The sequence below is a fragment of the Bradyrhizobium sp. B097 genome (assembly GCF_038957035.1).
In the GTDB taxonomy this organism is placed as follows: Bacteria; Pseudomonadota; Alphaproteobacteria; order Rhizobiales; family Xanthobacteraceae; genus Bradyrhizobium.
Map to the genome: position 1 here is coordinate 8,480,667 of NZ_CP152412.1, position 455,599 is coordinate 8,936,265.

410 protein-coding genes, 2 tRNA genes, 3 pseudogenes and 1 riboswitch (2 of these 416 only partly in view) are annotated in these 455,599 nt (G+C 64.9%); of the genes and pseudogenes, 191 read left to right on the top strand and 224 right to left on the bottom strand.

Features of this window, described 5'->3' with window-relative positions; translation table 11 throughout:
- From AAFG07_RS39045 to AAFG07_RS39060, 4 genes are all read left to right on the top strand, one after another.
- Positions 1–1,759, top strand: partial view of an ATP-dependent DNA ligase gene (locus AAFG07_RS39045; protein WP_342724898.1) — the 3' portion only. It extends 164 nt beyond the left edge of the window; 1,759 of the gene's 1,923 nt are visible here — the last part of the coding sequence; the start codon falls outside the window, past its left edge; the stop codon is at positions 1,757–1,759.
- Positions 1,760–1,856: 97 nt separating this feature from the next.
- Positions 1,857–2,168, top strand: coding sequence for a DUF6460 domain-containing protein (locus AAFG07_RS39050; protein WP_342724899.1), 312 nt, complete (start codon positions 1,857–1,859; stop codon positions 2,166–2,168).
- A 22-nt stretch (positions 2,169–2,190) separates the two neighbouring features.
- Positions 2,191–2,925: an MBL fold metallo-hydrolase gene (locus tag AAFG07_RS39055; protein ID WP_342724900.1), complete on the top strand. Its 735-nt coding sequence runs from the start codon at positions 2,191–2,193 to the stop codon at positions 2,923–2,925.
- Between the two features lie 114 nt (positions 2,926–3,039).
- Positions 3,040–4,362, top strand: a complete 1,323-nt coding sequence (locus AAFG07_RS39060; RefSeq protein WP_342724901.1) for an MATE family efflux transporter — start codon at positions 3,040–3,042, stop codon at positions 4,360–4,362.
- A 269-nt stretch (positions 4,363–4,631) separates the two neighbouring features.
- Here the strand turns inward: AAFG07_RS39060 and AAFG07_RS39065 are convergent, their stop codons facing one another.
- Entirely contained in the window at positions 4,632–5,729 is a 1,098-nt protein-coding gene (locus AAFG07_RS39065) for a quinone-dependent dihydroorotate dehydrogenase (RefSeq protein ID WP_342724902.1), read from the bottom strand.
- Positions 5,726–6,070 (bottom strand): DUF952 domain-containing protein, encoded by a 345-nt coding sequence (locus AAFG07_RS39070; RefSeq protein WP_168470963.1) that lies wholly within the window; start codon positions 6,068–6,070, stop codon positions 5,726–5,728. The genes AAFG07_RS39065 and AAFG07_RS39070 overlap by 4 nt, the downstream gene beginning before the upstream one ends.
- Before the next feature lie 200 nt (positions 6,071–6,270).
- Between AAFG07_RS39070 and AAFG07_RS39075 the strand changes: the two genes are divergently transcribed.
- Positions 6,271–6,924, top strand: a complete 654-nt coding sequence (locus tag AAFG07_RS39075) for a helix-turn-helix transcriptional regulator (RefSeq protein WP_342724903.1) — start codon at positions 6,271–6,273, stop codon at positions 6,922–6,924.
- Between the two features lie 181 nt (positions 6,925–7,105).
- Here the strand turns inward: AAFG07_RS39075 and AAFG07_RS39080 are convergent, their stop codons facing one another.
- The 6 genes from AAFG07_RS39080 to AAFG07_RS39105 all read right to left on the bottom strand — a co-directional run bounded on the left by AAFG07_RS39080 (position 7,106) and on the right by AAFG07_RS39105 (position 12,519).
- A complete protein-coding gene (locus AAFG07_RS39080) occupies positions 7,106–7,891 on the bottom strand; it encodes a class II aldolase/adducin family protein (protein ID WP_342724904.1) in 786 nt (261 codons plus the stop codon).
- A gap of 245 nt (positions 7,892–8,136) precedes the next feature.
- The gene (locus AAFG07_RS39085; protein ID WP_342724905.1) at positions 8,137–9,777 is read right to left on the bottom strand and encodes a lysine--tRNA ligase; all 1,641 of its coding nucleotides are present in this window, start codon (positions 9,775–9,777) and stop codon (positions 8,137–8,139) included.
- A 223-nt stretch (positions 9,778–10,000) separates the two neighbouring features.
- Positions 10,001–11,032 (bottom strand): transporter substrate-binding domain-containing protein, encoded by a 1,032-nt coding sequence (locus AAFG07_RS39090; protein ID WP_342724906.1) that lies wholly within the window; start codon positions 11,030–11,032, stop codon positions 10,001–10,003.
- A 91-nt stretch (positions 11,033–11,123) separates the two neighbouring features.
- Positions 11,124–11,714, bottom strand: coding sequence for an SCO family protein (locus tag AAFG07_RS39095; RefSeq protein WP_342709080.1), 591 nt, complete (start codon positions 11,712–11,714; stop codon positions 11,124–11,126).
- 18 nt (positions 11,715–11,732) lie between these two features.
- Positions 11,733–11,969: a hypothetical protein gene (locus AAFG07_RS39100; RefSeq protein ID WP_224924176.1), complete on the bottom strand. Its 237-nt coding sequence runs from the start codon at positions 11,967–11,969 to the stop codon at positions 11,733–11,735.
- 70 nt (positions 11,970–12,039) lie between these two features.
- Entirely contained in the window at positions 12,040–12,519 is a 480-nt protein-coding gene (locus AAFG07_RS39105; protein ID WP_342724907.1) for a hypothetical protein, read from the bottom strand.
- 277 nt (positions 12,520–12,796) lie between these two features.
- On the opposite strand from AAFG07_RS39105, the gene AAFG07_RS39110 reads away from it, so the two are divergent.
- Positions 12,797–14,455 carry an FAD-binding dehydrogenase gene (locus AAFG07_RS39110; protein WP_342724908.1) on the top strand — a complete coding sequence of 553 codons (1,659 nt, stop codon included), beginning with the start codon at positions 12,797–12,799 and terminating at the stop codon, positions 14,453–14,455.
- A gap of 88 nt (positions 14,456–14,543) precedes the next feature.
- Here AAFG07_RS39110 and AAFG07_RS39115 read toward each other — a convergent pair whose 3' ends face one another.
- The 4 genes from AAFG07_RS39115 to AAFG07_RS39130 form a co-directional block, all read right to left on the bottom strand.
- Positions 14,544–14,903, bottom strand: a complete 360-nt coding sequence (locus AAFG07_RS39115; RefSeq protein WP_342724909.1) for a hypothetical protein — start codon at positions 14,901–14,903, stop codon at positions 14,544–14,546.
- A gap of 312 nt (positions 14,904–15,215) precedes the next feature.
- Positions 15,216–19,562, bottom strand: a complete 4,347-nt coding sequence (locus AAFG07_RS39120; protein WP_342724910.1) for a translocation/assembly module TamB domain-containing protein — start codon at positions 19,560–19,562, stop codon at positions 15,216–15,218.
- Positions 19,562–21,550: a BamA/TamA family outer membrane protein gene (locus tag AAFG07_RS39125; protein ID WP_342724911.1), complete on the bottom strand. Its 1,989-nt coding sequence runs from the start codon at positions 21,548–21,550 to the stop codon at positions 19,562–19,564. Before AAFG07_RS39125 ends, AAFG07_RS39120 begins: the two co-directional genes overlap by 1 nt.
- A gap of 507 nt (positions 21,551–22,057) precedes the next feature.
- Positions 22,058–22,405 carry a helix-turn-helix domain-containing protein gene (locus AAFG07_RS39130; protein ID WP_342724912.1) on the bottom strand — a complete coding sequence of 116 codons (348 nt, stop codon included), beginning with the start codon at positions 22,403–22,405 and terminating at the stop codon, positions 22,058–22,060.
- 104 nt (positions 22,406–22,509) lie between these two features.
- On the opposite strand from AAFG07_RS39130, the gene AAFG07_RS39135 reads away from it, so the two are divergent.
- Together AAFG07_RS39135 and AAFG07_RS39140 are read left to right on the top strand one after the other, a co-directional pair.
- Positions 22,510–23,961 carry a CDGSH iron-sulfur domain-containing protein gene (locus tag AAFG07_RS39135; RefSeq protein ID WP_342724913.1) on the top strand — a complete coding sequence of 484 codons (1,452 nt, stop codon included), beginning with the start codon at positions 22,510–22,512 and terminating at the stop codon, positions 23,959–23,961.
- Between the two features lie 221 nt (positions 23,962–24,182).
- Positions 24,183–24,533 carry a RidA family protein gene (locus tag AAFG07_RS39140; RefSeq protein WP_194458126.1) on the top strand — a complete coding sequence of 117 codons (351 nt, stop codon included), beginning with the start codon at positions 24,183–24,185 and terminating at the stop codon, positions 24,531–24,533.
- Between the two features lie 76 nt (positions 24,534–24,609).
- Here the strand turns inward: AAFG07_RS39140 and AAFG07_RS39145 are convergent, their stop codons facing one another.
- Both AAFG07_RS39145 and AAFG07_RS39150 read right to left on the bottom strand, forming a co-directional pair.
- Entirely contained in the window at positions 24,610–25,605 is a 996-nt protein-coding gene (locus AAFG07_RS39145) for an alpha/beta fold hydrolase (protein WP_342729376.1), read from the bottom strand.
- Positions 25,606–25,953: 348 nt separating this feature from the next.
- Positions 25,954–27,018: an aromatic ring-hydroxylating dioxygenase subunit alpha gene (locus AAFG07_RS39150; RefSeq protein ID WP_342724914.1), complete on the bottom strand. Its 1,065-nt coding sequence runs from the start codon at positions 27,016–27,018 to the stop codon at positions 25,954–25,956.
- 67 nt (positions 27,019–27,085) lie between these two features.
- Between AAFG07_RS39150 and AAFG07_RS39155 the strand changes: the two genes are divergently transcribed.
- The 7 genes from AAFG07_RS39155 to AAFG07_RS39185 all read left to right on the top strand — a co-directional run bounded on the left by AAFG07_RS39155 (position 27,086) and on the right by AAFG07_RS39185 (position 32,522).
- Positions 27,086–28,033 (top strand): LysR family transcriptional regulator, encoded by a 948-nt coding sequence (locus AAFG07_RS39155; protein ID WP_342724915.1) that lies wholly within the window; start codon positions 27,086–27,088, stop codon positions 28,031–28,033.
- Between the two features lie 103 nt (positions 28,034–28,136).
- On the top strand, positions 28,137–28,826 hold the full coding sequence (locus AAFG07_RS39160; RefSeq protein ID WP_342724916.1) for an RNA polymerase sigma factor: 690 nt from the start codon (positions 28,137–28,139) through the stop codon (positions 28,824–28,826).
- Between the two features lie 94 nt (positions 28,827–28,920).
- Positions 28,921–29,442 (top strand): DUF4142 domain-containing protein, encoded by a 522-nt coding sequence (locus AAFG07_RS39165; RefSeq protein ID WP_342724917.1) that lies wholly within the window; start codon positions 28,921–28,923, stop codon positions 29,440–29,442.
- Positions 29,443–29,453: 11 nt separating this feature from the next.
- Positions 29,454–29,774 (top strand): cupredoxin domain-containing protein, encoded by a 321-nt coding sequence (locus AAFG07_RS39170; protein ID WP_342724918.1) that lies wholly within the window; start codon positions 29,454–29,456, stop codon positions 29,772–29,774.
- 93 nt (positions 29,775–29,867) lie between these two features.
- Positions 29,868–30,230: a nuclear transport factor 2 family protein gene (locus AAFG07_RS39175; RefSeq protein ID WP_342724919.1), complete on the top strand. Its 363-nt coding sequence runs from the start codon at positions 29,868–29,870 to the stop codon at positions 30,228–30,230.
- A 217-nt stretch (positions 30,231–30,447) separates the two neighbouring features.
- On the top strand, positions 30,448–31,245 hold the full coding sequence (locus AAFG07_RS39180) for a helix-turn-helix transcriptional regulator (protein ID WP_342724920.1): 798 nt from the start codon (positions 30,448–30,450) through the stop codon (positions 31,243–31,245).
- Between the two features lie 107 nt (positions 31,246–31,352).
- Positions 31,353–32,522, top strand: a complete 1,170-nt coding sequence (locus AAFG07_RS39185) for a cytochrome P450 (RefSeq protein WP_342724921.1) — start codon at positions 31,353–31,355, stop codon at positions 32,520–32,522.
- 7 nt (positions 32,523–32,529) lie between these two features.
- Here AAFG07_RS39185 and AAFG07_RS39190 read toward each other — a convergent pair whose 3' ends face one another.
- From AAFG07_RS39190 to AAFG07_RS39200, 3 genes are read right to left on the bottom strand one after another with little or no spacing between them, the layout of a single operon-like run.
- Positions 32,530–33,459, bottom strand: a complete 930-nt coding sequence (locus AAFG07_RS39190) for a dihydrodipicolinate synthase family protein (RefSeq protein WP_342724922.1) — start codon at positions 33,457–33,459, stop codon at positions 32,530–32,532.
- 38 nt (positions 33,460–33,497) lie between these two features.
- Positions 33,498–34,664 (bottom strand): NADH:flavin oxidoreductase/NADH oxidase, encoded by a 1,167-nt coding sequence (locus AAFG07_RS39195; protein ID WP_342724923.1) that lies wholly within the window; start codon positions 34,662–34,664, stop codon positions 33,498–33,500.
- A 44-nt stretch (positions 34,665–34,708) separates the two neighbouring features.
- Positions 34,709–34,894: a hypothetical protein gene (locus AAFG07_RS39200; protein ID WP_342724924.1), complete on the bottom strand. Its 186-nt coding sequence runs from the start codon at positions 34,892–34,894 to the stop codon at positions 34,709–34,711.
- 15 nt (positions 34,895–34,909) lie between these two features.
- On the opposite strand from AAFG07_RS39200, the gene AAFG07_RS39205 reads away from it, so the two are divergent.
- Positions 34,910–35,929, top strand: coding sequence for an LLM class flavin-dependent oxidoreductase (locus tag AAFG07_RS39205; protein ID WP_342724925.1), 1,020 nt, complete (start codon positions 34,910–34,912; stop codon positions 35,927–35,929).
- A 211-nt stretch (positions 35,930–36,140) separates the two neighbouring features.
- Here the strand turns inward: AAFG07_RS39205 and AAFG07_RS39210 are convergent, their stop codons facing one another.
- The 4 genes from AAFG07_RS39210 to AAFG07_RS39225 form a co-directional block, all read right to left on the bottom strand.
- Positions 36,141–36,311 carry a hypothetical protein gene (locus tag AAFG07_RS39210; protein WP_342724926.1) on the bottom strand — a complete coding sequence of 57 codons (171 nt, stop codon included), beginning with the start codon at positions 36,309–36,311 and terminating at the stop codon, positions 36,141–36,143.
- A 43-nt stretch (positions 36,312–36,354) separates the two neighbouring features.
- A complete protein-coding gene (locus tag AAFG07_RS39215) occupies positions 36,355–36,606 on the bottom strand; it encodes a DUF3551 domain-containing protein (protein WP_342724927.1) in 252 nt (83 codons plus the stop codon).
- A gap of 87 nt (positions 36,607–36,693) precedes the next feature.
- Positions 36,694–36,767, bottom strand: a tRNA-Gly gene (locus tag AAFG07_RS39220).
- Between the two features lie 107 nt (positions 36,768–36,874).
- Entirely contained in the window at positions 36,875–38,425 is a 1,551-nt protein-coding gene (locus tag AAFG07_RS39225) for a 4-amino-4-deoxy-L-arabinose transferase (RefSeq protein ID WP_342724928.1), read from the bottom strand.
- Between the two features lie 170 nt (positions 38,426–38,595).
- Here AAFG07_RS39225 and AAFG07_RS39230 point away from each other — a divergent pair.
- The 4 genes and pseudogenes from AAFG07_RS39230 (at position 38,596) to AAFG07_RS39245 (ending at position 41,018) form a co-directional block, all read left to right on the top strand.
- Positions 38,596–39,173, top strand: a pseudogene (locus AAFG07_RS39230) (methylated-DNA--[protein]-cysteine S-methyltransferase).
- A 9-nt stretch (positions 39,174–39,182) separates the two neighbouring features.
- Positions 39,183–40,022: an AraC family transcriptional regulator gene (locus AAFG07_RS39235; RefSeq protein ID WP_342724929.1), complete on the top strand. Its 840-nt coding sequence runs from the start codon at positions 39,183–39,185 to the stop codon at positions 40,020–40,022.
- A 55-nt stretch (positions 40,023–40,077) separates the two neighbouring features.
- Positions 40,078–40,437: a VOC family protein gene (locus tag AAFG07_RS39240; protein ID WP_342724930.1), complete on the top strand. Its 360-nt coding sequence runs from the start codon at positions 40,078–40,080 to the stop codon at positions 40,435–40,437.
- Positions 40,438–40,601: 164 nt separating this feature from the next.
- Positions 40,602–41,018, top strand: a complete 417-nt coding sequence (locus tag AAFG07_RS39245) for an SRPBCC family protein (protein WP_342724931.1) — start codon at positions 40,602–40,604, stop codon at positions 41,016–41,018.
- Positions 41,019–41,180: 162 nt separating this feature from the next.
- On the opposite strand, the gene AAFG07_RS39250 is transcribed toward AAFG07_RS39245, so the two are convergent.
- From AAFG07_RS39250 to AAFG07_RS39260, 3 genes are all read right to left on the bottom strand, one after another.
- On the bottom strand, positions 41,181–42,623 hold the full coding sequence (locus AAFG07_RS39250) for an MATE family efflux transporter (protein WP_342724932.1): 1,443 nt from the start codon (positions 42,621–42,623) through the stop codon (positions 41,181–41,183).
- 119 nt (positions 42,624–42,742) lie between these two features.
- The gene (locus AAFG07_RS39255; RefSeq protein WP_342724933.1) at positions 42,743–43,792 is read right to left on the bottom strand and encodes a hypothetical protein; all 1,050 of its coding nucleotides are present in this window, start codon (positions 43,790–43,792) and stop codon (positions 42,743–42,745) included.
- A gap of 270 nt (positions 43,793–44,062) precedes the next feature.
- The gene (locus AAFG07_RS39260) at positions 44,063–45,169 is read right to left on the bottom strand and encodes a 2'-deoxycytidine 5'-triphosphate deaminase (protein ID WP_171947862.1); all 1,107 of its coding nucleotides are present in this window, start codon (positions 45,167–45,169) and stop codon (positions 44,063–44,065) included.
- A 133-nt stretch (positions 45,170–45,302) separates the two neighbouring features.
- A riboswitch (SAM riboswitch) is annotated at positions 45,303–45,382 on the top strand.
- Between the two features lie 76 nt (positions 45,383–45,458).
- On the opposite strand from AAFG07_RS39260, the gene AAFG07_RS39265 reads away from it, so the two are divergent.
- Positions 45,459–46,667: an O-succinylhomoserine sulfhydrylase gene (locus tag AAFG07_RS39265; RefSeq protein ID WP_342724934.1), complete on the top strand. Its 1,209-nt coding sequence runs from the start codon at positions 45,459–45,461 to the stop codon at positions 46,665–46,667.
- Between the two features lie 164 nt (positions 46,668–46,831).
- Here the strand turns inward: AAFG07_RS39265 and AAFG07_RS39270 are convergent, their stop codons facing one another.
- The 5 genes from AAFG07_RS39270 to AAFG07_RS39290 form a co-directional block, all read right to left on the bottom strand.
- Complete coding sequence (locus tag AAFG07_RS39270) at positions 46,832–47,605, bottom strand: SDR family oxidoreductase (RefSeq protein WP_342724935.1); 774 nt, start codon at positions 47,603–47,605, stop codon at positions 46,832–46,834.
- A 121-nt stretch (positions 47,606–47,726) separates the two neighbouring features.
- Positions 47,727–48,872, bottom strand: a complete 1,146-nt coding sequence (gene pimD, locus AAFG07_RS39275) for a pimeloyl-CoA dehydrogenase small subunit (RefSeq protein WP_342724936.1) — start codon at positions 48,870–48,872, stop codon at positions 47,727–47,729.
- Positions 48,873–49,060: 188 nt separating this feature from the next.
- Positions 49,061–50,251: a pimeloyl-CoA dehydrogenase large subunit gene (gene pimC / locus AAFG07_RS39280; protein WP_342724937.1), complete on the bottom strand. Its 1,191-nt coding sequence runs from the start codon at positions 50,249–50,251 to the stop codon at positions 49,061–49,063.
- A 180-nt stretch (positions 50,252–50,431) separates the two neighbouring features.
- Positions 50,432–52,120, bottom strand: coding sequence for a dicarboxylate--CoA ligase PimA (gene pimA, locus AAFG07_RS39285; RefSeq protein WP_342724938.1), 1,689 nt, complete (start codon positions 52,118–52,120; stop codon positions 50,432–50,434).
- 176 nt (positions 52,121–52,296) lie between these two features.
- Positions 52,297–54,393, bottom strand: coding sequence for a 3-hydroxyacyl-CoA dehydrogenase NAD-binding domain-containing protein (locus AAFG07_RS39290; RefSeq protein ID WP_342724939.1), 2,097 nt, complete (start codon positions 54,391–54,393; stop codon positions 52,297–52,299).
- A 170-nt stretch (positions 54,394–54,563) separates the two neighbouring features.
- On the opposite strand from AAFG07_RS39290, the gene AAFG07_RS39295 reads away from it, so the two are divergent.
- The 11 genes from AAFG07_RS39295 (at position 54,564) to AAFG07_RS39345 (ending at position 67,291) form a co-directional block, all read left to right on the top strand.
- Complete coding sequence (locus AAFG07_RS39295; protein ID WP_097676740.1) at positions 54,564–55,430, top strand: IclR family transcriptional regulator; 867 nt, start codon at positions 54,564–54,566, stop codon at positions 55,428–55,430.
- A 69-nt stretch (positions 55,431–55,499) separates the two neighbouring features.
- Positions 55,500–56,297: an ABC transporter ATP-binding protein gene (locus AAFG07_RS39300; protein ID WP_050406254.1), complete on the top strand. Its 798-nt coding sequence runs from the start codon at positions 55,500–55,502 to the stop codon at positions 56,295–56,297.
- Positions 56,294–57,007 (top strand): ABC transporter ATP-binding protein, encoded by a 714-nt coding sequence (locus AAFG07_RS39305; protein ID WP_097676739.1) that lies wholly within the window; start codon positions 56,294–56,296, stop codon positions 57,005–57,007. Before AAFG07_RS39300 ends, AAFG07_RS39305 begins: the two co-directional genes overlap by 4 nt.
- A gap of 12 nt (positions 57,008–57,019) precedes the next feature.
- On the top strand, positions 57,020–57,898 hold the full coding sequence (locus tag AAFG07_RS39310; protein WP_163160471.1) for a branched-chain amino acid ABC transporter permease: 879 nt from the start codon (positions 57,020–57,022) through the stop codon (positions 57,896–57,898).
- Between the two features lie 2 nt (positions 57,899–57,900).
- The gene (locus tag AAFG07_RS39315) at positions 57,901–58,917 is read left to right on the top strand and encodes a branched-chain amino acid ABC transporter permease (RefSeq protein WP_342724940.1); all 1,017 of its coding nucleotides are present in this window, start codon (positions 57,901–57,903) and stop codon (positions 58,915–58,917) included.
- Positions 58,918–58,946: 29 nt separating this feature from the next.
- Positions 58,947–60,176 (top strand): ABC transporter substrate-binding protein, encoded by a 1,230-nt coding sequence (locus AAFG07_RS39320; protein ID WP_092119463.1) that lies wholly within the window; start codon positions 58,947–58,949, stop codon positions 60,174–60,176.
- A 118-nt stretch (positions 60,177–60,294) separates the two neighbouring features.
- Positions 60,295–61,521 carry an ABC transporter substrate-binding protein gene (locus tag AAFG07_RS39325; RefSeq protein ID WP_342724941.1) on the top strand — a complete coding sequence of 409 codons (1,227 nt, stop codon included), beginning with the start codon at positions 60,295–60,297 and terminating at the stop codon, positions 61,519–61,521.
- Between the two features lie 227 nt (positions 61,522–61,748).
- Positions 61,749–62,978 (top strand): ABC transporter substrate-binding protein, encoded by a 1,230-nt coding sequence (locus tag AAFG07_RS39330; RefSeq protein ID WP_342724942.1) that lies wholly within the window; start codon positions 61,749–61,751, stop codon positions 62,976–62,978.
- 160 nt (positions 62,979–63,138) lie between these two features.
- The gene (locus AAFG07_RS39335; RefSeq protein WP_342724943.1) at positions 63,139–64,365 is read left to right on the top strand and encodes an ABC transporter substrate-binding protein; all 1,227 of its coding nucleotides are present in this window, start codon (positions 63,139–63,141) and stop codon (positions 64,363–64,365) included.
- 190 nt (positions 64,366–64,555) lie between these two features.
- Positions 64,556–65,788 carry an ABC transporter substrate-binding protein gene (locus tag AAFG07_RS39340; protein ID WP_342724944.1) on the top strand — a complete coding sequence of 411 codons (1,233 nt, stop codon included), beginning with the start codon at positions 64,556–64,558 and terminating at the stop codon, positions 65,786–65,788.
- A 219-nt stretch (positions 65,789–66,007) separates the two neighbouring features.
- Positions 66,008–67,291 (top strand): glycerate kinase, encoded by a 1,284-nt coding sequence (locus AAFG07_RS39345; protein ID WP_342724945.1) that lies wholly within the window; start codon positions 66,008–66,010, stop codon positions 67,289–67,291.
- Positions 67,292–67,429: 138 nt separating this feature from the next.
- Here the strand turns inward: AAFG07_RS39345 and AAFG07_RS39350 are convergent, their stop codons facing one another.
- Positions 67,430–67,948: a MarR family transcriptional regulator gene (locus AAFG07_RS39350; RefSeq protein ID WP_097676731.1), complete on the bottom strand. Its 519-nt coding sequence runs from the start codon at positions 67,946–67,948 to the stop codon at positions 67,430–67,432.
- Between the two features lie 180 nt (positions 67,949–68,128).
- Between AAFG07_RS39350 and AAFG07_RS39355 the strand changes: the two genes are divergently transcribed.
- The 3 genes from AAFG07_RS39355 to AAFG07_RS39365 are packed head-to-tail and all read left to right on the top strand — an operon-like array spanning position 68,129 to position 71,672.
- Positions 68,129–69,169 (top strand): branched-chain amino acid ABC transporter permease, encoded by a 1,041-nt coding sequence (locus AAFG07_RS39355; protein WP_342724946.1) that lies wholly within the window; start codon positions 68,129–68,131, stop codon positions 69,167–69,169.
- A 5-nt stretch (positions 69,170–69,174) separates the two neighbouring features.
- Positions 69,175–70,944, top strand: coding sequence for a branched-chain amino acid ABC transporter ATP-binding protein/permease (locus AAFG07_RS39360; RefSeq protein ID WP_342724947.1), 1,770 nt, complete (start codon positions 69,175–69,177; stop codon positions 70,942–70,944).
- Complete coding sequence (locus AAFG07_RS39365; protein ID WP_342724948.1) at positions 70,941–71,672, top strand: ABC transporter ATP-binding protein; 732 nt, start codon at positions 70,941–70,943, stop codon at positions 71,670–71,672. Before AAFG07_RS39360 ends, AAFG07_RS39365 begins: the two co-directional genes overlap by 4 nt.
- Before the next feature lie 413 nt (positions 71,673–72,085).
- Here the strand turns inward: AAFG07_RS39365 and AAFG07_RS39370 are convergent, their stop codons facing one another.
- The 9 genes from AAFG07_RS39370 to AAFG07_RS39410 form a co-directional block, all read right to left on the bottom strand.
- A complete protein-coding gene (locus AAFG07_RS39370) occupies positions 72,086–73,237 on the bottom strand; it encodes an ABC transporter substrate-binding protein (protein WP_342724949.1) in 1,152 nt (383 codons plus the stop codon).
- An 88-nt stretch (positions 73,238–73,325) separates the two neighbouring features.
- Complete coding sequence (locus AAFG07_RS39375) at positions 73,326–73,745, bottom strand: thioesterase family protein (RefSeq protein WP_342724950.1); 420 nt, start codon at positions 73,743–73,745, stop codon at positions 73,326–73,328.
- 63 nt (positions 73,746–73,808) lie between these two features.
- Positions 73,809–74,570: an SDR family NAD(P)-dependent oxidoreductase gene (locus AAFG07_RS39380; protein ID WP_342724951.1), complete on the bottom strand. Its 762-nt coding sequence runs from the start codon at positions 74,568–74,570 to the stop codon at positions 73,809–73,811.
- Between the two features lie 20 nt (positions 74,571–74,590).
- Positions 74,591–76,462, bottom strand: a complete 1,872-nt coding sequence (locus AAFG07_RS39385; RefSeq protein ID WP_342724952.1) for a feruloyl-CoA synthase — start codon at positions 76,460–76,462, stop codon at positions 74,591–74,593.
- On the bottom strand, positions 76,459–77,271 hold the full coding sequence (locus AAFG07_RS39390) for a crotonase/enoyl-CoA hydratase family protein (protein ID WP_342724953.1): 813 nt from the start codon (positions 77,269–77,271) through the stop codon (positions 76,459–76,461). The genes AAFG07_RS39385 and AAFG07_RS39390 overlap by 4 nt, the downstream gene beginning before the upstream one ends.
- Positions 77,272–77,680: 409 nt before the next feature.
- Positions 77,681–78,142 carry a DUF3237 domain-containing protein gene (locus tag AAFG07_RS39395; RefSeq protein WP_342724954.1) on the bottom strand — a complete coding sequence of 154 codons (462 nt, stop codon included), beginning with the start codon at positions 78,140–78,142 and terminating at the stop codon, positions 77,681–77,683.
- A gap of 66 nt (positions 78,143–78,208) precedes the next feature.
- Positions 78,209–79,513 carry a TRAP transporter permease gene (locus tag AAFG07_RS39400; RefSeq protein ID WP_342729377.1) on the bottom strand — a complete coding sequence of 435 codons (1,305 nt, stop codon included), beginning with the start codon at positions 79,511–79,513 and terminating at the stop codon, positions 78,209–78,211.
- An 18-nt stretch (positions 79,514–79,531) separates the two neighbouring features.
- A complete protein-coding gene (locus AAFG07_RS39405; protein ID WP_092126276.1) occupies positions 79,532–80,041 on the bottom strand; it encodes a TRAP transporter small permease in 510 nt (169 codons plus the stop codon).
- Between the two features lie 230 nt (positions 80,042–80,271).
- Positions 80,272–81,297 (bottom strand): TRAP transporter substrate-binding protein, encoded by a 1,026-nt coding sequence (locus AAFG07_RS39410; protein WP_342724955.1) that lies wholly within the window; start codon positions 81,295–81,297, stop codon positions 80,272–80,274.
- 269 nt (positions 81,298–81,566) lie between these two features.
- On the opposite strand from AAFG07_RS39410, the gene pobA reads away from it, so the two are divergent.
- Positions 81,567–82,736, top strand: coding sequence for a 4-hydroxybenzoate 3-monooxygenase (pobA, locus tag AAFG07_RS39415; protein ID WP_342729378.1), 1,170 nt, complete (start codon positions 81,567–81,569; stop codon positions 82,734–82,736).
- A gap of 287 nt (positions 82,737–83,023) precedes the next feature.
- Positions 83,024–83,479 (top strand): PaaI family thioesterase, encoded by a 456-nt coding sequence (locus tag AAFG07_RS39420; protein ID WP_342724956.1) that lies wholly within the window; start codon positions 83,024–83,026, stop codon positions 83,477–83,479.
- Between the two features lie 16 nt (positions 83,480–83,495).
- Here the strand turns inward: AAFG07_RS39420 and AAFG07_RS39425 are convergent, their stop codons facing one another.
- A complete protein-coding gene (locus AAFG07_RS39425) occupies positions 83,496–84,389 on the bottom strand; it encodes a LysR family transcriptional regulator (RefSeq protein WP_342724957.1) in 894 nt (297 codons plus the stop codon).
- Between the two features lie 118 nt (positions 84,390–84,507).
- Here AAFG07_RS39425 and AAFG07_RS39430 point away from each other — a divergent pair, with 118 nt between their 5' ends.
- Positions 84,508–85,143: a pyridoxamine 5'-phosphate oxidase family protein gene (locus AAFG07_RS39430; RefSeq protein ID WP_342724958.1), complete on the top strand. Its 636-nt coding sequence runs from the start codon at positions 84,508–84,510 to the stop codon at positions 85,141–85,143.
- On the opposite strand, the gene AAFG07_RS39435 is transcribed toward AAFG07_RS39430, so the two are convergent.
- A complete protein-coding gene (locus AAFG07_RS39435; protein WP_342724959.1) occupies positions 85,140–85,871 on the bottom strand; it encodes a glutathione S-transferase family protein in 732 nt (243 codons plus the stop codon). The two genes, AAFG07_RS39430 and AAFG07_RS39435, sit on opposite strands and share 4 nt — an antisense overlap.
- Before the next feature lie 64 nt (positions 85,872–85,935).
- Entirely contained in the window at positions 85,936–86,169 is a 234-nt protein-coding gene (locus AAFG07_RS39440) for a hypothetical protein (protein ID WP_342724960.1), read from the bottom strand.
- A 193-nt stretch (positions 86,170–86,362) separates the two neighbouring features.
- Here AAFG07_RS39440 and AAFG07_RS39445 point away from each other — a divergent pair, with 193 nt between their 5' ends.
- Both AAFG07_RS39445 and AAFG07_RS39450 read left to right on the top strand, forming a co-directional pair.
- On the top strand, positions 86,363–87,061 hold the full coding sequence (locus AAFG07_RS39445; RefSeq protein ID WP_092119525.1) for a YafY family protein: 699 nt from the start codon (positions 86,363–86,365) through the stop codon (positions 87,059–87,061).
- Positions 87,061–87,396: a YkgJ family cysteine cluster protein gene (locus tag AAFG07_RS39450; protein WP_342724961.1), complete on the top strand. Its 336-nt coding sequence runs from the start codon at positions 87,061–87,063 to the stop codon at positions 87,394–87,396. Before AAFG07_RS39445 ends, AAFG07_RS39450 begins: the two co-directional genes overlap by 1 nt.
- Before the next feature lie 91 nt (positions 87,397–87,487).
- Here AAFG07_RS39450 and AAFG07_RS39455 read toward each other — a convergent pair whose 3' ends face one another.
- Together AAFG07_RS39455 and AAFG07_RS39460 are read right to left on the bottom strand one after the other, a co-directional pair.
- Complete coding sequence (locus AAFG07_RS39455) at positions 87,488–87,895, bottom strand: hypothetical protein (RefSeq protein ID WP_342724962.1); 408 nt, start codon at positions 87,893–87,895, stop codon at positions 87,488–87,490.
- A gap of 270 nt (positions 87,896–88,165) precedes the next feature.
- Positions 88,166–88,519: a DUF3307 domain-containing protein gene (locus tag AAFG07_RS39460; protein ID WP_083991990.1), complete on the bottom strand. Its 354-nt coding sequence runs from the start codon at positions 88,517–88,519 to the stop codon at positions 88,166–88,168.
- Positions 88,520–88,926: 407 nt separating this feature from the next.
- Here AAFG07_RS39460 and AAFG07_RS39465 point away from each other — a divergent pair, with 407 nt between their 5' ends.
- Complete coding sequence (locus AAFG07_RS39465; protein ID WP_342724963.1) at positions 88,927–90,327, top strand: TAXI family TRAP transporter solute-binding subunit; 1,401 nt, start codon at positions 88,927–88,929, stop codon at positions 90,325–90,327.
- 269 nt (positions 90,328–90,596) lie between these two features.
- Here AAFG07_RS39465 and AAFG07_RS39470 read toward each other — a convergent pair whose 3' ends face one another.
- Both AAFG07_RS39470 and AAFG07_RS39475 read right to left on the bottom strand, forming a co-directional pair.
- Entirely contained in the window at positions 90,597–91,463 is an 867-nt protein-coding gene (locus AAFG07_RS39470) for a DUF6537 domain-containing protein (protein WP_342724964.1), read from the bottom strand.
- A gap of 29 nt (positions 91,464–91,492) precedes the next feature.
- Entirely contained in the window at positions 91,493–92,161 is a 669-nt protein-coding gene (locus AAFG07_RS39475) for a Crp/Fnr family transcriptional regulator (RefSeq protein WP_176528717.1), read from the bottom strand.
- 318 nt (positions 92,162–92,479) lie between these two features.
- Between AAFG07_RS39475 and AAFG07_RS39480 the strand changes: the two genes are divergently transcribed.
- Complete coding sequence (locus AAFG07_RS39480; protein ID WP_342724965.1) at positions 92,480–93,592, top strand: cyclic nucleotide-gated ion channel; 1,113 nt, start codon at positions 92,480–92,482, stop codon at positions 93,590–93,592.
- 11 nt (positions 93,593–93,603) lie between these two features.
- On the top strand, positions 93,604–94,389 hold the full coding sequence (locus AAFG07_RS39485; RefSeq protein WP_342724966.1) for an enoyl-CoA hydratase/isomerase family protein: 786 nt from the start codon (positions 93,604–93,606) through the stop codon (positions 94,387–94,389).
- A 354-nt stretch (positions 94,390–94,743) separates the two neighbouring features.
- On the opposite strand, the gene AAFG07_RS39490 is transcribed toward AAFG07_RS39485, so the two are convergent.
- Positions 94,744–95,178, bottom strand: coding sequence for a DUF6157 family protein (locus AAFG07_RS39490; RefSeq protein WP_342724967.1), 435 nt, complete (start codon positions 95,176–95,178; stop codon positions 94,744–94,746).
- A 14-nt stretch (positions 95,179–95,192) separates the two neighbouring features.
- Positions 95,193–95,846 (bottom strand): glutathione S-transferase family protein, encoded by a 654-nt coding sequence (locus AAFG07_RS39495; protein WP_342724968.1) that lies wholly within the window; start codon positions 95,844–95,846, stop codon positions 95,193–95,195.
- 84 nt (positions 95,847–95,930) lie between these two features.
- Here AAFG07_RS39495 and AAFG07_RS39500 point away from each other — a divergent pair, with 84 nt between their 5' ends.
- Positions 95,931–96,935, top strand: a complete 1,005-nt coding sequence (locus tag AAFG07_RS39500) for a YafY family protein (RefSeq protein ID WP_342724969.1) — start codon at positions 95,931–95,933, stop codon at positions 96,933–96,935.
- A 233-nt stretch (positions 96,936–97,168) separates the two neighbouring features.
- Here AAFG07_RS39500 and AAFG07_RS39505 read toward each other — a convergent pair whose 3' ends face one another.
- The 9 genes from AAFG07_RS39505 to AAFG07_RS39545 all read right to left on the bottom strand — a co-directional run bounded on the left by AAFG07_RS39505 (position 97,169) and on the right by AAFG07_RS39545 (position 106,750).
- A complete protein-coding gene (locus tag AAFG07_RS39505) occupies positions 97,169–97,579 on the bottom strand; it encodes a hypothetical protein (RefSeq protein WP_342724970.1) in 411 nt (136 codons plus the stop codon).
- Between the two features lie 78 nt (positions 97,580–97,657).
- Positions 97,658–98,368 (bottom strand): nitroreductase, encoded by a 711-nt coding sequence (locus tag AAFG07_RS39510; RefSeq protein ID WP_342724971.1) that lies wholly within the window; start codon positions 98,366–98,368, stop codon positions 97,658–97,660.
- A gap of 2 nt (positions 98,369–98,370) precedes the next feature.
- On the bottom strand, positions 98,371–99,615 hold the full coding sequence (locus AAFG07_RS39515; RefSeq protein WP_342724972.1) for an acyl-CoA dehydrogenase: 1,245 nt from the start codon (positions 99,613–99,615) through the stop codon (positions 98,371–98,373).
- Between the two features lie 29 nt (positions 99,616–99,644).
- Positions 99,645–100,892 (bottom strand): acyl-CoA dehydrogenase, encoded by a 1,248-nt coding sequence (locus AAFG07_RS39520; protein WP_342724973.1) that lies wholly within the window; start codon positions 100,890–100,892, stop codon positions 99,645–99,647.
- 118 nt (positions 100,893–101,010) lie between these two features.
- Positions 101,011–102,138: an acyl-CoA dehydrogenase family protein gene (locus tag AAFG07_RS39525; protein WP_342724974.1), complete on the bottom strand. Its 1,128-nt coding sequence runs from the start codon at positions 102,136–102,138 to the stop codon at positions 101,011–101,013.
- Positions 102,139–102,320: 182 nt separating this feature from the next.
- Positions 102,321–104,186: an AMP-binding protein gene (locus AAFG07_RS39530; protein ID WP_342724975.1), complete on the bottom strand. Its 1,866-nt coding sequence runs from the start codon at positions 104,184–104,186 to the stop codon at positions 102,321–102,323.
- Positions 104,187–104,227: 41 nt separating this feature from the next.
- Positions 104,228–105,034: an enoyl-CoA hydratase/isomerase family protein gene (locus AAFG07_RS39535; protein WP_342724976.1), complete on the bottom strand. Its 807-nt coding sequence runs from the start codon at positions 105,032–105,034 to the stop codon at positions 104,228–104,230.
- 204 nt (positions 105,035–105,238) lie between these two features.
- The gene (locus AAFG07_RS39540) at positions 105,239–105,997 is read right to left on the bottom strand and encodes an SDR family NAD(P)-dependent oxidoreductase (RefSeq protein WP_029077953.1); all 759 of its coding nucleotides are present in this window, start codon (positions 105,995–105,997) and stop codon (positions 105,239–105,241) included.
- A 90-nt stretch (positions 105,998–106,087) separates the two neighbouring features.
- Positions 106,088–106,750 carry a TetR family transcriptional regulator gene (locus AAFG07_RS39545; RefSeq protein WP_342724977.1) on the bottom strand — a complete coding sequence of 221 codons (663 nt, stop codon included), beginning with the start codon at positions 106,748–106,750 and terminating at the stop codon, positions 106,088–106,090.
- A 196-nt stretch (positions 106,751–106,946) separates the two neighbouring features.
- Between AAFG07_RS39545 and AAFG07_RS39550 the strand changes: the two genes are divergently transcribed.
- Positions 106,947–108,119 (top strand): acetyl-CoA C-acetyltransferase, encoded by a 1,173-nt coding sequence (locus AAFG07_RS39550; RefSeq protein ID WP_342724978.1) that lies wholly within the window; start codon positions 106,947–106,949, stop codon positions 108,117–108,119.
- Between the two features lie 184 nt (positions 108,120–108,303).
- Complete coding sequence (locus AAFG07_RS39555) at positions 108,304–109,848, top strand: acyl-CoA synthetase (protein ID WP_342724979.1); 1,545 nt, start codon at positions 108,304–108,306, stop codon at positions 109,846–109,848.
- A gap of 230 nt (positions 109,849–110,078) precedes the next feature.
- On the opposite strand, the gene AAFG07_RS39560 is transcribed toward AAFG07_RS39555, so the two are convergent.
- Positions 110,079–110,459, bottom strand: a complete 381-nt coding sequence (locus tag AAFG07_RS39560; protein WP_342724980.1) for a hypothetical protein — start codon at positions 110,457–110,459, stop codon at positions 110,079–110,081.
- Positions 110,460–110,687: 228 nt separating this feature from the next.
- Here AAFG07_RS39560 and AAFG07_RS39565 point away from each other — a divergent pair, with 228 nt between their 5' ends.
- The gene (locus AAFG07_RS39565) at positions 110,688–111,833 is read left to right on the top strand and encodes an alpha/beta hydrolase (RefSeq protein WP_342729379.1); all 1,146 of its coding nucleotides are present in this window, start codon (positions 110,688–110,690) and stop codon (positions 111,831–111,833) included.
- Positions 111,834–112,044: 211 nt separating this feature from the next.
- Complete coding sequence (locus AAFG07_RS39570; protein WP_342724981.1) at positions 112,045–112,413, top strand: hypothetical protein; 369 nt, start codon at positions 112,045–112,047, stop codon at positions 112,411–112,413.
- Between the two features lie 78 nt (positions 112,414–112,491).
- On the opposite strand, the gene AAFG07_RS39575 is transcribed toward AAFG07_RS39570, so the two are convergent.
- A complete protein-coding gene (locus AAFG07_RS39575; protein ID WP_342724983.1) occupies positions 112,492–113,214 on the bottom strand; it encodes a hypothetical protein in 723 nt (240 codons plus the stop codon).
- Positions 113,215–113,381: 167 nt separating this feature from the next.
- On the opposite strand from AAFG07_RS39575, the gene mbfA reads away from it, so the two are divergent.
- From mbfA to AAFG07_RS39595, 4 genes are all read left to right on the top strand, one after another.
- Positions 113,382–114,353, top strand: coding sequence for an iron exporter MbfA (gene mbfA, locus AAFG07_RS39580; protein ID WP_097677166.1), 972 nt, complete (start codon positions 113,382–113,384; stop codon positions 114,351–114,353).
- Between the two features lie 44 nt (positions 114,354–114,397).
- Positions 114,398–115,237 (top strand): hypothetical protein, encoded by an 840-nt coding sequence (locus tag AAFG07_RS39585; RefSeq protein ID WP_342724984.1) that lies wholly within the window; start codon positions 114,398–114,400, stop codon positions 115,235–115,237.
- Positions 115,238–115,396: 159 nt separating this feature from the next.
- The gene (locus AAFG07_RS39590) at positions 115,397–116,869 is read left to right on the top strand and encodes an amidase (protein ID WP_342724986.1); all 1,473 of its coding nucleotides are present in this window, start codon (positions 115,397–115,399) and stop codon (positions 116,867–116,869) included.
- 237 nt (positions 116,870–117,106) lie between these two features.
- Complete coding sequence (locus tag AAFG07_RS39595; protein ID WP_342724987.1) at positions 117,107–117,460, top strand: nuclear transport factor 2 family protein; 354 nt, start codon at positions 117,107–117,109, stop codon at positions 117,458–117,460.
- Positions 117,461–117,599: 139 nt separating this feature from the next.
- Here the strand turns inward: AAFG07_RS39595 and AAFG07_RS39600 are convergent, their stop codons facing one another.
- Together AAFG07_RS39600 and AAFG07_RS39605 are read right to left on the bottom strand one after the other, a co-directional pair.
- On the bottom strand, positions 117,600–118,688 hold the full coding sequence (locus tag AAFG07_RS39600; protein ID WP_342724988.1) for a Zn-dependent alcohol dehydrogenase: 1,089 nt from the start codon (positions 118,686–118,688) through the stop codon (positions 117,600–117,602).
- Between the two features lie 54 nt (positions 118,689–118,742).
- Positions 118,743–120,524, bottom strand: coding sequence for an acyl-CoA dehydrogenase family protein (locus tag AAFG07_RS39605; RefSeq protein ID WP_342729380.1), 1,782 nt, complete (start codon positions 120,522–120,524; stop codon positions 118,743–118,745).
- 71 nt (positions 120,525–120,595) lie between these two features.
- Here AAFG07_RS39605 and AAFG07_RS39610 point away from each other — a divergent pair, with 71 nt between their 5' ends.
- Complete coding sequence (locus AAFG07_RS39610) at positions 120,596–121,297, top strand: SDR family NAD(P)-dependent oxidoreductase (RefSeq protein WP_342724989.1); 702 nt, start codon at positions 120,596–120,598, stop codon at positions 121,295–121,297.
- Positions 121,298–121,459: 162 nt separating this feature from the next.
- Positions 121,460–122,290: an enoyl-CoA hydratase gene (locus AAFG07_RS39615; RefSeq protein WP_092126296.1), complete on the top strand. Its 831-nt coding sequence runs from the start codon at positions 121,460–121,462 to the stop codon at positions 122,288–122,290.
- 347 nt (positions 122,291–122,637) lie between these two features.
- Here AAFG07_RS39615 and AAFG07_RS39620 read toward each other — a convergent pair whose 3' ends face one another.
- The gene (locus tag AAFG07_RS39620) at positions 122,638–123,261 is read right to left on the bottom strand and encodes a GNAT family N-acetyltransferase (RefSeq protein WP_342724990.1); all 624 of its coding nucleotides are present in this window, start codon (positions 123,259–123,261) and stop codon (positions 122,638–122,640) included.
- Positions 123,262–123,331: 70 nt separating this feature from the next.
- Positions 123,332–123,550 carry a DUF1127 domain-containing protein gene (locus AAFG07_RS39625; protein ID WP_198964904.1) on the bottom strand — a complete coding sequence of 73 codons (219 nt, stop codon included), beginning with the start codon at positions 123,548–123,550 and terminating at the stop codon, positions 123,332–123,334.
- Between the two features lie 118 nt (positions 123,551–123,668).
- Between AAFG07_RS39625 and AAFG07_RS39630 the strand changes: the two genes are divergently transcribed.
- From AAFG07_RS39630 to tcuB, 4 genes are all read left to right on the top strand, one after another.
- Positions 123,669–124,568: a transcriptional regulator GcvA gene (locus AAFG07_RS39630; protein ID WP_342724991.1), complete on the top strand. Its 900-nt coding sequence runs from the start codon at positions 123,669–123,671 to the stop codon at positions 124,566–124,568.
- 240 nt (positions 124,569–124,808) lie between these two features.
- Positions 124,809–126,119, top strand: a complete 1,311-nt coding sequence (locus tag AAFG07_RS39635; RefSeq protein ID WP_342724992.1) for an MFS transporter — start codon at positions 124,809–124,811, stop codon at positions 126,117–126,119.
- Between the two features lie 142 nt (positions 126,120–126,261).
- Positions 126,262–127,653: an FAD-dependent tricarballylate dehydrogenase TcuA gene (gene tcuA, locus AAFG07_RS39640; RefSeq protein WP_342729382.1), complete on the top strand. Its 1,392-nt coding sequence runs from the start codon at positions 126,262–126,264 to the stop codon at positions 127,651–127,653.
- 16 nt (positions 127,654–127,669) lie between these two features.
- Positions 127,670–128,773, top strand: a complete 1,104-nt coding sequence (tcuB, locus tag AAFG07_RS39645; RefSeq protein ID WP_342729383.1) for a tricarballylate utilization 4Fe-4S protein TcuB — start codon at positions 127,670–127,672, stop codon at positions 128,771–128,773.
- Positions 128,774–128,870: 97 nt separating this feature from the next.
- On the opposite strand, the gene AAFG07_RS39650 is transcribed toward tcuB, so the two are convergent.
- From AAFG07_RS39650 to AAFG07_RS39660, 3 genes are read right to left on the bottom strand one after another with little or no spacing between them, the layout of a single operon-like run.
- Complete coding sequence (locus AAFG07_RS39650; protein ID WP_016846808.1) at positions 128,871–129,284, bottom strand: Rieske (2Fe-2S) protein; 414 nt, start codon at positions 129,282–129,284, stop codon at positions 128,871–128,873.
- On the bottom strand, positions 129,285–130,394 hold the full coding sequence (locus AAFG07_RS39655) for an amidohydrolase family protein (RefSeq protein ID WP_342724993.1): 1,110 nt from the start codon (positions 130,392–130,394) through the stop codon (positions 129,285–129,287). It lies immediately after the preceding gene.
- Positions 130,391–131,467, bottom strand: a complete 1,077-nt coding sequence (locus AAFG07_RS39660) for an amidohydrolase family protein (RefSeq protein ID WP_342724995.1) — start codon at positions 131,465–131,467, stop codon at positions 130,391–130,393. Before AAFG07_RS39660 ends, AAFG07_RS39655 begins: the two co-directional genes overlap by 4 nt.
- Positions 131,468–131,664: 197 nt before the next feature.
- On the opposite strand from AAFG07_RS39660, the gene AAFG07_RS39665 reads away from it, so the two are divergent.
- The gene (locus tag AAFG07_RS39665; RefSeq protein ID WP_342724996.1) at positions 131,665–132,147 is read left to right on the top strand and encodes a CinA family protein; all 483 of its coding nucleotides are present in this window, start codon (positions 131,665–131,667) and stop codon (positions 132,145–132,147) included.
- Positions 132,148–132,462: 315 nt separating this feature from the next.
- Here AAFG07_RS39665 and AAFG07_RS39670 read toward each other — a convergent pair whose 3' ends face one another.
- The 3 genes from AAFG07_RS39670 to AAFG07_RS39680 all read right to left on the bottom strand — a co-directional run bounded on the left by AAFG07_RS39670 (position 132,463) and on the right by AAFG07_RS39680 (position 136,477).
- Positions 132,463–133,785, bottom strand: coding sequence for an HlyD family type I secretion periplasmic adaptor subunit (locus tag AAFG07_RS39670; RefSeq protein WP_342724998.1), 1,323 nt, complete (start codon positions 133,783–133,785; stop codon positions 132,463–132,465).
- Complete coding sequence (locus AAFG07_RS39675) at positions 133,782–135,533, bottom strand: type I secretion system permease/ATPase (protein WP_342724999.1); 1,752 nt, start codon at positions 135,531–135,533, stop codon at positions 133,782–133,784. Before AAFG07_RS39675 ends, AAFG07_RS39670 begins: the two co-directional genes overlap by 4 nt.
- A gap of 149 nt (positions 135,534–135,682) precedes the next feature.
- Complete coding sequence (locus AAFG07_RS39680; RefSeq protein WP_342725000.1) at positions 135,683–136,477, bottom strand: acyl-CoA thioesterase domain-containing protein; 795 nt, start codon at positions 136,475–136,477, stop codon at positions 135,683–135,685.
- Positions 136,478–136,589: 112 nt separating this feature from the next.
- Here AAFG07_RS39680 and AAFG07_RS39685 point away from each other — a divergent pair, with 112 nt between their 5' ends.
- Entirely contained in the window at positions 136,590–137,498 is a 909-nt protein-coding gene (locus AAFG07_RS39685; protein WP_342725001.1) for a LysR substrate-binding domain-containing protein, read from the top strand.
- 209 nt (positions 137,499–137,707) lie between these two features.
- Here the strand turns inward: AAFG07_RS39685 and AAFG07_RS39690 are convergent, their stop codons facing one another.
- The 7 genes from AAFG07_RS39690 to AAFG07_RS39720 all read right to left on the bottom strand — a co-directional run bounded on the left by AAFG07_RS39690 (position 137,708) and on the right by AAFG07_RS39720 (position 145,016).
- Complete coding sequence (locus AAFG07_RS39690) at positions 137,708–138,685, bottom strand: ABC transporter ATP-binding protein (RefSeq protein ID WP_342725002.1); 978 nt, start codon at positions 138,683–138,685, stop codon at positions 137,708–137,710.
- Positions 138,682–140,094, bottom strand: a complete 1,413-nt coding sequence (locus AAFG07_RS39695; protein ID WP_342725003.1) for an amidase — start codon at positions 140,092–140,094, stop codon at positions 138,682–138,684. Before AAFG07_RS39695 ends, AAFG07_RS39690 begins: the two co-directional genes overlap by 4 nt.
- The gene (locus AAFG07_RS39700) at positions 140,091–140,282 is read right to left on the bottom strand and encodes a hypothetical protein (RefSeq protein ID WP_229164996.1); all 192 of its coding nucleotides are present in this window, start codon (positions 140,280–140,282) and stop codon (positions 140,091–140,093) included. Before AAFG07_RS39700 ends, AAFG07_RS39695 begins: the two co-directional genes overlap by 4 nt.
- Positions 140,279–141,352 (bottom strand): oligopeptide/dipeptide ABC transporter ATP-binding protein, encoded by a 1,074-nt coding sequence (locus AAFG07_RS39705; RefSeq protein WP_342725004.1) that lies wholly within the window; start codon positions 141,350–141,352, stop codon positions 140,279–140,281. Before AAFG07_RS39705 ends, AAFG07_RS39700 begins: the two co-directional genes overlap by 4 nt.
- Before the next feature lie 3 nt (positions 141,353–141,355).
- The gene (locus tag AAFG07_RS39710) at positions 141,356–142,243 is read right to left on the bottom strand and encodes an ABC transporter permease (RefSeq protein WP_342725005.1); all 888 of its coding nucleotides are present in this window, start codon (positions 142,241–142,243) and stop codon (positions 141,356–141,358) included.
- A 2-nt stretch (positions 142,244–142,245) separates the two neighbouring features.
- Positions 142,246–143,199: an ABC transporter permease gene (locus AAFG07_RS39715; protein WP_176528672.1), complete on the bottom strand. Its 954-nt coding sequence runs from the start codon at positions 143,197–143,199 to the stop codon at positions 142,246–142,248.
- A 197-nt stretch (positions 143,200–143,396) separates the two neighbouring features.
- A complete protein-coding gene (locus AAFG07_RS39720; RefSeq protein ID WP_342729384.1) occupies positions 143,397–145,016 on the bottom strand; it encodes an ABC transporter substrate-binding protein in 1,620 nt (539 codons plus the stop codon).
- A gap of 243 nt (positions 145,017–145,259) precedes the next feature.
- On the opposite strand from AAFG07_RS39720, the gene AAFG07_RS39725 reads away from it, so the two are divergent.
- Positions 145,260–146,867: an ABC transporter substrate-binding protein gene (locus tag AAFG07_RS39725; RefSeq protein ID WP_342725006.1), complete on the top strand. Its 1,608-nt coding sequence runs from the start codon at positions 145,260–145,262 to the stop codon at positions 146,865–146,867.
- Positions 146,868–147,043: 176 nt separating this feature from the next.
- On the opposite strand, the gene AAFG07_RS39730 is transcribed toward AAFG07_RS39725, so the two are convergent.
- Together AAFG07_RS39730 and AAFG07_RS39735 are read right to left on the bottom strand one after the other, a co-directional pair.
- On the bottom strand, positions 147,044–149,278 hold the full coding sequence (locus tag AAFG07_RS39730; protein WP_342725007.1) for an adenylate/guanylate cyclase domain-containing protein: 2,235 nt from the start codon (positions 149,276–149,278) through the stop codon (positions 147,044–147,046).
- Between the two features lie 93 nt (positions 149,279–149,371).
- Complete coding sequence (locus tag AAFG07_RS39735; protein WP_342725008.1) at positions 149,372–153,535, bottom strand: VCBS domain-containing protein; 4,164 nt, start codon at positions 153,533–153,535, stop codon at positions 149,372–149,374.
- A 594-nt stretch (positions 153,536–154,129) separates the two neighbouring features.
- Between AAFG07_RS39735 and AAFG07_RS39740 the strand changes: the two genes are divergently transcribed.
- Entirely contained in the window at positions 154,130–154,882 is a 753-nt protein-coding gene (locus AAFG07_RS39740) for a transglutaminase-like cysteine peptidase (protein WP_342725009.1), read from the top strand.
- 124 nt (positions 154,883–155,006) lie between these two features.
- Here the strand turns inward: AAFG07_RS39740 and AAFG07_RS39745 are convergent, their stop codons facing one another.
- The 6 genes from AAFG07_RS39745 to AAFG07_RS39770 form a co-directional block, all read right to left on the bottom strand.
- Positions 155,007–156,206, bottom strand: coding sequence for an ABC transporter substrate-binding protein (locus AAFG07_RS39745; RefSeq protein ID WP_342725010.1), 1,200 nt, complete (start codon positions 156,204–156,206; stop codon positions 155,007–155,009).
- A gap of 134 nt (positions 156,207–156,340) precedes the next feature.
- Positions 156,341–158,179, bottom strand: a complete 1,839-nt coding sequence (locus AAFG07_RS39750; RefSeq protein ID WP_342725011.1) for an AMP-binding protein — start codon at positions 158,177–158,179, stop codon at positions 156,341–156,343.
- A gap of 154 nt (positions 158,180–158,333) precedes the next feature.
- Positions 158,334–159,113: an ABC transporter ATP-binding protein gene (locus AAFG07_RS39755; RefSeq protein ID WP_342725012.1), complete on the bottom strand. Its 780-nt coding sequence runs from the start codon at positions 159,111–159,113 to the stop codon at positions 158,334–158,336.
- A 10-nt stretch (positions 159,114–159,123) separates the two neighbouring features.
- Positions 159,124–159,882 (bottom strand): ABC transporter ATP-binding protein, encoded by a 759-nt coding sequence (locus AAFG07_RS39760; RefSeq protein WP_342725013.1) that lies wholly within the window; start codon positions 159,880–159,882, stop codon positions 159,124–159,126.
- Positions 159,879–161,030 carry a branched-chain amino acid ABC transporter permease gene (locus AAFG07_RS39765; protein ID WP_342725014.1) on the bottom strand — a complete coding sequence of 384 codons (1,152 nt, stop codon included), beginning with the start codon at positions 161,028–161,030 and terminating at the stop codon, positions 159,879–159,881. Before AAFG07_RS39765 ends, AAFG07_RS39760 begins: the two co-directional genes overlap by 4 nt.
- A 10-nt stretch (positions 161,031–161,040) precedes the next feature.
- Positions 161,041–161,916 carry a branched-chain amino acid ABC transporter permease gene (locus AAFG07_RS39770; RefSeq protein WP_028336612.1) on the bottom strand — a complete coding sequence of 292 codons (876 nt, stop codon included), beginning with the start codon at positions 161,914–161,916 and terminating at the stop codon, positions 161,041–161,043.
- A 293-nt stretch (positions 161,917–162,209) separates the two neighbouring features.
- Between AAFG07_RS39770 and AAFG07_RS39775 the strand changes: the two genes are divergently transcribed.
- Both AAFG07_RS39775 and AAFG07_RS39780 read left to right on the top strand, forming a co-directional pair.
- Complete coding sequence (locus tag AAFG07_RS39775) at positions 162,210–162,962, top strand: ABC transporter ATP-binding protein (RefSeq protein ID WP_092119695.1); 753 nt, start codon at positions 162,210–162,212, stop codon at positions 162,960–162,962.
- Positions 162,959–164,659, top strand: a complete 1,701-nt coding sequence (locus AAFG07_RS39780; protein ID WP_342725015.1) for a permease — start codon at positions 162,959–162,961, stop codon at positions 164,657–164,659. The genes AAFG07_RS39775 and AAFG07_RS39780 overlap by 4 nt, the downstream gene beginning before the upstream one ends.
- Here the strand turns inward: AAFG07_RS39780 and AAFG07_RS39785 are convergent.
- Positions 164,571–165,299: pseudogene (locus tag AAFG07_RS39785) on the bottom strand (alpha/beta hydrolase); the annotation flags it as partial. The gene AAFG07_RS39780 and the pseudogene AAFG07_RS39785 overlap by 89 nt on opposite strands.
- Before the next feature lie 300 nt (positions 165,300–165,599).
- On the opposite strand from AAFG07_RS39785, the gene AAFG07_RS39790 reads away from it, so the two are divergent.
- The 6 genes from AAFG07_RS39790 (at position 165,600) to AAFG07_RS39815 (ending at position 171,479) form a co-directional block, all read left to right on the top strand.
- Entirely contained in the window at positions 165,600–166,415 is an 816-nt protein-coding gene (locus AAFG07_RS39790) for an MBL fold metallo-hydrolase (protein ID WP_342725016.1), read from the top strand.
- Between the two features lie 120 nt (positions 166,416–166,535).
- Positions 166,536–167,531 (top strand): aldo/keto reductase, encoded by a 996-nt coding sequence (locus tag AAFG07_RS39795; protein ID WP_342725017.1) that lies wholly within the window; start codon positions 166,536–166,538, stop codon positions 167,529–167,531.
- Complete coding sequence (locus AAFG07_RS39800) at positions 167,531–167,992, top strand: MerR family transcriptional regulator (RefSeq protein ID WP_342725018.1); 462 nt, start codon at positions 167,531–167,533, stop codon at positions 167,990–167,992. Before AAFG07_RS39795 ends, AAFG07_RS39800 begins: the two co-directional genes overlap by 1 nt.
- Before the next feature lie 24 nt (positions 167,993–168,016).
- The gene (locus AAFG07_RS39805; RefSeq protein ID WP_342725019.1) at positions 168,017–169,405 is read left to right on the top strand and encodes an MFS transporter; all 1,389 of its coding nucleotides are present in this window, start codon (positions 168,017–168,019) and stop codon (positions 169,403–169,405) included.
- A gap of 83 nt (positions 169,406–169,488) precedes the next feature.
- Positions 169,489–170,538, top strand: a complete 1,050-nt coding sequence (locus AAFG07_RS39810; RefSeq protein ID WP_342725020.1) for an amidohydrolase family protein — start codon at positions 169,489–169,491, stop codon at positions 170,536–170,538.
- 11 nt (positions 170,539–170,549) lie between these two features.
- Entirely contained in the window at positions 170,550–171,479 is a 930-nt protein-coding gene (locus tag AAFG07_RS39815) for a GNAT family N-acetyltransferase (protein WP_342725021.1), read from the top strand.
- Between the two features lie 202 nt (positions 171,480–171,681).
- Here AAFG07_RS39815 and AAFG07_RS39820 read toward each other — a convergent pair whose 3' ends face one another.
- The 3 genes from AAFG07_RS39820 to AAFG07_RS39830 form a co-directional block, all read right to left on the bottom strand.
- Positions 171,682–172,938 (bottom strand): aminopeptidase, encoded by a 1,257-nt coding sequence (locus tag AAFG07_RS39820; RefSeq protein WP_342725022.1) that lies wholly within the window; start codon positions 172,936–172,938, stop codon positions 171,682–171,684.
- A gap of 118 nt (positions 172,939–173,056) precedes the next feature.
- Positions 173,057–174,418 carry a 3-carboxy-cis,cis-muconate cycloisomerase gene (gene pcaB / locus AAFG07_RS39825; protein WP_342725023.1) on the bottom strand — a complete coding sequence of 454 codons (1,362 nt, stop codon included), beginning with the start codon at positions 174,416–174,418 and terminating at the stop codon, positions 173,057–173,059.
- 71 nt (positions 174,419–174,489) lie between these two features.
- Entirely contained in the window at positions 174,490–174,879 is a 390-nt protein-coding gene (locus AAFG07_RS39830; protein WP_092119719.1) for a carboxymuconolactone decarboxylase family protein, read from the bottom strand.
- 137 nt (positions 174,880–175,016) lie between these two features.
- Here AAFG07_RS39830 and AAFG07_RS39835 point away from each other — a divergent pair, with 137 nt between their 5' ends.
- From AAFG07_RS39835 to AAFG07_RS39850, 4 genes are read left to right on the top strand one after another with little or no spacing between them, the layout of a single operon-like run.
- Positions 175,017–175,976 (top strand): tripartite tricarboxylate transporter substrate-binding protein, encoded by a 960-nt coding sequence (locus AAFG07_RS39835; RefSeq protein WP_342725024.1) that lies wholly within the window; start codon positions 175,017–175,019, stop codon positions 175,974–175,976.
- 19 nt (positions 175,977–175,995) lie between these two features.
- Positions 175,996–176,883, top strand: coding sequence for an NAD(P)-dependent oxidoreductase (locus AAFG07_RS39840; protein WP_342725025.1), 888 nt, complete (start codon positions 175,996–175,998; stop codon positions 176,881–176,883).
- The gene (locus tag AAFG07_RS39845) at positions 176,880–177,860 is read left to right on the top strand and encodes a Gfo/Idh/MocA family oxidoreductase (RefSeq protein ID WP_342725026.1); all 981 of its coding nucleotides are present in this window, start codon (positions 176,880–176,882) and stop codon (positions 177,858–177,860) included. Before AAFG07_RS39840 ends, AAFG07_RS39845 begins: the two co-directional genes overlap by 4 nt.
- A gap of 6 nt (positions 177,861–177,866) precedes the next feature.
- A complete protein-coding gene (locus tag AAFG07_RS39850) occupies positions 177,867–178,622 on the top strand; it encodes a GntR family transcriptional regulator (RefSeq protein WP_342725027.1) in 756 nt (251 codons plus the stop codon).
- Positions 178,623–178,743: 121 nt separating this feature from the next.
- On the opposite strand, the gene AAFG07_RS39855 is transcribed toward AAFG07_RS39850, so the two are convergent.
- Complete coding sequence (locus AAFG07_RS39855; protein ID WP_275948933.1) at positions 178,744–178,875, bottom strand: hypothetical protein; 132 nt, start codon at positions 178,873–178,875, stop codon at positions 178,744–178,746.
- 357 nt (positions 178,876–179,232) lie between these two features.
- Here AAFG07_RS39855 and AAFG07_RS39860 point away from each other — a divergent pair, with 357 nt between their 5' ends.
- Complete coding sequence (locus tag AAFG07_RS39860) at positions 179,233–179,409, top strand: hypothetical protein (RefSeq protein ID WP_342725028.1); 177 nt, start codon at positions 179,233–179,235, stop codon at positions 179,407–179,409.
- Positions 179,410–179,872: 463 nt separating this feature from the next.
- Here the strand turns inward: AAFG07_RS39860 and AAFG07_RS39865 are convergent, their stop codons facing one another.
- Positions 179,873–181,429: a serine hydrolase gene (locus tag AAFG07_RS39865; protein ID WP_342725029.1), complete on the bottom strand. Its 1,557-nt coding sequence runs from the start codon at positions 181,427–181,429 to the stop codon at positions 179,873–179,875.
- A gap of 105 nt (positions 181,430–181,534) precedes the next feature.
- Between AAFG07_RS39865 and AAFG07_RS39870 the strand changes: the two genes are divergently transcribed.
- Entirely contained in the window at positions 181,535–182,161 is a 627-nt protein-coding gene (locus AAFG07_RS39870; protein WP_342725030.1) for a cyclic nucleotide-binding domain-containing protein, read from the top strand.
- 366 nt (positions 182,162–182,527) lie between these two features.
- Positions 182,528–182,800 (top strand): hypothetical protein, encoded by a 273-nt coding sequence (locus tag AAFG07_RS39875; protein ID WP_342725031.1) that lies wholly within the window; start codon positions 182,528–182,530, stop codon positions 182,798–182,800.
- Between the two features lie 10 nt (positions 182,801–182,810).
- On the opposite strand, the gene AAFG07_RS39880 is transcribed toward AAFG07_RS39875, so the two are convergent.
- On the bottom strand, positions 182,811–183,845 hold the full coding sequence (locus AAFG07_RS39880) for an ATP-grasp domain-containing protein (RefSeq protein ID WP_342725032.1): 1,035 nt from the start codon (positions 183,843–183,845) through the stop codon (positions 182,811–182,813).
- Complete coding sequence (locus AAFG07_RS39885; protein ID WP_342725033.1) at positions 183,842–184,870, bottom strand: putative zinc-binding metallopeptidase; 1,029 nt, start codon at positions 184,868–184,870, stop codon at positions 183,842–183,844. The genes AAFG07_RS39880 and AAFG07_RS39885 overlap by 4 nt, the downstream gene beginning before the upstream one ends.
- A 243-nt stretch (positions 184,871–185,113) precedes the next feature.
- On the opposite strand from AAFG07_RS39885, the gene AAFG07_RS39890 reads away from it, so the two are divergent.
- Positions 185,114–185,551: a hydrogenase gene (locus AAFG07_RS39890; RefSeq protein ID WP_342725034.1), complete on the top strand. Its 438-nt coding sequence runs from the start codon at positions 185,114–185,116 to the stop codon at positions 185,549–185,551.
- 17 nt (positions 185,552–185,568) lie between these two features.
- Here AAFG07_RS39890 and AAFG07_RS39895 read toward each other — a convergent pair whose 3' ends face one another.
- The 8 genes from AAFG07_RS39895 to AAFG07_RS39930 form a co-directional block, all read right to left on the bottom strand.
- Positions 185,569–186,852 carry a sigma-70 family RNA polymerase sigma factor gene (locus AAFG07_RS39895; RefSeq protein WP_342725035.1) on the bottom strand — a complete coding sequence of 428 codons (1,284 nt, stop codon included), beginning with the start codon at positions 186,850–186,852 and terminating at the stop codon, positions 185,569–185,571.
- Positions 186,853–186,883: 31 nt separating this feature from the next.
- A complete protein-coding gene (locus AAFG07_RS39900; RefSeq protein WP_342725036.1) occupies positions 186,884–187,234 on the bottom strand; it encodes a hypothetical protein in 351 nt (116 codons plus the stop codon).
- An 18-nt stretch (positions 187,235–187,252) separates the two neighbouring features.
- Positions 187,253–187,624, bottom strand: coding sequence for a YciI family protein (locus AAFG07_RS39905; RefSeq protein WP_176528645.1), 372 nt, complete (start codon positions 187,622–187,624; stop codon positions 187,253–187,255).
- A gap of 392 nt (positions 187,625–188,016) precedes the next feature.
- Complete coding sequence (locus tag AAFG07_RS39910) at positions 188,017–188,712, bottom strand: AprI/Inh family metalloprotease inhibitor (RefSeq protein WP_342725037.1); 696 nt, start codon at positions 188,710–188,712, stop codon at positions 188,017–188,019.
- Positions 188,712–189,695, bottom strand: coding sequence for a 2-hydroxyacid dehydrogenase (locus AAFG07_RS39915; protein WP_342725038.1), 984 nt, complete (start codon positions 189,693–189,695; stop codon positions 188,712–188,714). The genes AAFG07_RS39910 and AAFG07_RS39915 overlap by 1 nt, the downstream gene beginning before the upstream one ends.
- Positions 189,695–190,483 (bottom strand): ABC transporter permease, encoded by a 789-nt coding sequence (locus AAFG07_RS39920; RefSeq protein ID WP_342725039.1) that lies wholly within the window; start codon positions 190,481–190,483, stop codon positions 189,695–189,697. Before AAFG07_RS39920 ends, AAFG07_RS39915 begins: the two co-directional genes overlap by 1 nt.
- Positions 190,480–191,283, bottom strand: a complete 804-nt coding sequence (locus AAFG07_RS39925; protein ID WP_342725040.1) for an ABC transporter ATP-binding protein — start codon at positions 191,281–191,283, stop codon at positions 190,480–190,482. Before AAFG07_RS39925 ends, AAFG07_RS39920 begins: the two co-directional genes overlap by 4 nt.
- 15 nt (positions 191,284–191,298) lie before the next feature.
- Positions 191,299–192,330 (bottom strand): ABC transporter substrate-binding protein, encoded by a 1,032-nt coding sequence (locus tag AAFG07_RS39930; RefSeq protein ID WP_342725041.1) that lies wholly within the window; start codon positions 192,328–192,330, stop codon positions 191,299–191,301.
- Between the two features lie 145 nt (positions 192,331–192,475).
- On the opposite strand from AAFG07_RS39930, the gene AAFG07_RS39935 reads away from it, so the two are divergent.
- Entirely contained in the window at positions 192,476–193,282 is an 807-nt protein-coding gene (locus AAFG07_RS39935) for a creatininase family protein (RefSeq protein ID WP_342725042.1), read from the top strand.
- A 355-nt stretch (positions 193,283–193,637) separates the two neighbouring features.
- Positions 193,638–193,901 (top strand): hypothetical protein, encoded by a 264-nt coding sequence (locus AAFG07_RS39940; RefSeq protein WP_342725043.1) that lies wholly within the window; start codon positions 193,638–193,640, stop codon positions 193,899–193,901.
- A gap of 210 nt (positions 193,902–194,111) precedes the next feature.
- Here the strand turns inward: AAFG07_RS39940 and AAFG07_RS39945 are convergent, their stop codons facing one another.
- Entirely contained in the window at positions 194,112–194,381 is a 270-nt protein-coding gene (locus AAFG07_RS39945) for a metal-sensing transcriptional repressor (RefSeq protein ID WP_050403822.1), read from the bottom strand.
- 337 nt (positions 194,382–194,718) lie between these two features.
- On the opposite strand from AAFG07_RS39945, the gene AAFG07_RS39950 reads away from it, so the two are divergent.
- The 5 genes from AAFG07_RS39950 to AAFG07_RS39970 all read left to right on the top strand — a co-directional run bounded on the left by AAFG07_RS39950 (position 194,719) and on the right by AAFG07_RS39970 (position 201,045).
- Positions 194,719–195,018: a hypothetical protein gene (locus AAFG07_RS39950; RefSeq protein WP_342725044.1), complete on the top strand. Its 300-nt coding sequence runs from the start codon at positions 194,719–194,721 to the stop codon at positions 195,016–195,018.
- Positions 195,019–195,195: 177 nt separating this feature from the next.
- Positions 195,196–196,839 (top strand): NRAMP family divalent metal transporter, encoded by a 1,644-nt coding sequence (locus AAFG07_RS39955; RefSeq protein WP_342725045.1) that lies wholly within the window; start codon positions 195,196–195,198, stop codon positions 196,837–196,839.
- Positions 196,836–197,075: a hypothetical protein gene (locus AAFG07_RS39960; RefSeq protein WP_342725046.1), complete on the top strand. Its 240-nt coding sequence runs from the start codon at positions 196,836–196,838 to the stop codon at positions 197,073–197,075. The genes AAFG07_RS39955 and AAFG07_RS39960 overlap by 4 nt, the downstream gene beginning before the upstream one ends.
- A 307-nt stretch (positions 197,076–197,382) precedes the next feature.
- The gene (locus AAFG07_RS39965; RefSeq protein WP_342725047.1) at positions 197,383–199,377 is read left to right on the top strand and encodes a carbohydrate porin; all 1,995 of its coding nucleotides are present in this window, start codon (positions 197,383–197,385) and stop codon (positions 199,375–199,377) included.
- Between the two features lie 198 nt (positions 199,378–199,575).
- Complete coding sequence (locus tag AAFG07_RS39970; protein WP_342725048.1) at positions 199,576–201,045, top strand: FAD-dependent monooxygenase; 1,470 nt, start codon at positions 199,576–199,578, stop codon at positions 201,043–201,045.
- A gap of 113 nt (positions 201,046–201,158) precedes the next feature.
- On the opposite strand, the gene AAFG07_RS39975 is transcribed toward AAFG07_RS39970, so the two are convergent.
- The 3 genes from AAFG07_RS39975 to AAFG07_RS39985 all read right to left on the bottom strand — a co-directional run bounded on the left by AAFG07_RS39975 (position 201,159) and on the right by AAFG07_RS39985 (position 205,323).
- The gene (locus tag AAFG07_RS39975) at positions 201,159–202,784 is read right to left on the bottom strand and encodes an FMN-binding glutamate synthase family protein (protein ID WP_342725049.1); all 1,626 of its coding nucleotides are present in this window, start codon (positions 202,782–202,784) and stop codon (positions 201,159–201,161) included.
- 674 nt (positions 202,785–203,458) lie between these two features.
- Positions 203,459–204,328, bottom strand: coding sequence for a patatin-like phospholipase family protein (locus tag AAFG07_RS39980; protein WP_342725050.1), 870 nt, complete (start codon positions 204,326–204,328; stop codon positions 203,459–203,461).
- Positions 204,329–204,549: 221 nt separating this feature from the next.
- The gene (locus tag AAFG07_RS39985) at positions 204,550–205,323 is read right to left on the bottom strand and encodes a ferredoxin--NADP reductase (RefSeq protein WP_342725051.1); all 774 of its coding nucleotides are present in this window, start codon (positions 205,321–205,323) and stop codon (positions 204,550–204,552) included.
- A gap of 297 nt (positions 205,324–205,620) precedes the next feature.
- Here AAFG07_RS39985 and AAFG07_RS39990 point away from each other — a divergent pair, with 297 nt between their 5' ends.
- Positions 205,621–206,556, top strand: a complete 936-nt coding sequence (locus AAFG07_RS39990) for a RimK-like protein (protein WP_342725052.1) — start codon at positions 205,621–205,623, stop codon at positions 206,554–206,556.
- 26 nt (positions 206,557–206,582) lie between these two features.
- Here the strand turns inward: AAFG07_RS39990 and AAFG07_RS39995 are convergent, their stop codons facing one another.
- Together AAFG07_RS39995 and AAFG07_RS40000 are read right to left on the bottom strand one after the other, a co-directional pair.
- Positions 206,583–206,783 (bottom strand): hypothetical protein, encoded by a 201-nt coding sequence (locus AAFG07_RS39995; protein ID WP_342725053.1) that lies wholly within the window; start codon positions 206,781–206,783, stop codon positions 206,583–206,585.
- 26 nt (positions 206,784–206,809) lie between these two features.
- Positions 206,810–207,166: a response regulator gene (locus tag AAFG07_RS40000; RefSeq protein ID WP_342725054.1), complete on the bottom strand. Its 357-nt coding sequence runs from the start codon at positions 207,164–207,166 to the stop codon at positions 206,810–206,812.
- A gap of 201 nt (positions 207,167–207,367) precedes the next feature.
- On the opposite strand from AAFG07_RS40000, the gene AAFG07_RS40005 reads away from it, so the two are divergent.
- The 3 genes from AAFG07_RS40005 (at position 207,368) to AAFG07_RS40015 (ending at position 208,196) form a co-directional block, all read left to right on the top strand.
- The gene (locus tag AAFG07_RS40005) at positions 207,368–207,634 is read left to right on the top strand and encodes a hypothetical protein (RefSeq protein WP_342725055.1); all 267 of its coding nucleotides are present in this window, start codon (positions 207,368–207,370) and stop codon (positions 207,632–207,634) included.
- A 116-nt stretch (positions 207,635–207,750) separates the two neighbouring features.
- Entirely contained in the window at positions 207,751–207,897 is a 147-nt protein-coding gene (locus tag AAFG07_RS40010) for a hypothetical protein (RefSeq protein ID WP_342725057.1), read from the top strand.
- Positions 207,898–207,968: 71 nt separating this feature from the next.
- Positions 207,969–208,196 carry a hypothetical protein gene (locus AAFG07_RS40015; RefSeq protein ID WP_342725058.1) on the top strand — a complete coding sequence of 76 codons (228 nt, stop codon included), beginning with the start codon at positions 207,969–207,971 and terminating at the stop codon, positions 208,194–208,196.
- Positions 208,197–208,379: 183 nt separating this feature from the next.
- On the opposite strand, the gene AAFG07_RS40020 is transcribed toward AAFG07_RS40015, so the two are convergent.
- Positions 208,380–209,336, bottom strand: coding sequence for an amino acid ABC transporter substrate-binding protein (locus tag AAFG07_RS40020; RefSeq protein ID WP_342725059.1), 957 nt, complete (start codon positions 209,334–209,336; stop codon positions 208,380–208,382).
- Positions 209,337–209,348: 12 nt separating this feature from the next.
- A complete protein-coding gene (locus tag AAFG07_RS40025) occupies positions 209,349–210,638 on the bottom strand; it encodes a dicarboxylate/amino acid:cation symporter (protein ID WP_342725060.1) in 1,290 nt (429 codons plus the stop codon).
- Positions 210,639–210,868: 230 nt separating this feature from the next.
- Here AAFG07_RS40025 and AAFG07_RS40030 point away from each other — a divergent pair, with 230 nt between their 5' ends.
- The gene (locus tag AAFG07_RS40030; RefSeq protein ID WP_342725061.1) at positions 210,869–211,870 is read left to right on the top strand and encodes an NADP-dependent oxidoreductase; all 1,002 of its coding nucleotides are present in this window, start codon (positions 210,869–210,871) and stop codon (positions 211,868–211,870) included.
- Positions 211,871–212,203: 333 nt separating this feature from the next.
- Here the strand turns inward: AAFG07_RS40030 and AAFG07_RS40035 are convergent, their stop codons facing one another.
- Positions 212,204–215,374 (bottom strand): multidrug efflux RND transporter permease subunit, encoded by a 3,171-nt coding sequence (locus AAFG07_RS40035; RefSeq protein WP_342725062.1) that lies wholly within the window; start codon positions 215,372–215,374, stop codon positions 212,204–212,206.
- Between the two features lie 10 nt (positions 215,375–215,384).
- The gene (locus AAFG07_RS40040; protein ID WP_342725063.1) at positions 215,385–216,542 is read right to left on the bottom strand and encodes an efflux RND transporter periplasmic adaptor subunit; all 1,158 of its coding nucleotides are present in this window, start codon (positions 216,540–216,542) and stop codon (positions 215,385–215,387) included.
- Positions 216,543–216,791: 249 nt separating this feature from the next.
- Here AAFG07_RS40040 and AAFG07_RS40045 point away from each other — a divergent pair, with 249 nt between their 5' ends.
- The 5 genes from AAFG07_RS40045 (at position 216,792) to AAFG07_RS40065 (ending at position 221,172) form a co-directional block, all read left to right on the top strand.
- Complete coding sequence (locus AAFG07_RS40045) at positions 216,792–217,565, top strand: cysteine rich repeat-containing protein (RefSeq protein ID WP_342725064.1); 774 nt, start codon at positions 216,792–216,794, stop codon at positions 217,563–217,565.
- 40 nt (positions 217,566–217,605) lie between these two features.
- Positions 217,606–217,827, top strand: a complete 222-nt coding sequence (locus tag AAFG07_RS40050) for a cysteine rich repeat-containing protein (RefSeq protein ID WP_092119845.1) — start codon at positions 217,606–217,608, stop codon at positions 217,825–217,827.
- A gap of 109 nt (positions 217,828–217,936) precedes the next feature.
- Complete coding sequence (locus AAFG07_RS40055) at positions 217,937–218,149, top strand: hypothetical protein (RefSeq protein WP_097671005.1); 213 nt, start codon at positions 217,937–217,939, stop codon at positions 218,147–218,149.
- A gap of 285 nt (positions 218,150–218,434) precedes the next feature.
- On the top strand, positions 218,435–219,565 hold the full coding sequence (locus tag AAFG07_RS40060) for an FAD-dependent monooxygenase (RefSeq protein ID WP_342725065.1): 1,131 nt from the start codon (positions 218,435–218,437) through the stop codon (positions 219,563–219,565).
- On the top strand, positions 219,562–221,172 hold the full coding sequence (locus AAFG07_RS40065; protein ID WP_342725066.1) for a benzoate-CoA ligase family protein: 1,611 nt from the start codon (positions 219,562–219,564) through the stop codon (positions 221,170–221,172). Before AAFG07_RS40060 ends, AAFG07_RS40065 begins: the two co-directional genes overlap by 4 nt.
- A 613-nt stretch (positions 221,173–221,785) precedes the next feature.
- On the opposite strand, the gene AAFG07_RS40070 is transcribed toward AAFG07_RS40065, so the two are convergent.
- The 3 genes from AAFG07_RS40070 to maiA are packed head-to-tail and all read right to left on the bottom strand — an operon-like array spanning position 221,786 to position 224,104.
- Positions 221,786–222,970, bottom strand: a complete 1,185-nt coding sequence (locus AAFG07_RS40070; protein ID WP_342725067.1) for a 3-hydroxybenzoate 6-monooxygenase — start codon at positions 222,968–222,970, stop codon at positions 221,786–221,788.
- Positions 222,970–223,482 carry a MarR family transcriptional regulator gene (locus AAFG07_RS40075; protein WP_342708967.1) on the bottom strand — a complete coding sequence of 171 codons (513 nt, stop codon included), beginning with the start codon at positions 223,480–223,482 and terminating at the stop codon, positions 222,970–222,972. Before AAFG07_RS40075 ends, AAFG07_RS40070 begins: the two co-directional genes overlap by 1 nt.
- Complete coding sequence (gene maiA / locus AAFG07_RS40080) at positions 223,472–224,104, bottom strand: maleylacetoacetate isomerase (RefSeq protein WP_342725068.1); 633 nt, start codon at positions 224,102–224,104, stop codon at positions 223,472–223,474. The genes AAFG07_RS40075 and maiA overlap by 11 nt, the downstream gene beginning before the upstream one ends.
- A gap of 160 nt (positions 224,105–224,264) precedes the next feature.
- Between maiA and gtdA the strand changes: the two genes are divergently transcribed.
- Positions 224,265–225,305: a gentisate 1,2-dioxygenase gene (gene gtdA / locus AAFG07_RS40085; protein WP_342725069.1), complete on the top strand. Its 1,041-nt coding sequence runs from the start codon at positions 224,265–224,267 to the stop codon at positions 225,303–225,305.
- A gap of 182 nt (positions 225,306–225,487) precedes the next feature.
- Here the strand turns inward: gtdA and AAFG07_RS40090 are convergent, their stop codons facing one another.
- The 4 genes from AAFG07_RS40090 to AAFG07_RS40105 all read right to left on the bottom strand — a co-directional run bounded on the left by AAFG07_RS40090 (position 225,488) and on the right by AAFG07_RS40105 (position 229,621).
- A complete protein-coding gene (locus tag AAFG07_RS40090) occupies positions 225,488–226,315 on the bottom strand; it encodes an ABC transporter permease (protein ID WP_342725070.1) in 828 nt (275 codons plus the stop codon).
- Positions 226,308–227,081, bottom strand: coding sequence for an ABC transporter ATP-binding protein (locus AAFG07_RS40095; protein WP_342725071.1), 774 nt, complete (start codon positions 227,079–227,081; stop codon positions 226,308–226,310). The genes AAFG07_RS40090 and AAFG07_RS40095 overlap by 8 nt, the downstream gene beginning before the upstream one ends.
- 160 nt (positions 227,082–227,241) lie before the next feature.
- On the bottom strand, positions 227,242–228,246 hold the full coding sequence (locus tag AAFG07_RS40100; protein ID WP_342725072.1) for an ABC transporter substrate-binding protein: 1,005 nt from the start codon (positions 228,244–228,246) through the stop codon (positions 227,242–227,244).
- Between the two features lie 13 nt (positions 228,247–228,259).
- Positions 228,260–229,621: an FAD-dependent oxidoreductase gene (locus AAFG07_RS40105; protein ID WP_342725073.1), complete on the bottom strand. Its 1,362-nt coding sequence runs from the start codon at positions 229,619–229,621 to the stop codon at positions 228,260–228,262.
- 123 nt (positions 229,622–229,744) lie between these two features.
- Here AAFG07_RS40105 and AAFG07_RS40110 point away from each other — a divergent pair, with 123 nt between their 5' ends.
- Together AAFG07_RS40110 and AAFG07_RS40115 are read left to right on the top strand one after the other, a co-directional pair.
- The gene (locus AAFG07_RS40110; RefSeq protein WP_342725074.1) at positions 229,745–230,629 is read left to right on the top strand and encodes a LysR family transcriptional regulator; all 885 of its coding nucleotides are present in this window, start codon (positions 229,745–229,747) and stop codon (positions 230,627–230,629) included.
- A gap of 75 nt (positions 230,630–230,704) precedes the next feature.
- Positions 230,705–230,956: a hypothetical protein gene (locus tag AAFG07_RS40115; protein WP_342725075.1), complete on the top strand. Its 252-nt coding sequence runs from the start codon at positions 230,705–230,707 to the stop codon at positions 230,954–230,956.
- Between the two features lie 20 nt (positions 230,957–230,976).
- Here AAFG07_RS40115 and AAFG07_RS40120 read toward each other — a convergent pair whose 3' ends face one another.
- Positions 230,977–231,777, bottom strand: coding sequence for an enoyl-CoA hydratase-related protein (locus AAFG07_RS40120; RefSeq protein ID WP_342725076.1), 801 nt, complete (start codon positions 231,775–231,777; stop codon positions 230,977–230,979).
- Between the two features lie 168 nt (positions 231,778–231,945).
- Here AAFG07_RS40120 and AAFG07_RS40125 point away from each other — a divergent pair, with 168 nt between their 5' ends.
- Together AAFG07_RS40125 and AAFG07_RS40130 are read left to right on the top strand one after the other, a co-directional pair.
- Entirely contained in the window at positions 231,946–232,920 is a 975-nt protein-coding gene (locus AAFG07_RS40125) for a ketopantoate reductase family protein (protein WP_342725077.1), read from the top strand.
- Between the two features lie 40 nt (positions 232,921–232,960).
- Positions 232,961–233,743, top strand: coding sequence for an SDR family oxidoreductase (locus AAFG07_RS40130; protein WP_342725078.1), 783 nt, complete (start codon positions 232,961–232,963; stop codon positions 233,741–233,743).
- Between the two features lie 95 nt (positions 233,744–233,838).
- On the opposite strand, the gene AAFG07_RS40135 is transcribed toward AAFG07_RS40130, so the two are convergent.
- Positions 233,839–234,573, bottom strand: coding sequence for an aspartate/glutamate racemase family protein (locus tag AAFG07_RS40135; RefSeq protein ID WP_342725079.1), 735 nt, complete (start codon positions 234,571–234,573; stop codon positions 233,839–233,841).
- A gap of 120 nt (positions 234,574–234,693) precedes the next feature.
- Positions 234,694–235,374, bottom strand: coding sequence for an alpha/beta family hydrolase (locus tag AAFG07_RS40140; RefSeq protein WP_342725080.1), 681 nt, complete (start codon positions 235,372–235,374; stop codon positions 234,694–234,696).
- 260 nt (positions 235,375–235,634) lie between these two features.
- Between AAFG07_RS40140 and AAFG07_RS40145 the strand changes: the two genes are divergently transcribed.
- Positions 235,635–237,470 (top strand): cytochrome c, encoded by a 1,836-nt coding sequence (locus AAFG07_RS40145; protein ID WP_342725081.1) that lies wholly within the window; start codon positions 235,635–235,637, stop codon positions 237,468–237,470.
- Between the two features lie 15 nt (positions 237,471–237,485).
- On the opposite strand, the gene AAFG07_RS40150 is transcribed toward AAFG07_RS40145, so the two are convergent.
- From AAFG07_RS40150 to AAFG07_RS40160, 3 genes are all read right to left on the bottom strand, one after another.
- Positions 237,486–238,952: an FAD-binding oxidoreductase gene (locus tag AAFG07_RS40150; protein ID WP_342725082.1), complete on the bottom strand. Its 1,467-nt coding sequence runs from the start codon at positions 238,950–238,952 to the stop codon at positions 237,486–237,488.
- Positions 238,953–238,961: 9 nt separating this feature from the next.
- Positions 238,962–240,050 carry an FAD-dependent oxidoreductase gene (locus AAFG07_RS40155; RefSeq protein ID WP_342725083.1) on the bottom strand — a complete coding sequence of 363 codons (1,089 nt, stop codon included), beginning with the start codon at positions 240,048–240,050 and terminating at the stop codon, positions 238,962–238,964.
- A gap of 197 nt (positions 240,051–240,247) precedes the next feature.
- Positions 240,248–241,792: an aspartate ammonia-lyase gene (locus AAFG07_RS40160; RefSeq protein ID WP_342725084.1), complete on the bottom strand. Its 1,545-nt coding sequence runs from the start codon at positions 241,790–241,792 to the stop codon at positions 240,248–240,250.
- Between the two features lie 321 nt (positions 241,793–242,113).
- On the opposite strand from AAFG07_RS40160, the gene AAFG07_RS40165 reads away from it, so the two are divergent.
- Complete coding sequence (locus AAFG07_RS40165) at positions 242,114–242,827, top strand: hypothetical protein (protein ID WP_342725085.1); 714 nt, start codon at positions 242,114–242,116, stop codon at positions 242,825–242,827.
- 540 nt (positions 242,828–243,367) lie between these two features.
- Here the strand turns inward: AAFG07_RS40165 and AAFG07_RS40170 are convergent.
- The 3 genes from AAFG07_RS40170 to AAFG07_RS40180 all read right to left on the bottom strand — a co-directional run bounded on the left by AAFG07_RS40170 (position 243,368) and on the right by AAFG07_RS40180 (position 246,221).
- Complete coding sequence (locus AAFG07_RS40170; protein WP_342729385.1) at positions 243,368–244,126, bottom strand: tetratricopeptide repeat protein; 759 nt, start codon at positions 244,124–244,126, stop codon at positions 243,368–243,370.
- A 296-nt stretch (positions 244,127–244,422) separates the two neighbouring features.
- Positions 244,423–244,499, bottom strand: a tRNA-Arg gene (locus tag AAFG07_RS40175).
- A gap of 216 nt (positions 244,500–244,715) precedes the next feature.
- The gene (locus AAFG07_RS40180) at positions 244,716–246,221 is read right to left on the bottom strand and encodes an NAD(P)/FAD-dependent oxidoreductase (RefSeq protein WP_342725086.1); all 1,506 of its coding nucleotides are present in this window, start codon (positions 246,219–246,221) and stop codon (positions 244,716–244,718) included.
- An 84-nt stretch (positions 246,222–246,305) separates the two neighbouring features.
- Here AAFG07_RS40180 and AAFG07_RS40185 point away from each other — a divergent pair, with 84 nt between their 5' ends.
- From AAFG07_RS40185 to AAFG07_RS40195, 3 genes are all read left to right on the top strand, one after another.
- Entirely contained in the window at positions 246,306–246,956 is a 651-nt protein-coding gene (locus AAFG07_RS40185; protein ID WP_342725087.1) for a TetR/AcrR family transcriptional regulator, read from the top strand.
- A 221-nt stretch (positions 246,957–247,177) separates the two neighbouring features.
- Positions 247,178–248,248 (top strand): hypothetical protein, encoded by a 1,071-nt coding sequence (locus AAFG07_RS40190; RefSeq protein WP_342725088.1) that lies wholly within the window; start codon positions 247,178–247,180, stop codon positions 248,246–248,248.
- A gap of 215 nt (positions 248,249–248,463) precedes the next feature.
- Positions 248,464–249,132, top strand: coding sequence for a hypothetical protein (locus AAFG07_RS40195; RefSeq protein ID WP_342729386.1), 669 nt, complete (start codon positions 248,464–248,466; stop codon positions 249,130–249,132).
- Here AAFG07_RS40195 and AAFG07_RS40200 read toward each other — a convergent pair.
- Genes AAFG07_RS40200 through AAFG07_RS40210 form a run of 3 tightly spaced genes read right to left on the bottom strand, consistent with a single transcriptional unit; the run spans position 249,122 to position 250,837 of the window.
- Positions 249,122–249,544, bottom strand: coding sequence for a CAP domain-containing protein (locus AAFG07_RS40200; protein ID WP_342725089.1), 423 nt, complete (start codon positions 249,542–249,544; stop codon positions 249,122–249,124). The two genes, AAFG07_RS40195 and AAFG07_RS40200, sit on opposite strands and share 11 nt — an antisense overlap.
- 22 nt (positions 249,545–249,566) lie before the next feature.
- On the bottom strand, positions 249,567–249,773 hold the full coding sequence (locus AAFG07_RS40205) for a hypothetical protein (RefSeq protein WP_342725090.1): 207 nt from the start codon (positions 249,771–249,773) through the stop codon (positions 249,567–249,569).
- A gap of 56 nt (positions 249,774–249,829) precedes the next feature.
- Positions 249,830–250,837 carry a 2-dehydropantoate 2-reductase gene (locus AAFG07_RS40210; protein WP_342725091.1) on the bottom strand — a complete coding sequence of 336 codons (1,008 nt, stop codon included), beginning with the start codon at positions 250,835–250,837 and terminating at the stop codon, positions 249,830–249,832.
- Between the two features lie 176 nt (positions 250,838–251,013).
- Here AAFG07_RS40210 and AAFG07_RS40215 point away from each other — a divergent pair, with 176 nt between their 5' ends.
- Both AAFG07_RS40215 and AAFG07_RS40220 read left to right on the top strand, forming a co-directional pair.
- Positions 251,014–251,622, top strand: a complete 609-nt coding sequence (locus AAFG07_RS40215; protein ID WP_342725092.1) for a YidB family protein — start codon at positions 251,014–251,016, stop codon at positions 251,620–251,622.
- Positions 251,623–251,658: 36 nt separating this feature from the next.
- Positions 251,659–251,937 (top strand): GlsB/YeaQ/YmgE family stress response membrane protein, encoded by a 279-nt coding sequence (locus AAFG07_RS40220; RefSeq protein ID WP_229171179.1) that lies wholly within the window; start codon positions 251,659–251,661, stop codon positions 251,935–251,937.
- 77 nt (positions 251,938–252,014) lie between these two features.
- Here the strand turns inward: AAFG07_RS40220 and AAFG07_RS40225 are convergent, their stop codons facing one another.
- Together AAFG07_RS40225 and AAFG07_RS40230 are read right to left on the bottom strand one after the other, a co-directional pair.
- The gene (locus AAFG07_RS40225; protein ID WP_342725093.1) at positions 252,015–252,797 is read right to left on the bottom strand and encodes an SDR family oxidoreductase; all 783 of its coding nucleotides are present in this window, start codon (positions 252,795–252,797) and stop codon (positions 252,015–252,017) included.
- 104 nt (positions 252,798–252,901) lie between these two features.
- The gene (locus AAFG07_RS40230; RefSeq protein ID WP_342725094.1) at positions 252,902–253,663 is read right to left on the bottom strand and encodes an N-acyl homoserine lactonase family protein; all 762 of its coding nucleotides are present in this window, start codon (positions 253,661–253,663) and stop codon (positions 252,902–252,904) included.
- A 194-nt stretch (positions 253,664–253,857) separates the two neighbouring features.
- Between AAFG07_RS40230 and AAFG07_RS40235 the strand changes: the two genes are divergently transcribed.
- The 7 genes from AAFG07_RS40235 (at position 253,858) to AAFG07_RS40265 (ending at position 262,059) form a co-directional block, all read left to right on the top strand.
- The gene (locus AAFG07_RS40235) at positions 253,858–255,486 is read left to right on the top strand and encodes an AMP-binding protein (protein ID WP_342725095.1); all 1,629 of its coding nucleotides are present in this window, start codon (positions 253,858–253,860) and stop codon (positions 255,484–255,486) included.
- A 15-nt stretch (positions 255,487–255,501) separates the two neighbouring features.
- Complete coding sequence (locus AAFG07_RS40240) at positions 255,502–256,719, top strand: ABC transporter substrate-binding protein (RefSeq protein WP_342725096.1); 1,218 nt, start codon at positions 255,502–255,504, stop codon at positions 256,717–256,719.
- A 44-nt stretch (positions 256,720–256,763) separates the two neighbouring features.
- The gene (locus AAFG07_RS40245) at positions 256,764–257,897 is read left to right on the top strand and encodes an NADH:flavin oxidoreductase/NADH oxidase (protein ID WP_342725097.1); all 1,134 of its coding nucleotides are present in this window, start codon (positions 256,764–256,766) and stop codon (positions 257,895–257,897) included.
- A 2-nt stretch (positions 257,898–257,899) separates the two neighbouring features.
- On the top strand, positions 257,900–258,751 hold the full coding sequence (locus AAFG07_RS40250) for a helix-turn-helix domain-containing protein (RefSeq protein ID WP_342725098.1): 852 nt from the start codon (positions 257,900–257,902) through the stop codon (positions 258,749–258,751).
- A 231-nt stretch (positions 258,752–258,982) separates the two neighbouring features.
- Positions 258,983–260,050, top strand: a complete 1,068-nt coding sequence (locus tag AAFG07_RS40255; protein WP_342725099.1) for an acyl-CoA dehydrogenase family protein — start codon at positions 258,983–258,985, stop codon at positions 260,048–260,050.
- A 30-nt stretch (positions 260,051–260,080) separates the two neighbouring features.
- Entirely contained in the window at positions 260,081–261,241 is a 1,161-nt protein-coding gene (locus AAFG07_RS40260; protein WP_342725100.1) for an acyl-CoA dehydrogenase family protein, read from the top strand.
- Positions 261,242–261,258: 17 nt separating this feature from the next.
- A complete protein-coding gene (locus AAFG07_RS40265) occupies positions 261,259–262,059 on the top strand; it encodes an enoyl-CoA hydratase/isomerase family protein (RefSeq protein WP_342725101.1) in 801 nt (266 codons plus the stop codon).
- A 159-nt stretch (positions 262,060–262,218) separates the two neighbouring features.
- Here the strand turns inward: AAFG07_RS40265 and AAFG07_RS40270 are convergent, their stop codons facing one another.
- The 4 genes from AAFG07_RS40270 to AAFG07_RS40285 all read right to left on the bottom strand — a co-directional run bounded on the left by AAFG07_RS40270 (position 262,219) and on the right by AAFG07_RS40285 (position 267,559).
- The gene (locus AAFG07_RS40270; RefSeq protein ID WP_342725102.1) at positions 262,219–264,333 is read right to left on the bottom strand and encodes an acetate--CoA ligase family protein; all 2,115 of its coding nucleotides are present in this window, start codon (positions 264,331–264,333) and stop codon (positions 262,219–262,221) included.
- Positions 264,334–264,650: 317 nt separating this feature from the next.
- Entirely contained in the window at positions 264,651–265,406 is a 756-nt protein-coding gene (locus tag AAFG07_RS40275; protein ID WP_342729387.1) for a hypothetical protein, read from the bottom strand.
- Positions 265,407–265,421: 15 nt separating this feature from the next.
- On the bottom strand, positions 265,422–266,216 hold the full coding sequence (locus AAFG07_RS40280; RefSeq protein ID WP_279709981.1) for an enoyl-CoA hydratase: 795 nt from the start codon (positions 266,214–266,216) through the stop codon (positions 265,422–265,424).
- A gap of 137 nt (positions 266,217–266,353) precedes the next feature.
- Positions 266,354–267,559, bottom strand: coding sequence for an ABC transporter substrate-binding protein (locus tag AAFG07_RS40285; protein ID WP_342725103.1), 1,206 nt, complete (start codon positions 267,557–267,559; stop codon positions 266,354–266,356).
- 147 nt (positions 267,560–267,706) lie between these two features.
- Between AAFG07_RS40285 and AAFG07_RS40290 the strand changes: the two genes are divergently transcribed.
- The gene (locus AAFG07_RS40290; protein WP_342725104.1) at positions 267,707–268,492 is read left to right on the top strand and encodes a thermonuclease family protein; all 786 of its coding nucleotides are present in this window, start codon (positions 267,707–267,709) and stop codon (positions 268,490–268,492) included.
- Between the two features lie 53 nt (positions 268,493–268,545).
- A complete protein-coding gene (locus tag AAFG07_RS40295) occupies positions 268,546–270,039 on the top strand; it encodes a M48 family metalloprotease (RefSeq protein ID WP_342725105.1) in 1,494 nt (497 codons plus the stop codon).
- A 115-nt stretch (positions 270,040–270,154) separates the two neighbouring features.
- On the opposite strand, the gene AAFG07_RS40300 is transcribed toward AAFG07_RS40295, so the two are convergent.
- Positions 270,155–270,556 carry a c-type cytochrome gene (locus AAFG07_RS40300; RefSeq protein ID WP_212311892.1) on the bottom strand — a complete coding sequence of 134 codons (402 nt, stop codon included), beginning with the start codon at positions 270,554–270,556 and terminating at the stop codon, positions 270,155–270,157.
- A gap of 226 nt (positions 270,557–270,782) precedes the next feature.
- Here AAFG07_RS40300 and AAFG07_RS40305 point away from each other — a divergent pair, with 226 nt between their 5' ends.
- Positions 270,783–271,592 carry a transporter gene (locus AAFG07_RS40305; protein ID WP_342725106.1) on the top strand — a complete coding sequence of 270 codons (810 nt, stop codon included), beginning with the start codon at positions 270,783–270,785 and terminating at the stop codon, positions 271,590–271,592.
- Between the two features lie 129 nt (positions 271,593–271,721).
- Here AAFG07_RS40305 and AAFG07_RS40310 read toward each other — a convergent pair whose 3' ends face one another.
- On the bottom strand, positions 271,722–273,014 hold the full coding sequence (locus AAFG07_RS40310) for an MFS transporter (protein WP_342725107.1): 1,293 nt from the start codon (positions 273,012–273,014) through the stop codon (positions 271,722–271,724).
- Positions 273,015–273,258: 244 nt separating this feature from the next.
- On the opposite strand from AAFG07_RS40310, the gene cyoA reads away from it, so the two are divergent.
- From cyoA to AAFG07_RS40345, 7 genes are all read left to right on the top strand, one after another.
- The gene (gene cyoA, locus AAFG07_RS40315) at positions 273,259–274,425 is read left to right on the top strand and encodes a ubiquinol oxidase subunit II (protein ID WP_342725108.1); all 1,167 of its coding nucleotides are present in this window, start codon (positions 273,259–273,261) and stop codon (positions 274,423–274,425) included.
- A 10-nt stretch (positions 274,426–274,435) separates the two neighbouring features.
- Positions 274,436–276,439, top strand: a complete 2,004-nt coding sequence (cyoB, locus tag AAFG07_RS40320; protein ID WP_342725109.1) for a cytochrome o ubiquinol oxidase subunit I — start codon at positions 274,436–274,438, stop codon at positions 276,437–276,439.
- Positions 276,436–277,065 carry a cytochrome o ubiquinol oxidase subunit III gene (cyoC, locus tag AAFG07_RS40325; RefSeq protein WP_342725110.1) on the top strand — a complete coding sequence of 210 codons (630 nt, stop codon included), beginning with the start codon at positions 276,436–276,438 and terminating at the stop codon, positions 277,063–277,065. The genes cyoB and cyoC overlap by 4 nt, the downstream gene beginning before the upstream one ends.
- Positions 277,062–277,463: a cytochrome o ubiquinol oxidase subunit IV gene (gene cyoD, locus AAFG07_RS40330; protein ID WP_342725111.1), complete on the top strand. Its 402-nt coding sequence runs from the start codon at positions 277,062–277,064 to the stop codon at positions 277,461–277,463. The genes cyoC and cyoD overlap by 4 nt, the downstream gene beginning before the upstream one ends.
- Before the next feature lie 269 nt (positions 277,464–277,732).
- Positions 277,733–278,521 (top strand): SURF1 family protein, encoded by a 789-nt coding sequence (locus tag AAFG07_RS40335; protein ID WP_342729388.1) that lies wholly within the window; start codon positions 277,733–277,735, stop codon positions 278,519–278,521.
- Positions 278,493–279,866, top strand: a complete 1,374-nt coding sequence (locus AAFG07_RS40340; RefSeq protein ID WP_342725112.1) for an ATP-binding protein — start codon at positions 278,493–278,495, stop codon at positions 279,864–279,866. Before AAFG07_RS40335 ends, AAFG07_RS40340 begins: the two co-directional genes overlap by 29 nt.
- Complete coding sequence (locus AAFG07_RS40345; RefSeq protein ID WP_173640164.1) at positions 279,856–280,392, top strand: response regulator transcription factor; 537 nt, start codon at positions 279,856–279,858, stop codon at positions 280,390–280,392. Before AAFG07_RS40340 ends, AAFG07_RS40345 begins: the two co-directional genes overlap by 11 nt.
- A 328-nt stretch (positions 280,393–280,720) precedes the next feature.
- On the opposite strand, the gene AAFG07_RS40350 is transcribed toward AAFG07_RS40345, so the two are convergent.
- The 6 genes from AAFG07_RS40350 to AAFG07_RS40375 all read right to left on the bottom strand — a co-directional run bounded on the left by AAFG07_RS40350 (position 280,721) and on the right by AAFG07_RS40375 (position 289,164).
- The gene (locus AAFG07_RS40350) at positions 280,721–281,941 is read right to left on the bottom strand and encodes an MFS transporter (protein WP_342725114.1); all 1,221 of its coding nucleotides are present in this window, start codon (positions 281,939–281,941) and stop codon (positions 280,721–280,723) included.
- Positions 281,942–282,130: 189 nt separating this feature from the next.
- A complete protein-coding gene (locus tag AAFG07_RS40355; RefSeq protein WP_342725115.1) occupies positions 282,131–283,072 on the bottom strand; it encodes a CarD family transcriptional regulator in 942 nt (313 codons plus the stop codon).
- 276 nt (positions 283,073–283,348) lie between these two features.
- Positions 283,349–283,687: a ferredoxin FdxA gene (gene fdxA, locus AAFG07_RS40360; protein WP_092120017.1), complete on the bottom strand. Its 339-nt coding sequence runs from the start codon at positions 283,685–283,687 to the stop codon at positions 283,349–283,351.
- Positions 283,688–283,824: 137 nt separating this feature from the next.
- On the bottom strand, positions 283,825–284,109 hold the full coding sequence (locus AAFG07_RS40365; RefSeq protein ID WP_342725116.1) for an RNA-binding S4 domain-containing protein: 285 nt from the start codon (positions 284,107–284,109) through the stop codon (positions 283,825–283,827).
- A 21-nt stretch (positions 284,110–284,130) separates the two neighbouring features.
- Positions 284,131–287,646 carry a helicase-related protein gene (locus tag AAFG07_RS40370; RefSeq protein ID WP_342725117.1) on the bottom strand — a complete coding sequence of 1,172 codons (3,516 nt, stop codon included), beginning with the start codon at positions 287,644–287,646 and terminating at the stop codon, positions 284,131–284,133.
- A gap of 708 nt (positions 287,647–288,354) precedes the next feature.
- A complete protein-coding gene (locus AAFG07_RS40375; protein WP_342729389.1) occupies positions 288,355–289,164 on the bottom strand; it encodes a DUF3108 domain-containing protein in 810 nt (269 codons plus the stop codon).
- 373 nt (positions 289,165–289,537) lie between these two features.
- On the opposite strand from AAFG07_RS40375, the gene rpmB reads away from it, so the two are divergent.
- The 3 genes from rpmB to AAFG07_RS40390 all read left to right on the top strand — a co-directional run bounded on the left by rpmB (position 289,538) and on the right by AAFG07_RS40390 (position 292,387).
- Positions 289,538–289,846, top strand: a complete 309-nt coding sequence (rpmB, locus tag AAFG07_RS40380) for a 50S ribosomal protein L28 (protein WP_212311906.1) — start codon at positions 289,538–289,540, stop codon at positions 289,844–289,846.
- An 837-nt stretch (positions 289,847–290,683) separates the two neighbouring features.
- On the top strand, positions 290,684–290,911 hold the full coding sequence (locus AAFG07_RS40385) for a hypothetical protein (RefSeq protein WP_212311911.1): 228 nt from the start codon (positions 290,684–290,686) through the stop codon (positions 290,909–290,911).
- Between the two features lie 270 nt (positions 290,912–291,181).
- Complete coding sequence (locus AAFG07_RS40390; RefSeq protein WP_342725118.1) at positions 291,182–292,387, top strand: ABC transporter substrate-binding protein; 1,206 nt, start codon at positions 291,182–291,184, stop codon at positions 292,385–292,387.
- A gap of 223 nt (positions 292,388–292,610) precedes the next feature.
- Here the strand turns inward: AAFG07_RS40390 and AAFG07_RS40395 are convergent, their stop codons facing one another.
- The 4 genes from AAFG07_RS40395 to AAFG07_RS40410 all read right to left on the bottom strand — a co-directional run bounded on the left by AAFG07_RS40395 (position 292,611) and on the right by AAFG07_RS40410 (position 299,468).
- Positions 292,611–293,573 (bottom strand): alpha/beta hydrolase, encoded by a 963-nt coding sequence (locus tag AAFG07_RS40395; RefSeq protein WP_342725119.1) that lies wholly within the window; start codon positions 293,571–293,573, stop codon positions 292,611–292,613.
- Positions 293,574–293,617: 44 nt separating this feature from the next.
- Complete coding sequence (locus tag AAFG07_RS40400) at positions 293,618–295,384, bottom strand: NAD(P)/FAD-dependent oxidoreductase (RefSeq protein ID WP_342725120.1); 1,767 nt, start codon at positions 295,382–295,384, stop codon at positions 293,618–293,620.
- Between the two features lie 75 nt (positions 295,385–295,459).
- Positions 295,460–298,924: an acyl-[ACP]--phospholipid O-acyltransferase gene (locus tag AAFG07_RS40405; RefSeq protein WP_342725121.1), complete on the bottom strand. Its 3,465-nt coding sequence runs from the start codon at positions 298,922–298,924 to the stop codon at positions 295,460–295,462.
- 286 nt (positions 298,925–299,210) lie between these two features.
- Positions 299,211–299,468 carry a hypothetical protein gene (locus AAFG07_RS40410; RefSeq protein ID WP_342725122.1) on the bottom strand — a complete coding sequence of 86 codons (258 nt, stop codon included), beginning with the start codon at positions 299,466–299,468 and terminating at the stop codon, positions 299,211–299,213.
- 52 nt (positions 299,469–299,520) lie between these two features.
- Between AAFG07_RS40410 and AAFG07_RS40415 the strand changes: the two genes are divergently transcribed.
- Positions 299,521–300,147, top strand: coding sequence for a TetR/AcrR family transcriptional regulator (locus AAFG07_RS40415; RefSeq protein WP_342729390.1), 627 nt, complete (start codon positions 299,521–299,523; stop codon positions 300,145–300,147).
- On the opposite strand, the gene AAFG07_RS40420 is transcribed toward AAFG07_RS40415, so the two are convergent.
- The gene (locus tag AAFG07_RS40420; protein WP_342725123.1) at positions 300,138–301,094 is read right to left on the bottom strand and encodes a winged helix-turn-helix domain-containing protein; all 957 of its coding nucleotides are present in this window, start codon (positions 301,092–301,094) and stop codon (positions 300,138–300,140) included. The genes AAFG07_RS40415 and AAFG07_RS40420 overlap by 10 nt on opposite strands.
- Before the next feature lie 202 nt (positions 301,095–301,296).
- Here AAFG07_RS40420 and AAFG07_RS40425 point away from each other — a divergent pair, with 202 nt between their 5' ends.
- A complete protein-coding gene (locus AAFG07_RS40425) occupies positions 301,297–302,466 on the top strand; it encodes an ABC transporter substrate-binding protein (RefSeq protein WP_342729391.1) in 1,170 nt (389 codons plus the stop codon).
- A 43-nt stretch (positions 302,467–302,509) separates the two neighbouring features.
- Here AAFG07_RS40425 and AAFG07_RS40430 read toward each other — a convergent pair whose 3' ends face one another.
- Complete coding sequence (locus AAFG07_RS40430; protein ID WP_342725124.1) at positions 302,510–302,929, bottom strand: hypothetical protein; 420 nt, start codon at positions 302,927–302,929, stop codon at positions 302,510–302,512.
- A 222-nt stretch (positions 302,930–303,151) separates the two neighbouring features.
- Here AAFG07_RS40430 and AAFG07_RS40435 point away from each other — a divergent pair, with 222 nt between their 5' ends.
- Together AAFG07_RS40435 and AAFG07_RS40440 are read left to right on the top strand one after the other, a co-directional pair.
- On the top strand, positions 303,152–305,419 hold the full coding sequence (locus AAFG07_RS40435; protein WP_342725125.1) for a DUF2235 domain-containing protein: 2,268 nt from the start codon (positions 303,152–303,154) through the stop codon (positions 305,417–305,419).
- A gap of 215 nt (positions 305,420–305,634) precedes the next feature.
- Entirely contained in the window at positions 305,635–307,317 is a 1,683-nt protein-coding gene (locus tag AAFG07_RS40440; RefSeq protein WP_342725126.1) for a phospholipase D-like domain-containing protein, read from the top strand.
- A 64-nt stretch (positions 307,318–307,381) separates the two neighbouring features.
- Here the strand turns inward: AAFG07_RS40440 and AAFG07_RS40445 are convergent, their stop codons facing one another.
- Together AAFG07_RS40445 and AAFG07_RS40450 are read right to left on the bottom strand one after the other, a co-directional pair.
- Complete coding sequence (locus AAFG07_RS40445) at positions 307,382–308,482, bottom strand: LLM class flavin-dependent oxidoreductase (protein WP_342725127.1); 1,101 nt, start codon at positions 308,480–308,482, stop codon at positions 307,382–307,384.
- A gap of 106 nt (positions 308,483–308,588) precedes the next feature.
- Positions 308,589–309,227, bottom strand: coding sequence for a TetR family transcriptional regulator (locus AAFG07_RS40450; protein ID WP_342725128.1), 639 nt, complete (start codon positions 309,225–309,227; stop codon positions 308,589–308,591).
- 55 nt (positions 309,228–309,282) lie between these two features.
- Here AAFG07_RS40450 and AAFG07_RS40455 point away from each other — a divergent pair, with 55 nt between their 5' ends.
- Positions 309,283–310,842: an FAD-dependent monooxygenase gene (locus AAFG07_RS40455; RefSeq protein WP_342725129.1), complete on the top strand. Its 1,560-nt coding sequence runs from the start codon at positions 309,283–309,285 to the stop codon at positions 310,840–310,842.
- Positions 310,843–310,945: 103 nt separating this feature from the next.
- On the opposite strand, the gene AAFG07_RS40460 is transcribed toward AAFG07_RS40455, so the two are convergent.
- The 5 genes from AAFG07_RS40460 to cobS all read right to left on the bottom strand — a co-directional run bounded on the left by AAFG07_RS40460 (position 310,946) and on the right by cobS (position 316,610).
- Positions 310,946–312,058 (bottom strand): NADH:flavin oxidoreductase/NADH oxidase, encoded by a 1,113-nt coding sequence (locus tag AAFG07_RS40460; RefSeq protein ID WP_342725130.1) that lies wholly within the window; start codon positions 312,056–312,058, stop codon positions 310,946–310,948.
- Between the two features lie 134 nt (positions 312,059–312,192).
- A complete protein-coding gene (locus AAFG07_RS40465) occupies positions 312,193–313,299 on the bottom strand; it encodes an esterase-like activity of phytase family protein (RefSeq protein WP_342725131.1) in 1,107 nt (368 codons plus the stop codon).
- 3 nt (positions 313,300–313,302) lie between these two features.
- Complete coding sequence (gene cobT, locus AAFG07_RS40470) at positions 313,303–315,201, bottom strand: cobaltochelatase subunit CobT (protein ID WP_229170842.1); 1,899 nt, start codon at positions 315,199–315,201, stop codon at positions 313,303–313,305.
- Entirely contained in the window at positions 315,198–315,608 is a 411-nt protein-coding gene (locus tag AAFG07_RS40475) for a GNAT family N-acetyltransferase (protein WP_095731654.1), read from the bottom strand. Before AAFG07_RS40475 ends, cobT begins: the two co-directional genes overlap by 4 nt.
- A gap of 3 nt (positions 315,609–315,611) precedes the next feature.
- Positions 315,612–316,610 carry a cobaltochelatase subunit CobS gene (gene cobS / locus AAFG07_RS40480; RefSeq protein WP_342725132.1) on the bottom strand — a complete coding sequence of 333 codons (999 nt, stop codon included), beginning with the start codon at positions 316,608–316,610 and terminating at the stop codon, positions 315,612–315,614.
- Positions 316,611–316,902: 292 nt separating this feature from the next.
- Here cobS and AAFG07_RS40485 point away from each other — a divergent pair, with 292 nt between their 5' ends.
- On the top strand, positions 316,903–317,565 hold the full coding sequence (locus AAFG07_RS40485; RefSeq protein ID WP_342725133.1) for a DedA family protein: 663 nt from the start codon (positions 316,903–316,905) through the stop codon (positions 317,563–317,565).
- Between the two features lie 57 nt (positions 317,566–317,622).
- Here the strand turns inward: AAFG07_RS40485 and AAFG07_RS40490 are convergent, their stop codons facing one another.
- A complete protein-coding gene (locus AAFG07_RS40490) occupies positions 317,623–318,846 on the bottom strand; it encodes a citrate synthase family protein (RefSeq protein ID WP_342725134.1) in 1,224 nt (407 codons plus the stop codon).
- A 76-nt stretch (positions 318,847–318,922) separates the two neighbouring features.
- On the opposite strand from AAFG07_RS40490, the gene AAFG07_RS40495 reads away from it, so the two are divergent.
- Positions 318,923–320,017, top strand: a complete 1,095-nt coding sequence (locus AAFG07_RS40495; protein ID WP_342725136.1) for a citrate synthase/methylcitrate synthase — start codon at positions 318,923–318,925, stop codon at positions 320,015–320,017.
- Positions 320,018–320,332: 315 nt separating this feature from the next.
- Here AAFG07_RS40495 and AAFG07_RS40500 read toward each other — a convergent pair whose 3' ends face one another.
- Positions 320,333–320,968 (bottom strand): DnaJ domain-containing protein, encoded by a 636-nt coding sequence (locus tag AAFG07_RS40500; RefSeq protein ID WP_092120102.1) that lies wholly within the window; start codon positions 320,966–320,968, stop codon positions 320,333–320,335.
- A 109-nt stretch (positions 320,969–321,077) separates the two neighbouring features.
- Here AAFG07_RS40500 and AAFG07_RS40505 point away from each other — a divergent pair, with 109 nt between their 5' ends.
- Together AAFG07_RS40505 and AAFG07_RS40510 are read left to right on the top strand one after the other, a co-directional pair.
- Positions 321,078–321,353, top strand: coding sequence for a BolA family protein (locus tag AAFG07_RS40505; protein WP_028338206.1), 276 nt, complete (start codon positions 321,078–321,080; stop codon positions 321,351–321,353).
- A gap of 88 nt (positions 321,354–321,441) precedes the next feature.
- Positions 321,442–321,930, top strand: coding sequence for a hypothetical protein (locus AAFG07_RS40510; protein ID WP_342725137.1), 489 nt, complete (start codon positions 321,442–321,444; stop codon positions 321,928–321,930).
- Positions 321,931–322,107: 177 nt separating this feature from the next.
- Here the strand turns inward: AAFG07_RS40510 and AAFG07_RS40515 are convergent, their stop codons facing one another.
- From AAFG07_RS40515 to AAFG07_RS40525, 3 genes are all read right to left on the bottom strand, one after another.
- Positions 322,108–323,412 carry an HlyC/CorC family transporter gene (locus AAFG07_RS40515; RefSeq protein ID WP_342725138.1) on the bottom strand — a complete coding sequence of 435 codons (1,305 nt, stop codon included), beginning with the start codon at positions 323,410–323,412 and terminating at the stop codon, positions 322,108–322,110.
- Between the two features lie 117 nt (positions 323,413–323,529).
- A complete protein-coding gene (gene aroB / locus AAFG07_RS40520; RefSeq protein ID WP_342725139.1) occupies positions 323,530–324,672 on the bottom strand; it encodes a 3-dehydroquinate synthase in 1,143 nt (380 codons plus the stop codon).
- Positions 324,669–325,301: a shikimate kinase gene (locus AAFG07_RS40525; RefSeq protein ID WP_342725140.1), complete on the bottom strand. Its 633-nt coding sequence runs from the start codon at positions 325,299–325,301 to the stop codon at positions 324,669–324,671. The genes aroB and AAFG07_RS40525 overlap by 4 nt, the downstream gene beginning before the upstream one ends.
- 145 nt (positions 325,302–325,446) lie before the next feature.
- Between AAFG07_RS40525 and AAFG07_RS40530 the strand changes: the two genes are divergently transcribed.
- The 7 genes from AAFG07_RS40530 to AAFG07_RS40560 all read left to right on the top strand — a co-directional run bounded on the left by AAFG07_RS40530 (position 325,447) and on the right by AAFG07_RS40560 (position 332,592).
- On the top strand, positions 325,447–325,593 hold the full coding sequence (locus AAFG07_RS40530; protein ID WP_050405944.1) for a hypothetical protein: 147 nt from the start codon (positions 325,447–325,449) through the stop codon (positions 325,591–325,593).
- 16 nt (positions 325,594–325,609) lie between these two features.
- The gene (xerD, locus tag AAFG07_RS40535) at positions 325,610–326,587 is read left to right on the top strand and encodes a site-specific tyrosine recombinase XerD (RefSeq protein WP_342725141.1); all 978 of its coding nucleotides are present in this window, start codon (positions 325,610–325,612) and stop codon (positions 326,585–326,587) included.
- A gap of 265 nt (positions 326,588–326,852) precedes the next feature.
- On the top strand, positions 326,853–327,815 hold the full coding sequence (locus AAFG07_RS40540) for an acetyl-CoA carboxylase carboxyltransferase subunit alpha (protein WP_092120116.1): 963 nt from the start codon (positions 326,853–326,855) through the stop codon (positions 327,813–327,815).
- A 229-nt stretch (positions 327,816–328,044) separates the two neighbouring features.
- Positions 328,045–329,493, top strand: coding sequence for a murein L,D-transpeptidase family protein (locus tag AAFG07_RS40545; RefSeq protein WP_342725142.1), 1,449 nt, complete (start codon positions 328,045–328,047; stop codon positions 329,491–329,493).
- Positions 329,494–329,830: 337 nt separating this feature from the next.
- Positions 329,831–330,208, top strand: a complete 378-nt coding sequence (locus AAFG07_RS40550; RefSeq protein ID WP_342725145.1) for a nuclear transport factor 2 family protein — start codon at positions 329,831–329,833, stop codon at positions 330,206–330,208.
- Positions 330,209–330,521: 313 nt separating this feature from the next.
- A complete protein-coding gene (locus tag AAFG07_RS40555) occupies positions 330,522–332,117 on the top strand; it encodes a flavin monoamine oxidase family protein (protein WP_342725146.1) in 1,596 nt (531 codons plus the stop codon).
- A gap of 1 nt (position 332,118) precedes the next feature.
- Positions 332,119–332,592, top strand: a complete 474-nt coding sequence (locus AAFG07_RS40560) for a cytochrome c (RefSeq protein WP_342725147.1) — start codon at positions 332,119–332,121, stop codon at positions 332,590–332,592.
- A gap of 66 nt (positions 332,593–332,658) precedes the next feature.
- Here the strand turns inward: AAFG07_RS40560 and AAFG07_RS40565 are convergent, their stop codons facing one another.
- A complete protein-coding gene (locus tag AAFG07_RS40565) occupies positions 332,659–332,889 on the bottom strand; it encodes a hypothetical protein (RefSeq protein ID WP_342725148.1) in 231 nt (76 codons plus the stop codon).
- Positions 332,890–333,125: 236 nt separating this feature from the next.
- On the opposite strand from AAFG07_RS40565, the gene AAFG07_RS40570 reads away from it, so the two are divergent.
- Positions 333,126–333,968, top strand: a complete 843-nt coding sequence (locus AAFG07_RS40570) for an AraC family transcriptional regulator (RefSeq protein ID WP_342725149.1) — start codon at positions 333,126–333,128, stop codon at positions 333,966–333,968.
- 44 nt (positions 333,969–334,012) lie between these two features.
- Positions 334,013–334,585 (top strand): cupin domain-containing protein, encoded by a 573-nt coding sequence (locus tag AAFG07_RS40575; RefSeq protein ID WP_342725150.1) that lies wholly within the window; start codon positions 334,013–334,015, stop codon positions 334,583–334,585.
- Between the two features lie 11 nt (positions 334,586–334,596).
- Here AAFG07_RS40575 and AAFG07_RS40580 read toward each other — a convergent pair whose 3' ends face one another.
- From AAFG07_RS40580 to AAFG07_RS40615, 8 genes are all read right to left on the bottom strand, one after another.
- The gene (locus AAFG07_RS40580; protein ID WP_342725151.1) at positions 334,597–335,298 is read right to left on the bottom strand and encodes an ABC transporter ATP-binding protein; all 702 of its coding nucleotides are present in this window, start codon (positions 335,296–335,298) and stop codon (positions 334,597–334,599) included.
- Positions 335,291–336,025: an ABC transporter ATP-binding protein gene (locus tag AAFG07_RS40585; RefSeq protein ID WP_342725152.1), complete on the bottom strand. Its 735-nt coding sequence runs from the start codon at positions 336,023–336,025 to the stop codon at positions 335,291–335,293. Before AAFG07_RS40585 ends, AAFG07_RS40580 begins: the two co-directional genes overlap by 8 nt.
- Positions 336,012–337,127: a branched-chain amino acid ABC transporter permease gene (locus AAFG07_RS40590; RefSeq protein WP_342725153.1), complete on the bottom strand. Its 1,116-nt coding sequence runs from the start codon at positions 337,125–337,127 to the stop codon at positions 336,012–336,014. The genes AAFG07_RS40585 and AAFG07_RS40590 overlap by 14 nt, the downstream gene beginning before the upstream one ends.
- 7 nt (positions 337,128–337,134) lie before the next feature.
- A complete protein-coding gene (locus tag AAFG07_RS40595) occupies positions 337,135–338,355 on the bottom strand; it encodes a substrate-binding protein (RefSeq protein ID WP_212311940.1) in 1,221 nt (406 codons plus the stop codon).
- A 5-nt stretch (positions 338,356–338,360) separates the two neighbouring features.
- Entirely contained in the window at positions 338,361–339,218 is an 858-nt protein-coding gene (locus tag AAFG07_RS40600) for a branched-chain amino acid ABC transporter permease (protein ID WP_092120142.1), read from the bottom strand.
- A gap of 42 nt (positions 339,219–339,260) precedes the next feature.
- Positions 339,261–340,775 (bottom strand): amidase, encoded by a 1,515-nt coding sequence (locus AAFG07_RS40605; protein ID WP_342725154.1) that lies wholly within the window; start codon positions 340,773–340,775, stop codon positions 339,261–339,263.
- A gap of 293 nt (positions 340,776–341,068) precedes the next feature.
- Positions 341,069–342,232, bottom strand: coding sequence for a substrate-binding domain-containing protein (locus AAFG07_RS40610; RefSeq protein ID WP_342725155.1), 1,164 nt, complete (start codon positions 342,230–342,232; stop codon positions 341,069–341,071).
- 85 nt (positions 342,233–342,317) lie between these two features.
- Positions 342,318–343,499, bottom strand: a complete 1,182-nt coding sequence (locus tag AAFG07_RS40615; protein ID WP_342725156.1) for a substrate-binding domain-containing protein — start codon at positions 343,497–343,499, stop codon at positions 342,318–342,320.
- Between the two features lie 178 nt (positions 343,500–343,677).
- On the opposite strand from AAFG07_RS40615, the gene AAFG07_RS40620 reads away from it, so the two are divergent.
- Complete coding sequence (locus AAFG07_RS40620; RefSeq protein ID WP_038387042.1) at positions 343,678–344,121, top strand: MarR family transcriptional regulator; 444 nt, start codon at positions 343,678–343,680, stop codon at positions 344,119–344,121.
- A 14-nt stretch (positions 344,122–344,135) separates the two neighbouring features.
- Here the strand turns inward: AAFG07_RS40620 and AAFG07_RS40625 are convergent, their stop codons facing one another.
- Complete coding sequence (locus tag AAFG07_RS40625) at positions 344,136–346,571, bottom strand: hypothetical protein (protein WP_342725157.1); 2,436 nt, start codon at positions 346,569–346,571, stop codon at positions 344,136–344,138.
- Positions 346,572–346,919: 348 nt separating this feature from the next.
- Between AAFG07_RS40625 and AAFG07_RS40630 the strand changes: the two genes are divergently transcribed.
- Entirely contained in the window at positions 346,920–347,354 is a 435-nt protein-coding gene (locus AAFG07_RS40630) for a VOC family protein (RefSeq protein ID WP_173640120.1), read from the top strand.
- A gap of 57 nt (positions 347,355–347,411) precedes the next feature.
- Here AAFG07_RS40630 and secA read toward each other — a convergent pair whose 3' ends face one another.
- Positions 347,412–350,276: a preprotein translocase subunit SecA gene (gene secA / locus AAFG07_RS40635; protein WP_342725158.1), complete on the bottom strand. Its 2,865-nt coding sequence runs from the start codon at positions 350,274–350,276 to the stop codon at positions 347,412–347,414.
- Positions 350,277–350,681: 405 nt separating this feature from the next.
- On the opposite strand from secA, the gene AAFG07_RS40640 reads away from it, so the two are divergent.
- Both AAFG07_RS40640 and argJ read left to right on the top strand, forming a co-directional pair.
- Positions 350,682–351,620: a peptidylprolyl isomerase gene (locus AAFG07_RS40640; protein WP_212311945.1), complete on the top strand. Its 939-nt coding sequence runs from the start codon at positions 350,682–350,684 to the stop codon at positions 351,618–351,620.
- A gap of 263 nt (positions 351,621–351,883) precedes the next feature.
- Positions 351,884–353,125, top strand: coding sequence for a bifunctional glutamate N-acetyltransferase/amino-acid acetyltransferase ArgJ (gene argJ, locus AAFG07_RS40645; protein WP_342725159.1), 1,242 nt, complete (start codon positions 351,884–351,886; stop codon positions 353,123–353,125).
- Positions 353,126–353,366: 241 nt separating this feature from the next.
- On the opposite strand, the gene AAFG07_RS40650 is transcribed toward argJ, so the two are convergent.
- Positions 353,367–354,695 carry a pilus assembly protein TadG-related protein gene (locus AAFG07_RS40650; protein WP_342725160.1) on the bottom strand — a complete coding sequence of 443 codons (1,329 nt, stop codon included), beginning with the start codon at positions 354,693–354,695 and terminating at the stop codon, positions 353,367–353,369.
- A gap of 174 nt (positions 354,696–354,869) precedes the next feature.
- Between AAFG07_RS40650 and AAFG07_RS40655 the strand changes: the two genes are divergently transcribed.
- Positions 354,870–355,280, top strand: a complete 411-nt coding sequence (locus AAFG07_RS40655; RefSeq protein ID WP_176528513.1) for a (deoxy)nucleoside triphosphate pyrophosphohydrolase — start codon at positions 354,870–354,872, stop codon at positions 355,278–355,280.
- A 350-nt stretch (positions 355,281–355,630) separates the two neighbouring features.
- Here AAFG07_RS40655 and AAFG07_RS40660 read toward each other — a convergent pair whose 3' ends face one another.
- A complete protein-coding gene (locus AAFG07_RS40660) occupies positions 355,631–356,473 on the bottom strand; it encodes a methyltransferase domain-containing protein (RefSeq protein WP_342725161.1) in 843 nt (280 codons plus the stop codon).
- A 78-nt stretch (positions 356,474–356,551) separates the two neighbouring features.
- On the opposite strand from AAFG07_RS40660, the gene AAFG07_RS40665 reads away from it, so the two are divergent.
- The 5 genes from AAFG07_RS40665 to AAFG07_RS40685 are packed head-to-tail and all read left to right on the top strand — an operon-like array spanning position 356,552 to position 359,434.
- Positions 356,552–357,361: a ComF family protein gene (locus AAFG07_RS40665; protein WP_342725162.1), complete on the top strand. Its 810-nt coding sequence runs from the start codon at positions 356,552–356,554 to the stop codon at positions 357,359–357,361.
- A gap of 30 nt (positions 357,362–357,391) precedes the next feature.
- Positions 357,392–357,664, top strand: coding sequence for a glutaredoxin 3 (grxC, locus tag AAFG07_RS40670; protein WP_342725163.1), 273 nt, complete (start codon positions 357,392–357,394; stop codon positions 357,662–357,664).
- Positions 357,664–358,542 carry a carbon-nitrogen hydrolase family protein gene (locus tag AAFG07_RS40675; protein WP_342725164.1) on the top strand — a complete coding sequence of 293 codons (879 nt, stop codon included), beginning with the start codon at positions 357,664–357,666 and terminating at the stop codon, positions 358,540–358,542. The genes grxC and AAFG07_RS40675 overlap by 1 nt, the downstream gene beginning before the upstream one ends.
- On the top strand, positions 358,539–359,009 hold the full coding sequence (locus AAFG07_RS40680; RefSeq protein WP_342725165.1) for a DUF1178 family protein: 471 nt from the start codon (positions 358,539–358,541) through the stop codon (positions 359,007–359,009). The genes AAFG07_RS40675 and AAFG07_RS40680 overlap by 4 nt, the downstream gene beginning before the upstream one ends.
- Positions 359,006–359,434 (top strand): EamA family transporter, encoded by a 429-nt coding sequence (locus tag AAFG07_RS40685; RefSeq protein ID WP_342725166.1) that lies wholly within the window; start codon positions 359,006–359,008, stop codon positions 359,432–359,434. The genes AAFG07_RS40680 and AAFG07_RS40685 overlap by 4 nt, the downstream gene beginning before the upstream one ends.
- Here the strand turns inward: AAFG07_RS40685 and AAFG07_RS40690 are convergent, their stop codons facing one another.
- The 4 genes and pseudogenes from AAFG07_RS40690 to AAFG07_RS40705 form a co-directional block, all read right to left on the bottom strand.
- On the bottom strand, positions 359,435–360,334 hold the full coding sequence (locus AAFG07_RS40690) for a DMT family transporter (protein ID WP_342725167.1): 900 nt from the start codon (positions 360,332–360,334) through the stop codon (positions 359,435–359,437).
- A gap of 667 nt (positions 360,335–361,001) precedes the next feature.
- Positions 361,002–361,284 (bottom strand): annotated as a pseudogene (locus tag AAFG07_RS40695) (GIY-YIG nuclease family protein).
- A gap of 325 nt (positions 361,285–361,609) precedes the next feature.
- On the bottom strand, positions 361,610–362,362 hold the full coding sequence (gene ubiG / locus AAFG07_RS40700) for a bifunctional 2-polyprenyl-6-hydroxyphenol methylase/3-demethylubiquinol 3-O-methyltransferase UbiG (RefSeq protein ID WP_342725168.1): 753 nt from the start codon (positions 362,360–362,362) through the stop codon (positions 361,610–361,612).
- A 14-nt stretch (positions 362,363–362,376) separates the two neighbouring features.
- Positions 362,377–362,844, bottom strand: a complete 468-nt coding sequence (locus tag AAFG07_RS40705) for a PH domain-containing protein (protein ID WP_342725169.1) — start codon at positions 362,842–362,844, stop codon at positions 362,377–362,379.
- A 210-nt stretch (positions 362,845–363,054) separates the two neighbouring features.
- Between AAFG07_RS40705 and AAFG07_RS40710 the strand changes: the two genes are divergently transcribed.
- The 5 genes from AAFG07_RS40710 to AAFG07_RS40730 all read left to right on the top strand — a co-directional run bounded on the left by AAFG07_RS40710 (position 363,055) and on the right by AAFG07_RS40730 (position 370,446).
- Positions 363,055–364,311: an aspartate kinase gene (locus tag AAFG07_RS40710; protein ID WP_342725170.1), complete on the top strand. Its 1,257-nt coding sequence runs from the start codon at positions 363,055–363,057 to the stop codon at positions 364,309–364,311.
- Between the two features lie 359 nt (positions 364,312–364,670).
- Positions 364,671–366,938: a phosphoenolpyruvate--protein phosphotransferase gene (ptsP, locus tag AAFG07_RS40715; protein WP_342725171.1), complete on the top strand. Its 2,268-nt coding sequence runs from the start codon at positions 364,671–364,673 to the stop codon at positions 366,936–366,938.
- A gap of 57 nt (positions 366,939–366,995) precedes the next feature.
- On the top strand, positions 366,996–368,075 hold the full coding sequence (prfA, locus tag AAFG07_RS40720; protein WP_342725172.1) for a peptide chain release factor 1: 1,080 nt from the start codon (positions 366,996–366,998) through the stop codon (positions 368,073–368,075).
- A gap of 202 nt (positions 368,076–368,277) precedes the next feature.
- On the top strand, positions 368,278–369,159 hold the full coding sequence (gene prmC / locus AAFG07_RS40725; RefSeq protein WP_342725173.1) for a peptide chain release factor N(5)-glutamine methyltransferase: 882 nt from the start codon (positions 368,278–368,280) through the stop codon (positions 369,157–369,159).
- Between the two features lie 513 nt (positions 369,160–369,672).
- Positions 369,673–370,446 (top strand): DUF4167 domain-containing protein, encoded by a 774-nt coding sequence (locus AAFG07_RS40730; protein WP_342725174.1) that lies wholly within the window; start codon positions 369,673–369,675, stop codon positions 370,444–370,446.
- 47 nt (positions 370,447–370,493) lie between these two features.
- Here AAFG07_RS40730 and AAFG07_RS40735 read toward each other — a convergent pair whose 3' ends face one another.
- The gene (locus tag AAFG07_RS40735) at positions 370,494–371,243 is read right to left on the bottom strand and encodes a class I SAM-dependent methyltransferase (protein ID WP_342725175.1); all 750 of its coding nucleotides are present in this window, start codon (positions 371,241–371,243) and stop codon (positions 370,494–370,496) included.
- Between the two features lie 183 nt (positions 371,244–371,426).
- On the opposite strand from AAFG07_RS40735, the gene gloB reads away from it, so the two are divergent.
- Entirely contained in the window at positions 371,427–372,194 is a 768-nt protein-coding gene (gene gloB / locus AAFG07_RS40740) for a hydroxyacylglutathione hydrolase (RefSeq protein ID WP_342725176.1), read from the top strand.
- Positions 372,194–372,643, top strand: a complete 450-nt coding sequence (locus AAFG07_RS40745; RefSeq protein WP_342725177.1) for a cupin domain-containing protein — start codon at positions 372,194–372,196, stop codon at positions 372,641–372,643. Before gloB ends, AAFG07_RS40745 begins: the two co-directional genes overlap by 1 nt.
- A gap of 199 nt (positions 372,644–372,842) precedes the next feature.
- Here AAFG07_RS40745 and AAFG07_RS40750 read toward each other — a convergent pair whose 3' ends face one another.
- The 3 genes from AAFG07_RS40750 to AAFG07_RS40760 form a co-directional block, all read right to left on the bottom strand.
- Complete coding sequence (locus AAFG07_RS40750; protein ID WP_342725178.1) at positions 372,843–373,715, bottom strand: EamA family transporter; 873 nt, start codon at positions 373,713–373,715, stop codon at positions 372,843–372,845.
- A 143-nt stretch (positions 373,716–373,858) separates the two neighbouring features.
- The gene (phbB, locus tag AAFG07_RS40755; protein ID WP_342725179.1) at positions 373,859–374,584 is read right to left on the bottom strand and encodes an acetoacetyl-CoA reductase; all 726 of its coding nucleotides are present in this window, start codon (positions 374,582–374,584) and stop codon (positions 373,859–373,861) included.
- Positions 374,585–374,852: 268 nt separating this feature from the next.
- The gene (locus tag AAFG07_RS40760; RefSeq protein WP_342725180.1) at positions 374,853–376,031 is read right to left on the bottom strand and encodes an acetyl-CoA C-acetyltransferase; all 1,179 of its coding nucleotides are present in this window, start codon (positions 376,029–376,031) and stop codon (positions 374,853–374,855) included.
- Positions 376,032–376,344: 313 nt separating this feature from the next.
- On the opposite strand from AAFG07_RS40760, the gene phaR reads away from it, so the two are divergent.
- Positions 376,345–376,935, top strand: coding sequence for a polyhydroxyalkanoate synthesis repressor PhaR (gene phaR / locus AAFG07_RS40765; protein WP_097671126.1), 591 nt, complete (start codon positions 376,345–376,347; stop codon positions 376,933–376,935).
- A gap of 195 nt (positions 376,936–377,130) precedes the next feature.
- On the opposite strand, the gene AAFG07_RS40770 is transcribed toward phaR, so the two are convergent.
- Positions 377,131–379,488, bottom strand: coding sequence for an acetamidase/formamidase family protein (locus tag AAFG07_RS40770; protein WP_342725181.1), 2,358 nt, complete (start codon positions 379,486–379,488; stop codon positions 377,131–377,133).
- 383 nt (positions 379,489–379,871) lie between these two features.
- Between AAFG07_RS40770 and AAFG07_RS40775 the strand changes: the two genes are divergently transcribed.
- Entirely contained in the window at positions 379,872–381,326 is a 1,455-nt protein-coding gene (locus tag AAFG07_RS40775; protein ID WP_342725183.1) for an acetamidase/formamidase family protein, read from the top strand.
- A 189-nt stretch (positions 381,327–381,515) separates the two neighbouring features.
- Here the strand turns inward: AAFG07_RS40775 and AAFG07_RS40780 are convergent, their stop codons facing one another.
- The gene (locus AAFG07_RS40780) at positions 381,516–383,207 is read right to left on the bottom strand and encodes a bifunctional diguanylate cyclase/phosphodiesterase (RefSeq protein ID WP_342725184.1); all 1,692 of its coding nucleotides are present in this window, start codon (positions 383,205–383,207) and stop codon (positions 381,516–381,518) included.
- A gap of 220 nt (positions 383,208–383,427) precedes the next feature.
- Between AAFG07_RS40780 and AAFG07_RS40785 the strand changes: the two genes are divergently transcribed.
- Entirely contained in the window at positions 383,428–383,724 is a 297-nt protein-coding gene (locus AAFG07_RS40785; RefSeq protein ID WP_342725185.1) for a hypothetical protein, read from the top strand.
- A gap of 80 nt (positions 383,725–383,804) precedes the next feature.
- Here AAFG07_RS40785 and AAFG07_RS40790 read toward each other — a convergent pair whose 3' ends face one another.
- The 4 genes from AAFG07_RS40790 to mtgA form a co-directional block, all read right to left on the bottom strand.
- Complete coding sequence (locus AAFG07_RS40790) at positions 383,805–384,275, bottom strand: nuclear transport factor 2 family protein (RefSeq protein ID WP_342725186.1); 471 nt, start codon at positions 384,273–384,275, stop codon at positions 383,805–383,807.
- Between the two features lie 19 nt (positions 384,276–384,294).
- Positions 384,295–384,927: a hypothetical protein gene (locus AAFG07_RS40795; protein WP_342725187.1), complete on the bottom strand. Its 633-nt coding sequence runs from the start codon at positions 384,925–384,927 to the stop codon at positions 384,295–384,297.
- Between the two features lie 222 nt (positions 384,928–385,149).
- Positions 385,150–385,335, bottom strand: coding sequence for a 50S ribosomal protein L32 (gene rpmF / locus AAFG07_RS40800; protein WP_021077536.1), 186 nt, complete (start codon positions 385,333–385,335; stop codon positions 385,150–385,152).
- Between the two features lie 157 nt (positions 385,336–385,492).
- Positions 385,493–386,164 (bottom strand): monofunctional biosynthetic peptidoglycan transglycosylase, encoded by a 672-nt coding sequence (gene mtgA, locus AAFG07_RS40805; protein WP_342725188.1) that lies wholly within the window; start codon positions 386,162–386,164, stop codon positions 385,493–385,495.
- 201 nt (positions 386,165–386,365) lie between these two features.
- On the opposite strand from mtgA, the gene AAFG07_RS40810 reads away from it, so the two are divergent.
- Positions 386,366–387,286 carry a polyprenyl synthetase family protein gene (locus AAFG07_RS40810; protein ID WP_342725189.1) on the top strand — a complete coding sequence of 307 codons (921 nt, stop codon included), beginning with the start codon at positions 386,366–386,368 and terminating at the stop codon, positions 387,284–387,286.
- A 111-nt stretch (positions 387,287–387,397) separates the two neighbouring features.
- The gene (locus AAFG07_RS40815) at positions 387,398–388,078 is read left to right on the top strand and encodes a DUF1345 domain-containing protein (RefSeq protein ID WP_342725190.1); all 681 of its coding nucleotides are present in this window, start codon (positions 387,398–387,400) and stop codon (positions 388,076–388,078) included.
- Positions 388,079–388,250: 172 nt separating this feature from the next.
- Here AAFG07_RS40815 and AAFG07_RS40820 read toward each other — a convergent pair whose 3' ends face one another.
- Positions 388,251–390,137: a caspase family protein gene (locus AAFG07_RS40820; RefSeq protein ID WP_342725191.1), complete on the bottom strand. Its 1,887-nt coding sequence runs from the start codon at positions 390,135–390,137 to the stop codon at positions 388,251–388,253.
- 303 nt (positions 390,138–390,440) lie between these two features.
- On the opposite strand from AAFG07_RS40820, the gene AAFG07_RS40825 reads away from it, so the two are divergent.
- Positions 390,441–390,857 carry a hypothetical protein gene (locus tag AAFG07_RS40825; RefSeq protein WP_342725192.1) on the top strand — a complete coding sequence of 139 codons (417 nt, stop codon included), beginning with the start codon at positions 390,441–390,443 and terminating at the stop codon, positions 390,855–390,857.
- A gap of 6 nt (positions 390,858–390,863) precedes the next feature.
- Here the strand turns inward: AAFG07_RS40825 and AAFG07_RS40830 are convergent, their stop codons facing one another.
- The gene (locus tag AAFG07_RS40830) at positions 390,864–391,298 is read right to left on the bottom strand and encodes a GFA family protein (RefSeq protein WP_342725193.1); all 435 of its coding nucleotides are present in this window, start codon (positions 391,296–391,298) and stop codon (positions 390,864–390,866) included.
- Positions 391,299–391,501: 203 nt separating this feature from the next.
- Here AAFG07_RS40830 and AAFG07_RS40835 point away from each other — a divergent pair, with 203 nt between their 5' ends.
- The gene (locus tag AAFG07_RS40835; RefSeq protein WP_212311980.1) at positions 391,502–391,876 is read left to right on the top strand and encodes a nuclear transport factor 2 family protein; all 375 of its coding nucleotides are present in this window, start codon (positions 391,502–391,504) and stop codon (positions 391,874–391,876) included.
- A 108-nt stretch (positions 391,877–391,984) separates the two neighbouring features.
- Complete coding sequence (locus AAFG07_RS40840; RefSeq protein WP_342725194.1) at positions 391,985–393,592, top strand: Na+/H+ antiporter; 1,608 nt, start codon at positions 391,985–391,987, stop codon at positions 393,590–393,592.
- Between the two features lie 146 nt (positions 393,593–393,738).
- Here AAFG07_RS40840 and AAFG07_RS40845 read toward each other — a convergent pair whose 3' ends face one another.
- The 7 genes from AAFG07_RS40845 to ispG form a co-directional block, all read right to left on the bottom strand.
- Positions 393,739–395,079: a Rieske 2Fe-2S domain-containing protein gene (locus AAFG07_RS40845; RefSeq protein WP_342725195.1), complete on the bottom strand. Its 1,341-nt coding sequence runs from the start codon at positions 395,077–395,079 to the stop codon at positions 393,739–393,741.
- 181 nt (positions 395,080–395,260) lie between these two features.
- Complete coding sequence (locus tag AAFG07_RS40850; RefSeq protein WP_342725196.1) at positions 395,261–395,860, bottom strand: hypothetical protein; 600 nt, start codon at positions 395,858–395,860, stop codon at positions 395,261–395,263.
- Between the two features lie 38 nt (positions 395,861–395,898).
- Complete coding sequence (locus AAFG07_RS40855; protein WP_342725197.1) at positions 395,899–396,522, bottom strand: hypothetical protein; 624 nt, start codon at positions 396,520–396,522, stop codon at positions 395,899–395,901.
- Positions 396,519–397,559, bottom strand: a complete 1,041-nt coding sequence (locus AAFG07_RS40860) for a TAXI family TRAP transporter solute-binding subunit (protein ID WP_342725198.1) — start codon at positions 397,557–397,559, stop codon at positions 396,519–396,521. Before AAFG07_RS40860 ends, AAFG07_RS40855 begins: the two co-directional genes overlap by 4 nt.
- Before the next feature lie 62 nt (positions 397,560–397,621).
- The gene (locus AAFG07_RS40865) at positions 397,622–400,219 is read right to left on the bottom strand and encodes a hypothetical protein (protein WP_342725199.1); all 2,598 of its coding nucleotides are present in this window, start codon (positions 400,217–400,219) and stop codon (positions 397,622–397,624) included.
- 142 nt (positions 400,220–400,361) lie between these two features.
- Entirely contained in the window at positions 400,362–401,255 is an 894-nt protein-coding gene (locus tag AAFG07_RS40870; RefSeq protein ID WP_092120270.1) for a TauD/TfdA family dioxygenase, read from the bottom strand.
- A 252-nt stretch (positions 401,256–401,507) separates the two neighbouring features.
- The gene (gene ispG / locus AAFG07_RS40875) at positions 401,508–402,800 is read right to left on the bottom strand and encodes a flavodoxin-dependent (E)-4-hydroxy-3-methylbut-2-enyl-diphosphate synthase (RefSeq protein ID WP_342725200.1); all 1,293 of its coding nucleotides are present in this window, start codon (positions 402,798–402,800) and stop codon (positions 401,508–401,510) included.
- 318 nt (positions 402,801–403,118) lie between these two features.
- On the opposite strand from ispG, the gene AAFG07_RS40880 reads away from it, so the two are divergent.
- The gene (locus AAFG07_RS40880; RefSeq protein ID WP_342725201.1) at positions 403,119–403,994 is read left to right on the top strand and encodes a sulfurtransferase; all 876 of its coding nucleotides are present in this window, start codon (positions 403,119–403,121) and stop codon (positions 403,992–403,994) included.
- 199 nt (positions 403,995–404,193) lie between these two features.
- Here the strand turns inward: AAFG07_RS40880 and AAFG07_RS40885 are convergent, their stop codons facing one another.
- Together AAFG07_RS40885 and AAFG07_RS40890 are read right to left on the bottom strand one after the other, a co-directional pair.
- On the bottom strand, positions 404,194–405,150 hold the full coding sequence (locus tag AAFG07_RS40885) for a DMT family transporter (protein WP_342725202.1): 957 nt from the start codon (positions 405,148–405,150) through the stop codon (positions 404,194–404,196).
- 245 nt (positions 405,151–405,395) lie between these two features.
- Positions 405,396–405,884, bottom strand: coding sequence for a transcriptional repressor (locus AAFG07_RS40890; RefSeq protein ID WP_026191999.1), 489 nt, complete (start codon positions 405,882–405,884; stop codon positions 405,396–405,398).
- Between the two features lie 187 nt (positions 405,885–406,071).
- On the opposite strand from AAFG07_RS40890, the gene AAFG07_RS40895 reads away from it, so the two are divergent.
- From AAFG07_RS40895 to AAFG07_RS40910, 4 genes are all read left to right on the top strand, one after another.
- Positions 406,072–406,554 carry a MarR family transcriptional regulator gene (locus AAFG07_RS40895; protein WP_212312011.1) on the top strand — a complete coding sequence of 161 codons (483 nt, stop codon included), beginning with the start codon at positions 406,072–406,074 and terminating at the stop codon, positions 406,552–406,554.
- Positions 406,547–407,722, top strand: a complete 1,176-nt coding sequence (locus AAFG07_RS40900; RefSeq protein WP_342725203.1) for an HlyD family secretion protein — start codon at positions 406,547–406,549, stop codon at positions 407,720–407,722. Before AAFG07_RS40895 ends, AAFG07_RS40900 begins: the two co-directional genes overlap by 8 nt.
- 198 nt (positions 407,723–407,920) lie before the next feature.
- Complete coding sequence (locus AAFG07_RS40905; protein ID WP_342725204.1) at positions 407,921–409,477, top strand: MDR family MFS transporter; 1,557 nt, start codon at positions 407,921–407,923, stop codon at positions 409,475–409,477.
- A gap of 288 nt (positions 409,478–409,765) precedes the next feature.
- The gene (locus AAFG07_RS40910) at positions 409,766–411,076 is read left to right on the top strand and encodes an ABC transporter substrate-binding protein (protein WP_342725205.1); all 1,311 of its coding nucleotides are present in this window, start codon (positions 409,766–409,768) and stop codon (positions 411,074–411,076) included.
- 192 nt (positions 411,077–411,268) lie between these two features.
- Here the strand turns inward: AAFG07_RS40910 and AAFG07_RS40915 are convergent, their stop codons facing one another.
- From AAFG07_RS40915 to AAFG07_RS40930, 4 genes are all read right to left on the bottom strand, one after another.
- On the bottom strand, positions 411,269–412,438 hold the full coding sequence (locus tag AAFG07_RS40915; protein WP_342725206.1) for a Gfo/Idh/MocA family oxidoreductase: 1,170 nt from the start codon (positions 412,436–412,438) through the stop codon (positions 411,269–411,271).
- 101 nt (positions 412,439–412,539) lie between these two features.
- On the bottom strand, positions 412,540–413,073 hold the full coding sequence (locus AAFG07_RS40920) for an ester cyclase (RefSeq protein WP_342725207.1): 534 nt from the start codon (positions 413,071–413,073) through the stop codon (positions 412,540–412,542).
- Positions 413,066–413,455, bottom strand: a complete 390-nt coding sequence (locus AAFG07_RS40925) for a VOC family protein (protein ID WP_342725208.1) — start codon at positions 413,453–413,455, stop codon at positions 413,066–413,068. Before AAFG07_RS40925 ends, AAFG07_RS40920 begins: the two co-directional genes overlap by 8 nt.
- A gap of 15 nt (positions 413,456–413,470) precedes the next feature.
- The gene (locus AAFG07_RS40930) at positions 413,471–414,493 is read right to left on the bottom strand and encodes a polysaccharide deacetylase family protein (protein WP_342725209.1); all 1,023 of its coding nucleotides are present in this window, start codon (positions 414,491–414,493) and stop codon (positions 413,471–413,473) included.
- A 99-nt stretch (positions 414,494–414,592) separates the two neighbouring features.
- On the opposite strand from AAFG07_RS40930, the gene AAFG07_RS40935 reads away from it, so the two are divergent.
- Positions 414,593–415,501, top strand: a complete 909-nt coding sequence (locus tag AAFG07_RS40935) for a LysR family transcriptional regulator (RefSeq protein ID WP_342725210.1) — start codon at positions 414,593–414,595, stop codon at positions 415,499–415,501.
- On the opposite strand, the gene AAFG07_RS40940 is transcribed toward AAFG07_RS40935, so the two are convergent.
- From AAFG07_RS40940 to pcaF, 6 genes are all read right to left on the bottom strand, one after another.
- Positions 415,480–416,334: a shikimate dehydrogenase gene (locus tag AAFG07_RS40940; RefSeq protein ID WP_342725211.1), complete on the bottom strand. Its 855-nt coding sequence runs from the start codon at positions 416,332–416,334 to the stop codon at positions 415,480–415,482. The genes AAFG07_RS40935 and AAFG07_RS40940 overlap by 22 nt on opposite strands.
- Positions 416,335–416,354: 20 nt before the next feature.
- Positions 416,355–416,819 carry an SRPBCC domain-containing protein gene (locus AAFG07_RS40945; RefSeq protein WP_342725212.1) on the bottom strand — a complete coding sequence of 155 codons (465 nt, stop codon included), beginning with the start codon at positions 416,817–416,819 and terminating at the stop codon, positions 416,355–416,357.
- Positions 416,820–416,829: 10 nt separating this feature from the next.
- Positions 416,830–417,153, bottom strand: coding sequence for a metalloregulator ArsR/SmtB family transcription factor (locus AAFG07_RS40950; RefSeq protein WP_173640060.1), 324 nt, complete (start codon positions 417,151–417,153; stop codon positions 416,830–416,832).
- Between the two features lie 145 nt (positions 417,154–417,298).
- Positions 417,299–417,901 (bottom strand): protocatechuate 3,4-dioxygenase subunit alpha, encoded by a 603-nt coding sequence (gene pcaG / locus AAFG07_RS40955; RefSeq protein ID WP_342725213.1) that lies wholly within the window; start codon positions 417,899–417,901, stop codon positions 417,299–417,301.
- A complete protein-coding gene (gene pcaH / locus AAFG07_RS40960) occupies positions 417,902–418,603 on the bottom strand; it encodes a protocatechuate 3,4-dioxygenase subunit beta (RefSeq protein ID WP_342725214.1) in 702 nt (233 codons plus the stop codon).
- 105 nt (positions 418,604–418,708) lie between these two features.
- Positions 418,709–419,917 (bottom strand): 3-oxoadipyl-CoA thiolase, encoded by a 1,209-nt coding sequence (gene pcaF / locus AAFG07_RS40965; RefSeq protein ID WP_342725215.1) that lies wholly within the window; start codon positions 419,915–419,917, stop codon positions 418,709–418,711.
- 212 nt (positions 419,918–420,129) lie between these two features.
- Here pcaF and mutS point away from each other — a divergent pair, with 212 nt between their 5' ends.
- Complete coding sequence (gene mutS, locus AAFG07_RS40970; RefSeq protein ID WP_342729392.1) at positions 420,130–422,856, top strand: DNA mismatch repair protein MutS; 2,727 nt, start codon at positions 420,130–420,132, stop codon at positions 422,854–422,856.
- A gap of 132 nt (positions 422,857–422,988) precedes the next feature.
- Complete coding sequence (locus tag AAFG07_RS40975) at positions 422,989–423,990, top strand: hypothetical protein (RefSeq protein ID WP_342725216.1); 1,002 nt, start codon at positions 422,989–422,991, stop codon at positions 423,988–423,990.
- A gap of 3 nt (positions 423,991–423,993) precedes the next feature.
- Here AAFG07_RS40975 and AAFG07_RS40980 read toward each other — a convergent pair whose 3' ends face one another.
- The 5 genes from AAFG07_RS40980 to AAFG07_RS41000 form a co-directional block, all read right to left on the bottom strand.
- Positions 423,994–424,794 (bottom strand): hypothetical protein, encoded by an 801-nt coding sequence (locus AAFG07_RS40980; RefSeq protein WP_342725217.1) that lies wholly within the window; start codon positions 424,792–424,794, stop codon positions 423,994–423,996.
- Between the two features lie 140 nt (positions 424,795–424,934).
- Positions 424,935–425,444 (bottom strand): OsmC family protein, encoded by a 510-nt coding sequence (locus AAFG07_RS40985; protein ID WP_342725218.1) that lies wholly within the window; start codon positions 425,442–425,444, stop codon positions 424,935–424,937.
- A gap of 56 nt (positions 425,445–425,500) precedes the next feature.
- Entirely contained in the window at positions 425,501–426,286 is a 786-nt protein-coding gene (locus AAFG07_RS40990) for an ABC transporter ATP-binding protein (protein ID WP_342725219.1), read from the bottom strand.
- The gene (locus AAFG07_RS40995; RefSeq protein ID WP_342729393.1) at positions 426,286–427,119 is read right to left on the bottom strand and encodes an ABC transporter permease; all 834 of its coding nucleotides are present in this window, start codon (positions 427,117–427,119) and stop codon (positions 426,286–426,288) included. Before AAFG07_RS40995 ends, AAFG07_RS40990 begins: the two co-directional genes overlap by 1 nt.
- 228 nt (positions 427,120–427,347) lie before the next feature.
- Positions 427,348–428,322, bottom strand: coding sequence for an aliphatic sulfonate ABC transporter substrate-binding protein (locus AAFG07_RS41000; RefSeq protein WP_342725220.1), 975 nt, complete (start codon positions 428,320–428,322; stop codon positions 427,348–427,350).
- Between the two features lie 197 nt (positions 428,323–428,519).
- On the opposite strand from AAFG07_RS41000, the gene AAFG07_RS41005 reads away from it, so the two are divergent.
- Positions 428,520–431,312 (top strand): [protein-PII] uridylyltransferase, encoded by a 2,793-nt coding sequence (locus AAFG07_RS41005; RefSeq protein WP_342725221.1) that lies wholly within the window; start codon positions 428,520–428,522, stop codon positions 431,310–431,312.
- 151 nt (positions 431,313–431,463) lie between these two features.
- On the opposite strand, the gene AAFG07_RS41010 is transcribed toward AAFG07_RS41005, so the two are convergent.
- From AAFG07_RS41010 to AAFG07_RS41020, 3 genes are all read right to left on the bottom strand, one after another.
- The gene (locus AAFG07_RS41010) at positions 431,464–433,410 is read right to left on the bottom strand and encodes a glycosyltransferase (protein WP_342725222.1); all 1,947 of its coding nucleotides are present in this window, start codon (positions 433,408–433,410) and stop codon (positions 431,464–431,466) included.
- Positions 433,407–434,777 carry an HlyD family efflux transporter periplasmic adaptor subunit gene (locus AAFG07_RS41015; protein WP_342725223.1) on the bottom strand — a complete coding sequence of 457 codons (1,371 nt, stop codon included), beginning with the start codon at positions 434,775–434,777 and terminating at the stop codon, positions 433,407–433,409. Before AAFG07_RS41015 ends, AAFG07_RS41010 begins: the two co-directional genes overlap by 4 nt.
- 322 nt (positions 434,778–435,099) lie before the next feature.
- Complete coding sequence (locus AAFG07_RS41020; RefSeq protein ID WP_342725224.1) at positions 435,100–435,366, bottom strand: hypothetical protein; 267 nt, start codon at positions 435,364–435,366, stop codon at positions 435,100–435,102.
- 575 nt (positions 435,367–435,941) lie between these two features.
- Between AAFG07_RS41020 and AAFG07_RS41025 the strand changes: the two genes are divergently transcribed.
- The 4 genes from AAFG07_RS41025 to AAFG07_RS41040 all read left to right on the top strand — a co-directional run bounded on the left by AAFG07_RS41025 (position 435,942) and on the right by AAFG07_RS41040 (position 439,184).
- Complete coding sequence (locus AAFG07_RS41025; RefSeq protein ID WP_342729394.1) at positions 435,942–437,519, top strand: PAS domain S-box protein; 1,578 nt, start codon at positions 435,942–435,944, stop codon at positions 437,517–437,519.
- Positions 437,513–438,187, top strand: coding sequence for a response regulator transcription factor (locus AAFG07_RS41030; RefSeq protein WP_342725225.1), 675 nt, complete (start codon positions 437,513–437,515; stop codon positions 438,185–438,187). The genes AAFG07_RS41025 and AAFG07_RS41030 overlap by 7 nt, the downstream gene beginning before the upstream one ends.
- A 102-nt stretch (positions 438,188–438,289) precedes the next feature.
- Positions 438,290–438,664 carry a response regulator gene (locus AAFG07_RS41035; RefSeq protein ID WP_342729395.1) on the top strand — a complete coding sequence of 125 codons (375 nt, stop codon included), beginning with the start codon at positions 438,290–438,292 and terminating at the stop codon, positions 438,662–438,664.
- 328 nt (positions 438,665–438,992) lie between these two features.
- A complete protein-coding gene (locus AAFG07_RS41040) occupies positions 438,993–439,184 on the top strand; it encodes a hypothetical protein (protein ID WP_342725226.1) in 192 nt (63 codons plus the stop codon).
- A 228-nt stretch (positions 439,185–439,412) separates the two neighbouring features.
- On the opposite strand, the gene AAFG07_RS41045 is transcribed toward AAFG07_RS41040, so the two are convergent.
- A complete protein-coding gene (locus tag AAFG07_RS41045) occupies positions 439,413–439,937 on the bottom strand; it encodes a methylated-DNA--[protein]-cysteine S-methyltransferase (protein WP_342725227.1) in 525 nt (174 codons plus the stop codon).
- A gap of 229 nt (positions 439,938–440,166) precedes the next feature.
- Between AAFG07_RS41045 and AAFG07_RS41050 the strand changes: the two genes are divergently transcribed.
- From AAFG07_RS41050 to AAFG07_RS41065, 4 genes are all read left to right on the top strand, one after another.
- Positions 440,167–440,529 carry a DUF1304 domain-containing protein gene (locus tag AAFG07_RS41050; protein ID WP_342725228.1) on the top strand — a complete coding sequence of 121 codons (363 nt, stop codon included), beginning with the start codon at positions 440,167–440,169 and terminating at the stop codon, positions 440,527–440,529.
- Positions 440,530–440,735: 206 nt separating this feature from the next.
- Entirely contained in the window at positions 440,736–441,956 is a 1,221-nt protein-coding gene (locus AAFG07_RS41055; protein ID WP_342725229.1) for an ABC transporter substrate-binding protein, read from the top strand.
- A 373-nt stretch (positions 441,957–442,329) separates the two neighbouring features.
- Positions 442,330–443,556, top strand: coding sequence for an ABC transporter substrate-binding protein (locus AAFG07_RS41060; protein WP_342725230.1), 1,227 nt, complete (start codon positions 442,330–442,332; stop codon positions 443,554–443,556).
- 356 nt (positions 443,557–443,912) lie between these two features.
- Entirely contained in the window at positions 443,913–444,737 is an 825-nt protein-coding gene (locus AAFG07_RS41065; protein ID WP_342722065.1) for an IS5 family transposase, read from the top strand.
- A 64-nt stretch (positions 444,738–444,801) separates the two neighbouring features.
- Here AAFG07_RS41065 and AAFG07_RS41070 read toward each other — a convergent pair whose 3' ends face one another.
- Positions 444,802–445,227 (bottom strand): DUF1330 domain-containing protein, encoded by a 426-nt coding sequence (locus tag AAFG07_RS41070; RefSeq protein WP_342725231.1) that lies wholly within the window; start codon positions 445,225–445,227, stop codon positions 444,802–444,804.
- 139 nt (positions 445,228–445,366) lie between these two features.
- On the opposite strand from AAFG07_RS41070, the gene AAFG07_RS41075 reads away from it, so the two are divergent.
- Positions 445,367–447,613 (top strand): penicillin-binding protein 1A, encoded by a 2,247-nt coding sequence (locus tag AAFG07_RS41075; protein WP_342725232.1) that lies wholly within the window; start codon positions 445,367–445,369, stop codon positions 447,611–447,613.
- 263 nt (positions 447,614–447,876) lie between these two features.
- Here the strand turns inward: AAFG07_RS41075 and AAFG07_RS41080 are convergent, their stop codons facing one another.
- From AAFG07_RS41080 to AAFG07_RS41095, 4 genes are all read right to left on the bottom strand, one after another.
- A complete protein-coding gene (locus tag AAFG07_RS41080) occupies positions 447,877–448,716 on the bottom strand; it encodes a SprT family zinc-dependent metalloprotease (RefSeq protein ID WP_097671176.1) in 840 nt (279 codons plus the stop codon).
- Between the two features lie 198 nt (positions 448,717–448,914).
- On the bottom strand, positions 448,915–450,243 hold the full coding sequence (gene phaZ / locus AAFG07_RS41085; RefSeq protein ID WP_342725233.1) for a polyhydroxyalkanoate depolymerase: 1,329 nt from the start codon (positions 450,241–450,243) through the stop codon (positions 448,915–448,917).
- Between the two features lie 128 nt (positions 450,244–450,371).
- Positions 450,372–451,196 (bottom strand): ABC transporter permease, encoded by an 825-nt coding sequence (locus AAFG07_RS41090; protein WP_342725234.1) that lies wholly within the window; start codon positions 451,194–451,196, stop codon positions 450,372–450,374.
- On the bottom strand, positions 451,193–452,029 hold the full coding sequence (locus AAFG07_RS41095) for an ABC transporter ATP-binding protein (protein WP_342725235.1): 837 nt from the start codon (positions 452,027–452,029) through the stop codon (positions 451,193–451,195). Before AAFG07_RS41095 ends, AAFG07_RS41090 begins: the two co-directional genes overlap by 4 nt.
- A gap of 105 nt (positions 452,030–452,134) precedes the next feature.
- Between AAFG07_RS41095 and AAFG07_RS41100 the strand changes: the two genes are divergently transcribed.
- Together AAFG07_RS41100 and AAFG07_RS41105 are read left to right on the top strand one after the other, a co-directional pair.
- Positions 452,135–453,454: an ActS/PrrB/RegB family redox-sensitive histidine kinase gene (locus AAFG07_RS41100; protein ID WP_342725236.1), complete on the top strand. Its 1,320-nt coding sequence runs from the start codon at positions 452,135–452,137 to the stop codon at positions 453,452–453,454.
- A gap of 134 nt (positions 453,455–453,588) precedes the next feature.
- On the top strand, positions 453,589–454,143 hold the full coding sequence (locus tag AAFG07_RS41105) for an ActR/PrrA/RegA family redox response regulator transcription factor (RefSeq protein ID WP_016845514.1): 555 nt from the start codon (positions 453,589–453,591) through the stop codon (positions 454,141–454,143).
- Positions 454,144–454,435: 292 nt separating this feature from the next.
- Here AAFG07_RS41105 and AAFG07_RS41110 read toward each other — a convergent pair whose 3' ends face one another.
- A complete protein-coding gene (locus AAFG07_RS41110; protein WP_342725237.1) occupies positions 454,436–454,918 on the bottom strand; it encodes an MmcB family DNA repair protein in 483 nt (160 codons plus the stop codon).
- A gap of 148 nt (positions 454,919–455,066) precedes the next feature.
- Here AAFG07_RS41110 and AAFG07_RS41115 point away from each other — a divergent pair, with 148 nt between their 5' ends.
- Positions 455,067–455,599, top strand: partial view of a vWA domain-containing protein gene (locus tag AAFG07_RS41115; protein ID WP_342725238.1) — the start only. It continues 586 nt past the right edge of the window; the window shows 533 of its 1,119 coding nt (coding positions 1–533); the start codon lies at positions 455,067–455,069; the stop codon falls past the right edge of the window.

Below are 455,599 nucleotides of genomic sequence, written 5' to 3' on the forward strand. Positions count from 1 at the left end.
CTTGATCCGCGACCTGATCACCGAACGCACCGACCCGGTGCTGTTCGGCTACTCCTATGACTACGTCGGCGATCTCTCCGAAACCGTCGCGCTGATGTGGCCGAAGGCTGGAGCAAATTACGTCGAGTCTTTCCTGGGCCACCCCTCTCCCCAACCCTCCCCCACAAGGGGGGAGGGAGCCCAACCGTCGTGCTCACCTCACAGCGATGTTGAAGGAATTGATGTCAGTAAGGGACGTGTCACTGGACAGGCTCCCTCCCCCCTTGCGGGGGAGGGCTGGGGAGAGGGGTACCGCGGGCGAGGTGTCGGTGAGATCACTCGCACCCACAACAACCCGCCTCCGCCCACCCTCACCGACGTCGTCACCACGCTGCGCACGCTCGGCAAGGCCGAGTTGCCGGCGCAGCTGGCGCGCTGGCTGGACGAGCTCGACGAGACCGGGCGCTGGGCGCTGTTAAAACTCGTCACCGGCGCGATGCGGATCGGAATCTCGGCGCGGCTGGCGAAGACCGCGGCGGCGGCGCTCGGCGATAAGGATCCACACGAGATCGAGCTGATGTGGCCCGGCCTGTCGCCGCCCTATCCCGAATTGTTCGCCTGGCTCGAAGGCCGCGGCGACAAGCCGGTCAACCTCGATCCAACGCCGTTCCGCCCGGTGATGCTGGCGCATGCAATCGAGGATGCCGATTTCGCCAATCTCGACGCGGCCGATTTCAGCGCGGAATGGAAGTGGGACGGCATCCGTGTGCAGGCTGTCGCCGGCCGCGATGCGTGCGGTCACATCCGGGCGCGGCTCTATTCACGCACCGGCGAGGACATCACCGGCAGCTTCCCCGACCTCGTGCCGTCGCTGCATCTCCAAGATACTCTAGATTTGAAGCATGATGACTCCCGAAAACCGCTTCACACTTTTCGGCATCATGCTTCATTCGCGATCGACGGCGAATTGCTGGTGCTGCGCGACGGCCGCGTGCAGACCTTCAACGTGTTGCAGCAGCGGCTGAACCGCAAGGTTGTCTCGCCGAAGCTGATCAAGGAGTTTCCGATCCACTTGCGCGCCTACGACCTGCTCGGCGACGGCGAAAACGATTTGCGCGAGCTGCCCTTCACCGAGCGCCGCGCGCATCTCGAAGCCTTCGTCGCGAAGCTGAACGATCCGCGCATTGATCTGTCGCCGACAGTCCCGTTCGCGAGCTGGGAAGAACTGGCCGCGGCGCGGGCCGATCCGAAGAGCGCCGGCGCCGGCGACGATGCCGACGCGGTCGAGGGCGTGATGCTGAAGCGGCGCGACGCGCCCTACCTGCCCGGACGGCCGAAGGGCCCGTGGTGGAAGTGGAAGCGCGATCCGCACATCATCGACGCCGTGCTGATGTATGCCCAGCGCGGCCACGGCAAGCGCTCGTCCTATTACTCCGACTACACGTTCGGGGTCTGGACCCGTGGCGATGCTGGCGACGAGCTGGTGCCGGTCGGCAAGGCCTATTTCGGCTTCACCGACGAGGAACTGTTGCAGATCGATCGCTTCGTCCGCCGCAACACCACCGAGAAGTTCGGCCCGGTGCGGCATGTCGTGCACGAGCCGGATCAGGGGCTGGTGCTGGAAGTCGCCTTCGAGGGCCTGCAACGCTCGCCGCGTCACAAATCCGGCATCGCGATGCGCTTTCCCCGGATCAGCCGCCTGCGCTGGGACAAGCCGCCGCGCGAGGCCGACCGGCTGGAGACACTTGAACGGATGTTAATCTCCATGACAGGAAGTTAAACCCGCAAGCCGCATGGCAGCCATTGATCGCGGCTCGCGGGTTTCCCATGTGCTGCGCCGTGACCTATAATGCGGGCGATTCCGCCAGGAGAGAACGATGCCGAACGACGTCAGGGACTTGCCGGCCGGCCAGAGCCAGAGTGACGGCCTGTACCGCTTTCTCGGCGGATCGCCGCTCTCGGTAGCGTTCCGGCTGATCCTGCTCTCGATCCTGGTCGGCGTCGTGCTTGCCGCGATCGGCCTCGACCCATGGAATATCCTCAACAGCGTCCGCCGGCTGTTCCAGACCATCTGGGATTTCGGCTTCGACGCGATCAACTGGGCCTGGCGCTACTTCCTGCTCGGCGCCGTGATCGTGATCCCGATCTGGCTGTTGTCGCGGCTGTTCGGCACGCCGCGCGGCCGCTGATCCAGAGGAGCACTCGCAGCCGATGCAATTGCAATTTGTCGGCTGCGGCGATGCGTTCGGCTCCGGGGGCCGCTTCAACACCTGCTTCCATGTCACCGGCGCGCGCGTCAATTTCCTGATCGATTGCGGTGCGTCCTCGCTGCCGGCACTGAAGCGGCTCGAGATCGATCGCGACGCAATCGACCTGATCCTGATCACGCACTTTCACGGCGATCATTTTGCCGGCCTGCCGTTCTTCCTGCTCGACGCGCAATTCTCCCGCCGCACCCGGCCGCTCGTGATCGCCGGACCCGAAGGCATCGAAACGAAATTGCCTGAGGTGATGGAGGTGATGTTCGAACATTCCTCCAAAACCAAACAGCGCTTCGATCTGTCCGTCGTCACGCTCGCACCGCAGGAACAGCGCAGCTTCGGCGAGGTGAGCGTGACGCCCTATCCTGTGGTGCATGGCGAATCCGGCGGGCCATTCCTCGCCTATCGCATCGAGGCGGAAGGCCGCGTCGTCAGCTACAGCGCCGACACCGAATGGACCGACGCGCTGATCCCGGCCGCGCAAAACGCTGACCTCTTCATCACTGAGGCCTATACCTACGACAGGATGGTCAAGAACCATCTCAGCCTGAAAACGCTGGAAGCGCATTTGCCGGCCATCAACGCCAGGCGCGTGATGCTGACCCATATGAGCGACGATATGCTCGGCCGCGTCGACGACCTGCCCTACACGGCGGCGAGCGACGGCATGGTCGTGGTGTTCTGACCATGCCATGCCTTGTCGGCTGCCCCTCCGCCACCGCATTGCTCTGAGTACAATTCCGACATGGTCGCGCGACGGATGTCGCGATAGAAACGCCTATTCCTTGCAACTGTAGCCATGCACGCCCCCACCCACCCAAAGATCACGACCCGCCAGGTGTTCGCCATCGCCGGTCCCGCGATGGTCGCCAACCTGACCACGCCGCTGATCGGCATCGTCTCGACCACCGCGATCGGCCGGCTCGACGATGCCGCGCTGCTCGGCGGGGTGGCGATGGCCTCGGTGATCTTCGACTGCCTGTTCTGGCTGTTCGCCTTCCTGCGCATGAGCACGCTGGCCTTCACCGCGCAGGCGCAGGGCGCGGGCGAGCCGCAGGAATATGCCGCGATCCTGGTGCGCGGCTTCATCGTCGCCGGCCTGATCGGCGCTGCGCTGATCGCGTTGCAGGTGCCGCTCGCCGCGATCACATTCCAGCTGATGGGCGGCAGCGAAGGCGTCACACGTGCGGCCAAGAGCTATTTCATGATCCGGATCTGGTCGGCGCCGCTGGCGCTCGCCAATTACGTCATCCTGGGCTGGCTGGTCGGCCAGGCGCGCGCCAATCTGGCGCTGGCGCTGCAGATCGTGATCAATTTGATCAACATGGCCGCAACCGTGCTGCTGGTGCAGGTCTACGGCGCCGGCATCGCCGGTGCCGCGATCGCCGCCGTGCTTGCCGAGACGACCGGCTTCGCTGCCGGCATCGTCGTGGCGTGGCGGATCTCGCAAGGCGGCTTCGCTGTTCCAGCGGCCACGCTGTTCGACCGCGCCAAGCTGATGCGCATGCTGGCCGTCAACCGCGACATCATGGTCCGCACCGCGGCGCTGATCGTCGTGTTCCTGTTCTTCACCGCCAAGGGCGCGCGCGAAGGCGACGTCACGCTGGCGGCGAACTCGGTGCTGAACAATTTCCTGCTGGTGAGCGCCTTCTTCCTCGACGGCCTCGCCAACGCTGCCCAGCAGCTCTGCGGCCGCGCCTTCGGCGCCCGCGACGCACGCGGCTTCGCCGATTCGACCCGGCTGGTGCTGCTGTGGGGTGTCGGCTTCGCGCTGGTCGTCTCGGTGCTGTTCGCGCTGTTCGGACCCGCGCTGATCAACCTGATGACGACAAGCGACGACGTGCGCCGCTATGCGCGCGAGTTCCTGGTGTTCGTGATCCTGGCGCCGTTACCCGGCGTGTTCGCGTTCGGCTTCGACGGCATCTATGTCGGCGCGACCTGGGCGCGCGAGATGCGCAATTTGATGCTGGCCTCGCTCGCGATCTTCCTCGCCGCGTGGTGGGCGCTCAGCGGATTTGGCAACACCGGGCTGTGGATCGCGCTGCTCGGCTTCTACGTCGCGCGCGGCGGTCTGCAAGGCCTGCGCTATCCGGCGCTGCTGAGGAAGTCGTTCAAATCGTAGTTGCGTAGCCCGGATGGAGCGAAGCGAAATCCGGGGTCTGCATCCGCGGCGAGACTGTCCCGGATTGCGCTGCGCTCCATCCGGGCTACGAAGTTCTCTTCCCCTTCCCCCTGAAAGGGGGAAGGTTGGGATGGGGGTCAGCCGCAGGCGACGCAGCTCATGGAGAGAGCTGACCCCCACCCGCTTTGCTCTGGCGAGCAAAGCAACCTCCCCTTTTCAAGGGGAGGTTGGGGCGCAGCCGGATTTCGCTTCATCCGGGCTACGAGCACCTACCGCACCGGCCAATCCTCGGCCGTGATGGTCGCGGCATCGGCGCCGACGATTTCCGACAGCGAGTCGCGGCCGGTGCGCAGCAAGGTCGAGGACAGATCGCGCTTGATGTCGTCGACCAGGCCGATGCCCTTGTAGACCAGCGAGGAATAGAGCTGGATCAGGCTGGCCCCGGCGCGGATCTTGGTCAGCGCGGCGCCGCCGCTATCGATGCCGCCGACGCCGATCAACGGAAACGCGCCTTCGACGCGGACATAGGTCTCGGCGACCATCCGGGTTGAGAGGCGGAACAGCGGACGGCCCGACAGGCCACCCTGCTCGCTGGCACGGTTCTCCTCGCGCAAGGTCGAAGGACGCGCCAGCGTGGTGTTGGCGACAATCATGCCGTCGACGCGCCGCGAGCGCGCGATATGAACGACATCGTCGAGCTCGGCGAGGCTCAGATCCGGCGCGATCTTCAGCAGCACCGGCGAATCGCCGGCGTTCTTGCGCACGCGCTCGCGGGTATCGATCACCCGCGCCAGCAAATCGTCGAGCGCCGCCGATTGCTGCAGATTGCGCAGGCCCGGCGTATTCGGCGAGGAGACGTTGACGGTGAAATAGCTCGCGACCGGGGCAAACGTTTCGATCAGCTTCACATAGTCGGCGACGCGGTCGGTCGAATCCTTGTTGGCCCCGACATTGACCCCGATGATGCCGCCGCCACTGGCGCGCGCGGCGAGCCGGCGCAGCACCGCTTCCGCGCCGTCATTGTTGAAGCCCATGCGGTTGATGACGGCTTCGTCGCGCTCCAGGCGAAACAGCCGCGGCCGCGGGTTGCCGGCTTGCGGCTTCGGCGTCACCGAGCCGATCTCGACAAAGCCGAAACCAAGCCGCAGCAGCGCGTCGGGCACCTCGGCGCTCTTGTCGAAACCCGCCGCCATGCCGATCGGGTTCGGAAAGTTCAGCCCGAAGGCACGCACCGCGAGCTTGGGATCATCCGGCCGCTGCCGGATCGGCGGCAGCAGCTTCAAGCCCTGGATCGCCATGCGATGGGCATCTTCAGGATCGAACCAGCGCAGCAGCGGCAGCGAGAAGGCGTCGAAGGCTCGGATCACGGCTTGAGCTCCGGAACGTCGTGTCCGCCGTCGGAGCGCGCGCGAAGGCTGAGGATTTCGGTGACCGCGCCGAGGTCGAGTTCGCCATAGAGATGCGGGAACAATTCGTCATTGCGCGAGCGTTCCCAGCGCAAGGCGTCGCCGAGCGCATCGGCATCGACCGCGACCAGGAACAGGCCGGTTTGCCCGTGGTAGTGCTTGCGCGCGGTCTCGGCCACCTGGGAGGCGGTGGAAAAATGGATGAAGCCGTCGCGATTGTCGTCCGCACTGCCCCGGTAGACGCCCTGCCGCTCGGCCTCGCGCCAAGCCGAAGCGGGAGTGATTTTGTAGATCATGGGCACGGCCCGGCCTTCCCTTTTGTCCTTGAGTCTCTTGGGGTTTTATCCGGATTTGAGGGGAAATGCCCCAGACGCCATATGGCGAGCGAGGGACCGTATCGGCGGCAGCGGCGCAACTCAAGCGGTGGGCGGACACATCCGACGGCAGATTTGCGGAAACTCCCGGTTTCAGGTAATAATTCCTACCATCCGGGGTGTCCTCGATGGCCAAACAGTCCAAAGCCGCCCGACCGCTGACCCACGCGCAGGTCTGGGCCGCGCTCGACCGGCTCGCCGAACGCGCCGGCCTGTCGCCATCAGGCCTTGCCAAGCAGTCCGGTCTCGACCCCACCACCTTCAACAAGTCCAAGCGCGTGACCGGCGACGGACGCGAGCGCTGGCCGTCGACCGAATCGCTCTCCAAGGCGCTGGCCGCGAGCAATGCCAGCATGGAGACCTTCGTGCAGTTGCTCGGCGATGGTCCGCGCGCCGGCCAGTCGGTGCCGTTGCTCGGCTTCGCGCAGGCCGGCGCCGGCGGCTATTTCGACGACTCTGGCTTTCCCGCCGGCAAGGGCTGGGATGAAGTGGCACTGCCGGCGACCACTGACGAGCACGCCTATGCGCTGGAGATCGAGGGCGACTCGATGAAGCCGGCCTATCGCGAAGGTGACATCATCGTAGTGTCACCCGCGACCGCGATCCGCCGCGGCGACCGCGTCGTGGTGCGCACGACCGGCGGCGAGGTGATGTTGAAGGAACTGAGGCGACGCACCGGCAAGGTGCTGGAACTCGCATCGCTCAATCCGGAGCATCCCGACCGCATGCTCGAGGCCGAGGAGGTCGCGTGGATCGCACGCGTGGTGTGGGCGAGCCAGTAAGCTGTGGCGATTCAGTCGCCACAAAAACCAGTGTCGTCCCGGGCAAGCGAAGCGCGACCCGGGACCCATAACCACCACTCATTTTGTTTGAGTAAGCTGGGGCCACAGCCTGCTCTAACAACCAACCCCTGTGGTTATGGGTCCCTGCTTTCGCAGGGACGACGGTGGAGTTTGACGCGAATTACGTCGCGTAGTCCGGCTCCTTGCGGTCCAGCATCCGCTTCAGTGCATCGAAATGCCGCTGCGACGGGGACGGGCCGGTGTAGAGGTGGTCGTCGCGGAAATCGCGCTTGGTCTTCTCGACCACATGCTGCGGCAATTGCTTGAGCGGCTGCTGGGTCCACATCGCATAGATCTGCACCTGCGCGGCGCGCTCGATGTAATAGAGCCGGTCATAGGCGTCGGCGACGGTCTCGCCGACGGTCGAGATACCGTGATTGGCCATGAACAGGATGGTCTTGTTGCCGATCACCTTGGCGAGCCGCGCGCCTTCCTCGGGATCCAGCGCAGGGCCGGCGTAGAGATCGTCATAGGCGATCGCCTCCGACAGCCCGACCTCGGTCTGGCCGATCTCCTTGATGCGCGGATCCTCGAGCCGCGTCAGCGCGCTTGCATACGGCATATGGGTGTGGAACACCGCCTTGGCCTGCGGCAGCGCCTTGTGGATCGGCGCATGGATGCAATAGCAGGAGCGCTCGACCTCACCCTCGCCGCGCTTCACCTCGGCATCGTCGATACCGACCTCCATGAAGGACGACGCGGTGACCTCCGACCAGTGCATGCCGAACGGGATCTGATAGTAGCGATCGCTGCGGCCGGGCACCACGAAGGTGAGATGGTTGAAGATGCCTTCCGAAAAGCCGTGGTTGTAGGCGAGCCGATGCGCCGCCGCGAGGTCGACCCGCGCCTGCCATTCCTCGGCGCTCGAACTGTCCTGCAGCGATGTCGGCGAAACCCTGAACTGCATGCGCATGCTCCCATCTGTGCCGGCCTCTCGACGGAGGCCGTGCTGATTTTGTGGAGCGAGTGTAGCGCAATCCGGCGGCAACCCCGGCTGAAATTGCCGGGGATCAGCCATCCGGATTTTGCGGCGCTACGCCGCAGCCGTGGTGCCGTAGCCCGGAAGGAGCGCAGCGCAATCCGGGGCACCTGGGCAGCTGGGAACGCTTCCCGGATTTCGCTGCGCTCCATCCGGGCTACACGTTCCTCAAACTACGACGACCGCGCCAGCGCGCCGTCGATCATGTTCACCGCGTTCTGCACGCCGTAGACCGCGACGAAGGAGCCGAAGCGCGGACCCTTCTCCTGGCCGAGCAGCACCTGATAGAGCATGTTGAACCAGTCGAGCGAGACGCCGGGACGGCCATCCTTGCCCTTCTTGACGGTGTCGAGGAACGGCTCGCGGCGGCCGATCTCGTAGACCACGTTCTGGATGTCTTCCGCGGTCGCGTCAGCCGGCATGTTGGCGAGCGCATCGCGCAAATCCTGCAACGCAGCCCGTTCGCGGTCGGTCGGTTCGCGGAACTGCTTGGTCGGCGCCACGAAGTCGCGATAGTAGTTGATGGCATAGCCGACCATCGCATCGAGCTTCGGATGGGTCTGCGGCGTCACGCCCGGACGATAGCGGCCGATGAAGCCCCACAGCGTCTCGGCGTTCTCCGCATTCGACGACGACACCAGCGTCAGCAACAGCTGGAAGGTGACGGGCATGTCGGCCTGCGACGGCTTGCCGGAATGGATGTGCCAGACCGGATTCTGCAGCTGCTGCCGCGCCTCCTGCCGCGTGAAGCCGTCGAGGAACTGCTGGTAGTCGTCGACATTGCGCGGGATGACGTCGAAATAGAGCCGCTTCGCCGCCTTGGGCTCGCGATACATGAACAGCGACAGCGATTCCGGCGAGGCGTAGCGCAGCCATTCGTCGATCGTCAGGCCATTGCCCTTCGACTTCGAGATCTTCTGGCCCTTCTCGTCAAGGAACAGCTCGTAGTTGAAGCCCTCCGGCGGCGTGCCGCCGAGCGCCGAACAGATCTTGGCAGACAGCTTCACCGAATCGATCAGGTCCTTGCCGGCCATTTCATAGTCGACGCCGAGCGCGTACCAGCGCATCGCCCAATCCGGCTTCCATTGCAGCTTGCAGCGGCCGCCGGTGACGGGAACGGTGACGCTCTCCTTGGTATCGGGATCTTCGTAGGAGATCGTGCCGGCCTGGGCGTCGTGGGCCGTCACCGGCACATAAAGCACGAGGCCGGTGCGCGGACAGATCGGCAGGAACGGCGAGTAGCTCGCCGCGCGCTCCTCGCGCAGCGACGGCAGCATGATCGCCATCACCTTCTCGATCCGCTCCAGCATGCGCAGCAACGCCGCATCGAACCGGCCGGAGGTGTAATACTCGGTCGAGCTGGCGAATTCGTAGTCGAAGCCGAACTGATCGAGGAAGGCGCGCAGCCGCGCATTGTTGTGCTGGCCGAAGCTCGGATGGGTGCCGAACGGATCGGGGACCTTGGTCAGCGGCTTGCCGAGATGCTGCGCCAGCATCTCCTTGTTCGGCACGTTGTCCGGCACCTTGCGCAGGCCATCCATGTCGTCCGAGAAGGCGAGCAGGCGCGTCTTGATCTTGTCCTCGGTGAGCACGCGAAAGGCGTGGCGCACCATCGTGGTGCGCGCGACTTCGCCGAAGGTGCCGATATGCGGCAGGCCCGAGGGGCCATAGCCGGTCTCGAACAGCACCTCGTCCTTCGGATTTTTCTTCAGCCGCGCCACAATCGCTTTCGCCTGCTCGAACGGCCAGGCGTTGGATTGTTCGGCGAGCGCCCGCAGGTCGCTCGGACTGGCAGCAAGATCAATCACGGACATTCTTCAGGCTCTCTCCAAAAAGGCCGCGAAAACTAACGCTTTCGCGGAAAAATGCAAAACGGCGCTCCCTCGCCCCGCCCTTGCGGGGAGAGGGTTGGGGTGAGGGGCTCTATCCGCGTAACCGGCAAGAGAGGAATTCGCGGAGGCCCCCCTCACCCGGAATTCAAGCTGCGCTTGAATTCCGACCTCTCCCCGCAAGCGGGGCGAGGTGAAGATCACCGCATCAGAACGGGCTGATCGAGAAATAGCGCAGCCACAGATCGGTGAAGCGGCCTTTTTCCCAGATCCGGAACAGCGCCCAGTTCAGCGATTGCCGCAGCAGATCGTTGCCCTTGCGCACGGCGATGCCGACACCCTCGCCGAAATAGCGGCTCTCGACAAAGGGGCCGCCGGAAAACGCGCAGCATTCGGCGGAATCGGTGCCGTTGATCCAGAACGCGAGCGAGATCGCATCGCCAAAGATGAAGTCGACCTCGCCGCGGCGCAGCGCAGCGCGCAGCGCGTCGTTGTCCGGATAGGAATGGATCTCGGCGTCGGTGAACATCGCCTTGAGATAGGCCTCGTGCGAGGTGCCGGCGATGACGCCGACCTTCTTGCCCTCGAGATATTCCGGGCGGATTTCCGGCATCACATTGTCGCGGCGCGACGCGAAGCGCGCCGGCGCGCGATAATAGGGATCGGTGAAATCGACCTTGGCGCGCAGCTGCGGCGTCACCGCCATCGACGCGATGATGGCATCGCCCCGGTTGGTCGCCAGCGCATCGATCAGGGTCTCGAAGCGGCGCATCTGGATGGTGCAGGTGACCTTGATCTCGTCGCAAAGCGCGCGCGCCAGGTCGACATTGAAGCCGGCGGGATTGCCGTCGGGTCCGGTGAAGTTGAACGGCGGATAGTCGGTCTCGGTCAGGAAGCGGATCACGGTGAGGCGCGACAGGTCCGGCCGATCCGGCCGCCGCCGCGGGTCCCAGAAGCCCGGCACCGCCTGCGGCGCCGCCTCGGCAGCCTTGGGCGGCTGATTCGGAGGCGACGGGGCGGCAGCTGCCGGCGGCGTTGCTACCGGGGGCGTCGCTGGTGCCGCTTGTGCAGGGGCAGGCCTGGCGGGCTGGGCCGGTGCCGCCGCCTTGGGCGCCGCCGATGCCGGGGGCGTCTGTGCGCCCGCGGACCCTGCCATCACCAGCACGACGGCCGCCATTGCCGCGGCCAGGCGAAACTGGCGCGGGCGGACGGAAAAAGGCTGGGCAGTCGGATTTGGCATAACCGGCAATATCAGGAAATTGAACGGCTTATAGACCATCCGGCGCGTGATGCGAGCGCCGAATGGGTTAATTCTGAGCCGGAAAAAGGGGTCAAAGATAGCGTTTGAGATCGGTCGCCGCCTCTTCCGGCGTCCGTTTCAGATTGAACGGCGCGACGAAATGGCCGTCGCGGTCCATCAGATAGATCAGCGCGGTGTGATCCATCGTGTAGTCGCCATCCTTCAGCGGCACTTTCTTGGCGTAGACCCGATAGCTCGACAGCACCTTGGCGATCGCGGCGGGATCGCCGGTCAGGCCCTTGAGGTGCGGATCGAAGCTCGAAAGGTAATCCTTCATCGCCGTGGCGGTGTCGCGTTCCGGGTCGACCGAGACGAAATAGGCATTCACGCGGTCGGCGTCCTTGCCCATCGCCTTCAGGACCTCGGAGATCTCGAACAGCGAGGTTGGGCAGATGTCCGGGCAATGGGTGAAGCCGAAGAAGATCAGCGTCGGCTTGCCCTGGAGGTTCTTGTCGGTGACGGTCTGGCCGGACTGGTCGGTGAGCTGGAACGGCCCGCCGATCGCGGCCGGCGCCGCGACGGTGCGCAAGCCGCCGACCGCCCACAACATGAGGAACAGGCCGACCGCCAGACTGCCCGCGAAGGCTGCAAAGATCACCAATGGGCGCGTGGTCCGGGGCATGATGCGAGGGCGTCCTTGTCAGAAGCAGGCAGCGATGCCGGCCGTGATCATTTCGAAAAACACCGCGGTCCCGTAGTGGAACCAGAGCGCGGCAGCGGCGAGCAAGGCCAATCCGCCGATCCCGGCAGCACCCCACAGGATCGCAGATGCCACCCGGCCCTGCGGAGCCGTCACGAGCTCGGATCGGGTGGAGATCGGCTGAACCATGCGGTTGAGATAAGCCGGGTTCCGGCAGGCAGCAAGCGCAATGGCCATCTCAGGCCGTCAAATGATAGCGAGGCGATGCCCGGCGCTCACCTCGTCATGCCGCTCGCCGAGATCGGGCTCAGCGCGCCGGCTCGGCGGCGGGTTTGGGCGCCGAGGCCTGGGCGTTGAGGTAACACGGCTTGTACAGCGCCTGCAGTTGCTTGCCGCGCAGGAAGATCATGTGCCGGGTCAGGCCACCGCGGTCCGCGATCCATCTGCGTACCGCCGGCGGGTACATCAGGTACAGCATATGGGTGGCTTCGGGATTGGGGACCGGGCGGCCGTTGTCGCCGTAATCCCAGGCGGCATGGAAGCCGAGACTGGCGTGTGAGGTCACACAGATCCGGTCATGAGGGACCTTGCCGAGCACGATGGTGCAGGCCGAGGCGCACAGCCCGTCGATGATCACGGTTTCGCCCGATGTGCGCAGGTCCTGGTACCTGTCGACATAGATGCCGATCTTGCCGCCGCGATCGTCGGCGATCCTGACCACTGCCTGAGACGCCCCCATTCCCGCCAGCAGGAGAACCGCAGCGAGCAACCCCGTCATCAACTTCATTTTGGCCAGCCCCAGTCGAAACCGAATCTGTTTGGTCTGTGATGCAAGACAATCGTGAGCGTGTTGCGGCCGCGGATTTTTGTCCAGACGAGCGAAGCCGGTCAAAACAAATTCAAATTGGGTGTTGCGCGGGCGCTGCAGTGGCGTGTGGAAAAGGTCCCAAACTGGAACAACTTGCCGCAATCATTTGGTGCCTCGCCGCCACAGGCAAGGTCCATTTGGCGTTGACCGCGCACAACGACGCGGTCTTGAATTCCGGCGGGACCGGGGAAATCAAATGGCTGACGATGCAGATGTGATCGTGATCGGCGCCGGACTTGCCGGTCTGGTCGCCGCAACCGAGATCGCCGACGCCGGCAAGCGCGTCATCGTGCTCGACCAGGAAGGGGAACAGAGCATCGGCGGCCAGGCCTTCTGGTCGTTTGGCGGATTGTTCCTGGTCGATTCGCCGGAACAGCGCCGGCTCGGCATCAAGGATTCCGCCGAACTCGCGTTGCAGGACTGGATGGGCACCGCCGGTTTCGATCGCGAGGAGGATCATTGGCCGCGCAAATGGGCCGAAGCCTATGTCGCGTTCGCCGCGGGCGAGAAGCGCGACTGGTTGCGCGCGATGGGCCACCGCATTTTCCCGGTGGTCGGCTGGGCCGAGCGCGGCGGTTACGACGCCATGGGCCATGGCAATTCGGTGCCGCGCTTCCATGTCACCTGGGGCACCGGCCCCGGCATCGTCGAGCCGTTCGAGCGCCGCGCGCGCGAGGCCGCGAAGAACGGACAGCTGGTGTTCAAGTTCCGCCATCGTGTCGATGCGCTCAGCATCAGCAACGGCACGGTCGATGGCGTGAGCGGCGCGATCCTGGAACCATCTGATGTCGAGCGCGGCAAGAGCTCCTCGCGCAACGTCGTCGGTGATTTTTCGCTGCGCGCGCAGGCAGTGATCGTCGCCTCCGGCGGCATCGGCGGCAATCATGATCTGGTGCGGCAGAACTGGCCGAAGCGGCTCGGTGAACCGCCAAAGTTCATGATCTCCGGCGTGCCCGAACATGTCGACGGCCGCATGATCGGCATCACCGAGGCGGCGGGCGGCCGGCTGATCAATCGCGACCGGATGTGGCACTACGTCGAGGGCATCCAGAACTGGAGCCCGATCTGGCCGCGTCATGGCATCCGGATTCTGCCGGGACCGTCGTCGCTGTGGTTCGACGCCACGGGCAAGCGGCTTCCGGCGCCGCTGTTCCCGGGCTCCGACACGCTCGGGCAACTGCACTACATCATGGGCACCGGCTACGATTATTCGTGGTTCATCCTGACCCAGAGCATCATCAAGAAGGAGTTCGCGCTGTCGGGCTCCGAACAGAACCCCGACCTCACCGGCAAAAGCTGGCGCATGACGATCAAGCGCGCCACCAACAAGGGTGCGCCGGCGCCGGTGGAAGCCTTCAAGCAGCACGGCGCCGACTTCATCGTGCGCGACAATCTCGCTGAGCTAGTCGGCGCCATGAACAAGCTCGCCGGCAACGACCTCTTGCAGTTTGATGCCATCAAGACGCAGATCGAGGCGCGCGACCGCGAGATCACCAATCCCTACGTCAAGGACGCGCAGGTGATGAACCTGCACAATGCGCGGCGCTATATCGGCGACAGGCTGATCCGGACCGCCAAGCCGCACCGGATCCTCGATCCCGAACACGGCCCGCTGATCGCGGTGAAGCTCAACATCCTCACCCGCAAGACGCTTGGCGGTTTCGAGACTGATCTCGATTCGCGCGTGTTCGGTAACGATCACCAGATCATCCGCGGGCTCTATGCGGCCGGCGAAGCCGCCGGCTTCGGCGGCGGCGGCGTACACGGCTATCGCTCGCTGGAGGGCACGTTCCTGGGCGGCTGCCTGTTCTCGGGCCGAAACGCGGGACGCGCAGCGGCGAAGGCGGTGAACTAGCGCGCTGTTTCGAGATGCAGGAGGCCCGCCGGCTGGAACCGGCGGGCCTTTGTGGTTCAGTCCGGATGTCTTCAGGCTGCGAACTTCGTCAGGCCGTCTTGGTGAACAGCGTTAGGATGCCGTTGCTGAGATTGACCGCGACAACCTGCGCCGAGCTCAGTCCCTTCGCCTTCAACGCGGAGACTGCTTCCCGGGACGCGTCGATGGAACCGCGCAGGTTCTTCAGGTCGTCCTCGCTTGCCTTTGCGACGACAGCCTCGACCCTCGACCGGACCTCGGGCTTGAGTTCCTTGATGTCGACCACCTGTATGGTCCGGATGGCGGTGGATTCCTCAGATTGAGCCTGCGGCGGCGTCTTCGGTTGCGTTCCCTGCGTTTGCGCCCAGGCAGGTGTTCCAAGCGAGAGCGCCGCAGCGATGACGGATGCCGTAGAGATGCGCATGAGCATTCCTTGTGTTGATTGCCCCCAACACCCCGCGTGAACGACCTTTCCTTGCTTAAGGTTCCGGCCGGAAATCCGTTCGTCGCAAGGGGCGCTGCCAAAATATCGAAAACAACCCCATGCAAAGTAGCCGGCGGTGGCCGGCGTTCGACCAGGCAACTTGACACATCGGGCAACTCAGGGGTATTCTTCTAATATTCCGAAATTGCGCAGTGTCCCTCGCCCAAGACTGGGACATATGGCATTTGCGGGCTTCTGCGCTGCCACGTCGCAGGCGGGAGAGGAAACGCGCCTCAATCCGCGGCCAGTGTTCTCAACTCACCATTCAAAGCGCGTGCCGACCCCGACCGACGTTGCACCGGTTGCATCGACGTCGGATTCCACGCGGATATGACGCGTGACGTCCACATTGGCGGACACGCCGGACTGACTGGCGCTAGCGCCCGTCCGTACCCCGACGCTCAACCTGTCGCCGATCGCGCGCGACGCGCCTACCATCGGACTTCCGCCCGCTCCAACGCCGACATCAAGGCTGTCGACGCCGAGCGAGCGGCGCATACGGTCCATTGTGCCTTCACCACCGCTTGCGAACTGTGCCGCCACCTCCGCGAGCTGCAGGGCCTGCGACGTCGACAGGCTGCCTGACGCCTTCTGGAACAGGATGCGCGACAGAATCTCGTCCTGCGGCAATTGGGGCTGCGAGGTGAAGGCAAAGACCGGCGCGGATGCGGGCCCGGAGATGCCGACCTGCGCGGTGATGTCGGAGGCCGAGATCTCCGCCGCAAAGTCGAGCTCGGGGGCAAGATCGCCGTTGAAGGAGAGATTGCCCTTGGTGAAGGTCAACGTCTTTCCGAGCGCCACGAGCTTGCCTTGATAGAGCGAGAAGGCCCCCTTCGGGACCGGAGCGTTGGTCGTGCCGCCCACTTGCACGGAGCCGCCGAGTTCCGCAGTCACCCCGCGGCCGTGAATGAAAACGTGGTTCGGTGCCGACACCGTAACGTCGAGCGCAGCATTGAACAGCGCCGCGCGCCCCTTGCTGCCCCTCAGGGCTTCGGCCGTGCGTTCCGCCGCGAGGCGTGCAGCGGCCTGCCCCGACGCATTCACGTGGTTGATGCCGTCGATCGGCTTCAGCGTCGACGGCAGACGATCGGGAATATCGATGGCGACGTGGGTCAGGTCGATCCGGCCGTTGATCCGGGGATCGCGCGCCAGTGCACCGCTGACGTCGATCGCGAGATTGGCCTGCGCGGTCGCGAGCGCACTGGCCGCCAGCGTCGCCTGTTGTCCGCGAATCGAGACCGTGCCGGGGAAGCCTGCATCCGGGGCGACCCGCACCTGGCCGGTACCAGACAATGTGCCACCGTTCGGCGTCGCGGCGGTCAGGCGCTCCACGACGATACGATCTCCGTCGGCGGTGACTTTCGCCTCGATATTGTCGAAGCGTGTGCCGAGCAGGCTGTCGCGGAATGTACCGCCACTCAAGCTGGCGGCACCGCCGATCTGGGGCTTGGCGCGTGTGCCGCCTAACCGCGCATCGAGCACGATGCTGCCGGACACGGTGCGGCCGGACGCCGAGAGCGCGGCGTTCGCGACGGCGGCATCGAGACGGCCCTTCGCGGTCAGCGCGATTGGTCCGGCCGCATCGAGCGGTACCGTGCCCGAGGCGGAGATCGTGCCGGCTTTTCCGGCGGCGATCGTGGTGGCGATGCTCGCGCGGCTTCCGTCGAGGCGCCCATCTGCCGAGACGTCGATCGGCGGCAGGCCCGCGCTGCGGCTCTGCGGCGCGGTCAGCTGCTTGACGGTGACCTTGTACTGACCCGTCGGAGCGCTCGTCGAGCCGGCAATCGTCGCCGAGGCGTCGAGCGTCCCGGCAAGGCCCAGGCCCGGCATCACGACATCGGCCTCGCCGAGCGGGATCGCGCTTGCGAGCGCCTTGACGTTGAGCGTCTTGCCGGCACTGCCGTCAACCGTGAAGCGACCATTGCCGATGCCGAGAGCCAGATGCTCGATCAGCACGCTCCCCTCGTCGAGCGTGAAACTCGCTGGCCCCTGCAACGCGATCGCCCTGGCGCCGCGTCGCGCGGTGAAGCGGTTGAGATCGAACCGCGTGCGATCTTTGGCGGTGAGCACGCCTGCGGCATCGAGATCGAAGCCGGCCGCCTTGGCCGACAGGCCAAGGGTGCTGGTGCCGGCGTTCCCACGCGCGGTCAGCGCAATGCTCGAGACAGTCTGGCCGGCGATCTCGGCGCCGGTGACCTTGGCGTCGGCGTTGAGGAGCGGATGGCGGTAGAGATCGGTCGCATCGGCGCGTAGATCGAAGCTGCGGATCGCTGCACCGGCTGCGCGGATCCCCGCGCCCTTGCCGGCGAGACGGACGGATTGCTGGCCGTCATCGACCGATGCGGCAAGATCGAGCGATGCCGAACCGACGAGGTCCATCAGGGCGACCGGTGCGACGTCGGCGAGCGAGCCGGCGGCGAAATGGATCTGCCCGCGTGCGAGACTTTGCGCGTCGATCGTGCCCGCCCCCTTCAAGGATACTGAACCGATCGCGACGTCGACCGTCTTGGCGTCCCATCCGGCGAAAGCGGGAGCAGGTGTGTCGCCCGATTGACGGCTCGCTTGCACGATCCCGCGCGCCGGCTTGCCGTCGATCGAGCCATCGAGCCTGGCGTCGATGACACACGGTCCTTTGACGTCATTGACGGTCGCGGCGAGCTCCAGATGCGGAATCGGGCGCCGCATTGCGGTGGCGCGATCGACCGAGGCCGAGAATGACACGCCGGGATGCGCGAGCCCTCCGGTGAGGCCGACGTCGACGGCTGCCACACCGGTGAGGCGAGCATCGGCCGCGGCAAGATCGGGCAGACTGACACGCGCCGACAGATCGCTCGTTTCGCGGGTCACCGTTCCCTTGGCGCGAACCGCGACATGGGCGCCGTCGAGCGAAACGTCGCGGACCGTATAGGTGTCGCTGCCGCTATCTGCGCCGACATCGGCGGCAAGCGTGACGCGCGGTCCTGTGAGCCCATCCAGCGCCGCGAGCCCGGTCGCGATCCCCTCGCCAGTGCCGGACAATTTGGCGTCGACGCGGCCGTGCTCGCGATCGGCGTCGAGATCGAGGCCGAGAGCCACCGCGCCCTTGAGCTTCAACCCGGCGAGATCGCTGAAGCGGCCGAGGTCAGGCATGGCTCCGGTCGCACGGCCATGCAGCCGATCGGGACTGACGTCACCGGCATAGGTGGCCTGAACGGTCGGCGTGCCGATCTCCAGCCGCTCGATGGTGGCGTGGCCACCGAGATCAGTGCTGCCGTGGAGCACGAGCGAAGCACTGTTGCCGATTGCTGCCGCGAGACCGGGATCGCGCGGCGCGATGCCCGAGGCCCGCAAATTTGCATCCAGCACGATATGCGTTGCGAGGTCGCTGGGCTCGGCGCGAGGGACTGCCGTCAGCGAGGCGTCGAGCGCGTCGAGATTTCCATTCGGCAGGTGGGCGCCTGACATTGCGAGCTTGGCCGTGAGCGTCGGCGCCTTGATCGGTCCGTTGACCCTGCTGTCGAACACCAGGCTGCGGATCGACCCTTGATCCGTTTCCGTGACGTCGCCATTGCTGGGTAGGGCGCGGATGGAGGCCCTGAAATCCATCACTCTGTCGGCGCCAAGCAGGCCCTTCACGTCGAGCCGCGCGAGGCGGCTCGTGAGCGTCAGCCGGTCCAGCGCGACGCTGCCGTCGTCGCCGAAATGCGTCGTGCTGTCGAGATTGGTCTCGCCGGCAAAGACGGGCGCGGCAACCGACGGCAGCAGCGGTCCGAGATGACTCGTGAGACGGGTTGCAAGGACGCGGCCCGCCCCGTTGCGGTCAAGCGTGATCGCACCGGTCGCATCAATGGTAGGGCCGGCCTGAAACTTCAGCGCGCCGCGGAAGCTGTCGAGCGTGCCCTTGCCGCCCAGCGCGAAGGTCACGGGCGGCTCGCCCGGCAAATGACCGATCTTGGACATCAGTCCGCGGGACGGTTCGTCGAGCGTGACATCGAGGGTCAACGCGTTGCCTTGCGGTACGAAGGCGAGTGCGGCCTTGAAATGGCCCGGGAAATCAGTGCGGATCGCATCGAGGTTGAAAACGAGGCCCTCCGAGGGTGAGCCCAGCTCGGCATTGCCGGTCGCCTTGACGCTCAGGGCCTCGCCGAGAATGGGCTGGCCCAGCACCAGGGCACGCAGGTCGAAAGCCTTCACCTGTACTTTCACGGGAAGGTCCGGCAGGGTCGGCTGGCCGGACTCCGCGGCGGGCTGGTCGGACGGCAGCGGCTTTCGCTTGATATCGAGCGTGCCGATCTCGAGCCGATCGATCTCCAGCCGCCCCATTAGCAACGCAGTGCGCCGCCAGACGAGACGGGCCTTGTCGAGGGTCAGCCAAACTCCGTCCCTGTCGGTGATGCTGACATCGTGCACCGTCGCATCCGACGAGAGGACGCCGTCGACGGCGCCGATATGAACCTGGGTCGCGGGCGTCGAGAGCGTTCGCGAGACGAGGCCGGCGAGCATGTCCTGCTGATTTTCGCCGCTTCCGCCTACCATTCCATGGAAGACGACGCCGAGCACAGCAACAGAGACGACGCCAAGCGCCGCTATGGCAGAACCGACAATGAAGGCCCGTCGCACGCGCATCAGAAGGCCTGCCCGATGCTGACATAGATGGCGTAGCGACTGTCGCCGGGCCGCGGGTTCAGCGGTGTCGCGACGTCGAGCCGGATCGGGCCCACCGGCGTGAGATAACGCAGGCCGAGCCCGGCCCCGTAGCCGACATAATCGCTGAAGCCCGGCAGCGACGAACGGGACACCGAACCGAAGTCCACGAACGGCACGAGGCCGATGGTAGGTGTGATCCTGACGCGCACTTCAGCGGAGCCTTCGATCAGGCTGCTGCCACCGGTGATCTGACCGAACATCATCGGCGAGATGGTGTTGAAGCCGTAGCCGCGCACGGATCCGCCGCCGCCCGCGAAGAAACGGTGCGAATCCGGAATGTCAGCCAGCGGCGCTCCCGCGAGCGAGCCCGCAGCCAGCCGGCCCGCCAGCACGTAGTCGGCCTGCTCGTCGAGCGCGTAATAGGCCGAACCTGAGACGCGGCCCTCGAAGAGGTCGATCGTGGAGCCCATCAGCTTCGAATAGGCATTGACGGTCGCAGCAAGGCGCACACCGCGCGTGGGATCGAGCGGATTGTCCGTGGTGTCGTAGCGGCCGGTCGCGGTGAAGCCGACGAGTGTCGCATCGACCCGGCCCAGCACGTCCTGCGATCTCGACTGCTCGACTTGAATGCCGCCTTGCAGCGAAGCGGTCTCCGAAAAACGATGGACCACGCCGAGGGTGCCGCGCACCGTGTCGTCGGTATAGCCGCCTAGCACATTGTTGCCGACGCGCTCGCGGAAGGCGGTGGCTTCGATCAAGAGGTCGTTCGGGGTGCCGAACAAGCCCGGCTTGACGAAGGTTCCGGTGAATCGCGCACCAAAATCTGACGCGTGGAGATTATTGAACCCGCTGGAGGACGTTCCATCGATCCGTTGCAACAGGGAAGCGGACGCTTCAAGCCGCAGACGCTCGCCGCCGCCGAATATGTTCCGGTCCTCGTAGTAGCCCGAAATGCCGGGACCATCGACGGTAGAATATTTTGCCGACAGGCCCACCGCGTGCCTGGGTCGATCCGTCACATCGATGAAGACCGGCAGGTTGCCGTTGGCGTCCAGCTTGTCGGCCTCACGAATGCGAATGCCGCCGATCGCCGGAATTCTTGCGATCGAGGTCTTGGTCAGCGCCAGTCGCTCGGGAGAATAGGGCTCGCCTTCCTTCAGATAAACATGGGTCGCCACCACCCGCGGGTCGACGGCCCCGTCGCCCGAGATAGTGACGGCGCCGATACCGGCCTTCGGGCCTGGTTCGACCCGCAGGTGGAAATCCATCGCGCCCGCCGCGTGATCCACTGTTGCCTTGACGTCCGCGATTTTCGCCAACGGATGTCCATGACTGCGGAACCAGTCGACGAGTTTCAGCTGCGCGGCGCGCAGGTTGGCGGACACAGCCGGATCGCCTGGCTTCAGAGCAAAGGCGCGAATTGGCAGTCCCTGCGGCGCTTGGTCGCGAGGATAATCGACATCGACAGTCCGCAATGTGAACGTCGGGCCGAGCCGAGCGATGATCGCAATGGGAATGATCGAGCGGTTGCGAAACTTGTCTGCACGCTGCGCGGCGAGGGCCAGTCCGGCCTCGTCGAATGAGACGGGAACTCCGTCTATCGTGATATCGATCTCTGCGTTGTAGTGGCCCAGTCCCCAAAGTGCATCCAGGAGCGGATTGACGTCGGCCTGAAGTCGGCGCGCAAGACCTTCTCCATCCGGCGGCGGTTCTTGCCGGAGACGATATGTCCCGGAAGCGTCGCGCAATGCTTGCTCGGCGTCGCTATCATTCTTGCCTTCGGTTGTCTTGGTTTCGATCGTGAGGCGGTATGACAACGTCGTGGCGCCAACTGGTGGCGGATCGTCGGAACCGAGCAGGCCGAAGAAGTCGAAGGCGTGAGCCGACTCGCACAGCAACCAACTGACTGCCGCAACGACTGCACAACCCGTGCGCAGAATCTTCCGTCCCATGGAAGAATAATTCACTTGCCTCGCCCGCCTCGGTGCAGGGGGGCGGCAAGGTGGCACCACTATCTCCCGGATGGTTCCGCTCCCGAACGCGTCGACTGACTTAGACCCGAGGCCTGTGGCGCTCAGATCTGACGATTCTCCTGCCTCTTTATTTCAACAGGCGCCACACGCACAAGTGATAGAGATCATGATGGATAATGTGGGGCAGCAGTCGGGACGCCATTGAGAGTGGCGTTAATCGAACAGATGTCGCGACGTTTGAGAAAGCTGCGTGATTACAGACGGCTCTCCATAATAACTCGTCGTGCTCGAACCACAGCGCTCTTAACCACTGTGGTGATAGGGTGACGGTTCAGGACGAAATTCTTTTGGAACTGCGATTGCTCATAGATGGGCGCCGTGAAGAAGCGCGAGGATATGGGAATGACTTGCGGTTAAGTCCCACGCAAGAGGTGCGGCTGCGCAGAAGCTCGCCTGCCGAGAACGTATCGGTCAGGTCAATTTTTCCTCGCGAGGCTCTACCTAGTCCGCCTCCGCACTGAGAAAGCGGACACCGAACGTGTCGGCGTTGGCCTCGCCCCAATCGTACAGCGCCTGCAGCATCGGCTTCAGCATCTCGCCGCGCTTGGTCAGGCAATAGCGCGAGGATCCGCCGCCGCGCTCCTGCTTGACGAAGCCTGAATTGCAGAGATCGCGCAGGCGCTCGGTCAACACCTTGTCGCTGAGCTGCGGGATGTCGTGGCGCAATTCGCCATAGCGCATCGGCCGGAGCTTCAGCCGGCTCAGGATCACGGTCTTCCATTTGCCGCTGAGCTGATCGATCGAGAACTCGACCGGGCAACCATATTTCCGCTTGGTCTTGCGGATCATCGCAACCTCCCGCGGCACTTTCCATCTGGTTCGTTGAGAGCCGCCGTCGATCCATCTAAGCACGCTTTGCACGGGTTGGGCGAGTTCAGGGATCATTGCAAGGCATGACAGAGGACAGTTCCGCCCGAGGCTCGAGCGACCAGCAACATCAGCGCAAGCGCATCATCGTCAGACGCAACGGGCCCTACGAACCCGACCCCGGCATCCCGATCGTCGATCATCTCGGCGTGCCGATCGCCGCCGAGGCGCCGGTGCGGCTCTGCCGCTGCGGACAATCGCAGACCAAGCCGTTCTGCGACGACAGCCATGTCGCGCGCGGCTTCGCCGACGCCAGGGATCCACGGCGCGTGCCCGACAAGCTCGACGTCTATGCGGGGCAGCAGGCGTTCGTGTTCGACAATCGCGGCACCTGCGCGCATTCCGGCTTCTGCACCGACCGGCTCAACTCGGTGTTTCATCTCGGCGAGGAGCCTTTCATCGCGCCGAGCGGGGCGCGCTTCGACGACCTCATCAATGCGGTGCGCAGATGCCCATCGGGCGCGCTCGGCATCGGCATCGGCCCCGCGCGGGACGCCAACCTGTCCGACGTCGACCGGCCGCCACAGATCGAAGTGTCGAAGGACGGCCCCTATCGCGTCGCCGGCCATGTCGAACTGGTCGACGAGGACGGCGCGCCGATCGCAGGGAATGCGGGCGCATCACAGGAGCATGTCAGCCTGTGCCGCTGCGGCTCGTCGCTGAACAAGCCGTTCTGCAGCGGCATGCACTGGAATGTCGATTTTCACGATCCGGTTCCGGATCCGCTGCGCGAGCCGACGCTGTTCGAATGGGCCGGCGGCTATCCGGCGCTGCTCGACATGACGCGCATCTTCTACAGCCGCTACGTGCCGGAAGATCCGCTGCTTTCCCCGCTGTTTGCCGAGATGTCGCCGGATCATCCCGAGCGGGTGGCGGCCTGGCTCAGCGAGGTGTTCGGCGGCCCGCGCTTCTACACCGAACGCTATGGCGGCTATCGGCGGATGGTGTCGCAGCACATCGGCAAGGAGATCCGGCCGGAGCAGCGCGCGCTGTGGGCCACCTACATGGTGCAGAGCGCCGACGATGCCGGGCTGCCGTCCGATCCGGAATTCCGCGCGGCATTCGTCGCCTATATCGAATGGGGCTCGCGGATCGCGGTGGAGAATTCCGGCACCGGCGCAAAACCGCCGCCGAACATGCCGGTGCCGCGCTGGTGGTGGGTCTGCAACGCAACGCCCGCCGCGCGGCCGCCCGCAATCGCAACCGATGCGCAGGCGGCGAACGGAGTCAGCGTCGCGCTTCCCGGCCCCGACGAGGCCGTGCAATTCGAGCAACACATCCGGCCGCTGTTCCGGCCGATGGACCGCAACTCGATGCTGTTCGCCTTCGATCTCTGGAAGGAGGCGGACGTCGCCAGGCACTGCCGGCAGATCCTGGCGCGCCTCGAGGCCGGCACCATGCCGTGCGACGGCGCCTGGCCGGCCGAACAGGTGGCGCTGTTCGCGCGCTGGGCGAATGGGCAGAATCCGCCGACCTGATTGCGCTGAGGCGATCTCGGAGCAATTTCGAGCGATTTCGGTGAACGGTGCTGCAAATTGTGCAGTGGCGGCGCTCGCTCTGGCAGGTTAGAGGTCTGGTTCTGATCAAATCAGAACCAACCCTGTCGATCTCTTGTCTTGACGCGTTTTCTTTACGCGAACCGGTAGCTACTTCGCTTGAAAACGCTATAGACATGCCCGCCATTCAAGTGGAGACCCAAATGAGCATTCAGCGTTTCGAAACCGGCCCGCGCATGAGCCAGGCCGTCGTGCACGGCAACACCGTCTATCTCGCCGGCGTCGTCGCCGGCAAAGCGGCGGGCGGCAGCGTCACCGACCAGACCAAGGACATCCTGTCGATCATCGACGGCCACCTCGCCAAGGCCGGCACCGACAAGTCGAAGCTGCTCAGCGCGACCATCTACATCACCGACATGAAGACGTTCCCCGAGATGAACGCGGCGTGGGACTCGTGGGTCTCGGAGGGTAACACCCCGGCCCGCGCCACCGTCGAGGCCAAGCTCGCGGCGCCGCAGTACAATGTCGAGATCATGGTCGTCGCGGCGAAGTAGACGCGACGCGGATCATCGCAATGGAGTCCGATGCCCCGGATTGCAAAATTGCAGTTCGGGGCATTTCATTTGGCACTCAGGCGCTGATCTGCAATCGCTCGCCCGCGGCCTCGCCGAGGTCGGACTGAAGCCAACGGGCAATCCGACGCCACGAACCGGCCAGAGCCTTGCAGCCGATGAACAGGCCGAGGTGATCACACGGCTCGGTGTCGCATTGCAGCCACGCGGGCGGCGTGCCCAACAGTCGCAACGTCGCAAATGCCTGGTCGCGCGGAACAACAATGTCGTTCTCGGCTGCGAGCAGGAAAACGGGCAGCTTCACCGCAGCAAGATCGATCTTGCAGCCAAGCGCGACAAAGTCTCCCGTCGCGATCCGGTTCCTTCGAAATATCCAGTCAGTCACTTCGAGATAGTAGGTGCCCGGTAAATCAAGCGTCTCTCGGTTCCAGCGTGTGAAGCAATCGAGCAGCGCCCGTGCATCCTCCGACTTGTCGTCGAGCCGCTGCTGCAGCGCCGCTTCCACGTCAAGCGTACTGAGCGGGACACTCCAGACCTGCAGCATCTGCCTGCCACTGACGATTCCATTCCCCTGGCGCACCAGTGCCTCAAAACCTTGCTGCGGAAGCGAGGCGACCATCCTGGAAAGCTCTGACGGCACAGAGACGTCGACCGGGCTGCCCGCTAGCACGAGCCGCCGCACCTTGCCGGGAAAGCGCGCGGCATAGAGCAGCGACAGCCAGCCGCCCTGACAGAGACCTGCAAGGTCGACGGGCGGCCCAATCGTGTCGACCGCCACGTTGAGATCGGACAGATAGGTGTCGATCGAGAAATATCGCATCTCCGGTGCCGCCGAGAGCCAATCCGTGAGATAGAGACGTGCTATGCCCGCTCCCTGTAACGCCTCCATCAGGCTGTGGCCGGGCGCAAGATCGGCTATCTTCGCGCGGTGCAGCGCATAGGGTGCGCAGACCAGCAGCGGCTGGCCTTCGCCAGCTCTCGAGAAGTCCAGCAGACGCATCGACGGCAGTTGCAGCTCCACCGAATTGGCCGTCGTCCAGGGCAGCGCCGCCACTTCGTCCGCCGCATCTGTCGGTTCGGGCGCGCGACTGGGGTACCACTGCGAGTAGATATCGAGCGCCAATCGCGTGGCTTCAAACGGCCATAGCCAAGCGTGCTGCACCCAGTCGGCGCTGGCACTTCGTTCCGATGGGTCCGCCTTGTCGTGCAAGCTCATTCACCGATTGATCGCCACCGGAACAGTCCGACCGGCACGGATCGAAGCCTTGACCCTGATCAAGAACCGACGAATTCACGTTGGTCACTCTACGCCAAACCCGCCGGGACGGCAGCCACGCCGGGACGTCACGATTTCGCGATCCCGGCACGCCTTGGAGCCAAGCGCGGACACCCGCTTCGGCGGCTATGCGGCGCGTGCCGCGCCCTTCTCCGCATCGAGCCTGCGTGCGAACAACCAGCGGAAATAGGTCAGCGGCGCATCGGCGCCGATCGCAAGCAGCTGATAATCCGGGTCGACGTCGAGCACCTTCTGCTGCGCTTCGATGAAATCCTTGTCCTCGTTGAAGGCCTCCTCGAGGGAATGCCGCAGCGATAGCGAAATGTTCGGATTGTCGATGTCGAAATCGTGCAAGTAGTTCCAGAAGAAGTGCGTCGAGGAGCGCGTCTCCGGCGTCATGAACTGCGCATTGCGATATGACCGCGTGCCCGGAACCTGAACGCCCTTCTCCGCGCCCTGTCCCGCCGGCGCAAACGTCGTGTCGAGCGTGAAGATGCCTGGAACGATCATGCGGCCGATATTGCGGCGATCGACCTGGTCGTCGCGGTTGGAGATCACCTTCTTGTGGTAGGGCGGCGCATCGGCGCCCATGTGCCAGCGCTCGACACGGAAGCCGTCGTCCAGCTTCTCGATCGCCACCGGCTTGGTCTTGTAGGCATATTCCTCGGAACCGCCGAGCGTGTTGGTGTGCACGAAGGCCAGATGCGCGAAATCGCTGAGGTTGTCGACGATCAGGAGCCAATTGGCCTTGTAGTGCATGTAGCCCGGCAGGCCGCGCCATTTGGGATCCTCGAGCGGCGGATAGTCGAGGATCAGCTTCGGATCGGCCTTCTCGGCATCGCCGGTCCAGATGAAGATCATGTTGTAGCGCTCGACCACCGGATAGCTGCGCACGCCGAGCTTGGCCGGGATCGCGTCCTGGCCGGGGATCTGGATGCACTTGCCGTCGGCCGCAAACTTCATGCCGTGATACATGCATCTGATATCGTCACCCTCGACGCGCCCCATCGAGAGCGGCGCCGCGCGATGGCAGCAACGGTCGTCGAGTGCGACCACCTTTCCGCTGGCGCCGCGATAGATCACGATCGGCCGCTCCAGGATGGTGCGCGCCAGCTTCTTGCCGTCGATCAGTTCGTGGTTCAGCGCCGCCACGTACCAGGCGTTGCGCAGGAAAATTCCGTCATCGGCCATGTCACCCTCCCAATGCAAAATTGCTTGCAATGAGGTTAGGTGATCCCGGTCATCGGGATAATCCGATTTGGCTGGACACACTGTACCGCTGGATGGACAATCGGCCATGGAGTGGCGCGACTGGGAGCTGTTTTGCGAGGTTGTCGAGCATGGCGGCTTCACCGCGGCCGCGCGCGTGCTCGGGCATCCCAAATCGAGCCTCAGTGCCGCGGTGCAGCGTCTCGAGGCCAATCTCGGGCTGCGGCTGATCGAGCGGACCACGCGGCATCTGCGGCTGACCGATTCCGGCGAGACCATCTATCGCAAGGTGCGCCCGCTGTTCGCCGCGCTGCACGATACCCACAGCGAGGCGCTGGCGATGTCCAGCGCGGTCGCAGGCACCTTGCGCATCAAGGCGCCGTACGAATTCGGCGCGCATCACGCGGGGCCGGTCGCCTGCGCCGTGATGGGCCGTTATCCCGAGCTCGCGATCCGGATCGATGTCGAACACGACATCGTTAGTCCGATCGCCGAGAATTACGACATCGTGTTCGCGATGCTGGAGGCGCCGCTGCCGTCGGCCGGCATCGTGATCCGCCGCGTCTTCACCCTGGAGCGCGGCCTGTTCGCGGCACCGGCGCTCTTGGAGAAGTTCGGCGAGCCGCGCACGCTGGATGAATTGAGGAAGCTGCCGCTGTTGACCGGTCCCAGCGATCCGCCATGGGCGATCACCGCACCCGGCGGGGTGGTCGAGCATCTCGCGGTGGATCGCGCGCGGCTCACCAGCTCGAATGCCCATGTCCGCCTGCAGGCGGCGCTCGCCGGCCATGGCGTGCTGCGGGTCACCGCGAGCTACACCCGCGCCGCGGCCGCGGCCGGTGAATTGAAGCGGCTGCTGCCGGACCATGCCTGCGAGCCGCTCAACGTGCACGCGCTGTTGCCGGCGCGGCAATTCGTCCCGGCCAAGGTGCGCTGCTTCCTCGATGCGATGGAGGCGCACGCGCGCGGTGATCCGGAGGCTTACATCAGGCCGTAGCCGCTGGCCGGGTCTTTTTGGCTGATCGCCATTTTCTCGGGAACCTGTCCGGCCGGTTGGCATCCAATGGTAATATACCGCCAACAGTGAGGGCGAGCCCGCCATGCGCCAGGCCCATGTAACGTCACCACCGCCGATCCGCTCAGGCGATGCCGAGCTCGTGCAGCGCGCGCTCGCCCGCGACGAGGCTGCGATCCGCGCCATCATGCAGGCGAACAATCGCCGGCTGTTCCGGCTGGCGCGCGGCATCCTCCGCAACGACCACGAGGCCGAGGATGTCGTTCAGGACGCCTATGTGCGCGCCTTCACCCATCTGGACCAGTTCCGCGGCGACTCCAGCCTCTCGACCTGGCTGTCGCGGATCGCGATCAACGAGGCGCTCGGCCGCCTGCGCAGCAAACACGCAAGCGTGGAGTGGTCCGAGCTGCCGAAGGGCGCCGTAGAAGCCCAAATCATCCCGTTCCCGCTGTCGTCAGCGGACGATCCGGAAAAATCCATGGCCCAGCGCGAAATCCAGCATGTCGTCGAGCACGCGATCGATGAGCTGCCCGAGGCGTTCCGCCTCGTCTTCATCACCCGTGTGATCGAGGGCATGAATGTCGAGGAGACCGCTGATATCCTCGGTCTCAAGCCGGAGACCGTGAAAACCCGCCTGCACCGCGCCCGGACCATGCTGCGCGACAATGTCGAGCGGAAGATCGGCCCTATCGTGATGGAGGCCTTTCCCTTCGCGGGCCGACGCTGCGAGCGATTGACCGAGGCGGTCCTGAAACGGCTCGGCGTCACAGCATAGATTTTTGGGAACCTCCGGCTATCAGCACCATCCAACTCCTGTGCAAGCAACGACGTGCCGTGCCCTACGCCCGGCTCAACAGGAGTGTCAAACCATGTTCGTTCGATTGAGCATCGCGGTCGCCGCGCTCAGCGTTCTTACCGGCGCTGCGCTGGCCCAGGGCGCAAAGCTGACCGATCCGCAGATCGCGCACATCGCCTACACGGCAGGTGTGATTGACATCAACGCCGCCAAGCAGGCGGAGACCAAAGCTTCCAACAAGGACGTCAAGGCGTTCGCCAAGGACATGGCGCGCGACCATGAGGCGGTGAACAAGCAGGCGCTCGACCTCGTCAAGAAGCTGAAGGTGACGCCGGAGGACAACGACACCAGCAAGGCGCTGTCGAAACAGGCGGCCGACAAGCTCGCCGAACTCGGCAAGCTGAAGGGCTCAGCCTACGACAAGGCCTATATCGACAACGAGGTCGCCTACCACAAGACCGTCAACGCCGCGCTGGAGACGCAGCTGATCCCGTCGGCGAGCAATCCCGAGCTGAAGAGCCTGCTGCAGACCGGCCTGAAGATCTTCCAAGGCCACGAGCAACATGCCGAACATGTTGCGGCGAGCATGAAGTAGGGAGACGCGTGATGTCGACCGGACGCTATCTCGCAACGCTGGCTTTGCTCGCGCTCGGCGCGATGGCTGTCCCGGCGCATGCAGCCACCATCCAGATCGTGATGGAGAATTTGGTGATCTCGCCGGCCGAGGTATCGGCCAAGGTCGGCGACACCATCGAATGGGTCAACAAGGACGTATTGGCGCACACCGCCACGGCGAAGAACGGCGACTTCGACGTGACGATTGCACCGAAGAAGACGGTCAGGTCGGTTCTGAGCAAAGCCGGTACCGTCGACTATTACTGCCGCTTCCACCCCAACATGAAGGCGGTGCTGACCATCGCGCCATAGCTCGCGCGATGACCTGCAAGGTAATCGATCGGCGCAGGCGAACCTCCGATAGTCCGGACAGCCGCACAGTCCGGCCATCAGAAGGAGAGCACCATGACCGACCACACGACCATCGTCCGCCGCTATATCGAGCTCTGGAACGAGCGGATGCCGAGCCGGCGCCGCGAGATGCTGAGCGAGAACTGGACCGCCGATGCGCGTTATGTCGATCCCATGATGAGCGGCGACGGCCATGACGGCGTCGATGCGCTGATCGCGGGGGTGCAGCAGAAGTTTCCGGATTTCAACTTCAAGCTGATCGGCGAGCCGAACGGCTTCGGCGACCATGTCCGCTTCTCCTGGGGCCTCGGGCCCGACGGCGCCGACAGCCCGATCAAGGGCACCGACTTCGCCATGCTGAAGGACGGCCGGATCCGGAGCATCACCGGCTTCCTCGACCAGGTGCCGGGCGCCTGAGGCGATTTCCTCACCGGATAGCTCCCATGGTCGTCATTCCGGGGCGACGCGCAGCGTCGAGCCCGGAATCCATTTAGCCGCGACACCTGCGGCCCGATGGATTCCGGGCTCTCGCTTCGCGAGCCCTCAGGTGCGCAATTGCGCACCGGGGAATGACGAGGGAACTTCCACCCCCGCGATGTCGCTGCTAGTCTTCCCGAAACACAGGGAGGACGCCATGAAGGCAGATTTCGCCTTCAAGACTTCTGTCGTCAGCGACATCACGCCGGCGCTGCTGGCGATCGGCCGCGACAGCTTTCCGCAGGCCCTGATCGGCGCGCTGCGCCGCGTCGCCGGGGTCGGTCACTGCATGGTGTTCTCGTTCGCAGGCCCGCGCTCCGCCGCGTGCCTGCTCGATGTCGGCAACATCCCGACCGGGCGCGACCTCGGGATCGCCTATTCGGAACATTTCCATCAGGCCGACCCGAACCGCGACGCGGTGTTCGAGGGCAAGGCGCAGGCCGTGCCGATCGTACTGCCGACCTTTGCGCGCCGGATGTACAGCGACGGCTACCGCAAGATTTTCTTCGACGATTCCGACATCGTCGACAAGTTCGCCTCGGCGATCTGGACTGGCGACACCTGCTTCTACGTCAATTTCTACCAGATCACCGCGCAAGGCCGCTTCAGCCGCGAGCAGATCGCGCGCCTCGCCGCGGTCGCGCCCGCGTTGACCGCAGCGGTGGCGCGGCACTTCCAGCGCGACCCGGCAACGGATGCCGATCCGATGGCGCGGCTGAAGACCGTGTTTGCGACCGCCGAACCGCTCGCCAGACTGACCGGCCGTGAGAAGGAGGTCTGCCTCGGCATCCTTTCGGGTCTCAGCTCGGAAGCGATCGCGGCCGAGCTCGGCATCGGGCTGCACTCCGCCCTCACCTATCGCAAGCGCGCCTATGACAAGCTCGGCATCTCCTCGCAGAACGAGCTGTTCGCGATCGCACTGCGCCTGATGGCATCGGCAGACCAGCTGAACTGAAGAGGCTGAGCGGCCACCTCCCTCTGTCCCCAACGGTGGGGACAGACCGGTCGCGTCTGCCGGCCTATGCTCGGTTCGAAACCTTAAGGCCAACCCGAGAACACGTCGTGAGCACTGCGCCCCATTTCGACATCGACGTCCCCGCCTTCTGGCAGGATCCCTATCCGACGCTGGCGCGCATGCGCAAGGAGGCGCCGATCGCCTTCGTGCCGCAGCTCGGCAGCACACTGCTGTGCAACCGCGACGATATCTTCGTCTCCGAGAAGCAGATCGACGTGTTCTCGTCGCACCAGCCCGAGGGGCTGATGAACAGGCTGATGGGCCACAACATGATGCGCAAGGACGGCGACGCGCACATGAACGAGCGCAAGGCGATCTTCCCGGCGGTCTCGCCGAAGACCGTCAGATCGCACTGGACCGCACAATTCGCCGGACACGCGAACCGCATCCTCGATGAGTTGACGCCGGACGGCGTGGTGGATTTCGTGCAGGCCTTCGCGCTGCCGTTCTCGGCCGAATGCCTGAAATCGATCACCGGCCTCACCAACATGCGCTTCCAGGACATGAACGCCTGGTCGCAGGGCATGATCGACGGCATCGCCAACTACACCGGCGATCCCGCGATCGAGGCGCGCTGCCATGCAGCGACCTCCGGCATCGACGCCGCGATCGACGACATGGTCCCCAGGCTGCGCAAGACGCCCGACCTCAGCCTGCTCGGCGTGCTGCTCCAGACCGACATGTCGATGGAGAGCGTGCGCGCCAACATCAAGCTCGCGATCTCGGGGGGCCAGAACGAGCCGCGCGACGCGATCGCCGGCACGGTGTGGGCGCTGCTGACCCATCCGGATCAGCTGGCGCTGGCTGTAAGCGGCGCGATCCCGTGGCTACAGGTGTTCGAGGAATATGCGCGCTGGATCTCGCCGATCGGGATGTCGCCGCGGCGGATCGCAAAGCCCTGGACGATCAGGGACGTCGCATTCGAGACCAACGAGCGCGTGTTCCTGATGTTCGGCTCGGCCAACCGCGACGAAAAGCATTTCGACAGGCCCGATGCATTCGATGTGCGCCGCGACGCCAGCAAGAGCATCGCGTTCGGCGCCGGTCCACATTTCTGCGCCGGCGCCTGGGCCTCGCGCGCCATGGTCGCCGACGTCGCGCTGCCGGCGATCTTCGACAGGCTCAGGAATCTGCGGCTGATCGCGGACAGGCCGCCGCGGATCGGCGGCTGGGCATTCCGCGGTCTCTTGGATTTGCCGGTGACGTGGGACGCTTAAGGCGCGCTCAGCGCCCCCAGCGCAGCACGACCGGATCGAGCGTGCGCGCGATCTCGATCAGGCCTGCGCGCGTCGCCGGATGCAGCGGCTGCAACGGGTGCCGCACCGTGTCCGACTTGATGATGCCGCCCTCGCGCATCAGCACCTTGCAGGCCTGCAGCCCGCATTGGCGGTTCTCATAATTGATCAACGGCAGCCAGCGCGCATAGGCCTGCACGGCCTCTTCGCGGCGGCCGGCGAAGAACGGATCCATGATCTGGCGGATGCCGTCGGGATAGCCGCCGCCGGTCATCGCACCGGTGGCGCCGGCATCGAGATCGGCCATCAGCGTGATCGCCTCCTCGCCGTCCCACGGTCCCTCGATCACGCTGCCGCCCTTCTCGATCAGGCCGCGCAGCTTGGCCGCGGCCATCGGCACCTCGATCTTGAAGTACCTGACATTGGCGAGCTCCTTCGCCATCCGCGCCAGGAAGTCCACCGAGAGCGGCGTGCCCGCGACCGGCGCATCCTGAATCATGATCGGAATGTTGATGGCATCCGACACCACCCGATAGAATTCGTAGATGCCCGGCTCGCCAACGCGGAAGGTCGCGCCGTGATAGGGCGGCATGATCATCACCATCGCGGCGCCGGCGGCCTCCGCCTCGCGACTGCGCGCGGCACACACCGCCGAGGAGAAATGCGTGGTGGTGACGATCACGGGAATGCGGCCCGCGACGTGCTCGAGCACGGCGTGCATCACGGTCTCGCGCTCGGCATCGGTCAGCACGAACTGCTCGGAGAAGTTGGCGAGGATGCAGATGCCGTGCGAGCCGGCATCGATCATGAAATCGATGCAGCGCCGCTGTCCGTCGAGGTCGAGATTGCCGCCGGCGTCGAAGATGGTCGGCGCCACCGGAAAGACGCCGCGATAGGGACGCTGTGCCGAAATCGTCATGTCAAATCCTCCCTCGTGAACTGTCGCAGCTTGATCCGTCACACCTTGCGGAACGGCAGCGGCGGACCTTCGAGCCTGCGCAAGCCCGGCTCGCGCCGCTCCAGCCACCAACCATACTGCTTCGGCCAGGACGCGAACACCTCGCCGCCTCCGCCGCCAAGCGCAAGCTCGGCATGCAGCGGCCAGTTCGGATCGAACAGCGCCTCGCGGCCAATCGCGACCAGGTCGGCCTGGCCGCCCGCCAGGACATCTTCCGCCTGCTGCGGATGCAGGATCAGGCCGACCGCGATGGTGGCGACCTCGGCGGCGCGACGGATTTCTTCCGCATACGGCACCTGGAAGCCATAGCCGCGCGGAATCCGCGCCGCGGTTGCCGAGCCGAGCAGGCCACCCGACGAGCAATCGATCAGGTCGACACCGCGCGCCTTGGCTTCGCGCGCGAATGCGATCTGATCCTCGAGCGTCAGGCCGCCTTCGACACCATCGACCGAGGAGATGCGCACCGCTAGCGGCCGCTCCGCGGGCCAGGCGGCGCGCACGGTCTCGATGATCTCGAGCGGATAGCGCATCCGCCCGGCGCGGTCGCCGCCATAGGCGTCGCTGCGGCGGTTCGACAATGGCGAGAGGAATTCGTGCAGGAGATAGCCATGCGCGCAATGCACCTCGACGAATTCGAAGCCGGCCTCCACTGCGCGCAAGGTGGCGCGCCGCCATTGCTCGCGCAGTGCGGCGAGCTCGGCCATTTCGAGCGCGTGCGGCATCAGCCAGCCTTCCTCCATCGGGATCGCGCTCGGCGCAACCGTGCGCCACGGCAGATCGCCGCGGGCGCGGTCGGCTTCGTCGAGTGCGGCATTGCCGTACCAGGGGCGCTGCATGCTGGCCTTGCGGCCGGCATGCGCGAGCTGGATCGAGGGCACCGCGCCATTGTCCTTCAGGAAGGCCGCGATGCGTTCGAGCGGCGCGATCTGCTCGTCGTTCCAGATGCCGACATCGCCATGGGTGATGCGCCCCTCGGCGGTGACCGCCGCGGCCTCGACCATCACGAGCCCGGCGCCGCCTTGGGCGAACTTGCCGAGATGCACGAGGTGCCAGTCATTGGCGAGGCCGTCGGTCGCCGAATACTGGCACATCGGCGAAATCAGGATGCGGTTTCGGGAGGTCACGCCGCGAAGCGTGATCGGCTGAAACAGAAACGGCTGCGACATCGGGTCCTGCGGGAACGTGGTGGTGGGAAAATGGCGGCCGAAAGCTAGGCGGCGCGCGAGCTGATCGCAAGCCGCGCTGTAGCGCAGGCGGCAAGACCAGCGCGCATGCGGCGCATCCACAGCGGCGCGATCCGCAAACCCGCAACGCCTGCTGCACAAATTTTTGCCGGTTGGTAAACATTTTCCGTCATCGCCGGGTCACGCCACGGATCGCAATTCGTGCCGGACATGCCTACATTGCCGACATGAAAAAAATCGGCTTCCTCTCGTTCGGGCACTGGACGCCCTCCCCGCAATCCCAGGCCCGCTCCGCCGCGGATGTGCTGCTGCAATCGATCGACCTCGCGGTCGCCGCCGAAGAGCTCGGCGCGGATGGCGCGTATTTTCGCGTCCATCACTTCGCCCGCCAGCTGGCTTCGCCCTTCCCGCTGCTGGCGGCGGTCGGCGCCAAGACCAGCCGGATCGAAATCGGCACCGCCGTGATCGACATGCGCTACGAAAATCCGCTCTACATGATCGAGGACGCCGGCGCGGCCGATCTGATCGCGCGGGGACGTTTGCAACTCGGCATCAGCCGCGGCTCGCCCGAGCAGGTGATCGATGGCTGGCGCTATTTCGGCTATCAGCCGGGCGAAGGCGAGACCGACGCCGACATGGGCCGGCGTCATGCCGAGATCTTCCTCGATATGCTGCGCGGACAAGGTTTTGCGCAGCCGAATCCGCGGCCGATGTTTCCCAACCCGCCCGGCCTGCTGCGGCTCGAACCGCTCTCGGAAGGCTTGCGCGAGCGCATCTGGTGGGGCGCCGGTTCGAACGCCACCGCGGTCTGGGCGGCGAAGCTCGGGATGAACCTGCAGAGCTCGACGCTGAAGAGCGACGAGACCGGAGAGGCCTTCCACATCCAGCAGGCCGCCCAGATCCGGGCCTACCGCGCCGCATGGAAGGAGGCCGGCCACACCCGCGAGCCGCGGGTCTCGGTCAGCCGCAGCATCTTCGCGCTGGTCGACGACCGCGACCGCGCCTATTTCGGCAACGGGCAGGAGGAAGACCAGATCGGCTTCATCGACGAGCGGACGCGCGCGATCTTCGGCCGCGGCTACGCCGCCGAGCCGGAGAAGCTGATCGAGCAGCTCAAGACCGACGAGGCGATCGCGGAGGCCGACACCCTGCTGCTGACCGTCCCCAATCAACTCGGCGTCGCCTACAACGCGCATGTGATCGAGAGCATCTTGACTCACGTCGCGCCCGCCATGGGATGGCGCTGATCACGAACGAAGGATGATGCAACCTCGACCGCTTGCCGGCCACTCCCGAGTTCCGGCGGAACTCCGTTCTCAAACGCGGAGAACTACGGAAACATAACTGCGCGTTGTGAGAAGAACAGGTCGAGTACAGTGCGTTAGGCGCGCACGTTGCGTGAACAGATCGCCGTAATATCCCGGGATCATCCTGCGAGGCTTTGTGGATTTGCCCAGGTCAGGAATCTCGATCGCGATTGCGGCGCGTGAGATCGAGACGATCGACACGCTCGTCAATCCGCCGGTTCAGTTCCTCATCCTCGCTGGAATTCCTGCCGCGACGGGCGCGAACGACAAATACGCATCCGATCACAACAATCGCAAACAGCGCGTAGTACCACCATTCCATGCATTGATCTCAAATGGACGCTCGCGGATACAAGCGGAAAAGGTCATCGTTCAGGCCTGCCGGGACGCACCGGTCTTGGCGCATAAAAGGGGTTAACCAGGCAGGTTGCCGGATTCCCCGCAGCGCTGGCCTGGCACTCCTTCATCGACATGAAGATACAATCCATTCGATCGCCGACCAGTTCCCCGTAAACACGCATGCAGACCGGATAGCGAGGATCGTACATTTGTGCCGATGCCGGCTTGGTCGTGCAAAGCGCGCCCAGCGCGAACAGCAGCGCTCCAAGCAGCCACACGTCTAGTCTCCTGCTATTGCCGTGAAACACATTGTCTTGCCGACAGGACTATCCCGCGCAAGTTAGCCTTGGGGCTGACCTTGGGGCTGGAGCGGGCGAAGGGAATCGAACCCTCGTATGCAGCTTGGGAAGCTGCCGTTCTACCATTGAACTACGCCCGCGATCTCAATTGCTTGAGGTCGCCCCGTGGGTGCGACCGCCGGACCATAGCCCGGGCCGAGGCGGCGGATCAAGCGTGCATTGACACCGGTCGCCGCGCCGCCAGCCGCTACCAGCCCATCCTCACAAGCACGTCATTGATGACAAAGGGCGCAGCGGCGGATGCGTCGCAGCTTCCGCCGCGCGCATAGATGCAGGCATCGCTGAAGCCGACGCGCGCACAGCTTTGCCGTGAAAAATCCGCCGGCAGATCGCCTGCGGCCTCGGGCCGCGCAAGGATGCGGTTGAAGGCCGGCTTGGTCGCCCGCAGCAGCAGCGGCGGCAGGATCAGCTCGGCGAGCGGATCGGCGGATTGCAGCGCATAGAGCGGCACCGGGCCGACCAATCGCTCCCGCCCCGGCAACTGCTGGAAGCGAACGTCGTAAAGCGCAAGGCCGCACATCTGCGGATCGCTGCGCAGTTCGGCCGCGAGCCGCGCAGCGCCGACGCCGCGCGTCCAGTACTCGCGCATATCTTCGCAGGCGCCGGCCAGCGCCATTGACAGCAGCGCCCAGCCGCCGAGGACGATCGGCAATGCCCAGCGGCGCCACATGTCTTTCGTACGCAGCCATTGCACCCAATCGGCTGATCCCAGCGCCGCGACGATGGTGAACAGCACCACGGACAGGAAGATGAAGCGGTATTCCTTGTGTGCGATCAGGCTGTGGAAGACGAGGTTGACCAGCGCCACCGTCGCGAGCAGCGGTGCGTGCCGCCAGCCGCGCCAGATCGCAGCGAGCGGGAGCAGGATCGCCACCGACCACACGGTCAGGAAGTCGATGAGATAGGCCGACGGCGGCGACACGCCGAATTCGATGGCGCGATCGTGGACGAGGTTTTCCCTGATATTGGCGATCAGCCAGGCGAACGGCACGCTGCCATGCGCCAGGTCGATCGCGGCGGCGAGCAGCAGCGCAACGAGCCCGCCGGCAACCAGCGGAACCAGGTTTCGCCAGCGTGTCCAGCACGCCCCGAGGGCCAGCATGGCGATCGCCGGCGCAAACTGGAAGCGGCAGACAAAGGCGAAGGCGAGCAAGGCACCGCCGATCGCGAGACGCCGCTGTGACGGACGATCAGTGACCAGCAGCGCCGCCGGGACGACGAGCGCTGTCGCGTACGTCTCGCCCAATGTGTGTGGCGCGAGCATGATCAATTCGAACCAGACCGCGGCCGCGAAGGCCGTGACGACGGCATGGGTTCGCGAGACCCGCGCGCCAAGCAGCCAGGCGCTGACCACGATCGACAGCGATGCGCATGCGGGGATCAGACGCGGCACCAGGAACGCACCTGCGCCACCAGGCGCAATCGCATCACCGATGGCAACCGGCCCGGCCATCAATGTCGGCAGCAACCAGCCGCGAATGCCGTCGCGCCATTCCCACGTCAAGATGCCGTCATGGCCGAGCATCCGCCACGCCGGCTCGAGATACTGATAGGTCTCGTCGGGATAGATCACGTTGGGCCAGACGGCGGCGGCAAGGCGCAAAACCAGCGCCAGCAGCAGCAGCGCGAAGAGCGGGTGAACACGCCCGCTCGCGCGCGCGGCCATGCCTGCGCTGCCGGGCGCGGCTTCGGCGCTCGTGCTGGTCATCGTTCCGCCGATCGTCTTTTGCAGCAGCATGCAGGCGACCAGATAGCGGGCAAAGCCTTTAAGATGCGTGACCGGAGGATGCGTGACTGAACGTTGGCGAGGTCGCACAGAGCGGTCGCGACATGCTTAACCAATCGTCAAGATTCCGGATGCGCCGGACCGCGACGATGCTATGCTCGCATGTGGGGGTTGGTGGCGTCATGGCGGGGCGTGGGTACACCATTTTCGACACGGCAATCGGCCGATGCGGCATCGCATGGGGCGAAGCCGGCGTCGCCGGGTCCAGCTTCCCGAGCTCCGCGAAATCGAAACCCGCAAACGGCTGTTCCAGCACTATCCCGACGCGCGCGAGCTGCGGCCTTCCGAGGAGATCGAGGTCGCGATCGAGGGCATTGCAGCGATCTTGCGCGGCGGCAATGCCGATCTCACGGGCGTCGCGCTCGACATGAGCGGCATCCCGGCCTTCAGCCAGCGCGTCTACCAGACCGTCCGCCGCATTCCCCGCGGCGAGACCCGGACCTATGACGAGGTGGCGGGCGCCCTGCGCACGTCCGGCGCGGTCTATTCGGTGGCGCAGGCGCTCGGCTGCAATCCCTTCATGATCATCGTGCCCTGCCACCGCGTGCTCGAGGCGGGCCACTATGCCGACCGGATCTCGCAAAACGGCGGCAGCGTCTCCAAGCGGCGGCTGCTCTCGATCGAAGGCGCCCAGCCGACCATCAGCAAGACGCTGTTCGATGTGCTGCTGCCCGTTGCACGACCCCGGCCGCAAGCCTAGATCTGGGGTATGACCCGGACCACACTGTTGCAGCACGATCGCATCACGGTGAACGAGTTTCGCTGCACGGCGGAGCCCGGCGACAAGCCGTTCGTCGAACAGTTCGCCTGCCACTCGGTGTCCTATGTGCGCAGCGGCAGCTTCGGCTGCCATTGCCGCGGCCGCTTCCATGAGCTGGTGGCAGGCTCGATCCTGGTCGGCCATCCCGGCGACGAATACACCTGCACGCACGACCATGTGGTCGGTGACGAATGCCTGTCGTTCTTCCTCGACCCGGAGCTGGTCGAGACGATCGGCGACCGCACCTCGGTCTGGCAGGTCGGCTCGGTACCGCCGCTGCCCGAATTGATGGTGATCGGGGAGCTCGCCCAAACGGCGGCAGCTGGCAACAGCGACGTCGGGCTCGACGAGATCGGCCATCTCCTCGCCAGCCGCCTTGTCGAGCTGGTGTCCGATCGCAAGGCCAAGCCCCTGACCGCCGGCCTGCGCGACCGCCGCCGCGCCGTCGAAGCGGCGCTGTGGATCGACGCCAATTCACACCATCAGATCGACCTCGACGATGCCGCGGAGCAGGCCGGGCTAAGCACCTTCCATTTCCTGCGGCTGTTCTCCGCGGTGCTCGGCGTGACCCCGCATCAATATCTCGTGCGCTCGCGGCTGCGCCATGCGGCGCGGCGGCTGGTGGATGACGACAGCCCGGTCACCGACATCGCCTATGACGTCGGCTTCGGCGATCTCTCCAATTTCGTGCGCAGCTTCCACCGCGCCGCCGGTGCCTCGCCGCTGAAGTTCCGCCAGGCCTCCCGCGGCGACCGCAAGATTCTCCAAGAACGCCTTGCGCTGCAATAGCAGGGTTGCTCCGGTCCGCGCGTCCATCGACGCGCTCAACGACTGGAGCCCCATCATGTACGACCATATCGGATTGCGCGTCGCCGACCTCGACGCCAGCGTGCGCTTCTACACCGCGGTGCTGGCGCCGCTCGGCTTCGTGCTCTGCTCGCGCGACGACAGCGGCGCAGGCTTCGGCCCGAAGGGCGAGCCCGCGCTCTGGCTGCATCTGCACAAGGGCAAGACCCAGGGCGGCGCGCACATCGCGTTCCGCGCGGCGAGCCATGACGCGATCAAGAAATTCCACACCGAAGGCCTGAAGGCCGGCGGCAAGGACAACGGTGAGGCCGGCCATCGCAAAGACTACAGCCCGACCTACTACGCGGCGTTCCTGCTCGACCCCGACGGCAATAATGTCGAGGCCGTGTCCACGTAAGTAACGCCACGAACTCCGCTGTCATTGCGAGCGGAGCGAAGCAATCCACATCGCCGCATATGACGAGCGTGGATTGCTTCGTCGCTTCTGCGCAAAATTGCTTCGCAATTTTGTCGCGAGCTCCTCGCAATGACGCCAAACCCAAACTCAAAGAGGACCTAACGATGGCTTCAATTCACAAGGACATCCCGATCGACGCGCCGGCCGATCATGTCTGGGACGCACTGCGCGATTTCGGCGCGCTGCATACCCGGCTGGTGCCGGGCTTCGTCACCGACACCAACCTTGACGGCGACGTCCGCACCGTCAGCTTCGCCAACGGCACCGTGGCGCGCGAAACGCTGGTCGATTGCGACGACAAGCGACGACGGCTGGTCTATGCGATCACCAGCGAGCGGTTGAAGCAGCATTCCGCCTCGGTGCAGGTGTTTGCCGAGGGCGATGCGCGCTGCCGGGTGGTGTGGATCGCCGATGTGCTGCCGCACGAGGTCGCGCCCTATATGGACGCGCAGATGGACCTCGGCGCGGCCGCGATGCAGGCCGCACAGGCCCGGTCGGCCAGGGAGAAGAACGCGGCGTGACCAACCCCATCACCGTCACCCTGAGGTGCTCGCGAAGCGAGCCTCGAAGGGCGACGGCCCAGCTGGATCCGCGAGCGCTGTGACCGCATGCCCTGACGCATCCGCGCCGTGCATCCTTCGAGGCTCGCTTCGCTCGCACCTCAGGATGACGGGTTTATTAGCTCAAGACAACGCCGGTTGCGCCTCGGCGGCTGGTGCAGATCGGCCCCAGCGCGTCAGGATCACGCTGAGGCAGGAGAGCACGCCGAGCACGCCCATCGATGCCGCGGCGAGTGTAAAGAAATCTTGCGCACTCGCCTCATGCGTGGACAGCCACCAGCCGCCGGCGCCGATGAAGATCAGCCGCGCGGTCTGCGCCAGCACCGGACCCAGCACTTTCGCAGCGCCCTGCGAGGAGAAGTACATCGACATTGCGAGGCCGATGAAGGCGTACATCGGCGCGGCGGTCGACAGGTACTGATGGCTGGTCGCCCGGACATGCGGATCGTTGGTGAAGAGGTTGACCCAGAGATCGGGGAAGACGGCGATGAAGCTGCCGACCACGCCGACCGCGAGGAACGACAGCGTGCCCGCGGTCCAGGCAATCCGCCGCGCCCGCGCGACGCGCTCGGCGCCGACGGCCATGCCGATCATCGGCACCGAGGCGATACCGACCGCGAACGCCACCGACGTCAGCATGAATTCGAGCCGCGCGCCGATGCCGTAACCGGCGAGCACCGCGGTACCGAACTGCGCCAGCATGTGGGTGAAGATCGAGATCGTCAAAACCGATTGCAGCGGCGAGAAGCAGGAGACCGCGCCGACCCTGAGGATGTCGATGAACATCGCCCATTGCACGCGCAGCCCCTTGAGCTTTGGTTTCACGCGGGCGCGGCCCGAGAACAGATACCAACCCATCACGCTGATGCTGATCGAATAGGCGATCAGCGAACCCGCCGCGACGCCGCGCATGCCGAATTGCGGCACCGGCCCGAGGCCGAGCCCGAGCGTGCCGCCGAGAATGATCTGGCACACCGCCGAGGACAGGATCATGGTCGACGGCAGCTTCATGTTGCCGGTGCCGCGCAGGATGCCCGCCATCGTGTTCATCAGCCAGGGCAGGATCGCACCGCCGAAGAACACTTGCGAATAGGCGATCGCATTCGCCAGCACGTTGCCGCGGCCGCCGAGCAATTCGAGCAGGCGCGGGCCGAAGATCAGCATGCCCAGCATGAAGGTGGCACCGAACGTCAATCCGATCAGCAGCGCATGCATTGCAAGCGTCGAGGCGCGCTCGATCTCGCCGGCGCCGAGCGCGCGCGCGATCGCGGATGCGACGCCGCCGCCCATCGCGCCACCGGACATCGTCATGGTCAGGATCACGCAGGGAAACACCAGCGCCATCGCCGCCAGCGACTCGACGCCGAGCCGGCCGATATAGGAGGTTTCCGCGATCACCACGCAGGTGCCGGCGGAAAGCGCGATCACGTTCGGCCATGCCAGCCACAGCAGCGTGCGCAAAATCGGCCCGTCGAGCAGCGCATTGCGCGCCGGCCTGGTTACCGGCGGCGGCAGCGGCCGTTCTTGTTCGTCGACAGGTATTTCGGCGAGGCCGAGGTCGGACATTTCTACTCCCACGCGCGATCTGGGGAGCCGCGCCATGGTGTTTCCCTACCATGGCGAACGCGGATTCCACGTGCGCGGGACGCAAGGGGGGCCTGCGCGATTGCAGGTGAACCTCTGGTCTAGCCGATCGACCAAACGAACGGCGCGCCGGCGGCGCCATTCGGCTTCAGATGCACCGGAATATGCCGTCCGCAGCCGGCCGCCAGCCCTTCGAACAGGCCTGTCAGGACGCTGGCGCAGGCCGGATGATAATCGGCCACGTCGGCCATCAGCTTCCAGCCCTGCTGGCGGATCTCGAACTGACCCTCGGACTCGCTGATGTCAGCGATGTCATCCTGCGACTCGAGGAGCACGCGCAGGAATGCGGCAAATTCCGTGGCACGGCCACGGCGGCCGCCGAGCGCCTGCGCGACCTCGTCGAAATACTGCATGCCAATCAGTCTGCCGGTGAGATGCAGCAGATAGCTCGCATCCTCTGGGCCAAACACCTGCACGATGACGGGCGCGGCCGTCTTCACATATTCCATCGCGTAGTTGCGATACGCCTTTTCCAGCCGCGGCTTCGGCCAGCTGTCGACCGGCAATGCCGGCGCGGTTCTGGAATCGAACAGCGGCGCCTCGAGATGGCGCGCGAACACCAGGCGCTGGTCGAGTTCGAGCGGGTGATCGTATTCGCAGTAATAGCCCTCGAGCCCGTCCTGGCCGTCGACGCTTTGCTTGGTGCAGACGAAGCCGAGCCTGAGATCGCCGAGCGCGACACCGTTGTTGGCGTGCCAGCCGCGCAGCATCGCGCGCGAGACCTCGCCGGGTACGCCGCAGATCGCCGTGCCCTTCCAGATCCAGCGCGGCGGCGGATAGCGGATCCAGGCCTTGCGGTCGGTCTCGTACATGTATTCGACATGCACGCCGCCGATCCAGTTGGAGAGATAGTGATATTGCGCGGCCGCGACCGCGGGCGGCAGGCCGTCGAGGCCGAGCTTCTTCAAGCCGGGCAGGAAGCGCTCCTGCTGCTGGCGGCGAAACACGCGGAAGACGAACTCGGCGGCGTCGGCGGTGCCGCGGCGCGTGACCACGGTGAGGATCAGCCCGGTGAAGAAGGCGTGATAGAGATCGGCGACGCTGCGCCACTTCCGCCACTGCGCTTCTTGTGGGCTTTCACTTGCAGTCATCTTCGCTCCCGAGCTCTTGTTGGCGAGGTCGAGCTCGCATGCGCGATCGTAGCCCGGATGCAGCGAAGCGCAATCCGGGACAGCTCAATCCGCATATGCACCGTCCCGGATTTCGCTTCGCTTCATCCGGGCTACGGAATTACGCACGCGCGGTGTCATCGCCCGACTTGATCGGGCGATCCAGTATTCCAGAGACAGTTGTGATCGATCGAGAAGCCGGGGCGTACTGGATTCCCCGCGTTCGCGGGGCATGACAGCGGAGGAATTCCGCTACACGCGAAAATGCTTGGAGAGCTTCAGGCCCTGCGCCTGGTAGTTCGAGCCGATGCGCTGGCCGTAGAGCGCGTCGGGGCGCTCGAGCATGCGTTCATAGACGAGGCGGCCGACGATCTGGCCATGCTCGAGAATGAACGGCACCTCGCGCGAGCGAACTTCCAGCACGGCGCGCGCGCCCTTGCCGCCGGCGCCGGCATAGCCGAAGCCGGGATCGAAGAAGCCGGCATAGTGGACACGGAATTCGCCGACCAGCGGATCGAACGGCACCATCTCCGCGGCGTAATCCGGCGGCACCTGCACCGCCTCTTTCGAAGCCAGGATGTAGAATTCGCCGGGATCGAGGATGAGGCTGCCGTCGGGCCGCGCCTTGATCGGCTCCCAGAATTCCTCGACCGAATAGCCGCCGCGGCGATCGACATCGACCACGCCGGTGTGGCGCTTGGCGCGATAGCCGACGAAGCCGCCCGAGTTCTCGCCGGACAGATCGACCGAAAGCGCGACGCCATGGGTGAGATCGGCATTGTCGGCATCGACGAGCCGCTCGGCGGCATGCAGCGCGTCGAGCTCGTCGGCGGTCAAGGTCGCCTCGCCGATCCGGAAACGGACCTGGCTGAGCCGCGAGCCCTCGCGCAGCAGCACGGGGAACGTCTTCGGGCTGATCTCGGCATAGAGCGGGCCGTGATAGCCGGCGCCGATCATGTCGAAGCGACGGGTGCCGTCGGCGATCACGCGGGTGAAGACGTCGAGCCGTCCGGTCGAGCTCTTCGGGTTGGCCGCGGCCACGATCTCCGGCGGCAGCGCGAGGCTTTCCAGCAGCGGCACGATGTAGACGCAATTGGTCTCCAGCACCGCGCCGTCGGAGAGATCGATCTCGTGCAGCTTGAGCTGGTCGATCCGCTCGGCGACGGTGGCATCGGGCCCCGGCAGGAAGCTGGCGCGGACGCGGTAGGCGATGTCGCCGAGGCGCAGGTCGAGGCTCGCCGGCTGGATCTGGCTCTCGACGAAGTCGTAGGCGGGCAGAATGAGGCCAGCCTCCGCCATCTCCGCGATCATGCGGTCGGGCAGGATTCCGTTGGATTCATCTTCCAGCGTGAACGACACGGTACGGTCCCTCGGCGATCCCTCGAGATGGCCCAAAATCAACCTCTGCGCGGCCATCAGGCCCCCAAATATAGGCTTTTACGGGTTATCCGATGACCGTCTTGACGGAAAGGGCGCGAGGGAATATCAGCTCCACTTATCCCGTGGTGATTTGAGCCGGCCGGCTTGCAGCCACGTTAAATAAGTCGCTAAACAGGCCGGGGACAGTGTGATCCCGGCTTGTGGAGGTTTCTCCAGGCCGGTTTTTTTGTGGCCAGTTTCCGAGGGAAATGGCCACTTCGGAGGTCACATGTCTGAGTCCAAGTCTTCTGAACCCAAGTCTACCGCCCACCTTCGTCCTGAAACCCGCCTCGTCCATGGCGGCACGCTCCGCTCGCAATTCGGGGAGACGTCGGAGGGGCTGTTTCTCACCCAGGGCTACGTCTACGACACCGCTGAGCAATGCGAGGCGCGCTTCAGGGGCCAGGATCCCGGCTTCATCTATTCGCGCTACTCCAATCCAACCATTGCGATGTTCGAGCGCCGCATGATCGAGCTCGAGGGCGCCGAAGCCGCGCGCTCGACCGCGACCGGCATGGCCGCGGTGACGACCGCGATCCTCGCGCCGTTGAAGGCCGGCGATCATTTGGTGGCGTCGAAGGCGCTGTTCGGCTCCTGCCTCTATGTCGTGCAAGACCTGCTGCCGCGCTACGGCATCGAGACGACGCTGGTCGACGGGCTCGACCTCGACCAGTGGCAGCGCGCCTTGCGGCCGAACACCAAGACCTTCTTCCTGGAGAGCCCGACCAATCCGACGCTCGACGTGCTCGACATCGGCGCGATCGCAGAGATCGCGCATAGCGGCGGCGCACGGCTGATCGTCGACAACGTGTTCGCGACGCCGATCTGGCAGAGCCCGCTGTCGCTCGGCGCCGACGTCGTGGTCTATTCCGCGACCAAGCATATCGACGGCCAGGGCCGCTGTCTCGGTGGCGTCATCCTGTCGTCGGAAGCCTTCATCGCCGAACACATCCATAATTTCATGCGCCAGACCGGCCCGTCGCTGTCGCCGTTCAACGCCTGGGTGCTGTTGAAGGGGCTGGAGACGCTCGGCATCCGGGTCCGCGCGCAGACCGAGAACGCGGCGAAGATCGCCGAGGCGCTGGCGAACCATCCGAAGATCACACGGCTGGTGTATCCCGGCCGCCCCGATCATCCGCAGGCCGAGACGGTGAAGAAGCAGATGGGCGCCGGCTCGACATTGGTCGGCTTCGAGGTCAAGGACGGCAAGGCCGGCGCCTTCCGCTGCCTCAACGCGCTGAAGATCTCGCGCATCTCCAACAATCTCGGCGATGCCAAGAGCCTAGTTACGCATCCCGCGACCACGACGCATCAGCGCCTGGCGCCGGAGGCCCGCGCCGAGCTCGGCATCAGCGAGGGTTTCATTCGCTTCTCGGCCGGACTCGAGCATCCCGACGACCTGATCGAGGATTTTGAACGGGCGCTGGAGCAGGTTTGAGGTCTGGGTAGAAGAACCAACGGGACTGCGCCCCTCTCCCGCTAGCGGGGGAGGGCTGGGGTGGGGGCTCTCTCCACGAGTCACATCGTGGAGAGAGCCCCCACCCGCCACGCTTCGCGTGTCGGCCTCCCCCGCAAGCGGGAGAGGCGAAGAAGCAAGCCGCTTTACGTCGCCGCGGTCGTCACGCCGCCATCGACCACGATGGTCTGGCCGGTCATAAAGGTCGAGGCGTCGGAGGCGAGATAGGCTACCGCGCCCGCGATCTCGTCGGGCTCGCCGATGCGGCGGAGCGGCGTCGACGCGGTGCGGCGCTTCAGATTGTCCGGGTCCTCCCACAGCGCGCGGGCGAAATCGGTCTTCACCAGGCCGGGCGCCACGCAATTGACGCGCACGCCCTTCGGGCCCCATTCGCCGGCGAGGCTGCGGCACAGCGCAAAGTCCGCCGCCTTGGAGATGCCGTAGGCGCCGATCACCGTAGAACCCCGAAGTCCGCCGATCGAGGAGATGATGACCACCGAGCCCTTGCCGCGTTCGGCCATCTGCGGGATCGCCAGCGCGGAAAGCCAGATGTTGCTCTTGACGTTGGAGCCCATGATCTTGTCGAAGGCCTCGTCCGAGATGTCGAGCAGCGGGCCGTAATAGGGATTGACCGCGGCGTTGCAGACCAGGATGTCGATCTTGCCGTAGTGCTTGATCGTGCCGGAGATCAGACCCTCGACCTCCGCGCGGCGCGCGATGTTGCAGGGGATGACGAGCGCATCGCCGCCCGCCTGCTTGATGCCGTCGGCGACTTCCTGGCAGGCATCCGCCTTGCGCGAGGAGATCACGACCTTGGCGCCGAGTTTTGCGAGCAGCTCCGCCGAGGAGCGGCCGATGCCGCGGCTCGAGCCGGTGACGACCGCAACCTGGCCGGTGAGATCGAACGGGGTGTTCTTCATTGTTGTTTTCTCCCTGTTTGTTTCGAACGTCATTGCGAGGAGCGTAAGCGACGAAGCAATCCATCTTTCCCGACGCGGTGAGATGGATTGCTTCGCTGCGCTCGCAATGACGATAGTGTGCTTACGCCAACAGCCCGCCGCCCTCGCTGACGCGACGGAGGTGGTAGTCGGTATCGCCGAGCGTGTTCTCGATCATGGTCAGCCGCTTGAAGTAGTGGCCGATCTTGGCTTCCATGGTCATGCCGATGCCGCCATGAAGCTGGATCGACTGCTGGCCGACGAACTTCAAGGACTTGCCGACCTGCACCTTGGCGGCCGCGACCGCGGACGAACGCTCCTTGGCATCGCTGAAATCCGACGCCATGGTCGCGAACATCGACATGCTGCGGGCCTGCTCCAGCGCCACGAACATGTCGGCGGCGCGGTGCTGCAGGCTCTGGAACGAGCCGATCGCAACGCCGAACTGCTTGCGGGTCTTGATGTACTCGACGGTCTCCTTCAGCGACTCGTCCATCGCGCCGACGGCTTCCGCGCACAGCGCAATGCGGGCTTCGTCCGCGACGCGCTCGATCAAGGGCAGGCCGTTTTCGGGATCGCCGATCGCGGCATCCGCACCGACCTCGACATTGGTGAAGGTGATGTCGGCCGCGTGCAGACCGTCCTGGGTCGGATAGCCCTTCTTGGTGACGCCCTTGGCGTCGGCCGGAACCAGGAACACGCCGATGCCGGTCTTGTCGCGCTGACCGCCCTTGATGCGCGCGGTCACGATCAGCGTGTTGGCGTTCTCGCCGTTGAGCACGACGAACTTCTCACCGTCGATCACCCAGCCACTGCCCTTCTTCTTGGCCGTGGTCACGACGTCAAACAGGTCGTAGCGCGAGTTCTTCTCGAGCTGCGCGAAGCCGAAGGTCTTGCTGCCGTCGATGATGCCGGGGATGTACTTGGCCTTCTGCTCGGCCGAGCCGCCATGGCGCAGGAAGCCGCCGGCGACCACGACGGTGGCGAGATAGGGCTCGACCACCAGCGCCTTGCCGAGCGCTTCCATCACGATCATAGTCTCGACCGCGCCGGCGCCGAAGCCGCCATCGGTCTCCGCGAAGGGCAGACCAAGCAGGCCCTGCTCGGCGAGCTTGCCCCAGAGCGCTTGGCTCCAGCCGCCCTTCTCCTTCATGTACTTCTTGCGCGCATCGAAGTCGTAGGCATCCGCCAGCAACCCGTCGACGCTTTCCTTGAGAAGCCGCTGCTCCTCGGACAGATCAAAATCCATGTTCGTTCCTTTAATTCGAAGACGCTTCACGCCCAATCGGTCGATTCGTCATTCCCCGGTGCGCAATTGCGCACCTGTGGATGGCCCGAAGGGCCAGACCCGGAATCCATTCGACCACACACCTTGCGGGAAGATGGATTCCGGGCTCTTCGCTACGCGAAGCCCCGGAATGACGATAATGGTGAGACTTAGAGCCCCAGCACCGCCTTGCTGATGATGTTGCGCTGGATCTCGTTGGAGCCGCCGTAGATCGAAACCTTGCGGTTGTTGAAGTAGCTTGGCGCGATCTGTGCGGTCCAATCCATGCTCTCGTTCGAGCCGGCATCGCCGTGCTCGTCGTAGGGCGCGGCGAACGGACCGATGATCTCCATCAGAAGCTCGGTGGTGGTCTGCTGGATTTCCGAGCCCTTGATCTTGAGCACCGAGGAGGCCGGATTGGGCTTACCCTTGCCGTGCTTGCCTTCGTCGGCGACGACGCGGAGCTGGGTGAGCTCGAGCGCCTTCAGCTCGATCTCGCAGGCCGTGAGCTTTTCGCGGAACGCCGGATCCTCGATGACCGGACGGCCGCCCGCTTCGACCTTGGAGGCCAGCGCGCGGATGCGGCGCAGCCGCTCCTTCGACACGCCGACCCGGGCGATGCCGGTGCGCTCATTGCCGAGCAGGAATTTTGCGTAATCCCAGCCCTTGTTCTCTTCGCCGATCAGGTTCTCGACAGGCACTTCGACGTCGTCGAAGAACACCTCGTTGACCTCGTGGCCGCCGTCGATGGTCTGGATCGGGCGCACGGTGACGCCCTTCGACTTCATGTTGAACACGATGAAGGAGATGCCCATCTGCTTCTTCGCGTTGTTGTCGGTGCGGCAGAGGCAGAAGATCATGTCGGCATGCTGGGCGAGCGTGGTCCAGGTCTTCTGGCCGTTGATGATCCACTTGTCGCCACGGCGCTCGGCCTTGGTCTTCAACGAGGCAAGGTCCGAACCCGAGCCCGGCTCCGAGAAGCCTTGGCACCACCAGTCGTCGACATTGGCGATGCGCGGCAGATATTCCTTCTTCTGCTTCTCGTTGCCGAAGGTGTAGATGACAGGGCCGACCATGCTGACGCCGAAGGCCAGCGGCTGCGGCGCGGGGTAAGACTGCAGCTCTTCGTTGAAGATGTAGTGCTGCACGGTGGTCCAGCCGGTGCCGCCATATTCCTTCGGCCAGTGGGTGACGCCCCAGCCCTTCTTGTTGAGGATGCGCCACCAGGTGACCATCTCGTCCTTTGACAGATGGCGGCCTTCCTGCAGCTTGCGCCTTGTATCCGGCGGCACGTTGTTCTTGAAGAACTCCCGTACCTCCTCGCGAAACGCTATCTCTTCCTTGGTGAAAGCGAGATCCATCGGATCCTCCTTTTAAAAGTTCAACTGCTTCTTTCCCGGTCGTCCCGGCGAATGCCGGGACCCATAACCACCGGCCATCGCAATTGGCAAAGCCGGCTGCCGCATGTGCCCAAAGCGAAGCCGCGGCGTATGGGTCCAGGCCTTCGCCGGGACGACGGATTCATTGCACCATATCGTCCATCATGAGCGCGATCCTGATGCGGTTTGTTGCGACTTGGTTGGAGATGTCTTGGGCTGCTGCTGACGCAATTCGTGACGCGACAGCTTGCCGACCGGGGTGCGCGGCAGCTCGTCGACGAACTCAACCGCGGCCGGCAATTCATGCTTGCCGACCTTGCCGGTGAGGAATGTGCGCAGCTCGTCGATCGAGAACACTTTCTCGCCGTCGCGCAGCTTGATGAAGGCCTTTGCCGACTCGCCGCGGTAATCGTCGGGGATGCCGATCACGATCACCTCCTGCACGGCGGGATGCGTGTAGATCGCCTGCTCGATCATCTGCGGATAGACGTTGAAGCCGCCGGAGATGATCATGTCCTTCTTGCGGTCGACCAGATAGAAATAGCCGTCGGCGTCCATGTAGCCGATGTCGCCGGTCAGGAAGCGGTCGCCGACGAAGGCCTCCGCGGTCTCCGCCGGCCTGTTCCAGTAGCCTTTGGTGACGTTCGGGCCGCGGATGCGGATTTCGCCGACCTCGCCGACCGGCATCACCCTGGTGGAATCCTCCAGCGACACCACGTCCATCTCGATGCCGGGCAGCATCAGCCCGATCGAGCCCGGCTTCTCCGGCCCTTCCTTGGGATGGCCGGTGCCGGGCGAGCAGGTCTCGGTCATGCCCCAGCCGCTCTTCAGCTTCATGCCGACGCGGCGCTCGAAGATCTTGGCGACCTCGACCGGCAGCGGCGCGCCGCCGGAGCCGGCGACCACGAGCGAAGACAGATCGCGCTTGTCGAGGTCGGGCAGCGAGGCGATCGCGATCCACATCGTCGGCACGCCGGGAAACACCGTCGCGCGCTTGACCTCGATGTCGCGCATCACGGCCTCGACGTCGAAGCGCTGATGCAGCGAGATCAGATGGCCGCGCCGGATCACCGACAGCAGCACGACGGTCAGCGCATAGATATGAAACAGCGGCAGCACGCAGATCACGCGCTCGATCGCGTTGCGTTCGAGCCGCCCCGGCTTGCCCCAGACGTCATAGATCGACACCGCCGCGGTGAGATTGCCGTGGCTGAGCATCGCACCCTTGGGCAGGCCGGTGGTGCCGCCGGTATATTGCAGCAGCGCGACGTCCTCGACGTCGACGGCGGGCCATTGCGACGGCTTGACTGCGCCGTCGATGAACTGGCGGTGCGTGATGATCGCGGGATTGTCGGGCAGCGCGGCTTGCGGTGTGCCGACCTTGCCCCAATGGTCGTCCTCGCAGACGATCAGGCGGTCGAGCAGCCCCTTGGCGAGGAATTTCAGCGCGGTCGGCAACAGCGCCGACAGGTTGCTGGTGACCAGCACGCGTGCGCCTGAATCGGAGAGCTTGTGCGACAGCGCGATCTCGCCGTCGAGCGGCGACAGATGCACGACGCGGGCGCCGGCCTTCAGCGCACCGAAGAAGTTGATCGGATGGTCCGGCGAGTTGCCAAGAAACAGCGCGACCGAGGTGCCCTTGCCGTAACCGGCCCGCATGAACGCCGCGGCGGCGGTCTCGACCAGCGCCTGGAGTTCGCTGTAGCTGATCTGCCGATCGCGGAATTCGAGCACCGGACGCGCGCCGAACTCGGCGGCGGCATTCGAGAGCAGGTCCGGCAGCGTGCCGCGCGTGATCTCGTCGCTCCACTGCACGCCCTTGGGATAATATTGTTCGCCGGGATAGGTCATGGAAACGTTCAACACCTGTCAGGTGAGCATCGGCGTGTGGGCTCCCCTCCCCCTTGTGGGGAGGGGTTGGGGAAGGGGGTTCACGCGGGCAGTGCCGATGCGGCCACCCCTCTCCCTAACCCTCTCCCACAAGGGGAGAGGGAACCCGAACACCGAGCCAGTGGCGCCAAGAAAGATCACGCCGCCTTCGACGCCGCGGCGAGCGAGGCGAAGGTCTTGCCTTCGTCGGCGAGCTTCTTGAGCAGCGGCGCCGGCTCGAGCGAGGGATCGTTGGTCTCCTTGGCGTAGAAGGCCAGGCGATCGGCGATGTGCTTGAGGCCCACGGTGTCGGCCCAGAACATCGGGCCGCCGCGATAGATCGGCCAGCCATAGCCATAGAGCCAGACCACGTCGATATCCGACGGCCGCGCCGCGATGCCCTCGGCGAGGATCTTCGCGCCTTCGTTGATCATCGGGTACATCATGCGCTCGAGGATCTCGTCGTCGCTGACGACGCGCTTCTTGCGGCCGAGGCGCGCCAGCGTCTCGTCGATCAGCTTCTCGACCTCCGGATCGGGCAGCGCCGCGCGCGAGCCCTGCTCGTACTTGTAGTAGCCCTTGCCGGTCTTCTGGCCGAAGCGGCCGGCTTCGCACAGCGCGTCCGCGATCTCCGACTTGATGCCGCGATCCTTGCGCGAGCGCCAGCCGATATCGAGACCGGCGAGATCGCCCATCGCGAACGGGCCCATCGGCATGCCGAACTTGGTGACAACCGCGTCGACCTGCTGCGGCAGTGCGCCTTCGAACAACAGCTTCTCGGATTGCTTGCCGCGCTGCGCCAGCATGCGGTTGCCGACAAAGCCGTCGCAGACGCCGACCACGGCCGGCACCTTGGCGATCTTGCGCGCGATCGACACGGCGGTGACCAGCGCATCGGGCGCGGTCTTGTCGGCGCGCACGATCTCGCACAACTTCATGACGTTGGCCGGCGAGAAGAAGTGCATGCCGAGCACGTCCTGCGGACGCTTGGTCGACTGCGCGATCTCGTCGATGTTGAGGTAGGAGGTGTTGGAGGCCAGCACCGCACCCGGCTTGGCGTACTGATCGAGCTTGCCGAACACTTCCTTCTTGACCGCCATGGTCTCGAACACCGCCTCGATCACCAGATCGGCGTCGCCGATGTTCTCGATGCCGACGACGCCGTTGATCAGCGCCATGCGCTTGGCGGGCGCGTCCGCCGGGATGCCGCCGCGCGCGGCGGTCGCCTCGTAGTTCTTCTGCATGATGCCCAAGCCGCGCTTGAGCTGCTCCTCGCCGGTCTCGATCAGGGTGACCGGGATGCCGGCATTGGCGAACGACATCGCGATGCCGCCGCCCATGGTGCCGGCGCCGAGGATGGCGACGCGCGCCACGTTGCGGCCCTTGGTGCCTTCGGGAACGCCGGAGATCTTGGCGGCCTCGCGCTCGGCGAAGAACGCGTAACGCTGCGCCTTGGACTGCTCGCCGTTCATCAGCTTGAGGAAGCCCTCGCGCTCCTTCTTCAGGCCCTCATCGAACGGCAGGTCGATCGCGGCGCCGACGGCGTCGGCGGCTGCGAACGGCGCCTCGAGGCCGCGCGACTTCTTGGTCAGCGCGGCGACGGCATTGGTGAAGATCGAACGGTCGGCCTTGGCCGCGGCGAGCTTAGAGTCGTCATCGCGCAGCTTGCGCAGCGGACGCTTCTCGGCGACCACCTTGCGCGCAAATGCCTCACCGCCCGACGCCGGCCCCTCGACGATCTCATCGATCAGACCGGCCTTCAGCGCGGCGTCCGCACCGATCGGATCGCCGCCGACGATCATCTTGACCGCGAGTTCGGGACCGACCGCGCGCGGCAGGCGCTGGGTGCCGCCGGCGCCCGGCAGCAGGCCGAGCTTCACCTCGGGCAGACCGAGCTTGGCGTCCTTGGTGGCGACGCGATAGTGGCAGGCCAGCGCGACCTCGAGGCCGCCGCCGAGCGCGGTGCCGTGGATCGCGGCAACGATCGGCTTCGGCGAGCTCTCCATCAGGCTCAGCACTTCGGCGAGGCCGGGCGGCTTCGGCGGCTTGCCGAATTCGGTGATGTCGGCGCCGGCGATGAAGGTGCGGCCGGCGCAGGTCAGCACGATCCCCTGAACCTGCGCGTCATCGATCGCACTCTTGATGCAATCGAAGATGCCGCCGCGCACGGCAGCGCTCAGCGCGTTGACAGGCGGACTGTTAACCGTGACGACGGCAATATTGTCATGACGTTCGAGCTTGACGACTTCACTCACCGGGACTCTCCCTGGATGCTTGTTCTTGAACTTGCGTTGAGTAGCTGCACGACTTGCGTCGAGCGGCTAGGATTAGACCAATTTCGCACTGCGAAATTTAATTCCACATCTTGACACGGAGGGTTATTTTGAAGCACGAGCCTTGTCAACGAGCATGACAAGGGCAGGGAATGAAGCGCGCCAGCAAGAAAGCAGCGACCGATCGCAATTTCGTCGTCGCGCTTTCCCGTGGACTGGATGTCCTGCGTGCATTTCAACCCAATGACGGGCTGCTCGGCAATCAGGAGATTGCAGCCCGCACCAAGTTACCGAAGCCAACCATTTCCCGGCTGACCTACACGCTGACCAAGCTGGGATACCTTACACCTGTACCGAAATTCGAAAAGTATCAGCTCGCACCGTCGGCGATGGCGCTCGGCTACGCCGCGCTCGCCAATCTCGGCGTTCGGCATTTGTCCGAGCCGTATCGAGAAGAAGTGATGCGCGCGACCGGCGGCGCCGTCGCAGTCGGCGGCCGCGACCGTCACAGCATGATCTATTTCGGCCAGAGCCGGAACGGCCTGGCGCTCGGCGTGCAGCTCGACGTCGGCTCGCGGGTGCCGATCGCAACCACCGCGATGGGCCGTGCCTATATTTGGGCATTGCCACCCGAAGAACGTGCCGCTCTACTGCGTGAGCTGCGGGATCACTATGGCAGCCGCTGGGCCAAGATCCGCGACGGCATCGAGCGCTCCGGCGAGACGGTGGCGAAGCACGGCTTCACCCTGTCGACCGGCGACTGGCAGAACGACGTCGCCGCAGCCGGCGTTGCGTTGAAATTGAACGACGGAACCGGTCCTTACGCCTTCAATTGCGGCGCGCCGGCATTCCGCTTCACGGAAGATAGATTACTCAACGACATTGGACCTCGCCTTGTCGCGATGGTAAGGAACATCGAGCAGGCGCTCGGTGGAATAGCGCCGCAATCCAAAAAAGAACAAAGCAAAAAGTCTAGAGTAGGAGGGAAAGTTGCACGTTTGGCCGAGGGGATCAGATAGCCTCCATCGCGTCCGGCGAAATCCATCGCAGGGCCGCTCGCACCGCTCAGAGATGGCGGGCGAGACGAGATGACGCAGGCACAGCTCGCGCAGGGGAATGATCCCCTGCTCGCGGTTCGCGACGTCAGCGTCGTGTTCGGCGGCATCATCGCACTGAATGGCGTGTCGTTCGACATGCGCCATGGGCAGATCCTCGGCCTGATCGGACCGAACGGCGCCGGCAAGACGACGCTGTTCAATTGCCTGTCGCGGCTCTACCAGCCGTCGTCCGGCGATATCCTGATGGAAGGCAAGAGCATCCTGTCGCGGCCGCCGCACCGGATTGCCGAGATCGGCATCGGCCGCACCTTCCAGAACGTCGCGCTGTTTCCCAATCTCTCCGTGATCGACAATGTCCGCGTCGGCGCGCATGCCCGCACCTCCAGCGACATCGTCAGCGACTCGCTGCGTCTCGCCTGGGTTCGCCGCGGCGAGAGCGACATGAACAAGAAGGTGCACGACATCCTCGGCTATCTCGATCTCGAGGACGTCGCCCACACCGTGGTCTCGGGACTTCCGTTCGGCACCCAGAAGCGCGTCGAGCTGGCGCGTGCCCTGGCCGCGGATCCGAAGATCCTGCTGCTCGACGAGCCGGCCGGCGGCCTCAATCACGAGGAAGTCTATGTGCTCGGCGATTTGATCCGCAAAATCCGCGATGACCGGAAAATTACGGTGTTGCTGGTCGAGCATCACATGGGTCTCGTGATGTCGATCGCCGACCACGTCGTCGCGCTCAATTTCGGCCGCAAGCTGGCCGAAGGCACGCCGGCCCAGGTCCAGGCCGACCCCGACGTCATCAAGGCCTATCTGGGGAGCAAGGACCAATGACCGCGATGCTCAACGTCAAGGACCTGCGCGCCTATTACGGTCAGGTCCAGGCCCTGCACGGCCTCAGCTTCTCGCTCAACGAGGGTTCGCTGACCACCCTGCTCGGCGCCAACGGCGCCGGCAAGACCACCACGCTGCGGGCGATCTGCAACATGGTGCGCTCGACCGGCGCGATCGAGTTCGAGGGCAAGCCGATCGGCACCCGTTCCACTGAAAACGTGGTCCGCCTCGGCATCGCCCATGTGCCGCAGGGCCGCGGCACCTTCACCAACATGACGGTGGAGGAAAACCTGCAGCTCGGGGCCATCAGCCGTTCCGACAAGAACGCCATCGGCTCCGATATCGAGCGGATGTACGAGCATTTCCCGGTGCTGAAGCAGCGCTACACCCAGCAGGCCGGCACGCTGTCGGGCGGCGAGCAGCAGATGCTCGCGGTGGCGCGCGCGCTGATGCTGCGGCCGCGCCTGATGCTGCTCGACGAGCCGTCATTCGGCCTCGCGCCGCTGATCGTGCGCGACCTGTTCCGCATCCTGGGCAAGATCAATCGCGAGGAAAAGGTGACCATCCTGGTGGTCGAGCAGAACGCGCAGCTCGCGCTCGAGCTCGCCGACCAGGCCTATGTGATCGAAACCGGACGGATCGTGATGTCGGGCAATGCCAAGGACATCGCGAACAACGAAGACGTCCGCAAATCCTATCTCGGCTACTGAGGAGCTGGCACAATGGAGCTTTTTGCCAACCAGGTCCTGGCCGGCATCGCCACGGGCGCGATCTATGCCTGCATGGCGCTCGCGGTCGTGATGATCTACCAGGCCATCGACCATCTGAATTTCGCCCAGGGCGAAATGGCGATGTTCTCGACCTTCGTGTCGTGGCAGCTGATGCAATGGGGTGTGCCATATTGGGGCGCCTTCGTGCTCACCGTCGCGTTTTCGTTTGCCGCCGGCATCGTCATCGAGCGGCTGCTGTTCAAGCCGCTGGCCAAGGCGCCGATCCTGACCAATGTCGCCGGCTTCATCGCGCTGTATGCGATCATCAACAGCGTCGCCGGCCTGATCTGGGACTTCACCATCAAGCAATATCCGACGCCGTTCGGCTCCTCGCCGTTCCTCGGCAGCCAGCTGATCTCGACCCACCAGGCCGGCATGATCGGCATCACGCTGCTGATGCTGGCCCTGCTGTTCTTCTTCTTCCGCTTCACCCGGGTCGGCCTTGCGATGCGGGCGGCCGCCTCGCTGCCTGAATCGGCCCGGCTGGTCGGCATCAACACCTCCTGGATGATCGCGCTGGGCTGGGGCATGGCGTCCGCGATCGGCTCGATCGCCGGCATGATGATCGCCCCTGTGGTGTTCCTCGAGCCGAACATGATGCTCGGCGTGCTGATCTACGGATTTGCCGCAGCCGTGCTCGGCGGCCTGACCTCACCGTTCGGCGCCGTGATGGGCGGCTTCCTGGTCGGCATCTTCGAGAACCTCGTCGGCACCTACATCCCCGGCGTCGGCAATGAGCTGAAACTTCCGATCGCGCTCGCGCTGATCATCGTCGTCCTGGTCGTTAAACCGGCAGGCCTGTTCGGCCGCGCCATCGTCAAGCGAGTTTGATCATGAGCGCCGCTGAAGACATCGTCACAGAAGCCCCCGCCGTCGAGGCTGTGCCCAAGCGTGCCATGACGCTGGGCTACGGCACCTCGCTGGTCGTGCTTGCCGCGCTGATCCTGATCCCGCTGTTCGTGAAGAACTTCATCATCTTCCAGATGACGATGCTTCTGATCTACGCCCTTGCGGTGATGGCGCTCAACATCCTGACCGGCGGAAGCGGCCAGTTCTCGCTCGGCCAGAGCGCGTTCTATGCCGTCGGCGCCTATACGTCGGCGATCCTGATGGAGCATGCGGGCATGAACTATGCCCTGACGCTGCCGGTCGCCGGCATCGTCTGCTTCGGCTTCGGCTTCCTGTTCGGCCAGCCGGCGCTGCGGCTATCCGGCGTCTATCTGGCGCTCGCGACCTTCGCGCTCGCCACCGCAATGCCGCAGCTGCTCAAGCTCGGCTATTTCGAGCACTGGACCGGCGGCGTGCAGGGCCTCGTCGTCACCAAGCCGGATGCCCCGTTCGGGCTGCCGATGGGGCAGGACATGTGGCTCTACTACTTCACCCTGGCGGTCTCGATCGGAATTTACGTCGCCTCGGTGAACCTGCTGCGCTCGCGCTCGGGCCGCGCCTTCATGGCGATCCGCGACAACGAAATCGCGGCTTCCGCGATGGGTGTCGACGTCGCGCTGTACAAGACGCTGGCGTTCGGCGTCTCGGCCGGCATCACCGGCGTTGCCGGCGGTCTCGGCGCCATCGCGGTGCAGTTCGTGGCGCCCGACGGCTACACCATCCAGCTCGCGATCTCACTGTTCCTCGGCATGGTGGTCGGCGGCGTCGGCTGGCTGCCCGGCTCGATCGTCGGAAGCGCCTTCATCATCTTTGTGCCCAACATGGCGGAGAGCATTTCCAAGGGCCTTTCCGGCGCTGTGTTCGGCGTGTTGCTGTTCCTCGTCATCTTCCTCGTGCCGCACGGCGCCAGGCAGGTTGCGATCGTTGCCCAGCAACTGGCCACAAAGTTCAAGAAAAACTAAGAATCTTTAGAACCAAACCAGGAGACATTATGCTTTCTACCGTTCGGATCGCCGCGATTTCCGCGGCGATCGTCGCTGTTGCCGCGACGTCCACTGCCGCATTCGCCCAAAAGAAATACGACACCGGCGCAAGCGATACCGAGATCAAGGTCGGCAACATCATCCCCTATTCGGGACCGGCCTCCGCCTACGGCGTGATCGGCAAGACCGAAGAAGCCTACTTCAAGATGATCAACGACCGCGGCGGCATCAACGGCCGCAAGGTCAATTTCGTCAGCTATGACGACGCCTACTCGCCGCCGAAGGCGGTCGAGCAGGTGCGCAAGCTGGTCGAGAGCGACGAAGTGCTGCTGGTCTTCAACCCGCTCGGCACACCGTCCAACACCGCGATCCAGAAATACCTGAATTCCAAGAAGATCCCGCAGTTGTTCGTCGCCACCGGCGCCACCAAGTGGAACGATCCGAAGAACTTCCCGTGGACCATGGGCTGGCAGCCGAGCTACCAGAGCGAAGCGCAGATCTATGCCAAGTGGTTGATGAAGGAGAAGCCCGACGCCAAGGTCGCGATCCTCTATCAGAACGACGATTTCGGCAAAGACTACCTCAAGGGCACCAAGGACGGTTTTGGCGCCAAGGCGGCCTCCAGCATCATCATGGAGGAGAGCTATGAGGTATCGGAGCCGTCGATCGACGGCCACATCGTCAAGATCAAGGCCGCCAATCCCGACGTGCTGCTGATCTACACCACGCCGAAGTTCGGCGCGCAGACCATCAAGAAGACCGCCGAGCTCGGCTGGAAGCCGCTGCAGATCATCACCAACGTGTCGGCCTCGGTCGGCAGCGTGATGCAGCCTGCCGGCTTCGACAACGCCCAGGGCGTGCTGTCGGCGGCCTACGCCAAGGACGGCGCCGACTCGCAGTGGAACAACGACCCCGGCATGAAGAAGTGGTCCGAGTTTCTCGACAAGTACATGCCGGGCGCCGACAAGACCGACGGCGGCTATGTCTACGGCTATGGCGCCGCGCAGACGCTCGCCAAGGTGCTGGAAATGTGCGGCGACGATCTGACCCGCGCCAATGTCATGAAGCAGGCGGCGAGCCTGAAGGACTTTACGCCGGACACCCTGCTGCCCGGCGTCAAGATCAACACCTCGGCCACCGACTTCGCCCCGATCGCCCAGCTGCAGATGCAGCGCTTCAAGGGTCAGAAGTGGGAACTGTTCGGTGACATCATTTCCGGCGACGTCCCCTCTGAGTGACGTTGCACTGCGGGAATAAAACAACAGCCTCCGCGATCACAGTCGCGGGGGCTTTTTGTTGACGCCCCGCGCCGATGGTATTGAATACTGCAAACTAAGAACTCGAGGTGGGGAAACCATGACTGCCGCACGTCCGTCCCTGACGGCGCTCCTGTCCGCATTGGCTCTGATCCTGACGAGCTGCAATGTCGCGCTGGCGCAGAAGAAATACGACACCGGGGCCAGCGACACCGAGATCAAGATCGGCAACACCGCGCCCTACAGCGGCCCCGCCTCGGCCTATGGCGTGATCGGCAGGACCGAGGCGGCCTACTTCAAGATGATCAACGAGTCCGGCGGCATCCACGGCCGCAAGATCACGTTCATCTCCTATGACGACAGCTACTCGCCGGCCAAGACGGTGGAGCAAACCCGCAAGCTGGTCGAGGACGACGAGGTCCTGCTGGTGTTCGGCTCGGTTGGTACAGCAACCAACGCTTCGATCCGGAAGTACATGAACGAGAAGCAGGTGCCCCAACTGTTCGTCGGTTCCGGCGGCTCCAAGTGGAACGACCCCAAGAACTATCCCTGGACCATGGGCTGGCAGCCGTCCTACCAGGACGAGGCGCGGGTCTACGCAAAATACATCATGAAGCACAAACCCGATGCCAAGGTTGCGCTGCTTTACCAGAACGACGATTTCGGCAAGGACTACCTCAAGGGCCTGAAGGATGCCTTCGGCGACAGGGCCTCGATGATCGTCGCCGAAGAAGCTTACGAGACGTCGGAGCCTGCGATCGACAATCACATCGTCAAGCTGAAAGCCGCCGGCGCCGACACCTTCATCAGTGTCACGTCACCGAAATTCGCGGCGCAGGCAATCAAGAAGGCCGCCGAGATCGCGTGGACGCCGTTGCAGTTCGTCGCCAATGTCTCAGCCTCGGTCGGCGGCGTCATGCAGCCGGCCGGCTTCGAGAATTCGCAGGGTATCCTGTCGGCGTCCTACCTCAAGGACGGCGCCGATCCGCAATGGGACAAGGATCCGGGCATGGAGAAATTCCTTGCCTTCCTCAAGAAGGACTATCCCGACGCCAACAAGCTCGACGGCGCCACCTCCTACGGTTACGCCGCCGCGCAGACCATGGCGCAGGTGCTGGAGATGTGCGGTGACGATCTCACCCGCGCCAACATCATGAAGCAGGCCGCGAGCCTGCAGGATTATGTCCCCGGCACGCTGCTGCCGGGCATCAGCATCAACACCTCGGCCACCGACTTCGCGCCGATCAAGCAGTTGCAGCTGATGCGCTTCAAGGGCGAGAAGTGGGAGCTGTTCGGCGACATCATCTCGAGCGGGCTCAGCAACTAGGACGACGCACCACCTCCATCGCAAACGCTTCGCGTGTGTCGCGAAGCGCTTGTGCGGCACCGGCTTTCCTCGCAACACGTTCGACTAAATGACGCCTTCCGCGGCAGCGCCGCGGGGGGCTTTCTGTTGCTGGCACCTGACGAAAGGTATTCAATGCCGAAAGGAGCCGCAAAGTGCTCCCACTCCAAAAATCGTGACACATTCACCGTGATCCAAGGGAGATCAAAATGCCTGCTATCCGTTTGCGGTTGGGGGCCTTTTCGGCTGCCCTCGCATTGCTCGCGGCGACCGCGAGCCCCTCAGCCGCGCAGAAGAAATACGACATCGGTGCCTCCGACAGCGAAATCAAGATCGGCAACATCATGCCCTACAGCGGAGCGGCGTCCGCCTATGGCGTGATCGGCAAGACCGAGGAGGCCTATTTCCGTAAGATCAACGCCGAGGGCGGCATCAACGGCCGCAAGATCACCTTCATCAGCTATGACGACGCCTACACGCCACCGAAAACCGTCGAGCAGGCGCGCAAGCTCGTCGAGAGCGACGAGGTGCTGCTGATCTTCAATTCGCTCGGCACGCCGCCGAACTCGGCGATCCAGAAATACATGAACCAGAAGAAGGTGCCGCAGCTGTTCGTCGCCACCGGCGCCACCAAGTGGAACGACCCGAGGGAATTTCCCTGGACGATGGGCTGGCAGCCCAACTACCAGAGCGAGTCCATCATCTACGCAAAGTACATCCTGAAGAACAAGCCCGACGCCAAGATCGCGGTGCTCTACCAGAACGACGATTACGGCAAGGACTATCTGAAGGGCTTCAAGGACGGGCTCGGCGCCAAGGCAGCGTCGATGATCGTCGCCGAGGACAGCTACGAGGTGACGGAGCCGACCATCGACTCCCACATCGTCAGGCTCAAGGCCACCGGCGCCGACGTGTTCTTCAACATCACAACGCCGAAATTCGCGGCGCAGGCGATCAAGAAGAACGCCGAACTCAACTGGCATCCGCTGCATTTCCTCAACAACGTCTCCGGATCGATCGGCAGTGTGATCAAGCCCGCGGGCTTCGAGAACGCCCAGGACATCATCTCGTCGCAATATTTCAAGGACCCGACCGACCCACAGTGGAAGACCGACAAGGCAATGATCGCCTGGAACGAGTTCCTCGATAAATACTATCCGGAAGCGAACCGCGCCGATGCCTCCGTGATGTACGCCTACATCGTCTCGCAGGGCCTGGCGCATGTGCTCAAGGCGTGCGGCGACGACCTGACCCGCGCGAACGTCATGAAGCAGGCGGCCAGCATTCGCGATTACGAACCCGGCGGCCTGTTGCCGGGTATCAAGGTCAACACCTCGGCGACCGATTTCGCGCCGCTCTCGCAACTGCAATTGATCCGCTTCAAGGGCCAGACCTGGGAGCGCTTTGGCGACATTTTGAGCGGCGACGTCGGCGGCTAACCCGGAATTGTCGACTAAAGACGAGAGCCCCTGCGGCGTTGTCGCAGGGGCTTTCCATTGAGGCGGGCCGCCTGAAATGCTAGTCATTGCAGCCAAATAACAGAGCCCTCGAAACAAGAGGGCCGCGACACATCGTCTGACAACAGGGAGAGAGACATAGATGTCCGCCACCAGAAGACTTGCGGTCCTCGGCGCCGCGCTCGCGCTCATCGCGACATCCAGCAGCGCTGCGCTTGCCCAGAAGAAATACGACACCGGCGCCAGCGACACCGAGATCAAGATCGGCAACATCATGCCCTACAGCGGACCCGCCTCCGCCTACGGCATCATCGGCCGCACCGAGGCCGCCTATTTCAAGAAGATCAACGATGCCGGCGGCATCAACGGCCGCAAGATCAACTTCATCTCCTATGATGACGCCTACTCGCCACCGAAAGCCGTGGAGCAGGCCCGCAAGCTGGTGGAAAGCGACGAGGTGCTGCTGATCTTCAACTCGCTCGGCACGCCGTCGAACTCGGCGATCCAGAAATACATGAACTCCAAGAAGGTGCCGCAGCTGTTCGTCGCCACCGGCGCCACCAAGTGGAACGATCCGAAGGACTTTCCCTGGACCATGGGCTGGCAGCCCAACTACCAGAGCGAGACCCAGATCTACGCAAAGTACATCCTGAAGAACATGCCGAACGCCAAGATCGCGGTGCTGTTCCAGAATGACGATTACGGCAAGGACTATCTGAAGGGTCTGAAGGACGGCCTCGGCCAGAAGGCCGCCAGCATGATCGTCGCCGAAGAGAGCTTCGAGACTTCCCAGCCGACCATCGACAGCAACATCGTCAAGCTGAAGTCCAGCAACGCCGACGTCTTCATCGACATCGCGACGCCGAAATTCGCCGCGCAGGCGATCAAGAAGGTCGCCGAGATCGGCTGGAAGCCGACCCACTTCCTCAACAACGTGTCGGCCTCGGTCGGCAGCGTGATCAAACCGGCCGGCTTCGAGAATGCGCAGGACATCATCTCCGCCGCCTACCTGAAGGACGCTTCCGACAAGCAATGGGACAATGATCCCGGCATGAAGGAATTCTACGCTTTCATGGCCAAGGACTTCCCCGAGGGCGACAAGCTCGACGGCGGCACCGTGGTCGGCTTCGGCGTGGCGCAGACGCTGGTCCAGGTGCTCAAGCAGTGCGGCGACAACCTCACCCGCGAAAACATCATGAAGCAGGCGGCGAGCCTGCAGGACTTCCGCACCGAAGTGCTGCTGCCCGGCATCAAGATCAACACCGCCGCGAATGATTTCGCCCCGATCAGCCAGTTGCAGCTGATGAAGTTCAAGGGCGAGAAATGGGAACTGTTCGGCGACGTCATCAGCGCCGACGTCGGCGGCTGATTTCCTGCCGACAATCGACTGACATTGGCCCCCTGCGATACCGTCGCAGGGGGCTTTTCATTCACCATGGGCCGACCGGCCCGGGCGATGCCTGCTTACACTTTGCCCGGCAATGCGCTAGGAAAACCGGCAAGAACCGAAGAGAACCCGGCGCCCTCGCGCGCCGGCAACAACAAGGAGTTTTCGGGAAATGCCGAAGCCGATCCGCCACCTTATTGCAACCGCCCTGCTCGGCCTCGCCGTCGCCGCCGTGACCGGCAATGCCGCGTGGGCGCAGAAGAAATACGACACCGGTGCGACCGATACCGAGATCAAGATCGGCAACATCGTGCCCTATAGCGGCCCGGCGTCGGCCTATGGCGTGGTCGGCAAGGCGATGACCGCGGTGTTCAAGAAGGTCAACGACGATGGCGGCATCAACGGCCGCAAGATCAATTTCATCTCCTATGACGACGCCTATTCGCCGCCGAAGGCGGTCGAGCAGGCCCGCAAGCTGGTCGAGAGCGACGAGGTGCTGTTCCTGTTCGGCACGCTCGGCACCGCCTCCAACACCGCGATCCAGAAATATCTCAACGCCAAGAAGGTGCCGCAGCTGTTCGTCGCCACCGGCGCCACCAAGTGGAACGATCCGAAGGCGTTCCCATGGACCATGGGCTGGCTGCCGAGCTACCAGAGCGAGTCGCGGATCTACGCAAAATATCTGCTCAAGGAGAAGCCCGCCGCCAAGGTCGCGGTGCTCTACCAGAACGACGACATGGGCAAGGACTACCTGAAGGGCCTGGAAGACGGCTTCGCCAGCGATCCGGCGCGGATCGCCGCCAAGGAGAGCTACGAGGTTGCCGAGCCCACCATCGATTCCCATGTGGTGCGGCTGAAATCCGCCAATCCCGACGTCATCATCTTCTTCACCACGCCGAAATTCGGCGCCCAGGCAATCAAGAAGCTCGGCGAGATGAACTGGAAGCCGGTGACGATCGTCTCCAACGTCTCGGCCTCCACCGCGACGGTGATGCGCCCCGCGGGCCTCGACAACGCGCAGGGCGTGATCTCGGCGGCCTACGCCAAGGACGCCAGCGATCCGCAGTGGAAGGACGACGCCGGCATGAAGGCGTTCGACGACCTGCTCGCCAAGTACATGCCCGACACCAACCGCGCCGATGCCTCGGCGATGACCGGCTACAACATGGCAACCACCATGGTCGAGGTGCTGCGCCGCTGCGGCGACGACCTCACCCGCGCCAATGTGATGAAGCAGGCGGCAAGCCTGAAGCAGTTTGCGCAGGGCGGCCTGCTGCCAGGCGTGACGCTGTCGACCGGGCCTGCCGACTTCCAGCCGATCGAGCAATTGCAGCTGATGCAGTTCAAGGGCGAGCGCTGGCAGTTGTTCGGCGACGTCATCAGCGGCGAAGTCGGCGGAAACTAAAGCCGGGACGGGTATTGCTTCGATCGAAGCGGTCGCGATCTTCCCTTACCTCTCCCGCTTGCGGGGGAGGTCGGATCGCATCAAAGATGCGATCCGGGTGGGGGCTTTCTCCGCAATACGACTCGTGGCAGCACCCCCACCCTAACCCTCCCCCGCAAGCGGGAGAGGGAACAGAGCATGCCAGCCTACCCACGTTCCGGCTCTCGCGAAGGTATAGCCATGACCGACCGTCGTCCCTTCCTGCGTTCGATCTTCGATGCCGCGGTGGCGGCTGCGCATCCCGATGTCGTGCTGGCATCGCGGCTGCGGCCGGCGCCGAAGGGACGCGTGATCTGCCTCGCTGCCGGCAAGGGCGCTGGCGCCATGGCCGCGGCGGCGGAACGGCACTATCTCGACACGCTCGGCCTCGTACCGTCGCGGCTGGTCGGCATCGCCACCACGCGCCACGGCCATGGCGTGCCGACCCGTCGCATCAAGGTGGTCGAGGCCGGCCACCCGGTGCCCGATGAAGCCGGCTTGCGCGCGGCCGACGATACGCTGCGGCTGGCGGCGGAAGCCACGCCCGACGATCTCCTGCTGGTGCTGCTGACCGGCGGCGGCTCGGCGAACTGGATCGCACCCGTCGAGGGCGTGAGCTTTGCCCAGAAGCAGCAGGTCAACCGCGCGCTGCTGCGCTCCGGCGCGCCGATCGGCGAGATGAACATCGTCCGCAAGCATCTGTCGCGCATCAAAGGGGGGCGGCTGGCACGTGCCGGCCAGCACGCCGCCGAGATCGTCACGCTGGCGATATCAGACGTGCCGCATGACGATCCCTCCGCGATCGCCTCGGGGCCGACGGTGCCGGATCCGACCACGCTCGCGGATGCCCGCGCGCTGGTCGCGAAGTACAACCTCTTCGTCGATGACGCGGTCCGCCGCGCGCTCGACGATCCCAGGAATGAGAGCTGCAAGCCGGGCGATCCCGCCTTTGCGCGCGCGACGTTCGAGCTGCTGGCAAAGCCCAAGGCCTCGATCGACGCCGCGGTGAAGGTCGCGCAGGACGCCGGCTACGAGACCATCGCGCTCGGTGCCGATCTCGAAGGCGAAGCCCGCGACGTCGCGGCCGGGCACGCGCGGCTCGCACTGAAGGCCCGCAGCGAGGGCAAGCGCGTCGCGATCATCTCCGGCGGCGAGCTCACGGTGACGGTGCGCGGCAACGGCCGCGGCGGCCCCAACCAGGAATACGCGCTGGCGCTGGCCGACCTGCTCAAGGACACGCCCGACATCTCGGCGCTCGCCGCCGACACCGACGGTGCCGATGGCGGCGCCGGCAGCGCGACCGACCCCGCCGGGGCCGTGATCGATCAGGCGACATTCGCGAAGATGAAGTCGCTCGGCCTCGATCCCGGGGCCTATCTTGAGAACAATGACGCCACGGGCTTCTTCGCGCAGACCGGGGATTTGCTACTGACGGGACCGACGCTGACCAACGTCAACGATGTGCGCGTGATTTTGGTGGATTGATCCACGCGTCATTCCGGGGCAGCCCGAAGGGCTGAGCCCGGAATCCATTCAGCCGCGAAGCTTGCGGCGCAATGGATTCCGGGCTCTCGCTTCGCGAGCCCTCAGGTGCGCGATTGCGCACCGGGGAATGACGACGTATCAAAACTCCTGCGCGAGCTTCGCCAGCATCTCCAGCAACGCGGCGTGGTTGGCCGGGCCGAGCACCTCGATCAGCCGCGCCTCGTGCTTGTTGGCAACCAGCTTCTTGGCGCGCGCCAGCACGGCACGGCCCTTGTCGGTCAGGACGAGGATGTGGGAGCGCCGGTCATTGGTGGAACGCATCCGCGCGCAAAGGTCGCGGCTCTCCAGCGCGTCGAGCATGGCGACGAAATTCGGCCTGAGGATGCCGAGCGTGTTGGCGATCTCGGTCTGGTTGCGGCCTGGATTCTTGTCGAGCAGCAGCAGCACCGAAAACTGCGCCGGCGTCAGCTGCAGCGGCGCGACGCAGCGCAGGAAGTCCTCGAACACCTTGAGCTGCGCACGCTTCAACGAATAGCCGAGCAGTCCGGACAGTTCGCCCAGTTGCAGCATGCTGTCGTCACCGGCAGGATCGACCGGTTCCCTGCGCAGGGCCCGCGACGATCTGACGGCATCGGAGGCGGTTTTGGAAACAGTCATCGCTCCAGGCTCGCAATCCCGGTACAAAAAACCCCGCGGGACGCTCGGGGACCTTGAGATTATATCTAATAATCGTTATGCACCATATCAAATATCGACGGCTATCAACAGCCGATATCGGCCGACCCGACCGGCACAGCCGGCTGCGGCGGTCCGACGCTTGAGGGGGAGCGCTCGGCCTTGAACACAACGATCATGCTGTTCCTGCTGCAGGACGGCATCACCAATGGCGCGATCTACGCACTGCTCGGGCTGGCCCTGGTGCTGGTGTTCGCGGTGACGCGGGTGATCCTGATCCCGCAGGGCGAATTCGTCACCTATGGCGCGTTGAGCTACGCCATGCTGGCGACCGGCCATGTGCCCGGCACCGTGCGCCTTGCCGTCGCGATGGGCCTTGTCGCGTTCGCGCTCGATCTGTTCTTCGCCCGCAAGGCGCTGCATGCCCGGCTGGTGCTGCGCTCGGTCGCGCTCAATATCGTCTTTCCCGCAGCGCTGCTCGGCCTCGTCTATGCGCTGGTTGGTCCCCATACGCCAATTGCCGTCAACATTGCGCTGGCCCTCTTGATCGTGGCGGCGATCGGGCTGTTTCTCTACCGCATCGCCTTCCAGCCGATCGCGCACACCTCCGTGCTGGTGCTCCTGATCGCCTCGGTCGGCTGCCATCTGGCGCTGCAAGGCTTAGGCTTGGTGTTCTTCGGCGCCGAAGGCCTGCGCGCCCCGGCGCTGTCGAGCGCCGCGGTGACCGTGGGTCCGCTGCGCTTCACCGGCCAGAGCCTTGCTGTGTATGCCCTGACGGTCGGCTTCATCGTGGGGCTGTGGCTGTTCTTCGGCTACACCAAGACCGGCAAGGCGCTGCGCGCCACCGCGGTCAATCGCCTCGGCGCCCGTCTGGTCGGCATCCGCACCACGCTGTCGGGCCAGATCGCATTCCTGCTCGCCTCTTTGATCGGCGCGATTTCCGGCATCCTGATCGTGCCGATCACGACGCTCTATTACGACACCGGCTTTTTGATCGGCCTGAAGGGTTTTATCGCTGCCATCATCGGCGGCCTGGTCAGCTATCCCCTGACCGCGGTCGCGGCCATCGTGGTCGGCATCGTCGAGGCCTTCTCGTCGTTCTACGCCAGTAATTTCAAGGAAGTCATCGTGTTCACGCTGATCCTTCCCGTCCTGGTGCTGCGCTCGCTCGCAGCGCCCCAGGTTGAGGAAGAGAAGGATTGAGCGCGATGACGCAGCGGCTCCCTCTCATCATCTTCGCGTTCGTGATGGCGGTAATCCCGCTGCTGCCGGGCATTCCGCCGTTCTGGATCGTGCTGCTCGACAATATCGGCCTCGCCGCGCTGGTCGCGATGGGGCTGGTGCTGCTCACCGGCGTCGGCGGCCTCACCTCGTTCGGACAGGCCGCGTTCTGCGGCTTCGGCGCCTACACCACGGCGGTGTTGACCACCGCCTACGGCGTCTCGCCGTGGCTGACGCTGCCGGCTTCGCTCGTGGTCAGCGGCATTGCCGCGGTGCTGCTCGGCATCGTCACGGTGCGGCTGTCTGGCCATTACCTGCCGCTCGGCACCATCGCCTGGGGCATCGGCCTGTTCTACCTGTTCAGCAAGCTGGAATTCCTCGGCCGCAACGACGGCATTTCGGGCATTCCGCCGCTCTCGATCGGCTCGTTCAAGATGCTGAGCCCGGACACGATCTATTACGCGATCTGGGTCGCAGTGCTGCTCTCCGCGCTCCTGACCATGAACCTCTTGGATTCCCGCACCGGGCGCGCCATCCGCGCGTTGCGGCGTGGCCATATCGCGGCCGAGGCGTTCGGCGTGCAGACGCCGCGCGCCAAGCTGCTGGTGTTCATCTATGCCGCGGTGCTGGCCGGCCTGTCCGGCTGGCTCTACGCGCACTTCCAGCGCGCCGCCAACCCGACGCCGTTCGGCGCACAGGCCGGCATCGAATATCTGTTCATCGCCGTCGTCGGCGGCGCCGGTTACGTCTGGGGCGGTGTGCTCGGCGCCGGCATCGTCGTGATCCTGAAAGAGGTGCTGCAAAGCTACCTGCCCTACATCTTCGGCGGCCAGAGCCAGCTCGAGACCATCGTGTTCGGCATCATGCTGGTGCTGCTGTTGCAGCTCGCGCCGCAGGGCGTTTGGCCCTGGCTGATGTCGCACCTGCCGTTCAAGCCGACCCGCAAGACGCCCGACACGTCGGTCAAGCTGGAGCACCGCGAGCGGGCGGCGGGGACGTCTCCGGTCCTGCTGCACATCGACAAGGCGCGCAAGCAGTTCGGCGGCGTGCTTGCGGTGAACGATGTCTCGTTCGACGTCAACGCCCGCGAGATCGTCGCGCTGATCGGCCCGAATGGCGCCGGCAAGAGCACGACCTTCAACCTGATCACCGGCGTCCTGGGCGCAACCGGCGGCAAGATCTTCGTGCAGGGCAAGGAGGTCGAGAACGCGCCGCCCCAGGAGGTGGTCAAGCTCGGCGTCGCCCGCACGTTCCAGCACGTCAAGCTGGTGCCGGACATGACCGTGCTGGAGAACGTCGCGATCGGCGCGCATCTGCGCGGCAATTCCGGGGCGATCTCCAGCATGCTGCGGCTCGACCGCGCTGACGAGGCGAGGTTGCTGGCCGAAGCCGCGCGGCAGATCGAACGCGTCGGCCTGTCCGAGCAGATCGACCAGCTCGCGGGCTCGCTGTCGCTCGGGCAGCAGCGCATCGTCGAGATCGCGCGTGCGCTGTGCGTCGATCCGATGCTGCTGTTGCTGGACGAGCCGGCGGCCGGGTTGCGCCACATGGAGAAGCAGCGGCTGGCCGCGCTGCTCCGGCAATTGCGCGACGGCGGCATGTCGGTGCTGCTGGTCGAGCACGACATGGGGTTCGTGATGGATCTCGCCGACCGCATCGTGGTGCTGGATTTCGGCACCAAGATCGCCGAGGGCACGCCGGCCGCGATCAAGCGTAACCCCGACGTGATCAAGGCCTATCTCGGAGCCGCCGCATGAGTGCGCTGCTGACGGTTGCCGACGTCCATATCGCCTACGGCAAGGTCGAGGCCGTGCGCGGCGTCTCGCTCGACGTTGCAGAGAACGAGATCGTCACCATCATCGGCGCCAACGGCGCCGGCAAGACCACGCTGCTCAACGCCATCATGGGCGTGCTGCCGCTGCGGGGCCGCACCACCTTCGCCGGCGTCGACATGGCGCCGCTCGACATCGAGGACCGCGTCGCCACGGGCCTGAGCCTGGTGCCCGAGCATCGCGAATTGTTCGGCACCATGAATGTCGAGGACAATCTCGAGCTCGGCGCCTTCCGGATCGCGAAGGCAACCGCGGCAACCTCGCTGGAGCGGGTCTACACGCTGTTTCCGCGGCTCAAGGAGCGGCGCAAGCAACTCGCCGGCACGCTGTCCGGCGGCGAGCAGCAGATGCTGGCGATGGGCCGCGCGCTGATGGGCGCGCCGAAATTGCTGATGCTGGACGAGCCGAGCCTCGGTCTCGCCCCGATCATCGTCGCCGACATCTTCCGCATCGTCGGCGAGCTCCGCGCAGCCGGCGTCTCGGTGCTGCTGGTCGAGCAGAACGCCCAGGCCGCGCTGCAGATCGCCGACCGCGCCTATGTGATGGAGCTCGGCGAGTTCGTGCTTAGCGGCTCGGCCAGGGACATCGCCGCCAACAAGGGCGTCGCCGCGAGCTATCTCGGCTTCCAGCTCGAAGGCGAGAGCGCGATCTAGGGCAGATGGTACGTACGCGGATGGATCGCCAACCGGGTCAATGTGAGGGAATCACCGGCTGTAGGGTTCCCTCCCCCCTTGCGGGGGAGGGTTAGGGAGAGGGGTACCACACGGCATGCTCTCGCAGTTGCGTTTCAACTACGCGCGAACGAGATTGCGATAGCGACGATCCCGTCGATCATCCTGCCCGGGGCTTACCCCTCTCCCCACCCCTCCCCCATCGCAAGTCGGGCCTGCCCGACTTGCGCAAATCAACTATGCGCAACCGGGGTAGACCCCGGTTGCGTGGGAGGGAGCCCGCGCAACGTGCCCACCTTACGCAATTTCAGATGAGATGACTCTCGAGGGGAGGGTCAAGAAAAAGCCGGCCCCTCATCGGGACCGGCTCTTCGTTTCCGCAGATCGCGACCAGCTCACATCGCCGGGACGTATTTGCCGTCCTTGACCGTGAGCAGGATGCGCGAGCGGTCGTCGAGGCCGTAGCGGTCCTTTTCGGTCCAGTTGTAGACGCCCTGGCTTGCGACGATCTCCTTCTCGGAGATGAACGCCTGGCGGATCGCCTCGCGGAATTCCGGCGTGCCGGGCTTGGCGGTCTTCAGCGCCGTCGGGATGATGCGCTTCAGCACCTCGAAGGCGTCGAAGGAATGGCCGGCGAACTGGCTGCGGCTGTTGGCGCCGTACTTGGCTTCATAGGCCGCGTTCAGCGTCAGGCCCGGCTTCTTGGTCAACGCGCTGTCGGCTTGGGTTTCCGGCGACATCACCGGGCCCGCCGACATGATGACGCCTTCCGCGGATGCGCCCGCGATGCGGATGAAGTCCATCGTGGCGGCACCGTGGGTCTGGTAGATCAGGCCCTTATAGCCGCGCTCGCGCAGCGCGGTCTGCGGCAGCGCCGCGGCGGTGCCGGAGGCGCCGACCAGGATGGCGTCGGGATTGGCGGCGACGAGCTTCAGCACCTGGCCCGCGACCGACGTATCCGGACGCGCGAAGCGCTCCTCATCGGTCATGGTCAGGCCCATCGGCACGGCCTGGGCCTTGAAGTCGTTGACCCAGAGATCGCCGTAGGAATCCGAATAGCCGATATAGCCGACGGTCTTGATGTTGTGCGCCTTCATGTGCTCGTAGAGCACCTTGCCCATGATCGGAATCGACTGCGGCAGGTCGACCGACCACTTTGCGCGGGCCTCATTGATCGGGAACGGCGCGAGGCCGAGATGCGGGATGCCGGCCTCGTTGGCGACCGTCGACACTGCGATCGTCGTCGGCGTGATGCAGGAGCCCATGATGATGTCGGCCTTGGACTCGGTGACGAAGCGCCGCGTGTTGGTGGTCGCAGCCGTCGGATCGCCGGCGTCGTCGAGCACGATCAGCTTCAGCGGCACGCCGCCGATCTCCTTCGGCACGAAATCGAGCGCGTTGCGCTCGGGAATGCCGAGCGCCGCGGCGGGGCCGGTGGTCGAGATCGAGATGCCGATGGTGATTTCATTGGTCTGCGCCTGCGCGGACGCGCCCGGCAGCGCGAAAACAGCTGCGAGCGCTGCTGCGGCGAGAGTGGCCTTCCTCATTCATTCCTCCCTGCGGATATGTTTTTTGGGTTTAAACCAGTTTTGCGGGCCAATTCAGCCCCTTCTTTAGGTCATGAGGGGCTGCAAGTCAGCCCTTCAGGAAGCGGTCGATGACCTCCTGCGGAAATGGCGCCGATTTCAGCCTGGCGGGATCGTCCGGGTGGCGGCCGACCAGCACCCTTGTCTCGAATGCCTCGATCGCCAATGCCTCGCCCTTGAACACGCGGTGCACCACCTCGAAGCTCGAGCGCTTGATGCTCTCGATCCGGCTCTCGATGGTGATCCAGTCGCCATGGGTCGACGGGATGTGGAATTTCGCGCGCGTGTCGACCATGGGAATGCCGACCAGGCCGTATTTGTGGACGAGGTCCTGTTTCGAGCAACCGGCCGCTTCGAACATGATCGAGGTCGAGTCGTCGAACATCGCGAAGTAGCGCGGGTAGTAGACGATGTTAGCGGGGTCGCAATCGCCCCACTGGATCTGCACGTCGCGCCGATTGACGAACATGGTCTATCCTCGATTGACCGGGGTCGATCCGGAAGGACGTTTTGCGCTCTTCCGGATCATGCTTCAGCGTGGCGCCATCCGGAGCGCGGCATCGAGCCGCACCACTTCGCCGTTCAGATAGGGATTGTCGATCATGTGCAGCGCCAGCGAGGCGAACTCGTCGGCCTGCCCGAGCCGGCGCGGGAACGGGATCGCGGCAGCGAGCGAGTCCTGCGCCTCCTGCGGCAGGCCGGCCAGCAAGGGCGTCATGAACAGGCCGGGCGCGATGGTCAGCACGCGGATGCCGAATTGCGCAAGCTCGCGCGCGATCGGCAAGGTCATCGCGACGATGCCGCCCTTGGAGGCCGAATAGGCCGCCTGCCCGATCTGGCCGTCATAGGCCGCAACCGACGCCGTCGAGATCACGACGCCGCGCTCGCCGGTCGCGAGCGGCTCGAGCTTCGCCATATCTGCTGTCGCCAGCCGCAGCATGTTGAAGGAGCCGATCAGATTGACCTTGATCACCTTGTCGAAGTCGGCCAGCGCCATCGGCCCCTCGCGGCCGATCACGCGCTTGGCCACTCCGATGCCGGCACAGTTCACCAGCACGCGGGCCGGACCGTGCGCCTTGGCGGCAGCAGCGACCGCGGCTTCGGCAGCGGCCGCATCGGCAACGTCGCAGACCACCGGAATGCCGCCGATCTCGGCGGCGACGCTCTCGGCGAGCTTGGCGTTGAGGTCGCAGACCGCGACCTTGGCGCCCTGCGCAGCCAGCTGGCGCGCGGTCGCCGCGCCCAATCCCGATGCGCCGCCGGTGACGATGGCGGCCTGGTCCTTCAACTGCATGGCATTCTCTCCTTGAATGGTCAGACGAGTTTGATCACCGATGCCGGCGGCACCGGCGCATAGAGCGCTTCGATGATGTCAGTGCGATGCTCCAGCACCGCGCGCTGGTTGATCGAGCCCTTGTCGGTGACCTCGCCGCGATCGATCGACAGCGGCGTGTCGAGCAGGATCGCCCGCGCGATCCGGTTCGACGAACCGGTGGCGCTCGCAAGGACCCGCGCGAAACGTTCGCGGAAGGCAGCACGCATCAGCGGGTCATTGGCCGCAGCCGCGATGTCGCCAGAGGCAAGCTGTGGATTGATCAGGCGGCAGCCATCGAGATCGAGGATCACGATCGCCGCCAGCTCGTCGCGGTTGAGCCCCGCGATCACGACGTCGCGCACCAGCGGCGCGCAGGTGCCGACGAAGCGGGCCCTTAAGGGTCCGACGCTGACCCAGGTGCCGCTCGCCAGCTTGAAATCCTCCGCGATGCGGCCATCGAAATCGAAGCCGGCAGCGAGATCACCAGCGTTGGCCGGCTTCAGCGCATCGCCGAACTTGTAAAAGCCTTCCTCGTCGAACGCCTTGGCGGTGAGCTCGGGCTGCCGCCAGTAGCCGGGCGTCACGTTGGGACCTTTGGCGCGCACCTCGAGCTTGCCGTTGTTCGGGACCAGCTTCGCATCATTGCCCGACACCGGAAGCCCGACATGGCCGGAGCGGCTGGTATCGGGCCGCACCGACATGAAGAACGGCGAGGTCTCGGTAGCGCCGAGCCCGGTCAGCATGGGTACGCGGTAGCCCGTCTCCTGCACCGCGAGCGCATCGAGGCTGTTCCAGATGAACGGCGACAACGCCGCACCCGAGAAGAACATGGCATGCAGCCGGTGGAAGAATTTTGCCCGCAGACCTGCGTCGTCGCGCAGATAGGGCAGCAGCGATTCATAGCCTTTGGGCACGTTGAAATAGACCGTCGGCGAGATCTCGCGCAGGTTACGCACGGTCTCCTCGATGCCGCCAGGCATCGGCTTGCCCTCATCGAGATACATCGAACCGCCGTTATAGAGCGTCAGCCCGACATTGTGGTTGCCGCCAAACGTGTGATTCCACGGCAGCCAGTCGACGATGACAGGCGGCTCATCCTTCAGGAACGCCAATGTCTCCCGCAGCATCACCTGGTTGGCGCAGATCATGCGCTGGGTGTTGATGACGGCCTTGGGATTGCCGGTCGAGCCCGACGTCAGCAGGAATTTTGCAATGGTATCCGGGCCGATCGCGGCATGGGTCGCGTCGAGGCGCGGATCTTCCGGCGTTGGCACGAGATCGGCGAGCCGCGTCACCTCGCGGCCGGGCACGGTCCCGCGGCTTGCCGCGATCTCGACGTCGGGGCCGATATTGACGCGCAGGGCGTCGGCGAATTTGTCGGCATCGTCGACGAAGACGAGGCCCGGCGTCAAAAGCTTGATGACGAAGCTGAGCTTGCCGTAGTCGCGCGACACCAGCGAGTAGGCCGGCGACACCGGACAGAACGGAATGCCGGCATAGAGTGCGCCGAGTGCAATCAGCGCGTGATCGATCGAATTGCCTGACAGGATCACGATCGGTCGCTCGGCCGACAGCCCGCGCGCGATCAGCGCGGACGCGATGCGTCGGGTCGTCTCCAACAACTGCGCGTAGCTGATCTGCCGCCAGCCTCCGCCGGCTGCACGTTCGGCCATGAACACCCGGCTCGGCTCGGCTTTCGCCCAGTGATGCAGCCGGTCGGTGAGGCGAACGGGATAGTCGGCGAGATTGAGCTTGGGGCGGAGGTAGATCGTGCCGTCGTCGCCGCGCTCGACGGTGACATCAGGGTTGCCGAACGAAATCGGGCGCAGCGGATGCGCACTCGCAGCGGACGCAGACGGCGTGGCGTTCATGTCGGCTTCACCTTGGCGGTCTTGCGATCCAGGAAGGCGCGGATGCGCTTCTTGGCTTCCTTGTCGCTCTGCGCCACCGTCGCCATCAGCGATTCCATCAAGAGGCCGGTCTGCGGATTGGCCTCGGCGATCATCGGCAGCGCCTGCAGCACGGCGAAATTGGTCAGCGGCGCATTGGCGGCGACGCGCTCGGCCAGCTCCAGCGCCTTGGGCAACGCGCCGTCGGCTTCGGTGAGATATTGCGAGAAGCCGTAGGCCGCGCCCTCGGTCGCCGAATAGACCCGGCCGGTCAGCATCATGTCCGCCATCCGGGGCACGCCGATCAGGCGCGGCAGCCGCACCGATCCGCCGCCGCCGACGAAGATGCCGCGCTGGCCCTCGGGCAGCGCGAAGTAGGCCGACGGCTCGGCGACCCGGATATGCGCCGCGCAGGCAAGCTCCAGTCCGCCGCCGATCACCGCGCCCTTCAGCGCGGCGATCACCGGCACGCGGCAATACTGGATGCGGTCGAACACGCGGTGCCACATCTGGGAATGCACCAGACCCTCGGTGGCGTCACGCTCGGTCAGTTCGGAGAGATCGAGGCCGGACGAGAAGTGATCGCCGACACCATGGATGACGACGGCGCCGACCGTGTCGGGAATCGCTGAAAAGCAATCCCGCAGCGCCAGGATGATGCCGTCGTTCAGCGCATTGCGCTTGGCGGGCCGGTTGAGCCCGATGGTCAGCACCGCCCCTCGCATCTCGATCCTGAGCAGCGAGGCATCACCCGCGTCGGCAGCGTTTCCCATGGCGTTATTGTTTCCCATTCAGAATAGTTATGTTTTATAACGATTGGCGCCGGAGTCAATATGGGACAATGGAAGGACTGACTGAACCGGCCGTCATTGCACGCGGCCCAATTCCATTCGCGGTGTCATCACCCGCGAAAGCGGGTGATCCAGTATTCCAGAGACGCCAGTGCTTGAATCGAGAAGCCGCGGCGTACTGGATCGCCCGGTCAAGTGTGCGATGACGGTGGGGTGCCTCACAACGATCGTCGTCCTGGCGAAAGCCAGGACCCATAGCCACCGAATTTGCTTGTGAACGGGAACGCGGCCCCGGTGTCGCACGACAACTGACATTTGGGGTAATGGGTCCTGGCTTTCGCCAGGACGACACCGAATGTGTTGCGCCAGTTGTGAATCTCGGCGGATGGGACGAACAAGTGGGCGAAAGCTATAACACCTGATGCACGTCGATCACGACGCGGTCGGCGTGGCGGGCGGCGGAGCCGATGAAGATGTGCTCCATCAGCCAGCGGTACTTTTCGGCGCCGGTTTCGAATTTCGGCACGGTGCGGAAGTAGATCAGCTTCGGGTCGACCGGTTCGCCGCGCTTGAGCTTCTCGAGCAGATCGACCGGCCCGAAGCGGATGCCCTTGTTCTCGACATAGACGACGGCGCCGTCGTCGGTCTCGAAGGCATATTTTGCCTCCAGCTCGATCAGCTCGCTGGGCCGGATGATCTGGAAGTCGGCGCCGAACGGCAGCACCTTGCCGTTGACGGTCGCGCCCGTCACCTCGCCGCCGATGATCGGAATGATGCGGCGGACGCCGGTGCCGATGTCGCCGGCGGAGGTCACCTCCGCGATCTTGGCGGTGATGGTGAAGACGTACCTGGTCTGAAGTTCGGGCACCATGGATAACCTATATTTTTAGGCATGATCCTTTTCGGAAAACCGGGTCCCACTTTTCCGGGATCATGCCTAACCTATCATGCGCTGCGGCAGCCAGGTCGCCAGCAGCGGGAACAGGATCAGGATCACCAGCCGGATCAAATCGGTGATCACAAACGGCAGTACGCCGACGAAGATCGTCGACATGTTGACGTCCTTGATCACGCTCTTGATCACGAACACGTTCATGCCGACCGGCGGGTGGATCAGGCCGAGCTCCACCGTCATGACGATGATGATGCCGAACCAGATCGGGTCGAAGCCGAGCGCGGTCACCACCGGAAACACGATCGGCACGGTGAGGATCACCATCGCCATCGCGTCCATCAGGCAGCCGAGCACCAGATACATCATCAGGATCAGCGCCAGCACGCCGTAAGGACCGATGCCGAGCCCGGTGAGGAATTCGGTGACGTTCTGCGGCGTCTGGGTGATGGTGAGGAAATAGCCGAAGCAGAGCGCGCCGATCAGCACGGTGAACACCGCCGCCGCGGTGCGCGTTGCCTGCAGCAGCGATTGCAGGATGCCGTCCTTGGTCAGCTTGCCCCTGAGGATGCCGATGATGAAGGCACCGACCGCGCCGACCGCGCCCGCTTCGGTCGGGACGAAGAAGCCGCCATAGAGGCCGCCGATCACGAACAGGAACAGCAGCAGCGGCGACCAGACGTCGCGCATAGCCATGGCGCGCTCATGCCACGACGCCTTCTTGCCTGCCGGCAGGAAGCCCGGCCGCGTCACGCCGATGATGCCGATCGTGATCATGTGCATCAGGATCGCGAGCAGGCCCGGCACCACACCCGCGATGAACAGCTTGCCGATATCCTGCTGGGTGATGATGCCGTACACCGCAAGCACCGTGGATGGCGGCAGCATCGCCCCGAGCGTGCCGCCGACCGCGATCACGCCGGTCGAGAAGGATTGCGGATAGCCGAAGCGGCGCATTTCGGGATAGGCCACCGCCGAGAAGGTCGCGGCGGTCGCGACCGACGAGCCCGAGATCGCGGCAAAACCGCCGCAGGCCGCGATGGTCGCAATGCCGAGGCCGCCCTTCCAGTGGCCGACGAAGGTGTTGGCGGCGCGGAACAGCTCACGGCTGATGCCCGAAACCGACACGAAGGCGCCCATCAAGAGGAACATCGGGATCACGCCGAAGGAATAATCCGTCACCGTGCGCATCGTGGTCTGGCCGACCAGCTTCAGCGCCGGGGCGAAGCCGGTGAGATAGCCAAAGCCGGTGATGCCGACGAGGCCCATCGCCATGCCGACGGGCACACGCAACAGCATCAGCGCGAACAGGCAGACGAAGCCGATGACGGCGACGGCCTCTGGACTCAAATCGAGACTCATGGCCGTCTACTCCGCGGTCTTGATCTTGGCATCATGGATATCTTCCGGATGGAAGATCAGGCGGTAGGTCCGGATCGCGATCAGCAGCACCGCGGAGACGTCGCCGAGCCACGACACCAGGAAGAACGGCCAGACCGGAACGCCGAGATCCATGGTGACGATGTGGCTGTTCCGGGTGTCGATCACCTTGTCGACCAGCGTGTAGGTCTGCACCGTCACCACGAACAGCAGCACCAGCGTCGCGAAGATATCGATCCAGCGCTGATAACGCGGCGAGGCATTGGCCCAGACCAGATCCACGGTGATGTGGGTGCCGCGATAGCTCGTCGCTGCGATGCCCCAGAAGATCAGGATGCCGAGCAGGAACTGGCCGAAATTGTAGTAGTCGGGGATCGTCACCGAGAAGAACTTGCGCATGAACACCGCGGTGAAGGTGTTGAGCGCGACGACGCCGACGAAGAAGGCCGCCACCCATTCGATCGAATCGATGAAGCGGTCCATGAAATTCTTGCGCACCGGCTCGGGTGGACCGGTGATCGCGCCGTCCTGGGAAACTTCGGCAGATTGCGTCATGCGTTGCTTCGATGAGCTCCCTCGCCCCGCTCTTGCGGGGAGAGGGTTGGGGTGAGGGGCTACTTCCACGAGTCGTGAATGCGGTGAGACCTATACCCCCTCACCCGGATCGCATCCGACGATGCGATCCGACCTCTCCCCGCACGCGGGGAGAGGTGAAGGGGTAGCGCAAATCAGATCCCCGCCTCGTACTTCTTCAGCGTAGCCTGCAGATCGGCCTCGATCTTCTCCGCATCGCCGCCGGCCTTCTTCACGGCCTCGGCCCAGCTGTCGCGCAGCGGCTTGACCGCCTTCTTCCACTCGGCGAGCTGATCCGGGCTCAGCGGATAGACCTCATGGCCTTGCAGCGCCTTCATCTTGGTGCGGCCATTGGCCTCGAACTCGGTCCAGGGGTCGGTGACCTTGGAGGCCCATTCCGGCGTGCAGTGGTCGTCGATCACCTTTTTCTGGGCATCCGACATCGCATTATATTTGGCGAGGTTGATGTTGTAGGTGAACACCGTCGTGTAGAGCGGCACGTCCATGTGGTACTTCACCACCTTGTCGATGCCGAACAGGAAGATCGATCCCCAGGGGAAGGTGATCTCGTCGGCGACGCCGCGCTCGATCGCATCGCGCGATTCCGGCGCGGAGGCCTGCACATTGGTGCCGCCGAACATCTTCACCATCTCGCCGATGGTGCTCTGCGCGGGGCGCACCTTCACGCCGCTAAGGTCGCTCGGCAGCACGATCTTCTTCTTGCCGTGCAGCGCGCCCGGATCGTGGATGAAGGCGAAGCAGAGCTTGGTGTCCTTCATCTCGGTCGGCGCGTATTTGTGGTACCACTCGTTGAGCGCCAGCGTGCCCTTCTTGCCGTCCGAGAACACGAACGGAAGCTGGCCCGCGGCCGCGATCGGGAACCGGCCGGGCTGATAGCCGGGATTGACATAGGTGACGTCGGCGATGCCGTCGCGCGCCATGTCGTAATGGTCGAACGCCTTGCCGAGCTGCTCGGACGGAAACACGGTGACCTTGATGGTGCCACCCGATGCCTTCTCGATATCGGCGGCCCAGGCCTGCGTCGCCGGCACCAGCGGATGCGCCGGCGGCACCCAGAGCGACACTTTGAGATTGACGGTCTTGTCCTGCGCCTGCGAAGGACCTGCGGCCGGCACGATGGCGGCGGCTGCCATCAGCAGCGCCAACAAACTCTTCCTCATCACCTCTCCTCCTCTCCAGGACGGGCTTCGTGCCCGGTCTCATTACTTAACATGTTATCTAATTCGCACGGATATTCAAGACGAAATCCGCCAGCCGGGACGCCTCGTCGCACCCGGCCCTTCCGGCATCTTGCGCTGCGGCGAACGCAGGTCCCGCGCAAATCCGCCTTGCCAAAACTGTTATATGATATAGTTGCCTTGGCAAGTTGATGGCGACCGCCCCGGCGCGGGCGCCTGCTGAAAGCCTATCCGATCGGGAGGAACAGGTGTTGCGGACAAAAGTAGCAATCATAGGCGCAGGTCCGGCCGGACTGTTGCTTGGGCAACTACTTCATACTTTCGGCGTAGACAACGTCATTCTCGAGCGGCAGACCCCGGATTATGTGCTGGGGCGGATCCGCGCCGGCCTGCTCGAGGAAGGCACCGTGTCGTTGCTCGACAGCGTCGGCGCCGGCGCCCGGCTGCACCAGGAAGGCCTGGTTCATCACGGCGTCGAGCTGGCGTTCGGCGGGGCGCGGCACCGCATCGACATGCATGCGGCCACCGGCAAGACCGTGACCATCTACGGCCAGACCGAGGTCACGCTCGATCTGATGAACGCCCGCAAGGCGGCCGGCCTGACAACGGTCTACTCCGCCGCCGATGTCAAACCGCATGATTTCGACACCGACCACCCGCGCGTCACCTACGTCAAGGACGGCGTCAGCCACGAGATCGCCTGCGATTTCATCGCCGGCTGCGACGGCTTCCACGGCGTCAGCCGCGCCAGCGTGCCGGCGTCGGCGATCACCAGCTATGAACGGGTATATCCGTTCGGCTGGCTCGGCATCCTCTCGGAGACGCCGCCGGTCTCGCCGGAGCTGATCTACAACAACCACGCGCGCGGCTTTGCGCTCTGCACGATGCGCTCGACCCATCGCAGCCGCTATTACGTGCAGTGCCCGCTCGACGATCACATCGATCAATGGTCGGACGAGCGGTTCTGGGATGAATTGAAGCGGCGCCTCGACCAGAAGGCCGCCGACGAGATCATCACCGGCCCGTCGATCGAAAAAAGCATCGCGCCGCTGCGCAGCTTCGTCGCCGAACCGATGCGGTTCGGCCGCATGTTCCTCGCCGGCGACGCCTCGCACATCGTGCCGCCGACCGGCGCCAAGGGGCTGAACCTTGCGGCCAGCGACGTGCATTATCTGTCACAGGCGCTGCGCGAATATTATGACGAGAAATCCTCTGATGGCCTCGACGGCTATTCGGGACGCGCGCTGGCGCGGGTCTGGAAGGCGGTGCGGTTCTCGTGGTGGATGACCTCGATGCTGCACAAATTCCCCGACGAGGGCGAATTCGCCGCGCGCATCCAGATCGCCGAGCTCGACTACCTCGTCAGTTCGAAGGCGGCGTCGACCTCGCTGTCGGAGAACTATGTGGGGCTGCCGTTCTAGGGCAGGTCGCTGTTTCCTTCGTCGAGCACCCTCGCCCATACACCCTCAGCCGTCATACCCCGCGCATGCGGGGTATCCAGTACGCTGCGGCTTCTCGATTCATGCCGTACGGTCTCTGGAATACTGGATCGCCCGGTCAAGCCGGGCGATGACAGCGGGAGATGTGGCGACAGGCCGGAGCCACATTCAAACACCTGCGCAAATCCCGTTTAAAACTTTGTAGGCGGTGAAACCGCGGTCGACATCGCGTTCAATGGCGTCAACGCAACGCCATGCACGAGATTCAGATGACCCCTGATACGCAAGTCGCCCCCGACATTCCTCAAGACGTCCCCGAAGGCTTCGAGCCGCTGTTCCGCAAGAGCCCGCTCACCGAGCCCTGGGAGCCGCTTTATGCGAAGAAGACCGAGCGGTCCGTCATTATCGGCCTGCGGCTGGCGAGGCCGCACACCAACGGCCGCGGCCTGATCCATGGCGGGCTGATCGCGGCACTCTCCGACAACGCGATGGGCTATAGTTGCGGCCAGGCGACCGGCTGGACCACCTCGTATGTGACGATCTCGCTCACGGTCGATTTCGTCGGCTCCGCCAATGTCGGGCAGTGGCTCGCGATCGAGAGCGATGTGATCAAGACCGGCAGCACGATCTGCTTCGCGCAGAGCCTGATCAAGGCCGACGGCGCGACGATCGCGCGCGCCAGCGGCACGTTCCGCGTGGTGCCGAAGAAGGCGCCCGTGAGCTGATCGCTCTCGCGAGAAGCTAGCCGAAGTGCCAGTCGGTGATCTCGGTGATGAGATCGATGAAGGTCCGCACCTTGGCCGACAGCAGCCGGGATGTCGGGTAGACGACATGGATCGGCACCGGCGGCTGCTCGAATTCGGCGAGCACGATTCGGAGCCGCCGCGCCTTGAGCGATTCGGCGGCCTGGTAGGCCATCACCCGGGTCAGCCCGCCGTCCTGCTCGGCGTACTGGATGGCGGCATCCGAGCTGTTGCTGGTGAAGCGCGGCGTCGGCGTGATGCGAATCTCCTGCCCGTCCTCCATGAAGCGCCAATCCGGCGTCGCGGTCATCGCGCCGAACTGAATCGTGTCATGGGCGGTGAGGTCCGCCGGCCGCTTCGGCTCGCCGCGAAGCTTGAGATAGCCGGCCGAGGCCACCACGATGCGGCGCATCTGGCCGACATGCCGCGCCACCAGCGTCGAATCCGGCAGGTGTCCGAGCCTGACCGCGAGGTCGACGCCATCCTCGACCAGGTTGATCCGGCGATCCGACAGCCGCAGGTCGACGCCGACATCGGGATAGCGTTTGAGGTAGGCGGTCACGACCGGGCTGACATGGAGCCGCCCGAATCCGAACGGCGCCGAGATCACCAAGCGGCCTTCGGGGCGGGTGCGCTCGCTCTCGACCGCGTCCTCGGCCTCCTCGACGTCGGCAAGGATCCGCCGCGCCCGCTCGAGGTAGCGGGAGCCGGCGTCGGTCAGCGTCACCTGCCGCGTGGTCCGCTGCAGCAGCCGCGCGCCGAGCCGCTCCTCCAGCGCCGCGATCAGCCGCGTGATGGCGGACGGAGACAGGCCGAGCTTGCGGGCGGCGGGGGCAAACCCCTCGAGGTCCGCCACCGCGACGAAGGCCTGCATGGCGTCGATCCGGTCCATGGCACTATTGCATAATCGGCAACAGTGAAGTGTCAATGCACCAGATTGCCTACGATCCGGAAATGCCCATGTTAGAGGCCGAGAACGGCCGCTTTGTCGCCCGCGGCGGGAGACTGAGATGTCAGAGGTTCGCAGCTATTCGAGCGATGTCGGGTTCACCCCGGCGGTGAAAGAAATTCAGACCCGCAAGGGGTCGCGCGCGACCTATGCCGAGGTCGAGGCCCATGGCGGCTGGCAAACCGAGGTCGACGAGAACCTCGCCGCTTTCCTTGCCAACACCAACAGCTTCTATCTCGCCACCGCCTCGGCCGGCGGTCAGCCCTATATCCAGCACCGCGGCGGGCCGAAGGGCTTCATCAAGGTGCTCGACAAGCACACCATCGCGTTCGCCGATTACAGCGGCAACCGGCAGTTCATCACCCAGGGCAATCTCTCCGAGAACCCGAAGGCGTACATCTTCGTGATGAATTACGCGTACCGGCAGCGCGTGAAGATCTGGGGCGAGGCGCGGGTGGTTGAAGACGATCCGGCGCTGACCCGTTCGCTGATGCCGCAGGGCTATCGCGCGCGGCCCGAGCAGGTGATCCTGTTCAAGGTCGCGGCGTGGGACACCAACTGCCCGCAGCACATCCCGCAGAAGTTCGACGCGGCCGATGTGGCTAGCGCGCTCGCCTCGCGCGACCAGCGCATCGCCGAGCTCGAGGCGGAGCTCGCCGCGTTGAAGGGCGAGCCCGCTCCTGTCCCAGCCGGTTAGGCCGCCTGCTGCTGCAACGGCGCCCAAGCGAACTCCGGATAATATTGCTGCATCATCCGGCCGACATAGGCGGTGAGATTGTCGAACTTCTCGGTGCGCTCGCGCAGCGGCGAATCGAAGAACGGCGTCAGGATTCCCGCCAGCGCGCCGAACGCGGTGGCGTCGGTGCCGCACGGCGCGTTGCCCATCAGGTAGGGCTTGTCGCCGAGCTGCACCGACAGCGCAAACAGCGAGCGCAGCGCGAGATCGACATCCTCGTCGGGGCCGTGGCGGCCAAGCCCGCTCAACAGATAGTTCTCTGCGACGCGGAACTGGGCGTCCTCACGCAGCTTGTCGCGCAGGTGATCGGGCGCGCCGTCGAAGAAATGCGCGGGCCCTTTGGCGAAATTGGTGTCGTCGACCCACCGCGCGCCGACCAGTGCCCAGTAGACGTGATGCTCGATCATGCGCTCGAAGGCCCAGGCCTGCGCGCGCGCTTGCAGGCTCAGCGGCGCGTCGAAATCGAAACCGTATTTGCCCTCGATATGGGCGCGGATGAAGGTCGAATCGGCGATCGTTTCGCCGTCATCGGCGATGAAGGGCAATTGCCCCTTGGGCGAGGCCGGCGGCACCGCCTTCTCCTTGCGATAGTCGAGCCCGGCCATCTTGAGCTGGACCTCGGTTTTGGTCACGAAGGGGCTGATTTCCGGCAAGCCGAAGCCCGTGCCAAAGCCAAAAAGCGTAATCATATGAAGCTCCCGATCGCCTGTGGTCGTGAATTGAAGCTAGCCGCCCCCTGCTGCCAGCATGGTGTCAGCAGTAGTGGCATTCACTGTCGAGCGGGCCGACGGGCGCGAGGCGGCGAACCGCCTCGCGAACGCACTTGACCAGCCGTGCCCGCCCGTAGGACCAGGCTGCGCTGATGGACTGAGCGACCAGCGCGACCAGGGCCCAGCGCAGGTCACCGGAGGTGGAGTAGACCGTGACCAATTGTTCCAGCGCGAAGCTCTGCGCCTGCCGGAAACCGAGTTCATCAAGATTCGTCATGGACAAATTCCCTTCACTTGAGGTGTTGTCCTGATATAGCCCCCACCTGCTGCCAACATGCTGTCAGCAGCAGTGACAGGGGGCGCGAAAAGCCGACCCGCCGAGACACTGCGAGACCCGTCAAGACACTCGTCAAGACAGCTGCCAAAACACTGCCAAGACACCCGCCAAGAGAGCGACCAAGAGAATTGCCATGAGACGCGCCGACCGGCTGTTTCAGATCATCCAGGTGCTCCGCCGCACCCGTAAGCCTTTGACCGCGGATGCGATCGCAGCCGAACTCGAGACATCGAAGCGGACCATCTATCGCGACATCGCCAGCCTGATCGAGCAGCGGGTGCCGATCCGCGGCGAGGCCGGCATGGGCTATATCCTGGAGAAGGGCTTTGACCTGCCGCCCTTGATGCTGACACCCGACGAAATCGAGGCCTGCGTGCTCGGCGCGCAATGGGTGGTCGGTCATGCCGATCCGGCATTGGCGCGCGCGGCCGAGGACCTGATGGCCAAGATCGCCGAGACCGTGCCCGACCGGCTGCGGCCGTTCGTGCTGGAGCCGGCGAGCCGCGCCCGCTCGGCCTGGAACCGGGAGCCGGACCGTATCGACATGGTCAGGACCCGCAGCCAGATCCACGAAGGCAAGAAGATCACGCTCAACTATCGCGACGAGCATGGCCGCGATAGCGAGCGCACCATCTGGCCGATCGCGGTCGGCTATCACGAGGCGGTACGGCTGCTCGCCGCCTGGTGCGAGCTGCGCAAGGATTTCCGCAGCTTCCGCACCGACCGCGTGGTCACCGCGATCTATCATGACGAGAAATATCCGGAACGGCGCGACCTGCTCAGGGCGCGCTGGCGGCGCAGCCTGGTGTGGGAAGCACCGAGGGACACCTGATGACCGGCAACGCGATCGACGCGGCGGACGCGAGCCCCTGCCAGTCCTGCGGCGCCTGCTGCAGCTATTCGGAGAACTGGCCGCGCTTCACCGTGGAGGACGACGCGCAGCTCGATCTGATCCCGCCGCAATTCGTCAACGCGCGGCAATCAGGGATGCGCTGCGAGGGCGACCGCTGCTCGGCGCTGTCAGGCCGGGTGGGCGAAGCAACGCGCTGCGAGGTCTATGCGGTGCGGCCAGAGGTGTGCCGAACCTGTCTGCCGGGCGACGCGGAATGCGCGATGGCGCGGCGCCGGCACGGGCTGCCGCTCATCCCGAGCACGCAGCCGGATTGAGCACGGCTCTTTTATTTGCGCATGATCTCCGCGCAAACGCGTTCCGCGTTTGTCGCGAGGGAAAACCGGTTTCCACTTTTCCGGATCATGCTTAAGCCGTCACAGTCACCGTCTCGCTGACGTCCTCGTCGTCGAGCTCGTCGTCGACAACAGGCGCGAAGCTCGACAGCGGCTTGGTCGACAGCGTGATCGGCTTACGGCCGCCATGCGACACGGTCGCAGCACGGGCCGGCTCACGCGACAATGCGTACAGCGTCGATCCGACGCGGCCGCCGGAATTGACCAGCTCCCATTCGCTGCAGCTCGACGCAATCGCGAGTGCGAGTGCATGCAGATGGCTGCGGCGATAGCAGAACAGCGCGAGCATCGCCCTGACGTCGGGCGCGACATTGGCAACCAGCAGCGTAAGCCCGTTCGGATTGGCGCGGTACATCTGGCCGAGCAGGTCGTCCGCAACTGGGCAGGCATCGTTCTCGAACGCGTCGCGGCTTGAAAACATTTGCAAATCCCCCTCGATCGGGAAGATGCCGCGCAATCCTCTAACGAAAGGTTAACCACGGCCTCCGGTCGCCTCCGGGGCCCCTTGCCCGTTGCACGCGAATCACATCCGCCCGCCGCTGGAGCGTTTCCAAGCGAAGCGGATGCCGGTCGCGTGAGGAGAGCGCGTCAAAACAAGAATCCAGAGCTCTGTTCCGATTCCATCGGAATGGAAGCGGCTCTGGCGGCCCGATCATGTTCTGAAATGTAGGAAGCGGCGTCCGCGCGCCGCTTAGTTCGCGGCCATGTAGATCGACAGCGCGAATCCGGTGAGGTGGTGCAGCGCCTGGTCGACCCCGATCAGGGTCCAGAACCAGGGATGGCCGGACTCCAGCGTCACGCCGAAATGCGAGGCGCAGATGCCCTTGCAGCGATCGACGATGATGTGGATCACGAAGTCGACGAAGGCGACGTACCAGAAGCGCGGCGCCACCACCAAGATCAGCGCCAGCGCGACCGCGAGATGGACCAGGCAATGCGCGAGCAGCGGCATGGCCCAGCCGGTCTTCTGATCCTTGCCGATCGCCATCCAGGCGTTCTGCAGCATGAAGTCAGCGATGATGTGCTTTGCGGTGAGAAGCAACATCCATCCCACCAGGGCACCAACCGACACCGACGATGACATGGAAGGAAACAACAAGCTGACGCCCTTTTACTTCGATGAATGTGATTGCAAGAAATCCGGGTCAGGCCGTCAGCACAATTCCGCAAAGCGGAGCTTGTGTCATTTATGACATCTCCGGCGGCGGAATGCACCTGCGGTCCCCCGAAAATCACATCTGGGTTCTGGCGTCGATAGTGGCGATGGTCATGTGGCATCGCGGCGCAGACGAACCGGGATTAAGGTTACGGCGGGTGGCCGGTTTGCATTCCCGCCGGGGAGGTATATCGTCGGCGGCACAGGAAATTTTCTTTCTTTTATAGTCATTTACGGATTTGCCGGGCAGCGCCGCGCCGTTGCGGCAACGGGCCGTCCCGGACGGGTGATCAGCCATGAGTGCCGAAGCCCCCGCGCCTCCGCCGGTGCTGCCGCGACCACGCCCTCCGGTCGCCAAGAGCAACCGCGCGCAGATCATCATCTTCACCATGCTGACGCTGTTCTTGAGCGCCATCACCGTGATCGGCGGCCGGGTCTGGCTGCGCAATTCGGAAACGCTGGTGTTTGCGGTCGGCGATGCCAACGGCCCGGAGGCCAAGTTCGCCGCCCGCCTCGCTACCGTGCTGAAGACCAATTCGTCGCGGCTGCGGCTCAAGATCGCGCCGAACCCCGACAACGCCAAGGCGCTGGTGCAGTTCGATCGCCGCGCCGCAACGCTTGCGATCCTGCGCACCGATGCAAAGGTGCCGCCGCGCGCCCGCGCCATCGCGATCCTCGAGCATGATTTGGTGCTGGTGCTGAGCCCCGGCGGCAAGAAGATCAAGTCGCTGACCGAACTGAAGAGGAAGAAGATCGCAGTCGTCGGCGACGGCGAGAACAGCGTCAATTTCGTCCGCAGCGCGCTGGAGATTTCCGACAGCCCGGATGCGGCGCAGCGGGTGCAGCAGGCGCCGCCGAACACGCCGTTCGACAAACTGTTCGCTTCGGGCTTCGCCGCCGTGGTCGTGATCGAGCATGCCTCGAAGATCATCAAGGACAAGACCTACGAGCAATATGCCAAGCGCGCCGGCGGCTTCACCTTGAACGCGATCGACGAGGCCAAGGCGCTGGCACGCAAATATCCGGCGATCTCGGAGGAGACGGTCTCGACCGGCATGCTGTCGTCCTCGCCGGCGATCCCCGACGACGACGCCGACACCATCGGGCTGGAATGGCTGCTGGTCGCGCAATCCTCGATGTCCACGACCACGGCGGCCGAACTCGCGCGCATCGTCTATGAGAACAAGTCCGAGCTCGCGCTCGACGACGGCTTCGCCTCCAAGATCGAGCCGGCGGCGACCGACAAGGACGCCTTCATCGTCGCCCATCAGGGTGCGGCCGAATACATCAATGACGATACCAAATCGTTCATGGATCGCTACAGCGACGTGATGTATCTCGGCGTTGCCGCGCTCAGCATCATCGGCTCGATCTTCGCTGCGATCTACACCAAGATCACCCGCGTCGCGCCGGAGAAGGCCAGCGAACTGGCGAGCCGGATCCTCGACATCGGCGAGCGCGTCGAGCACACCACCTGCGCCGAACATCTCGACGAATTGCAGGACGAGCTCGAGGCGATCCTGCGCGGCGCGGTGATTGGCTTGCGCGACGGCACCGTTTCCGGCGACGGCCTCGACACCTTCAAGCTCGGCTACGAGCTGGTCCGAGACGAGATCGCGCTGCGCCGCGACCATCTCAAGCGCCACCCGCCGGCAGTCGATGACAATCTCGTGGTGGTGAAGACCGCGAACGGGTGAAGGCAGTTGCATCGCATACACGCTGCCATTAGCCCCGTCATCCTGAGGTGGCCGCTTCTTCAGCGGCCCTCGAAGGATCGACGGCCACCGGCCGGTGGCCGTGCATCCTTCGAGGCTCGCAAGAGCTCGCACCTCAGGATGACGGGAAGCAACTTGTGCAGGGCTATTTCCACCGTCATTGCGAGGAGCGTTAGCGACGAAGCAATCCATGCCTCCGCGCATGGAGACGGATGGATTGCTTCGCTGCGCTCGCAATGACGTGGGCAGGCCTACGCCGCCGGCACCCGGGCGCGAATCTCGGCGATCTTGCGCTTCAGCGACGCCTGCCGCGGATCGGGCATGATGGCGGCGCGGGCCTCGGTGATGGCGGCGGCAAGATCGGGGAGCGCGAGCACGCCGTCGAAGGTCGGCTTGACCAGTCCGTCGATGATCACGTGCCAGTCCGCGATGCCCTGGCGATAGGGATCGCCGTAGCCCTGGATCATGGTCGCGGTCTGCACAATCGCCGAGGCCGCGCCCGGCTGCTTGGTCAGGCTGCGGTCGATCATGTGCAGCCAGCGCTCGACCCAGATCCGTTCCTTGGCGTAGCGCCCCGAGAACAGCCGCCAGCGCTTCAGGCCGGCCTCGATCCGGAGCCGGCGAACGCTGAAGCGGGTGTTGGCGCTGAAGCGGATCGAGACCCGGCGGCGCCGCCAGCCGAGCTGGTCGAGCACGGCGAGGATCGGATCGGCGACCATCGCAGGCAGGGCGTCGATCAACTCGTCGAAGCGGAGCTTCTTGACGTCGTCGGCCGAGCGCGCCGCAAGGCCGCCCGCCGCGTTGACTTCGCCGAGCTTGAGCTGCGCGATGCGGATCGCGTCCTCATAGGCCATGCGCTCGGCCATCAGCCGCGCGATCTCGGCAAGCAGGGCGTCGTCAACGACGCGGCGGCCGACGAAGCGCTTGAGCCGGTCGATGTAGAGCTGGGCGTAGCTCGTGCTCTGATAGGCGATCAACAGCTGGATGGCATCGGTGACCGCGGGCCCGAGGTGGTCCGGGCAGGCGTCGGGCAACACCGGCGGCCCCTCGTCCTCATCGCCGATGATATCGGCAAACAGGTAACGAAGCGAAGCCAGCAGACTGTCGTCATCCGGCACTGCGGCGCCTCCAGAACTCGTCGCGGGGCTCATGCAGGTTTTGGCTCCGCGACCTGTGGGGTGGCGTGCTGCGCGAGCCGCTGCTCGAGCGTCGAGATATTCTCGAACAGGCGGGCGCTGAACAGACGCAGGAGGTAGAAGCCGAACGCCGGGTTCTGAACGTAAAGCTGCTCGACCTGGTCATAGGTCACCGACAGCACCATGCCGGTTTCGACGCACTCCAGCGTCTGGGTGCGGGTGTTCGACGGCGACAGCATGCCGAACTCGCCGACGAGGGCGCCGACCGGCAGCTCGATGCCGGATTCGACCAGGCGGAAGCGGCCGCTGACAATGTAGAACATGCTGTCGGCCTTCTCGTCCTTGTAGAACAGGACTTCGCCCGCGGTGCATTTGCGCTCGGTCGTGAACGGCCTCAGCCAGTCCATCGACAGATCGCTGTTGACCGATTTCTTCACGTTGCGGACCAGCTGCAGCATCTGGTGCAGCCGATAGGTGTTCACCGGCAACAGCACGGCATGCAGGATCAGCGTCGCGTAATTATGGGTCGGGACGGCGGTCGCGATCAGGATGATGTTGGTCAGGATGGCGAAGACGCGCAACGGGATCATGGTCCGCATCGACAGCGTGGCGACCACGAAGATCGATGCAAAGAAACTGCCGGCGGCGCCGGCGTGCTCCGCGAGATGTGAGGTATCCATCGGAAACCAACCAATTTCTCAAGAAGTGAACAAGATCGCCCTATTAGTCGCTTCATTCCGGCCGAGGTCGCATCGTTGACCAGCATCCCTGATATACGGTGAAAAAGCGACGATTTGTCTGATTTCTCACATTCGCGGGCGCAAAAACGGGCCAACATGGTTAGGCCATTCGTCCAACATTTGGGACTTTCGCCGCGACCATCCCGCCACCGCCTGCGCGTTGACGGCCTCAACCGGGAGAGGCACGTTGTGACACAGGCTCCGCCATTCGCAGGGGCCTCAATTCCAGCAGTTCAGCGACAGGCAAGCTCCGTTCCGATGTCCAAGCCGATCGTCCTTCCGGCCTTGACGCGCTTCATTTCCGCCACCGCCGGCCGCAACATGACCACGGCGGCCTATGTCGCGGTCGCGGTCGGTGTCGCCATGATGACGCTGCTGACGGTCGCGCCGGCCTATGACGCGGTCCCGCACTGGGTCGATGCGCTGCTGTGGGCCTGCCTTGCCTATTTCGTGTTCGAATGGCTGGTGCGGCTGCGGCACATGCGGCGGCAGGACAAGCTCTGGTTCTACGCGCTATCAAGCGCAGGCGTCGTCGATGCGGTCGGCGCGCTGGCGGTGCCGCTGGCCCTGCTCGCCGGCACCGAGCCGAAAACCGCATGGCTGCTCGGCGTGCTCTGGGTGCTCAAGGTGGTGCCGGGCATTCCCGGCCTGCGCCAGCTCCGGCGCGTGCTCGTCGTGGAATCCGGCCCGCTGCTCAGCGTGCTGGTGATCTTCCTGATGGTGGTGTTCCTGGCCTCGGTCGCGGAATACTTCCTGGAGCGGGATGTCCAGCCGCAGACCTTCGGCAGCGTGCCGGCGGCGCTGTGGTGGGCGGTGGTGACGCTGACCACGACAGGCTATGGCGACGTGGTGCCGATCACCCCGCTCGGCCGCATGGTCGCCGCCATGGTGATGATCTCGGGCCTCGGCGTGTTTGGGCTGTGGACCGGTATTCTGGCGACCGGCTTTGCCGCGGAAACCCGTCGCGACAATTTTCTGAGAACCTGGGAAACCGTGAGCAAGGTGCCGTTCTTCGCGCATCTCGGCCCGGCCGCGATCGCGGACGTCACCCAGGTGCTGCGGACCATGGACCTGCCGCCGCGCACCATGATCATCCGCAAGGACACCAATGGCGATTGCATGTATTTCGTCGCTGCCGGCGAGGTGGAGGTCGACCTGCCCGGACGCAAGGTGAAGCTCGGCGAAGGCGCGTTCTTCGGCGAGATGGCGCTGCTCGGCAACGCCAAGCGGGGCGCCAGCGTCTCGACCAGCAAGGTGACCCGGCTGTTGGTGCTTGACCTCGTCGATTTCCGCCTGTTGATGGCAAGGCATCCCGATCTCGCCGAGACCATTGACGCCGAGGCGAAGCGGCGCGAACTCGAGAATCAATGATGGAGACTGATATGGCCGAGTTGGCCGACACCGCCAGCGGACCCGTGCTCGAAATCGCCGGCGCCCGCGCCACGATCCGCCTCAACCGGCCGAAGCATCTCAACCGCCTGCAGGCCGAGGATCTCGGCGAGCTCGTCAGGCTGTTCGACCGGATCGAGGCCGATCCCGCGATCCGCGTGCTGGTGCTGACCGGAACCGGCCGCGCGTTCTCCGCCGGCTACGACCTCAACTCGGTCGCCGAGCGCGCGGTGAGCGAGAGCGAGCAGCAGAGTGCGGGCTCGGCGTTCGAGGTCGTGGTCAACCGGCTCGAGGATCTCTGCGTGCCGACGATCTGCCGGCTCAATGGCGGCGTCTATGGCGGCTCGACCGACCTCGCGCTCGCCTGCGATTTCCGCATCGGCGTCGATACTGCCGAGATGTTCATGCCGGCGGCGCGGCTCGGGCTGCACTATTACAAGAGCGGCATCCGGCGCTACGTCACGAGGCTCGGGGTCGACAACGCCAGGATGCTGTTCCTGACCGCGCAGAAGATCACGGCGCCGGAGATGTTGCGGATCGGCTACCTCACCGCCATGGTGTCGCTCGACCTGCTCGACGAGGAAGTCGACAAGCTTGCCACGATCCTGGCCGGCAATGCGCCCAAGGCGATGGCCGGCATGAAGCGCGCGATCAACGAATTCGCTCGCGGCGCGCTGGATGAGGCCGCCGCCGACCAGCGCCACCGCGACAGCATGCGCGGCGACGAGATTAAGGAAGGCATCAAGGCGTTCGCCGAGAAGCGGCCACCGAGGTTTTAGAGGCAGCACGCCAAGCCATTGGTACCGTCACCCTGAGGAGCGCGGAACGCACGTCTCGAAGGGTCGACGGCCCGGCTGGTGGCCGATTCATCCTTCGAGGCTCGCTGCGCTCGCACCTCCAGCGACAAAGGTTTCGCCTTTGCGCGGGGATGACGGGACTGGGAGGATGCACCGATGCTTCACCCTCCCCTGGAGGGGGAGGGTCGTTGCGCATGTAGCAAAGCGGAATGCGCAGCGGGGTGGGGTGATCTCTCAACACGAGCGGTGCCGAGTGGAGAGAGATCACCCCACCTCGCCGCTCATTTCATTCGCGTCGATCCTCCCCCTCCAGGGGAGGATGAGAGCAGCGTCCCCTCACGTCCGCTTCGACCGCATCGCGCGCGTCTGCGCGATGTCAGGGTCGCGGGCCAGCACCTGGTAGCGCTTGCTGTCGACGGCGTAGATCGCGATGCGGCCCTCGGCGTCGGCGTGAACGCCCCAGCCGAAACGCTTGCCGAGCGGCGAGGCGCGCATGCAGGCCTGGCCGCGCGAGAAGAACGTCTCGCGGGCGAGGCTGCGCGCCTTCTTCGCCGCCTTCGCATCGAGCGCGCGGCCGGCCGACGAGGTGGCGAACACCACGTCGTCGGAGGTGTATTTGTAGGGCGCTTCGGCGATCATCCGGTATTGCAGCACGGCAACCGTCGGCTGGCCGCCACGCAGCTGCGGCTCCTCGCCGCGCTGCGCCGGGCAATCCTCGGCGACGCGGATCAGGGTGTTGAAGCAGTTGGTGCTGTACAGCGGTTTCGCCATCGGCACGATCCGTATCACACTCCGGCGGCGGCTGCATGCTGCGCCGCCATCTCGTCGTCGGCCTTCGATATCCGGATGAAGGCCGGGCGCGCGGCGATGCGTTCGGAATAGCGGACGAAGACGTCCCTTTTCGGCACGATGCCGAACATCATGGTCCAGCTGAGCGCGATGCCCCAGAGGATGTCGGCCGCCGTGATCTCTTCGCCGAGCAGATAGGGCCCCTTTGCCAGCTGCGCCTCGAGCGCGCCCAGCATGGTGTCGTAATCGGCGTAGGGCGACTGCGTGATCGGCGCCGGCTCGCGCTTCATGAAATGGTCGATCACGGCCGGCTCGAACGACGAGCCGTAATAGGCGATCCAGCGCAGATACGGGCCGCGGCGCGGATCGTTGAGTGCGGGCGTGAGACCGGCCTGCGGAAACAGATCGGCGAGATAGATGAAGATCGCGACCTGCTCGGTCACCAGCGCGTCGCCATGGCGGATTGCCGGCACCTTGCCGAGCGGATTGATCGCGAGATAGGCGTCCTTGCGCTGCTCGGCCGCCTTCATGTTGAGGATGTGTAGATCATAGGGCGCGCCGAGTTCCTCCAGCAGCACACGCGCGCCGGTGGCGCGGCTCTGCGGCGAGTAATACAGCGTGACGCGGTCGGTGGGGGCAGCGGTGGTCATCAGCGGATCTCCTTGCGCCGTCAGGGCGCATGACCTCCTTATGTCCGCCTATACCTGACATCTTGTGTCAGGTATAATTTGGCCATGCGCGCGAGCCGGCTGTTTTCCATCCTCACCACCCTGCAGGCTCGGGGACAGGTCACCGCGCCCGAACTGGCCGAGGCCTGCGAGGTCTCGGTGCGCACGATCTATCGCGACATCGATGCGCTCTCGGCTGCCGGCGTGCCCGTCTATGCCGACCGCGGCGCCGAGGGCGGCTATCGGCTGCTCGACGGCTACCGCGTGCGGCTCAACGGGCTATCGCAGGGCGAGGCCGAGGCGCTGTTCATGGCCGGCCTGCCCGGCCCTGCCGCCGCGCTCGGCCTCGATGTCGCGATGGCGGCGGCGCAGACCAAGCTGATGGCGGCGCTGCCGGAGAATCTTCGCCCCAACGCGCGGGGCATGCAGCAGCGCTTCCATCTCGACGCGCCGGGCTGGTTCGGCGAGACCGAGGAGCCGAAGCATCTGCGCGCCATCGCAAGCGCCGTGCTGCGCGAAACCCTGATCGAGATCCGCTACCAGAGCTGGAAGGCCGAGAAGCGCCGGCGCCTGGCGCCGCTCGGCCTCGTGCTGAAGGGTGGCAGCTGGTACCTCGCCGGCTTGGTCGACGGCAATGTGCGCACCTACCGCGTCGCCCGCGTGCTGGATTGCACCGCGCTGGAGACACCGTTCGCGCGGCCGGCGGAGTTCGATCTCGCCACCTACTGGCGCGCCTCGATCGCGCGGCTCGAGGCCGAGCTGCATCCAAACGAGGCCACGGTGCGGCTGTCGCCGTTGGGGCTGCAGCTGTTCGATGCGCTGGCCCACCCTTACGTGAAGGCGCGGATGCAGCTTACCGATGGCCCTGAGCCCGACGGCTGGCGCGTCGCCACCATGCCGGTCGGCAAGACGGTGTGGCACGCCGCCTCCGAGCTGCTGCGCCTCGGCGCCGAGGCCGAGGTGATTGAACCGCAGGAACTGCGCGAGAAGATGGCGGAGCTAGCGGGCGCGATGGCCGCGCGCTATGCGGCCCCGCCCGCGCGGCGCGCGGTGGCGAGACGCAAGGGTTGAGGCGCGAGACGCCAAGGCGCGATGAGCTTGGATTGAATGGTAGTCGCAGGGACGGTGCGCCCCCTCTCCCGCTTGCGGGGGAGGGCTGGGGTGGGGGCTCTCTCCGCGAGTCGCATTGCGGAGAGAGCCCCCACCCGTATCGCATCTGCGATGCGATACGACCTCCCCCGCAAGCGGGAGAGGTGAAGGAGTCTGCCGCGAGATCGATTCAACCTAGCCCCATCAAGCCCTGGTCAGTACCGGCTGTCGGAGCTGATGACGAAGCGGTCGAGAAAGTTGACGGGCAGGATCTCGAACCGGCCGAGCGTGAGCGTAATCCCGGTCACGAAGTCGACGCCCTTGATCGTGCCCTCGAGATCGATCCGCCGGCCGCGGCGCAGGCCGCGTGTTTCCGGATGTTGCTCGATGTCGATGTAGGCATAGATCGGGTTGTCGAGCCGGGAATGGCGATGCCAGCCGCGTTGCAGAAAGCTGAATTGCAGCACGGAGCCCGCGCCCCAATCGATCGCGTCGAAGAAGCGGGTCTGCCAGGCAACGGGCTGTCCTAAATAATGCGCGGCGATGAACGCGTCGCGCTCAAGCGCAGGCAGACGGTGCAGTTGCCAGCTGATCTCCGCCGGCGTCAGGGAGGCGTTATTCGCCATTGTTGTTCTAGTCGTTCTTCTTGTCGTTTCTTCTTGTCCTCGGCGGGAGGGCGAACCGACCTTCCCGCCTTGAGGAAGTTATACATCCACAAATGTGACAGTATCCGCAACAGTTGCGCGCGACGTGCGGTAGCTGTTCACCTTGTGCGCATGATCGGCATAGCCGAACGAGATACCGCAGACAACCCGGCGGTCGTCGGCCAGGTTGAAATGGCGGCGGATCAGGCCGGAATGGCGCGCGATCGCGGCCTGCGGAATGGTGCCGAGCCCGAGCGCCTGCGCGGCCAGCATGAAGGTCGAGACATAGCCGCCGCAGTCGATCGCACCATAGATGCCGAGCGGCTCGTTGGTGTGGATCACGGCAATGTGCGGCGCGCCGAAGAAATTATAGTTCTCCAGCGCCTGCTTAGCGTAGGCCGCCCTGTCGCCGCGCGCGATGCCGAGCGTGTTGTAGAGCTGGAACCCGCTTTCGCGGCGGCGCTCCAGATAGACCCCGACATATTCGCGCGGCGGCGTGAAGTCGTAATCCTCGCCGAGGCCGCGCGAGGCCTCGGCATAGATCGCCTTGCGAAACCGCTCCTTGGCCTCGCCGGAGACGATCAGGACCTCCCAGGGCTGACTGTTGCACCACGACGCGGTGCGCTGCGCGGTGGCGAGGATATGCTCGATGACGTCGCGCGGCACCTCGCGCGGCTGGAACGCGCGAACCGAGTAGCGCTCGTTGAGCAACTCCTCGAGCGCGCCGATGCGGTCTTCGGCCGCGAAACGCGGCTTGGTGGTGGCATCCATGCTCAACGGCCCTTGGTCGGGATCTTGTTGTAGGGCACGTCCTTGTCGACGCGGATGTCGCCCGGCAGGCCGAGCACACGCTCGGCGATGATGTTGCGCAGGATCTCGTCGGTGCCGCCGGCGATACGCATCGAGGGCGACGACAGCAGCATCTGCTGGAACTGGCCGTTGGCCTGCTCCTCATCGGTGCCGGTGAGGCTGCCCGCCGCGCCCTCGAGGTCCATCGCATAGGTCGCGATGTCCTGCAGCATCAGGCCGGAGACGAGCTTGCCGATGGAATTTTCCGGACCCGGCCGCTCGCCCTTCGACAGCGCCGAGATCGCGCGGTAGCTGGTGTATTTCAGCCCGCTCGCCTTCACCGCCCAGCTCGCAAGCTTCGAACGCACTGCCGGATCGTCGATCGCGAGGCCATCCTCGAGCATCAGGTTGGAGCAGAACTCGAACATCTCCGGCACGCCGGTCGCGAGCCGCGAGCCGATCGACATGCGCTCGTTCATCAGCGTGGTCAGCGACACGCTCCAGCCCTCGCCGACCGCGCCGAGGCGCTGGCTGTCCGGGATCACGACGTCGGTGAAATAGACCTCGTTGAACTCCTGCATGCCGTTGGCCTGCTTGATCGGCCTGACCTCGACGCCCGGGCTCTTCATGTCGAGGAAGAACATGGTGAGGCCCTTGTGCTTGGGCACATTCGGATCGGTGCGCGCGATCAACAGGCCGTAGTCGGAGTAATGCGCGCCGGAGGTCCAGATCTTCTGGCCGTTGACGACCCAGTTGTCGCCCTTCTTCTCGGCGCGGGTACGCAGGCCGGCGACGTCGGAGCCGGCCGACGGCTCGGAGAACAGCTGGCACCATATCTCCTCGCCGGAAGCGAGCTTCGGCAGATAACGGCGCTTGGCGTCTTCGGAGCCCCAAGCCATCACGGTCGGGCCGCACATGCCCTCGCCGATCTGGAACGGTTGCGTCAACTTGCCGTAGACGCCCTCCTCCTGCTGCCAGATCACGCGCTCGATCGGGGTGGCGCCGCGGCCGCCATATTCCTTCGGCCAGTGCAGGCAAGCCCAGCCGCCCTCCGCCTTCTTCTTCTGCCAGGCCTTGCCGACCTCGACCATGTCGTGCTTGGCAAGCCTGATGCGGCCGAGCGAGGATTTTGACAACTCCTCCTCGAACTCCTTCGGCGCTTTGGCGGCGATCCAGGTGCGCGCAACCTTACGGAATTCGGCTTCCTGCGGCGTGTCATCGAAATTCATGGCGAACCTCTCTCGTTGTTCCGACGCCGTTACGCGCGGCCCTTGGTCGGGATCTTGTTGAAGGGAACGTCCTTGTCGACCCTGATGTCGCCGGGCAGACCCAGCACGCGCTCGGCGATGATGTTGCGCATGATCTCGTCGGTGCCGCCCTCGACGCGGGTACCCGGCGCGCGCAGCAGCATCGCCTGGAACTTGCCGGCGACCTCGGCATCCTCGGGCCCGTTGAGCGCACCCGCGGCGCCCTGCAAATCGAGCGCGTAGCTCGCGACGTCCTGGATCATCGAACCGGCGACCAGCTTGCCGATCGAGTTCTCCGGCCCCGGGCGTTCACCACGGGAGAGCGCGGAGATTGCCCGCATGCTGGTGTATTTCAGCCCGCTCGCCTTCACCGCCCAGTTCGCGAGCTTCGAACGCACCGCGCGGTTCTCGATCGCCGGGCCATCTTCCAGCATCAGGCTGTTGCAGAAGTCGAACAACTCGGGGAAGCCGGTCGAGACGCCGGCGCCGATCGACATCCGCTCGTTCATCAGCGTCGTCAGCGACACATTCCAGCCGTCATTGACATTGCCGAGCCGCTGCGAGTCCGGAATGCGCACGTCGGTGAAATAGACCTCGTTGAAGTCGGAGGCGCCGCTCGCCTGCTTGATCGGCCTGACCTCAACGCCCGGGCTCTTCATGTCCAGGAAGAACATGGTGAGGCCCTTGTGCTTTGCGACATTGGGATCGCTGCGGGTCAACAGGATGCCGTAGTCGGAATAATGCGCGCCGGAGGTCCAGATCTTCTGGCCGTTGATCACCCACTCGTCGCCCTGCTTCTCGGCGCGGGTGCGCAGGCCAGCGACGTCGGAGCCGCCGGCGGGCTCGGAGAACAGTTGGCACCAGATCTTCTCGCCGGAGGCCAGCGGCGGCAGATATTTGCGCTTCTGCTCCTCTCCGGCGAACGCCATCATGGTCGGGCCACACATGCCGTGGCCGATGATGAACATCGAGCTGAGGCGGCCGAACGGGCCCTCCTCCTGCTGCCAGATCACGCGCTCGATCGGCGAAGCGCCGCGGCCGCCGTACTCCTTCGGCCAGTGCAGGCAGGCCCAGCCGGCATCGGCCTTCTTCTTCTGCCAGGCCTTTGCGACCTCGAGAATGTTGGCGCCCTTGAGCTGCACGCGGCCGAGCGAGGCCTTGCGCAGCTCCTCCTCATATTGCTTCGGCGCATTGGCCGCGATCCAGGCTTTCGCCTCGGCGCGGAATGCGGCCTCCTGCGGGGTGTCGTCGAAATTCATGGTCTGTCATCCTTCGCCGGTGCCGTAGGATGGGTAGAGCGAAGCGAAACCCATCTTTGGACCACCCGCGTCATGATGGGTTTCGCTGCGCTCTACCCATCCTACGAGTTGCCAATCGTTACGCCGCGTTCTTCTTGCGCATGCGGTCGATCAGCGCGTCCTCCCAATAAGACAGGCTGCCGAGGCCGAGCGCCACCGCATTGGCGCGGCGGTAGTACATGTGGCAGTCGAACTCCCAGGTGAAACCCATGCCGCCATGGACCTGGATGTTGTTCTTGGCGCAGTGCTGGAACGCCTGCGTCGCGCTGATGCGCGCGGCCGCGGCCGCTTCCGGCAGTTCGCCGGCATTGGTCGAGAGCGCCCAGGCGCCGTAGTAGCAGTTCGAGCGCGCCAGGGTCGCCGAGACATACATGTCGGCCAGCATGTGCTTGACCGCCTGGAACGAGCCGATCGGACGGCCGAACGCGATGCGGTCGAGCGCATAGTCGCGGCCCATCTCGAGCGCGCGGTCGGCGCCGCCGACCTGCTCGAACGCCATCAACACGGCCGCACGATCCAGCACCTGGGTGATCACGCTCCAGCCCTCGCCGGCCGCGCCGAGCGGCTCGGCTTTGGCGTCCTTGAAGGTGATCTCGGCCTGGCCGCGGGTCAGGTCGATGTTGGTCAGCGACTTGACCTCGACGCCGCCGGCCTTGAGATCAACGATGAAAAGGGAAATGTCGGACTCACGTCCGCTCGAACCGGTGCGCGCGGCCACCACGGCGAAATCGGCGATCGCACCATCAGCGACCGGCTTCTTGACGCCGTTGAGCGCGCCGCCACTGGCCGTGACGTTGATCGCCTTCGGCGACGGATTGCCCTTGCCTTCGAACAGCGCCAGCGTGCCGATGGCATCGCCGGAGGCGATCTTCGGCAGCCATTTCTGCTTCTGCGCGTCACTGCCTGCGATCAGGATCGCCTCGGCAGCAAGATAGACGGTGGAGGAGAACGGCACCGGCGCCAGCGCGCGGCCCATTTCTTCCGCGATCACGCAGAGCTCGAGATGGCCGGCACCCGCGCCGCCGAACTGCTCCGGAATCGCGACGCCGAGAAAGCCCATCTCGGCGAGGCCCTTCCATAGCGCCTTGTCGTATGGCGCCTTGCCGTCGAGCACCTCGCGCACCGCCTTCGGCGGGCACTGCTCGGCGAGGTACTTCCGCGCCTCGTCGCGCATCTGCTTCTGTTCGTCGGAGAAATCGAAATTCATGGCGCTTACCCTTTTCTTGCTGTCACTTGTTCTTCGTCATTCCCCAATGCGCAATTGCGCATCTGAGGGCGCGACGAAGTCGCGAGCCCGGAATCCATCGAGCTCCGGACTCGCTGCAAAATGGATTCCGGGTTCGCGCTGCGCGCGCCCCGGAATGACGTGTTGAGAGAGCGTCGGCTTCATCACAGCACGATCACCTCGTCGCCGGGCTTGCCGGCGTAGAGCTTCTCGACCAGCGCGGCGCGGCGTTCGAGGCCGGCGCGCTGGTTGATGTAGCCCTTGTCGGTGAGCTCGTTGCCGTCGATCGACGGCGGCTCGACCATCAGCATCGCACGCGCGATGCGCATGCTGCTGCCGGTGCAAGATGCATTGTGCGCCTGCAAGCCTTTCCTGAGACAGGCGACCACCTCGGGATGCCGGATCACATCCTCATAGGTTGCGTCCGCATTGCCGACGAGCTGACGGCAGGCGTGCAGGTTCGGCCAGCACAACAGGCCGATGAACTCACGATCCTGCCCCGCCACCAGTGCGTCATGCACGACCGGCGTCGCGGCAGCGATCGCATCGGTCCGCAGCGAGCCGACATGGACGAAGGTGCCTGTCGTCAGCTTGAAATCCTCTACCACGCGCCCGGCGAAGATGATGCCCTGCAGCGGGTCCGCAGGATCCACGAACACGCCGGCATCGCCGATGCAGTAGAAGCCTTCCTCGTCGAACATCTTCGCGGTGAGGTCGGGCTGGCCGAAATAGCCCGGCGTGACGTTGACGCCGCGCAGCCGCAATTCGTATTTCGAGCCGCACGGCACCATCTTCAGCTCGACCCCGGGGAACGGCAGCCCGATCAGGCCGACGCGCTCGGTGTCCCAATAGGTCCCGGTCGAGGTCGGCGCGGTCTCGGTCGAGCCCCAACCGGTGTAGAATACGATGCGCTCGCCTGATGTCTTCACCGCCAGCGCCTGCATGCGGTCATAAAGATCGTCGGGCAGCCGGGCGCCGCCATAGGCCATGATCGAGAGGTTCTTGAAGAAGCTCGCGCACAACGCCTCGTCCTTCTCCATCGCGGATGCGAGCGCGGCGTAGCCGGCCGGCACGTTGGCGTAATAGGTCGGCGACACCTCGCGCAGGTTCCTGATGGTCTCCTCGAGCTGGCCCGGCATCGGCCGGCCGTCGTCGATGTAGAGCGTGCCGCCGTCGACCAGCACCGGGTTGAACGCAGCATTGCCGCCCATGGTGTGATTCCACGGCATCCAGTCGAGCACGGTCGGGATCGGCCCGGCCGTTTCACGCGGCCGCACCTGCATCATCATTGCCGCATTGGCGCACATCATCTGCTGGGTGTTGATGACTGCCTTGGGCATGCCGGTCGAGCCCGAGGTGAACAGCAGCTTGCCGACCGTGTCGGGCACGATCTTCGCAATCGACGCGCTGACATCGGCGGTCACCGGCGTTGCCGCGAGCTCGGCAAAGGCTGTGCTCTTGATCCCCTCGCAGGGACGCAGGACGTGAACGACCGTGATGCCGGTGAGATCGATCGCCTTCAGCGCCTTCTCGAAGGTCGGGCCGTCCTGCACCATCACGACGGCGGGCTTGATCAGATTGAAGAGATATTTGAGCTTGAGGTGATCCTGGCTCATCAGCGAATAGGCCGGCGACACCGGCGCGGCCGGCAACCGTGCCTGCATCGCGGCCTGCGTCATCAGCGCGTGCTCGATCGAATTGCCTGAGAGGATCGCGACGGGCCGGCCGTCGCCAATGCCGAGATCGAGCAGGCCTTGCGTCAGCGCATCGACGGTGCGCTTGGCTTCACCATAGGAGACCTTGCGCCACTGCCGGTCGGGGCCGCCGCGTTGCGCCAGCCAGATCCGCTCCGGCGCCTGCGCCGCCCATTTGGCGAGATAGGCCGGGATATGCGTTTCGTAGGCCTGCAGCGGAATCCGCGACCTCAGGATGACGGTGCCATCGCCGCGCCGCTCGACCGCGATGTCACGCGCGAGCCAATCCACCTTGCGAAAGGCAGGCTTCGTCAGCATCGCCGCGTCTCCATCCATTTTGCGTCTCCCGGAATTCTCGTCCTTTTGAGGATCTGTTCTCAGCGCCTGATATAGACAGGCTTTCGTTTCTCGAGAAAGGCCCTGATGCCCTCCTCGAAATCTTCCGAGCGACTGCACAGCACCTGATTGCGATCCTCCATCGCGATCACGGCCTCGATCGAGCCGGCATCGACGCTCATGTTGATGCATTCCTTCGAGAGCCGGAGGCCGACCGGCGAAGCCGTCATCATCGCCTCGACATAGGGATTGGCTGCTGCGTCGAGATCGGCGGCCTCGACCACCTCGGACACCAGGCCGACCGCAAGCGCGCGGTCGGCATGGATGAAGCGCCCGGTTAGGATCAATTCGGAGGCGACCGACACGCCGACGAGGCGCGGCAGGAAGTAGCTGGTGCCGATGTCGCAGCCGCCAAGGCCGAGCTTGATGAAGGCGCAGTTCATCCGCGCGTTCTTCGCCGCGATGCGGATGTCGGCGGCAAGCGCCAGTGCGAAGCCGCCGCCGGCGGCCGCGCCCTGCACCAGCGCGATGATCGGCTGCGGACAGCGCCGCATCAGCATCACGATGTCGGCAATGCGGCGCTGCGAGTCCAGCGACTCGGTGACGCCGGGTAGCTCGGTCTGGCCGCCGCGCCGCGCCATCGCATGCTTGAGGTCGAGCCCGGCGCAGAAATTCGCGCCGGCGCCCTTCAGCACCACGACGCGGGTGTCGCGATTGCGCTGCAGGCCCTGGAAGTAGGTGTTGAGCGCGTCGATCATCGCCGGATCGAGCGCGTTCAGGCTCTCGGGACGATTGAGCGTGACCCAATCGACTCCATCGTGATGTTCGATCAGCAGTGGCTGAGACACGCGAAAGCTCCTCCCGACCGTTCAGCGAACGCGACGCTCGTTACTGCGCCCTCTCCCCCTGTGGGAGAGGGCATGTTCGCTACTGCCTTGCATTCGATTGGGCGAGGGGTCTGTCTCCGCGGAAAGAACCCCTCATCCGTCGCGGACTGCGTCCGCGCCACCTTCTCCCACAAGGGGAGAAGGGAAGTACGGCGGAATTCGCCGCTAGCGCGGGGCCATGCGGATGGCGCCGTCGAGGCGGATCGTTTCGCCGTTGAGCATCGGGTTCTCGACGATGTGGACGGCGAGGTTGCCGTACTCCGAAGCATCGCCGAGGCGGGCCGGATGCGGCACCTGGGCGCCAAGGCTCTTGCGCGCTTCCTCGTTGAGGCCCATCAGCAGCGGCGTCAGGAACAGGCCGGGCGCGATGGTGTTGACACGGATCTTCAAGCTGGCGAGGTCGCGCGCGGCCGGCAGCGTGAGGCCGACGACGCCGCCCTTCGAGGCCGAATAGGCGATCTGGCCGATCTGGCCTTCATAGGCCGCCACCGACGCGGTGTTGATCGCAACGCCGCGCTCTTCGCCGATCGGAGCTTCGGTGGCGAGGCGCTCGGCGAACAGGCGCAGCACGTTGAAGGTGCCGATCAGATTGACGTTGATGATGCGGACGAACTTCGCCAGCGGATAGACGCCGTCCTTGCCGACGATGCGCTGCGAGCCGCCGATGCCGGCGCAGTTCATCAGCACGCGCGCGATGCCGTGCGCGGCCTCGGCCTTGGCGATCGCCGCCTTGATCGCTTCCTCGTCGGTGACGTCGGCGTGCAGGGCGACGCCCTTCACTTCGGCGGCCACCTTCTCGGCATTTTCCTTGTTCTGGTCGATCACGCCGATCCTGGCGCCCTTGGCGGCCATGGCGCGCGCGGTCGCAGCGCCGAGGCCGGAGCCACCGCCGGTGATGAGAACGGCAACGTCTTTCAACTGCATGGGAACAACCTTTCCTTGGGCGTTTCTTCTCTAGACTTGTTAATGGTGCGCAGCGAATAGCGAATGGAAGAGATGACCTCTCCCAATCCGCTACTCGCTATTCGCCATTCGCGATTCCTTCGCTTCCAGCACGCCGCCGAAGATCAAGGCTTCCATGTGCCTGATGTATTCGCGGCAGACCTCGTCGGTGACCGGACCGACGCCGACCGCGCGCGACATCGCGTGGCGGCCGAAGAACAGGTGATCGCAGGCGCCGATCAGGCTGGTGTAGAACAGCACCGGATCGATCTTGCGGAATTCGCCGGCCTTGATGCCCTCGGCCAGCAGCCGGCGGTGGAAATCCAAAAGCGGCGCGACGAAGAATTTCGACACCTCGTTCGCGGCAGCAGTCGAGCTCTCGTGCAGGAGATAATGAATCAGCCGGTTCATATAGGGGAACTGGTGATAGGCGCGGATGATGCCGCCGATATGCAGGCGCAGTTTCGCCGACGGCGTGATCGGCTGGCTGATGAGATATTCGAGTTGCGAGATCTCGGTGGCGGCGTCGCGCGCGAGCAGCGCCAGCAACAGCCCGTCCTTGTTGCCGAAATGATATTTCACGAGCGCGGCGTTGACGCCCGACTTCTGCGCGATATCGGACAGCGAGACCTCAATCGAGGCGCGCTCGATCATCAGCTCGCTGGCTGCGACCAATAGCTTGTCGGCAGTGGCATTTTTGCCGGCCGGAAGTTTCGTCGGTACGCTGGTATTCAACTGCGCTCTGGTCCCGCTCTGTGTCCCCGGCTGTTCCTAGCTGTTTCTTGGCTCGCCGGTAAATCGAGGCTGCACATAAGCCCATGGCGGGGCTGCACTCAAGAGTTAATTGATTGATTGACTAAATGCTGAGCCGCCCCTTAAATCCGGCCCAACTTTGAAACCGCCCAATCCAGAAACATCAGGGAGATCAGACATGGCCGAGGCATATATCGTCGCCGCCGCCCGCACCGCCGGCGGCCGCAAGGGAGGGCGTCTTTCCGGTTGGCATCCGGCCGATCTGGCCGCGACCGTGCTCAATGCGCTGGTCGAACGATCAGGCGCCGACCCGGCGCAGGTCGAGGACGTGATCATGGGCTGCGTGATGCAGGCCGGCGAGCAGTCCAACAACGTCGCGCGCAACGCGGTGATGGCCTCGAAGCTGCCCGAGAGCGTGCCCGCGACCTCGATCGACCGCCAGTGCGGCTCCTCGCAGCAGGCGCTGCACTTCGCGGCGCAGGCCGTGATGAGCGGCACCATGGACTGCGTGATCGCGGCCGGCGTGGAATCGATGACTCGCGTGCCGATGGGCCTCGCCTCCTCGCTGCCCGCCAAGAACGGCTTCGGCCACTACAAGAGCCCGGGCATCGAGGCGAAGTATCCCAACATCGTCTTCAGCCAGTTCACCGGCGCGGAGATGATGGCCGAGAAGTACGGCCTGTCGAAGGACGAGCTCGACGAATATTCCTACAACAGCCATCAGCGCGCGATCGCTGCCACGCAAGCCGGCCACTTCAAGGACGAGATCGTGCCGGTGACAATCACCCGGGCCGACGGCTCGACCGACACCCACCATATCGACGAAGGCATCCGCTTCGACGCCAGCCTCGACGGCATCAAGGGCGTCAAGCTGATCGCCGAGAACGGCAAGCTGACCGCGGCGAGCGCCAGCCAGATCTGCGACGGCGCCTCCGGCGTCATGGTCGTCAACGAGAAGGGCCTCAAGGCGCTCGGCGTCAAGCCGATGGCGCGCATCCATCACCTCACCATGATGGGCGGCGACCCCGTGATCATGCTGGAAGCGCCGCTGCCGGCAACCCAGCGCGCGCTGCAGAAGGCCGGCATGACAATCGACGACATCGACCTGTTCGAGGTCAACGAAGCGTTCGCCTCGGTACCGACCGCGTGGCTGAAGACCACCGGCGCCGATCCGGCCAGGCTCAACGTCAATGGCGGCGCGATCGCGCTCGGCCATCCGCTCGGCGGAAGCGGCACCAAGCTGATGACGACGCTGCTGCATGCCCTGAAGCAGCGCAACAAGCGCTACGGCCTGCAGACCATGTGCGAAGGCGGCGGCATGGCGAACGTCACGATCGTCGAGCGGCTGTAAGAAGCGTTCGATTAGGTCCGAAGGGCCTCCACATAAAAAGGTGTCGTCCCGGCGCAGGCCGGGACCCATAACCACAGGTGCTTGTGGTTATGCCGGGCTGCGGCCCCAACTCATTTCAACAACATAGAACGGTGGTTATGGGTCCCGGCTTTCGCCGGGACGACGCATGCCCTGAGGAAACACAATGACCCACCCCTCCATCCACGCGCGCAACCATCCGAACAAGATCGCCTACCAGATGGCGGGCAGCGGAAAGGCGATCACCTATCGCGAGCTCGACGAACTCTCGAACCAGGGCGCGCATCTGTTCCGCTCGCTCGGCCTCAAACCCGGCGACCACATCGCGCTGCTGATGGAAAACCGCCTCGCCTTCATGGAGATCTGCTGGGCCGCGCAGCGCTCGGGGCTTTATTACACCGCGATCAGCCGCTACCTGACCGAAGAGGAGATCGCCTACATCATCAAAGACTGCGGAGCGCGGGTGTTCATCACGACGCCGCAATGCGCCGACAAGGTGAAGGGCCTGATCAAGGGCGAGCCGGGCGAGCCGCTGTTCTACATGATGGACGAGCCGGCCCTTGGCTTCCGTTCCTACGACAAGGAGGCCGGCGCGCAGCCGACCACGCCGGTTGCCGACGAGGTTGCCGGCTACGACATGCTGTATTCCTCCGGCACCACCGGCCGGCCCAAGGGCATCAAGAGGGAGTTCGAGGGCAACCGGATCGACGTGCCGAACCCGTTCCTGCGCATTCTCACCGCCGACATGTGCGGCATGAACGCCGACTCGATCTATTTGTCGCCGGCGCCGCTCTATCACGCGGCCCCCCTGCGCTTCAACATGATGGCAACGGTGCTGGGCGGCACCTCCGTCATCATGGAGCATTTCGACGCCGAGGAATTTCTGAAGCAAGTCGAGAAGCACAAGGTGACGCAGTCGCAGCTGGTGCCGACCATGTTCGTGCGCATGCTGAAGCTGCCCGACGAGGTGCGCGCCCGCTACAAGGTCTCATCGCTGAGGGGCGCGATCCACGCCGCGGCGCCCTGCCCGGTCGACGTCAAGGCGAGGATGATCGGATGGTGGGGACCGATCCTGATCGAGTATTACGCCGGCTCCGAGGGCAACGGCGTCACGGTCTCGACCTCGCAGCAATGGCTGACACATCGCGGCACGGTCGGCCGCGCCGTGGTCGGCAAGGTCAAGATCCTGGACGAGAACGACGAGGAGGCGCCGACCGGCCAGATCGGCCAGGTCTATTTCGCCGACGCGCCCGCGTTCACCTATCACAACGATCCCGAGAAGACGAAGAAGGCCTACAACGCCAAGGGCTGGTCGACGCTCGGCGACGTCGGCTACCTCGACGAAGAGGGCTTCCTCTATCTCACCGACCGCAAGAGCTACATGATCATCTCCGGCGGCGTGAACATCTATCCGCAGGAGACCGAGGACGTGCTGATCACGCATCCCGCGGTCTCCGACGTCGCGGTGTTCGGCGTGCCGAACGAGGAGATGGGCGAAGAGGTCAAGGCCGTGGTGCAGCCGCACGACATCACCAGGGCCGGCAAGGAGCTCGAGGCCGAGCTGATCGCGTTCTGCCGCCAGCATCTGTCGCCGATCAAATGCCCGAAGAGCATCGACTTCGAGCAAGAGTTGCCGCGGACGCCGACCGGGAAGCTGGTGAAGCGGCATCTGCGGGACAGGTACTGGCCGAAGGCTCCCGCCAAGGCGTAGCCGCGCTTCACCCTCCCCTGGAGGGGGAGGGTCGGCTCACAACGAGCGAAGCGAGATGCGATACGGGGTGGGGTGATCTCTCAACACGAGCAGTGCCCGATACGAGGGACCTGCACCCCACCTCGGTTCGCATTGCATGCGAACCGATCCTCCCCCTCCAGGGGAGGATGAAGACAGACCGCGTGTCAGAGACGCGCCAAACTCCGCCACATCGCGGGTCGTATGCGGCGTTACAAATCCTCCGCCGGTCCGCATGCCACCGACGCCGCGGCACGCAAATGCAGTTGGCCGTGCTTGCCTGATGCCGTGCTGGTCCATTGCGCGTCGATCTGCTGAAGATCTTCCGACAGCTTGCCACGATGGCTGCCGTCGGTCTCGAACGCTCCATTGCCATCGGGCGACCGTTCAAAGATCTCGACCTCGAGATCGGACAGCCGGATGAACATCTGCACGCCGATCCTGGTCACGTGACGGCCGACCTCATATGAACCGCAGCCACGCGCTTCCGCGTTTTGCTCGTTCAGGGCCTGCACCTTGTCGAAGGTGATGACGACGTTCTGCACCGTGTTGTCGCCGTCCCAGAGGAATTCGCCGATATAGGCGCGCGGCAATTTTTCGGTGAGCTCCTTGATGTCGGCCGCGCGCGGCCGACATCAACACCAGGCCGGCGGCCACAAGCGTCACACCGAGACGCGACATCCAGCCGAGCAGCTCTGCAATCCTCGCGTGGCGCATGCAGTATGCATCCCGTGGCCAAAGTTGCTATCGTGAATCAATGGCCGCCAGCATACAGCAAAATGCGCTGGTTCTGCGGCGATGCCCAACAGGTGATCTGCACGATGGAAACGCTCCCCGACGTCCCGCTCCCCGCCACCATCCGCTCGCGTTATGTCGACGGGATCAACGGCCTGCGGATGCATGTGCTGGAGGCGGGCTTCGAGACAGCCGGCCGGCCCTGCCTGTTGCTGCTGCACGGCTTTCCGGAGCTGGCGTTTTCCTGGCGCAAGGTGATGCCGAAGCTTGCCGCGGCCGGCTATCACGTGATCGCGCCGGACCAGCGCGGCTATGGCCGCACCACAGGCTGGAGCGCGGATTATGACGGCGACCTCACATCATTTCGCCTGCCCAATCTGGTGCGCGATGCGCTCGGGCTGGTCGCAGCGTTCGGCTACACGCACGTCGACGCCGTGATCGGGCACGATTTCGGCTCGTCGGTCGCGGCATGGTGCGCGCTGATCCGCCCCGACGTGTTCCGCGCCGTCGTCATGATGAGCGCGCCGTTCGGAGGAACGCCGTCGCTGCCGTTCAACACCGCAAGTGAGCCCGCGAAACCCGCGAGCGAAGACCCCGTGCATCGCGAGCTGGCGGCGCTGCCGCGTCCGCGCAAGCATTACCAATGGTACTATTCGACGCGCCCGGCCAATGCCGACATGCATCGCGCGCCGCAGGGCGTGCACGACTTCCTGCGCGCCTACTACCATCACAAGAGCGCGGACTGGAAAGGCAACAAGCCTTATCCGCTGCAATCCTGGTCGGCGGGGGAGCTGGCCAAACTGCCGACCTACTATGTGATGGACCTCGCCAAGGACATGGCCGCGACGGTGGCCGAGGAGATGCCGTCGCGCGAGGCGATCGCCGCCAACGCATGGCTGCCCGACCGCGAGTTGACCTTTTACAGCGCGGAGTATCAGCGCACGGGATTCCAGGGCGGGCTGCAATGGTATCGCTGCGGGACGTCAGGCGCGTTCACTCCGGAATTGCAAACCTGGAGCGGCCGCAGCATCGACCAGCCGTCCGCGTTCATCTCGGGCAAGCAGGATTGGGGCAACTATCAGCGGCCCGGCGTGTTCGAGACGATGCAGACCAGGGCTTGTACCAAAATGATCGGCTGCCATCTGGTCGACGGCGCCGGTCACTGGGTGCAGCAGGAGCAGCCGGACGAAGTGAGCCGGCTGCTGCTGCAGTTCCTCGCGCGTGCAAGCTAGAGCCACTTCGGTTCTGATCGAATCAGTCGCTCTAGATTCTTGTCTTTCCAGGTCTTCTTCGCGCGAACCGGCATCCGTCCCGCATCAGATGCGCATGCCTGCCGCCACGATCCCGTCACAGGGCGTTAATGCGCGGTTCACGAAGCATTGGGCAATGATTGGCGTTGCTAGAAACCGGCGCTCGGTCCGGCGACTTTTTGAGGAGAGCAAGATGGATAGGAAAATCGCTGGACTTCTGGGAGCAGTAGCCGCGTTCGGCGCGGTCGGTGCCGCCGAAGCTGCGCCTGGGCCGAACCCGGCCGACGTTCTGCAGGCGAACTCATACGCGGATCTGCTGGAGCCGATCTCGAACGCCTCCGCAAAGCTGCAGGCGCTCGACGAGGCTGCGCCCGCTCCGGTCCGCGAGAACGTGCAGCTTGCACAGTACTACTACCACCACCATCACCACCACCATCATCACGGCTACTATCGCCGCGACTACTACGACCGCCCGGTCATCGTGGTGCCGCGCTATCGGCGCTACCACCATCACCATCATCACCACCACCATCATCACAGCTTCTACCGTCGCGATTACTGAGCGATGGCGGCCGATCGGCGATACCACAACGGGGCCCGCGGGCCCCGTTGTTTTGTCAACTGTGATGCGGCATCTCGCTCAATCGTTGCGCGCCTTCTCCTTTGCGGCGCGGTGCAGATGGCGATATGTGCCGTCGAACACCGTGTCCGATGACGACGTCCATTCCGTTCCGGCGGCCAGTTTGGGCCGATTGTTGTAGATGCGGCGCGCCTGCAACTCGCGTTCGGCGGCCTCCTCCTCGCCCATCTGCTCGAGCTGAAAGTTCGCTTCCTCGGGAATCACGATGATCTGGGCGAACGGCTCGTTCGGCCGGAAAATGTGAGTGCGCCCTTCCGCCGGCGCCTTGAACACGGTGAAGAACATCATCGGCCACCAATTGCGCACCAGCGCCGGAACGGCGATCGGCACGGTGTCGGAGCGATCGGTGTAGAAGCGCGGATGCGGTTCGGTACGGATCGCCATGCCCTTCTCGACCTTAAGATCGAGCAATATCTGATAGGTGTAGAACGCGTCGCCGAAATTCCGGAACGGCGGCCACTGCACGCCGCTGTCCGGCGGCTCACCCCAATCGGCGTCGAGTTGTAACCTTCCGTCCTTCGTGGTGACGTGCAGCTCGAAATCATAGGGATAGAACAGCTCGATCCCGTATTGCGCGCCTTCCGAGAACGGCACGCAATGCCAGACCTGCTCGCGCGAACCATCGCTGCGCGGCTCACGGTTGCCGGCCCAGCCCGGAATCTCGAGTTTCGTGCGCCGCGGCGCCAGGCGCGCGTCGTTCAGCCGATATTTGACCCTGTCCATACAATCCCCCTCGTGAGCCGCAGGAACCCGAACGGGCACAGGACCGGCCCGGTTCCCTTCATCGTGATCACGAACAGGGCCATAGCGCGGCTTAGTAGATTGACCCCAGCACCGCCTACACATATTAGAATTATTCTAATTCTAAACTCCGTAAGCAAGGCGTTGCCGTGAAGAATTTCGCCGATTTGACCGAGCGCGAGGTGCTGGCGGTCGCGATTGCCTCCGAGGAGGAGGACAGCCGCATCTACATGTCCTTCGCCGAGGACCTCACCGAACGCTATCCGGATACCGCAAAGATCTTCGAGGAGATGGCGGAGGAAGAGCGCGGCCATCGCCACCGTCTGCTGGAAACCTACGAGCAGCGCTTCGGCCCGCATCTGCCGCCGATCCGGCGCGAGGACGTCAAAGGCTTTCTGCGCCGACGCCCGATCTGGCTGACCAAGAACCTGCCGCTCGACACCATCCGCAAGGAAGTCGAGACCATGGAGCTGGAGGCCGAGCGCTTCTATGCCCGGGCCGCCGAGAAGGCCGAGGATGTCGGCGTGCGCCGGCTGCTCGGCGATCTCGCCGAGGAGGAGAAGGGCCACGAGAAGCTCGCGGTCCGCCTGACCGGCGAGATCCTCAAGCCCGATGTGCGCGCGGAGGAAGACCGCACGCGGCGGCGGATGTTCGTGCTGCAATATGTGCAGCCGGGCCTCGCCGGACTGATGGACGGCTCGGTCTCGACGCTGGCGCCGCTGTTCGCCGCCGCCTTCGCCACCCATCACAACTGGCAGACGTTTCTGGTCGGCCTTGCCGCCTCGATCGGCGCCGGCATCAGCATGGGCTTTGCCGAAGCGCTGTCCGACGACGGCTCGCTGACCGGCCGCGGCTCGCCCTGGCTGCGTGGCATCACCTGCGGATTGATGACGACGCTCGGCGGTCTCGGCCACACCATTCCCTATCTGGTGCCCGACGCCTGGCCGAACGCATTCTGGATCGCCACCGCGATCGCCGGGATCGTGGTGTTCTTCGAGTTGTGGGCGATCGCCTTCATCCGCTCGCGCTACATGGACACGCCGTTCCTGCAGGCGGTGTTCCAGATCGTGCTCGGCGGCGCGATCGTGCTCGCGGTCGGCATCCTGATCGGCGCGGCGTAGGACGGCTAGGTCTCCCGATGCGATCCCGGCGCCGATGTCGAGATATGGCCCGCACAACGCTGATTGCGCTCGCCGCGGTCGGATACAGCAGCCGTGCGCAGGCGACCGACGAGATCCAGGTCTACAATGCCGGCATCGCGGCGGTCGGCCAGTTCACCATTCAGCAGCATCTCAACTATGTCGGCATCGGCCAGAAGGATCCGCCATTCCCCGGCGGCTTTCCGTCCAACGGCAGCCTCAACGGCACGCCGGAATTTGCCTATGGCATGACGGACTGGTGGGAGCTCGGGCTCTATCTGCCGTTCGCCGTACAGGACCGGCAATTCCTGTCCGACGCATTCAAGCTGCGTACGCTGTTCGTGTCGCCCAACGCCGACAAGCGCAATTTGTTCTACGGCATTAATTTCGAGCTGAGCCATGAGATGCCGAAATTCGCACAGACCCGCTGGGGCCTGGAGATCCGGCCGATCATCGGCGTGCGCAACGCGGACTATGAATTCATCGTCAACCCGATCGTCGATGTCGGCTTCGGCAAATCTGGCGAGGCGGATTTCGCCCCCGCCGCGCGCGTGGCGCGCAAGCTGAAGGACGATGTGTATGTCGGCCTCGAATACTATGCCGATTTCGGCAAGATCGGCGCCTTCAGCCCGCTCGCCGAGCAGCAGCACACATTGTTCGCGGTGACCGACTTCAAGGTGGGCGACGTCGACATCGACTTCGGCGTCGGCTACGGCCTGACGCGGGCATCCGACCGGCTCGTGGTCAAGACGATCATCGGATACGCCTTCCCGGTGCCCGGGACCAAGGAGAGCAGCGAGCGCGCCAGCGCAAGCGGCCCCATCAATCCCATGGCGCATCTGTCGGCGCGCAGCACGCCTTACTAGGCGCGCGTTGGCCTCCCCGGCATCAGGCAGAGCCCGATGATCACGATCGCGTTAGGCGATGTGTGACGTCGAGGTTGCGCGAGCGCAATTGCGATCAAGCCGGCCTTGCCCGTCCGCTCCATTCTGCGCATGATCGCCGCCAAAATCAGGGAGCACGCCGTGGCCAAATCGCAATACAGTTTCAAGACCGCCGTCGAACTGTCGAAGGCGCTGCGCAACAAGCAGGTCTCGGCCATCGAGCTCGCGGAAGACGCGATCGGCCGCATCGAACGCCATGACGGCAAGGTCAACGCGGTTTGCGTGCGCGATTTCGAGCGCGGCCTCGCTGCTGCCCGCGCTGCCGATGCCGCGATCGCGCGCGGCGAGCACAGGCCGTTGCTCGGCATTCCCATGACGGTGAAGGAATCCTTCAACGTCGCCGGATTGCCGACGACCTGGGGCTTCCCGCCGCAAAAGGATTTCGTGCCGGCGGAAGACGCGCTCTCGATCACGCGGGTGAAGGACGCCGGCGGCGTCATCCTCGGCAAGACCAACGTGCCGGTCGCCCTCGCCGACTGGCAGAGCTACAACGAGATCTACGGCACCACCAACAACCCCTACGACCTCGGCCGCACGCCGGGCGGCTCCTCCGGCGGATCGTCGGCGGCGCTTGCCGCAGGCTACGGCGCATTGTCGCTCGGCTCCGATATCGGCGGTTCGCTGCGCGTGCCGGGATTCCACTGTGGAATCTATGCGCACAAGCCGACCTTCGCGCTGCTGCCGTCGCGCGGCCACACCCCGCCGCCGCTGCCGCCACTGCCGTTCGATCGCGATCTGTCCGTGATCGGCCCGATGGCGCGCGGCGCGGCCGACCTCGCGCTCGTGCTCGACGTGATGGCCGGCCCCGATCCGCTCGAAGCGGGCAAGGCCTACCGGCTGGAGCTGCCGGCGGCGCGCCACACCGCCTTGAAGGATTTCCGCATCCTCGTGATCGACAGCGATCCGGTAATGCCGACCGACAAGGTGATCCGCGGAAGCATCGACAAACTCGCGAGCAATCTCGACAAGGCCGGCGCGAAGGTGTCTCGCGCGAGCCCACTGTTGCCGGACTTCGCCGCGTCCTCGCGGCTTTACATGCGGATCCTGCTGTCGTTCCTGGCGGCGACCTTCCCGCCGGAGGTCTATGCCGGCGCCTGCGCGGCGGCAGCTGCGCTGCCGGCCAGCGACACCAGCCTGCAAGCCGAGCGGCTGCGCGGCATCGCGCTCAGCCATCGCGACTGGGTGATCGCCGACGGCGGCCGCGCGCGGCTGCGCGCGCAATGGCGCGAGCTGTTCAAATCGTTCGACGCCGTGATCTGCCCGATCATGTCGACACCGGCCTATCCGCACGATCATTCGCCCGACCAGGAGCAACGGCGGATTCTGATCGACGGCGAGCCGCACGTCTACACCGACCAGCTCGCCTGGCCCGGCATCGCGACCCTGCCCGGCCTGCCTTCGACCGCGATCCCAACCGGCTTTGCGCCCGACGGACTGCCGGTCGGCGTGCAGATCGTCGGCCCCTGGCTTGAGGACCGCACGCCGCTCAAGCTCGCCGAGCTGATCGAGCGCGAGTTCGGCGGCTTCGTGCCGCCGAAGATGTTCAACGATTGAGTTAGAGCGTCGTTGTAAAGCAATGACGCGTATCCAACTCTATCACCGTCACCCCCGCGCAACGGCTTTGCCGTTGTCGCTGGAGGAGGCCGCGAAGCGGCCGTCTCGAAGGGTCGACGGCCCAACTGTGGCCGTGCATCCTTCGAGGCTCGCAAGAGCTCGCACCTCAGGATGACGGTATCGAAAGCGCCGCTGCTCGCACCGCAATGACGAGCAACAGCAACAGGGAGAAAGCCAATGAGCAATGACCTGGAAGAGCTAACGAAGCTCAACAAGGATTACGTCGATTCCGTTCAGAACTGCGACGTCAAGCGTTTCGATGAAATCCTGGCGCAGGACTTCTACTGCACCAATCCCGACAAGAGCCTGGTCGACCGCGCCGCCTTCCTGAAGCAGACGGCGATCCCCGTGAAGATCAAGGGGTTGAAGGCCGAGGACGTCAAGATCCGCATCCTCGGCGATTTCGCCATCATCCACGCCCAGACCAGCTACACCGGCGCGGACGGCCAGCCTACGCACGGCCGCTACACCGATTGCTGGGCGCGGCAGAACGGCAAATGGCTCGCGGTGTCTGCGCACGTCGCGCGGTGAGGACAACGTTCGCAGCGTCACCCTCCGCTGTCATGCCCCGCTTTAAGCGGGGCATCCAGTACTCCGCGGCTTCTCGGCTCAAGCACAACTGCCTCTGGAATACTGGGTCGCCCGGTCAAGCCGGGCGACGACGACTGGGCTAGCCGTCGAACATGATCACGCTGCGCAGCGTCTTTCCGGCTTTCATGTTGGCAAAACCCTCGTTGATCTCGCTGAGCTTCAGCTTGGCCGAGATCCAGTCCTCGAGATGCAGCTTGCCGCGCATGTAGAAGTCGACGAGGCGCGGCATGTCGACGCGGAAGTGGTTGGAGCCCATCGACGAACCTTGAATGCGGCGCTCGCGCAGGAAGTCAAAACCGTGCAGCTCGATCTTCTGGCCGAACGGGATCATGCCGACGATGGTCGCGGTGCCGCCTGCCGCCAGCATGGCGAAGGCCTGCTCGGCGGTCTCCTTGCGGCCGAGCACCTCGAAGGAGTGATGCACGCCGCCGCCGGTGAGCTCACGTACCTGCTGGACCACGTCGCCGCGCGCGGGATCAACGATGTCGGTGGCCCCTAACTTGGTCGCAAGTTGCAGCTTGGCCGGATTGGTGTCGATCGCGATAATGCGGCCGGCGCCGGCGATCTGCGCGCCGTTGATCGCGGCCATGCCGACGCCGCCGCAACCGATCACAGCCACGGTCTCGCCCGCGGTGACCTTCGCGGTGTTCACCACGGCGCCGTAGCCGGTGATGACGCCGCAGCCGATCAGCGCCGCGAGATCGAGCGGCATCTCCTTCTTGATCTTCACGATCGCGTTCTCGTGCACCAGCATCTGCTCGGCGAAGGACGACAGATTGAGGAACTGGTTGAGCTTCTCCTTCCGGCCCCACGACAGGCGGTTGGAGGCGCCGGGCAGCATCTTCACCGTGGTATCGGTGCACAGCACGGTGCGGCCGGTGGTGCAATTGTCGCAGGTGCCGCAGAATACCGAGAGACAAGTGACGACGTGATCGCCCGGCTTCACGTAATTGACGTCTGAGCCAACCTTCTCGACCACACCGGCCGATTCATGGCCGAGCACCGCCGGCAGCGGATGCGGATAAAGCCCTTCCATGAAGTGCAGGTCGGAATGGCAGAGACCCGCGACCGCGGTGCGGATCAGGACCTCGCGCGGCCCCGGATTGGGTACGCTGACATCCTCGATCACCAGCGGCTGATTGACTTCATGCAGGACGGCGGCCTTCATCGGGGTCTCCCTTGGCGTTTCTGTTTTGATTAGGCGTTGAGTTCGCGCGGCAGACTACGCTGCTGATAGCAATTCGCCAACCTCGGCCATGCCGACGGCGCGATCGCCGAGCAGGTGCTCGGTCATCCTGCGCTGAACGGTATTTTCCGTAAGCCGGAACGGATCGCCCGGCGTCACGCGGTGATCGATCACCATCCGCGATAGCAATAGCCGGCGCGCGTCGCCGCGCATCTCGTGGATACGTCCGCCCTCCCATGCCAGCGCCACGGCGCTCGCGACGTGATAGAGCAGGCTGGTGGCGCGCCGCGCATCGCCCTCATTGTCGATACGGCCTGCGACTTCGCGGGCAAACCCGATCGCACGATCGCTGAGATCGCGCAGCCGGTTGCGCCAGGCTTGCGGCACGTTCGGGCTGTCATCGAGCCGCGCATGCAGATCAGCGGCGAGCGCATTGTCGGCACCATGACGTCCGACCGCGCGCTTCAGCGCATCGATCGCGACGATGTTGCCGGTGCCCTCCCAGATCGAGCCGAGATGCGCATCGCGCAGCAGCCGCGGCGTGACGAATTCCTCGATGTAGCCGATGCCGCCGCGCATCTCCATCGCGTCGCCGCAGACCTTGCGGGCGTCGCGAGTGGCGCGGAACTTCAGCGTCGGCGTCAGGATGCGGAGCAATGCTGCGGCATCCTGGCTGCCGGCCTCGGCGCGGTCGAGCGCATCGGCGGTGAGGAAGCTCATCGACAGCGCCTGCTCGGTCGGCAGCATGATCTTCATCAACTGGCGCCGCGCCAGCGGCAGATCGATGATCCGCTGGCCGAACACCACGCGGCCCCTCGCAACCGTGATCGCGTCGTGCCAGGCGCGGCGCATCAGCGCGGTCGACTTCACGCCGTTGGACAGACGCGACGAGTTCACCATCTCGGCCATCTGCACGAAGCCGCGGTCGAGCTTGCCGACGGCATACGCGATCGCACCATCGAGCTTGATCTCGCCCGAGGCCATCGAGCGGGTGCCGAGCTTGTCCTTCAGGCGCACGATCCGGTAGTGGTTCTGCGAACCGTCATCGAGGAAACGCGGCATCAGGAACAGGCCGACGCCTTTGGTGCCCGGCCCCGCGCCTTCGGGGCGCGCCAGCAGCATCACCACCTTGGCATCGGCATTCGAGCAGAACCACTTCTCGCCATAGAGCCGCCAGTGGTCGCCCTCCTGCACCGCGCGCGTGGTCAGGGTGCCGACGTCGGAGCCGCCTTCCTTCTCGGTCATGAACTGGCCGCCCTGCGTCAGCTTGCTCATGTCGGTCTGGGTCAGGCCGTCGAGGTATTTCGCCTTCAACGCCTCGCTGCCGAAATTCGCCAGCAGCTTGGCGCAACCATCGGTGACGTTGATCGGGCAGCCCATGCCGAATTCGGCCTGGTTGAACAGGAAGGTAAAGGCGTGCTTGGCCACCACAGGATATTTGTCGGGCCAGCCCATGATGCCCTTGCGGATCGACAGCGCGTGAATGCCGAACTCGCCGAACGCGACCTTCTCGATCTCGCGATAGGCCGGATGATATTCGATTGTTTGCACGTCGCGGCCGAACTTGTCGCGCTGGTGCAGCACCGGCGTATGCCGGTCGGCAAGCCGCGCGCATTCGTCAAGATAGCCGCCGGCCAATCCGCCGAGCCCGTCGAGATGCGGCTCGATGTGGCGGAACAACGCCTCGGGCAGATGCAGTTTCAGAAGATCGGTCAACGCGGGATCGGCCCGGTAGAAATTCATTCCCGTCGTATCGGGCGCCAACAGGCCCGGTTGGCTGGCGGACGACGTTTTCAGATCCTGCTTGTGCGGCTGCATTGAATTCCCGGCTGCGGTGCTCATTTGTTTGGGCACGACTATCCTCCTCCGGCCGAGCAAAGGAAAGCCCAATGGATATTCCGAAGTACAAGATCGCCCTGATCGTCGGCGCCGGCGAGGGCCTCAGCGCCTCGCTGACGCGGCTATTTTCGCGGGAGGGAATTCGCGTGGCGCTGGGCGCGCGCAGCATCGAGAAACTTGGTGCGTTGTGCAACGAGACCGGCGCGCGCGCCTATGCCTGCGACGCCACCAAGGCCGAGGATGTCGAACGTCTGTTCGGCCTGGTCGAACGCGAGATCGGAACACCCGACCTCGTGGTCTATAACGCGTCCGGCCGCTCGCGCGGTCCGTTCGTTGAACTCGTCCCTTCCGAGGTCGAGCAGGCGATCGCGGTCTCGGCGTTCGGCGGTTTCCTGGTGGCGCAGGAGGCGGCGAAGCGGATGCTGCCCAACAAGAAGGGCGCGATCCTGTTCACCGGCGCCTCCGCCAGCGTCAAGGGCTATGCGCAATCGGCGCCGTTCGCGATGGGCAAGTTCGCATTGCGTGGGCTGGCGCAGAGCATGGCGCGCGAATTGTCGCCGCAAGGCATCCATGTCGCGCATTTCGTGATCGATGGCGGCATCCGCAGCGCCGCGCGCGCCGAACCCGCTGACAAGCCGGATTCGATGCTCGATCCCGACGCCATCGCGTTGAGCTACTGGAACGTGCTGCAACAGCCGCGCAGCGCCTGGACCTGGGAGCTGGAATTGCGGCCCTGGGTTGAGAAGTTTTGAGATGACGGAGATCATGCAAGCGGCGTAGGCTCTATGCCAACCGCCGCGACGTTCGTCATTGCGAGGCGCGAAGCGACGAAGCAATCCATCTCTCCACGCGCGGCAACATGGATTGCTTCGCTGCGCTCGCAATGACGACAACAATCGACTTCCGGGGAAACCATGACCGCTGAAATCAAGATCGAGACCGGCACCGACGAACTGCTCTGCGTGATCCGCGACCGCGTCGCCGTCATCACGCTGAACCGCCCGGACGCCCGCAACTCGCTGTCGGACACGCTGACGCCGGCGCTGCGCACGATGATCCGGACCTGTGGCGAGAACCCCGAGGTCGGCGTGCTGCTCGTCACCGGCGCCGGCAAGGCGTTCTGCGCCGGCGGCAACGTCAAGGGTATGGGCGCCAATCGCGACCCGAAGAAACTCGAAATGTCCTATGAGGACAAGGTCGCCGACCTCCAAGAGCGCCAGCGTCTGCTCACCGGCGCACTCGCCTCGGTGCGCAAGCCGACCATTGCCGCGCTGCCCGGCCCGGCGGTCGGCGCCGGCCTTGCGATCGCGATGGCCTGCGACATCCGGATCGCGGCGCAATCCGCCTTCATCTCGACCGGTTATCTGCGCGTGGCGCTGAGCGGCGACTACGGCATGGCCTGGCTGTTGACGCGCCTGGTCGGCACCTCGCGCGCCCGCGAGCTGATGTTCACGTCGGAAAAGGTCGATGCCGCAAGATGCGAGCAGATCGGTCTCGTCAACCGCGTGGTACCGGACGAGACGCTGCAAGACGAGGCGTTCGCGCTGGCGAAGTCGATGGCCGAAGGCCCGACCCTGGCGCTGCGCTACATGAAGGACAATCTCGACGAGGCGCTGCAATTCGACTTCGCCACCGCGCGCGACCACGAGGCCGAGCGGCTGATCCGCCTGACCACGACGGCCGATCACAAGGAGGCAGTGCAGGCCTTCATCGAGAAGCGCAAGCCGGTGTTTAGGGGTAATTAGGCGCGTAGCGCCCTTCAAGTCACCTCTCCCCTTGTGGAAGAGGTCGGATTGCATCGGAAGATGCAATCCGGGTGAGGGGTTCGGGTCTCTCTGTGAGGGCGAGTCTGCTGAGAGACCGCCCCCTCACCCGCACCGCATTCCGCTTCGCTGCATGCGCTGCGGCCTCTCCCACAGGGGGAGAGGCGAAGCAAGTGCGTAGCCCGGATGGAGCGAAGCGTAATCCGGGGCAGGCTATCCGCGGCGAAAGCTGATCCCGGATTGCGCTTCGCTTCATCCGGGCTACGGGATCGGAACAATCAAAAAGAAAAGGGCCCGGTTCTGGAGGGGCCAGAACCGGGCCTAGTCAGTCAAACCGCAAGCGAGGACATCGTGGCCGAGCGGGAAGTGGCGGCAAGCCGCCAGCTGGCACAGGGAATGTCTTGTGGTTCGACGTAGATCTCTTTCGCAAAGCGCACCAGCTTCCAATCGCCGGGGCTCGCAGTGAAGGCATAGCCGGACTTGCGGGCGAGACCGATCATCGTGGCGTTGGACCGCAGCGTGTCGCCGAAGATGCGCTCGGCTCCGAAAGACGCCGCGCGGCATTCGAGATTCTTCAACAGCGCTTTGCCAATGCCGTGGCCCTGCCACCGGTCATCGATCGACAGGCCGAACTCGACGCTCGACGTATCGGCATGGAAGGCATAGCGGGCTTCGCCGACGATGGTCTCAAAACCATCGACCACCATCGTCGCGACCACCGTGAACCGGTCAGCCTCGCCGACGTGAATAAAACGCTCGAGCTCCATCTTCGGCAGCTCGCTCAGTGCACCCAGGAAGCGGTTGTAACGGGACCCGGCGGAGAGCGAGCGGATGTAAGCCTGCAGCTCTTCACGATCGCGCGGCTCGACGAAGCGCACCTTGATCTCGCTGCCGTTCTTGGCGCGCAGCACATCAGAGTATTGCTTGAGATCGTCGAGATGCAGCGCAGTCATGACACGCTCCTCGGGTGAAGGAATTGGCCGGCGCCCCTCGATCGAGGCGGCGCCGGCGACGGCGTCCTCTTCAGGCCCGCCAGAACGGCTTGTCGGTCTCGAAAACGATGTCGCTGCGGGACATGCCGATGTCGTGTAGGTCGCGCTCGGTCCACTGCGACAGCTCGCGGCGGCGCTCGTAGCGATCCCACCAGACGTGCAGGGTCTCGCCGACCTGGTTCAACAGCCCCGATGCATGATGATCTGGCGTATGATGATTTGTCATCGATTCATGGGTAAAAATGGACATCTGCGGCTCCTATCGGTAACCTGTTGGCGGCAATATCGGAGCTATTCGGCCTGTTCACAAACGACACTTTGTACCGCTTCGCATGAATTAAAGTCATGCATTTGGAGACTATCCTGAGATGACCAGCCGCCTGCCTTCGTTGAACGGCCTAAGGGCGTTCGAGGCCGCAGCGCGGCACATGAGCTTCACGGTCGCGGCGTCCGAATTGAACGTGACGCAGACCGCGATCAGCCATCAGATCCGGCGCCTCGAGGAAGAGCTCGGCGTTCGTCTGTTCGTCCGCCAGAACCGCTCGTTGAGCCTGACGCCGGAGGCCGCCGAATACCTTCCCGGCGTTCGCGCCGCCTTCAACGACCTCAGGCTCGCGACCGACCGCCTGCTGCGCCGGGACGACGATCACGTGTTGACCGTCTCGACGCTGGCATCGCTCGCCGCCAAATGGCTGCTGCCACGGCTGTCGGCGTTCCAGGAGACGCATTCCGGCATCGATGTCCGCATCACCACCTCGACCAGCCTGGTCGACTTCCAGCGCGACAAGGTCGACGCGGCGATCCGCTACGGCCGCGGCCAATGGGCGGGCCTGCGCGCGGACTGGCTGATGGCCGACGAGCTGTTTCCCGTGTGCAGCCCGTCGCTGCTGGATGGAACCAGGCCACTCGAATGCCCCGAAGACCTCAGGGACCATGTGCTGCTGCACACCAGCAACGCCAACAGCGACGATTGGCGGCTGTGGCTGACCGCAGCCGGACTTCCGACAGACATCTCCAAGCAGCCGGGGGTTACCTTCGACCTGCTGTTCGTGACGATCCAGGCTGCGATCGACGGCATCGGCATCGCGATGGGCCGCACCTCCTATGTGCAGGACGACATCGCCAAGGGCCGTCTCGTGGTTCCCTTCAAGATCGCGCTGCCGGCCGATGCCGGCTTCTATCTGGTCACGCCGCAGGGACGCGCCGATTCACCAAAGCTCACTGCGTTCCGCTCCTGGCTCGGCGCTGCGGCACATACGACGACTTGATGCGGCGCACGCCGCACGGGACTATTGTTCTGACGCGTTTTCTTCACGCGAACCGGTGTCCACTTCGCTCGAGAACGCTCTCATCAAAGTCCCACCTACGGCTTTTTTCCCATAGCGCCGGAGCGATTTCGGGTTGGTCGCGCCGGACAGCCGTGCCAAATTGCCGCATATGGCAGTTAACTGCCTTGGCCGGCGACACAATTTGCGCCGGCCGTTTTGTCACGGGGAGGAAAGGGCGTTATGTCGCAGTCGAGTCCATCGCAAGTCCCGCAGATCAAGTCGCGTCTCGGCGCCATCCTGCGCGCGACCAGCGGCAATTTCCTCGAGCAATTCGACTTCTTCCTGTTCGGCTTCTATGCGCCCTTGATCGCCAAGGCCTTCTTCCCCTCCGAGAACGAGACCGCGGCGCTGCTCAACGCTTTCGGCGTCTTCTGGCTCGGCGCCCTGATGCGCCCGGTCGGCGCCATCGTGCTCGGCGCCTACATCGACAAGATCGGCCGCCGCAAGGGCCTGATCGTGACGCTGGCGATCATGGCGGTCGGCACCGTGGTGATCGCGATCTGCCCGACCTATGCGACGATCGGCATCGCGGCGCCGATCATCGTGCTGATCGCTCGCCTGCTGCAAGGATTCTCCGCCGGTGTCGAGCTCGGCGGCGTCTCGGTCTATCTCGCGGAGATCGCCACGCCCGGCAATCGCGGCTTCTACACCTCGTTCCAGTCGGCGAGCCAGCAGGTGGCGATCTTCGTCGCCTCGATCCTCGGCTTCATCCTGAGCGAGAGCATGCCGGCCGCGACCGTCGCGAACTGGGGCTGGCGCATCCCGTTCTTCGTCGGCTGCTTGATCATTCCGGTGATCTTCTTCCTGCGCCGCACGCTGGAGGAAACTCCGGCGTTCCTGGCGATGAAGAAGCATCCGACCGCGCGCGAGGTGTTTGCCTCGGCGCTCGCCAACTGGCGCATCGTCATCCTCGGCATGATGATCGCGGTGCTGACCACCACGACCTTCTATTTCGTCACCGTCTACACGCCGACGTTCGGCAAGGCCGTGCTGAAGCTCTCGAGCCAGGACGCGCTGCTGGTGACGCTGCTGGTCGCGGTGACCAACTTCATCTGGAATCCGGTCGGCGGCGCGCTGTCCGACCGGATCGGCCGCAAGCCGGTGCTGCTCGCGATCGCCTGCCTGTCGCTGGCGACGGCCTATCCGGCGCTGCACTGGCTGGTCGCCGATCCCTCATTCGGCAAGATGCTGGCGGTCGAGATGATGTTCTCGTTCTATTTCGGCGTCTACAGCGGCACCATGCTGGGCTGCCTGGTCGAGATCGTGCCGGCGCATGTCCGCACCACCTGCTTCTCGCTGGCCTTTGCGCTGGCGGCCGGGCTGTTCGGCACCTTTACGCCGTTCGCCTCGACCTGGCTGATCCAGCAAACCGGCGACAAGGCCTCGCCTGGCTACTGGCTGATGTGCGCCGCGGTGCTCGGCATCGTCGCTACGCTGATCGTCTATCGCGGCGGCCAGACCATCGAGCAGCGTGAGACGGTCGCGGCGTGATCTTTGCGCATGCAATTGGGGCAGACTCTTTGATTTGAGCATGATCTTTCGGAAAACCGCTACACACTTTTCCGGATCATGCTCATTCGCCTGCCCCTGTTGCTTTCCATGCCAACAACGATAACAAGAGCGCATGGTTGATCTGACGCGCAGGTTCGACGTGCTGGTGATCGGCGGCGGCAACGCCGCGCTCTGCGCTGCGATCAGCGCACGGCGCGCCGGCGCCTCCGTGCTGGTGCTGGAGGGCGCCCCGAAATTCTACCGCGGCGGTAACACCCGCCACACCCGCAACATGCGCTGCGCCCATGACGCGGCGACCGAGATCCTCACCGGTCCCTACACCGAGGAGGAGTTCTGGAAGGATTTGCTGCTGGTGACCGGCGGCCAGACCGACGAGGAACTGGCCCGCTTCATGATCCACGAGTCCAAGGACATATTAAACTGGATCGTCGAACAGGGCGTGCGCTGGCAGCCCTCGCTCGGCGGCACACTCAGCCTTGGCCGCACCAACTCGTTCTTCCTCGGCGGCGGCCGCGCAATGCTGAACGCGCTCTATCGCACCGCCGAGGCGCTCGGCGTCGACGTCCTCTACAACGCCGAGGTGATCGATCTCAAGATCGAGGACGGCATGTTCCTCTCGGCACAGCTGAAGCAGCCGATCGGCGGCAAGACCGAGGTGCGCGCCTCGACGCTGGTCGCGGCGGCCGGCGGCTTCGAGGCCAATATCGAATGGCTGAAGCAATATTGGGGCGAGGCCGCCGACAATTTCCTGATCCGCGGTACGCCCTATAACCGCGGCGCGATCCTGAAGTTGCTGCTCGCGAAGGGCGTGCAGGAGATCGGCGATCCCACGCAGTGCCATGCGGTGGCGATCGACGCGCGTGCGCCGAAATTCGACGGCGGCATCATCACCCGCCACGACTCGGTCGTGTTCGGCATCGTCGTCAACAAGCACGCCGAGCGGTTCTACGACGAGGGCGAGGACATCTGGCCGAAGCGCTATGCGATCTGGGGCCGTCTGGTCGCCGCCCAGCCGGACCAGATCGCCTACATCATCTTCGATTCCACCGTCGTGACGAGCTTCATGCCGACGCTGTTTCCGCCGATCGCGGGCGCAACGATCGCAGAGCTCGCCGGCAAGCTCGAGCTCGACGCGTCAGCGCTGGAAAAGACCATCACCGATTTCAACGCCGCGGTGCAGCCCGGCACGTTCGACCACACCATCCTCGACGACTGCGCTACCCAAGGCATCACGCCGCCGAAGACGCATTGGGCGCGCAAGATCGAGACGCCGCCCTATCTCGCCTATCCGGTGCGGCCCGGCATCACCTTCACCTATCTCGGCACCCGCGTGAACAAGCAGTCACGGATGCTGATGAAGAACGGTAAGCCGTCGGCCAACATGTTCGCCGCCGGCGAGATCATGGCCGGCAACGTGCTCGGCAAGGGCTACGCCGCCGGCATCGGCATGACCATCGGCAGCGTGTTCGGCCGTGTCGCCGGGCGGGAAGCCGCGAAGAATGCGCGGAACTGAGGACAAGGCTGGCGCGATGCACGGGACGAGGATATTGCAGGAAGCCGACCGTCTGATGACGGTGTGCAATTCCTGCCGCTATTGCGAGGGCCTGTGCGCGGTGTTTCCCGCGATGGAGATGCGCCGTGCCTTCTCCGACGGCGACCTCAACTATCTCGCCAATCTGTGCCATGCCTGCGGCGCCTGCTACACCGACTGCCAGTTCTCGCCGCCGCACGAATTCAACGTCAATGTCCCGAAGACGCTGGCGGTGGCGCGCGCCGAGTCCTATGCCGCTTATGCCTGGCCGCGCGCCTTTGCCGGCGCGTTCGCGCGCAACGGCCTCGTCATCAGCCTGATCGCGGCGCTCAGCGTCGCCGCGTTCATCTTCGGCTTCGCCGCGATCAACGACCGCGGCGTGCTCACTGGCATCCACACCGGCCCCGGCGCGTTCTACAAGCTGATGCCGCATAATGCGATGGCGCTGCTGTTCGGCGCCGCCCTGCTCTACGCGATCCTCGCGCTGGCGATGGGCGTGCGCGCATTCTGGCGCGCGATCGGCGAACCCGTCGGCATGAAAACGGACACGAAGTCGCTGCTGCAGGCGGTCCGCGACGCCGGCGAGCTGCGCTACCTCGACGGTGGCGGTGTCGGCTGCTTCAACGAGGACGACCACCCGACCGACCGCCGCAAGCTGTATCACCACTTCACCTTCTACGGCTTCGTGCTGTGCTTCGCCGCGACCTGTGTCGGCACGCTGTACCATTACCTCTTGGCGCGCGAAGCGCCCTATGCGTGGTGGGACCTGCCGGTCGTGCTCGGCACGCTCGGCGGCATCGGCCTGGTGGTCGGCCCGATCGGGCTCTTGTCGGAGAAATGGATGCGCGACCGCGTGCTGGTCGACGAGCAGCAGATGGGCATGGACACCGCGTTCATCCTGATGCTGTTCCTGACCAGCGTCACCGGCCTTGCCTTGCTGCTATGGCGCGAGAGCGCCGCGATGGGTCCGCTGCTGGCGCTGCATCTCGGCGTGGTGTTCGCGCTGTTCATCACCATGCCCTACGGAAAGTTCGTGCACGGCATCTACCGCTTCGTCGCGCTGGTGCGCTACGCGCGCGAACGGCAGATGATGGTGGAATAAGCGGATTGACAGTCGTTCCGGGGCGATGCGCAGCATCGAACCCGGAACCTCGAGATTCCGGGTTCGCGTCTTCGACGCGCCCCGGAATGACATGCCGCTACAGATCCACCACCACGTAGTCGCTTTCCACAGCGACCTTGATGGTCTCGGCGACATACGGCCCCTTCACCACATTGGTGCCCGGCTCGACACTGACGGGATAGGCGCGCACGCGGAAGCGGCGCGGGTCGCAATAGGACTGGCCGGTGCGGATATCGAACTCCCAGCCGTGCCAGGGACAGCGCAGGATCTCACCGAGCTTGGTGTATTCGATCTCGCCGGGGTCCGACGACGAGGCAAGCCCGATCAGCGGCCCCTCGCACAGCGCCGCGCCCTGATGCGGGCAGCGGTTCAGCAGGCCGAAGAACTCGCCCTTGACGTTGAAGACGGCGATCGGCCGCCCGTCGATCTCGAGGAACTTTCGCGACCCCGGCGGCAGCTCGTCCACCGGGGCGATCACATGACGCGCCATCTATGCGATACCGTACAGCTGCTTCGCATTGTCGAGATAGAATGCCTGGCGGTTGGCATCGCTGACGCCGGCCGGCAGCACGCGCGACGGCTCGTCATAGTCCCAGTGCGGGTAGTCGGTCGCGAACAGCAGCTTGTCCCAGCCGATCCACTCGATGGTCTGGAACAGATGGTCGCGGCTCTCCGGATCCTCCATCGGCTGCGTCGTCCACCAGATGTGATCGCGGATATACTCCGACGGCTTGCGCTTCAGATGCGGCACCTCGGCGTGCAGCCGCGCAAACACCTTGTCGAGCCGCCACGCCAGCGACGGCGCCCAGCCGAACCCGGCCTCGACCATCACCATCTTCAGTTTCGGGAAGCGCTCGAACACGCCCTCGAGCACGAGGCTCGCCAGCGCGGTCTGCTGGCATTGCGAGTGGCCGACCATCTCCTCGATGTAATAGCTCGGCCAGCCCGACGCGGTGATCGGGTTGCCGCCGAAGCCGAAGGCGTGCACGCCGATCGGAAGGCCGGCCTCCTGCGCCGCCTCGTAGATCGGCCAGTAACGGCGCTGGCCGAGCGGTTCGACATTGCGGCTCAGCAGCAGCACCTGGACGAAATTCGTATCGCCCGCGCGCCTGCGGATTTCGGCCGCGGCCGACACGCCGTCCTCATTGGCGACGACGACCGAGCCCTTCAGGCGCGAGTCCTTGCTGGTCCATTTCTCGATCTGCCAGTCGTTGATCGCAGAGCAGATCGCGGCGGCGAGGTCCTGGTTGCGGATGCCCTGCCCGGTGTTGAGCGGGTTGAGCACGCCGAGCGCGACATTGTTGGGATCGAGATGCTGCTTCTGCATGAAGGACAGCGACGAGCCCTGCGGGCCGCCTTCCGGCGGATAGGCATCGCGGCGCGAGGCATTGGGCTGCGCCTTCGGATAGGGCGGGCCTTCCATCATACCCTGATAGGGATGGACGCCGAAGGTCTCGAGATGGGTGTGCCAGCGCTTGGCCAGATAAGGATGCAGTTCGTCCTTGGTCGCGCGTGCGGGATGGATGTCGCAATCGGCGATCGCGGTCTTGATGCCAGCTGACGCAGCCGCGTCGGGACGTTCCCGAATCTGGATGTTCATCGCACCGTCTCCTTCACCTGCAAGCGCGGATAGGTCGCATGCGGATTGTCGACCATGATCTTGCGGACCAGATCCGGCGACAACCCCTTCGGCAGCACCTCGTCGCCATCGAACTGCCAATGCGGGTAGTCGGTCGAGAATAGGATCAATTCGTCCGACTGCATATGGTCGAACAGCCGGTTCAGGGTGTCGCCGTCCGGCGGCGCGTCGACCGGCTGCAGCGAGAAACGGATGTTGCTGCGCACAATCTCCAGCGGCGCGCGGTCGACCCACGGTGTTTCCATGCGCACACCGCGCCAGAACTTGTGCAGCCGCCACAGGAACGGAGGCAGCCAGGTGAAACCGGACTCCAGCATCACCATTTTGAGGTTCGGATGGCGCGCGAACACGCCCTCGACGATCAGGCTGGTGAGCTGGGTCTGGAACGCCTGCGCCTGCGCGACATAGTCCTCGATGTGGTAGGACCCCCAGCCGACCGAGGTCGGCGGGTTGTGATAGGCGCTGCCGGCATGGATGCCGATCGGCAGGCCCAGCCGTTCGGCCGCGGCGTAGATCGGCCAATAGTGACGCTTGCCGAGCGGCGTGTCGCCCATCACGAGCATCAGCACCTGCACGAAGCGCTTGTCCTGCGCACAGCGCTCGATTTCGGCGACCGCCTTCTCGATGCTCTGCACGGGGATCACGATCGAGCCGCGCAGACGATCGTCCTTGTCGAGCCATTCCTTGACCAGCCAATCGTTCAGCGCGCGGCAGAACGCATCGGCCATGTCCTCGGAGAACACCATCTGCACGCCATAGAGCGGATTGCAGATGCCGGTGGCGGTGCCGAACCGGTCGAGCGCCTGGTGCTGCATGTCGGCAAGGCTCGAACCGGGCTTGCCCTGGGCGGGACGCCAGTCCGGCCGCGAGGCGATCGGCGAATTGGTCGGATAGGATTGCGAGATCAGATCGGTCATGCCGCGCGTCGTCACCTGGTCGCGCCAGTAGTCGTTCATGTACGGCAGCAGGCTGGTGAGGTGAGGCACGGCGGGATGCAGATCGCAATCCACGCCACCCGCGATCGGCAACGTCATGGTGTTTCCTCCGGCGCACGCTCTCACAACAACTTGTCGGGCGCCGCCTGGTTCTTGTCCGATATTCAATCAGGCCGGGCTGCGGTCCGCAACTCGGCAGAGGCCGGTGTGGTGTGCTAGGAAGGCAGAACGCCCCACGGGATTTTCATGGCAGTTTTCATGGCAGTTTTCATGGCAAGCAACGAGAAAGAGCGCCGATGAACGCACTCATATCCATCGCCGAGCAGGTCGCCGCGAAGCTGATCGCGAACAAGCAGACGGTTGCGGTCGCGGAATCCTCCACCGGCGGCCTGATCTCGGCATCGCTGCTCGCCGTGCCGGGCGCGTCGGCCTATTTCCTCGGCGGCGGCGTGATCTACACACGCGATGCACGGCGCGCCTTGATGGACATTCCCGACGACGCCATGCGCGGCCTCCGCTCGTCGTCGGAACCCTACGCGCAACTGCTGGCACGCCAGATCCGCGAGCGCCTCTCGACCGATTGGGGATTGTCGGAGACCGGCGCCGCCGGCCCGACCGGCAACCGCTACGGCGATGCCGCCGGCCATAGCTGCATGGCGGTCGCAGGTCCCCGGCAACAGGTGATCACGCTGGAAACCGCGAGCTGCGACCGGCAGGCCAACATGCAGGCGTTCGCAAAGGCAGCGCTGGAGCTGTTGTTGAAGAATCTGCAGCGGTAAATTTCCGCGTCGTCCCGGGCAAGCGAAGCGCGACCCGGGACCCATAACCACCGATGGCAATTGCGATGCTCCGCTGGAGCTACAGCCTGCCCCAACAACTCGATCCAGTGGTTATGGGTCCCTGCTTTCGCAGGGACGACGTGGGGAAAGAGCCCGCTCTGGGTTAAGCGGCCGTAGCCCGGATGAAGCGAAGCGCAATCCGGGGCAGCTGCATTCGCCGCGCGACCGTTCTCGGATTTCGCGGAGCCTGTCATCGGGCCCGCGTTCGCGCGACCCGTTGGCTTCATCCGGGCTACGAGAGCTTCTGCGAAAAACTCACTTCTCGCGGAACGAGCGCATGAACTGGTCGCTCAGCGGCTTCATCAGGTACGACATCATGGTGCGGTCGCCGGTCTGGACGAAGGCTTCCACCGGCATGCCGGGGATGATCTTCACCTCGCTGCCGAGGCGCGCGACTTCTTCGGGCGGCATCGAGACGCGGATCGTGTAGTAGCTCTGCCCGGTGCGCTGGTCGGTGTTGACGTCGGCAGAGACGCGGGCGACGACGCCGTTCAGCTCCGGCGTGGTGCGCTGGTTGAAGGCGGAGAGCCGCAGCACGGTCTTCTGTCCGACCTGGAGCTTGTCGATGTCCTGTGGGTTGACCTTGGCTTCGACCGACAGGTCGTCGGCCCTGGGCACGATCATCATGATGGCATCGCCCGCGGTGACGACGCCGCCGACCGTGTGGACGGTCGATTGCAGCACCACGCCGTCCTGCGGGGCGCGGATATCGATGCGGCGGAGCTGGTCCTCGGCGGTCACCTTGCGCTCGACGAATTCGCCGATCTTGTCGTTGGCCTCGCGCAGGTCCTTCGAGACCTCCGAGAGCATGTCCTTGTCGACCTGGATGATCTGCAGCTCGGTCTCGGTGATCTTGCCCTTGGCCTGGGCGCGCGAGGCAATGTACTGCGCACGCTCGCCGGAGAGCCGCGCCGCGTCGCGCTCCAGCGTGGTGAGGCGGGTGAGCTGCACCAGATGCTGCTCATAGAGCTGGCGGACGCCGACCAGCTCCTGCTGCACCAACGCGATCTCCTTGTCCTTGGAGGTTTCCTGCGCCTGCAGGCCGGCGATTTCCTCGTTGAGCTGGGTGACGCGTTCGCGCAGCTGCGCCTTCTGGCCGGCGCGGCCGTTGACCCGGACCTCGAACAGCTTGGTTTCGTTCGCCATGATATCGCGGACGTCGGGATCCCGCGCCTGCTCGGTGAGCTGCGGCGGATACGCGATCTTGTCGAGGCCCTGCTGCTCGGCCTGGAGCCGGGCTGCACGCGCATAGAGACCGTTCAGCGTCTTGACCACGATCGCAAGGCTCGCCTTCACGACGGTCTCGTCGAGACGCACGACGACGTCGCCCGCCTTGACCGTGTCGCCGTCGCGCGCCAGGATTTCGCCGACGACGCCGCCGGTCGGATGCTGCACCTTCTTGACGTTGGTATCGACAACCACCGAGCCCGGCGCGATCAGCGCGCCCGAGATCGGCACCGTCGCGGCCCAGCCGCCGACGCCGCCGCCCAGAACCAGGACCACGACGAGGCCGACCACGAGGTGCTTTCTGATCGAAGCATGTGCGTTGCGCGGCTGATCGGTCATGCGGTCGCTCATGACTTGGTCGCCCCCGCATCGGCGACGATCTTGATCGGCGTGGGCGCCGGCGGCGCGACGCGCTGCAGCACCTGCGCGAGCACGGTCTCCTTCGGCCCGAAGGTCTGCATGCGGCCGTCCTTGAGCACCAGCAACTGGTCGACGCCCTCGATGCCGATCGGCCGGTGTGCGACCACGACGACGACGGCACCGCGCTCGCGGGCGCCACGCACCGCGCGGGTCAGCGCCTCGTCGCCTTCGCTGTCGAGATTGGAGTTCGGCTCGTCCAGCACGATCAGGAACGGATTGCCGTAGAGCGCGCGCGCCAGCGCGACGCGCTGCGCCTGGCCGGCGGAAAGCGCAGTGCCCTGCTCGCCGACCTGGGTGTCGTAGCCCTCGCGCATCTTGATGATCATCTCATGCACGCCGGCCTCCTTGGCCGCCGCGATGATACCGTCGGACTTGGCGTCGGGGTCGAACCGGCAGATGTTCTGCGCGACCGTGCCGGCGAACAGTTCGACGTCCTGCGGCAAATAGCCGACATGGCGTCCGAGTTGATCCGACGACCACTGATCCAGCGCGGCACCGTCGAGCCGTACCTTGCCGCGCGCCGGCACCCATACGCCGACCAGCGCCCGGATCAGCGACGATTTGCCGGAACCGCTCGGGCCGATCACACCGACGCCGCTGCCGGCTTCGACGGCGAAGGTGACATCCTGCACGATCGGGCGCTGGTCGCCCGGCGCAACCATGGTCACCGCCTCGACCGAGAGTTTCTTCTGCGGCGCCTGCAGCAGCGTCTGCTCCGGCCGCGCCGGAATCTGCTGCAGCAGGCGGTTGAGGCGCTGCCAGCTCTGCCGCGCGGCGACGAAGCTCTTCCAATGCGCGATCGCGAGATCGACCGGCGCCAGCGCCCGCGCGCTCAGGATCGAGCCGGCGATGATGATGCCGCCGGTGGCCTCCTGGTGGATCACGAGATAGGCACCGACCGCGAGCACCGCCGACTGCAGCATCATGCGCAGCACCTTGGCGACCGCACCGAGCCCGCCGCTCACGTCGCTCGCACGCTGGTTGCCGGATAGATATTCCTCGTTGGCTTCGTTCCAGCGCTTGTTCATCCGCCCGGCCATGCCCATCGCCACGAGCACTTCGGCGTTGCGGCGGCTGGAAGCGGCGAGATCGTTGCGCCGCGCCGCGAGCGACATCGCTTCCCTGGCCGGCGTGCGCGACATGTATTCGGTGATCAGCGTCAGCGTCACCAGGATGACAGCGCCGACCAGCGCCGTGACGCCGAGCAGCCAATGGAACGCGAAGCAGATCAGCATGTAGAACGGCAGCCAGGGCAGGTCGAAGAACGCGCCGGGACCCATGCTGCCGAGGAAGGAACGCACATTGTCGAGGTCGCGCAGCGGCTGCAGGCCCTCGCTGCGATTGCCGGCCATCAGCGGCAGCCGCACGATGGTGTCGAACACCCGCGCATTGAGCGCTTCGTCGAGCGAGGTGCCGACGCGGCCGAGGATCCGTCCGCGCAACAGATCGAGCACGCCCTGGGCCATGTAGAGGACCGCGGCGATGACGACGAGGCCGACCAGGGTCGGAACACTGCGGCTCGGCAGCACGCGGTCGTAGACCTGCAGCATGAACATCGAGCCTGTCAGATACAACAGGTTGATCATGCAACTGATGAGGCCGACGCCGATGAAGGCACTGCGGCATGCGCGCAGCGCCTCAGCCAGTTCGGAACGCCGGACAGCGGGCGCGGCTGCCATAAAAACCGATCTCTGCAAAACAAAAGAGTTACGTGATCGCCACGTTGTACAGACGTTTGCGACCACCGTCCATTTCAAGTCGCGCCAACCAAAGCATGGTTCGCGGCCTATTTTTGTGATCCCACAGACAGTTGACGGAATAATTAGGGTTAACCGGCCGCGGAACCCGGACCCGCAGCGGGTGCGCTTCTCGGAAAGGGCACGAGAATGACCGACATCGAGACCCGGCCGATCTCGCCTTCCACGTCGAGCAATACCCCGCTGCCGACGCCAAGCCCGGCCTCCGGGCGCCAGCGGGCCTCGGCGCGAATACCGATCCACGCGCCCCGCGGCGGCCTGAACAGCTGCACCGCAAGGTTCGGATTGGGGTCGGCCACCACGTTCTGCACCGGACGCGCGATGCCGTGGGTCCAGTCGGCCGGACCGAGCACGCGCGCCAGCGGGCCGGCATCCGCGATCACGCTGTGACGCATGCGAAACCAGGCGACGTCGTCGCCGGCGCGGGCTTCCATCGCGTCCATGAACCAGCTGCGGCCATGGACCGCGTGCGGGCTGCGCAACGGAAAGACCGTGGGATCCACCGGGTCGGCTGCGCTGCCGTGAAAGCCGGGGACATCGACCGCACGTTCGCGCGACAGCGTCACGCGCACCGTCGCACAGGGCTGCTCCTCGCCGGCCGGCCACAGCGTGTTGTCGACGACGCTGACCCGGCCGCCCTCGGTCACGACTGCGACTTGCGTGCGCAATTCCGCCATCGGCGCCGGCCGCAGGAACCAGGCGCACGCCGATATCGCGGTGCCCCAGTTGCGCGGACCTGCCATCGCCTCGACCTCGGCGGTCAGGAGGCTTGCGACCGCTCCGCCCTGGAGGCCTGCGAACGGCCCCGCCGCCAGCGCAGCGGGCTTCCAGTGATGCGGCGTGGCGAGCGGTTCGAAAATGGCCAAGGCGGATGAGATCTTCTGAGGTGAGCAGAATTGAGCGTGGGAGCAATCTGATCCAAGAATGGCGACCATGACAAAAGGCCATTCATCACTTCAGGTGAACAGGATTCACCCATTGGACGCCCCGGATCCGCGGGCCATCCCGCCGCTGACCGCGCTGCTCGCCTTCGAGCGCGCGGCAACCCAGCTCAGCTTCCGCCGCGCCGCGCACGACCTGTCGCTGAGCCCGTCGGCGATCAGCCATCAGATCCGCGGACTGGAGCAGCAGTTCGGCACCAAGCTGTTCGTCCGCGGCGCGCGCTCAGTGCGGCTGACCGCGGACGGCGAACGTTACCTGGCAAAGGTGTCGGCCGCGCTGGCGACGTTGCAGGAGGCGAGCCGCGACATGCTGCGGCAACGCGGCGAGGCCAGCGGCGAGCTGTGGATCAGCTCTTTGCCGTTCTTCACCAGCGCCGTGCTGCTGCCGGCGCTGCCGGAGTTCAAGCGGCGTCATCCGCAACTGACGCTGCGGATCGAGGCCACCCACCAATATGCCGACTTCAACGGCTCGCGCGTCGATGTCGCGATCCGCTACGGGCGGGAACATGCCGCCGGGCTGAAGGTCGAGCCGTTGGTCCAGGTCAGGGGATTGCCGGTCTGCATACCGGCGATGGTCAAGGCGGGGCTTCGGAGCCCTGCAGACCTGTCCCGCGAGGTGCTGATCCATGTCACGACGCAACCGCGGGCGTGGCCGACCTGGCTGAAGGAGGCCGGCTTGCCGCATCTCGCCCCGCGCGGGCATCTGTGGCTCGACAGCGTGCCGGCGATGCTGGAGGCTGCGGAACACGGGCTCGGCGTGGCGCTCGCAATGGCGCCCCTGATCAAGGCGCGGCCGGGCTTCGGCAAGCGGCTGGTGGCGCCGTTTGCATTCGAGGCCGCGCATCACGAGACGATCTACCTGGTCTCCCGCACCGAGCTGGCACGAGACCGGCGGATCGCGGCGGTGCGGCGCTGGATCGCCGACGCGGTGGCGCGGGCGAGCTAAAGTGTGATGAAGCCAGGTCGAACCTGCGACCGCAAAGACGTTGCGCTGCCTCTCCCGCTTGCGGGGGAGGGCTGGGGTGGGGGTCTATCCGCGAGCCATATCGTGGAGAGAACCCCCACCCGCCGCGCTACGCGCGTCGGCCTCCCCCGCAAGCGGGAGAGGCGAAACGAGTCTGCGGTCCGACTGATTCAGCCAAAAGGCTACGCGTTTTAGACCGCGGCGACCGCCGGTTCTGCCAGAACACAGCGCGCCAGATGCCCGGGCGCGGTTTGCACGCTGGGCGGCAATTGTTCACTGCAGCGCGGCTCGGCGAACTTGCAGCGCGGTGCAAACGAGCAGCTGGCCGGCGCGTGATCGAGCGAGGGCGGCGTGCCCGGAATGGTCTCGAGCCGCTGACCGCGCATCGCGCCGTGAATGGTCGAGGCCAGCAGGCCCTTCGCATAGGGATGAACCGGCGTGCGCACGATATCGCGCAAGGCGCCCTGCTCCACGATCTGGCCGGCATACATCACCGCGACCCGGTCGCAGATCTCGATGGCGACGCCGATATCGTGGGTGACGAAGATGACGGACATTCCGAATTCGCGCTGCAGCTCGCGCAGCAGCAGCAGGATCTGGATCTGCACGGTGGCATCGAGCGCGGTGGTCGGCTCGTCCGCGAGCAGGATCTTCGGCTTGCAGGCCAGCGCCAACGCGATCATCGCACGTTGGCGCATGCCGCCCGACATCTCGTGCGGATAGGAGTCGAGCCTTCGTTTCGCGGAGGGGATCCGCACCACCTCGAGCATCTCGAGCGCGCGCGCGGTGGCGTCGCGCTCGCTCTTGCCCTCGTGGCGCATCACCGTTTCCGCGATCTGGCGGCCGATCGTGTAGACCGGATCGAGCGCCAGCGCCGGCTCCTGGAAGATCATCGAGACGGTCTGGCCGCGGAATGCGGACAGCGCCTCGTCATCCATCGCCAGCACGTCCCGGCCAAGCACATTGACGCTGCCGGAGATCTGCGTGCGTTTCTTCGGTAGCAGCCGCATCAGCGCGCGCAGCGTCACGCTCTTGCCCGAGCCGGACTCGCCGAGCAGCCCCAACACCTCGCCCTCGCCGAGCTGTAGGCTGAGATCGTTCACGGCATGGACCGTGCGATCTCCGGTGAAGCGGATGTTGAGGTTGTTGATCTCGACGAGACTGGTCATGCGAGCTTGGGGACCCTGGCGTGGAAGTCGGTCGCGCGCTGGAAGGCGGCGCCGATCCGGAGCAACACCGCTTCCTCGAAGGAGCGGCCGATCAGCTGCATGCCGACCGGCAGACCCGCCTTGGTGAAGCCCGAGGGGATCGAGAGCGACGGCAGGCCGAGATAGTTGACCGGGCGGGTGAACCTCGTCAGCCGCTGGATCACCGCTTCCGCGCCCGGACCGTTGCCGACATCGCTCTCGGCGATCGTCGGCGCCGGCACCGGGGCCGACGGCGCGATCACCGCATCGACGCCACTGACCGCCGCGTTGTGCGCGGCGAGCGCGGGTCCGCGCCAGCGCATCGCCTCGAGGTAGGTGACCGCGGGAATGGTGAGGCCATTCTGCAGCCGCATCAGGACCTGCGCGCCGTAATCCTGCGGCCGCTCGATCATCCAGCGCTTGTGATAGGCCGCGGCCTCGGCCGCGAGCACGAGTTGCGACGCGGCGCTGAGCTGGCGCTGATCGGGCAGCTCGACCTTGACGATCTCGGCGCCTTCCTTCTTCAAGGTGGCCACCGTCTCGTCGAGGATGCGCGCGACCTCGCCATCGAGGTCGTCGACATAGAACGCCGTCGGGACGCCGATCTTGAGACCCTTCAGCGATTGTCTGGTCGCGGCCAGATAGTCGGGCACCGGTTGCGTCGACGCCGTCAGGTCCTCGGAATCGGCGCCGGCCATCAGGCCGAGCAGCAGCGCGCAATCCTCCGCGGTCTGCGCCAGCGGACCGACGGTGTCGAGCGACTGCGACAACGGCATCGCGCCCGCGCGGCTGACGCGGCCGACCGTCGTCTTGAGGCCGGTGACGCCGCAGAAATGCGCGGGCATGCGCACCGAGCCGCCGGTGTCGGAACCCAGCGCGGCAAAGGTCAAGCGCGCGGCGACCGCCGAGCCCGAGCCCGACGACGAGCCTCCGGTGATGTGCTGGACATTCCAGGGATTGCGCACCGCGCCGTAATGCACATTGTGGCCGGTCGGCCCATAGGCGAACTCGACCATCTGCAGCGAGCCGAGCCGAACCTGCCCGGCATCCTTCAGCCGCTGCAATGCCGTCGCGGTCGTCTTCGGCACGAAGTCGCGGCGGATCAGCGAGCCGCAGGTCACGACCTTGCCGGCCTCGTAATACATGTCCTTGTGCGCCAGCGGCACGCCGTGCAGCGCGCCCCGGCTGTTGCCCTTGGCGAGCGCGGCGTCAGCTTCGGTGGCGGCCGCAAGCGCCTGTTCGGATTCGATCGCCATATAGGCGTTGAGGCGCGGCTGCCATTCCGCGATGCGATGCAGTACGGCGCGCGTCACCTCATGCGAGGAGACTTTCTTGTCGGCAATCGCCTTGGCGACCGCGGTCAGCGTCATCAGGGCCGGTTCGGTGCTCATTTCGACACCTTCTGCGCCAGCAGGAAGCTCGCGGGTTCGAGATCGAACGGCAGCGTGCCGGAGATCGGCGCGAAGCCGTCGAATGCCGGTCCGATCGAGTTGGCGATGCGGGCGGCGACATCGTCATCGGCGGGCACGTCGGCGACGTGCGCGATCACCTTGACGTCCTTGGGAGTTGGTCTGGTCATGCCGCGTTTTCTCCTTTTGCTTTTGCCGGCGCGCGGCTGTGCCCCGAGCCAGCAATGGCCATGTAGCACGCCGCTTGATGGCCCATTGTATCGAGATCGCTGAGTTTTGGCGTGTCGTTTGCGCAGAGCGGCTCCGCAAATGGACAACGGGTGTGAAACCGGCAGCCGGCCGGCGGATCGATCGGATTGGGCGGATCGCCCGAGATCGGCGGTACCTCCGTGCGCCTGTCGGGATCGGATGACGGCATCGCCGCCAGCAGCGCGCGGGTATAGGGATGCGCCGGCGCGTCCCAGACCGCGTCGACCGGGCCGAGCTCGACGACCTCGCCGAGATACATCACCAGCACGCGATCGGAGATGTAGCGGACCACGTTGAGATCGTGGCTGATGAACAGATAGGTCAGGCCGAATTCGCGCTTCAGGTCGGCGAGCAGATTGAGCACCTGCGCCTCGACCGATTTGTCGAGCGCGGAAACCGCCTCGTCGAGGATCACGAGCCGCGGCGACAGCGCGAGCGCGCGGGCGATATTGACGCGCTGGCGCTGGCCGCCGGACACTTCATGCGGATAGCGGTTGGCGAAAATCTCCGGCCGCAAGCCCACCTTGCCGAGCAGCTCGCGCGCCAGCGTCCGCGCCGTGTCGTCGGCCATGCCGTGGACTTTTGGTCCGAACGCGATCGATTCCTCGATGGTGAGGCGCGGGTTGAGCGAGGCGTAGCTGTCCTGGAACACCATCTGCACGCCGCGCCGCAAATCGCGCAGCGAGAGCGCCGGGCCGACCTGCCGGCCGTCAAAGATGATGTCGCCGGCATCGCGCGCCATCAGATGCATCAACAGCCGCGCGGTGGTCGACTTGCCGCAGCCGGATTCGCCGACAATGCCGACGGTCTCACCCTTCATGACCGCGAACGAGACATCGTCGACGGCACGCACGGTCTTGCGCGGGCTGAACAGCCCGCCGCGCACCGGGAAGTGCTTGGTCAATCCATTGACCTGCAGCAGCGGCTGCGCGGCGCCGCCGATATCGGCGACCGGCTCCAGCATATCGACGGAGAGATTGGCCTCGCTCATGCTCTAGTTCCTGATGTCCATGGCGCTGCGCATGCCGTCGCTGAGCAGATTGAAGCAGATCGAGACCGCGAAGATCATCGCGCCCGGCAGCGCCGCGACCCACGGATTGACATAGATCGCGGTACGCAGCGTGTTCAGCATCAAGCCCCATTCCGGCTCCGGCGGCTTGGTGCCGAGCCCGAGGAACGAGAGGCCCGCGGCGAGGATCATCGACACCGAGATCAGGCCGGTGGCGTAGACGAAGATCGGGCCCAGCACATTGCCGAGCATGTGCACGCGCATGATGGTGAAAGGACCGGCGCCGGACGCGCGCGCCGCCTCGACGAAATCCATGTTGCGGACACCGGTGGTGACGCTTTCGGCGACGCGGGTGATCTGCGGCACGAACACGATGGTCAGCGATACGATCGAGTTGGTGATGCCGGCACCGAGCGCCCCCGAGATCGCGATCGCCAGCAACACCGACGGGAAGGCGTAGAACACGTCGACGGTGCGCATGATCGCGGTGTTGAGCTTGCCGCCGACATAGCCTGCGACGAGGCCGAGCGAGGTGCCGATCATGAAGGCGAGGATCACCGGCAGGATGCCGATCAGCAGCGACAGCCGTCCGCCGTAGATCAGCCGCGCCAGCATGTCGCGGCCGAGCTCGTCGGTACCGAGCGGATAGCCCGGCGTGCCGATGTGGCGGAGACGACGGATCATCGAGCCCTGATAGGGATCGGCGAGATGCAGCCATGGCGCCAGCAGCGCAGAGGCGAAGATCAGCACCAGGATGATGGCGCAGGCCATGCTGACCTTGTCGCGCCTGATGCGGCGCCCAACCGTCGCCCAGTAGCCGCGCGCCTTGGTCGCGGGCGCGGCCTGCAATGCAGTATCTGACATCGCACTCATGGCTAGCTCCGCTTGATGCGCGGATCGATCGCGGCCTGCGCGATATCGACCAGGAGATTGAGCAGCACGAAGAACAGCGCCAGCACCAGGATCGTGCCCTGCAACAGCGGAAGATCGCGCTGGAAGATCGCCGAGTTCAGCAGGAGCCCCGAGCCCGGCCAGGAGAACACGGTCTCGATCAGGATCGAGCCGCCGAGCATGTAGCCGAGTTGCAGACCCATCACCGCAAGCGCGGTCGGCGCCGCGTTCTTGATGACGTGGCGGAACACGCCGGTCTCGCGCAGGCCCTTGGCGCGCAGCGCCTCGACAAAATCCTGGCTCAGGATGTCGCCGGTCAGCGCGCGCACCGTTCGGGTGACGATGCCCATCGGGATCACCGAGGTGGTGATCGCCGGCAGCACCAGATAGCGCAGATGCTCCCAGTCCCACGCCCAGGCGCCGGAGCCGCCCGGGCCTGCACCGACCGCGGGCAGCCAGTTGAGCTGCACCGAGAAGATGATGACCAGCACCATGCCGAGCCAGTAATGCGGCAGCGAGACACCGGCGATGGCAACCGACGTCGCGACCTTGTCGACCCAGGTGTCGCGGAAATAGCCGGCGATCAGCCCGAACAGCAGGCCGAGCGTGAAGCCGATCATCGCGGCCGCAATCGCCAGCATCACGGTGTTGCCGACCGCGCGCATCACCTCCGACAGCACAGGCCGCCCGGTCGCAATCGAATTGCCGAGATCGCCATGGATCGCGCGCCACAGCCACAGGCCAAACTGCACCGGCAATGGGCGATCGAAGCCGTAGGCGCTGCGCAACTGCGCGGCGAGCTCCTGCGAGGCATCGGCCGGCAGCACCGCGACCAGCGGATCGCCGGGCGTGATGTGCACCAACAGGAAGCACACGAGCGCAACGCTGAGCACGATCGGAATGACGTAGACGATCCGTCTGGACGTATAGGCGAGCACGTTGGGTTCTTTCTTCCTTCTCCCCTTGTGGGAGAAGGTGGCGCGCAGAGCGCGCCGGATGAGGGGTTCTATCCGCGGATCCAGTCATTTTATTTCAGCGAGGAGTGTCCGCGGAGACACCCCCTCACCCGGCTTCGCTCTCGCGAAGCCACCCTCTCCCACAAGGGGAGAGGGGACCTAGAGCGCCGCGCGTTAACTCACGGCACGACCGAGACCGGCGAAAAGTCGACGAACCAGCTCTTCGGCTGCACAAAGCCCTTGACCTTCGGGCTCATCGCGCGCGGCGCAACGTCGTGAGCGACGTACAGGAACGCCGCATCGTCGACCGAGGCGGCGTGCAGTTCGGCAAGCGCGGCGTCGCGCGCCGCCGGTTCGAAGGTCTGGCGGGCCTTCTTCACCAGCTCATCGAACTTCGGATTGTTGATGAAGCCCCAATTGTTCGAGACAGGCGGCGCCATACCCGATTGCAGGAAGCGCACCAGCGCGAAGAACGGATCCATCGCCGCATAGGTGACGTTGGTCGCGTTCGATCCATTGGCCGACGGATCCTTGGCGCCGCGCCGCCAGTTGGTGAACAGCGTATTCCACTCGATGACGTCGAGCTGCACATCGAAGTAGCACTCGGCCAAAGCCTGCTGCAGATACTCGTTCATGGGCAGCGGCAGCATCTGGCCCGAGCCCGACGCCGAGGTCTGGATCTTGACCGTCAGCTTCTTGTTCGGACCGAAGCCGGCCTCCTGCATCAGCTTCTGCGCGGCCGGCTTGTCATACTTGATCTGGAAGGTCGGGTTGCCGCGCCAGGGATGGCCGGGCTCGAACGTGCCGGTTGCCGGCACCATCAGCCCCGCAAGCAGGCCGTCGCGCAGCCCTTCGCGATCGATGCAGAGATTGGCGGCCTTGCGGACGCGGATGTCATTCCACGGCGAGCCCTCGACGCGGGAGAACTGCCACGGCCAGACATGCGGCTCCTCGTTGGAATAGAGATTGAAGCCACGCTGCTTGATTTCGGGCAGCGCGTCGGGCGCCGGCGCCTCGATCCAGTTCACCTGCCCCGACAGCAGCGCCGCAGTGCGCGCGTTGGCCTCGGGCATCGGCAACAGCACCATCTTGTCGGTCTTCGGCACGCGGGCCTTGTCCCAGTAGTTCTCGTTCTTCACCAGTTCGAGCCGCTCGCGCGGGGTGAAGCTCGACATCTTCCACGGGCCGGTGCCCGAAGCGTCCTTGGCGAACGCGGCCCATGCGGCCTGCGACTTCGCCTTGGCGTCGGCACCTTCGGCCTTGTCGTAGAATTGCTGCCACTTGGCCGGGCTTGCCATGAACAGATTGGTGAGGTTGATCGGCAGGAAGCTGTCCGGCTCCTTGGTGGTCAACTCCACCGTCATGTCGTCGATCTTGCGCGCCGAGACCAAGGTCGGCATGCGCGAGGCGGTGACACCGACCTGGCTCGCATCGTATTGCGGCGCGTCCTGCTTCAGCACCTTGTCGACGTTCCAGACCACCGCATCGGCATTGAACGGCGAGCCGTCGTGAAAGCTGACGCCGGGACGCAGCTTGAAGACCCACTTCGTCTTGTCGGCTTCGTCGACCTTCCACTCGGTGGCAAGGCCCGGAATCAGCGCGCTCGCCTTGTCCGACGAGGACAGGTCCCACATCGTCAGCGCGTCATACATCGTGAGCCCGGTGAAGCGATTGCCCTCAAAACCCTGGTCGGGCTGCCCGAGCGTGCGCGGAATATCGGCAGCCGTCATGCCAATGCGCAGCACGGACTCAGCGCTGGCGATCGCCGGCACACAATTGGCGATCGCAAGCGCCAGCATGATCGCCGTCGCATTGGTCTTCCTGTTACGCATCTGAGCAACCCCTTCGAAGTCTGGTGACGTTTTAGTGATTATTTCTTGGGCAAGCGTATGCAATGCCTGTGCCAAGGGGAATAGTTCTTCAGCAAATAACCGCCGGGCGCGTCATTTCTTCCCACCTCGCGCCTGAACCGTGCGAAGATGCCTATTCTGGCATCATGCTTGCAGGATTTGGCCCCGACTTCCCACCAACGGAGCCTCCATATGCGCGCGCGCAATTCGATCCTGACGGCGGCAATGGCGCTCGCCCTGACCGCGGGCTGGCCGGCCACCTCAGCGCGAGCAGAGTCCATTGTGCGCTACGGCATTTCGATGGCCGACATTCCGCTGACGACCGGCCAGCCCGATCGCGGCGCCGGCGCCTATCAGTTCACGGCCTACACGATCTACGATCCGCTGGTGGCCTGGGAGATGGACGTTGCCGACCGGCCGGGCAAACTGGTGCCCGGGCTCGCGACCGAATGGAAGGTCGACGACAACGACAAGACCAAGTGGCGCTTCACGTTGCGCAAGGGCGTCAAATTCCACGACGGCAGCGACTTCAACGCCGACGCGGTGATCTGGAATCTCGACAAGGTGCTGAACGACAAGGCACCGCAATTCGACAAGCGGCAGAGCGCCCAGGTCAAGACCCGGCTGCCCTCGGTCGCGAGCTACGCCAAGATCGACGACCAGACCGTCGAGATCACCACCAAGACGGTCGACTCCTTCTTCCCCTACCAGATGCTCTGGTTCCTGGTCTCGAGCCCCGCGCAATATGAGAAGCTCGGCAAGGACTGGGACAAGTTCGCCAGCCAGCCCTCCGGCACCGGCCCGTTCAAGCTGACCAAGCTGGTGCCGCGCGAGCTCGCCGAGCTGACCAAGAACCCGGACTATTGGGACAAGAAGCGGCTTGCGAAGGTCGACAAGATGATCCTGATCCCGATGCCGGAGGCGCTGACCCGCACCAACGCGCTGCTGGCCGGTCAGGTCGACCTGATCGAAACCCCGGCGCCCGACGCCGTGCCGCAGCTCAAGGCCGCCGGCATGAGGATCGTCGACAACGTGACGCCGCATGTCTGGAATTATCACTTGAGCGTGCTGCCGGGTTCGCCCTGGACCGACATCCGCCTGCGCAAGGCGCTCAACCTCGCAATCGACCGCGATGCGGTGGTTGGCCTCATGAATGGCCTGGCCAAGCCCGCCAAGGGCCAGGTCGACCCGTCGAGCCCGTGGTTCGGCAAGCCGACCTTCGAACTGAAATACGACCTCGCGGCCGCGAAGAAGCTGGTTGAGGAAGCCGGCTATTCCAAGGACAAACCGCTGAAGACCACCTTCATCATCGCCCAGGGCGGCACCGGGCAGATGCTGTCGCTGCCGATGAACGAATTCCTGCAGCAGAGCTTCAAGGAGATCGGCATCGACATCGACTTCAAGGTGGTCGAGCTCGAGACACTCTATTCGCACTGGCGCAAGGGCGCGGCCGACGAGATGAACGCCGGCATCACCGCCAACAACATCGCCTATGTCACCTCGGATCCGCTCTACGCCATCGTGCGGTTCTTCCATTCCGGCCAGGTGGCGCCGACCGGCGTCAACTGGGGCGGCTACAAGAATCCGAAGGTCGACGCGCTGATCGACGAGGCCAAACAGACCTTCGACAGTGCGAAACAGGATGCGCTGCTGGCGCAGGCGCACGCGCTGATCGTCGACGATGCCGCGCTGGTGTGGGTGGTGCACGACACCAATCCGCACGCGCTGTCGCCGAAGGTGAAAACCTTCGTGCAGGCGCAGCACTGGTTCCAGGATCTGACGCAGATCGGACTGGAGTAGGTGTCGTCCCGGCGAAGGCCGGGACCCATACGCCGCGGCCGGCGCAATAGGCAAGCGGCCAGACAGCTTTCTAACGACACCCATTTGTGGTTATGGGTCCCGGCCTTCGCCGGGACGACACCGGGTTTGTGGCGTCTATTTCGTCGTCAGCCGGGACGACAGCCGATTTGCGGCGCTTATTTCGTCGTCAATGCGAAGGCGCCATCCCAATCGTCCGGCGGCGGCTCCTTCTGGAAGGCGCGGATGCGCGCCTCATAGAGGCGGTAGAGATATTGCAGCGTCTGCGCCTCGTCGGTCTTGCGACCGCGCTCGATCGCGGCGAGCGCGCCGTCCCAGTCGCGGCTGCGGTAACAGGCGAGCATCTCGATGGTCAGGTTGCGCAGCCGCTGGAAGCGGCCGGAACCAGCCACGTCCTCGCGGCCGGCGATCGCGTAGATCACCTCGGGCTCCTTCTTGCCCTTCACCATGATGAAGTCGAGTTCGAGGATCGCGAACTTTTCCTTCACCGCGAGCGCGGTCTTCGATCCCACGATGATCGGGAAGCCGTATTCCTTGGACTGCCCCTCGAGCCGCGCCGCCAGATTGACGCTGTCGCCGAGCACCGAATAATTGAACTTGAGATCGGACCCCATATTGCCGACCACGCAGGTGCCGGTGTTGAGGCCGACGCCCATGTTGAGCGGCACATAGACGTGGCCACCGTCCTGCGCTTCCTGTTCGCGCTTGCGGTTGAGGTCGCCGACGTGCCCCAGCATGTCAAGCGCGGCGTCGCAGGCGTTGAGCTGGTGCTGCTTGTCGTCGAGCGGCGCATTCCAGAATGCCATGATGGCGTCGCCCATATATTTGTCGATATAGCCTTTGCGTGCGAGGATCGCGTTGGTGAGCGGCGTGAGGAAACGGTTCATCAGCGCCGTGAGGCCTTGCGGATCGCGCTTGTAGGTTTCCGAGATCGAGGTGAAGCCGCGCATGTCCGAGAACATGATGGTCATCTCGCGCTCCTCGCCGCCGAGCACGAGCCGCTCCGGCGATTGCGCCAGCTGCTCGACCAGCGCGGGCGACATGTACTGCACGAATTGCGACCTGATCTGCCGGCGCTGCTGCTGTTCGCGCACGAAGGCGGAGAAGATCAGCGTGAGATAGATCGCCGTGGTCGACATCAGCGGATAGGTGAAATCGATCAGGAGCCGGTGCTGGGAATAGAAATACCAGGACGTGCCGGTCAGCACCGAGGCGAACATCCCGCCGACAACCACCAGCGTGATCGGACCGAACTTCGGCGCGAAGGCGATGACCAGGAGCCCCATGATCAGCGCGGCGAAGAACTCGATGCCGATGCCGTAGTTCGGTTGCGAAACCACGTCACCGGTCAGCGCGCTCTCCAGCACCTGGGCGTGAACCTCGACCCCGGGCATCGCCGGCGTCACCGGCGTGGTCTTGATGTCGTTCAGCCCGACCGCCGAGGTGCCGATCACGATCAGCTTGCCGGCGATCCTGTCCGGCGGCACGCGCCCGTCCAGCACGTCGACGGCCGAGACATAGATCGAGGGATCGCGGCGGGCGTAGTGGATCCAAAGCTGGCCGTGGAGATCGGTCGGGATCGCAAAGCCCTTGAGGCCCAGGCTCTTGATACCGGCCTTGTCGGCCTTGATCAGGATGGTGCCCGAGCCGCTCGCCACCCGAAGCATCTCGAAAGTCAGCGACGGCATGGTGATGCCCTGCGCGACCATCATCATCGGCACCCGCCTGACGATGCCGTCGCGTTCCGGCCTGATCGTGAACAGGCCGCGCCCGGCGGCCGCCTCCTCCAGCACCGGCACATTGCGCAGCAACCCCGGAAACATGAACATGAAGGGCTGCGGCTCTTCGCCGAGCATCGCTAGCCCGGTGACCGGGAGCTTTTCGTTGAGGTCGGCGCGCACGTTGGGCCCGCCCGATTCGCCGAGCACCACACGCGAGTTCTTGATGGCGTCGGCCAGGATGCTGTCGTTGCTCGGCAGCTGCCGCAGCCTGGCGCGCATCTCCTCATCGAGGCTGCTGAACGTATCGGCCGCGATATCGGGGTTGAGGCGGTCGGGCTCGGAGAACACCGCGTCGAACGCGATCACCACGGCGCCGAGCCGGGTGAGGTTGATGACGATGTCGGCAAGCCGAGTCCGCGGCCACGGCCATTGCCCGAGCCGGGGGTCAGCGAGGCTCTTCTCGTCGATATCGACGATGGTGACGGGCCGCGCGGTCTTCTGGCGCGGTTCGAGCACCTGGAACGTGTCAAACGTCCTGACGCGAAGCTCCTGCACCGGAGCCGGATCCGCGATCCGCAGCGCGGCAAAGCCGATCAACAGCGCCACGCAGGCCAACCGCGCATAGCCGAAGCGCCGTCCGAACCACCTTCGTATCGCCTTCAGCCGTTTCATACCGTCTGGATATCACGCGCGGAGAATTGTTCCAATCGAACAGACGTTGCGCAATGCAGGATCCAGCCGGCCTTTTCAGGAGGCCGACGCCCATCACGTATAATGAATGATGAAGTCGTTCTGGGACAAGCTTGCCTTCGAGACATTGTGCAACGTGATCGTGTCTGCACTGTCGATCGTGATCAGCGTATCCGCCGAATTGGTCGGCGACGTCGTCACATGCTGATCGAACCAGCCGCTGAAGGTGCTTGTCGAGACGACTGTGGACAGGTCGATCTGGTCCTGGCCCGACGTGAAGTTCAGGATCGTGTCGTGATTGAAGTTCGGCGCAAACACGAACTTGTCCTGATAGCCCGATCCGAAGAACACGTCCTTGTCGCTGGTCCCCGTCAGCGTCACCGGCTGAGACGGATTTTGCTGGACGCTGAAGATCAGGTTGACCGTATCGCTCGCGCCATGGCCGTCGGTCACGGAGAGCGCGATCTTGTCGGTCGCCGGCGGCGTCTGGCCCGGGTTGTAGACGAGGCCCGGCGACCCGAGCGCGGTGTTGATATCCGGGAGATGGCCGAGCAGCACTGACGGCGCGACGCTGCTGCCCGAACCGGGGTTCGTCGCGGCCGCCAAGGTGAAGTTCTCGTTGGCGCCGGCATCAACATCCGTGACCGTCAGGCCGGAGATCGTTTCGGTCCCGTTGGGATTGTCGGTGATGCTGATGTTGTCGGTATGGATCACCGGCGCGTCGTTGGCGCCGACGACATCGACCGTCAGCGTCGCAGTCCCGGTCGCGCCATGGGCATCGATGGTCTCGACGGTAAACGTGTCGGCATAGGTGCCCTTGGCCAGCGCGTTGATCGCGGCGGCGTCGGGAACGTAGCTGTAGGTGCCGTCGGCGTTGACCGTAAGCGAGCCGTAGAGGCCCGCGATCGAGGAGTTGACCGCGACGTGGTCCGAGTTGAGCGCGGCATAGGTCAGCGTCGCCGTCTCGCCATCGTCGACGTCATGGCCGTGCAGCGCGCCGGTGAGCGGGCTGAACGTGTCGTCGGCAGCGGTATCGGTGAGCGTGCCGGCGTTGACGTCAGCCAGTGTCGGCGCGTCGTTGGCCCCGTTGATCGTGATCGTCACGGGCTGGGTGATGACGCCGCCATGTTGGTCGTCGATCTGGATCGAGTAGGTCAACGTCAGCGACTCGCCGGCGGCCAGATAGTCGAAATTCTGATCCGCGGCCGAGAAGGTCCAGGTCTGCGATCCGTTCACATGGCCGGTCGAATCCGTCAGCGTCCCCAGCGAAAGCCAGTTCAGGATCGTGGACTGGTCCTCGGGCAGGCCCGCGGTCGCGCCGGATTCCGCCACGCCGGTGATCGTCATGACGTGGGTGTCGCTGAGATCCACATCGGTGAACGCCACGGTGCCCGATGCGCTGTCCGCCTTCAACGAACCCATCGTGTCGGGCTGCTCGGGAATAATGGCGGTCTGCGGCGCCGACGTGACGGTGGGCGCGTCATTGCTGCCGGCGATCGTGATCGTCACCGGTTGGCTGATCACGCCGCCATGATGATCGTCGATCTTGACCGTGTAGGTCAGCGTCAGCGTCTCGCCGACGGCGAGATAGTCGAAATTGTTGTCCGCGGCCGAGAAGGTCCAGGCCTGCGATCCGTTCACATGGCCGGTCGAATCCGTCAGCGTCCCCAGCGAGAGCCAGTTCAGGACCGTGGACTCGTCCACAGCCAGGCCCGTGGTCGTGCCGGATTCCGCGACGCCGGTGATCGACACGGTATGGGTGTCGCTGAGATCGACGTCGGCAAACGCCACCACGCCTTGGGCGACGTCCGGCTTGATCGAGCCGGTCTCGCCGATCGCCTCGGGGACCGAGGTGGTCGACGGTTCCGATGTGAAGGTCGGGATGTCGTTGGTGCCGGTGATGGTGATCGTGACGGGCTGGGTGACGACGCCGCCATGGTGGTCGTCGACCTGGATCAGGTAGGTCAGCGTCAGCTTCTCGCCGGCCGCCAGATAGTCGAAATTCTTGTCGGCGGCCGAGAACGTCCAGGCATTGGATCCGGCGACGCCGCCGGTCGTATCCTTCAGCGTACCGAGCGACAGCCAGCTCAGGATCGTCGCCTGATCGGGCAGCCCGGTGGTCACGCCGGTTTCGGTGACACCGGCCACCGTGACGCTGTGGGTGTCGCTGAGATCGACATCGGTAAAGGTCACCGTGCCGGACGCGGTATCCGGATTCACCGAACCGGTCACGCCCGCGGCCTCGGTGATGGCCGCCGCCTGGGTCGGCGAGGTGATCACCGGCTTGTCGTCGGTGCCGACGATCGTGATCGTGACCGGGACCGTGACGACGCCGCCATGATGGTCGTCGATCTGGACCGTGTAGATCAGCGTCAGCGTCTCGCCGACGGCGAGATAGTCGAAACTCTTGTCGGCGGCCGAGAACGTCCAGGAGCGCGATCCCGTCACGCCGTCGGTCGAATCGGTCAGTGTTCCCAGCGACAGCCAGCTCAGCATGGTGGCCTGGCTGGGGATTCCGCCGATGAAGCCGGTCGCGGTGACGCCGGTGATGGCGACCGTGTGTGTGTCGGTCAAATCGGCATCGGTAAACGTCACCGTGCCATGCGCCGTATCGGGCGTCGCCGAATTCGTCGTCCACGGCAGTTCGGTGATCGAACCGGTCTGCGCCGAGGACGTCACGACCGGCGTGTCGTTGGTGCCGGTGATCGTGATGGTGATGGTCTTGAATGCGGTCTCGTTGCTCAGCGGGTAGTTGTTATCGACGCGCACCATGTAGGTCAGCGTCAGCGTTTCGCCGGCGGCGAGGAAGTCGAAGGCGCCGTCGGCAAGGCTGTAGGTCCAGGTCGCCGAGCCGATGTTGCTGTTCAGCGGATTGGGGTCGAGCTGCACCGGAATCTCGACCGCTGCGATCGCCGCCTGTTCGGCCGCCGTCAGCGACGAGGTGACGTCGTTGCCGCTGGCGTCGTGGTAGCTGAACGTGCTGAAGTTGATGGTTGCAGTCGGCTTGTCGCCGAGATTGACGTCCACCCAGGTGATCTGGCCGCTCACGGTGTCGGGCAGCGTGCTATGGGTCTGCCCGGCCTGTTCGGTGATCGCTCCATTCTGGGTCACGACATGCGGCGGCCCGGCGATGTGGTCGGACTGGGGGGCAGCGGCCTGCGATCCGGGATTGCTGGTCAACCCGAGCAGAAAGTTGATCGGCACGAAGGCGTCACCGGTCGCGAGCTTCAGGCCGATCGTGACCGGGACGACGCTGTCCGTGAAGTTCGTCGTGAGCTTGGTGTTGGGATTCGAATTGTCGGTGAACTTCAGCGCGAAGACGTCGGAGATCAGCTTCTGCGCATCGGTCGACAGTTGCGCCGACGAGACGAAGCTGACGCTGCCCTGGCCGTTGACGATGGTCTGGGTGCCGGCCTGATCGACCGTCGCGATCGGATTGAGCGTCGTTTTGTCGAACAGGATGTAGGAGCCGGTGGTGCCGTCGGGCTCGACCAGCACCTGGAATTTGGCCGGCGGCACGCCACCCGTGCCCTGGACGTCGAAATCGATCTCGACCAGCACCGCGGTGCCGCGGATGCCCATGGTCGCAACCGGCGTATCGACCTTCATGTCGCCATGCTTGGCGGTCGCGCCGGCAACGAATGAGATCGTGCCCGAGACGAGGCTCATCAGCGACGAATTGCTCGACCCGTTCGGGTCGTAGATCATCTCGTTCAGCACCATCTTGGCGTTCGGTCCGAGACCGAACACGGTGCCGTCGATGAAGGTGATGCCGAGCGTCGAGTCGCTGCCGGACTGCACCACGTCACCCTTGTTGACGTTGTCGCCCTGGTTCAGGACGATCGCGACACCGTTGCGGATCGCGGTGGCGTTGCCCGCCAGCTTGGTGACGTGGCCGATGACCTTCGCCGGTTCCACCGCGCCGCCGGCCTGGGCATATTGGGTGTGGCCAGTGAGTGCGTTGACGAGGTCGCCGGTGAGATGCGCGCCTTCAGGCGACGCCAGGGCCGCGTGTTTCTCGCCCTTGAAGTAGTCGTGCAGGACGAGTTCCCGGTCGTCCTTCGAGATGACGAGATCGAGCCCGGTCCGCTTGAAGTCGCCGGTGAACAGCAATTGCCCGTCGTCGACGGTGATCGCGCCGGGCGGAGCGTGCGTGGAAACACTGTCGACATGCACCGATCCACGGGCATAAGCGTCCGTGTTCGGCAAATAGCCGTCGAATTTCTCGACAAAGTTCACTGCGGATCACCGCACGAAGGTTAATATTGGTAGAATATCCGAATGATTACGCCTGCATATCATCGGATAAAGCTTCGCGAAACCATCCTGTGCTTTCGCAAGGTGCTCTGATTGCGCGGTTTGACTGGGTGTGACTTGGCTCACTCTCAGATGAGTCGTGTAGTCCGGACTTACCTGACGGTACCATGAGATGGGATTTAAGCCAAGATGGGTACTGAGCCACGTATTCGTGGTATTAACTTGCATTTCTCTACTTGCCTTTATTTCCCCGCAGCCCCGAGAGGGCATTTGACTCCATTTTTCCGGCTAAAGCTGTGACCTGGCTTACAAATCGCAGCTATCCCGTGCGCGGACCGGCCGGGTTAACCAGAAGGCAAGGATGAGGCGTTTCGCGGTGGAAAAAGGTTCGCCGGTTCGTTTCACAAACCGGTAAAGTTTTCGGGACCCGGACCACAGGCCCTTTAGTCTCCTGCCCGGTTTCCCCACATCTTAAGTCGATTCGAAGGGATCGTTGGCCATGCTGTCGGCATGAAACGATCCGGTCGCGTGCGCGGTGCAGTATCCACCCGTCGATGAGCGGACAGGGGGTGTCACATGGGTAACTCGCTTCGCTCGTTTGCGCTGCGCGCCGTCATGCTGGGCTTCGGCCTGGCCTTGGCCGCGCCGATTGCCGAGCTGAATGCCGCCTCGCTGCTTTCGCCCGGCCCGGCGACACTACTCAGAAAGTCGACCGAGCCGTTCGGCCTGTCGACCAGCCTGCTTGCTGGCGGCGGCCTGCGCGACAAATGGCTCGGCGTGCAACGCCAGCTTGCCGACGAATTGGTGCAGCTCGCAGCCTGCGAGAGCGACCGCGCGGGGTGTGCGTCCCCGGAGGCGCTGCGGTTCCTGGCGATCGTCGACGCCGGACGCGCGCGCACCGGTCGCGCCCGTCTCGGCGAGATCAACCGCGCGATCAATCTGGCGATCCGCCCCGGCAGCGATCTCGCGACTTATGGCGAGCCCGACGTCTGGGCCACGCCGCTCGCCACCTTTGCCCGCGGCAGCGGCGATTGCGAGGACTATGCGATCGCGAAATTCGTGGCGCTCGGCAAGGCCGGCGTCGCGCCGGAAGATTTGCGCATCGTCGTGATGCATGACCTGCTCGGCGGCGAGGACCACGCCGTGGTCGCGGCGCGGCTCGACGGCCACTGGCTGACGCTCGACAACCGCCGCATGGCGATGATCGAGGATGCCGATATCAGGCGTTTTCGGCCGACCTTCGTGATCGACCAGAACGGCGTCAGCCGTTACCTCGATGCGCCGCTCGTCACCGAAGCCGCGTGGCGGCCGCCGGCGGGGGTGAATTGACTGGGTCATTCCGGGGCGATGCAGAGCATCGAACCCGGAATCTCGAGGTCCCCGGTGCGCGACTGCGCACCTGTGGTCTGGTGCTGAAGCACCATCCCGGAACGACGGTCCCGAGGAATGCCGCTCAGAACATCAAATTGTCCTTCACCAGCACCCAGCGGCCGCCCTTGACCTGCTGCACCTGGGTGATGGTGTTGGCGAGATGATCGGTCTTGGAGAACTTGGTCGGCGGCGAGCTGAAGATGTCGAGGAACTTGTCGCCTGACTCCAGCGCGTCGAGCATCTTCTGGCCGGTGAGATCCTTGCCCGCCTTCTGCGCGTAGAACGCGAAGGTCATCACCGCGTTGTAGCCGATGATCGCCTGCGTGTTGGCCTCGCTGTTGAACATCTTCTTGTAGTTGACCAGCCAGTCCTTCACCTTGCCCTTGGCCGTGTCCTCGTAGGGAATCTCGAAGCCCGACGCGGCATAGAGGCCCTCGACGGCTTCCTTGCCGAGCGCCGGCACTTCGAGCACGTTGGTCGGCGTGGCCCCGAGGAAGGTGACGTCCCAGCCGAGCTTCTTCGCCTCGTTCATCGCGCCGATCGTCTCGCGGATCACGGTGCCGAGCACGACGAGATCGCAGCCGTCGGACTTCATCTTGGCGACCTGCGCCGAGAAGTCGGAAGCGCCGCGCTTGTAGCTGGTGACCGATGCCGGCTGCACCTTCATCGCGCCGAGCTGCTGGGTGAAGCCGTCGAGCACGTTCTTACCGTACTCGTCGTCCTGGTGCATGATGCAGGGCTTCTTGAAGTTCTTCCACTCCATCATGTATTTGATCGCGGCGCGCGTGCTCTCGACATAGGGCAGCAGGTTGTTGAACTTCAGCCGCTCCTGCGGCTTGGCGGGATCGAACTTGAAGGTGAATTCGGCGGCGGTCAGTGGGAACAGCTGCAGCACGCCGGCATCGAACAGGATGTCCTGCGCGGCGAGCACGGTCGGCGATCCCATCGGGCCGATCATCGCGAAGACCTTGTCGCGCTCGACCATCTTCTGCGAGGCCAGCACGGCCTTCTTCGGGTCGTAGCCGTTGTCCTCCAGGATCATCTTGATCTTGCGGCCGTTGATGCCGCCGCTGGCGTTGATTTCCTCGACCGCCATCTTCATGCCGTTGGACACCGGGACGCCCCAGACCTTGATCGGGCCGGACAAATCCTGATGCGTTCCGATCACGATCTCGGTTGGCGAGATGCCTTCATTGGTGACCTTGGTCTGGGCTGCGGCCGGCACACAGGTCAGCGCCAGCGCGCTCACCGCAAGGCCCAGCGCCTTCAGCGATTTCGACATTGCAGTCTCCTCCTTACATGGCCCATGTTGAGCGAAGGGTCGGGCCTGCTCGCTCCCTCGCCGCGTCCGTCGTCGTCTCTCTCCTTGAGCATGACCTATTCGGAAAACCGCTTCACACTTTTCCGGATCATGCTCTACGCAACCGCCCGCGCGCCATACATGGCGTCGATCTCGGCGGCGTAGCGCTTGTTCACAAAGCTGCGCTTCAGCTTCATGGTCGGCGTCAGCTCCTCGTCCTCGGGCGTGAGCTGGCGCTCGATCAGGTAGAATCTCTTGATGGTCTCGACGCGCGCGAACTTGGCGTTGACCGCCTCAATCTCGCGCTGGATCAGGTCCTGGATCTCGCGGGCACGGCACAGGCTCGCGTAGTTGGTGAAGGGGATATCCTGGTCCTGGGCGTATTTCTCGACATTCTCCTGGTCGATCATGATCAGGCAGGTGAGATACGGCCGCTTGTCGCCGATCACGACCGCATCGGAGACGTAAGGCGAGAATTTGAGCTGGTTCTCGATCTCGGACGGCGTGATGTTCTTGCCGCCGGAGGTGATGATGATGTCCTTCATCCGGTCGGTGATCTTCACATAGCCTTCATTGTCGATCGCACCGACGTCGCCGGTGTGCAGCCAGCCTCTCGCGTCGATCGTTTCGGCGGTCTTCTCCGGCTGGTTGAGATAGCCCATGAACAGGAAGTCGCCCTTGATCAGGATCTCGCCCTTCGGGCAGATCATCACCTCGCCCCAGGGCGCGGCCTTGCCGACCGAGCCGAGCTTGATGCGGTCCGCCGGCATCATGGTCGCGACGCCGCAATTCTCGGTCTGGCCGTAAACCTCGCGCATGTCGATGCCGAGCGCGAGATACCAGCGGATCAGATCCGGCGAGATCGGCGCCGCGCCGGTCAATGCGATCCGGCAGCGGTCGAGCCCGAGCATGCGGCGGATGTTGCGGAACACCAGCCAGTAGGCCGCGCGGTTGGCGAGCCGCAGCGACAGCGGCGGCGTCTCGCCCTCCAGCCGGCACTCGGTCATCCGGTTGCCGATCGCAAGCGCCCGGGCATACATCCAGTTCTGGAACGGGGTCGCGTCCTTCAGCGCGATGGTGATGCCGGAATAGAACTTCTCCCAGATCCTGGGCACCGCGAGGAATGCAGTCGGCTGCACCTCGCGCAGATTGTCCGGCACCGTCTCCGGGCTCTCAGCAAAGTTCATCACCGAACCCAGCGCGAGCGAGATGTAGTAGCCGCCGACCCGCTCGGCGACATGGCAGAGCGGCAGGAACACCAGCCGCTCCTCGCTGTCGGTCGAAGGGTAGAGATCGTTGGCGTGGCGCATCTGGTGCGTCACGCTGCGGTTGGAATGCATCGCGCCCTTGGGTGGGCCCGTCGTGCCCGAGGTATAGACCAGGATCGCGAGATCGGAGGCGGTGCGGCTGCCCGTCATTTCATCCCACAAGGCATCATTGCCCTGCGCATGATTGCGGCCGAGCGCGGTGAATTCGGCGAGCGACAGCACCATCGGATCGGAGAAGCCGGAGAGGCCCTCCATGTCGAACACGACGATCCTTTCCAGCGTCGGACAGCGCGACCGGCAGGTCAGCACCTTGTCGAGCTGCTCCTCGTCCTCGACGAACATCACCCGCGTGCGGGAATCATTGACGAGGTATTCGACCTGCGCCGCCGAATCGGTCGGATAGATGCCGGAGGACACGCCGCCGGCGCACAGGATGCCCATGTCGGCATAGACCCATTCCGGCACCGCGTTGGCGATGATCGAGGCGACGTCGCCGGGACGGAAGCCGGTCGCATGCAGGCCGAAGGCGATGTCCTTGGATATCTGCAGCCATTCGCGCCAGCTGGTCGGCTGCCAGATGCCGAACTTCTTTTCGCGGATCGCGGGCCTGTCGCCACGCGTTTGCACCGCGAGCAGAAAGCTCCTCGCGATCGTGTCGGCAACCGTCAGCACCGCTGGTCCTGCCATGCGCGCTCCCTCCTCTGCCGCTTGCCTCACCCGCCGGCCCGAATGCCGGTCTTGTTCGCGAAGCAGGCCCGAAATCTAGCTCCAACTCGCTCTCGGCGCCAAACCTTCCTCGGCCAACTTTAGTCGACGCCAACCTTCGTCAGCGCCGACCTTCTCAACGCCACGTCTTCTTCTTTTTCCAGCGCCGCTCGCCCCGCGCGCCCGCTTCCTTGGCGCCGAGGTAGAACTCCTGGATATCGGGCGAATTCAACAGCCGCTCGCAGGTGTCGTTCATGACGACGCGGCCGATCTCCAGCACATAGCCGTAATGCGCCGTCTCCAGCGCGATCTTGGCATTCTGCTCGACCAGCAGGATCGACATGCCCTGCTCCTCATTGACGCGGCGGATGATGGTGAAGATCTCCTTCACCAGGATCGGCGACAGCCCGAGCGACGGCTCGTCCAGCAGCAGCAAGGTCGGCCGGTTCATCAGCGCCCGCCCGATCGCAAGCATCTGCTGCTCGCCGCCCGACAGCTGCCCGGCCGGCTGGCCGAGCCGCTCCTTCAGCCGTGGAAAATAGCCGTAGACGCGTTCGAGGTCCTGCGCCACACCGTCGCGATCCTTGCGCAGATAGGCGCCCATCATCAGGTTCTCGCGCACCGACAGGAACGGAAACACCTCGCGCCCTTCCGGCACATGGCTGAGGCCGAGCCGCACGATCCGGTCGGCCTCCATGCGCTGGATCGGCTTGCCCAGGAATTCGATCGTGCCCTTCTGCGGATCGAGGATGCCGGAGATCGTCTTCAAGACCGTGGTCTTGCCGGCGCCGTTGGCGCCGAGCAGCGTCACGATCCGGCCGCGCGGCACCTCGAGGCTGATGCCGCGGATCGCCATGATCGGCCCGTAATAGCTCTCGATGTTGGAGAGCTTCAGGATGATGTCCGCTGCGCTCATGGCATCATCCTCATGCACCGAGATACGCTGCGACGACGTCGGGATGGTGCTGCACCTCGGACGGCGAGCCCATCGCCAGCACGCGGCCGTAGTTCAGCGCGATCACGCGGTCGGAGACCCGGTTGACCAGCGTCATGTCGTGCTCGACCATCAGCACCGTGATGCCAAGCTCACTCTTCATGTCGCGGATCCAGAACGACATGTCGTCGGTCTCCTCGACGTTGAGGCCGGACGACGGCTCGTCGAGCAGGATCAGCTTCGGCTCCGAGCACAGCGCACGCGCCAGCTCGATCACCTTGCGTACGCCGTAGGGCAACCCCGAGATCAGCTTGTCGCGGTACGGCTCGAGATCGAGGAATTCGATCACCTGCTCGACCCGGCGGCGATGCGCCTTCTCGCCGGCCCGGACACTCGGCAGGAACAGCAGCTCCTGCCAGAGCTGGGTGGTGGAATGGCGATGGCGGCCGACCAGGAGATTGCTCAGCATGGTCGCATTCTCGAACAGCTCGATGTTCTGGAAGGTGCGCGCGATGCCGAGCCTGGCGATGTCGTAGGCCGGCTCCTGGGTGATGTCCTGATCCTCGAAGAAGATCCTGCCCGAGGTCGGCGGATAGATCCGCGAGATCAGGTTGAAGATCGAGCTCTTGCCGGCGCCATTGGGCCCGATGATCGAGAGGATCTCGCCCTTCTCGACCGCGAAGCTGACCGCATCGACGGCCTTGAGGCCGCCGAAATGCAGGGACAGGTTCTCGGCGCGGAAATAGCTCATCGGTTCCGCTCCGACTTCACGTAGATCTTCTGCCGCTTGAAGGTCGCGCGCTTGTACAGCGGGAACAGCTGGAAGAAGAGCTTGATCTTGAGCCAGCGGCCATAGAGCCCGAGTGGCTCGAACAACACGAACACCACGATGATGATGCCGTAGATCGCGCCCTTCAGCCCGTTGGCGGACGCGAAGGCCGCGACCGCATCCTGGATGTGGCCTGCGCGTTCCGTACCGGCGCCCAGAGTGGCCGCGACGCCACTGATCACGCCGGGCATGTCGTCCTTCAGGTAGGTCAGGAACGGATCGATCATAACCAGGAAGATCGCGCCGAGCACTGCGCCGTGCAGGCTGAACGTGCCGCCGATCAGGATCACAATGATGAACTCGATCGAGAGCTGCAAAGTGAACATCTCGGGCGAGATGAAGGACAGCTTGTGGGCGAACAGCACGCCGGCAAAGCCGGTGATCGCCGCCGAGATCGCGAACGACTTCACCTTGTAGAGCGCGACGTTGATGCCCATGCTGCGCGCCGCGGTCTCGCTGTCGCGGATCGCGACAAAGGCGCGCCCGGTCGGCGAGCGCAGCAGATTGAGCGTGCCGACGATGGTCAGCACCAGCACCGCAAGGCAGAGATAATAGAAGGTCGGGCCGTCGCGCGACACCGTGGTGCCGAGCAGCTCAATGGTCTTGACCCGCATGCCCTCATTGCCGTGGGTCACGCTTTCCCAGCGCGCCAGGATTTCCTCGACGATGAAGGCAAACGAGATCGTCGCGATCACCAGATAGATGCCCTGCAGCCGCAGCGCCGGAAATCCGACCAGCGCGCCGACCACGCCGGTCAACAGCCCCGCGGCGAGGAAGTAGACCGGAAACGGCACGTTGAATTGCTGCAGATAGGCTGCCGTGTAGGCGCCGATCGCCAGAAATGCGGCATGGCCGAGCGAGGCCTGACCGGTGAAGCCGGTCAGGATCAACAGCCCGACGCCGACGGTCGCATAGATGCAGACGAAGACGACCTGGCTCATCAGATAGCTTGAGAGCACGTAGGGCGCGATCAGCAGCACCGCCAGCAGCAGGCCGTAGGAATAGATATAGCCGGAATGCGGGAACAGCCTGATGTCGTCTTCATAGTCGGTCTTGAAGAGAAACCGCATGCGTTACCCCTCAAACCTTTTTTCGGACATGAAGGCCGAACAGGCCCTCGGGCTTGAGCAGCAGCACTGCGAGCAGCACGATGTAGGGCGCGACGTCCTTCCAGCCCTGCGGCAGATAGAAGCCGGCCATGCTCTCGATCACGCCGATCAGGACGCCGCCGACCACGGCGCCGGGGATCGAGCCGAAGCCGCCGAGCACGGCGGCCGGAAACGCCTTCAGCCCCAGCACCAGGCCGACATTGGAATGGATGAAGGTGATCGGCGCCAGCAGCACGCCGGCGCAGGTCGCCACCGCCGCCGAGATCGCCCAGACGATCGAGACCACGCGCTTGACCGGGATGCCCATGTAATAGGCAGCGAGCATGTTCTCGGAGCTGGCGCGCATCGCGGTGCCGAGCGTGGTGCGGTTGAAGAACAGATAGAGCAGCGCGCACAGGATGATGGTCGCCGCGATCACCGACAATTTGTCATAGGCGAGCACCAGGCTGCCGATCCTCAGGACACCCTGGCTGAACGGTGTTTCGATCTTGAAGTCGTCGGTGCCCCAGATCATGCCGGAGACCGAGCGCAGGAAATAGCCGAGCCCGATCGTCGCCATGATGATGGAGAATTGCGGATAGCCGAGGATCGGCCGCACCACGAGCCGCTCGGCCAGCATGCCGAACAGCGCCATGCAGATCACCGCGCCGGCGAAGCCGACCCAGTAATTCAGCCCGAGCATGCCGATGAAGGTGAAGGCGAAAAAGCCGCCCAGCATCATCAAATCGCCTTGCGCGAAATTGACGACCTCGGTTGCCTTGTAGACCAGCACGAAGCCGAGCGCGATCAGGCCGTAAACGCAGCCGAGCGCGATGCCGCTGACGAGCTGCTGAACAAAGTCCAGCATCGTTCCCTCCCCGATGCCCGGCGATTCTTCCCGATCGCTCGTTGCATCCCGCCTTCACGCCCTTGTGTCGGAAGCGCTGAAAGCTGCCTATGTCCGCCCCGATTGAGCCAAAAGGCCCGATCCCTGTCAACAAACCGCTGATCCGGCTGTATCATCACATTTGCGGAGATATGCCGCAGCACGGACTAATACGGATATCGCGTTCGATTTGCCCCGTGCGATTCACTGCACCGAAACGGTTTTTGTCCAAGCTTACGCAACCGACGAGCGAACTCCCGGATCGCCAACGCACCATGACTTCGGAACTGTCCGCACTCGCCGTGCGAGGGTTAACCAAGCGTTTTGACCGCCCGGCGGTCGACGCGCTCGATCTCACCGTCCGTGTCGGTGAATTCTATGCGCTGCTCGGGCCGAACGGCGCCGGCAAGACCACGACGCTGCGCATGGTGGCGGGGCTATTGCGGCCCGATGCCGGCTCGGTGTCGATCCTCGGCATCGATGCGCTGGCCGACCCGGTCTCAGCCAAGCAGATCATGGCCTGGGTGTCCGACGAGCCGATGATCTACGACAAGCTGACGCCGCTCGAATATCTCGAATTCGTCGCCGGCCTGTGGGGCATCGATCCCCGCACGTCGGAGAAGTCCGCGCGCAATCTCCTGGTGTCGCTCGGGCTCGAGCCGCATCTCAACGCGCGCTGCGAAGGCTTCTCCAAGGGCATGCGCCAGAAGGTAGCGCTCGCCGGTGCGCTGGTGCACGATCCCCGCCTGATCATTCTCGATGAACCGCTGACCGGCCTCGACGCGCTGTCGGCGCGTCACGTCAAGGGGCTGCTGCAGGAGCGCGTCCGCGCCGGCTGCACCGTGATCATGACCACTCACATTCTCGAGGTCGCCGAGCGCATGGCCGACCGGATCGGCGTGATCGCGGCCGGCAGGCTGATCGCCGAGGGCACGCTGGCCGAGCTGCGCGAGCAGAACGGCCGCAACGACACCACCCTCGAGGACATGTTCATCGCGCTGGTCGATACCGAGGCGGCCGCCGCGTGAGCTCGACAGCCCATCTCACCTGGTTCGCCCGCCACGAATTCCGCCTGGCGTGGCGCGAGTGGCTGGCGATGATGACCGGCGGCCGGCGCCGGCGCAATCGCGCCGTGATCGGCCTGCTGCTCTTCGCGGCGATCCTGCATCTGCCGGCCTATGCCGTTGTCGCCCGCTATGTCGACCTGCGGTTTCCGCTCGATCCCTCCTCGCTGATCGTGCTGACCGCGACGATCTTCCTGTCCTGGGCGCTGATGCTCTCGCAGGCGATCGAGTCGGTGACGCGGGTGTTCTACGCCCGCGCCGATCTCGACCTGATCATGTCGTCGCCGGCAAAACTCACCAACATCTTCTCGATCCGGATCGCCGCGATCGCGCTGACGGTGAGCAGCATGGCACTCTTGCTGTCGACGCCGTTCATCGACGTACTGGTGTATCTCGGCGGTGCACGCTGGCTTGCCGGCTTCGGCGTCGTCCTTGCGATCGGGCTGTCGGCGGCGGCCGCGGCGATCGCCGTCACCGCGTTGCTGTTTCGCCTGATCGGACCGGGCCGGACGCGGCTGGTGGCACAGATCGTCTCAGCCGTCATCGGCGCCGGCTTCGTCATCGCGTTGCAGGTCGTCGCCGTGCTGTCCTACGGCACGCTGTCGCGCTTTGCCTTTCTGACCTCGGAGACCGCGGCACGAATTGCCCCGGCCCCCGACAGCCTGCTCTGGTGGCCGGCGCGCGCATCGCTCGGCGATTTCGACATCATGATGCTGCTGCTCGCCACCGCGCTCGTGTTGCTCGGCGGCGTGATGGCGGTGTTCGCGCCGCGGTTTGCCGACACCGTCGCCCGCGTCGCCGCCAATCCGGCGACGGTCACGCAAGGACGCGCCCGCGCGTTCCGGACCGGCTCGCGGCAGCAGGCGCTGCGCCGCAAGGAATTCCTGCTGCTGCGCCGCGATCCGTGGCTGCTGTCGCAGAGCCTGATGCAGATGCTCTATCTGCTGCCGCCGGCGCTGATGTTGTGGCGAAGCTTCTCCGGCACGTCGACCGCGATCGTGCTGATCACGCCCGTCATCGTGATGGCCGCAGGCCAGCTCGCCGGCGGACTGGCGTGGCTGACCATCTCGGGCGAGGACGCGCCCGATCTGGTGGCAACCGCACCGCTGCCGCCGTCGCGCGTGACCCGCGCCAAGGTCGAGGTCGTCCTGATCGCGATCGCCGCGGTTTTCGCGCCGCTGGTGGCCGCGCTGGCGTTCGCCTCGCCGGGGCAGGCCGCGGTGACGGCGATCGCGATCGTCATCGCGACCGCATCCGCCGCCGCGGTCCAGCTCTGGTTCCGCGCGCAGGCCAAGCGCAGCCAGTTTCGCCGGCGCCAGACCTCCTCCCGCATCGCCACCTTCGCGGAAGCCTTCTCCTCGATCGGCTGGGCCGCAACCGCCGCCCTGGCCCTGACGATCCCGATGGCCGCGCTCATCAGCGGCATTCTGACGCTGTTGACGCTCGCCATTGCCTGGAAGATCAGCCCGCGGCGCGCGCAGGACAACGCTAGCCCTTCACCAGCTCCATCACCGCCGCGGCGAACGCCTCCGGTGCTTCCTGCGGCAGATTGTGTCCGGCACGCGGGATCACGCGATATGCGCGGCGGGCAGTGTATTTTGCCGCGCTGGCGCTGCCGTCGCGCGCGGGCGTCACGCCGTCGTCGGCGCCATCGAGCGTGATGGTGGGGACCGTAATCACCGGCAGCGCGTCCAGCCGCCGCTGCAAATCCGCATATTGCCGATCCCCGGCGACAACGCCGTAGCGATGCCGGTAGCTGTGGATCACGACGTCGACATAATCGGGATTGTCGAATGCGACCGCGGTCCGCTCGAAACACGCATCGTCGAACGCCCAGCTCGGCGACCATTGCGACCACAATATCCGTGCAATGCCGCGCCGGTTGGCGGCAAGCCCGGCGCGTCCGCGCTCGAGCTGGAAGTAGTACTGATACCACAGCGGCACCTCGCGCTCGGGGCGCGCCGGCACCATCGCATGCGCGATGTCCTGGATCATGTAGCCATTGGTGCAGACGAGCCCGATGCAGCGTTCCGGCCACAGCGCCGCACCGATCGAGGCGGCGCGGCCGCCCCAGTCATAGCCGGCGAACACCGCGCGCGTGATGTCGAGCGCGTCGATCAGCGCGATCAGGTCGGCGCCGACCGCCGCCTGCTCGCCCGAGCGCGGCGTCGCCTTGTCGCGGAACACCGTCGGGCCGTAGCCACGCAGATAGGGCACGATGACCCGGCAACCCTGCGCCGCCAACAGTGGAGCGACGTCCACATAGGAGTGGATGTCGTAGGGAAAGCCGTGCATCAGCATGACGGCGGGACCGTCGGCCGGGCCAGCCTCATAATAGGCGATGTCGAGCACGCCCGCGTCGACATGGCGCAATGGCTCGAGCCGTTTGGTGGATGATGCGCGCGGCGCGGAGCTATTATCAGTCACGCAGAACTCCCTGATCGCTGTGATCTGCGCCGCATGATAGCGCCTGCCAACGCAATAATCGCCCGGATCGTATTGCAGCCTACGCCATGGAGCGATGCGCCGGCGTCATCATGACGGCACGCCAATTGCGCGATAGTCTGACGCCGGCGGATATCGCCGAAGGCGGAACAGGTCATGCTGAGATTGCTCGCCGCGCTCGTCTTGCTGGGAACGTTCACCAGCCACGCCCTGGCGCAGGATGCCCAGCGCAGCGAATGCCTGGCGATGGCCAATGCGCCGCCGCGCGCCGTCCCGGTGAACTACCGGCGCATCGCGGCCAAAGCCGACGAGGTCGCGATCACCTATGCTGGCCATTCGACCTATTACATCGACACGCCCGGCGGCATCAGGATCGCGACCGACTACAACGGCGTCTATCAGACCGGGCGGCTGCCCGACGTCGCGACCATGAACCGGGCCCACGCGACGCATTACACGCTGTTTCCCGACCCCGGGATTCCGCACGTGCTGCATGGTTGGGGCGAGAACGGCCAGGCCGCGCATTACGCGATGCGGATCGGCGACGTCTATATCCGCAACGTCACCACCGACATCCGCCGCTATTGGGGCGAAGATTCCGGCGGCGAGATGATCAAGGACGGCAACTCGATCTTCATCTTCGAGGTCGCCGGCCTCTGCATCGGCCATCTCGGCCACCTCCACGTCAAGCTCGACGACAGCCATTTCGCGGCGATCGGCCGGCTCGACATCGTGATGGTGCCGATCGACGGCACCTATACGATGTCGCTCGACGGCATCTCCGAGATCACCAAGCGATTGCGCGCCGCCGTCGTGCTGCCGATGCACCGCTTTGCCACCCCGCTCGACGAGTTCATGCGCCTGATCGGCCAGCAATTCGAGATCGACCGCCGCGGCGGCGAGCGCACCTTGCGGATTTCGCGCGACACGCTGCCGTCAACGCCGACGGTGATCATCCTCGACGGCGTATAAGTCGCCCGACTGCCCCTGACACGATTTCGTGCACCGGCACTTTTCGCGCTTGACCTAGAGTATACTCTAGCTTGTTCACTCGGGATCGTCCGGCAACACCCGGCCACGAGGACCAACCGCATGACACCTTCAAGCAAGCTCCCGCACCGCAGGCTCGGCATTGACGGCCCGCAGGTTTCCGCCGTCGGGCTCGGCTGCATGTCACTGTCCGGCATCTACGGCGCCAATGACGATACGGCGACGCCCGACTTCATCCGCTACGCCATCGACCGGGGCATCGACTTCCTCGACAGCGCCGATCTCTATGGCTGGGGCCACAACGAGGAATTGCTGGGCCGCGCGCTGAAGGGCCTGCGCGACAGGGTCGTGATCGCGACCAAATTCGGTCAGGTGAAGACCGCGACCGGACAGGGCGTGGACGGACGGCCCGCCTACGTCCAAGAAGCCTGCGAGGCGAGCCTGAAGCGGCTCAACATCGAAACCATCGATCTCTACTACCAGCACCGCATCGATCCGAACGTTCCGATCGAGGATACGGTCGGCGCGATGGCGCGCCTCGTCGAGCAAGGCAAGGTTCGCCATCTCGGCCTGTGCGAGGCGCGCCCCGAAACCATTCGCCGCGCGCACAAGGTGCACAGACTGGCCGCGGTGCAAACCGAATATTCCCTGCTCTACCGCAGCGAGGCCGAGGAGACCCTGCAGACGACGCGGGCGCTCGGCATCGCCTTCGTCGCCTATTCGCCGCTCGGCCGCGGCTTCCTGACCGGCCAGATCCAGTCGCAGGCCGACATCGCGGGCGATCGCCGCGGCGACCATCCGCGCTTCGCCGGCGATAATTTTGCCCGCAACCGCGATCTCGTCAGCGGCATCGTGACGATCGCACGCGAGAAGAATTGCACACCGGCTCAGCTCGTGCTCGCCTGGCTGCTGGCGCAGGGACGGGACATCGTACCGATTCCCGGCACCAAGCAGCGCAGCCGGCTGGACGAGAACATCGACGCCCTCGACGTGGTGCTCTCGCCGGACGAGCTGGCACGGATTTCAGCGGCCATCCCGGCCGGCGCCGCGGCAGGTGAGCGCTATCCGGCCGGCGCGATGAAAGCGGTCTATCTGTGATGGACGCCCGGACATCCGATTTGCAGGCGACGCCGAACGCACTCTACATCGGCGACATCGCGCGGCGCTCCGGCCGAAGCGTGCATACCATCCGCTGGTATGAAGCGCAGGGCCTGATGCCCGGCGTCGTCAGGGACCGCGGCCGGCGCCGCGTCTACAACGACTATCACATCGGCTGGCTCGATCTGATGGAGCGGCTGCGCTTGACCGGGATGTCGATCAAGCAGCTTCGCGACTATACCACGCTCGTGAAGCAGGGCAGCGCGACCTTGCGCAAGCGCCGCGCGCTGCTCGCCGAGCACCAGCTCCGCGTCCGGGCCATGATCGCCAAATGGACCGAAGCGCTCGCGCTGGTCGACGCCAAGATCGAGTTCTACGACGAGTGGGTCGCGGCAGGCACGCGGCCCAAGGTCTCGCCACAGCAGCGCGCCCGCGCCAAGCGGTCCGCCACCAGGGCCTGAACGCATCGAATAGCAGGATACGCGATGGACGATATGCTTCGGCGTAAACCCTTTGCCATGCGCGCATCGCAGCGGCTGACGCTGCTGACGCTGTGTCTGGCGGTTACGATCGCGCATATCGATACGTTCATCGTCAATCTCGGCGCGCGCGCGATCGGCGATCATTTCGGTGCGGGTGTCGATGAGTTGCAATGGATCGTCGACAGCTACAATCTGGTCTACGCGGTCTCGCTGCTGACCGGCGGGATGCTCGCGGACAGATATGGCAGGCGTCGCATCCTGATCTGCGGCGCTCTGATCTTCACTTTCGCGTCGCTGCTATGCGCGGCCGCGCCATCCGCGCTGGTGCTGATCGGCGGACGTGCCCTCACGGGCGCCGGCGGCGCGCTGATGATTCCGGCCTCGCTTGCGATCATCCGGGTGGTCTGGGACCGGCCGGAGGAGCGCGCCCGCGCGCTTGGTATCTGGGCCGCCTGCAACGGCGTCGCCATGGCGCTGGGACCGAGCCTTGGCGGGCTGCTGATCCCGTGGCTCGGCTGGCGCAGCATCTTCCTGGTAATCGTGCCGTTCGGCCTGCTCGTCGTGCTGATGGCTGGGTCGACGATCCCGGAATCGGTGAACCCGCAGCGGCGCGCGGTCGACATTCCGGCCCAGTTCTGCGGTGCATTGGCGCTTGGAAGCCTGACCTATGCCGCCATCGGCGCACAATCGGCGCCGGGCGCGATGACCGCCGCCCTGGTCATCGCTTCGCTTTCAGTAGCCCTGCTGATCGCCGTCGAAAGAAGGCGAGGGGCCGGGGCGCTGCTGTCGCCGGAGATTTTCGGCGCACGCCGGTTCCGCGCTGCCATGATCGCCACCACGGGCATGACATTCGGCGGGTACGGCATGGTCTTCGTGCTGCCGCTGGCGTGGCAGTCGAGCGGACGGCTCGATGCCGCGGCAAGCGCCGCCGCGCTGCTGCCGATGTCGCTGGTGTTCGTGATGGTCTCACCGTTCTCCGGCATGCTGTCGGAAAAGCTCGGGCTGCGCGCGGCCAGCTCGGGCGGCGTGACGCTGATGGGTGTCGGCCTCCTGATGATTGGCCTCGGTGGCCTGCGACCGGACATCGCCCTGGCCGAGTTCGGACTGGCGATCACCGGGCTCGGGCTCGGCCTCGCCGCGGGGCCGCTCTCGGCGATGGCCGTCGGCGACGTCGCCGCTGCGCGGGCCGGTACGGCTGCGGCGCTGATCAACGTGGCCCGGATCAGCGGTGCGACGATCGGCGTTGCGGTGCTCGGCGCGTGCTACGCGGCAACCGGCGGCGGCAGCCACGGCCTGCTGCTCGCGATGATCGCCGGAAGCCTCGTCCAGTTCGCCGGCGCCGGCGTGGCGTGGATGGTGACAGGGCGCGAGGCGCCACGGCTGCGCATTTGACCTGCTCGCGCGCGGCTCGTTATCCTTCGCACAGCCGACACCGGATCGGCGGCCGACAAGAGCAAGAACAGGGAGCATCATCCATGGCCAGCACTCTGCCCGCCTCTGCAAGCGGGCTCTATGCCAATCCGCGCGAAGACTGGCTCGCCCAATATACCGAGGAGATCATCGATCCCAACAGGCCGATCGTCGATCCGCACCATCATCTCTGGGATCGCGGCGGCTTGCGCTACCTGATCGAGGAGATGCGCGACGACATCGCCTCGGGCCACAACATCGTGGCGACCGTCTATGTCGATTGCCGGTCGATGTATCGCGCCGACGGGCCGGAGGCGTTCCGCCCGGTCGGCGAGGTCGAGTTCGCCAACGGCGTCGCGGCGATGGCGGCGAGCGGCGGCTATGGCAAGGCGGCGATCTGCGCCGGCATCGTCAGCCACGTTAACCTTCTGATCGGCGACCAAGCCAAGGAGGTGCTGGAGGCGGAAATCGCCGCCGGCAACGGCCGGTTCCGCGGCATCCGCCACTCCTCGGCCTGGGACGAGGACCCCAATGTCGCCCACATGTACGCCAACCGCCCGAAGGGGATCTTGCTGGATGCCACCTTTCGGAGGGGGTTCGCCTGCCTGGCGCCGCTCGGCCTCAGCTTCGATGCCTGGCTGTTCCACCCGCAGATCGGCGAGCTCACCGACCTCGCCCGCGCCTTTCCCGACACAAGGATCGTGCTCGACCATTGCGGCGGACCGGTCGGCACCGGCCGCTTCGCCGGCAAGCGCGAGGAGACCTTTCCGGTCTGGAAGGCGTCGATCGAGGAGATCGCCAAATGCCCGAACGTCGTGGTCAAGCTCGGCGGGCTGGCGATGTGCCTGCTCGGCTACGACTTCCACCTGCGCCCCAGGCCGCCCTCGTCGGAGGAACTCGCCGCCGCCTGGCGGCCCTATGTGGAGACCTGCATCGAGGCGTTCGGCCCGAGCCGTTGCATGTTCGAGAGCAACTTCCCACCTGATAAGGGACAGTGCAGCTATCAGGTGATCTTCAACACCTTTAAACGGCTTGCATCACAATATAGCGAAGCCGAGAAGACGGCGTTGTTCTTGCAGACGGCAAAGGATGTCTATCGGCTCGATATCGGGTAAACTTGCGACTCATGGATGACAGCATCACCATCCGGCCGCTTCGTGAGGCTGATGCAGAAGCGGTGGTCGAACTCTACGCAAAGGCGGCTGCGGTGGAACCGCGGCTGGGCCCTGTCACGCTGCCGCAGTGGGACCAGTTCCTGAAACTGCCGCAGAACCGTGGCGGCCGCGACTTCCGCATTGCCGAGCGGAACGGCCGACTCCTTGGCCTCGCTGAGTCATCATTGCGCGATCAGGGCGCGCATCATTCCCGGTTCCTCAAGATCGTCGTCGCGCCCGAGGTCCGGCGCCGCCGGATTGGCCTCGCGCTGTTCGACGACGTGCTTGCGATCGACACCGATCCCGATCTCACCGTCCAGACGCTGGTGAGCAGCGATTGGCCGGCGGGAATGGCCTTCGTGGCCGCCTTCGGCTTTGTTCATGTCGAGTCCGAAATCGGGATGAAATGCGTCGAGCCATTGCAGCCGGCACGCACGCTCGCGGCGGCCCGCGCCACCATCGAGCAGGTCAGCGACGTCACCGCCTGCGCCGGCGAGGTGGCGCGCCTCCACAACGCCGCCTATGCCTCGGACTCCGCGTTCCGCCGGTATTCGCCGGAGGAGATGGCGCAGGTCCTGACCGAGAGCGAAGTCTGGATCGCGTCGGAGGAAGGCCAGATGTCGGGCTTCTGCCTGACCGAGCCGGAGCGGAACTCGATGTGGATCGAGTCGGTCGCGGTCGATCCGGCGCGGCAGGGACGCGGGCTCGGCCAGCTGCTGGTCTATCGCGTGCTGGCCGCACACGACGTGTCGGTCGAGCATCCCTGCTGGCTCAACGTCTCGAGCCGCAACGCGCCCGCGCTGAAGATCTACCGCCGGCTCGGCTTCAAGCCGCAGCACGAGACCTGCCGCTTCAGCGCACCGCGAGGCGAACTGCTCGCGGCGCGTGGGCGGCGGTTTTAATAGCCAGCCTTTTGGAATGGTCCGAGAACACTAATTTATCCCCGTCACCCTGAGGTGCGAGCGAAGCGAGCCTCGAAGGGCGAACGGCCGGGCTCTCTCCCTCGCCGCCGATACCCGGGGCCGTCCATCCTTCGAGGCGCGCAAGAGCGCGCACCTCAGGATGACGGAACTAGGCTCCAGAGGACGGGATTAAGCGGGCCGTCTACGCCCACTCGCCCTTGCGGAACACCGGCACGCTGCGGCCGTCGGCGTGGATGCCGTCGATGTCGGTGTGGGCGGAGCCGATCATCCAGTCGATATGGATCAGGCTCTTGTTGCCGCCCTGCTCGGCGATCTGCTGCGGCGTCAGCTTGTCGCCGTTGACGAAGCATTTCGAGTAGCACTGGCCGAGCGCGATGTGCGAGGCGGCGTTCTCGTCGAACAGCGTGTTGAAGAACAACAGCCCGCTCTTCGAGATCGGCGATGAGTGCGGCACCAGCGCGACCTCGCCGAGGCGGCGCGCGCCCTCGTCGGTGTCGAGCACCTTGTTCAACACTTCCTCGCCGCGCGAGGCCTTGGCCTCGACGATGCGGCCTTCCTCGAACTTGACCGAGATATTGTCGATCAGCGTACCCTGATAGGACAGCGGCTTGGAGCTGACGACGTGGCCGCTGACGCGGCGGCAGTGCGGCGTGGTGAAGACCTCCTCGGTCGGAATGTTGGCATTGCAGACAATGCCGTTCTTGGCGGTCGACGCGCCGCCTTCCCATTCATGACCGTCGGCGAGCCCGATGGTGAGGTCCATGTCGGGACCGGAATATTTCAATGCGTGGAAGCGCTGGCCGTTCAGCCATTCGGTACGCTCGCGCAGCCTGGCATTGTGCTGTTCCCAGTTGGCGACGGCGCCGTCCTGATCGACCCGGGACGCGGAGAAGATCGCGTCCGCGAGTTTCGCCACCGCGACATCCTCGGCATCGTCCGGAAACACCTGCTTCGCCCAGGACGTGCTGGGATAGGCAATGATGTTCCAGTTGGTGTCGAAATTGACGATCTTCTCCAGCGCCGGCTGGTAGGCGATCGAATTCGCCTTGCTGGCGCGCGCCACCTTGGTCGGGTCTTCGCCCGACAGCAGCATCGGATTGTCGCCGACGATCGCAAGCCGCGCGGTGTTGGCGCCGAACGCCTTCGCCATGCCCTCGTAGAGCCAACCCGCGGCGCGATCGAAGCTCGCATCGTTGGCGTAGCGGTAGCGCGCCAGCGTGAGCTCCTCGTCCGAGAAGAACGGGGTCACGAGACCCGCGCCGGCCTTGTAGGCATGTTCCACCACCCGCCGCACCAGCGGCATCGCCGCCGCAGGCGCCGTCAGCAGCAGATCCTGCCCCGGCTGCAGCTGCAGGCCGACCTTGATCGCGACTTCGGCGAGCCGATCGAGTTTTACAGGATCGATCGAGGCGGAAAGGTTGCGTTGATGTGCGGTCATGAAGTGTCCGGCCGTGTCGTTTGAGGGCTTTGAGGATTCGTAGTCCAATTCGATCCGCATCCGCAAGGTTCCCGCCCGCCGCACCCGATCACGCGACGGCGAGCAATTGCCGCGAATTTTACCGCTTCACTGACGTCAGCACCCGGTCGACCATCTCGGGCGCGAGGCCGAGATAGTTTTTCGGCGCGGTGAGGCGGTCAATCGTCGCCCGATCGATCCGGCTCGCGACGCGATCATCCGCTGCCAGCGCCTCGGCCAGCGTCAGACCTCTGTCGTTGGCGACACGGCAGGCGTCGTAGACCACATCATGGGCCTCCTGCCGGCCGATCGCGGGCGCAAGGCCCATCATCACGGCTTCGGCAACGATCAACCCGCGGCTGATGTCGAGATTGCCGGCCATCCGCTTCTCGTCGACGATCAGGCCGCCAAGTGCGAACCTGGCCTGGCGCAGCGCGCCTGCGGTCAGGACGAAACTTTCCGGGATCGCCATCCATTCGGCGTGCCACGGGCCGGTGGCGCGTTCGAAATCCTGCACCATCGCGTCCAGCATCAAACCGGCATGCTGGCGCACCGCCTTGGAAGCGGCGAGCATCAGCTCCGACGAAATCGGGTTGCGCTTCTGCGGCATGGTCGAGGAGGCACCGCGTCCCTTCACGAAGGGTTCGTAGACCTCACCGAACTCGGTCGACGCCATGATCATGATGTCGAGCGCGATCTTGCCGAGCGTTCCCGTGACCAGCGCGAGGAAGTTCACCGCTTCCGCCAACCCGTCGCGCGCGACATGCCAGGTCGAGACGGGAACGCCGAGCCCGAGCTCCTCGCACAGCGCCTTCTGGACCTCGAAGCCCTTGTCACCCAGCGAGGCCAGCGTGCCGGCGGCGCCGGCGAACTGGCCGACCAGCACGCGCGGCTTCAGCTCGGCCAGCCGCGCGGCGTGGCGATCGAAGGCGGCGAGCCAGATCGCGGTCTTGTAGCCGAAGGTCACCGGCAGCGCCTGCTGCAGATGGGTGCGGCCGGCCATCGGCGTGTCGCGGTATCGTTTCGAGAGATCGGCAAGAATGCCGCGCAGCGCGGCGATGTCATCCTCGATGATCGCAAGGCCGTCGCGCAGCTGCAGCACCACGGCGGTGTCCATGATGTCCTGCGTGGTGGCGCCCCAGTGGACGTAGCGGCCGGCCTCGCCGCACTGCTTGGCCATCTGGTGCACCAGCGGCAGGATCGGGTAGCCGACGATGTCGGTTTCTTGCCGCAGCAGGTCGAAATCGAACGCGGCGACATCGGTGCGCCTTGCGATCTCCTCGGCCGCTTCCGCAGGGATCACGCCGCAGCGCGCTTCGGCCTTGGCGAGCGCAACTTCGACCTCGGCATAGCGTTGCAGCAGCCGCAGGTCGGAAAACACCTCGCGCATCGCGCTTGTGCCGAAGGCATCGCGAAACAGCACGGAATCGAGCACGGTGGTCGAGGTCGGGAAGGCGGACATGGCAGATCCTTGGGCACATCCTGTTGCCGGTCGCGGTCGGCAACGTCCCTATCACGGCACAGGCCCGTACCCTACCCCTCCGCGGGCGCCTCGCCGAACACCTCGGCTGCGATCTTGCTGGTCTCGATCGCGGCCGGAATGCCGCAATACATCGCGACCAGCAGCAGCACGTCCTGCACCTGCGCGGCGGTGCAGCCATTGGCCAGCGCGCCCTTGGCATGGACGCGGAACTCGGTCGGCTTGCTGCTCGCCGCGGTGATGCCGAGCATCACGAGGCTGCGAATCTGGTCGGACAGCCCGCTGCGCTCCCAGACGTCCCCATAGACATAAGCATTGATGATGTTTTGCAGCGGCGTGCCAAAATCGCCCGCAGCCGCCATCCGCTTGGCGACATCGACCTCGCCGAACATCTTCTGGCGCCGGCGCAGCCCGCGGGCATGGAGATCGCTGATGTCCACCATCGTCGTCTGGCTCCCCTGTATGGGCTATTTATACGGATAAATATGTCGCACCTCAATATTTCGATGGGCTTGCTGCTTGCCTTTCTGATCTATTTGTCCGTATAAATTGGTCAAAAGCAGAGGCGGAGGGGACCGGGATGAAGTTACGGCTGGGGCTGCTCGTCGTCCTGCTCGCGGCGCTTCCGACCCTGCCGGCTTTCGCGGCGGACGATTTCCCGCAACGGCCGATCAAGATCATCGTGCCGTTTCCGGCCGGCGCCGGCCCCGACAATGTCGCGCGGCTGGTCGGCCAGCATCTGCAGGACGCGTTCGGCCAGACCGTGCTGATCGAGAACCGCGCCGGCGCGCTCGGCAGCATCGGTGCCCAGGAAGTCGCCCGCAGCGCGCCCGACGGCTACACGCTGTTGATGGGCACCAACACCACCCATGCCAGCAATGTCGCAACGCTCAAGAGCCTGCCCTACGACCCGGTGAAGGATTTCGCGCCGGTGATCCGCACCACCACCACGGCGATGGTGCTGCTGGTCAACCCCAAGCTTGCGGTCAAGGACCTGCCGCAGTTCCTCTCCTACGCCAAAGCCACCCCCAATCTGACCGCGGGCTACGGCTCCGGCGCATCGCAGATCTCGATCGCGCAGCTGCAGTCGCGCGGCGGCCTGTCGCTGATCGCGGCGTCCTACCGCGGCGTGCCGCAGGCGATGACCGACGTGATGGCCGGCGTCATCGACCTGACCTTCGGCGATTTCTCGGTCGCGATCCCGCAGATGCAGGGCGGCACCTTGCGCGGGATCGCCGTGACATCGGCGACCCGCAACGAACTGACGCCCAGCCTGCCTGCGCTCTCGGAAGCGATGCCCGGCTTCGAGGCCACCATCTGGTACGGGCTGTTCGCACCCGCCGGCACGCCGGAACCGGTGGTCAACAAGATCTACGCCGAGTGCGCCAAATACCTCGCGATGCCGGAGACCAGGAAGAAGCTCGCCGATGTCGGCGTGATGGTGGCGCCGCTGACGCCGGCCGAGTTCGGCGCCTTCGTCAAGAGCGAGGTCGTGCGCTGGTCGGCGGAGGTGAAGGCGGCCGGCATCCAGCCGCAATAGCGCGAAGCGGCGTCGCACCATGGCTCGCCAAGCACCTGTCGGCATGATTGGCCTGGGGCTGATGGGATCAGCGCTTTCCGCGCGGCTGATCGATGCCGGAATCGGGGTGATCGGCTTCGACGTCGACGCGGCGAAGACGGATGGGCTGCGGGCCAGCGGCGCCGAGTTCGCGGCCTTCGCCGCCGACGTGGCGGCGCGGTGCCGGACCATCGTCATTGCCGTGTACGACGCGGCCCAGGTCACGGGCTTGCTGCCGGACCTCGCGAACGCCGCGCCGCCGCCGCTCGTCATCTGCACCACGACCTGCGCGCCGGACGAGATCACGGCGATCGCCGAATTCGCCGCGCGCTCGCGCCTCTCCTTGATCGAAGCGCCGATCTCGGGCACCAGCGCCGAGGTGCGCGCGGGCACGGCCACTGCGCTGGTCGCCGGCGATCGCGACGTGATCGCAGCCGCCGCCGCGACGCTCGACATCCTCTGCCCGCAGCGCATCCATGTCGGCGCGATCGGCCATGCCAGCCGCACCAAGCTCGCCATCAACCTGATCCTGCAGAACAACCGCGCCGCGCTCGCCGAAGGCATCGCGTTTGCTGAGAGCCTCGACCTCGACGGCGCGACGTTTCTTGCGACGGCACGGCAATCGGCGGCATATTCCGCCGTGATGGACAGCAAGGGACCGAAGATGCTGGCGCGGGATTTCGCGCCGCAATCGCATATCGTGCAGACCTTGAAGGACGCCGAGCTGATCCTGCAGGAGGCCGGCCGGCACGGCCTGCCTCTGCCGCTGACCTCAGCGCAGGCCGAGCTGCTGCGCAAGGCGATCGCGCTGCAAGGCCCGGACAGCGACAGCGCCGCGGTCATCGAGGCGATCCGTGCCGGACGCGACCAGGACAGGGACCACTCATGATCAATTGTGCGATCGCGGGCCTCGGCCGCTGGGGCCGCGCGCTGGTCGAGGCTGCGCAGAGCGAGCCGCGGCTGAGGATCGTCAGCGCGGTGGAACCCGACATGAGCGCCGCCGCGAGCTTTTGCGCGGCACATGGCCTGTCCCCCGCGGCCAGCCTCGAGGCCGTGCTGGCCGACCCCGCCATCGATGCCGTGCTGCTGGCAACACCGCATTCGCTGCACAGGAGCCAGGTGATCGCGGCCGCCGCGGCTGGTAAGCAGGTGTTTTGCGAGAAACCGCTGGCGCTGAGGCGCAGCGATGCGGCCGAGATGTTCGCGGCCTGCCGCAACGCCGACGTGCTGCTCGCGGTCGGGCATAACCGCCGGTTCTGGCCGTCGATGCAGGCACTCCGCGCGATTGTCGCCGGCGGCGAGCTCGGTACGATCCTGCATGTCGAGGGCCACAACAGCAACGAGAACTCGCAAGGCATCACGCAGGGCTGGCGGCTGTCGCCCGAGGAGTCGCCGGGCGGCGGGCTGACCGGCGCGGGGCTGCATGTGCTCGACGGCTTCGTCAGCCTCCTTGGTCCTGCCCGTCAGGTCTATGCCCGGTTGAGTGAACGCGCGGCCGGGCCGCCGCCGCTCGACACTGCAACTTTAGCGATTGAATTTGTGAATGGCGTGAGTGCAACCCTTGCTACGGTCCGCGCAACACCGTTCTATTGGCGCGTGCATGTGTTCGGGACGAAGGGATCCGCAGAGGTGCTCGACGAGGAGACGATGGTGCTACGGAAACCCGGCGAGGCGCCCGCGACGACGCGCTATCCGACGGTCAACACGCTCACCGCGGAACTTTCGGCCTTTGCCGACGCGGTCGAACGCAGGCAGCCGTTCCCGGTGCCCGAAACAGATGTGCTGGCAACGCTCGCCGCGTTCGAAGCCGCGTTGCAGTCGATGCAGTCTGGACATCCGGTTGCCTGCCATATGGCATACCAGTGATCCGCCATGTCTGAACAACCGGAGAGGGCGAGATCGTCCCGCTACCGCGACATCGCCACCGGGCTGCAGAAGGACATCCGTCTCGGCACCTACGCGGTCGGCAATCTGCTGCCGACCGAAACCGAGTTGATGGCGAGCTATCAGGCAAGCCGCCAGACCGTGCGCGAGGCGCTGCGCATCCTGATCGACCAGGGCCTTATCGTACGCCGCGCCGGCCTCGGTTCGGTGGTGATCGCCTCCGAGCCGCCGGTGCTGTTCACCCACAGCGTCAAGTCGCTCGGCGAGTGGCTGCGCTATTCCAACGAGACCTATCGCGACGTGGTTGGCAACAGCGACATCGTCGCCGACCGCAAGCTCGCTGCGCTCCTGAAATGCGAGCCCGGCAAGAGCTGGTTCCTGATCGAGGCCGTGCGCCGCTCCGACCAGTTCGCCGCGCCGCTCGGCTGGACCGAGATCTACGTGCTGCGCCGGTTCGCCGATGTCGTGACCCGCAGCGACCACGGCCGCACCCCGGTGCATGAGCAGATCGCCAAGATGTACGGCCAGGTCACCGAGCGCGCGCAGATGGAAATCTTCGTGCGGGGCATGCCGGCGCCGATCGCCAAGGCACTCGGCGTCAAGACCGGATCGCCGGCGCTCACCGTGGTACGCCGCTACTACGGCCTGCGCGAGGAACTGTTCGAGGTCACCATCACCACGCACCCGGAAGGGCGCTACACCTACACGATGGATATGCAGCGCTCGCTGCGGCCGAAACTCTAGATTCTAGTTTTGACGCGTTTTCTTCACGCGAACCGGTGTCCACTTCGCTCGAAAACGCTCTGGCTTTTGTGGAGACGCGTTGTCTTGACGCGAGCCGGAAGCCACCTCGCTTGAAATCGCGCTAGCGCGCCCGAGCCAGATGCGTGCTGCTGGCAGAGGTATGTGCCATCTGCGGGGTTCCGCTCACGCCCCAGATGACGACCGCGATCAGCGCGGCCGCCCAGACATATGGCACAGCATTCGGCTTCTTCATTTCCGAGATCATCCCCAACGTCTCAGGAGCACCGATGAATCTTACAACCGCAATCGTCAGCGTCTCACCAGGCACCCGTCCTCACAACGCTACTAAGGTTAGACCTTGTCGGTTTCGGGACGTCTTCGTGCGAATCCGGAAATGATTTCGTCGGAACCGGGCCGTCTCATCCGAATTGATGAGACCGCGGGTTGACGGCTTCGGCGTTCGCGACAAGGCCGGAGAATTTCGTGCTTAAATTTGAGTCAGATGCACAACAAACGTTCCAAAGGCCGCCCGCTGAATTCTTTTTGATTGTCCGCCGGACTCCGGCCGTGGCATCAGGGCCTGTGACACTGCGATGACAGGAATTCCCCCGTGACTGCCCAATCGGCCAAACCGCACGGCGGCTCCCGCCGCCACTCCAAGGAAATGCAGGACGAGGTCGCACGGTCGCTGGAACGGGAGCTGCAGTTCCTGACCGAGGAGCGCCAGGAGCGTGCCCTTCGGCTCGGCCTCGACTTCGCAGCCAAGACACCGAAGACCGACCACTAGGCGCGCCGCTTGCTTCGCGGACGCTGCACCGGCGCGGCCGCAAATTCCGATTCAGCTGTCAAGCAGCTTGTCCGGTGTCATCACCCGCGCATACGAGTGATCAAGTGTGTGAGGCACCGCTCCACCACGTCGTCCTGGCGAAAGCTAGGACCCATAACCACCGCATTCCGTGATGAACGGGATCGCGGCCCCAGCATCGCACAACAATTGGCATTTGGGGTAATGGGTCCTGGCCTTCGCCAGGACGACACCGATTGTGTGGCACGGCTGCATCCACAATCGTCGTCCCTGCGAAAGTCGGGACACCGAGTTTGTTGCGCCGTCGGTGAGCCACACGTTCTGCTGACGAATGGATTCCGGGCTCGCGCCAAGAGGCGCGCCCTCAGGTGCGCAATTGCGCACCGGGGAATGACGAAGCAGGCGATCAGGCCTTCCCGAAGAACAGGCAAGCAGTCTTGCCGGGTTATTGCGCGCCCTGCGCTTCCGCATCGACTTGCACATCGTGGCCGAAGCGATCCTTGCCGCTGAGCCTGGCCTTGCCGCCGTCGAACGTGAGCAGCCATCTGCGGTCGGTATCGCCGCCGACCAGACGCAGGTCGATCGCAAACGTCTCACCGGTCTGCCACGTCCCCTTCAGCGCCATCACGCCGAGCGGCGTTGGCTGGCCGAGACGATAGGTGCCGTCGAGCCCGATCGGTCCGGCCAATTTGACCACCGGCCTCGCCGCATCCGGCGTCGCTGTTTCCAGCTCGTAGCGCGGCGACGGATCGGTCAGATACAGCGTCAGCGCCCGTAGATTGAGACCGTTGGCCGGGAAGCGCCAGGTCTTGCCCGAGATGGCCGCCGCGGTCTCGGACACGGGACCGACCGCCGACGGCTTTTCCGTCGCGCTATCGCGCAGCGCCGCGGCAAGCTGATTGCCGCCGGCGGAGTTCACCGGCAGCGCCGTGTCGGACTTGACGGCGCCGGAAATGTCGTCGGCCATCCTGCCGAATGAGCAGTAGTCGCGCGCGGTCACGACCGTGACGATGTCGAGCGCGGGAAAGATCATGATCAGCTGGCAGCGGTCGCCGACCGCCATGAAGGCCTGCTGCTTCGGCATCACCCAGAAGAAATTGGCGTAGTGCAGGGACGGATCGAACGAGGCGTGCATCTCTGTCGTCGCGTGCCTGATGCGATCGACCCAGCCGGACGGCAGCAGCCGCTGCCCCTCCCATTCGCCGTCATGCAGATAGAGCAGCCCGATCTTGGCGGCGTCGCGCGGCGCGAGCAGAAGCCCGCCGCCGCCTTGCGTCAGCCCCGGCCCGATGCTGTGCCAGTACGGCGCGGCAATCCCGAGCGGACGAAACAGTTTCGTCACGGCATAGTCACGTGCGCTCACGCCGGTGAGCTTGTTGACGATCGCGGCCAGCAGTTGCGGATTGCCGGTGTTGTAGTAGAACGCCTCGCCCGGCGCCTTCGCCATCGGACGGTCCAGGATGAACTGGATCGCATCGGGGCTGCGCCCCCATTCGATCAGCGAGTCCGGCCTGCCGCCTTCGACGCCCTCCGTCCAGGCCATCCCCGAGGTCATGTCGAGCATGGTCTGGATCGTGATCGCCCGCTTGCGGTCATCCAGATCGGCGATGGTGCGCTCGGCAAAGAAATCCACCATGCGGTGGTCGAGGCTGTCGAGCAAATTGTCCCTGAGCAGCATCGCGACCAGCGTGCCGGTCACCGCTTTGGTGACGGAATTCATCAGATGCGGGATCTCCGGCGTGTACGGCGCATAGTAAGCGTCGAGCACGATCCGGCCATGACGCGCGGTCAAGAGGCTATCGAAACTGTGAGCCGCGCCAAAGTTGACGAGCCGCGCCAGCGCGGCGGAATCCATCCCCTGCTCTTCCGGCGTCGTCGTCTGCCACTGCCGGGTGAGCCACACCGGATCGGCGGCCCCTTCTGCGCGGGCTGCGCCTGACAAAGCCGTGGCTACGAGCAGCACTCCGCTCAGGATCGATACGGCCAGTCGTTTGAGATGCATGGAAGCTCGGCCTCATTTCCGCCCAAGAGAATAAGCGCACTGGTATATGTTTCCAGTCGTTTTCAGAGCGCATTTCTTGCAATTCATTTCCGATGAGGCGCTGTCATGACGCTGATTGATGGCTTGGGTTACCTGGCGTCGGCTCTTGTGTTGCTGACGTTCTGCATGAGCACGATGTTGAGCCTGCGCGCCGTCGCGATATTCAGCAATCTGGCGTTCATCAGCTATGGATTGGGCGACCGGATCTACCCGGTGCTCATCCTGCACATCATCCTGCTGCCGCTGAACGTGGTATTGCTGTTCCAGATGGTTCGGCTGCTTCGCAAGGCCAGGCGCGCTGCCGCGACGGACCTCTCTCCGAGCTGGCTGCAACCGTTCATGCGGCCGAAACACGTCAAGGCGGGAGAAACGATCTTCAGGAAAGGCGACGACGCTGACCTGCTCTACATGGTCGTATCGGGCGATGTCAGGTTTCCCGAGATCGATCGCGGGGTTTCGGCGGGCGAATTGTTCGGAGAGATTGGGCTGTTCTCACTCGAACGGCGCCGCACGCAGACGGCGCTGGCAGCAACCGATGTGGATTTGCTGTGGATCAGCGACGGCGCACTGCGAAAGCTGTGCGAACGCAATCCGGGACTGTCGCTGTATTTCCTGCGGCTGACGGCGACCCGGATGACGGAAAATGCAGCGCGCGCAATCAGGGTTGCCGCGGCGACGCCCAATCCGGCGTAAAGCGCCGGGCCACTGCGTCGCGTGCCGGTGCTACGGCGCGGACGACGCCGCAAGGCTCGGCAGCGGCGCGAACTGCATCTCTGCAACGGCCGAGCCGGCGTAGGCGCTGGCGATCAGGATCATGACTCGAATGGCGACGAACATGGTGCCTCCTCAGTCTTCTTGTTGGTCCCTTGATGCCAGAGACTTCTTTCCCGCCGGTGAGGAAAGCTGGTTGCCGCAACCTTGAAGGCATTGGTAAGCGAGCCGTTTACGCAAGCTTCCGTTCATGAGTTGGGAACCGTATCGGCCGATCGGCCGGCGCGCTAAACGCGCGGTTCACCCTGACCGGGCATTGTTCGCCTCAATCAAGAAGGCGCAATCACAATGCCGATTTTCAGGACGATCCTTGTTGTCGTATCGATTTTTCTTGCCGGTTTGTACGTCTACGATGCCTGCCGCAGCGACGGCTTGCTGAGGGCGGCTCCCGTGAGCGACGTGATTGCACGGCGCTGGCCGGAACCGGATGCGTTTCGTCCGGAGGCGGCACCCGCTCCCACAGCCACGGCCACCACGACGCCGGCGGCGCGCGTTAGGGAAACGTTTGCGATGTTCATCCCCAAGGACGCGCGGCGCCACTTGCTGCAGCGGAGCCTTTAACTGCCTCGATTCAGCCCAGAGATACGCCGGCCTTGGCGCGGCTGATTCCGAGCGTCAGAATGCGATTCAACAGAACCGGATAGTCCAGTCCGTCATGCCCGGCGGCTGTCGCGAACTCCTGGCTCTTGGCGATTTCGGGATTGGGATTGGCTTCAATGAAATACGGAACGCCATTGGTGGACAGGCGGAAGTCGATGCGCGCGTAGCCATCGAGCCCCAAGGTCCGGTAGATGCGTTTCGCCAGCCGTTGAATATGGGCGGATAGTTCCGGCGTCAGATCTTCGGCCGGCCCATCCGCAATTCCGATGCGCTCCTGATAGCTGGTATCGTGCTTGACCTTTTCGGTGGCGATCTGGCGCGCGGCGGGGCCGCCCATGCTGCCGAACTTCAATTCCCAAACCGGCAGGACGCGCAGCCTGTTGTTGCCGATCACGCCGACATAGAGCTCGCGTCCCTCGATGAACTGCTCGGCGATCGCGGCCGTTCCGATCCGCTCATGGATGAAGGCGACACGCTCCGCGAGCTTCTCGTCGGTATCGACGATCGACGCCTGCGAGATGCCGAGCGATCCATCGCTGCTCAGGCTCTTGACGATCAGCGGCAGCGCAAGCCGCGGCGGCCGCTTGACCTTGCGGCGCATCGGGAACACGGCGAAAGCCGGCACCGGGATGCGGCGGTGATGCACCAGCGTCTTGGACAGATCCTTGCCGCGCGCCAGGATCAGGCCGCGCGGATTGCACCCGGTATAGGGGATCTTCATCAGCTCGAGATAGCTCGCGATGTGCTGGTCATACACGACGTCGTAGTGAAACTCCTCCAGCAGCGTGAACACCACGTGCGGCTTGAAGCCCTCGATCTCGTCGCGCACCGGCTTGATTTCCTCCTGCACGCCGAGCGGACGAACCTCATGGCCGGCGGCGCGCAGGGTACTCACCACGTCGTATTCGGTTTTCCACTCGTTGATTTCCCGCGCGGAGTACCCGTCGCTGGAGTCCGGCGGCACACAGTCCGGGTGCATCAGCACCAGAATGCGAAAGTGTTTCATAGCGCGATCCATTTCCGGCGCGACGGGCCGAACAGCGCGTGCATGGTCTTGGCAGTCAGCAGGATGGTGAAGTTGGTCACCAGCTTCTGCTCGGGGCCGACGGCACGCAGATTGAGCTCGCGGCAGCGCATGATCATGTCGTCGAGCACGGCATCGAGCGTCAGCTGGTTCTCGCCCGTCCACCGTGCGACCAGTTGCCTGATCTGGGCGCGGTGCCGCCTGATGAAGACCGCGGCCGGCGGCTGCCGCCGATGCCGCGGATCGGCGGAAAACAGCTTGGACAGATCGCGGTCGTAGGTCTTCGGCGGCGTGAAGGCGTAGAACGCCTGCTTCTTCTTGTAGTGTTCGCCCAGCGTCTGCTTCAGCGTATGCAGCGGATCGACCCGCTCCCGCGTCGTGAGCAACGGCCGGTTGCCCGCGATCTCGCCCATCAGCTCGTCGACATATTCGAGCTTCTTCAGCGCCGGCCATCCGGCATACCGCGTCCGCCAGTTCGAGCGCGGCCGCAACCACACCGCGAAGGTCTCGGCGAAATCCTCGTCCGGATGGCTCTGCGCGTACCAGAGCCTGAGATGCTGGACATAGTTGCGGCTGGCCGGATTGGGCCGATAGTAGCGCGGATAGTGTTGCGACGACGGACCGAACAGCTGCTGCCAGCGCCGGCGGCGTTGCAGCTGGTAGCCGTGCTGGATGGCGTGCCCCGCCTCGTGGCGGAGAATGGCCATGCACTCGGACCACGAGGCGCCCTCGACGTCGAGCATCATCTTCTTCTCGAGCTTCATCAGGCGGGGATGGGCGAGATAGAACGGAATGGCGATGCCGGGCACATCGGCCGGGCTGAACCATTCGCTCGAGATCCATGCGTGCGGCCGCAGCCGGATCCCCCGCTCTTCGAGCTCTTCGTAGAGCGTGCTGACACAATCCGCGAGCCAGGTACCTTCGACCGCAACCCTCAGACTGCTGAGGCGTTGCTCGAGCAACTGCGCATCCGTGAGCTTCTCCCAGGCAAATTTACGACGCGGCATAGGCTTCCAAAAACCAAAAACAAACCGGAATCGGGATGGTGTCATAGGTTGCCGCCGGCAACAACCGCCGGGCCTTCGCGGATGGCGGCCCCCCGTCCCGTGCCGGCTCAGGTCCGGGTCGGGCGCGCGCCCGCCCATGCTTCGGCCGGCAGCCGCTGCGGCAAACCCTTGTCGCGCGTGGGCGCCTTCGCGCTTTCTGCTATCGTCGGCGGGTATTCACACAAGCGATTTGCAGGGGCGAAAATGGATGATCGGCGGCGGCTGCTTTTTCACGGCATGGCCCTGTTCCTGATCGGGCTGTTGACCGGCCTCATCGAGCAGCACTTCACCAATGTGCGGATGGCGCTCGCGGCGCATCTCGAAGGCGTGATGAACGGCACGTTCCTGCTTGCGGTCGGCGCGATCTGGAGCGAGGTCAGGCTGCCGCCCCGCGCGAGCGCCGCAGCCTACTGGGCGCTGCTGTGCGGAACGTACGGCAACTGGGCCGTGACGACGCTCGCCGCGGTTCTCGGAACCGGCGCGTTGTCGCCGATCACTGCGGCCGGGCGTGGCGCCGCGCCGTGGCAGGAAACGCTGGTGACCACTGGATTCGTCTCGATCGGCCTCGCGATCATCGCAGCATCGATCCTGCTGTTGTGGGGGCTGCGCGGCAAGGCTGCCCTTGCCCATGACGCGAGATAGCTTCAGCTGGTCTCCGGTCAATGCTGGCCGTGATCCTGCGCGGCGCGTGCCGCCACTGCGGCGCGCCGCCGCAGCAACTCGCGCTCGCGCGCGTTGCCGGCCAATGCGGCGGCGGCCTCGAACGCGGTGTGCGCCTCCGCGAAGCGGCTCAGCCGGTGCAGCAGGTCGCCGCGCACGCTCGGCAGCAGATGATAGGATTTCAGCGCCGGCTCGTCGGCGAGACCGTCGACGATCGCAAGCGCGGCCAGCGGCCCTTCGGCCATGCCGATTGCGACCGCGCGGTTGAGCGCGATGACAGGCGAATCCAGCAGCGCGGCGAGATCGCCGTACAGCGCGGCGATGCGGCGCCAGTCGGTCGCATCAGGCGTGTCGGCCTCGGCATGGCAGGCGGCGATCGCAGCCTGCAGCGCGTAGAAGCCGCCGGCGCCGCCGAGCTCGCGGGCACGCGCCAGCGCCAGTTGCCCGCGGCGGATCTGCAGGCGATCCCACAGCGCGCGGTTCTGGTCCATCAACAGGATCGGCTCGCCGGCTGCGTCGGTGCGCGCCGCCATCCGCGAAGCGTTGAATTCCATCAGCGCCAGCAATCCGTGCGCCTCCGGCTCTTGCGGCGCGATCGATCTCAGCACGCGGCCGATCCGCAGCGCCTCGTTGCAGAGCTGCGGCCGCAGCCATTCGTCGCCGCTTGCCGCGGTATAGCCCTCGTTGAAGATCAGGTAGGCGACCTCGAGCACGGAGGCGAGCCGCTCCGACAGCGCCTCGCCGCGCGGCGTCTCGTAGACCAGACCGGATTCCGACAGCGTGCGCTTGGCGCGCACGATGCGCTGGGCGATGGTCGCCTCCGCCTGCAGGAAGGCGCGCGCGATCTCCTCGGTGGTGAGGCCGCAGATCATCCGAAGCGCTAGAGCGGCGCGGGCCTCGCGCGACAGCAGCGGGTGGCAAGCGGTGAAGATCAGCCGCAGCAATTCGTCGCCGATATCGTCGTCGAGCGCGGAATCGAAATCGGGCATGGTCTCCTGCTCCCGCACCAGATCATGCGCCAGCATGCCGTGCTTCTCGGTCAGCATGCGGTTGCGCCTGATATGATCGAGCGCACGCCGCTTGGCGGTCGCCATCAGCCAGGCCCCTGGCTTCTCCGGCACGCCACTGAGCGGCCAGTGCTCGAGCGCCGCGATCAGCGCTTCCTGGGTCAGATCCTCGGCGAGCGGCACGTCGCGCAGCATCCGCGACAGGCTGGTGATCAGCCGCGGCTGCTCGATGCGCCACACACCGAGGATGGTGCGCTTGACCTCGTCCTCCGTCACGCCGGCCACCGGCCTGCGACCGAGGCGACCGTCAGCAGTCGATGAAGGGGCGAACCTCGCATGACAGTTCCCAATCCGGCATATGGTCAAGATGAAGCTGCATGAATTCGACGGCGCGCGCCACGGCCTCCTCCTTGCCCTTCAGCTCGAACACAGCGTAGCCGCCGACCACCTCCTTGGCCTCCATGAAGGGGCCGTCGGTGACGGTGAGCTTGCGATCCTTGATCTTCACCTCCGCGCCCGCCGTGCGCGGCAACAGCGCGCCGGTATCGAGCATGCGGCCCGCCGCGATCTCGCGTTCGGCGAGCTTGCCGATCGCCTCCCTCAATGGTGGGTTCGGCAGCATCGGCTTCTCGGCCACCAGGACATACATGAAGCGCATCGGCTGTCCTCCTCCGGCTCACTCGGGACACTGTCCGGCAAAACCTGCGAAGGCGCGGACCTCGCAGGTGCCTTGCCAGCCGGGCATGTGATCCTTGTGGAGCTGCATGAACTCGACCGCGAGCGCCACCGCCTCTTCCTTGCTACCCAGCTCGAAGATCGCGTAACCGCCGATCACTTCCTTGGCCTCGACGAACGGACCATCGACGACGCTGAGATGGCCGTCGACAATGCGGACCTGCGCGCCGGTCGCGAGCGGCATCAGCCCGCCGGTATCAACCATGCGGCCGGCCTTGATCTCGCGGTCGGCGAGCTTGTGCATGGCGTCCAGCAGCGCCGGGGTCGGCTGTGCCGGCGGCTGGGGCGAGGTGACGATCGACATAAAGCGCATGAAATGCTCCTGTTTGCGGCAAGCCACGGGATTATCGCGGTGAAATCGGCTCGCTATGGGGAACGACGATCCGGGGCGGCCCGGATCGACAGGGGCTGGGGATTTATTTTGCCATCAGGAAACAGATCGCCACCCACCGTCGTCCCTGCGAAAGCAGGGACCCATAACCACAGGGTTGAGTTGTAGAGACGAGCAGTGGCCACAGCCGCGCAAAATCAACTGACATCGTGGCTATGGGTCCCTGCTTTCGCAGGGACGACACCGAGTTTGCGGCAGAGCCGCTCCTGCTGCCCCCAGCAGTCCCGTAGCCCGGGTGAGCGAAGCGATACCCGGGACGCTGCGCGAGATACCCGCATGTCGCTGACGCTCATGCGGGCTACAGGGAGGTGCCCTCACTGCTCCCGCAGCATGATCAGCGGGTCGGCGCTGTCGGGGATGCGGCGCCACTGGGCGTTGTCGTCGGCCTCGAACTGCCAGGTCTCGCCCTTGGGCGACATCAGGACCATCTGGCCGTGGTCGAGCCGCCACAGCGTCGGGTTGAAGGCGACGACCGCGGGATCGCATTTGCCTTTCAGGAACAGCTGGAAATTGTCGTTGCCGGCGTCGGTGTTGGTCAGCACCAGGGCGCAGATCGCCTGGCCGTTGCCGCGGACCATCGACCAGTCGCCGATCATCTGGTCCATCGACTTGGCGAGCGCGCGGGCAGCGGCGAGGTTTTGCAGGATGTAGACGCCCTCATTGGTGCGCATGCCCTCGAAGATGCCGGTCTCGACCTCGGTGAAATCGATCACGGCCTCGCCGGCCGCATTCTGCAGCCGCACGATGTCGCCGAGGCCCTTGATGCTCCAGCCCGTGATGTCCTTGGTGAAAGGCAGTGCTGCGGCGCAGGCCGGCTCGAGCTCGAGCTTGAAGCCTTGCGGCGTCGCATCGCTCTTCAGCGTCACGACGCAAGTCTTGCTGCGCTCGGTGGTGGCGAGCTCCCACTGACCGATCATGTTCTTTTTCAACGTCGAGACGTCCTGCGCGGCTGCCGGACCGCACGCGGCCAGCAGCACAAGCAGCACGACGCTGAAGCGGGACGGGGACATCAGCGCCCCTTCACCGGCGTTTCGGCAACCGGCGTCAGCGGCGGCTTGCCGGCGAACCAGTTTGTGATGTTGTCCACCACGAGCTGGTCCATCGCGTTGCGCGTCACCACCGAAGCCGAGCCGATATGCGGCAGCAGCACGACGTTCTGCATCGCCTTCAATTCGTCCGGCACGTTCGGCTCGGCCGCGAACACGTCGAGACCAGCGGCCAGGATGGTGCCGGATTTCAGCGCCGCGACCAGCGCCGGCTCGTCGACCACGGAGCCGCGCGCGACATTGATCAGCACGCCGCGCGGGCCGAGCGCCTTCAGCACGTCGGCGTTGATCATCTTCGCGGTCGAGGCGCCGCCCGGCACGATGACGATCAAGGTGTCGACCGCCTTCGCCATCTCGATCAGATCGGGATAGTGCTTGTAGGCGACGTCCTTGGACGGATTGCGCGAATGATAGGACACCGGCACGCGCGAGGCCTCGAGCCTGCGCCCGATCGCCTGGCCGATCCGGCCCATGCCGACGATGCCGATCTTGCGATCGCGCAACGAGCCGACGCTGAGCGGATAATTCTGGGTCTGCCACAACCCGGAGCGCACATAGCGGTCGGCCTTGACGAATTCGCGCAGCGTCGCGATCAACAGGCCCATCGCGACGTCGGCGACCTCCTCCGTCAGCACGTCGGGCGTATTGGTGACCACAATATTGTGATCCCGCGCATAGGTGGAATCGACGTGGTCGTAGCCGACGCCGAAGCTGCCGACGATCTCGAGCTTCGGAAACATCGCCATCGCGGTCTTGTCGGTCGCCATCGTGTGATAGGTGACGGCAATGCCGCGGATCTTGGCCATCGTGTCGGGCGTCAGCCGCTCGAGGTCGCCGCGGCTCTCGGCCCGGTGCAGCACGTATTGATCGGAGAAGCCGTTTTCGAGGATTGGCCGGATCGGTCCATAAACCAACAGATCGATCTTTTCGGAAGAAATCGGGGCCATCAATTGTCCTTTCCTAACGCGCTCTCATGCCAACGCCGCAACAGAAGGTGCGAAACTAACGCCAGCACCCCATAGATGACAATCCCGGCCAGCGATAGCAGCAGAAGTGCTGCGAACATGCGGGGAATATTCAGCCGGTAGCCCGATTCAGCGATCCGGAAGGCAAGGCCAGAGCCGGCGCCGGCGCTGCCCGCCGCGATCTCCGCGACCACAGCGCCGATCAGCGACAGGCCGCCGGCGATGCGCAGACCGCCGAGGATATAGGGCAGCGCCGCGGGCAGCTTCAGCAACAGCAGCGTCTGCAGCCGTGATGCGCCATAAAGTTGAAACAATCCGGCGAGGTTGCGATCGACCGAGTTGAGGCCGAGCGTGGTGTTCGACAGCACCGGAAAGAACGCCACGATCCAGGCGCAGACGATCACCGCGGTCTGCTGCTGCAGATAGATCAGGAGCAGCGGCGCGATTGCGATCACCGGCGTGACCTGCAGCACCACCGCGTAAGGGAACAGCGAATATTCCAGCCATTTCGACTGGTTGAACAATAGCGCCAGCACGACGCCGCCGATCGCCGCGGCAACGAAGCCTTCGAGCGTGGTCAGCAGCGTGACGCCGAGCGATTGCGCCAGCACCGGCCAATCCGCAACCAGCGTCTTCAGCACCAATAGCGGGCTCGGCAGCACATAGGGCTGGATGCCATAGCCGCGGACGATCGCCTCCCAGAGCACGAGGCCCGCGGCAAACACCGCAAGCGGCAGCAGAGAGCGGACGAGATCGTGCGGAGACTTCATGCGCCCGCCTGCCCTGCATAAGACGGCGCCAGCGCGCCCGAGACCTCACGGCAGAACGCGGCATATTCGGCCGAGGTGCGGAACTCCTCGCCGCGCGGCTCGGGCGAGGTGATGCGAAACGCGGCGCCGATCCGGCCCGGGCGCGCCGTCATCACGATCACGCGCTGCGAGAGATAGACCGACTCGAACACCGAGTGCGTCACGAAGATGATGGTTTTGTGCAAATTGCGCCATAGCGACAGCAGGTCGTTGTTGAGGCGAAAGCGCGTGATCTCGTCGAGCGCCGCGAACGGCTCGTCCATCAGCAGAATATCGGGATCGGTGACCAGCGCGCGCGCAAGCGACACCCGCATCTTCATGCCGCCGGACAATTCGCGCGGATAGGCGGCCGCAAACTCCGCGAGCCCGACCTGATCGAGCGCCGCCTCGATGCGCGCATCGGCGTCTGTCGCCGGCGCGCGGGCAAGCTTCAACGGCAGGCGGACATTGTCGCGCACATTGGCCCACGGCATCAGCGTGGGCTCCTGAAACACGAAGCCGATCCTGTGGCTGCCGCGCGGCTCAACGCCGTGATGGGCAAGCTCGACCGTGCCGGCGCTTGGGGTAGCGAGGCCGGCGATGAGACGCAGCGCGGTGGACTTGCCGCAGCCGGAGGGCCCGAGCAGCGAGACGAACTCGCCGTGTCTCACGTCGAGGTCGAGCGGCCCGAGCGCCATCACCCCGCTGTCATAGGTCTTGGTGACGCCGCGCAGGCGCACGGCCCATCCGGCATCAGGTCCAGACAACGCAGGCTCCGCCATCGCGCGTCCGCACCCTCAGTTCTTCGGCCTGAGCTCGACGCCGACCGCCTTGTTGACGAAGCGCAGCGTGTAGCCCTGGCGATAGTCGATGGTGCTCTTGACCACACCGGCGCGCACCATCTTGTCGAAGAAGCTCGCCATCCGCTCGTCGGTCATGGCGCCGATGCCGTTCTTGACGGAATCGCCGGAATCGACGATGCCGTGCTCGCGCATCTTGGCGACGCAATAGGCCAGCAGCTCGTCGTTCATCTCCGGATTGAGCTTCTTGATCATCGCATTGCCGGCGGAGTTGTCGCCATAGACGTAAGTGTACCAGCCGACAACGGAAGCATCGACGAAGCGCTGCACCAGGTCCGGCTTCTTGTCGACCAGGTCGCGGCGGGTCTCGATCAAGGTCGAATAGGAGTTGAAGCCGTAGTCGGCGAGCAACAGCACGTTTGGCTTGAAGCCGGCGGCCTTCTCCACCGCAAAGGGCTCCGAGGTGACATAGCCCTGCATCGCGGTCTGCTTGTTCACGATGAAGGGCTGCGGGTTGAAGGTGTAGGGCTTCACCTTGTTCTCGTCGAAGCCGTATTCGGATTTCAGCCACTGGAAATAGCTGGTGATGCCTTCCTTCGAAATCAGCAGCGTCAGCGGTTTCAGATCCTCGATCTTGCCGACCTTGACCTCGGGATGGGTCAGGAAGACCTGCGGGTCCTTCTGGAACATCGCGGCGACCGCGACCAGCGGCACATTGTTGGTGACGGCGTCGAAGGTCTGCAGCGAGTTCGCGCTCATGAAGAAGTCGAGCTTGCCCGCGATCAAGAGCATGCGGTTGTTCTCGTTGGGACCGCCGGGCACGATTGACACGTCGAGGCCGTATTTCTTGTAGGTACCGTCGGCGAGCGCCTGGAAGAACCCGCCATGCTCGCCCTCGGCGACCCAGTTGGTGCCGAACGAGACCTTGTCCAGAGTCTGCGCCCGCGCCGGGACGAGGCCTGCGGAAACGCCGAGGGTGGCCGCCAGAAAGGCCGTGGTTAACGCTCGCGACAAAAAGGCCGGGATCATGGTTGGACTCCGTCGATCATTATGGCCCATGATGGAAGGCGGGAAGACGTGGACCGCGCCCGGAGACGCGAATGCCTCGCTGATGTTAAACAAACTAGCCCGCAAATCCATCCCATGAAACGCTTGTATTGAAACGACCGGCTTGATGACTTCTCAGCTTCCGCCCCGTGACTGGACCGCCATCCACTGGCCTGACCTCGCCGAGGGTGCGGCCGCGCGCTGGATCGCGGTGTTGCCGCTGGCCGCGACCGAGCAGCACGGGCCGCATCTTCCGCTGGGAACCGACGTCATGATTGGCGAGGCGTATCTGGCGCGGGTTCAGGAGCTGCTGCCGGCGGCCATCCCGGCCACGTTCCTGCCCCTGCAGCCGGTCGGCATCTCCACTGAGCACATCGATTTTCCGGGCACGCTGACGCTGCCGACCAAGGTGGCGCTGAACAGCTGGATGGCGCTCGGCGAGAGCGTGGCGCGCGCCGGGATCAAGAAGCTCGTGATGGTGACGAGCCATGGCGGCAATTCCGCCGCGATGCAGCTCGTGGCGCAGGACCTGCGCGCGCAACACAAGATGCTGGTGGTGACCACGAGCTGGTCGCGCTTCGGCACGCCCGACGGGCTGTTCGATGCCGACGAATTGCGTCACGGGATCCATGGCGGTGCGGTCGAGACCTCGATCATGCTGGCGAAGTATCCGCAACATGTGCGCAAGGATGCGATCGCGGATTTCAAGCCCGCGAGCGTGCAGATCGAGAAGGACCACCGCTTCCTGTCGACCCAGCGGCCGGCGCCGTTCGCCTGGCAGGCGCAGGACCTCAATCCGAACGGTGCGATCGGCGATGCGACCAAGGCCTCGGCCGAGAAAGGCGAGCAGCTGATCGAGCACGGCGCGCGGGCGTTCTGCGAGCTGCTGGCCGACGTCGACCGGTTCGATCCGGGCGTATTTCGCGGCAACTGACCGGGACCGCTTTGTCGTGCTGACGCATGAGATACGGTTGAGCTGGAAACGGCGTCGAAGGTTCACCTCTCCCTTGGGAGAGGTCGATTTGCGCAGCAAATCGGGTGAGGGGTTACGGTCTATCGAGAGGGCAAGAGCCCTCACCCGGATTGCTTCGCAATCCGACCTCTCCCCGACGGGGAGAGGTGCACCGCGCTCGCGGCCGATTCAGCCCAACCCCGTTGCGCTTTCGCCGCGACGAAACAATCCACGAAACCATATTTCCGGAACAGCCTTCGAACCGGAACCGAAAAGCCTCCGTCCAACGGGCATGCGGACCACACCGGCGCCGCGCTCAAACAGGATGGAGTGTCCCATGTCGATCAAGACCAAGTTTGCCGCCCTCGCCCTCACCGCGCTCGCCGTGACCGGCACCATCGCGTCCACCACGTCGCAGGCTAACGCCAAGCCGTATGGCTGGGGCTGGGGCGTTGGCGCGGGCCTCGTCGGCGCCGCTATCGTCGGCAGCGCGATCGCGGCCAGTGACGGCTATTACGACGGCGGCTATCGCCGCTGCGTCTGGGTGCGCCAGTTCGACGCCTACGGCAACTACATCGGCCGCGTGCGCTCCTGCTATTGATCGACAGGATTTTCATAGTGTTTTCGAGCGAAGTGGGCACCGGTTCGCGTGAAGAAAACACGTCAAATAAGAATCTAGAGCCGAATAGGCTCTAGGGCTGCGGATCCTGCGTTCGGCACGGGTCCTCATCCACCCCGTGTCGCGCACGACCCGTCCGGTCATCCCCCCGGGCGGGTCAACCGTTGCGAGCTCGCGACATGCGGGCTCGGATCACAGATATTTTGCGATCAGCCGGAAGTCGCGCAGCACGTTGCGGCCCTTCGGGCCCGATGCCTTCAGCGTCTCTTCCAGGCTGTGGCCGATGTGATCGTGGATCAGCGCCTTCTTGGCGCTCTCGATCGCGCTCTCCACCGCCTGCAATTGCTGGGCGATCTGCGCACAGGGCCGGCCCTGCTCGATCATCTCGACAATGGTCTCGAGGTGGCCGTTGGCGCGCTTCAGGCGCCGGGCGATTGCAGCGTGCGGATGGTCGTCTGACATTCGATTCTCCTATCCTCCCTGGAGGATAATCATGATCCTCCCCGGAGGATAGCAGAATCGGCTTGACAGGCCATTGTGGCAGGCGTAGTGCCCGATGATCGGAACATGCGTTCCGCACCGGGGTCTGACCCCGGACATCAACCCGACCACGAGCCAACACAGAAGGCACATGGGCAGTAGCAACTCAGGCGACAGTAGACCCCTGACGGGACTATTGACGCCGCAACACAGCAAGACTGATCGCGCAGATTTCGCCTGCGTGGATGGGTGGTCGCGCCTCGCGTAATCGCCTGCTCCTCACCGGCCTGCCGCGCGACAGCGGAAGTGGAGGTGAGCGATGTTCGAAAAGCTCGCAAAATTCCGGCAAGCAAGCCCGCGGCGCGTTGTCGAGCCGCGGCAGATCCCGCCGCGGGCGGCCACCTATTCCAATGACAACCTGCCGGGTTTTCGCCGCCCGGCGGATCGCCGGCGTCCAACCCCGGCCTGTCATTGGATCCTGATCGACGGCCGCCTGGAGTGCCGGTGGGCCATCGACGACACCGGCGGTGATCTCGACCGTCAGCGGCGCGCGGGCCGGCTTTTCGGCCCGCGCGTGATGACTGCGCGCGCCGCACTGAAGACCGCGGCCTGCGCTTAGGAGACGACCATGGACGAAGGACCTAGTTGCCCCGTTGCGCGGCACTCAGGCGCAGCAACGGGATTCTCAAACTGCATGACATCTGGAAATGCCGCTGCTCACGGCAGCGGAGACGTGCGCGCCTGACCGCGCCGCGTCCCTCTCGCCGTGCCCGAAAGGCGGCGAGAGGGACGCGATATGACTGACACCAACACCACCCAAACCGCCATTCTCGACACCGCGCATGTCGGCGACATCCACGGCGCGCTCGGCACTATCGCGCGGGACGACACCGCGCCGCGCGCGACCTTGCTCGCCCGGTTGAAGACGCTGCTCGCGATCGTCGGCCCCGGCCTGATCGTGATGGTCGGCGACAACGATGCCGGCGCGTTCGGCACCTATACCCAGGCCGGACAGAATTACGGCACCACGCTGCTGTGGACGCTGCTGCTCTTGATCCCCGTGCTCTACGTCAACCAGGAGATGGTGGTGCGGCTCGGCGCCGTCACCGGCGTCGGCCATGCGCGGCTGATCTTCGAACGCTTCGGCAAGTTCTGGGGCGCCTTCAGCGTGATCGATCTGCTGGTGCTGAACGCGCTGACCATCGTCACCGAATTCATCGGCATCACCTTCGCGCTGCATTTTCTTGGCGTATCGCAGTTCTGGGGCGTGCTGGCCTCGGCTGTGATCGTGATGCTGGCGGTCTCGACCGGCGACTTCCGCCGCTTCGAACGCTTCGGCATCGTGCTGGTCGCTGGCAGCCTGCTGCTGGTGCCCGTGATCCTGATGGTGCATCCGCCGGTCGGGCAGATCGCGGCTGATTTCTTCGTGCCGAAGATGCCCAAGGACGCCAAGCTCAGCGAGGTGATGCTTTTGATCGTCGCGATCGTCGGCACCACGGTGGCGCCGTGGCAATTGTTCTTCCAGCAGAGCTACATCGTCGACAAGCGGATCACGCCGCGCTTCATCCGCTATGAGCGGATGGATCTGTGCATCGGCATCGTGCTGGTCGTGGTCGGCGCCGTCGCGATGATCTCGTTCTGCGCCGAAGTGTTCGCCGGAAAGCCCGAATTCGGCAATTACACCGACGCGCTGGGGACCGCGGTCGGGCTTGAGAAATATGCCGGCCGGCTGCCGGCGGTGCTGTTTGCCCTCGCACTGCTGGATGCCTGCATCATCGGCGCGGCCGCGGTCTCCCTCTCGACGGCCTATGCGATCGGTGACGTGTTCGCGGTCAAGCACTCGCTGCACCGCAAGCCGTGGGACGCGAAAGGCTTCTACGGCGTCTATTGCGGGCTGATCGTGCTCGCCGCCGTGCTGGTGCTGACGCCGGGCACGCCGCTCGGACTGCTCACCAACGCGGTGCAGACGCTGGCCGGCGTGCTGCTGCCGAGCGCGACCGTGTTCCTGCTGTTGCTGTGCAACGACCGCCACATCCTCGGGCCGTGGGTCAATTCTGTCAGGCTGAACCTGTTCACCGGCGCGGTGGTCGCGGGCCTCGTGATGCTGTCAGTGATCCTGACTGCCGCGGTGCTGTTCCCGGATCTCAGCGAGCAATGGATCATCGGCATCCTGGCTGGTGGCAGCCTGCTCGCGCTCGCGGTCACCGCGGCCGTCAAGCTGTACGAGATGCTGTCACACGGTCGCGCGTCCTCCCGCCTCAAGCACAAGCCGCCGCTGTTCGACCGCGACACCTGGCGGATGCCGCCGCTCGACCGGCTGCCGCCGGCACGGCTCAGCCCGCTGAGCCGGATCTGGATGCTGGTGCTGCGCGGCTACCTCGTCGTCGCTGCCGGCCTCGTGCTGCTGCGGATCGTCGAGCTCGCCACGGTGGGGGCGTGACGACACTCGGCCGCGGCCGACGATGGGGCGCGATCGTGTTGTTCAGGCTGGCAAGCGCCATCCTGCGCAGCGCAACCGCGCTCTATCAGCGGCGTGTGATTTCAGGCGCCGACCTGCGGACGGCGCTGTCGATGGCGCAATGCGTCGAACGAGCCGGCGCGAGGGTCGTGCTGGGCAGCACCTCGCAGGCGGCATTCATCAGGACAAGGGACGAAGACAATGGTGGCCTCGATTGAACGGTCGGTTCTCGACCGATTTGCCACAGAGGCGCGGTCGATCGCAGCGGATGAGGCTCACAGCCTCCGGGCGTTACGCGACTGTCATAGTGGCGTGCAAATCGGAGAGGTATCCCGCGCGCCTCAGTTGCTATTGCGAATTACTTGCAACAAGCCGCGGAGGATGGTAGGTGCTGATCTGGCTTTGGATGGGACGACACGGATCGGACCGGGGACGGCGGGCGATGAATTCAAATCTCGGGTGGCAAGTGGCCGCCAAATCTGCAATGCCGGGCGAAACCGCCAACCGTTCGCGGAAAGCCGCGTCATGACCTGCGTCCGTCTCTTCCGGGTTCGGATCGCCGCCGGCGCAGCGCTCGGTGCGGCGGCATTCGGCACACCGGCCTCCGCGGCCGACCTGCCCCTCAAGTCTCCCGCCGCCAGGGCGGTCTACAGCTGGACCGGATTCTATGTCGGCGCACATGTCGGCTATGGCGACGGCACGCTGGGTCCGGGCACCAATCCGATCCTGGAACAGGGCGTGTTCTTTCCGCCCACGATCACCGGCGGGATCGGCGGCTTCCAGGCCGGATACAACAAGGAATTCGCCAACCGCTTCGTGCTCGGCGTCGAGGCGGATGCGACCTTCACCGGCCCGACCGATCAGCCGCGGCGCGTGCCGGGGCCCTTTAATTCGTCGATCGACTATGTCGGCACGCTGCGCGGCCGCGCCGGTTACAGCTTCGGCACCTGGATGCCCTATGTGACCGGCGGCTTCGCCTGGGGACACACCGAGGTCAGAGTCAATGATGCCGGCGACAATGTGATCTCGCAGCCCGGCCAGTACCAGACCGGCTGGACCGTCGGCGCCGGTGCCGAATTCGCGGTGAGCGGCAATTGGACGGCCAAGGTCGAGTACGACTACATCGATCTGTCGCGGCGCACGCTCGGTCTCAACGATTTCGGCATGCCCGGCGTCAGCATCGACCCGCGCATTCACCTGCTGAAATTCGGCCTCAACTACCAGCTCGGCGACTCGCCCTGGTCGGCGACGCCGACGCGCGCCGCGCTGCCGGACTCGAGCGACTGGAGCGTGCACGGACAGACGACGCTGCTCGCGCAAGGCTATCCGTCGTTCCGCGCGCCCTATTCCGGCACCAACAGCCTTCCGGGCGCGGGGCAAGTGCAGGAGACCTGGACCACGACAGCGTTTCTCGGCGTGCGGCTCTGGGAAGGCGGCGAGTTCTATTTCAATCCGGAGACGGCGCAGGGCTTTGGCCTCAACGGCACGCTCGGCCTCGCCGGCTTCTCGAACGGCGAGGCGCAGAAGGCCGGCGCCGCGTTCCCGAAGATCCGGCCGCAGCGCTATTACTTCAAGCAGACCTTTGGCTTCGGCGGCGAGCAGGAGGACGTCCCCGACGGCCCCAACCAGATCGCAGGCAAGCGCGACATCGACCGCCTCACGATCGTGGTCGGCCGCTTTGCGGTGGGCGATTTCTTCGACGGCAATTCCTACGCCAAGGATCCGCGCGCCGACTTCATGAACTGGGCGATGTGGGCTTCCGCCGCCTACGACTTCCCGGCCGATCTGCCAGGGTACACCCGCGGCGCGGTGGTCGAGCTCAACCGCAAGGACTGGGCGGTGCGCGCCGGCGTGTTCCAGGTGCCCAATGCACCGAACAGCGACGTGCTGGTCTTCAACGCCAACAATGGCGGCGCGGTGGTGGAATTCGAAGGCCGCTACTCGATCTTCGATCAACCCGGCAAGCTGCGCGTCGGCGTGTTCGGCAATCGCGGCAACACCGGCAATTATCGCCAGGCGCTCGCGATCGAGGACGCCAACCCCGGGCTCGACATCAACGACGTGATGGCCGGTATCCGCAAGGACAACACCAAGTACGGCTTCTACTTGAACGGCGAGCAGCAGATCGCAACCGATGTCGGCCTGTTCGGCCGCCTGAGTTGGAACGACGGCCAGAACGAGATCCTGTCGTTCACCGACGTCGACCGCAGCGTCTCCGGCGGCGTGTCGATCAAGGGCAGCTATTGGGGCCGGGCGAACGACACGATCGGCATCGGCGGCGCGGTCAACGGACTGTCGTCAGCGCATCGCGACTACCTCGCCGCCGGCGGCCTGGGTCTTTTGATCGGCGACGGCGCGCTGAACTACAGCCCGGAGCGGATCTTCGAAACCTACTATGCCTACCAGGTGAACAAGAGCCTGACGCTGACCGCGGACTATCAGTTCATCACCAACCCCGCCTACAACGCCGATCGCGGCCCGGTGCACATCTTCTCCGGCCGCATCCACGGCGAGTTTTGAGGCGCGCCAACTTCGTCGTCCCGGCGAAAGCCGGGACGACGGCGAATTTGCCGCGCCGCTCTTCGCAATGATGTCTCGGGACTGGTTCGATGGAGCAAAAGCCCTCTCCCCACTCAGATATATGTAGACCCCCCGGGCTTGCCGCAAGCCCGGGGTCATCCCGTAGAACGCGCGCCCAATCGAACGGAGGAGTGCGGGATGCGGGAACATGCGGTGGTGATTGCCGGCGGAGGGCCGACCGGGCTGATGCTGGCGTGCGAGCTGGCGCTGGCCGGTGTCGATGTTGCGATTGTCGAGCGGCGCGAGAATCCGGACCTGATCGGCGCGCGGGCCGGCGGTCTGCACGCGCGCACCATTGAGGTGCTCGATCAGCGCGGCATCGGCGACCGCTTCGTCGCGCTGGGGACGCGCCATCCGGCGGTGCTGTTCCACTCGCATCTGGTTCCGCTCGAGATCGCCGACTTCCCGACCCGGCGCAATTTCACGCTGGGGCTGCGGCAGAACCATATCGAGCGCCTGCTCGGCGAATGGGCCGAACAACTGGCGATGCCGATCGATCGCGGGCGCGAGGTGACCGGCTTCACGCAGGACGACGATGGCGTCGATGTCGCGCTGTCGGATGGCCAGTTGCTCCGCGCACAGTATCTGGTCGGCTGCGACGGTGGCCGCAGCATCGTCCGCAAGGCGGCCGGCATCGAATTCGCCGGATGGGATCCGACCAGGAGCTGGCTGATCGCCGAGGCCGAGATATCGGACGAACCGGAATGGGGCTTTCGCGAGGACGACGCCGGCATCTATGCCATCGGCAAGGTGGAAGACGGTGAACGGGTGCGGCTCGTGCTGACCGAGCTGCAACTCGGCACCGACAGAGAGCCGACCCTGGGTGACGTCAGCGAGCGGCTGGTCGCCGTGTACGGCACCGATTTCGGCATCCACAGCCCGGTCTGGATATCACGCTTCACCGACATGACCCGGCAGGCCGTGACCTATCGCAAGCAGCGCGTGCTGCTGGCCGGCGATGCCGCCCATGTGCATCCGCCGATGGGCGGACAGGGTCTCAATATCGGCGTGCAGGACGCGGTGAACCTGGGCTGGAAGCTCGCCCAGCTGGTCAAGCTGACATCGCCTGACGGCCTGCTCGACACCTATCAGGCCGAACGGCATCCCGTGGCGGCCCGCGTGCTACGCAACACCATGGCGCATGTCGCGCTCAGCCGGACCGACGCGCGCAGCAAGGCGCTGCACGAGATCGTCTCCGAACTGCTGCGCATGGACGAGCCGCGCCGAAAATTCGCCGCGATGATGTCGGGCCTCGACCTGCACTACGATCTCGGCGACGGCCATCCGCTGCTCGGACGCCGCATGCCCGATCTCGATCTGGTGACGACGAGCGGCCCGCTGCCGGTCTTCGCGCTGCTGCACGGCGCGCGGCCGGTGCTGCTCAACTTTGGCGAACCCGGCGGCTTCGACATCACGGGATGGGCTGACCGGGTTCGGCTGGTCGACGCCGATTACGCCGGCACGTGGGAGCTTCCCGCGCTCGGAACGGTTGCGGCGCCCCGCGCGGTGCTGGTCCGGCCCGACGGCTACGTGGCGTGGGTCGGAGACCGGAGTCAGTCGGGCCTCGCCGAGGCGCTGACCAAATGGTTCGGCGCGCCATCAGCTTGACGAACATGCGTAGCCCGGATGGAGCGAAGCGTAATCCGGGATCGGTCGATCCGGAGAGAGCGGCCCCGGATTTCGCCACGCTTCATCCGGGCTACGAAGCGACGCTTTCGTCCCTACCCCGCCGGCTGGAACGAATCCGCGCGCGCCATCGCCCAGGCGTCGCGGTAGCGGGGATCCTGGGTGCCTTCGAGCAGCTCGCCCGGGCGCAGCGCCGGATAAAGCTGTGCGAAGGTGCGGACGTCGGTGGTCGAGCTCCGCTGCGAGAAGTGGATCGGCCGCAGATCCTTGGTGTGCTCGAGGCCGGCGGCCGCGAGCAGCTCGGTCAGCGCGTGCAGGGTCGAGTGGTGGTAGTTGTACACGCGCTCGATCTTGTCCGGCACGTAGAGCGCGCGGTTGCGGATCGGGTCCTGCGAGGTGACGCCGGTCGGGCAGCGATCGGTGTGGCAGCTCAGGGACTGGATGCAGCCGAGCGCGAACATGAAGCCGCGCGCCGAATTGCACCAGTCGGCCCCGATCGCCATCGCGCGCGCCAAGTCGAAGGCGGTCGCGATCTTGCCGGAGGCGCCGATCTTGATGCGATCGCGCGCACCGATGCCGATCAGCGCGTTGTGGACGAAACTGACGCCCTCGCGCATCGGCATGCCCAGATGGTCCATGAACTCGAGCGGCGCAGCGCCTGTGCCGCCTTCATTGCCGTCGACCACGATGAAATCGGGATAGAGCCCGCTCTCCTTCATCGCCTTGCAGATCGCGAGGAATTCCCAGGGATGGCCGATGCACATCTTGAAGCCGGCCGGCTTGCCGCCGGACAGCTTGCGCATCTCGGCGACGAATTCCATCATCTGCAGCGGCGTCGAGAACGCCTTGTGATAGGCCGGCGAGATGCAGTCCTCGCCCATCGGCACGCCCCGGATCTTGGAAATCTCCTCGGAGACCTTCGCGGCCGGCAGCACGCCGCCATGGCCGGGCTTGGCGCCCTGGCTGATCTTGAGCTCGACCATCTTGATCTGGTCGTCGTCGGCAACGCTTGCGAACAGCTCCGGATTGAAGGTGCCGTCGCGGTTGCGGCAGCCGAAATAGCCGGAGCCGACCTCCCAGATGATGTCGCCGCCCATCTCGCGGTGATAGGGGCTGACGCCGCCCTCGCCGGTGTCATGGGCGAAGCCGCCCTTCTTGGCGCCGGCATTCAGCGCCCGCACCGCGTTCGGGCTGAGCGCGCCGAAGCTCATCGCCGAGATGTTGAAGACCGAGGCCGAATACGGCTTGGTGCAGTCGGGGCCACCGATGGTGATGCGGAATTTCTGGTCGGCTTTCGGCTTCGGCGCCACCGAATGGTGCATCCACTCATAGCCCTCGCGATAGACGTCCTCCTGGGTGCCGAACGGCCGCTTGTCGAGCACCATCTTGGCGCGCTGATAGACCACCGCGCGGGTGTCGCGGGAGAACGGCATACCGTCCTTCTCGCTCTCGAAGAAATACTGCCGCATCTCCGGGCGGATTTCCTCGAGCAGGAAGCGGACATGCGCCGAAATCGGGTAGTTGCGCAGCACCGCATGGTTCTTCTGCGTCAGGTCGCGGATGCCGAGCAATGTCAGCGCGCCGAAGATCGCCAGCGGGATCACAACGATCTTGAAGACCTTGTGGTCGAAAATCCCGACCAGCAGCAGGAGCGCGGTGACGACGGCGCAGATTGTCAGCACGATGAAGCGCGGCGAGAACGGAAGCAGCATCGTATCCATCAAATCCCTCCGGTCTGCCTTGAATACCCCGTCGGCCGTAAGCTAATCCAACTCGCGGAACAAGTGCACTACGGTTATACGGCCGAGCAGTCACAGATGTGACAACCGCCCGGATGGGCGGGTGCGGCTGCCGCAACCGGCCAAATTGATTTGAAATCGACTTTTGCAATGCAGCGCAGTGGGGCTCCACAATGGCGCCCCGTCAAAATATCGAAAACAACCCCATGCACAGTAGCCGGCAACTACCGGCGTTCGACAGCGCAACTTGACATGTCGGGCAACTCACCGGCATTATTCCATTATTCCGAAATCGTAGAGACGAACGTCCTCACTCTGCGGCGATCGCCGTGGCGCTTGCGGGGGGCCATCGTGTATGGGGAAAACCCTGGCGCGGTACTTCCCTGCGGCCATCCGTCGAGACGCCCGCCGTTGTGTCCGCGGCCCCTCCAGGACGTCGTCCCTGCGAAAGCAGGGACCCATAACCACAACTGCCAATTGTTGGGCGATCCTGGAACGACGAGTCCCTGCAACAAGATCCGCCGCGGCGTATGGGTCCCTGCTTTCGCAGGGACGACGATGAGGATGGTTCGCGATTCAAGGCATCAGACCACGCGGTGTGATCATCCGCGCATGCGGGTGCGCTTGCGGAGAGATGAGGAGAGAGCACCGTTCGCCTAATGGTCGTGCGGCCGCATTTCGTGGGGGATATGCCCCGCCTTCAGGCCGTCGCTGTCGAGCCACGCATTGGTGGTGTCGAGGGCACGGGCGATGTGATCGGATGTCCGGGAGAAATCGTAGGGCGAGCCGACCAGCGGGCACAGCGGCGGCACCACGAAATACTCGACGTCGGGACCGATGTTCTCGAGCTCGTTGACGAGCTGCCGCGCGATCAGGAGCGTCAGCGCATGCAGCGCATTGGCGAGCGCGCCGACCGGCGGCGCCTGGTTGGCGCAGGCATGTCCGGTGGGCAGCACGATCAGGCGCTTTGCTCCCTGCTTCACGGCGACGCGGACCGGCGTGTTGCTGGAGATCGCGCCGTCGGCGAGGTAACGATCGCGGTAGTGCACCGGCGTGAACGCGCCGGGGATCGCGGTCGACGCGACGATCGCTTCGGCCGCCGAGCCTTCCGACAGCACCACGCTGTCGCCGCTGATGATGTCCGTCGTGACGATGTGGATCGGCAGCCGCGCGTCCTCGAGATTGCGGAACGGGATGTAATCGTCGATCAGCTTGCGAACGCCGTCATGCGAGATCAGGAAGTCGCGCCGCCACAGGAAGCCCACCAGCGTCCGCCAGCTCACCGGAAACACATCCTGCCGGTTCAGGCCGCGCCAGATCTCGGCGAGCCGCGCCACGCCCGAGACCGTCGGGTCGCCGGCATAGAACGCGCCGTTCAAGGCCCCGACGCTGGAGCCGACCACCATGTCGGCGGCCACGCCATGCGCGGCCAGCGCCTGTAGCATGCCGACCTGGACCGCGCCAAAGCTGCCGCCGCCGGCGAACACAAAGGCGGTCTTCGGGGCATCCGGATCGGTGATGGACAAGGCGCTGCTCCCTGGATCGCCGCGTTCGGGAAACGGCTGCGCGGCGTTGAGGGCGTTATAGCAGCGAGGGAACGGACGGCGCCACATACACGGGCGTCGTCCTGGCGAAAGCCAGGACCCATAACCACAAATGCAAAAGGCTGGAGCCCGGTGGGGCCCCAGCCTTAGTCAAATGAGCAGTGGTGGTAATGGGTCCTGGCCTACGCCAGGACGACAATTCGTTAGCGCTCGACGAACGCCTTCTCGATCACGAAGTGACCGGGGGTGTTGCCGCTGCCTTCCTTGAAGCCGCGGGTCTCGAACAGCTGCTTCAGCTCGTCCAGCATCGCCGGGCTGCCGCACATCATGATGCGGTCGGTCTCGATGTCGAGCGGACCCTGATGCAGGTCGGCGAACAGCTGGTTGGAGGTGATCAGGTCAGTGATGCGGCCGCGGTTGCGGAACGGCTCGCGCGTCACGGTCGGATAGTAGGAGAGCTTCTCGGAGAGCAGCGGCCCGAACAGCTCGTCGTCGCGCAGCTTGGCGACCAGCTCCTCGCCATAGGCGAGCTCGGAGACCTGGCGGCAGCCATGCACCAGCAGGATCTGATCGTAGCGATCATAGACCTCGGGGTCCTTGATCAGGCTCGCGAACGGCGCAAGGCCGGTGCCGGTCGACAGCAGCATCAGCCGCTTGCCGGGGATCAGATTGTCGGTGATCAGCGTGCCGGTCGCCTTGCGGCCGACCAGGATGGTGTCGCCCTCGCGGATCTTCTGCAGCTTGGAGGTGAGCGGGCCGTCCTGCACCTTGATCGAGAAGAACTCGAGCTCTTCCTCGTGATTGGCGCTCGCCATCGAATAGGCGCGCAGCAGCGGCCGGCCCTCGACCTCGAGGCCGATCATGGCAAACTGGCCATTCTGGAAGCGGAAACCGGAATCGCGGGTGGCCCGGAAGCTGAAAAGCGTATCGGTCCAGTGCTGGACAGAAAGAACTTTCTCTCGATAGAACGCGCTCATGGGATTTCGTTTTCTCGACTGATCAGATTTAGAATGGTTTGATTTCTAGACTGCTCGCGACGGCGCTGAAGTGGCCGAAATCATTGAAGATCTCGCGTGTCCATTGCGCCAATGCATGAGATAGTCAAGATCAACTGGCGTGCAATTGCGATCTCAGAATGGCAGTCGTTCGATTTCGCGCAGAGGTTCAACCGCGACATCGTTAACACGTGGTGCTGCAGGTAATTTACTTGCTGAGATCGGCGCCGATCTGGCAATTAATTGCTACGAAAACCGCGATGAAGGGAAAATGATCTCGTGGTCCTGATCAGCCAGCGAATCTTCCTGGAAACCATCAAAAAATATTGTTTGGCGCGCTCCATTGCCGTCGAGGTGCGGTCCGGCGGCTGGCTGGTCATCATGACCAAGGGCGACACGCGGCGGCTTGCGATCGGCTACGACATCGGGCTGAACAGCGCGGTCGCGCATCAGGTCGCCAACGACAAATCGGCCTGCGCCGAAGTGTTGGCATCGGCCGGCATATCCGCCATTCCGCACAGCCTGTTTCTCGGCAGCAAGCTCAGCAAGCACATCCCCGGATCGGACTCGCTGGATGCGATGTTGCTTCTGCTCGCGCAACATCCGCACGGCCTCGTCGTCAAACCCAACGAGGGGACCTCCGGCGAGCTCGTCTTCCGCGTGACGACACCAACGCAGCTGGAGACGGCGGTCGCCCGCATCCTCGCCGCGCATCCGAGCCTTGCGATCTCGCCTTACGTCGAGATCAAGGACGAGGTGCGCGTCGTGCTACTCGATGATCGGGCGCTGATCGTCTACCGCAAGACACGGCCGTCGGTGATTGGCGACGGCGTCCGCTCGCTGCGCGCGCTGGCGCAGGCGACCGCGACGGCCGAACAGCTGAAGGCCCTCTGCGAGGATTTCGATGCCGCCGCGCTCGACGCCATTCCTGCGGCCGGCGAACGGCTTCTCCTCAACTGGCGGCACAACCTCGATGCCGGTGCCGAGCCGGTGCTGCTCACGGATGATGCGACGCGCGAGGCCTGCGTCGCGCTCGCGATCGAGGCCGCACAGGCGGTCGGCATCCGCTTCGCCTCCATCGACGTCGTGCACGTTGATGGCGCGTGGCAGGTGCTCGAGGTGAATTCAGGCGTGAAGATGGAAGCGCTGGGCCGGCGGCATCCGGCGCTGGTCGAGGCCGCATATTCGGCGGCGCTAGACGCCGTGTTCGCCTAAGCGACGCGCTTGCCTCGAGTGCCCGATCATTCTCGCGGGTGCTCTTTCTCATAACCGGCGACGATCAGTTCCGATTGCTCGACCTGTGCGATGAGACGGTCGATCTCGGCTTGCGTCTCCGGAAACACGTCAGCGCCTGCCGCATTTCCGGATTGCAACTCCGCGAGCAGTTCACGATTCCTCGTGATCTGCTCGCGGTGCCAATCGATTTCGGGATCGTCTTGCATGGGTCTGCGTCTCGATCGGCCGGGAATTACGACGCCAGCTCGCGCAGCAGAGTGGATGGATAAACCGGTTTGGCAAAAAACTTGACGCCGTCAGGCAGATCGCTGGGCGGCGCCAGGCCCGAGATCACGAGCACGCGCACTCCCGGGTCGCAATCCAGCGCCCATTGTGCGAGTTCGATGCCGTTCATTCTGCCCGTGAGCTTGATGTCGGTGACCAGCAGTGACGGGTGACGCATCTTGATGGCCAGCGCAGCCGTCTCGCCGTCCTCGCATTGGATAACGTCGAAATGGCCCTCTTTCAACAACAGCGCAATCATGTCGCGCTGGATCGTGTCGTCTTCGACCACAATTGCGGTTTGGTGAATTGACCTCGTGTAGCCCATGGCAACCTCCAAACGGTCAACCCCAGTGTTCAATGACTGAGGACGCTTAAAGTTCTGGTTCCGGACTCGATAACCGGCGGGTTCCGGCGGACGTTTGCAAGTTCCGAGCGGAACAACATCCGAGGTTGCCGCGTCATTGATGAGAGACGAGCCGGATGGTTCGGGCCTGGGGACAGGAAGTCGTGCCAGGAGGCAAAGCTGATGAAGAACGCTGTACGCTCGGATCAGGATTTTTCTGAACCCTACAAAGCCGACGCGGCGGCCGGCGCGCCCGGCTATCTATCCTCTCGACGACGGGTCGAAGACCCGGTCCCGAATGCCAATGACATGCGGCATCAGGCGATGGAGCGAGAGACGACCGGTTCGCTCGGTGATCCCTTTGGTGCTCGCCTGCCGCGCGATATCGTTTCCGAGATGGAAGCGGAGCTCAAGCAGCAGGTCGATCGGCTTGTCGCGGAGCGACACTAGCTGGTGAAGCGACGAGTTCGCAGACTTCAACAGCGGAATCTCGCCTGCCGATGATGCTCCAGAGATCGCGGCGCGGAAACTCGAAGCAAGATCCCCGCCGGATCAATGGAGTTTTGATGGGAGCGATCCTTGGACGCGCGATCTTCCAGGTCATGGTTGTTCTGGCGGCGGTCGGCATCGTTGCCCTCGCTTCCATGGCGGTCCACGGCGGCTACGCGCGTGCGGCAGTCCAGCTTGCCGCAAAATTCTCGCCGCCATTTTGATCCATTCAGCGGCTTGCTCATCCGGCTCAAGGGAGTACGCTGATCCGCATTAATCGATCCGGATACAGATCATGCGCAAACTTGTTTTGAGCTTCCTCGCAGTCACGGCGTTCGCCGCTGCCTTCAATCCACCGGCCGCTAACGCCGTATTCTGGCGCGGCGTCACCGCCCCGACGAACATCGACATCCACGGATATCCGATCATCAAGGAGCCGCCGCCGAGCACATGCCAGTTGATCCATGTGAACGGCTACTGGGTCCGGCAGTGCCTGGATTTGTCGCATCGCTATTGGCGATGAACGAAATCGCGGTTCGTCGGCACAGTTCAGGATCGCTTGGAAAGCCCGCGCGCGTTGCGCAAGACCCCTCACCCGGATTGCACTGGACGATGCTTCGCATCGCCGAGAGCAATCCGACCTCTCCCCGACGGGGAGAGGTTAACCGAAAGCGCGGCGGGCCGATTCAACCAAACTCATTCCGCGCTAGTTCGCTCCGCCCGCAGAATCGTCGAGCGCCTTGAAGGCGTCTTCGAGCTGCGGTGACAGCGCGACGTTGAGCTTCTCGCCGGTCGGCAGGCGGGCGACGAACCACTTGTTGTAGAGCGGGATGATGTCGCGGTTCGAGGCGAGCTTGCGGAAGGCGCGCTCGACCACGTCCTTCATCTGCGGCTCGCCCTTGCGGTACATGATGCCGTAGGGATCGTAGGACAGATAGTCGCCGGTGACGCGGAACTTGTCCTGCGACTTATGCCGCGCGATCAGGCCGTAGAGCAGGATGTCGTCGGTCGCGAACGCATCCGCCTTGCCGTCCACCAGCATCTGGTAGGACAGCTCATGGTCGGGCGCGGTCACGATGTTGAGGCCGAGCTGTTGCTTGGCGTCGACATTGTGCATCGCCTGCTCGTTGGTGGTGCCCTTGGTCACCACCACCGTCTTGCCCTTCAAGCCGGCGACCTGGTTGACGCCGGAGGCCTTGGGCACCATCAGCTTGGTACCGGCCACGAACATCAGCGGCGAGAATGCGACCTGCTTGCCGCGCTCGGCATTCGCGGTGGTCGATCCGCATTCGAGATCGATCTTCTTGTCGACGACCGCCTGAATGCGGTCGTCGGAGGTGACCTTGACGTAGTCGATCTTGAGGTTGGCGTCGTCGACCTCGACCGCGATCTCGTCGACGATCGCATCGCACAGCTCGAGGCTGTAGCCGATCGGCCGGTTGGAGTGGTCGAGGAACGAGAACGGCGGCGAGCTTTCGCGATAGCCGATCCGCACCGCGTGCGTGGCCTTGATGTTGGCGAGCGTGGGGCTGAGCCCCTCGCCCGCCGGCTGTGCGGACACCGGTCCGATCAGCAGGCTCGCCGCCAGCAGACATGCTGACAGCAGGCATGTCGACAGTAAGGGCGCCTCAGCCCGTATCGGCTTCCAGCGGGCGCGATGCATGCATCCCTCCCGTCAATGACCGGCCATCACGGCGCCGGGCACCGCATCCTGCGGCACCGCGTCGTCGGGCCCGAGCTCGTGCTCGGCCTTCAGCTCGCCTTCCCACTTCGCGACCACGGCGGTGGCCAGCGAGTTGCCGATCACGTTGGTGGCGCTGCGGCCCATGTCGAGGAAGGTGTCGATGCCCATGATCATCAGCAGGCCGGCCTCCGGGATGCCGAACTGCGACAGCGTCGAGGCGATCACCACCAGCGACGCGCGCGGCACGCCGGCCACGCCCTTCGAGGTGATCATCAACGTCGCCAGCATGGCGAACTGCGTGCCGAGCGACATCTCGATGTGGTAGGTCTGCGCGATGAAGATGCTCGCGAAGGTGCAGTACATCATCGTGCCGTCGAGGTTGAAGGAATAACCGAGCGGCAGCACGAAGGCCGAGATCCGCGAGGAGGCGCCGAACCTGTTCAGCCCTTCCAGCGTCTTCGGATAGGCCGCCTCCGAGGAGGCGGTCGAGAACGCGATCATCAGCGGCTCGCGGATCAGCCGCAGCAGATGGCTGTAACGCGGCCCGATCACCACGAAGCCGACCGCGACCAGAATGCCCCACAGGATCAGCAGCGACAGGTAGAAGCCGCCCATGAAGACGATCAGCTTCCAGAGCACGCCGAGGCCGTTCTTCGAGACGGTCGCCATGATGGCGGCCCACACCGCGATCGGTGCAAACAGCATCACATAGCTGGTGACCTTGAGCATGATGTGGGCGAGATCGTCGATCAGGCTCATGATCGGCTTGGCGCGCTCAGGCATGGCGCCGAGCGCCACCGCGAAGAACACCGCGAACACCACGATCTGCAGGATCTCGTTCTGCGCCATCGCATCCGCGATCGAGGTCGGGATCAGATGGGTCAGGAATTTCTCGATCGAGAAGGCCGAGACCGGCAGGCCGGTGGACTGGGCCTTGTCGGGCAGCGTGCCGGGGAAATTGGCGCCGGGCTGCAACAAATTGACCATCACGAGGCCGAGCAGCAGCGAAACGAACGAGGCGGAGACGAACCAGCCCATGGTCTTGGCGAAGATGCGCCCAAGCTTGGCGCCGCTTCCCATATGGGCGATGCCACCGACGAGGGTCGCGAACACCAGCGGCGCGATGATCATCTTGATGAGGCGCAGGAACAGCATTGCGATCAGGTTGACGTCGGCTGCGATCTCGGCACGGCTGTCAGGAAAGTAGTTGAAGACAATCGTTCCCATTGCGATGCCAAGGACCATCGCAAGCAGGATGTACTGCGTAAACCTGTTCGACATTCTCTTACCCCCGTAAGTTCCCGGCGAAGGGCAAGTGTGGCAGATTTACGCAGCTACGCAACACGCTTCGCGCCGCGCGGGACTGTGCCGATCTGTTCCCGTTGTGGAATGCCAGCGCGGGGATTAGCGTTCACGCAGCGCACAATCTGTGCAGCACGCTGCGCGCGCCGCAGTCAAACTGCATGTGAAACGACCAACGCCAAGGGAAGCCAAGAGGGGAGACACCGCCAATGAACGACACCGTCAATCGCCAGATCCTGCTTGTTGAAAAGCCGACCGGCAAGCTCGGCCCCGAGCATTTTCGCCTGACCAAGGGCACGGTCCCCGCGCCGAAGGACGGCGAGGCGCTGGTGCGGACGCGCTACATCTCGCTCGACGCCGCCAACCGCGCCTGGATGCACGGCGCCACCTACCGCGCTGCGGTGGAGGCCAACACCGTGATGGCCGGCGGCGGCATCGCCGAAGTGGTGTCGTCGAATGACCCCGGCCTGAAGCCGGGCGATATCGTGTTCGGCGACACTGGCTGGCAGGACTATGCCGCCGTGCCCGCCAAGCACCTGGCCAAAATGCCGAAGCTCGAGCCGATGACGCATCTGCTTAGCGTCTATGGTATCGCCGGCCTGACCGCCTATTTCGGCCTGCTCCACGTCGGCAAGCCGAAGGAGGGCGAGACCGTGGTGGTGTCGGCAGCCGCCGGCTCGGTCGGCTCGATCGTCGGCCAGATCGCCAAGATCAAGGGCTGCCGCGTGGTCGGCATCGCCGGCGGCAAGGACAAGTGCCACTGGCTGACCTCGGAGCTCGGCTTCGATGCCGCGGTCGATTACAAGGACGGCGCCACCTACAAGGCGCTGCGCGCAGCGGCCCCGAAGGGGATCGACGTCTATTTCGACAATGTCGGCGGCGACATCCTGGAGGCCTGTCTGGCGCAGATGAACAACCGCGGCCGGATCGCCTGTTGCGGCGCGATCTCGCAGTATGACGGCGTGCCCTCCGCCCACGGCCCGCGCGGCGTGCCCGGCCTGATCGTGGTGAAGCGGCTGGTCATGCAGGGCTTCATCGTGATGGACTACATGGACCAGCGCGATGCCGCGCTCGCCGACCTGCAATCCTGGGTCTCCTCGGGCAAGCTCAAGGTCCAGGAGGACGTCATCGACGGCATCGAGAACACCCCGCAGGCGCTGATCGGGCTCTTGGCCGGCGAGAACCGCGGCAAGCGCATGGTGAAGGTGTGAGGTTTTCGCTCGTTAGCCCGTCATCCCCGCGCAAAGGCTTCGCCTTTGTCGCTGGAGGTGCGAGCGGAGCGAGCCTCGAAGGATGCACGGCCCGGCCGTCGACCCTTCGAGGGAAAAAGCGGCCACCTCAGGGTGACGGTGTGAGAGTTGCAGCGAGTGGCCTCCCCACGCCGTCGTCCTGGCGAAAGCCAGGACCCATAACCACCGAATTCGATTGAGAGTGCGATAGTGGCCCCAGCGTCACACAACAACAAGCAGTTGGGGTAATGGGTCCTGGCTTTCGCCAGGACGACGGTGAATACGGAGAGAGATTCGATTGCGCGGCACGGGCCCCTAATGCACCGTGCCCGACGCCTGCGGTGCGGCTTGCGGGGCGGGCGCCTTGCCCTTCTTCGCCTTGCGCCAGTTCTCGAAATTCTGCACCACGACGAAGAACGCCGGCACGAACAGCACCGCGAGGCAGGTCGAGGCGATCATGCCCGAGAACACGGTGATGCCGATCGATTTGCGGGCGCTGGCGCCGGCGCCGGTCGCGAGCACCAGCGGCAGCACGCCGAGGATGAAGGCTAACGACGTCATCAGGATCGGCCGGAACCGGGCGCGCGCCGCGTCGATCGCCGACTCCAGCACCGGCTTGCCGTCGCGCACATGGTGCTCGAGCGCGACCTCCACGATCAGGATCGCGTTCTTGGCCGACAGCGCGATCAGCAGGATGGTGCCGATCTGGGTGTAGAGATTGTTCTCGATCCGAAGCGACGTCAGCACCAGCATGGGCCCGAGCAGCGACAGCGGCACCGCCAGGATCACCGAGATCGGTGCGTACCAGCTCTCATATTGTCCGGCGAGCACGAGATAGACCAGCAGCAGCGCCAGCGCGAACACGAGGTAGATCTGGCTGCCGACCTCCTTCTCCTGGTACGACATCGCCGTCCACTCATAGCCGGTCCCCGCCGGCAGCGTCTTCGCGGCTATCTCCTCCATCAGCGTCATCGACTGGCCGGAGCTGTAGCCCTGCGACGGCAGGCCGATGATGGTCGCGGACGGATAGAGGTTGTAGAGACTGATCAGCGACGGTCCGACCGACGGCGTGATCTTCGCCACGGTGCCGAGCGGGACCATGTCGCCATTGCTGTTGCGCACCATCATGTTCTCGATGTCGCGCAGCGTCAGGCGGTATTGCGCATCGGCCTGGGTGTAGACCTGGAAGGTGCGGCCGAACTTGGTGAACTGGTTGACGTAGCTCGCGCCGAGATAGGACGACAGCGTCGAGAAGATCTGGTCGGTGGTGACATGCAGCGTCTCGGTCTTGACGCGGTCGACCTGGACGTCGAACTGCGGCACCATCGAGCGGAACGACGACTGCACCCGCTGCAGCGCGCTTTGGGTCTGCGCATTGCCGACGACGGCGCCGGTGACCGCCTGCAGCTTGCCGTAATCGGCGTTGCCGTCACGGAGCTGCACCTGCATGGCAAAGCCGGCGGCATTGCCGATGCCCTGGATCGGCGGCGGCGGGATCACCAGGATCCGCGCTTCCGGAATCACCGCAAGCTTGTCGTTGAGGCCGTAGACCAGCGAGCGCAGGTCCTCGCCGGGGCCGCGCGCGCCCCAATCCTTCAGGATCACATAGGCGACGCCGGCATTGGCGAGGCTCGACGAGTTGTCGAGCGCGGAGATGCCGGCGATCGCGACCACCTGCTCGACGCCCGGTGTCTTGCGGGCGATCTCGGTGACCTGATCGAGCACCCGCTGGGTGCGATCGATCGCGGCGCCGTCGGGCAACTGCACCGCGGCCAGCAGGTAGCCCTGGTCCTCGATCGGAATGAAGCCGGTCGGCACCCGCGACAGCCCGTAGCCGGCAATTCCGATCAGGACCAGCGCGACGAGGACCGAGGTCTTGGCGTGGCCGGCAATGCCGCCGATCATCCGGGTGTAGCCGCGCTCTACCCGGTCATAGACCGCGTTGAAGCCGCGATAGAAGAAGTTTCGCTGCGCCAGTGGCACCGGCGGGCGCAGCCATAGCGCGCATTGCGTCGGCTTCAAGGTCGCGGCATTGACGGCGCTGAGCAGCGCGGTCGCCGCGATCACCAGGGCGAATTGCGCGTACATCCGGCCGGTCAGCCCCGGCAGGAAGGCCGCCGGCAGGAACACCGAGATCAGTACCAGCGTGATGCCGACGATCGGCGCGAACAATTCGTCCATCGCCTTGATCGCGGCATCGTGCCCGGACATGCCGCGCTCGATATTGTGCGCGGCGCCTTCGACCACCACGATGGCGTCGTCGACCACGATGCCGATCGCCAGCACGATCGCAAACAGCGTCGACAGATTGATGGTGAAGCCGAGCGCGGCCATCGCCGCGAACGCACCGATGATGGTGACCGGCACCGTGGTCGCAGGCACCAGCATCGCCCGCCAGTCCTGCAGGAACACCAGGATCACGACCAGCACCAGCAGGCCGGCCTCGATCAGCGTCCGATAGACCTCGTCGATCGAGGCCTGGACGAATTTGGTGGTGTCGAACGGCGTGTCGTATTTGATGTCCTGCGGGAACTGCCTGGCGAGCTGCGCCACCTTCTTCTGCACTTCCTTCTCGACCTGCAGCGCGTTGGCGCCGGGCGACAGGAATACGCCGATGCCGGTGGCCGGCTTCTGGTTGAGCGAGAACACCTGGCTGTAGGTCTGCGCGCCGAGCTCGACCGAGCCGAGATCGCGGACGCGGATGACGTCGCCGACATTGCCGGTCTTGACGATGATGTTCTCGAACTGGCTCGCATCGTCGAGCCGGCCATTGACGTTCAGCGTGTACTGGAACGCCTGCCCCTGCGGCGCGGGCGGCGCGCCGACCTGGCCCGCGGTGACCTGCTGGCTCTGCTGCTGGATCGCCTGGATGACGTCCTGCGGCATCAGCCCGCGCGCCTGCAGCTTGTTCGGATCGAGCCACACCCGCATCGAATACTGCCCGGCGCCGAACACCGTGACGTTGCCGACACCCGGCAGGCGCGACAGCTCGTCGCGAATGTTGATGGTGGCATAGTTCGACAGGAACAGGCTGTCGTAGGTCTTGTTCGGCGAGGTCAGCGTCACGAACAGCAGGATCGAGGTCGACCGCTTCTGCACCGTGACGCCCTGGTTCTGCACCGCGGTCGGCAGCTGCGACAGTGCCGAGGAGACGCGGTTCTGCACCAGCACCTGCGCGAAGTTGAGGTCGGTGCCGATCTTGAAGGTCACCGTCAGCGTGTAGGTGCCGTCGGCGCCGCTGTAGGACTGCATGTAGAGCATGTCCTCGACGCCGTTGACCTGCTGCTCGATCGGCAGCGCCACGGTGTCGATCACGGTTTTTGCCGACGCGCCGGGATAGCGTGTCGTCACCTGGACCGTCGGCGGCACCACATCGGGATATTGCGCGACCGCAAGATTGAACAGTGCGACGCCGCCGATCAGGATCATCAGGATCGCGATGACGTTGGAAAGGACCGGCCGCTCGATGAAGAATTTCGAGATCATGGCGCGCCCCTCACTTGGCCGGCGCCGGCGTCGCGTCGCCCTTCTGCATCTGCGGATCGACCTTCTGCCCCGGGATCGCGCGCAACAATCCGGCGGTCACGACGCGGTCGTCGGCCTTCAGCCCGCTCTCGATGACGCGCAGCCCCTCGTCGAGCTGACCGGTCGTCACCTTGCGCTGCTCGACCACATTGTCGGCATTGACCACCAGCACGTAGCGGCCGGCCTGGTCGCTGCCGATCGCAACGTCAGGCACCAGCAGCGCATTGTCCTGCTTGTCGATCGGCACGCGAACGCGGACATAGAAGCCGGGCAGCAGTACGCGATCCGGATTGGGCACCAGGCCGCGGACGGCAAGCGTTCCGGTCGACTGATTGACGGTCGGCGAGATGTAATCAAGCTTGCCCTTGTGCGGAAAGCCGGTTTCGGTCTGCAAACCGACCTCGACCGGCAACTGCCTGAGCTCGTTGACCGTCATGCCGCGACGGCGCGCTTCATCCCGCACCCGCTGCACGTCCTGTTCGTTGACGTTGAAATTCACATAGATCGGGTCGAGCTGCACGATGGTCGCAAGCTGGGTGGGCGAGGCCACGCCGACCAGTTCACCGACCGAGACCAGATGATTGCTGACGATGCCGTCGAACGGTGCGGCCACATTTGTGTAGCCGTAATTGACCGCGGCGATCTTGGTGTTGACCTGGGCCTGCTGCAGGCTGGCCTGGGCGTTGTCCCGCGCCGAGGTCGAGCTATCCAGCGTCGACTGCGAGACCGCCTGGCGCTGCACCAGATCGGTTTGCCGCTTGAAGTCGGCCTCGGCCTGCTTCAGCGTCGCCTGCGAACCGACCTCCGCGGCCTGCGCCTGCTCCAGCTTCAGCTTGTAGGTCTCGGGCTCGATCGTGAACAGGGTGGTCCCCTGCTTCACCGGCGAGCCGTCCTGATAGTTGATCGCCTGCAGAAAGCCCTGCACGCGCGCGACCAGATCGACGGTCTTGATCGGCGCGGTGTTTCCGGTGGCGTCCAGATAGCGCGTGATGGCGCGCTGCACCGGCGGCGCGACCTCAACCTTGGGCGGCGGCGGCGCAACAAAACTGTTTTGCTCGCAGGCACTTAAACTGACAAAGGCCGCTACGACGAAGGCGATACGCACAAGCGGCGCATTTCGCAGCCGCACAAAATCGCTCTGACTGAAATGTGCCGACGCGCGCGCATGCCTCATTTCCGAGCCTCAATCCAAATGACTTAAGTCAAAGATGTCGAAGCGAGCAAAAAAATCAGCCGGCCTCTTCCATAGCAACAATCCGCTTGCGGCGGAACTCGAAAGCGAAAATGATGCCGCTCGCGAAGGTTGTTAGAGCAAAACTTTTTCAGACTCCGTTCAGTTGAGCCGGAGGCTTCCGGCGCGACGAGAGGATTTATTCAAATGATCAACGCGTTGACACGTGCAACGAGGCTCTCCGCATGGCTCGCGCTTGCGGCACTGATGAGCACCGCACCAGCCTTGTCGCAGGCGCCGACCCAGGCGCAGCGCGACGCCATCAAGTCGCAATGCCGCAACGATTACATCGCACACTGCTCCAGCGTTGCGCCCGGCGGCGAAGCGTCACTGCAATGCCTGCAGAAGAACATGGCGAGCCTTGCGCCCGGCTGCGCCAGCGCCGTGAAGGCCGTGGAAGCACCGGCCGCCGCGCCCGCAGCAGCCAAGACCGACGCGGCTCCGGCGGCGACGGCGGCCAAGCCCGCGGAGACGGCGGCACCGAAGGCCGCGGCAGCAAAGCCAAGCAGCGCACAGATCTCCGCGATCCGCAGCGCGTGCCGCGCCGATTATCCCAAGGTCTGCGCGGGCGTGCCGACCGGCGGTGCGCCGGCGCTGCAGTGCCTCGAGAAGAACAAGGAGAAGCTTTCGCCGGCCTGCGAGAAGGCCGTGGCGGCCGCCGGCGGCGGTGGCGCCGCGGGTGCCACGACAACGGCAGCACCGGCCGCGGCTCCGGCGGCAGCGCCGTCGGTAATCGCGTTGCGGCCGTTGCGGCCGCGCGAGGAGATTTTCGTGCTGCGTTCGGCCTGCGGCGCCGACGTCCGCTCGATCTGCGGCGGTGTGCAGCCGGGCGGCGGGCGGATCGTGCAATGCCTGGCGACCAATGCCGGCTCGCTGTCGCCGGCGTGCCGCGACGTGCTGGCGCCGTTCGCGGCGCGGTGATCCCTGTTGTCACACGACTGATCGGAAAAGGGAGCGACCGATGCTGCGTCTCGTCCTGACCGCCGTTCTGCTTTGCGGCTCAACCGCCGTCTACGCCCAGGAGCTGACATCGGCGCAACGCGACGCCTGCATGGGCGACTATCAGAAGTTCTGCAAAAGCGTGACGCCCGGCGGCGGGCGCATCATCGCCTGTCTTGCCAAGGAGAGCGACAAGCTGACGCCCGCCTGCAAGAAAGTGTTGGCGGCAGCGGAAAAGAAATAGCCGCGCAGGCGGTGAGACGACAGGTGCCCGGCGATTTGCCGGGCACGGAGCCGCAGCACCTTGTTGTCACCGACAGGCCAACCAACCTCACTCCGGGAGAGGGAATATCATGCGCTCATTATTGCTGATCGCTGCGGCCCTGCTGTCCTTTGCCGCGACCATGACCTTCGAGTCCTCCGATGCCAACGCCGTGGTGTGCGGGCGCGGCCCCTATCGTGCCGGATGCGCGAGCACGCGCGGCGCGGTGGTCGTCCGCAAGCCCGTGGTCGCCGGCTGCCGCTGGGTTTGGGTCGGCGGGGTCAAGGTCCGCCGCTGCTACTGAGGTTAGATCGGACGTGACCGCGAGCAGGCTGCGCCCCCTCTCCCGCTTGCGGGGGAGGGTTGGGGTGGGGGTATCGCAGCGAACGGCTCTGTTCATTGTGTGGAGAGAGCCCCCACCCGCCGCAAGCGGGAGAGGTGCAGCTTGCCCTGTCGCGACACCGCTTCGATCCGGCTCGCTGAGCTACTAGAGCCAGCACTCGGACGCATTTTCCCTCTGGCGTTCCCGCCAGAGGGCGATTAGGCTGGACCCAAATTGTAAGTACACTGTCAATCTGGGAGGCAGACGTTGCGGATCGCCGTGATTGGCGGAGGGCCCGGCGGGCTCTATTTCGCCTATCTCTGGAAAAAGCGTCATCCCGACGCCGAGATCGATCTGTTCGAGCAGAACGCCGCCGACGCCACCTGGGGCTTCGGCGTGGTGTTCTCCGAACAGGCGCTGGAGTTCCTGCGCGCCGACGACCCCGAGACGGTCGACGCCATCGCGCCGCGGATGGAGAGCTGGAAGAACATCACGCTCAATCTGCGCGGCGAGAGCGTCGAGATCGACGGCGTCGGGTTCTCCTCGATCGGCCGGCTGGCGCTGCTGACGATCCTGCAGCAGCGCGTGCGCAGCACTGGCGTCACGCCGCGCTTCGACACCGTGGTGCAATCGGTCGACCAACTGAGGGGTTACGACCTGATCGTCGCCGCTGACGGGCTGAACTCGATGGTCCGCCGCGATTTTGAGGCCGCATTCGGCGCGTCGGTCTCGCATTCGACCAACAAATTCGCCTGGTACGGCACCACCAAGACCTTCGCGACACTGTCGCAGACCTTCGTGGCGACCGACGTGGGCTGCTTCAACGCCCATCACTATCGCTATGCAAAGGACATGAGCACCTTCCTGGTCGAGTGCGACGCGGCGACCTGGGCGGCTTATGGCTTTGCCGACAAGACGATCGAGGAATCGCAGGTGATCTGCGAACAGGTGTTCGCCGCGACCTTGGATGGTCACAAGCTGATCTCGAACAAATCGGTGTGGCGCAATTTCCCGTGGATCTGGAACGAGCGCTGGTCGCACGGCAACATGGTGCTGATCGGCGACGCGCTGCATTCGGCGCATTTTTCGATCGGCTCCGGCACCCGGCTGGCAATCGAGGATGCGATCGCGCTGACCAAGGCGCTGGAGTCCGAAAGCAGCATCGCCGCTGCGCTTGCCCGCTATGAGAGCGAGCGCAAGCCGATCGTGAAGAAGCTCGTCACCGCGGCGCGGACCAGCGCCGACTGGTACGAGCATTTCCCCGCGCACATGAAGCACGACCTGATGGATTTCGCCTACAGCTACATCACCCGCTCCGGCCGGATCGACGACGCGCGGCTGCGCGCCATGTCGCCGGCCTTCATGGCCCGCTTTGAGGCCGCAAAGGGACGCTCATGACTGGGATCGCCGACCTGGTTCCGCAGGACAATCCCGGTGCGCGCGAGATCGGCTTTGCGATCCCCGAGCGCTACAATGCGAGCCGCATCCTGTTCGACAATCTCGGCAACGGCAATGCAGACCGCCTGGCGCTGACCGGCCCCGCCGGCACGCGAACCTATCGCGAGCTCTGCAATGATGCCGCACGCTGGGGCCACGCCTTCCATTCGCTTGGACTGAAACGCGGCGATCGCGTGTTGCTGTTCCTCGACGACACCCCGGCCTATCCGGCGGCATTCTTCGGCGCGGTGCGCGCCGGTTTCGTACCGCTGCTCATCAATACGCTGACGACGCCGGAGCTCCTGCAATTCTATCTGTCTGATGCCGGCGCGCAGGTCGCCGTCACCGACGCCGAATTCTGTTCGCGCTTCAACGCCGAGGCCTGCAAGGACACGCCGCTGCGCACGCTGGTCGTGGTCAATGGCACGGGCACCGGGCATGCCGTCGCGGAAACGCGCAACGCCGGCGACTGGCTGCATGCGTTTCCGACCGAGCTCGACTCGGCCGATACCCACCGCAACGAGATGGCGTTCTGGATGTATTCGTCCGGATCGACCGGCCGTCCCAAGGGCATCGTGCATCTGCAGCACGACATGGCCTATAGCGAGCTCGCCTTTGCCCGCAACGTGCTGAAGCTTCAGCCCGGCGACATCTGCTTCTCGGTGCCGAAGATCTTCTTCGCCTATGGTTTCGGCAATTCGATCACGTTTCCCTTTTCGGTCGGCGCCGCGACGCTGCTGCTGCCGGGCCAGCCGAAGCCCGCCGCGATCTTCGCGGCCATCGCGCAGTACCGGCCGACCGTGTTCTTCGGCCTGCCGACACTCTACATCACCCTGACCAAGGCCGAGGGCGCCGAGCAAGCCGATTTCTCCTCGCTGCGGATGGCGGTCTCGGCCGCCGAGGTGCTGTCGGCCGATGTGTTCAACGGCTGGAAGCGGCTCACCGGGCTCGAGATCATCGAAGGGCTCGGCTCGACCGAGGTGCTGCACGTCTATCTCAGCAACCGCGCGGAGCAGAAGAAGCTCGGCGCCGCGGGCCTGCGCGTGCCCGGCTACGAGATCATGCTGCGCGACAGCGACGGCCGCGAGGTCGGCGACAATGAGGAAGGCATTTTGTGGGTGCGCGGCGATTCCGCGACGCCGCTGTACTGGAACCGGCCGGACAAGACCGCCGAGACCGTGCGCGAGGACGGCTGGATCTACACCGGCGACCGCTTCATGCGCGACAGCGACGGCTTTCACTTCTTCCGCGGCCGCGCCGACGATCTGATCAAGATCTCCGGCCAGTGGGTCTATCCGCTGGAGGTCGAGCTGTGCCTTGCCGATCATCCCGATGTCCGCGAATGCGCCGTCTACGCCGCCGCATTGCCTGATCGACGCATGACGCTGCGGGCCGTGGTGGTGATGAACAAGGCCGGCTTCGACACCGATGAAGCGACGCGGCGGCTTCAGGATTACGTCAAGACAAAGCTGTTGCCGTACAAGTATCCGCGCGAGGTAAAATTCATCGACGAGCTGCCGAAGACCGGCACCGGCAAGATCGATCGCCAGGCGGTGATGCGGATGTGACAGCCACACACTCGCCGTCGTCCCTGCGAAAGCAGGGACCCATAACCACGAATGTCTGTGGCGCGAAGGCTGGGGCCCCAGCCTGCCATCACAACAGCCATCGGTGGTTATGGGTCCCGGATCGCGCTCGCTCCGCTTGCTTGTCCGGGACGACGATAGTTAGCTGTCCCGCCATCCAGCCATGCTTTCGCTGTCGTCCCTGCGAAAGCAGGGACCCATAACCACGAATGTCTGTGGCGCGAAGGCTGGGGTCCCAGCCTGCCATAACAACAGCCATCGGTGGTTATGGGTCCCGGATCGCGCTCGCTCCGCTTGCTTGTCCGGGACGAAGAGTAGTTAGCTGTCCCGCCATCAGCCATACATTCGGTGTCGTCCCGGCGAAGGCCGGACGTGCCCCTGCAATCGTCTCGCCCGGGGCTTTCCCCTCTCCCCACCCTCCCCCGCAAGGCGGGAGGGAGCCTAACCTGCGTGCTCACCTCACTTGCTTGCATTTGCGATCGTGAATGCGTGCCAACGCGGCGTAAGGTAGGCACTCGCGGAAGGGTTCCCTCCCCCCTTGCGGGGGAGGGTTAGGGAGAGGGGTATCGCACGGGTGGTATCTCCAATGTGCGGACTAACCGCCCAGCCCCGTCCCGCCATACAGCCACGCGATATCGTCGCACCACTCGGCTTGCGACTTCGCGCTCATGATCGCGTTGCGGATGCGGGCGTGGTCGCCGGCGGGATGGTAGACGTGCTCGCCGATCGCGCGTGACATCAATTGCACGCGCGCGGTGCGCGGGAAGCGTTGCGCGCGGTAGGCTTCCAGCGCAGCCGCATGATCGTCGTGATTGGCCAGCATGTGCGACAGGCACACCGCGTCCTCCATCGCCTGGCAGGCGCCTTGCGCGAAATATTGCAGCATCGGGTGCGCGGCGTCGCCGAGCAGCACCGCGCGGCCGTCGATCCAGCGCTCGGTGGGGTCGCGGTCGCACAGCACCCAAAGCTTCCAGTTGGTGCCGTGGCGGATGATGGTCTGTGCCCGCTCATGGACGTGGGTGAAGCCCCTCATCACCTCGTCCTCGGAGACCGGCTTGCCGGCGACCGGCTCCGGCGCATCGTTGTGATAGGTGACGACGAGGTTGAACACCTTCCAGCCCGAGAGCGGATAATGCACGATGTGGCATTTCGGGCCGGCCCACAGCGTGGCCGCGTTCCAACGCAGATCTTCCGGCATCTGCTCAGTGGGAATCACGGAACGATAAGTAGTGTGGCCGGAGACGCGCGGCGGGCCATCCGCCGTCACCTGCTTGCGGATGTTGGACCACAACCCGTCGGCGCCGATCAGCAGGCGTCCGGTGATGCGCTCGCCACTGGCGAGCTTTGCGGTCACCGACGAACCATCCTGCTCATAACCTGTCACTTCGCTGGACACACGCAGTTCGATCAGCTCATGGCTCTGGCAGGCGCGCAGGAACACGCCGTGCAGGTCGCCGCGATGCACCACCGCATAGGGATTGCCGAACCGCGCGCGAAAGGCGTCGCCGAGATCGATATGGGTGATCTCATCGGCGGTCAGCGCATCCATCAGCCGGAGCTGATCGATATAGACCGCCATGTTGCGCGCGGCTTCGCCGACGCCGAGATAGTCGAAGGCGTGGAACGCGTTCGGCCCAAGCTGGATGCCGGCGCCGATCTCGCCGAGCGCGGAGGCCTTTTCCAGCAGGATCGAGCGAATGCCCTTCTGCGCGAGGCCAAGCGCCACGGCGAGACCGCCGATGCCGCCGCCCGCGATCAGGACCGGCTTGCCCTCCGCCATCAGCCGGACCTCCCCAGATGTTCGAGCGCATCCTCGGCGCGCAGCGGCACGCGCGACGCCTCGTTGTTGAGGTCGACAAGTTGGGTCAAGAGCGCCAGCAGCGTCTTGCGGTCGGCCGGCTTCAGCGGCTGCAGCATCCGCGCCTGCGCCTTGTCGACCGAGGGCATGATGTCGTTGAGGACCGCGGCGCCGGCCTTGGTGAGGTAGAGCAGCTTGACGCGCTTGTCCTCCGGCGCCGGCTTGCGGACGATGTATTCCTTGGCCTGCAAGCGCTCGATCACATTGCCGAGCGTGGAGCGGTCGAACGCGATCACCGCCGAAAGCCGGGTGGCATCGATGCCAGGATGGGTGGAGATCGTGACCAGCGCGGCGTATTGCACCGGCGTCAGGTCGAACGCCTTGCACTCCTCGATGAACAGCGCGACCGCGATCTGCTGCATCCGGCGGAACAGATAGCCGGGCGCGGTGTAGACCGCGTCCATGGTGACGGGCGTCGGCTTGCTACTCGGCATCGGGCTGCTTGTCCGGGGCGGCGTCGGCGAACGCCTTGACTTGTTTGGCCGTGGCCTCGGCCTTGAGCAGGCGCGGATAGGCCGACACGTCGACGCCGAAGCGCCGTGCATTGGCGAGCTGCGGCACCAGGCAGAGATCGGCGAGCGTCGGCACATCGCCGAAGCAGAATGGCCCGGCCTCCCCGGCGATCAAGGTCTCGCAGGCCGCCAGGCCCTCGCGATTGGCCCAGGCCGCCCATTCGGTCACCTGCTCCTCGGGCAGGCCGAGCTTGCGCAGCCGCGCCAGCACTTTCAAATTCTGTACCGGGTGGGTGTCGCAGGCGATCGCCTGCGCGAACGCGCGCACCTTGGCGCGCCGCAGCGGATCCTTCGGCAGCAGCGGCGGATTGGGATGGGTCTCGTCGAGCCATTCGATGATCGCGAGCGACTGGGTGAGGATCGCGCCGGCATCGCTCTCCAGGGTCGGCACCAGCCCCTGCGGATTGATCGCGAGATAGGCCGGCGCGCATTGCTCGCCCTTGCGCAGATGATGCGGCAGATGCTCTGAGGTCAGCCCCTTCAGATTGAGGGCGATCCGGACCCGGTAGGACGCGCTGCTCCGGAAATAGCCATGCAGCTTCATCGGAACCTCCCTTGCATCATTCTGGTTTTGACGCGGTTCTTCACACAAACCGGCATCCACTTCGCTCGAAAACGCTATGGCTTGATTGATTGACGCTAGCCATATTGTGAGTATACTGTCAAATAATTGAACCGACAAGAATGATGATGGGAGGCTTGCCATGGAAGCCGTGCAGAAGACCCCCGAGCGCGAGGCGTTCTACAAGAAGATCGACGGCCAAAACCTGTCGGCGCTGTGGAACGTGATGAACGATCTGATCACGCCGGAGCCGAAGAGCGCCTGCCGTCCGCATCTGTGGAAGTTCGACCAGATCCGCGATTACATGAACGAGGCCGGCAGGCTGATCACGGCCAAGGAAGCCGAGCGCCGCGTGCTGGTGCTGGAAAATCCCGGCCTCCGCGGCCAGTCCAAGATCACGACCTCGCTGTTCGCCGGCGTGCAGATGGTGGTGCCAGGCGACATCGCGCCCGCCCATCGCCACGCCCAGTCCGCGCTGCGCTTCGTGCTCGAGGGCAAGGGCGCCTTCACCGCCGTCGACGGCGAGCGCACCGCGATGGCGCCGGGCGATTTCGTCATCACGCCGTCGATGACCTGGCACGACCATTCCAACGAAACCAGTGAGCCGATGTTCTGGCTCGACGGGCTCGACATCCCGATGGTGCAGTTCTTCGACTGCTCGTTTGCCGAAGGCGCCAAGGAGGATCAGCAGTCGATCTCGAAGCCAGCCGGCGCCAGCTTCGCGCGCTACGGCCACAACCTGCTGCCGATCGACCAGAAGCGGACCTCGAAGACCTCGCCGATCTTCAACTACCCCTATGAATACACCCGCGAGGCGCTGGAGAAGGCCCGGGCCGGCAACGAATGGGATGCCTGCCACGGCCTCAAGCTGAAATTCTCCAATCCCGAGACCGGCGATTTCGCGATGCCTACCATCGGCACCTTCATCCAGCTGCTGCCGAAGGGTTTCAAGACCGCGCGCTATCGGTCAACCGATGCGACCGTGTTCGCCGCGATCGAGGGCAAGGGCCGCACCCGGGTCGGCGACCAGATTTTCGAGTGGGGACCGCGCGACCTGTTCGTGGTGCCGAGCTGGCACTGGGTCACCCATGAGGCCGATGCCGACTCCGTGCTGTTCTCGTTCTCCGACCGCCCGGTGCAACAGAAGCTCGACCTGTTCCGCGAGGACAGGGGGAACGCGTAACAGGCACTGCAAGGTGTAATGCTGTCGTCCCGGGCAAGCGAAGCGCGACCCGGGACCCATAACCACAGGGTTTTGTCGTTCGAGGTGCTGGAGCCCCAGCCTCTTCTAACAACGACATCCTGTGGTTATGGGTCCCTGCTTTCGCAGGGACGACACCGAGTGTGTGGTGAACAGCGTGGCCTTCACCGCCAGTGCAGCAGCCGCGTCTCCAGCAGGTTGATCAGTCTCCCCACCGCGAGCCCGAACAGCGACAGGATCACGACGCCGGCGAGCAGCTGATCGGTCTGCATCAGATTGCCGGCCTGCAGCACGAAGGCGCCGATGCCGTATTGCGCGCCGATCATCTCGGCGCTGACGACGAGCAATAGTGCGACCGACGCGGTGATGCGGAAGCCGGCGAGGATCGAGGGCAACGCGCCCGGCCAGATCACGCGGCGCACGATGGCGTGGAACGGCACGTTGAAGCTCTGCGCCATCCGGATCAGATTGCGCGGCACCGCATCGACGCCGCTATAGACCGAGATCGCGGTCGAGAAGAACACCCCGAGCGCAATGGTCGCGATCTTCGGCTCCTCGCCGATCCCGAGCCACAGGATGAGCAGCGGCAGCAGCGCGATCTTCGGAATCGGGAACAGCGCCGAGATGAAGGTGATGCCGACGCCGCGCGCCATGGTCGACAGCCCGATCGCGAAGCCGACAACGACGCCCGCTGCCGTGCCGATGATCCAGCCGGTGCCGATCCGCATGATCGACCACGACAAATGCTGCCACAGCGCCCCCGATATCGCGAGTTTATAGATCGCAACCGCGATCGCCGACGGCGCCGGCAGGAACAGCGGATTGACCAACCCTGCGCTGCCGGCAAGCTGCCAGACCGCGATGACCAGCGCGAGCGCGATCCAGCCGGCATAGCGGCTGCCGCCGGGCGTGAAGCCGGCGCCGCGAAACGCGACCGGCCGCGTCGCTTCCGCCGATTGGTCGTTCGTCTCCTGCGGGGAGCGGTCAAGCATGCTGGACCTCGCGCTCGGCATCGATCGCTTCTTTCCGAATGAGCGACCACAATTCGCCCTGCAAGGCGGCCAACTGCGCGCGGGCATCCGGTGCGCCGCGCTCGGCGCGCGTCATCGGGATGGTCACGATCTCCCTGATGCGGCCGGGGCGGCGCGACAGCACCACGACGCGGTCGGCGAGCCGCACCGCTTCCTCGAGATTATGCGTGACATAGACCGCGCCCATCGCGCCGTCGGCGAGCAGGCCGACGAAATCCTCCATCAGGAGCTCGCGGGTCTGCGAATCCAGCGCCGACAGCGGCTCGTCCATCAGCAGGATCGCCGGGCGAACCGCCAGCGCACGCGCGATGCCGACGCGCTGGCGCATGCCGCCGGATAGCTGCTTCGGGTAGGCCGCGCGAAAGTCCGACAACCCGGTGCGGCGCAGCGCGTCGTCGATCACGGCGCGGCGCTCGCCGGCGCTCAAGGCCGCGTGCAGCAGCGGAAACGCGACGTTCTCCTCGACCGTATTCCACGGCAGCAACGCAAAATCCTGGAACACGAAAGTCAACGGATTGAGGCTGCCGGCCGGCGGCATCCCGCGCAGCTCGGCCGCGCCCGCGGTTGGCCGCAGCAGACCGCCGAGGATCGACAGCAGCGTGCTCTTGCCGCAGCCGGACGGCCCGACGATGGCGACGATCTCGCCGGCCGAGACCTGGAAGGAGACATCGTCGAGCACGTCGAGTGCACCGAAGCGATGGCTGATACGGTCGGCGATCAGGTCCATGTTGTTACAGCCTCACTGCCAAACCCGTCACCCTGAGGAGCCGCGCAGCGGCGTCTCGAAGGGTCGACGGCCCGGATGTATCTCGGCCGTCCACCCTTCGAGGCTCGCTGCGCTCGCACCTCAGGATGACGGGTCGGAAGTGATGCGCGGCGCTGCATGATCAATCCGCCTTCACATAATCCTTGGCGATGATCGTGCCGGCGTCGAAGCCCTTGTCCACAAAACCCTGCCCTTGCAGCCATTTGATCTGGTTGTCGACATTCTTCACGTCGAGCTTGCCGTCGGGATCGACATAGGCGCAGTTACCCACCACCTGCTCGACCGGCAGATTGGTGAATTTGGCGATGATCTCGAGCAGCGGTTTTGTTTTCTCGTTGATCGGCACCACGCCATCCTTGATCGCGGTCAGAATCACGTCGTGATATTCGTGGTCGGCGCGGGTGAGCGCGGTGAGCAGCCTGGTCACCAACGCGGCGTTGGTCAGCGTCTTCGGCGAGGCGAAGATCGCCCCCAACTGCCACGGCGTCTCGTCGCCGACCCAGCCGAGGAATTTCGCGCCGTTGGAATCCATCAGCGTCCGCGCGGTCGAGACCGGCAACAGCGCGGCATCGACGGTTTCGCCCTTCAGCGCGGCGGCGGCGTTCGACAGCGATTGCAGCGGCACAATCTTCACGTCGGACAGCTTGAAGCCGTATTTGTCGGCGAGCAGGCCGAGCGAATAGTGGAAGCTGGAGCCGACCTGGGTCACCGCGACGCGCTTGCCGGCCAGATCCTTCGGGGTCTTGAGGCCGGCCGCATAGGCATTGTTGCTGGCGAAATAGCCGATCAGCGGATAGCCGGCCTTCTCGCGGCTCATGCCGCCGATCACCTTGAGAGTGCCCTTGCCGGCGAGATTGTAGAGCCCGGCGGTGAAAGCCGTGATGCCGAAATCGACATCGCCCGACGTGGTCGCAACCGCGATCGGCTGCGCCGCGTCAAAGAACTTCAGCTCGACATCGAGCCCGGCGTCGCGGAAATAGCCCTTGTCCTGCGCGATGAACACCGGCGCAGAGGACGACAGACGCAACACACCAACCTTCGCCTTCAGGAGATCATCGGCCCGCGCGATGCCGCTCGCGGCCCACACCAGGAGACCCGCGAGTGCGAGCCGCGCCCAACCCTTCATTGCCGTCCTCCGCTTACAATCCCTCAGGCACGGCCTGATCGCGCCCGATGAACGCGCCCTGCGCCGCGAGCTGTTGTTGCAACTTTTCGACGGAAATGTCGCGCGGAATCGTATTGCCGGACAGCGCCAGCGCGGCCGCGGTTCCCGCCGCCTCGCCCATCACAAAGCAGGCACCGGAGACGCGCGCCGCCGATTGCCCTTCATGGGTCATCGAGGCGCAGCGACCGGCGACCAGGAGATTATCGACGCCATCAGGCACCAGCATGCGATACGGCAACTCGTTGTAGCCGCGGCTTTGCGGGATCGGCGGAAACTCGAAGATCACATCGCCCGGCACGTGGGATTCCTTCGGCCAGCCATTGACGCCGATCGAGTCGTCGAACGAGGCGCAGCCCAGCACATCCTCGCCGGACAGCATGTAGCCGCCGATCACGCGCCGCGTCTCGCGGATGCCGAGCTGCGGCGGCAGATCGACGATGTAGGAATTCTCGAAGCCGGGCACCGTGCGCAGGAACTTGAACGCCTCGACCGCCTGGCGGCGGCCCTCGATCTCACCGCGCGTCATGTCGTCGGGATCGATGCCGGAGATGGCGCCGCCATCGCTTCGCGTCACCTGGGTGAAATTCACCCGCCATTCGATCTGCGATTTCTGCGGCCGCACGATCGCGGACTTGCGCGGGAATTTGTGCGTGCCGGCGGCCTCGGCCTCCGCCATCAGCGCCGGGATCGTGCGCCACGCATCGCCGGCTTTCGCCGGATCGATGCCGTTGAGGCGGAACATCATCGAGGGATAGAGCATGCCGCCTTGGTTGTCGCCGACCTCATAGGGCGCGCCGGCCCATACCGCGAGGTCGCCGTCCCCGGAGCAGTCGATGAAGATGCCGGCCCGCACGGCTTGCCGGCCGGCCTTGGTCTCCACCATCAGCGCGCGGATGTGCGCGCCGTCCATGACGACGCCGGCGCCGAGCGCGTGGAACAGGATATCGACCTTGTGATGCGCCAAGAGATCGTCCGCCGCGATCTTGTACGCCGCGGTGTCATAGGCCTGCGCAAGGATCTTGCCGAGGATCAGATGCGGCGCGTTCAAGCCGCCGAGCCGGTCGATCCGCGCCAAGAGGTCGGAGGCGATGCCCTGCACCACCCGGTGCATCTCGCCGAAGATGTTGGCGTGCAGCCCGCAGAAATTCGTGACGCCCGCCGCGGTGCCCATGCCGCCGAGAAAGCCGTAGCGCTCGATCAGCAGGGTCCGCCGTCCGGCGCGCGCCGCGCCGACGGCTGCCGCGATGCCGGCCGGACCGCCGCCAAGCACCACCACGTCATATTCGCCATAGACCGGGACCTGCCGCGCAGGCTCTTCGATCGTGCTCATCAGCATCATTTCCGCCCTGAACAAAGTTGATTGGGCGAACTATGAATTGATGCGGATTGCAGTACAATCCACCAAATTATGTAATCAGCTTTCGCGAATCGAGAAAGGCAAGGGAGGAGAAAAGAGCGGATGGACACGCTGGTCAACCTCGAAGCCTTCCTCGCCACCGCCGACGCCGGCGGCTTCTCCGCCGCGGCACGCAAGCTCAACGTCGCAACGTCGGTCGTTGCCAAGCGCGTCACCCAGCTCGAGGAACGGATCGGCACCGCGCTGTTCCACCGCTCGACCCGCCAATTACGGCTGACCGAGGCCGGGCAGCAATATGTCCACCGCGCCCGCGGCGTCGTTGCCGATGTCGGCGATCTCTTGTCGCGGATGGGCGAGAAGCAGCGCGATCTCACCGATCATCTGCGCGTCAAGGCGCCGACCTCGCTGACGGTGGCGCGGCTCGCCGATGCCTTCACGGTGTTCCAGAAGCAGAACCGAAGCGTGAAGCTCGAGATCGTGATGATCGACCGCCCGGTCGATCCGGTGACCGAAGGCTTTGACATCGCGATCGGCGCCTTCCCGCATTCCTTTGGCGGTGTCGTCGACGAGCCGCTGTGCCGGCTGCCGCGGCTGTTGTGCGCCTCGTCAGCGTATCTGAAGAAGCACGGCACGCCGAAGCATCCACGCGACCTGGTCGATCATCGCTGCCTCAGCTTCCTGCCGACCGGACCGGAATGGCCGTTCGAGGGACCGCGCGGCCGCATCAATGTCCAGGTGCGCCCGATTCTCTCGTCGAACGAGGGCCGCGTGCTGACGCAAAGCGCGATCGCCGGCAACGGCATCGCGCTGCTGTCGCACTATCTGGTCGCGGATGCGCTGCGCGACGGTGCGTTGCAGCCGATCCTCGCCGAGTTTCCGATCCCGGAACTATGGGTGAAGGCCGCCGTTCCCGAGCGCCGCATCAATGCCGCCGCGGTGCAGGCACTGCTGAAGACATTGAAAAAGTCGCTGTCGCAATCGCTTTGACACGGCGGCAGTCTTGCCCCCTGCACGCCGACCTGAGACAAGGACGGATAAGGATCGCCCGCTTTGAAACTCCTGATGTCAGTGTCGCTTGGCCTGATCCTCGCCGCTGGGCCCGCGGCGGCGATCGAGACCTGCCGGTTCATCGAGGCCAAGCCGGAACGCGAGGCCTGCTACCATCGCCAGGAGCAGGAGCTGGCGGCCAAGCGCAAGCCCGAGCCGCCGATCACCCAGTCGAGCGAATCCAGGACATTCGATTCGCTGCAGCAGATGCGCCGCGACGACGAAGAGGTCTATCGCAGCATGCACGGCATCTGCCGCGGTTGTTGAGCAGCACGGCGAAGCGAGGCCTATGCTCCGCCGCCACCCCAGCGGCCCGCGCGCTTCTCGGCAAAGGATGCGAGCCCTTCGGCCGCCTCGGCAGTCTGCCGCTTCGCCGAGTGCAGATGGACGAGGCGCTTGTAGGCCTCATCGTCGACGGCCATGCCGCCGAACGAGCTCTCCATCGCCAGCTTCTTGGTCTCGGCCATCGCATCCGGCGCATTGCCGAGTAACTGCTCCACGACCTTGGCGCCGGCGCTTTCGAGATCGGCCAGCGGCACCACCTCGTGCACGAGGCCGATGCGGCGGGCGTCCTCGGCACCGAAACGCTCGCCGGTCAGCGCGTAGCGGCGCACCTGGCGGACGCCGATCGCATCGCAAAGCTGCGGGATGATGATCGCGGCGGTCAGGCCCCAGCGCACCTCGGTGATCGAGAACAGCGCGTTATCGGCCGCGATCACGATATCGCAGGCCGAGATCACGCCGGTGCCGCCGCCGAAACAGCCGCCCTGCACCAGCGCCACCGTCGGGACCGGCAGTGTGTTGAAACGCTGCACCGCCTCGAAGGTGGCGCGCGACGCCGCCTCGTTCTCCTCCAAAGATTTCGGCCGCACGCCGTTGATCCATTTCAGGTCGGCGCCGGCCTGAAAATGCTTGCCGTTGCCGTTCAACACGACGACGCGCACCGGCTTGGTCGAGAGATCGTCGATCGCGGCCAGCACGCCCGCAATCAGCGCGCCGTCATAGGCGTTGTTGACCTCGGGGCGATTCAGCGTGACGGTCGCGACCCCGCGCGCATCGAGGCTCCACAGGACTGGGCTGGCCGACATGACGTTCTCCCTCGTTCGGCATTGCTCTTGTCCGGCCACTATGGCGAGAGGAGCTGGCTTGATCCATCACTTTCGAGCAGGCGCGGCCGCGCCGCATGCATGGCGGGTTGCGCAATGCCCTGCGCTTGTGGAAACTGACGCGGCACGTTGCAAGGACTTGTTCCACCCATGCGTATTTGCATTTTCGGCGCGGGCGCCGTCGGCAGCCATTTTGCCGTCCGGCTGGCACGCGCCGGCCACGATGTGTCCTGCGTGATGCGCGGGCCGCATCTCGACGCGGTCAAATCCGGAGGCTTGACGCTGAAGGTCGGCGACAGCAGCGTCACCGCGCAGGTGAAGGCGTCGGCCGATCCGACCGATCTGGGGCCGCAGCACGTCGTCATCAGCACGCTGAAGGCCACCGGCGTCGGCGCGCTCGCAACCGGGCTCTTGCCGCTGCTTGAACGCGACACCGCAATCGTGTTCGCGCAAAACGGCATTCCCTGGTGGTACGATCTCGGCCTGCCGCCGCGGCATCCCGCGATTCCCGATCTTGGCTTCCTCGATCCCGGCGGACGGCTGCGCGACGCCATCCCGAAAGAACGGATCATCGGCGGCGTGATCTTCTCCTCCAATGAAGTGATCGCGCCCGGGGTAGTGGCGAACCTGTCGCCGGACCGCAACCGCCTCTTGATCGGCGAATGCGACGATCGCCGCAGCGAGCGCATCGCCACTCTGCGTGCGGCGCTCAATGACGCCGCGATCGAATCGCCCGAGGTCACGGAGATCCGCGAGACGATCTGGTCGAAGCTATTGACCAACATGTCGATGTCGGTGCTCTGCCTGTTGACGGGCCTGACCGCGCGCGGCGTCCGCGACGATCCCGACATGCAGGACGTGATCCCGCGCCTGCTCGACGAGGCCAATGCGGTGGCGACGCACTACATTGCCGCGGTCAAGCGCGTCACTCGCAGCGGCCCGGCGCCCGACCACAAGCCGTCGATCCTGCAGGACTACGAGCTCGGCCGCGCCATGGAGATCGACGTGCTGGTGCGCGCACCGGCGGCGTTTGCGCGCGCGGCCGGCCTTCCGACCCCGATGCTCGACCTGATAGCCGCGCTCGCGATCCAGAAGGCACGTGACAAGGGGCTCTATCAGAGCTGACAATCCGCCCCACGACGCTAACAAGCAGGGATATCGAACCATGCAAGTCAAGGACAAGGTCTGCATCGTCACCGGCGGCGCGAGCGGGATCGGCGAGGCGGTGGCGCGGGCCTATGCCGACGCCGGCGCCCGCGGCGTCGTGGTCGCCGATCTCAAGACCTCGCGCGACCGGCTCGCGAGCGTCGCCGGCGACATCGACGGGCTTGCGGTCACCGCCGATGTCGGGCTCGAGGAGGACGTCAAGGCGTTGATCGCCGCGGCCGAGGACAAATATGGCCCGGTCGACGTGTTCTTCTCCAATGCCGGGCTGTCGCGCAAGGGACAGGAATCCGCGTCCGATGCCGACTGGGATGTGAGCTGGCGCGTGCATGTGATGAGTCACGTATTCGCGGCGCGCGCGCTGGTGCCCGGCATGCTCGCGCGCGGCTCCGGCTATCTGCTCAATACGGCGTCCGCGGCGGGGCTATTGGCCTCGCTGAACTCGATGCCTTATGGCGTGACCAAGAACGCCGCGGTTGCGCTCGCCGAACATCTCGCCATCCAGTATGGCGATCGCGGCATCCGCGTCTCCGTGCTCTGCCCGCAATCGGTGCAGACGGGGATGACCACGCCGGGCCCGAGCGCGGCGCGCGTCGACGGCGTGCTGCAGCCCGGCGAAGTGGCACGGATGGTGATCGAGGCGATGGCCGAGGAACGCTTCCTGATACTCTCGCATCCCCAGGTGCAGGAATACATGCAGCGCAAGGCCACCAATCGCGAGCGCTGGCTGGCCGGCATGCGCCGCCTGCGCGACCGGATCTATGGCGGCGCGGCGTCGCAGTGAAATTGCGGTCATTGCGAGGAGCGATAGCGACGAAGCAATCGATGTCTCGGCATGCGGCGCCATGGATTGCTTCGCTTCGCTCGCAATGACGGGACTTACTCCTTTGAGGCTGGCGCGAATCCCTCGAGCAACCCCGTGTACTTTTTCGCCGCAGGCGAAGCGTAGGCGCCGCGGCGTGAGGTCGTGAGCTTGAGGCCGGCGAGCGCTTCCGCCTGCTTCACCGCGGCGGCCACGCCGTCCACGACAGGCACGCCGAATTGCGCCGATAGCTCATGGGCGAGATCGGCCATGCCGGCGCAGCCGAGCACGATGGCGTCGGCGCCCTTCTCCAGCGCGCGGGCGATCTCCGCCTCCAGCTTCTCCCTCGCACCTGAACCCGGTTTCTCCAGATCGAGCACAGCGACGTCGCAGGCGGTGACCGTGGCGCGGTCGGCAAAGCCGTAGCGGCGGACCAGTTCCTCGAGCGGCACGATCGAACGCGGCAGCGTGGTGACGATGCCGATGCGCTTGGCGATCTGCCCGGCCGTGACCAGCGCCGCCTCGCAGATGCCGACCACCGGATAGCGCGCCACCGACCGCGCGGCATCGAGCCCGGTGTCGTCGAAGCAGGCGATGATGCCGGCATCGGCGTCGGGCGTCTTCAGCAATGCGTCGATCAGCCCGGGAACGGCGAACGCTTCGTCGTAGAAGCCCTCGATCGAGGCGGGTCCCATCGACGATGTGACGGCCACGATCTCGGTGCCATCAGCGGCGGCCGCCCGGGCCGCAGTGGCGATGGTCGCCGTCATCGACGCGGTGGTATTGGGATTGACGATCAGGATTCTGGTCATGGGTCGAGATTAGTAGCCCGGATGCAGCGGAGCGCAATCCGGGACGGTGTCACAGGCGGAAAGGCCGGCCCCGGATTTCGCTTCGCTTCATCCGGGCTACAAGGCAAAGACTTCGCCTGCTTACGAATGCTTCACGACCCAGGCCGCGAAGCCATCGAGCACCTCGGCCATCACCTCGCTGTCGTTGCGGCCGGAGCGTTTCAGGACATGGAAGGAGTGATCCGCCTCCTGCACCAACTGCAACGTCGCACGCGCGCCGAGCCCCTTTACCACCGGTTCGAGCAGATCGAGCTCCGCCAGCGCGTCGCGCGTGCCCTGCAGGAACAGCAAGGGGATCTTGACCTCGGCGAGATGCTTGGCGCGCTCGCTCGACGGCTGGCCGGCGGGGTGCAGGGGAAAGCCGAGGAACACCAGCCCGCGCACGCCGGCGAGTGGCGCTTTGGCCTGCGCCTGCGAGGTCATGCGGCCGCCGAACGACTTGCCGCCGGCGAACAGCGGCAGTTCGCCGCAACGGCGCGCGGCCTCCGCCACCGCGGCGCGCACCGTCGCCTGCGCGACGGCGGGCGGATCGGGCCGCTTGCTGCCCTTCTCCATGTAGGGAAATTGATAGCGCAAGGTCGCGATGCCGCGCTCGGCGAGGCCGACCGCAATCGTCTCCATCGAGGCATGGGTCATGCCGGCGCCGGCGCCATGCGCGAACACATAGGCGCTACGGGCCTGCGCCGGGCGCAGCAGCAGTGCGGACACCGCGTGATCGTCCGAGACCGTGATGGTGAGCGGCTGTGCACTTGGCGCGTTCAAGATGACATCTCGAAGAATTGTTGCTCCGTCATTTCTAGCCGCCGCGGTCCATGCGCGCAAATGACGCCGGGGAGAACACGCCGCAAGTGAACTGGCTCACAGCCAATCGAGATTTCCTTTGCAACATTTCCGTTGGTAGACCCAGCGCCGCCACTGTAGGATGGCGCACAGCACATCACACGCTTAACGCGAACCTGTTTCGGCGATTTTTAATATCTCATCAATATGACGCGCGGGTACCGCGAATTGGGGAATGGGGCATGCCTCGCAAGACGATCTTCTTCATCGGGCTGCTGATTGTCGCCGGCGTCCTCTACCTCAAGGACGATATCGAGACCGTGGCGAGCGGCTTCCGTGTCAAGGTCGTCGACTACCAGCCGCCGGCAAAGACGGTGTGGCTGGATCAGAATGTCAGCGCCGAGCGGCTGCGCTGGTTCTACCACGCCGACCAGGGCACGCGGACTTTCGGCATTCCCCTTGAGTGGTTCATGGCGCTGGAGCAGCCGACGGTCTGGCCGGTGCTCACCGCGGCACCGCGGCTCAGCGAGACCAATTATCTCGGCCGCTTCGGCTTTATTCCCGACACCGTGATTCCAGGTAGCCCCGATGCGCTGCCGATCGGATTTGCGCCGAGCGGCCCGATGGCTGACGCCAACGGCGCGCCCTGGCGCAACCCGCATAGCAAGGCCGACATGAACGGGGTCGGGCTGACTTGCTCCGCCTGCCACACCGGAAGCTTCAGCTATCGCGGCACCGAGATCGTGATCGACGGCGGGCCGGCCAACACCAATTTGTTCGAGTTCCAGAAGAGCGTCGGCGTTTCGCTGCTGTTGACCCGGTTCTGGCCGGGCCGCTTCTCGCGCTTCGCCGAGGAGATCCTCGGCAAGGATGCCAGCCTCGACGAGCGCATGGCCCTGCGCGGCCAGCTCGATCTCGTGCTGAAGCAATACGCCAACATCAATTCGCTGGAGACCAAGGTCGCCGCCAACAGCGTCGAGGAAGGCTATGCGCGGCTCGACGCGCTCAACCGGATCGGCAACCAGGTGTTCTCGATCGATCTGAACAACCCGAACAACTACGCCGCGCATTCGGCGCCGGTGCATTTCCCGCGGATCTGGAACGCGCCGTGGTTCAGCTGGGTGCAGTATGACGGCTCGATCATGCAGCCGATGGTGCGCAATGCCGGCGAGGCGCTCGGCGTCAGCGCCGAGCTCAATCTGCTCGATGAATCCAGGGGCCTGTTCAAGTCGAGCGCGCGGATCGACGTGCTGCACGAGATGGAGCGGATGATCGCCGGCGAGCCACCCAGCGAGGACAAGGGCTTTGGCGGCCTGGCGTCGCCGAAATGGCCGGAGAGCATCCTGGGGCAGATCAACATGGATCTCGCGAAGAAGGGCGGCGAACTCTACAAGACGCATTGCCAAGGCTGCCACGGCCCGGCGATCGACAGCAAGGCGCTGCCCGCCAGCGAAGCCTTTGCGCTGTTCAAGGACAAGAAGCGCTGGATCAAGAACGACGCCGGCCAGCCGCTGCTCGACGTCGAGATGATTCCGATCAGCCATATCGGTACCGACAGCGCGCAGGCCGAAGGCCTTGCGAGCCGCACCGTCGAGACGCCGGCCAATCTGAAGATCAAGGACGGCGGTTTCGGACCGGCGCTCGGCGAATTGGTCGAGAAGACCGTCGACTACTGGTACGACCAGAACAAGACCCCGCCGGAGGACCGCAAGCGCATCAACGGCTACCGGCCGAACGAGATTCAGGCGCCGCTCGCCTACAAGGTCCGGCCGCTCAACGGCATCTGGGCGACCCCGCCCTACCTGCACAACGGATCGGTGCCGTCCATCTACGCGCTGCTGTCGCCGGTGAAGGATCGTCCCCCGACCTTCTATCTTGGCAACCGGGAGTATGACCCCAAGGATCTCGGCCATGTCTGGAAGGACAACATCAAGAACGCCTTCGTGCTCGACACCAGCAAGCGCGGCAACAGCAATTCCGGGCACGAATTCTCGAACGAGAAGCGCCTCGGCGTGATCGGGCCGGAGCTGAAGGAAGACGAGCGCCGCGCCTTGATCGAGTTCATCAAGACGCTTTGAGCTTCGGCCTGCTCCTCATGCCGTCGGGACGCTGAGCGGCACGCTTTGGGCGTGGTGAAACAAATCATCGGGATCATATTGCTGCTTCACCGCGACCAGGCGGGCGAGGTTGTCGCCCCAATAGGCTGACGCATAGTCGTCGAGGTCGAGGTCGCAATAATTGACATAGGACGCGCCCGGCATGAAAGGGCGCATCGCCGCATAGACCCTTGCGACGTCAGCGAGATGCGCCGCTGTGTCGGCAGATCGGCTCCAGCTCGAGAAATACTGGATACAGTACTGCGTGCCGGCGCGGCGCGGGAATGCAGTGGCGTCGGCGGCAACATCGGCGATCCGACCGCCATAGGAATCGCACAGCAGCACGATGCCGCCCGGCACGATCGGCGCGACCGCCGCCATCATGGCTTCGATGCCGTCGGAGGCGAGCGGCGTCAGCACATAGTCCGACTTCGCCTTCATCAGCACCGACTCATAGGCGAGCGGTCCGGCGAAGTGCTTGACCGCATCAAGGAAGGCGAGCGATTGCACCGACAGCGCCGATGACGGCGGCCGCACCGCCGTCAATCGCCGGAGTTCGCTGCGCAGCTCGCTCTCGCTGCCGACCGATTGGCCAATGCAGCGCATCGTGATCAGGCCGTGGCCGGCCGGGCCGACCTTCATGATCGAGGTGATGTTCGACGGCGCATGCGGCGCCCAGTCCTGCCAGGCGGCGAACAACTGCGCGGCATGGGCCTGCGACAGTTTCCAGGAGACACCGAACACCCGCGTCGTCTTCAAGGGAAACACCTCGATCCTGAACTCGGTCGCGATGCCGAAGCTGCCACCGCCGCCGCCGCGGCAGGCCCACCAGAGGTCCGGCTCCGATGTCGCATTGGCCTGCAGCACACGCGCCTGGGTGTCGACGACATTCGCCTGCAGCAGGCCGTCGCAGGTCAGTCCATGCGAGCGCGCGAGCAGGCCGTGGCCGCCGCCGGTGAGATGGCCGGAGATGCCGACGGTTGGGCAACTCCCTGCCTGCAGTGCGAGGCCCTGGGCGGCCAACGCGGAATAGAGCGCGTACAGCGATACGCCGGAACCTGCCGTGACGAGGTTCGAGGCCTTGTCGACCACAATCTGCTTCAATCCGCGCACGTCGATCGCAACCCCGGACGATTGCGACAGGCCTTCGTAGGAATGCCCGCCGCAGCGAACGGCGAAGCTCAATCCGTTGCTGCGCACCCAGTCGACCATCACGGCAACCGCGTGCTCGGTCTTGCAGACCGCACGCAGCGCCGGCGCCAATTGCTTGCGCTTGCTCGCGGCAGGCAGGTAATCCGCATAGTGCGCGTCCTGCGGCCGCAGGAATTGAACGTCGGTCGCCGGCAGGTTCGGCAATGGCGGCAGCGGTGCCACGGCCTCCGCCGGCGGCGCGGCGATCTCGGCGTCGGCGGCAACCGGCGCATCGGAGGGCACGAACTCGCCGACGCGAAGCGGATGTTCCATGGCGAACCCTCAGACCTCGGGAATTGCCGGGTTGACGATCGGCGCGTGGACGGGGTTGTGGATGTGGATGTCGGGCAGCGGCCTCGCCGGTGCCTTGCCGAACAGCGAGGCGACGTGATCGACGAGGCCCTGGCACACCGCCTTGTCCGGGGTCTCGTTGTTGACGCCGGGCTCGAAGGTGCCGCCGATCACGACGTGGTCGCTGCGCGGGAACAGGTAGCCGTTCTGGCCGTAGAGATATTGCAGCACCGGCTGCGGCCGCAGCAGCGCAAGCTGTCCCTTGATCGGCATCATCTTGGTGTCGCTCCACAGCGTCATCGATCCGAGCCCGGTGCAGTTGACGATGATCGGCTGCGGCACGCTGGCCAGGATATCCGAACGGTTGACGAACCGCTTCGACACGAAGCTGACGCCGCGCTGGTCGAGGTCAGCCTTCAGCCTGGCGAGCAGGACCGGCGGCTCAATCAGCAGGGTCTGGTAGACGAAGCCGGGCTTGGTGTGGTGCGCGAACGGCAAGCGCTGCAGCGGCTGCCGCGGCGGGATCAGGCCGGGCGCGAGTTGCAGCACGATGTCGAGATTGTGCGCGCGCGTCGCGGTGTAGTTCGGCCGCTCGAACACGCCGAACCCCTGCCCGATCCGATCCTTGAACGCACGATAGGCGCTCTTGACGATGTCGGTGAGCTCGCGCTCCTTGCCGGCGAATTCCACCACCGAGACGGCCCACTGGCCGCCGGCCTTGGCGGAGGTGGTCTCGAGCGGCGCGCGATCGGAATAGACCGTAACCTTGAGCCCGAGATCGAGCAGCAATGTCGCGGCGGTCAGACCCATCACGCCGGCGCCGAGCACGGCGGCTTCGGTGACCCCACGGCTTGCGGCCAGATGATCGCTAACGATGTCGCGGACCTTCGCGGCGCAGCCAAAACTCAGCGTGATGCCGGCGCCGCCATGGCCGTAATTGTGCACGATGAAGCTCTGCGAGATGGTTTCGGCATCGAGCCGGTACGATCCGTTGCGATAAGGCCGGACGCCGGCAATGCAGGCGCCGGGCTGATCGGGATCGAAGGCGAAATCTGGCGTCGGCAGGTTGGGCGTGGCCATGGCGAACCTCGCAATCCCTGTGCCGCGAGCGCGGTACATCAGATATCTAAAGTTGCTCCATCGTATCATACATCTCCGATGGACGTGTGACCGGCTTCACAAAGCGCCATCACGGACGCGTCGGCATGCGGCCGGCGGGTCCGTCCTGCAAGGGTCAAAATGGATGTTCGTCGGGGCGGGATCCGTAACGCCTGCTCTCAACTTTCCTTCAACTTCGGCACGGGCTGACGGCGCGCCGGGCGGGTCATGGCTTCGAGCTCGAGCAGCTGGTTGAGCTGCTCCTCGGTCAGCAGCTTTTCCTCCAGCACGATGTCGGCGACCGAGCGGTTCTCCTTCAGCGCGCGGCGCGCCACGCGCGATGAGGCCTCATAGCCGAGCGCCGGCGCCAGCGCCGTGATCAGGCCGATCGAGCCCTGCACCAGGCTGCGGCAACGCTCGCGATCGGCCTCGATGCCGTCGACGCAGCGCTTGGTCAGCGTATCGATCGCCGCCGTCAGCATGCGCAGCGAACTCAACACGCAATAGCCGATGGTCGGCTCGAACGCGTTGAGCTGGAGCTGGCCGCCTTCGGCGCACATCGTCACCGTGAGATCGTGCCCGATCACGAGGAAGGCGACCTGGTTGACCACCTCCGGAATCACCGGGTTGACCTTGCCGGGCATGATCGACGAGCCGGCCTGCACCGCGGGCAGCCTGATCTCGCCGATGCCGGTCCGCGGCCCCGACGACAGCAGGCGGAGGTCGTTACAGATCTTCGACACCTTGACCGCGACGCGTTTCAAGACGCCGGAGAACAGCACGAAGGCGCCGAGGTCGGAGGTCGCCTCGATCAGGTTCGAAGCCAGCACCATGGGCTGGCCCGACAGCCGCGACAGCTCCTCGACCGCAAGCGCCGCATAGCGCGGATCGGCATTGATGCCGGTCCCGATCGCGGTGGCGCCGAGATTGACCTCGCGGAACAGGCCGGAGATCTCGTTCAGCCGGGCAACGTCCTCCTTCACGGTGGCGTGGAAGGCGTCGAACTCCTGGCCGAGTGTCATCGGCACCGCATCCTGAAGCTGGGTACGGCCCATTTTCAGGACATCGGCAAATTCCACCGCCTTGCCCTTGAAGGCATAGGCGAGGTCATCGAGCGCGCGCACCAGCGGCTGGGTGGCAAAGATCACCGCGAGCCGCAGCGCGGTCGGATAGGCATCGTTGGTCGACTGCGCCATGTTGACGTCGTCGTTCGGATGCAGCGTGTGATAGTCGCCGGGCTTCTTGCCCATCAGCTTTAGAGCGACGTTGGCAATCACCTCGTTGGCGTTCATGTTGGTCGAGGTCCCGGCACCGCCCTGGATCGCATCGACGACGAAGGACTCGGCATAGACCTTGTCAGTCGCGATCTGGGTGCAGGCCTTGTCGATCGCATCGGCCTTTTCCGGCGCGAGATAGCCCAGGCGCTTGTTGGCGCGGGCGGCCGCTTGCTTCACCAGCGCCAGCGCGCGGACGAATTCCGGGAAATGGCCGACCGGCACGCCGGTGATCGGAAAGTTCACCACCGCGCGCTTGGTGTGAATGCCCCACAGCGCATTGGCCGGCACATCGTCCTCGCCGAGCAGATCGTGCTCGGTGCGGGACTGCGCCTGCTCGATCGGCACGGTACGGACGGTCGCGATCGCGAGCTCGCTGACGCCGCCGCTGTCGCCGGAGGGTGGCGCGGCGCCTGCAGTGTTGGCGGTCTCAACCTTCGATTCGGCCATCAGTCCCTCCGTTACCTGCTGCAAATCTCGTCGTCAGCGACACCAGCCATGATGCGCCCGACAGGTATAGAAAGCCAATGCCTACCGGCAAAGTCTTGCACACCGGCGAACGAAAAGACGCGTCAAAACGGGATCGGCATGCGCGCCGCACGGGGAATTGAGCGCTTACCTTATCCGTCACGATAACAGCAACTTATAGCTCTACGCCGCGGCGCATCCTGCGCGAGATGCGGCTGCTTTCTCCGCCCCGTCATCGCGTGCTAGATCAGCATCGACTGGCGCAAGGGCGCTGCCGACACTGAACGAACCAAGGGCCAAACCGTGTCCAACAACAACGAAGCGTTAGCCATCAAATTCCGCTGCCCAGCGGAGCTCGAGGGCAAAATTCCACCGCCGGTGCCTGCGTCATTGGGTCTTCCCGGATGGCTCAAGGCGATGCCGACGCAGGCCTTCAATGCGATGAGCAACCGCGAGGAGGATACCGTCAAGCGCTGCCCGCCATTCATCGATGCGATGACATCGGGTTTCCTGATGCCGCTGATCTGCGATCTCAAGATCGAGAATGGCGAGATGACATGGGACAACGACCTGCCGTCCGGAGGCGTGCTCGAATTCCCGCGCTCGCCGGTCGGATTCCACGACGAAAGCCAGGTGATCGGCTCACCGCTGTTCGAACAGGACCGCTTCGTGATCAAGTTCGTCAATCTGTGGACCATCGAGGCGCCGGCGGGCTACTCGCTGTTCTTCACACATCCGGTCAATCGGTTCGACCTGCCGTTCACCACACTGACCGGCATGGTCGATTGCGATCAGTTTCACGACAGCTGGATTCATTTCCCGGCGCGCTGGCACGACACCAATTTCAGCGGCACCTTGCCCAAGGGCACGCCGGTTGCGCAATGCTTCCCGGTGAAGCGCGAAAACTGGGTCGCGCAGACCGCGGCGATGACGCCGGATGAAACGTCGCGCGCACAGGAACTGTCCAACAGGATGGCCCGCGAGCCCGGACTCTATCGCCGCCAGTTTCGGACGTAGGGCGGAGCGCACGCGCAGGCCTGACGCCAGCGTGCGAGCCCCACAGCTCTTTCTGAGCGTCGTCCCGGCGCAGGCCGGGACCCATACGCCGCAGCAGATGTGCTTGACGGGACTCGTCATTCCAACGTCAGGCAACAAGCAGCATTGTGGTTATGGGTCCCGGCCTTCGCCGGGACGACACCGAACATGTGGCGCGATCTCGAACATCGCTCGCCGTCATCACCCGCGCAAGCGGGTGATCCAGTATTCCAGAGGCGGAGCAGCTTGACCGCGAAGCCGCCGCGTACTGGATCGCCCGCTTTCTGCGGGGCAATGACACCGGAGTGAAGACGCAATTCTCTTCCCACGCGTCGTCCCTGCGAAAGCAGGGACCCATACTCCGCGGCCCGAATTGTGAACGGGACTCGTCATTCCACGATCGCGCGACAAGGACTAGCTGTGGTTATGGGTCCCTGCTTTCGCAGGGACGACACCGAGTGTGTTGCGCCGCTTGTGAATCATACACCCACAGTCTCGCGACATGATTTGCCCGAGCTTTGCCTAGCTGAGAAACTTTGCAGCCGCGCTGGGACGGAAGAAGAAGCGGCCATGCGATGCCATGGCCAGCGCCGACGTGGTGCGGCCGATCATTTGCGGACGGCCGCGCAACGCCAGACGCAGATTGGCTTCGCCGGCAGCGCGGTCGCCCATTTCCAGAAGACAGGCGGAGAAGCTGGTCCGTGTCAGGGGATCATCGGGGCGCTGCGCCAGCACCTGACGGTAGAGATCCGCCGCAGCCGCGTATTCGCCATCGAGCAGCAGCACGCGCGCGAGCGCGGCCAGAACATCAGGATGGCCCGGCGCCACCGTGCGCAGCTTCTCCAGAATCTCGCGCGCGCGGCCGCGCTCATTGCGATGGGGCAGGATCTGCGCGAGCAAAAGCTGCAATTCGAGGCTCGCGGGCGCGAAAGCAAGCGCGCTATCGATGACGGCAACCGCCTCGTCGAAGCGGCCGGCCGCGGCCAATTGCCCTGCCAGCTCCTGAAATGCGGGAAGGAACGGCGGCCGCCGCGCGGTGGTCCGCCGCAACAGATCGATCGCCTCGCTGCGGCGGCCGGCGCCGGCGAGTGCCGCGCCGAGCAGGGTTTCGAGGCCGGCATCCTCGACACGGCGCGTGGCGCGCTCGAGCGGCGCGATCGCCTCCTCGTTGCGCCTCTGGGCCATCAGCGCTCGTGCCAGGATCGAGGCCGCGCCGACATCGGTCCGGTTTGCCTTCAACACCTCCGCCGCCAGCCGCTCGGCTTCGACGACCTGCCCCATCTGCAACGCGACCATGGCGCGTTGCAGAGCCGGGGGTGGGCTGGGCCCGCGATGGGAAGGAGGCGGAGGTTTCGGCATGCGGCCCGTCACGAGATGGTTTTCCCAGCCGTTATCACTGCCGCCGACGGAGCTCCAGCGAAAGTCTCAGCCGGGCGCCACACGCTTGCGACATTGCAGCGCTGCGCCGACCGCAACACCGCCGGCGATGGTCCGGAATCTCGGAATCAGCCGCCGATTGGCGCAAGGAAGCTCCGAACAGGCAGGATGGTGATCTGCGAAGCGGGCCAGGCGGAAAATGGCGATCCCGGGAAGACTCGAACTTCCGACCTACGGTTTAGGAAACCGTCGCTCTATCCGGCTGAGCTACGGGACCGCACCGCCCGCAGCGAAGCATGTGGGCGTCTCCCTCCCATAGCAGAGGCGCCGAATGATCGCCAGTCCGCGCCACATCAGAGCGTGTTCGAGCGAAGTGGGCACCGGTTCGCGTGAAGAAAACGCGTCAAAACAAGAAGCTAGAGCAGCGGTTCGGATCCAATCAGAACCGCTGCTCGAGGCGCGCGCGAAGTTGCGCTGAGTTCGGCGCTTGGCGCTACGCCACCTGCCGGGCCGGATTCGCGGCAGCATTCGCCGCGCTGGCCCGGCGCGCCGGCAGAAACTCGATCGCCTCATCCTTCAGCGAGCCGAAGCGCAGCGTCATGATATCGAGCGCATAGTTCTGGTAGAGTCGCCACGGCCGGCGCGAGCCCTGCTTGGGGAACCTGGCGGCGGCGCGCTGGATGTAGCCCGAGGAGAAATCCACCCAGGGCAGCTCGGTCACGGTCGGATCGTTCCGCCGCGGCGTCACTTGCGCGTAGCCGTTCGCCTTCATGTGGTTGAGCATGCGGCAGACATATTCGCAGCTCAGGTCGCATTTCAGCGTCCAGGATGCGTTGGTGTAGCCGAATGCGGCGGCGAGATTCGGCACGCCCGAATACATTAGCCCCTTGTAGTTCATGGTCTTCGACAGATCGACCGGCACGCCGTCGACCTTGATCTCGAGCCCGCCGAGCACCTGCAGATCGAGGCCGGTCGCGGTCACCACGACGTCGGCGTCGAGCACATTGCCGCTCTTGAGCTTGATGCCCCCACGCGTGAAGGTCTCGATCTGGTCGGTCACGACAGACGAGCCGCCGCTGCGCAGCGACTGAAAGAGATCGCCGTTCGGCACCAGGCAGAGCCGCTGGTCCCACGGATTGTAGCTCGGCGTGAAATGGGTGGCGACGTCGTAATCGGGGCCGAGCGCATGGCGCACGCCGCCGAGGATCAGCTTCTTCACGCGCTCCGGATCGCGCTTGCAAAGCCGGTAGAAATACATGCCGAGCAGCACGTTCTTCCAGCGCGTGAGGCTATAAGCGAGTTTTGCGGGTAGCCGCGCCCGCAGCCAGTTGGCGACCTTGTCCTCATCCGGCCGCGCGACGACATAGGTCGGCGAACGCTGCAGCATCGTGACATGGGCGGCGGTCTTGGCCATTTCCGGCACCAGCGTCACCGCGGTCGCGCCGCTGCCGATCACCACCACGTTCTTGCCGGCATAGTCGATGTCATCGGTCCACTTCTGCGGATGGACGACGCGGCCGGCGAAATCGGCGATACCGGGGAAGTCAGGCGTGTAGCCGTGCTCATATTTGTAGTAGCCGCTGCACATGAACAGGAAGCTGCAGGTGAGGCGCTCGATCGTCTTCTCCGGCCCGCGCTCGACTTCGACCGTCCATTGTGAGTCGGCCGACGACCAGTCGGCGCGCACGACGCGGTGGTTGAAGCGGATGTTCTTGTCGATGCCGTACATGCGCGCGGTCTCGCGCACATAATTCAGGATCGACGGGCCATCGGCGATCGCCTTCGGCTCGGTCCATGGCCGGAACGAATAGCCGAGCGTGTACATGTCGGAGTCGGAGCGGATGCCGGGATAGCGGAACAGGTCCCAGGTCCCGCCGATGCAATCGCGGCCTTCGAGAATGGCGTAACTGCGGTCCGGACAATTGGTCTGCAGATGATAGCCGGCACCGATGCCCGACAGCCCGGCACCCACGATCAACACGTCGAAATGAGCAGACATGCCCTGATCTCCCGTGGCAGAATTGACAATCCGTATTGTCAGATAACTTGACATCTGACAATGGCTCGTGTCAATACACTTTTCATGGCAAGCAGCCGGAAAGCCCGCCTCTATGGCGGTATGGACGCCGAGGAACGCCGCGCCGAGCGGCGGCTGAAGCTGATCGACGCGGCGATCGAGGTCTATGGCGAGGTCGGCTATCGCGGCGCCACCGTGAAGGCGATCTGCGAGGCGGCCGAGCTCACTGAACGCTATTTCTACGAATCCTTTTCCAACAGCGAAGCCCTGCTGATCGCCGCCTACAACCATGTCGTCGGCCACCTCCACGAGGAGATGACGGCTGCCGCCGCGGCAACCGGCGACGATGCCGAGATGAGGCTGCGCGCCGCGCTGACGCTGTATTTCACGCGGTTGAAGGAGCATCCGAAGCCCGCGCGGGTCTTCCTGCTCGAGATTTCCGGCATCAGTCCGGCGGTCGATGCCGTCAAGCTCGACGCCCTGCGCGTCTTCAGCGACATCCTGGTGCCGCCGACGCTTGATCCGAAACACAGCGACAAGGCCGCGGCTGCCACGCTGCTCTCGATCGGCATGGTCGGCGCAGTCATCTCGATCGCGCTGCGCTGGGTCTCGAAGCAATATCCGCAGGCCGTCGAGGACGTCGTCGCGATCGCCGCCAGCTTCTGCCGCGTGGCGCTGACCGAGGCCGATCGCCGCCGGGATCTGCATTTGCTGTAGCGACGAGCTCGCGCCACTCGCCGATTTTCAATCATGTTTCGCCGGGGTTTGCGGGCCCGGCCCTGGCCGCGCCGCTGATTTAACTTGCATATCTGGCGGTCCGGGCTTTCTTATGCACGGTACCGGGAGCAAACAGGTCCGGCCTGTTTCGTCCTGTGAAACAACAACAATCTGCATCAGGCGGAGCTGAGCCTTTGGTCGACGTGCACAGGCTGGACGACGTGACCGCGCGCCTTGGCGACGTGGTTCTCGATCCCGCGACCTGGCCGTCCTTCATGGACGAGGTCTGCGCGGCCGTCGGCGCGACCGGGGCTGCGATGCTTCAGAGCGATATCCGCACCGAAGATATTCCGCGCACGCAATCGATCACTGACTATTTCACCAAGACCTACTTCCCGCAGAATTTTCATCTCACCGACATTCGCGCTGCGCGCGGCGTGCCGCTGATGCTCGCCGGAACCAACGTCATCACCGACGCTGACCTGTTCGGCGGCGAAACCGAGATGCTGCGCGACCCGCTCTATGCCACGCTCGGCGAGTTCGGGCTGAAATGGTTCGCGGGAATCGGCTTCCGCGCCGGCCCGGCATTGTGGGCGCTGAGTATCCAGCGCACGCCAAAGGAAGGCATGTTCGACGCCGACGAGGTCAAGGCACTCTCGCGCGTGTCGGCGCGGCTCACCGAAGCCGCGACGCTGTCCACCGTCGTCGGCCGGTCCGCGATCTCGGGCATCACCAGTGCGCTCGACCTGATCCAGATCGCGGCGATTGCCGTCGGCCGCTTCGGCGCCGTCATCGGCATGAACAGCCAGGCGGAAGCCTGCCTCGGCCATGACCTTGCGATCCGCAACAACCGCCTCACCCTGCTCGACCGGCAGGCCAATACCGATCTGACCAGGCTGATCGATCTGCTGGCCCACAGCTCGGACCTGCATCCGCTCCCGACATCGCCGATCCTGGTGCGCAGGATCGACAAGCGGCCGATCGTGATCCAGATGCAGCCGGTGCCTCCCGCCGCCCGCTCACCGTTCCTGGGTGCGCGCGCGATCCTGTTGATCCGCGACCTCGAGGGCAACGCCGCATTCGATCAGGCGCTGCTGGCGGCGGCGTTCGAGCTGACCCCGGCGCAGGCGCGCCTCGCCACGCGACTCGCGGCCGGCGACTCGGTCGAGGCCGCCGCACAGGAAGCCGGCATTGCCCTTGCCACCGCGCGCAATCAGCTCAAGACGATTTTCCAGAAGACCGGCACGCATCGGCAGGCGGAACTCGTCGCATTGCTGCATAGAGTGAAATGAACTATTCGAGGCGAATTGTTCCAACTTCCGCCGCGCCGTTACGGTAAGAATTCTTGAAACATTGCAATTGCGTACAGCGATTACTCGCTCAGGCCAAACGGCTGATCTGCGACTTAAATGATCAGGGAAATCGCCCGGTTCCAGGTGACAAGCGTCACTAAAATGGCGACAATCTGCTCACTCTGTGTCGTTCGGATTTGGTTGCAATGTCCGTGATGCCGTCACGATCATCGACGTTGGCTGTTGGCGTTTTGGTCGCCGCGTTCGCGCTGGCGCCGTTGAGCGCGCACGCGCAATGGTGGCGCAGCGCGCCGAAGGATTTTGAGGATTGCGCCGACCTCGCCGAGAAGGCGAAGTCCAGGGAAGACAAGACCGCGCAACTCGCCGACTGCAATGCCAAGTTTGCCGGACGCCGCAAGCCCGGCGGCGGCTACACCTATTACGACTTCATGCAGGATCGCAGCTTCGACATCGCCGGCCCCAATCCGACGCCGGACGAGCAGAGGAAGATCGACCAGGAATATACCGGCTATCTCGAGAAGGAGCGCCGTTCGAGCATCGTCGCGGCGTTCAATGCCAAGCAGCTCGAGCGGCAGGACAAGCAGCAGCTGCAGCCGCCGCAGCTTCAACAGGCGTCGCTGCACAGCGAGCCAGTGCACAGCGAGCCGGCGAAAGTCCCGGCCCCGGTCGCACGGCCGGTCAAGCCGCGGGTTGCTGCCGCCCCTCTTCCCAGGGTGCGGCCGCAGGCGGCGAGTTGCGTGAAGGGCACGTTCTCCTGCGAATGGCCGCGGCTTTCCGAAGGATTGGACGGCCTGAAGAAACTGTTCACGCCGGCATCGCCGCCGCCGACCAAGGTTGCGAAGCGAACCGACGTCAGTCGGTAATCACCATCGCCCAGAACCTGCGGTACGGCGACTTCGGATTGTCGACGAAGGCCACACCGACGCGCTTCGCGCCCGGCATCAGCAGGTTCTCGCGATGCCCCGCCGAGTCCTCCCACTGCTTCAGCATCTCGGCGAAAGCGATGAAGCCGGCGCCGATATTTTCCGCGGCGCGCTGCTTCTTCAGCGGAGCGATGCGGGTGAAGAAGCTGCCGCCCGCGGAGTGGCTGACCGATCCGGTCGCCGACATCGCCTGCGCCTGCTTCAGCGCCATCGCATTCAGCTTCGCGTCGAGCTTCACCGCGGGCATATGATTGGCGCGCCGGTAGGCACTGATCGAACCAGCATAGTCGGCGGCGCTTGCCGCCGTCGTGATGCCGAGCACGAAGGTGAGCGCGAGGAACAGCAGCTTCATCTGAGGTCTTCTCTGCAATGGATCAGTGCGCGCGACCGCGCTTGTGGTGTCGAGGCGTAACCGGTTTGTGCACAGGCCCAGCCGATCGGCTCGACGCCGCGGCCGCCGCGCGCTGCTCCTGCAAACGCGCATCATAGCCCGGCGAAGGTGTCACGGTCGGCGGCGCGGCGCGGACCGTGACGGTGCCGAGCGCAACAAGCGTGAGCAGCATGATGCAGGATCGTTTCATGATGTCACCTCCTCGGTTATCCGAACGCTATGCCAGACGATCGTCGGCGCTCACGGTCAGCGGCCATCGCGAATCTGCTCCGGCGTCAGCCCCGGCGAGCCCTTGCCGTCGGCCTCCGCCTTGCGGATCAGCGCGATGACGCGGCGCGACAGCGGCGCCTCCAGCCCGCGGCGATCCGCGATCGCGGTGATCACGCCCTGCAGATAGTCGATCTCGGTGCGCCGGCCACGCTGCAGATCTTCCCACATCGAGGAGCGCGCTTCGGGATCGATCTTCATGGTGCGGCCGAGCAGCATGTCGAACAGCGTGTCCGGCAGCCGCAGCAATGCCGGCATCCAGCTCGAAGGCAGCGGCGTCGGCGACACCGGCACAATCCCTTCGGCGCGAATCGCCGCCAAACCCTCAGCCATCTGGTCGGCGAACAGTCGTCGCCAGCCGCGCTGTGCGAGCTGCTGCCGCAGCGGAACGTTGGACAGCGCATTGAGCGCGTTGTTGAGATTGACGATCAGCTTGCCCCACTGCACGCCGTCGATGTTGGCGGTGCCCTTCATCGCAAGACCTGGCACCGAGAGCCGTGCCGCGGTGCCAGCATCATCCTGGGCGATCACGATGTCGCCCGAGGTCGAGCGATGGAAGCGGCCGCCGCCGAGTGCGACCACATTGAACGGCACCATGCCGCCGAGCACCTTGCGGCCCGGCAGGCGCTCGCGCAGCAGCGGCACATTGCCGACGCCATTCTGCAGGCTGATCACCGCGGCATCGGCGGCTGCGTGGCGCGCGATCAATTCAGCGATCTCGGCTGTATCGGCGCTCTTCACCGTCACCAGCGCCGTCTCGACGTCGCGCAGGATCGACGGATCGTCGGACAGAATGAGCCGGTCCGCGGATACCGCCCGCTCCGAGCCGTCGAAACTGCTGACCCGCAAGCCGTTGCCTGCAATCTCCTGGATCAACCGCGGCCGCGCCAGCAGCGCGACGCGGCGGCCGGACGCAGCCACCATGCCGCCGACGAAGCAACCGATGCTTCCGGCGCCCGCGATGCCGATCGGCCGGTCCGCGTTCATTTGGCTAAACGTCCGTTCATCAGGGCTCGATAGCAGACCTCGATAGCAGACCGCGATAGCAGACCTTGGGTTGCCTGCCTATTTCCACGCGCCGCCGCCCGGCTGGCCCGCCTTGTAACCGTCATGGCCCGAAGCTATGTTTCCGGCTCGGGGCACGGTTGCGGCAGGAGACGATCATGGGTTTACTCGACGTACTCAACGGCATGCAGAACGGGCCCCGCGGTCCGAGCGCGCCAAGCACACCATCCGACAGCTCCAGCAGCGGCGGCAGCGGCATGTCGCCGATGACGATGGCCATCCTGGCGTTGCTCGCCTGGAAGGCGGTCAAGCATTTCTCCGGCGGCCAGCCGGGCGCGACCGCCCCCCAGCCGACGCCCGCGCAGGCGCCGTCGCTCCCCGGCAACGTCACCGCGAGCCTGCCCGGCGGCGCCGGTGGTGGCGGGCTCGGTGATCTGCTCAAGGGCGGCCTTGGCGGCCTGCTCGCCGGCGGTGCAGCCGGCACCGTGCTCAGCGGCGGCCTCGGCGATCTGCTCAGCCAATTGCAGCAGAAGGGACATGGCGATACGGCCAATTCCTGGGTCAGCAACGGCCCCAACAAGCAGATCGCGCCCGGCGATCTCGCCAACGCGCTCGGCGCCGACCAGATCGACTCGCTGGCGTCGCAGAGCGGCATGTCGCGCGACCAATTGCTGCAGGGCCTGAGCCAGTATCTGCCCGACGCGATCAATCATCTGACGCCGGACGGCCGGCTGCCGAGCGGCGACGAGCTGAGCGGCCGGCTTTAGCGCCAGCGTTGATTCCATCTGAGGAGGACGACAGTCATGGGCGGCATCATCTGGGTCATCATCGTCGGCTTTGTCGCGGGAATCATCGCGCGGCTCCTGTCGCCGGGACCGAATAATCCAAGCGGCTTTATTCTCACCACCGTGCTCGGCATCGCCGGCGCGTTTCTCGCGACCTTCATCGGCCAGGCCATCGGCCATTACGGTCCTGAACAGGGCGCCGGCTTCATCACCGCCACGATCGGCGCGCTGGTGGTGCTGTTCATCTGGAACCGGCTGGTCGCGGCGCGCGTGATCCCGGATTTGGGAAACAAATAGAGCCAGCCGCGATACTGGTTCAAAATCAAAATGCCCGGGCCTGGCCCGGGCATTTTCGTTTCTGCAACGGCACTTCGTCACTGAATGAGGTGCATGCCGGCGTCCATGCGGACGAATTCGCCGGTCATGTTGCTCGACGCCGGGCTCGCCAGGAAGCAGACGAGATTGGCGATATCTTCGGCCGTTGACGCGACCTTCAGCGGCACACGCGCGACCACGGCGTCACGCACCTGCTTGGCGCCCGCCTCGCCACGGCCCTTGGTGAACCAGGGCGTATCGATATAGCCCGGACACACCGTGTTGACGCGGATCAACGGCGCCAGCGCGCGCGCCAGCGACTGCGTCATGGTGTTGAGCGCGCCCTTGCTCGCGGCATAGGCCACCGACGAACCGCCGCCGGAAATGCCGGCGATCGAGGAGACGTTGACCACCGCCGAGGGACGGCCGGAGGCCTTCGCGCCGGCTTCGAGCAGCGCACGCGCGGCACGAACCATCTGGAACGGGCCGATGGTGTTGACAGCATAGATGCGCTGGAAATCCTCCGCCGTCAGGCCGTCGAGATCGTGATGCGGCACATGCTTCGTGGTGCCGGCATTGTTGACGAGCACGTCGAGGCGGCCCCAGCCCTGCGCAGCGGCTGCGATCTTCTTGCAGTCCTCATCGCGCGAGACGTCGCCCTGCACCACCAGCACCTCGGCGCCCTGCTTGCGGCAGGCTTCCGCGGTCGCCTCGGCTTCCGCCTTGCTGTTGGAATAGTTGATGATGAGGCGCGCGCCCGGCGTGGCGAGGATTTGCGCGGTGGCGGCGCCGAGGCCCGATGCCGATCCCGTCACGATCGCGCACAAACCATCCTTGGACATCTGCATTTTCCTTGTTGTTGTAAGCCAGATGAACTCCGGCGGCGGCATACCATATCGCGCGGGATGCCATCTGCAAACTGCGCCAAGACCTCACCTACAGGGCCTCACATATACGCGTTCGGACCCTTTTGCAGGCTGGCCCACTGTGCATCGTCATGCCCGCAGATGATCTTGACGCCGGATGCCTCAAGCCGCGCGATCTCGTCGAGCGAGTGCAGGAACTGGTCGACGTCGAGGCTGTTCCTCGGTGAGGTCTGCTGATCGAGATTGGCGCGCACACTGAGCGCGTCGGACGCGAGCAGATATTCGCCGCTCTGATCCAGCTTGACCAGCGCGCCGGTCGTTCCCTTCGAATGTCCCGGCAGCGGCACCAGCGTCAACTTGCCATCGCCGAACATATCCATCTGCCGATCGAAGATCTCCATCTTCAGCGGATGATCCCAATCCGCCTTGATGTATCCGCGATCGAACGCGTTGTCGGCATTCGCGGCCTCGACCTCGAGCGCGTGAACGAAGATGGTCGCCTTCTTGAAGAAGCCGTTGCAGCCGCAATGATCGGTGTGCAGGTGAGAGCAGATCACGACGTCGATATCGTCAGGGCCAAGGCCAACCGCCTTCAGGCTCGTCAGCACATGATCGTCCGCCGGCATGATCGGCTGCATGTATTTGGCAAGCGTGCCGAGCCGCCCTTCGGGATCGGTCGCGACATCGGGATGGCATCCGGTGTCGAACAGCACATTGCCCTGCGTATGCCGCAACAGCACGCAGGCGACCGGCAGATCGATCATCTCGCCGCGCGCGGCATCAGGCAGATAGGTCCGCCTGGACATCCGCAAACGTCCGCCCGACAGCATATGCATCTTCATCTCGTTACCTCCCAGCTTGACTTAAAACTACATATGAGTTTTTTGGAAACTCATAATCAATTTGACAGCACATTACCCACCCTTATAGCTTCCGCGCAACGCCGCGATCGCGGCAACGCGCTCAACGAAGCAGCTCTCTATGGACCGGCATCGTTGACATCGACCTGCGGCCGCCAGAGGGAAGCTTCGCCACGATGTACACCGTGTTCAGCGTGTTCGCTGCGACTGCAGATGCGGCAGCGTTCAAACCCTTCCTGCGCATTCCCGCGCGTCCCGACCGCGGCTATTTTCCCGATGGCGTCGAACTGTCCTATGGCGACATTGCGCGGCAGGTCTGCGCATTGCGCGAACACTACCGCGCGGCCGGCTTCGGGCATGGACACCGCGCCTGTCTATTGCTGGAGAACCGGCCTGATTTCATCGTGCATTGGCTGGCGCTCAACGGCCTCGGGGTCTCGATCGTTCCGATCAACCCGGCCTATCGCGCGGCGGAGATCGCCTATCTCATTGCGCATGCCGAGCCCGACCTGATCGTCACGCTGCACGATCAGAAGGAGTTGCAGAAGGCGTTGACCGGCGCGGTGCCGGTGCTCGAGGTGTCCGGCGACGATCTCGGCGCGAGCGTGACGCAGATTTCGCAAGCCCTGAGGCCGCCACCGCGCGCCGGCGAGCCGGGAAGCGAGACCGAGGCGGCGCTGCTCTACACGTCAGGCACCACGGCGCGTCCGAAGGGCTGCATCCTCACCAACGAATACGTGGTCTCGACCGGCCGCTGGTACGTCAGCCACGGCGGCGAGGCGACCTATCATGCCGGAACGGAGCGCCTCTACAGCCCGCTGCCGCTGTTCCACATGGCCGGCCTGACGCTAACCCCGATCGCGATGATGCTGACCGGCGGCTGCCTGATCCTGCCGGAGCGCTTCAACGCGAAATTGGCCTGGCGCGACATCGTCTCCTGCCGTGCAACCGTGCTGCACTATCTCGGCGTGATCGTCGCGGCCCTGCTCGCCCAGCCGGAGACGCCGGACGAGAAGGCCCATGCGCTGCGCTTCTCGATGGGCGTCGGTGCCAATCCCGAGCAGCGCGCGCGAGCCCGCGAGCGCTTCGGCATCCCGTTCGTCGAGGGCTGGGGCATGACGGAGACCGGACGCAGCCCCTTCAACACGGTCGAGCCGCGCCATCTGGAGACGAACACGATCGGCCGCAGCGTGCCCGGCCTCGAAATGACCATCCTCGATGCCGACGGCAATGCGCTGCCGCCGGGCACGGTCGGCGAACTCTGCGTGCGTCATTCGGCAGCGACGCCGCGGCGCGGCTTCTTCTCGGGCTATCTGAAGGACCCCGAGGCCACCGAGCAGGCCTGGCGCGGCGGCTGGTTTCACACCGGCGACAGCGCTTGGCAGCATGAAGACGGCGCGTTCGTATTCGTCGACCGGCTGAAGCATCTGGTGCGGCGCGCCGGGGAAAATATCTCGGCGGCGGAGATCGAGGCCGTGCTCGCGACGTCGCCGCTGGTCAAGCAGGCGGCGGTCGTTGCCGCGCGCGATCCGATCCGCGACGAGGAGGTCGCGGCCTTCATCGTCATCAACGATGGCACCAAAGCTTCGCGCGAACTTGCGCAGGAGATCTTCCACTTCTGCCGCGAGCGCCTCGCGCCGTTCAAGCTGCCGGCATGGATCGCCTTCGTCCGCGAGCTGCCGCTGACCTCGACCAACAAGATCCAGAAGCACACGCTGCTCGGCACGGACCGGGACCCGCAGGCGCATCCTGACATGATCGACCTGCGGCAAGAAAAGACCAACGCCATAAGGCAATCGAACTAGAGGAAACCAGGGACAATGACATCGAGTTACGGATGGCTCGCCGCGAGCGCTGCGTTGCTGACGGCCACCTTCGCAGCCGCGCCATCGCACGCGCAGATCTCCGACGACATGGTGAAGATCGGCGTGCTGACCGATCAGGCCGGCCTCTATGCTGACGCCGCCGGCCCCGGCGCGGTCGAAGCGGTCCGGATGGCGATCGCGGATTTCGGCGGCAAGGTCCTGGGCAAACCGATCGCAATGGTCGATGCCGACCATCAGAACAAGGCCGACATCGGCGCCGGCATCGCGCGACGTTGGTACGAGCAGGAGAATGTCGACGTCATCGTCGATTTCGCCAATTCCGCCGTCGCGTTCGCCGTGCTCGAGCTCACCAAGCAGAAGAACAAGGCGATGCTGGTGTCGTCGGCCGGCTCCTCCGATCTGACCGGAAAGGGCTGCTCGGCCAATTCGGTGCAGTGGACCTACAACACCTATGCGCTCGCCAACAGCACGGTTCGGGCGCTGGCCAAGGAAGGCGCCAAGAGCTGGTACTTCGTCACGGTCGACTACGCCTTCGGGCACGCGCTGCGCAACGACGCCGCCAAGACCGTGGAGAAGGTCGGCGGCAGCATCGCCGGCGAGGTGCGGCACCCGCTCAACAGCATGGATTTCTCGTCCTATCTGTTGCAGGCCCAGAGCTCGAAGGCCGACGTGATCGCCTTTGCCAACACCGGCGGCGATCTCGCCAATTCGATCCGGCAGGCGCAGGAATTCGGGATGGCGCAAAAGCAGAAGCTCGCGGCCTTCCTGATGCAAACCAGCGACATCCACGCGATCGGCTTGCAGGCCGCCCAGGGGCTACAGCTCGCGACCGCGTTCTATTGGGATCTCGACGACAAGACCCGCGACTTCGCCGCGCGCTTTATGGCCAAGACCAACAAGCGGCCGACCATGGTGCAGGCTGGTCTCTACTCCGCTGTCATGAACTACCTCAAGGCAATCGAGAAGTCCGGCACCGACGACGGCCTCAAGGTGATCGCGCAGATGAAGGACATGCCGATCGATGACTTCTTTGCCCGCAATGCATTCCTGCGCGCGGACGGCCAGCTGATCCACGACATGTATCTCGTGCAGGTGAAATCGCCAGCGGAATCCAAGGGCGCCTGGGATTACGAGAAACTGATTCAGGTCATCCCGGGCAAGGAGGCCTTTGCGACGCCAGAGGAGAGTGCATGCCCGCTGCTCAAGAAATGATTGCTCGCACGAATCCGCAAACCACAAGCAAGGCTGGACATCGCATGACCGAACTGCCGCTGCTCTTCACCCCGCTGCAACTCCGCGACCTCGAACTGAAGAACCGGATCATGGTCTCGCCGATGGCGACCTATTCGGCGCAGGACGGGCGCGCCACCGATTGGCACACCGCGCATATCGGCAAGCTCGCCGCCGGCGGCGCCGGTCTCGTATTCGTCGAGCAGAGCTCGGTGAACGTCCAGGGACGCATCACCCATGGCTGCCTCGGCATCTGGGACGATACGCACATCGCGGATCATGCCGCCCTCGCCGCGCTGATCCACCGCTTCAACGCCAAGGCCGCGATCCAGATCGCACATGGCGGCCGCAAGGGCTCGGCGCAGCGGCCGTGGGAAGGCGGCAATCCGCTTGGCGAAGCCGACATCAAGGCCCGCGGTGAAGGCCCGTGGCAGATCGCGGCTTCGAGCGGCATTCCCTTCGACGACGGCTGGCCCGCACCGCAGATGCTGACTTCAGAGCAGATCGATGCCCTGGTGGACGACTATCGCCAGGCGTTTCGCCGTGCCAGGGCTGCCGGTTACGACGTCATCGAGCTGCACTGCGCGCACGGCTACCTGATGCACTCGTTCCTGTCGCCGCTCGCCAACAACCGCAACGACGAGTACGGCGGGTCGCGCGAAAATCGCATGCGCCTGCCGCTGCGGGTCGCTGCGATCATGCGCGAGGAATGGCCCGACCACCTGCCGGCCTTCGTCCGCATCTCGTCGGTCGACGGCGTCGACATCGGCTGGGGAATCGAGGACTCGATCGCGTTTGCGACCGAGCTGAAGGCGATCGGGATCGACATGGTGGACTGCTCATCGGGCGGCATGAAGCTGCCGCGCGGCAACTCGCTGGTGTCGCGCACGGCGGGCTTCCAGGTGCCCTTCGCCGAGCGCATCCAGAAGGAAGCCGGCATGCCGACGGTCGCGGTCGGGCTGATCCGCGAGCCGGACTACGCCGAAGCCATCTTGCGCGACGGCAAGGCGACGCTTATTGCACTCGGCCGCGAACTGCTGTGGAATCCGAATTGGCCCGCCCAGACGGCACTTGCGCTCGGATGCGATCCCGAGTGGACGAGCTGGCCCGAGCAATATGGCTGGTGGCTGAAGCGGCGGGTGGCACAGCAGGGACGATAGCGATGCCGGTGGCGAAGAAAGATGCAGCGAAAGCCGGCGCGGCCGCCGGCTTGCGGTCTTTCGACGGCCCCGATTTCCCCGGCGATACCTCGCGCGACCTGCCGAAGATGGACAATGCGGTCAAGTCGGCGCGGCGCGTGTTCGACGTGCTCGAATTCTTCGAGGAGCACCAGCGCGCCGCCTCCGCCATCGAGGTCGCCGCCGCCTTGAAATTCCCGCAGTCCAGCACCTCGGCGCTGATGCGGACGATGACTGCGTTCGGCTATCTGCATTACGACACCAGCCGCCGCACTTACATCCCGACACCGCGGATCTCGATGCTGGGACACTGGCTGAGCCCGGCGCTGTTCACGCGGGGGCGCCTGATCAATTTGATGAACGAACTCTCCGAGAAAACCGGGGAGACCATCATGCTCGCGGTGCGCAACGGGCTCAGCGCGCAATATGTCCATATCGTTCAGGCCAGACTGCCGATGCGGCTCTATGTCAAGGCCGGAACGCTGCGGCCGCTGGCGCGATCCGCATCGGGTTACGCGCTGCTGTCGGCCTATCCGGACAAGGAGGTCCGCCGCCTGGTGCGCCTGATCAACACCAACGAGCCGCGACCCGATCGGCAGATCGACATCAAGGCCTTGCTGCTGGAGCTGAAGAAAGTCCGCGCCAAGGGGCATGCCTTCTCGCTCGGTCTGGTCACGCCGGGCGCCGGCGCCGTTGCCATGAACCTGCCGCCATCAGCGGAATCGAACGAGCCCCTGGTACTGTGCGTGGCCGGATTGAACGATGCGCTGGTCACCCAGGAGACCGAGTTCGCCGACCTGATGCGGAAGGCCATCGCGTTTCATCTGGCGGACTGAATGAGATGTCACCGCCCCATTTGCGGCCGCGCGTGGCATACAAACCGAGCTGGTCGAAAGTTCACTATGCGGAATTCATGCGAAGCGTCCGGCTTCATGCCATCCGCGCAAGTGGCCCTGCGGGCAACGCTTGTCACGGCTATGGCTTTTCCGCATCATTGAGCGCAAGACAACATCGCAAGCAGGGCCAGCCGAACGGCGAGCCCCAAGCCAATCAACACGAGGAACGCTGTGGCGGAGAGTGAGAACATCGTCGCCGAGACCGCGGAAAAGATTTTCGCCGATCTCGCGGATGCCCAAACCATCAATCACGACAAGCAGGGCGCATGGAAGGCGCCGCTCTGGCAGGCGTTGACCGAAGCCGGCCTGCCGCTGTCCTGGGTGCCCGACGATCTCGGTGGTTCCGGCGCCAGTCTCGCGGAAGGTTTCAGCGTCCTCAACGTCGCCGGGCGGCATGCGATCGCTGTTCCGCTGGCCGAAACAATGCTGGCCGGCTGGCTGCTGACGCAAGCCAGGATCAGCTCCCCGGAAGGCGAGATGACCGTGCTGCCGGCAAGCCCGAAGGACCGCGTCACAGTTGGCGTCGACGGCTCGCTCTCCGGCCGCGCCCGCGGCGTACCGTTCGCGAAAGACGCGAAACATTTCGCGGTGCTGGCGAGCGACAATGGCGGCATCTCGATCGCGCTGGTCGATGCCGCGAAGTGCCGGATCGAATCCGGCATCGGACTCGGCGGCGATCACAACGACACCGTCACGCTCGACAAGGTCCAGCCGATCACGACCAAATCGGCGCCGAAGGGCTTTGACCAGACCACGCTGATGCTGATGGGCGGCGTGGTGCGATCGCTCCAGATCGCAGGCGCCCTGGAATCGATGCTCGACATCTCCGTGCGCTATTCCAACGAGCGCGTCGCGTTCGAGAAGAAAATCTCCAAGTTCCAGGCGGTGCAGCACAACCTCGCCCGCCTCGCCGGCGAGTCCGCAGCGGCGCTGGCTGCCGCGACTTCGGCCGCCGACACCATCGCCAGCGCCAATTCACTCGACAATGACGCAGTGTTCCTCGAAGCGGCCTCCGCGAAAATCCGTTGCTCAGAAGCGGCCGAGAAAGGCAGCAGCATCGCCCACCAGGTGCATGGCGCGATCGGCTTCACCATCGAGCACATCCTGCACCGCTATTCGCTGCGCGCATTGGCGTGGCGCGACGATTTCGGCTCGGAGAGCTACTGGGCGGTCGAGCTCGGCAAGCTGGTCGCCGACCGTGGCGCCGATGAATTGTGGCCGCTGGTGGCTTCGCGCTGAGATCAGGCAGAAAGATCAGGACTGGACATCATGACTGCAGCCCTTCGTTTCGATCCGATCCGCCTGCCGGAAAAGTGCGAGCAGCTCCGCAAGGAAGTGCGCGCCTTCCTCGCCGAGGAAATCGCCGCCGGCACCTTCGATCCCCACGCGCCGAACCGCGAGGACAATGACGCGCCGGAATTCTCCCGCCGCGTCGGCGCCAAGGGCTGGCTCGGCATGACCTGGCCGAAGAAATACGGCGGCCAGGAGCGCTCGTTCCTCGAACGTTACGTCGTGACCGAGGAGATGCGGGTGGCGAACGCACCGACCCGACGCTTCTTCGTTGCCGACCGCCAGAGCGGGCCGGTGCTTCTGAAATACGCGCCCGAGCACATCAAGATGGACATCCTGCCGCGCATCTGCCGCGGCGAGGTCTGCTTCGCCATCGGCATGAGCGAGCCGAACTCCGGCTCCGACCTGTTCGCGGCGAAGACCCGCGCCACCAAGACCGATGGCGGCTATCTGATCAACGGCACCAAGATCTGGACCTCGTCGGCGCACATCGCCGACTACATGATCGCGATCTTCCGCACCTCACCGCCGACCAAGGAAAATCGCCGCCACGGCCTGACCCAGTTCCTGGTCAAGATGAAACAGCCGGGCATCCAAGTGAATCCGATCGGCCAGATCACCGGCCAGTTCGAATTCAACGAGGTGGTGTTCACCGACTGTTTCGTGCCCGACGATCACGTGCTGGGCGAGGTCGACGGCGCCTGGAAGCAGGCGACGTCCGAGCTCGCCTATGAACGCTCCGGCCCCGAGCGCTTCCTCGAAACCTATTACGTGCTCACCGAGCTGGTGCGTGCCGTCGGCAAGAACCCGGACACCCGCAGCGCCGAGGGTATCGGCCGGCTGGTCGCCCAAGTTCACACCATGCGCCGCATGTCGGTGTCGGTCGCGGGCATGCTGCAGGCCGGCAAGGAGCCGGTGGTGGAAGCCTCCATCGTCAAGGACATCGGCACGGTGTGGGAGCAGCAGCTGCCGCATCGCGTCCGCGATCTCGCGGCTTTCGTCGAGGAGACCGCGACCAATCGCGAGACGCTGGAAAAGCAGCTCGATTTCGCCATCAAGACCGCGCCCAAGCTGACGATCCAGGGCGGCACCACCGAAGTGCTCCGCGGCATCATCGCCCGCGGGCTCGGTTTGCGCTAATTCAACGAGGACAGATCATGACCAAATATACTGATATCGGCGTCGAAACTCATGGCCATGTCGGCCTGATCGAAATTCGCAAGCCCCCGCTGAACTTCTTCGACGTCGCGCTGATCAACCAGATCGCCGACGCGCTGGAGGAGTTCGACAACAACATCGAGATCCGCGCCTCGGTGCTCGCAGCCCAGGGCAAGGCGTTCTGCGCCGGCGCCAATTTCGGCGATCCGGTCCGCCAGGAGCAGGAAGAGCGTGCCAAGAGCGACCCGGCCTCCAACCTGCCGATCAACCATCTCTATGTTCAAGCGGTGCGCATCTTCCGCAACAAGAAGCCGATCGTCGCGGCGATCCACGGCGCCGCGATCGGCGGCGGCCTCGGCCTTGCGGTCTCGGCCGACTTCCGCGTCGCCTGCCCCGAGGCGCGTTTCGCGGCGAACTTTACAAAACTCGGTTTCCATCCGGGTTTCGGCCTGACCACCACGCTGCCCGAACTGATCGGCAAGAACAATGCCGAGCTGATGTTCTACACCAGCCGCCGCGTCACCGGCGAAGAAGCCTATCGCTGGGGCCTTGCCAACGTGCTGGTGCCGCAGGACCAGGTCCGGGCCGAGGCGATGAAGCTCGCGCAGGAGATCGCCGAATGCTCGCCGCTCGGCCTGGTCTCGACCCGCGCCACCATGCGCGCCGGCCTCGCCGACCGCGTGCTCGCCGCGACCAACCGTGAGCTGGAAGAGCAGACCAAGCTGCGCGCGACCGAAGACTTCAAGGAAGGCGTCAAGGCCACCGCCGAGCGCCGCGTCGCCAACTTCAAGGGGCGGTGAGGCTTCGCGCCGCTCTCTCAATGCGTCGTCCCGGCGAAAGCCGGGACCCATACGCCGCGGCCCGCGGAAAGGGCACAAGCGGCGTCGGCTTCTCTCACAACTCACTTCGGTGGTTATGGGTCCCTGCTTTCGCAGGGACGACGGTGGGGGAATAGCTCGCTAGACCCGCGGCACCACCAGCGCATCGACGATCGTCACGCCCTGCCCCTCCGGATGGACAAGCACCGGATTGACCTCGATCTCGGCGATCTCGCCTGCATGCTGCGCCGCCAGCACTGAAATCTGCGAGATCAACCGCGCGAGCGCGGCGACATCCGCTTTCGGCGCGCCGCGGAAGCCGTGCAGCAGCGGCGCAGCCTTCAGCGTCTCCAGCATCGCGGTCGCCTCAGCCGGGCTCACCGGCGCCGGGCGATAGATCACATCCTTGAACAGCTCGGTCGTGATGCCGCCGAGGCCCACCATCACCATCGGCCCGAAGGTGGCATCCAGCATGGTGCCGACGATGATCTCGACGCCCTTCTTCGCCATCGGCCCGACCAGCACGCCCTGAATCGCGGCATCCGGCCGCTGCTTCTGCACGCTCTCCAGCATGTCGCGATAGGCCGTGAACGCCGCGCCCTTGGCGGCGATGTTGACGCGGACGCCACCGACCTCGCTCTTGTGCGCGATGTCAGGTGACTGGATCTTCATGGCAAGTGGAAATTGCGCCCGCTCGATCGCGGCGTCGAGCCCGTAGCGATCGGTCACCAACACCTCGTCCGGCAACGCGACGCCGGCGGCGCGCAGCAGCCACTTGCTGTCATGTTCGGAAAGTGTCTTCGATCTGAGATGCGCGGAAAGATCGTACGTCTGCAACGCAGATGCCGCCATCTCCGGCGTGGGCTTGAAGGCTGCATAGTCCGCCAGCCGCCGCATCGCGACGCCGACATGGGTCAGCCCCGAGAGCACCACCACGCCCGACTTCGCGAGCTCCTGCCGCGCGAAGTGCGACGGCAGCGTGTAGGAATAGAACACCACCGGCTTGTTCTGCCTTGAGATCACCGGCTTCAGCTCGGCCTCCTTGAACGGCATCCGCGTTTCGCTCGACAGCGACAGCACGACCAGGGTCGCATCGACCTCGTCGGAGCCGTCGAACAGCTCGATGCTCTTCTGCAGGCCGCCGGAGGAGGCGCCCTGCGCGGTGACGTCGACCGGATTGCCCGCCGCACCATAGGACGGCATCCATTGCTTGATCTGGCTCTGGATCGCGACTGAGAGCTCCGGCACGCGCAGGCCCTGCACCGACACGGTGTCGGCGCCCCAGATGCCGGCGCCGCCGGACACCGTCAGCACCGCGACACGGTCGCCCTTCGGCAACGGATTGGTGGTCAATACGGCAGCAATCGTCACGGCCTCGTCGAGGTCGTTGGAGACGATGAAGCCGTATTTGGCGAACACCGCGTCATAGGCCGCGGACCAGCCGGCCATGCTCGCGGTGTGCGAGGCCGCCGCGCGTTCGCCGGCGCCGGAACGGCCGACCTTGGTGACGATCACGGGTTTCCTGAGCTCTGCCGCGCGCTTCGCCGCCGCCAGGAACTTGTCGACGTCGCGGATGCCCTCGATGAACAGCAGGATCACGTCGGTCGACGGATCCTGCACCATGTAGTCGAGGAATTCGCCGGCGCCGAGATCGCTCTCATTGCCGGCGCTGACGACATAGCTGAGCGCGACACCGAGCGCCTTGGCGCGATGATAGATCGCAAAGCCGATGCCGCCGCTCTGCGCGACGATGCCGATCCGCCGCCGGCTTGCGACCAGCGCCGGCGCATCCGGCTTGACGTCGACGGTTGGGCTGAAGGTCGCGGCGACCTTCTGCACCTGGCTGTAAAATCCTTCGGCGTTCGGACCGGAGATCCGCATCCCGGTCCGCTTCGCCAGTGCCACGATCGCGTCCTGCATGTCTGCGCTGTCGCCGCCCTCCTCGGCAAAGCCGGACGAGATGATGACCGCGTTCTTGACGCCGACGGAAGCGCACTGCTCCAGCGCCGGCAGCACCGCACGGGCGGGAATGACGATGACGGCGAGATCGACCGGCGCACCGACGTCGGCGATCGACTTGAAGCATTTCAAGCCGTCGATCTCGTCATAGTTCGGATTGATCGGATAGAGCCCACCCGGATAGCCGTTCTTGCGCAGCATCGCGAGCAGCCGCCCGGGAATCTTCTCGTGATCGCGCGAGGCGCCGATCAGCGCGATGCTTTTTGGGGCGAAGAAGGAATCGAGCGGATGCGGCATGGGCTTTCCTTTTTCTTGTTACGCTCGACGATATTGGATCGCGGCAACGAGCTCAATCGTCCTCCCCGCAAGCGCCAATCGTTCCCCGTCATCCCCGCGCAAAGGCTTCGCCTTTGTCGCTGGAGGTGCGAGCGGAGCGAGCCTCGAAGGATGCACGGCCACAGTCCGGGCCGTGCATCCTTCGAGACGCGCTTCGCGCTCCTCAGGATGACGGGGTTGGCGCTGCGTAGCCCGGATGGAGCGCAGCGCAATCCGGGGCGGTCCATCCGCGGGCGGAGTGGTCCCGGATTTCGCTTCGCTGCATCCGGGCTACGTAGTTACGCCGTCAGCTTGAACGTCACGCCGCAAAGCTGGAATTCATCGCCCTTCACCGCACAGCCCCTGGCTTTCGCGGCATCCAGCACCCTGGCCTTGTCGACGACCTTGAAGGTCAAGCGGCTCATGATCTCGCTGTCGCCCTTGACGAAGCGGAAGGTCGCGTTCGGCAGCTTCACCACGGCGTCAGCAGCGGGAATGCCGACGATCCTGCCCCAATGCGCCGCCAGCGCCTCCGGCTCGGGGCTCTGCATCTCGACCTCGGTCAACGCCAAGGTCGTGTCCTTGCGGATCGACTTCTGCCAGTCCGGGCCGGCCGGTGGATACGGCCCCAGCACGTCGTCGCTGCCGTCGGTGTGGTTGAACTCGATGAAGGCGGCGCGGCAGTCGCGCGGGTGCAGCTGCACGCCGTGATAGGGCGCGTGCGTGATCACGTTCGCGGTCCGCACGCCCATCGCATTGGCCTTGGCGCCGCGCGCATCGGGATCCTCGCAGCAAAAGATCGCCATGTAGCCGCCGCGGCCGCCTGTCTTTTCCATGAAGCGGCCGGCCGCGGTGCCCGGACCCGGCTGGAACGGCGCAACCACCTCGAGCAGGATGGTATCGACCGGCAGCAGCGTGTTCTCGAGACCGTATTTGGCGACGTTACCGTCGCGGTAACAGACATCGAGGCCCATGATCGCGGAAATGTCCGCGATCACGGGCGCAAGCTGCGGCGCCACCAGGCAGATCTGCCGCAGCCGCATGTATTCGGCCATGGAATTGGCCACGGCCTACTGCCCCTGGAAGGTGGGCTTGCGCTTCTCGACGAAAGCCTTGGCCGCTTCCTTGTGGTCGGTGGTCTCGCCGGCACGGGTGTGGTGGATCGCCTCGCCGTCGAAGCAGGCCTCTAACGTCATGGTCTCGGCATTGTTGATGTTGCGCTTGATGTAGCCGAGCGCCACCGACGGGCCCTGCGCCAGCGATCGCGCCAGCTCCAGCGTCTCGGCCTCGATATCAGCATCGGGCACCACCTTGGAGACCATGCCGAGGTTGTAGGCCTCCTGCGCCGAGAGCACCGGCGACATCATGTAGAGCTCGCGCGCCTTGGCGCTGCCCAGCATCTTGGTCAGGAAGTAAGTACCGCCGTAGTCGCCGGAGAAGCCGACCTTGGCAAACGCCGTGGTGATCTTGCAGGAGGCGCTGGCGACGCGCAGATCGCAGGACAGCGCAATCGAGAGCCCGGCGCCGGCCGCCGCGCCGTCGAGCTGCGCCACCACCGGCTTCGGCATCGTGTGCAGGATGCGCGAGACCTCCATGCCGCGGCGCAAATTGGCCATCTTGGCCTCGAACGGCAGCGGCGCGCGGCCTTCGGCCATCGACTTGACGTCGCCGCCGACGCAGAAGGTGCCGCCGGCGCCGCGGATCAGCACCGCACGCACCTCGGTATCGTCCTGCGCACGCCGCGCCGCCTCGACGAGGCCGCGCGTCATGTCGGGATTGAGCGCATTGCGCCGATCCGGGCGGTTCATGGTGATGGTGAGCAGGCCCTTGTCGAGGGATTGGAGAACCATCTGATTATCGCTCATGGCATTTTGCCTTTCGTTGTTGTTGGTTAGACCTTTACGTCGTCATTGCGAGGAGCGAAGCGACGAAGCAATCCATGCTTCCGGTTTTGCGAGATGGATTGCTTCGCTTCGCTCGCAATGACGGGACACCGATCGTCCTATTTCTTCACCAGCGGGCAGCGCGACTCCGACAGCGGCTGGAACGCCTGGTCGCCCGGCACGGTCGCGAGCAGCTTGTAGTCGTCCCAGCGGCCCTTCGACTCCGAGGGCTTCTTGACCTCGAACAGATACATGTCGTGCACCATGCGGCCGTCCTCACGAATCCGGCCGTTCTTGGCGAACATGTCGTTGATCGGGGTCTCCTTCATCACCTTCATGACGGCGGCCGCGTCCGTCGTGCCGGCGGCTTTCACCGCCTGCAGATAATGCGTCACGGAGGAGTAGACGCCGGCCTGGGCTGAGGTCGGCACCCGCTTGGTGCGCTCCATGAAGCGCTTGGTGAAGGCGCGGGTGTCGTCATTGAGATCCCAATAAAACGCTTCCGCGAGCAGCAGCCCCTGCGCGGTCTCGAGCCCGACGCTGTCGATATCGGTCACGAAAGCCAGCAGCGGCGAGATCTTCTGGCCGCCCTTGGTGATGCCGAACTCGGCGCCCTGCTTGATCGCGTTGATGGTGTCGCCGCCGGCATTGGCGAGCCCGATCACCTTGGCCTTGGAGGCCTGCGCCTGCAGCAGGAAGGAGGAGAAGTCCGAGGTATTGATCGGATGCCGCACGCTGCCGAGCACCTTGCCGCCCGACTTCACCACCACATTGCTGGTGTCCTTTTCGAGATCCTGGCCGAACGCGTAGTCCGCGGTCAGGAAGAACCAAGTGTCGAGGCCGGATTTCACCGCGGCAAGGCCGGTCACATTGGCCTGCGCGAAGGTGTCGAACACATAGTGCACGGTATAGGGGCCGCAGGCCTCGTTGGAGAGGCGAATCGAGCCCGGGCCGTTGAACATGATGATCTTGCCGCGCGCCTTAGCGATCTCGCCGGCGGCGAGCGCGGTCGCGGACGCCGCGACGTCGAAAATCATCTCGACGCCCTGGTTGTCGATCATGTCGCGGGCGATGTTGGCGGCAAGGTCGGCCTTGTTGAGATGGTCGCCGACCACGATCTCGACCTTGCGGCCGAGCACCGTGCCGCCAAAATCCTCCACCGCCATCTTGGCGGCGGTTTCGCTGCCGGAACCGGTGATGTCGGCATAAAGGCTCGACATATCGAGGATGCCGCCGAGCTTCAGCGGAGGCTTGTCCTGCGCCAGCGACGCATTCGCCGAGATCGCAAACACACAGGCCAACACGCCGGCCAAAACCCGTCTCATTCAAATCCTCCCTTGAGATGCGGACCGCATTCCATCAGGTCCGTTTCGAGGGCCGGATCATGCCGCATGCCATGCAGAGCGGCAAGCCGCGGAACTGACACGTGTTTTCCGCTGAACGGAATGGTCAAGATGTGCGAAGATCGAGCCATGCAGATATTGTCGATGCAGAATCTGTCGATGCTGGCTCGCAGCACCCTCCTCGCGTGCACGACACTGCTTGCTTGCGGCGCAAGTCACGCGGCTGGATGCAATTTCGAGATTCAGGGCGAAGGCCGCGTCGCTGCGGTGGCCGATGCGCGCAGCCTGCGGCTCGACGACGGCCGTGAGGTCAAGCTCGCCGGCATCGAGGTGGCGGACCGGGCGAAGGCCACCACAGTACTGTCGGCGCTGCTGGTCGGCCGCGAGGTGACGCTGCGCGGACAGGACGACACGCCGGACCGCTACGGCCGCCAGCCGGCCTACGCCTTCCTCGACGGCAGCGAACTCCCCGTGCAAAGCGAGCTGCTGCGCCAGGGCCTCGCGCTGGTGTCGTCCGAGATCGCCGACAGAGACTGTGTCAGTACGCTGATGGCGGCGGAGGCCGAGGCGCGGGCCGCCCGATCGGGAACCTGGGCCGAGTCCACGGTCATAAAAAACGCCGAAAGTCCGGACGATATTTTGGCCGGGATTGGGCGCTTTACCGTGGTCGAGGGCAGGGTTTTGTCCGTGCGCCAGGCGGGGGCGACGACCTACCTGAATTTCGGCCGAAACTGGACTCGGGACTTTGCTCTGACTATTTCAAGGCGCATAGTCCCTGCGTTTGAGGCGGCCGGCCTTGCGCCCAAGTCTCTGGAAAATCGTAGGATTCGTGTCCGAGGCTGGGTGGAAGCACGACGTGGGCCGCGAATCGAATTGCTCCGGGTGGGGCAGATTGAAGTACTCGGCGGGAACTAGGGGCCCACAGGTCACGGCCTGGCCGATTACGGGACAAGTTGTGGGTTTTTGACGTGATTGAGCGCGCTGGACCGCGTGAAGATGGAACTGGCCGCCGGCTTTCGGCTGCGCTGGCGCTCGTCTGCGCGGCCCTGACACTGTCGGCCTGCGGCAATGTCGGCCGCTTCGAGCAGGTCGCGCCGACCGCGGCGGCGGCGCCGGTGAAGCCGAACCGCGTGGTGCAGCAGACGCCCAACAGCGAGCGCGAGCATGAGCGCATCCTGTCGTCCTATGGCGGCGCCTATGACGACCCGAAGCTCGAGGCGCTGATCGGCAAGACCGTCGACCGGCTGGTCGCCGCGTCCGAACGGCCCGACCAGGCCTACAAGGTCACGATCCTCAACTCCGGCGCGGTGAACGCCTTCGCGCTGCCGACCGGCCAGCTCTACGTCACGCGCGGCCTGATCGCGCTCGCCAGCGACACTTCCGAACTTTCCTCGGTGCTGAGCCACGAGATGGCGCATGTTCTGGCCAAGCATGCCGCGATGCGCGAGGACCAGGCGCGCCAGGCGGCGGTGGTGACGCGCGTCGTCACCGACATGAGCACCGATCCCGATCTCACCGCGCTGGCGCTCGCCAAGACCAAGCTGACGATGGCGAGCTTCTCGCGGCAGCAGGAGTTCGAGGCTGACGGCATCGGCGTCGGCATCGCCGCGCGTGCGCATTTCGATCCCTACGGCGCGTCACGCTTCCTGACCGCGATGGAGCGCAATGCCGCGCTCAAGATCGGCAAGACCGCGCTCGATCCGCGCGCGCAAGACTTCACCTCGTCGCATCCGGCAACGCCGGAGCGCATCTCCAATGCGCAGACCACCGCGCGGCAATACTCATCGCCCGAAAGCAACGAGCGTGACCGCGAGACCTATCTCGCCGCGATCGACAACATCGTTTATGGCGAGGATCCCAGCGAAGGTTTCGTGCGCGGCCGCCGCTTCCTGCATCCCAAGCTCGGCTTCACCTTCACCGCGCCCGACAATTTCACGCTCGACAACACCGCGCAGGCGGTGATCGGCGTGCGCGAGGGCGGCAGCCAGGCGATGCGCTTCGACGTGGTGCGGGTGCCGGCCGAGCAGTCGCTCGGCGACTATCTGAATTCCGGCTGGATGGAAGGCGTCGAGAAGTCCTCGACCGAGGACCTCAACATCAACGGCTTTCCGGCGGCATCGGCCACCGCGCATGGCGACCAGTGGCAGTTCAAGGTCTACGCGCTGCGCTTCGGCAGCGACGTCTACCGCTTCATCTTCGCCGCCAAGCAGAAATCCACCGAGAGCGAGCGCAACGCGCGCGAGACCGTCAATTCGTTCCGCCGCCTGACCCTCGACGAGATCCAGGCCGCGCGCCCGCTGCGCATCAAGGTCATCAACGTGCAGCCCGGCGACACCGTGGAATCGCTGTCGCATCGCATGGCCGGCGTCGATCATCCGGCCGAGCGCTTCCGCGTGCTCAACGGCCTCGACGCCCACGCCCAGGTGAAGCCGCGCGACCGCGTCAAGATCGTGGTGGATTGAGGCTGCCAAGCAACGTGGCCCGTAGCCCGGATGCAGCGAAGCGCAATCCGGGAAGGTGCGTCCGCGGAGAGCGTGGCCCGGATTTCGCTGCGCTGCATCCGGGCTACAAGCAACCCTACTTCGCCTTCTCCTTGAGGAAGGCGATGATGTCGGCGCGGTCCTTCGGATCCTGAACCTCGTAGAACATCTTGGTGCCGGGAACCATCGCGTCCGGACCGGTGAGCCATTTGTCGAGATTGGCCTCGGTCCACACGATCTTCGAGTCCTTCAGCGCCGGCGAGTAATTGTAGCCCGCAACCGAGCCGGCAAGGCGGCCCACCACCCCCTTGTGCATCGGACCGACGTCGTTCTTCTCGATCGAATGGCAATCGCCGCAGCCCTGGTACAGCGTGGCGCCGCGCGCCGGATCACCCGCCGCGCGGGCGCTGTTCAGCGCGAGCAAGATCGCGATGGCCGCCATCGCGGCGATTTTGGCCTGCCGCGGCGCCAGCACGCCTGCGATCGAACGAATGGTCATTCCGGGGGTCTCCTGTTTTGCCACCACAACAGGAGCCGCCAGGCTGGCATTCTATTCCCCGAAATTCCGCCCGCCCGCAATTGCGCTGGACGCCGGCCGCATCGATCGCCGACAATCGCACTTCTTGTTGAAGTTTTTTCCGCCCGCGAGGAATATCCGCGTCATCGGCCGATCTACATTCAAGCTGCCACCTCCGCAGCGGCGCCGGGTTTTTGGAGCATCCCCAGTGTTTCACAATCGGTTCGGCGCCGTCGCTCGACTTGCCGAACTCGGGTGCGTGCTTGCTGCGCTCACCCTCGCAGCAGCCACCGCTGCGCGCGCGGACGGTTGTCCCAAGCCGAGCGACGAAATTGCGACCGACCGGCCCGACGTCACCAATTCGAGTATCGTCGTGCCGGTCGGGAGCCTGCAGAGCGAAAACGGCATCAACCTGACCGGCCGCAACAGTGGCCGCAGCATCGACGGCAGCAACAGCCGCTGGCGGCTCGGCATCGCGCCCTGCCTCGAGGTCCTGATCGACCTGCCGAGCTATACCGGCACAATGAGATCGCCGGGCGCCTCGGGCTTCTCCGACGTCGCTCCCGGACTCAAATGGCAGATCAGCCCGGTGCCGGGAAAGTTCGACCTGTCGATCACCGCCGGCGTCGCGCTGCCGACGGGCGCAGCCGCCATCGCCGGGCGCGGCGCGCAGCCCTACATCCAGCTGCCATGGTCATGGGAGCTGCATGACGGCTGGGGCGTCAGCGGCATGTTCACGGAATTCTTCCGCCCCGCCGAGCTAACCGGCCAGCACATGTCGGAGGCGACCTTCGTGATCGAGAAGAAATTGACCGAGCGGATCAGCGTGTTCACCGAATATGTCGGCGACTATCCCGAAGGCGCGCGGCCGACCCAGCTGATCAATTCCGGCGGCATGTACCGGCTCACGCCGACCCAGCAGCTCGATCTCCATTTCGCGTTCGGGCTCAACCGCAACTCGCCGAACTACATCGTCGGTCTCGGCTATTCGTTCCGCGTCGACGGGCTGTTTCAGTGACGATGCAGTCCGTAGCCCGGATGGAGCGCAGCGAAATCCGGGGCAGAACCATCCGCGGTGAGAGCGGTCCCGGATTTCGCTTCGCTTCATCCGGGCTACTAGGATCAGCCCTCGGCCTCGCGCAGTCCGCTAATTGACTTCCGCTTCGCGCAGGCCGCTCAGCCACAGCGCGAGCAGCGTCCAAACCGCGCCCGACAACAGATACGCGCCGGCCGAGATCAGGCCGAAATGCGTCGCCAGCAGCAGCGCGGCGAGCGGCGCAAAGCCGGCGCCGAACAGCCAGGCGAAATCCGAGGTCAGCGCCGAGGCGGTGTAGCGATAGGTCCGCGCGAAGTTCGAGGCGATCGCGCCGGACGACTGGCCGAACGACAGCCCGAGCAGCACGAAGCCGAGCACCATGTAGATCGTCTCGCCGAACGCACCGGCATCGAGCAACTGCGGGGCAAAGCCGCTATACACCGCGATCGCGACCGCGGACCCCAGCAACAGCGGCTTGCGCCCGACGCGGTCGGCGATCATGCCGGAGGCGATGATCGCGACGACGCCGACCATGGCGCCGATCATCTCGATGATCAGGAAGCGCACCGGGCTTTCCCTGGTGAACAGGAACACCCAGGACAGCGGAAACACCGTGACCATGTGGAACAGCGCAAAGCTCGCCAGCGGCGCGAAGGCGCCGAGCAGGATATTGCGGCCCTCCTGCGCCACGGTCTCGCCGACGCGCGCCGGCTCGAGGTCGCGGCTTTCGAACAGCTCGGAATACTCATCCGTCGCCACCATGCGCAGCCGCGCGAACAGCGCCACCACGTTGATGGCGAAGGCGACGAAGAACGGATAGCGCCAGCCCCAATCGAAGAAATCATCCGCCGAGAGGTTGCCGGCGAAGAACGCGAACAGCGCGCTCGCCACGATCAGGCCGAGCGGCGCGCCGAGCTGCGGCACCATCGCGTACCAGCCGCGGCGATTTGCCGGCGCGTTCATCGCGAGCAGCGAGGCGAGGCCGTCCCACGCGCCGCCCCAGGCGATGCCCTGCAGGACGCGCGCGGCAGCGAGCAGCCAGATCGCCGCGACGCCGATCGTGTCGTAGCCGGGCAGAAACGCGAGCGCCACCGTGGCGGTGCCGAGCAGGAACAGCGCGATGACGAGCTTGGCGCCCTTGCCGTGGCGGCGGTCGACCGCCATGAAGATGACGGTACCGAGCGGCCGCGCGGCAAAGGCCAGCGCGAAGATGCCGAATGAATATAGCGTGCCGGTCAGTTCATTGACGAACGGAAACACCAGCTTCGGGAACACGATCACCGAGGCGATCGCGTAGACGAAGAAGTCGAAGAATTCCGACGTGCGCCCGATGATGACGCCGATGGCGATTTCGCCGGGTTTCGCCTGCCCGTGACCTGACGCGGTCGGGGTGCCGTGAGCCATTGCTGGGGCCTGTGCCATCGCCGGAGAACCGTCCTTTGGAGCCTGATCCGGAAAAGTGGAAACCGGTTTTCCGAACAGATCATGCTCAAACCACATGAGGCCACGGGCAGCCTTTGCCACGCGGTCCACCTCACCTTCTGACGGCCTATCCCGCAGTGCAACATTGGACAAATTGTCCAATGTCAACCTTGCTGCATCGCAGCTACCCCTTGGCGGAACTCATAAAATTCCAGTGGGGTGAGCCGTGCGCGCCTTGAAATTATTGGCCTTATTGCCGTTCGCGGCGCTCCTTGGCGGGTGCGATTTCGTCGTCCTGGCCCCTGCCGGCGACGTCGCCGTGCAACAGCGCGACCTCGTCGTGATCTCCACCGTCCTGATGCTCATCATCGTGCTTCCGGTGATGGCGCTGACCGTCCTCTTCGCCTGGCGCTACCGCCAGTCCAATACCGCAGCCCCCTACGAGCCGGAGTGGGATCACTCGACCCAGCTCGAGCTCGTGATCTGGTCGGCGCCGCTTCTGATCATCATCTGCCTGGGTGCGCTGACCTGGATGGGCACGCATCTGCTCGATCCCTACCGCTCGCTCGGCCGCATCGCCGCCGACAAGCCGATCGAGAGCAAGGACGCCCCGCTCAATGTCGAGGTGGTCGCGCTCGACTGGAAGTGGCTGTTCATCTACCCGGACTACGGCGTCGCCGCCGTCAACGAGCTCACAGCTCCCGTCGACCGCCCAATCCGCTTCCGCATCACGGCGTCTTCCGTGATGAACTCGTTCTACATCCCCGCCCTCGCCGGCCAGATCTACGCGATGCCCGGCATGGAGACCAAGCTGCACGCGGTCTCCAACAAGGAAGGCACTTACAGAGGCTTCTCCGCCAATTACAGCGGCGCCGGCTTCTCCGGCATGCACTTCGAGTTCAAGAGCCTGTCGAACGCCGATTTCGACAAGTGGATCGGCACCGCCAGGGCCAGCGGCAGCATGCTCGGCCGCACCGACTATCTGCAGCTCGAGCGTCCGAGCCAGAACGATCCGGTCCGTCTCTATCGCTCGGTCGATCGTGATCTCTACAAGGCGATCCTCAACATGTGCGTCGAGCCTGGCAAGATGTGCATGAGCGAGATGATGGCGATCGACGCCAAGGGCGGCCTCGGCCGCGAAGGCCTCAACAACACGCTGCCGCTGACTTACGACAAATACGCCCGCCGCGGCGCGCCGCTCGGCGCTGAGCCGACCTTCGTCGCCGGCATCTGCGCGATGGACGAGATCAAGGACGCGCCGTCGCGCGACGTTCTCGCGCCGCTCGACCTGACGCCGCTGCGCGGTGTCGGGCTGAAGCGCCCGCCGTTCTCGCCCGCCCATCCGTCATCGACATCCTTGCTGCTCGGCCAGCGCCCAAAATCAGACTCCTGAGGAGCGCCGCATGAATCCCGATCTCATCAAGATGATCTTCGGCCGCCTCAATCTGGACGCGCTGCCGCTGCACGAGCCGATCCTGGTCGGCACCTTCGCGGTGGTCGCGACCGGTGGGCTGGCGCTGTTCGCGATCGTCACCTACTTCCGGCTCTGGACCTATCTGTGGCGCGAGTGGTTCACCACCGTCGACCACAAGCGCATCGGCATCATGTACATGATCCTCGGCATCGTGATGCTGCTGCGCGGCTTCGCGGACGCGCTGATGATGCGCCTGCAGCAGGCGATCGCCTTTGGCGGCTCCGACGGCTACCTCCCGGCCCATCACTACGACCAGGTCTTCACCGCCCACGGCGTGATCATGATCTTCTTCGTGGCGATGCCGCTGGTCACCGGCCTGATGAATTACGTGGTGCCGCTGCAGATCGGCGCCCGCGACGTCTCCTTCCCCTTCCTCAACAATTTCAGCTTCTGGATGACGGTCGGCGGCGCCGTGCTGGTGATGATGTCGCTGTTCGTCGGCGAATTCGCCCGCACCGGCTGGCTCGCCTACCCGCCGCTGTCCAACATCGGCTACAGTCCTGACGTCGGCGTCGACTATTACATATGGGGACTACAGGTCGCTGGCGTCGGCACGACACTATCGGGCATCAATTTGGTCTGCACCATCGTCAAGCTGCGCGCGCCGGGCATGACGATGATGAAGATGCCGGTGTTCACCTGGACCTCGCTCTGCACCAACGTCCTGATCGTCGCCTCCTTCCCGGTGCTGACCGCGGTGCTGGCGCTGCTGTCGCTCGACCGCTACGTCGGCACCAACTTCTTCACGAACGACTTCGGCGGCAACCCGATGATGTACGTGAACCTGATCTGGATCTGGGGCCATCCCGAGGTCTACATCCTGGTGCTGCCGGCGTTCGGCATCTTCTCGGAGGTGACCGCGACGTTCTCCGGCAAGCGGCTGTTCGGCTACACCTCGATGGTCTACGCCACCGTCGTCATCACCATCCTGTCCTATCTGGTCTGGCTGCACCACTTCTTCACGATGGGCTCCGGCGCCAGCGTCAACTCGTTCTTCGGCATCACCACCATGATCATCTCGATCCCGACGGGCGCGAAGATGTTCAACTGGCTGTTCACGATGTATCGCGGCCGCATCCGCTTCGAGCTGCCGATGATGTGGACGGTGGCGTTCATGCTGACCTTCGTGATCGGCGGCATGACCGGCGTCTTGCTCGCGGTGCCGCCGGCCGATTTCGTGCTGCATAACAGCCTGTTCCTGATCGCGCATTTCCACAACGTGATCATCGGCGGCGTGCTGTTCGGCCTGTTCGCCGGCATCAATTACTGGTTCCCGAAGGCGTTCGGCTTCAGGCTCGATCCGTTCTGGGGCAAGCTGTCGTTCTGGTTCTGGGTCTCGGGTTTCTACTTCGCCTTCATGCCGCTCTACGTGCTCGGCCTGATGGGCGTGACCCGCCGGCTTCGCGTGTTCGACGATCCCAGCCTGCAGATCTGGTTCGTCATCGCGGCCTTCGGCGCCTTCCTGATCCTGCTCGGCATCGGTGCGATGCTGGTGCAGTTCGCGGTCAGCATCCTGCGCCGCGAAGAGCTGAAGGACACCACCGGCGATCCCTGGGACGCGCGCACGCTGGAATGGGCGACCTCCTCGCCGCCGCCGGACTACAACTTCGCCTTTACTCCGGTGGTCTACGACAACGATGCCTGGTGGGACATGAAGCGCCGCGGCTACAGGCGGCCGCTGACAGGCTTCAAGCCGATCCACATGCCCTCCAACACCGGCACCGGCGTCATCCTCGCCGGCCTCGCGACGGTGATGGGATTCGGCCTGATCTGGTACATCTGGTGGCTTGCCTCCGTCAGCTTCGTTGCGCTGCTCGCGGTCGCGATCGGCCACACCTTCAACTATCACCGCGACTTCCACATCCCGGCGGATGAGGTGGTGCGGACCGAAGATGCGCGGACGCGCGTCCTCACCGCGGGAGCCCAGACATGACCATTGCTACCGTCTCCACACAAAGCTCCGAACCGGTCTTTCACGTCATCGACGAGCACGCGCATCCGGAAGGCGCCAGCACCATGCTGGGCTTCTGGATCTACCTGATGAGCGACTGTCTCATCTTCGCGATGCTGTTTGCGACCTATGGCGTGCTCGGCGGCAACTATGCCGCCGGCCCGGCGCCGAAGGACCTGTTCGACCTCAAGCTGGTGGCGCTCAACACCACGATGCTGCTGCTCTCCTCGATCACCTATGGCTTCGCCATGCTGACGATGGAGAAATCGAGGATCGGCGCGACGCAGGCCTGGCTCGCCATCACCGGACTGTTCGGCCTCGCCTTCCTCGGCATCGAGCTCACCGAGTTCGCCCACATGATCCATGAGGGCGCGACGCCGCAGCGCAGCGCCTTCCTGTCGTCGTTCTTCACGCTGGTCGGCACCCACGGCCTGCACGTCACCTTCGGCCTGGTCTGGTTGGTGACGCTGATGGTGCAGACCGCGCGCTTCGGCCTCACCGAAGCCAACCGGCGGCGGCTGATGTGCCTTTCGATGTTCTGGCACTTCCTCGACGTGGTCTGGATCGGCGTCTTCACCTTCGTCTACCTCCTGGGAATGCTGCGATGACAACAAAAGCTCACGCTGAGGCTCATACTCTCGAAGCCAATGCCGGCCATGGCCATGACGATCATGGCGGCGCGGCGCACGCCTCGCTGAAGAGCTATCTGATCGGCTTCGGCCTCTCGGTCGCCCTCACCGCGGTGCCGTTCTGGCTGGTCATGACCGGCGCCATCGCCGACAAGCAGGTCACCGCACTGATCGTGCTGGTGCTCGCCGCGGTGCAGATCGTCGTGCACATGGTGTACTTCCTGCACATGAACACGCGGTCCGAGAACGGCTGGACCATGATGGCGATGATCTTCACCGTGATCATGGTGGTGATCGCGCTGACCGGCTCGCTGTGGGTCATGCATCATCTCAACGTCAACATGATGCCGATCCACGACATGAGCCAGATGCCGTGACGAAGCGGGGCGCCCCAGCCCCCTCTTCACCTCTCCCGCTTGCGGGGGAGCATAGGCCGCCTTTGGCGGCCGTCCTTGAGGGACGCCGAAGCAAAGCTTCGGCTATGGCGCGCGCAGCGCGTGGCGGGTGGGGGCTCTCTCCACTCAATGATCCTTCCGATTCGCGGCAATACCCCCACCCCAACCCTCCCCCGCAAGCGGGAGAGGGAGTGCGGTCCCGACGCGGCCGCAACTTTACTCTCCGTCGCTACGTGCTGCTCACGCTCGGCATGCTGGGCGTGGTGCTGCTGGGCGCGCTCGGTATCTGGCAGATCGAACGCAGGACCTGGAAGCTGGCGCTGATCGAACGGGTCGAACAGCGCATGCATGCGGCGCCGACAGCGCCGCCGCCTCTCTCGTCATGGCCTGCGGTCACGGCCGCGAGCGACGAATATCGCCGCGTCACGGTGCGCGGCACCTTCCTCAACGCCGACGAGACGCTGGTGCAGGCCGTCACCACTGACGGCCCTGGCTTCTGGGTGCTGACCCCGCTGCAAATGGCTGACGGAACCACGGTGCTGGTCAATCGCGGCTTCGTTCCGCCGGACAGGCGCGATCCCGCGACACGGCGCGACGGCATCCCGCAGGGCGTGGTCAGCGTCACCGGGCTGTTGCGGATGTCGGAGCCCAAGGGCGGCTTCCTGCGCAACAATGACGCTTCGGCCGGCCGTTGGTATTCGCGCGACGTCGCCGCGATCGCTGCCTTGCACGGGTTGTCGCAGGTAGCCCCCTTCTTCATCGACGCCGATGCGACGCCCAATCCGGGCGGCACCCCCATCGGCGGGCTCACGATCGTGCGGTTTCCGAACAGCCACCTGATTTACGCGCTGACATGGTTCGCGCTGGCCTTTATGCTGGCCGGTGCGCTCCTGCGCGTCATCAGCGGCAGGGGCCGCGCCGGCGCCTCCGATCCATGGTGGGGCTCAAGGCGCGCCGCCGTGCGCCGCCTGATCGGCGCAGCCCGCAATCTGTCTCGCGACACAGGCCCAGATGCTCGAGCGCACATCGGATCTGCATGACGAAAACGCCACGGCCGTGATGCCGTCCGCCTTGCGTGCGGCTGCCGGCATGCCATTCGATCTCGCAGCGCCCGCCGACCTCGCGACCAATCGCAAGAACATGGCCCTGCTGGTCCAGCTGCGCTGGATCGCCGTGATCGGGCAGATCGCCACCATCGGCTTCGTGCAGTTCTGGATGGGCGTCGCGCTGCCGCTGCTGCCGATGGCCGCCGTGATCTTCGGGCTGGTCGCGCTCAACCTCGTCAGCCTGCTGTGGCTGCGCTACCGCGCCGACATCAACAACCGCGAGCTGCTGGTCGCGCTGGCGCTCGACGTTGCGGCGTTGACCGCCCTGCTCTATCTCAGCGGCGGCGCCACCAATCCCTTCACGTCGCTCTATCTGCTGCAGGTGACGCTCGGAGCGGTGCTGCTCGATGCGCCCTCGACCTGGTCGCTGGTGGCGCTGGTGTGCATGAACTTCGCCTGGCTGACCAGCTACTATCGGCCACTGGAGCTGCCGCAGGGCTTTGCCGAAGCCTTCAATCTCTACATCGCCGGCACGTTCATCGGGCTCGTGCTCGACGCCGTGCTGCTCGTGGTGTTCATGACCCGGATCAACCGCAACCTGCGCGACCGCGACCTCCGCCTCGCGGCGCTGCGCCAGCACGCGGCCGAGCAGGACCACATCGTGCAGATGGGCCTTCTGGCCTCAGGCGCCGCGCATGAGCTCGGCACGCCGCTCGCCTCGCTCTCGGTCATCCTGGGCGACTGGCGCCGGATGCCGGCGCTCGCCTCCGATCCCGAGCTGTCGCAGGACCTCGGCGAGATGGAGATCTCGGTGCAGCGCTGCAAGTCGATCGTGACCGGCATCCTGCTGTCGGCCGGCGAAGCCCGCGGCGAAGGCTCCTCGCCGACCACGGTCGCGGCGTTCCTGACGGCGCTGGTGGAGGAATGGCGGACGACGCGGCCGTCGGCGACGCTGTATTTCCGCAACGCCTTCGGCGCCGATCTGGCGATCGTCTCCGACATCGCGCTCAAGCAGGCGATCTTCAACGTGCTCGACAATGCCGCCGAGGTCTCGCGTGACTGGATCGAGCTGATGGCCGAACGCAATGCCGACAAGCTTGTGCTGTCGGTGACCGATCGCGGCCCGGGCTTCTCGCGCGAGATGCTGGCGCATGTCGGCAAGCCGTATCAGTCCACCAAGGGCAGCTCCGGCAGCGGCCTCGGCCTGTTCCTGGTCGTCAACGTGGTGCGCAAGCTCGGCGGCGTGGTGACGGCGCGCAACCGGCCGGACATCGGCGCCGCGGTCAAACTCGAGCTGCCGCTCTCGACGCTTGCGATCGGAGACCCTCTTGACGGATGAACGCCAGCTCCTGATCGTCGAGGACGATGCGGGCTTTGCCCGCACGCTGAAGCGCTCGTTCGAGCGCCGCGGTTACGGCGTCGCGGTGTCGGCCTCGCTCGACGAGGTTCGCGAGCTGCTCGAGCAGCAATCGCCCGGCTATGCCGTCGTCGACCTGAAGCTCGCCGGCGGCGCGTCGGGCCTTGCCTGCGTCGAGGCGCTGCACGCCCATGATCCTGACATGCTGATCGTGGTGCTGACCGGATTTGCCAGCATCGCGACCGCGGTGGAGGCGATCAAGCTCGGCGCCTGCCATTATCTGGCCAAGCCGTCGAACACCGACGACATCGAGGCCGCGTTCCTTAAAGCGCAAGGCAACGCCGCCATCGAGGTCGGCGCGCGGCCGACCTCGATCAAGACGCTGGAATGGGAGCGCATCCACCAGACCCTGATGGAGACCGATTTCAACATCTCCGAGGCCGCCCGCCGCCTCGGCATGCATCGCCGCACCCTGGCGCGCAAGCTCGAGAAGCAGCGGGTGAAGTAAGGTAGTCGCTAGCGGAATCAGCGACGCGAAAGTGCGTCACCGTCACCCCCGCGCAAAGGCTCTGCCTTTGTCGCTGGAGGAGCGCGCAGCGCGTCTCGAAGGGCGACGGCCCTGCTATATCCGCGAGCGCTTGGAAATATCCGGGCCGTGCATCCTTCGAGGCTCGCTCCGCTCGCACCTCAGGATGACGGGTACAATAGACTGCCCGTAGCCCGTCCGCGCAAAGTGCATCTCGTGCTCGAATACAGCCGCGATCGCGCCGACGGATCGATTGCCAGCCGTCACCGCAATCTGTGGATCGTCACCTCAGAGAACGGCCGCTGGGGCATCAAGCAGCACTCGTATTGAGCACACGGCGCGGCAGCAGCAGCGGCGTCGCCAGCAAGAGCAGTCCGCTCAGCGCGATCGCCGTCCGGACACCGGCGAAGCCCGCCAGCAGGCCCCAGAGCGCCGTCAGCATCGCGATGGTTGCGCTGCTGGTGATCGTCCAGGCCGAGAGCACGCGTGCGGTCCGCTCCATCTCGATCTGGGCCAGGCGATAGGCCGCAAACACCGGATTGAAGATGCCGGCGCAGGTGACGAGACCGAACTGAAGCACAAAGACGACGGCGATGCCCGCCGCGCCGTTCGGCATGAAGGCGAGGCCGAGCGACCAGCACGCACGCAGCGTACCGGCCGCGAGCAGCACATTGTGCTGCCCGAATCGTGCGGCCAGCGCAGGCGCGAGCCGTGCGCCGAGCAGGCCGCCGATACAGGGCGCCCCGAATGCGAGCCCGTACTGCCAGGGCGCAAAGCCGAGATCGCGCAGCATCAGCACCGCGAGCAGCGGCGCCGTCGCCATGATCAGGCCATTGACCAGCACGGTGTTGAAGAACAGCAGACGGAGCACCGGATGCGCGAGGATCGCCCGCCATCCCTCGACCAGCTCTGCCGCGCGAAATCCCTGCGCCTGGCGCTGGGCGGGCGCAGGCTCGCTTCCGCCGATCCGCCGGATGGCCAGCGCCGAGAGCAGAAAGCTGATCGCGTTGGCGACCACGGTCACCACCGGGCCGAGCACTCCGATCGCAGCACCCCCGAGCGGCGGGCCGATCGCGGTGGCAGTCCAGGTCGTGGCTTCGAGCCGCCCGTTCGCGATTACCAGATCGTCCGGCTTGACCAGTGCCTTCAGGCAGGCGCCGCTCGCCGCACGGAACGCGATGTCCGCGGCGGCCATGATGACGGCGACGACGACGAGCTGGACGAAGGTCAACCGTCCCAGCACGAACGCGATGGGAACGCTGATCGTCGCGGCGAAGCGGATCAGATCCATCGCGATCATCACCGGCCGCTTGCAGCGGAATTCGATCCAGGGCCCGAGCGGCACCGCGACCGCGGCCCCGGCCAGCAGCCCCACGGCAGCGAGCGCCGAGACCGCCTCCGGCCTTGCATGCAGCACCAGGATCGCAAGCAGCGGGAACGCATCGAAGGCGATCCAGGTCCCGAAGGTCGAGACCGCGAACGCGGTCCATAGCCAGTCGTAACCACGCCCCAGCGACCGTCCTGCAAGCATGCCGCGCCCCTCGCCGGCTCCGCGATCTCGCCGCCGGCGCGGCGCAGCAGGTCATGAGTCGCGGCGATCAGCCAAGGGGCGATTGCGGCAAAGCCCGCATGCAAGACCGCGTTGCCGCCGCGACGGTGTGTCCACGAAAACAAAAAGCCCGGTCTTGCGACCGGGCTTTTCGAAAACCTGCAGCGCTGCTTAGGCGGCTTCGTCTTCGACGGCGGTATCGTCGCCATCGGCATCCTCACCGTCGGCATCGCCCTCGCCTTCACCCTCGGCTTCCGCCTTGGCGCCGCGGCGCGGGCTCTTGGCGAGCTGGCCTTCGATCTCCTTGATCGCCTCGGTCTCGGTCGAGTGCTGCACAACAGCGATCTCGCGCGACAGACGGTCGAGCGCCGCTTCATAGAGCTGGCGTTCAGAGTAGGACTGCTCGGGCTGCGATTCCGAACGATAGAGGTCGCGGACCACCTCGGCGATCGCGACGATGTCGCCCGAATTGATCTTCGCTTCGTATTCCTGGGCGCGGCGCGACCACATGGTGCGCTTGACGCGGGCGCGGCCCTTCAGCGTCTCCAGCGCCTTCTTGACCAGCGCCGGCTCCGACAGCTTGCGCATGCCGACATTGGCGACCTTCGCCGTCGGGACGCGCAGCGTCATCTTGTCCTTCATGAAATTGATCACGAACAGCTCGAGCTTGGCGCCCGCGATCTCCTGCTCCTCGATCGCGAGGATCTGGCCGACGCCGTGAGCGGGATAGACGACGAATTCGTTGGCCTTGAAGCCCTGGCGCTGGGTCACGACCTTCTTCGGCTCCTCGACGCGCGGCGCGGCGGCCGGCTTGGCGGCAACCTTCGGAGCAGCGGCGGGGACGGCAGTCTTCGGGGCGGCCGGCTTCGGCGCGACAGCAGCAGTCTTGGGGGCGACCTTCGCAGCAGCGGGCTTCGCAGCTGCCGCTTTCGCGGCAGTCTTGGCAGTCTTTTCTGGCATCACGCTTCTTTTGTTCTTTGAGGACTTTGCAGCCGCCGCCTTCTTGGCCCCCTTCACGGGCGCCTTGGCACGGCCCTTGGTTGCGCTGCGAGCAACGACAGCGGCTTTCTTTGTCGTCTTTGAAGCACTCTTTTTACGCGTTTTCTGTGACACAGCCTGCGCGCGGAAACTGCCACGCCCCTGTTCGATGTTTGCGGGAACCTCGAAGCCACAAGGTACGCATGGCAGGGGGTTCTTGGCCTGTAATGGTGCAGATATAGCACATTTTCCGCAAAAATCAATGGTTTACGCCCGATTCCGGGCATAACAGGGCATCCTCAGGTCATATGTCCGTCATTAGGGTTAAATCGGCGGCCGAACGGAGGCCGCCGCGGGTCCAGTCTCGCCCCTATCGGGGTAGTCCGACGGTTATTGGCAAACGCCAGCGAATCAGTCGCCGCTGCCCGGATTCGGAGAAAAATATTTCTCGAACTTGCCTTCCTTGCCTTCCCACTCCTTGGCGTCCTCGGGCGAGTCCTTCTTCTGGGTGATATTCGGCCAGCTCTTGGCGTACTCGGTGTTCACCTCGAGCCACTTCTCCAGCCCCGGCTCGGTGTCCGGCTTGATGGCGTCAGCCGGGCATTCGGGCTCGCACACGCCGCAATCGATGCATTCGTCAGGATGGATGACCAGCATGTTCTCGCCCTCGTAGAAGCAATCGACGGGGCAGACCTCGACGCAGTCGGTATATTTGCACTTGATGCAGGCTTCAGTGACGACGTAGGTCATCCAAAACTCCGGAACGATCGATTTTTCTGGGGTTGCGTAGCGCAGGAATACCGGGGCCGCAAGGGAAGCCGCACCTGAAAAACGCCAGTATTCTCACGCGCCTGCCACCCCAAATTGGGATAGCATCCGCTAGATAACTACTCCTTGCCTGCTTGCAAATTGCCGGCCTGCAAATCCTCATACAGCACACGCGCCGAACTGGCATCGCCGCGCCGCTCGGCAAAGCCGATTACCTTCAGCACGCGGACGCTGTTGTCGAGCGCGACGGTGATGACGTCACCCGCCTTCACGGCATGGCCCGGCGATTTCTCGCGCGTGCCGTTGATGCGGACATGACCTGATGCGACGAGTTCAGCCGCGCTGGTGCGGGCCTTCACCAGGCGCGCGTGCCACAGCCATTTGTCGAGCCGCTGTCTGTCCAAGCGTCAGACCAAGGGGTTGGATTATTCCTTCCGGCCGGCAAGCTGCTCTTTCAGGGCAGCGAGCTTGGCGAATGGCGAGTTCGGATCGATCGGACGGTCGCGCTCGCGCGGCGCGCTCGACGCGTAGGGCCGATGCGACGGGCCGCCCTCGCGCTTGTCGCGGCCGCCCTTGCCGAAATCGCGGCCGCCGCGGTCCCGATCACCGCCCTTGCGATCGCCGCCGCCGAACTTGTTATCGCGGCGACGCTCATCGCGACCCTTGCCCTCGAAGCGCTCGCGGCGCTGGCCCTTGTCCTCGCGCGGCGCGCCATCGGCAGGCGCGGCAGCGGCCGGCGCAGCGCCGTCAGCGGGCGCAGCTGGGCGCGGAACGCGGAAATCCTGGTGACGGCGCGGCCGGCGATGATGCTCGCGCTTCTCGCCCTCGCCGCCGCCTTCCGCGGCCTGTGCGCCCTCGGCGGGCTTGTTCTGATGACGGCCGCGGTTGCGGTCGTGGCCGCGATGATGCGGACGGCGCTCGTCGGAGCGGCCGCCGGGCCGCCAGACTTCGACCATTTGCGGCTCGGCCGGCGTTTCCGCGGCAGCAGGCGCGGCCTCGGCGGGCGCAGCGTCAGCGCTCGCGGCCTCCGCAGGCGCGTCGGCGACGGGCTCTGACGGTGTCTCTGCGGCGGCCTCAGGCGACGTCTCCGCTGCGGCTTCCACGGCAGGCGCGGGCTCTGCTGCAACTTCGGCAGCGGGCGCTTCGGCAACAGCGGGTTCATCAACCGGCGCGGCGCGCTCGGCCACCGCATCCTGCTGGCTCTCGATAACGACGGGCGTCGCTTCGCTGGCGACCACCTCGGCAAAGCCGACGTCGGGCAGCAGCGCGGCCGACGGCGCGGGATCGCCGGATACCGGCTGGTCGACAGCAGCTTCGGCCTCGGGCTCAGCGGCAGCCTCCGGCGCATCGGCCACCACCTCAGCGGCGGCATCGACCGGCGCGTCTGCGGCGGCGTCGGACGTCGCCTCGGCCGGCGGCGTCTCCGCAGCGACGGTCTCGGTGGCCTCGGCAGGCGCAATCTCGACAGCCTTCGGCGGCAGCGGCGGACGACGGTCCATGCGGTAGCCGAGCGCGCGCAGGATCGAGGCAAAATCCTCACCGGCGGAGCCGGTCAGCGAGGTCATCGCCTGGGTGACGACAAAGCCGCGGCCATCGAACGCACCGGCGGGCTTCTCGCCCGGCGAGGTCTCGCGCCAGGCCAGCGCCGGGCGGATCAGATCGGCGAGCCGCTCGAGAATATCGACGCGCACCGCGCGCTCGCCGCACTGGCGATAGCCGAGCACGCGATAGCCGTCGCGCGGCAGGGCCTTGTCGACCGGGAACGAGGTGCGGCCGCTGGAGGCGAGATGCTGCACATTCGACAGCGCGCCCATGTCGACATTGCTCTGCTTCTCGGCCCACAGCAGCGAGGCCAGCGAGCGCGCCGCGGGCTTCAGCAGTTGCGGGAAATAGATGTGATAGGCGCCGAAGCGCACGCCGTATTTGCGCAGCGCCGCGCGCGAGGGCTGGTCGAGATCTTTCATCTCGGCGGCGATCTTGCTGCGTTCGAGCACACCGAGCGCCTCGACGAGCTGGAAGGCGATGCCGCGCGCGATGCCCTGGATATCCTCGGCCTTGGACAGTTCGAACAGCGGCCCGAGCAGCTTCTCGATATGCGTCTTGAGCCAGAGATCGAGCCGGGTCTGCACGGCCTCGCGCGAGGCGCCGGTGAGCCGCTCGTCGGAAATGATGCGCAGCCGCGGATGTAGCGCGTCGTCGGCGGCCACCAGCTTGGCCACCGCATCGCCGGTCCAGCGGATGGTGCCATCGGAGGTCAGCACGAACTGCTCGTCGGGGGCGGCGCCCAGTTTCTCGGCACGGGTATCGATCTCGCGCGCCAGCACCTGCTGGGCGGCGGCTTGCAGCGCCTTGGCGTCGCTGCCGGCCTCGGCCGCATCAGGTGCGAAGGTGAAACCATCGAGCCGGCCAATCGCGTGGCCTTCCACGATCACTTCACCGGTCTTGCCAATTTCCGTATTCAAAACTGAGTTCTCCCGCAGGCGGCGCATCAATACACTGGTCCGCCTGTCAACGAAACGCTCCGTGAGCCGTTCATGCAGCGCATCGGATAATTTATTTTCGAGATCGCGCGTGATCCCCTGCCAGTGGTCCGGGTCGTAGAGCCAGTCGGGCCGGTTGGCAACGAAGGTCCAGGTCCGGATTTGCGCGATCCGGCCCGATAGCGTGTCGATATCGCCGTCGGTCCGGTTGGCCTGGTCGACCTGGGCGGCAAACCATGCGTCAGGGATACGCCCCTTTTGCATCAGGAAGCCATACAGCGTGGTCACGAGTTCGGCATGGGCGGCCGGCGCCAGCTTTCGGTAGTCCGGAACCTGGCAAGCCTCCCACAGCCGCTCCACCGCGGCCGCCCCATGCGCGAATTCGCGCACCTCGGCGTCGCGTGCGACATGTTCGAGCACCCGCAGGTCCTCGGCCACCGGGGCCCGCGTCAGTGCCTCATGATTGGGCGTTAGAGCCAGCGACACCTGCAATGCGCCGAGCGAGGCGAAATCGAGCTTGGCGTTGCGCCATTGCAGCATCTTGACGCTGTCGAAGGTGTGGTTCTGCAGCGCATTGACGAGCTCCGGCTCGAACGGTGCGCAGCGGCCCGTGGTGCCGAAGGTGCCGTTGCGCGTGGCACGGCCGGCGCGGCCCGCGATCTGCGCGAATTCGGCCGGCGTCAGCCGGCGGAACTGATAGCCGTCATATTTGCGGTCGGAGGCGAAGGCGACGTGATCGACGTCGAGATTGAGCCCCATGCCGACCGCGTCGGTGGCAACGAGATAATCGACGTCGCCATTCTGGAACATCTCGACCTGCGCATTGCGTGTGCGGGGCGAGAGCGAGCCCAGCACCACGGCCGCGCCGCCATGCTGGCGTCGGATCAATTCGGCGATCGCATAGACCTCGTCGGCCGAGAACGCGACGATGGCGGTGCGTCGCGGCTGCCGCGTGATCTTGCGGTCGCCGGCGAACTCGAGCTGCGAGAGCCTCGGCCGCGTGACGATCGAGGCGCCGGGCAAGAGCCGCTCGATGATCGGCCGCATTGTGGCTGCGCCGAGCAGCAGCGTCTCGTCGCGGCCGCGGCGGTTGAGCATGCGGTCGGTGAACACGTGCCCGCGCTCGAGATCGGCGGCGATTTGGATCTCGTCGACGGCGAGGAACGAGACATCGAGATCGCGCGGCATTGCCTCGACGGTCGAGACCCAGAAGCGCGGCGCCTTCGGCTTGATCTTCTCTTCGCCGGTGATCAGCGCGACGTTGTCGACGCCGGCGCGGGCCGCGATCTTGTTGTAGACCTCGCGCGCGAGCAGCCGCAGCGGCAGCCCGATCAGGCCGGACGAATGCGCCAGCATGCGCTCGATCGCGAGATGCGTCTTGCCGGTGTTGGTCGGCCCCAGCACCGCAGTGACGCCTGCGCCGGGCACGCGGTCATTTCCGAACGAAGTTGAGAAAGCCATATTTTGCAGGTGTTTCTTGATTTGTTGGCGATAGTCGATCCGTCATCCCCGGTACAACGGCGAATTCGCCGTTGCACCTGCGAGGAGCGCGAAGCGCGTCTCGAAGGATGAACGGCCGAGATTTATCGGCGCGCGTTGGTCGGACTTTCCTCTCGCGGACAGAGCGGGGCTGTCGCCCTTCGAGACGGCCGCTGCGCGGCCTCCTCAGGGTGACGGTGAGGGATTGACGCCTTGGTCTTCACTCCTTCACGCGTCCTTTCGCAAAATCTGTCTCACAATGCGACGCTTTCTGCGCCGCCCTTAAGCTTCGGAACGACTCCGGAACGAATCGCGCCCGAATCAGTGACTCCATTCCAGACCTGAAACGTTCACCGCAACATCTCGGGCAGGCTGACGGCGGCGGCACTAGATCAAGTTTGAGAGGGCTCCACAAGCACAGGATATGCGGACTGAATTCCTTAAGTTCCAGAGGCGGCCGAGTCGAATCAGAAGCGAGCAAGAGTCAACTGGATTCCGGTGACGTTTGTTGCATTCCCTCGCGCTCGCGCAGTGTCTACGAAGTACCCTCTCCCCCTGTGGGAGAGGGTGGATTCGATGCGGTAGCATCGAAGCCGGGTGAGGGGTCTGTTTCCGCGGAGAGAACCCCTCATCCGGCGCGGATTGCATCCGCGCCACCTTCTCCCACAAGGGGAGAAGGGAAGAGATCCTTTACTGCGTCTTCGCCACGCGCGGCGGCGCGGCGGTGGTGACGAACGAGGTGGCTTCCAGCATGGCTTGGCCGAGCGGGGTCGGGATCGTCATGCGGAACGGCACCAGAAGGCGGGTGCCCGCGATCGGCACGAAGGCGATCTCGATGTTGCGCTGGGCGGCGAGATATTTGATGACCGGGCGATCCGGGATGTAGCCCGAAACAGGCACGAAATAGAGCGCGCAGACCAGCGCCGGGCCGTGATAGCCGCGCTCGGCCTTGACGATCTCGACGCGCTTGAAATCGAGCTTGAGGTCGTAGCGCATGCGGCCGTCGAACACGCCGGCGCCGGTCCGGCAGACATCCGGGCTCATCAGTTCGGCATTGCCGGGCGCGCGCAGGAACGAGCCGGTCATCGGATCAAACACGTTCTTCTTCTGCGCCTCGGAGACCGGCAGGCGGTCGGCATCGACCGGCGGCTCCGGCTCGATGGTCGATTCCTTGATGCCGCCACCCGCCAGCACCATCCGGATCGTCTCCGATTTCTTCGAGGTGGTGGTGGTCGCGGTGTAGGAGGAGGCCACCAGCGCGCCGTTGACGACGCGGCCCTGCGAAGCGCCCCCGCCGCTGCCGCCGGAGAACGCCTTCAGGAGGCCCGCGGTGCCGCCCTGGGCCGTGGCCGAGAAGGTGTCGTCGCCGATTTCGATGGTCCAGGTGCCCTTGCCGACCGGGATACCGGCGAGCGTCGCCTCGTAATGGGCGTCGAGCCGCCCTTGCGCGCTCGCGCGCTCGGCGCAAAACAGCAAGAGGGCACCAGCGCACAGGCCGATGAGCCGGCCGAGCGGGGGCAAAAGAGCAATGGCGGTGGTCACTTAACCTACCTGACGGTCCTGCTATCGGCGCTCTGTTCGCTGTCCATTTGGTCCTTCAATTCGGCCGGACAACGTGCGCATCTGTTATGGAACCAAGACTTGCAGCCGAATACGCCCTTTATATGGTTGCCATATCCGCCGTTAAGTGGCTGGTAGCGCTTATGAACCGCCATTTCCCGGTACGGTTATGCGGCGATATAATCTTGACGCTTGGGTATTCTGCCCCTATACACCCGCGGTTCCTGGAAAATGGACGCGAATTCAAAACCCCCGCGCGGGCCGCGTGATCGCACGTGCCGCCGGAAGCGGGGATGCAATAAGGATTTTGGTAATGTCCCGGCGCTGCGAACTGACGGCCAAGGGCCCCCAGACGGGCCACAAGGTGAGCCACTCGAACATCAAGACCAAGCGGCGCTTCCTGCCGAACCTGGCCAACGTGACCTTCATCTCGGATGCGCTCGGCCGCAACGTGCGCCTGCGCGTCTCGACCAACGCGCTCAAGAGCGTCGACCACAATGGCGGCCTCGACGCCTACCTGCTCAAAGCCAAGGCCGAGGTGCTGTCGCCCCGTGCGCTGGATCTCAAGCGTGCGATCGAGAAGAAGGTCGGCAAGCCGGTGTTCGTGAAGAAGGCGAGCTGAGCTAGATCAGACGCGGAATACGTTTTGAACGGCCGGGTCGGATGACCCGGCCGTTTTTGTTTGGCCAGCAAACTGGCTACCGAGATGATAGCTCTGGTTGCATGCGTCGCACATTCATGTCGTGAGCGCTGGACCAATTTCGGAAAGCAACACGCGAGCTCTCGCGTTAAGCGACGCATCAGTGCATTTCGCCGACTTGGTATCGAAGCATCGAATTGAGATTTAGACCGCGATCGAGGCGCGATGCGAAGTGGAATCTTCTTTGCGCAATGACGCACGAAGTAAAATCGTCCACCGCTCTGCGTGAGGAGAGATGGATTGCTTTGTCGTCTCGCCAAGGCTTCCGCCTTTGCTAAAGCTACGGCGCGACAAGCTTCGCGATGACGGCGTCGCCATGGTTGCGACACGTCCGCTGACAGCTGCTGCCAATGACAGCGGTGCCATTTCTTCCATCACGGGCACATCACACGAATCTCCGCTTGATGCGTCGAGAGCGCGTGAAGAAAGCCTTAACGCGCGCGCCTCGCACAGCGAAGAATGCCTCTAAATCACGGCAAAAACGGCTCGTCGCAGCGACGTTAATCACAACCTCACGCGATCAATCACGAGCGCATGAGGCGCATGCAAAACGCCACGATCTCTTCCAACTCATGGTGTGCAAACAAGCCGTCCGACACGATTGCGATTCGACGCGGCGACCGCCGCGCGGCTCGAACACCGTGAGGGACATCACGGCCGGCACAACTGATTGTGAGGCATGTGCGCCGCACTCTTGGGAAGAAGCCTGGCCGTTCTTACATCACGTCCAAAGAACGACCCCAATAAAGGAATTGGTCAATGCAAGTTCGCGCAGCCGATACGCGCGGAAGACTGGTGCCTGCGCTCGCAACCGCCGCCGTGGCGGTGCTGGCCACGGCAGTCCTCGTCATCCTCGAATTCAACCCGCCCCGCAACGTGCAGGCCGCGGCCGAGCCCGGCATGATCACCTCGGCCGCCGCCAGTAGAGCCGGCGCCACGGTGCTGCCGACCGATCCGGTCACCACCGGCAGCGTGCGGTATCGCTAGGGGCGCGCCCGCTCTCTCACCATCGTCGTCCCGGCGAAAGCCGGGACCCATAACCACCAATGTTTGCCGTTACGCGCCGAATGTCGTCCCGGCGTCGCTCCAAATAAGCAACTGGGGTAATGGGTCCCGGCCTTCGCCGGGACGACGGTAAATATTAGATCCCCGCCGCATTTTCGCATCCCTGCCCCGGCGTCTCGTCGCAAGCCCGCCTCCCTCGACCTGCGTAAGCTCTCCCTCGCGAACAATAAGAACGCCACAGGGAGGCTCACGATGATCTGGAAGGCCATCACGGCAGCACTCGCGATTGCGCTCGCGACACAAGTGCACGCCGCCGAAAAGAAATACGGCGCGGGTACCAGCGACACCGAGATCAAGCTCGGACAGACCTCGCCATTCTCCGGCGCGGCGTCGGCCTACAGCGTGATCGCGAAGGTGCAGGCCGCCTACTTCAAGATGATCAACGACCAGGGCGGCGTGAACGGGCGCAAGATCGATCTGATCACGCTCGACGACGGCTACTCGCCGCCGAAGACCGTGGAGCAGACCCGCAAGCTGGTCGAGCAGGAGGAAGTCGCTGCGATCCTCAATCCGCTGGGCACGCCGACCGGCCTTGCCGTGCGCAAATATCTCAACGACAAGAAAGTGCCGCAACTGTTCGTCGGCGCCGGCGCCACGCTGTGGGGCGACTATCAGCATTATCCGTGGTCGATCGGCTTCCAGCCATCGTACCAGGCCGAGACCGCGGTCTACGCCAAATATGTTCTGACCAACAAGCCGGACGCGAAGATCGCGCTGTTCTACCAGAACGACGACGCCGGCAAGGATTACGGCAACGGCTTCAAGAAGGGGCTCGGGCCGGAGAACACTGCCAAGATGGTGGTGGCGGAAACGACCTATGAATCGACCGACCCTACGGTCGACAGCCAGATCGTGAAGCTGAAAGCCTCCGGCGCCAACGTGCTGTTCATGCACGCGATCCCCAAGCAGGCAGCGCAGGCGATCAAGAAGATCGGCGAGATCGGCTGGAAGCCCGACATGTTCTTCCTCGCGGCGACCTCGACCTCGGTGTCCTCAGTGCTGAAGCCCGCCGGCTTCGAATACTCGAAGGACATCATCTCGTCCTACTCGCTGAAGGACCCGAACGATCCGCAATGGAAGACGGACCCGGACGTGATCGCCTGGCAGGACTTCATGAAGAAGTATTTCCCGGACGGCAATCTGCAGGACCAGCTGATCGTCTACGGCTATGTGGTGGCGGAGGCGACGGTGCAGGTGCTCAAGCAATGCGGCGACGACCTCACCCATGAGAACATCATGAAGCAGGCCGCCAACCTCGACATCTCGCTGCCGATGTTCCTGCCCGGCATCAAGGTGAAGACCTCGCCGACCGACTATTTCCCGGTCGAAGCAATGCGGCTGCAGAAGTTCAACGGCGAGACCTGGCAGCTGTTCGGCGACACGATCGGGAATGATTGAGGGGAGTTGTCGAACGCAAACTATCCGCACCAAGATTGTCGTCCCTGCCTAGTGCGCAAGGGAGCAGGGACCCACAACCACGAATGTCGGTGTGGTACGACGCTGGGGCCACAGCCTCCTGCAACAACGGGCTGCGGTGGTTATGGGTCCCGGCTCGCGCTCCGCTTGGCCGGGACGACGAGGAGGGTAGCCTTCACCAACGACGGCAGAGACGACGCGGAGACTAAACGCCCCGCTCCAGCAGCACCCGAAAATCCGCCCGCGCCCGCTGCGCCTCGGCGCGTGCGGCTTCGGAGGCATCGCCGAGACCAAAATAGCCGTGAATCAGGCCCTCGCCGGAGTGATACGCGACCTGCACACCGGCCGCCTGCAACGCCTTGGCATAGGCATGGCCCTCGTCGCGCAGCGGGTCGAACCAGGCGGTGGTGACGACAGCCGGCGCGACACCGGCGAGAGACTTCGCGCGCAGCGGCGAGACGCGCCAGTCGGCGCCATCAGCCTTGTCCGCGAGATAGTGCCCCGCGAACCATTGCATCGTCGCACGCGTCAGGAAATAGCCCTCGGCATTCTCGGCACGCGACGGAAATTTGGCGTTCTCGGCCGCATCGGCAAAACTGCCGACCACGTCGGTGACGGGATAGACCAGCAGCTGCCCGGCGAGCCTGATGCCGGCATCGCGGCAGGCGAGCGCTGTGGTGGCGGCGAGATTGCCGCCCGCGGAATCGCCGGCGACGCCGACGCGGGAGAGATCGCCGCCAAATTCGCCGATCCGCGCAACGACGTCGCGGACAGCAGTGAATGCATCCTCGAACGCGCCGGGAAAGCGCGTCTCCGGCGGGCGGCGGTAATCGACCGAGATCACCACCGCGCCGGTCTCGATCACGAGGTTGCGCGCCTGACGGTCATGGGTCTCGAGATCGCCGGCGACCCAGCCGCCGCCGTGGAAGAAGATCACGGTCGGCGCAGTGCCGGTGCCATTGCGATAGAGCCGCGCGCCAAGCTTGCCCGCCGCGCCGGCGACGGCGATATCATCAGCTACATCGACGGGCGGCGGCGGCACCGCCTTGCGCGCATCGGCCAGCGCCCGCAGCGAATCGCGGCAGCTCTGCGGCGTCATGGTTGCGGGATCGCGCAGCGGCAGCAGCGGGATGATCTTCTCAATGACGGGATCGAGCGGAAGCGGCATGGGAGTCCTTCTAAGTCAGTGCTTGCAGGTCAGGTGCTTGCAGGTCAGGTCAGATGCTTGGAAAGGCTGCCGGCCTCGATCGCGGCGATCTGCAGCGCGATGAAGCGGCTATAGATGCGGGCCTGCGAGAACGCGCCGCCGGTGAACCAGAGGCCGGGCTGGGCCGTGCGCCTCCACATGTTGCGCAGCTCCTGCGTCGCATCGTCAAAGCCCCAGACGCGGCCGACGCGCGCTGCGACGTCGTCGCCGAACAGTCTGCCGACCAGATGGTCGGGGCCCTTGTAGCCGGTGGCGAGCACGAACAGCTCGGCGGCGAGCGACGTGCCGTCCTTCAGCGCGAGGCCATCGGCAGTGAAATCAGTGATGTCGGCGGCCTGGATCAGGCGGATCTTGCCGTCGGCGATCAGCTCGGAGCAGCCGACATTGAAATAATAGCCGCCGCCGCGGGAGCGGAACTTCAGCGGCCAGCCGGTGCCGTCCTCACCGAATTCGAGCCGGAAGCCGGCGCGCTCCAGCCGCGACAGCAACGGCGCATCGAGCCGCTTGACCTCGTCGGTGATGATCTTGTGCGCGATCTTCATCACCGGCAGCGGTACGCCGGAATTGAGGATGTCGCGTACCTCGATCGGCGGGCCGTCGCCGAGATAGGTCTTGTCGTAGAGCTGCGCCGGCTCGACATTGACCACCATGGTCGGGCTGCGCTGAATCATGGTGACATCGGCGCCAGCGGCGTGCAGCTCCTGGCAGATGTCATGGGCACTGGTACCGGTGCCGAACATGATGACCGAGCGCCCGGCCCATTCGCGCCCCGCGGCGAACGCGCTGGAATGCAGCACCTTGCCGCCGAACTGCTCGATGCCGGGGATGGTCGGGATATTCGGCGTGCCGCTGACGCTGGTCGCGAGCACGATGTGCTTCGGATGCAGCGTGCGCGAACCGTCGCTCCGCTGCAGCGTCACCGTCCAGCGTTGCGCGACGTCGTCATAGCGCGCGCCGTCGAACGAGGTCTCGGTCCAGAAGTCGAGCTCCATGATGTCGACATAGCTCTCCAGCCAGTTCGCGATCTTGTCCTTCGGGATGTAGTCCGGAAAGGTCGGCGGGAATGGCAGATAGCGAAACAGATTGACCGGCGTCTTGTTGTGCAGCTTGAGCCCGCGATAGCGCAGCCGCCAATTGTCGCCGACGCGGCGCTCGCGATCGACGATCAGGGCATCGAGCCCGATCCGCTTGCACTCGACGGCGGCCGCGATGCCGGCATGGCCGCCGCCGACAACAAGCACATCGGGCTCGCGGTCGGCATAGGCGCGCGAGGCCTGCCGCTGCTCCAGCCAGTCCGGTGCGGCGAAATCGCGCGCGTGGGATTCCTCAGTGGCGTGCGCGGCGCAGATGCGGTCGAAGTCAGGCATCGTGGAGAACGTCCACGCCGCCGAATTTCCGCCCCTCTCATGCAGCAGGCGGACCGCGCCGGTGCCGGGGCCATTCGACGTGTCGAAGGTAAAGACCGCCTCGATCACCTCGCGTCCGGCCATCACGGCACGCCGCGGTATCAAGGCACGGTCGTCGAGACGAAATCCGCGGGCGTTCGCCGCGGCAGCACGCGCGAGCAGCTCGGCAACGACGGGCTGCCGACCGCTGAAGGTCGCAAAATGCCAGGAGATGCCGAAGATGTTGCGCCAGTGGCTGTCGGGCGCGAACAGCGCGGAAAGAGCATCAGCGGAGCGGCTGGCGAGCGCCGCATCCAGCGCGCCGATCCATCGCTCGGCTAACAGTTCAGGCGCGTCCTCTGTCGCCGGGTTCAGTTTGTCCAGCATGATCGTGCTTTCTCGGGAGCAGTTGCCGTCTATCTGACAACATGCTCCCGAAAAGCACAACCATCATGCCAAGACTCATGCAACGTGTTGCTGCAGCGAGTCCGGCTCGGCCTCGTCGGCGGCAGGCTCCGCCTGCGCCGCAGGCGCCGCGGCGAGTTCCGCTGCTATCTCCTTGGCAAGCGCAGTAGCACCGACATAGTCGGTCTTGCCGGTGCCGAGCAGCGGCACCTTGTCGACGACGCGGATGTCGGCGGGCACCGCGAGCTCGGAGGCGCCGACGCTCTTGGCCTGGCGCTGCATCGCGGCGCGGTCGGCATTCCTCTCGGTGGTGAGCAGCACGATGCGTTCGCCCTTGCGCGCGTCGGGGATCGAGACCGCAACCGACATCGCCTGCGGCCACAGTGTGGACGCCATCGTCTCGACCGCCGACAGCGAGACCATCTCGCCCGCGATCTTGGCGAAGCGCTTGGCGCGGCCCTTGATCGCGATGAAGCCCTGCGCGTCGACCGTAACGATGTCGCCGGTGTCGTGCCAGCCTTCAGGCAGCGGCTCGAGCACGCCGGGATTTTCGGCGCGGAGGTAGCCGAGCATCACGTTCGGACCCTTCACCGACAGGCGGCCGCCTTCCTCGATGCCGGGGACCGGATCGAGGCGGTATTGCATCAGAGGCGAAATACGGCCGACGGTGCCCTGGCGGTTCGCCATCGGCGTGTTCATCGCCAGCACCGGCGCGGTCTCGGTGACGCCATAGCCCTCGAGGATGCGGATGCCGTAGCGTTCCATATAGATCTGTCTGGTGCGCTCCTTCACCGCTTCGGCACCGGCAATGACGAGCCGCAGCGTGCGGAAATCATAGGCATGCGCCGAGCGGGCGTAGCCGGTGAGGAAGGTGTCGGTGCCGAACAGGATGGTCGCGCCGGTCTGGTAGATCAGTTCGGGCACGATCCGGTAGTGCAGCGGCGACGGATACATGAAGATCGGAATGCCGCCGAGCAGCGGCATCATCATGCCGCCGGTCAAGCCGAACGAATGGAACACCGGCAGCACGTTGAACACCTTGTCGTTGGCATTGGCATCGACCCGCGCCAGCGCCTGCGCCGCATTGGCGAGAATGTTGCGGTGGGACAGCACGACACCCTTCGGGGTGCCTTCCGAACCCGAGGTGAACAGGATGACCGCGGGATCGTTGGCCTCGCGGCCGACGCGCGGCGCGATGCCGGCGCGGAAGCCTGCGATCTTGTCGGCGAGGCCGATGTCGGCCCTGACATCCTCGAGATAGACGACGCGCGCCTGGCCCGCCATCGCCGTGATCAGCTTGTCGAGCTTGCCCTTCTCGATGAAAGCCTGCGAGGTCAGCACGGTCTTCACCTGCGCCGCCTTCATCGCGGCCAGCACGTTGACTGGACCTGCCGAGAAGTTGAGCATCGCCGGCACGCGGCCGATGGTCTGCAGCGCCATGAAGACCACAGCGACGCCGGCCGAGTTCGGCAACAGCACGCCAACGTTCTCGCCGACGGAAGTGCCCTGCTCGAGCTTGCGGCTCAACACCTGCGCGCCGAGGATCAGCTTGCGATAGGTCAGCTTGGTGCCGAGCGCGTCCTCAATGATCGGCTTGCCGGTGTCGCGGTCGCGATAGGCGTGGCCGAGGCCCTCGAACAGCGTCTGGTCGAGCATCGCGTTCTGCACCATGGCGTTGATCATGACGTCCTGCAGCGCGGCGCCGGCGGCATTGCGGCGCGCCTTGCCCTTCAGCGACTGGTCGATCGGCAGCTTGACCGGCGGCAGGATCGAGATCGTCACCTTGGGGAACCAGGAGCGCTTGATCTCGCCATTCTTGAGATAGCTGAGATGCGAGCGTTGCGCGCCCTCGATGCGGACCGGAACGACGACCGCATCGGCCTTGTCGGCGATCATCGCGGTGCCGTCATAGACCTTCATCAGCGAACCGGAGACCGTGATGCGCCCTTCCGGGAAGATCACGACCGGCTCGCCGGCGGCGACCAGCTTGATCAGGTCGCGCGCGGCCAGCGGCTTGGACGGGTCCATCGTGTAGTGCTTGATCATCTTCAGGAACGGCTTGGCCCACCACGCCTTGGCGATGCCGGTGTCGACGGCGAAGCTCGCATCGATCGGCAGCATGGCGTGCAGCAGAGGGCCGTCGACCAGGCTGACATGGTTGGGCGCGATCAGCATCCGGGTGCCTGCGGGCGGCAGGTTCTCCATGCCGCGCACCTCGAGCCGGAACAGCGCGCGGAACAGCAGCGCGCCGAAATCGCGCACGCCCTCCTTGCCCCACTTGGTCAGCACGAACCAGACGGTGCCGAAGCTCGCGATCGCAAGGCCGAAGAAGATCCAGGCGATCGGCAGGCCGATGGCTTGCAGCGCGCCGACGAACACCGCGCCGGCGACCATGAAGCCGGCCTGCAAAATGTTGCCGGCGGCGATGATGCGGGCGCGCTCGGACGGCGCGGTCCAGGCCTGCACGGCCGCAAACGACGGCACCACGAACAGGCCGCCGCCGAAGGCGAACAGGAAGAAATCAGCCAGCATGCGGAAGCCGCCGAACGAGGCCGCGAACGCCGCCGCGGTGACGTCCTTGCCGAGCGAGGTGGTGGCGATCGCCCAGGCGAGGTCGAGGCCGATCACGCCCATCACGATGGCGCCGATCGGCACCAGTGCGAGATTCGGGCGAACGTGGCTCAATTGCGCGGCGAACAGCGAACCGGCGGCAATACCGATCGCGAATACGGCGAGGCACAGCGTGACCACGCCCTCGGTGCCGCCGACGCCCTCCTTGATCAGCGCGGGCAGCAGCGACAGCACGATCGCGCCGACCATCCAGAACCAGGACACGATCACCATGCCGTCCCACAGCCGCTGTTCGGCATAGAGCGACTTCAACAGGCGCACCGTCGAGGTCCAGGGATTCTTGGTGATCGGCAGATCCGGCGCGGACGGCTGCGTCACCGGAATGCGCGACGCAAATCCCCAGGACAGCACCGACAGACCCACGACGGCCGCGCAGATCCAGCCCATGTGGCTGGCGCCCGCGACGAACATGCCGCCCGCGATGGTGCCGATCAGGATCGCCATGAAGGTTGCGCCCTCGACCAGCGCATTGCCGGTCGCGAGTTCTGACACCGACAGTTGGTCCGGCAGCACAGCGTATTTCACCGGGCCGAACAGCGCGGCGACGATGCCGAACAGCGCCAGCGCGATGAACAGCAGCGGGATCGAATGGGTGAAGAAGCCGGCCGCGGCAAACGCCGCGGCGAAGATCTCGAAGAACTTCAGCCGGCGGGCGACGACGGACTTGATGTAGCGGTCGGCGAGCTCGCCGCCGAGCGCGGACAGCACGAAGAACGGGAAGATGAACACCGCGCCGGCGAGCTGCACCAGCGCCGGCCCCTGCTCGTTGGCGACGCCATATAGCAGCATGATGACCAGCGCGTTCTTCAGCACGTTGTCGTTCAGCGCCGAGCAGAACTGCGACCAGAACAGCGGCGCGAAGCGGCGGGACGTCATCAATTCCTTGATCATGACCGGTTCCTTGGGTTAGCGCGCGCGGCGCTGGCAGGTCTGCGAATTCGGATGGCAGAGAATGGTGGGCGTGGTGAAAATGACGAAGATCCCGCAGCCTTTAGTCTTTTCCGCAACGTATCGGTTCGAACCAGCGCGGATCGGCCGCGCCGGGCGCCGCGACAATGCCCGGCAGAAATGTACGAGACCTTATCCAGGGTTGTGGTCGATCGACATCGAAACGGGCTCGCGAGGGACATGGTGAGTGCTTTCTTGAGCTTTCGGCAACAATTGCGGCCTGCCCGCTTCAGGTCAGTTCACTCAACCCGCGGAACGGCGACCAGCGGCAGTTGCGTGACTTGCAGCGGCCACCGCTGGCAGCCGCCGGGCGCGGTGCGCGCCGATCGGCGCGCCGCGGCTCCAGCACGCCTGCGACGTCGCAGGCGCGGGCGATCCGCTCGATCGGGGCGGTCGCCGGGGCGAAGATGGCGCAGCCAAAGCCCTTCACGAGCTCGATCGCGTCATCGACAAAGGTGGTGGTCAGTTGAAGTGCTAGGGTCTGCATGTGAGTGGCCTCCTATACCAACTTGAGCAACGCTCAAATTAGTAGTACGAAAATGAACATTGTTCAAGAAGAATCGCGACGAGACCGAAAGAAACTTCAGCGGCGAGGTCTGCTGATCGAGATCGCGCGCCGGTATATTGCGACTAAAGGCTTGAGATCATTGAAGGTTCGTGATGTTGCCGAAGCGGCCGGTTGCTCCATCGGCAGCGTCTATAACGAGTTCGGCGACTTCGACGGCCTGATCCTGACCGTGAACCGGGAGACTGTTCAGGCCCTGACCGAGCGGCTCAAGGCAGTCCCGGCCGACGATCCCCTGCGCCAGCTGCACGGGCTTGCGGACGCCTATCTCGGCTTCGCCACCGAGCACGCCAATCTGCTGCGCTCGCTGTTCGAGCACCGGATGGAACACGGCCGGCCGTTTCCGGAAGACATCCTGGCGATGGTGATGGATGCCTTCGCGCTGATGCACGCGCCGCTGGTGCGGCTGTTGCCCGATCGCGATCCCGACGACGTCGCGCTGCTGTCGCGGATGATGTTCTCCGCGGTCCACGGCATCATCTCGCTCGGCCTCGAGGAGCGCATGGTCGCGGTGCCGCCGGAGCAGTTGCGCGAGCGCCTTGCGCAGTTCGTCGACACGCATCTCGCAGGGCTCGGCGTTTCGCGCAGCGATCAGGTTTGATTGCGTGCGACGCGGCCTGAGCGGGCGAGCGTCCAGAGCGGTTCGAGGAACACAACACTGGTGCCTCCCTCGCGGAAGACGAGCTTGAACTCGATCCGTCCGTCCGCTGTGATGGATGCAGAATGCAGTCCCGTATTGCCGTCATATCGCAAGACGTCGTCGAGGACATATCCGGTGAAGCCTCCGGAAAAGCCGGGCCCGGGCACTCGGCTGTGCGGCATCGCCGGCCCGTTCACGAGGTAGCCGGTCGCAACACCGTCCCGATCGACATTGGTCACGATCATCATGAATTGGCGGTGCGAGTTGATCCATCCCTCACCGCTTACCCACACGCCGAGAAAGCGGCGAATATTGTCCGGCACATCACTGGCCGGCGCGTGAACGCGATAAGCGGGAAGCGGCAATTGCTTCTCGGCCGCCAGCGCGGTGATCCGCTCAACATCCTGATCCGGCACGATGCCGTGATCCTGCGGCGCAAGCCAGTTCGCCAATTGCGCCAGCGGATGCCACATCCCGTTGGCAATCGGCGGCGCGGAGGCGAGAGCTGCGAAGGCGATCACTGCCAGTCCGGCGACCAGCAACCATCGGGGAAGCCCGGCCAAGCGGGCTGCAACGACACGGCGAGCAGACGTGCTGCGCGGGACACTCTTCGGTCCATGATCGTGCGATGGCGGAATCGGTGCGGCATCGAGCCGGTAGCCTCGGCGAGACAGCGTCTTGATGATGCGGTGGTCGTCATCGTGCAGCTTCAGGCGCAGCTCGCGGATGCATTGGACGAGCGAATCGTCCGAGACCGCGACATTGCCCCAGACCGCCGCGTGCAGATCCTGCTTGGATAGCAACCGCCCGGCATTGCCAGCGAGATGGCGGAGGACCGCGAATGACTTCGGCCTGAGCTCAAGCTCGACGCCGTCCACGAGCGCGACACCGCGGGCGAGATCGAGCACAAAGGAATCAAATATCAAAACGGATTCAGTCGTCGGGTCCATAGAGGTCACTCCATGCCCACAGACGGCGTCAATTGGAGAGATTTAGCAGGAAATTCGCCGTTCTGTCACTTCTTGATCAGGACTTCCCTGCGGCGAAGCCGATAGTCGCCAGCTGGCCCTGCATCATTTCCGGGCCTGCGGGAGGTTGACCATGCCGAGGATGCCGTTTGCCGTGTTGGTCGGGGCCGTTCTGGCGCTTTCGGCGGTGCAATCGGGACAGGCCCGGGCGCAAGACGTCGTAAGGGTCGGGCTGGTGATGCCATTGACCGGCGTTCTGGGGCCGGTCGGCAAGCAGGCGGTCGCCGGGGCACGGCTCTACATGGCGCAGCACGGCGATATGGTCGCCGGTCGCAAGATCGAATTGATCGTCCGGGACGACGCCAGCGTGCCCGACAATGCCAAGCGCATCGCTCAGGAGCTGATCGTCAACGACAAGGTCGCGATCCTCGGCGGCGGACTGACGCCGAGCGTGCTGGCGCTCGCGCCACTGGTCAATGAGAGCAAGACGGCGACCGTCGTCATGGTGTCGGGTACATCGATCGTGACCGAACGATCTCCTTACTTCGTCCGCACCAGCTGGACGCACGCGCAGCAGGCCAGCGTGCTGGCGGATTGGGCGGCCAGGAACGGATCGAAGCGGGCCACCGTCATCGCGTCCGACTGGGCACCCGGGCATGAAGCCGCCGGCGTATTTTCCGCGAGCTTCACCGCGGCGGGCGGATCGATCGTCGAGGCGCTGAAAGTGCCGCTGGCCAATCCCGACTTCGCGCCGTTCCTTCAGCGCGCGCGGGACGGCAATCCGGATACCCTGTTCATTTTCGTGCCGGCAAGCCAGGCCGCCATCCTGGCCAAGCAATTTGTCGAGCGTGGGCTGGACAAGAGCGGGATCAAGCTGATCGGCCCCGGCGACATCGCCGACGACGAGGACCTGCCGGGGATGAGCGATGCCATGATCGGCATGATCACGGCCGGATTCTACTCTGCCGCTCATCCATCCGACCTGAACCGCGCCTATGTCGCAGCGTTCCGCAAGGCCAATGCCAACGTCCGTCCGAACTTCATCAGCGTCAGCGCCTATGACGGTATGCATCTGATCTATGAGGCGCTGAAGGCGACCGGCGGCAAGACCAATGGCGACGCACTGATCGAAGCCATGAAGGGCATGGCTTGGGAGAGCCCGCGCGGCCCGATGTCGATCGATCCGAAGACGCGCGACGTCGTCCACGACATCTACATTCGCAAGGTCGAGAGGGTCGGCGGCGAGCTCTACAGCGTCGAGCACGAGACCTTCAAGGCGGTCAAGGACCCCGCCAAGATCGCGAACAAGTAAGCCAGGCGGCGAAGCCGGTCGGGCCTGGCGCCGCTCCGACGCGTCAGACGCGCGTGCGGGCGATCGTGCCGGCGACGATCTGCATGGCGACGCCGAGCACCCAGCCCGCCATGATCGCCGCGGTCCAGGCAATATCCGGCTCGCTGCGCAGCACAACGACACCAACCGAGAAGAACGCGACCATGGTCGCGAGGAAGGTGCCGATCGCGCTCAGCAGCTCCGCCGCGTCGATCTTGCGCGTCGAACTGCCATCCTTCGGATGGAACAGTTTTGGCGGCGTATCGATGCCCACATAGAAGCCGATCGCACCGCCCAGCATCATGATCAGCAGGAACGCCTGCGACGTCAGCGCCGACACGCTCGAGCCGACATGGATGGCGACGAACAGACCGCTTGCAGCTCCCGCCAGGGCAAGACCGAAGCGCTCCAGGACATGGGCAAATTTTCTGACGCGGCTGCGCATTGCTCTGCCTCATCAATGAATTGCTCCGCAGGTCAGGCTAGGCCTTTTCGTAGCAGCGCGAAAGTCGTCTCGCCTCAAATGGCCGCGACCTCGTGACGCTTTTGTGCGCCAGTTCACATCTGTCGTGGCACAGAATGACTAAATATCGATCCAAGGTAGCAATCGAATCCGCTACCACTACGCTGCGCCGTCCGCTTCATTCATTTCAGCGAGCGTTTTTCGATGCCGAGCCCGAAGATCATTATTCTGTCCGACGGCACCGGCAACGCCGCCTCCAGCGTCTGGCGCACCAATGTCTGGCGGATATTCCAGTCGCTGGATTTGCAGGGCAACGCGCAGGCCGCCAAGTATGATGACGGCGTCGGCACGTCGTCCTTCGTTCCGCTTGCGCTGCTCGGCGGCGCCTTCGGCTACGGCCTGAAGCGCAATATCCTGGATGCCTACAAATTCATCTGCCGCAACTACGACCACCAGAACGATTCGCAGATCTACCTGTTCGGATTCAGCCGCGGCGCCTTCACCGTGCGCACGCTCGCCGCACTCATCCTCGATCAGGGCCTGATCGTCGCCGGCACCGAAGCCGAACTGCACGACGGCGCGGTGAAGGCCTATCGCGCGTACCGCGCCGCAGGCTACCACTCGATCTGGCGCATCGAGGTGCTGTTCCGCGCGCTGCGCGATTACATCCTTGTGCCGGTGCTGGACCGCCTTCAGCGCAACAAGCCTTATGCGGAGATCGCACGGAAGCCAGTGCCGGCGATCGAGTTCATTGGCATCTGGGACACCGTCGCGGCCTATGGCCTGCCGATCGACGAGATGACACGCGGCATCTCCAACTGGGTGTGGCCGCTCGAGCTGCCGAACCGGATTCTCAGCCCGAAGGTCAAGTGGGCACGGCATGCGCTGGCGCTCGACGATGAGCGCACGACCTTTCATCCGGTGCTCTGGACGGAGCAAGAGCCGGGACAGCCCGCACCGGCCGTGCCGGCAACGATCGATGGCGAGCGCCTCGTCCAGGTGTGGTTCGTCGGCATGCATGCCAATGTCGGCGGCGGCTATCCGGACGATGCCGTCGCCTTCGTGCCGCTGGCCTGGCTGGTCGACGAAGCCGTCAAGCGCGGACTTGTGTTCAAGAGTGCGCCGATCGCCGATCCCGATGCGATCAAGGCGATCAAGTCTTCCGAGGACAAGGATGGCCGCCTTTACGATTCGCGGGCCGGCCTCGGCTCCTATTACCGGTACGGTCCCCGCAAGGTCGCCGATCTCTGCAACGACCCCTATGCCGACGTCAGCGTGCCGATGCCGAAGATCCACGAAAGCGTGTTCGAGCGGATCGGCAGCGGCGCCAATGCCTATGCCCCGATCGGGCTTCCACCGAACTATGTGGTGGTGTCCCGCAGCGGCCAGGTGACACCGCTAAGCTCCACTACGTTTGAAACGCCCGCCGGCGCACCGGCCCGCCATGCCGCGCAGGAGAAGCTATGGAATTTCGTCTGGATGCGGCGGATCGCCTACTTCGCCACCTTGGCGGCGTCGCTGCATCTGGCCGCGTTCTGGCTGTTCCACAATCAGCACAAGGAGCACGAATTCAGCTCCTGGTTCAGGATGATTTCGGAGCTGGTGCGCTTCATCGAATCGTTCCTGCCCGCTTCGTTTCATTGGTGGACCGATTGGTACGCCGGCAACCCGGAATGGTTCGCCGGCGGCATCATCGCCGTTTTCGTGCTGATGGGTGTGGGCAGTTCGCTCAGCGCAACGATCAGCGACAGGATGCGGATCATCTGGCGCAACCGCGCGAACCCGACGCCGCTCTCAGGGTTCATGCACGATGCGATCTATCGATTCCGCACCAGCACGATCTATCAGTGGATCCTCAATGTCGGGAAGCGGCATGTCGTGCCGTTCCTGCTCACGGCCTTGCTGGTCTGGTTCAGCGCGACGCTGCTCAGCCATTTCCTGTTCAATGCCGCGGATTCGATGGGCGCCTTCTGCAAGGGGAGCGCGGCCGACAAGCTCGTCGCCGTCGACAAGGGCGTCCCGCAGGATGCGGCCGACTTCGACACCAGCGCGATCTGTGCGCCGACCGGGCTCAAGGTCCGCACCGGCTTCAAGTACGAGATCGCGATCACGATGTCGGAGCCATGGGAGGACGCCGGACGCGCGGTCACGCCGATCGGCTACCGGACCTCGACCATCGAGGGTGCAAAGCGCTGGCGCGGATACGCCACGATCTTCCTGCGGCGCATCCTGTTCCGGCCCTGGTTCAGGCTGATCGCACGGGTCGGAGACACCGGCGTCGACGAGTATTTCCTCGATCCCTTGCCGGCGCCGAACACCGACCCGCAGGTCTACAAGGCGCGGTTCACCGCCGATCGCAGCGGCGAGATCTTCCTCTACGTTAACCAGGCCGTCATCGGCCTGCCTTGGATCTACCAATGGTTCTACGGCGATCACAAGGGCACGGCGAAGGTCACGGTGAAGTTGCTTTAGGCAAGCTGCGATCGCGGCGGACCGGTCCGCACGGCGTGATCCATCTGTGATCCAGCCGATAGTTTCGGTTGCATATATTATTTCATACTCCTCCTGCTAGACGAGCCGCCAGGCGCCCGGAACGATCCGACGCGACACCTCGGATCTCCTGCGGCGCTGACGCGCCACGTTCATATCGAGCGGATATTTCTCATCAGTGATTTGGAGGCATCACCATGATTTCCACAATTCAGGCGTTTCCAACCACCGACGGCATCTTCGTGGTTTGGGAGGTCGCGGCAATGATCCCGGACTGCCTCGGCTTTGCGCTCTATCGTCAGCAGCAGGGCAAGAGCGCGACCGTCGTCGACACCTGGGTCGGATTCGAGGATCAGGTGCAGAGCCACAAGGCGGGAGATCATCGTCCAAGCACCGAATGGCCGGTGCAGAAGACGAACTGGACCGATTTCCTGGCCCCGGCCGATGCGCCGGTCCGCTATGGCGTCGTTCCGGTTCTCAAGGACGGCGCCACCAAGGTGAAGCCCGCCTACAGTGCGCCAGCGACATGGACCGACTACGTCTCGGCCACGCCGTCGGGCCCGCTGAAGCCATGGTTCAACCGCGGCACGATCTCGGCGCAATGGCTGTCGCGCGCGATCGGCACCACACCGAAAGCCTCCCAGACGCTGGAGAAGGCGATCTCCACCAAGGGCAACAAGATCCGCGACTTCCTCAAGGGCGAGCTTGGCGCGCGCCTCTTTGCCCTGTTGGCCGGGGCCAAGAAGGATAAAGTCGACGTCTATGTCGCGCTCTACGAGCTCAACGATCCCGAATTGATCGCCGCGCTGACTGCGCTGAAGGGCAAGGCCCACGTCGTGCTCGGCAACAGCACCGGCAAGTCCGACGCCACCGCAAAGGAGACCGAGAAGAACGCCGGCGTGCTGAAGAAGGCGGGCGTCGACATCGTCCGCCGCAAGATCGCGCCGAGCCGCTACGCCCACAACAAGTTCGCGGTGTTCTGCGACGGCGCCGAGACACCGAAAGTGGTCTGGACCGGGAGCACCAACTGGACCCGGACCGGATTGTGCACCCAGAACAACAATGGGCTCGAGATCACCGACGGCAAGATCGCGGCGGCCTATCACGAGCATTGGAAGGCGATCTACGCCGACGGCAGCAAGTCGCCGAAGGCGCTGGCCTTGGCCGGCGATCACGTATGGCCGTTCACGATCGGCAACTCGAACGTCAGCGTCTGGTTCACGCCGACCACCAAGAGCGGCGATCTCAAGGAAGCGACCAAGATGATCGAGGACGCCGAGCATGGCGCGGTGTGCCTGATGCTCAATCCCGGCAACAAGGGCCTGCTCGGCCCGATCCTGGAGAAGGCGCAGGACAAGAATCTCTATGTGCGCGGGGTGCTCAACAATTTCCCGGCGCAGGGCAAGGACAGTCCAAAGGATCGGCTGCAACTGCTGGCCGGCGGCGGTCAGCAGCAGGTCTTCAAGGGCAAGCAGATTGCCGACGTGATCAGGCCCGCCGGCATCGACAAGACCGCCGACTGGTGGCAGCACGAGATCAAGAACACCGGAAAGTTCATGATCGCCGTGCACAGCAAGGTGATCGTGCTGGATCCTGCCGGCAAGAACCCGGTGGTCATGACCGGCTCGCACAATTTCTCCGACCGCGCCAGCACCAAAAACGACGACAACCTCGTCATCATCAGAGGCGATTCACAGCTGGCGCTGACCTATGCCGCGCGCATCGTCAGCATCTACGGCCAGTATCGCTGGCAGGCCTGGCGCAACACGCCGGAAGGCCAGAAGGACAAGGGTCTGAAGCGCAGCGACACGTGGCTGAGCAGCCGCATCGGCAAGGGCTGGGCGCAAATCGAGACCCGGTTCTGGCTCGGCACACCCTGAGGCCGGCGATCCGTCATGACATGCGGGCAGCGTTACCGCTGCCCGCATGATCCTCACCGTCAAACTACGCCGCGCGGCCGACCGAGGCGTCGAGGTGCTTCAGCTTCGGCAAGACCTCCTGCTTCAGCAGCCGCAGCGAATTGTGCCAGGCCTCGGGCTTGTGCTTGTAGTCGAAACCGAACACCAGCAGCACGCCGAAACCGCCGACCTCCTGATAGATCTTCTCGATCTTCTCGGTGACGGTCGCGGGCGAGCCGACGATCCAGTTGTTGCGGGCGCAATACTCGACCGTGACGTCGCTATCGGGCACGTCGGGCGACGCTTTCAGATAATCCTTGAAACCAAAGTGGCCGAGCAGCGGCAGGAAATACTCACCCATCATCCGGCCCATCATGTCGCCGGTCGAGAGCTTCCATGCCTCCTCGTCGGTGTCGGCGACAAACACCTCGCGCACCATCCGCCAGTCCTTGCGGCTCGGCTTGCGGCCGGTCTTGGCCGCGCCGGCTTCCACCGAGTCCCAGTGACTGCCGACATAGGCGGGATTGAGATTCAGGCTCATCGGGATGAAGCCACGCTCGCCTGCGAGCTTGAGCGTGTCCGAGTTCTTCGACAGCCCCGCGACGCCGATCGGCGGATGCGGCGCTTGCTGTGGCTTGATGTGCGGCTTGAGGAAATCGAACATCGTGTCCGGCTTGGTCACCGTCCAGAACTTGCCCTTGTGGGTCCACGGTGCCGGTTCGGTCCACATCTTCAGGATGATCTCGAGCGCCTCGCGGGTCATGTCGCGGTTCTGGCCTGACATGCCGTCGACATTGAACATCGCCCAGTCGCTCGGCAGGCCCGAGGCCGCGACGCCGAAGTTGAGCCGCCCGTTCGAGAGATGATCGAGCATCGCCACGCGGTTCGCGAGTTCGGCCGGATGATGATACGGCAGGAGGAAGCCACCGGGGCCGATGCGGATGTTCTTGGTCTGCAGCAGCGCCTGCGCGATCAACAGATCCGGCGACGGGTGCGGCTCCCAGGGCGCGGTGTGGTGCTCGCCGATCCAGGCTTCCTGGTAGCCGAGCTCGTCCAGCCAGCGCAGCACCTGAAGGTCCCAGTCGTGGCCCTCTTTCAGTCCGCACTCCGGCGGATGCGACGGCATCGCGAAGTATCCGAGTTCCATGGGTTTCCTCTCTTTGTTCGATACGTGTCTTCCGCACGCGCTCCGGAGAGTACCTGCCCCGGCTACGGCAGAACAATGGCTTTGTCGCATGCCGCCCGGCCGGGAATTACGCGTAAGGCGTCCCCTTCAGCATGACCGCGATACCCGAAAAGCTGCGCTCCATGATCTGCAGGAAGGCCTCGCGTGTCGAGGCCGCCGATCGGCGCGCCTTGTGCTCGCGAAGCCCTTCCGCATAGGCGACGGTCACGGCCGTGACCACCATCGACGCGGCGAGCCGGGCGTCGGCGTCGGCGAGCGGCCGCTTGATGGCGCCCGCCAGCACGGTTGCAAGATCATCGATCAACTCGTCACGCATCTCGCGCGCCCGCGCCGAGAGCGCCGGGCTTTCGGCGACGGTGCGCCAGAATTTCGCCGTTGCATCGGTGAATTTCGCGAACGGATGCGCCCGATCCGCGAGATTCTGCACCAGCTTGCGCAGCGTCATCAGCGGCACTTCGCCCGCTGACCGCTCGGCAAAGGCGGCCTTCAGAATCTGGCGGCTTTCCTCCTCACGGTCGAAGAACAGATCTTCCTTGCGCGGAAAGTAATTGAACACCGTCATCCGGGAGACCTCGGCGGCCTCTGCAATCTCTGCCACCGAGACATTGTCGAAGCCGCGCGCCACGAACAGCTCGGTGGCGACATCCGAGATCGCCTGGCGCGTCGCTTCCTTCTTCCGCTCCCGCAATCCGCCGTGATTTGACATGGAAGAATTTGTACCATACAAAATATTATACTGAGTACAAATTTACGGTGATGGCGTGACGCGTGAACGGACGGATGTGGTTGTGGTCGGCGCCGGGCCGACCGGATTGCTGCTGGCGATCGAACTGACCCTGGGCGGCGCCGATGCGATCGTGATCGAGCGGCTGGCGGAGCCCGACCAGACCATCAAGGCCGGCGCGATCGGCGCCCTCGCCGGCGAGGCGCTGCAGCGCCGCGGCCTTGCCGAGGCGATGGATGCGGTCGAACGCAGCATGGCGGACAGCATGTCCAGGCTTATGAAGAGTTGGGGCGGCGAGTCGGAGCTGCCGTTCAAGAAGTTCGGCGGGCACTTCTCCGGCATCTTCGGGATCGACCAGACGCGTCAGCGCGAGCCGAATCGGCGGTTGCGGGGCGTGAACCAGCAAGCCCTGGAGAAAATGCTCGGCGAGCGCGCCCAGGCACTCGGCATCGAGATCAGGCGTGGCTGCGAACTGATCGATTTCGAGGATACCGGAGACGGTATGCTGACGAGGGCAAGGGGCGCGTCCGGCGATGTCGAGCTGCACTCCGTCTATCTGGTCGGCTGCGACGGCGGACGCAGCGCGGTGCGCAAGCGCGCGGGCTTCGATTTTCCCGGTACCGAACCGACGCTCACCGGACACCAGGCCATCGTCGACCTCGATCATCCGGATCGTCTGCTCCCGGTCGGCTGGCGGCGGACGCCCGTCGGCATGATGGCCTATGGACCGATTCCCGGCCGGGTGTTCATGGCCGAGTTCGACGGACCGCCGGCGGATCGCAGCGCACCGGTGACGCGCGAGGAGATCGAGACCACCTTGCGCCGGATCAGCGGCGCCGACGTCCGTGTCACCGCCGTCAAGACCGCCACCCGCTTCACCGACAATGCGCGGCAGGCCGACAGCTATCGCAGGGGCCGCGTGCTGCTGGCGGGCGACGCCGCGCATGTGCATTCGCCGTTCGGCGGGCAAGGCTTGAATCTTGGCCTGCTCGATGCGGTCAATCTCGGCTGGAAGCTCGCGGCGGTCGTGTGCGATCGCATGCCCGAGAGCCTGCTCGACAGCTACACGGCAGAGCGGCATCCGATCGGGGCCAGGGTGCTCGCCAACACCCGCGCCCAGGTCGCATTGATGCGGCCTGATGTCATGACGGACGCCCTGCGCGACATCGTCGCGGACCTGATGAGCGGCGACGAGGGCACCCGCTACTTCGGCGAAATGATCAGCGGCATCAAGACCCGTTACGACCTCGGCAGCGAGCATGCATCGGTCGGCCGGCTCTCCGGCAATGTCGCGCTCGGCGACGACGGCGCGGAAACAACGCTGTTCGATCAGATGGAGGACGGCAGGGCCGTGCTGGTCGATGCAACCGGCGGGGCCGCGTCAGCAATCGCTGCTCGCTGGGACATATTCGTCCGATGCGTATCAAGGCGCGCCGGCCCGTCGCTGCTGATCCGCCCCGATGCCTGCATCGCCTGGGCGGCCGCCGGCGAGGACTTGGCGGGCCTCGACGCCGCGCTCATGCGCTGGTTTGGACCCGCCGGAACCTGCGAGAGCCGTAGCCCGGATGAAGCGAAGCGCAATCCGGGAACGGTCTGACTGCATTTCGCCCATTGCTTCCCGGATTCCGCGGAGCCTGTCATCGGGCGCGCGTTCGCGCGACCCGTTGGCTCCATTCCGGGCTACAGGTCGGTGCAAGACATTAGCGCGTCCCGAACGTGGTCTTGCCGAACAGCGCCTTCTGCGTCGAGGGCTGCGAACGCCAATATTGCGGCGGCGCGCTCACCTCGCCGCCGAGTTCGGCGGCGGCGTGCCAACCCCAGCGCGGGTCGTAGAGCATGCCGCGCGCAAGCGCGATCATGTCGGCCTTCCCTGACGCGACGATCTCCTCGGCCTGCTTCGCTTCGGTGATCAGGCCGACCGCCATCGTGGTGACGCCGGTCGCCTCCTTCACCGCCTGCGCCGCCGGCACCTGGTAGCCCGGCCCGAGCGGAATCTTCTGCAGCGGCGACACGCCGCCGGAGGAGACGTCCATCCAGTCGACGCCATGCTTCTTCAGCTCCTTGGCAAATTCGATGGTCTGCGCGAGATCCCAGGCCCCCTCGACCCAGTCGGTCGCCGACACCCGCATGCCGATCGGCTTGTGATCCGGGAAAACCGCGCGCACCGCGTCGAACACTTCGAGCGGGAAGCGCATGCGATTTTCGAGCGAGCCGCCATAGCGGTCGGTCCGCTTGTTGGCGATCGGCGACAGGAACTGGTGCAGCAGATAACCGTGCGCGCCGTGCAGCTCGAGCGCGTCGATGCCGAGCCGGTCGGCGCGCTTCGCTGACGCGACAAAGGCCTCGCGAATGCGCTTCAGGCCGGCGTCATCGAGCGCCAGCGGCGGCGCCTCGCTTTCCTTGTGCGGGACATCAGATGGCCCAACCGTCTGCCAGCCGCCTTCGGCAACCGGGATCAGCTGCCCGCCCTCCCAGGGACGCTGGCTCGACGCCTTGCGGCCGGCATGGGCGAGCTGCATCGCGACCGCCGCCTTCGAATGCTTGCGCACCGAGGCCAGGATCGGCTTCAGCGCCGCCTCATTGGCATCGCTGTAGAGGCCGAGGCAGCCCGGCGTGATCCGCCCGATATCCTCGACATGGGTGGCCTCGATGCAGAACATCGCAGCACCCGACAACGCCAGCATGTTGATGTGGGTGAAGTGCCAATCATTGGCGGAGCCGTCGTCGGCCGAATACTGGCACATCGGCGAGACCATGATCCGGTTGGAGAGCTTGAGGCTGCGCAGTTCGATCGGCGAAAACAGGGTGCTCATGCGAGGGGTATCCCGGATCGAGGAAAGGGCCACGATAAGATAGAGGCGTCCGCCGCGATCACCAACCGTCGCCGTCGCCGAACGGGCCGAGGCAGATCAGCAATGCGATAGCGCCGTCCCTTGGGCGCCGCCCTTTACTCAACCAGCGTGAATTGCAGCAGCAAATTGCGCTGGATCAGGGAGAAATTGTCGTCGGAGATCATGGTCAGGACGGTCTCGCCCTCATCAGTGACATGGGCGTCGAGGCCTTCCATGTTGTCGATCTCGTTGCCGAGATCGGCATTGAAGATCGCCGGACCATCGACGACGGCGCCGGGCGCAATGTCCGACAGAGCAAGGCGACGGATACGAATGCCGGCGCCGCCGAGCCAGGAGAATTTCCGCTCCAGGATCAGCAGATCGCCCGACGGCAGCAGGACCGCGTCGCTGATGTCGAAATTCTCGGTTCGGCGGACGCTGAACTGGCCCGGCGTGTTGCCGCCGACCAGGAAGGCGATCAGGTTGCCGCCGGCATCGAGCCCGCGTTCCGAGAACGCGATCAGCGTACCGGCCAGCGGCGGGCTCGCCGGTGTGGCTTTGGGCATGACCTTGGGCACGAAGACGAGCGCCTCGAGCCCCTTGTTGATGGGCAGCTTGCGCGCCGCCGCGGGCAGCGGCACCACCTCGCCGCGCGCGCGGGTGAAGCCCTTGGCGAAGTCGTAGCGCAGCACCTGGTTGACCCGCTCGAGCCCGACATAGGCAATCGATCCGTCGAGCGCGAGCGATTCCGAATCGTACCAGCCGCGGGTCGCGGTGATCGGCTTGCCCTGGGCGTCGAGCAGCGGCGCCGCCTCGACATCGTCGAGCCCGGTCATGTCGCGGCCGCGATAGACGATGCGGCCGGTGAACCAGGTGCCTTGGTCGCTGACCGCGATGAAGCGTTCGCCCTTGGCATCGAGCCGCAGCGCGGACAGGCCGCCGAAGCCGGCGAATGACGAGCTCAGGATCAGGCCGCTGCGATATTCCAGCGCGCCGAACCGCACCCGCGCACGATCGCGGATATCGAACGACGGCAGCGGCCGTGCATTGACCTCGACCGCTGCGGGTTCGTCGACGCGGTGACGGCCCGGCCTGCCGGGCGGCCCCGGTGTCAGCGCCGGCTGGCTCGCGCCCTGCGCCTGCGCGAGACGCGGCAATGCTGCGGCCGACAGCCCCGCCGCCATCCCTTGCAGGACGTGGCGGCGGCTAAAGGGTAAGCGCATGTCTCACGAGTGGAGGCGGCGCCGCGTGCCCGGTGCGGGCGCCGAACCGTGGGTCTCGCTGAACAGCTCGGCGAGCTTTTCGGTGATGGCGCCGCCAAGCTCCTCGGCATCCACGATGGTGACGGCGCGGCGATAATAGCGCGTCACGTCATGACCGATGCCGATCGCGATCAGCTCGACCGGCGAGCGGGTCTCGATCTCCTCGATGATGTGGCGCAGATGCCGCTCGAGATAGTTGCCGGGATTGACCGACAGCGTGGAATCGTCGACCGGCGCACCGTCGGAGATCATCATCAGGATGCGGCGCTGCTCGGGACGCGCGAGCAGGCGCTTGTGCGCCCAGTCGAGCGCCTCGCCGTCGATGTTCTCCTTGAGCAGGCCCTCGCGCATCATCAGGCCGAGATTTTTCCGCGCACGACGCCACGGCGCGTCGGCCGACTTGTAGATGATGTGCCTGAGATCGTTGAGGCGGCCGGGATTGGCCGGCTTGCCGGCCGCAAGCCACGCCTCGCGCGACTGCCCGCCCTTCCAGGCGCGAGTGGTGAAGCCCAGGATCTCGACCTTGACGCCGCAACGCTCCAGCGTGCGCGCCAGGATGTCGGCGCAGGTCGCGGCAACCGTGATCGGACGACCGCGCATCGAACCCGAATTGTCGAGCAGCAGCGTCACCACGGTGTCGCGGAAGGTCGCCTCCTTCTCGTGCATGAAGGACAGCGGATGATAGGGATCGGTGACGACGCGCGACAGCCGCGCCGGATCGAGGATGCCCTCCTCGAGGTCGAAATCCCAAGCGCGGTTCTGCTGTGCCATCAGGCGGCGCTGCAGGCGGTTGGCGAGCCGCGCCACGATGCCCTGCAGATGCGCGAGCTGCTTGTCGAGATAGGAGCGCAGCCGCTCAAGCTCGTCGTGATCGCAGAGATCTTCGGCGGCGATCACCTCGTCGAACTTCGGCGCAAACGCATGATATTCCGGGCCGCGCGGTTCGTTCTGGCCACGCGAATTCGGCCGTGTCGCCTCGCCCGGCGTCTCGTCGTCGCCGAGCTCGCCGTCGTCGAACGTGTCTGACGTGGAGGCCTGCGCGCTCTCCATCGCGCTTTCGCTCATCTCTTCCGCGCTCGTCTGGGCCTGGTCGGCGCTCATCTCCTGCGCGGCGTCGGAATCGGGCGAACCCTCGGCACCGGACTGATCGTTCTCGCCGTCCTGGTTCTCGTCCTGGTCCTCGTCGTCGTCGGAATCCATGTTGCGGTCGTCGCCGAGATCGAGCGCCGACAGCAGATCGTGGACCATGTCACCGAACCTCGCCTGGTCCTCGGTGAAACGGCTGAGCTGGTCGAGCCGCGAGCCGATCTTGTCCTCCAGCGTCGGCCGCCAGAGATCGACCATCTTCTTGGCGGCCGCGGGCGGCGCCATGCCGGTCAGGCGTTCGCGCACCAGCATCGCCAGCGCATCCGACAGCGGCGCATCGGCGCGGTCGGTGATCTCGTCATACTTGCCGCGGTGGAAATGATCGTCGAGCATCGCGGTGAGGTTCTTCGCAACGCCGGCCATCCGCCGCGAGCCGATCGCCTCGACGCGCGCCTGCTCGACCGCCTCGAACACACCGCGCGCCTGCGGATTGCCCGGCATCAGCTTGCGATGCACCTTGGGATCGTGACAGGCGATCTTGAGCGCGATCGAATCGGCATGGCCGCGCACGATCGCCGCATCGCGCTTGGTCATCTTGCGCGCCGGCTCCGGCAACCGCGCCTTGCCGGGCGCAAGCCCCGGCCGCTCGGCGGCGAAAGAGACCTCGAGCTCCGGCTTCTTGGCGATCGCCTTCAGGCACGCCGACACCGAGCGCTTGAACGGCTCGGTCGGCGCTTCTTTCGATCCGGGACGGAATTTGATATTGGAGGTTGTCATAGCGATTTCGTAAACCAGTGGCGCGTGACGCCGCCGGGATACCCCTCAATCGAACCGAACTCTTTATATCCATTGGCGCGGTAGAAGCCCGGCGCCTGGAAGCTCATCGTATCCAGATAGGATTGCGTCGCTCCGAAGCGCCGCGCCTCGTCTTCGATCGCCTTGATCAGCTTCGCGCCAAAACCCTTGTTGCGAAACTTCTGCTCCATCCAGAACAGCTGGATGAACAACACCGCGGTCCAGACCTCGCCGACGATGCCGCCGACGATCTCGTCGCCTTGCCGCAGCGAGATGGCGAAGCGCTTGTACTTCTGCTTCCCCATCTTCTCGTTGTTGTAGCGGAGCAATCCGCCGAGCACCGCTTTCTTCGTCTGTGTGACTGTGCGCTCGACGGAGATTTTCGGCATGGACTAGCTGAGCGCCACGTTGACCGAGGATTCCGGCAACTCGACGTTGAAGCAGCGCTGGTAGAACTCGGCGACCAGCGGCCGCTCCAGCTCGTCACATTTGTTGAGGAAGGTGACGCGGAACGCGAAGCCGATGTCGTTGAAGATGTCGGCGTTCTCGGCCCAGGTGATCACCGTGCGCGGGCTCATCACCGTCGACAGGTCGCCATTGGCGAACGCGTTGCGGGTGAGATCCGCCAGCCGCACCATCTTGTTGACGATGTCGCGGCCTTCCTGGGTGCGATAGTGCTTCGCCTTCGCCAGCACGATCTCAACTTCCTCGTCATGGGCGAGGTAGTTCAGCGTGGTGACGATCGACCAGCGGTCCATCTGGCCCTGATTGATCTGCTGGGTGCCGTGATAGAGGCCCGAGGTGTCGCCGAGGCCGACCGTGTTGGCGGTCGAGAACAGGCGGAACGCTGGATGCGGCTTGATCACCTTGTTCTGGTCGAGCAGCGTCAGGCGGCCGGAGACTTCCAGCACGCGCTGAATCACGAACATCACGTCCGGGCGGCCGGCATCATATTCGTCGAACACCAGCGCGATGTTGTGCTGCAGCGCCCAGGGCAGGATGCCGTCGCGGAATTCCGTGACCTGCTTGCCCTCCTTGACCACGATGGCATCCTTGCCGACGAGATCGATACGGCTGATATGGCTGTCGAGGTTGACGCGCACGCAAGGCCAGTTGAGGCGGGCCGCAACCTGCTCGATGTGAGTCGATTTGCCGGTGCCGTGATAGCCGGTGACCATCACGCGGCGGTTCTTGGCAAAACCGGCGAGGATCGCGAGCGTGGTGGCGCGGTCGAAGCGATAGTCGCTGTCGACTTCCGGCACATGCGGATCGACTGCGGAATAGGCGGGAACTTCCAGATCGCTATCGATCCCGAAGACCTGCCGAACCGACACCTTCATGTCGGGCAACCCGACGGGTTCTTGCGCTTTGGTCTGGACGGCCGTCGTCATTCATCCTCCGAGGTCCCGGGCATTCCCGAAACCAGATTTAGGTCATTTGGCTGCGGATGGGGTGCTACGCACAAGCCTAGCAGAGAGCATCGGCCGGCAGAAGCCCACGGGCAAATCAAAGTTCCGTTGTTGTATCATAAAGATAGGCGCGAAACTCGGTTTTTGGAAGGCTGCTCTGCAAATCCTGCCGTACTTTCGCCGCAGCGCCACGGCGGCTTGTCCCGCAGGCACTTTTCAGCCCGGCGGGGAGTTGTTAGCTCTCGGACCTGTTTCATCGCCACCCAGGAATTCTGTGACTTCATTCCTTGACCCTTTGATCGCGTTCGTTTCGGCCCATGCCTGGCTCGCCTATCTGACGTTGTTTCTGGCCGCCCTGCTGGAAGCAGTCCCGGTGGTCGGTTCGCTGGTGCCGGGCTCGACCATCATCCTGGCGCTGAGCGCGCTGGTCCCGGGCGGCGAATTGAAGCTCGTGCCGGTGCTCGCCGCGGCGGCCGCCGGCGCGATGCTCGGCGACGGCACGGCCTATCTGATCGGCCACCGCAGCCAGCGTGAGATCCTGTCGGCCTGGCCGCTCTCCAATTACCCGCGCGTGGTCGCGCAGAGCGAGGCCTTCTTCAACCGCTGGGGCGTGCTCGCGGTGTTCTTCGCCCGCTTCGTGCCGCCGATTCGCGCCTTTGTGCCGATCACCGCCGGCGCGCTCGACATGCCGCCGGCACGCTTCTACGCGATCAACATCCCCGCGATCCTGCTCTGGGCACCGGCGCATGTGTTGCCCGGCGTGCTCGCCGTCACCGCGCTGCACGACTATGCCGGCCTGCCGCATCATCAACATGTCGGCAAGCATCTGTGGATGTTCGCGGTCGCGGGCGCTGCCGTCATCCTGTCGCTCGCGATCTGGACCATCCGCCGCCGGCATGGCGGCGGCCTGATCGAACCGGCCAAGCCGGCGAAATAGCTCCTTTCACTTGCGCATGATCTTCTCGGAAAACCGGTCCCACTTTTCCGGATCATGCTAGATACTGTTGGTGGTGCCGGCCCGCCCGGGTGCCGGGCCGACATAGCGCGCGCGGGGCCTGATCAGCTTGCCGAGCTGAAGCTGCTCGCTGGCATGCGCGATCCAGCCGACGCTGCGCGCCATCGCAAACAGCGCGAGCTCGCTCCCTGCGGGCATCCGCAGCGCATGCACCAGCACCGCCAGCGCGTAGTCGATGTTGACGAACTCGCCGGTTGCTTCCGCGATCCTCTCAGGCACTTCCCGGGTGAATTTGCGCGGTGCGCCGGCCCGCGTCAGGGCCTCGAGCAGCGAGATCGCGCGCGGATCGCCCTTCTTGTAGACGCCGTGCCCGAAGCCGGCGAAGCGCTCGCCGAGCGCGACCCGCTCGCGGACAACAGGCGCAACGTCGTTGTCGATCATGGTCTTGACCAGGCGCGAGGCGAGCACGCCGGCGCCGCCATGCATCGGTCCCTTCAACGCGACGAGACCCGCGATCACGGAGTCATACAGATTGAGCCCGGTCGATGCCGCGCAGCGCGCCGTGAAGGTGGAGGCATTCAGTTCGTGATCGGCGAGCAGCACCAGCGCGCGGCGAATCAGGTCGGGCGCGTGCTTGTTATCCGGCGTCCAGACCCGCGCCACCTGCTCATGCAGCGGCTCGGCCGATGGCACCGCGTTGAGCATGGTCGCAACCAGCAGCCGCAGGATGCGCCCGCCGACCATCGCGCGGCCATCGGGCGCGCGGGTGAAGGCGCCGGGATCGGCACTCGCCGCCAGCGCCAGCACGGCGACCGTGCGGTCGATCGGCTGGGCGCGCCGCGCGGCCTCGGCGATCGCACGCATCTCATCGGAGACATGCGGGCAATTGTCCGGCGCGAACGGATCGACGCCGGTGACGTCCCACAGCAGCGTCGCGGTGTGCTCCAGCGTGTCGCGCTGAGCGAGATCGACGCAGTTCACGCCGCGATAGATCGGGCCCTGCTCGGTGATGGTCGCGATCGCCGAATCCATCACGGGCAAGTCGGCATCGAAATTGCGAAAGCCGCGCGGCTCCGGAGACGGCACGCGGCGCTCCTTCAACCCCCTGATGTCCTCGGCGCGGTAGCGGTGGCTGCGCGAATCCGGCGATGGCTCGGAGCGGATCAGGCCGCGGCTGACATAGGCGTAAAGCGTCGCCGGCGAGATCGCGAGTTCGGCGGCCGCCTCCCGGGCGGAGAGGTAAAGCTCGGCGGATTTTTTCATATTGATTTATATAATCAAGATTGATCAATTCGTCGAGAGGCCCGACCTTCAAGCTGTGAAGCAAGGAGATCGGGCCATGAACATGATTCTCACCAAGAGCCAGATCGGTCTGGACGGCGTTCCCGCCGCCGAGACCGTGTTGAGCCATGTCGACGGCGAGCGCGGCGAACTGATCATCGCCGGCGAGCACGTCGCCAACCTCGCAGACAAGTCGAGCTTCGAGGGCGTCACGGCGCGGCTGTGGAACGGCGCCAGCGGCAAGTCGCTGAGCGAAGCCAACGTCCGCGCCAGCCTCGGCGCCGCCCGCGAACGCGCCTTTGCGCGGCTGCCGGACCTAATGCCGGCGACGCGCGGCATGTCGATCGTCGACGGCTTCCGGGCCGCGATCGCCGGCCTCCGCGGCGAGAACGGGCTGGAGCACGAGGCGACCATCGTCGGCGCCTTCCCGGTGATCGCGGGCGCCCTGGTCCAGCACGCCAAGGGACATGCCCCGATCGCGCCGGACCCGAATGCCAGCCACGCCGCCGACACGCTGCGGATGCTGCGGGGGCGCAAGGCCGAGCCGCGCGAGGTTGCGGCGCTCGACGCCTATTTCGTCACCGTCTGCGACCACGGCATGAATGCGTCGACCTTCACCACGCGGGTGATCGCCTCGACCCAGGCCGACCTGTTCGCGGCGATCACCGGCGGCTATTGCGCGCTGACCGGCCCGCTGCATGGCGGCGCGCCGGAGCCGGTGCTGGAGATGCTGGACGCAATTGGCACCCGTGAGCGCATCAAACCCTGGGTCGACGGCGCGCTGGCGCATGGCGAACGGCTGATGGGGTTCGGCCACCGCGTCTATCGCGTGCGTGACCCGCGCGCCGACGTGCTGAAGGTCGCGATCGAGCGCCTCGAGGCCAGCGGCGCCGACCTGCCGTTTGCCGGCGAGGTCGAGGCCTATATCCGCGCAGCGCTGCCCAAGAAGAACCCGGAGCGGCCACTCGAGACCAATGTCGAGTTCTTCACCGCGATCCTGCTCGACGGGCTGGAGATCCCGCGGCAGGCGTTCACGCCGATCTTCGCGGTGGCCCGCGCCGCCGGCTGGACCGCGCACGCGCTGGAGCAGCGCCGCACCGGCCGGTTGATCCGGCCGAGCTCATCCTATGTCGGGGCAGTGCCGAAGGGCTAAGAGCTAACCGCGAACCGTAGCCCGGATGGAGCGCAGCGAAATCCGGGAACGGTGTGACCGCGGATGGAAGAGCCCCGGATTACGCTTCGCTTCATCCGGGCTACAAGACGGCATCGCTGGACGATGGCGGAGCCACAAACTCCGCCGTCGTCCCTGCCTCGTGCGCAGTTGCGCACGGGAGCAGGGACCCATACGCCGCGGCCCATCAATGGCACGATGGGGTCGACATCTGAATGCAACAATAACCGCCGGTGGTTATGGGCCCCTGCTTTCGCAGGGGCGACGGAGGCTAGCAGGGGCGACGGAGGCGACAGCTTACGCCTCGCGCACCACGGTCTTCAGATAATTGTACGCCTTGATGATCTCGATCAGGCGATCCTCGGTGGAGCGGTCGCCGCCATTGGCGTCGGGGTGGTGCTGCTTCACCAGCGCCTTGTACTTCGACTTGACGTCTTCGAGCGTCGCGCCGGCGCCGAGCCCCATCACCAGCAGCGCCTTGCGCTCGGCGTTCATGACCTTGCGGGTCTCGGGCTTGGGCTCCGCGCCACCCGGTCCGGGACGCCAGCGGCCGCGGCCGTTGAGCTCGGAGAACACGTGGAACGGATCGGAGGCGGCGTCGAGCCCGCTCTCCTTCTTGCCGTTGTTGGCGCCCATCTTCCAGGTCGGACGGTGGCCGGTCAGCGCGTCCTTCTGGTAGCGCGCGACGTCGTCAGGATTCATGCCCTGGAAGAAATTGTAGGACTGATTGTACTCGCGGACGTGATCGAGACAGAAGTGCCAATACTCGCGCGAATTCTCGCGGCCCTTCGGGGCGCGGTGCGCGCCCTTGTTCTGGCAACCCGCCCACTCGCAGGCAACGGCCTGCTCGCCGGCTTGCGCCTGGCGCTTCGCACTCACCTTGGTCGGCTTGATGCGAATGGAGTCGAAGAATTTTGATGAATCGATCGGCATGTTCTCTTTGACTATGCAATGCACAAATCTTCAAGTCTTGACATTGCGCAGACCTCGTTTCCCGCTTGCACCATTGACGAAAAGCCGTCGCGGACCTAACTCCGCCGCCATGAGCACCAAAGACGCTATCATAAACAAGTTGCGTGAAGCTTTCTTGCCTGAAAGCCTCGACGTGGTCGATGAGTCACATCTGCATGAGGGCCACGCCGGCCACAGGCCAGGCGGCGAGACGCATTTCCGGGTATATATTGTGTCTCCGGCCTTCGAAGGGAAGAGCCGGATCGAACGCCATCGCATGATAAATGCGACGCTGGCGCAGGAACTCGCCGGCTCGGTGCACGCGCTGGCGATCCATGCCCACGGCCCCGGGGAAAAGCCGCGCTAGCTCGCGCTTGGCTCAAGACGAAGCAGTGGTTTTCCGTTATGAGAATGGGACCTCGGGCGACGGACCTGCGCCATATCTGAGCAGGCAAATGATGGATCGTATCGCCACGCTTGATTTGGGCCCATTGATGATCCCTTGCTGGCCACGTTTCCGGTCGATTGTCGCCGCCGCCGGCCTGCTCCTGACCTGCGCGATGCGCCCGGCCTCGGCGCTGGATATGCCGAGCCCATTCGTCCAGGAGGTGCTGATCAAGAGCATCCTGGTCTCGCTCAACGATGCGGTGGCCGCGAACAATTTCGCCGTGTTCCACGCCAAGATCTCAAAGCCGTTCCGCGACCAGTTTTCGCCGGACAAGCTGAAGACGATCTTCAAGGATCTGGTCGACAAGCACGCGGTGTTCGACGCCGTGGTCGCCAAGCCGATCGTGCTCGATGAGGACGCCAAGATCGACGACAAGGGCGTGTTGCGGCTGAAGGGCCATTTCGACACCACGCCCAAGCAGGTGAAGTATCAGCTCGGCTTCATCCCCTCCGACGGCGCGTGGAGGCTGTCGGGCATCTCGATCGATATCGAATAGTCCAGCGCGCTTCGTGAGCCGTCATCCCCGCGCAAAGGCTTCGCCTTTGTCGCTGGAGGTGCGAGCGAAGCGAGCCTCGAAGGATGCACGGCCCGGCTGGTGGCCGTCGACCCTTCGAGACGCCGCTTCGCGGCTCCTCAGGGTGACGGGGATGGGCTTGCATTCGCTGTAGCAGAGCTAGAACGCCGTCCCTGCCCGCTTCGGCTTCTCGAGCTCGGCGGCCTCGCGCGGGACGGCGACGATGCGCAGCGCGGTGATGCGGTTGCGCTCGCGGCGGAGCACGCGGAAGCGGAAGCCGTGGAAGGTGAAGCTCTGGCCGCGATCGGGAATCGACCGTGCCTCGTGGATCACGAGGCCGGCAACCGTGGTCGCCTCCTCGTCCGGCAGGCGCCAGTCCATCGCACGGTTGAGGTCGCGGATCGGCACCGAGCCGTCGACCACGACCGAGCCGTCCGGCTGGGCGCGTACGCCGGCGACCACGACATCGTGCTCGTCGGAGATGTCGCCGACGATCTCCTCCAGGATGTCCTCCAGCGTCACCATGCCTTCGACCTCGCCATACTCGTCAACCACCAGGGCGAAGTGGGTCTTGCGGCGGCGGAACGCCTTCAGCTGCTCGGAGACCGGGCGCATCTCCGGCACGAACCAGGGCGGCAGCGCGATCGCGGAGGCATCGATCGCGGACATGTCGCCCTCATTGGCGCGCATCGCGCGCAGCAGGTCCTTGGCGTGGAGCACGCCGACTATGTTCTCCGGCTTCTCCCGCCACAGCGGGATGCGGGTGTATTCGCTGGCCAGCACCTCGCGCACCAATTCCTCGGGCGGCAGGTCGGCGTTGACCATGGTCATCTCGGTGCGATGGACCATCACGTCGGAGACCTGCAGCTCGCTGAGGTCGAGCAACCCGCCGAGCATGTCGCGGTCCTGCTTCTCGACCTTGCCTTCGTGATGCAATAGGTCGACCGCGCCGCGCAGGCGTTCGGTCGGCGACAGGATGGCCTGGTGCGCGCCTATCTTGATGCCAAGCAGCCGCATCAGGGCGCGGACGATCCCTTCGATGATGGTGAGAAGCGGGCCGAGCACGAACACCGTCAGCCGCATCGGCCGCGCCACCAGCAGCGACACCCGGTCCGGCGCATTGATGGCGACGGTCTTGGGCAGCACTTCCGCGAAAATCACCACCAGCACCGTCATCACGCCGGTGGCATACAGCACGCCGACATCGCCGAACCAGGCGGTGAAGATGCCGGTGGCGAGCGCGGAGGCGCCGATATTGGCGATGTTGTTGCCGAGTAGCAGCGCGCCGATCATCCGCTCGCGCATCGCGATCAGGCTCGAGACCACCGTGGCTTCGCTGTTGCCCTGCTTCGACAGCCGCAACATGCTGGCGCGCGAGGCGCCGGTCAGCGCCGTCTCACTCGCCGAGAAGAAGGCGGAGACGAGCAGACAGAGCAGCACGATCGAGAAGGTTAACCAGCCCACTGGCTTGATCCGTGGTTAGAGCATGATCCGGAAAAGTGTGCAGCGGTTTTCCGAAAAGATCATGCTCAAATCAAAAAGATAGGGTGGGATGACGATCCGAAGGAGAGTCATCCCACTCTAAACCTTCAGCTTGGCTTGCAGGAAGTCGCGCACCGGCTGAGGCTCGACATTGTTGGCAATCACGGCGCGGCCGACCGCCTCCAGCAGGATGAAGGTGAGCTTGCCGCGCTTGACCTTCTTGTCCTGCGCCATCAGCGCCAACAGAGCGTCGGCATCGGCAAGCCCTTCCTGCGTGAAGCCTGCGATATCCTGCAGGCGCGTCGGCAATCCTACCGCGGAAAGATGACGCGCGATGCGGTCAGCGGCGTCCGTCGAAATCATGCCGAGCTGCGCGGAAAACTCCGCCGCGAGCACCATGCCGACCGAGACGCCCTCGCCATGGAACAGGCGGTCGGAGAAGCCGGTCGCGGCTTCCAGCGCGTGGCCGAAGGTGTGACCGAGATTGAGCAGCGCGCGCTCGCCGGTCTCGCGCTCGTCGCGGGAGACGATGGCGGCCTTGGCGCGGCAGGAGGTTGCGATCGCGTGCTCGCGCCCCGCGCCGCCCGAAAAAATGTCGGCGTGGTTCGTTTCGAGCCAGGCGAAGAAGGCCGCGTCACCGAGGATACCGTATTTCGCGACCTCGGCGTAGCCGGCGCGGAACTGGCGCGGCGACAGCGTGTCGAGCACCGAGGTGTCGGCAATCACCAGCACCGGCTGGTGGAATGCGCCGATCAGGTTCTTGCCCTGCAGCGAGTTGATGCCGGTCTTGCCGCCGACGGAGGAATCGACCTGCGCCAGCAACGAGGTCGGCACCTGCACGAAATCGACGCCGCGGCGCAGGATCGCGGCCGCGAAGCCGGCGAGATCGCCGACCACGCCGCCGCCGAGCGCGATCACCAGATCGTTGCGCTCGATCTTCGCTGCGATCAGCGCTTCGCTGACCTGCGTCAGCGTAGCGTAGCTCTTCGAGCCCTCGCCCTCCTCGACAACGATCCGCGATGTCGGCACGCCTGCGGCCGCGAGCGACGCTTCGGCAGGCTCCAGCCAGTGTTTCGCGACGGTGCGGTCGGTGACAACAGCAGTCCGCACGCCGGGCCGCAGCGCCGCGACCCGTTCGCCCAGTGACTGCAACACGTCGCGGCCGATGACGATGTCATAGGCGCGGTCGCCGAGCGCGACGTCGACGGTAACCGAGGCGGAGTGTTTCAAGGGCGCAGTCATGAGGTCGCGTTCAATCCATCAGATGGCGGCTCGCCGGCCGGACGCACGCCGCACAGATGCGCGTGCAGGGCCTCGAGGCATTCGTCGACAATGCGGTCGTGCGGCACGTCGCGCGAGGCAATCGTCAGATCGGCGTTCTGGTAGACCGGCTCGCGCTCGCTGAGCAGCCGGTTGACGGTCGCCTCGGGATCGGCGGTCTGTAGCAGCGGACGATCGGCGCGGCGGCGGACCCGGCGCATGATGATATCACTGTCGGCCTTGAGCCAGATCGAGATCGCCTTGTCGCTGATCCGTTTGCGGGTTTCCTCACGCATGAAGGCGCCGCCACCGGTCGCCAGCACGATCGGGCCGCTGTCGAGGATGCGGGCGATCACCCGCGCCTCGCCGTCGCGGAAATAAGCCTCGCCATGGGTCTCGAAGATCTCCGGGATCGTCATGTCCGCCGCCGCCTCGATCTCGGTGTCCGCGTCGGTGAACGCCAGCTTGAGCCGCACGGCCATCCGCCGGCCGATGGTCGACTTGCCGGCCCCCATCATGCCCACCAGCACGATCGACCGCGTCCCCAGGGCGGCCGTGATATCGGCCTCCAGGGTCGGGTGGGTGGGCGCCGGGACGGCTGCGTCGGACATCAAAAAGCTCGGATATTGGGACGATTTGTTCAGAATTCGAGCCACCTATACTACCCCCGGCGACACCGTTACCAGCGACTCTTGCAACGGCGCGGGGAACATGTTGGATGATTTCATTGGTTAATTCGCCGCCTGAGTCGCCTCCATGCCCAGCCTGTTCCGCTTCCTGACGGTCGTCGCCGTGATTTTCGGGATCGGCTACGGCATCGTCTTCGCGCTGGCCAATTTCGTGCACCCAAAGCCGCGGGAAATGAGCGTGACCATCCCGCCGGATAAGTTCCTCAAGAAATAGGCGCTATGATTCTGGCATGCCCGCTGCTGCCAAAGCTCCTGCCAAGACCAAGTCCTCCGACGCCAAGCTGACCGCGTTGTTCCTCGACATGCTCGCCGCGGAACAGGGCGCAGGCCGCAACACGCTCGACGCCTACCGGCGCGACCTCACCGATTTCTCCGATTTCCTCGCCCATGCCGGCGCCGATTTCACCAGTGCCGACACCGAGGCGCTGCGGGGCTACCTCGCTGACCTCGACACGCGGGGCTTCAAGTCGACCAGCGTGGCGCGGCGGCTGTCGGCGATGCGGCATTTCTACCGTTTCCTGCTCAACGAACGGATCCGCGGCGACGATCCGGCCGCGATCCTGTCCGGCCCGAAGCGCGGCCGCGGCCTGCCCAAGGTGCTGTCGATCGCGGACGTCGACCGGATGCTGACCCGCGCCAAGGAGCTGACCCAGACCGACGTCTCGCCGGCACAGCGGCTGCGCGCGTTGCGGCTGTATTGCCTGCTCGAGGTGCTCTACGCCACCGGACTGCGCGTCTCCGAACTGGTGTCGCTGCCGGTCTCGGCGGCGCGGCGCGATGCGCGGATGATCGTGGTGCGCGGCAAGGGCAACAAGGAGCGGCTGGTGCCGCTGAACGACGCCTCGCGCCAGGCGATGGCGGATTACCTCGCCGCGCTGGAGGTGGTGCAGCCGAAGGCGAAGAAGGCCGCACCGTCGAAATGGCTGTTTCCGTCCTCCGGCGAGAGCGGCCACCTGACCCGGCAGCATTTCGCCCGCGACCTGAAGGAACTCGCGGCTGCCTCCGGCCTGGCGCCGCGGCTGGTGTCACCGCACGTGCTGCGCCACGCCTTCGCCAGCCACCTGCTGCACAATGGCGCGGACCTGCGCATCGTACAGACCCTGCTCGGCCATACCGATATCTCGACCACCCAGATCTACACCCATGTGGTCGAGGAGCGGCTGAAGAGCCTGGTCCGCGACCTGCATCCGCTGGCGGAGAAATCGTAAAGGTCCGTAGCCCGGATGGAGCGCAGCGAAATCCGGGAAAGGTATTTCCGCCGATATAGCTCCCCCGATTGCGCTTCGCTCCATCCGGGCTACGAGCAATCCGCCTTGACTTCCGCTGCGTCTCCGCAGAAAGAGCGTCACCTGCCTGCGATCCCGAAGCGTGCATTCCGCCCGAATGCGCGTTAACCGATTGAAGTTACAAAACTTCTCTTGCCACCGCCAAAACCGCTTCGCCCCTCGCATTGTTCCTCCCTATATTGAGTTGATGCCCGACCCGATGCGCAGCTATCTCGACTTCGAAAAACCCGTCGCCGAGCTTGAATCCAAGATCGACGAGTTGCGTGCGCTTGCCGCGAGCGGCAGCGACATCGGCGACGAGGTCGCGCGGATCGAGGACAAGGCGGCACAGGCCCTCACCGACCTCTATGCCAATCTGACGCCGTGGCAGAAGACGCTGGTGGCGCGGCATCCGCAGCGACCGCACTTCACCGATTTCATTGGCGGCCTGATCACCGAATTCACCCCGATGGCCGGCGACCGCAAATTCGCCGACGACGAGGCCCTGATCGGCGGCTTCGGCCGCTTCCGCGGCGAGAGCATCTGCGTGGTCGGCCAGGAGAAGGGCGCCACCACCGATACCCGCATCAAGCACAATTTCGGCATGGCGCGTCCCGAAGGCTACCGCAAGGCGGTGCGCCTGATGGAGATGGCCGACCGCTTCGGCGTCCCGGTGCTGTCGATCGTGGACTCCGCCGGCGCCTATCCCGGCATCGGCGCCGAGGAGCGCGGCCAGGCCGAGGCGATCGCGCGCTCGATCGACGCCTGCCTGTCGCTCGGCGTGCCCAATGTCGCGATCGTCACCGGCGAGGGCATGTCGGGCGGCGCCATCGCCATCACCACCGCCAACCGCGTGCTGATGATGGAGCACGCGATCTACAGCGTGATCTCGCCGGAGGCGGCATCGTCGATCCTGTGGCGCGACGGCACCAAGGCGCAGGAAGCCGCCAACAGCATGAAGATCACCGCCCAGGATATGCTGCGCTTCGGCGTGATCGACCAGATCCTGAAGGAACCCTCCGGCGGCGCTCATCGCGACCCCGCCGCGATGATCACGACCCTGGGCGATGCCATCGCCCAGGCGTTCAACGACCTACGAAATCTTGATCCGGACGCGATTCGCAAACAGCGGCGCCAGAAGTTCCTGGATATCGGCCGCAAGCTGGGCTGAGCCGCCCAAACGGGCGGATTTTTCGACCAAATCAGCCGATTTTGCCGTAATTGGGCCCCGAGCCGGGTCTTTAACGTTCCTTGAACCATGCCTGCTACCGTGAGCGGTGTCAGCCTCCGTTCAGGTTGCGAGCAGGGGGCGTCGAAGGCTAATATTTTACACAATGGCTTCAGGGCATATTCGCCGTGTTGGGGTCGCGAAAATCGCCCGGTGGGTGTGGAGCTCGGACTTGACTCATCGCACGCTCGTACGCGCGCTTCTGACTTCGGCGGTCCTCGCCGCGGGTGTCATGCTCGCCGGCTGTGACAGCGACCAGATCTCGCTCGCCCAGAACGCCAAGGCCAACCAGCCGGTCCCGCCGAAGCTCGTCGCTGCCATGACCGAGAAGGACATGGACATGCAGTCGCCGATCCTGGTGCGGCTGTTCAAGCAGGAGGCCGAGCTCGAGGTCTGGAAGCAGACCCGCTCCGGCCAGTTCGCACTGCTCAAGACCTATCCGATCTGCCGCTGGTCGGGCGATCTCGGCCCGAAGGTCCGTGAGGGCGACCGCCAGGCGCCCGAAGGGTTCTACTCGATCAACCCGAGCCAGATGAATCCGCAGTCGGCCTATTATTTGTCGTTCAACACCGGCTATCCCAACGCGTTCGACAAGGCGCTCGGCCGCACCGGCTCGCAGTTGATGGTGCATGGCGACTGTTCCTCGCGCGGCTGCTACGCGATGACCGACGAGCAGATCGCGGAAATCTATTCGCTCGGCCGCGAGTCGTTCTTCGGCGGCCAGAAGGCGTTCCAGCTGCAGGCCTATCCGTTCCGGATGACGCCGGTGAACATGGCCAAGCACCGCAACAATCCGAACATGCCTTTCTGGAAGATGATCAAGGAAGGCTACGATCATTTCGAGGTGACGAAGCAGGAGCCGAAGGTCGACTTCTGCGAGAAGAAGTACGTGTTCGACGCAGTCAAGGCGCCGAACGCAACGCGCGATCCGGTGTTCGACGCCTCCGCGAAGTGCCCGGCCTATGTGATCCCCGAGGAGATCGTGAGCGCCGTGCGCGAGAAGGAGCAGCGGGACGCCGCCGAGACCGCCAAGCTGGTGTCCAAGGGCACGCCCGTGGCGCGCCTCAACACCGGCATCGACGGCGGCATGAACGCGATCTTCGCCTCGAAGATTCCGGAAGGAAACACCGGTCTGTCCGAAGGCGGCGACAGCCAGGCGCTGCAATCGATGTCGCTGGCACGCGCGCCCGGCACGATCCCCGGCACGGTCAATCCGCCCAAACCCAATCTCGCGGTCCAGCAGGAAGAGCCTGTGGTGGCGACGACGTCGTCGACTGCCCGCGTCGCCTCGGCCAACACGTCCGACAAATCCGAAGGTTTCTTCTCCAGCTTTGCCCAAAAGGTCGGTATCGGCGGCACCGCCGACGCCAGCAAGACCACCGCAGCGGCTCCGGTCGCGGCCGCACCCGCCAAGCCGAAGGTCGCCGAGGCCAAGCCGCAATCGGTGGTTCGCGTCGCACCGAAGGCCGAGCCGAAGCAGGCCGCCAAGCCCGCGCCGAAGCCGCAGGCAACCAGCACCGCCGCCGCCGCGCCGGCCGCGACACCGTCGACCCAGCTCGCCGGCTCCGCACCTGTCGTGCAGACCAACTCGTTCGACACCCGCTTCTCCGCGGTGAAGTAAGCGCGGCCGGCTTGCGCCGCGGCGCTCGTCGTCTCCAATCAACACTTCGAACAGCACAAGGTGTCGTCCCTGCGAAAGCAGGGACCCATAACCACAGGGCCGCGTTGTTGAAGCGCGCTGTGGCCACAGCTTTTCAAGACAATTCGCATTCGTGGTTATGGGTCCCAGCTCAAGGCTGGGACGACATCGAATGTGTTGCTCGGCCAGTGGGGCGCAGGTCCGCATTCTCGCGACTTGCCCTCTCAATCATGGCCGCCCTTCGCCCCCACATTCCTCTTGCCAACCACGCGTAGATGATCGCCAGATCGTGCACGCGGGGCACGGCCGGGAGATTGCGATGGACGATCACACCGTACGCACGGCACTGCAGCGCCATTGGGACGCGTCCGACGCGAGCGACTTCGAGCGCGAACATGAGATCTATCGCGAGGATGCGGTGCTCGACTATCCGCAATCGGGCGAGCGGATCCGCGGCCGGCGCAACATTCAGCAGAGCCGGACGGTGCAGCCGAACAAGAAGCGCTTCACGATCCGGCGCATGATCGGCAGCGGCGATCTGTGGATCACCGAGTACATCCTCACCTATGACGACCGGCCATCTTACGTGGTGAGCATCATGGAGTTCCGCGAAGGTCTGGTCGCGCACGAAACGCAGTACTTCGCCGACCGGTTTGAGCCGGCGCCCTCGCGCGCGCATCTTATCGAGCGCGAATGAGCGCAGGCCTCACGACGTTCCTCGTGGGATCTGTTCAACGCCAATGCATATGGATGCCACTGCCGATCATCGCGGTGCGTGACCCCGCGCGATGACGGTCGCGCCAATCCCACATGACGCGACGATGAACATTTCAGGCAACAAGTTTGGAACGCTTGAACTGATTGTCAGGAATCGTCGCCAGTGTGATACTCAACGATGCAACCAAGGGTACCGCGAAGTTCCCTGACGATGTGCACGTCACCGGGATTTGCGACAGTTACGAGACGGTCTGCGTGTGCGTAGCTGGCCTGAAGAATCCGGAGGGTCACACATGAACGATCAGAATTCATCCTCCTTCACGCGCAGAAATTTACTGTCGATGATTGGGGCGACCACGAGCGCGGCGGTGCTCTATCAGGCCATGAGCAGCCTCGGGCACGCCGCGGAGTCCGACTTTACCGATCCGATCAAACTTGAAGGTGCGCCGAAAGGCGCTTCGGTCGTCGTCCTTGGCGCCGGCCTTGCCGGCATGACGGCCGCGCTCGAATTGAGCAAGGCGGGCTACAAGGTGACCGTGCTCGAATATCGCGAGCGCGCCGGCGGCCGCTCGTGGACACTGCGCGGCGGCGACACCTACACCGAGCTCGGCGGCTTCACGCAGACCTGCAACTTCGACAAGGGGCTCTATATCAATCCCGGGCCATGGCGCATTCCCTATCATCACCGCGCCCTGCTCTATTACTGCGGACAGCTTGGCGTGAAGCTGGAGGCGTTCGTCGAACACAACGTCAATGCTTATCTGCATCACAGCAACGCCTTTGGCGGCAAGCCGCAGCGCTGGCGCCATATCATGTCCGACTTCAACGGCTATGTATCGGAGTTGCTGGCGAAGGCGGCCAATGCCGACAAGCTCGACGAGCCCGTGAGCAAGGAAGACCGCGAGATCCTGCTCGAATCCCTGCGCACCTGGGGCGCGCTCGACAAGAACTATAAATACAGCGCGGCCACGGCAAGCGCCCTGCGCGGCAATGACAAGGACCCGGGCGGCGGTCCCGACGGCGCACCGACGCCGTCTACCCCGATCTCACGCGAGGATATCCTGCATTCCCGGCTGTGGAGCTATCTGAACTTCCCGCTCACTTACGAATATGGGCAAACCCTGTTCCAGCCCGTTGGCGGCATGGAAAGGATTGCGGAAGCCTTTGCGGCCAAGGTCAACCATCTCATCACGTTCAACGTCAAGGTCACCGAGATTGCCCAGGGCAATGACGGCGTCACCATCAGTTATTCCAGTGCAAAGGGCGACGGACCCACGCAGCAGCTCAAGGCGGATTGGTGCGTCTGCACGATTCCGTTGTCGGTCCTCAGCCAGATCAAGGCCAACTTCTCCTCCAGCATGCAGGCCGCCATCGAGGCCGTGCCATACGCGCCGTCGACCAAGGTCGGCCTGCAGTTCAAGCGCCGGTTCTGGGAACAGGACGAGGCGATCTATGGCGGCATCAGCTTCACCGACCTTCCGATCGGGCAGATATCCTACCCCAGCACGGATTATCTGAGCCCCGGCAAGGGCGTGCTGCTCGGCGCTTATGTCTTTGGCGTCGCCGGGGTCGAGTTCACCGCGCTGGCGCCGGAAGACCGCGTCAAGCGCGCGCTCGAACATGGCAGCAAGCTGCATCCGCAGATGATGACAGAATTCGACAATGGCATCGCCGTGTCCTGGCATCGCGTGCCCTGGACCCTAGGCTGCTTCGGCATGTGGAAGCAGAATACGCGGCGCGATCACTACAAGAACCTGTGCGCCATCGACGGGCGCGTCGTCCTCGCCGGCGAGCATTGCTCCTACGTCAACGCCTGGCAGGAGGGCGCCATCCTGTCTTCGCTCTCCGCCATTGAGCGCCTGCACAAGCGCGCGGTTGGAGGAAACTGACATGATCGGCAGCAGCATTTCATTTCGCGGTGTCCCCGGCGCACAGCGCGCGTCCCGATGCCTCGCGATCGGCCTGATGGCGATGGCGGCGATCAGCTTTCCTGCGCGGACCGGCCTTGCGGATTCGGCGGGCGTGGTCGGCGCCAACAATTTCGCGGCAAGGGACGGCAAGACGCTCTATGCGACCATCTGCCAGGGCTGCCACATGCCCGACGGCAAGGGCGCGGTTGGCGCAGGTGCCTATCCCGCGCTCGCCGGCAACAAGAACCTCGAGAGCGCAGGCTATCCGATCTATCTGGTTCTCTACGGGCAAAAAGCCATGCCTGGCTTTGGTGGCTTCCTGGACGACGACCAGGTCGCAGCTGTCGTGAACTATGTCCGCAGCAATTTCGGCAATAGCTACACCGACAAGGCCTCCAGCGACGACGTGAAGTCCAGCCGTCAGCCGAACGCCATCTACTCGACGCTGGACTGAAGCAACCTGCCGGATGGCGCCGCCCGCCGTCGCCCGCATCCAACACGCTGCGCCGGCGGGTCGCGGTTACATGCCGTGGCTCTCAAAGACCTTCTTGCAGCTCGAGCTCAGGCTGGCCCGCTTCATCTGAAGGCAGCTCTGCACGGCGCCGTCATTGCCGAGGTCCTTGCGGCAAAAGCGCTGTGCATCGCGCGAGCACGCGGATTGTTCCGACTTGGTGCCGGAATGCTGTGCCAGCGCGGCACCGCTGCTCATCACGGCAGCAGCACAAAGGGTTATGATCGAGAGATAACGCATTGGTGAATTCCTCCCGCGGCCCAACGGCAGCCGGCGCTGTTCGTTCCTGTGGAACCGCAGTTCCTCTGCTTCGGCAATGGATGAGCCGGCAGGCAAGCTCCTTGACCCAATCCGCGTCGCATCCACGATCTGCGGTCGCAAATGCCCCGGAGCGATCATCGACTTGTGCTTCGGGCTCCATGAGACCCCGAGGGGTTGAAACGGACACCCGAAGCGACTAGGTCCGGCCGTGCAGCATGGTTGGATCGACATTCATACGGCCTGCTCCCAAGCTCGCCAGTGCCGTTGAGGCAATCTGGGACGTCGATGTCCCTGCCGCCGAGGCAACAGCTCTGACGGTCAGAGTCCTGCCGACCGTATTTCCCCTCCTGGTCGTCCATTACCGAGATCCGATGGTGTCGGACAGGCCGGGCAAGTCCGGCCATTATCGGCAAGTTGTGACGGGGGTCCAAAGCCGCGCCATCACCATCCGCCCATTGGGTTCCATCGGAGCCGCCCTCGTGCGCCTCAGGCCGGAGGCGGCCTCGCTTCTGTTCGGTGAAGCCCTCCATGAATTCACGGATGTCAATATTCCGCTCAGCGACGTCTTCGGCACCACAAGAGTGTCGCTGCTGGGGGAGGCATTGGCCGAGGCTCGCAGCGCAGCCGCGCGGGCCGAGGTGCTCGAAGACTTTCTGACCGGGCAGATGCGCGACCGCGCCCCCGATCCGCTCGTGCGTCGCGCCGTTCTTGACCTGCTCGGTGACCCCCGAGTGTCGGTGCGACAACTGGCGTCCCAGCTTGATATCAGCGAGCGCCAGCTGTCTCGCCGCTTCAAGCTACTGGTCGGTACCAACCCGAAGCAATTCGCGCGCGTCGTGCGCATGGGGAACGTCATCGGGTCGCGACGCTTCGGAGGAGCCTGGGCGGACATCGCCTATGCGTGCGGGTTCAACGATCAGGCCCATCTTGTCAACGAGTTCAAGTCAATGACGGGCAAGCCGCCCGGAGCCTTCTTCCGCGCAGCGGCGACGCCGGAACATCAGAGGCTCAACGCCTCGCTCGCCACGTCCGATTTCTACAATACGTTCGTGGCCTGATCGGCGAGCCTTTCGACTCCCGTTACCTACCGCCGGATCGATCAATGACTCTCAGTATGTCCATCGAGCGAGGTCTCACGCTCGTCAACGCCTTCAACAAGGAAACCTTCATCTTTTCGGGACCGCTGGACGATCCAACGACCGCGCGCTTCGATCTGCGTCTCGAGCAGGGCGGCTCCGGTGGCGGCAATGCCCTGGTGCACGTCCATCCAGGCGCGGACGAGCATTTTTTGGTCAGAAAGGGACGCATCAAGGTCGTGATATCGGGCAAGGAACAATCGATCGGGCCGGGTGAGCGCGCTGTCGTGCCGCGTGGGCAGCCGCATTTCTTCGCCAACGCCGGTGAAGAACCCGCCGAGTTCACCGTCGAGTTCACCCCGGCTCAGCAGCACCTGCGGTTCTTTGCGAATTTTGCCAGCATCGCGGCAAAGCGAACACACTGGTTCTCCAAGCAAGGCGACCCGCACTTTCTCCTGATCGCGCTGCTCCTGCATACCTATCGCAATCACCTCTACCTCGCCGGCCCGCCAATCCTGCTGCAGAAGATCCTGTTTCGGATCCTGGCGCCGCTTGCCCGGCTCAAGGGGTACCGCATGGAAATCGACCCGGCCGGTTGACGCCGCCCCTGCTACGGCGCCAGATACCGCAACAGTTCGGGATCGTTCCGCACCTCGCTGGCGCCGCCCTGAAGCGCGACGCGGCCGCGGTCCAGCACATAGGCATAGTCGGCGACGCGCAGCGCGAGGTCGAGATGCTGCTCGACGATCACGACCGAGATGCTCTTGGCGAGCTCGATCAGCCGCTCGGTGATCTCCTCGATCACGCCGATCCAGACGCCTTCGGTCGGCTCGTCCAACAGCAGCAGTTTCGGATTGCCGAGCATGGCGCGGCCGATCGCCAGCATCTTGCGCTCGCCGCCTGACAACGTGCCGGCCGGCTGGTCGAGGCGCTGGCCGAGCTTCGGGAAGATCGCCAGCACGCGATCGACCGCGCCGGCATCCGAATTGGTCAGCGAGCCGACCGCGAGGTTGTCGCGCACCGACAGGCGGGCGAACACCGAATGCTCCTGCGGCACATAGCCGATGCCGGAGCGCACGCGCTCCTCGGTGCGACGCCGCGTGATGTCGCGGCCGTCGAAGAACAACTCTCCCGTTGTGCTTGCGAGCTCGCCGACGATGGTCTTCATCAGCGTGGTTTTGCCGGCGCCGTTGCGGCCGAGCACGGCAACGCCGCCGCGCCAGGGAATGCCGATGTTGACATCGAACAGGACCTGGCTGCGGCCATAACCGGCATCGAGATGCCGGATATCGAGGAAGGACTGATCAGGCACGGCGAAGATAAATCTCCTGGACGCTCTTGTTGGCCTGGATTTCCGCGACCGTCCCCGACGCCAGCACCTTGCCCTGGTCGAGCACCGTGAGGCGGTCGCAGATGTCGCGGATGAAATCGAGGTCGTGTTCGACGATGACGAGCGAGCAATGCTGCTTGATCGGCTGCAACAGCTCGCCGGTGACGCGGCGCTCCTCGAGGCTCATGCCGCCGGTCGGCTCGTCCAGCAGCAACAGCCGCGGCTTGCCGGCGAGCGCCATCGCGATCTCGAGCCATTGCTGCTGGCCGTGCGACAGTGCCGCGGCCGGGTCATACGCCCGATCGGCGAGACGGAACTGGGTCAGCATCGTCATCACCTGATCGTGCAGCCTGTCGCGGGTGCGCGACAGCACGAGATCGAACAGCGACGAATGCGCCTGCAACGCCAGCAAGATGTTGTCGTACAACGTCAGCGTCGGCAGCACCGAGGTGATCTGGAATTTCAGACTCATGCCGGCGCGGGCGCGCTCGGTCGGCGTGAACGCGGTGATGTCGGTGTTGATGAAGGAGACCTTGCCCGTGGTCGGCACCTCGGCGCCGGCGACGCATTTCATCAGCGTGCTCTTGCCCGAGCCGTTGGGGCCGATCAGGCCATGAAACTCGTTCTCGCCGACGGTCAGCGCCGCACCGTCGAGCGCGGTGAGCTTGCCGTACACCTTGCTGATGCCTGACGCCTCAAGGAGCGGCATGGCCGGTCTCCTTTGGCTTTGGTGCCTTCTTGTTTGGTCCCTTGCCGAAGCTGCCGACCCGCTCGCGCTCGCCGAGCACGAATGAGACCAGCCCGAGCGGGCGGAACATGATCACGAGCAGCAGCAGCACGCCGAGGATGATCGGCCAGACATCGCGGTAATTGTCCGACAGCCAGAAGCTGACGCCCTCGATGATCACGGTGCCGATCACGGCGCCGATCAGCGTGCCGGAGCCGCCGAACAAGACGTAGAGCACGACCTGGGTCGAGAACACGACGCCCAGCATGTTGGGCCAGACAAATCCTTCGTGGAAGGCATAGAGGCTGCCGGCGAGACCGGCGATGGTGCCGCCGACCGCGAAGATGATCGCCTTCAGATGCTGCGCCTTGTAGCCGAAGAAGGCGATGCGCTGCTCGTTCTCGCGCAGGCCGGCGAGCGCGAGGCCGAATTGCGAGCGGACCAGGAAGCGGCAGAGCAGATAGACGACCACGAGGATGCCGAGCACCATGTAGTAATAGACCGGCCCCTCCTCGAACTCGTAGCTGCCGAGCGTGAGCGGCGGGATCGACGGAATGCCGTTCTGGCCGCCGAGATAATACCAGCCGCGCGCCAGCCGATCCGCCGCATAGGAGCCGGTCAGGGTGCCGAGCGAGACGAAGATCACGCTCGAGGGATAGCGACCGAGCAAGAGAAAGCCGCCGAGCAGCAGCGCCGCGGTGAGGCCGATCAGCATGCCGGCGGGCAAGATCAGAAGGATCGAGGTGACGTTGAGGTCGCGCGCCATCAGCGCCACGCCGTAGCCGGCGGCGCCGAAGAACAGCGCCTGACCGAAGCTCATGATGCCGGCATAGCCCCACACCAGGTCGAACGACAGCGCGAACAGCGCGAGGATCACCACGCGGGTGGCGAACACCGTGAGATAATCCTGCAGCACCCATGGCAGGACCAGTGCGATCAGCAGCACCAGCCCTTCCACGATCGGCAGGACCTTCCATCCTGCCGATGCCTGTCCCGCCGGCGCGCGCGCGGCCGGTGCACCCTCACCTGTCACGACATCCGGTTCCTCACCGATGCGTGCGACGGCCTGCTCTGCTCCACCCATGGATTGCTCAGCATTCCTTGGGATCGACGAGACCGGCGCTGCGCGCCACGATCTCATAGTTCCCGCCTTTGGCAACAGCGGTGTACATCTTCATCTTGCAGTGACGCTTGCCCGGAACCATTTCGGCCGGGCCGCCGGGCCCTTCGGCGATCTTGGCGTGATCGAGCGCAGCCGCAACCGAGTCACGATCGACCTTGCCGGCCTCCTTGACCGCGGCTTCCCACAGCTTGAGACCGCGATAGGTTCCGGTGGCGGCGCTGCCGGCGGCGAACAGGAAGTTGCCCGGGAAATCCTTCTCATAGGCCGCCTGGATCTTGGCGTTGAACGGATCCTCCTTGGTCAGCACCTTGAAATAGTCGAGGCAGCTCGCCAGTCCCTCGATCTCGCTGGCCTGATTGATGTTGAGCGTGTTCTCGTCATAGTAGACGCAGGCGAGCCGCCCGCCGTTCTTGAGGAAGCCGGCTTCATAGAGCTGCTTGAAGAATGGGCCGACGCCCGGCGGGATCACGGTGTTGAAGACGACGTCGACCTTGTTGGAGATGATGCGGTTGACGGTCGACGAGAAGTCGACCTGGTCGAGCGGGTAATACTCCTCGAACACGACCTCGCCGCCATTGTCCTCGATCACCTTGCGGGCGTAGACGTTGAGCGTGTGCGGCCAGACATAGTTGGCGCTCGGCAGCGCGAACTTCTTGCCGCCGTTCTTGATCAGCCAGGGAATGAACTCGTCGCATTGCTGCGCCGGGGTCGGCCCGGTGCAGAACAGATAGGGCGTGCACTCCTTGCCCTCGTAGAGCTGCGGATAGATGTAGAGCGTCTTGCCGCGCGCCACGATCGGGTCCTTGATCGCGTTGCGCATCGAGGAGGTGATGCCGCCCAGCACCATGTCGACCTTGTCGCGCTGGATCAGCTTGCGGACATTGCCGACCGCGACCGATTCGTTCGAGGCGGTGTCCTCGATATAGAGCTCGAGCGGCCGGCCGAGCAGGCCGCCGCCGGCGTTGATCTCCTTGATCACCATCTTGGCGACGTTGGCGTCGGCATTGCCGGCATAGGCGATCGGGCCGGTCAGGTCGGTCGCGATGCCGACCTTGATCGGTCCCTCGGCGGCGTTGGCCCAATCGGGCCTCACCACCCAGCTTCCGACCCCGGTCGCGAGCGCGCCGGTCGCGAAAGCGAAATTGCTCATGAAGCGGCGGCGCGTGAGATTCATGCGTTCAATCGACATGGTGATTAGACCCCTTTCCCAGCAATGAGGCCTTGCGGCCGGAATTTGATGAAGGCGATGGCGAGCACGAAGACGAGGACGTCGGCGACGACGGGAGACATGACCCATGGCAGCGCCGCGCTAAGCGTGCCGATCACGCCGGCGCCGGCGACCGGACCGATGAAGGAGCCGACCCCGCCGACCATCACGGCAACGAAGCCCTGGATCAGGAAGCGGATGCCGAGATCGGCAAACAGGCTGAACACCGGCACGATCAGCGCGCCGGCAAGCCCGGCGAGCGCCGCGCCGAACGCAAAGGTCGCGCCGTAGATCAACGGCGTCGAGATGCCCGACGCGCGCGCCAGCGCCGGATTCTCCAGCGTGGCGCGGACCCGAAGCCCGAAGCTCGTCCGCGCCAGCAGCAGATAGCAGCCGCCCATCACCAACAGCGTGATCACGATGATGGTGAAGCGCCAGGCCGAGATGTGGACGGAGCCGAGATCGATCGAACCGCCGATCGGCTCCGGCACCGTGAGATAGAAGCCGCCGATCAGGCCGCGGACGCTTTCGCGGATGATCAGCCCGAGCGCATAGGTGCCGAGCATCGCCACGATCGGCGCGGCATAGAACCGCCTGATGATCAGCGCCTCCAGCACGAAGCCGAGCGCGCCGACCACAAAGGGCGCGGCGACCATGCCGACCCAGACCGGCGCGCCATGAGCGTAGGCCAGATAGGTGACATAGGCCCCAAGCAGGACGAATTCGCCCTGCGCGAAGTTGAAGATGCCCATCATGCTGGCGATGATGCCGAGCCCGAGCACGACCAGCACGATGATCGCGCCGAAGCTCACGATCTCGAACACCGCGGCGAAGGTGCTAGCCATGGTGCCCGATCCGTTCGGCCTGTTTCTGCGACAAGCGGCGCCTCACATCTTCTTCCAGTCGCCGGCCTGCTCGAAGGCATGCGCGGCGCGGTAGATGGTGGATTCCTCGAACATCCGGCCGACCAGCATCAGGCCGACCGGCAACCCGTCGACCATGCCGCAGGGCAGCGACATCGCCGGGTGATGGGTAATGTCGAACGGCGCCGTGTTGGAGATCATCTCCAGCGCACGGGCGACATATTCCTCGCGGCTGGCATTGGCCTCGGGCAACTTCGTCGCCTTCATCGGCGTGGTCGGCATCAGCAGCAGATCGTAGTCCTTGAAGGCCTTGTCATAGGCCGCGGCCAGCCGGCGGGAGATGTTGAGCGCCTTGCCGTAGAAGCGCGGACCGAAATTGTTGTTGATGTAGGTGCCGAGCATCATGAACAGCTTGGTGGTCTCGGACAGCGAATCCGCCTGACGGCGCCAGCCGCGATGGAAATCCATCAGCGAGGTCGAATAGAGGTCGGAGCGGCTGAGGCCGTAGCCGTCGCCGAACATCATGGTCTGGGTCAGGCCTTCGGTGCCGATCGGGGTCCAGATCGCGCCGCCGAGCATGTGCATCGGGATCGACACCGTCTCGACGCTGGCGCCGAGGTCCTTGAAGCGCTTGGCCGCCTCATGCACGCTCTCATTCACCGCGGCCTCCGCGGTCGGCTGCTCAAAGCCTTCCTTGACGATGCCGATCTTCATGCCCTTGACGCCCTTGCCGAGCGCCTTGGTGTAGTCGTCGACCTTCGGCGCCTTGATCCGGGGATCATAGCCGTCGTCGCCGGCCAGCACTTCCAGCAGCAGCGCGTTGTCTTCCACGGTCGCGGTCATCGGGCCGGTGTGGTCGACATAGATCTCGATCGGCATGATGCCGGTGTAGGGCACGAGGCCCCAGGTCGGCTTCATGCCGTAGGTGCCGCAGAACGAGGACGGCATGCGGATCGAGCCGCCCTGGTCGCCGCCGATCGCCATGTCGACCTCGCCGAGCGAGACCACGACGCCGGAGCCCGACGACGAGCCGCCGGCCGAATAGCCCATCTTGTGCGGATTGTGCACCGGCCCATAGGAGCCGGTGTGGCTGCCGCCGGACAGACAGAAATGCTCGCAGTGCGTCTTGCCGGCGATCTCGGCGCCGGCATCCAGCATGCGGGTGACGATGGTGGCGTCGAAATCGGGGATATAGCCTTCCAGCGTCGACGAGCCGTTGGTCATCGGCACGCCGGCCAGCATGATGTTGTCCTTCAGCGCCACCGTCTTGCCCTTGAGCTTGCCGGAGGCCGCGCCCTTCACCGTCGACTTGCGGTACCAGGCGTTGTGCTTGTTGTCTTCCGGTGCCGGACGATGGCCGGGCGTGCGCGGATACTTCACTTCGGGCAATTCGTCCGGCATCTGGGCGACGAGGTTGTAGGCATCGACCGAGCCCTGCATCAGGCCGCGGAACGAGGCCACGTCCTCATCGGTCAGGGACAGGCCGCACTGCTCGGCGACGGCACGAAGTTGCGTTGGCGTGGGAAGGACGACGGTCACGGCGCTCTCCTGAAGCTTTTGATCTTTGATTCCTGGATCGGATCCCTTGGACATCCTTGGGCACGAAGCAGCGGCGGCGCGTTTGCCCCGCGCGAACCGCTCACCCCGTTGCTGTATTGAAAACGGAAATATTTTCCTTTTCAAGTATTATTTCGCAAACTCCCTCTCCCGCTTGCGGGGGAGGGTCGGGGTGGGGGTATCTCAGCGGATCGCATGGTGGAGAAAGCCCCCACCCGCATTGCATCTTCGATGCAATGCGACCTCCCCCGCAAGCGGGAGAGGTGAAGAAAGAATCAGATCGCCTTGATCACCCTGAAGTCGAGGCCATCGGCTTCGGCCAGATACATCGGCATCCTGGCGTGGCCGCTGCGCACCATGACCGGACCGCGCGGGCCGCGATAGACGAGATTATCCGCTGCCGCGAGCAGCGGCCGCAGGTCGAGCGTGCCGGCGCGGTTGGCGGCAGCCTCTAACAGGCAGAAGCCCTCATAGGCGGACTCGCCGCACGATCCGACCGGCGGCGCGAACGGACCGAACATCGCGCGATAGCGGTCCCTGAAATCGTCGCCGGCCTGCGAGCCGACCGAGGGGAAATAGCCGGAGGCGCAGAACAGGTTCTCGGTCTTGTCGGCGCCGACGCCGAGCAGCGCCGTTTCGTCGAAACAGCCGGCAAAGCGCAGCGTTGTGGCGGCAAGTCCGGCATCGGCGAAGGCGCGGTTGAAGGTCACGCTGTCGGTGCCGATCAGCGAGATCAGCACGACATCGGGCTTCGCCGCACGAATCCGCTCCAGATGCGCCGCGTGATCGTCCTCGCCGACCGGCACGAACTCCTCGCCGACCACGAGGCCCCCGGTCTCCTTGATGTAGCGCTTCACCGCGCGGTGCGACTGCCAGGGCCAGACATAATCGCTGCCGATCAGGTACCAGCGCCTGGCGCGCTTCGCCTCGGCCAGCCAGTGGATCGACGGCCGGTTCTGCCAGCGCGGCGTCTCGCCGATCGCAATGACGCCCGGCGTCCGCTCGCCGCCCTCATAGACCGGCGTGTAGATGTAGGGGATCTTGCTGCGGGTGATGAGGTGACGCAGCGCGACACGCACCGCGCTGGTGTGCATGCCCATGATGAGATCGACCTCGTCGGAGGCGATCGCCTGCTCGGCGCGGTCGATCACCTCGTCGATTGGACCGCCGGCGTCGTAGACCGAGAACTCGATCTCACGGCCGAGGATGCCGCCGCGCCGGTTGATCTCGGCGACCGCGAGCTGCGCGGTCGAGGTCGCGGCCGGCCCCCACATCCCGGGCGAACCGGAGCAACAGACGAAGCCACCGATCCGCAGCCGGTTGCGCGCGCCGCGCGGACCGAACCCGCCACGATCCATCGGCGCAAGCAGGCGATCCGACGCCGCCGACGCCAGGTTCCTGAACAGCAGGGATGGCGGGAACGGGAGGTTTCTTGCCATGACGTTTGGCGTCGAATGCACACCTGCTCCTGTCCGGCACCCGCACGCCGCTCACGGCATCGCCCTCACGGGCGACGGTGCCACGCTAGATCGTCTTGATCACATTGAAGTCGAGACCGTCGGCCTCGGCAAGATAGATCGGCATTTCGGCACGGCCGTCGCGAATGGTCACGGTGCCGCGGGCGCCGCTGTAAACGAGGTTGCGCGCCGCAGCGGATAAAGGGCCCGTTGACAGCGAGCGGGCCCGGTTGGCCGCCGCTTCGAGAAAGCGCATCCCCTCGTAGTTGGACTGTCCGACCGAGCCGATCGGCGGCGCGTGCGCCCCGAACATCGCGCGGTAGCTGATCTGGAACTCGTCATTGGCGCGCGAATCGACGCAGCCGAAATAGCCGGAGGCGCAGAACAGGTTCTCGGTCGCGTCCGGCCCGATGCCGAGCAACACGGTCTCGTCCATCGCGCCGGCATAGCGCAGCGTGGTGGCTGCGAGTCCTGCGTCGGCGAAGGCGCGGTTGAAGGTGATGCTGTCGGTCCCGATCAGGGTGATCAGCACGACATCGGGCCGGGCTGCGCGAATCCGCGCCAGATGCGGCTCGTGATCGTCCTCGCCGAGCGGGACGAATTCCTCGCCGACCACCTGGCCGCCGGCCTCCTTGATGTAACGCTTCACCGCGCGATGCGACTGCCAGGGCCAGACATAGTCGCTGCCGATCAGATACCAGCGCTGCGCCTTCTTGACCTCGGTGAGCCAGTGGATCGCCGGGCGGCTTTCGGCGCGCGGCGTCTCGCCGATCGCCATCACGCCGGGCGTCCGCTCGCCGCCCTCATAGACCGGCGTATAGACATAGGGGATGCGGCCGGCCGTGACCTTGCGCAGCGCGAGACGGACCGCCGAGATATGCGAGCCCATGATCACGTCGATCTCGTCGAAGGCGATCGCCCGCTCGGCGCGCCGCACCACCTCCTCGATCGGCCCGCCGGCGTCGTACATCGACAATTCGACCTCGCGGCCGCGGATGCCGCCGCGCCGGTTGATCTCGGCGACAGCCAGCATGACGCTGTTGGCCGAGATCGGCCCCCAGATTCCGGGCGCGCCGGAGAAGGTGATGAAATTGCCAATCCTAAGCTTGCTGTCGGTGCCGCCACGGCGCGAGGAGCCCGGCTTGACGGTCAAAGCGAGATCGGCCGCGCAGGACGACGGATTTCGAAACAGGTGCGGCGGCGCGACGGGCATGCCGCCATACGCCTGGAAGGAGACCGTCGAGAGCACGCCAACTCCTGTCTGGGAAGCAGTACGCAACGCAGCCAGCGGGCGGTCGCGGCATCCGCCCCTTGGTTGGGGGAATATCCTAGGGGAAAATATTGAATATTCAACAATTGAAGTGCATATAGAAATGGCATGAGTTGCCGGACATTCATTCACCGGGTCAGGAACCAGGTCTCACGCCGTGGCTAAACCGCCGAAAGAAAATTCCCCGATCACCGAACACCTCACCTACCTGCTCGCGCAAGCCAACCGGGAGATCAACCGGCAGTTGGAGACGCGGCTGGCCAAGGAAGGCGTGCCGGTCGAGCAGTGGCGCATCCTCAAAGTGCTGTCCGACGGCAACGGCCACTCGATGGGCGAGCTTGCCGACGCGGTGCTGCTCAACCATCCGACGCTGACCAAGATGATCGACCGCATGGTGTCGGACGCGCTGGTCTATCGCGTGCAGGATCCGAAGGATCGCCGCAAGGTGCTGATGTTCGTCTCCGACCGCGGCAAGGCGCTGTGCCGCCGGCTGAACTCGCTCGCAGTCAGCCAGGAAGAGCACATCGTCGAGAGCTATGGCGACAAGTCGACCACCGAGCTGAAGCGGCTGCTGGAAAGCCTGATCGGCAGCGCGAACTGAGGCAACAGCCTCCGCTACGACGCCACCTCGTCCTGCGCCACCAGGCCGGCCGGCCGCACCGGCTTGAGGGCGGTATCAGCGACCGGTTGGGCCAGCCGGTTGGCGACGATCATGATCGCGCACACCACATAGCAGCAGACGCCGAGTGCGAATGTCGTGGTGATGCCGAACTGGATCGACAGCGCCATGCCAAGCACGGACGCAAGCATCGAGGTGATGCCGTTGGTGCTCCAGAAGAACGGCAGCAGCCCGTCATGCCGCCGCCAGATGCCGAGGCCCAGCGGGAACATCATGCCCATGCAGAAAGCCGGCGGGGCCAGCAGCGCGACCGACGCCAGGATGCGGATGTCGGTGGGCGCGGAGCGCGCCCAGGCGGTGACGGCCGGCGTCAGCAGGCCTGCGGCCACCAGCGTTGCGCCCAGCGCCACCAGGCGAGCGATCAACATGGCCGGCCGCGAAGGCGCAGCACCCACAGTGGCGCTGCCGATACCGCCGAACAGCAGGATCGTGAACAGCACGACGCTGAGCCCGTAGACCGGGTGGCCGAGGAACACCATCAGCCGTTGCATCTGCGAAATCTCGATCAGCATGAAGCCCATGCCGATCGCGGCGAAATAGGCCACCGGCGGCACCAGCGTGGCCACCGGCATCCGCCGCATCAGGCGCGCGAAGGGAATGCCGATGTAGAAGATGCAGATGCCGAGCTGGAAGACGAGCACCCATTTGATGATGCCGAGCGCTGCGTTGTTCTGCGCCTCGAAGCCGTTCTTGAGGAACAGATCGGCAAGTCGCGCGGTATAGAAGAAGAATGGCTTGTCGTCGGTCGAGGCCGCGATGTTTACCGGCAGTGAATCAAGGAAGCTCTGGTCGGCCTTGCCCGATAGAAGAGCCGAGGTGACATTGTCGTATGCGATGTCAGGCCCGAGCAGCAGCTTGAATCCCTGTGCTTCCAGCCGGTCGCGTGCGCCCCGCCATTGCGCCGCCGTGAACGCCTCGGGCCGGGTCATGACCGTGACGATGCTGCCGACATTCGCCGCAATCACATGCTGCGACAGTTCGGTCATCGGCACGCCCTGATGCTGCAGCGCCTCGGCCGCGATCGCAATCAGGCGATAGAACTCGCCGCGATAGACCGTTGGTTCGTACCAGCGCGACACCGACAGCATGCCGCCCGACTTCAGCGCGCGGAAGAAATCATCCCACGCCTCCACGGTGTAGAGCCGGTTCTCGGTCAGCGTCAGCCCGCCGGCTGCGGTGGCCGCCCAGGTGTCGATCAGCGAGATCTGGATCAGGTCGTAGCGATCGGGCGAGTGGTTGATGTAACTGCGCGCTTCGGCATTGACCAGCGACACGCCGGGCTGGCGATGGAGATGGCCCGAATAATCGGCGAACTTGTCGGTCAGCACTTCGAAGATCGCGGGATTGATTTCGATGCCGTGAATTCGCTGCGCGCCGAAATAGAGGCCGGAGAGGATGTCGCGGCCGCCGCCGACGCCGACCACGGCCACGTCGCCCGGCCGTTGCTGCACCAGATAGGGCGCGTTGATGACGTCGTCCTTGAGATAGGAAACCTTGGTCAGATCGCCGGAGAAGCGGGTGATCGGCGTCGCCGCGTCGGCATCGATGTCGAGATAGAGCTGCTCGATCCTGGTATCCGGGGTGCGCGAGAAGGACCAGCCGAACGGAATGGTGAGCCCGAGATCGGTCACGCGGATGCGCGAATAGGTGTTCCAGCGCTCGAACAAGGTTCCGGTCTGCTGGGTGCCCTTGGCCCAGATCACGCCAAGATGGCTGCTGCCGGTTACAGCAAGCGCGGTGTGAACGGCGGCGAGCGCGGCAAGACCAAGCGCGCTGTTGCGGCTCAGGCGCACATCGCTTCGGCCTTCGCCGTGACGGACCACGAACCAACCGACGGCCGCGGCGCAGGCGCCGATCCACAGCGTTGCACTGACCGGATCGATCACCAACAGCACGAAGATGATGCCGAGGCATCCGACCGCGGCGCCGACCAGATCGGCAGCGTAGAGCCAGCCCCCGACATTGGGCAGCCGGGTCAGGAGAAGCGTGATGCAGATGCCGCCCTCGGCAAACGGAATGGTGAAAGCCAGCGCCACCACGGCGAGCGCAGACATGGCGTATGCGTCGGGCACGACCAGCGGCGCATACAGAAAGGCGCACATGACGACGACGCCGCTGATCGCGAACCGCGCGGCGTGACGGGCAAATTCCGGCGCCACGCGCTCCGGCGTATAGCGGGCGGAATCCTCATAAACCTTCATTGCACCGCGCGTCAGCCCGAACATCGCAAGCGCGATGGCCCCGAAAGCGAAGTGGTAATGCACCATCACGCTGAAGAAGCGGGTGATGAGGATCTGATAGGCTAGCGTGGCCGACGCCAGTACGAAGATCGCCGGATAGTAGCGGCCGGGCATAGTCGTCGCGGTCTGCAAGGCGCCGCCTCCTGATCGAGCCTTGATCAAAGAGACGCTTTGATGCGCGTTGGCGGCTCACCCGACGCGCCCGGCAATATTGACGCACAGAGCACTAACAAGTGATTGATTGGACGAGCCAACACCGACTTTGGGTAGTGGCCGGACCGGCGGCGGGCTTAGCGCAGGGTTACCACGGAACCCAGAATCGCGAAAATACCGCCTCGCCGACAGACAGCTTGCCGGGAGGCTCCACAAAAAGTCCGGTCAAGATGTCGGAGTGCCGGTCGCGGGCGCGTCCTCCGAACGCGCTAATGCTGAGCGCGGTTCCGGCTCATCCTCCTCATCGATCACAAGGATTCCTCCGTCATGACTTCGATCACGCCGTTCCTCTGGCTCGACAACAACGTTCGCGACGCCGTCGCCTTCTACAAATCGGTGTTTCCGAACGCCGAGATCGAGACCGTCAGCGACTTCATGGCGAGCTTCGAGCTCGAGGGGCAGCGGTTCTACGCGCTCAATGGCGGCCCGCAGCACAAGTTCAACGAGGCGGTGTCGTTCTTCCTCAGTGTCGAGACCCAGGAACAGGTGGATTACTTCTGGGAGAAGCTCACCGACGGCGGCCAGGAATCGCGCTGCGGCTGGCTCAAGGACCGCTTCGGCCTGTCCTGGCAGGTGATCCCGACGGCGCTGAGCCGCTATCTCGGCGATCCCGACCGCAAGGCGGCCGATCGCGCAATGCAGGCGATGCTGAAGATGCAGAAGATCATCATCGCCGATCTCGACAAGGCCTTCGCCGGCTGACGGCGATGCAGCCTCGACGGCGGGCGCATCGCCCGCCGCGTCAGGGCTTGCGGCGGCTTACGCGTACCGGCCGTGGCAGTGCTTGTACTTCTTGCCTGACCCGCAGGGGCAGTCCTCGTTGCGACCGACCTTGCCCCAGCTCGCCGGGTCATTCGGATTGCGGTCGGCGGCCGGCATCCCCGGCGCCAGCGAGGCCTGGGCGTAGGTGGCTTCGGTCAGGCGAGCCTGCGCGAATTCGTCCTCGCCGGTGTGGGGATCGAGCTTGTGCGCTTCCATCGGCGGCAGCGGCATCGCAGGCTCATCCGGCGGCACGATCTCGACCCGCATCAGCTGCGCGGTGACGGCCTCGCGCAGATGCGCGCTCATCTCCTGGAAGAGATTGAAGGCCTCGGTCTTGTACTCCTGCAACGGATCGCGCTGGCCGTAGCCGCGCAGGCCGATCACCTGGCGCAGATGGTCGAGCATGATCAGGTGCTCGCGCCAGAGATGGTCGAGCGTCTGCAACAGGATGGTCTTCTCGACGTAGCGCATCACGTCGGGGCCCCACTGCGCGACCTTCGCCGCCATGCGCTCGTCGACATGATTCTCGATGCGGTTGAGCAGTTCCTCGTCGGCGATGCCCTCTTCCTTGGCCCATTCGTCGACCGGCAGGTCGACATCGAGCACGCGCTTCAGCTCTTCCTTGAGGCCCGCGGTGTCCCACTGCTCGGCATAAGCGTGCTCGGGGATGTGCTTGGCGACCACGTCCTCGACGAAGGCGTGGCGCATGTCGGTCACGGTCTCGACGACGCTGTCGTCCTTCATCAGGTCGATGCGCTGGTCGAAGATCACCTTGCGCTGGTCGTTCTGGACGTTGTCGAACTTCAGGAGGTTCTTGCGGATGTCGAAGTTGCGCGCTTCGACCTTCTGCTGCGCCTTCTCGAGCGCCTTGTTGATCCAGGGATGGATGATGGCTTCGCCTTCCTGCAGGCCGAGCCGTTGCAGCATGCTGTCGAGCCGGTCGGAGCCGAAGATGCGCATCAGATCGTCTTCCAGCGACAGGAAGAATTTCGAGCGGCCGGGGTCGCCCTGACGGCCGGAACGGCCGCGCAGCTGGTTGTCGATGCGGCGGGATTCGTGGCGCTCGGAGCCGATGATGTAGAGGCCGCCCGGCTTCTTCACCGTCTTGGCGGGCTTGTTGCCCTTGGCGGGCTCGACCTCGAAATCCTCTTCCGCCTTCAGCACCAGTTCGCGGAAGCGTTCGATGTCGGCCTTGATCAGCTCGATCTTCTTCGCCTTCTCGGCTTCGTCGGCGATCCCTGCGGTCTCCTGCTGGATCCGCATCTCGAGCGAGCCGCCGAGCTTGATGTCGGTGCCGCGGCCGGCCATGTTGGTCGCGATCGTGATCGCACCCGGCACGCCGGCTTCCGCGACGATATAGGCTTCCTGCTCGTGGAAGCGCGCGTTCAGCACCGCGAACAGTTTTGCCGGCTTGCCTGCGCGAGCCGCCGCATAAAGCTTGTCCATGCCGGACTCGGAGCCGAAATCGATCTGCTTGTAGCCGTGCTTCTTGAGGTACTCGGCCAGCACTTCCGATTTCTCGATCGACGCCGTGCCGACCAGCACCGGCTGCAGCCGCTTGTTGGCGCGCTCGATCTCGGCAAGGATCGCGGCGTATTTTTCGTTCTGGGTGCGGTAGACCTCGTCGTCCTCGTCGAGGCGCGCCACCGGCAGGTTGGTCGGGATCTCCACGACCTCGAGCTTGTAGATGTCGAACAGCTCGTCGGCTTCGGTCAGCGCCGTACCGGTCATGCCGGACAGCTTCTGGTACATCCGGAAATAGTTCTGGAAAGTGATCGAGGCCAGCGTCTGGTTTTCGGGCTGGACCGTGACGTGCTCCTTGGCCTCCAGCGCCTGGTGCAGGCCTTCCGAATAACGCCGGCCCTGCATCATGCGTCCCGTGAACTCGTCGATGATGATGACCTCGTCGTCGCGGACGATGTAATCCTTGTCGCGCGTGAACAGCGTGTGCGCGCGCAGCGCCTGGTTGACGTGATGCACGACGGAGACGTTCTCGACGTCGTACAGCGACTCGCCCTTGAGCTGGCCGGCATCGCGCAGCAGGTTCTCGAGCTTCTCCATGCCGCCTTCGGTCAGCGTCACCGTGCGCTGCTTCTCGTCGACCTCGAAGTCGTCCTTCTTGGCGAGCTTCGGCATGAAGGTGTCGATGGTGTTGTAGAAATCCGAACGGTCGTCGAGCGGGCCGGAGATGATCAGCGGCGTGCGCGCTTCGTCGATCAGGATCGAGTCCACTTCGTCGACGATCGCGTAGAAATGCTCGCGCTGGACCATGTCCTCCAGGCGGTACTTCATGTTGTCGCGCAGATAGTCGAAGCCGTATTCGTTGTTGGTACCGTAGGTGATGTCGCAGGCATAGGCGGCCTTGCGCTCGGCGTCGTCGAGGCCGTGCACGATCACGCCGGTGGTCAGCCCCAGGAACGAATAGATCTGGCCCATCCAGCCGGAGTCGCGGCGGGCGAGGTAGTCGTTGACGGTAACGACGTGGACGCCCTTGCCGGCGAGCGCGTTGAGGTAGACCGCCAGCGTCGCAACCAGCGTCTTGCCTTCGCCGGTCTTCATCTCGGCGATGTCGCCCTCGTGCAGCACCATGCCGCCGATCAGCTGGACGTCGAAATGGCGCTGGCCGAGCGTCCGCTTGGCCGCCTCGCGCACCGTGGCGAAGGCCGGAACCAGGAGGTCATCGAGCGTCTTGCCGCTGGCGAGCTGCTGCTTGAACTCGGCGGTGCGGGCCTTGAGCTGGTCGTCCGTCAGTTTGACGAGGTCGGGCTCCAGGGCGTTGATGGCGCTGACGCGGGACTGATACCCCTTGACCCGACGGTCGTTGGCGGAGCCGAAAAACTTGCGGGCGAGCGCGCCGATCATGCGAAATTCCTGTTCTTCGGTCTCGAGTTCGGTCTTGGTTCGGTTTTGAATTTCAGTCTTGAATTTCAGTCTTGGATTTCAGTCTTGGAATACAGCCTGAGATGGTCCGCCGGATTGCCTATCAACTCACCGTGACGCGCTACGGTTCGAGCCCCGACCCGGAGCTCCTCCGCCAATTGAGTGGGAAACAGGCCATCCTGGGTTCAACGGCGAAAAACGCAGCAAAATAAGCGCTCTCACCACTGACACGGTCGGCCAGAGATATGGCCCGGTCGGGGGGTTGTCAACGCCGCCAAGATGTCAAGGAATTCATCATTTTGACAAGACTTTCGCGTTGCCAATGTAACACGATTGGGCGAGTGTCCGCCCCGCTCGAGCTTCCCCCCTTTAGACCAAGGATTTTGCATGACCACCTCGCCTCCGGAAACCAAAACCGGCCTGCGCCTCGGCCTCGCCACCCTGGCCGCCACGGGCTGTCTTGTCGCAGTGCTGGCTGCCGGCCTCCCGGTCCGCGCCGCGGAATCCGACCCGGTGCTGGCGAAGGTGAACGGTTCCGAGATCCATGCCAGCGACGTGGCGCTCGCCGAGGAGGAACTCGGCCCGAGCCTGCAGCAGATGGACCCCTCGACGCGCAAGGACAACGTGCTGTCCTTCCTGATCGACATGAAGATCGTGTCCAAGGCCGCCGAGGACAAGAAGATCGAGAACAACGACGACTTCAAGAAACGGCTCGCCTTCACCCGCAACCGCCTGTTGATGGACAGCCTGCTTGCCAGCGAAGGCAAGGCCGCGACCACCGACGACGCCATGAAGAAGGTCTATGAAGAGGCCTCCAAGCAGATCACCGGCGAGCAGGAGGTGCGCGCCCGCCACATCCTGGTCGAGACCGAGGATGAGGCGAAGGCGATCAAGGCCGAGCTCGACAAGGGCGCGGACTTCGCCGAGCTCGCCAAGAAGAAGTCCAAGGATCCCGGCGCCTCCGACGGCGGCGACCTCGGCTTCTTCACCAAGGAGCAGATGGTGCCGGAATTCTCCGCGGTCGCCTTCACGCTCGAGCCGGGCAAGATCTCCGATCCGGTCAAGTCGCAGTTCGGCTGGCACATCATCAAGGTCGAGGAAAAGCGCAACCGCAAGGCGCCCGACTTCGAGCAGGTGAAGGCCCAGATCGAGACCTATGTGACCCGCAAGGCCCAGGCCGACTATGTCGCCAAGCTGCGCGAGGCCGCCAAGGTCGAGCGCCTGGACAAGCCGGCCGAGACGGCCAAGGACGCGACCGCGCCGGCGGATGCCGCCAAGGACGCGCCGAAGCCCGCCGACAACAAGATGGCGCCGGCGAAGAAGTAGGCTTCGCGAACGTTGTTGCAGTTGCGATGGCCGGGCATGTCCCGGCCATTTGCGTTTTGAGGTGCATTCGTAGCCCGGATGAAGCGCAGCGAAATCCGGGGCAACTCCTTCCACGGTGACAGCGGTCCCGGATTACGCTGCGCTTCATCCGGGCTACAGGCTTCTTGAACAATTGATGACAGCACGTTCGCGTCGCAGCCCTCTCCCGCTTCAGCCGGCGAGATGTTATGCAGCGCTTCCCTCCCCGTAGCCGGAAGCCTCCCATGTCCACCGCCGTCTCCCCCCTCGCCCCGCCTGACGTTCCCGAGATGCCCGTGATCGCGGGTGTGCGGCTTGCGACCGCTGCCGCCGGCATCCGCTACAAGGGCCGCACCGACGTGCTGCTCGCGCTGATGGACAAGGGCACCACGGTGGCCGGCGTCTTCACCAAGTCGAAGTGCCCGTCGGCGCCGGTCGAATGGTGCCGCGCCAAGCTGAAGGGTGGGGCGGCGCGCGCGCTGGTGGTGAATTCCGGCAACGCCAATGCCTTCACCGGCAAGACCGGCAAGTCGTCCACCGCGCTGACCGCGCAGATCGCGGCGAAGGCGGTCGGCTGTTCGACGTCGGACGTCTTCCTTGCCTCCACCGGCGTGATCGGCGAGCCGCTCGACGCCACCAAGTTCGACGGCGTGCTGGCGCAGCTCGCGGAGACCGCGACCCCCGATCTGTGGATGGACGCGGCCAAGGCGATCATGACCACCGATACCTTCCCGAAGGTCGCCACCGCGACCGTGAAGCTCGGCAAGGCCAAGGTGACGATCAACGGCATGGCCAAGGGCGCCGGCATGATCATGCCCGACATGGCGACCATGCTGTCCTTCATCTTCACCGACGCGCCGCTGTCGGCGTCCGTGCTGCAATCGCTGCTCAGGGCCGGCGTCGAGGACACCTTCAATGCGCTGACCATCGACGGCGACACCTCGACCTCGGACACGCTGCTCGCCTTTGCGACCGGCGCGGCGGCAGCCAACGGCGCGCCGAAGATCTCGCGCGCCGGCGACCCGCGCCTGAAGGCCTTCACCAAGGCGTTCCAGCAGATCCTCGCCAATCTGTCCGAGCAGGTGGCGCGCGACGGCGAAGGCGCGCGCAAGCTGGTCGAGGTCGTGGTCGAGGGCGCGACGACAAAGCCTTCGGCGCGCAAGATCGCAATGTCGATCGCCAATTCGCCGCTGGTGAAGACCGCGATCGCCGGCGAGGACGCCAATTGGGGCCGCGTGGTGATGGCGGTCGGCAAGGCCGGCGAGCCCGCCAACCGCGACAAGCTCTCGATCTCCTTCAACGGCATCCGCGTCGCCAAGAGCGGCGCGCGCGATCCGTCCTACAATGAAAAAGAGGTGTCGGAGGCGATGAAGGCGCCGAAGATCCAGATCAAGGTCGCGCTCGGCCTCGGCAAGGCGAAGGACCGCGTGCTGACCTGCGACCTCACCAAGGAATACGTCGCGATCAACGGCGATTACAGGTCGTAACCGCTTTCCCAACCACCTCCGTCATTGCGAGGAGCGAAGCGACGAAGCAATCTATCCGTCGGTATTTGCGGCGAGATGGATTGCTTCGCTTCGCTCGCAATGACGGTGTAAGTCCCGTCATCCTGAGGTGCGCGCACTTGCGCGCCTCGAAGGATGCACGGCCACCAGCCGGGCCGTCGACCCTTCGAGACGGCCGCTTCGCGGCCTCCTCAGGGTGACGGTGAGAGAGCGTGAGCTTTCGCTAGCTCGAGATCCGCGCGTCGGCGACCGCCTTCTTGAACAGTGCGTTCATCGCGTCCGCGATGCCCTGGGTCGGGCTGACCTCGAAATAGAAGCCCGGCGACGCGCAGGCCTGCATGTTCTGCGCGACCTGGCTGTTCGGCGACGGGCCGAACGGACCCTGATTGAACGGATCGATCCAGGTCATGTACCAGTTGTTGGTCGGCAGCTGCAGATAGGTGGTGTAGAGCACCGCGATCTTGATGTTGCGCCTCTTGATCGCATCGCAGAGCGCCGGGTTGATCGGCGACTGGCAGCGACTGCTGCCGGTGATCGGCTTGAGGCAGCTTGAATTCGGCTCGTCGGCGACCCCGTCGGATACGAAGAACAGATATTTCATCGGCGCGGCCGCGGTGCCGGGACCCGGCGCGCTGATCGCATTGCTGATGGCCGGAAGCACCGTGCTGAACTGGCTGTCCTTGTCGGCGGTATACGAATCGTTGTTGCCGTAGACGCCCATCAGGTCGATGTTGCCGGCCGCGGACTTGGCACTCGACAGGCTGGTCGACAGCGAGAACAACGCGCGCAGCCCGATCGTCTTTGACGACGCGCCGAAATCGTAGATCGCCATCCGGTACTGGCTGGAATAGGTCGCGGTGTTCGCGGCCGTGTCCATCAGCTGCTGGGTCGCGCTGCGCAGCACGTCGATGCGCGTCGTGACGCCGAGCGTCTTGGCGAGATTGTAGTAGTTGTTGGCATCGTTGTAGTCGTGGCAGGCGAACGCGCACTGGTCCGGCGTGTTGTTGACCATCTTGGTCACGTCGGCGGGCGTCGCCGCGACCCCCATCGACGGTGAATTGTCCAGCAGCAGATAGAAATCGATATAGAGCGGCATATTCGCGGTCGAGGTCGAGGTGCCCGACACCGACACCTTGCTCCGCCCCAACACGCCGAGGAACATGGTCGGGACATCGGCGGTGAATTGAACCGTCGAGGTGATGGTGCCGCCGCTCTTGGTCATGGTCGGCGTCACGCTGGTCAGCGTGAAGCCGTTCTGGCTGAAGATGTTGCCGTTGAAGATCTTCCTCGCGTCGGCCTCGCCGGCCGAAATCTCGCCGTCGGAGGTCATGGCGCCGGCCGCGACGAAGCCGGGCGATGCCTTGGCGACCGATCCGACGCTCGCCGCGTCGGCCGCGGATATCAGCTTGCTGCGGATCTGGTTGGCGCGGGAATAGTCGACCGCGCATCCGACCGCGACCAGGAGCGGCAGCAGGGCCAGGCCGAACATCATCGCGATGTTGCCGGAGCGATCGCGGCGGAAGCGGCTGACGGTCCGGAGCAAGGTGTGCATGGGTTATATCGGCAGAGAAAATGATGGGCTGATAAATCAGGAGCTCACCCTGCCGACCGCGCATTAAGGCCGGCTTATCGCGAATGCGGAAAGAGCGCGCGGGCACAAATCGTTTGGCTGACGGCGCGTTGCTGGTTAATGAAAGCTTGCAGATGAGAAGGACATTCCAGCTACATGGCTGACATCAAGCTGACCCTCGTGGTCGCCTGCGCGCTGGTCGATGCCGACAAGCGCGTGCTGCTGGCGCAGCGTCCCGAAGGCAAGGCGTTGGCGGGACTGTGGGAATTCCCCGGCGGCAAGATCGAGCCCGGCGAGCGGCCGGAACAGACCCTGATCCGCGAGCTGCATGAGGAGATCGGCATCACCGTGAGCGAGCCGTGCCTCGCGCCGCTGACCTTCGCCAGCCATGCCTACGAGACCTTCCATCTGCTGATGCCGCTCTACATCTGCCGGCGCTGGGAGGGCATGGCGGTGGCGCGCGAGGGCCAGAACCTCGCCTGGGTCCGCGCCAGCAAGCTGCGCGACTACCCGATGCCGCCGGCGGACATTCCACTGCTGCCGCACCTGATCGATCTGCTGCTGTGATCTTCTTCGCCTCTCCCGCTTGCGCGGGAAGCGCGGCTACCCAAAATATCGAAAACAACCCCATGCAAAGTAGCCGGCGGCGCCGGCCGGCGTTCGACCAGGCGACTTGACACGTCGGGCAACTCAGGGGCATAATTCCATTATTCCGAAATTGTGATGCGAGTCTGTGGCTCCCTCCAACCCGTCGTCCCTGCGAAAGCAGGGACCCATACGCCGCGGCGGACCTTGTTGAAGGGGCTCGTCGTTCCAGCATCGCCCAACAATTGGCATTTGTGGTTATGGGTCCCTGCTTTCGCAGGGACGACGCTGAGGTTGGTTCTCGATTCAGGGCGTCACGCTAACCTCACGCTTCAGCGCTTCACCTGCTTCACCGCAGCCTCCAGACTCGCCTTCGCCGAGCCCGGCTTCAGTGGCTTTGGCTGGCTTTCATGCGGGGCCCAGCCGGACAGCCAGACGATATCGAAGGTGGCGCGGATGCGGCCGTCTGGGTCGGCGAAGCGCTCGGCATAAATCTGCGCCATGCGCAGCATGGTGGCGCGGCGGGTTGGGGTGTGGCGGCGCTCGCGCAGCACATTGGTCGCGCCCATCCGCCTTAAATCCTGCATCAGCGTGAATGCGCTGGAATAGCGCACCACGACGCGATCAACATCGGTCACCGGCAGCGCGAAGCCGGCCCGCTGCAACAGCGCGCCGATATCGCGCAGATCGGCGAATGGCGCGACGCGCGGCGACACGCCGCCCTCGCACTCCGCCTCCGCCGCAGCAAAGCTCTGCCTGAGCTCGGTCAGCGTATCGCCGCCAAGCATCGCCGCGAGCAACAGCCCATCGCCCTTCAGCGCCCGGCGAAGTTGCGCCAGCACGCCCGGCAGATCGTTGACGAACTGGAGCGCCAGCGCGGAGACCACGAGGTCGAGCGACTCGGGCGGCAGGCCGAGCGCTTCCGTCTCAGCGAAGCCGATCGTATCGACCGATCCGACTCGCCCACGCAGGGCGTCGGCAAGCCCCTCACCCGGCGTCCAGACGTCGGCCGCGGAAGAAAAGCTGCGCGACACCGCCAGCAACCGGTCTGCCATGTCTTCGGTAGCGCGCTCGAGCAGGAACGTCGCCGCCCCCGCGGCCTGCGCGCGCGCCAGCCGCGCGCCAAGCAATGCGCGATCGAACAGGATCGGGGCCGTGGCCGGGGTCGTTGCCATCCGCGCTGGTTACGCCGGACGGCCGCCGCAGGCAATGCGCCTTGAGCCCGCCCGGCTCAAACGCTAGCCTCATCAGCCATGGACGCCGAGGCATCACCGACACGCTCCATTACCGGTCACTTGCAGCGCGCGCTTGGCGCGGTCGGCGGGGCGTGGCTGCGCACCGCGCGGCTGGCGCTCGACATCGCGCTGCCGACGCTGTGCGTGTCGTGCCGAGAACCGGTCCATGGCGAGGGCGTCTGCGCCGCCTGCTGGGCCAAATTGTCGTTCATCGCGCCGCCGTTCTGCCCGCGGCTCGGGATTCCCTTCGTCTACGATCCAGGTCCCGAGCTGCTGTCGATGGAAGCGATCGCCAATCCGCCGTCCTACCAGCGCGCCCGCGCCGCGGTGCGCTATGACGACGTCGCACGCACCCTGGTGCACGCGTTGAAATACCAGGATCGCACTGATCTCGCGCCAACAATGGGCCGCTGGATGGCGCGGGCGGGGAAGGAATTGCTGGGGGATGCCGACATGCTGGTGCCGGTTCCCCTGCATTGGCGGCGCGGCTGGAGCCGGCGCTACAACCAGTCCGGCGCGCTCGCCAAGGTGATCGCCGGCCAGAGCGGCGTCAAAATGGTCTCCGAGGCGCTGCGGCGCACCCGCGCCACCGAGCAGCAGATCGGGCTGTCGCGCAAGGACCGCGCCAGCAATGTGCAGGGCGCATTTGGGGTCGCCGATGAACGCAAGGCTGACATCCAGGGTCGCCGCGTGGTCCTGGTCGACGACGTCCTGACCTCGGGCGCCACAGTGGATGCCTGCGCGCGGGCGCTGCTGCGCGCCAAAGCCGCGCAGGTCGATGTGCTGGTGTTTGCCCGGGTTGTCGATACCCACCGCGCTCCCATATAATCTGTAACTTCTGGTTCAATCGAGCACACCATGACCGCTGCCATCGAAATCTATACCCGCCCGGGCTGCGGTTATTGCACCGCGGCCAAATCGCTTTTGACGCGCAAGAACGCCGCATTCACCGAACTCAGCGTCGCCAGCAACCCGTCCTATCGCGACGAGATGTACGATCGCGCCGGCAGCGGGGCGACCTTCCCGCAGATCTTCATCGGCCAAACCCATGTCGGCGGCTGCGACGAGCTCTACGCGCTCGACCGCGAGGGCAAACTCGATGGCCTGCTCAGCAACGGAGGCGGCGCCTGATGAGCACGGACAACATTTTCACCGCCGCCATGGTGCAGATGCGCACCGGATTGCTGCCCGAGCCGAGCCTCGAGCAGGGCGCGCGGCTGATCCGCGAAGCGGCGGCGCAGGGCGCCAAATACGTGCTGACCCCCGAAGTCAGCAACATGATGCAGCTGAACCGCAAGGCGCTGTTCGAGCACCTGGCGAGCGAAGAGGACGACAAGTCGCTGCAGGCCTATCGCGCGCTGGCCGCCGAACTGAAGATCCATCTGCATATCGGCTCGCTGGCGCTGCGCTACTCGCCGGAGAAGGCGGTCAACCGCTCGTTCCTGATCGGGCCCGAGGGCAATGTGCTCGCGAGCTACGACAAGATCCATATGTTCGACATCGACCTGCCGGGCGGCGAGAGCTATCGCGAATCGGCAAACTACCAGCCCGGCGAGACCGCCGTGATCTCCGACCTGCCCTGGGGCCGGATCGGACTGACGATCTGCTACGACGTGCGCTTCCCGGCGCTCTATCGCGCGCTGGCCGAAGCCGGCGCGTCCTTCCTCACGGTGCCGTCCGCCTTCACCCGCAAGACCGGCGAAGCGCATTGGCACACGCTGCTGCGCGCCCGCGCCATCGAGACCGGCTGCTTCGTGTTCGCGGCGGCGCAGGCCGGCCTGCATGAGAACAAGCGCGAGACCTTCGGGCATTCACTGATCATCGACCCCTGGGGCGAGATCCTCGCCGAGGGCGGCGTCGAGCCCGGCGTGTTCCTGGCCGAGATCGATCCTTCCAAGGTCGAGACCGCGCGCAAGACCATCCCTTCACTTCAGCACGGCAGGCGTTTCGGCATCGCCGACCCCAAGGCCGGCCCGGAGCATCTGCACCTCGTCCGGGGTTCGGCATGATCCGCTACACGCTGCGCTGCGAGCGCGGCCATCAGTTCGAGAGCTGGTTCCAGAGCTCGGCAGCCTATGAAACGCAGGAGCGGCGTCACCTGATCGATTGCCCGTCCTGCGGCTCTGACAAGATCGAGCGCGCGATCATGGCGCCGCAAATCGTCAGCAAGAAGGGCCGCGAACCGGCCCGGCCGGCGCCGGCCGCCCCCGTCGAGGCGACGCCACCCGAATCGACGTCGCTGATGATGGCGCAGGAGCGCGAGCTGCGCAGCAAGCTGAAGGAACTGCGCGACCACATCGTGAAGAACGCCGACAATGTCGGCGACCGCTTCCCGAACGAGGCGCGCAAGATGCATTACGGCGATATCGAGCATCGGCCGATCTATGGCGAGGCCTCGCCCGAGGAGGCGCGCGCGCTGATCGACGAAGGCGTCGAGGTCTCGCCGCTGCCGACGCTGCCGGAAGACCGGAATTGACCGCGACCTGGCAGGTCTGGGCGTTTCTCTCAGCCGTCTTCGCCGCGCTGACCGCGATCTTCGCCAAGGTCGGCGTCGAGGGCATCAACTCCGATCTCGCCACCCTGATCCGCACCGTGGTCGTGCTGATCACGCTGTCGGCGATCCTGTTCGCGACCGGACAATTCACCCAGGCCGGACCGATCTCGGGCAAGAGCTGGTTGTTCCTGCTGCTGTCCGGGCTCGGCACCGGCGCGTCGTGGATCTGCTATTTCCGTGCGCTGAAGCTCGGACCCGCCACACTTGTCGCGCCGATCGACAAGCTCAGCGTGGTGCTGGTGGCGCTGTTCGGCGCCGTGTTCCTCGGCGAGCGCCCGTCACCCTACGGCTGGATCGGGATCGCGCTGATCGCCGCGGGCGCGGTGCTGATTGCGGTCAAAGGGTAACTACGCGGCGATCAGCAGCGCGACGCCGATCACAATCAGGACGATGCCGATCACCTCACGCAGCGAGAACGGCTGCTTGAGCGAGAAATACGCCACGCCCTGCGCGAACAAGACCTCGATCAGCGCCAGCGTGCGCACATTGGCGGCGGCGGTGAGCGCGAACGCCAGGAACCAGAACTGCGAGGAGAACGCGCCCATGAAGCCCGCAAACATCGAGGGCCGCCACAGACTGAGGATTTTTCGCAGCACGTCCGGCGCGCGCAGCAGCAGATAGACCGACAGGATCAGCGTCTGGACGAACAGGCTCCACATCAGCGTGTAGGAGGCCGCCGTTACAAACGAAACGCCGGGCACGGCAATGATCGCGCCGCGAAAACTCACCGCCGAGATCGCGAACACGGCGGCGGCGCCGAGGCCGAGCACGGTCGGCCGCAGATCGGCAAAACTCTTCTGCCCGCCCGGCCTGAGCGCGGTGACGACGACGCCGATGGTGGCGATCACGATCGCGATCACCTTGGGCGTCGTCAGATGGTCGCCGAGGAAGATGAAGCCGAAGATCGCGGTCTGGATCGCCTCGGTCTTCATGTAGGCCGTGGTCACCACGAAGGAGCGATCGTTCATCGCCAGCAGCATGAAGCCGGTGCCGACGATCTGGCTGAGCGCGCCGGACAACAGCCACGGCCAGAACGACGCCGCCGGCCACGGCACAGGGTCGCCGGTCAGCAGCACCGCCAGCGCGAAGAACACCACCGCGAACGGCAGGCCGAACAGGAAGCGGATATTGGTCGCGCCCCAGGTCCCGAGCGGCCCGGTCAGATGCCGCTGCATCGCATTGCGCGCCACCTGCCCGAACGCAGCGACGATGGTGAAGGGGATCCAGAGCGAGGCGATTGTGAGCATGCGGGATAAGTGCGCCGGGGCGGGAGTACGCGCACAACGTGCCGATTGCCGCCGACGCGGTCAATCGAAACGGCGCATGACTGGATTGCGATCGAGCCGCAAATTCACTGTCGTCCCTGCGAAAGCAGGGACCCATAACCACGGGGAGCGGTTCGTGGCACCATGGTTGAACGAGCCATGACACCGATTAGGCCTAGCGAGATGTGGAGCAGGACACGTCCTGAACCCAGATCGCGCTCAACAACATCGGCCGGTGGTTATGGGTCCCTGCTTTCGCAGGGACGACACCGGTGTGTCGGCGAAGGCCGGGCTAACTTCACTGACCTTAAGCCGCCAGCAAAGGGCACGCCGACACCCAAACTCCCCGTCGTCCCTGCGAAAGCAGGGACCCATAACCACAGGAAGCGGTTCGTGGCGCCATGGTTGAACGGGCCATAACACCGGTCAAGTTTGGCAGAACACGTCCTGAACTCAGATCGCGCTCAACAATATCGGCCGGTGGTTATGGGTCCCTGCTTTCGCAGGGACGACACCGGTGTATCGGCGAAAGCTGGGCTAATTTCGCTGACCTTAAGCCGTTAGCAAGGGGCACGCCGACACCCAAACTCCCCGTCGTCCCTGCGAAAGCAGGGACCCATAACCACAGGAAGCGGTTCGTGGCACGGCATCAGACAAGCAGGTCGCTGAGGTCCCGCCACTCGGGGTTTTCGCGCTCGATCAGCTCGATCTTCCAGTCGCGCTTCCATTTTTTGAGCTGCTTTTCGCGCGTGATGGCTTCCTCCGCGCGGTGATATGATTCGACATGGACCAAGCGATAAACGCCGTAGGTTTTGACGAAAGACGAGCCCTCGCTCGTTGCGATGCTGCTCGAGCCTTGTCTGCACGGAATTCGTCACGCCGATATACAGCGTGCCATGGCGCCGGCTGGCGAGGATGTAGACGTAGTACATGCTCGGAACGCGGACCTCGCCCAATTATTTGGGCCGGTGGTTATGGGTCCCTGCTTTCGCAGGGACGACATCTGCCTGATGGCAACAGCGTCTCACATTTCCGCCGATTGCACCACAATCTCGCTGTCGTCCCTGCGGAAGCAGGGACCCATGACCACAGGGAGCGGTTTGGGGCACGATGGTTGAACCGGCGATGAGACGGATGGTGTCGATCGGATTCCGAAGCAGGTCCTGAACTGAGATCGCGCTCAACAACCGGGGCCGGTGGTTATGGGTCCCTGCTTTCGCAGGGACGACACCGATTATGTGGACGCTGCAGCGCCGCTCACACCTCCTCCGCCACCACCATGTAGTTCACGTCCATGTCGGACGAGACGCTCCATTTGTCGGCGAGCGGGTTGTAGACCACGCCGGCCTGTTCGGTGACGGCGAGGTTGACGTCGCCGAGATAGCGCTCGAGCTCGGCGGGGGTGACGAACTTGCTCCAGTCATGGGTGCCGCGCGGCAGCCAGCGCAGCACGTATTCGGCGCCGACGATCGCCAGCGCAAAGCTCTTCCAGTTGCGGTTCAAGGTCGAGACCACCATCAGCCCGCCGGGCTTGAGCATCGTAGCGCAGCGCTTGATGAAGGCGCCGACGTCGACGACGTGCTCGACCACCTCCATCGCCAGCACGATGTCGAAGCGCTCGCGTGCGTCCATCTCCTCCACCGTGGTGCAGCGGTAGTCGATCGACAGATGCCCCTTGTCGGCGTGCAGCTTCGCCGCCGCGATGTTGGTGGCGGAGGGATCGATCCCGATCACCTGGGCGCCGAGCCGGGTGAACGGCTCGCACAACAGGCCAGCGCCGCAGCCGATGTCGAGCAGGCGCAGGCCGGACAGGCAGCTCAGGCTCTTGGCGTTGCGCTCGAACTTGCGGCAGGCGGCGTCGCGGATATAGGTCAGGCGCAGCGGATTGATCTTGTGCAGCGGCGCCATCTTGCCGCGCGGATCCCACCATTCATCCGAGAGCTTTGAAAACTTCGCGACCTCGGCCGGATCGACCGAGGCGGCGGTGGAATTGGAAAGCGTTGTGGCCATGATTGCGCGCGCCCCTATCGCGCGGTGATCGAATTGCGAAACGACAGCGGCGAGGCGATGGTCTTAATGGTCTCGATGCCCTCGCCGACGCCGCGGATGGTGACGTCGCCATAATTGAGCAGGCGCCCCATGATGCTCTGGTTGACGTCGACGCTCTCGACCTTGTCGAGGCTCATCTCGAAGGTGCGCCGCTTGATGAAGCCGCTCTTGTGCACCACGCGGAAATTGGTGACGTCGGTTTCCGTGGTCCAGCGATGGAACCAGGCCGCGCCGGTCCAGTACAGCGCCGCGACCGCGACCACGGCGGCGGCCGCCAGGCAAGCCAGCACCAGGGCGTCGACCGCCGTCATCCGGGACAGGATCAGCAGCGCCAGCACCACGATCCAGGCCGCGATCGCCGGCAGATAGAACATCCAGTGCGCATTGGTGGAATACAGCACCTTCTCGCCGGGCTGCAGGATTTCGTCGATATAGCGTCCCATCCAATCCCGCCTTCGAGTTACCCGTGAGTCACCGTTGCGCCACAGCCCGCCCGCAACCGGCAAAACACCCCCAAAAGACCCTCCGGAGACCCCTACCAACCGGCTTGCCCCCGGGCGCGGCGCTATGTATACGCGCCTTTCGGTGCCCGCGCTTGCGGTTTTCGGCGTGGGTTAACCTACTTATCCTCTTAAAGGAATAGACGCGTCGTCATGGGCCGCCTCGTGATGAAATTCGGCGGTACGTCCGTCGCCAATATCGATCGTATCCGCAACGTCGCCCAGCACGTGAAGCGCGAGGTCGACGCCGGCCACGAGGTCGCCGTCGTCGTCTCCGCGATGTCCGGCAAGACCAACGAACTGGTGGCCTGGTGTACCGAGGCCTCGCCGATGCACGACGCGCGCGAATATGACGCGGTGGTCGCCTCCGGCGAACAGGTCACCTCGGGCCTGCTCGCGATCGTGCTGCAGGGCATCGGCATCCAGGCGCGCTCCTGGCAGGGCTGGCAGATCCCGATCAAGACCTCGGAGGCGCATGCCTCGGCGCGCATCCTCGATATCGACGGCAGCGAGATCATCGACCGTTTCAAGGAGCGCAAGGAAGTCGCCGTGATCGCCGGCTTCCAGGGCATCAACCCGCAAACCGGCCGCATCACCACGCTCGGCCGCGGCGGTTCGGATACTTCGGCGGTGGCGATCGCGGCTGCGCTGCGCGCCGACCGCTGCGACATCTACACCGACGTCGACGGCGTCTACACCACCGATCCGCGCGTGGTGCCGAAGGCGCGCCGGCTCGACAAGATCGCGTTCGAGGACATGCTGGAGCTGGCCTCGCAAGGCGCCAAGGTGCTGCAGGTCCGCTCGGTGGAACTCGGCATGGTGCACAACATGCCGATCTTCGTGCGCTCCAGCTTCGACAAGCCAGAGGATATCGACCCGCACGCCAACCAGCCGCCGGGCACGCTGATCTGCAGCGAGGAGGAAATCATGGAAATGCACGTCGTCACCGGCATCGCCTTCTCCAAGGACGAAGCCCAGATTTCCGTGCGCCAGATCGAGGACAAGCCCGGCGTCGCCGCGGCGATCTTCGGGCCGCTCGCGGATGCCAACATCAACGTCGACATGATCGTGCAAAACGTGTCGGAGGACGGCAAGACCACCGACCTCACCTTCACCGTGCCGGCCACCGACTACAACCGCGCCAAGGACACCATTACCTCGGCCAAGGCCAAGATCGGCTATGCCAGGCTCGACACCGCGACCGATGTCGCCAAGGTCTCGGTGATCGGCAGCGGCATGCGCAGCCATGCCGGTGTCGCGGCGAAGGCGTTCAAGGCGCTGGCCGATCGCAACATCAACATCCGCGCCATCACCACCTCCGAGATCAAGTTCTCGGTGCTGATCGACGCCGCCTACACCGAACTCGCGGTCCGCACGCTGCACACGCTGTACGGGCTGGACCAGGCGTAGGCCTTTCCCGTCATTCCGGGGCCCGCGAAGTGAGAGCCCCGGAATGACGATGCGGAGTATGGGCCTTCCTCCGGTACCCACACCCCGGAGTTAGAATTTCTCTTAGCGGGCGCAGCATAGGGCTGACGCAGACGTTATTTGCTACTGGCAGGCGTTTTGCTTGGCAAAGCGAGCCTCGATTGGCTATACGGCCAGTCAGGTGGGCTGTCGCAAACTGTGGCACAGTTTGTGCGATCCCGAATCGGCGGGAACTGGCGCGAGCGGCGACGCCGAATGACTAAAATTGTTGTTTTTGACGAGTTTTGCGCCAACGGCCGGCCGGCCCCGTGCGCCGGCCTGGTGGGGAGGGACTGAAGCACATGCGGAGCGCGTCGGGAGGCCCCCGCGTCCTGTTGAGACGGCTCCGCGAAACCATGGCGGAGCAAGTCTCCGCCCAGGAACGCCTCGACAAGATCGTGGTGCTGATCGCGGCCAACATGGTGGCCGAGGTCTGCTCCTGCTACGTGCTGCGCATCGACAACACACTCGAGCTCTACGCCACCGAGGGTCTGAACCGCGACGCCGTGCACCGCACCGTGCTGAGCGCGCATGAGGGCCTGGTCGGCCTCGTCGCCAGCGAGGCAACGCCGCTCAATCTCTCCGACGCGCAAAGCCACCCCGCCTTCGCCTACCGCCCGGAGACCGGCGAAGAGATCTACCACTCGTTCCTCGGCGTGCCGATCCTGCGCGCGGGCAATACGCTCGGCGTGCTCGTGGTGCAGAACCGCGCCAAGCGCACCTATGTCGAGGAAGAGGTCGAGGCGCTGCAGACCACCGCCATGGTGCTGGCGGAGATGATCGCCTCGGGCGAGCTTGCCGCGCTGGCCCAGCCCGGCGCCGAGCCCGCCGCGCGGCACTCGCTGCACAAGACCGGCGCGGTGCTCTCCGACGGCATCGCGCTCGGCCACGTCGTGCTGCACGAGCCGCGCGTCGTCATCACCAACTATATCGCTGAGGACCTGCCGAAGGAGATCAAGCGGCTCGACACCGCGCTCGCCAATCTGCGCGCCGATCTCGACCGCATGCTGGAGCGCGGCGACGTCGCCGAAGGCGGCGAGCATCGCGAGGTGCTGGAAGCCTACCGCATGTTCGCCAACGACCAGGGCTGGTCGCACAAGCTGCATGAGGCGGTCGCCACCGGCCTCACCGCGGAAGCCGCCGTCGAGCGCGTGCAGTCCGACACCCGCGCGCGCATGCTGCGCTCGACCGATCCCTATCTGCGCGACCGGCTGCACGATCTCGAGGATCTCGGCCATCGCCTGATGCGGCAACTGGTCGGCCAGGACCATGCGCCGACGCGCGAGCAGCTGCCCGACAACGCCATCCTGATCGCGCGCGCGATGGGCCCCGCGGCGCTGCTCGACTATGACCGCAAGCGGCTGCGCGGCCTGGTGCTGGAGGAAGGCACCGCGAATTCCCACGTCTCGATCGTGGCGCGCGCGCTCGGCATTCCCGCGGTCGGCGAGGTGCCGAACGCGCCCGGCATTGCCGATCCGGGCGATGCCATCATCGTCGACGGCATTTCCGGCGAGATCTATGTCCGCCCCTCCGCCGAGATCGAGTCCGCCTACGCCGAGCGCGTCCGGTTCCGGGCGCGGCGGCAGGCACAATATTCGGCGCTGCGCGACAAGCCTTGCGTGACCAAGGACGGCCAGCCGATCGAGCTCCTGATCAATGCCGGCCTGACCATCGACCTGCCGCACATCGAGGACACCGGCAGCGCCGGCATCGGCCTGTTCCGCACCGAATTGCAGTTCATGGTGAGCCCGAGCCTGCCGCGTTCGAGCGACCAGCTCGCGCTGTACCGCACCGTGCTCGATGCCGCGGGCACCAAGCCCGTCACGTTCCGCACGCTCGACATCGGCGGCGACAAGGCGCTGCCCTACATGGAGACCGTGGTCGAGGAAAATCCCGCGCTCGGCTGGCGCGCGATCCGGCTCGGCCTCGACCGCCCCGGCCTGCTGCGCGGCCAGATCCGCGCGCTGCTGCGCGCCGGCGGCGGCCGTGCGCTCAAGATCATGTTCCCGATGATCTCAGAGATCGCCGAGTTCGACCAAGCCAAGGCGATCGTCGAGCGTGAGCTGACCTATCTGCGCCAGCACGGCCATTCGCTGCCCGAACGCATCGATATCGGCACCATGGTCGAGGTGCCGGCCCTGCTCTACCAGCTCGACGAGCTCCTGAAGAAGGTCGACTTCGTCTCGGTCGGCTCCAACGACCTGTTCCAGTTTCTGTTCGCGGTCGACCGCGGCAATGCCAAGGTCTCGGAACGCTTCGACATCCTGTCGGCGCCGATCCTGCGCGCGCTGCGCGACATCGTGCGCAAGGCCAAGATCGCGAAGAAAGCCGCCTCGCTGTGCGGCGAGATGGCGTCGAAGCCGATCGGCGCGCTGGCGCTGATTGCGCTCGGCTATCGCTCGCTGTCGCTGTCGGCGACCGCGCACGGCCCGGTCAAGGCCTTGATCCTCGACCTCGACGCCAAGAAGGCCGAGGCGATGATCAATCCGCTGATCGACGCACCGGTCGGCAGCGTCTCGATCCGCGGGGCGCTGACGAAGTTTGCGGAAACCGAGGGGCTGGCCTTGTAGCGACGCTGCCGTCGCCTCCGCCACCCCTACGCGCTTTCAGCAATTCGAGACTCCGCCATGCTACCCGAAGCCAAACTCGACGTCCTGCTCGCCCATCACGCCTCGCTCGAGGCCGAGCTGCTCGGCCAGGTCAACTCCGAGCGCTATGTTGCGATCACGCGCGAGCTCGCCGAGCTCAATCCGCTGATCGACGCGGTGAAGACCTATCGCGCTGCCCGATCGGAACTCGCCGACACAGAGGCGTTGCTGGCGGATGCGGGGACCGACGCCGAGATGCGCAGCATGGCGGAAGCCGAGCTGGAGACGTTGCAGGCGCGCATCGGCGATCTCGAACAGGAGATCCGGATCGCGCTGCTGCCGAAGGACGCGATGGACGACCGCAATGTGGTGCTGGAAATCCGTGCCGGCACCGGTGGCGACGAGGCCTCGCTGTTCGCCGGCGACCTGTTCCGGATGTATGAGCGCTTCGCGGCCTTGCAGGGCTGGAAGGTCGAGGTGATCTCGGCGAGCGAAGGCACCGTCGGCGGCTACAAGGAAATCATCGCCGAGGTGCAGGGCCGCGGCGCCTTCGCCAAGTTGAAATTCGAGTCCGGCGTGCACCGCGTGCAGCGCGTGCCCGACACCGAGACGCAGGGCCGCATCCACACCTCGGCCGCCACGGTCGCCGTGCTGCCCGAAGTCGAGGACGTCGACGTCGACATCAAGGACACGGATTTGCGGATCGAGACCATGCGCGCCGGCGGCGCCGGCGGCCAGCACGTCAACAAGACCGAATCCGCGATCCGCATCACCCATCTGCCGACCGGCATCGTGGTGATGATGCAGGACAGCCGCTCGCAGCACAAAAACCGGGCGTCGGCGATGAACATCCTGCGCTCGCGCATCTATGACGCCGAGCGCCAGCGTGTCGACGCCGCGCGCTCCGCCGACCGCAAGGAGAAGGTCGGCTCCGGCGACCGCTCGGAGCGGATCCGCACCTACAATTTTCCGCAAGGGAGGGTCACCGACCACCGCATCAACCTGACGCTCTACAAGCTGCCGCAGGTGATCGCGGGCGAGGCGCTCGGCGAATTGATCGATGCGCTGACCACCGAGCACCAGGCCGCGCAGCTCGCGGCACAGGGCGCGGCGGCGTGAACCGATCCGGCTGCTGGCTCCATTGATCGTCGTCGTCCCTGCCTAGTGCGCAATTGCGCACGGGAGCAGGGACCCATAACCACAGGGCGTGATTGTTGATCCCGATATCGACCCCGACCGCCCAGATCGAAGGGCCGCGGCGTATGGGTCCCCGCTTTCGCGGGGACGACGGGCGGTTGGTGTTGCACGAGGACACCACGTGATGGCGCCCGTGGTCAACGCAACAATCGAGACGGCCCGCCGCGCACTGGCCGCGCGGCTGCAATCGGCCGGCAACGATTCCGCCGAACTCGATGCACGGCTGCTGGTCGGCGCCGCGCTTGGCCTCGATCTGACCGGCATGGTGACCGGCGCCAGACGCATTCTGACGAAGGACGAAGCGGATCGCCTCGAGGGCCTCGCGCGGCGCCGCCTCGCCGGCGAACCGGTCGCGCGCATTCTCGGCATCAAGGAGTTTTGGGGACTGTCGCTGCATCTGACCGCCGCGACGCTGGTGCCGCGCCCCGACACCGAGACCGTGGTCGAGTGCGCGCTCGAGCTGCTGCGGGCCGACGGCGCGGCGGATCGCGCGTTGCGGATCGCCGATCTCGGCACCGGTTCGGGCGCCATCCTGCTGGCGCTGCTCTCGGAACTGCCGAACGCACATGGCTTCGCCACCGACATCTCAGCGGAGGCGCTGCAGACGGCGAGCCGGAACGCGGCCGAGCTCGGACTTGGCCAGCGCGCGACATGGATCGCGTGCGACTATGGCAGCGCCCTGACTGGCGCGTTCGACCTGATCGTGTCCAATCCGCCCTACATCCCCTCGGCCGACATCGCCGGTCTCGACATCGAGGTCCGCGCGCACGACCCCCGCGCGGCGCTCGACGGCGGAGCCGACGGGCTCGACGCCTACCGCGCGCTGATTTCGCAATCTGCGGGTCTTTTGGCCTCTGGTGGATTTCTGGTTGTGGAAGTCGGGCAGGGCCAGAGCGGCGACGTTGAAGCGCTGATGACGGCTTCCGGGTTATCCCCAACGGGGCCGCCCAAGGCCGATCTCGGGGGCGTTCCGAGGGCCGTTTCAGCCCGCCGGCTGCCCCGATAAAGTCCTATTGGAACGCAAAAAAACCTCTTGGAATATCCCCCGGGAACGACTACGTTCCGGCCACAACATCGGTGCTGGCCCCGTAACCGTTACGGGTGATGACCAGGGTTCAGCAGAGCCCGCCGATCGAAAGGTTCCAGGAACGCAGGTCTCATTGAGCGCAATAGCCGAAGCTGTGCTGCTCTCGACCGCCAAGCGAACGAAAGCCTGTTATTGCGCTTGAACACTTACGCACGAGAACTGGGCCTGTCTCAACGGGCGGAATGATTTTGTCGCTGGCGTGTTTGGCCGGCGGCGGTTGGGGAACGCGTCTTTGCTGAACGCGACTTTGCTGAACGAGATGGTCGGCGACATCGATGCCTCTTCGAACGGTATTGCGATTCCGTGCGCCTAGACGCGCGCCGAATCGGACTCTGGAATTGGAATCTGGGAATCGGACTTCTGAGAATTCGGACTTCTGAGAAATCAGACTGTGGACTGCAATAACTTCAGGGCTGGAATAAAAGGCGACAGATGAGAAACGGTCAGAACAACAAGCGGATGCGCAACCGGAATAACAACAACAATAACAACAACAATAATAACCGGCGCGGCCAGAATCCCCTGACACGGGTGTACGAATCGAACGGACCCGACATCAAGATCCGCGGCACGGCCTCCCACGTGGCCGAGAAATACGTCCAGCTTGCGCGCGATGCACGCTCCTCCGGCGATCCGGTGGCAGCTGAGAACTACTACCAGCACGCCGAGCACTACTACCGGATCATCGCGACCGCGCAGGAGCAATTCCGGCAGAATCAGCAACAGCCGCGCCCCGACGCCGAGGTGACGCAGACCGAAGACGACGACAGCGACGGCTATTCGAGCTTCGGCCAGGAGCCGGGCTTCGTGCCGCAGCAGCAACAGCCGTTCATGCGCGACAACGGCCAGCAGCCCTACCAGCAGCCGCGGGAGCATCGCGAGCGTGACCAGCAGCCGCGTGAGCAGCCGCCGCGTGAGCACCGCGAGCGCGAGCATCGTCCGCAGCCGCAGTATCAACCGCTACCGCAGAACCAGCCGCAGCCGGTGCTGGCCGATGCCGGCGGCGTCGATCGCCTGCCCTCGTTCATCACCGGCGGCGCGCAGCCGCAGGTCAACGGTGGCCCCTACGAAGCTAACAATGGCGGCGCAGAACGTGGCGAACGCAGCGAGCGCTTTCCGCGCCGTCGCCGCCGTCCGCACGGCCCGCGCCCCGACATGGCGGCGCAGCCGGCGCCGAGCGACGACTTCAATCCGGGCAACGAGTAACGCCACTGTGCGGCAACCCTCCCCCTTCAGGGGAGGGTGAGTTTTCATCACTCCGCGTGACTGGATTTGCGCGTCGCCGTCGAGGATGGCACCAGCACCGGACGCAACGACGGGATCAGCTGCGTGCGTTCGCGGCGCGCCGGGATCGCGCGATAGACCTGCTTGCTCGCTTCCACGATATGCACGCCTGCGAACGGCATCGACAGCGCCGCGCCGACCCGCTCCCACGCCATCGCCGAGCGCAAGAACCAGCTGCCCTGCACCGGCGGCATGAACAGCGCCTCGCCCCATGACGCCGGCGTGAACCAGGTCTGCCGCAACAGCTGGGTAATCTGCGCCCGCGAATAGGGCCGGCCATGGCCGAACGGCGTGGCATCGGTGCGCGTCCAGACGCCGCGCCTGTTCGGGATGATCGCGATCAGCCGCCCCGACGGCGACAGCACCCGCCACACCTCGCGCAGCAGCCGCTCCGGATCGTCGGACATCTCCAGTGCATGCACCAGCAGCACGCGGTCGACCGCGGCATCCGGCAACGGCATCGAGAATTCGTCGATCAGGGTCGCCAGCGCAGGCCGGCCGGTCGGCCATTTCAGCACGCCCTGGGCCGCCGGCATGAAGGCGATGCAGCGCTCGCAGGTATCACGGAACAGGCCGAGATAGGGTGTCGGATAGCCGAGGCCGAGCACGCGCTGGCCTTCCGCGTTCGGCCATCGCGCACGGATGCCGCGGTTGATCAGCTGCCGCGCCACGGTGCCGAGGCGCTGCGAATAGAAGTCGCGGAGGTCGATGACGTCCATGATCCTAGCCTAACATGCCCCCTGCAGCCGGGGAGCGCCGAAATTTGCGTTGCCGCCGGAGCGTTAACGCCATATTTCACCCCCATATTGGGCGCGGTAAGAGCATGATCCGGAAACGGCGACGCCGGCTTTTCGAAAAGATCATGCGCTGAAATGCCCGTCCCGTTTGTTCGTGGAGATATCATGACCGCCGAAATTCGCACCTTCAGCTGCCTCACCGACAATTTCGGGTACCTGATCCACGATCCCGCCACCAAGGCGACGGCATCGATCGACGCGCCGGAGGCCGGCCCGATCATCAAGGCGCTGGAGCGCGAAGGCTGGACGCTGACCGACATCCTGATCACCCATCACCATGGCGACCATGTCGGCGGCGTCGCCGAGCTGAAGCAGAAATACGGCTGCCGCGTCGTTGCGCCGCACGACAAGTCGGCCAAGATCGCCAATGTCGATCTGCGCGCCGCCAATGCCGACGTCATCAAGGTCGGCAGCCTCTTGGCCCGTGTGGTTGAAACTCCCGGCCATACGCTCGACCATATCTCCTATGTGTTCGACGGCGAGAAGGCGGTGTTCGCCGCCGACACGTTGTTCTCGATCGGATGCGGCCGGGTGTTCGAGGGCACCTATCCCATGATGTGGGATTCGCTTCTGAAGCTGCGTTCGCTGCCGGACGATTTTCGTCTGTATTGTGGCCATGAATACACCGCCTCCAACGTGAAGTTCGCGCTCACCATCGAGGGCGACAATCCGCATTTGCAGGCCCGCGCCGAGGAAGTGACGAAGCTGCGTGCCGAGAACAAGCCGACGATTCCCGTACTGCTGGGCGACGAGAAGAAGGCCAACGTGTTCCTGCGCGCCGACGAGCCTTCGGTCGCCGCCAAGCTGCACATGAAGGGCGCCGACCCGGCGCTGGTGTTCGGCGAGCTCCGCGAGCGCAAGAACAAGTCCTGATGTCACAGCTCTCGGCTGCCGACATCATCGCGCGGCTCGCGCTGCAGCCGCACCCCGAAGGCGGGCATTATCGCGAGACGTTTCGCGACGAGCGCTGTGATGCCGACGGACGCGCGCATTCGACCGCGATCTACTTCCTGCTCGCGCGCGGCGAACGCTCGCACTGGCACCGCATCGACGCTGTCGAGATGTGGCACCACTACGCCGGCGCGCCGCTGACGCTAGAGATCGCACAAGACGGCGGCCTGCCGCATGCGATCACGCTCGGGCCTGATGTCGCGCACGGCGAGCAGCCCCAGGCGATCGTGCCGGCGGGCGCCTGGCAGGCCGCGGAAAGCCGCGGCGACTGGACGCTGGTCGGCTGCACCGTGGCGCCGGGTTTCGAGTTCGCGAAGTTTGAGCTGGCACCGAAGGGCTGGGAGCCGCAGGGTCTTTCCCCGTCATCCTGAGGTGCGAGCGGAGCGAGCCTCGAAGGATGCACGGCCACAGTCGGGCCGTCGACCCTTCGAGACGGCCGCGTTGCGGCCTCCTCAGGGTGACGGTGAAACAGTAGCAACCACGTTCTTCGTAGGATGGGTAGAGCGCAGCGAAACCCATCAACTTCTCTCCACGCCGCGAGATGATGGGTTTCGCTTCGCTCTACCCATCCTACGCTTTCCTCCTCAGCACCATATCTTTCGCTGCGATGAGCCCGCCGCCGGCGATCAGGATCGCGGCGATGGCGATGTTGGCGCTCGGCTTGGCAAAGCCCGCGAGGATCAAAAACGCGGTCGAGAGCAGCGGCGTGGCGTAGGACGCCGCGCCGAGTACGCGGATGTCGCCGCGCTTCATGCCGATGTCCCAGGCGAAGAACGCGGCGCCCACCGGACCGATGCCGAGTGCGGCAACCGCGAGCCATTGCAGCGGCGTCGCCGGCCACACCGTGGTTTCCACCATCATGTGCACGGCTGCTGCGAGCACCGCGGTCGCGAGGCAGAAGCCTGCCACCGCATCCGTCGGCACCGCCTTGAGCCGGCGCGACATCACCGAATAGGCGGCCCAGACGAACGCCGCGACGAAGGCCGCCGCGAAACCTGGAATCTGCGCGCGTGTGAAGGCGCCGGTGTTACCGGCGAACAGCAGCACGGTGCCGGCAAGGCCAAGCAGCGCACCGACGATGTGATGGATCGCAAGCCGCTCGCCCGGCAAGAACGACGAGAACAGCACGATCAAGAGCGGCCAGAGATAGTTGAGCAGGCCGGCCTCGGCCGGCGGCGCGAAACGCAGCGCCAGGAAATACAGCGCGTGATAGCCGAACAGGCCGCCAACGCCGACGAGCCAGGCAATCGGCGACTGCTTCAGTGCGCCGAACGCTGCGGGACGGAACAGGAAGCTTGCGAACGCGACCGCGGCGCCGATCGCAAACGTCATGGCGGCGAGCTGGAACGCCGGGATCGCCCCGGTCGCGACCGTCATGACCGACAGCAGCGACCACATCAGGATGGCGGTCAGTCCGACAAGGGTGGCAGTTCGGGTCGTCATCTGAATTCAATCCGTCGTGGCCGGCCCGGCCACGTCTCTGTCTCTGCTTCGCGCCTCGCGGTTGTAACGACGAAAATGCCCGGCACAAGGCCGGGCATCACGACTTGATTGGGAACGTCCGCGACGCGACGACGCTTCTCGCGTCAGGCGTGATACTGGCCGCCGTTGATGGTCAGCGTCGAGCCGGTAATGAAGCCCGCCTCGTCAGCCGCGAGGAAGACCACGGCGCGCGCGATCTCCTCGGGTTCGCCCAGCCGGTTGACCGGAATCTGCGGGATCACGTTCTTCTCGAGCACGTCCTTCGGCACCGCCTGCACCATCTCGGTGTTGATGTAGCCCGGGCAGATCACGTTGACGGTGATGCCGCCCTTGGCGTTCTCCAGCGCGAGTGCCTTGGTGAAGCCGATGTCGCCGGCCTTCGCCGCGGAGTAGTTGACCTGGCCGAACTGGCCCTTCTGGCCGTTGATCGAGGAGATCGAGATGACGCGGCCGAACTTGCGGGCGCGCATGCCCTCGATCACCGGGCGCGTCATGTTGAACAGCGAGCCGAGGTTGGTGTTGATCACGGCAGTCCACTGCTCCAGCGTCATCTTGTGGAATGCGGTATCCTTGGTGATACCGGCATTGTTGACGAGCACGTCGACCGGGCCGAGATCAGCCTCGACCTGCTTCACGCCGGCCGCGCAGGCGTCGAACGATGCAACGTCCCACTTGTAGACCGGGATGCCGCTCTCCGCCTTGAACTTCTCCGCCGCGGCGTCGTTGCCGGCGTAGCTCGCCGCCACCCTGTAGCCCGCCGCTTTCAGCGCCTTGCTGATTGCAGCTCCAATGCCCCGCGTTCCGCCCGTCACCAATGCAACACGTGCCATGTCCGTCTCCTCCTTGGCCGTCTTTTATAACCGGATCACTCCAGTCTTCGCACTCACTCAACAAAGCGCGATGAGATTGGGCTCAATCGTCATCGCGCTTTAGCTCCCCTTTTTGAGCATGATCCTTTCGGAAAACCGCTTCACACTTTTCCGGACCATGCTCTCGAAACAAAAATGCCCGGCACAAAGCCGGGCATCTTTTCTATCAGCTCGCGCCGTGGTTGACAGATGATCTTTTCATCACCTAACCGACCTCGCTGCCTTTTGTTCAGTCGCGTGCAACGCACATAGCGATGCCCATGCCGCCGCCGATGCAGAGCGTCGCGAGGCCCTTCTTGGCATCGCGCTTCTGCATCTCGTGCAGCAGCGTCACCAGCACGCGGGCGCCCGACGCGCCGACCGGATGGCCGATCGCGATCGCGCCGCCATTGACGTTGACCTTGGCCGGATCCCAGCCGAGGTCCTTGTTGACGGCGCAGGCCTGCGCGGCGAACGCCTCGTTGGCCTCGATCAGATCGAGGTCGGCGATGTTCCAGCCGGCCTTCTTCAGCGCGGTGCGCGAGGCCGGGATCGGCCCGGTGCCCATGATCTTGGGGTCGACGCCGGCCTGGCCCCACGAGACGATGCGGGCGAGCACCTTCTTGCCCTGCTTGGCGGCTTCCTTGGCGGTCATCAGCACGACGGCGGCGGCGCCGTCATTGATGCCCGAGGCGTTGCCGGCGGTCACGGTGCCGTCCTTTTCGAAGGCGGCGCGGAGCTTGGCCATCGCATCGATCGTGGCGCCATGGCGCGGATACTCGTCGGCGTCGACCACGATATCGCCCTTGCGGGATTTGATGGTGACCGGGACGATCTCGTCCTTGAACCTGCCGGCCTTCTGCGCCGCCTCGGCCTTGTTCTGCGACCCGACCGCGAATTCGTCCTGCTGGGAGCGGGTGATCTGGTACTGCTTGGCGACGTTCTCGGCGGTGTTGCCCATGTGGTAGCCGTTGAAGGCATCCCACAGGCCGTCCTTGATCATGGTGTCGATCAGCTGAAGGTCACCCATCTTGACGCCGCCGCGCAGATATTGCGCATGCGGGGCCATGCTCATGGATTCCTGGCCGCCCGCGACCACAATCGAGGAATCGCCGTTGAGCAGCGCCTGGTAGCCGAGCGCCACGGTGCGCAGGCCCGAGCCGCAGAGCTGGTTGACGCCCCAGGCCGGGCTTTCCACCGGAATGCCGGCCGCAATCGAGGCCTGGCGGGCCGGATTCTGGCCCTGCGCCGCCGTGAGGATCTGGCCCATGATGACTTCGGAGACCTGACCACCCTCGACGCCGGCACGCTCCAGCGCCGCCTTGATGGCGATCGCGCCGAGGTCGTGGGCCGGCGTGGTGGCGAACGCGCCGTTGAAGCTACCGACGGGGGTGCGGGCGGCGCTGACGATGACGACATCGTCTGACATGGACATCTCCTATGGGTTGTCGCTGGGTTTCTCGACGGCGGGCGGCCGGTTTGGCGGGCCTGTCTCTTGGCGACTATCCTGTAAACCTCGTCGAGACATGTCAATCGAACTGTCACGCAAAACGCGCCGCGACGCACTCAAAATGACGCTCTTGGCACTTTCCTGAGCAAATCCTATGCTTTGGAATTAACCGCACAGCACAAAACGGTAGCCGAACGGCTTTGAAAATGCTTACCTTTGCTGCGATGCGTTGCATTTAGCCCAGCGGCGATGCTGCCGGGTTCCAGGTCCTTCGGTGTTGAAGTGTGAGCCCATGGCAAAATCTGAACAACCGACCACGATCAAGAAATACGCGAACCGGCGGCTCTATAATACCGGTACGAGCACCTATGTGACGCTCGAGGATCTCGCGGCGATGGTGAAGGAAGGCGAGGACTTCCTCGTTTATGACGCCAAGACCGGCGACGACATCACCCGCTCCGTGCTTGCGCAGATCATCTTCGAGCAGGAGAACAAGGCCGGGCAGAACCTGCTGCCGACCACCTTCCTGCGCCAGCTGATCCGGTTCTACGGCGACAGCATGCAGATGGTGGTGCCGAAATATCTCGAGCAGTCGATCGATACGCTGACCCGGGAACAGGAGAGATTCCGCAAGCAGATCGCGGGCGCCCTGAGCGGGACGCCGTTTGCGCCCCTGGAAGAACAGGTCCGCCGCAACATGGAGCTGTTCCAGCAGACCTTCTCGATGTTCAAGCCGTTCGTGCCGCAGCGCGGCGGCACTGAAGCCGAGAAGGCGCCGGAGCCCGCGGCCGACGACGGCAACATCGACGACCTTCGCCGCCAGATGAAGGACATGCAGGAACGCCTCGAGCGCATGTCGCAGCCGGCGAAGAAGGACGAGTAGGCGTAGCGTCGCGCGGCGCGTTCAGCTTTGTGATCCGTCACCCCCGCGCAAAGGCGAAGCCTTTGCGCGGGGGTGACGGATCTATAGTGGCGCGTCGTCCTAGCCGGCGGCTGACACGGCCTTCTCTGCCGGCGCGTTCCACGGCCGGACCGACATCACTTCGCGAATTGCTGACGGCGGCACCTTTGGCCGGCGTCAGGCGCCGCCAAACATGCTCTTGCGCACGATCGCGTGCACGCCCCAATTGCCGTCGGCAACCTGCGTGACGCCGAAATCGACGCCGAGCGAGATCAGCGCCAATGCCTCGTCCTCGCTCAGGCGATAACATTCCATCAGGAATTTGCGCGTCGCCCGAAACGCATTGCGCAGCGCGAGATCGACCGACGAACGCTGGTAGATTTCCGACTGCGCGTTGCGCCCGAGCTCGCGCAGATAATTGCCGTAGCTGAAGCCGTGCAGGATCCACTCGTCCGGTGTTTCCAAGAGCGGGTGCGCCAGTCCCTCGACATGCGGCTTGGTTTCCTTGCCGCTCTTGTGCACGACGAAGCGAAACTGGCCGGTGAGCGATAGCTCGAGCGCGGTGCCGTTGACCTCGCCGTCGCCTTGCGCGAAATGCGGATCGCCGATCGAGAACAATGCCCCCGGCACGGCGACCGGCAGATAGAGCGTGGTGCCCTTGGTAGCGCGCCAATTGTCGACATTGCCGCCGAAATAGCCGGGCGGAATCGAATCGATGATGTCGGATTCGCGCGGCGCCACCGCCATGAAGCCGAAATGCAATCGCGCCGGAATCCGCACGCCGGCGAGCACGCCGGGCTGCTTCTCGATGGTGGCGTGATCCACCGGCACGCCCGGATAATCCATCGTCTCGTGGCGCACGCCGAACGGATCGGTCTGCGGCGTCCAGCGATAGGAATAGACAGCCTGCGCCCATTCCGCGCGCGCATCCGTCTCGAAGATCGTGATGGTCTCGCGCTTGGCCGGCGGCTCGATCAGATCGTTGTACTGAAAGCCCCACCAGGCCGCGGCATTGCTGCCGAACGACTTGCCGGCGAACGCCGGATTGGCCGAGGGCCGCGGCCAGATGTCGAGGATCTGCACCTCGAGCACGTCGCCCGGCTCCGCGCCGCAAACATGGATCGGGCCGGTGCAGATGTGCACGCCGAACCCTTCGCCGGCGCCACGGCCGAAGATCGAACCGTCCATCGGGCCCGCGCCACGCCGTTCGACCGACTTGCCGTCGGCAGTCCAGTGAAACACGCTCTCGGCGCCGGGATCGCCCTTGATCATGCGCTCGTAGTCATCGAAGGCGTGCTGGGTCAGCGTCTCGATCGTCACCAGCGCGCCCGACTGCACGCTCATGACAGGTGGAATGGCGCGGCTGAGATAGCCCCAATGGGCGGTCTCGCGGGATACCTTGAGATGGTGATGTGACGCGCCCCACCCTTCCGGCGTCGTCGTGGGCGAGTCAACCGGAAGAGCCGGCTCTAGCTGCGCAACGGTTTCGCGCGCCGCTGGACTCGGTGCGAGCCGCAACACCGTTGCGGTGCCGCGCGCCAGTCGCGGCCGGCCGCGCGTCCGCTCGGCCTCGGCATCGCGCGGCACAGCCTTGCGGAAGTCGCGCGGCGAGGTGCCGTAGGTCGCGCTGAACATGCGGCTGAAATGCGCCTGATCGGTGAAGCCCCAGCGGTAGCTGATTTCGGCGATGCGCTGGTCGGCATAGTTCGGATCGATCAGATCGTTGCAGCAGCGCTCCAGCCGCCGCTCGCGCACATAGGCCGAGAAGGTCGTGCTCTGCCGCTCGAACAGCCGTTGCAGATAGCGCTGCGACAGCCCCTCCTGGCGCGCGATGTCGGCGATGGTGAGACTTGCATTGCCGAGCTGGGCCTCGATCGCGGCATCGACACGCCTTAAGTGGCCGGCCTGGACCTGTGTCATCGTCTCGGCGTCGAGCCGGGTCTCGCCGAGCAGCGCGCCGGCGACGAGCTCGGTGATCGCGACCTCAGCGGTGGCGAGATCGGCCTTGTCCAGGATCGCGAAATTGCCGCCCAATGTCCGCATCACCGGACGGACGGAAGCGGCGGCGATCGTCGCGCCGAGCACGGCCGGCAAGCGCAGGCGATTGTGGCCGAGCCGGCCAAGCAGACGCTCGCGCGGCAGTTCGAGCAGCAGGATCTCGAAATCCTCGCGCAACGTCATGCGCCAGGGCGGTTGCAGGTCGCACACCGAAATGTCGTTGTCGGCGAACTCGCAACTGCGTTGGCCCGACGTGATGCTGCCGCGGCCGTAAGCATGGAAGATGATGGCGACCCGCGCCGGGGCCGCCGGTGATGCCGCATGACCGTTGCAGATGATCTGCTGCTCGGTGGAACGCAGCAGCACAAGCTGCCCGCCGCTCGTCGAGCGCTTCGCGGTCAATTCACCGAACTGGAATTGGCCCGTCTCCGGCAATTCGCAATCGAGCTGCAATCCGGCCAGCGCCTCGCGCCAGACCTCCCGCCGGTTTTGCCGCGGGATCGCATCGACCGAAACCCGATAGGTCGTCGCGACCATCACCCCTCCAGGCCAAGCTCCGCAGCCTTCAAGTCACGGAGCCGTGAAGGCAGCGTGCACCGATTGCAGGAAGGCGGCAAGCGTGTTGCGGCGGCACGGATTGCCCAGCCTTCGTGCAATGAATGGTCGCGGCCGCTCTCTCGCGGCAGAGCAATCCCCCGCGAACGCAGTGCAACTTGATCGAATGCGTCCAAATTCTTGACCGTGCCGGCCATGCCGCGATGCGAAGGCGGCCGCCGCAGATGCTCTGCACGCCTGTGCGCATGCTTTCGCGCTGCGAGGAGCACAAGCGCGCCTACAAATTATTGGGCGCGCCCGGTCATGTCGGAGTGGCGCGGCGCCATGCACTCTCACCCGCACTTCGATCCAAGGGAGAATTTAGGATGTGCGCAGGTGACGACAAGAACTGCCCGGACTTCGAATTGCATCATCGCCAGTTCAAGGAGACGCTCGACCGGGAACGCCGCTCGTTCCTGCGCTCGAGCTTCGCGGCGGCGGGCGGTGCGGCGGCGATGACCGCCGGCGGCATCTCGCTGGTGACGCCGAAGATGGCGGCTGCCGCCGAGAAGCATCAGCCGGCGCAGCGCGCCTATCACCATTTGCCGGCCAACGCCGACACCGTGCATTGGGGCTATTTCAGCAAGACGCTGAAGCCGCGCGTCGAGATCAATTCCGGCGACTTCATCACGATCGAGGCGCTGACGCACCACGCCAATGACGATGCCGAGCGCATGGTGAAGGGCGATCCCGGCGTCGAGAGCGTGTATCTCTGGACCAAGGAGAAGAAGGGCGTGAACCGGCGCGGCGCCGGCCCGATGGATGCTTCGCTGTTCGGACGCGGTGCGGGCGAAGGCCTCGGCGTGCATATCTGTACCGGGCCGGTGTTCGTGCGCGGCGCCGAGGAAGGCGACGTACTCGAGCTGCGCATCATCGACGTGGCGCCGCGGCCCTGCGCCAATCCGAAATATTCCGGCAAGGCGTTCGGCAGCAACGCTGCGGCATCCTGGGGCTTCCACTACAAGGATCTGCTCACCGAGCCCAAGCCGCGCGAGGTCGTTACCATCTACGAGGTCGACGCCACAGGCGAACGCAACTGGGCGCGCGCCGTCTACAATTTCACCTGGACGCCGCAGACCGATCCGTCCGGCGTGGTGCACAAGACCATCGATTATCCCGGCGTGCCGGTCGATCATTCGACGGTCAAGGAGAACCACGGCATCCTGAAGAACGTGCGCATCCCGGTGCGTCCGCATTTCGGCGTGATCGGGCTCGCACCCAAGGAGGCCGAGTTCGTCGATTCGATCCCGCCGAGCTACACCGGCGGCAACATCGACAATTGGCGGATCGGCAAGGGCGCCACGATGTATTATCCGGTCGCGGTCGAGGGCGGGCTGCTCTCGGTCGGCGATTCCCACGCCTCGCAGGGCGATTCCGAACTGTGCGGCACGGCGATCGAATGCTCGCTCAACGGCACCTTCCAGATCATCCTGCACAAGAAGGCGGACCTCGCCGGCACGGCGCTGGAAGCGCTCGACTATCCGATGCTGGAGACCCAGGACGAATGGCTGGTGCACGGCTTCAGCTTCGCCAATTATCTCAGCGAGCTCGGCTCCGGCGCGCAGACCGATATCTACAAGAAGTCGTCGGTCGACCTCGCTTTGCGCGATGCCTTCCGCAAGATGCGCAAATTCCTGATGACGACGAAGAAGCTGACCGAGGACGAGGCGATCTCGCTGATCTCGCTCGGCGTCGATTTCGGCGTCACCCAGGTGGTCGACGGCAATTGGGGCGTCCATGCGGTGATCCGCAAGGACATCTTCGCCGGCGGCGACAGCTGACGAAGTACGAGTAGGCGTTCTAATTCGCCCTACTCACCCCATCGTCGCCCCGGCGAAAGCCGGGGCCCATAACCACAAATGTCGGTTGTCTGACGCAAGCGTCTGCCAGATCGCCTCATCGAGAAGCCGCGGCGTATGGGTCCCGGCTTTCGCCGGGACGACACCGTTAGCTTGGCCAGCGTCAGTGAATCACCCCGCAGCCGGCACAACCTTCTCCGCCGGCGCGTTCCACGGCCGGTCCGGCGAGGCGAGGCCGATCAGGCGGCCCTGGATGAAGTCGCAGCCCCATTCGCGCAGCATCACGGCGGCTTCTTCGTCCTGCACCCATTCGGCGACGGTCTTGATTTCAAGGCGGCGCGCGAGATCGATCAGCGTCTGCACGAAGGCGCGGTCGTCGGCCGAACGCACGATGTTCTGCACGAAGGCGCCGTCGATTTTGACAATGTCGACGCCAAGCTTGCGCAAATTGCGGAACGAGGTGTAGCCGGCGCCGAAATCGTCGATCGCGATCCGGCTGCCGAAATTCTTCAGTCGCGTGACGAAGCCGCGGACGTCGTCGATATCCTGGATCGCGACCGTCTCGGTGATCTCGACGATCAGCCGCTCGCCGACGCCGGGATGCGCGTGCATCAGCGATTCGATGGTGGCCCACCAGTCCGGATCCATCGTGGTGTCTGGCGAGATGTTGAGGCTGAGCTGCACGCCAGGGGCTGAGGCGAGCTCGGCGATCGCAAGCTCCAGTACGCGATGATCGACCATCCGGATCAGGCCGAGCCGCTCGGCGACCGGCACGATGTCAGGCGCGAGCAGCGCCCTGCCGTCCTCCTGCTCCATGCGGACCAGGCACTCGTAGAACGAAGGCTGCCGCGAGCGCGCATCGACCACCGGCTCGAAGCCGATCACGATGCGGCGCTCGTTCAGCGCGGTGACGATCTCGTCGGTGACGCGGATGTTGACGCGGCGCTGGGCGTCGCGCTCGACATTCGGCTTCCACAGCGCGAACGATCCGGCGCGGCGGCTCTTGGCGGCGTCCAGCGTCTCCTGGGCGCGATTGACCGCCTCCTCGGCCGACTTCGCATGGCGCGGGATGGTGACGGCGCCGATCGAGACCGTTACCGACACCGGGCCGGACCTGGTCGGCACCACCTCGTCGCGCACCGCGGCGAGGAAGCGTTCGGCGGCGACGTTGGTGTCGTCGACGGTGCAGTTGCGCAGGATCAGCCCGAACTTGTTGCCGGAGAAGCGGCCGAGCATGTCGCCGCTGCGCAGCCGCGCACGAATCCGTTTCGCCACCTCGGCGATGACGGCGTCCGCGACATCGAAGCCGAAGGCATCGTTGACCCGCGCCAGATGATCGATGCCGATCAGCATGAAGGCACAGGAGGTGCGGAAGCGTGCGCACTCCTCGATGGTCTCGGCGAGCGAGGCGATTAGATGGGTGCGGTTGAGCTCGTTGGTCAGCGGATCGTGCCGCGACAGCTTCACGAGTTGCTCGTCGCGGGCGTGCCGCTCATTGTTGATGCGGACGACGCCCTGCACGCGCGCCGGCCTGCCGTCGGCGCCGGCAAACCAGCAGCCGGTCTCCTCGATCCAGATCAACGGCGCTGAGGTGACGGCCCGCACGCCGTATTCGATCCGGTAGGGAACGCCCTCCCCGCTCCGCGCCGTTCCAGTCTGGCCGAGCGCATCTGATCGAACCGAGCGCATTGGCTCGATCAGCTTTGCAAGCTCGGTGCCGCTCGCAAGCGCAGCGACCGGAATGTCCGGGAAGACCGTCGCCACATTGTCGCTCCAGGCAATCGCATCCGTCGCCAAGTCCCAGGCGAATGTCGCTTGGCCGAGCGAGGCGAGGATGCTGGCAGCTGGCGGGACAGGGAGCATCGAACATGTCTCGATTTGGGACGGCACCCGGTGATTCTATTACACTCTCAAGATAGTGGTTCCGGTGAATCCAACGCTAGGAGAACTTGATAAATAATCTGGAAACCACGTTTTCGACTGCCGCGGAACGAACTGGGGATGGCGGGCATGACCCTTGCCATGAGGGTGTTGCAGAGGGACGCAACGTCCCAAATGATGACGCTCCAACGGGTCGCAGGCGATGCGCGATATCGATCAATCAGAAGTCCAATCAGGGATCTTGGACGGCGAGTTCACCGAGACGGCCGGGGCGACCGGCACGGCTCTGGTGCCGCTGGCCGCGACCACGCATTGGGCGCCCAAGATCCCGCTGGCGCATGCCGATCCTTCGTTTGTGGCCCATCTGATCGCCACCGCCGCCCACGAGCCGCAGACCTGCGGGCAGCGGCGTGGGTCAATGGCCGACGCGCAGAGCGCCTACGGCCCGCATCTCGACGAACGCCGCAGCGTCGCGCGGCGGACCAGGCAAATCATCTAAGCGGGATCAGTTTTGGTGGAATCTATCCGGCGCGTTTCGGTTCAACCTGATCTCATCAGCTTTAGCTCATCATCTCGCGATCAATGGGCCTTGACGGGCCGGTTGCCGTGGCTGTCCTGCGGCACGCCGCGGCGCAGCGACATGTGGGAATGGATGCCGAGCCAGCGCCCGTCGGCCTGACGCGCGAGAATGATCGTCGCCCGTCCCGGCCGATCGAAGCGGCTGCCGTCCGCATGGAAGCCGGTGCTGGTCCAGGGCGTGATCACCGTCGCCATGCCGCCGTCGGCGCTGATCAGCACCTGCGTATGCGCGAGATCGAAGGCGAAATCCGCGGTGCGGGGCCAGACATTGTCCCATTGCATCTCGGTCCAGCGCGCACGGCCCTGGATCAGTTCCTGATAGGTGCCGAACGAGATGATGTCTGAATGCCAGAACGGACGAGCGGCCGCATAGTCGACCGCCCTGACGCAGGCGGCGAACCGTTCCAGCCAGTCGAAGATCGATCGAGTGGTCGTCGAATCGGCGATCGGAAGGGCCGTTTCTCCGCTCATGATCGTCCTCGAAAGGGGTCTAGCGCTGCGGCGTGTCCGACGGCGGCTGGCCGCCCGGCTGCAAATCCGGCGAATTGACCGTGGGCTTGGGCGTGGACTGATCGAGCAGCACGGATTCCGCAACTGATGTCGCTGGCGGGACCGGCGCGGCGGGCGCCGGTGTGACGACAGTTGCCGGCTCGGGCCGTGGCGGGGCAGGCTCCACCGCAGGCACGGGCCGTGGCGTCTCGACCGCGGCGGGCTGCGGCTTGCTGACCGGCGCCGGTGCCACGGTCGCGACCACCGCACGGCGGCGGGTGCGCAGCGCAATTCCGGAAATGAAATCGACCAGCGCCAGCAGCGTGAGCAGGCAATAGGTCGAGTTGCCGAATTTCGGCCAGAGCACGAATTCGGCGGCCGCCGCGCCGAACACGATCAGCGACAGCAGATGATCGGTGAGATACTTCGCGCCGGGGCGCGCGCCCTTGATGACCTCGAGCAGCAACAGCAGCACGCCGGCGGCGAGCAGCATGTCGCTGAGCGTGATCTGCCACTGTTCGCCCGACAGCAATGTCAGCCTGATCAGCGGGTCCGTGAAGGACACGCCGGGCATCAGGAAGGCGATGATGTTGTAGACCGCGAGCGGAACGAGCAGCAGCGGAAAACCGACCATCGGGGCTTGCGCCTTATTCAGGGAGAACCAGCAATGCGGCGATGCTCATTGGCCTCGCCGCCGACGCGCCCGTCTTGGCCGCACTCGTTGGCCGAATTCAGGCGCAGCGCCGTCTTGATTGGAGGACGATCTCCGCGCAAACGCCTCTGGCGTTTGTCGCGAGGGAAAACCGCTACGCGCCTTTCCGGATCATGCCCTGCGGCGCGAAACCCGAAGGTCCGATCAGGACTCTTTCTTGGCCTTCAGGACCTGGCGGCCCTTGTACATGCCGGTCTTCAGGTCGAGGTGGTGCGGACGGCGCAGTTCGCCGGAGTCCTTGTCCTCGACATAGGTCGGGGTCTTGATCGCATCGGCCGAACGGCGCATGCCACGGCGCGACGGCGAGGTTTTTCTTCTGGGAACGGCCATGACGGTGTCCTCTAGGGTGTTGCGGAGGCATCGTCCGAAATGCGGACGGGCTCAGCGCTTCGAAGCGCAAGCTGCGATGCCGGTAAGGCCGCGCTTATAGAGGAAGGGCCCGCGTAAATCTAGGCCCGGAGACAGCAAAATCCGCCCGAAATCGCGCTCAAGAGCCGCGATTTTCGCGCCAGCAGCGGGTCACGGAGTTGGCCCGGGCCATGTAGGTGCCGGACAGCCTGCGGACCCCCGGACCCGGGTTCCGGGCGCTCCTTTTGACCGGATTCGGCAGGATCGCCGCCAAAAGCGCCGCCTCCCGGGATGACAGCTCTGCCGCCGACCGGCCGAAGGCATATTGGGCACCGGCCTCGGCGCCAAACTGCCCGGACGGCCCCATTTCCGCGATGTTGAGGTAGATTTCGAGGATCCGCTGCTTGGGCAGCACGAAATCGATCCAGAGCGCCAGCGGCAGCTCCAATCCTTTACGGATCATGCTGCGGCTGGGCCACAGGAACAGGTTCTTGGCCACCTGCTGGGTGATGGTCGAGCCGCCGCGGGCCGCCTCGCCATCCCCGGCGTCGTCGATCACCTCGCGCAGCGCCCCCCAATCGATGCCCCGGTGCTTGCAGAAATGGGCATCCTCCGAGCCGACCACGGACCGCGGCAGTGAGGGCGACATCGCGCCGAAATCGACCCAGTGCCGCGTCACCGGGGCCCCTCGCAGGGTCCGCCACGCCATCAGGGCCGAAACTGGCTGACCGGTGCGGTAGAACGGCGTCACCAGATAGGGCAGCAACAGCAGGGCGAGCAAAAGCAGCAATAAAATCCGGACAATGCGCAAGGCTGGGGTTTCCGGGGAGGACCTTTCCAGGGAGGATTATAGGACCCGCCCGCCAGAACACGGCCGGCGCCGTTAGACGTCTGTGGGATAATTCACGGTTTTTCCAGCACTTTTAAGGCGCAATCCGTCGCAGGGCGGGAATTGACGAAGCCGATCCCATCAACGATTGTCCGGCCGAAAATCGATCTGGAGCAATTCTTAATGACGACCGGTACTGCAGAGTTTTCCAAGCGGCTGGACCAGACCGCGGAGGATACCGAAGCCCTGCTCGCCAAACTGCTGTCCGATGCGACCGAGAGCGACGAGATCGTGCGCCCCAAGCGGCTGATCGAAGCGATGCGCTATTCGAGCCTCGGCGGCGGCAAGCGGCTGCGGCCGTTCCTCGCGGTCGAGAGCGCCGCGGTGTTCGGCATCCCGCGCGAATCCGCCCTGCTGGTGGGCGCAGCGCTCGAATGCATCCACTGCTACTCGCTGATCCACGACGATCTGCCCGCGATGGACAATTCCGATCTGCGCCGCGGCCGCCCGACCCTGCACAAGGCCTATGACGACGCCACCGCGATCCTCGCCGGCGACGCGCTGCTGACGATTGCCTTCGACATCATCACCCGCGATGCGATCCACAAGGACGCCCAGGTGCGCCTGCTCTTGACCCGCGCGCTGGCGCGCGCCTCCGGCATCGGCGGCATGGCCGGCGGCCAGATCCTCGACCTCGCCGGCGAAGGCCGCTTCGGCGACCGCGAGCCGGTCGACGTCGCGCGCGTGCAGCAGATGAAGACCGGCGCGCTGCTCCGCTTCGGCTGCATCGCCGGCGCGATCCTCGGCCAGTCCTCGCAGAAGGAATACCAGGCGCTCGACGATTACGGCAAAGCGCTCGGCGAAGCCTTCCAGATCGCCGACGATCTGCTCGACGTCGAGGGCGACGCCGCCGCGCTTGGCAAACCGGCCGGCGCCGACGCCGTGCTCGGCAAGACCACGTTCGTCACCCAGCTCGGCATCGACGGCGCCAAGCAGCGCGTGCGCGACCTCCTGGCGCGCGCCGACGCCGCGCTGTCGGTGTTCGGGAACCGGGGCGACGTGCTGCGCGCGGCCGCCCGCTTCGTCGCCGAGCGCAAGAACTAGATCACGATGCGAATCGCATCATGATCTAATCTACTCTGTCTGAGCATGATCTTTTCGGAAAACCGGGCTCCACTTTTCCGGATCATGCTCTAACCGAAAGTAAAACGCGAAATGAGCAAGGAGTTCGACGATCGCCTTGTTCGTTTCCGCAAGCTGCCGATGCCGGTCCGCGTGGTGGTGGGCCGGCCGCGCACCTTCGTTTCGATCGCGGTCGGCATCACCGTCGCGCTGCTGATCCCCGGCTCGACGCGCCTCGTCACCCGCATGCTGGCCGGCTGGGACGCCTTCGCCGCGCTCTATCTCGTGCTCGCCTATGTGATGATGCTGCGCTGTGGCATCGCCCACATCAAGCGCAGCGCCATATTGCAGGACGATGGCCGCTTCCTGATCCTGCTGCTGACCGCGTTCGGCGCGCTGGCAAGCCTCCTGGCCATCGTATTCGAACTCGGCGCATCCAAGGGCAGCCCGGCTGGACTTGCGGTGGCAATCGTCACCATCACGCTGTCATGGACGGCGGTCCACACCGCGTTCGCGCTGCACTACGCCCACGAGTTCTACCGCGGCAAGACGCCCGGCGGATTGCAGTTTCCGAGCGGCGATGCGCATGCCGACGCCGACTATTGGGACTTCGTCTACTTCTCGTTCGTGATCGGCATGACCGCGCAGGTCTCCGACGTCGGCATCACCGACAAGATCATCCGCCGCACCGCGACCGTGCACGGCATCATCTCGTTCGTGTTCAACACCGCGCTGCTGGCCCTGATGGTGAATATCGCCGCGAGCGCGATCTAGCTCTGCGGCAAACTCGCTGCACCTCTCCCGCTTGCGGGGGAGGTCGGATCGCATCGATAGATGCGATCCGGGTGGGGGCTCTCTCCACAATGCGATTCGCGGAGCGAGCCCCCACCCCAACCCTCCCCCGCAAGCGGGAGAGGGAGCACAGCTTCTTCGTTGCAAGCGCGTGCTAGTTGCAGACCTCGACATTGCCGACGTTGCCGCCGGGGCCGCCGCCGCCACGATACTCGAGATGGCAGCCGCGCCTGACCGGACGGCACAGATAGGCATCGCACATGATCTGACCGCTGCCGCCGCCTTCCGCCCTGGCACGGCCCTGCGGGCGCGGAATGTCCGCGGACGGGACCTGCGATTCGCGCTGCGGACGGAAGGCGCGTTCGCGGTCACGGCGCGACGGACGCTCGTCGCTGTCGCGCTTGGCGACCGGCTTCCGCTCACGCCGCTTCTCGCATTCATTGTCGTCGTTGAGGAACGAGCCCTCGGCGCACACGATCCTGCTGCAGCGATCGCCGTCAGCCTTGTAGCCGTGCTCGCAGACCAGCGGACAGACGCGGGACTGCTTCAGCTTGACGGCATCGAGGGTATCGACGCTCGCGGTCTTGATGTCGAGCTTGGTGCCGGCATAGCGGTTGAACAGCGTCAGCGAGCGCTGCGAGGCTGCGTTCCAGTCGCCATCGACGGTGCCGGTCAGGCAGCCGACGCGGCGCAATTCGGTCTGCACCGATTTGACTACGTCCACCTCGGGCGACCCGGTGGCCAATGCGGCCACGGTCGTGGTCTTCTCGGGAGCCGGCGCTGCGGCTGCGGCCTGCGTTGCCGCTTGATCGGGAACCGCCTTGTTCGTCGCGGCACGATCGGCGACGGCGGTATCGGCCTGGCGCTTCTGCTCGGCGGCCGCGGCTTGGTCCTGTGCGACCTGCTTGGCCCGTTCCGCGGCAAGACGCGCCGCTTCGGCAGCCTTCGCGTCGGCCTCGGCCTTGACCTGCTGCGCCTTCTGCGCGCCCTCGGCGGCGAGCCGGGCGCGCTCCTGCTCGGCCAGACGCGCCTTCTCGGTGGCGGCCACGCGCGCGTCCTCGGCGGTGAACTTCTCCAGCTGCAACCTGGCCAGATTGGCGTAATAGCCGCTCGGATATTGGGCGAGGAAGGCGTTCATCGCGCTCTTGTTGCCGATCTGCAGCGCCAGCTCGTAATCGCGCCGGGCCTCCGACTGCGGCGTCGGTGCCGGCGCTGTGGGCGCGGCAACAGCGGCGGCGGCCGCCGGTTTCGCCGGTGCCGGCACCAGCGGCACGTCCTCGCCGCCGAGCGAGCCATAGACGAACGGCTCCTGGCGGTTGTTGGTGGTCTTCAGCACCTCGTCGCGGACATAGCCGAAGGCGCGGCGGACATCGAGACCGGGGGTCGGCAGGAACTTCGACAGCGCGATCGTGAACGGGCTGTTCTTGCCGTCGCCATCAGCCGCGGTCGAGCCGGCCTTCGCCGAATAGGCGATCAGCACATTCGGACTGGTCGGCTCGACCTTGGCCAATCCCTGACCGATCGCCCGGGTCGCCAGCGTCCGCTTCATGGTCTTGGCAAACGGATTGTCGCGGCAGGCATCGAGGATCACCAGCCGCAGCTTCCGCGCCGGCTCGATCGCGACCAGGATGCGGTCAAGCGAAAACGCCTCGTCATAGACGTCGGTGTCGCGCTCCAGCCGGGCATCGACCGGGATCAGATAATTGGCGCCGTCGACCTCGATGCCGTGACCGGCGTAGTAGACCAGCGCGATATCGGCCTCGCGGGCGAGGTCGGCGAATTCGCGCAGCGCGCGGCGGGTTTCGACGGCTGGAAGGTCCTTGCGGAAGTCGACCACATCGAAGCCGGCATTCTTCAACGTCGCGGCCATCACCGAGGCATCGTTGACCGGGTTGGCCAGCGGCGCGGTGTTCCGATAGGCCGAGTTGCCAAGCACCAGCGCCACGCGCTTCTCGGCGAAGGCAGGCTGGCAGGCGATCAGCAGCAAGGCCGCGACGGCGAGCAGCAACCGTTTCAAGTTCAAGAGCCCAGACCCGTTCATGGCGACACTCTGGCCGTTTTCTAGAGCCCCCGTTCCGATTGAATCGGAACGAGGCGCTAGCTTCTTGTTTGACGCGTTTTCTTCACGCGCACCGGTATCCACTTCGCTCGAAAACGCTCTAGCATGCAGGTCCGTTTACCAGAAGCAGGCGGGGGTGCTTTGTGAGGCGCCTCACGATCCGCGACGGCGTGGACCACGCCATCCTGACTGTTAGTCGACGAAACGGACCGGTGGTTCGGATTTGGCTGGTCACGCGATTTCGTGCACGATCGCGGCAACAAGAACACAAGCACGGAGGACATGATGCAGGGCACAAGCGCGGCGGTTCCACCCGCCAGAGCCGGCAAGGTCCGCAGCATGGCCAGAACCCTCCTCGCCCTCGCGCTGTTGACCGGCTGCGCCGCAGGTTGCGGCCTGGTCGACGCCGTGTTCGACGGCTTCAAGCACGCCAGGGCCGTCGAGAACGACCTCTTTGCGATGGTGGGGGTCAAACCGGCGGTCGGCTTCAACTGGCACAATGGCCGGCTCACGTCGGTGACTGTTACCTTCCCGAACCTGCTCCAAGACAAGCCATTGCAGGAACTTGCCGACGCAGCGCGCACCGCAGTCGGCAAGGAATTCAAGCAGCGCGCCGACAACGTCGTGCTCGCGTTCTCGCTGGGGCCGTCCGAGACACCGGTGGTGCAAGCGGACCCAACTCAGGGCAAGAACTTGCCTTGAGCGGATTTATTCCCCGCCTTGCGTGACGTGCTCCTGATATTGCGGCAGGTCGTCCAGTATCTCGTACCAGGGCGCCTTGGAGCCGACGAAGATATGCGCGGTCGGCCGGATCGTCGGCGCATCGCGCAGCGTGCCCATCGTGACATGGACATAGGCGCCGTTGCGGACGCGCGAATAGAGCAGCGACCCGCAGCGGCCGCAATGCGCGTCATGGGTGAGCTCGTCGCCGTAGATCAAAAGTCCCTCGGCGCCGCTGGTGACGGTAAACTTTTCGCGCGCGATGCCCGCGAACGGCTTGAACGCCGATCCCGTGGTGCGCCGGCAATTCGAGCAGTGACAATTCAGCGCATAGCCAAACGCGTCGGCCACTTCATAGCGCACGTCGCGGCAGAAGCATTCGCCGGTCAGGATCGTTTCGTTCGAACTTGCAGATGCGGTCACAACTCACTCCTCACGCGGAATTTTATCGCCGGCCATGGCGCAATCCGGCGGTTCATGGCTAAATCCTAAAGCCCTTTCCGTTCTGATTGTATCGGAACGGGGGCTCTCGATTCTTGTTTGACGCGTTTTCTTCACGCGAACCGGTACCCACTTCGCTCGAAAACGCGCTTAGTCAACCAAAACCCTGCCGGGAGGACTAACCAATGAGCCAAGAACGATCCAGCGTCGAAAGCGTCGTGCAAACCTATTTCGACGGCCTCTATGAGAGCAATGCCGACAAGCTCGCGACGGCCTTTCATCCCAGCGCCGACCTGCGCTGGGTGGACAAGGGCGAGCTGAAGGTCCTCAGCGTGCCGGACTGGCTCGCTTTGGTGCGCAAGCGGCCGTCGGCGAAGGCCGAAGGCAAGCCGCGCGAGGACTTCATCGTCACCATCGACCGCTCCGACGACAACACCGCCTTCATCAAGGTGCGTTGCCAGCTGCCGCCGCGCTATTTCACCGACTACCTTGTCGCAATGAAGCTCGCCGACGGCTGGCAGATCGTCTCGAAGTCCTACCGCTACGATCAGCGGGACTGACCGGGCGGCCCACCGCATCCCTGCGACGGCTTTGTGACACGCCCCAACGGTCCGGCTCCGGCCGGACCGCATTGACTGGCGCTGGTTTCCGGGCGAATTGAGCCCAGTATGGAAGCCAAGTTTCAGATCTTTCTCACTCTGCTCGGCGTGCTGGCGGGAACCGCCCTGGTTGCACGGCGGACCGATATTGCGCCGGCGATCCTGCTCCTGCTGGTCGGCATCGTGCTCGCCTTCGTGCCGGGCATGCCGTCGCTGGAACTGCCGCCCGAGCTCGTACTTCTGGTGGTGCTGCCGCCGCTGATCTATTCGGCGAGCGTCGCGATGAGCTGGCGCGAGTTCAAGGCCAATCTGCGGCCGATCATCCTGCTCTCGGTCGGCTGCGTGATCTTCACCGCCTTCATGGTCGCGGCCGCAACCCACTATCTGATCGGGCTGCCCTGGAGCATCGGCTTCCTGCTCGGCGCGATCGTCGCGCCGCCGGACGTGGTCGCGCCGCTCGCAATCGCGCGCAAGCTCGGCATGCCCCGCCGGATCCTGGTGGTGCTCGAGGGCGAGGGGCTGGCCAATGACGCGACCGCGCTGATCCTCTACCGCTTCGCGCTGGCCGCCATCACGACCGGGCTGTTCTCGCTGCCGAAGGCGACCGGCACTTTCCTCGTCATCGTTGCCGGCGAGATCGCGTTCGGCACGGCGGTCGGCTGGCTCAGCCTGCGCGCCCGCCGCCGCGCCAGGGATCCGCAGGTCGAGATCACGCTGTCGCTGATCACGCCCTACCTCGCCTACTGGATCCCCGAGCATTTCGGCGGCAGCGGCGTCATCTCAACCGTCGCCTGCGGCCTCTATATGAGCTGGAACGGACCGCTGCTGATCTCGGCCGCGACGCGCCTGCAGGGCATCTTCTTCTGGGATTTGATCATCTATTTGATCGAGGGCCTGCTGTTCCTCTTGACCGGCTTCCAGATGCGCTCGCTGTACGAGAAGTCGAAGGCGTTCCCGCTCTACGACATCCTGACCGCCACCGCGCTGGTCGCCGTCATCGTGATCGTCGCGCGCTTCCTCTGGGTGTTTCCCGGCACCTATCTGCCGCGCTGGATCAGCGCCCGCGTGCGCGAGCGCGATCCGCTGCCGTCGTGGCGGGCGGTGTTCGTGGTCGCCTTCACCGGCGTGCGCGGCGCGGTCTCGCTCGCCGCAGCACTTGCGCTGCCGCTGACATTGCCCGGCGGCGAGGCCTTCCCGTATCGCGACCTGATCCTGTTCGTCGCCTTCGGCGTGATCTTCGTGACCCTGGTCGGACTCGGCCTCGGATTGCCGCCGGTGGTGCGCGTGCTCGGCCTCGCCAAGGACGGGCGCAGCGAGCATATCGCCGAGCACGAGCAGGAAATCGAGGCGCGGCGCGAGGCGCTGAACGCCGCGCTGAAATCGCTCGACGCCATCACCGACGACCGCGAGCTCTCCGACGAGGTGATCAAGCTGCTGCGCTCGCGCCACGAAATCCGCATCAACCAGCTGCCCGATACGCTCGATCCCGACAAGCACGACGTCTCCGCCGCCGGCACCGCGCTGACGCGGGAGCTGATCTCGTCCGAGCGCAAGTTCATCCATATGCTGCTGCGCGACGGCAAGATCACCGACGAAACCAGGCGGCGCATCGAGCGCGACCTGGATCTGGAGGAGGCGAGCCTCTCCAATCGGGAGTATCGCAGGATACCGCTGTAGCCGTATCCCCCCACGTCGTCCCGGCGAAGGCCGGGACCCATAACCACCGTCGGAAATTGTTGAGATGCGCTGTGGCCACAGCGTCTCAAGACAATCTGCATTCGTGGTTATGGGTCCCGGCCTTCGCCGGGACGACAGCAAGGAGCCTATTCCGCCGCGGCGTTCTGCCCGGGACCGCCGACGAAGCCCGCGGGATCGCCGAACCGTTCGATCATTACGGCCGTGAGATCCTTGGTCTTGCTGGTGACGCAGGCGCCGGAGCGTACGGTGTAGCGATCCTGGTGCGCCGCGTGCGGCGGTGCCTCGCCCCTTTGCAGCGCGCGGGCCGCCTCCATCACCAGCTTGCGGAAATGCATGATGCCGAGATCGGTCGGGCCGAGATGCTCGCGGGTGCGGTCGGCGATCGGGCCCTGGCTGTCCTGCACCGCGGCGTCCTGCTCGGAGACGCCCTTGATGCCGGTGTAGCTCTTGGTCCGCTGCAACTGGCGGTCGATCAGATAATCGTTCGCCTTGTTGCGCAGCGGCACGTAGTTCTCGTCGACCACCGCCATCACGCCGTTGCCATTGGCATAGCCGTCGCGTTCGGCGTCGGTCAGCGGCCGGTGCGGATTCCAGGCGTAGGTGTAGATCCAGCAATTGGTGTCGCTGACCGGGACGAAGGTCTGGCCGAACATGTTCTCGCCCGGCATCGAGCTCGGCGCATAGCTGTGGAACGGCATCAGGAACTGGGCGATGCGCCAGTAGATGTTATCGCTGCCGGTAAGCCGTCCGCCCGCGACCGTCAGGCCGGCCTCATGCGGATTGATCTTGATCACCGGCCGCGGATCCTCGGCGATCCAGCGCATGTGGTCGGTCGCGACCCGCGTCAGCGGGTTGACGAAATGCTTCTTGATGTCGAGGATTTCGTTCTCCTCCTTCTCGAAGGAGAGATGCGCGAAGGTGAAATGCGCGGTGTCGATCGAGCCTTCCACCGCCTGCACCCAATTGCAGTCCTGCCACTTCTTGGTGACGAAGCGATGCGAGGCCGGCAGCAGCGCCATCTCCAGCGCCGGCAATTCGGGCATCTGATCGGCGGGGCCCATATAGGCCCAGATCATCTCGCCCCATTCGCGCACCGGATAGGACTTGATGCGGATCAGGTCCTTGGCGTTGAGGTCCGGATAGGAGGTCGGCATGTCGACGCAGCGGCCGTCGGTGTCGAACTTCCAGCCGTGATAGACGCAGCGGATGCCGCATTCCTCGTTGCGGCCGAGCCAGAGATTGGCGCCGCGATGCGGACAATACTGATCGATGATTCCGACCACGCCCCGCGAGTCGCGGAAGGCCAGCAGCTCCTCGCCCATGACGACGATCTTCTTCGGGTCGCTGTCCGGCTCCGGCAGCTCTTCCGACAGCAGCACCGGAATCCAGAACCGGCGCAGCAGTTCACCCATTCCCGTTCCGGCACCGGATTCGGTGAGGAATTTGTTGTCTTCGGCGCGGAGCATGGCGTTTCCCCGGGAGTTGTTTTTGATTTTCCCGGAGCTTGGCGTAGCCGATGCGCGGCGTCAATGCGATTGGCCGCGCGGCCGGCAACCCTGTCCCGCGCGCTGATGGATTTACACCCATTCTCTGCGCCGGCCGGTCCGCGCCCGCGCAACGGGGTTCAAGGCAAGCTGGCCCTCCAGATCACGGCTTCACGTAGGCCCATCCCTTCTCCTGCAGTTCCATCACACGCACGACGCCGGACTTCACGACTTCCGCCTGCTTGATGATCGGGATCGACTTGTTCTCGGCCTTCTGCATCTTCTCCTGCGTGTTACCGCAGGCCTTGAACGACACCTCGGGTGAACTGAGGGCCATTTCCTCGATACGAGCCTTCACCGGCGACGTATCCTCGCGGAGCATGTGCAGGCCCGGGCCGAACGTGACCACCTCGATCTTCACCTTTTCGCCAAGACCCTTGTAATACTCGGCCACGTTCGTTGCGTTGTTGAGCGAGAGATTCATGGCGGCAGGGTCATTGCTGTTCACCTGCAGGACCAGATGATGCTCCTTGCCTTTCGGCGCCGCCGGATCGTGCATGCGCGCAAGTGCGGCGCGCTTGCGTGTTTCGGCGGCGGCGCGCGGCGTTTCAGGCTTCCGAGCGTCGCTCGCCGGGGCTGCCGCGGACTGCGCGGTCGGCACCCAGTATTTCCCACCTTGCTCCGCCGCCGCCAAGGACGTGGAAGCCAGCACAGCGATGGCAGCCATCGCAATAAGCTTCGCAACAGATTCAAAATCGCGCATCAAAGATCTCCATCTCGAAAAATCGCCGAACACACTTCTCAATTGCTGGGCCTTGCGACAGCGAGCGGCCATTTGCAGATCGCGGCCATCCTCGCTCGCATCGCGTCCAGCCCCGCGAGCGAGAATGTTGCGTCATGGGCAGCCCCGGCACCGGGTGAGAGGTGGACAGCAAGGACCGCGCTATCGGGAAGCGATTGCAACAAGCGAACGGCATCGCCCGCGACGGCGACGCCGGAACCAAACGACGGCACGGTTGCCGCGACCTGCGCCGGCGGACCGTCGTTGATGCGATAAGAAATCGCATAGCCGTCACCGCGGCCCGAGATCGCGGGTCCCGCGAAGGACAATTCGGTCCGCCCGCCGCGACACCGGATCGACAGCTTCATCGACGATTCGACCGAATCGTAGATCGTTGCAGTGGCGATCGGTGAGTAATCGACGGGCGACGTCGTCTCGCTGATCGTCCAATTGCCGGCTCTCGACGCATCGCGGCGGGTCGGCGCAGTGGCGTGCGACAGCTTGTCGAGGCACTCCAGACGCGCTTCACGTTGCAGCTGGGAACAGGCGCGTAGCTGTGCCATGGGGTCTTCCATCCCTTGCGCCAGGGCAACGCCGTTGACGGCGGCGGTTGCGGCAAGCAGCGGGACGGCGAGCCTGGTCATTGCGATGCCCGTGCCGATTGACGATCGAGCCACGCCTGCGCGGCAGGAAAGCGCGTGAGACCGGGCACCGTCGCTCCGAGGTTGATCGATTTCCACTTCGGGTCGAAGCCCGGTCCTTGCAGCCTGTCGATACGCGAGAACAGATGATCGACGAAGCGTGCAACACGCTCAAAACGGTTGGTGCTGGCCGGCCAATTGAAGGCAACGAGAGCGGTCGGCACGGCGATCGTGGCGACGCGATCACCCGGCTTGATCAGATTTGGGTAATCGGCGGCATCGAGAGTTGCCGGCAGATAATAGTCCTCGAACTTGCTGTCATACGGGACGGGCAGGAACTTGAAGCCGGATTCAAACCGGCCTTTCACAAATGCATCGACCGGCTTCGAGGTAATGAAGACGACGGCCGCCATGTCGCCTTTCCGCATCTGCTCGAGCGCGACCTGGTGCGGAATGAACGTCTTCTCGACCTCGATGCCGAGGCGACTGAAGATCAGCGGACCCGAATAGGCTGCGGCGGTACCCTGGTTGTTGAAGTTCACCTTCTTGCCGGCGAGGTCGCTCAGGCTCCGAATCTCCGGCCGAACGAAGATATGCAGCTCGGACGGGAACAGGTTCAGGACATAGGCGATCCGTCGCTGGATGTCCGGCACCTGGCTCTTGTATTCCTCCAGTGCGTCGGAATTGATGATCGCAGCATCAATGCCGCGCAAATACAGCAGCGAGTTCAGATTCTCCACGGCGCCTCGCGTCACCACCGGCAGCACGTGCAGATTGTCGCCGTCATCGGTCACGCGGGCCATCTCCGCGGCCAGGCGGATCGGCGCGCCCTCGAGAAGGCCGCCGGCGAGACCGACGACCCAGGCATTCATGGCGAGAACTTCGGGCCTGACCTGGGACGATTCGGCCCGGATCAGGCGAGCCTTGTGAGGCTGACCATGTTGCGGCCGCGCATCCGCCGCGGGCGGCTGCGGCACAACGAGCAACGACACCAGGGTCGCAAGCAGGAACAGCGGACGCAATCCGGTAGATCTTTTCATCGGCCAGCTCCTTTGCACGACATCCCGTCAGCGCGTTCGGCCTTGCTGCAAGGATCGCTCGATCAGCGCAGCGCCTCGAATCGCGCCTTTGCCTCCTTGATTCCACCGGCCTCGGCCTTGGCGTAGAGATCGCGAGCCTTGGTCGCATCGCCGCGCGTTCCATACGTTCCCCAGGTCGAGAGGGTCAGCGGATCGTAGGTTTCCGCGAGCGCGAAGCTTGCCTGGGCGCTGCCCGTCTCGGCGACGCGTTCCAGCACGATCCGCGCAGCACCGATGTCACCCTGTTCCAGCAGCAGGCGCGCCCGCGCCATCAATCTCGCCTCTTGCGCATTGTCGTCAGGGGCGGCCTCGACATTGCCTACGATTCGCGTCGGCACGGCCCGGTTCTCGATTGATGCCACCGCTGCGCCCGCCGGCTCCTCCTGTATGGCCCGGCCAGCGTTGCCGGTCGTGGCGACCTGAGACGCGGCGGGCGGCACTTTCGCGGCGAGCGTACCGACGTCGCGGCGCGCCGATGCAAGATCCCGCTCCAATTGCTCGGCCCTGCCACGCTCCTTCTGCAGCAGGCTGCGCTGCTCAGCCACAGCCTGCTCGGCGGCCTGCTTCGCCCCGACGGCTTGCGTGTTCGCTGCGGCCACCCGCTCGGTCTGGGCATCGAGTTCGCGGCTCTTGGTTGCAAGATCGCGAGCTAGTTGTTCCGCCCGCTGTCGCTCGCGCTGGAGCGATTGTCGCAACTCAGCGGTATCGCTTGATTCCGCCTGTTTGTGCTGCGCTGCCTCGTCGCTGGCTTTGGCCGCCTGAGCCTCGTAGGCGTAGACTTTGCTGCGCGCTGTCGCGAGATCCTGCGCCAGAGCGTCGGCCCTCTCATGCTCCTTCTGCATCGACCGCCGCTGTTCAGCAGCGCCGGCTTCCGTTGTCAGCTTCAGCTTGGCGAGTTCATCGTGTGCCTTGGCCGCCGCTGCCGTTTGCATCTCCACGTCACGACGCGCCGCCGCGAGGTCCAGTTCCATCCGCGCGGCCCGCTCGTGCTCTTGCCCCAGCGACTTCTGCAAGTCCGCCGCACCGCCTTCGGAGGCCTTCTTCAGCCGGGCCGCCTCATCGCTCACCTTGGCCGCAAGCGCGGTTTGCGTTTCAACGTCACGACGCGCCGCCGCAAGGTCCTTCTCCAATCGCGCGGCACGCTCATGTTCCTGCCCCAGCGACTTCTGCAAGTCGGCTGCGCCGCCTTGCGAGGCAGCCTTCAGCTTAGCCGCCTCATCGCCCGCCTTGGCCGCCAACGCGGTCTGCGCTTCCACGTCACGACGAGCCGCCGCGAGGTCCTTCTCCAATCGCGCGGCACGCTCATGTTCCTGCCCCAGCGACTTCTGCAAGTCGGCTGCGCCGCTTTGCGAGGCAACCTTCAGCTTAGCCCCCTCATCGCTCGCCTTGGCCGCCAACGCGGTCTGCGTTTCCACGTCACGGCGAGCCGCCGCAAGGTCCTTCTCCAACCGTGCGGCCCGGTCGTGCTCCTGTCCCAGCGACTTCTGCAGGTCCGCCGCTCCGCTTTGCGAGGCAGCCTTCAGCTTAGCCGCTTCATCGCTTGCCTTGGCCGCCAACGCGGTCTGCGTTTCCACGTCACGGCGAGCCGCCGCAAGGTCCTTCTCCAACCGTGCGGCCCGGTCGTGCTCCTGTCCCAGCGACTTCTGCAGGTCCGCCGCTCCGCTTTGCGAGGCAGCCTTCAGCTTAGCCGCTTCATCGCTTGCCTTGGCCGCCAGCGCTGATTGCGTTTCCACGTCTCGACGCGCCGCCATAAGCTCCTTCTCCAGTCGCGCGGCACGCTCGCGCTCCTGCGCCAACGGCTTCTGCACGTCCGCTGCGCCGCTTTGCGAGGCCGCCTTCAGCCGGGCCGCGTCATCGCTCGCCTTGGCCGCCAGCGCGGCCTGCGTTTCCACGTCCCGACGCGCCGCCGCCAGCTCCTGCTCCAATCGCGCGGCCCGCTCATGCTCCTCCGCCAGGGGCTTCTGCAAGTCCGCTGCGCCGCTTTGCGAAGCCTGCTTCAGCTTCGCCGTCTCGTCGTTTGCCTTGACCAGCAGTGCAGCCAACTTGTCCAGATCAAGACGAGCCGCCTCCAGCTCCTGTTCCCGCTGCGCGGTTCGCCCACGCTCCTCGCGCAACGATCTCTGCAAGTCCGCTACGTCGCCTTGCGGCATGGCCTTCAGCGATTTTTTCAGCTTTTCAGCTTCGCTCTGCAGAGCATTTTCGACTTGAACCGAATTTTCGCGTTCCTTGGTCAGCAAGCCCTGCAGCAATTCGATGTCTTTCCGCGCTGTCGCGAGTTCGCGGGCGAGCGCGTCCGCGCTTTGCGGTTGTTCCGCGGCTGGACCAGCGTCGCCCGCAGGGCTCGTCTTGGCTTGTGCAAGTTGCGGGGAATTGCCGGCGATGCCATTGGACTGCGCGTGCGCCCCGCCGGAACCCGGCACATCTGAAAGACACGTCACCGCGAGGGTTGCTGCGAACCATAGCGGGGCCGCCCGGCGCATCATCCCCGGAGCGAATGGCGCTCGATCCGATCTGACGCGCGAGCCGGCACGTTCACAAGTTGAGTTCCCGTCAACGCAAATGACGATGCTCTCATGTCCGCGCGCGTCCAGTATCACCCGCCGCATGGTGATATCGCCCATTATGATGCGGCATCATAGGGCTCACCGGCTCACGGATACTATGACCCGCAAGGATTACCCCTGTTAACCGCGCAGCTTTGGGCGAGGCCGAAGCATCGAGTTCAGCCGCGGCCGGCGCGACGGCGCAAGGTGAGCGCTGTGCTCACACCGGCCGCTCGCCCTTCACGGTCACGCGGGTGCCGGAGCGGGTGTGCGGCCAGTAATCCCACATCGCGCGGTGCTGGGCGCAGCGATTGTCCCAGAACGCGATCGCGTTCTCGGTCCAGCGGAAGCGGCACTGGAACAGCGGGTTCTCGGCATGCTGGTAGAGATAGGCCAGCATGGCATCGCTCTCGTCGCGCGGGATGCCGACGATGAAGCGGGTGAAGCCGCGATTGACGTAGAGCGATTTCTTGCCGGTCACCGGATGGGTGCGGACCACCGGATGCTCGGCGCGGGGATATTCCCGTTTGTCGGCGACGCCGTAATTGGCGTACAGACCACGATAGGTCTGCTCGCCGTCATGCAGCGCGGTCAGCCCGTCGAGATAGGCCTTCATGCGGTCCGACAGCGCCTCATAGGCCGCGTACATGTTGGCGAACAGGGTGTCGCCGCCGCGCGGTGGGCATTGCTTGATGTAGAGGATCGAGCCCATCGGCGGCTCGAGGTCGCAGGACACGTCGGTGTGCCAGCCCTCGCCATTGGCGCGCGGTGAATCCTTGTCGGCATAGATCTTCATCAGCGCCGGATCGCCCTCATTGGGCGCGGCCGGGTGGACGTGCAGCTCGCCGAACTTGCGGCCGAAGGCGAGATGCTGGTCGGGGCTGATGTGCTGGTCGCGGAAGAAGATGACGAGGTTTTCGGCGAGCGCGCGATGGATCTCGTCCATCTGCCGGTTGGAGCGCGCATCGTCGCCAACCAGTCTGCCAATATCGACGCCGGAGATTTCCGCACCGATGATCGGCGTCAGCTTCTCGACGCCGATGGTCTCATAGGGCTCGGATTGGTCGGCGAGGTGGCGGTAGCGCGGACCCTGCTTGCCGGACAGCGAGCTCATGGGCGTTCTCCCGATGGTTCTTGATTGGGAGCATGGTAGCCCGGATGCAGCGAAGCGCAATCCGCGCCGCAAGCATATCCGTCGTCCCGGACAAGCGCAGCGAAGCGGAGCGCAGATCCGGGACCCATAACCACAGGATTGTATTTTGCGAAGGCTGGTAACCCGCATCTCGCGCCATAACCACGTCTTGTGGTTATGGGTCCCGGCCTTCGCCGGGACGACGGTTGAGTGTGGGTTAGGCGCGGAGTGAAATTACTCCGCGGCGCCCGCGGGCTCGGGCACCTTGGCGCCGGCGCCGTACTTCTGGTCGATATAGTCGATCACCAGCGCCTTGAAGTCGGCGGCGATGCCCGGACCGCGCAGGGTGCGGAACTTCTTGCCGTCGACGAAGACCGGCGCGGCCGGCGCTTCGCCGGTGCCGGGCAGCGAGATGCCGATATTGGCGTGCTTGGATTCGCCGGGGCCGTTGACGATGCAGCCCATCACCGCGACGTTGAGCTCTTCGACGCCCGGATACCTGGTCTTCCAGGCCGGCATCTCGTCGCGGATGAAATCCTGGATCGAGCGCGCCAGTTCCTGGAACGTGGTCGAGGTGGTGCGGCCGCAGCCCGGGCAGGCCGCAACCAGCGGCACGAAGGTGCGGAAGCCCATGGTCTGCAGCAATTCCTGCGCGACCTGCACTTCCAGCGTGCGGTCGCCGCCGGGCTCCGGCGTCAGCGAGATGCGGATGGTGTCGCCGATACCCTGCTGCAGGAGAATGCCGAGCGCGGCCGACGAGGCCACGATGCCCTTCGAGCCCATGCCGGCCTCGGTGAGGCCGAGATGGATCGCGTAATCCGAGCGGCGCACGACTTCCTGATAGACCGCGATCAGATCCTGCACGGCGGAGACCTTCGCCGACAGGATGATCCTGTTCTTGGGCATGCCGAGCTCTTGGGCGCGGGCCGCCGACAGCAACGCCGACTGCACCATCGCCTCGCGGGTCACCGCGCGGGCATCGCGCGGATTGGCCGACGCCGTGTTCTCGTCCATCAGCCTGGTCAGCAGCTCCTGGTCGAGCGAGCCCCAATTGGCGCCGATGCGCACCGGCTTGTCGTTCTTGTTGGCGATCTCGATGATGTCGGCGAACTGGGTGTCGCGCTTGTTCTTGAAGCCGACATTGCCGGGATTGATGCGGTACTTGTCGAGCGCCTCGGCGCAGGCCGGATATTCGGCGAGCAGCTTGTGGCCGATATAGTGGAAGTCGCCGATCAGGGGCGTGGTGATGCCGAGCTTGCGCAGGCCGTCACGGATGTGCGGCACGGCGGCTGCGGCTTCCTCGCGGTCGACGGTGATGCGCACCATCTCGGAGCCGGCGCGCGACAGCGCGGCGACCTGGGCGATGGTGCCCTCGATGTCGGCAGTGTCAGTGTTGGTCATCGACTGCACGACGATCGGCGCGCCGCCGCCGACGGCGACGTTGCCGACCATGACCTGCGTGGTTCGGTGCCGCGGTGCGGGACCGGCGATGTCGTCGTCTTGCGGCAAAATCTCGGGCTTGTTCATGGCGTCTCGAATATCAGGTTTCGGTGACATTCACCAAGGGGGCGGTGGGCCTCGCGCATGGCGGGCCAAACGGTGATGTTTCGGAGTGAATTCAACAGCTTATGGCGCCGATTGAGGCCAAAGGCAAGCCATGCAGCGGCGTCCTGCATGGACAGCTATATTGGGCCGAATTGGGGTGAATCAAAGGGCAAAGTGACAGCTTTTCATGTGATCCGGCGGACTCCTTACGGTTTGAGCATGATCTTTCCGAAAAACCGGTACCCACTTTTTCGGATCATGCTCTAGCATCCCCTTAAGATCATTCCGGGAGGGCGCGACATGGCCGGCCATAGCGAGCTGATCACCACGGCGGAACTTGCCGACATCCTGACCCGCCCCGAGCTGCGCCTGTTCGACTGCACGACCTATCTGGAGCCGGCCCCCGCCGGCAGCAACGTTCCCTATATTGTCGTCTCTGGCCGCCAGACCTTCGAGGCCGGCCACCTCCCCGGCGCGAATTTCCTCGATCTGCAGGCCGAGTTCTCCGACCCCCGCACTGAGCTGCGCTTCATGATGCCGCCGACGGCCCAGCTCGAGGCCGCGTTCGGCCGCCACGGCATTTCGGCGGGCAGCCGCGTGGTGCTCTATTCGATCGGCACGGCGATGTGGGCGACGCGGTTCTGGTGGATGCTGCATTCGCTCGGCTTCGACGGAGCCGCGGTGCTCGACGGCGGCATCGACAAATGGACCGCCGAGGGACGCGACATCGAGACCGGGCTTGCCGGCGGCTATCCGCAGGCGACGTTCTCGGCGCGGCCGAAGGACGGCATGTTCGTCGGCAAGCGCGACGTGCTCGCCGCGACCACAGAGCGCGACACCGTGATCGTCAATGCGCTCGGCCCGCAATTCTACAAGGGACTGGAGCCAAGCCGTTATGGCCGGCCCGGCCGCATCCCCGGCAGCGTCAGCGTGCCGGCGGCAACCTTGATCGATCCCAAGGGCAAGACGTTCGTGCCGCTTGCGGAGGCGGAAGCGACCTTCGCCGCGCAAGGCATCACCAGGGACAAGCGCGTCGTCGCCTATTGCGGCGGCGGCATCTCCGCGACCATCGACCTGTTCCAGCTGCATCGGCTCGGCTACGACAATCTCACGCTCTATGACGGCTCGATGGGCGAATGGGCGAAGGATGAGTCGCTGCCGATCGAGGTCGGGTAGCGGAAAAGAAGCGGGACTCTCTCCACGGGTCGTCCCTGCGAAAGCAGGGACCCATACGCCGCGGCGAGTGTTGTGAACGGGATTCGACGTTCCACCATCGCTCACCAATAACCATTCGTGGCTATGGGTCCCTGCTTTCGCAGGGACGACAGTGAGTTTGTTGCGCCGTTGGCGAGCCAAACATCGCGATCTCAAACTCTCACGCCGGAACGTTCGGATCCGGCGTCACCTTCGGGTCGGGCTTGTTGACGAGATAGAGGCCGGCGATCACCAGCAGCGCGGCGACGCCGAACACCGGCGTCAGCGTGTCGTGCATGATGAAATAGGCCGCGACCACGCCGAACAGCGGCGTGACGAAGGTGAAGGCCGACAGCTTGCTCGCCGAATAAGTCTTCACCATCGCAAACCAAATGACAAAAGTGCAGCCCACCACCCAGACCGCCTGATAGGCGAGCAGCGAGATCGACAGCGCGCTCGGCACGTGGTCGATGCGCTCGCCGGCGATCCAGGCTGCGAGGCCGAGAATCGGAATCGAGATTGCGACCTGGTAGCCGAGCGCCTTTTCCGGCGCGGCCTTGCGCAGCTGCGTGCCCTTGGCGACCAGCGTGGTCGCCGCCCACAGCGCGCCGCCGCCGACCACCATGAGGTCGCCGAGCAGCACCTTGGCATCGACGTTCGGCTGCGGCACGCCGATCGCGAGCGCGACGCCGGCAAAACTCAGCGCCAGCCCGCTCCACTGCACGGTCGAGAGACGCTCGCCGAGGAATTGATGCGAGCCGAGCGCGACGAAGAACGGCGCGGTGTAAAGGAAGACCGAGGCGCGCGACGCCGAGGTGAAGGTGAGGCCAGTGAAGATCAGCACGAACTCGCAGCCGAACATCAGCCCGGCGATCACACCCGGCAGCAGCGTGCCGTCGCGCTCGAAGAATTTGACGCCGCGCAGGCGGCCGACGATCAGCATCACCGGCAGCGCGCCTGAGGAGCGGATCAGCGCCTGCAGCATCGGCGGCACATCGGGTAGCGCGAGCTTCACCGCGAGCTGGTTGAAGCCCCAGCTCACGCACAGCATCAGCATCAATGCGATGGCGCCGGGCGGCAGCCCATGGCCGACGCTGACGGGCCTCGTGACGCTGGCGGAGATCGCTTGGGTCGACATGTTTCCTCGCGGGCCGGCTTGCTGCCGTGTTGTTGTTCTATTGAGATGAGTAGCTCAGACGCTCACCGCTGGCCTCACCTCTCCCGCTTGCGGGGGAGGTCGCTGCGCTCGAAGAGCGCAGCGGGTGGGGGCTCTCTCCACAATGCGACTCGTGGAGAGAGCCCCCACCCCAGCCCTCCCCCGCAAGCGGGAGAGGGAGCAGAGCGCCTTTGCCGTTAAGCGTTCGCCTCAATCGCATCCGCGCATCACGTCTTCTGGCAATGCGCGCAGGTGCCGGCGATCTCGACGACGGAGAGTTTCGGGATGAAGCCCGACGCCCGCGCCGCCGCGGTCAGGCTTTGCGCGACCGGGGCGGCGGGGATCTCGCCGACCGAGCCGCAATGGTCGCAGATCAGGAACGCCACCATTGAGGTCTCGTCATGATCGTGCGCGCAGGCGAGGAAGGCGTTGCGGCTCTCGATGCGGTGAACGAGGCCGTTCTCCATCAAGAAGTCGAGCGCGCGATAGACGGTAATCGGTGCCGGGCGCGGCATCGTCTTGGCCAGCTCGTCGATCACCTCATAGGCGCCGAGCGGCCGATGGCTCGACAGCAGCGCCTGCAGCACCTGACGCCGGATCGGGGTGAATTTCTGGCCGCGCCGCGCGCACACCTGTTCGGCATGCGCCATCGCGTCCGCGGCGCAGCGGCCGTGATCGTGGTCGGGGGCAGGAAATGTCGGCTTGGCCAGGCTCATTGCCCTCATATGTAGCATTCTTGCGCCGGTTCCCATAGCCCGGCCCAGCCCAATACCGCCGCCCAATACCCGAAGCCCATCCCTCACCGCCTTGCAGCCATGTGCGCCATGCGGAGCAGCCTCGCGTTAACCCGGCATGCAGAATTCATAAGCAAGCTTATTATATTGCAAGCTTATGGAGACAGCATTGATGCGCAGTTCCGTGGACGCGAACTTCATGTTTACGCTCGGCGAATTGTTCCGGCTGATCCGCGTCTACGCTGACAAGGAGGCCGCGCGCTATGGCATCACCCGTGCGCAATGGGCCGTGCTGTCGAAGGTGGAACGCCAGGAAGGGCTGAAGCAGACCGAGCTCGCCGAGCTGCTCGAGATGCAGCCGATCACCCTGACGCGGCTGATCGACAAGCTCTGCGACAATGACTGGATCGAGCGCCGCAGCGACGAGAACGATCGCCGCGTCAACCGCCTCTATCTGAAGAAGGCCGCGCGCCCGCTGCTCGGCAAGCTGGCTGGCCTGCGCTCCGAACTCACCGCGACCGCGCTCGAGGGCATCAGCCCCGCTGATGCGCATCGCCTGCTCACTCAATTGGAATCGATCAAGGAAAACGTTCGCAATGCCATCCAAAACCCAGCCGGCGAACCCTCCCGAAAGGAACAACGCTATGGCTGAACCCGTCCTCAAGCTGGCCCCCGAACAGAAGAGCAATCCGGGCGTATCAGCGCCGTCGGGCAAGGCGAGCCGCGCGCCGCGCCGTCGGCTGATGGCGGGCCTGCGGCGCTATCGCCGGGTGCTGCTGCTCGTCGTGCTGCCGATCGTGGCGGTGATCGTCGGCGGCGTGTTCTATCTCAATGGCGGCCGCTATGTCGGCACCGACGATGCCTATGTCGGCGCGCAGAAGGTGCTGATCACGCCGGAAATCTCCGGCAAGATCGACAAGATCGTCGTGAAGGAAGGCCAGCACGTCAGGAAGGGCGACGAGCTGTTCGAGATCGATCCGGTGCCGTTCCGCCTCGCGGTCGACCAGGCCAAGGCGGCACTCGACCAGACCAGGACCACCTATGACAATCTGGTCGACAACATCAAGATCAACACCAGGATGCTCGAATTCGCCCAGCAAAGCATCGAACTGAAGAAGAAGGACGTCGATCGCAAATCGACGCTCGCCAAGCAGAATTTCGGCTCGCAGCTCGACCTCGACAACGCCGCCAACGCGCAGGTCACGGCCGAGAGCCTGGCGCAATACATCAGGCAGCAGATCTCCAACGCCAAGACCCAGCTGCTCGGTGATGTCGATTTGCCGATCGAGCGATTCCCGCCCTACGCCCAGGCCAAGGCCAAGCTCGACGACGCCCAGCGCAACCTCGATCACACCGTGCTGCGCGCGCCGATGGACGGCGTGGCGACTCAGGTCGACCAGATCCAGCTCGGCCGCTTCGTCGCCGCGGGCGCGCCGGTGTTTTCCGTGATCGATGTCGACCATCCCTGGGTCGACGCCAATCCGAAGGAAAGCGACTTCACCTATGTCGCGGTCGGCCAGCCGGTGACGCTCGACGTCGACGCGTTCCCGAACCATGAATTCAAGGGCAAGATCGGCTCGCTGTCGCCCGGCACCGGCGCGCAGTTCGCGATCCTGCCGCCGCAGAACGCCACCGGCAACTTCGTCAAGGTGGTGCAGCGGGTGCCGGTGCGGATCTACTTCGACGAGAACGATCCGTTCGTGAAGAAGCTGAAGGCCGGCATGAGCGTCTACGCGACGATCGACACCAACCACCGCCGCACGCTGGCCGGCCTGCTCGGGCTGCGCTCAGCCTCCGCGCACCCGGACCATCAGGACTAGGGGCGGAATGAGATTAGGCCGAACTGGCGGCCGCGAAAATAGTGCGCCCCCTCTCCCGCTTGCGGGGGAGGGTCGGGGTGGGGGCTCTCTCCACGAGTCACGTTGTGGAGATAGCCCCCACCCGGCGCTACGCGCCGACCTCCCCCGCAAGCGGGAGAGGTGACCTCCGACACATTCGACAAAGCGAGACCGACCTGAATGAATGCACCGTCACCATCCGCCGTGCCCGGCCTGCGCCGGAACATGGTGACGATCTGCGCGATGACCGCGACGATCATGCAGGCGCTCGACACCACGATCGCCAACGTCGCGCTGCCCTATATGCAGGGCTCGCTGTCGGCCTCGCAGGACCAGATCAACTGGGTGCTGACCTCCTACATCGTCGCGGCCGCGATCATGACCGCGCCGGTGGGCTGGATCGCCAACCGCTTCGGCCGCAAGCGCATCTTCATCATCTGCTCGGCCGGCTTCACCGTCGCCTCGGTGTTCTGCGGCCTGGCGCAGGACATCAACCAGATGGTGCTGTTCCGCCTGTTGCAGGGCGTGTTCGGCGCGGCGCTGGTGCCGCTGTCGCAGGCCGTGATGCTCGATTCCTACGCGCTGCATGAGCGCGCCAAGGCGATGTCGATCTGGGGCATGGGCGTGATGATGGGTCCGATCATGGGCCCCTCGCTCGGCGCCTGGCTGACCGAGACCTATTCCTGGCACTGGGTATTCTTCGTCAATCTGCCGTTCGGCGCCTTCACCGTGCTCGGCCTCGCGGTGTTCATGGACGAGACCAGGCAGGACCACGCGCTGCGCTTCGACTGGTTCGGCTTCGGCGCGCTCGCGGTCGCGATCGGCGCGCTGCAGCTCGCGCTCGACCGCGGCGAGCAGCTCGGCTGGCTGGAATCCAACGAGATCATGATCGAGTTCATTGTGGCGGCGGTCGGCGCCTACTTCTTCTTCGCCCATTCGCTGACCACCGACAAGCCGTTCATCCAGTTCGCGATCTTCAAGGACCGCAATTTCCTCGGCGGCGTCGTGTTCATGACGGTGATGGGTCTCGTGCTGTATTCGACCATGGCGCTGTCCTCACCGTATCTGCAGAACGTGGTCGGCTATCCGATCATCACCGCCGGCCTGTTGCTGGCGACCCGCGGCGCCGGCACCTTCGTCGCGATGATGCTGGTCGGCCGCCTGATGCGCTACATCGAGGCGCGCACGCTGATCGTCTCCGGCCTGGCACTGACCGCAGCGTCGCTGTTCCAGATGACCGGCTGGACCGACATGACGCAGGCGAGCGAGATCATCGTCGTCAGCGTGATCCAGGGCTTCGGCTTCGGCCTCGTCTTCGTGCCGCTGTCGACCGTGGCGTTCCTGACCCTGCCCAACCAGCTGCGTACCGACGGCACCTCGATGCTGACGCTGTTCCGTAACGTCGCGAGCTCGATCGGCATCTCGATCGTGATCGCGCAGCTCACCGAAGGCGGGCGGCGGATCTACGCAAAACTGTCGGAGCAGATCAATCCGTTCAACCACGCGCTGCAGATGCCCGACGTCTCAGGCATGATCAACCTCAACACCGACGCCGGCCGCGCGATGGCCGACAGGATGGTGGCGGCGCAGTCGCAGATCATCGCATTCTCGCACGATTACCAGCTGGTGATGCTGTTCATCCTGGTCTCGATCCCGCTCGCGCTGATGATCGGCTCGACCAAGGCCACGTTGCGCGCGCAGTCGGCGCCGCCGGATCATGCCGCGGTGATGGAGTAGGTTCTCGCTTCCCTGCGCTTCGATCGCACTCGCTAACCGCGCTATTGATGTCATCGCCCGGCTTGACCGGGCGATCCAGTACGCCGCGGCCTATCGGCTCAAGCACTGCTGTCTCTGGAATACTGGATCGCCCGGTCAAGCCGGGCGATGACAGTTTTCAATGCGGCCACCCCTCCGAAAGCGCAAGACGCCGCAGCCGCAATCGCGTTGACTTTCCGGCGCCTCCTCCCAATACTTCGCAAAAAACAAATACCCGTCACAACAATGACGGCTTCAGGGGAGGACGCGATGCCGACTTCACGCAGGACGCTGCTGAAGAGTTCAGCGGCTGCCGCCGCTGCTTTCAGCTTCGATTGGACGCGCGCGCAGGCGCAGGCCGAGACGGTCCGGATCGGCGTGATCTACGACCTGACCGGTCCGTTTGCCGCCGGCGGCTCGGTCGCCTCCTCGATCGGCACGCAGATCGCGATCGATCTCGTCAACGAGAAGGGCGGCGTCGGCGGCAAGTACAAGATCGCGCCGGTCAACGTCGATTCCCAAAGCAAGCCGGATGTCGCGATCAACGAGGCCAATCGCCTGATCGATCAGGAGAAGGTCGATATCCTCAACGGCGTGTTCGCGAGCTCGCACGCGGTGCCGCTCGCCGCCAAGGTCGAGCAGCAGAAGCGGATCCTCTGGATCACGACCGCGGTCTCGACCGCGGTGTTCAAGGACAAGAACCTGCAATACGTGTTCCGCGCCCAGATCCATTCCGACCAGTACGGCCAGGCCTTCGGCGGCTTCCTCGGCGAGCACGCCAAGGCCAGGCTCGGCATGGAGCCGAAGGACGTCAAGGTCGCGCTGATCCATGAGGACGGTCCCTACGGCGTCGGCGTTGCCGCCGCGGATGAGACCTTCGCGAAGGAAGCCGGGTTGCAGGTCGTGCTCAAGGAAGGCTATTCGGCCTCCGCGCCCGATCTCTCCGTGCTGGTGACCAAATTGAAGCGCGCCAAGGCCGACATCATCTCGCACGCCGGCTACAACCCGGACATCACGCTGTTCCTGCGCCAGGCGCGCGAGAGCGGACTGAAGTTCAAGATGCTGTTCGGCGCCGGCGCGGGCTACAGCCAGCTCGACAAGCTGCGCACGACGTTCGGCGCCGACATCGACAATTTCTGCAACATCGACCCCGTTCCGGCGCAGCTGCTCGATCCAGCCAAGCTGGCGCCGGGGGTCGGCGATCTCACCAAGGTGATGGTCGCGCGCTATCGCGAGAAGACCAGCGCCACCGAAGTGCCGCCGCACTGCTCGATGGGCTTCAACCAGACCTGGGTGCTGCTCAACAATGTGCTGCCGGTCGCCAAGGAGAAATATGGCGGCTTCGATCCCGAGGCGATCCGCAAGGCCGCGCTCGACGTCGACATCCCGCCGGGCGGCACCATCCAGGGCTATGGCGTAAAATTCTATCCCCCGGGCACGCCGATGTCCGGCCAGAACGAGCGCTCGACGCCAGTCGTGATGCAGAACGCCGCCGAGCGCATCACCGTGGTGTGGCCGACCAACATCCGGACGCAGGACCCGGTATTCCCGCTGCCGAAGGGCTCGGTGTACGGGGCGTAGAGTTCGACCTCCTGCAGCACGTTGGGAGCTCAGTCCCGTCATCCTGAGGTGCGAGCGGAGCGAGCCTCGAAGGATCGACGGCCCGGCTGGTGGCCGTCGACCCTTCGAGACGCGCGCAAGAGCGCGCTCCTCAGGGTGACGGGTCTGGCATAGGCGCGTTTGCGACAAGGGGAATCTCGGTGTTGTCCGAACCTACAACACCACCCGCCGCCCCTCATCCGCCGCCCAATAGCCGGCGTAATTCACCTTCGTCGTCTCGAACGCCAGCGCAAGGTCGGCGAGCGGCGCGCGGCCGGTTGCGACGCATTCCATGAAATCCTGGATCTCCTGCAGGTAGCCGCGGGTCCATTCCTCCTCGAGGCAGACGTACTGCCAGCCGGTTTTGCGGTCGACCTTCTCGGTGATGTAGACGGAGGCAAGCTTCTCCTCCGAGGTCTGGTAGCTCACGAGATGCGTGTTCGGCGTGATGTTGGCGAACAGCGAGCCGCCTGAGGTGTAGGTCTCGATCAGATTGCGCACGCCGCCCATGATCATGTCGCCGGAGAACACCGTCGCCTTGGTGCCGTCGGAGAAGGTCGCGGTCAGCGTGCCCCAATCCTCGACGTCGACCGGATTGGCCTTGATATAGGCGCGCTCCCCGGGCTTGAGACCGGCGGTGACGTTGCCGACATCGCAGGTGACGCTGGCAACGTGTATCGCCTCGCCGCGCGCGCGGGCCTCGACCTGCTTGAGATAGAGCACGGTCGACAGCGGATGGCAGCCCATCCGGATCAGCGAGCCGCCGCCGGTCATCGCCCACTCCGCGGCGTGCGCGGCATGCGAGCCGGAATGGCTCTCCTCGCCCTTCATGAACAGGATCTTGTCGCCCGTGGCGCGGATGATCTCCGCGGTCTTGGTCACCGCGGGTGCGTAGATCCAGTCCTCGGCATACATGAACAGTTTTCCGCTGCGCTCGATCGCGGCGCGGGTCTGCTCCATCTCCTCCATCACGCGCCGGTACATCAGCGCCTTCGGGACATGTTTGCCGATCGGCGCCTTGTCGCCGTCGCGCCCGAAATAGCCGCTGAACGGCTTCTCGCAGATCACGTGCTTGCCGGCCTGCATCGCCTCGACGATCATCGCGGCATGCAGGTTGGGCGGCGTGCAGATGTCGATGACGTCGATATCAGCGTCGGCAACCAGCTCGGCAAAGCTGCGATAGGCGTTCGAGATTCCGTGCTTGCGCGCGAACTCGACCACATGATCGCCGCGCGCCGCGACCGCCCTCACCTCGACATCGACGCCATAGACCCGCCGATAGGCGTACATATGCAGCTCCGACACGAAGCCGCAGCCGGCCAGACCGATCCTGATTTTTGTCATGGAGGATGCCTCTGAAGTCGCGGGGACAGGCACCCATCATAGCGGAGCGGCACGGCCGGTCGATGCATCCGGCGGCAGAAAAGCGTCTGCCGCCGCGTCCGTCACTGCGCAAGCTTGGCGACGCCCATCTTGGAGAGCAGGGTCAGATTGTCCTCGATATGCCAGTTGTCGGTGACGCGGCCGCCGGTGACCTTGAGCAGATCGGTAGCGATGAAATCGATCGCCTGGCCGCTGCCCTTGGTCGCGCCGAAGCTGCCGGTGAAATGGCCGCGGAACTGCATGTGCACGGTGACGTAGTCGCCGGCCACGATCATCTTGATCACTTCGACCGAGAGGTCCGGCACTGCGGCACGGAAATTCTTCGACGCGAAGGCCGGGCCTTGCGGTCCCTGCGGACGGCCGGCCGGCAAGGTGTGGTCGACGAAATTATCCGCGATCGCGGCCTTGAGCGCAGCCTCGTCGCCGCTGTTCCAGAACTGGTAGAACGCCTTTGCTGCGGCGACGGCGGCATCGCGTTCGGCTGCAGGGACGGTGGTTGCGACGACGAGATCGTCGATCTTCACCGCGTCGGCGCGTGCGGGCGCTGCGAGCAGCACGCAGATAGCCAAGGCTGTGGCGGCCAGAACATTACGCATTGTCGTTGCTCCTCATTGCGGCCGCGCGCTCGCGAAACACCAGTTCGAGCAGGATGCCCGTCGGCGTGCGGACAAACAACCGGCGCTCGCCGAGCTCCGGCAGGTCCATCGTCGAATAAGGAATGGCGAGCGTCTCGATCTTGTGGCGATAGGCGTCATAGCCTTCCAGCCGGAAGCCGACATGGTCGATGGTTTCGCCGCGTGGATCGTTGCGAGTGCCCTCGCCCGGGATCAGATGCACCACGGGTTCGCCGTCGGCATAGAGCCAGTAACCGGGAAAGGCGAAGCCGGGGCGATAGCCCGGCTTCACGTCGAGGAGATTCTCGAGGAAGGCACGGGTGCCTTCCAGATCGCTGGTGCGCAGGGTGACATGGTCGAGCATCGATGCCTCCCGCGATCAGGCCGACGGTCCGGGCAGTCCGGTCACGCCGGGCGCGCCGCGCTGGATCACCGGCGTATTGGCGCGGTTGGCAAGCGCATAGCGTGCGATCTCGTCCTTGCGCGCGAACCAGACGTCGCCCTTGCTCTTCGCGTAGGACAGGAAGCGATCGAGCACCCGCGCCCGGCCGGCATGACCGGAGATGCGGTCGTGCAGGCTGATCACCATCATCCGCCGCCGCTTCGCGCCCTCTTCATAGAGCTGGTCGAACTCGTCCTTCAGCGCCTGCTCATAGGCGGCCGGATTCCAGCCCTGGAACGGAAACGAAACGATGTCGTTCATGTGCATCGTGTAGGGCACGGTGACGAAATCCTTGCCGCGCACCGGCACGATGAAGGGCTCGTCATGGCTCGGCTCGTCGATGTGATAGAGGAAGCCGAGATCCTGCAACGTCTCCAGGATGTGGACCGAGTTGCGCATCCAGTACGCGTTCCAGCCGATCGGCGTCTGCCCGGTGATCTTCTGGATCGTCTCGACGCTGTCGGCGATGAAGCGCTTCTCCTGATCCTTCGGCAGCTGATACGAGTTGCTCCAGATCCGGCCATGCGCGGCCGCCTCATGACCGCGACGCACGATCTCCTTGGCGATGTCGGGCGAGGTCTCGACCGCCTTGCCGATCATGAAGGACGACAGCTTGATGCCGTGCTTGTCCATCAGATCGAGCAGGCGCGGGATGCCTTCGTAATGGCCGTAGGCGAAGAACGCGTTGGTCGGCAGATCGGGCACGCCCTTCTCGATCGGATCGGGAATGACGCCGCCGGCGCCGGAGATCGGCTGACCGCCGCCTTCGAACATCAGGGACAGGCTGACCGCGAGGCGCGCGCCGTTTGGCCAGAAGCCGCCGCCATTCGACGCGATCTGGGCATCGGATGCAGCTTTGGCCGGCTGCGCCGCGGCGGTGAGCCCGGCGGCGGCAAGGGCGCCGGCGGCAGTGACGGCCTGAAGGGTTTCGCGGCGGCTAAGATGGGAAGAGTGGGTCATGGCTGATCTCCTTGTTGATGGAAATCAGCGTATTCTCTTTCCGTATGGAGTATTATCCTGCATATATTGGATATATTCTCTACTTTTTGGAAACAATCCATGCTTGACGATATCACCGAGCTCCGGACCTTCGCCAAGATTGTCACCACGGGCAGCCTGTCCGCCGCCGGTCGCGAGATGGGCATCGCGCTTAGCGTCGTCAGCAAGCGGCTCGCGACTCTGGAAAGGCGGACCGACACCAGCCTGATCGTGCGCAGCACGCGTCACCTCGCGCTCACCGAGGAGGGACAAAGGCTGTTCGACCGGGCACAGCGCATCCTCGCCGAGGTTGATGAAGCGGAAGCCGCGCTGGCGCACGGCCGCGTCGAGCCGCAGGGCGTGCTGCGGGTCAGCGCGACGGTCGCGCTCGGTCGCGCCCATGTCAGTCCGGTCTGCCGCGATCTCGCGCTGACCTATCCGAAGATGTCGGTCGAGCTGATGCTCACGGACCGCCTCGTCGAATTGATCGACGAGCGCATCGACGTCGTGATCCGCATCGGCATGCCGCGCGACTCCGACCTGATCATGCGCAAGCTGATCGACAACCACCGCATCGTCGCCGCGTCACCGGGCTATCTCGCGCGACACGGCGCGCCGGCCTCGCCCGAGGATCTCACACAGCATGATTGCCTGCTCTACAACAGAGGCGCGCAGGCACGGTGGCGGCTGGTGCACAGCGACGGCCGCGCCGCCGAGATCGAGGTGTCGTCGCGGCTGCGCTGCGACAATGGCGAGGTCGCGCATGACTGGGCGCTCGACGGCGCCGGCCTGATCTTGAAGAGCTGGGTCGATGTCGCGCCCGACCTCGCATCCGGACGCCTGGTGCAGGTGCTGCCGGAGTGGCGCAGCGATCCCGCACCGGTCTGCGCACTGTACGCGCAGGGACGCCAGATGCCGACACGCGCGCGGTTGTTCCTCGACGCCATCTCGAAGCGGATGGCCGCGTTTCAGGTCGCTGGCGGCGCGTAGCGCGCGGCCATCACGGCGTCGAACGCATTTGCCATCGCGGCATGCGGCGGGGTTAATCCCGTGAACAGCTTGAATGCATCGGCCGAGGCGTTGATCGCGAGGTCCCGTCCGGTCAGGACGCTTGCGCCTTTGGCCTTTGCTGCTGTCAGCAGCGGCGTCCAGAGCGGCGTGTAGACCGCGTCGGCGACCCACATCGAGCGATGCAGCAGCGCATCCGGCACCGGCGTGTCGCGACTCGGCAGCATGCCGACCGGCGTTGCATTGACAAGACCTGTGGCGCCGTCCGCCGCGCTCGCGACGCTGGCGGCGTGGACCGCGTGGCGATCCCGCAACTGGGCCGCAAGCTGCGTCGCCTTGGCAGCATCGGCGTCGAAGATCCTGATCCCGGCGACGCCGAGGCCGGCGAGCGCAAAGGCGATCGCCTTGCCGACGCCGCCAGCACCGATCAGCGCGATCGGGCCGCGCGGCGTTGACGCAAGCAGCGGCTGGATCGCACGCGCAAACCCCGTCGCATCGGTGTTGTGCCCGACCAGCCGCGCTCCACTGGCGACGATGGTGTTGACCGCACCGATCGCGCGCGCATCCGGCGCGAGGTCATCGAGCAGATCGACGACCGCCTCCTTGTAGGGAAAGGTGACGTTGACGCCGGCAAAGCCGAGCCGCCGGACGCCCTCCAGCATCGCCCGCAGATCGTCGCGCCCGGCGCCCTGCACCTCGATGAGCTGGTAGTGAGCGTGAACGCCGAGCACGGCGGCCGCCTGCTCGTGCATCGCAGGCGCCGCCGAATGCGCGATCGGATACCCGATCAGACCGGTCAGGAAACGATCGCGCATTGTCCCTCACGTCAGTGTGCTCAGCTCATGCGGTCGAGCCGAGCATAGCTGTCTTCCATGCCGTGCTCCATGCCGGTCGCGAGCATCGCCGCGCGCGTCTCGGCATCGGGCAAGGTCATCCGCATGGTCATCACGGTGCCGCTGCCGTCGGGCGCGAACCGTGTCTCGACATGATTGTCCGGCGTCGGGTCCGGCAGATGCATGCGCTCGACATGCACGATACGGCTGAACGGTTCGAGTTCGACATATTCGCCGGTCAGATGAAAGCCGCCGCCCTTGCCGTCGGTCCATTCGTAGCGGATCTTGCCGCCGGGCCTGAGATCGCTGACGCAGACCGGCATGGTCCAGCCTTCCGGGCCGAGCAGCCACTTCTGCAACAGCGCCGGCTCGGTATGCGCGCGATACACCGCCTCGGGCGGCGCGACGAAGCGCCTGGTGACAACGATAGTGCGGTCGCCTTCGGTCTTCAGCGTCAACTTGCTCATGGGATACCCTTCACTTCTCAGGCTTCATGGCGGCCAGCACTCCGTCCAGCCGGTCGTAATTGGTTTCCAGCGCCCGCCGCAGCATGCCGAGCCATTGATCGATCTCGGCGACCGCCGTCGGCGCCAGCCGGCACGGCCGCTTGGTGCCTTCAACGCGCCGCACGATCAGGCCCGCGCCCTCGAGCACCTTGAGGTGGCGGGAGATCGCGGGCTGGGTCATCTCGAACGGCTCGACCAGCTCCATCACCGTCGCTTCACCCAGCGCGAGACGTGCCAGGATCGCCCGGCGGGTCGGGTCGGCGAGCGCGGAGAAGGCGGCGTCGAGGTTGGGCATGCTTCATCTCGTTTCAGTTATATAACTAACTTGCTATATAACCGATCATGCATAGTCAAGCGAAATCCGCTGCGGCAAGGGCGCGCAGCGGATTTGGGTCGTCCCTTCAATGCTGGATTTGCGCGCCGCCGGGCGCGGTCAGCGGCTAGACGTCGAAGAACACCGTCTCGTTGTCGCCCTGCAGATGGACGTCGAACGTGTAGGTGTTGCCCGCACCGGCCTTGCGCTTTGCAATCAGCGTGACGCGGCGATCGGCCGGCACCAATGCAAGCACAGGATCGCCGGCGTTGCCGGCTTCGTCGTCGAAATAGATCCGGGTGTAGAGGTGCAGCAGCATGCCGCGCGCGAACACCGCGAGCACGATGTGCGGCGCCTGCGGCTTGCCGTCGGCGTCAGGCACCACGCCCGGCTTGATGGTGTCGAAGGCGTAACCACCGCTCTTGTCGGTGCCACAGCGGCCAAAACCCTTGAAGGAGGAGTTCGGCAGCGCGCGCGCATCCTGCGGATCGGAGAAGCGCCCCTGGCTATCTGCCTGCCAGATCTCCAGCATGCAGTCCGGGATCACCGCGCCGTCGCCGTCGTAGACGGTGCCCTCGACGCGGATGCGCTCGCCCGAGACGTCTGATGTCAGCAGGTTGTTGGTGAAGGCGTCGTTCCATTCATACTCGCCGTTCGGCGTCAGGCCGTATTTGAAATAGGGGCCGACGGTCTGCGAGGGCGTGATTCCATCAGGACGCTGGTTCGACACTTACTTGGTCTCCATCGGCGTGGCGCTCTGGCCGCGCAGCACGATATCGAAGCGGTAGCACAGCGCCCATTCCGGTTGGGTGTTCTCGAGATCGAACGACGAGATCATCCGCGCCCGCGCCTTCTCATCCGTCACCGAGTTGAAGATCGGGTCGAACGGGAACAGCGGATCGCCGGGGAAGTACATCTGCGTCACCAGCCGCGAGACGAAGGAATGCCCGAACACCGAGAAGTGGATATGCGCGGGCCGCCAGGCATTGTGGTGATTGCCCCAAGGGTACGCGCCGGGCTTGATGGTAATGAACTTGTAATAGCCTTGCGCATCACTCTGCGTGCGGCCGGCACCGGTGAAATTCGGATCGAGCGGCGCCGGATGCTGGTCGACGACATGGATGTAGCGGCCGCAGGCATTGGCTTGCCACAGCTCGACCAGCGTATTGGGCACACCGCGGCCGTCCTCGTCGCGCACGTGGCCATGCACGATGATGCGCTCGCCGAGCGGCTCGCCCTTGGCCTGGATGGTGAGATCGTTGTCGTGCTCGCGCACCGTCTCGTGGCCATAGACCGGCCCGGTCAATTCCGAGAGCGTGTGCCGCATCGGGATCAGCGGCTTCTGCGGCGAGCGCTTCACGGTGGAGCGATAGTCCGGCGACAGCCGCGCCGGATGGGCCGCAAGCGATTGCAGCGGATACAACAAGGTCATGGCGAATTCCTCCGCGGCCCGCGCGCCCCGCGAGCCCACATCAGATCATTATAATGCATAACCAAATTGGGGAAGGGTTGTTTTCAGCCCTTCCAAGTTGTTGGATTAGTTTAGCTTTTCGATGGCGACCGCGACGCCCTGGCCGACCCCGACGCACATAGTTGCCAAGGCAAGCTTCCCGCCCCGCTTCTCCATGCCGTGCACGGCAGTCAGCACCAGCCGCGCGCCGCTCATGCCGAGCGGATGGCCGAGCGCGATCGCGCCGCCATGCGGATTGACGAAATCGGCGTCTTCCTTGACGCCGAGCTGGCGCAGGCAGGCGATGCCCTGCGAGGCGAAGGCCTCGTTGAGCTCGATCAGGTCGAAGTCCGACACCTTGATGCCGAGACGCTCGACCAGCTTCCTGGTCGCCGGCACCGGGCCGATGCCCATGATGCGCGGCGGCACCGCGGCCGAGGCGAGGCCGAGGATCTTTGCGCGCGGGGTCAGGCCGTGCTTCTTCACAGCGGCCTCGGATGCGAGGATCATCGCAGCGGCGCCGTCATTGACGCCCGACGCATTGCCCGCGGTGACCGTGCCCGGATTGCGCACGATCGGCTTCAGCTTGGCGAGAGCTTCGAGCGTGGTCTCCGGCCGCGGATGCTCGTCCTTGTCGACGGTGATCGGACCGGCCTTGCCGCCGGGTACCTGGATCGGCACGATCTCCTCGGCGAAATAGCCCGACGCGATCGCCGCGCCCGCGCGCTGCTGCGAGCGGATCGCCATCGCATCCTGATCGGCGCGCGAGACCTGGAATTCCTCGGCGACGTTCTCGCCGGTCTCCGGCATCGCATCGACGCCGTACTGCGCCTTCATCAACGGATTGATGAAGCGCCAGCCGATCGTGGTGTCGTAGATATCGGACGAGCGCGAGAAGGCTTCCGCGGCCTTGCCCATCACGAACGGCGCGCGTGTCATCGATTCGACGCCGCCTGCGATCGCAAAATCGATCTCGCCGGCGCGGATCGCGCGGCCCGCGGCGCCGACCGCGTCGAGGCCGGAGGCGCAGAGCCGGTTCAGGGTCTGGCCGGGAACCGACTCCGGCATGCCGGCGAGCAGGAGTGCCATGCGCGCGACGTTGCGGTTGTCCTCGCCGGCCTGGTTGGCGCAGCCGAAATAGACCTCGTCGACCTGATTCCAGTCGAGCGTCGGATGTTTGGCCATCAGCGCCTTGATCGGGGCCGCCGCGAGATCGTCGGCGCGCACCTTGGCGAGCGAACCGCCGAAACGGCCGATCGGTGTCCGGACGGCATCGCAAATGAACACATCACGCATTGAATCTCTCCCTGAATGCCGCGACTTAGGCGCTGGATCGGCTGGAACTTGGGGGGAGTTTTAGGAGCGTGCCCGCGGCAGGTCAATTGACGTGGCTGCGCGCCCTGCACGCATTACCGTGAGGGCTGTCATAATGGCACCGTGGACAGGGTGGAAAACTCCACCTTCGCGGATAGGACCGCATGGCGAAATTCTGTAGTTTCCGCCACCTCATGACTATTCAGCAGCCCATCCCCGTTCCGCCCGAAGCCACTGCCGCCGAGGCGCCGTCGCGCGTCACGCCGATGATGGAACAGTATCTGGAGATCAAGGCGGCCCATCCCGGCCTGCTGCTGTTCTACCGGATGGGCGATTTCTACGAGCTGTTCTTCGAGGACGCCGAGATCGCCTCGAAGACGCTCGGCATCGTGCTGACCAAGCGCGGCAAGCATCAGGGCATCGACATCCCGATGTGCGGCGTGCCGGTCGAACGCTCCGAGGACTATCTGCATCGCCTGATCGGCGCCGGCCACCGCGTCGCGGTGTGCGAGCAGACCGAAAATCCCGCGGAGGCAAAGGCCCGCGGCAACAAGAGCGTGGTCCGCCGCGGCGTGGTGCGGCTGGTGACGCCGGGCACGCTGACCGAAGACACGCTGCTCGACGCCCGCACCAACAATTACCTGATCGCGATCGCGCGCGCCCGCGGCTCGGCCGGCGCGGATCGCCTTGGCCTTGCCTGGATCGACATCTCGACTTCGGAATTCATGGTGACGGAGTGCGCGACATCAGAGCTTGCGGCGACGCTGGCGCGCATCAATCCGAACGAGGCCATCGTCACCGACGCACTCTATAGCGACAACGAACTGGCGCCGACCTTGCGCGAGCTACCGTCGGTGACGCCGCTGACCCGCGACGTGTTCGACAGCGCCACCGCCGAACGGCGGCTGTGCGACTATTTCGCGGTCGCGACCATGGATGGCCTGTCCGCGATGTCGCGGCTGGAGGCGACTGCCGCGGCCGCCGCCGTCACCTATATCGACCGCACCCAGGTCGGCAAGCGTCCGCCGCTGTCGCCGCCGGCGCGCGAGGCCGCCGGCACCACGATGGCGATCGACCCGGCGACCCGCGCCAATCTCGAACTGACGCGGACACTCGCCGGCGAGCGCCGCGGCTCGCTGCTCGATGCGATCGACTGCACTGTCACCGCGGCGGGCTCGCGGCTCCTGGCGCAGCGCCTGGCCGCGCCGCTCACCGATGTTGCCGTGATCGCGCGGCGGCTCGATGCCGTCTCGGCCTTCGTTGCGGACTCCGCGGCGCGCGAGGACATCAGGACCGTGCTGCGCGCGGCGCCCGACATGTCGCGCGCGCTGGCGCGGCTCTCGGTCGGCCGCGGCGGCCCGCGCGACCTCGCCAGCCTGCGCGACGGCATCCTTGCCGCCGACCAGGCGCTGGAGCTGCTGGCGCAGCTTGCCAATCCGCCGGCCGAGGTGTCCTCGGTCATGGCGGCGCTGCAACGTCCCTCGCGCGATCTGGCACGGGAGTTCACGCGGGCGCTGTCCGAGCAATTGCCGCTGATCAAGCGCGACGGCGGCTTCGTCCGCGAAGGCTATGAGGCCGCGCTCGACGAGAGCCGGAATTTGCGCGATGCCTCGCGGCTCGTCGTCGCCGCGATGCAGGCGCGCTATGCCGAGGACACCGGCATCAAGACGCTGAAGATCCGGCACAACAACGTGCTCGGCTATTTCGTCGAGGTCACCGCGCAGCACGGCGACAAGCTGTTCGCGCCGCCGCTGAATGCGACCTTCATCCATCGCCAGACGCTGGCGGGGCAGGTCCGCTTCACCACCGCCGAACTCGGCGAGACCGAAGCCAAGATCGCCAATGCCGGCGAGCGCGCGCTCAATCTCGAGCTCGAGATCTTCGAGCGGCTGAGCGCGCTGGCGCTCGCCGCCAGCGACGATCTGCGCAACGCTGCGCATGCCTTTGCGATGCTCGACGTCGCGACCTCGCTGGCGAAGCTTGCGATCGACGACAATTATGTGCGGCCCGACGTCGACGGCTCGCTCGGCTTTGCGATCGAGGGCGGACGGCATCCGGTGGTCGAGCAGGCACTGAAGCGCGACGGCCAGCCGTTCATCGCCAATGCCTGCGACCTCTCTCCGGCTCCTGGACAGAAGTCCGGCCAGCTCTGGCTGATCACTGGTCCGAACATGGCCGGTAAGTCGACCTTCCTGCGCCAGAATGCGCTGATCGCGCTGCTGGCGCAGATCGGCTCTTACGTACCGGCGTCGCGGGCGCGGCTCGGCATCGTCGACCGGCTGTTCTCGCGTGTCGGCGCCGCCGACGATCTGGCGCGGGGACGCTCGACCTTCATGGTCGAGATGGTCGAAACCGCGGTAATCCTGAACCAGGCGAGCGAGCGGTCGCTGGTGATTCTCGATGAAATCGGCCGCGGCACGGCGACCTTTGACGGGCTGTCGATCGCCTGGGCCGCGATCGAGCATCTGCATGAAAGCAACCGCTGCCGCACGTTGTTTGCCACCCACTATCACGAGCTGACGGCGCTGTCGGCCAAGCTGCCGCGGATGTTCAACGCCACGGTGCGGGTCAAGGAATGGCAGGGCGACGTCGTGTTCCTGCACGAGGTGCTGCCGGGCTCCGCCGACCGCTCCTACGGCATCCAGGTCGCCAAGCTCGCCGGCCTGCCGCCCGCCGTGATCACGCGCGCCAAATCGGTGCTGGCAAAACTCGAAGCCCAGGACCGCGGCCAGACCGCGCGCGCACTGGCCGACGACCTGCCGCTGTTCGCCGTCCCCTCCCGCGCCGCCAGTGAGGACAAGCCGCCGAGCGAGGTGGATCTGCTGGTGGAAGCGGTGAAGGCACTGCACCCCGACGAGATGTCGCCGCGCGAGGCGCTGGATGCGCTGTATGCGCTGCGGGCGAAGCTGCCGAAGGGGTAGCTGACCCGGCTTCCAACAACCAAGGAATGCTGCCAAGCTGGCGGCATGATAAGCCCTGCCCGGTCCATCCTCTCGCCGTCACTTTTTGCTAAGCTTGCCGCTCTCGCAACGCGGCCAGCGACCGATCGCGAGTTGCACGACATCCTTGCTGAACTCGCTACGCTGCCGGCGCACCTTGTTGTGCGCGCTAGCCGGGAAATCGCGAACGTCGCAGGTCTTGGATGGTGGCAGCCGGAAGCGCGGCCGCGCCAACTTATCCCATCCGACCGAGCAAGCCTCTTTCTCCAGCAGATCAGAGACCGGCTCCTTCCAAAGCCGCCGCCCGTTTCCTTTCCGGCTGACCGGGAATTGCTCGCCGCAAATCCGGACTTTGCGTGGCTGTTCCTGTTTCACCCAAGCGGCTACCTCAGGGAGGCAGCGCTATGGCATATAGCAACGCCGCCGACCTCGCCTTTCTTCGTTGCGGCTCTTGCGTGGCGCCTGAATGATTGGGTTGGGCCGGTTCGTCGCGCCGCTATGAAATGTTTCAAGCGCATTTCCGCGAACATCGCCGCTGCTGTCGTCGCGGATGCAGCCCTCCACTTGCTTGAACGACGATTCGTTTGGGGGCGGTGGTCCGATGAGGTCCCAGCGCTTGATCCGATGTTCGCCCGCGACGACGTCCTCGCGGCATTGGCGACCCAGCTCGAAAGACGCCCAACCGGCGGGTTGAGTGGCTGTCTCCGCTCCGCACTGCGATATCCCGGCATCGACCAACACTTGCCGCGACTGGCGACCGCGGCCATTCAGCCCCCCATTAGAGCCATCGCTTATCAATGCCTGATTTTGCGGAAAGCCAGCTGGCCGATCGGATTCGACTGGGTGTGGCTCGACAAGGTGTATGGCTTGAAACGACGCATTCCGAAGCTGGACAGTCGCGGCATCGAAAGCGATCGTCCGGTCGCAGATCTCATCGCCGAAGGCATCCGCGACAGATCACCATTCGTACGAAAAATTGTCGCTGATGCCATGATCGTCGTCCGCTCGCAGATAGCGGACGAGCGAGCGTTAGTGTCCCAATTGGTGAACGATCCGAACCCTGTCGTCCGGTCGCGCGGTGATTTCTTGGCGAGACACCCACGCTCCTCGCAGTGACGGTTAGGCTCGCGCCTTCTTCCTTCGCCCGAGCTGCCACAGCGCCAGATTCCATGCGATGCAGGTGGCGAGGGCGCAGCTCAGCCCGATCGCCGAGCCGAATTGCAGCACCGCGACGTGCAGCACGGCGATGCCAAGACCGAAGCCGAGCAGGCCCCAGGCGCTGTTGGCGAGCACGGCGGCGGTGGCGGGGCCGCCGATCCGCGGATGCAGGATCAGCATCATCGAGGAGAACACGATCGGAAACAGCGCGATCACGCCGGTGACGCGCGGACCGACCCAGGTCGACGCGGTGACGACGGTGCCGACCAGGCTCGCGACCAGCGCGGCGCGCAGCGGAATGTCGTACCAACGCCGCGCGATCAGCGGCATTTTCGCGACATGCCGATAAGGCTTGAGCAGCGGAATGCAGATCGCAAACGCAATGGCATTGAGGATCAGCCCGCCGGCGAGCGTCCAGGCGAACTGACGGATGATGGTCCCCAGCACGAGCCACAACGCGATCGCGGAACCCGCACTGATCCACATGCTGCAGCGCTGCGCCAGCACCGCGTAGGTGAGACCCATGAAGATCGTCGCGGCATTGACCGGCAGGCTCGACAGCGCGCCCTCGGCGATGAAGGCCGCGTCATGGTCGAGCGCGAGGAAGGTGTAGGACGGCCCGGCTGAGATCGGCAGGGTTGCGATCAGCGCGCCGATCACCGGCCCCGAACGTTCGGTGATGATGGACGCGCTGACCACGAAGGCGGCGGCAACCGCCATGCGCAGCACGAGGAGCAGGACGAAGTGGAGTTCGGGGGACATCACGTGTCGTCCCGGCGCAGGCCGGGACCCATAACCACGACTATTCGTTGGGTACGAAAGCCGTCGAACAGCGAAGCTTGAATCGAGAGAGCACGGCGTATGGGTCCCGGCTTTCGCCGGGACGACACCGGTGAAAGCGGCTACACCCGCTGCATCGTGACCGACACCTTCGGGCCGTTCTTGATGGTCTGATAGACCACGCAATAGCGCTCGGTGAGCTTCAGCAGCAGGTCGAGCTTGTCCTGCGGTGCGTCGGTGCCGACGTCGAAACGCAGGCGGATCTCGCGGAAGCCGACCGGAGCCTCCTTGTCGACGCCGAGCGTGCCGCGGAAATCGAGATCGCCTTCCGCGAACACGTTGCCGACCTTCAGCGGCACCTCGACGGCGGTTGCGACCGATTTCAGCGTGACGCCGGCACAGGCGACCAGCGCCTCCAGCAGCATGTCGCCGGAGCAGAGCTCGAGCCCGGAGCCGCCGGTGGCGGGGTGGAGGCCGGCGACCGCGAGCGCGCGGCCGGTCTCGACCTTGCAGGACAGGCTTTCGCTGTCGATCGTGCCCTTGGCCTTCAGCGTGATCACGGCGGCCTGGGGATCGGTCTTGTAACGCTCCTTGATCGGAGCCTGCATTGCGCGGAGTTCGGCGGAGTCCATGGGTCTGCTCCCGGCTGTTCTTCTTTATTCCGATGTAAGGCCTTAGCCGGCCGATGTCACCACCACATCGCCTCGCCGGCGCTGGATTTGTCCGTGACGTCACGCACCCGGCGGTCCAGCGAGCGGTCGAGCGCGGTCAGCACGCGGCGCTTGAAAGTGTCGAACAGCTCCGACTTGCGGTCGCGCGGCCGCGCCAGATTGATGGTGATCTCCTCGAACAGCCGGCCCGGCCGCGGCCGCATCACCAGCACGCGGTCGGCCAGCACCACGGCCTCGTCGACGTCATGGGTGACCAGGATCAGGGTCGGGCGCGTGTCGGCCCAGAGATCGAGCAGATGGTCCTGCAAATCGCGCCGCGTGAAGGCATCGAGCGCCGAGAACGGTTCGTCAAGCAGCAGCACTTCGGGCTGCGGCACCAGCGCGCGGGCGATCGCGACCCGCTGCGCCTGCCCGCCGGAGAGCTCACGCGGCCAGGCCGCAGCCTTGTCGGCGAGGCCGACGCGGGCGAGCGAAGCGGCGACGCGCTCGCGCCTGACCTCGGCCGGGAGATCGGCGAGACCGAAGCCGATATTGTCGGCGACGCTGAGCCAGGGCAGCAGCCGCGGCTCCTGGAAGATGATGCCGATCTTGGCGTGCGGTGAGGTGATGACCGCATTGTCGAGCGCCACGCTGCCGGTGCTGGCGCGATCGAGGCCGGCGATGGCGCGCAGCAGCGTCGACTTGCCGCAACCGGAGCCGCCGATGATCGCGATGATCTCGCCGGGCGGGATTTCGGCCGAGAAGCGTTCCAGCGCATGGACGCCGTTCGGATAGGTCTTGCCGACATCCTTCAGCGCCAGCATCACTGCCCTCCCCGCGCGCCGAACGCATCCTGCCAGCGCAGCAGCGGGGCGGTTGCGACCTCGATCAGCCAGTCGGTCAGCTTGCCAAGGATCGCGAAGATCACGATCGCGGCGAGGATCTGCGCCGGCTTGCCGAGCTGCTGGCCGTCGAGCAGGAGATAGCCGAGACCTTCGGAGGCGCCGATCAGTTCGGCCGCGACCACGAACATCCAGCCGAGGCCGAGCCCGACCCGCAGCGACACCACATAGGCCGGCAGCACAGCCGGCAACAGGATGCGGCGGATCATGGCGGGTCCGGAGAGGCGGAACACGCGGCCGACCTCGACGATCTTGCGATCGACCGACAGGATCGCGCCCATCACGCCGAGATAGATCGGAAAGAACACGCCGACCGCGATCAGCGCGACCTTCGAGGTCTCGAAGATGCCGAGCCAGAGCACGAACAGCGGCACCCAGGCGAGCGAGGGGATTGCGCGCAGCGCCTGTACGGTCGGATCAAGCAGCCGCTTGGCGAAATCCCAGTAGCCGGAGATCGCGCCCATGATGGTGCCGGCGACGACGCCGAGCGCAAAACCCGCGCCGACGCGCCAGAGCGTGGCAAGGATATGGCGCGACAGCTCGCCGCTTTTCGCGAGCGAAACGATGGTCTCGAACACCTTCGACGGTGGCGGCACCAGGCGGCCGTTGGAATAGCCGAGATGGACAACCAACTCCCAGCCCAGCGCGAGAGCGACCGGCAGCACGAGCCCGAGCACCGGGCGCGCATAACGCGACCACCCCGCCGCCGCACGCGGCGCGGCCGTCTGTTCCAGCGCGGGCAGGTCAACGGTCATGGCCATAGCAAGAACTATTCTTCCGGCGGGATTGCAAGGTGGGGGCGATGACCTCTTATCCTCCCCTGGAGGGGGAGGATCGGTTCGCATGAAATGCGAACCGAGGTGGGGTGAAGGTCGCTCGTAACGGGCGCTGCCGGAGTGGAGGGATCACCCCACCCCGGCTCACATCTCGCTTCGCTCGCTGTGAACCGACCCTCCCCCTCCAGGGGAGGGTGAACGATCGAGTTAATTCGTCGGCAGCGGGACCTGATCGTCGATCAGGCTGTCGAGCGCGGCCTTCACGTCGGTCTTGGCGTCGATCACGCCGGCCTGCTGCAAGGCGAGGCCCGCGGCCAAGATCGACTCGCGCTGGGGGCTACCGATCCGGCTGTGGGTCAGCTCGGTACGCTCCTTGAGCTGCTTGTCGACCACGGCGTCCGGCAGCTTGGTGACCGCGATGAAGGTCTTCTTCAGCTCGTCATAGTTCGCCAGCGAATATTTCCTCGCCTCCTCATACGTCGCGAGCACGCGGCGGACGATATCCGGGTGCGCTTTCAGGAACTCCTCGCGCACATTCAGAATGCCCCAGGTGTTGGCGTCGGCCTTGCGGTAGAACAGCTTGGCGCCGTCCTCGACTTCCGCCTGCGCCATCATCGGGTCGAGGCCGGCCCAAGCGTCGACGTCGCCGCGGATCAGCGCGGTCTTGCCGTCGGCGTGCTGCAGCAGCACCGGCGTGATGTCCTTCTCGGTCAGACCGGCGCCGAGCAGCGCCCGGACCAGGAAGATGTGCGGGTCGGTGCCACGGGTCACCGCGACGCGCTTGCCCTTGAGGTCGGCGACCGACGTGATCCTGGAGTCCTTGGTGGTGACCAGCGCGGTCCATTCGGGGCGCGAATAGACGTAGATCGACTTGATCGGGTTGCCGTTGATCCGGGCGACCAAAGCGGCCGAGCCCGCGGTCGAGCCGAGATCGATCGAGCCGGCATTGAGGAATTCGAGCGCCTTGTTGGAGCCGGCCGACTGCACCCAGACGATGCTGATGCCGTCCTTGGCGAACTCCTTCTCCAGGAGGCCCTTCTGCTTCAGGACCATCGACACCGGATTGTAGGTCGCCCAGTCGATCCGGATCTCCTTCAGCGTGTCGGCGGCCAGCGCCGCGCCGGGCAAGAATGTCGAGACCGCGAGCAGCGCCGCAAACGCGCGCCGGGAAAAATTCTGCATTCGTCGCCCCCTTGGGTTGATTAAGAAACACACTTTTAATTCAATGAGTTAGCCTTGCGGTCAACGAGAAAATCTCTACCCTTTGTTTGGCGGCGCGAGCACAGGCTTGCTCTGGGTGCCCAGGAAACAGAATGGAGCTGCTGTCCATATACTTTGGTCAGTGACAGCAACAGCTTGGTCCGATATCGGATGAACGTATGGACAGCGTCGTAGCCGAAGTCCGCCCTGAAGCGGATGGTCGTTTCGAGACCGAGCGGATCACCGCGGCGGTCAATGCACTCGCCGAGCAGCATGCCGGCCGCGAGGACCAGTTCCGCGCCGCGATGGCGCAGTTGCTCAAGGCCGAGCTGATCGCGGCGCGCGCCACGGCGCAGGAGCTGCTGCTGAAGGACCGCCACGGCCGGCGCTGCGCCGAACGGCTGTGCTTCGTGCAGGACGAGATCATCCGCATCCTCTACGCGGCGGCGACCCGACATCTCTACCACTCGCCGATCCCCTCGGGCGCCGAACGCATGGCCGTGGTCGCGACCGGCGGCTATGGCCGCGGGCTGATGGCGCCGGAATCCGACATCGATCTGTTGTTCATCCTGCCCTACAAGCAGACCGCCTGGGGCGAGCAGGTTGCCGAAGCCATCCTCTATTGCCTCTGGGACATGGGGCTGAAGGTCGGCCACGCCACGCGCTCGGTCGATGAATCGATCCGCCAGGCGCGCGGCGACATGACGATCCGCACCGCGATCCTGGAGACCCGCTTCCTGACCGGTGACCAGCCGCTCTATGACGAGCTGGTCGAACGCTTCGACAAGGAAGTGGTGCAGGGCACCGCGGCGGAATTCGTCACCGCCAAGCTCGCCGAGCGCGAGGAGCGGCATCGCCGCGCCGGCCAGTCGCGCTATCTGGTCGAGCCCAACGTCAAGGACGGCAAGGGCGGCCTGCGCGACCTGCATACGCTGTTCTGGATCGCGAAATACGTCTACCGCGTGCGCGAGACCGATGAGCTGCTGGAACGCGGCGTGTTCGACGCGCAGGAGTACCGCACCTTCCGCCGCTGCGCCGACTTCCTGTGGTCGGTGCGCTGCAATTTGCACTTCTTCGCCGGACGCGCCGAGGAGCGGCTGTCGTTCGACATGCAGCGCGAGATCGCGGTCCGCCTCGGCTACACCTCGCATCCCGGCATGCAGGACGTCGAGCGCTTCATGAAGCACTACTTCCTGATCGCCAAGGACGTCGGCGATCTCACCGCGATCCTGTGCGCCAAGCTTGAAGAGGAGCACAACAAGCCGGCGCCGGTGCTGAGCCGGATGGTGGCGCGGCTGCGGCCGGGCACCAAGCGGCGGCGGGTGGCCGGCAGCGACGACTTCATCGTCGACAACAACCGCATCAATCTCGCCGCGCCTGATGTGTTCAAGCACGATCCGGTCAACCTGATCCGCATCTTCCGCCTCGCGCAGCAGAACAACCTCGCCTTCCATCCCGATGCGATGCGCACGGTGACGCGCTCGCTGAAGCTGATCAACACCCAGCTCCGCGACAACGAGGAAGCCAACCGCCTGTTCATGGAGATCCTGACCTCGAACGATGCGGAGACCGTGCTGCGGCGGATGAACGAGACCGGCGTGCTCGGCCATTTCATCCGCGCCTTCGGCAAGATCGTCTCGATGATGCAGTTCAATATGTACCACCACTATACGGTGGACGAGCATCTGCTCCGCTGCATCGGCTTCCTGCAGGACATCGAGCGCGGCGGCAACGAGGAGTTCACGGTCGCCAGCGACCTGTTCCGCAAGATCCGTCCCGAGCACCGCCCGGTGATCTATATCGCAACCCTGCTGCACGACATCGCCAAGGGCAGGCCTGAGGATCACTCGATCGCCGGCGCCAAGGTGGCGCGGCGGCTGTGCCCGCGGCTCGGCTTCTCCGCGGCCGACACCGAGCTGGTGGCGTGGCTGATCGAGGAACATCTGACGATGTCGACGGTGGCGCAATCGCGCGATTTGTCGGACCGCAAGACCATCGAGAATTTCGCCGCCGTGGTGCAGTCGGTCGAGCAGATGAAGCTGCTCACGATCCTGACCACCGCCGACATTCGCGGCGTCGGCCCCGGCGTCTGGAACGGCTGGAAGGCGCAGCTATTGCGCACGCTGTACTATGAAACAGAGCCGGTGCTGACCGGCGGCTTCTCCGAGGTCAACCGCGCCCAACGCATCGCGGTGGCGCAGGCCGAATTCCGCCGCGCCTTCACCGAATGGCCGGAGGTCGAGCTCAACGCCTATATCGGCCGGCACTACCCGGCGTACTGGCTCAAGGTCGAGCTGCAACGCAAGATCCGCCAGGCGCGCTTCATCCGCGCCAGCGAGCAGGCCGGCCACAAGCTCGCGATCAACGTCGGCTTCGACGAGGTCCGCGCCGTCACCGAGCTCACGATTCTCGCGACCGACCATCCCTGGCTGCTGTCGATCATCGCCGGCGCCTGCGCCTCGGCCGGTGCCAACATCGTCGACGCGCAGATCTACACCACGACCGACGGCCGCGCGCTCGACACCATCTCGATCTCGCGCGAATACGACCGCGACGATGACGAAGGCCGCCGCGCGACACGGATCGGCGAGATGATCGAGCAGGTGCTGGAAGGCAAGCTCAGGCTGCCCGAGGCGGTGGCGAAGCGCGCGGTGCGCAGCAAGGCGCGGCCGTTCATCGTCGAGCCCGAAGTAACCATCAACAACCAGTGGTCCGACCGCTACACCGTGATCGAGGTCTCCGGCCTCGACCGCCCCGGCCTGCTCTACCAGCTGACGACCGCGATCTCGAAGCTCAACCTCAACATCGCCTCGGCGCATGTCGCGACCTTTGGCGAGCGCGCCCGCGACGTGTTCTATGTCACCGACCTGCTCGGCGCCCAGATCACCGCGCCGACCCGGCAGGCCGCGATCAAGAGCGCGCTGCTGCATCTGTTGTCGAGCGAGGACCAGGCGGCGAAGCCGGCGGCTTAGGCCGGGCCCTTTCCACTTGTCATTCCCCGGTGCGCAATGGCGCACCTGAGGGCGCGCGCAGCGCGAGCCCGGAATCCATTTCACCACAAAATATGCGGCCCGATGGATTCCGGGCTCAGCCCTGCGGGCTGCCCCGGAATGACGAGGAGGGTCAGCCGAACAGCCGCATCAGCAAGGCCTTGCCGACCGGCGCCGCGCGCACGCCGTGGAAGGCGCGGACATATTCGCCGGCATAGAATGCGCGCACGACATTGATCCGCGTCGCAACCGCGTCCTCGAAGCGGACGCCGAAGCCGTCACGGGTGCGGCGGACCACGAGCGCGTTCACGTTCTGGCCGTAGACATTGCACTTGATCGAGGCGCCGATTGCGGGCGGGGCCGGATCGATGAAGCGCGCGCCCGAAATCGAGACGTCGGCCATCCGCACCAGCCGCGGCTCGGCGCCTTCGTGGATCAGGATCGGCTCGTCGCGCTCGAAACGCTCGGCCTTGCGACGCCGCGGCTGCTCGATGCAGATGAAGCATACGATCGCGAGCACGGCGCAATTGTACAGGCTCCAGGCCAGCGCCAGCCCGCCATAGGCGATGTTTTCACCGCGCAGATGCAGGATGAAGGCGTAGGCGATGGCGACCAGCGTGATCAGTAAGGCGCCGCCGTAGAGCCGCAGCAGCGGCCATTCGATGAAGCGGCGGTTGCGGTCGCCGCCCTTGGCGGTCACCTTGAACTTGTGGCCTTGCGGCTTGGCGAGGCCGGTCACGACGGCCTTCAAGACCGCGGGTGCTGCAATGTATTGCGAGACGTCGGTCATGATCGCGAGCGAGCGGCCGTGCGAGAGCCACGCCATCGTGAAGGCGTGCCAGACGTAGAACGGCAGGAAGTATTTCAGGAGCTCGAACAGGTCGGCATGAACCGCCTTGATCCCGAACAGCAGATAGAGCCAAGGCACGACCAGGCCGAAAGTCTTGGTGCTATAGACCGCCGCCCAGCTCATGAAGGCATCGACCAGCGACAGCCGGTCCATGAATGCGAGCCTGGATTGCCGCGAGAACGGCCCGCTGCGGCCCCTGAAGATCTGCATGAAGCCGAGGCACCATCGCCCGCGCTGGGTGATGTATTCCTTCAATCCCTCCGGTGCGAGGCCGATCGTCAGGCGCTCGTTGAGATAGACCGTACGCAGTCCCTTTTCCTTCAGGCGCAGCGTGACGAGATAATCCTCCGTCACCGAATCGGTCGGAAAGCCGCCGATCTGCATCAGTCCGGAGTAACGGATCAGCGATGAGGTGCCGCAGCAGAACGCAGTGCCCCAGGCGTCCTTGGCCGGCATCAGGATGTCGAAGAAGAAGCGCTGCTCGTCGGGCCAGACGTCGGTTGCGGCGAGATTGGTCTGGATCGGATCCGGATTGATGAAGTGCTGCGGCGTCTGCACGACGCCGACGGCGCCGTCCTGCATCAGGCTGATCGCCCGCGTCAGGAAGTCCGGCATCGGGACAAAATCCGCATCGAGGATCGAGATGAATTCCGGCCGGTCCGGCAGGGCGGATACGTGCTGGAGCGCCTGATTGATGTTGCCGGCCTTGGCGTGCCGGTTGTCCGGACGGGTCAGATAGTTGCAGCCAAGCTCCTGGGCGAGCCGGCGCAGCCAAAGCCGCCGCCCGTCGTCGAGCACCCAGACGCGATAGTTGGGATAGTTCAGCCCCGTCGCGCCGATGATGGTGCGCTCCAGGATCGCCTTCTCCTCATTGTAGGTGCAGATGAAGACGTCGACGAGCGGCGCATCCGTCCGCGCTGTGGATTGGCGCAGGATGGCATTGACCTCGGGCGAGCGGTCAATGGTGCGGCTGAGGAACAGCAGCGACAGGCACACCGCGATCATCGAGGCCGCCTCCGCAGCCACGAAGGGATAGCCGACCACCGCGTCGGCGGTGAGTCCCAGAGGCGGCAAGGTCTGGGTCACCCGCCAGACGAAGTAGTGCAGCAGCAGAACGAACGACATGCCGGCCATCATGATGCGGGCCAGCGTCTGCTCGCGCCGGAGCAGCGGCAGGATCGCAAGGCAGGCGCCGAAGGCAACCAGCCCGGGCGCGAATGCCGCCATCATGGCTTTGCCGCATCCGCGTTGAACACCACCCGCCCGGTGCGACCGACGGCGCATTCCTTGCCCGTGGTATCGAGCGCGGGCATCGAGACCGTCACCCGATACGGTTCCTTGTTGAGCGCATCCGGATTGATCGCGAGGTTTGCGGGCGCACCTGACGCGCCGGTGAGGTTGACGATCTCGCCCTTGATCGCGGCGCTGCCGTCGTTCGGCTCAAAGCTCGCCTGCTCGCCGAGCTTGAGGCGGTTATAGACGCCTTCGGTGACGTTGGCGGTGACTACCGCGCCGCTGCAATCGAGCAGCTTGAGCAGGGGCTGCCCGGCCCTGACATCCTCGCCGGACGACGTCATCATCTCCCAGATGCGCCCGGTAACCGGCGCCCTGATGTCGGCCTCCACCCGGTTGATGTAGTGCAGCTGCTCCGAGGCAATCTCGTGGGTGAGCCAATCGATCTCGGCATCGGAATGCACCAGATCGGCGCGCAGATCGCTGACGCGCTGGCGCATCTCCTCTTCGCGCTGCACGGAACTCGGCCGGTCATTGTAGCTGTCGCCAAGGTAGGTGCCGTTCCTTGCCGCCGTGAGTTCGACCTTGGCGGCGTCGAGGCGGCGCTGCGCGCCGATCTCGGTCTGCTGGGCGATCGCTTGCTCGCGCGTCAGCCGGGCCATTTCGACCGTCGAGACGCTGCCCGATTTGATCAGTGACGAGGCGCGTTCAACCGCCGCCGTCGCCTCTTCCCGCCGCGCGGCCGCGGCCTCGATCGCGGTCTGGATTTCGGCGATGCGCGCCTGGAGCTGGAGAATGCGACCGTCGCGGAACTGGGCCGCCTGGCGCGCAAGGTCCTGCTGCGCCGTCTCGGCGGCCGCAAGCTTGGCGGCGAAACTCGGGCGCTCATTTTCCATCCGGGACATCTGCCGCCGAAGATCGTCGAGCCGCACGCGATCGCCGCGGGCGTTGACGACATGAAGGATCGCATCGCCCTCGTGGACCACGCTGAGCTGCGTCGAGCCCTGCGGCAGCTTCGCGCTCACGGTGCCGTCGATCGGCGAGCGCAAGGTCACGATCCTGGCATTGACCACGGCCTCGACGCTCGAGGTCTGCAGCACGGCCTTCAGCGGCAGCCATCCGAAGACGGCCACGATCGCAAGGCCAATGCCGACCTTGAGCACGCGGCGAACCCAGCGGTCCGAGCCTGCAGGTGCTTCGGGATGGGGAGCGCTATCGCTGACGGGCTCGCTCACTGGCTCGTCGTGCGCCGGCTGCAACCGGTCTTGCAGATCGCGCTGCAATCCGCGTGCGCCTTCGGCCTCATCCTTGGAGACGGAAACTTTGCCTTCAAGAGAGGGCTTCTGCTGCTGTGCCTGATTCATTGACCGGCCCCTGAACTGTCAGTGCGCGAACCCAACGCACAGCTCTGCGGTGCGATGCCGTCGCCGACGGATCCAATGATCAGGTGCTTCAAAAGCGGCTAAAGCGAACCAGCCATCTTTCGGAAAAACTGCTGCAATTTGCCACGTTCAGCAGCTCGGCGCGCCTGCGGGGACTGAGCCCGGAATCCATCAGGGCCGGGGCTAGACGGGGAGTGGATTCCGGGCTCTCACGGAGGCTGTTATCGGACCCGTTTGCGCGACCCAGGCGTGAGCAGCCAGCGCGTCGGTCCCGGCAGCCTGCCGGACTTGGATCCATAGCGGGCTACGATCCTGGATCCTGCACGTTCAATTGCGGCTGCAGCGCCGCGAGGCTTGCCCCCAGCAAGGCCAGGTAGCTCGCCTGACAGAGCACAACGCTCAAATCGAAGACGTCGAGCAGATCAATCCAGGAATTGTCGGCCTGCACGGTCGCTGCTTGCTTGCCGCCGTCGATCACGGAGGGCTGGAAGCTGCGGTTACGTCTCTGAGGCGTCGTCTCGCGCGCGACGTCGTCGGAGCAAAGGATCAGATGCAGGCGCGTGTTGGGCATTTCAATCTCCCGTCTCTGATTGGCGATTGCTGAATCCCGAAAGGCCTCTACTGTCATCGAGTTACCCAATAAGCGTAGCCACCGGGAGGAAACCGGCCATTGAACGGAGGTTGATCCGGCCGTTACATTCGGATGGGGACGACATACTTTGGTTTAGCCGCAACCTGGGCCTGAGTTCGTCCGACGATTGCGCTTTCCGCGCGATCTCGCGCCACGCGAGCGGATCGCCAAAATCGCCCCCGCGATCCCGTTCGGACGTCGAGAAAGCTGTTAGTATGCAGTTTGTTAGGAGGGCGACGTTGTCGCCGCTGATGGTAGCGGTCACCTAGCGACGCAGCGCGGCCCATGACGGCCGAGTGCTGGACGGCCAAGTGCTGGATGGCCAAGTGCTGGTGCTGCCGATGATGCGCATCCCGACCACGAAATCCTGGTCGGCCGAGCAATGGCTGCTCGGCGGCATGGTGCTGGCTTTGGCCGCAACCTGCATCGGGCTGCTGCTTGGTCCGCAGCCTGCAGCTTCCGCCCATCTGATCGCGCTGGCGCTGCTGATCGCCTCGCTTGCCGCCGCATTGCTGATGATCGGGGTGGTGGGCCGCACCCACAGGCAGATGGAAGCCATGTTGCGCGGCCGGGCCAGCGGCGAAGAGCGCGCGGTAGAGGCCCTGCGCAACAGCGAAGCGCAATGGAAGGAGGTGTTCGAGCACAATCCGGTCATGTACTTCATGGTCGACGCGACGGGTCTCGTGCTGTCGGTCAACACGTTCGGCGCGGCACAACTCGGCTACACCGTCGACGAATTGCTTGGACAATCCGTGCTGCGGGTCTTTGCCGCCGAAGACCATCAGGCGGTCCAGCGCAACGTCGCGGCGTGCCTCGAGAACATCGGCCAAACCCACAATTGGGAAATCCGGAAGATCCGCAAGGACGGTTCAAGACTTTGGGTTCGTGAAAATGCCAAGGCCGTGCGGCGGCAGGACGACCGATTGATCGTGCTGATCGCATGCGAGGATATCACCGAGCGCAAACAGGCCGAAAACGCGCTGCAGCAGAGCGAAATGTACCTGAGCGAAGCCCAGCGATTGAGCCACACCGGCAGCTTTGGCTGGCACGTCGCCAGCGGTGAGGTGATCTGGTCGGAAGAGACGTTCAGGATCTTCGGATTCGACAGGGCTCCTTCGATCAAGCATGCCACCGTCCTTCAACGCATCCATCCGGATGATCGCGCCCGCGTGCAACGGACCGTCGACAGCGCCTCGCTTGACGGCAAGGACTTCGAGCACGGCTACCGATTGCTGATGCCGGACGGCGCGATCAAATATGTTCACGCCAGGGCGCATGCGGTGACCACCCCCTCGGGCGACACCGAATTCATCGGAGCGGTCACCGACGTGACCGCCCGCAAGCGCGCCGAGGCGGAGTTGCACGAAGCGCAGACCAACCTCGCGCACGTCACGCGCGTGACGGCACTCGGCGAGCTCGCCGCATCGATCGCCCATGAAGTGAACCAGCCGCTTGCCGCCGTGGTCGCCAACGCCGCGGCATGCCTGCGCTGGCTCAACCGGGCGGCTCCTGATCTGAATGAAGCGCGCGGGGCGGTCAGGTCGATCATCAGCGACGGCAACCGGGCGGGCGAGGTCATCCAGCGCGTCCGCGCGCTGGTGAACAAGACGACCGGTCAGATGGCGCCGCTCGACATCAATGAAGCCATCAACGAGGTGATCGGCCTGGTGCAGCATGAACTGCAGAGCCACCTCGTGTCCCTGCAGCTCGACCTCGCTCCCGCGCTCCCGCCTGTCGTCGCCGACCGCGTCCAGCTGCAGCAAGTCATCCTCAACCTTGTCGTCAATGGCATCGAGGCAATGCAGCCGGTCACGGACAGGGCACGGGAACTCGTAATCCGGACGCACCAAGACGATGCCGGGCAGATCCTGGTCACGGTCACCGATTGTGGTATCGGGGTTGCGACAGAGCATGCCGAGCGGCTGTTTGACGCCTTCTACACCACCAAAGCCAGCGGCATGGGAATGGGGTTGTCGATCTGCCGCTCGATCGTCGAAGCCCACCGAGGGCGCCTATCCGTGTCCAGGAACATCGGCCCCGGCACGACGTTCCAGTTCACCCTGCCGCTGCGTCAGGAGGATCATGCATGGTGATTGGACGCGCGGCATCGCCTCCCGCCCCCGCGAACGCCGAGGATCCGATCGTCTTCATCGTCGACGACGATGTGTCAGTGCGCGACTCGCTGAGCAATCTTTTCCGGTCGGTCGGCCTGCGCGCCGCAGCGTTCGGGTCGGCCCATGAATTTCTGCAGCACAAGCTCCCCGATATTCCAAGCTGCCTGATCCTGGACATCAGGCTGCCCCGGCTGAGCGGCCTCGACTTCCAGGCGGAGCTCGCCAGGGCCGACATTCATATTCCGATCATCTTCATGACCGGCCATGGCGATATCCCGATGACGGTCAGGGCGATGAAGGCCGGAGCCGTCGACTTCCTGACCAAGCCGTTCCGCGATCAGGACATGCTGGATGCCGTCACGACTGCGATCGAACGCGACAGAACTCGCCGCAATGAGGCCAGGGCGCTCGCGAACCTGCGTGCAGCCTTCGCGACCCTGACCCCTCGTGAGCGCCAGATCATGAGCCTCGTCACCGCGGGGCTCATGAACAAGCAGGTCGCCGCCGAAATCGGCGTGGCCGAGATCACAGTCAAGATACACCGCGGGCACATCATGCGGAAAATGGCGGCGAAGTCGTTGCCTGATCTGGTCAGGATGGCGCAGATCCTCGGGTTCAAGCAGGCATCCGGCAGCGCACAAACCTAAGTATGATTCTCCGGCCGCGGCCGACGACGCACTGTGGCTCCGTGATCGCAGACACCAGAGGCCCCTCTGGCCGTTCCAGGAAAGCCCTTCTTGTCCAACCCGGTGATATCGATCGTCGACGATGACATGTCGGTCCGCACCGCGACCGACAATCTGGTCAGGTCGCTTGGCTACGCGGTCCAGACCTACGCGTCGGCCGAAGAATTCCTGCATTCGCCGCAACTGAACGACACATCCTGCGTGATAGCCGATGTCAGGATGCCGACCATGAGCGGGCTCGACCTGCAGGCCCGCCTGATTGCCGACGGCCGGCGCCTTCCGTTCATCTTCATCACGGCCTTCTCCGTCGAGGCCGATCGGGCCCGAGCCATGGAGGCGGGGGCGATCTGCTTCCTGATCAAGCCGTTCGACGGAGATGCGCTGGTCAAGTGCCTCGATGCAGCTCTGGCACAGCGCGGCACAGCGACGAGCGCGTGAGTTCAAATCGGGTATACGCAAGGATGATGCCGGGAAACATCTGGACAAGTTGCGCATCGACGGTGGTAGCGCAAGATTTCGCGGCGCCGTCCTTCAACAAGACCGGCGGCAACGACAGCATCAGGCATTCTTGATTGGCAAATGGCAGTTCCTGGAGGGAAGTCGCCATGCGTACGGAACCGCGCTGCGCCCAGTGTGACAGTGAAGATGCCAAGATCATCTGCCTGCGCAATCCGGCGGGTGAGCGCTACTGCGGACGGCTCTGTCTTCACAAGGGTCAAGAGGACTTCATTCGCTGGCTTTGGCGAGCGAATGCGGAGGCAGCATCATGACGGGCCGTTGCGGCAATCCAGGTTGCCGGCGGCCCTTCGGACTGATCCGGCATAGCTGGTATTTCGAGCAGTTCTGCTCGACGAAGTGCCGCGAGATCTACAAGCGGCAGTTGGAGCGCAACAAGGTCTATTGGAAGTGGCTCTATCCCATCCCGAGAACCGGCGGCCCATCGAAAAAGCTGATCTGACGGCGCAGGCCAGATTTTTGTTTGACGTGTTTTCTTAACCCGAACCGGCGGCCACTTCGCTCGAAAACGCTCAAGGGAGATCCGATGACGACGGTCGATGCGATGCTGGTGGGAGCGATCCTCGCGTGGGTGCCGTCGCTCATTGTATTCCTCTACATCGTGCGCGATCTGCGAAACATGCCGCGCGAGGATCTCGATTGATCGTCTCATTGCGGCTGAGTTCGGCCGCTATATCTCCACGCCCTCGTGCCGCAGCAGCCAGCGCTTGCGCTCCAGTCCGCCGCCATATTTGACCAGCGAGCCGTTGGCGCCGATCAGGCGGTGGCAGGGCACGACGACACTGATCGGGTTGGAGCCGTTGGCGTGGCCGACCGCGCGCATCGCGTTCGGCACTTTCAGTCTTGCCGCCAGCGCGCCGTAGCTCATGGTGGTGCCCGGCGGAATCTTCGGCAACGCGTGCCAGACCTTCTGCTGGAACGGCGTGCCGGCGACGCGCCATTCGACATCGGCGAGCCGATCGAGATCGCCGTTGAAGTAATCGCCGAGCGCCTTGCGCATCGCAGCCGGCGCGCGTCCGTCCCGCAGCGTCACGGCGCCATAGTGCAGCCGCAGCAGGTCGAGCATGCGCCCTTCATAGTCGTCCCAGTCGAGCGCGCGCAGCACGCCGTCGTCATCGGTCACCAGCAGCGCGGTGCCGATCGGGGTCTTGAGGCGGTCGAGGTTGAAGGTCTGTGAGGTCTTGCGGTCGGCCATATCAGTCACTCTGGAAAGTCATCACTCTCGCAACGGGTCGCTCGGCATACAATTCACCGCCCGCATGCTAGCGTCCACCCGAATTCCGGTGAGAGCGTTTTCGAGCGAAAGCCTGTCCCGGACTTGATCCGGGATGGTCACCGGTTCGCGTGAAGAAAACGCGTCAAAACAAGGATCTTGAGCTTTGGTTCTGATTAGATCAGAACCGAAGCTCTGGGGGGACCGCAATATGCTTTTGCTTGCCAATGTCCTGGTTGCGGTGGTGGCCGCGCTGCACGTCTATTTCCTTGTGCTCGAGATGTTCCTGTGGACCAAGCCGCTCGGGCTGAAGACCTTTCGCAACTCGATCGAGAAGGCGACCGATTCGGCAGTGCTTGCCGCCAATCAGGGGCTCTACAACGGCTTCCTCGCCGCCGGGCTGATCTGGGGCCTGGTGCACGGTAATGCCGCCGTCGCATTGCAGATCAAAACATTCTTCCTGCTCTGCGTGATCGTCGCCGGCGCCTATGGCGCCGCCACCGTGAGCCGGCGCATCCTTTATGTGCAGGCGGCACCCGCGGCGCTCGCGCTGATCCTGCTCTGGCTCGCTTAAAGCGCGGGTGCGCTTTTGATTTCTTGAGCATGATCTCCTCGGAAAACCGCTTCACACTTTTCCGGATCATGCTCAAACGCGACATCGCGCGCAGGGTCCATCATCTTGCAATGCCCCCGCCGTTCCTCCATCATCCCTGATAACGGTGACATCCGCGGGTTTGAGCCTTGCGGACAAGATCACCGGCAACATGGGAGGTCACGGACATGAGGAGCGTGCAATTGCTCGCTGCGGCAGCGCTTGCCATCGCGTTGTCGGTTACATCGGCCACCGCGCAGAAGAAATACGACGTCGGCGCGACCGACACCGAGATCAAGATCGGCCAGACCGTGCCGTTCTCGGGCCCCGCATCCGCCTATGCCGGCATCGGCAAGACCCAGGCGGCCTACCTCAAGATGATCAACGATCAGGGCGGCATCAACGGCCGCAAGCTGAACCTGATCCAGTATGACGACGCCTATTCGCCGCCGAAAGCGGTCGAGCAGGTGCGCAAGCTGGTCGAGGGCGACGAGGTGCTGTTCACCTTCCAGATCATCGGCACGCCCTCAAATGCCGCCGTGCAGAAATATCTGAATGCCAGGAAGGTGCCGCAGCTGCTCGCCTCCACCGGCGCCTCGCGCTTCTCCGATCCGCAGAACGCGCCGTGGACGATCGCGTTCAACCCGAACTACCAGTCCGAGGGACGCATCTACGCCAAATACATCCTGGCCAATCACCCGAACGCCAAGATCGGCATCTTCTACCAGAACGACGATCTCGGCCGTGACTACATCACCGGCCTGAAGAGCGGGCTCGGCGACAAGGCAGCGAGCATGATCGTCGCCGAGGTTTCCTACGAGTTGACCGACCCGACCGTCGATTCCCAGATCGTCAAGCTGAAGGCCGCCGGCGTCGACCTGCTCTATAACGCGTCGACGCCGAAATTCGCAGCTCAAGCGATCCGCAAGGTCGCGGACCTTGACTGGCACCCGGTGCACATCCTCGACATCAATGCGAGCCCGGTATCGGCAACGCTGAAGCCGGCCGGCCTCGACATCTCCAAGGGCATCATCTCGACCAATTACGGCAAGGACCCGGCCGATCCGCAGTGGAAGGACGATCCCGGCGTGAAGGCCTATTTCGCCTTCATGGATAAGTATTACCCGGAGGGCGACAAGCTCAACACCGTCAACACCTACGGCTATTCGACGGCCGAACTCCTGATCCAGGTGCTCAAGCAGTGCGGCGACGACCTCACCCGCGAGAACCTGATGAAGCAGGTGACCAGCCTGAAGAAGTTCGTGCCGAGCCTCGCGCTGCCCGGTATGTCGATCACGACCGGACCGAACGATTATCGCATCAACAAGCAGATGCAGATGATGAAGTTCAACGGCGAGCGCTGGGAGCTGTTCGGCCCGATCATCGAGGACACCGGACCGGCGGGCTAGGTCGCGGACGCGAAGAAGCTACTCCCCCTCTCCCGCTTGCGGGGGAGGGTTGGGGTGGGGGTCTATCCACGAGTCATGCTGTGGAGAGAGCCCCCACCCGGATTGCATCTGCGATGCAATCCGACCTCCCCCGCAAGCGGGAGAGGTGAAGGAAGAGCGAGACCGACCGGCGCAGCGCATCCCCGCTGCGCCGTTTCTTTTCGCACCGCCCCCTACTTTCGTTGACTGAAATCGCTCGCCTTTTCGGCATCCGTCGTCTTGCGTCGCAGCAACGGTTCCTCCAGTATCCCGGCCCAGCGATGGCGACCGCGGGACCTTGAACCCCCGGACAAGATCATCGGCCAACCATCAGTCACGTGAGGAAAACAGCATTATGAGGAATGGGATTTTCCACCTGGTCACGGGAACGGCGCTCGCGATCGCGCTGTCTGCAACGTCGGCCTCCGCGCAAAAGAAATACGATCCCGGCGCGAGCGACACCGAGATCAAGATCGGCCAGACCGTCCCCTTCTCCGGACCGGCTTCCGCCTATGCCTCGATCGGCAAGACCCAGGCGGCTTATTTCAAGATGATCAACGATCAGGGCGGCATCAACGGCCGCAAGATCAACCTGATCCAGTATGACGACGCCTATTCGCCGCCGAAGGCCGTCGAGCAGGTGCGCAAGCTCGTCGAGAGCGACGAGGTGCTGTTGACCTTCCAGATCGTCGGCACGCCGTCGAACGCCGCCGTGCAGAAATATCTCAACGCCAAGAAGGTGCCGCAGCTGTTCGCCGCCACCGGCGCCTCGAAGTTCACCGATCCGAAGAACTTCCCGTGGACGCTCGGCTTCAATCCGAACTACTTCGTCGAAGGCCGCATCTACGGCCAGTACATCCTGAAGGAGCATCCGAACGCCAAGATCGGGGTGCTCTATCAGAACGACGACCTCGGCAAGGATTATCTGAACGGCATCAAGGCCGGCCTCGGCGACAAGGCTGCCAAGATGATCGTGGCCGAAGCCTCCTATGAGGTCTCCGACCCGACCATCGATTCCCAGGTGATCAAGATCAAGGACGCCGGCGCCGACCTGTTCTTCTCAGCCTCGACGCCGAAGCAGGCCGCGCAGGCGATCAAGAAGATCGCCGAGCTCGGCTGGCATCCGGTCCACATCGTCGACATCAACGCCACCTCGGTCGGCGCTGTTTTGCAGCCGGCGGGCCTGGAAGCCTCTAAGGGCCTGATCTCGACCAATTACGGCAAGGATCCCGCCGACCCGCAGTGGAAGGACGATCCGGGCATGAAGCGCTATTTCGACTTCATGGCCAAGTACTATCCCGACGGCGACAAGAACTCGAACTTCAACACCTATGGCTACTCGACCGCCCAGCTGATGGTGCATGTGCTGAAGCAGTGCGGTGACGAGCTGACGCGCGACAACGTGCTGAAGCAGGCCACCAACCTGAAGAATGTCGACCTCGACATGGCGCTGCCCGGCATCAAGGGCAACACCACGCCGAACGACTATCGCGTCAACAAGCAGCTGCAGATGATGAAGTTCAACGGCGAGCGCTGGGAGCTGTTCGGCCCGATCCTCGAGGACGCCGGCCCGGCGGGCTAGTCGTTCGCACAGAGTTGAGATGCAATCGGCGGCCTCCGGGCCGCCGATTTTGTTTTTTGGGGACCGCCCTGTCACCGTCATTGCGAGGGGCGATAGCGACGAAGCAATCCATCGCTCCGCAAGCCGAGACATGGATTGCTTCGCTTCGCTCGCAATGACGTGGAGGGTGCACTGCGCTCCCTCACCGTCACCCTGAAGAGCGCGCAGCGCGTCTCGAAGGGTCGACGGCCACTAGCGGGGCCGTGCATCCTTCGAGACGCCGCTTCGCGGCTCCTCAGAGCCTGACCGAAAAAGCAGTGAGTGATTTCAGTCGGCTGTGATTCCTTCGGATTTGCGAAGATTCGAGGGAGTGCACCATGCCATGGACCAAAATCACTCGTGCTCAGTATCTGCGGAACGGACTGCGCTATGCAAGCGACATGACCGACGCGGAGTGGCGTCTGATAGCCAGGAAGTTGCCGGGTCGGCGTCGATTGGGCCGCCCGCGGAAGGTTGATCTGCGCAAGGTGGTCGAGGCCATTTTGTTCATTCTGTCCACCGGCTGCCAATGGCGCGCTCTGCCGCGGGAGTTCCCGCCGTACTCGACGGTGCAAGGTTATTTCTATACTTGGCGCGATACTCGCCGATGGCACAGGATCGTGAAGGCTCTGGTCCGACAGGCACGGCGCAAACTCGGCCGCAAGCCGACACCGACGGCGGCCGTCATCGACAGTCAGAGCGCTTCGACGACACAAGCCGGCGGCCCGCGCGGCTTCGATCCGGGCAAACGTGTTAACGGACGTAAGCGGCACATCGTCACCGATACCAACGGTCTCTTGCTGGCCGTCCACGTTCACCCAGCCAATGTTCAGGACGTGCATGGTGCAGTCCCCCTACTGGAGCGCGTGCGAGAGCGCTTTCCGAAACTGCGTCATGTCTTTGCTGACCGGGTTTATCGCGGAAAGCAGCTTGTTGGCGCGCTCTCCCATTGCGGGCCATGGACCATTGAGATCGTTCAGCGGCCGCCTGGGGTCAAAGGCTTCCAGCTCTTACCACGACGCTGGGTCGTCGAGCGCACCTTCGCGTGGTTCGGCAGGTGTCGCCGCCTCTCCAGAGATTTCGAGGGCTCCGCCTCAACTGAGGTCGCCTGGCTCCTCGTAGCCCATCTCAGACTCTTGACCCGACGCCTCGCTACGCCCTGAAAATACTCAGCTCATTTGGAGTCAGACTCTCAGGATGACGGGATAAATATCTCGCTTCGTGCGCTCACGTCGGAATCTCACCGAAATTCTTCCCGACCGGCAGCACCGCGTGTCGGATCAGCCGCGAATCCTCGACGCCGGCCTGGCGGTGCTTCACGGCCTCGCGATAGACGGGATCGCGGATCATTTCGACGAAGGCGGCAACGCTTGGATACTCGGCGATAAAGCAGTGATCCCAGCGCTCGTCTTGCGGACCGATCAGCATCAGCTCGAAGCGGCCCTGCCAGACGATGCGGCCGCCGAGGCGTTCGAACACCGGCCCGCTCTCGCGGCCGTAGGCGGCATAGGCTTCCGCGCCGGTGGCCTTGCGGCCGTCGGGATAGGCGGCCCATTCGCGTAAGCGCACCAGATTGAGCATGTGGATCGGGCCCGGCCGGTTGTTGTCCCGGAATTGCGCAAACACGTCTTTCGTCGGGTCGATATGGCCCATGCGATGCTCCTTTGTTTTGTTGTTCCATCTACATGTAGCATGCACCGCCTCACCTCCTAATCCCACGTTAAGCTTTGCGTAACCGCCCCTTAAACCGGGAACGCTAGCGTGCACCCCTGTCAGGGTGTGAGCGTTGCGGATGGCGTGGGGACGTAAAAAAGGCGGTGCGCGCAAGGAGCCGCTGTTCGGGCTTCCGGCCGCGCTTGCCGACCTCCGACTGTCACCCTCCGATCGCGTTCCCGGCGGCAGCGACGACAAGCCTGCCAAATCCAAACCCAAAAGCAGCGATTCCGGCGGCGAGAAACCGCGGCCGTCGCGCAGCGGCAGCAAGCGGCGCAGCAAGTCGCGCGGCTTCGGCATCGGCCGCCTGTTCTATTGGACTGCGGTGCTCGGCCTGTGGGGCTGCATCGCGGTAATCGGTGTCGTGGTGTGGGTCGGCGCGCATCTGCCGCCGATCCAGTCGCTGGAAATTCCCAAGCGTCCGCCGACGATCCAGATCGTCGGCATCGACGGCAGCGTGCTGGCGCAGCGCGGCGAAATGGCCGGCGCCAACATCGCGTTGAAGGACCTGCCGCCCTATCTGCCGAAGGCGTTCATCGCCATCGAAGACCGCCGCTTCTATTCGCATTTCGGCGTCGACCCGCTCGGCATTTTACGCGCAGCCATCACCAATGTGCTGCATCGGGGTGTATCGCAGGGCGGTTCGACCTTGACGCAGCAGCTCGCCAAGAACCTGTTCCTGACCCAGGAACGCACCATGCAGCGCAAGCTGCAGGAGGCCGAGCTCGCGCTGTGGCTGGAGCGCAAGCATTCCAAGAACGAGATCCTCGAGCTCTATCTCAACCGCGTCTATTTCGGTTCCGGCGCCTACGGCGTCGAGGCCGCCGCGCAACGCTATTTCGGCAAGTCGGCGAAGAACGTGACCTTGCCGGAAGCTGCGATGCTCGCGGGCCTCGTCAAGTCGCCGTCGCGGCTGGCGCCAAACCGTAATCCAGAGGGCGCCGAGCAGCGCGCGCAGGTCGTGCTCGCGGCGATGGCCGACGCCAAGTTCATCACCGAGGCGCAGGCAAAGGCCTCGATCGGCCAGCCCTCGATCGCGGTGAAGCCGGCCGGCGCCGGCACCGTGAACTATGTCGCCGACTGGATCGGCGAAGTGCTCGACGATCTGGTCGGCCAGATCGACCAGGACATCGTGGTGCAGACCACTATCGATCCGAAGCTGCAGAACGTCGCCGAAGCCGCCGTCATCGACGAGCTCGCCGCCAAGAGCGTGAAGTTCAATGTCAGCCAGGGCGCGCTGGTCGCGATGACGCCCGACGGCGCGGTGCGCGCCATGGTCGGCGGCCGGAACTATGCCGAGAGCCAGTACAATCGCGCCGTCACCGCGAAGCGGCAGCCGGGCTCGTCGTTCAAGCCGTTCGTCTATCTCACCGCAGTCGAGTCCGGGCTGACACCGGACACGATCCGTACCGACGCGCCGCTCGACATCAAGGGCTGGAAGCCGGAGAACTACACCCACGAATATTTCGGCTCGGTGACCCTGACCCAGGCGCTGGCGATGTCGCTGAACACGGTGGCGGTGCGGCTCGGCGTCGAGGTCGGCGCCAAGAATGTGGTGCGCACCGCGCACCGGCTCGGTATCTCCTCCAAGTTGGAGCCCAACGTCTCGATCGCGCTCGGCACCTCGGAAGTGTCTGTGCTCGAGCTGGTCGGCGCCTACGCGCCGTTCGCCAATGGCGGCTACGCTGTGTCGCCGCATGTGGTGACCAAAATCAAGACCAGCTCAGGCAAGCTGCTCTATGACCGCCCAACGGACCCACCCAACCAGGTGATCGAACCGCGCTATGACGCGATGATGAACAGCATGATGCGCGAGACGCTGATCTCGGGCACCGCGCGCAAGGCCGAGATCCCCGGCTGGACCGCCGCCGGCAAGACCGGCACCAGCCAGGATTATCGTGACGCCTGGTTCATCGGCTACACCGCCAAGCTCGTCACCGGCGTCTGGCTCGGCAATGACGACAATTCGCCGACCAAGAAGGCAACCGGTGGCGGACTGCCGGTGGAAGTGTGGACCCGCTTCATGAAATCAGCGCATCAGGGCGTGCCGGTCGCCGCGATCCCGAACTCGCAGGGCAGCTGGGGACCGGCGAACCTGATGCAGATCTCGTCGCAGATATCAGCGCCTTCGGCACCGGCGGGACCGATGCAGATTCAACCGCCGATGCAGGCGCCGCAGCCACCCGCGCTGGCGCCATCCGGCGGCGGCTATTATCGCCAGCCCCCGCCGACGCCGGCCCGCGCCGCGGCGCCACCGAACCCGAACGCGCGGCCCGAAGCGGCGGCGGGGCTCGACGGCTGGCTAGCGGATCGGTTGTTTCGGTAGGCTGATAGTTGCTGGCTACGTAAGCCCGGATGAAGCGAAGCGAAATCCGGGATCGGTCGCGCCATTGGTGAAAGCCGCCCCGGATTGCGCTTCGCTCCATCCGGGCTACGCACCGCGCGTTCATTCACACTCAGGCCGTCATCCCCCGCGAATGCGGGGGATCCAGTACGCTGCGGCCTATCGGTTGAACACGAGCGCCTCTGGAATACTGGATCGCCCGCTTTCGCGGGCGATGACAGCGGAGGTGGCTGAAGCAGCGCCGCCTACTCCTGAATCCCGTAGCGATGCAGGTCGTTGCCGTAGGTGTCGAGCCAGTTCTTGGCGCGCGTCACCGATGCGCAGACCTTGTCGACCACCCGCCAGAACCGCGCCGAGTGGTTCATCTCGACGAGATGCGCGACCTCGTGGGCGGCGAGGTAGTCGAGCACGAACGGCGGCGCCAGGATCAGCCGCCACGAGAACGACAGCGAACCGGCCGAGGTGCACGAGCCCCAACGGCTCGACTGGTCGCGGATCGAGATCCGCCGAACCCGCACCCCGAGTTCCGCGGCGTGCAGCTGCGCCGCCTTCTGCAAATCCTTGCGCGCCTCGCGCTTGAGGAAGTCATGCACCCGGCGGTCCATGTGCTCGACGCCGCCGGCGACGCAAAGGATCTTCTCGCCGCTGTCGCGCGTCTCGGTCCAGACCGTGCCGCGCTCGCCCGAGCGATGCACCAGCCGATGCGGCACACCGCGCAACGGCACCACGGTGCCGGGCTGGAACGGCGCGGCCTTCGGCAAGCGGCCAAGACGGGCGGCAATCCAGCCGCCATGGATATTGGCGAACTCCTTGGCTTCCACGATGGTGCCGCGCGGCGGCATCGTCAGGATCGCTTCGCGATCGGTTGGATGAATCCTGAGCGTATAGCGCCGCGCGCGCCGATGCCGGCGCAGCCTGACGGTGAAGAACTGGGAGCCGTGTCTGACCAATACGGTCGCGGGTTCGGCAGGCCGCCGATAGAGGAGCGCGCGAGTAGCCATTTCTGAGAGTCCGGGGAGCAGGAGTTCGCCCGAACTTTGCCATATCCGCCGCCAGGGAAAGCGCTCGGCGCAAAAACAAATCATTTGCCCAATATACAGGGGTTGGCCGTTAATTGACCTCTACCGGCTGGGGTCGGAACCGGTATTTTTCCGATGAATCAAGGTTGCGAAAAAGGCCCAAGAGATGAAATTAAATTCATCACTTGAGCCTTGGCTGATTTGAGATTCTTTTAGTCAAATCAGTGACTTGCGCGACCGCGATAATCGCGGCCGGGGCGATACCTATTCGGCCGCGGCGACCAGGGAAAGCCGCGTATTGGCCGCCGAAACCATGAAATCGGAGATCCGCGGCACGATTTCGGAGCGGAATCGCGAGCCGTTGAACACGCCGTAGTGCCCGACGCCCTTCTGCACGTAGTGCACGCGGCGATGGTTCGGAATCGCGGTGCAGAGCGCGTGCGTTGCCTCGGTTTGGCCGAGGCCGGAGATGTCGTCCTTCTCGCCTTCCACCGTCATCAGCGCGACGCGGCGGATCTTCGACGGATCGACCGGCTTGCCGCGATGGGTCATCTCGCCCTTCGGCAGCGCGTGCTTAACGAACACGAGGTCGACGGTCTGCAGGTAATACTCGGCGGTGAGGTCCATCACCGCGAGATATTCGTCATAGAATTCGCGGTGCTTGTCGACGAGATCGCCGTCCCCCTTCACCAGATTGGCAAACAGCGCCTTGTGCGCGTCCATGTGCCGATCCAGGTTCATGCTGATGAAGCCGTTGAGCTGCAGGAAGCCCGGATAGACGTCGCGCATCACGCCCGGATGCGGGAACGGCACCTTGGTGATGACATTGTTGCGGAACCATTCGATGCCGCGCTCTTCCGCGAGGTTGTTGACCGCGGTCGGATTGCGCCTTGTGTCGATGGGGCCGCCCATCAGCGTCATCGACAGCGGCACGAACGGGTCGTTGCTGGCTTCCATCACCGAAACAGCCGCGACGACAGGCACCGAAGGCTGGCACACCGCGACGATATGGATGTTGCCACCGAGCGCGTGCAGCATCTCGATCAGGTAATCGACGTAGTCGTCGAGATCGAACCGGCCGGCCGCGAGCGGCACCATGCGCGCATCGGCCCAGTCGGTGATGTAGACTTCATGCGTCGGCAGGAACGCTTCGACCGTGCCGCGCAGCAGCGTCGCATAATGGCCCGACATCGGCGCCACGATCAGCACGCGTGGGTGCGGCGAGCGCAGCGGACGCGTCAGCTTGCGATCGAAATGCAGCAGGCGGCAGAACGGCTTTTCCCAGACCGTGCGAACCTCGACCGCCGTGCGGACGCCGTTGACCTCGGTGGTCGGCAGGTTCCATTCCGGCTTGCCGTAGCGGCGCGTGGTGCGCTCGAACAATTCGCAGCCGGCGGCGATCGACTTGCCCAACTCGGTGTGCGTCCACGGATTGAGCGGATTCTGAAACAGGATCTTGGTGGCGTCGGTCACGGCGCGTACCGGATTGAGCGAAGCATGCGCCATCTCATACATCCAGTACAGCGGCGTCGTGAGTGCCGGGCTGCCTTCCGCCGCTAGTGGCGGGGCACCGCCAAATTCACCGATGGGCATAGTATTTTCAGACCCCTGTTTTGCGCCGCAGCATACTGACCAATGCGCAACAATGCGTCAATGCGCCGCGAGCCGAATCTGGGGTCGATATCGGGCTAAAACACCGAGAATCCACGTGAAAGTGACATTTATTCACCACCCCCGAGCAGCGATCCGTTGCGCTTGGCGCTCTGTAAAAGGGCAAGGAAGACCGCAAAAGAGGCAACCAACAGGATCGCGTTGATGACCAGCGCCCAGGCCATCAGGTCGGCACGGAAGACGTGATCGATCAGCAGCGACCGCATGCCCTCGAACACGTAGGTCGGCGGCAACGTCCAGGCGACATACTGTAGCCAGACCGGTAGCACCTCGACCGGATAGTAGATGCAGGCGAGCGGCATCACCGCGAACATCAGCGTCCAGACGATGCTCTCCGCGCCGAGCCCGTTGCGCAGCACAAGGCCCGAGGCGAACACGCCGACCGACCAGCTCGTGAAGATCAGATTGCAGAAGAACGCGATCAGCGGCAGCCCGATGGCGTAGAAATTGAAGCCGAAAAAGAACAGCGCCAGCAGCGTCATCGGGATCACGCCGATGGCGAGCCGGATCAGGCTCATGATCATCAGCGAGAGCAGGAATTCGATCGGCTTCAGCGGGCTCATCATGAGGTTGCCGAGATTGCGCGCCCACATCTCTTCCAGGAACGAGATGGAGAAGCCGAGCTGGCCGCGAAACAGAATGTCCCACAGGATCACAGCGCCGATCAGCGTGCCGCCCGCCTTGGCGAAGAAGCCGGATGCCTGCGAGATGTAGTTCTGCAGGAAACCCCAGGTGATGATCTGCAAGGCCGGCCAGTAGACCAGCTCCAGCAGCCGCGGCCATGACGACATCAAGAGATACCAATAGCGCAGCACCATCGCATTGATGCGTTGCAGTGAAATGCCGCGCGGCTGATGGCTGACGATCTCGCTCATGGTGTGCCCTCTTGCGCGCCCTCCCGGAGGCGGCCGCGCGCCACGTCGAGAAACACCTCTTCCAGCGTGTCGCGGTTGTAGCGCGCCATGATGCCCTCGGGGCTGTCGTCGTCCTCGATCTTGCCGCGCTTCATAATGATGACGCGGTCGCAGAGGCGCTCGACCTCCAGCATGTTGTGCGAGGCCAGCAGGATGGTCGCGTTATGGGTCTTGCGGTAGGTCTCGAGATGCTGCCGCACCCAATCGGCGGTATCCGGGTCGAGCGATGCGGTCGGCTCGTCGAGCAGCAGCAGGTCCGGCTCGTTGATCAGCGCCTTCGCCAGCGCGACGCGGGTCTTCTGCCCGGCGGAGAGCTTGCCGTTGGAACGGTCGAGGAATTCCTTCAGATCGAGATCGGCCGCGAGCTGCTCGATCCGCTCGCGCAGATGCTTCACGGCATAGAGGCGGCCGAAAATGGTCAAGTTCTGCCGCACCGTGAGCCGCATCGGCATGTCGACATAGGGGCTCTCGAAATTCATCCGGCCGAGCACGTCGTAGCGCTGCTCGGGAATTTTCGCGCCGAGCACCGTGACGCTGCCCGAGGTCGGCAGCACCAGCCCCATGATCATCGCGATCGTCGTGGTCTTGCCGGCGCCGTTGCCGCCGAGCAGGCCGGTGATGCTGCCGCGCGCGATGCGGAAGGAGATATCGTCGACCGCGCGGGTGGTCTTGTAGACCTTGACCAGATGCGCAACGTCGATCGCGGCCGATCCACCCTGATCGGCCGCGGGCGCCTGGTTGGGCGCTTGATTGGCCGCAGGCGCTTGCGCCTGACCTGTCCCGCGCTGTTGCATATCGCCGTCATTGGGGCATTGCGACAATAAGCGCAAGGCTTGCCCCGCGTGCTTGCGCTAAGTCGCGAATTTGTGCGCCGCCCACGGCACAGCTAAAGTCCAGAGATGACCGACTTCGCTTCCGATTTCCGCCAACCTCGCCGCTATGTCCGCCTGGATACGATCCTGCGGCTGCGCTGGCTCGCCGCGCTCGGCCAGCTCGTCGCGATCTTCATCGTGGCCCAGGGACTGGAATTCGACGTTCCGATCGTCCCCTGCGTCATCATCGTGACGTTCTCGGCGCTGCTCAATCTGGCGCTGCAGATCGCGTTCAACCCGATGCAGCGGCTGGAGCCCGCCTACGCCGCCGCCTTGCTCGCCTTCAACATCGTCGAGCTCGGCGGCCTGCTGTACTTCACCGGGGGCTTGCAGAACCCGTTCTCGTTCCTGTTCCTGGCGCCGGTCCTGATCTCGGCCACGGTGCTGCCGATCCGCCTGACGATCGCGCTCGGCTGCCTTGCGGTCGCCTGCGCCTCGGCGCTGTTCTTCTACCATCTGCCGCTGCCCTGGGACGGCGACGATCCGCTGGTGCTGCCGCCGATCTACCTGATCGGCGTCTGGCTCTCGATCCTGCTCGCGATCGGCGTCACCAGCCTTTACGCATTCCAGGTGACCGAGGAGGCCCGCCAGCTCTCCGATGCGCTTGCCGCGACCGAGCTGATCCTGACGCGCGAGCAGCATCTGACCCAGCTCGACGGTCTTGCCGCCGCCGCCGCGCATGAACTCGGCACGCCGCTGTCGACGATCTTCCTGATCTCGCGCGAGCTCGAGAAGACGGTGCACGACCCGGCGATCGCCGACGACCTCAAGATGGTGCGCGAGCAGGCGCAGCGCTGCCGCGACATCCTGAGCAAGATTGCGCAATTGTCATCGAGCGGCGCGCCGTTCGACACCATGAAGCTGTCGACCCTGATCGAGGAGGCGGTGGCGCCGCATCGCGATTTCGGCATCGACATCAAGGTGCGGCTTGCTGTCGCAGCAACGCGCGAACCGGTCGCCGCGCGCAATCCGGCGATCCTTTATGGCGTCGGAAACATTCTCGAAAATGCGGTCGATTTCGCGCACCAGACCGTCGAGGTGAACGCGTGGTGGAACGCCGAAACCATCGAGATCGTCGTCTCCGACGACGGTCCGGGCATCGCGCCCGACATGCTGAAGCGGATCGGCGAGCCGTATTTGTCGCGCCGCCGGGGCGCGGATGAGGCTCAAAATGCCCGTGGCGGCCTGGGTCTGGGCGTTTTCATTGCAAGGACGCTGCTGGAACGCACCGGAGCCAAGGTGTCGTTTACCAATCGCACCTTCCCCGATCACGGCGCCGTGGTGCAGATCGTCTGGCCCCGCGAGCGCTTCGAGGAAGCCGCGCCGGCCGACGAAACCGAAGCCTAAGAACGATTCTTAATCGCAACTCTGGCATACCGGATGCATCGCTCTCTCCAGAGTTGCACGCGACTTTCGGCTGCCTTGGCAGCGCCGCAGTAGGACCCCATATAATAGGTGTCTGCCACAGGGAAAAATGGACCGTGAACGCCATCACTGAGCTGAATGACCATGCCGACCGCTCGCTCCTCATTGTCGAGGACGACAAGCCGTTCCTGGAGCGCCTGTCGCGCGCGATGGAGACGCGGGGTTTCGCGGTGAAGTCATGCGACACGGTGTCCGATGGTCTCGCCGAGATCGGCCGCGCCGCGCCCGCTTTCGCGGTCGTCGACCTCAGGCTCGGCGACGGCAACGGCCTCGATGTCGTCTCGGCGTTGAAGCGCAAGCGCCCCGAGGCGCGCGCGATCGTGCTGACCGGCTACGGCAACATCGCCACCGCCGTCACCGCGGTGAAGATGGGCGCCGTCGATTATCTCTCGAAGCCCGCCGACGCCGATGACGTCGTCGCCGCGTTGCTCGCGACCGGCACCGAGAAGTCCGAGCTGCCGGCCAATCCGATGTCGGCGGACCGCGTGCGCTGGGAGCACATCCAGCGCATCTACGAGATGTGCAACCGCAACGTCTCGGAGACCGCGCGCCGCCTCAACATGCACCGCCGGACCCTGCAGCGCATCCTCGCCAAGCGCGCACCGCGCTAAGCGATAGCTTCATTTGTTTTCGCAATGGCCGGGCTGGTCCCGGCCATTTGCTTTTGTAGTTTCGTAGGATGGGTAGAGCGAAGCGAAACCCATCGATTTATCGCGCCGCGGCGACAAATGATGGGTTTCGCTGCGCTCTACCCATCCTACAGATCGTCAAAGCCTATCACCGTCATCCTGAGGTGCGAGCGCAGCGAGCCTCGAAGGATGAACGGACCGGCTGGTGGCCGTGCATTCTTCGAGACGCCGCTTCGCGGCTCCTCAGGATGACGGATGACAACCGCGCTTGCTCTTAAAATTCATGCCCCTGCGGATCGACCAGGCGGTTGATCCGCTGCGCTGCCGCCATCGCAAATCGCACCGTCATCGCCTTGCGGGTGGCTGCCGGCAGGCGGTGCTCCGGCGCCTCGCAATGCAGATGCGCGCCATAGGCGTCGGCGATGATCAGGCCGGTGTCGGCGGGAAAAATCTCGCACGGCAGATCCTGCGTGAAGGCGAAGAACAGCCGGTCGCAATGCATCCGGTAGTCCTGCCATTTCTGGTCGGCGCGCAGATCCTCGAGCGATGACTTGATCTCGACGATCCAAATCTCGCCGCGCTCGTTCAGCGCGACCAGATCGGCCCGGCGGCCGGACGGCAACGGTAATTCGCTGATGCAGGAAAATCCCAGCGACCTCAGAAGCCGCGCCGTGCCGCGCGCGATCGCCAGCGCGGTCTCCGACTGGCGTCGGTCGGGCGCGGGCACAAGCGCGATCTGGCGGGCGGATGAATCCATTAGGCGAAGATTAGCCGATTCCGCACGCCAACGGCAGCGCCGGAATCGGCCGCAAATTCGCACCCAGGCCGCCGCGATTTCGGCCTCAAGCCACCGCGAAGCCGGTGGAACCTTGGTTCCGAGGGACGAAACCACTGGAGGAGAGACCATGCGGCCACGCATCACACTTCGCTCGTTCGTCTTCGCTCTCGCAACCCTTCCACTGTCCGCCGGACTGTCCTCGGCCATCGCCAAGCCCATGGTCGAGGTCGCCTTCGTGCTCGATACCACGGGCTCGATGGGCGGATTGATCGAGGGCGCCAGGCGCAAGATCTGGTCGATCGCAACGGCGATCGTCGATTCCAATCCCGACGCCGATATCCGGATGGGCCTGATCGCCTACCGCGACATCGGCGATGAGTATGTGACCAAAAAGGTCGAGCTGACGCGCGACATCCAGGATCTCTACGCCAATCTCTTGGAATTGAAGGCGCGCGGCGGCGGCGACTGGCCGGAGAGCGTCAACGAGGCGCTCGACGTCGCCGTCAACAAGATGCAGTGGACGCAAGGCCGCGACAGCACGCGCATCGTGTTTCTGGTCGGCGACGCCCCGCCGCACATGGACTATGCGCAGGACGCCAAATACCCGGTCACGCTCGCGGTCGCCAAGCAGAAGGACATCATCGTCAACGCCGTGCTCGC

Excerpts from the sequence above, each read along its gene's own strand:
- AAFG07_RS39190 (WP_342724922.1), bottom strand. The coding sequence starts at position 33,459 with ATGACGATTTCGGCACAGCGTCCCTATCGCGGCGTCTTTCCGGTGGCG.
- AAFG07_RS40675 (WP_342725164.1), top strand. The coding sequence starts at position 357,664 with ATGAGCACGGACAACATTTTCACCGCCGCCATGGTGCAGATGCGCACC.
- AAFG07_RS39055 (WP_342724900.1), top strand. The coding sequence starts at position 2,191 with ATGCAATTGCAATTTGTCGGCTGCGGCGATGCGTTCGGCTCCGGGGGC.
- AAFG07_RS39820 (WP_342725022.1), bottom strand. The coding sequence starts at position 172,938 with ATGACCGCACATCAACGCAACCTTTCCGCCTCGATCGATCCTGTAAAA.
- AAFG07_RS40655 (WP_176528513.1), top strand. The coding sequence starts at position 354,870 with ATGGCTGACATCAAGCTGACCCTCGTGGTCGCCTGCGCGCTGGTCGAT.
- AAFG07_RS39205 (WP_342724925.1), top strand. The coding sequence starts at position 34,910 with ATGAAAAAAATCGGCTTCCTCTCGTTCGGGCACTGGACGCCCTCCCCG.
- AAFG07_RS39360 (WP_342724947.1), top strand. The coding sequence starts at position 69,175 with ATGACGCAGCGGCTCCCTCTCATCATCTTCGCGTTCGTGATGGCGGTA.
- AAFG07_RS39875 (WP_342725031.1), top strand. The coding sequence starts at position 182,528 with ATGCCGATTTTCAGGACGATCCTTGTTGTCGTATCGATTTTTCTTGCC.
- AAFG07_RS40850 (WP_342725196.1), bottom strand. The coding sequence starts at position 395,860 with ATGCGCGATTTTGAATCTGTTGCGAAGCTTATTGCGATGGCTGCCATC.
- AAFG07_RS39720 (WP_342729384.1), bottom strand. The coding sequence starts at position 145,016 with ATGCTGGCGCTTGCGATCGCCAATTGTGTGCCGGCGATCGCCAGCGCT.
- AAFG07_RS39600 (WP_342724988.1), bottom strand. The coding sequence starts at position 118,688 with ATGAAGGCCGCCGTCCTGCATGAAGTCAATCAGCCGCTGGTGATCGAG.
- AAFG07_RS39925 (WP_342725040.1), bottom strand. The coding sequence starts at position 191,283 with ATGGCGGAGCCTGCGTTGTCTGGACCTGATGCCGGATGGGCCGTGCGC.
- AAFG07_RS40630 (WP_173640120.1), top strand. The coding sequence starts at position 346,920 with ATGACTTCGATCACGCCGTTCCTCTGGCTCGACAACAACGTTCGCGAC.
- ispG (WP_342725200.1), bottom strand. The coding sequence starts at position 402,800 with ATGAACAAGCCCGAGATTTTGCCGCAAGACGACGACATCGCCGGTCCC.
- AAFG07_RS40860 (WP_342725198.1), bottom strand. The coding sequence starts at position 397,559 with ATGAAAAGATCTACCGGATTGCGTCCGCTGTTCCTGCTTGCGACCCTG.
- AAFG07_RS39375 (WP_342724950.1), bottom strand. The coding sequence starts at position 73,745 with ATGTTCGTCAATCGGCGCGACGTGCAGATCCAGTGGGGCGATTGCGAC.
- AAFG07_RS40275 (WP_342729387.1), bottom strand. The coding sequence starts at position 265,406 with ATGGCCGAATACATGCGGCTGCGGCAGATCTGCCTGGTGGCGCCGCAG.
- AAFG07_RS40475 (WP_095731654.1), bottom strand. The coding sequence starts at position 315,608 with ATGCCGAAAATCTCCGTCGAGCGCACAGTCACACAGACGAAGAAAGCG.
- AAFG07_RS39530 (WP_342724975.1), bottom strand. The coding sequence starts at position 104,186 with ATGGATGGAGACGCGGCGATGCTGACGAAGCCTGCCTTTCGCAAGGTG.
- pimC (WP_342724937.1), bottom strand. The coding sequence starts at position 50,251 with ATGGATCTCGCTTTCACCAAGGAAGAGATAGCGTTTCGCGAGGAGGTA.
- AAFG07_RS39390 (WP_342724953.1), bottom strand. The coding sequence starts at position 77,271 with ATGGGAAACAATAACGCCATGGGAAACGCTGCCGACGCGGGTGATGCC.
- AAFG07_RS40500 (WP_092120102.1), bottom strand. The coding sequence starts at position 320,968 with ATGCCGATCGATTCATCAAAATTCTTCGACTCCATTCGCATCAAGCCG.
- AAFG07_RS39830 (WP_092119719.1), bottom strand. The coding sequence starts at position 174,879 with ATGGTGGACATCAGCGATCTCCATGCCCGCGGGCTGCGCCGGCGCCAG.
- AAFG07_RS40300 (WP_212311892.1), bottom strand. The coding sequence starts at position 270,556 with ATGACCATTCGTTCGATCGCAGGCGTGCTGGCGCCGCGGCAGGCCAAA.
- AAFG07_RS39180 (WP_342724920.1), top strand. The coding sequence starts at position 30,448 with ATGAAGGCAGATTTCGCCTTCAAGACTTCTGTCGTCAGCGACATCACG.
- AAFG07_RS40290 (WP_342725104.1), top strand. The coding sequence starts at position 267,707 with ATGCAGATATTGTCGATGCAGAATCTGTCGATGCTGGCTCGCAGCACC.
- AAFG07_RS41030 (WP_342725225.1), top strand. The coding sequence starts at position 437,513 with ATGGTGATTGGACGCGCGGCATCGCCTCCCGCCCCCGCGAACGCCGAG.
- AAFG07_RS39115 (WP_342724909.1), bottom strand. The coding sequence starts at position 14,903 with ATGCTCATGCGCATCTCTACGGCATCCGTCATCGCTGCGGCGCTCTCG.
- AAFG07_RS39695 (WP_342725003.1), bottom strand. The coding sequence starts at position 140,094 with ATGAGCACCGAACCGGCCCTGATGACGCTGACCGCGGTCGCCAAGGCG.
- AAFG07_RS39380 (WP_342724951.1), bottom strand. The coding sequence starts at position 74,570 with ATGCAGTTGAAGGACCAGGCCGCCATCGTCACCGGCGGCGCATCGGGA.
- AAFG07_RS40115 (WP_342725075.1), top strand. The coding sequence starts at position 230,705 with ATGTCAGTGTCGCTTGGCCTGATCCTCGCCGCTGGGCCCGCGGCGGCG.
- AAFG07_RS39515 (WP_342724972.1), bottom strand. The coding sequence starts at position 99,615 with ATGAATTTCGATGACACGCCGCAGGAAGCCGAATTCCGTAAGGTTGCG.
- pcaF (WP_342725215.1), bottom strand. The coding sequence starts at position 419,917 with ATGCGTGATGTGTTCATTTGCGATGCCGTCCGGACACCGATCGGCCGT.
- AAFG07_RS41060 (WP_342725230.1), top strand. The coding sequence starts at position 442,330 with ATGAGGAATGGGATTTTCCACCTGGTCACGGGAACGGCGCTCGCGATC.
- AAFG07_RS40250 (WP_342725098.1), top strand. The coding sequence starts at position 257,900 with ATGCCGGTGGCGAAGAAAGATGCAGCGAAAGCCGGCGCGGCCGCCGGC.
- AAFG07_RS40020 (WP_342725059.1), bottom strand. The coding sequence starts at position 209,336 with ATGCATCGCGCCCGCTGGAAGCCGATACGGGCTGAGGCGCCCTTACTG.
- AAFG07_RS40665 (WP_342725162.1), top strand. The coding sequence starts at position 356,552 with ATGGACGCCGAGGCATCACCGACACGCTCCATTACCGGTCACTTGCAG.
- AAFG07_RS40400 (WP_342725120.1), bottom strand. The coding sequence starts at position 295,384 with ATGCTGGACAAACTGAACCCGGCGACAGAGGACGCGCCTGAACTGTTA.
- AAFG07_RS39460 (WP_083991990.1), bottom strand. The coding sequence starts at position 88,519 with ATGTTGCTTCTCACCGCAAAGCACATCATCGCTGACTTCATGCTGCAG.
- AAFG07_RS39150 (WP_342724914.1), bottom strand. The coding sequence starts at position 27,018 with ATGGCCGATGACGGAATTTTCCTGCGCAACGCCTGGTACGTGGCGGCG.
- AAFG07_RS40155 (WP_342725083.1), bottom strand. The coding sequence starts at position 240,050 with ATGGCCACGCCCAACCTGCCGACGCCAGATTTCGCCTTCGATCCCGAT.
- AAFG07_RS39965 (WP_342725047.1), top strand. The coding sequence starts at position 197,383 with ATGACCTGCGTCCGTCTCTTCCGGGTTCGGATCGCCGCCGGCGCAGCG.
- AAFG07_RS39930 (WP_342725041.1), bottom strand. The coding sequence starts at position 192,330 with ATGATCCCGGCCTTTTTGTCGCGAGCGTTAACCACGGCCTTTCTGGCG.
- AAFG07_RS40995 (WP_342729393.1), bottom strand. The coding sequence starts at position 427,119 with ATGACCGTTGACCTGCCCGCGCTGGAACAGACGGCCGCGCCGCGTGCG.
- AAFG07_RS40710 (WP_342725170.1), top strand. The coding sequence starts at position 363,055 with ATGGGCCGCCTCGTGATGAAATTCGGCGGTACGTCCGTCGCCAATATC.
- AAFG07_RS39090 (WP_342724906.1), bottom strand. The coding sequence starts at position 11,032 with ATGCCAAATCCGACTGCCCAGCCTTTTTCCGTCCGCCCGCGCCAGTTT.
- AAFG07_RS40650 (WP_342725160.1), bottom strand. The coding sequence starts at position 354,695 with ATGCACACCTTGCTCCGGACCGTCAGCCGCTTCCGCCGCGATCGCTCC.
- AAFG07_RS40105 (WP_342725073.1), bottom strand. The coding sequence starts at position 229,621 with ATGCTGATGAGCACGATCGAAGAGCCTGCGCGGCAGGTCCCGGTCTAT.
- AAFG07_RS39425 (WP_342724957.1), bottom strand. The coding sequence starts at position 84,389 with ATGGACCGGATCGACGCCATGCAGGCCTTCGTCGCGGTGGCGGACCTC.
- AAFG07_RS39480 (WP_342724965.1), top strand. The coding sequence starts at position 92,480 with ATGTCCAAGCCGATCGTCCTTCCGGCCTTGACGCGCTTCATTTCCGCC.
- AAFG07_RS39095 (WP_342709080.1), bottom strand. The coding sequence starts at position 11,714 with ATGCCCCGGACCACGCGCCCATTGGTGATCTTTGCAGCCTTCGCGGGC.
- AAFG07_RS39140 (WP_194458126.1), top strand. The coding sequence starts at position 24,183 with ATGAGCATTCAGCGTTTCGAAACCGGCCCGCGCATGAGCCAGGCCGTC.
- AAFG07_RS40640 (WP_212311945.1), top strand. The coding sequence starts at position 350,682 with ATGACCACCTCGCCTCCGGAAACCAAAACCGGCCTGCGCCTCGGCCTC.
- prmC (WP_342725173.1), top strand. The coding sequence starts at position 368,278 with ATGGCGCCCGTGGTCAACGCAACAATCGAGACGGCCCGCCGCGCACTG.
- AAFG07_RS39160 (WP_342724916.1), top strand. The coding sequence starts at position 28,137 with ATGCGCCAGGCCCATGTAACGTCACCACCGCCGATCCGCTCAGGCGAT.
- AAFG07_RS39885 (WP_342725033.1), bottom strand. The coding sequence starts at position 184,870 with ATGCCGCGTCGTAAATTTGCCTGGGAGAAGCTCACGGATGCGCAGTTG.
- AAFG07_RS39870 (WP_342725030.1), top strand. The coding sequence starts at position 181,535 with ATGACGCTGATTGATGGCTTGGGTTACCTGGCGTCGGCTCTTGTGTTG.
- AAFG07_RS40340 (WP_342725112.1), top strand. The coding sequence starts at position 278,493 with ATGCTCGAGCGCACATCGGATCTGCATGACGAAAACGCCACGGCCGTG.
- AAFG07_RS40540 (WP_092120116.1), top strand. The coding sequence starts at position 326,853 with ATGCCCGACCCGATGCGCAGCTATCTCGACTTCGAAAAACCCGTCGCC.
- AAFG07_RS40145 (WP_342725081.1), top strand. The coding sequence starts at position 235,635 with ATGCCTCGCAAGACGATCTTCTTCATCGGGCTGCTGATTGTCGCCGGC.
- AAFG07_RS40885 (WP_342725202.1), bottom strand. The coding sequence starts at position 405,150 with ATGTCGACCCAAGCGATCTCCGCCAGCGTCACGAGGCCCGTCAGCGTC.
- AAFG07_RS40815 (WP_342725190.1), top strand. The coding sequence starts at position 387,398 with ATGAGCAAGGAGTTCGACGATCGCCTTGTTCGTTTCCGCAAGCTGCCG.
- AAFG07_RS41020 (WP_342725224.1), bottom strand. The coding sequence starts at position 435,366 with ATGCCCAACACGCGCCTGCATCTGATCCTTTGCTCCGACGACGTCGCG.
- AAFG07_RS39440 (WP_342724960.1), bottom strand. The coding sequence starts at position 86,169 with ATGACGAATCTTGATGAACTCGGTTTCCGGCAGGCGCAGAGCTTCGCG.
- AAFG07_RS40940 (WP_342725211.1), bottom strand. The coding sequence starts at position 416,334 with ATGCGCGATCGTTTCCTGACCGGTCTGATCGGGTATCCGATCGCGCAT.
- AAFG07_RS39450 (WP_342724961.1), top strand. The coding sequence starts at position 87,061 with ATGACCGGCAACGCGATCGACGCGGCGGACGCGAGCCCCTGCCAGTCC.
- AAFG07_RS39195 (WP_342724923.1), bottom strand. The coding sequence starts at position 34,664 with ATGTCGCAGCCGTTTCTGTTTCAGCCGATCACGCTTCGCGGCGTGACC.
- AAFG07_RS40065 (WP_342725066.1), top strand. The coding sequence starts at position 219,562 with ATGACTGGGATCGCCGACCTGGTTCCGCAGGACAATCCCGGTGCGCGC.
- AAFG07_RS40600 (WP_092120142.1), bottom strand. The coding sequence starts at position 339,218 with ATGGCTAGCACCTTCGCCGCGGTGTTCGAGATCGTGAGCTTCGGCGCG.
- AAFG07_RS40230 (WP_342725094.1), bottom strand. The coding sequence starts at position 253,663 with ATGAAGATGCATATGCTGTCGGGCGGACGTTTGCGGATGTCCAGGCGG.
- AAFG07_RS40490 (WP_342725134.1), bottom strand. The coding sequence starts at position 318,846 with ATGAAAAAATCCGCCGAGCTTTACCTCTCCGCCCGGGAGGCGGCCGCC.
- AAFG07_RS41040 (WP_342725226.1), top strand. The coding sequence starts at position 438,993 with ATGACGGGCCGTTGCGGCAATCCAGGTTGCCGGCGGCCCTTCGGACTG.
- tcuB (WP_342729383.1), top strand. The coding sequence starts at position 127,670 with ATGCACGGGACGAGGATATTGCAGGAAGCCGACCGTCTGATGACGGTG.
- aroB (WP_342725139.1), bottom strand. The coding sequence starts at position 324,672 with ATGACTGCGCCCTTGAAACACTCCGCCTCGGTTACCGTCGACGTCGCG.
- AAFG07_RS39310 (WP_163160471.1), top strand. The coding sequence starts at position 57,020 with ATGGAGCTTTTTGCCAACCAGGTCCTGGCCGGCATCGCCACGGGCGCG.
- AAFG07_RS40810 (WP_342725189.1), top strand. The coding sequence starts at position 386,366 with ATGACGACCGGTACTGCAGAGTTTTCCAAGCGGCTGGACCAGACCGCG.
- AAFG07_RS40005 (WP_342725055.1), top strand. The coding sequence starts at position 207,368 with ATGAAGAACGCTGTACGCTCGGATCAGGATTTTTCTGAACCCTACAAA.
- AAFG07_RS39985 (WP_342725051.1), bottom strand. The coding sequence starts at position 205,323 with ATGAGCGCGTTCTATCGAGAGAAAGTTCTTTCTGTCCAGCACTGGACC.
- AAFG07_RS39350 (WP_097676731.1), bottom strand. The coding sequence starts at position 67,948 with ATGACTGTTTCCAAAACCGCCTCCGATGCCGTCAGATCGTCGCGGGCC.
- AAFG07_RS40610 (WP_342725155.1), bottom strand. The coding sequence starts at position 342,232 with ATGGCAAGAAACCTCCCGTTCCCGCCATCCCTGCTGTTCAGGAACCTG.
- xerD (WP_342725141.1), top strand. The coding sequence starts at position 325,610 with ATGCCCGCTGCTGCCAAAGCTCCTGCCAAGACCAAGTCCTCCGACGCC.
- AAFG07_RS39295 (WP_097676740.1), top strand. The coding sequence starts at position 54,564 with ATGAAGCGCGCCAGCAAGAAAGCAGCGACCGATCGCAATTTCGTCGTC.
- AAFG07_RS39100 (WP_224924176.1), bottom strand. The coding sequence starts at position 11,969 with ATGGCCATTGCGCTTGCTGCCTGCCGGAACCCGGCTTATCTCAACCGC.
- AAFG07_RS39910 (WP_342725037.1), bottom strand. The coding sequence starts at position 188,712 with ATGTCCCCGTCCCGCTTCAGCGTCGTGCTGCTTGTGCTGCTGGCCGCG.
- AAFG07_RS39950 (WP_342725044.1), top strand. The coding sequence starts at position 194,719 with ATGTTCGAAAAGCTCGCAAAATTCCGGCAAGCAAGCCCGCGGCGCGTT.
- AAFG07_RS40395 (WP_342725119.1), bottom strand. The coding sequence starts at position 293,573 with ATGCCGCTTCCGCTCGATCCCGTCATTGAGAAGATCATCCCGCTGCTG.
- AAFG07_RS39385 (WP_342724952.1), bottom strand. The coding sequence starts at position 76,462 with ATGAACGCCACGCCGTCTGCGTCCGCTGCGAGTGCGCATCCGCTGCGC.
- AAFG07_RS40565 (WP_342725148.1), bottom strand. The coding sequence starts at position 332,889 with ATGCGTTATCTCTCGATCATAACCCTTTGTGCTGCTGCCGTGATGAGC.
- AAFG07_RS40905 (WP_342725204.1), top strand. The coding sequence starts at position 407,921 with ATGAATGCACCGTCACCATCCGCCGTGCCCGGCCTGCGCCGGAACATG.
- cobT (WP_229170842.1), bottom strand. The coding sequence starts at position 315,201 with ATGACAACCTCCAATATCAAATTCCGTCCCGGATCGAAAGAAGCGCCG.
- AAFG07_RS39740 (WP_342725009.1), top strand. The coding sequence starts at position 154,130 with ATGGGTAACTCGCTTCGCTCGTTTGCGCTGCGCGCCGTCATGCTGGGC.
- AAFG07_RS40590 (WP_342725153.1), bottom strand. The coding sequence starts at position 337,127 with ATGGGTGGAGCAGAGCAGGCCGTCGCACGCATCGGTGAGGAACCGGAT.
- AAFG07_RS39345 (WP_342724945.1), top strand. The coding sequence starts at position 66,008 with ATGACCGACCGTCGTCCCTTCCTGCGTTCGATCTTCGATGCCGCGGTG.
- AAFG07_RS40135 (WP_342725079.1), bottom strand. The coding sequence starts at position 234,573 with ATGACCAGAATCCTGATCGTCAATCCCAATACCACCGCGTCGATGACG.
- grxC (WP_342725163.1), top strand. The coding sequence starts at position 357,392 with ATGACCGCTGCCATCGAAATCTATACCCGCCCGGGCTGCGGTTATTGC.
- AAFG07_RS39525 (WP_342724974.1), bottom strand. The coding sequence starts at position 102,138 with ATGAATTTCGATTTCTCCGACGAACAGAAGCAGATGCGCGACGAGGCG.
- AAFG07_RS39245 (WP_342724931.1), top strand. The coding sequence starts at position 40,602 with ATGGCTTCAATTCACAAGGACATCCCGATCGACGCGCCGGCCGATCAT.
- AAFG07_RS40865 (WP_342725199.1), bottom strand. The coding sequence starts at position 400,219 with ATGGGCGATATCACCATGCGGCGGGTGATACTGGACGCGCGCGGACAT.
- AAFG07_RS39845 (WP_342725026.1), top strand. The coding sequence starts at position 176,880 with ATGATCAATTGTGCGATCGCGGGCCTCGGCCGCTGGGGCCGCGCGCTG.
- AAFG07_RS40585 (WP_342725152.1), bottom strand. The coding sequence starts at position 336,025 with ATGCCGCTCCTTGAGGCGTCAGGCATCAGCAAGGTGTACGGCAAGCTC.
- AAFG07_RS40405 (WP_342725121.1), bottom strand. The coding sequence starts at position 298,924 with ATGATCAAGGAATTGATGACGTCCCGCCGCTTCGCGCCGCTGTTCTGG.
- AAFG07_RS39605 (WP_342729380.1), bottom strand. The coding sequence starts at position 120,524 with ATGCAGCCGCACAAGCAGGATCTGAAAACGTCGTCCGCCAGCCAACCG.
- AAFG07_RS41080 (WP_097671176.1), bottom strand. The coding sequence starts at position 448,716 with ATGATTTGTTTTTGCGCCGAGCGCTTTCCCTGGCGGCGGATATGGCAA.
- AAFG07_RS39495 (WP_342724968.1), bottom strand. The coding sequence starts at position 95,846 with ATGACCACCGCTGCCCCCACCGACCGCGTCACGCTGTATTACTCGCCG.
- AAFG07_RS41070 (WP_342725231.1), bottom strand. The coding sequence starts at position 445,227 with ATGGGCCATATCGACCCGACGAAAGACGTGTTTGCGCAATTCCGGGAC.
- AAFG07_RS39710 (WP_342725005.1), bottom strand. The coding sequence starts at position 142,243 with ATGAGTGCGATGTCAGATACTGCATTGCAGGCCGCGCCCGCGACCAAG.
- AAFG07_RS40925 (WP_342725208.1), bottom strand. The coding sequence starts at position 413,455 with ATGCTCGACCATGTCACCCTGCGCACCAGCGATCTGGAAGGCACCCGT.
- AAFG07_RS39320 (WP_092119463.1), top strand. The coding sequence starts at position 58,947 with ATGCTTTCTACCGTTCGGATCGCCGCGATTTCCGCGGCGATCGTCGCT.
- AAFG07_RS39840 (WP_342725025.1), top strand. The coding sequence starts at position 175,996 with ATGGCTCGCCAAGCACCTGTCGGCATGATTGGCCTGGGGCTGATGGGA.
- AAFG07_RS40150 (WP_342725082.1), bottom strand. The coding sequence starts at position 238,952 with ATGGAACATCCGCTTCGCGTCGGCGAGTTCGTGCCCTCCGATGCGCCG.
- AAFG07_RS40220 (WP_229171179.1), top strand. The coding sequence starts at position 251,659 with ATGGGCGGCATCATCTGGGTCATCATCGTCGGCTTTGTCGCGGGAATC.
- AAFG07_RS40280 (WP_279709981.1), bottom strand. The coding sequence starts at position 266,216 with ATGAGCGATAATCAGATGGTTCTCCAATCCCTCGACAAGGGCCTGCTC.
- AAFG07_RS40350 (WP_342725114.1), bottom strand. The coding sequence starts at position 281,941 with ATGCTTGCAGGACGGTCGCTGGGGCGTGGTTACGACTGGCTATGGACC.
- AAFG07_RS40730 (WP_342725174.1), top strand. The coding sequence starts at position 369,673 with ATGAGAAACGGTCAGAACAACAAGCGGATGCGCAACCGGAATAACAAC.
- AAFG07_RS39775 (WP_092119695.1), top strand. The coding sequence starts at position 162,210 with ATGACTTCGGAACTGTCCGCACTCGCCGTGCGAGGGTTAACCAAGCGT.
- AAFG07_RS39520 (WP_342724973.1), bottom strand. The coding sequence starts at position 100,892 with ATGAATTTCGACGACACCCCGCAGGAGGCCGCATTCCGCGCCGAGGCG.
- AAFG07_RS39900 (WP_342725036.1), bottom strand. The coding sequence starts at position 187,234 with ATGCGCTTCATGTATGTCCTGGTGGCCGAGAAGCCGATGCTGCCGAAC.
- AAFG07_RS40900 (WP_342725203.1), top strand. The coding sequence starts at position 406,547 with ATGGCTGAACCCGTCCTCAAGCTGGCCCCCGAACAGAAGAGCAATCCG.
- AAFG07_RS40110 (WP_342725074.1), top strand. The coding sequence starts at position 229,745 with ATGGACACGCTGGTCAACCTCGAAGCCTTCCTCGCCACCGCCGACGCC.
- AAFG07_RS40840 (WP_342725194.1), top strand. The coding sequence starts at position 391,985 with ATGGAAGCCAAGTTTCAGATCTTTCTCACTCTGCTCGGCGTGCTGGCG.
- AAFG07_RS40575 (WP_342725150.1), top strand. The coding sequence starts at position 334,013 with ATGACTCTCAGTATGTCCATCGAGCGAGGTCTCACGCTCGTCAACGCC.
- AAFG07_RS40245 (WP_342725097.1), top strand. The coding sequence starts at position 256,764 with ATGACCGAACTGCCGCTGCTCTTCACCCCGCTGCAACTCCGCGACCTC.
- AAFG07_RS40825 (WP_342725192.1), top strand. The coding sequence starts at position 390,441 with ATGCAGGGCACAAGCGCGGCGGTTCCACCCGCCAGAGCCGGCAAGGTC.
- rpmF (WP_021077536.1), bottom strand. The coding sequence starts at position 385,335 with ATGGCCGTTCCCAGAAGAAAAACCTCGCCGTCGCGCCGTGGCATGCGC.
- AAFG07_RS40410 (WP_342725122.1), bottom strand. The coding sequence starts at position 299,468 with ATGCAGACCCTAGCACTTCAACTGACCACCACCTTTGTCGATGACGCG.
- AAFG07_RS39485 (WP_342724966.1), top strand. The coding sequence starts at position 93,604 with ATGGCCGAGTTGGCCGACACCGCCAGCGGACCCGTGCTCGAAATCGCC.
- AAFG07_RS39255 (WP_342724933.1), bottom strand. The coding sequence starts at position 43,792 with ATGACTGCAAGTGAAAGCCCACAAGAAGCGCAGTGGCGGAAGTGGCGC.
- AAFG07_RS39630 (WP_342724991.1), top strand. The coding sequence starts at position 123,669 with ATGACCAGCCGCCTGCCTTCGTTGAACGGCCTAAGGGCGTTCGAGGCC.
- AAFG07_RS40025 (WP_342725060.1), bottom strand. The coding sequence starts at position 210,638 with ATGTCGAACAGGTTTACGCAGTACATCCTGCTTGCGATGGTCCTTGGC.
- secA (WP_342725158.1), bottom strand. The coding sequence starts at position 350,276 with ATGATCGGCGCGCTCGCCCGCAAGTTTTTCGGCTCCGCCAACGACCGT.
- AAFG07_RS40075 (WP_342708967.1), bottom strand. The coding sequence starts at position 223,482 with ATGCCGAGTAGCAAGCCGACGCCCGTCACCATGGACGCGGTCTACACC.
- AAFG07_RS40690 (WP_342725167.1), bottom strand. The coding sequence starts at position 360,334 with ATGCTCACAATCGCCTCGCTCTGGATCCCCTTCACCATCGTCGCTGCG.
- AAFG07_RS40920 (WP_342725207.1), bottom strand. The coding sequence starts at position 413,073 with ATGCGTAATGTTCTGGCCGCCACAGCCTTGGCTATCTGCGTGCTGCTC.
- AAFG07_RS40870 (WP_092120270.1), bottom strand. The coding sequence starts at position 401,255 with ATGAGCTCGCTGTCCGGCAAGCAGGGTCCGCGCTACCGCCACCTCGCC.
- AAFG07_RS39625 (WP_198964904.1), bottom strand. The coding sequence starts at position 123,550 with ATGTCCATTTTTACCCATGAATCGATGACAAATCATCATACGCCAGAT.
- AAFG07_RS39810 (WP_342725020.1), top strand. The coding sequence starts at position 169,489 with ATGGCCAGCACTCTGCCCGCCTCTGCAAGCGGGCTCTATGCCAATCCG.
- AAFG07_RS39890 (WP_342725034.1), top strand. The coding sequence starts at position 185,114 with ATGGATGATCGGCGGCGGCTGCTTTTTCACGGCATGGCCCTGTTCCTG.
- AAFG07_RS39550 (WP_342724978.1), top strand. The coding sequence starts at position 106,947 with ATGGCCGAGGCATATATCGTCGCCGCCGCCCGCACCGCCGGCGGCCGC.
- mutS (WP_342729392.1), top strand. The coding sequence starts at position 420,130 with ATGACTATTCAGCAGCCCATCCCCGTTCCGCCCGAAGCCACTGCCGCC.
- AAFG07_RS40985 (WP_342725218.1), bottom strand. The coding sequence starts at position 425,444 with ATGGACTCCGCCGAACTCCGCGCAATGCAGGCTCCGATCAAGGAGCGT.
- AAFG07_RS39455 (WP_342724962.1), bottom strand. The coding sequence starts at position 87,895 with ATGTTTTCAAGCCGCGACGCGTTCGAGAACGATGCCTGCCCAGTTGCG.
- maiA (WP_342725068.1), bottom strand. The coding sequence starts at position 224,104 with ATGAAGCTGCATGGCTATTTCCGGAGCAGCGCGTCCTACCGGGTCCGG.
- AAFG07_RS39235 (WP_342724929.1), top strand. The coding sequence starts at position 39,183 with ATGACCCGGACCACACTGTTGCAGCACGATCGCATCACGGTGAACGAG.
- AAFG07_RS39475 (WP_176528717.1), bottom strand. The coding sequence starts at position 92,161 with ATGGATACCTCACATCTCGCGGAGCACGCCGGCGCCGCCGGCAGTTTC.
- AAFG07_RS40855 (WP_342725197.1), bottom strand. The coding sequence starts at position 396,522 with ATGACCAGGCTCGCCGTCCCGCTGCTTGCCGCAACCGCCGCCGTCAAC.
- cyoD (WP_342725111.1), top strand. The coding sequence starts at position 277,062 with ATGACAACAAAAGCTCACGCTGAGGCTCATACTCTCGAAGCCAATGCC.
- AAFG07_RS39700 (WP_229164996.1), bottom strand. The coding sequence starts at position 140,282 with ATGACCAGACCAACTCCCAAGGACGTCAAGGTGATCGCGCACGTCGCC.
- AAFG07_RS39250 (WP_342724932.1), bottom strand. The coding sequence starts at position 42,623 with ATGTCCGACCTCGGCCTCGCCGAAATACCTGTCGACGAACAAGAACGG.
- AAFG07_RS39075 (WP_342724903.1), top strand. The coding sequence starts at position 6,271 with ATGGCCAAACAGTCCAAAGCCGCCCGACCGCTGACCCACGCGCAGGTC.
- AAFG07_RS40240 (WP_342725096.1), top strand. The coding sequence starts at position 255,502 with ATGACATCGAGTTACGGATGGCTCGCCGCGAGCGCTGCGTTGCTGACG.
- AAFG07_RS39110 (WP_342724908.1), top strand. The coding sequence starts at position 12,797 with ATGGCTGACGATGCAGATGTGATCGTGATCGGCGCCGGACTTGCCGGT.
- AAFG07_RS39905 (WP_176528645.1), bottom strand. The coding sequence starts at position 187,624 with ATGCGCTTTATGTCGATCGTCACCTCGCCCCAGCCGCCGGCACAGCCG.
- AAFG07_RS40510 (WP_342725137.1), top strand. The coding sequence starts at position 321,442 with ATGATGGATCGTATCGCCACGCTTGATTTGGGCCCATTGATGATCCCT.
- AAFG07_RS39850 (WP_342725027.1), top strand. The coding sequence starts at position 177,867 with ATGTCTGAACAACCGGAGAGGGCGAGATCGTCCCGCTACCGCGACATC.
- AAFG07_RS41110 (WP_342725237.1), bottom strand. The coding sequence starts at position 454,918 with ATGGATTCATCCGCCCGCCAGATCGCGCTTGTGCCCGCGCCCGACCGA.
- cyoB (WP_342725109.1), top strand. The coding sequence starts at position 274,436 with ATGAATCCCGATCTCATCAAGATGATCTTCGGCCGCCTCAATCTGGAC.
- AAFG07_RS39490 (WP_342724967.1), bottom strand. The coding sequence starts at position 95,178 with ATGGCGAAACCGCTGTACAGCACCAACTGCTTCAACACCCTGATCCGC.
- AAFG07_RS40310 (WP_342725107.1), bottom strand. The coding sequence starts at position 273,014 with ATGGCTCACGGCACCCCGACCGCGTCAGGTCACGGGCAGGCGAAACCC.
- AAFG07_RS39175 (WP_342724919.1), top strand. The coding sequence starts at position 29,868 with ATGACCGACCACACGACCATCGTCCGCCGCTATATCGAGCTCTGGAAC.
- AAFG07_RS40660 (WP_342725161.1), bottom strand. The coding sequence starts at position 356,473 with ATGGCAACGACCCCGGCCACGGCCCCGATCCTGTTCGATCGCGCATTG.
- AAFG07_RS40915 (WP_342725206.1), bottom strand. The coding sequence starts at position 412,438 with ATGACAAAAATCAGGATCGGTCTGGCCGGCTGCGGCTTCGTGTCGGAG.
- AAFG07_RS39655 (WP_342724993.1), bottom strand. The coding sequence starts at position 130,394 with ATGAACATCCAGATTCGGGAACGTCCCGACGCGGCTGCGTCAGCTGGC.
- AAFG07_RS40260 (WP_342725100.1), top strand. The coding sequence starts at position 260,081 with ATGACTGCAGCCCTTCGTTTCGATCCGATCCGCCTGCCGGAAAAGTGC.
- AAFG07_RS39555 (WP_342724979.1), top strand. The coding sequence starts at position 108,304 with ATGACCCACCCCTCCATCCACGCGCGCAACCATCCGAACAAGATCGCC.
- AAFG07_RS40130 (WP_342725078.1), top strand. The coding sequence starts at position 232,961 with ATGCAAGTCAAGGACAAGGTCTGCATCGTCACCGGCGGCGCGAGCGGG.
- AAFG07_RS39165 (WP_342724917.1), top strand. The coding sequence starts at position 28,921 with ATGTTCGTTCGATTGAGCATCGCGGTCGCCGCGCTCAGCGTTCTTACC.
- AAFG07_RS40000 (WP_342725054.1), bottom strand. The coding sequence starts at position 207,166 with ATGGGCTACACGAGGTCAATTCACCAAACCGCAATTGTGGTCGAAGAC.
- AAFG07_RS39660 (WP_342724995.1), bottom strand. The coding sequence starts at position 131,467 with ATGACGTTGCCGATCGCGGGTGGCGTGGATTGCGATCTGCATCCCGCC.
- AAFG07_RS40760 (WP_342725180.1), bottom strand. The coding sequence starts at position 376,031 with ATGTCAGACGATGTCGTCATCGTCAGCGCCGCCCGCACCCCCGTCGGT.
- AAFG07_RS41095 (WP_342725235.1), bottom strand. The coding sequence starts at position 452,029 with ATGCAACAGCGCGGGACAGGTCAGGCGCAAGCGCCTGCGGCCAATCAA.
- AAFG07_RS39615 (WP_092126296.1), top strand. The coding sequence starts at position 121,460 with ATGACCGCTGAAATCAAGATCGAGACCGGCACCGACGAACTGCTCTGC.
- AAFG07_RS40425 (WP_342729391.1), top strand. The coding sequence starts at position 301,297 with ATGCCGTTTGCCGTGTTGGTCGGGGCCGTTCTGGCGCTTTCGGCGGTG.
- AAFG07_RS39050 (WP_342724899.1), top strand. The coding sequence starts at position 1,857 with ATGCCGAACGACGTCAGGGACTTGCCGGCCGGCCAGAGCCAGAGTGAC.
- AAFG07_RS40935 (WP_342725210.1), top strand. The coding sequence starts at position 414,593 with ATGCTTGACGATATCACCGAGCTCCGGACCTTCGCCAAGATTGTCACC.
- AAFG07_RS39975 (WP_342725049.1), bottom strand. The coding sequence starts at position 202,784 with ATGGATACGATGCTGCTTCCGTTCTCGCCGCGCTTCATCGTGCTGACA.
- AAFG07_RS41015 (WP_342725223.1), bottom strand. The coding sequence starts at position 434,777 with ATGAATCAGGCACAGCAGCAGAAGCCCTCTCTTGAAGGCAAAGTTTCC.
- AAFG07_RS40790 (WP_342725186.1), bottom strand. The coding sequence starts at position 384,275 with ATGAGCGGAGAAACGGCCCTTCCGATCGCCGATTCGACGACCACTCGA.
- AAFG07_RS40390 (WP_342725118.1), top strand. The coding sequence starts at position 291,182 with ATGATCTGGAAGGCCATCACGGCAGCACTCGCGATTGCGCTCGCGACA.
- AAFG07_RS40505 (WP_028338206.1), top strand. The coding sequence starts at position 321,078 with ATGAGCACCAAAGACGCTATCATAAACAAGTTGCGTGAAGCTTTCTTG.
- AAFG07_RS40015 (WP_342725058.1), top strand. The coding sequence starts at position 207,969 with ATGCGCAAACTTGTTTTGAGCTTCCTCGCAGTCACGGCGTTCGCCGCT.
- AAFG07_RS40770 (WP_342725181.1), bottom strand. The coding sequence starts at position 379,488 with ATGGTCGCGACGACCTATCGGGTTTCGGTCGATGCGATCCCGCGGCAA.
- AAFG07_RS39920 (WP_342725039.1), bottom strand. The coding sequence starts at position 190,483 with ATGAAGTCTCCGCACGATCTCGTCCGCTCTCTGCTGCCGCTTGCGGTG.
- AAFG07_RS39395 (WP_342724954.1), bottom strand. The coding sequence starts at position 78,142 with ATGGTGCCCGAACTTCAGACCAGGTACGTCTTCACCATCACCGCCAAG.
- AAFG07_RS40745 (WP_342725177.1), top strand. The coding sequence starts at position 372,194 with ATGTCACAGCTCTCGGCTGCCGACATCATCGCGCGGCTCGCGCTGCAG.
- AAFG07_RS39170 (WP_342724918.1), top strand. The coding sequence starts at position 29,454 with ATGTCGACCGGACGCTATCTCGCAACGCTGGCTTTGCTCGCGCTCGGC.
- AAFG07_RS40780 (WP_342725184.1), bottom strand. The coding sequence starts at position 383,207 with ATGCTCCCTGTCCCGCCAGCTGCCAGCATCCTCGCCTCGCTCGGCCAA.
- AAFG07_RS40890 (WP_026191999.1), bottom strand. The coding sequence starts at position 405,884 with ATGAGCCTGGCCAAGCCGACATTTCCTGCCCCCGACCACGATCACGGC.
- AAFG07_RS39565 (WP_342729379.1), top strand. The coding sequence starts at position 110,688 with ATGGAAACGCTCCCCGACGTCCCGCTCCCCGCCACCATCCGCTCGCGT.
- prfA (WP_342725172.1), top strand. The coding sequence starts at position 366,996 with ATGCTACCCGAAGCCAAACTCGACGTCCTGCTCGCCCATCACGCCTCG.
- AAFG07_RS41025 (WP_342729394.1), top strand. The coding sequence starts at position 435,942 with ATGATCGGGGTGGTGGGCCGCACCCACAGGCAGATGGAAGCCATGTTG.
- AAFG07_RS39300 (WP_050406254.1), top strand. The coding sequence starts at position 55,500 with ATGACGCAGGCACAGCTCGCGCAGGGGAATGATCCCCTGCTCGCGGTT.
- AAFG07_RS39225 (WP_342724928.1), bottom strand. The coding sequence starts at position 38,425 with ATGCTGCTGCAAAAGACGATCGGCGGAACGATGACCAGCACGAGCGCC.
- AAFG07_RS40440 (WP_342725126.1), top strand. The coding sequence starts at position 305,635 with ATGATTTCCACAATTCAGGCGTTTCCAACCACCGACGGCATCTTCGTG.
- AAFG07_RS39210 (WP_342724926.1), bottom strand. The coding sequence starts at position 36,311 with ATGGAATGGTGGTACTACGCGCTGTTTGCGATTGTTGTGATCGGATGC.
- AAFG07_RS39880 (WP_342725032.1), bottom strand. The coding sequence starts at position 183,845 with ATGAAACACTTTCGCATTCTGGTGCTGATGCACCCGGACTGTGTGCCG.
- AAFG07_RS40785 (WP_342725185.1), top strand. The coding sequence starts at position 383,428 with ATGCGCGATATCGATCAATCAGAAGTCCAATCAGGGATCTTGGACGGC.
- AAFG07_RS39750 (WP_342725011.1), bottom strand. The coding sequence starts at position 158,179 with ATGGCAGGACCAGCGGTGCTGACGGTTGCCGACACGATCGCGAGGAGC.
- AAFG07_RS39130 (WP_342724912.1), bottom strand. The coding sequence starts at position 22,405 with ATGATCCGCAAGACCAAGCGGAAATATGGTTGCCCGGTCGAGTTCTCG.
- AAFG07_RS40120 (WP_342725076.1), bottom strand. The coding sequence starts at position 231,777 with ATGTCGGCCAGCCCAGTCCTGTGGAGCCTCGATGCGCGCGGGGTCGCG.
- AAFG07_RS39325 (WP_342724941.1), top strand. The coding sequence starts at position 60,295 with ATGACTGCCGCACGTCCGTCCCTGACGGCGCTCCTGTCCGCATTGGCT.
- AAFG07_RS40170 (WP_342729385.1), bottom strand. The coding sequence starts at position 244,126 with ATGGGGCAGGTCGTCGAAGCCGAGCGGCTGGCGGCGGAGGTGTTGAAG.
- AAFG07_RS40775 (WP_342725183.1), top strand. The coding sequence starts at position 379,872 with ATGTGCGCAGGTGACGACAAGAACTGCCCGGACTTCGAATTGCATCAT.
- AAFG07_RS39790 (WP_342725016.1), top strand. The coding sequence starts at position 165,600 with ATGCTGAGATTGCTCGCCGCGCTCGTCTTGCTGGGAACGTTCACCAGC.
- AAFG07_RS39595 (WP_342724987.1), top strand. The coding sequence starts at position 117,107 with ATGAGCAATGACCTGGAAGAGCTAACGAAGCTCAACAAGGATTACGTC.
- AAFG07_RS40570 (WP_342725149.1), top strand. The coding sequence starts at position 333,126 with ATGGTTGGATCGACATTCATACGGCCTGCTCCCAAGCTCGCCAGTGCC.
- AAFG07_RS39835 (WP_342725024.1), top strand. The coding sequence starts at position 175,017 with ATGAAGTTACGGCTGGGGCTGCTCGTCGTCCTGCTCGCGGCGCTTCCG.
- AAFG07_RS39105 (WP_342724907.1), bottom strand. The coding sequence starts at position 12,519 with ATGAAGTTGATGACGGGGTTGCTCGCTGCGGTTCTCCTGCTGGCGGGA.
- AAFG07_RS39430 (WP_342724958.1), top strand. The coding sequence starts at position 84,508 with ATGTCAGAGGTTCGCAGCTATTCGAGCGATGTCGGGTTCACCCCGGCG.
- AAFG07_RS39585 (WP_342724984.1), top strand. The coding sequence starts at position 114,398 with ATGGCCCGCACAACGCTGATTGCGCTCGCCGCGGTCGGATACAGCAGC.
- AAFG07_RS39865 (WP_342725029.1), bottom strand. The coding sequence starts at position 181,429 with ATGCATCTCAAACGACTGGCCGTATCGATCCTGAGCGGAGTGCTGCTC.
- AAFG07_RS41065 (WP_342722065.1), top strand. The coding sequence starts at position 443,913 with ATGCCATGGACCAAAATCACTCGTGCTCAGTATCTGCGGAACGGACTG.
- cyoC (WP_342725110.1), top strand. The coding sequence starts at position 276,436 with ATGACCATTGCTACCGTCTCCACACAAAGCTCCGAACCGGTCTTTCAC.
- AAFG07_RS41050 (WP_342725228.1), top strand. The coding sequence starts at position 440,167 with ATGCTTTTGCTTGCCAATGTCCTGGTTGCGGTGGTGGCCGCGCTGCAC.
- AAFG07_RS41010 (WP_342725222.1), bottom strand. The coding sequence starts at position 433,410 with ATGATGGCGGCATTCGCGCCCGGGCTGGTTGCCTTCGGCGCCTGCCTT.
- AAFG07_RS40160 (WP_342725084.1), bottom strand. The coding sequence starts at position 241,792 with ATGGCCGAATCGAAGGTTGAGACCGCCAACACTGCAGGCGCCGCGCCA.
- AAFG07_RS40795 (WP_342725187.1), bottom strand. The coding sequence starts at position 384,927 with ATGGTCGGTTTTCCGCTGCTGCTCGTTCCGCTCGCGGTCTACAACATC.
- gloB (WP_342725176.1), top strand. The coding sequence starts at position 371,427 with ATGACCGCCGAAATTCGCACCTTCAGCTGCCTCACCGACAATTTCGGG.
- AAFG07_RS39370 (WP_342724949.1), bottom strand. The coding sequence starts at position 73,237 with ATGAGGAAGGCCACTCTCGCCGCAGCAGCGCTCGCAGCTGTTTTCGCG.
- AAFG07_RS40845 (WP_342725195.1), bottom strand. The coding sequence starts at position 395,079 with ATGCTCCGCGCCGAAGACAACAAATTCCTCACCGAATCCGGTGCCGGA.
- AAFG07_RS39725 (WP_342725006.1), top strand. The coding sequence starts at position 145,260 with ATGCGCGCGCGCAATTCGATCCTGACGGCGGCAATGGCGCTCGCCCTG.
- AAFG07_RS40735 (WP_342725175.1), bottom strand. The coding sequence starts at position 371,243 with ATGGACGTCATCGACCTCCGCGACTTCTATTCGCAGCGCCTCGGCACC.
- AAFG07_RS40530 (WP_050405944.1), top strand. The coding sequence starts at position 325,447 with ATGCCCAGCCTGTTCCGCTTCCTGACGGTCGTCGCCGTGATTTTCGGG.
- AAFG07_RS40550 (WP_342725145.1), top strand. The coding sequence starts at position 329,831 with ATGGACGATCACACCGTACGCACGGCACTGCAGCGCCATTGGGACGCG.
- phaR (WP_097671126.1), top strand. The coding sequence starts at position 376,345 with ATGGCAAAATCTGAACAACCGACCACGATCAAGAAATACGCGAACCGG.
- pcaH (WP_342725214.1), bottom strand. The coding sequence starts at position 418,603 with ATGACCTTGTTGTATCCGCTGCAATCGCTTGCGGCCCATCCGGCGCGG.
- AAFG07_RS39060 (WP_342724901.1), top strand. The coding sequence starts at position 3,040 with ATGCACGCCCCCACCCACCCAAAGATCACGACCCGCCAGGTGTTCGCC.
- AAFG07_RS40430 (WP_342725124.1), bottom strand. The coding sequence starts at position 302,929 with ATGCGCAGCCGCGTCAGAAAATTTGCCCATGTCCTGGAGCGCTTCGGT.
- AAFG07_RS41090 (WP_342725234.1), bottom strand. The coding sequence starts at position 451,196 with ATGAGCGAGATCGTCAGCCATCAGCCGCGCGGCATTTCACTGCAACGC.
- AAFG07_RS40070 (WP_342725067.1), bottom strand. The coding sequence starts at position 222,970 with ATGGCGGAGGGCAAGCCGGTCCTGATCGCGGGCGGCGGCATCGGCGGT.
- AAFG07_RS39760 (WP_342725013.1), bottom strand. The coding sequence starts at position 159,882 with ATGAGCTATTTCCGCGCCGAGAACCTGTCCCTGCATTTCGGCGGCCTC.
- AAFG07_RS39330 (WP_342724942.1), top strand. The coding sequence starts at position 61,749 with ATGCCTGCTATCCGTTTGCGGTTGGGGGCCTTTTCGGCTGCCCTCGCA.
- AAFG07_RS39575 (WP_342724983.1), bottom strand. The coding sequence starts at position 113,214 with ATGGACAGGGTCAAATATCGGCTGAACGACGCGCGCCTGGCGCCGCGG.
- AAFG07_RS40100 (WP_342725072.1), bottom strand. The coding sequence starts at position 228,246 with ATGAAGGGTTGGGCGCGGCTCGCACTCGCGGGTCTCCTGGTGTGGGCC.
- AAFG07_RS39340 (WP_342724944.1), top strand. The coding sequence starts at position 64,556 with ATGCCGAAGCCGATCCGCCACCTTATTGCAACCGCCCTGCTCGGCCTC.
- AAFG07_RS39795 (WP_342725017.1), top strand. The coding sequence starts at position 166,536 with ATGACACCTTCAAGCAAGCTCCCGCACCGCAGGCTCGGCATTGACGGC.
- AAFG07_RS40370 (WP_342725117.1), bottom strand. The coding sequence starts at position 287,646 with ATGGCTTTCTCAACTTCGTTCGGAAATGACCGCGTGCCCGGCGCAGGC.
- rpmB (WP_212311906.1), top strand. The coding sequence starts at position 289,538 with ATGTCCCGGCGCTGCGAACTGACGGCCAAGGGCCCCCAGACGGGCCAC.
- AAFG07_RS39610 (WP_342724989.1), top strand. The coding sequence starts at position 120,596 with ATGGATATTCCGAAGTACAAGATCGCCCTGATCGTCGGCGCCGGCGAG.
- AAFG07_RS40090 (WP_342725070.1), bottom strand. The coding sequence starts at position 226,315 with ATGCTTGACCGCTCCCCGCAGGAGACGAACGACCAATCGGCGGAAGCG.
- AAFG07_RS40435 (WP_342725125.1), top strand. The coding sequence starts at position 303,152 with ATGCCGAGCCCGAAGATCATTATTCTGTCCGACGGCACCGGCAACGCC.
- AAFG07_RS41075 (WP_342725232.1), top strand. The coding sequence starts at position 445,367 with ATGGCGTGGGGACGTAAAAAAGGCGGTGCGCGCAAGGAGCCGCTGTTC.
- AAFG07_RS40555 (WP_342725146.1), top strand. The coding sequence starts at position 330,522 with ATGAACGATCAGAATTCATCCTCCTTCACGCGCAGAAATTTACTGTCG.
- AAFG07_RS39445 (WP_092119525.1), top strand. The coding sequence starts at position 86,363 with ATGAGACGCGCCGACCGGCTGTTTCAGATCATCCAGGTGCTCCGCCGC.
- AAFG07_RS40945 (WP_342725212.1), bottom strand. The coding sequence starts at position 416,819 with ATGAGCAAGTTGACGCTGAAGACCGAAGGCGACCGCACTATCGTTGTC.
- AAFG07_RS40035 (WP_342725062.1), bottom strand. The coding sequence starts at position 215,374 with ATGATCTCGAAATTCTTCATCGAGCGGCCGGTCCTTTCCAACGTCATC.
- AAFG07_RS40030 (WP_342725061.1), top strand. The coding sequence starts at position 210,869 with ATGAACGACACCGTCAATCGCCAGATCCTGCTTGTTGAAAAGCCGACC.
- AAFG07_RS39805 (WP_342725019.1), top strand. The coding sequence starts at position 168,017 with ATGGACGATATGCTTCGGCGTAAACCCTTTGCCATGCGCGCATCGCAG.
- AAFG07_RS39770 (WP_028336612.1), bottom strand. The coding sequence starts at position 161,916 with ATGCTGGACTTTGTTCAGCAGCTCGTCAGCGGCATCGCGCTCGGCTGC.
- AAFG07_RS39970 (WP_342725048.1), top strand. The coding sequence starts at position 199,576 with ATGCGGGAACATGCGGTGGTGATTGCCGGCGGAGGGCCGACCGGGCTG.
- AAFG07_RS40050 (WP_092119845.1), top strand. The coding sequence starts at position 217,606 with ATGCTGCGTCTCGTCCTGACCGCCGTTCTGCTTTGCGGCTCAACCGCC.
- AAFG07_RS40265 (WP_342725101.1), top strand. The coding sequence starts at position 261,259 with ATGACCAAATATACTGATATCGGCGTCGAAACTCATGGCCATGTCGGC.
- AAFG07_RS40205 (WP_342725090.1), bottom strand. The coding sequence starts at position 249,773 with ATGAAACGATCCTGCATCATGCTGCTCACGCTTGTTGCGCTCGGCACC.
- AAFG07_RS40195 (WP_342729386.1), top strand. The coding sequence starts at position 248,464 with ATGCCGTCACGATCATCGACGTTGGCTGTTGGCGTTTTGGTCGCCGCG.
- fdxA (WP_092120017.1), bottom strand. The coding sequence starts at position 283,687 with ATGACCTACGTCGTCACTGAAGCCTGCATCAAGTGCAAATATACCGAC.
- AAFG07_RS40225 (WP_342725093.1), bottom strand. The coding sequence starts at position 252,797 with ATGTCCAAGGATGGTTTGTGCGCGATCGTGACGGGATCGGCATCGGGC.
- AAFG07_RS39570 (WP_342724981.1), top strand. The coding sequence starts at position 112,045 with ATGGATAGGAAAATCGCTGGACTTCTGGGAGCAGTAGCCGCGTTCGGC.
- pimD (WP_342724936.1), bottom strand. The coding sequence starts at position 48,872 with ATGGATTTTGATCTGTCCGAGGAGCAGCGGCTTCTCAAGGAAAGCGTC.
- argJ (WP_342725159.1), top strand. The coding sequence starts at position 351,884 with ATGTCCACCGCCGTCTCCCCCCTCGCCCCGCCTGACGTTCCCGAGATG.
- AAFG07_RS41055 (WP_342725229.1), top strand. The coding sequence starts at position 440,736 with ATGAGGAGCGTGCAATTGCTCGCTGCGGCAGCGCTTGCCATCGCGTTG.
- AAFG07_RS40460 (WP_342725130.1), bottom strand. The coding sequence starts at position 312,058 with ATGAGCACCCTGTTTTCGCCGATCGAACTGCGCAGCCTCAAGCTCTCC.
- AAFG07_RS39135 (WP_342724913.1), top strand. The coding sequence starts at position 22,510 with ATGACAGAGGACAGTTCCGCCCGAGGCTCGAGCGACCAGCAACATCAG.
- AAFG07_RS41100 (WP_342725236.1), top strand. The coding sequence starts at position 452,135 with ATGACCGACTTCGCTTCCGATTTCCGCCAACCTCGCCGCTATGTCCGC.
- AAFG07_RS39690 (WP_342725002.1), bottom strand. The coding sequence starts at position 138,685 with ATGACCAGTCTCGTCGAGATCAACAACCTCAACATCCGCTTCACCGGA.
- AAFG07_RS39410 (WP_342724955.1), bottom strand. The coding sequence starts at position 81,297 with ATGAGGAAGAGTTTGTTGGCGCTGCTGATGGCAGCCGCCGCCATCGTG.
- AAFG07_RS39815 (WP_342725021.1), top strand. The coding sequence starts at position 170,550 with ATGGATGACAGCATCACCATCCGGCCGCTTCGTGAGGCTGATGCAGAA.
- AAFG07_RS40055 (WP_097671005.1), top strand. The coding sequence starts at position 217,937 with ATGCGCTCATTATTGCTGATCGCTGCGGCCCTGCTGTCCTTTGCCGCG.
- AAFG07_RS40525 (WP_342725140.1), bottom strand. The coding sequence starts at position 325,301 with ATGTCCGACGCAGCCGTCCCGGCGCCCACCCACCCGACCCTGGAGGCC.
- AAFG07_RS39955 (WP_342725045.1), top strand. The coding sequence starts at position 195,196 with ATGACTGACACCAACACCACCCAAACCGCCATTCTCGACACCGCGCAT.
- AAFG07_RS40950 (WP_173640060.1), bottom strand. The coding sequence starts at position 417,153 with ATGCCCAACCTCGACGCCGCCTTCTCCGCGCTCGCCGACCCGACCCGC.
- AAFG07_RS40210 (WP_342725091.1), bottom strand. The coding sequence starts at position 250,837 with ATGAACGCGGACCGGCCGATCGGCATCGCGGGCGCCGGAAGCATCGGT.
- AAFG07_RS39800 (WP_342725018.1), top strand. The coding sequence starts at position 167,531 with ATGGACGCCCGGACATCCGATTTGCAGGCGACGCCGAACGCACTCTAC.
- AAFG07_RS39665 (WP_342724996.1), top strand. The coding sequence starts at position 131,665 with ATGAACGCACTCATATCCATCGCCGAGCAGGTCGCCGCGAAGCTGATC.
- AAFG07_RS39670 (WP_342724998.1), bottom strand. The coding sequence starts at position 133,785 with ATGAGCGACCGCATGACCGATCAGCCGCGCAACGCACATGCTTCGATC.
- ubiG (WP_342725168.1), bottom strand. The coding sequence starts at position 362,362 with ATGGCCACAACGCTTTCCAATTCCACCGCCGCCTCGGTCGATCCGGCC.
- AAFG07_RS39945 (WP_050403822.1), bottom strand. The coding sequence starts at position 194,381 with ATGTCAGACGACCATCCGCACGCTGCAATCGCCCGGCGCCTGAAGCGC.
- AAFG07_RS40980 (WP_342725217.1), bottom strand. The coding sequence starts at position 424,794 with ATGTCCCCCGAACTCCACTTCGTCCTGCTCCTCGTGCTGCGCATGGCG.
- AAFG07_RS40465 (WP_342725131.1), bottom strand. The coding sequence starts at position 313,299 with ATGCGCTTACCCTTTAGCCGCCGCCACGTCCTGCAAGGGATGGCGGCG.
- AAFG07_RS40495 (WP_342725136.1), top strand. The coding sequence starts at position 318,923 with ATGAACATGATTCTCACCAAGAGCCAGATCGGTCTGGACGGCGTTCCC.
- AAFG07_RS39420 (WP_342724956.1), top strand. The coding sequence starts at position 83,024 with ATGACCCCTGATACGCAAGTCGCCCCCGACATTCCTCAAGACGTCCCC.
- AAFG07_RS39240 (WP_342724930.1), top strand. The coding sequence starts at position 40,078 with ATGTACGACCATATCGGATTGCGCGTCGCCGACCTCGACGCCAGCGTG.
- AAFG07_RS40215 (WP_342725092.1), top strand. The coding sequence starts at position 251,014 with ATGGGTTTACTCGACGTACTCAACGGCATGCAGAACGGGCCCCGCGGT.
- AAFG07_RS39200 (WP_342724924.1), bottom strand. The coding sequence starts at position 34,894 with ATGTCCGGCACGAATTGCGATCCGTGGCGTGACCCGGCGATGACGGAA.
- AAFG07_RS39765 (WP_342725014.1), bottom strand. The coding sequence starts at position 161,030 with ATGCGGTTTCTCTTCAAGACCGACTATGAAGACGACATCAGGCTGTTC.
- AAFG07_RS41045 (WP_342725227.1), bottom strand. The coding sequence starts at position 439,937 with ATGGCCGACCGCAAGACCTCACAGACCTTCAACCTCGACCGCCTCAAG.
- AAFG07_RS39915 (WP_342725038.1), bottom strand. The coding sequence starts at position 189,695 with ATGGCCCCGATTTCTTCCGAAAAGATCGATCTGTTGGTTTATGGACCG.
- AAFG07_RS40335 (WP_342729388.1), top strand. The coding sequence starts at position 277,733 with ATGCTGGGCGTGGTGCTGCTGGGCGCGCTCGGTATCTGGCAGATCGAA.
- AAFG07_RS39935 (WP_342725042.1), top strand. The coding sequence starts at position 192,476 with ATGACTTCTCAGCTTCCGCCCCGTGACTGGACCGCCATCCACTGGCCT.
- AAFG07_RS39705 (WP_342725004.1), bottom strand. The coding sequence starts at position 141,352 with ATGAGCGAGGCCAATCTCTCCGTCGATATGCTGGAGCCGGTCGCCGAT.
- AAFG07_RS39745 (WP_342725010.1), bottom strand. The coding sequence starts at position 156,206 with ATGTCGAAATCGCTGAAGGCGCTGGGCCTTGCGGTGAGCGCGCTGGCG.
- AAFG07_RS39650 (WP_016846808.1), bottom strand. The coding sequence starts at position 129,284 with ATGGCGCGTCATGTGATCGCCCCGGTGGACGAGCTGCCGCCGGGGTCG.
- AAFG07_RS40125 (WP_342725077.1), top strand. The coding sequence starts at position 231,946 with ATGCGTATTTGCATTTTCGGCGCGGGCGCCGTCGGCAGCCATTTTGCC.
- AAFG07_RS41000 (WP_342725220.1), bottom strand. The coding sequence starts at position 428,322 with ATGCAGAATTTTTCCCGGCGCGCGTTTGCGGCGCTGCTCGCGGTCTCG.
- AAFG07_RS40930 (WP_342725209.1), bottom strand. The coding sequence starts at position 414,493 with ATGACCCACTCTTCCCATCTTAGCCGCCGCGAAACCCTTCAGGCCGTC.
- AAFG07_RS40180 (WP_342725086.1), bottom strand. The coding sequence starts at position 246,221 with ATGTCTGCTCATTTCGACGTGTTGATCGTGGGTGCCGGGCTGTCGGGC.
- AAFG07_RS40680 (WP_342725165.1), top strand. The coding sequence starts at position 358,539 with ATGATCCGCTACACGCTGCGCTGCGAGCGCGGCCATCAGTTCGAGAGC.
- AAFG07_RS40235 (WP_342725095.1), top strand. The coding sequence starts at position 253,858 with ATGTACACCGTGTTCAGCGTGTTCGCTGCGACTGCAGATGCGGCAGCG.
- phaZ (WP_342725233.1), bottom strand. The coding sequence starts at position 450,243 with ATGCCCATCGGTGAATTTGGCGGTGCCCCGCCACTAGCGGCGGAAGGC.
- AAFG07_RS40820 (WP_342725191.1), bottom strand. The coding sequence starts at position 390,137 with ATGAACGGGTCTGGGCTCTTGAACTTGAAACGGTTGCTGCTCGCCGTC.
- AAFG07_RS40415 (WP_342729390.1), top strand. The coding sequence starts at position 299,521 with ATGAACATTGTTCAAGAAGAATCGCGACGAGACCGAAAGAAACTTCAG.
- AAFG07_RS39510 (WP_342724971.1), bottom strand. The coding sequence starts at position 98,368 with ATGGATGCCACCACCAAGCCGCGTTTCGCGGCCGAAGACCGCATCGGC.
- AAFG07_RS39675 (WP_342724999.1), bottom strand. The coding sequence starts at position 135,533 with ATGGCAGCCGCGCCCGCTGTCCGGCGTTCCGAACTGGCTGAGGCGCTG.
- AAFG07_RS39315 (WP_342724940.1), top strand. The coding sequence starts at position 57,901 with ATGAGCGCCGCTGAAGACATCGTCACAGAAGCCCCCGCCGTCGAGGCT.
- AAFG07_RS39730 (WP_342725007.1), bottom strand. The coding sequence starts at position 149,278 with ATGAAACGGCTGAAGGCGATACGAAGGTGGTTCGGACGGCGCTTCGGC.
- AAFG07_RS39755 (WP_342725012.1), bottom strand. The coding sequence starts at position 159,113 with ATGAGCGCAGCGGACATCATCCTGAAGCTCTCCAACATCGAGAGCTAT.
- AAFG07_RS40560 (WP_342725147.1), top strand. The coding sequence starts at position 332,119 with ATGATCGGCAGCAGCATTTCATTTCGCGGTGTCCCCGGCGCACAGCGC.
- AAFG07_RS39540 (WP_029077953.1), bottom strand. The coding sequence starts at position 105,997 with ATGCAGTTGAAAGACGTTGCCGTTCTCATCACCGGCGGTGGCTCCGGC.
- cobS (WP_342725132.1), bottom strand. The coding sequence starts at position 316,610 with ATGACGACGGCCGTCCAGACCAAAGCGCAAGAACCCGTCGGGTTGCCC.
- AAFG07_RS40450 (WP_342725128.1), bottom strand. The coding sequence starts at position 309,227 with ATGTCAAATCACGGCGGATTGCGGGAGCGGAAGAAGGAAGCGACGCGC.
- AAFG07_RS40045 (WP_342725064.1), top strand. The coding sequence starts at position 216,792 with ATGATCAACGCGTTGACACGTGCAACGAGGCTCTCCGCATGGCTCGCG.
- AAFG07_RS40010 (WP_342725057.1), top strand. The coding sequence starts at position 207,751 with ATGGGAGCGATCCTTGGACGCGCGATCTTCCAGGTCATGGTTGTTCTG.
- AAFG07_RS39365 (WP_342724948.1), top strand. The coding sequence starts at position 70,941 with ATGAGTGCGCTGCTGACGGTTGCCGACGTCCATATCGCCTACGGCAAG.
- AAFG07_RS39620 (WP_342724990.1), bottom strand. The coding sequence starts at position 123,261 with ATGACTGCGCTGCATCTCGACGATCTCAAGCAATACTCTGATGTGCTG.
- AAFG07_RS40990 (WP_342725219.1), bottom strand. The coding sequence starts at position 426,286 with ATGCTGGCGCTGAAGGATGTCGGCAAGACCTATCCGAACGGCGTCCAT.
- ptsP (WP_342725171.1), top strand. The coding sequence starts at position 364,671 with ATGCGGAGCGCGTCGGGAGGCCCCCGCGTCCTGTTGAGACGGCTCCGC.
- AAFG07_RS39270 (WP_342724935.1), bottom strand. The coding sequence starts at position 47,605 with ATGAAGAACACCCCGTTCGATCTCACCGGCCAGGTTGCGGTCGTCACC.
- AAFG07_RS39265 (WP_342724934.1), top strand. The coding sequence starts at position 45,459 with ATGTCTGAGTCCAAGTCTTCTGAACCCAAGTCTACCGCCCACCTTCGT.
- AAFG07_RS40200 (WP_342725089.1), bottom strand. The coding sequence starts at position 249,544 with ATGAAGCTGCTGTTCCTCGCGCTCACCTTCGTGCTCGGCATCACGACG.
- AAFG07_RS40705 (WP_342725169.1), bottom strand. The coding sequence starts at position 362,844 with ATGGGACGCTATATCGACGAAATCCTGCAGCCCGGCGAGAAGGTGCTG.
- AAFG07_RS41005 (WP_342725221.1), top strand. The coding sequence starts at position 428,520 with ATGGACAGCGTCGTAGCCGAAGTCCGCCCTGAAGCGGATGGTCGTTTC.
- AAFG07_RS39855 (WP_275948933.1), bottom strand. The coding sequence starts at position 178,875 with ATGAAGAAGCCGAATGCTGTGCCATATGTCTGGGCGGCCGCGCTGATC.
- AAFG07_RS40750 (WP_342725178.1), bottom strand. The coding sequence starts at position 373,715 with ATGACGACCCGAACTGCCACCCTTGTCGGACTGACCGCCATCCTGATG.
- AAFG07_RS39080 (WP_342724904.1), bottom strand. The coding sequence starts at position 7,891 with ATGCAGTTCAGGGTTTCGCCGACATCGCTGCAGGACAGTTCGAGCGCC.
- gtdA (WP_342725069.1), top strand. The coding sequence starts at position 224,265 with ATGGAAGCCGTGCAGAAGACCCCCGAGCGCGAGGCGTTCTACAAGAAG.
- AAFG07_RS40910 (WP_342725205.1), top strand. The coding sequence starts at position 409,766 with ATGCCGACTTCACGCAGGACGCTGCTGAAGAGTTCAGCGGCTGCCGCC.
- AAFG07_RS40595 (WP_212311940.1), bottom strand. The coding sequence starts at position 338,355 with ATGTCGATTGAACGCATGAATCTCACGCGCCGCCGCTTCATGAGCAAT.
- AAFG07_RS40095 (WP_342725071.1), bottom strand. The coding sequence starts at position 227,081 with ATGGACCTGATCGCCGACCGTATCAGCCATCGCTTCGGTGCACTCGAC.
- AAFG07_RS40385 (WP_212311911.1), top strand. The coding sequence starts at position 290,684 with ATGCAAGTTCGCGCAGCCGATACGCGCGGAAGACTGGTGCCTGCGCTC.
- AAFG07_RS40880 (WP_342725201.1), top strand. The coding sequence starts at position 403,119 with ATGGCCGGCCATAGCGAGCTGATCACCACGGCGGAACTTGCCGACATC.
- AAFG07_RS40270 (WP_342725102.1), bottom strand. The coding sequence starts at position 264,333 with ATGCCGCATCCGCTCGATTCCTTCTTCGCCCCAAAAAGCATCGCGCTG.
- AAFG07_RS39085 (WP_342724905.1), bottom strand. The coding sequence starts at position 9,777 with ATGTCCGTGATTGATCTTGCTGCCAGTCCGAGCGACCTGCGGGCGCTC.
- AAFG07_RS40445 (WP_342725127.1), bottom strand. The coding sequence starts at position 308,482 with ATGGAACTCGGATACTTCGCGATGCCGTCGCATCCGCCGGAGTGCGGA.
- AAFG07_RS39635 (WP_342724992.1), top strand. The coding sequence starts at position 124,809 with ATGTCGCAGTCGAGTCCATCGCAAGTCCCGCAGATCAAGTCGCGTCTC.
- AAFG07_RS39940 (WP_342725043.1), top strand. The coding sequence starts at position 193,638 with ATGTCGATCAAGACCAAGTTTGCCGCCCTCGCCCTCACCGCGCTCGCC.
- pcaB (WP_342725023.1), bottom strand. The coding sequence starts at position 174,418 with ATGTCCGCCTTCCCGACCTCGACCACCGTGCTCGATTCCGTGCTGTTT.
- AAFG07_RS39995 (WP_342725053.1), bottom strand. The coding sequence starts at position 206,783 with ATGCAAGACGATCCCGAAATCGATTGGCACCGCGAGCAGATCACGAGG.
- AAFG07_RS39500 (WP_342724969.1), top strand. The coding sequence starts at position 95,931 with ATGCGCGCGAGCCGGCTGTTTTCCATCCTCACCACCCTGCAGGCTCGG.
- AAFG07_RS39305 (WP_097676739.1), top strand. The coding sequence starts at position 56,294 with ATGACCGCGATGCTCAACGTCAAGGACCTGCGCGCCTATTACGGTCAG.
- AAFG07_RS40185 (WP_342725087.1), top strand. The coding sequence starts at position 246,306 with ATGGCAAGCAGCCGGAAAGCCCGCCTCTATGGCGGTATGGACGCCGAG.
- AAFG07_RS40835 (WP_212311980.1), top strand. The coding sequence starts at position 391,502 with ATGAGCCAAGAACGATCCAGCGTCGAAAGCGTCGTGCAAACCTATTTC.
- AAFG07_RS40285 (WP_342725103.1), bottom strand. The coding sequence starts at position 267,559 with ATGAGACGGGTTTTGGCCGGCGTGTTGGCCTGTGTGTTTGCGATCTCG.
- AAFG07_RS39120 (WP_342724910.1), bottom strand. The coding sequence starts at position 19,562 with ATGCGCGTGCGACGGGCCTTCATTGTCGGTTCTGCCATAGCGGCGCTT.
- AAFG07_RS39505 (WP_342724970.1), bottom strand. The coding sequence starts at position 97,579 with ATGGCGAATAACGCCTCCCTGACGCCGGCGGAGATCAGCTGGCAACTG.
- AAFG07_RS39335 (WP_342724943.1), top strand. The coding sequence starts at position 63,139 with ATGTCCGCCACCAGAAGACTTGCGGTCCTCGGCGCCGCGCTCGCGCTC.
- pimA (WP_342724938.1), bottom strand. The coding sequence starts at position 52,120 with ATGACCTATCCCGGCGAACAATATTATCCCAAGGGCGTGCAGTGGAGC.
- phbB (WP_342725179.1), bottom strand. The coding sequence starts at position 374,584 with ATGGCACGTGTTGCATTGGTGACGGGCGGAACGCGGGGCATTGGAGCT.
- AAFG07_RS39465 (WP_342724963.1), top strand. The coding sequence starts at position 88,927 with ATGAGTGCCGAAGCCCCCGCGCCTCCGCCGGTGCTGCCGCGACCACGC.
- AAFG07_RS39435 (WP_342724959.1), bottom strand. The coding sequence starts at position 85,871 with ATGATTACGCTTTTTGGCTTTGGCACGGGCTTCGGCTTGCCGGAAATC.